Raw genomic sequence first — 457,449 nt, 5'->3', positions numbered from 1 at the left:
CCCCGGGGAGAGGGTCGGGGTGAGGGGGATGCACGGCGTGGCTTTCCCGAAGGTCCCGCCGCGCGACCCCCTCACCCTAACCCTCTCCCCGGGGGGGAGAGGGGACTCTGCCGATTGCTATTCGCCGTTCTTCGGCGGACACTCTCCCGACTTGCGGGAGCCGCGATTGAAAGGACGGGGTCCGTATGGACAAGCTGCATGCGATGCGCGTCTTCATCCGGGTGGTCGAGGCGAACAGCTTCTCGAAGGCGGCGGAAACGCTGGGGCTGCCGCGCGCCTCGGTGACGACGACCATCCAGAATCTGGAGGCGGCGCTGGGCGTGCGCCTGCTCCAGCGCACCACGCGCAAGCTCAACCTGACGCTGGACGGCGCCGCCTATCTGGAGGGCGCCAGCCGCATCCTGTCGGAAATCGACGAGATCGAATCCACCTTCACCAGCGCCCGCAAGACGCCGCGCGGCCGGTTGCGGGTGGACATGCCGGGCTCCATCGGCCGGCTGGTCATCATCCCCTCGATCCACGAGTTTCACGAGAAATACCCCGACATCGAGCTGATGCTGGGGCTGGGCGACCGCGCCGTCGACCTGATCCAGGAGGGAGTTGACTGCGTCGTCCGCGTCGGCGAACTGGCGGATTCGAGCCTGCTGGCGCGGCGCATCGGCGCCATGCAGCCGATCACCTGCGCCAGTCCTGGCTATCTCGCCGAGCATGGCGTGCCCAGGACCATCGAGGAGCTGGAGCGCCACATCGCCGTGAATTACTTCAGCAACCGCACCGGCCGGAACATGGAGCTGTGCTTCCAGCGCGACGGCGAGGTGCAGGAAATCACCATGAAGGGCGTCATCTCGGTCAACGACGCCGACGCCTATGTCACCTGTGGTCTGGAGGGGCAGGGCATCCTGCAGCCCGCCCGCTTCATGGTGCTGCCGCACCTGCGCAGCGGCGCCCTGCGCGAGATCCTGGCCGACTGGCGCCCGCCCCGAATCCCGATTTCCGCCGTCTACCCGCAGAACCGCCACCTGTCGCCGAAGGTGCGGGTCTTCGTCGACTGGCTGGCCGAACTGTTCGAGCGCTGCCCCCTGCTCCAGGGCGAGGATCTGCCGGACGACAGCTGCGAGAAACACAAGGCCGAGAAAACCAAGGCCGAGAAAAGCAAGGCGCCGGCGGAGCGGGAGGAGGTGCGCGAGTGCGTGATGTGAGGCGGTTCTAGCCGGCCGTCTCCATCAGGGCCCGGTAGGCCATCTGGTCCTCGTGCATCCGCAGGAACACGGCGTATTTGGCGTCGTGATAGGCCCGCATCGGCCCATCGGCCGGCGTGATGCTGCGGCCGGCGCGGCTCATCCCGGCCATGCCGGCGGCGATGTCGGGGAAGGCGCCGCCCGCCACCGCCCCCAGCACCGCGGCGCCCAGCAGCACCGCCTCCGGCTCCTCCGGCAGGACCAGGGTGCAGCCGGTGGCATCGGCATGGGCGTCCAGGAACACCGGATTCCTGGTGCCGCCGCCGCAGGCGAGGATGGTGTCGATGGCATAGCCGCGGTCGTTCATCGCCGCGACGATGTGACGGGTGCCATAGGCCACCGCCTGCACCGTCGCCAGATAGAGCAGCGCCAGATCCTCCAGCCCGTCCGACAGCCGCAGCCCGGCGATGGCGCCGCGCAAACTGGCATCGGCCCGCGGCGAGCGGTTGCCGTGGAAGTCGGGCAGCACATGCAGGTCGCGGGTCAGCATCGCCATCGGCCCGCCGCTGCGTTCGGCAAGATCCGCCAGTTCGTCGTTCAGCAGCTGGTAGACCGTGGTGCCGCGCCGCTGGGCCTCAAGGGCAAGCTCGCCATGGCGGGGATGGCCCTGCACCACATGGTCGATCAGCGCGCCGGTCGCCGACTGCCCGCCCTCGTTCAGCCACAGACCCGGCAGCATGGCCGAATGGTAGGGCCCCCAGACGCCAGGGATGAAGCGCGCGGCGCCGGGGCTCATCACCATATGGCAGCTCGACGTGCCGCCGATCAGCGCCAGCCGCCGGTCGAAATCGACGCTGCCCGCCGCCTCCAGCGGCACCCCGATCACCCCGATCCCGCCGGCATGGGCGTCGATCATCGAGGTGCCGACCGCGATGCCCGGCGTCAGCCCAAGCTCGCGCGCCGCCCCGGCGCTCAGCCCGCCGGCGACGGCGCTGCCGACCGCGCCGACCTCGGTGCCGATGCGGGCATGCCCCTCATCGACCAGATCGCCGAGCCCGATGGCGCGGAGATAGCCGTCGTCCCACCGCCCCTCATGCCCCAGATAGGTCCATTTGCACACCAGCGAGCACAAGGAGCGCCGCGCCGATCCGGTCGCCCGCCATGTCAGGAAATCCGGCAGATCGAAGAAATGGGCGGCACGGCTCCAACTCGCGGGAAGCCTCTCCTTCAGCCACAGCAGCTTCGGCGTCTGCATCTCCGGCGACAGCCGGCCGCCGACATAGCGCAGAACCTCGTGTCCACCGGCATTGATGCGGTCGGTCTGCTCGATGGCGCGATGGTCCATCCAGACGATGACGTTGCGGGAATCGTCGCCCTCCGGATCGACCGTCACCGGCCGCCCGGCGGCGTCCAGCACCACCAGCGAACAGGTGGCGTCGAAGCCGATGCCGACCACCTCCGGCATCTCGGCGCAAGCGGCCAGCGCCTCCTGCACAGCGGCGCAGACGGCGGCCCAGATGTCGTCGGAGGACTGCTCCGCCCACTCCGGATCGGGCTTCCACATCCGGATCGGGCGGGAGGTAGCGGCCAGCCGGCGACCGGCAAGGTCGAAAATACCGGCCCGCGCGCTGCCGGTTCCCACATCCACCCCGATCACGGCGCGTGTCATGGCTTATCCTCCTTCGTCCGACGGTTACAGGCTGGCGCAGAAGGTCTCGAACGCCTCGCGGCTGGCGTAGGATTTCTGGGTGCCCGACCGGGTGATGCTGTCGGCGGCATAGCGCACCGCCATGTGCAGGGCGGCGTCCAAATCGCGGTTCTCGACATAATAGCGGGCGAAGCTGCCGATGAAGGCATCGCCGGCCCCGGTGGTATCGACAGGCGTCACCCGCACCGGCTCGATCCGCCGCGTCGCCTCGCCCTTGGTCACCAGCAAGGCACCGCGGGCGCCCAGCGTGACGATCACCGTGCGGATGCCGCGACCGATCAGCGCGCGCGCCGCCGTCTCGGCCTCCGCCTCCGAATTCACCGGCAGACCGGAGATGGTCGCCAGTTCGGTCTGGTTCGGCACCAGGAAGGTGACCTGCTCGATCCGCTTCGGGTCGAGATCGGTCGGTGCCGGGGCAGGGTTCAGCAGGGTTTCGATGCCGTGCCGCGCCCCGAATTCGATGGTGTGGTAGATCGTCTCCAGCGGGACTTCCAGCTGCATGACGATCAGGTCGCAGCCCTTCAGATCCTCCGCCGCCCGGTCGATGTCGGCCGGCGACAGCAGGGCGTTGGCGCCCTTGATGATCAGGATGCTGTTCTCGCCCGACGGCTCGACGAAGATGGGGGCGACGCCGCTGGAGGTGCCGGGCACCCGCTCGACATGGCGGGTGTCGATGCCGGACTCCTCGAAGTTGCGGATGGTGTTGTCGGCGAAGATGTCGTCGCCGACCTTGGTGACCATCATCACCTCGGCCCCCAGCCGGGCGGCGGCGATGGCCTGGTTGGCGCCCTTGCCGCCGCAGCCCATCTCGAAGCGCGGCGCCTCGATGGTCTCGCCGGGGCCGGGCATGCGGGCGGTGTAGGTGATCAGGTCGACCATGTTGCTGCCGACCACGGCGATCTTGCCCATCTTCGGTATCTCCTTGTCACTGCGCCCTAACTCACTGCGCCCTAACTCACAGCGCCCGGATGGCGCATTCCTCGGCTTCGGCCTCGTCGGCGGTCAGATAGCCCAGCCGCACCGAAAAGCGCCGGGTCTCGCCGCCCGCCAGCGTCTGGACATTGCCCTTCGCGCTCTCCGCGCTGTAGCCCTCCGGCTCGCAGGTGGAGGGCAGGGCGAAGGCGCAGACCTTCTGGTCGCTGTTGACCAGCACCCAGCGCACCGTCTTGGGAAACTCCCGCGTGCTGTAGGCGATGTGGAAGGCGTCGCCCTCCCGCCGCCGCATCATCACCGCGGTGCCGCCCTCCTCGTCGGTGCGCAGGCCGCGGATGTAGAAGACCTGTTCCGGGTCGTAGCGTCCAGGCTCGTCCAGCACCTCCATCACCGCCGGATCGCGGGCGAGGTCGGCCAGCAGCGCGTCATAGGCCGGGCTGCGCGGCACATGGGCCGGAACCACCGTGCGCACCGCCGTCGCCTCCGGCGTGAAGGGAGCGGGCTGGACGATGCGGGCGCCCTCGGCGAAGGCGAAGTTGACGTGGCACATGTACATCAGGTCCATGGCGGCACCCGACAGGTTCTCCACCGCCATGCCGATGTCGAACAGGGCGGAGCCTGGGCGCAGCACCACCCGCGGGCGGGCGACGTAATGAGCGCCGAAACCCATCACATACTCGCGCCGGCCGGTCACCGCCATGTAGGGGCCTTCGTCATCCTCCCCCACCTCCAGACCGGCGGCGTCCATCGGCGCGCAGGGCATCTCGCCATGCAGAAGATGGCTGTCCTGCGGGCCGGGGCAGCCGTTGCGCAGCAGCCCGGAATGGAAGGCGAAGCAGCCATAGGTACCGACGATCTCCGTTGCCGGCCGCGGCATGTCGAACATGTTCGCCATGGTCAGGTCGACGCCGTCGAACACGGCGTCCCACACCATTTGGCCGTAATAGGGCAGCACCACCAGATGCCCGCGCCGGTTCGACAGCCGCACCGCCTCGATTCCGCTGTCGTAGCGGAACAGGCTGGCGGTCATGCCGTGCGCCTCGGCGACCGGGCGCTCGGCCTCGCCGAAGAAGCTTTTGCGGAAATGGATTGCGGTTCGGACGCTCATGGGATTTCCTCCCTATCAGAAACCGGCTAGCGGGTGCGGTTCTTGTAGGCGTTGAGGGCGATCACCAGCAGCAGGAACGCGCCCCAGATGAAATCGATCAGGTGGTTGGAGAAGCGCAGGATCTGGAAGCCGCTCGACAGCAGCATCAGCGCCGCCACCGCGATGGTGATGCCCAGCACAGTGCCGCGCCCGCCGGCCGGGTTGGTGCCGCCCAGCACGGCGATCAGCACCGCCTGTAACAGGTACGAGGTGCCGTAATCCGACTTCGCCGCGTTGGTCCGTCCCGACAGGATGATCCCGGCGACCGAGGCCAGAACGCCGGTCAGCATGTAGCTGTACAGCACCATCCGTTCCCGCTTCAGCCCGGCGAACAGGGCCGCCTTCGGGTTGGTGCCGATCAGCATCAGGTTGATGCCGAGCGCGGTGCGGCTCAGCACGAAGGCGATCAGGACGGCGATCACCGCGAACAGCACGAAGGGCGTCGCCAGCCCCAGGATCTTGCCGTTGCCGAGGAAGGCCCAGGCGGTGGGGAAGCCGACGATGGCCGGCCCGCCGGTCAACACGATGGCGAGCCCGGTGAAGACCTGCCCTGTCCCCAGCGTCGCCAGGATCGGCGTGATGCCGAGCCGTGTGATCAGCAGCCCGTTGACCGTCCCCGCCACCAGCCCGGTGCCGAGCGCGATCACCCCGCCGAGCAGCACGGTCAGGATGCCGGCGTCGGCGATGCCGGCGGCCCCCGCCATCTTGTGGAACAGCACGCCGGCCAGGATGCCCGACAGATTGGCGACCCCCACCACCGACAGGTCGATGCCGCCGGTCAGCATGGCGATCATCATCGCGATGGAGAGCAGCCCGAGTTCCGGGAAGATGTAGGTGATGGACTCGAAGTTGTAGTAGCGCAGGAACTTGTCCGGGCTGAGCGCCGTCATGACGGCGAAGATCAGTACCGTCATCACCAGCAGCTGGACGATGTTGTTGTCGCGGTTGATCAGGCTGCGGATGTTCATTTGCGTCTTCATGTTCCCGCCTCCTCAGGCCGCCCGGCGGCGGTCGCGCCACGCCGACAGGGCGGTCGCGGCGATGACGATCAGACCCACGACGACAAGCTGCCAAGTGGTGTCCACGCGCATGATGATCAGGCTGTTCTTGACCATCACCAGCATGAAGACGCCGAGCATGGTGCCGAGCACGCTGCCCCGACCGCCGAAGATCGACGCCCCGCCCAGAACCACCGCGGCGATGACGTCCAGCTCCAGCCCGACGAAGTCGCGCGGGTTGGCCAGCCAGATCATGCCGCTGTGCAGCAACCCGGCGAAACCGGCGAGCGCGCCGGCGACGCAGTAGATGAAGAAGATCGTCTTGCGCAAATCGAAGCCGGCGCGGCGCGCCGCCTCCGGATCGCCGCCCAGCGCGTAGGCGCTGCGGCCGATCATGGTGTAGCGCAGCACCAGATGCATGGCGAGCGCCAGCCCGAGATAGATCAGCACCATCGCCGTCAGGCCATAGGTGGTGCCGTCGGCCTTGGTGACGCTGACCACGTCGGTGCGGGCGAAGTCGATCAGCGCGGTCGGCATCTTGTTGATGTTGATCATGCTGGTGCCGACGACGCCCAGCAGGAAGCCGCGCACCATGGCGCTGGTGCCCAGCGTCACGATCAGCGGGATCATGCGGAATTTATAGACGAAAAAGCCGTTCACCGCGCCGAACGCCAGCCCCATCAGCGTGGCGGCCAGCAGCGGCAGCACGACGCCGTTGTATCCCAGCGCCAGCATGCCCTTGATCGTCAGATACATGGCGGCGACGGCGAAAGCCGGGAACGACACGTCGATGCCGCCGGAGATCAGCACCAGCAGCACGCCCATCGCCATGATGCCGATGATGACGTTGCTGCGCATCAGGCTGAACAGGTTGTCTAACTGCCAGAAGGCGGGGTTGATCGTGCCGATGAGGACCATGGCGAGCAGCAGGATGCCCGCGATGACCGTTTCCGACCGGCGGAGCAGGGCCATCGGTTCCTCCCTCAGGTAAAGGTCTTGAGCCGGTCGCTGACCGTCTCTTCGGTGACGGCGGTGGCGGGCAGATCCTCGATGAAACGCCCGCGATGCATCAGCACGATGCGGTTGCAGTTCTGCACCAGCTCCAGCACGTCGTCGGAGATCATCAGGACGGCGAGGCCGTGATGCTGCGCCAGCTCCCGGATCTTGGCGTGGATTTCCGCCTTCGACCCGACATCGACGCCGACGGTCGGGCCGTTCAGGATCAGCACGCGGGCGTCGGTCAGCAGCCAGCGGGCCAGCACCACGCGCTGCTGGTTGCCGCCCGACAGCTGCATCACCGGCTTCTCGGCGGTCGGGGTGGCGATCTGCATGGCGCGGACCATGCCCTGCGTCATCTCCTCGGCCCGCTCGCGGTCGATCACCAGCTTGGGCGCCAGCCGCTCGTAGGAGGTGGCCAGCATGTTGCGCTTGATGCTCTGCGGCAGGAACAGGCCCTCGGTCAGACGGTCCTCCGGCACATAGGCGATGCCGGCGGCGATGGCCTCCTGGGTCGTGCGCAGCCGGACCGGCGCACCGTCGATCAGGATGTCGCCTTCATAACGAGGGACCATGCCGAACAGGGCCAAGGCGAGATCGGTGCGGCCGGAACCGAGCAGGCCGGACAGCCCGACGATCTCGCCCGGCCGGATGGCGAGGCTCAGATCCTCGCACTTGCCGGGCACGGTCAGGCCGCGGATCTCCAGCCGGGGCACCGGCGGCGGGCCGGGCGGCGGGGTCCAGGCATAGGGTTCGTTGAGGATATCGCCGCCGGTCATGTGGCGGGTGATCAGCGCCTCGTCGAAGTCGCCGGTCGGCCCCTCCGCCACCTTGCGGCCATTGCGGATGACGGTGATGCGCTCGCTGATCTCCAGCATCTCGCGCATCTTGTGGCTGACGAACAGGATGGCGATGCCGCGCGCCTGGATGTCGCGGACGATGCGGAACAGCGTCTCGACCTCCTTGCGGGTCAAGGCCGTGGTCGGCTCGTCCATGATGATCAGGCGGGCATCGGACATCAGCGCGCGGGCGATGGCGACCAGCTGCTTGCCGGCGGTCGGCAGCGACGCGACCTCGGCATCGAGATCCAGCTCGACTCCCAGCCGGTCGACCGCCTCGCGGGCGATGGCGCGGGTGCGCCGCCAGTTCATCAGGCGCCGCTTCTCGCCGAGATGGACGTTCATCGCCAGATTCTCGGCGACCGTCAAATTCCCGAACAGGGAAAAATCCTGGTAGATGACCTGGACGCCGTGAGCGATGGCCTCGATCGGCGACATGCCGGGCATCGTCTTGCCGTCGATCAGCATCTCGCCGCCGTCCGGCTGGTAGACGCCGGACATGATCTTGATGACGGTGGATTTGCCCGACCCGTTCTCGCCGGCCAGGCAATGGATTTCGCCGGGCTTGATGACCAGCGACATGGCGTCCAGCGCCACCACGCCGGCAAACACCTTCCGGATGTTCCGGAGTTCGATGAAACCGTCCGACATGTCTTCCGCCCGGCGGTTCGAGGAAAGGGTGAAGATGCGGGCGCCGGCAAGCCGTTTCCGGCAGCCGGCGCCCGCCCTTCAGATCATCAGAAGTCGTAGGAGCCCATGTTCTCCTTGGTGACGCCGACCCAGCCTTGGCCGTACAGCAGATTGGCCTTGGCCCCCTGCGGCGTGGTCAGGGCGGTGTAGCCCGGCAGGCCCAGGTTCAGGCCGGCCTTGATCTGGTCCTTCTTGCCGTCCAGCGCCATCACCGCCAGCATGTTCATGGCATAGCCGGCGACCGCCGGATCCCAGAACTGGATGTACTGGATGTCGCCCTGGGTCAGGTACTGGCCGGCCACCGAGACCAGACCCGTGCCGGAGAAGAACAGCTTGTTCTTCAGGCCGCGTTCCGCCACCAGACGGCCGGCACCGGCCGAGGTCGGCATCGGACCGCCGACGATGCCCTTCAGGTCGGGGTAGGTGGTCAGGACTTCCTTCAGCTTGTTGTAGTCGGTGTTGGCGTCGTCATAGGTCTCCAGACGGTTGGTCACCATCTGCATCTTCGGGAAATGTTCCTTCTGATAGGCAATGGCGCCGTCGATCCATTCGTTCTGCGACTTGGAGGTCAGGCTGCCGACGGTACAGACATACTTGCCCTCGCCGCCCATCGCCTTGCCCAGCACTTCCATCAGCTTGGCGCCGTAAGCGAAGTTGTCGAAGGCCTCCAGCACGTAGTCGGCGTTCTGGATGTTCGACGCCTCATGCGCGATCACCACGATGCCACGGTCGCGCGCCTTCTTCAGCACCGGCTCCACCGCCTCGACCGAGAAGGGAACGATGGCGATGGCGTCCACGCCCTGGGCGATCAGGTTTTCGACCAGCTGGACCTGCGCCGCCGCGTCGGCCTGGCTCGGGCCCACCATCCAGGTGTCGTGGCCGGTGTCGGCGGCGAACTGCTTCACGCCGTCGCGCATGCGGTCGAACCAGGCGATGCCGTCGACCTTCACCACGGTGGCGATGGTGTATTTCTTCTTGGTGGCGTCGGACTTCAGCGTTTTGACGGCATCCGGGGTCGGGACCGGATCGGCGGCCATCGCCGGCCCGGCGACCAGCGACGCGGCGACGATGAGCGAGGACAGCAACTTCTTCATGTCGGCGTGACTCCCATGAGAGGCGATGAGCGCCATGCGGTGGGAGAAATCCTCGACCCACCGCCGGTGCCGGGGTGTTTGCCACCCGCTGCGCGTTCCGTTTTTGATGATGCCGTGCCGGGTGGGACGGACGGAACTCCCGCCCGACCGGCACGCTCTATGGCGTGTGCGCCGCCGGCGGGATCAGCCGCCGATGATCGCCACGCTGGCGCTGGCGCCGATGCGCGAGGCACCGGCCGCGATCATGCGGCGGGCATCCTCGGTGGTCCGCACGCCGCCCGACGCCTTGACGCCCATGCCGTCGCCGACGGTGCGGCGCATCAGCGCCACATCCTCGGCGGTGGCGCCGCCCCCGGCGAAGCCGGTGGAGGTCTTGACGAAATCGGCCCCGGCCTCCTGCGACAGGCGGCAGGCTAGGACCTTCTCCTCGTCGGTGAGCAGGCTGGTCTCGATGATGACCTTCAGCAGGGCGTCGCCGCAGGCTTGGCGGACCGTGGCGATGTCGTCGCGCACAGCGGAAACTTGGCCGGCTTTCAGCAGGCCGATGGGGATCACCATGTCAACCTCGCGGGCGCCATGGCGGACCACCCACTCGGCCTCGTCCGCCTTGATCGCCGTGGGATCGGCGCCGAAGGGGAAGCAGATGACGGCGCAGGGCGCCACCGGCGAGCCGGCGAGCCGGTCTGTCACCAGCGGGATGAAGACGGGGTTGACGCAGACCGCCTTGAAGGCGTGCGTACGCGCCTCGTCGCACAGCCGTTCGACCTCGGCGGGCTGGGCATCGGGGCGCAACAGGGTGTGGTCGATGAACGGAGCCAGACCGGCCGCATCGGCCGGAACGCTGGGTATCGGCATCTTGGTCCTCCCGGGGAGCCCCTTGTCCTTGGGGGCTCACCTCGATTGTCGCCGGGATGCCGACACCGCGTCCAAATCCGTTGCGATGTTAACATCCTAACATTTTCTGAAAGGATAGTTTCACGCTGTCGCGCACTGTGTCAAGATCAATGCACGCGATTGTGATCTTGACCACGGCCCTCCTGTTCAAGGCTTTGCGCCATTGGGATTAACCCTTCTGAATTGTAAGGTGCGGCCGCGGTCAGCAAGGGCGGAAACGGTGCGGAATGCGGACATGTCTATGAGAAAGGCCGAGCGTCTGAACCGGTTGCAGTCCGCCCTGGATGTCGGTGGCTATCTTCGGCTGAAGGATGCGGCGCGTTTGCTGGGCGTGTCGGAAATGACGGTGCGGCGCGACATCGCGTCCTGCGGCGGACGATTCGCCTATCTCGGTGGCTACATCGCCGGCGGGCTGGAGAGCGCAGGCGGCATGGGCTACATCCTGGACCGCGAGCGGGACGCCCATATCGAGATGAAGCGCACCGCCTGCGAGGCGGCGGCAAGCCTGCTGAAGCCGGGCGAAACGGTCTTCATCGATTGCGGCACCACCACCACCCATCTCGCCAGCCGCATCCCGGCCGACAGCCAGATCACCGTGGTCTGTTACGCGATAAACATTGCGGAGATCGTCTGCAAGAAGCCCGGCGTGCGCGTGGTCATGCTGGGCGGCCTTTACCATGCCTCCTCGGCCTCCTTCTCCAGTCCGGAATCGCTGGAGATGCTGCGCGGCATCGGCATCAACACCGCCTTCATCTCGGCCGGCGGCGCGCATGAGTCGCTGGGGATCAGCTGCTCCAACTTCCATGAGGTGGAGATCAAGCAGACCGCCATCGCCAACGCGGTGACCCGGGCGCTGGTCATCGACAGCAGCAAGTTCGATCAGGTCAAACCGGCCTTCTTCGCCAAGCTCGACAGTTTCGATTTCCTGTGTTGCGACGACGGATTGGACGCCGCAAGGTCGGAACGGTTGGCCACCGCCGGGGTGCGCATCGTGCTGGCCTGACCGTTCAGCCTTCCCATCTCCACCCCCTCTCCCTCATTGCCCTCCGGTCGCCGCCGGAGATAATTTAGCATGCTGACATTCAGAGGAATCTGCGTTAACGTGGCATCTGGTATACGAAACGCCAGGAACTTGGGATCGCGACAACCAGAAGCGCGAACCACCCAGCAGAGGCCAGAACCGTCGTGACCGCAATCCCCCCGATCATCAGCGCAACGCCGCCCGGTGGCGTTCCCGCCCGCAGCATCCATCCCGGCTCCGGCCGCCGCAAGACGCGCGACCAGCAGAAGGGCCGTCAGGTCGATCCCCTCAGCCTTGACGAGATACGGGCGCTTCTCGGCGACCGGTCCCGTCAGCCGGATCTGCTGATCGAGCATCTCCACCTGCTTCAGGACCATTACGGTTGCCTGCATGCCCGCCATCTCGCCGCTTTGGCGAAGGAGATGAAGCTGGCGCTGGTCGAAGTGTTCGAAGTGGCGTCCTTCTACGCCCATTTCGACATCGTGATGGACGGAGAGCCGGCTCCGCCGAAGCTGACCGTCCGTGTGTGCGACTCCCTGAGCTGCGCGCTGGCCGGGGCCGAACAGCTGCATGAGGCGCTGAAGGCCGGTGTCGACGGGCGCGAGGTCCGCGTCGTGCGCGCTCCCTGCATGGGCGGCTGCAACAATGCCCCCGTCGTGGCGATCGGCCATGCCCCGCACGAGAACGCGACGGTCGACAGCGTGCTCGACGCCGTTGCCCATGGCCATGTCCACCCGGACATTCCCGACTATCTGGGCTTCGACGACTACATCCGCGGCGGCGGCTACAAGATGCTGGCCGAATGCCTGAACGGCGCGCGCGATGTCGATGCCGTGCTGAAGGGGCTGGAGGATTCCAGCATCCGCGGCCTGGGCGGCGCCGGTTTCCCCACCGGCCTGAAATGGCGCTATGTCCGGGCGGAGCCGGGACCGCGCATGATGGCGATCAACGGCGACGAGGGCGAGCCCGGCACCTTCAAGGACCGTTTCCATCTGGAACGCGACCCACACCGCTTTCTGGAAGGGATGCTGATCGGCGCCTGGACGGTCGAAGCGACCGACGTCTACATCTACCTGCGCGACGAATACCCGCAATGCCGGGAAATCCTGCTGCGCGAAATCCCGAAGGTCGAGGCCGCCGGCTTCGCCCGCCACACCCGCATCCATCTCCGCCGCGGTGCCGGCGCCTACATCTGCGGCGAGGAGTCGGCGATGCTGGAAAGCATCGAAGGCAAGCGCGGGCTGCCCCGGCACAAGCCGCCCTTCCCATCGGTGGTCGGCCTGTTCGGCCGCCCGACGCTGATCAACAACATCGAGACGGTGTTCTGGGTCCGCGAGATCCTGGAGAAGGGCGGAGCGTGGTTCGCCAGCCATGGCCTGAACGGCCGCAAGGGGCTGCGCACCTTCTCGGTCTCCGGCCGGGTCAAGGAGCCGGGGGTCAAGCTGGCCCCGGCCGGCATCACCCTGCAGGAGCTGATCGACCGGTATTGCGGCGGCATGGCCGACGGCCACACGCTGAAGGGCTATCTGCCCGGCGGCCCGTCGGGCGGCATCCTGCCGGCGTCGATGGCCGACATCCCGCTCGATTTCGGCACGCTGGAGCCGCATGGCTCCTTCATCGGCTCGGCCGCCGTCGTCGTGCTGTCCGATCGGGACAACATGCGCGACGTGGCGCTCAACCTGCTGAAATTCTTCGAGGACGAGAGCTGCGGCCAATGCACCCCCTGCCGGGTCGGCACCGAGAAGGCGGTGCGCCTGATCAGCCAGCCGGAATGGGACGAGGAGTTGCTGACGGCCCTCGCCACCGTCATGGGCGACGCCTCGATCTGCGGTCTGGGGCAGGCGGCGATGAACCCGATCAAGCTGGTGATGAAGCATTTCCGCGACGACTTCGTGTCGCGCCAGGGTACGGCCGAGGCTGCGCCCCAAGGCGCAACCGGATCGCAGGGGTAAGGAGACCGACATGTCCAACGGCATCACGTTCACCCTGGACGGCACCGAGGTCGAGGCCCGCAACGGCGAGACGATCTGGCAGGTCGCGACCCGGCTCGGCACCGAAATCCCGCATCTCTGCCACCGGCCGGAACCGGGATACCGCCCGGACGGCAACTGCCGCGCCTGCATGGTCGAGATCGAGGGGGAGCGCGTGCTCGCCGCCTCCTGCATCCGCAAGCCCAAGCCCGGCATGACCGTGCGCACCGCGTCGGAGCGGGCCAAGGCATCGCGCAAGCTGGTCTTCGAACTGCTGCTGGCCGACCAGCCGGAACGGGAGAGCGCGCACGACCCCAACTCCACCTTCTGGAACTGGGCCGACAAGGTCGAGATCGCCGGCAGCCGCTTTCCCGCCGTGGACCGGCCGACCAAGACCGACGACATGTCGCATCCGGCGATGGCGGTCCAGCTCGATGCCTGCATCCACTGCAACCTGTGCGTCCGCGCCTGCCGCGAGGTGCAGGTCAACGACGTCATCGGCATGGCGGCGCGCGGGCATCTGGAAAAGATCGTCTTCGATTTCGACGACCCGATGGGCCAGTCCACCTGCGTCGCCTGCGGCGAGTGTGTGCAGGCCTGCCCGACCGGTGCGCTGATGCCGGCGACCCTGGTGGACGAGAAGGGCGTCTACGCCAACGCGCCCGACCGTGAAGTCGACTCCGTCTGCCCGTACTGCGGCGTCGGCTGCCAGCTGACCTACAAGATCCGCGACAACAAGATCGTCGCCGTCGATGGCAAGGACGGTCCGTCGAACCAGAACCGCCTGTGCGTCAAGGGCCGCTTCGGCTTCGACTACGCCCACCATGGCGACCGGTTGACCGTGCCGCTGATCCGCAAGGAGGGCGTGTCGAAGCACGACGTCGACATCGACCCGATGAACCCCTTCACCCATTTCCGCGAAGCGAGCTGGGACGAGGCGCTGGCGGCGGCGGCCGGCGGCCTGCGCAAGATCAGGGACGAACGCGGCGGCAACGCGCTGGCCGGTTTCGGATCGGCTAAGGGGTCGAACGAAGAGGCCTATCTGTTCCAGAAGCTGGTGCGGACCGGCTTCGGCACCAACAACGTCGACCATTGCACGCGGCTTTGCCATGCTTCGTCGGTCGCGGCGCTGATCGAGGGCGTCGGGTCGGGGGCGGTGTCGGCGCCCTTCATGGCGGCGGAGGATGCCGAGGTCATCGTCATCATCGGCGCCAACCCGACGGAGAACCATCCCGTCGCCGCCACCTTCTTCAAGAACGCGGCGGAGCGCGGCGCCAAGCTGATCGTCATGGACCCGCGCGGTCTCGCCATGGCGCGCCATGCCACGCACATGCTGCAGTTCACGCCGGGCCGCGACGTGTCGATGCTGAACGCCATCCTCCACACCATCATCGCGGAGGGGCTGTACGACCGCCAGTATGTCCAGGCCAACACCGAGGATTTCGAGGCGCTGGCCGAGACGGTGAAGGATTACCCGCCGGAGGAGATGGAGAAGGTCTGCGGCATCCCCGCCGCCACCCTGCGCACGGTGGCCCGGCTGTTCGCAAGGTCCAAGGCGTCGATCATCTTCTGGGGCATGGGCGTGTCGCAGCACATCCACGGCACCGACAACAGCCGCTGCCTGATCGCGCTGTCGCTGGTCACCGGCCAGATCGGCCGCCCCGGCACCGGCCTGCACCCGCTGCGCGGCCAGAACAACGTCCAGGGCGCGTCCGACGCCGGCCTGATCCCGATGTTCTACCCCGACTACAAGTCGGTCGAGGATCCGGAGGTCCAGTCCTTCTACGAGAATTACTGGGACACCAAGCTGGACGGCAAGCGCGGCCTGACGGTGGTCGAGATCATGGACGCCATCCATGACGGCCGGATCAACGGCCTCTACATCGAGGGCGAGAATCCGGCGATGTCCGATCCGGATGTGACCCACGCCCGCGAGGCGCTGGCGATGCTCGACCATCTGGTGGTGCAGGACATCTTCCTGACCGAGACCGCCAAATACGCCGACGTGGTTCTGCCGGCCTCGGCCTGGCCGGAGAAGGACGGCACCGTCATCAACACCAACCGACAGGTCCAGATGGGCCGTGCGGCGGTGCCGCTGCCGGGCGAGGCGCGCCAGGATCTGTGGATCATCCAGGACATGGCGCGCGGGCTGGGACTGAACTGGACCTATACCCACGTGTCGGAGGTGTTCACCGAGATGGTCGGCGCCATGCCGTCGCTCGCCAACATCAGCTGGGAGCGGGTAGAGCGCGAAGGTTCCGTCACCTATCCGGTCGACGGTCCGGACCAGCCCGGTCACGACATTGTCTTCGGCAACGGCTTCCCGACCAAGACGGGCCGCGGACGTTTCGTGCCGGCGCGGCCGATCAACCCGGCGGAGACGCCGGACCTCGATTACCCGCTGGTCCTCACCACCGGCCGCCAGCTGGAGCATTGGCACACCGGGTCGATGACCCGCCGGTCCAGCGTGCTGGATGCGGTGGAGCCGGAGGCGGTGGCCTATGTCTCCCCGCATGACCTCACCCGCGCCGGGATGAGGACCGGCGACTATATGCTGGTGTCGAGCCGCCGCGGCACGATCCGCCTGAAGGCGCGCATCGACGACCGCATGCCGGTGGGGCTGGTCTTCATCCCCTTCGCCTATGCGGAAGCGGCGGCGAATGTGCTGACCAACCCGCAGCTCGATCCCTTCGGCAAGATCCCGGAGTTCAAATACTGCGCGATCAGAATCGAGAAGGCGCAGATGGTCGAGGCGGCGGAGTAGCGAGGTTGAAACCGGTCCCGCAGGCGGCGTGCGCGCCGCCGCCTGCGGCCCCACGGCTGACTTTGCTACCGTTACGACGGCTCCCGTGCGCCGGTCAGCACCACGCCCACCCCGGCGGCCTGCGGGACGATCTCCAGCTTTTCCACCTGCACCCGGGCAAAGACGGCCTGCGGCGGCGACAGGCACAGCGCCAGCAGTTTCTCCGCCAGCACCTCCAGCAGTTGGATGTGCTGGCTTTGCATGAAGGCTTCGACCCCCTTGATCAGGTATTCGTAGGAGACGACGGCTTCGAGATCGTCGACGAAGGGCCGGTTCGGCACCTCCACCGTGACGGTCAGGCTGACCCGCACGCGCTGGGTCCGGGTCTTCTCATGGTCCCAGACGCCGATGCGGAAATCGCCGACATAGTCGCGCAGCACCAGATCGTAGCGGCGCATCAGGGCCGCCGTGCGCGGCGGCGGCGGTCGCAGGACGTTCATGATGCTGCTGTAGCCGCTTTCAGATTCGTCCGGCATTCCTCGGTCCTCCCCGCCGCCCGCCTACCGCTTTTGCGGCGCATGCTCCGCCAGCCGATGCTCGACCAGCCAGCCGACGCCGCGCGACCATGCGGTCTCGCTGTCGCCGCGGATGTCGCCGCGTGCCGTCGTCACCATCTGGCCGGTACCGACATCCTCGACGACCACGCCGATCCACAGGATCAGGCTGCTGACCTTGCGGACGATGCCGAAGACGACCAGATCGGCCCCGGCCGCCCGCGCGATGTCGCGCTCGCAGCCGTTGCAGGACCGGATCGCCGTTCCCGGCGGGACCAGTCCGGCGGTGGCCGCGTCGCCGATCACGTCATACCCCTTGGCATCGAGGGCATGACGCAGCTCCGCGCTGACCCGCTTCAACCGCTCCTTATGCTCCGCGGATGGGGCTTCGCCGCTGCTGTCCTCCAGTTCGAGGTCCAACACCAGTGTCCGCGCCGATGCCGGTGCCGGCAAAGCGACCATCGCAACAGCGATGATAGCGGCTGCGGCCCACCTCCCCACATGATCCATCGGGCTTCTCCTTTTGCGCAGCGGTTCCGATTGCGCCGAATCGTTGGCGGAGCCATCATTCCCACCATGCAACGATATTCCTCCGTCCTCGGACCCGCCTTCGCCGCGGCTCTGGCCATCGCCATGGGCGCCGGATTGCCCGCCGCCGCCATCGCGCAGGACCCGAAGAACCCCGACTGGCCCTGCCAGCAAATCCTCGTCCCCAGCTTGTCCCCGGCTTCGGTCTGGGATGGCCCGTCGCTCGACGGCCTGATGGACGAATGGCAACGAGACCCCGCGGTCTCCACCCTGGTCCGGCGCGCCGCCGACGACAGCGTCGATCCCGCGACGCTGGAGCCGCAGGTCGAGGCACTGGCGGGGCCGGTCAAGCAGGGCGCGGAGCAGGAGCACGACCGCAGGCTCGCCCTGGTGTTCGCCGGAACCTTCCAGACGCTGGATCGTCAGCGCACCGCCGCCATCGCCTCCATCGAGCGGTACGCCCAGCACCAGCGGGCCCTGCGCGACCGCATCGCCGCCAGCCTGCGCGACCTCGACGCCGCATCGGGCGACGCGGCCCGCGCGAAGGAGATCAAGGATGCCATCGCCTGGGACCGCCGCATCCTCGATGACCGCCGCCGGTCACAGACCGCGGTGTGCGAGCAGCCGGCCCGGATCGAGCAGCGGCTCGGCCAGATCGCCCGGATGCTGACGGCGTTGCTGTCCTGAGCGGAGCACTCAATTTGCAACCTTAGATGCTGAGTTTGAGGATACAGGGCTCGGTTCCGGTTCGACCGTGACCAGCTCATGTCCCGCCGCCGTCCAGCCTTCGGTGCCGGCCGGGAACCATTTGACCGCCTGATAGCCCAGGGCGACCGCGCGCTTGGCCGCATTCCAGCTCATCCAGCAGTCGGGCTGGCAGAACACCACCAGTGGACGCTTGCGGTCACCCGCGGTCAGTGCCTCCAGGCCGGTGCGGAAATAAGCCTCCTGTTCATCCGACGGCGCGCCGTAGCCGACATTCGGCAACCAATGGGCGCCGGGAAGGCTGCGATGCGGTGGCGGCACCCAACGGCTGTCCGCCGCCAGACCCGCCGGTTTCGGTGGCGTCGGCAGCACGTCGACCAGGACGGCGCCGGCCTTCGCCAGCCGCTCCACCTCCGCTGCTCCCACCGTTTCGGCACCGCGCAGGCCGGGCGGGGTGGGGGAGCGGTAATCGGTCATGCGATAGCCGTCCGGCTCCGCCACCTCTGCCCGGATGGTTCCGTCGGCATCGACCAGCGGGACATGGTATTCGGCGAGGATGCGGTCGATGTCGCCCTGGCGGCGGACGATGAAGTCGTTCAGCCAGTGCCGCCAGTCCGGCTCGTCCGGACGGAGGCCCATGGAGATCATGTACTGAAAGGGCGAAGCCCCCGGCTCGTCCATCAACGGCACGACCGCCAGCGGCACCTGCTGCCGGGCGGCGAAATAGCCGGCAATCGGGCCCCAGACGATGGCGGCATCGGTGCGTGCCGCCGCCACGTCCTCCACCGCCTGCTGGGCTGGATGGTGGGCGCGCGTATCGGTGTCGAGCTGGTAGGGCTCCATGTTGATCAACCCATGGCGCAGCATCACCGCGGAAGGCGGCGTGCGGGCGATGACGCCGATGCGTGCCCCCTGCAGCGACGGATCGGCCAGCGTCTTCGCCGTGATCCCGGAATCCTTCCGATAGATCAGCGCATAGGTCGACCGGTAATAGGGATTGGTGTTCTGCATCAGCTCTTCGCCGACCGCCGTGCCCATCACCAGATCGCACTGGCGGGTGCGCAGCGTGTTGCGGACAAAGCCGATGGTCTGCGGCCACCACGTGAAGGTCAGTGGCACCTTCAGATCGTCGGCGATCAGCTGGGCGATCCGGTTCTCGAACCCCTCGCGGCGCTCGTTGGAGAATGGAAGCAGGCTGGCGTCGGCGCAGACGCGCAGCACCTCGGTGGGGATGCCCTCTGCCGCACTGGCAGGTCGGCCAATGGACGCAGCCGCCGCGCAGAGCGCGACGGCCAGGTACAGGACACGCCTGGAAAAGGAGAGCCGGCGGGTCATGCCGGACTCACGACGGCGCTTTGAACCGCTCGGGCCGTCCGCGGCCGATCTTGTCGTCCGAACGCGCCTTCAGATAGCGGTAGATGTCGGCGAGGTTGAGCATCACGTTGGGATCGGACCCGAAGGTCGGCATCACCTTGTCGCCGGTGGCGCCCATGTTCTTGCGGCCGTTGGTCACCACGTCGGTGAATTGCCAATAGTCCATCCGCTTCAGTGAATCGGCCAGCGCCGGCGCGAAGGACGAACCGAGCCCGTCCGGCCCGTGACAGACATGGCAGGACGAGGCATAGCGCCGATAGCCGTTGTAGGTCCCCTGGTCCACCTTGCCGTCCCGCACCGCGTAGAGTGGCACGCCCTGATCGTCCACCAGTTCCTCCGGGTCGGCGACCTTCGCCTCCTGCGCGGCGTTTCCGCCGGCTGGCGCCTGCGTGGTTGGAGCCTGGGCGGTCGGGCTTTGCGTGGCCGGAGTTTGAGCGGTTTGCGTCTGGTTCGGCGGTGTTGGGCTCTGCTCCGGTTTCTGTGCTGCATCCTGCTGGCCGAATGCGGTGCCGAGGGTCACGGTTGCGGTGAACCCGACGGCGGCGCACAGCCCGATCAGGTATTTGGGCATCTTGTTTTCTCTCCCCACTGCCTTCATGCGTAGGCGCCATCAGCCTGGAAATTGTGCAGGCGCCGGCCCCCAGCCTTGGGAACCGGCGCCCGCTTGTTCGTTACTGAGTGTCCGGCAAGGCGAAGACGGTCAGCGTGCCGCCCAGCTGGGTGTATTCGCCCAGCGCCTTGTGTGCGCCGACGGCGCCCAGCCCTTCCTGTTCGCCGGTCAGACCGGCGGCCAGTCCGATTCCGGCCCAGCCGCCGACACCCGACAGCACGGCGATGTATTGCTTGCCCTTGTGCATGTAGGTGTTGACGTTGCCGATGATGCCGGACGAGGTCTTGAAGTTGTAGAGGTCCTTGCCGTCCTTCAGGTCGAACGCCTTCAGATAGCCCTCCAGCGTCCCGTAGAAACCGACGCCGCCCTTGGTCGACAGGGCACCGCTCCACACCGCGAAACGTTCGGGCTTCGACCAGACGATCTTGCCGGCGGACGGATCCCAGGCGATGAAGTTGCCCATGCCGCCATGGGAATCGGGCGCCGGATACATGCTGAGCGTCGCACCGACATAGGGCTGGCCGGCGGAATACTCCACCTTGAACGGCTCGTAATCCATGCAGATGTGGTTGGTCGGCACATAGATCAGGCCGCTGTCGGGCGAGTAGCTGGCCGGCTGCTGGTCCTTGGAGCCCAGCGCTGCCGGGCAGACGCCGGTGGTGTTGTGATCCTCGCCCTGGGCGAAGGTGCTGTACTTGTCGTTCACCTTCGGCCGGCCGGTCTTCATGTCGATCTCGCTCGCCCAGTTGACGGAAGGATCGTATTTCTGAGCGACCAGCAGTTCGCCGTTTGTGCGGTCGATGGTATAGGCGAAGCCGTTGCGGTCGAAATTGATCAGCGCCTTGCGCTTGCCCCCGCCGATGGTGACGTCGGCCAGAATGTTCTCGTTGACGCCGTCATAATCCCATTCGTCGAAGGGCGTCTTCTGGAACACCCATTTCGCCTGTCCGGTGTCTGCATCGCGGGCGAAGATGGTCATCGACCATTTGTTGTCGCTCTTGGCCCGGTCCTTGTCGACCGCGCGCTGCGCCGGGTTCCAGGTGCCCGGGTTGCCGGTGCCGTAATAGATCAGGTTCAGTTCGGGATCGTAGGTGTACCAGCCCCAGGTGGTGCCACCACCGATCTTCCACTGGTCGGCCGGCCAGGTCTTGATGCCGAGGTCGGGTTCGCCGATCGGCTTGCCGAGCATCATCGTCTTCTGCGGGTCGATCATCACGTCCTTGTCGGGACCGGTCGAATAGGCCCGCCACACCATCTTGCCGGAGTTGATGTCGTAAGCGGTCAGATGGCCGCGCACGCCGAACTCGCCGCCGCTGATGCCGACATAGACCTTGTCCTTCACCACCAGCGGGGCAGCGGTCAGCGTCTCGCCCTTGCTGGCGTCGCCATTCTTGGCCGACCACAGCACCTTGCCGGTTTCGGTGTCCAGCGCCACCAGCGTGTTGTCGGCCTGACCTAGGAACAGCTTGTTGCCGGCGACCGCCACACCGCGGGTGACGGTGTCGCAGCACATCACGGGGATGACGGACGAATCCTGTCTCGGCTCATACTTCCACTTGATGCGGCCATTGTCGTTGAGATCGAGCGCATAGACGTTGTTGGGGAAGGGCGTCGAGATGTACATCGTGTCGCCCACCACGATGGGACCGCCTTCGTGGCCGCGAAGCACGCCGGTGGAGAACTGCCACACCGGGCGCAGGTTCTTCACGTTGTCGCGGGTGATCTGGTCGAGCGTGCTGTAACGCTGGCCGGCATAATTTCCGAGCTGCAGTGCCCAGTTGGACGGGTCCTTCTGGTTCTTCAGAATGTCGTCGTTGGCGAAAGCACCGGTGGGGATGGCGGCGGCGGCCGCCTGGATCGCGGCGGTGACGAGCAGACAGCGCACAAAGGGGTTCATGTGTTTCCTCCCGTTTTTTCGGCGGTCGTCCGTGGTCCCAGAAACTCGTGCGGCGGCAGGCGGCGGCTTCCGTGAAAGGCGATCTTCAGAGAGGGCGTTCTCTCTCGACGATGGACGCATGACGTCGAACTGAGAGACGTCGGGCGGTTCGGTTACCGGCGCTCAGATTTCGAACTGTTTTGGCATCGCAGGCGTGCCGGTCCTAAATGACGGGACACGACTGTTGGCGGGGTTCTAAACTGCCCCGCACTCTGTTGGCGATACTGACAATCAGTTTGATCAAATAAAGATAGGCTGTGAAGATTATTTTCCGCCACCGTTCGAAAGTTTTCGAAAGAGGCGGAATAACGGGTAGGGCGAGACCGAAGAGTTAATCCGGAAGATCGAGAACGCCGAATCCGACGCTCCCGATATCAGGCCTGTTCGGCCGGGCCACCCCGCCGCGCCCAGAAACCGCGCCCCGGATCGTAGGCCAGGACCGCCGCACCCAGGAACAGGGCGAGACAGCCGGCCACCCACAGCAAGGCACTGACATCGACTCGGAGATACAGGCTGAAACGGATCAGCTCCACCGCCTGGGTGAAGGGGTTCCAGGCGGCGATCTGGTAAAGCGCCGGGCTGCCCTCTCTGATCCGCCAGAGCGGATAGAGGGCGGAGGAGGCGAAGAACATCGGGAAGATCACGAAGTTCATCACCCCGGCGAAATTCTCCAGTTGCCGGACGAAGGACGACAGCAGCAGGCCGAGCGCCCCCAGCATCAGCCCGCTGAGCAGCAGCGCCGGCAGGGCCGCGAGATAGCCCAGCGGTGGCGGCTCCACCCCCCACAGCCATGCGATGCCGAGAAACACATAAACCTGTGCAATCGACACCGCGACACCCGCCAGCAGCTTGGCGACCAGCAGGTACCAGCGCGGCAGGGGACTGACCAGCAGCGTCCGCATGCTGCCCATCTCGCGGTCATAGACCATCGACAGCGAGTTCTGCATGCCGTTGAACAGCTGGATCATCGCGACCAGCCCCGGAACCACATACTCGTCGTAGAGGATGTAGGTTTCGTAAGGCGGGATGATCGACACGCCCAGCACGGCCCGGAAGCCGACGGCGAAGATCGCCAGCCAGACCAGCGGCCGGACCAGGGCGGCGAAGAAACGCTCGCGCTGGTGCAGGAAACGCAGGCCTTCGCGCACGATGATGCTGCGCAGGCAGTACCAGTAGGTTGCGGCGCTCATGGCCGGCGCTCCCCTGTGGTCAGGACGGCGAAGGCGGCGGGCAGGGAGGCGGTGGCGGTCTCGGCGCAGACCGTCCGCACCGTGCCGGAGGCGCGCAGCCGACCCTGGTGCAGCACGACGACGGAATCATCGTCGGTCGCCTCGTCCATCAAATGGGTGGCCCACAGGACCGCCAGTCCCTGCTCCCGGCACAGCGCGCGGACATGGGTCAGAATGTGGCGGCGCGAGTCCGTGTCCAGACCGACCGTCGGTTCGTCGAGCAGCAGCAGGCTCGGCCGGTGCAGCAGCGCACGGGCGATCTCCACCCGCCTTCGCTGTCCGCCGGACAGGGCGCGGACCTTGTCGTCGCCGCGGTCGGCAAGGCCGATGCGCGCCAGTTCCTCCCGTGCGCGGGCTTCGCAGTCGGCGGGCGACATCCCATGCAGGCCGCCGTGATAGCGCAGGTTCTGCCGGACCGTGAGATCGAGGTCGAGCGTCGGCTGCTGGAACACCACGCCGATCCGCTCCAATGCGCGGGTCGGCTGGCGCCGCAGGTCGAAGCCGAAGATGCGAATGGCGCCGGTCCGGTTGGAATAGAGCCGGGTGATCAGCGAAAACAGCGTGGTCTTTCCCGCCCCGTTCAGGCCCAGCAGCATGGTGAAACCGCCGGGTGCCACGGCGAAGGAGACGCGATCCAGCGCCAAGCGCTTGCCGAAATTGTGGCTCAACTCCTCCACCGCCAGGGCGGGGGGGCCATGGATCGCAGGAATCGGCGGAGGCTCTGCAGGGATCGCGGCTTCGTACATCCTGTTTTCCCCAGGACACACCCTGTTCGATGCCGGAGTCAAATCCGGTGGGCGGCGGTCGCCATGCTTCGGAAGGGTCATTGCAAAGAGAGCGTTCGCGCCTGATTGTTGGCATTGCAAACGATTGTTCAAGATGCTTTTCCGAGGGGGTGGAGCTTGACCCCGACGGCAGTTCCGGAATTCGTCGTGGTTGCGCTGTCGGCACGGGCGCTGGCGGCCAGCGCCTGCCGCGGCGGGCGCAGCGTCGCCGCCATCGATCTGTTCGCCGACGCGGATACGGCAGCCATGGCCACCCCCTGCCTAAACCTGCCGTCGCGCCGGCTGCGTATTTCCGCCGGCGCATTGCGGCGGACGCTGGCCTTGCCCGATTTGCGCGGGCTGCCGCTGGTCTATGGCGCCGGGTTCGAGGACCAACCCGATCTTCTGGCGGCGCTTGCCCGCGTCCGGCCGGTGATCGGCAACCACGCGGAAGCGGTGGCGCAGGTGAAGGATCCTCTCGCTTTTGCAACCCTGCTTGCCCGTCTCGGCATTCCGCATCCGGAGGTCTCGCTGTCGCTGCCGAATAGCGACGGCTGGCTGGTGAAGCGCGCAGGTGCCAGCGGTGGCGGCCACATCCGGCGGGCCTCCAAACGACTGGCGGCCGGCCATTATGCACAGCGCCGCATGGGCGGGCGTCCGGTGTCCCTGCTGTTCCTGGCCGACGGCCGTGGCATCCGGCCGGTGGGCTTCAGCCGGCAATGGGTGGCGCCGGCACCCAGGCAGCCCTACCGTTACGGCGGGGCGGTCGGCCCGTTGCCGGCTTGCGGAAGGATGGGCGCGGCGATGATCGAGGCGACGGCGGTAATCGCCGAAGCGGTTGGGCTGGTCGGGCTGAACAGTGCCGATTTCCTGGTTGGGTCTGCCGGATGGTGCCTGCTGGAGATTAACCCGCGGCTGGGAGCGACGCTCGACCTGTTCGACCGTCCGCCGATGCCCAGCCTGTTCGGCCTGCATCTGGCGGCCTGCGCCAGGCAACTGCCGGCTGCACTGCCACCGCTTGCCGGCTGCCGCGCTGCCACGGTCGTCTACGCCACGGCTCCGGTCTATTTGTCGGAGGAACTGCGCTGGCCGGACTGGACAGCCGACCGGCCGCAAACGCCTGCGCATGTCCCGACCGGAGCGCCGCTTTGCACCGTGCTCGCCGACGCAGACGACCTGCTGGAGGCCCGGCGCCTTGCCGGCCGGTATGCCCGGACGCTGCGCCGGCTCTTCATCATGGTGGAGGCGGCATGAGCGGTGCAGTCGCTTTGTTCACCGACGGAGCCGATTGGCACGCGGCACGCCTGGAGCGGGCATTCGCGCGCCGCGGTGTCGAATGCCGGCGCGTTTCGTTGAGCGCCTGCGGCTTCGCCGTCGGACGGACGCTGACCGATCTTCTGCTGCCGGGCTTTGGCGACAGCCTGCCGTCCGGTGCTTTCGTGAGGGTGATCGGTCAGGGCAGCTTCGAACAGGTGACGCTGCGCTTGGGAGTGCTTCACGCGCTCGACCAGCTGGGCGTCCCCGTCTACAACACCGCCCGGGCCATCGAACGCTGTGTGGACAAGAGCGCCACCAGTTTCCTGCTGGCCCGGTCCGGTCTGCCGACGCCTCCCTCCGTCGCCGTTCAATCTGCCGATATGGCGCATGCCGTGGTGGGGAACACGCCGGACTGCGTGCTGAAGCCGCTGTTCGGCGCCCAGGGACGCGGCCTGCGTCGCCTGTCCACCCCAGACGACGTGCCGGAGTCCGAGGCGGTGGCCGGCGTCTATTACCTTCAATCCTTTGTGCCGCCGCGCCGGGAGGGCGAGTGGCGCGATTGCCGGGTCTTCGTCGTGGGAGGGCGTGCGGTGGCCGCCATGATCCGCCATGGCCGCAGTTGGATCACCAATGTGCATCAGGGCGCCCGCTGCGAGGCCATGGCGCCGGACGGCACCGCCGCCGATCTGGCGGTGCGCGCCGCCGCCGCCGTGGGGGCGGATTATGCCGGTGTCGATCTGATTGCCGATCCTGGCGCCGGCGACCGCTGGCTGGTGCTGGAGGTCAATTCGATGCCGGCATGGCAGGGCCTGCAATCGGTCAGCAAGACCGACATTGCCGATGCGCTGGCCGCCGATTTTCTGGGCCAGGTCGATGCCGTTGCATCGAAGGAACCGCGGTGATTGAGGGAACCGCGATGACTGCCCGCCTGCTGCGCCTCTATCCCGGCGCGTCTGAGGACATCGCATTGTCCGGCGCCTATCTCGCCCACCGCCTTCATGAGCAGGGGAGTGCCGGCGCGCCGTTCGTCTATGCCAGCTTCGTCGCCAGCCTGGACGGGCGCATCGCCTTGCGCGACCCCGCCTCCGGGGAAAGCCGGCTGCCGGCCGGGCTGGTCAGCGGCAACGACTTCCGGCTGTTCCTCGAACTTCAGGCGCAGGCGGACTGTCTGGTCACTCATGGCGGTTACCTGCGGGACCTTGCGGCGGGGCGATTGGACAACGTTCTGCAAATCGGCACTCAGGCGGCCACGCGGGATCTGGCGCAGTGGCGGGTGGACAACGGCCTTTCACCCCAGCCTGCTGTGGTCGTCGCCAGCGCCGGCCTGGACTTCCCGATGCCGGACTCGCCTGCAAGTCATGGTCAGCGCGTGATCCTCGCCACCGGTGCATGGGCTCCGGCCGAGCGGGTCGCGCATTGGCGGCGCGCCGGCTATGAGGTGCTGGTCGCCGGTGCCGGCGCGTCGGTGGACGGTGGGGCGCTGGTCCGCGAACTCGGCAGCCGGGGACTGCGCAGCATCTATCTGCTGACGGGGCCGCAGATGCTCGACACCATGCTGCGCGATCGGGTGCTTTCACGGCTTTACCTCACGACCGCGCATCGCCTGCTCGGTGGTGAGAGTTTCCACACCATGCTGTCGGGCCCGGAGTTGGGGAATGCCGGCCGGCTGCGACTCTGCGCGCTGCACTACGATGTGGGCGCGCCGGACGATGCGGGGCAGTTCTTCGCCCATTTCGAGCCGCTGCCGGCCTTGAGTTGAAGACGTGCTAAGGATGTTTGGGAATGGATCGCCTTTGCCGGTTACAAACCGGCGCAGGCGTAGGCGTTGATTTCGGTGCCGACCGAAATCTCGACAATCGTCGGCTTGCGCCAAGTCTTCATGTCCGCATCCTCCGCTGGAATGGGCGATCAGGCAACATTGCCGCGGGAGCCCACTAGGAAATTGTACCCGTGAGTCCGCAAGTCAGCCATCATCCCAATGGATAGTCTTAAGATAATTTAGGCCAGATTTGTTGCGCTGCGGCAATAATTATGGGGAATTATCTTGTTGGAATTAGAAAAAATATGTGCGCCGTCCGCTGATTTGCCGCGGAGTTCAAAATAAATGCCTTTTATTAAAAATATAATTGAAGTTTATGGTGATGGCCAGAGGTGTCGTTATTTGCAATTTGCAGATAATGAGATTTTTGGCGCATGGACGGTATCCGGTCCTATCGCGCCGGTCCGGATGCGGCCGGTGGCGTACCCGATGACGGTGATCCGGCCACCGCCATCCTGCAGGACGCCACCGGACCCAGTGTCAGGCGGCGAAGGGATGCTTGGCCGAATCCTTCTGGTTCAGCAGATCCTTGAGGCCTGGATAGCCAGACACCGCGCGCTCGATGGCTTCCTTAGTGGCGCGGTAATTATAGTCCTGGATCTTGGCGTTGTCCTTGGCTTCCCAATGGATGAAGACGCCTACGCAGATGAAGATGTTGTCGATCTCATCCTGCGGGATGGTGCCAGCGGCGACACAGTCGGCGACCGCCTTGGCGACGCCATGCTGGGCCGGCCCGAACATCTGCACCGCCTGTTCCGCCCCCTTGATCGTGACCTTGTTGAACAGGATGGTGGAGGGTTTGCATTGCAGGTTGGGGGCGATGACCGCCAGAAGGCTGGTGAAGCCGTCCTTGTTGTTGGTCAGCGCGTTGCAGAAGGCGGTTTCCGCCGCACTGCCGCGCGGTCCCATGATCAGGTCGATATGGGCGACCTCGTTGCCGTCGCCGACCAAGGATTCGCCCACCAGCACGCGATTGATTTTCGGGGATGACCCCTGCCACATGCCCATCGCCGCTTTCTCCCATGGATTTTGAAATCATTGGAGGACCGTCGCGGTCATGCGGGCATGTCGATCCAGCATGATTGATGGCCGGATAGCTGCAGCCACGGCGTCGGTCACGGCAGGCATTATGGCATCTTGTTTGTTTTGCCAACAAACCCTCAAAAGAGGTTTGGAGTAACTTGAAATCGCAACCGCCGCCGTCCCGTTGACCGTTAAAGGACCGGGATGGCGCGGCCTTTCGGGCCGCGCTACCCCATCTTCGGGAAGGTGGCGGTTGCTTGTCCGTCGGGAAACCGGAAATGGCCCCGGTTACTGGCTCTCCTGCTTGCCGGTCGATTGGCCCGAGCCGCCCTGGGTGACCGGGGCGCCGCCGATCACGCCCTGCCTTTCCTGTTGGAGGGAGCCGCCCGGAAGCTGTCCGGTCGGGGCGCTGGTGCCGTCGGTGGAACTGCCGGAGCTGCCCTGCGGGACCGGAGCGCCGCCGATGGCGCCCTGGCGCTTGCCGGGCAGGGAGTCGGGCGGCAATTGTCCGGTGGTACCGGCCGGGGCGTTCTGCGTGTTGGTACCGGTGGAGCCGCCGGTCGGATTGCCGGTGGATTGCGCCGAGGCCGGCAGCGCGGCAATCGCAAGGCCGGCGGCCAATGCGAGGCCCGTCAAGGGCAGTGTGGTGAAGCGTTTCATCGTGGGTCTCCGGGGATGGTCAATCCTGGCGAGGCGGTTCAGGACCGTCCGGTCCTGCCGCGAGCCGCGTCGGGCCATCGTCGGCAATTTGCCGACGCACCCGGCCATCCCCATCAACCGGACGGTCCGGCAAGGGGTTCCGTCAGTTCATGGCTTGACGACGATGCCCCAGGGCGCGCCGCCGACCGGAATGCTCTTGATCACCTTGTTGCGCTCCAGGTCGATCACCGACAGATCGTTGCTGATGCCGTTGGTGGTGTAGAGCCGCTTCTCGTCGGGGGAGAAGGCGAGGTTCCACACGCGCTGCCCGACCAGGAAATAGCGTTTCACCTCAAGGCTGCCGGTGTCGATCTCGGCGATGCGGTTTGCCGGACCCAGCGCCACGAAGGCGCGCTTGCCGTCCTTCGTCATCTGGATGCCCACGGCTTGGATGGCCTCGCGCCGGACGCCGGTGACCTCGAACCGGATCTTCTTGATCACCTTGTGGGCCGCCGCGTCGATCACGCTGACCGTGCCGCCGATCTCGCTCGACACCCAGACCTGCTTGCCGTCGTCGGTGAAGCGGGCGACGCGCGGCCGGCTGTCCACCAGCACATTGCCGACGACGGCGTGTTTCTCCGTGTCGATGAAGTGTGCCATGTTGGTGGTTTCGGAGGTGTTGACCAGAATCTTGCCGTCGGGGCTGATCCCCATCCCTTCCGGCTCGACGCCGACCTGGATGTTGCCGATGGCCTTGCGTTCGGCGACGTCGATCACCGTCACCATGTTGTCGTTCTCGTTGGCGACGTAAAGCTTCGTTCCGTCGGGCGACAGCACGAACAGTTCCGGATCGGGACCGGACGGCAATGTGTGGACAATCTTGCCGCTGGCGATGTCCACCACGTCGATGCGGTTGTCGTCGCCGACGCACACGTAAAGCTGTGTGCCGTCGGCGCTCAGCGTGATGCCGCGTGGACGCCGGCCGACCTTGATCTTGTTTTTGATCTGAAGGCTGTCGCCGTCGACCACGGCGATCTGGTTGTCCTTCTCGTTGGACACGAAAATGGTTTCGGCGAGGAGGGGCTCGGCAACGAGGACCGGGCCGGCGAGAAGCAGCAGGGTGCAGGACAGCAGGAATCGCATGGTGTGGTCCGCCTTGTTGGTTCCGCCCTATCGGTTGAGACGGCATTTGCTTTCCGGCGCATCGTCGCCGAGCGTGTCGAGAGGTGTGACCGGGTGCAGGAACCCCTCCTGCGGCGATACCGAGACCAGCATCCGCGGCCCGGCGATCAGGATGGGCTGGCGCATCTGCCCGTCCCAGGCGCGGAAGGACAGCGCCTCGCCCTTGAAGCCCGCCAGTTCGAAATCGGGGCTGTGCAGATAGCCGGTCAGGCCATCGAAGCCGGTGGCGCCGGTCCGGGCAGCCGCCTCTCCGACGCTGCGCACCGCCAGCCACGCGGCATAGTCGCGTGGCGTCATCCAGCGTCCGGCCAGCTTTTCGAACCGGTTTTGCAGCTGGGTGCCGCCCCACTGTTCGTTCACCCGCGACCAGGCGGTTGCGGTCAGACCCTGGGTGCCGGCGACCGGGCGCGGATACCAGGTGCGTCCGTCGAGATAGTCGCCGAAATCACCCGCTTCGTCGGCGACGACCAGCACGTCGTAATCCGGCCCCTGGGTCGCGAGCGGGATGTCCGACTGGATGGTGGTGACGCCGGTGTCGGTGCGCCGGTTCCCGGTGTCGAAGGTCCAGGATTTCTCATCGACGATCCGGCCGCCGAAGCGCTTGGCCGCGCGGCGGACGGCGTCGGCATAGAGCGCATCGCCAGGGTCGCGGCCGGTCAGCAGGCTCCACCGCGGCCATTTCTTCCAGGCGAGATACTGTGCCAGTGCATCGGCCAGCATGCGCCGGCTGGGGGCGGTGTGCAGGATGTTGGCGCGGCATTGCTCGTTGCGCAGCGCATCATCGCTGGCGCGCGCGTTGAAAAGCACCATGGACTTGGCTTCCGGCCGGTCGGCGGCGGCGAGCAGCGCATCGGCCGGCAGATCGGCGACGACGAAGCGCACCCCCTCGTCGGCCAGCGCCTTCACCCCGGCGGAGATGTCGCCGTCCTGCGGCAGCACCTGCTCCACCAGCCGGTAGCTCTGTTTCAGGAAGACGCCGGTCGTGTTGTTGTCGGCGAGCGCCAGCCGGGCCCCCTGAAGCCCTTCGTCGGTCGCGACCGGCTCCATGAAGCTGAGCGGGGTGCGTGGATCCTCCTGGCGTGCCAGATAGCCGATCAGCACCACCGTGGCGCCTGGGTCCTGCGAACCGCTTCCCTGGGCGGCTGCCGGTGGCGCAAGGGCCAACAGGCCCAAAAGCGGCAGGGCTGCGGCAACCAGTTGCCGCGGCTTCGATAAGCGGGATCGTCGCTCAGGCCATTGCCAGAATCTCACCATGCCCTCCCTCCGCAAGGTCGCCGATGAACCGATGGGCACGGGTGGTGCCCGCGCGCTCGAACCAGCTTCCGGTTCCCTCCAGGGCGCGCCGCAGCAGATGCAGGAACAGCCAGTCCCGCATGCCTCCGTCGACAAAGCCTCCGGGTGTTTCGTCCTGCGCCCTGCCCAGCAGCAGCGTGCCACGCCGCATGCCGAAGCCCGGATGTGGACCGCAGCCGCCACCGGCGGCCAGCGTCCCCGCGACCATGAAGCCGGCAGCATAGGCGCCGACCGGCCCGTCGACGACGACGATGCCGCGCCGCATCCGTTCGGCCGCGCGGTCACCGGCGCTGCCGCCGACGCCGATCAGCCCGCCGCGCATCCCCAGCGGCAAGCCGGGCAGGGCGCCGCCCAGGGCATCCCCGGCATTGCCGGCAATGCGCAGCAGTCCGCCGCTCATCCCGGCACCGGCATGGCTGCCGGCGTCGCCCTCCACCAGGATGCGTCCGGACGCCATGCCGGCGCCGACCCGGTGCAGGACGGCCTGTCCCGGCCGGATCAGCAAGCCCTCGGCCGCATCGCCCGCCGACACCTCGAACATCCCGCCGACGGTCGCCACCCCACCGCCACAGGGCAGCGGCAGTCCGGCGACCTCATCGGCCGTCAGGCCGGCCAGCCGTTCGGGCAGCAGGGCGGACATGTCCACCGCCATTCCGGCATCGCCGCGGAAGGTCAGGGTCATGCCGCTCATTCCATCCCCTCGCCCATAACCTCATGGAGGTGGAAATGGTGCGGCCCCAGCTTGCCACCGTAATTCCCGGCGGTGATCGCCAGCACGCCGGCCGCCGTTCCCCCGGCCGCCGCGGCGGCAATGCCGGCCCGCATGCCTGTGCGGATCGCCGCCTCGTCGATGCCGTCCAGCACCAGTTCCAGCACCGCTTCGACGTTCGGGGCCAGCAGCGTTTGCGGCTCGACCGCCCGCAGCGTCGGACAGAATCGCGTGTTGGTGGAGGCGATCAACGCCTTGTATTTGGACCCCACCTTGGACCCCGACCGCACCACCCCGCCGGGGAAGGGCAGGATGATGCCGGGCAAGGGCCGGATCGCCGCGACCGCCGCCTCCGCCGCGGCAAGACACTGGCGGTGGCTGGCGGCCAGGATCAGGAAGTTGCCGCCGCCGATGCCCTTGGCCACGGCGACGCTGTCCTCGCAGACGAACTCGCCATCCATCACCGGCAGGCGCCAGAAACGGCGGTCGCCGAATTTCTTGGAAATCTGGTGCCCGTCGCCGAAATAGCGCAAACCCCCGCCGAGCGGAATGCGCTTGGTCCCCTCAAGAAGCCCGGCATAGCAGGCCGACCCCGGCGAGGTCATGATGCATTGCCCGACCCGGTTGACCACCAGCTTGGCGAGGTCGCCGGTGGACATGCCGAAGATCATCACCGCGGCACCCGGCCGGTTGTCCGGCGTTTCCTCCGGTGTCAGCAGCCGTTCCACCGCCGCCTCGCAACCGCAGCCGATGACCGAGGTGGCGAAGCCGGTCAGGCTAGATGTCGCCGCCTCCACCCAGGCGGGCGTGTCGGCGGTGATGACCAGCCGCGTGTAGGTCATCGGAAACGCCTCGGCGAAGGTGTCCTCGACGCGCACGCCGTTGATCTGCATTTCCGCCATCACGGCACCTCCCGCCGCCGGCAGGGATGGAGCTGCGGCCCGGCGCCATGGCGGATTTCCGCGTCCTGGATGCGGAAATGCTTGATCGGCAGGCCGAGCCGCTCGTCGAAATGGCGGGCGATGCGGCGCTCGATCAAATCGTCGTAGCCGGGGCGGACGACATGGGTGCAGCCCTGCGCCATTGCCACCAGCACGCCGTCGCGCACCACCAGCCGGCCGCTTTTGAAGACCAGATCGGGCCGTTCGAACATGCCGCGGCGGTCCGGCACATCGCTGTAGACGGTGACGTCGGCCGAAGCGCCCGGCGCCAGATGGCCGCGGTCGGCAAGCCCCAGGATGCGGGCCGGCGCCGCGCGGGTCATGATGGCGATCTCGGCCAGCGTGTATTCGCGGGTGATGGAGCCCAGCGTGGTGTGGGCCGGCGCGTCGGGATGGATTTCGGCCAGCTTCGCCAGCCGGTAATCGCGGTCCATCAGCAGCCAGATCAGTTCCGGATAGAAGGTGAAGGGCGCGCCGTTGGGGTGGTCGGTGGTCAGGAACACCCGCCAGGGATCGTCGAGCAGCAGGAAAAGCTCCAGACCGATTGCCCATTGCAGCGCGTTGACATAGGACGTGTCGCGGTAGCGGAAGGGGACCACGCCGCAGCCGGCGTCGCATTCGATGTCCATCGCCAGCCATTTGCGGGGGTGGGCAAGCGGTGCCGTGTGGCGTTGCGCCATGGTGTCGGCCGATGCCGTTACCGTCTGCCCGAACATCACCTGCCCGATGTCCACCGACAGCGTCGGCGTCCGGTTCACCGCCTCCGCCAGCGCCGCGGCACCCGAGGAAAATTTGCGGTCTCCCACCGTGTCGTAGCTGTGGAACTGGATGTGTGTCATGTGCATCGGCAGCCCCGATGCCGCCTGGATGGTGTCGAGCGTCGTCGCGACGTTGCCGGGAACCCCCAGATTGCAGCCATGGACATGCAGCGGGTGGGGCAGCCCCAGCTCGTAGACCGCACGGGCCAGCACCGTCAGGACGCTGCGCGGCGTGACGCCGTAATGCGGCCCGGCCTCGTCCAGGTCGAGCGAGCGGGCGTTGAACTTGAAGGCGTTGATGCCGCCGGGATTGACCACCTTGACGGCAAGGCTCTGGGTCGCCGTCAGCATCCAGGCGACATAATCGTTGACCGCCGCCTGCCCGGCGTTGGTGGCGATCAGATCCAGCAGGAAATCGTCGTTTCCCAGCACCAGATAGCCGCCGGTGTCGATATAGGGGATGTCGCTCATCTCCAGATGCGCATGCCGGGCGTTGGAGCCCAACATCGCCGGCTCGAAGGCGGCGGTGAATCCCATCTCGATATAGCGGGCGCCGGTGGTGTGGGTGGACGGCGTGGCGATGCCGCTGCCGCCCCCGATCCTATTGTGGCCGCAGGCATGGCCGGCGAAGCGGTGCCGGTCGTGCTCCTCCCCCATCAGCAGGCGGGCGAGGTTCACCTTGCCGCCGGCGATGTGGCTGTGGATGTCGATGGCGCCGGCCATCACCACTTTGCCGGTCACGTCATGCACCGCGTCCGGCGCGGCGCCCGGCCCCGGATCGGCGGCGATGCGGTCGTCGCGCAGCCAGAGGTCGGCAACCTCGCCATGCCGCCCATTGGCCGGGTCGAACAGCCGCCCGCCGGTGAGCTTCGTCAGCATCCGGCGGCCTCCCTGGTTCTGGCGTTTTGGCCGAGTGCCGCCAGCATCCGGCCGATCACGTCGGCGACGCTCGGCAGGCTCCTTTCGATCAGGGCGCCGGCATGCAAAGCCACTACGCTGTCGGCGCGGAACACGTCGCCAGGATGGTCGATGCCCGGGGTGCCGACCGGAATGAACAGCACCGGCTCCGGCACAACTATCGTCTCCGGCGGCGCCAGCATGATGACGCTGCCGCCGGTGGCGAGGGACGGTGCATCCGGACGGAAAGCGGAAATCCACAGCGTCACGTCGGCATCGCGCAGGCGCGTGCGCCAGTCGAAGCGTTCCGGATCGTGCAGCGGCCCGCCGCCATCGAAACCGGTGCGCAAGGGAAAGCCGGTGCGCCAGCCGCAGGCCTGATTGGCGCCGATCAGGTTGTCGGCCCCGGACAAGGGAAGACCGGCGCAGCGGGTGGTGCCGTCCACCGTACGGATCAGGCGCACCACCCCCTCGACGATCAGGTCCGGCTGCGGCCCCTCGAACAGCCCCGCCGCCCACACCACCACCGCATAGCGGGCGGAGCGCAACCGGGCCGCCAAGGCCGCCATCGGATCGTCCGCCGCCGACCGTCCGGCCAATGCTGTCCTCAACCGGCCGACCAGCGTCGCCAGATCGGTCTCAGCGCCGGTGTCCACCCCGCTTGTTTCGATCCTGCCGCCAAGGCACCGCACGGTTTCCGGCAGCGGTTCCCCGCCCAGGAAGACGACGTTCCGGCCAGTGCCGGCCGCGAAGGCCGATTCCGGGACCACCCAGCGCTCCCACAGGCGCGGAAAGGCCGCGGCCGGGTCAGGTCCCACGACCAGGACGAGGTCGCAGCGGTTGCGCAACTCCGCCAGCGTGGTCACCGACCAGCCGAAGCGGCGCAGGACCGACAGATTGCGGAACAGGGCATCCGAGCGCTCATGATCCACGGTCGCGCCGATGCGTTCGGCGAGGCTGAGCGCGGCGAGCACGCCTTCCACATCGGCCGCCAGTCCGGCGATCAGCGGCGCGCGGCTGGATCGCAGCAACCGGACTGCCTCGGCAATCGCGTCGTCCATGGAAATGGCGGCTCCGTCCAGACGGGCATCCGTCGGCACCGCCATGGAGCGTCGGAAGAGCCGGTCGGCCTGCGGGCAGCCGCTCGGCCGTGGAGCGATACCGGACTGGTCCCGGTCGATCCCGATGTCGCCGCAGCCGAGCCCGCAGAACGGACAGAGAGTGTCGGGGTGGAAGGTCATGGCCCCCCAATCGCCTGAGCGGGAAGAACGAAGTCAGACCGAAGAATTCAAGTCGAACTCAAGGACGTTGGCGATCTTCGCCACGATCCGCCCAAGAACCGGCCCCAACATTGAGGGTCCGATGCTTGGACATGGTCGGTCCCCGACAGGCAAAGCGTCCGCTTCATGCCCGGTTTCCTCCCTGGATATGTCTTGCCCCGTTCGGGCTACCGCGCGTGGATACTCGTTCGCGCTACGGACAATTTTGTTCGTAACGCTAACATTGTGCGGTGACCCGCGCAAAGGGAATGCAGATGAGCCACCAGCGCAATCGGATAGGGGAGGTGTGGGTCCGTGCGCCTGCGCGCCTGCATGCCGGCTTCGTCGATCTGAACGGTGGGCTGGGGCGCCGCTTCGGCAGTCTCGGCATCGCCATCGACCGCCCGGCCATCGCCCTGCGTGTCCGGCCCGCCGACCGGCTGACCGTCAGCGGTCCATCGGCGGAGCGTGTCCGCCGCAGCATCGAACGGCTTGGGCGCGAAGCCGGGCTGCCCGACGCCGTCACGGTGACGGTGCAGGAGGCGATCCCGCCCCATGTCGGGCTGGGTTCCGGCACCCAGACGGACCTCGCCGTCGCCGCGGCGCTGGTTTGCCTGGAAGGGCGCGGCACTGCTGCCCGCGATCTGGCCCGCGCGCTGGAGCGGGGGGCCCGGTCCGGCATCGGGCTGGCGGCCTTCGAGCAGGGCGGGGTGCTGCTTGACGGTGGCCGGGGCGGGCTCGACGCCGCGCCGCCGGTGATCGCGCGGGCGCCGTTTCCGGAGGAGTGGCGCATCCTGCTCCTGCTCCATCGCGGCGGCCACGGCCTGCACGGTGCGCCGGAGGCCGAGGCATTCCGTCGGTTGCCGCCCTTTTCGCCCGACGCCGCGGCGCATCTGTGCCGGCTGATGCTGATGGTCGCCCTGCCGGCGTTGGCCGAGGGCGACGTTGACCGGTTCGGACAGGCCATCGGCGAGCTTCAGCGCACGGTCGGCGACCATTTCGCACCCGCCCAGGGCGGCCGCTTCACCAGCCCCCTGGTGGCCGAGGCGCTGGCCTGGCTGGAGGCGCAGGGGATCGCCGGGGTCGGCCAGAGCAGTTGGGGGCCGACCGGGTTCGCCGTCATCGGCGATGCCCGACAGGCGGAGCGGCTGGCCTGTGAGATACGCACGCGCTGGACCGGTTCACCGCTGGAGGTGATGGTCTGCCGCGGACGGAATGTCGGTGCGACGGTGCGGAACCTGTCCGCCGAGGCGGACTTCACGCCCGCGATACGACGGGCAGCGGGGGAATGACCGGAGGGAGACAGGCATGGGCGCCCCTTATGTGCTGCACATGATCACGCCGCTGGCAAATGTCAGCCCGTTTGACGTCAACATGGCGGTGGATGCCGGCATCGACACGGTGGTTCCCTACACCGGCATCGAGACCGCGCAGGTCGAAGCGCTGACGCAGGACGCCATGTTCTCCCGCGATCCGAAGAACGCGGCCCGCACCGGCCTGTTCATCGGCGGGCGCGATGCGGCAATGGCGCTGGACATGCTGGAGGTGGCACGCAAGGCGATGTTCCCGCCCTTCCGGATCTCGGTCTTCGCCGACCCGTCGGGCGCCTTCACCACCGCCGCCGCCATGGTCGCCGTGGTCGAACGTGCGCTGCGGCGGCTGGGGGCGGAGGGCCTGACCGGCCTGGATGTGCAGGTCTATGGCGCCACCGGCGTCGTCGGCGGCATCGCCGGACTGATCGCCGCCCAGGCCGGGGGCAGCGTCACCCTGGTCAGCCACCGTGGCGTGTCGGCGGTGCAGGGCAAAGCGGAGGAGTTCGGCCGTCGTTATGGCGTCACGCTGTCCTGCGCCGACACATCGACCGGCGGCAAGGCCGCGCTGATGGAGCGGGCGGAGGTCGTGCTGGCTTGCGGCAAGGCGGGGGTGACCGTGCTGACCGCCGACGATTTGCGTGCGGCCAAGCGTCTGCGCGTCGTCGCCGACATCAACGCCGTGTCGCCGGTCGGGGTGGAGGGTGTCGGCGTGCAGGATGACGGTGCCACCTTGCCTGCCCAAACGAACGCGGTCGGCATCGGCGCTCTCGCCATCGGCAACGTCAAGTTCAAGGTCCAGCATCATCTGCTGGAGCGGATGCAGACCGGTGGCACCGCCGCCGCCTTCGATTTCCAGGACGCGATGGACGCGGCGCGGACCATCGTTGGAAAAGGCAAATCATGACTCACCGTGCGATGATCGGGTACCCCAGCCTGTCGGCCCTGTCCGCTCCGCTCGCCGCCGCTCTGGTCGCCGATGCGGTGCGGTTGCGGCTCGGCATCGACCGCGTGGCCGGCGCCACCATCGTCGATGGCGGGATCGCCCATCCCGGCGGGCTGGAGGCCGGACGCCGCATCGCCGAACTGTGCATGGGCGGTCTCGGCCGGGTGACACTCCAGGCCGACACCCAGTCGGACCTCTGGCCCTTCCAGGTCGCGGTGCACAGCACCGATCCGGTGCTGGCCTGCCTCGGCAGCCAATATGCCGGCTGGAGCCTGTCGCACAAGGACGAGGGGCGCTCCTTCTTCGCGCTTGGTTCCGGCCCCGGCCGCGCACTCGCCCGCAAGGAACCGCTGTTCGACGAGCTGGGCTATACGGACAGCGGCGACCATGCGGTGCTGGTGCTGGAAAGCGGCACCGTCCCGCCGGCGCCGCTGGTCGAGCGGATTGCCGCCGATTGCGGGGTGGCGGCGGAGCGGCTGACGCTGGTGCTGACGCCGACGGCCAGCCTCGCCGGCACGGTGCAGATCGTCGCCCGCGTGCTGGAAGTCGCCATGCACAAGGTGCACGTATTGGGCTTCCCGCTCGGCCATGTCGCCGACGGCATCGGCGTCGCCCCGTTGCCGCCGCCCGGCAAGGGCTTCGTCGAGGCGATGGGGCGGACCAACGACGCCATCCTGTTCGGCGGCACCGTCCAGCTTTTCGTCACCGGACCCGACGATGCCGCCGCCGATCTGGCGAAACGCCTGCCCAGCACGGAGTCCCGCGATTACGGCCGCCCTTTCGCCGAGGTGTTCGCGGCGGTGAACAAGGACTTCTACGCCATCGACCCGCTGCTGTTCGCCCCGGCGCGCGTGGTGGTCACCGCACTCGACAGTGGCCGCAGCTTCCACGGCGGGCATCTTGCCTCGGACATGCTCGACCGGTCCTTCGGTGGGGCGGAGGGTGCGGGAACGGCGGGATGAACGCTGCGACCGCGGAACTGTTCATGGCTGTTTGCCGGGCGGAGGTGATGGCGCTGAAGCCCGGCAACGTCCATGTGCATGCTGCCGGCCATGGCATGACGGTGGAGGACTTCCTTCTGTCGGCGGAGGCCGCAGCGCCCGAGATCGCCCGCTCCAGCGTTCCGGTCGGTGAACGCATCCTGAGGGCGGTCCGGGCCACCCGGTCGGTGGTTGGCTGCAACACCAACCTGGGCATCCTGCTGCTGTGCGCCCCGCTGGCCCGCGCCGCCGAGATTCCAAAAACGCGCCCGCTGCGGGACAGGCTGGCCTCAGTGCTGGCGGCGTTAACGGTGGAGGATGCCGAGGCAGCCTTCGAGGCGATCCGCCATGCATCGCCCGGCGGGTTGGGTCATGCCGCGGAGCATGACGTCGCCGGCCCGGCGAGGGTGGATCTGCGCACCGCCATGGCGGCGGCCCGGTCGCGCGACCGCATCGCCGCCCAATATGCCGACGGCTTTCGGGATGTCTTCGACATCGGCGTCGCCCGCGCCCGGTCGATGCCGGACAGCGACGCCGTCACGCGCGCAGAAACCATTTATCTGGAGTTCCTGACCGCCTTTCCCGACAGCCATGTCCTGCGCAAGCATGGGGAGGATCGCGCCACGGCCATGCTGTCCGAAGCCCGCGATGTGCGCCGGCAGGTCGCTGCGGCATCCTCGGCGGCCCTCCGGCGCGAGCATCTGTTCGTCTTCGATGCGCGCTTGAAATGGCAGGGCATCAACCCCGGCACCTCCGCCGACCTGACCGTCGCCAGCCTGTTCGCCCATCGTCTGGAGGACCGGGATGCCGACTGCAAAGGCCTAGGGACATGAGGACCACCATCGGCCTCAAGGTCGGCGGCGCTGTGCTATGCCTCCTCGTTGCAGCTCTGCCTGCGTCGGCGGAACCGCTGGCCATGACGGAGGTGGCGCCCGGGGTCTTCGTCCACCAGGGGGCCATCGCCGAGCCAGCGCCGGACAACGCTGGCGATACGGCCAACATGGGCTTCATCGTCGGCGACAGCTTCGTCGCGGTCGTCGACACCGGCGGCACGCCGGAGTTGGGGGTGCGTCTGCGCGAGGCCATTGCGGTGCGGACCGACAGGAAACCGGTCATCGTCATCAACACCCACATGCACCCCGACCATGTCTTCGGCAATGTCGCTTTCGCCGGCGTGCCCATCGCCGGCCATGCCAACCTGCGCGACGCGCTGGCGGCCCGCCAGGAGGTCTACCGTCAACGGCTGACCGAGGAGCTGGGTGCCGGAGCGGCGGCCGGGATCGCCCCGGTCCGGGTGGACCGGCCGGTGGCGGAAGAGGTGCGGGTCGACCTCGGCAACCGCATCCTCGTGCTGACCGCCTATCCGACCGCGCACACCAACAACGACCTGACCGTCTTCGACCGCAAGACAGGGACGCTGTTCACGGGCGACCTGCTGTTCGTCGACCATGTCCCGGCCGTCGACGGCAATGCCATGGGCTGGCTTCGGGTGATCGACCGGCTGGAGCGGGTGCCGGCGGTGCGTGCCGTTCCCGGCCATGGGCCGGCCCGCGTGGCCTGGCCGGGAGCGCTGGATGCCCAGCGGCGCTACCTGACGGTGCTGGTGGAGGGTGTGCGTCGGGTGTTGAAGGCGGGCGGCGGCATCCAGGATGCCGTTGCCCATGTGGCGGAGGAGGAACGGGAGCGCTGGCTGTTGTTCGATGCATACAACCCGCGCAACGTCACGGCGACCTTCGCCGAACTGGAATGGGAATAGGAGCGGGAGCGATGATGCGATATCCGCCGATGGGGCTGCTGGCCGGCCTCCTGATCGTCCTGTCCATGCCGGCTCTTGCCGCCACCGATGCGGCGGAGGATGCCGCGCGCTGGGACATTCTGCACGACATGTATTTCAAGGACCGCCCGGTCGAGGAGGCCGGCGCCCTCATCCGCATCGACGCGCCGGCCCGCGCCCATGACGCGGCGCTGGTCCCGGTGCGAATCGAGGTGGAGCCGTCGCTTCGCCTGAAGTCGCTGTCCCTGCTGGTCGACAAGAACCCGGTGCCGCTGGCTGCCACCTTCCGCTTCGGCCCGGCCAGCGCCGGCAGCGGCATCGAGACCCGCGTGCGCGTCAACGAATACACGAATATCCATGCGGTGGGCGAGACCGAGGACGGCCGATTGCTGATGACGGCGGTCTATGTGAAGGCCGCCGGCGGCTGCTCCGCCCCCGCCGTCAAGGACCCGCAGGAGGCGATGGCGCGTCTCGGCCGCATCAAGGTGAAGCTTCCGGAAACGCTGTCTTCCGGCAGCCCCGCCACCGCCCAGGTCATGGTCAGCCACCCCAACAGCAGCGGGCTTCAGTTCGATCAGGTCAGCCGCACCTACATCCCCGCCCATTATATCCAGTCGATCGTCATTCGCGCCGGCAGCCAGACGGTGCTGGAGGCGGACACCGACATTTCCATCAGCGAGGATCCGAACCTGCGCTTCAGCTTCCTGCCCACCGGGGGCGGCAGCTTGGAGGTGGTCGCGCAGGACACCAAGGGCGCCATCTTCACCCACAGCATTCCTTTGACAGCCGCTGCCGCCAAAGGCGATCCGGCGCTATAGCCTTCTCAAAAGCACTGGCGGTCTGCGGCGACCTGGGCTTGGCGGAAGCGGTCCATCAGGTCCTTGGCCCATCCGGAGCTGCGGAAGATTCCGGCCCGCTCGCCCGGCTGGTCGGCCATCACCTTCACCGTCTCGATGGCGGTGTAGTCGTCATAGGTGATGCGGTCGGCGATGGCGTCGATGCTGCATGCGCATTTCTCCATGACGATGTGCGACTGCCCGTTCGACGCCATGCAGGCGATCACGTAATCGGCCCGCGCCGCCGTGGGGTAGTCGTTGGCCGGGCCGGCTGCTGCCGGAGCAGCCGACAGCAAGGCCGCGGCAAGGATGAACGCGATGCGAACAGGCATGCCCAAACCCCTTCCATCCCTGTCCATGGGTCTAATCCATGGACCATCGATGATTGCCATATATAACAATCATGGATACGGATGGAATTGGGGTGCTCAAAAGAGTTGGGCCTCTTTCGAGGAAATGCGATGCTGCCGCCGGATCCTGTGAGGTCAGACTTGGCGCGGTTCGCACTTCCAGCGGCGCACGGTGTATTTCGGGTGCTGCTCCGCCCATTCGGCGGCCCGGAACAGGCCGGTGCGCGAACAGGCCATCACGTTGACGAACGGTTCCTGGAACTGCGGGCGTTCGACCGTGCAGCGGTCCGGACTGGAAACAAGGCAAACCACGAAGATCAACTCGATCATGACAACTCCAGCCGTCATGGAGTGGGGGAGTGACCTCGGTTGGGCGCCTCGATCCGGCGGGCGGCCGTCCAGGTTCATGAGCGGGGGTTATGTTGCACTGCACACAAAATCCGTGCAGGAGTCAAGCATGGCTTATGGAAAACCAATTTTGCCTTAACAAGGCGAGGCGGCTCATCGTCCCGCTGCGCTTTCTCACCTACCCCTGCATTGCCTTGGCAAGAAACCGGTCGATTACCAGCGCGACCGCTTCGCTGTCGAGATCGTCCAACCGGCAGCTCTGTACGTCTGTCGTCTTCACCGGCGTCAGGTAGTTTTCCGAAATGGAGGTCGTGCCGTCCTCCCCGACATGGATGGTCATGTAGGCGCGCGGCGCATCCTCGGCGTTGTCGATGGAGGTGAAATGGACGATGGCGCGCGGCATCTCGTGGACGAGGCCGATGTCCTCCTGGAACCACACGGTGCCGACATCGCGGACGATTTGCTGCCGGGATTCGACAATCGGCCGGATGATGCGGCTGTGCAGGTCGCGGATGTCCGTCAGTACCACGAGCTTGCGGCGATTGCGGTCGCCCTCGCCGAAATGCCCGGCCGTATTGTGCCTTGCCGCGTCCAGCATCCGGCGGGTGCGGACCACGGCATCGACAAGCCGGCTGGTGGCGTCCGAGTGCATCGCGTCTGACTCCTTGTTCCGGCAAACCTGTTCCCGCAAGGCGCTCAGTGGTCGCCCGACTGGTATTCCCGGCCGGTCGGCGCCGACAGGTCGCCAGCGGGTTCAACCTTGCGGGTCAGATAATCGGTGGCCGACAGAGCGAACATGACCGCCAGCCAGAACAGTCCGGCCGCCGCCGCGGCACGGGTCAGCGCCGGGGCGCGGAACAGCTTCATGAACAGCGCCAACACCAGAAGCGCCTTCGCCGCCGAGATGCCCAGCGCCAGCACGAGGTTCAGCGGGCCCGGCATCGGCACATAGGCAAGGGCCAGCGTCGCCCCCAGCAGTCCCACCAGTGCTGCCCAGGTGAACAGATAGGTGCGCGGAAGTCCTGTCGTCCCTGTCGTCATGGGCCGCTCCGTCCGACCAGATAGATCAGCGGGTAGAGGAAGATCCAGACGATGTCGACGAAATGCCAGTACAGGCCCGTCACCTCCACCGGCGTGTAATAACGCGCCGAGAAGGCGCCGCGCCGCGCCCGCACCGCCAGCAGTGCGATCAGGACGATGCCGATTGTGACATGGATGCCGTGCAGACCGGTCAGCAAAAAATAGAGGAAATAGAACAGCTCGATGGTCCGGGCATGCGGACCGTCCTGATGGAAATTCAGCCCTGGCACCAGATGCTCGGTCCACTCGCCGTGGTATTCGTAGCCCTTCAGCCCCAGGAACAGCAGCCCCAGCAGCGCCGTGGCCGTCAGCAGCCGCGTCAGCGCCTTTCGCCGGCCCTGCTCCGCGGCATGGACGGCCCAGGCCATGGTGAAGCTGCTGGTCAGCAGCACCAGCGTGTTGACCGATCCGATGACGACCTTGGTGTGGCGTCCTGCTTCCGCCACGCCCTCCGGATGGCTGGCGCGCAGCCATGTGTAGGCCAGCAGCAATCCGCCGAAGAACAGCACCTCCGTTGCCAGGAATACCCACATGCCGAAGCTGGCGGCCTCCGCCTGCTGCTCCGCCGTTGCGTATTGCGATTCCGGCTGGGGAGCTCTTTGGGAAACGGGCGCCGCGTCAGACATCCTGCGGCTCCGGTTCCGGCCGGTACTGGTAGGGTGGGCGGGTGACGGTCGGCGTCCGGTCGAAATTGTGGGTGGGGGGAGGGGAAGAGGTCTGCCATTCCAGCCCGGTCGCCGCCCACGGGTTGGCGCCCGCCCGCTTGCCGCGGAACAGCGACCAGCCGAGATAGAAGAAGGGCAGGGCATAGCCGACCGCCAGCACCGACGCTCCGGCCGAGGAGAGGATGTTCCAGGTCTGGAATTCCGGTGGGTAGGAATAGTAACGCCGCTCCATGCCCAGATAGCCCAGGATGAACTGCGGGAAGAAGGTCAGGTTGAAGCCGAAGAAGATCAGCAATGCCGCGATGCGCGCCCACCATTCCGGATAGAGCCGCCCGGTCACTTTCGGCCACCAGTAATGCAGCCCGCCGAAATAGGCGCTGACCATGCCGCCGACCATGATGTAGTGGAAGTGCGCCACGACGAAATAGGTGTCGGTGACATGGACGTCGAAGGCGAGGTTGGCGACGAACAGTCCGGTCAGCCCGCCGATGGTGAACAGCCCGATGAAGCCCAGGGCATACAGCATGGGGGCGTCGAAGCTGATCCAGCCCTTGTGCAGCGTGGCGGTCCAGTTGAACACCTTGATCGCCGAAGGCACTGCGATGACGTAGCTGAGCAATGAGAAGACCAGCCCGGCATAGAGCGAGATGCCGGCGACGAACATGTGGTGCGCCCAAACGAAGAAGCCGATGACCGAGATGGCGATGCTCGACCACACCACGAACTTGTATCCGAACAGCGGCTTGCGGGCGAAGCAGGGCACGATCTCGCTGATCACGCCAAACCCCGGCAGGATCATGATGTAGACGGCGGGGTGGGAGTAGAACCAGAACAGATGCTGGAACAGCAGCGGGTCGCCGCCCAGTGCCGGGTCGAAGATGCCCACCTTCAGCAGCCGTTCCGCCGCCACCAATATCAGCGTGATCGCCAGCACGGGCGTCGCCAGCACCATGATGACGGAGGTGGCATAGTTTGACCAGACGAACACCGGCAGCCGGTACCACGTCATCCCCGGTGCCCGCATCCGGTGGGTTGTGACGATGAAGTTCAGCCCGGTCAGGATCGACGAAAATCCCACCGCGAGCACGGCGGCCAGCGCCAGCACCACATAGCCGTTGGAATAGAGCGAGGAGAACGGCGTGTAGAAGGTCCAGCCGGTATCGACCCCGCCGATCAGGATGGCGAACAGCGCCAGGAACCCGGCCCCAACATACAGATACCAGCTGAGCAGGTTCAAACGCGGAAAGGCCAGATCCTTGGCCCCGATCATCAGCGGGATCAGGAAATTTCCCATGGTGTTGGGGATGGACGGGATCAGGAAGAACCAGACCATGATCACGCCATGCAGCGTGAACAGCCGGTTGTAGATGTCCGGCGTGAAGATACCCGGCGGCGTCACCAGATTGAGCCGGATCAGCGTCGCCGCCGCTCCGCCGACGAAGAAGAAGAAGGTGATCGACAGGGTGTAGAGGATGGCGATCCGCTTGTGGTCCCTGGTCAGCAGCCAGGAGCGCAGCGTGACGCCACCCTCCGTCAGGTAGTTCTTCGTCGCGACGACGGGTTCTTCCGGTTTGCCGGTCACGGTTGCGGTCGTCATCGGGCAGGCCTTTCCGCGCTGTCAGCAGTTTTGTCGGCAAGCGATTTGATGTAGGCGACGAGCTTCAACAGATCGTCCTCGCCGATCTGCCCGGCGAAGGAGGGCATGACCGGGGGATAGCCGGCGGCGATCTCCGCCTTGGGCATCAGGATCGAATCGCGCAGATAGCGGTCGTCGGCGATGACGGTGCGCCCGCCCTCCAGCGGCACCGGGCGGCCGAACAGCCCCTCCAGCCTTGGCGCGTGGACGGTGCTGGCGCCGCCATGGCAGCCGCTGCAACCGTAGCTGCGGAACAGCGCCTCCCCCTCCTGCGCCAGGCTGGGTCCGGGATCCTGGCTGTCCAGCCAGCGCTGGAAGTCGGACGGCTCCATCACCATGACGGTGCCGCCCATCCGCGCATGCCAGGTGCCGCAGAACTCGGCGCAGAACAGCCGGTATTCGCCGACCTCCGTCGGGGTGAACCACAGCGTCTCGTACCGGCCGGGGACGGCGTCCTGGCGGATGCGGAAGGCAGGGATGGCGAAGTCGTGGATCACGTCCTGGGAGGTCAGCACCAGCCGCACCGGCCTGCCGACCGGGACATGCAGCGTGTCGATCTCGCGCTGGCCGCCGGGATGCTCGATCTTCCACATCCACTGCTTGCCGACGACATAGATATCGGTGGCGTCACTGGGGGGGCTGTGGATGCGGACATAGAGGTTCGCCCCCCAGAAATAGAGGACGAGGAAGGCGGCGAAGGTCAGGCCGGTCCAGGCGACCTCGACCCTCCAGGTGCGGCCCAGCCGGTTGCCGCGCTCCACCTTGCTGCCTTTGCGGTAGCGGACGCAGAACAGGATCATCAGCCCGAAGACCAGCAGCAGGATGAAGGCGCTGACCCCCAACAGGGCGGCGAACAGCCAGTCCATGTCCGCCGCATGGGCCGACGCGCTGGGCGGGAGGAGTTGCAGGCTTCCCATCGCCGCCCTCACCCCCGTCCCGGCCGGCGCGCGGCGCGCCAGACCAGCAGCCCGAGCGCCAGCACCGATAGCACACCGGTCGCCTGGAACAGCCGGCCCACCTCGGCGTTGTAGCGGCCCTGCGTGGCGTCATAGCCGTAGCAGAGCAACAGCAGATGGTCGGCCACCGACCCGACCGCTCCCCTGGAGGCATCGACCAGCCCCAGCCGCAGATCGGTCGGGTCGTAGCCCACCCCGAGGATGTAGCGGGAGACCGTTCCCCCCGGCGACACCAGCACCACGCCCGCCGGGTGGGCATACTGCCCCGTCGCCTCGTCGAGGCGGTAGTGGAAGCCGGCGGCATCGGCGAGGCGGCGCACCTCGCGCCCTCGATCAGTGGAATTGTCCACCAGCGCGTGGATGGCGCCGGCCATTGCCGGATCGCGTTCGAAATGCCTTGCCTTCAGCGCCGCGGCGTCGGCCGGGCTGTCGCCGGGGTCGAAGCTGACCGCCATCACCGCGTAGTCCTTTCCCGGCGTCAGCGGCACCTGCGCCAGCGCCGCCGCCAGATCGCCCAGCACCACTCCGCACAGCGTCGTGCAGCGGAAATAGTCGAAGACCAGGACCAGCGGCTTGCCCCTGTCGAACAGGGAGGCGGTCGTGACCGCATGACCAGCCTCGTCGCGCAGCCTGACGTCACGCGGCAGTTGTGCTCCCGGGCGCTGGTCGAAAGCGAACTCGGTGAAGCTTCCCGGCAGCAGGGTGGCGGGAGAGGCCTCAGCGCCGGCGGTCAGGCCCGACAGCAGCAAGAGCAGGGCAGCCATTGAGAGCCTTGTCATCGCTGTGCCTCCCGCCTTGCATCGGCCGGCCAGTCGGCGATGCCGCGTTCGGCGACACGGCGCATGGCCTCCTCGATGGGGATGTGGGCGATGCCATGCGCGCGGTCGGCCCAGCCATAGCCGGTCAGCCGTTCCATCGCCTGCGCCTTGTAGCGCTTGAGGTCGGCGACGGGATCGATTTGCAGGCGCGGCTCCGGCATCGGCGTCGTCAGCGCATGGTTCTCGTCCCTGGTCGCGTTGGGGAAGATCAGCAGCAGCGACACCACGACCGTCACGATCAGGCCCACCGCCAACCCGCCCAGCACCGGGAACAGCCAGGGCGGCGTGTCCCGCGTCTCGAACATCGTGTCGGGATTGCTGCCGTCCTGCTGCGGCTTTCGCTGTGGCTTCCTGCCGCGACCTTGCCGCAGCCATCCGAACAGCAGTGCTGCGGCGGCACCTGCAACGCCGGTCCGGCCGATGCGTGTGGCCTTAGCCATGACCGGCCTCCCCGACCAGCCGGCCGGCTGGCCGCGCGGCGTGAGCGGTGGAGCGCCGCCACAGGAAAAGCGCCATGCAGACTCCGCCCATCGCCAGCGTGGCTGCCGGGGCATAGCAGGTGAAGCCGCTGGCCAGCCCCGGCAGGATCAGCCACCAGCATTCCAGCAGATGCGCCGCCAGCAGCAGCAGGCAGACGGCGGCCAACCCGCCCCGGCTGCGCTTCACCGGCCACCAGATCAGGGCGGCGAAGGGCAAGGCCCCTTGTGCCAGCGCACCCAGCGCCGCGACCCAGCCCCAGCCGCCGGACAGGCGCGCGACGTACCACGTGATCTCCTGCGGCAGGTTCTCCTGCCAGACGATCAGGAACTGCATAAAGGACAGGTAGAACCACAGCAGGATGGCTGCGGTCAGCAGGCTGCCCAGGTCATGGCGCTGCCCGGCGTCCGTCCGCCCTCCCAGCACGGCGGCCAGCGTCGCCAGTGCCAGGGCGCCCAGAAGCTGGCCGCTGACAATCATCATCCCGTAGATGCTGGAGCCCCAATCCGGCTCGATCGACATGAACCAGTCGAAGGATGCAAAGGTGACTGTCAGCCCCAACAGCATCAGCCCGGGCGCCGCCAGTTGGTTGCGGTTCCGTCCCGACCACCGCAGGGCCGCAAGCGCCAGCCCCAGCCAGACCACGGCATAGACCGCCGTCCGTCCGTAGAAGAAGGGTTCGTTCAGGTAGAAGCGGTTCTTCAGATGCGCGGCATCGGCCGCCCGCGCCCAGGGATACAGCTCCGGCAGCAGGAGCAGGATCGGCACCAGCAGCAGGAGCATCAGTGGCAGGAAAGCCACCATCGCCCGCAGCGCCGGCACGGCGGCGGCACCCCAGCGCCCGCCGGTCAGATCATGGGCGAACAGCATCATCATGGCGCCCAGCGGCAGCCCGATCCAGAAGGCGAAGGAGGCCAGCCAGCCGCGCAGCACCGCCTGCGGATCGGTCAGCGCGCCAATGGCGCAGACCGCCGCTCCGATAAATGCCGCGACGATGGCGGCGATGAGCGGACGGCGGCTCATCGCAATGTCCCCCGCACCGTCTCCGGCAAATCGGCCGCGGCGGTGTTCTGGCTGGTCTGCAAGGCCCGGATATAAGCGGCGATGGCCCAGCGGTCGTCCGGACCGACGCGGTCGGCATAGGAGTACATCGCCCCCCAGCCATTGGTGGCGACCTCGTAGAAATGCCGGGTCGGGGCGTTGCGCAGCGCGTCGCCATGGAAGGAGGGCGGCTGTGGAAAGCCGCGCCGGACGATCATGCCGTCGCCGTCGCCGAGATAGCCATGGCAGGGCGTGCAATAGATCTCGTAGCGCTCCTTGCCGCGGGCCAGCAGGGTCGCCGTCAGCGCCGGTGGCGGCTGGGGGCGGTCTTCGCGGGCGATGGCGTTCGGTGGCGGCTGCGGCGGCCAGACCTTCCGGTCCGGTCCGGCGTTGGCCGAATTGCCATTGGCCGGCGTCCAGGTCTTGTCACGCGGCTGCTTCGCCATGTTGTCGCAGGCCGTCAGCAGCGACACCCCGCACAGCAGAAAGACGAGAGGAGACAGCCGCGTCATGCCGGCACCTCGTCGATCCGCACACCCTCGCCCTCGGGCAGCAGCCGTTGCAGAAGCTCGCCGTCGTCCCGCCCCTGCCGTTCGGCGATCCAGATCAGGAAGCGGTCCTGCGAGGCCAGATCGAACCCCGGCGCATCGAAGATCGGATCGTAGAGTCGCGGCAGCCGGCAGAGCTTGCAGAAGGCGAGGAAGCCGGCCAGCAGGATGGTCAGTGCCGCCAGTTCGAAGGTACTTGGGCCGAAGGCCGGCCAGCTGTTCAGCGGCCGACCGCCGATGTTCAGCGGATAGCTCAGCACCATTCCCCAATATTGCAGGAAAAACCCGCCGATGGCCCCCAGCAGCCCAGCCACCGCGACGATCAGCGGCAGTGCCCGCGGCCTGCGGTCCAGCAACTCGTCCACCCCCTCCACCGCGTAGGGGCTGTAGACCTCCAGCGTCGAGAACCCCGCCTGCCGCAGGCGGCGCAGGGCGTCCAGCATCGCGTCCGGGTCGTCGAAGGTGGCCATCCTGCCGCGCAGGCTGTGGCCGGTGCCGCGCTGCACGCTCATCGCCCGCCCTCCGTCTGCTTCTTGCGAAGGAGTTCGCGCAGCTCGAACATCGACACCATCGGGATGAAGCGCAGCGCCAGGAAGAAGCCGGTCAGGAACAGCCCGACCGAGCCGGCCAGCGTCGCCCAGTCCCAGACCGTCGGAATGAAGACGAACCAACTCGATTCCGAGTGGTTCCGGTGCAGGCTGCCGACGACGATGACGTAGCGCTCGATCCACATGCCGATCACCACGCCCAGCGCCACGAGGAACAGCAGCGGCCGGTTCAGCCGCACCGCCCGGACCCACAGCAGTTGCGGGACGAGGCTGTTCAGGACGATTTTCGCCCAATACCAGGGGGCGTAATATCCGCCGAGCAGCGACATCGCCACGGTGATCTCGCGCTCCTCCCCCCGGTAGAAGGGCATGAAGATCTCGATCAGATAGCAATAGGACAGCAGCAGGCTGGCGGTCAGCATCAGCCGCGCCAGCACGTCGATGTGGCGCTGTGTGATGACGCCGGTCAGTTCCAGCGCCCGGCGCAGCGGAATGACCAGCATCAGCACCACGGCGAAACCGGACAGCGCGGCGCCGAAGACGAAATAGGGCGGGAACTGCGTTTCGTGCCAGCCCGGCGTCAGGCCGCCGGCGAAATCCAGCCCGACGATGCTGTGGATGGAGCAGACCAGCGGCGCCATCAACGCTGCGAACAGCCCGTACAGCATCTTGAACTGGCGCCAGTGCTGCGACGATCCCTGCCAGCCCAGCGCCAGCAGCCCGTACAGCACCCGCTGCCAGCGCTGCCGCGCCCGGTCGCGCAGGGTGGCGAAATCGGGGAGCAGCCCGACATACCAGAACAGCAGGGACCCGGCGACATAGACCAGGATGGCAACGAAGTCCCAATGCAGCGGGCTGCGGAACTGCGGCCACAGCGCCATCGTGTTGGGATAGGGGAACAGCCAGTAGAAATACCACCAGCGCCCGAGATGGATGACCGGCATGATGCCGGCGCAGGCGACGCAGAACACCGTCATGGTTTCGGCGATGCGGCTGGTGGCGCTGCGCCACTCCGACCGGGTCAGGAAGAACAGGGCGGAGATCAGCGTCCCGCCGCTCGCCATGCCGACCCACCAGACATAGTTTCCGATGGCGAAGCCCCAGGCGATGGGCCAGTCGATGCCCCAGATGCCGACGCCGCGAATAAACAGCCAGCCGACCGCCGCCAGGAACAGGACGAACAGCCCGAACGACATCCCGAAGCCGACCCACCACCACAGCGGCGTGCGGCGCTCCAGCACGAGGTCGCTGACATGCGCGGTCACCGCCGGGGCGGTCACCCCCGGCTCCACCACCCGTGTCAGGTCCCGTTCGGTCTCGGGCGATGCGCTCACCGGCTCACACCTCCCCGATCTCGGGATTCGGATTGCGCAGCCGCGCCTCATAGGTCGTGCGCGGCTGGGTGTTCAGTTCGGTCAGGACGCCATAGTCCAGCGGGCTCGCCTTGCGCCGGCTGACCGCGCTGTCCGGGTCGTTCAGGTCGCCGAAGACGATGGCTTCGGCCGGGCAGGCCTGCTGGCAGGCGGTCTTCACCTCGCCGTCACGGATCGGGCGGTTCTCGCGGTCCGCGACGATGCGGGCGTTGCGGATGCGCTGGATGCAGTAGGTGCATTTCTCCATGACGCCGCGGGCCCGGACGGAGACGTCGGGGTTCCACGACATCGACAGCCGGTTGTCGTCGCCGGAATAGTTGAAGTAGTTGAAGCGCCGGACCTTGTACGGACAGTTGTTGGAGCAGAAGCGGGTGCCGACGCAGCGGTTGTAGACCATCACGTTCAGCCCGTCGGCATCATGCATGGTGGCGGCGACCGGGCAGACCACCTCGCAGGGCGCGTTCTCGCAATGCATGCAGGCCATCGGCTGGAAAAGGGTCTGCTCCGGGGTTGCCGCCTCGCCCTCGTACCAGGTGTCGATGCGGATCCAGTGCATCTGGCGGTTCCGCAGCACCTCCTCCTTGCCGACCACCGCGATGTTGTTCTCGCCCTGGCAGGCGGCGGTGCAGGCGTTGCAGCCGATGCAGGCATTCAGGTTGATCGCCATGCCCCAGGCGTTCCGCGGATACTCGTGGTCCGGATAGAGGGAATGGTCCGGTTCCTTGCGTTTGGCGAAACCCGGATCCCGGCGGAACTCGTCCAGCGTGGCGTGGCGGACCACGTCGGGGGAGTCGATCATCTGGTGGTGCTGGGTGGCGGCCAGCCGGTGGGTTTCCCCGGTCTTGCGCAGTTTCACTCCCGGCAGCTGCCACAGATTGCCGGAGGTCCGCAGCTGGAAAGCGTCGAACCCGACATCGCGCCCGACCCGTCCCACGATCCGGCGGCCGAAGCCGAAGGGCAGGGTAACGCAGTCCGGGGCATGGCCGGGAAGCAGCCAGACCGGTGCCCGAAGCCGACCGCTGGCGGTCTGCACCTCCACCACATCCTCGTTCTTGAGGTCCAGCCGCTGCGCGGTCGCCGGTGCGATCAGCAGGGCGTTGTCCCAGGTCAGGGTGGTAAAGGGCCGCGGCAGTTCCTGTAGCCAGCCGAGATTGGCGGTGCGCCCGTCGCGCAGCCACGGGTCCGGCCGGAACAGGGCGGTCAGCGTGCCGTCTGGTTGTGCCGGCGCCGGAGGCAGGCGGTCCGCCAAGTCGGGCAACAGCGAAACGGAAACCGGTGCGGCGGCACTGTCCGGCACCACGCCTGTGCGCAGTGCGTTCGCCCACAACTCCTCCGCATCGCCCTTGCCCTGGAAGCGTTCCATCCAGCTCTGCCGGACGACGGCGTAACCGTCGGGCCGCGTCTCCCCGTCGAGGACCGCCAGCAGTTCCTGCGGCGACCAGCCGCCCCACAGCGGTTGGACCTGCGGCTGCTGAATGGTAGTCGTGCCGTCGAAGGCCCGCGCATCGCCCCAGCGCTCCAGCTCATGCGCCTCCGGCACATGCCATGTGCAGAGCATGGCGGTCTCGTCCACCGCGGTGCCGAGATGAACCGACAGCGGTACCTTTCCCAACGCGCCGGCAAAGTCGAGGTCGGCGGGCGCGGTGAATACCGGATTGGCGCCCAGGATCAGCAGCGTGTCGACTCTGCCGGCCGCCATATCGGCGGCCAGTTCTCCGACCGATTGGGCATGGTCGACCGGATCGGCTTCCACCGGCTCGATGTGGCTGACCGTCTGTCCGGGGGCATCCAGGGCATCGTTGATGGCGTGCACCAGCGCATGGATGGCAGGCGGCTGTGCCGGCCCGGCATGGACCAGCGCCGCGCCGCGGTTGGCGGACAGGTCGCGGGCGACGGCACCCAGCCAGCCGGGAGCACCCAGCCGCCACTCCGCCGGCCCGGCGCCAAGCTCGGCGGCCAGCGCGCGCACCACCGCCTCCATCTCGTCCGGGCGAACCGCGAAACGATGGTCGGCGCGGGCACCGGCAAGGGTGGGCGAGCTTTCCACCGCATAGAGGCGGCTCATCTCCTCCGGCCGCCCGTCCTCCGCCGCACGTCGGCGGCGGGCGAAGTCGCGGGCGTAGCGCAGGTGCCCAGGCGCGCTGTCTAGGACATCGCTCTCCACCGCCAGGGTCACCTTCGCCCTGTCGAGGTGCAGCACGGTGTCCACCGGCCGCCCATAGGCCAGCACCGCACCAGCCCGCAGCGTGTCGCGCCCATCGGCCTCCCAACGGTGCCACTGCATCGCCGGAAAACGCCGCTTCAGCGCCCCGATCTGCCGGGCCAGCGTGGGGGAGGTGACGGTGCCGGTCAGCAGACGCAGCCCGCCGGCGCCTTGCGCCGCCAGGGCGGGCAGGCGGTCGATCAGAGCCTTGACCATCCCGTTGGTGCTCGCCGCCCGGCCGGCTTTCAGGACGGTCCGTGAGCGGTCGGGATCGTACAGATCGAGGATGCTGGCCTGGATGATCGGATCGAGCGCGCCCAGGCTGGCGGGATGGTCCGGATTGCCCTCCAGCTGGACCGGGCGCCCCATCTGGTGGATCGCCAGCACGCCGTCGGCATAGCCGCCGCGGGTGACCGCCGTTGCGAAATGGCGGGCGACGCCGGGCACCAGCCCGGCCGGCATCGTCACATAGGGGATCGCCTTTTCCGATGCCTCTCCCGGTCCGCAGCCCGACAGCCCGGCCAGGGCGAAGGAGGCGCCCATCAGTTCCAACAGCCGGCGGCGGCCGACACGCGCGTCGGCCAGATCCGGCAGGCCGGGAAACTCGGCGCGCAGCATCTCCAGCACGGACGGTTCCCGCGAAAGTTCGTCCAGGCTGCGCCACAGCGCCCGGCCGCTCTTCCCGGTCAGCCGGCCTTCGATGTGCCGGGCCAACTCCTCCCGCCCCAATTCCTCCCGAGCCGTCATCGGTGGCACACCGAGCAGTCGGACAGGGTTTCGGGATGGATGTGATAGCGGGCCATCAGCTGATCACCGGATGGAGTTGTTGCGGTCCGTTTCCAGTCGGTGTCGAAGACCGCCTCCTTCGGGCGCAGGTTCGGGGCCGGATCGCGATGGCAGTCGAGGCACCAGCTCATCCGCAGGCTCGCTCCCTTCCAGGTCAGGGGCATGCTGTCCACCGGCCCGTGGCAGGTGGTGCAGGCGACACCCTTGGCGACATGGATGCTGTGGTTGAAGAAGACGTAGTCGGGCAGCGCGTTGACCCGGTTCCAGCGGATCGGCGTTCCGGTGGCGAGGCTCTGGCGCACCGGGGCCAGCAACTCCGCATTGGTCCAGATCTGCGAATGGCAGGTCATGCAGGTGTGGGTCGGCGGCAGGCCGGCATTCGCCGATACCTCCACCGACGTATGGCAATAGCGGCAGTCCAGCCCCAGCCCGCCGACATGATGTTCATGGCTGAAGGGGACCGGCTGCGGCTGCACGATGCCGACCCGCGTCGCATAGGTGGTGTTGGGGAAGAACCACGCGCCGCCAACCAGCGTGACGAGTCCCGCCAGCAGGGTGTAGAGCACCAGTTTGGTCAGGATGTTGGCAGTGGGGCTGAAGACACCCGGCACGGCTCAGGCCCCCCGTCACGCCGCCGGAGCGGCCGTTTGGAGGGGGCGGCATCGATCCATGGCTTGCGTCTCCCTGACTTGTCCGTCCCGGCAGAGGCAAAGCTGCTCGGGTCGGTTGTCGGCGGGATTCGGGCGGAACCCGAACCCGGTGCGGCGGGCGTTGGTGGGGGCGGCAATCTGCGCGCCACCCCATCGCTACAAGCACCCGTTCGCCGTCAGGTTCCATGCCGTGGTCGGGCTAGCCCGACTGCCCCAGCCCTTCCGCGCCAATCGGACAGTTTTCCGAGGCGCTGTGGACAGCGCGGATCGGCGGTACTTTCGGCCAAGGGAGGGGGCTCGTCGGAAGATTAGGACACAGGCGCCTTCCGGTGGCCGCTGCGCTGTGTCGCAGGTGCCGCCTCTTCCCCTGCGATGCCGTCCGGCGCTAAAGCCATGCTTTCCAGGCTTCGTCCGGCAGACCGGGGGCGGACCGCCTTCTGCTGCGACGGATCGATGACCCGTGTTTCGTGCGACTGCGATGTTCTGGTGGTGGGCGGCGGCAACGCGGCGCTTTGCGCCGCAATCGCGGCCCGCCGGGCCGGTGCGTCGGTCCTGCTGCTGGAGGCCGCTTCCAAGTTTCTGCGTGGAGGGAACGCACGCCACTCCCGCAACATGCGGGTCATGCACGACGCACCGACACCATGGGTGCGGGGGCGCTATCCGGCCGAGGATTACCATGCCGACCTGCAACGGGTGGCCGGGGCTGCCGCAAATTCCGTCGATGACGGGCTGGCACGCCTGTTCATCGACGCCAGTGCCGACATCGTCGATTGGCTGGCCGGCAACGGCGTGCGGTTTCACTGCGGCACCGACGAGGTCTTGCCCTATTCCCGCAAGACCGCTTTCCTCCTGGGCGGGGGGAAAGCTCTGATCAACGCGCTCTACGCCACGGCGGAAGCGCTGGGCGTCGTCGTCCGCTACAACAGCGCCGTGCGCGCCCTGCATCTGCGGGACGGGCCGCCGGCCGTCACCGTCGGCGATGCGACCGTCGCCATCCGGGCGAAAGCACTCGTCGTCGCCTCCGGCGGGTTCCAGGCCGATCTCGGCTGGCTGGGGCAGCAGTGGGGTGGGGCTGCCGGCGAATTCACGATCCGCGGCACCCCGCATGCGACGGGCATCCCGTTGAGGGCACTGCTGGACGACGGCGCGGACCTGGTGGGGGCGGCGGACCGCTGCCATATGGTGGCGGTGGACGGTCGCGCTCCGCTATTCGACGGCGGCATCGTCACGCGGCTGGATGGGCTTCCCCATGGCATCGTCGTGGATCGGGATGGCCGGCGTTTCGCCGACGAAGGGGCGGTCGTCGGGCCGTCGCGCTACACGGCCTGGGGGGAACTGGTGGCCCGCAGCCCCGGCGCCGTCGCCTTTTCGGTCTTCGATTCCGCCATTGCCGAGCGGTTCCGGCCCTCCATCTTCCCGGCGATCCAGGCGGACAGCATCGGCGGGCTGGCCTCGGCTCTGGGCATCGGTCCGCCGGCGCTGGAGTCCACGGTGGCGGCCTTCAACGCTGCGGTCACCGGCGGCGGCACGACGGCGGGCATCGATCCGCCGAAGACTCGGCTGGCCGGACCAATCACGGTTCCGCCCTTCGGGGCCTACCCGGTGCGGGCCGGTGTCACCTCCACCTGCCTGGGGGTGCGGGTCGATGGGCAGGCACGTGTGCTGCGGCCGGACGGGACGGCCATCGACGGTGTCCATGCCGCCGGAGTCATCATGGCGCCCAACATCCTGGGAACGGGCTATCTGGCAGGGAGCGCCATGACCATCGGCGCCGTGTTCGGCCGCATCGCCGGTCGGGAGGCCGCAGCTCATGCCCTGCGCTGACGATACACAGCGGATCGCGGCGGATGCTCGCCGGGCGCTGGACATCTGCAACGCCTGCCAGTTCTGCGACGGCTACTGCGCCGTCTTCCCTGCGCTGAAATCGCGGCGATCGGTGTCGGCGGAGGATCTCACCTTCCTGTCCAACCTCTGCCACAACTGCCGGTCCTGCCATCATGCCTGCCAATACGCGCCGCCTCACGCCTTCGACCTCAACCTGCCGAAAAGCCTGAGCCTGGTCCGGCAGCAATCCTACCGCGACCATGTCTGGCCCCCGCTGCTCAGGGGACGATTGCCCCATGCGGGATGGCCCGCGGTTGCCGTCATGGCTGCCGTCGTCCTGTCGGCGGTCGCCCTCGTGGTCGTTCCCGCCCTGCTGTTGGTTCCGCCGGAGACGCTGTTCGGGCGACAGTCCGGGTCCGGCGCCTTCTACCGGCTGGTGCCGTGGAAGGTTATCGCCGGTGTCGCCGGGATGGCGATGCTGTGGTCGCTGCTCGCCATTAGCTTCAGTGTCGCATCCTTCTGGCGCGGCATGGGGCCGGCACCGGCCGGCGTGCCGCTGTTGCCGGCGCTGCGCGATGCCCTGTCCGACGCCGCCACCCTGCGCAATCTCGGCGGCGGCGGGGCCGGCTGCAACGACCGGGATGAAAGCTTTTCCCAGGCGCGTCGCCGCTTCCACCACGCGCTGTTCTACGGGGTGATGCTCTGCTTCGCCTCGACCAGCGTGGCAACCGTCTATGACCATCTGCTGGGGTGGCCGGCACCTTATCCGCTGACAAGCCTGCCGGTCCTACTGGGCAGCCTTGGCGGGGTCGGCATGGTGATCGGCACGGCAGGGCTGGCTTCACTGAAGCTGCGCGCCGATCCCGCACCCGTGGCGGCGAGCCTCACCGGTGCGGACTGCGCCTTGCTGGCGTTGCTGTTCCTGGTGGCGGTCAGCGGCCTGGGGCTGCTGGCTTTGCGCGAGACGGCGGCGATGGGACCGCTGCTGCTGGTCCATCTCGGCCTCGTCCTCGGTTGGTTCGCGACGCTGCCCTACAGCAAGTCCCTGCACGCACCCTTCCGCTTCGCCGCCCTGTTGCGTGCCGCGATGGAGCGGCGGGGCAGGGGCTGATTTGCTACTGCCCCCCGTCCCGACAGACGGTCAGGCGTGCCCCAATTCCCCATCGACCCGGCGCCAGATCCCTTGCGGGTTGCCGTCGCGCAGCGCTTCCGGCAGCAGCTCTGCGGGGATGTCCTGGTAGCAGACCGGACGCAGGAAACGGCGGATCGCCAGCGTGCCGACCGAGGTGCTGCGCGGGTCAGACGTTGCCGGGAACGGGCCGCCATGCACCATCGCGTGACAGACCTCCACCCCCGTCGGCCAGCCGTTCGCCAGGATGCGCCCGGCCTTGCGCTCCAGCGTCGGGATCAGCCCGGCCACCGCGGCCTTGTCAGCCCCATCCATCTGCAAGGTCGCCGTCAGCTGGCCTTCCAGCCTTTCCGCCACCGCCGTCATCGCCGCCACGTCCGCGCAGCGGATCAGCAGAGAGGCGGCGCCGAACACCTCCTCCTGCAACTCCGTGTCGGCCAGGAAGGCGTCCGCCGTCGTGGTGAAGAGGGCGGCCTGCGCCTGGTTCGGCCCGCTGCACGCCAGACCGCGCGCCAGCGTCGTCACGGCACCGCTGCCGGCCAGCTTGGCGACACCGCTGTCGAAGGCGGCATGGATGCCCGGCGTCAGCATGGTCGAGGCGGCGCTGCCACCCAACGCCTCCACCGCCGCGGCGACGAAGCGGTCGAGGTCCGGCCCGTCCACCGCCAGCAGGATGCCGGGGTTGGTGCAGAACTGCCCGGCGCCCATCGTCAGCGACGCCACGAACGCCTTGCCCAGCGCCTCGGCCCGCGAGGCCAGCGCCGCCGGCATCAGGAAGACCGGGTTGATGCTGCTCATCTCGGCATAGACCGGGATCGGCTCCGGCCGCTTGGCCGCCACCCCCATCAGCGCCAGCCCGCCGCCGCGCGAGCCGGTGAAGCCGACCGCCCTGATGCGCGGATCGGCGACCAGCGCCGTGCCGATCTCGTTGCCGGTGCCGAACAGCAGCGAGAAGACCCCCTCGGGCAGGCCGCAGGAGGCGACCGCCGCCTGGACGGCGCGGCCGACCAGTTCCGAGGTGCCGGGATGGGCGCCATGGCCCTTGACCACCACCGGGCAGCCGGCGGCGAAGGCGGACGCGGTGTCGCCGCCGGCCACCGAGAAGGCGAGCGGGAAGTTGGAGGCGCCGAACACCGCGACCGGCCCGAGCGCGATGTGGCGCTGGCGGACGTCGGCGCGCGGCAGCGGCGTACGCGCCGGCAGCGCCGGGTCGATGCGGGCCTCAAGCCAGCTTCCCTCGCGCACCACCTGGGCGAACAGGCGCAGTTGGCCGACGGTGCGGCCGCGCTCGCCCTCCAGCCGGGCGCGCGGCAGGCCGGATTCGGCCATGGCGCGGACGATCAGCTCGTCGCCGATGTCGAGGATGTTCTGGGCGACCGCCTCAAGGAAGGCTGCGCGCTGCTCCAGGCCGGTCTCGCGGAAGGCGTCGAAGGCGGCCCAGGCCAGCGCACAGGCACGCTCCACCTCGGCGGCACCGCCGCCGCCGAAGACGGGCTCCAGCGCTTCGCCGGTGGCGGGGTCGACGGCGCGGAACTCGCCCTGGCTGCCGCGGTAAGCGGTCGCGCCGATCAGCATCTCGCCGGTGATGGTCATCTTGGGGTCTCCTTCAAGGGCGGAGCGCCGGGAAGGGGCGTCCGCCGACAAGAGCGGCCGGATATTCGTTGGAGAAGCGATCTATCATGATGTCAGTCATCATACAAGCAGGGCGGTGCGAAACGGTCCCGATGTGTCACTTTTCCATGGGCCGGCAGGCCGGCTTGTCTATTGTCGTATAGGTTTTGTGGGTGTTAACTCTGGGATATGGAGTGGTGACGGGCGGTCCGTCCCGGAACCGGGTTTGGGTGAGGATGGTGATGACAGCGCGCAGGCGCCGGGATCCGCTGGCAAAGCAACTGGTGGATGCCCTGGCCGAACGGATCTCCAGCGGACAGTTCAAGAGTGGCGACCGGCTGCCGAGCGAACAAGACCTGATCGACGAATTTGGCGTCAGCCGCACCGTGGTGCGCGAGGCGATCGCCAACCTGAAGGCGGTCGGCATGGTCTCCACCCGGCAGGGGCTGGGGGCCTTCGTTCTGCGCGACGCCGCGATCCTGCCCTTCCGCATCGAGGAAGCGACGCTGGAGGCGGTGAACGAGGCGATTTCTGTGCTGGAGGTCCGCATCAGCCTGGAATCGGAAGCGGCCTATCTCGCCGCCATCCGCCGCGATGACGCCCAATTGGTCCGGATGCGCGAGGCGCTGGACACGATGACGGCGGCGGTGGAGGCGGGAGAGGATGCCATCGACGCCGATCTGGCCTTTCACAGCGCCATCGCCGCAGCGACCGGAAACAAGCATTTCCTGGCCCTGTTCTCGTATCTCGGATCGCTGCTGATCCCGCGCGCCCGCGTGCGCTACGGGCATCTGGAGGGGGATTCGCGCCGCCAGTATCTGCGGCGGATCAACGACGAGCACCAGACCATCTATTCCGCCATCGAACGCCAGGACCCGGAGGGCGCCCGCGCCGCCATCCGCCTGCATTTGAACGGCAGCCGCGACCGGCTGCGTGCCGGCGGCGACTTCAAGGCGACCGCCGCGACGGGCTGAACGTCCGCCCGCTCCGGGTTTGCGGGACCAGGGGACGCTGCCGGACCGCCGGCCGCGTCCCTTTTGCTTTGTGGACCGGCTTTCGCCATGTCCGAATTGGTGGGAAGGCGGATTGCCGCTGTCCGCATCAAACCACTTGTATGATGACTGATATGATGGTAATCGTCCTGTCATCGGATGACGACGGTGTCGGACGGATCGCCGCGAACCCGGCCCGGATCCTCCAGGCACGCCATCGTCCAAAAACCACCATGCCCGCAGCCTTTCTCCTGCGGATCGTGTCTCCACCGTTTTCCAAGGATGCCCCCGATGGAACCGCAAGCCCTGAAGGCCGTCGTCAGCGAAGGTCTCCTGTCGTTCCCGCTGACCGATTTCACCGCCGACGGCACCTTCGAGCCAGGTGGCTATGCCCGCCGCCTGGAATGGCTGAAGCCCTATGGCGCGTCGGCCCTGTTCGCCGCCGGCGGCACCGGCGAGCTGTTCTCGCTGACGCCCGACGAGCACAGGAGCATCGTCTCGCTGGCCGTCGAGGTCTGCGGCAAGGAGGTGCCGATCATCGCCGGCGTCGGCTATTCCACCCGCATCGCCATCGAAATGGCGCGGGCCGCCGAGAAGGCCGGGGCCGCCGGCATCCTGGTGCTGCCGCATTACCTGACGGAAGCCGACCAGGAAGGCGTCGCCGCCCATGTCGAGGCGATCTGCAAGTCGGTCGGCATCGGTGTCATCATCTACAACCGCGCAACCTGCAAGCTGGGCGCCGACCGTCTGGCGACGCTGGCGGAGCGCTGCCCCAACCTGATCGGCTTCAAGGACGGGGTGGGCGACATCGAGATGATGACGACCATCCGCCGCAAAATGGGCGACCGCTTCAGCTATCTGGGCGGCCTGCCGACCGCCGAGGTCTATGCCGCCGCCTATCGCGCCATCGGCGTTCCGGTCTATTCGTCGGCCGTCTTCAACTTCATCCCGCGCACGGCGATGGAGTTCTACCAGGCGGTCGCGTCGGGCGATACCGCCACCACCGACCGGCTGCTCGACCGGTTCTTCCTGCCTTATCTGGCGATCCGCAACCGCAAGGCGGGTTATGCCGTCAGCATCGTCAAGGCGGGCGCCGCCATCGTCGGCCGTCCCGCCGGCCCGGTGCGCGCGCCGCTTGTCGACTGCACCCCGGCCGAGGTCGAGGATCTGCGCGCCCTGGTCGAGGCGCTGGGTCCCCAGTAAGTCCGCATAGCGCACGGCAACAAACCATCGCCGGACGGGCAGGCGCCGGGCTTCAGTTCCCGACGCCGGACACAAGGTGCAGCCAGGAAGCCGGATCCGTCGAACGGGTCCGGGAACGGACTGCCGCGCCTGCCCGCCCTCATGCCTTGAGGGAGGAAATTTCATGACAATCGAGAGCACCGCCGTCAACGCCGAGCGCGCGTCCTATTCGACCGCCGCCGCCCAGCCCGCCGCTAAACAAACCAGGGTCCGCTATCTCATCCTGGCGATGCTGTTCCTGGTCACGGTCATCAATTACGCTGACCGGGCGACGCTGTCGATCACCGGCCCCGTGATCTCGAAGGAGTTGGGGATCAACGCCGCCGAGATGGGCTTCATCTTCTCCGCCTTCGGCTGGGCCTATGTGCTGGGCCAACTGCCGGGCGGCTGGCTGCTCGACCGCTACGGGTCGAAGATCGTCTATGGGCTGAGCATCTTCATCTGGTCGGTCTTCACGCTGATGCAGGGCTCCATCGGCTTCCTGGCTGGCGGGACGGCGGTCGCCACGCTGTTTGCCCTGCGCTTTGCCGTCGGCTTCGCCGAAGCGCCGTCCTTCCCCGGCAACAGCCGCGTCGTCGCGGCGTGGTTCCCCGGACAGGAGCGGGCGACCGCGTCGGCCATCTTCAATTCCGCTCAGTATTTCGCCACCGTGCTCTTCGCGCCGCTGATGGGCTGGCTGACCCATTCCTTCGGCTGGCACTGGGTGTTCGGCGTGATGGGCGGGCTCGGCATCGTCATGGCCGGCGTGTGGATGAAGACCGTCTACGCGCCGAAGGACCATCCCCGCATCAATCAGGCCGAACTGGACCACATCGCGGCCGGCGGCGGCTTGGTCAACATGGACGACGGGCAGAAGAAGGCGGTGTCCGCCGAACAGGGCGGAGCGAAGTGGGACTACATCCGCCAGCTCTTCGCCAGCCGCATGATGGTCGGCATCTTCCTCGGCCAGTTCTGCATCAACGCCATCACCTACTTCTTCATCACGTGGTTCCCGGTCTATCTGGTCCAGGCCCGCGGCATGTCGATCCTGAACGCCGGCTTCATCGCCTCGATCCCGGCGATCTGCGGCTTCGTCGGCGGCATCCTGGGCGGCGTGATGTCGGACGCCATGCTGCGCCGGGGCTATTCCCTGACCGCGGCGCGCAAGACGCCGATCGTGCTGGGCATGGTGATGTCGATGGCGATGATCGCCTGCAACTACACCGATCTCCAGTGGGTCATCGTGTCGCTGATGGCGCTGGCCTTCTTCGGCAAGGGCATCGGCGCGCTCGGCTGGGCCGTGATGTCGGACTGTGCGCCGAAGGAGATCACCGGCCTCAGCGGCGGCGTGTTCAACATGTGCGGCAACCTGTCGTCGATCTCGACGCCGATCATCATCGGCTACATCATCCAGAGTTCCGGCTCGTTCAACGGCGCCCTGGTCTTCGTCGGCGCCAACGCCCTGATCGCGGCGGTCAGCTATCTCGTCGTCGTCGGCGAGATCAAGCGGATGGAACTGAAGAAGTAACGACCGGCGGGGTGGGGTTCCCGCCCCACCCCGTCCAATTCCACGTCGAACGGTTCGGCAAAGGGTCTTTCCCATGTATATCGGCGAACAGCTCATCAACCCCACCGACAAGCGCCTGCGCCTGTCCGCCCAGCTCGGTGCCCGGGGCATCGTCATCGACAGCCGGCCGAACGCGCCGGTGATGGCTGACGGTGACGTCCAAGCCGGGCTGTGGGACGGCCGCAAAATCGCCGAGCAGCGCAAGTGGGTGGAGGGCCATGGCCTGACGCTGGACTGCCTGGCGCTGGACGTCGGCTCCATCCTGCTCGATAGCCTGCGGGAGCCGGATAAGGCGGCGGCCACTGCGGAGCGGCTGCGCCACAACATCCGCGCCGCGGCGGACGGCGGGGTCGAGACGGTGAAATACACGGTCGCCATGGTCGGCATCACCCGCACCGGCGTGGTCGACGGCCGCGGCGGCATGAAGTGCAGCACTTTCCGCGCCGACGAGTACAAGGCGGAGAACGACGCCCGCTTCTCCTACTGGGGCACCGTCCTGCCGGAGGACGAGACGGGGACCAAGCCGTCGCCGCTGGCCGCCCGGGGGACCGCCGAAACTTGCGGGCAGGTGATGGCGAGCGAGGCCGGCGGCGTCAGCGAGGCCGATGGCTGGCGCGCCATCGAATATCTGGTCGAGGCCATCCTGCCGACCGCCGAGAAGGCCGGCGTGAGGCTTGCCTGCCACCCGCACGATCCGGCCTATCCGCCGGGGGGCCTGAACGGCGTCCACCATGTGCTGGGCTCGCTCGACGGGCTGCGGCGCTTCATCAACCTTGCGCCGGAGAGCAAGTCGCTCGGCTTCAACTTCTGCCAGGGCACCATCGCCGAGATGTCGCGCAACCCGACCGAGACGGTGCTGGAGGCGATCCGCGAGTTCGGCCCGCAGAACCGCATCTTCATGGTCCATTTCCGCAACATCAAGGGTGGCTACCTCGACTTCCGCGAGGCGATGCCGGACGAGGGGTCGGTCGACATGGCGGCCTGCATCCGCGCCTACCGCGAGGTCGGCTACCAGGGGATCCTCTGCCCCGACCATGTGCCCTTCTCCGAGGTCGATCCCGACCGTGAGCGCTTCTTCGCCTTCGCGCTCGGCTATACCCAGGCGCTGCTGCAAGCCGCCTGATCCGACCATCCCGCCGTTCCCGCTGTCGAGACTCCCGCATCATGGCAACTCAGATGTCGTCGCCCAAGGTCACCGAAATGCTGATCGTGCCGGTCGCCGGCCAGGACAGCATGCTGCTGAACCTGTCGGGCGCCCATGCGCCCCACTTCACCCGCAACGTGGTGATCCTGAAGGACAGCGCCGGCCACACCGGCGTCGGCGAGGTGCCGGGCGGCGAGCGGATCCGCCAGACGCTGGAGGATGCTCGCGCCCTGGTGGTCGGCCAGCCGGTCGGCGCCTGGAACGCCATCCTCAACAGCGTGCGCCGCGGCTTCGCCGACCGCGATTCCGGCGGGCGCGGTTTGCAGACCTTCGACCTGCGCATCACCATCCATGCGGTGACGGCCCTGGAGGCGGCGCTGCTCGACCTGCTGGGCCAGTTCCTGGAGGTGCCGGTGGCGGCCCTGTTGGGCGAGGGGCAGCAGCGCGACGCGGTGGAGATGCTGGGTTACCTGTTTTATGTCGGCGACCGCAACAGGACCGATCTGGGCTACCGTGCCGAGACGGACGCCAAGGACGACTGGTTCCGCCTGCGCAACGAGGTGGCGCTGACCCCCGACGCGGTGGTGCGGCTGGCCGAGGCGGCGCACGACCGCTACGGCTTCAACGACTTCAAGCTGAAGGGCGGCGTGCTGCGCGGCGAAGAGGAGATCGAGGCGGTGACGGCGCTGGCCAAGCGCTTCCCCCAGGCCCGCGTCACGCTGGATCCCAACGGCGCGTGGTCGCTGGAGGAGGCGATCCGCCTTTGCAAGGGCAAGGGCGACGTGCTGGCGTATGCCGAGGATCCCTGCGGCGCCGAGCGGGGCTATTCCGGGCGCGAGGTCATGGCGGAGTTCCGCCGCGCCACCGGCCTGCCGACCGCCACCAACATGATCGCCACCGACTGGCGCCAGATGGGCCATGCCATCCAGTTGCAGTCGGTCGACATCCCGCTGGCCGACCCGCATTTCTGGACCATGCAAGGGTCCGTCCGCGTCGCCCAGATGTGCCACGAGTGGGGCCTGACCTGGGGGTCACACTCCAACAATCATTTCGACATTTCGCTGGCGATGTTCACCCATGTCGCCGCCGCCGCTCCCGGCCGCATCACTGCCATCGACACCCATTGGATCTGGCAGGACGGCCAGCGCCTGACGAAGGAGCCGTTCCGCATCGAGGGCGGTCTGGTCGCCGTACCGCAGAAGCCGGGTCTGGGCGTCGAGATCGACATGGACGAGCTGGCGAAGGCGCACGACCTCTACAAGCGGCACGGGCTGGGCGCCCGCGACGACGCCACGGCGATGCAGTACCTGATCCCCGGCTGGACGTTCGACAACAAACGGCCGTGCCTGATGCGGTGAAGCCGCTCCGCAACGCCTTCAACCCGACCAAACAGTCAGGGCAAGCCATGACCCAGAAGCCTCTCTACATCCTGGTCCATCCCGAGGACAACGTCGCCATCGTGGTGAATTCCGGCGGGCTGCCGCCGGGGACGGAGTTCGAGTGCGGGCTGGTCCTGACCGACTTCGTGCCGCAGGGACACAAGGTGGCGCTGGCCGACCTGGACGAAGGGGCGTCGATTGTCCGCTATGGGCAGGTGATCGGCACCGCCGCCCGGCCGGTGCGCCGCGGCGCCTGGATCGAGGAGTCGCTGGTCCTGCTGCCGCAGGCGCCGGATCTCGACACGCTGCCGTTGGCGACCGCCGTGCCGCCCGATGCACCGGCGCTGGACGGCTACACCTTCGAGGGCTACCGCAATCCCGACGGGACGGTCGGCACCAAGAATGTGCTGGGCATCAGCATCAGCGTGCAGTGCGTCGCAGGCGTGATGGATTTCGCCATCGAGCGGATCAAGAAGGAATTGCTGCCGAAATACCCCAACGTCGATGACGTTGTCGCCCTCAACCACACCTACGGCTGCGGCGTGGCGATCAACGCGCCGGGCGCCGTGGTGCCGATCCGCACGCTGCAAAACCTCGCCCGCAACCCCAACCTGGGCGGGGCGGTGATGGTGGTCGGGCTCGGCTGCGAGAAGCTCCAGCCGGAACGGCTGCTGCCGGCCGGGGTCGAGCCGAGCATCGTCACCTTGCAGGACGAACGCCACCAGGGCTTCGGCGACATGGTCGCCTCCATCCTGGAGATGGCGGACCGCCGGCTGGCCCAGCTGAACGAGCGGCGGCGCGAGACCTGCCCGGCGTCGGACCTCGTCGTCGGGCTGCAATGCGGCGGCAGCGACGCCTTTTCCGGCGTGACCGCCAACCCGGCGCTGGGCTATGCCGCCGACCTGCTGGTGCGGGCCGGGGCGACGGTCATGTTCTCCGAAGTGACGGAGGTGCGCGACGCCATCCATCTGCTGACGCCGCGCGCCATCGACGAGGAGACCGGCCGGGCGCTGATCCGCGAGATGCGCTGGTACGACGACTATCTGGAGACCGGTTCGGCCGACCGCAGCGCCAACCCGACCCCCGGCAACAAGAAGGGCGGCCTCGCCAACGTGGTGGAGAAGGCGCTGGGCTCCATCGCCAAGTCGGGCACCAGCCCGATTGCCGGCGTGCTGTCGCCGGGCGAGCGGGCGACGCGCAAGGGGCTGCTCTATGCCGCCACGCCGGCCAGCGACTTCATCTGCGGCACGCTGCAACTGGCGTCGGGCTGCAACATCGAGGTGTTCACCACCGGGCGCGGCACGCCTTACGGCCTCGCCATGGCGCCGGTGATCAAGGTGGCGACGCGGACCGAGCTGGCCTCGCGCTGGCATGACCTGATCGACGTCGATGCCGGCCGTATCGCCACCGGCGAAGCCACCATCGAGGATGTGGGCTGGGAGCTGTTCCGCCTGATCCTGGAGGTGGCGAGCGGCCACAAGCAGACCTGGGCCGACCATTGGGGGCTGCGCAACGCGCTGACCCTGTTCAACCCGGCGCCGGTGACCTGATCCGGCCTGACCGGACCCGAAGACCCCCGCGGCGGAGATGACCGGAGCAACCGGCGCCCGCGGCGGGAGGATATATCCACACAAGGGAGGATAACCATGGGACGCCGCACCGGCATCGCGCTGGCGATGCTGCTGACTTCCGCTGCCTTCGTCGCAGCCGTGCCGGCGCAAGCCGACAGTTTCGCTTATGTGTCCAACGCCGGCAGCAACGACATCAGCGTCTTCCGGCTGGACGGCAACAGCGGTGCCATGACCCCGATGGGGACGGTGCCCTTCGTCGGGGTGGACAAGCCCGGATCCTCCACCCCCCTGGCGCTCAGTCCCGACCGGCGCTTCCTCTATGCCGGCGTGCGCTCGCAGCCCTATCAGGTGCAGATCTTCGCCATCGACGCGGCGACCGGGAAGCTGAGCCATCTTGGCAGCGGCCCGCTGGCCGACAGCATGGCGAACATCGTCACCGACCGCAGCGGCAAGTACCTGTTCAGCGCGTCCTACGGCGGCGACAAGGTGGCGGTCAACCCAATCGGGCCGGACGGCAAGGTCGGGCCGCCGCAGCAGGTGGTGGCGACCGGCAAGAACGCCCATTCGATCCAGCCGTCGCCCGACAACCGCTTCGCCTTCGCCACCAACCTGGGGTCCGACCGGCTGGTGCAGTTCCGCTTCGACGCGGCCACCGGGGGATTGAGCGAGAACGATCCGCCGTCGGTGGCGCTGCCGGTGAAATCCGGTCCGCGCCACATCGTCTTCCATCCTGACGGCCGCCACCTCTATCTGGTGGACGAGCTGGACGCCGCCGTCGCGGTGTTCGCCTACGACCCCGCGACCGGCAGGCTGACGGAGATGCAGCGCCTGCCGTCCCTGCCGGCCGATTTCAAGGGCGAGCCCTGGGCCGCCGACATCCACACGACGCCGGACGGCCGCTTCCTCTACATCTCGGAACGGCGGACCAGCACCATCCGCTCCTTCCGGATCGACCCGGAAAGCGGCGAGCTGACCCCGCTCGCCAGCGTGGCGACCGAGGAACAGCCGCGCGGCTTCAACATCGACCCGACTGGCCGGTTCCTGGCGGCGGTGGGCGAGAAGTCGGACGGCATGACCGTCTACCGCATCGACGGCGGCAGCGGCGCGCTCATCCCGCTCGCCCGCTATCCGGCCGGCAAGCAGCCGAACTGGGTGGAGTTCGTCACCGCGCCGTAAAAGGCACAGGTGCGGGCCGGTCAGCCGGCCCGCACCTGTGCCAGGAAGCGGCCGACCTCGCCGCGCAGGCTTTCGGTCTGCATCGACAGCTCCCGGACATTCTCCAGCACTTCATAGGCGACCGTGCCGTTCCGCCCGGCGGCCTCGTTCACGCCGCCGATGCTGGACGACACCTCGTGGCTGCCCCGGGCGGCCTGCTGGATGTTGCGGCTGATCTCGCGGGTCGCAGCCCCCTGCTGCTCGACCGCCGAGGCGATGGAGGTGGCGACGTCGTTGACCCGGCCGATGACCTGCGCCACGTCCCTGATCTCGCGCACTGCCTGGGCGGTCTCGCCCTGGATGGCGGCGACCTGGGCGGCGATCTCCTCGGTTGCCTGCGCCGTCTGGTTGGCGAGCGCCTTGACTTCGGTCGCCACCACGGCGAAGCCGCGCCCGGCTTCGCCGGCACGGGCCGCTTCGATGGTGGCGTTGAGCGCCAGCAGGTTGGTCTGGCTGGCGATGGAGTTGATCAGGCCGACCACGGCGCCGATCCGCTCCACCGCGCCGGCCAGCCCCTCGACCTTGCCGTTGGCCCGTTCGGCGCTCTCGACCGCCTCGCGGGCGATCTCGGCCGACGAGCCGACCTGGCGGCTGATCTCGTTGATCGAGCTGGTCAGCTCCTCCGTCGCCGCGGCGACGGTCTGGACGTTGGCGGAGGTCTGTTCGGTCGCCGCGGTGACGGCGCCGGCCAGCCTGCCGGTCTCGTCGGCGGCGCGCGTCATGTCCTGGGCGCGCCGTTCGATGGCGTCCGCCTCGCCGGCGACGTCGTGAATCAGGTTGCCGACGGTCTGTTCGAAATGGCTGGCGAGCGTCGTCATCGCCTCCCGCTTCTCGGCCGCGGCACGCTCCGCCTGCTCGGCCTGGCTGGCTTCCAGGCTGGCCTTGGCCTGGGCGTTCTCCTTGAACACCTGAAGCGCCTGCGCCATGCCGCCGATCTCGTTGCGCCGCGTCGCCTCCGGGAAAGTGACGCCCATGTCGCCGGCGGCGAGCGCCGTCATCTTGTCGCGCAGACGATGCAGCGAGCGCACGATGTCGCGGTTGACCATGAAGGCGATCAGCACCAGCGCGGCAATCAGCGCGGCGGTGGCGGCGCCGGTCCTGGTCAGGAATTCGTGATAGGCGGCGTCGATGTCGTCGGTGTAGACGCCGGAACCGACGATCAGGCCCAGCGGCTGGTAGCGCTGCACATAGTTGGTCTTCAGCAGCGGGACGTCGGACCCCAGCTTCGGCCAGACATAATGGATGATGGCGTTGTCCTGACGGCGCAGCGTGTCGACGATCTCGCGGACGAAATACTTGCCGGCCTTGTCCTGGAGCCCCATCCGGTCGGTGCCGACCGCCTTGTGGTTGGAGGGATTGGCGACGGCGATGCCGTTGAGATCGTAGGCGAACAGATAGTCGGCGCCGTCATGGTAGGACATCGCATGCACCGCGTTGCGGAAGCGCGCCAACGCCTGCTCGCGCGGCAGGGTTCCCGCCTCGACCTCGGCATTCAGCCCCTTCGCCATGCCGACCGCCATCTCCACCGCCGCGCGGATGGTGTCGATGCGGTCGTCGATCATGCGCTGGTGGGCGAAGCTGCTGCTGATGGCGATCACCACGGCCGGAGCCAGGACGGACAAGGCGACCAGTGCGGTCAGCTTTGCCCGGATCGTCAGATTTTCCAGGAGTCTCATGGGTGCCTTCATGTCGCGCGCGTCGGGGGCGGCAACTGATATACTACGAAGGAGGAGGGCGGGTGAAATCGGATTGGCTGATTTCAGTAATATACTGACGCTATCCAGTTAAAAAATTATTCCAGCCACGTTACCGCTTCGAGGCGGTCTCCATGCTGGAGAAATGGGCGAGCGTCGGGCCGGCGACCTCGCGCAGCAGGGCGGCGAAGCGTTCCGCCGCCGGCGACAGGGAGCGGCCGGTCTTGCGGATGAAGCCGATCCGGCGCACCAGCCCGGCGGTGCGGATCGGCTCCACCACGATGCCCTCGCAGGAGGCGGCGTCGACGGCGGATTCCGGCAGGACCGAGACGCCGAGCCCGGCCCGCACCATGCCCACCGCCGTCGACATGTAGTTCGCCTCGCAGGACAGGCTGATCTCCAGCCCCTCCTTCTCCAACGCCCGCTCGACCAGCGACCGCACGCTGGTGCCGCGCGCCGTCAGGATCATCGGGAAGGCGACGATGTCCTTCAGCAGCAGCGGGCGCCGGCCGTTCAGCGGGTGGTCGGCCGGGAAGAAGGCGCACATGCGGTCGCAGAGGAAGTCGATCACCTCGACGTCGCGGTCGGGACCGACCCGGCTGCCGATCCCGAAATCGACCTCCTCCGCCTTGACCAGTTGGATGATCTGCTCGGCGACGACGTCGCTGACCCGGACGTCGATGTTGGGGTGGTCTGCGGCGAAGCGGCGGATGGCGATGGGCAGCAGCCCGGCGGCGACCGACGGCAGGGTGGCGACCGACACCGAGCCGCGCCGCAGCCCGGCCAGATCGTGGCTGACGCTCATCACCGCATCCAACTCGGCCAGCACCCGCTGCAAGGCGGGCAGCAGGTCGCGGCCCGCCCGGGTCAGCACCACCTGCCGCTTGTTGCGGTCGAACAGCCGCACGCCGAGGCTTTCTTCGAGCTGGCGGATCTGCACGGTCAGCGCCGGCTGCGACAGGTTGACCTCCGCCGCAGCCTTCGTGAAGCTGCCGAGGCGAGCCACGGCGACGAAGGCCTTGATATGTCTCACTCCCTGGAGCATGGCGCGCCTCTTATAGAAAAATCAAATTACCGTGATACAACAAATTCATTTCTCTAATCTGATTGTGGGTTCGTACAGTGTCAATCGCAGACACCGCTTCGGTACGGTGCGGCAAAGTGGCTGATTTATAAAAGGCCCCGCTGCCAGTGCTTCCGTTGGCCGGAGTCGCAAAAGACGCAGTTTTATTGAAATCCGCTCATGCGGCGTTACTCGGGGATCGAAGCCGGCCGCCCGCAGGACTCCGCCATGTTTCTTCACTGGACGTGAAGGGATCGTGCAGCGGACGGAAAACAACAATAACAACGGCCATGGAGGAGGTTACATGCTCGCGTTACTCGGCTTGGCAACCATCGTCGTTCTGCTGGCGGCGATCATGACCAACCGGATGTCGCCGCTGGTCGCGCTGATCGCCGTGCCGATCATCGCCGCGCTGGTGGGCGGCTTCGGTCTCGAAACCAGCAAGTTCATCATTGCCGGCATCCGCTCCATCGCGCCCACCGCCGGCATGTTCGTCTTTGCCATCATCTTCTTCGGTGTCGTCACCGATGCCGGGATGATGGACCCGATCATCGACCGCATCCTACGGGTGGTTGGCACCAAGCCGGCCCGCATCACCATGGGCACCACCCTGCTGGCCCTGCTGATCCATCTCGACGGGTCGGGCGCCGTCTGCTTCCTCATCACCATTCCGGCGATGCTGCCGCTCTACGACCGGCTGGGCATGGACAAGCGCATCCTGGCGCTGTGCGTGTCGATGGCGGCGGGCGTCAATTTCCTGCCCTGGACCGGCCCGATGATCCGGTCGGCCGCTGCGCTGAAGGTGCCGGTGACCGACATCTTCAATCCGCTGATCGCGGTGCAGGGCATCGGGCTGCTGTTCATCTTCACCGTCGCCTTCCTGCTCGGCAAGCGCGAGGAGCGGCGTCTCGGCCTGTCCTCGCGGCCGTTGGCGGCGGGGGAGGCGCGGTCGGTCGGCGCCATGGGGGTGGATGCCGCCCCGGTCGGGCCGGCGCCGCGCGTGCTGACGCCGGAGCAGATCAAGATCCGCCGTCCCAAGCTGTTCTGGGTCAATCTGATCCTCACCGCCGTGATTATGGCCGTGATGATCGAGGGGGCGGTCGATCCGGTGGTGATGTTCATGGTCGGCACCGTGCTGGCGCTGATGATCAACTATCCCGACGTCAAGATGCAGAAGGAGCGCGTCGACGCCCACGCCAAGGCGGCGCTGATGATGGCGAGCATCCTGCTGGCGGCCGGCGTCTTCACCGGTATCATGACCGGCACCAAGATGCTGACGGCCATGGCCCAGTCCGCCGTCGCCTTCGTCCCGCCGGACATGGCGCAGCATGTTCCCTTCGCGCTGGGCATCCTGTCGATGCCGCTCAGCCTGCTGTTCGACCCGGACTCCTATTACTTCGGCATGATGCCGGTGATCGCCGAAGTCTATAAAACGCTGGGCGGCGATCCGATCCAGATCGCCCAGGCCTCCGTTCTCGGCCAGATGACCGTCGGCTTCCCGGTCAGCCCGCTCACCCCCGCTACCTTCCTGGTCGTCGGCCTGTGCGGCATCGGGCTGGGCGAGCACCAGAAATTCTCGATCCCCTATCTGTTCGCCGCCTCGGTCGTCATGACCATCGCCGCGGCCATCCTCGGGGTCATCCCCTTCTGACGCGGGCCCAAGGGGGTTCGCACACAGGAGTACCATCATGAAGACCATCCGCATCGGATCGGGCGCCGGCTATTCGGGCGACCGCATCGAGCCGGCCGTTGAACTGGCCGAGAAGGGTGACATCCAGTATCTCGTCTTCGAATGCCTGGCGGAGCGCACCATCGCCATCGCCCAGGGCGCCAAGCTGAAGGACCCGGCGCAGGGCTACGACCCGCTGCTGGCGGAGCGCATGCTGGCGGTGCTGCGGCCCTGTCATGAGAAGGGCATCCGCATCGTCACCAACATGGGGGCGGCCAACCCGGCTGCCGCTGCGGCGAGGACGCGGGACATCGCCCGGTCGCTCGGCCTGGAGGGGCTGAAGATCGCCGCGGTGTCGGGCGACGACGTGCTGGAGACGCTTAAATCCGGCGACCATCGCATCGAGGAAACCGGTGCGCCGGTCTCTTCGATGGCCGGCAGTCTGGTCTCCGCCAATGCCTATCTCGGCGCCGCCCCCATCGTCGAGGCGCTCAAGGCCGGAGCCGACATCGTCATCACCGGCCGCGTCGCCGACCCGGCCCTCTTCCTCGCCCCGCAGATCTTCGAGTTCGGCTGGTCGATGGAAGATTGGGACCGGCTCGGCAAGGGGACATTGGTCGGGCATCTGCTGGAATGCGCCGGCCAGATCACCGGCGGCTATTTCGCCGATCCGGGTCTGAAGGACGTCGCCGCCCTGGCCCGGCTCGGCTTCCCCATCGCCGAGGTGGGAGAGGACGGTAGCGCCGTCATCACCAAGGTGGCGGGATCCGGCGGCGCAGTGACCACCGCCACCTGCAAGGAACAGCTGCTCTACGAGATCCACGACCCCGCCGCCTATTTCACCCCCGACGTGGTGGCCGACTTCTCGCAGGTGCGCTTCACCCAGGAGGGGCCGGACCGGGTGCGCGTGGCCGGCGCCACCGGACGCCCGCGGCCGCCCACGCTGAAGGTCTCGGTCGGCTACATCGACAGCTTCATCGGCGAGGGGCAGATGTCCTACGCCGGTCCTGGCGCGCTGGCGCGCGGCCGGCTGGCGCTGGAGATCGTGCGCGAGCGTCTGGCGCTGACCGGTGTCGCGGCGACCGAACTGCGCTTCGACCTGATCGGCGTCGATTCCATCCACGGCACGGCGCTGTCCACCGCCGGCGGGCAGGAGCCCTACGAAGTGCGCGTCCGCGTCGTCGGCCGCACCGGCAGCCTGAAGGAGGCGCAGCGCATCGGCAACGAGGTCGAGACCCTCTACACCAACGGCCCGGCCAGCGGCGGCGGCGCCACCAAGTCGGCGAAGGACGTGGTGGCGATGCTGTCGGCCCTGCTGCCCCGCGAACTGGCAAAGCCCGCCATCGAGTTTATGGAGGCCTGACATGAAACTCCGCGACATCGCCCACTCCCGCACCGGAGACAAGGGCGACATCTCCAACATCTCCGTCATCGCCTTCGACGAGGCGGATTATCCACTGATCGAGGCCCACGTCACCGCCGACCGCGTGAAGGACCTGTTCCACGAGGTCGTGCATGGCGAGGTGGTGCGCTACGAGATCCCCAGCATCGGCGCGCTGAACTTCGTGATGCGGCAGGCGCTCGGCGGCGGCGTGACCCGCTCGCTGGCGCTCGATGCCCATGGCAAGTGTCTGGCGTCGGCGCTGCTGGACCTCGAAATGCCCGACATCGCCCGGCCCATCCAGGCGGCGTGACGGGAGAGGCGCGTTACTCCCGGCCACGCCGGGCTTTGCCCAGCGCGCTGCCGGCCGACGCGAACATGATGCAGGCGATGGCGGCCCACTGCACCGCGCTCAGCCGCTCGCCCAGCATCAGGAAGCCGATCAGCGCCGCCACGGCGGGGGAGGCGCTGACGGCAAGGCCGAACACATGGCTCGGCAGGCGGCGGAGCGCCATCATCTCCAGCAGATAGGGCACCATGCTCGACAGCACCGCCACCGCCAAGCCGGTGAGCAGAACCGCCGGGACCAGCAGCCCGGCCCCGGCATGGGAAATCCCCAGCGGGACGGTGAAGCTGGCCGCCACCAGCATGCCCCAGGCCACCGCCTGCCCACCCGGCAGGGCCGAGGCGCGCTTGCCGAACACGATATAGAGTGCCCAGCAGAAGGCCGCCGCCGCCGCATAGGCGACGCCCACCGGGTTCAGAACGCCGGACGCCTCGTGCAGCGGCAGCAGCAGGACAAGCCCGACCGCGGCGCAGGCGATCCACAGGAAATCCTTCAGCCGGCGCGAGCCCAGCAGCGCCACCGCCAGCGGCCCGGTCACCTCGATGGCGATGGCGATGCCGATGGGGATCAGCTCCATCGCACGGTAGATCGACAGGTTCATCGCCCCCAGCGTGGCGCCATAGACCAGCAGGTTGCGCAAATCCCCGCGGCCGGGCAGGCTGCGCCACGGCCGCAGAATCGCCATCAGCATCAGCGCCGACAGTCCCACCCGCAGGCCGGTCACGCCCTCTGCCCCGACCAGCGGAAACAGCGATTTCGCCGACGCCGCTCCGACATATTGCGACAGCAGCGAGGCAAGCAGGAGCAGCAGCGGCAGCGCCGCCGGTTCCGGACGGGAGGCGGAGGTGGACTCAATGGAGGCGTTCGCCACGCGCGGGCTCCCGGCAGAAGGTTCGACGGAAGAGGTCTTATGAAAAGATACTGTGACGATGGGGCAGAGGGCGCTTAAGTTTGGGGCTTCCGACGCACCGTTCTTTCGCCGAAGCCGCCATGCGCTCAACAATCGCTCGCCCGCCGGATCAGCTCGATGACCAGGACTGCGCGATCCTGCGCATCCTGCAACTGGACAACAAGACCTCCCAGCGTGAGATCGGCGAGGCGGTGCATCTGTCCGCCCCGGCCGTGCAGCGCCGCATTGCCCGGATGGAGGCGGCCGGCATCATCCGCCGCAATGTATCGGTGGTCGATCCGGTGGCGGCCGGGCAGGGTGTGACGGTGGTGGTGGAGGTCCAGACGGTCAACGACCGCTCCCCGACCATCGCTGCCGCCAAGCGCCTGTTCCGCGAGGCGCCGGAGGTGCAGCAATGCTATTTCGTCACCGGGAAGGCGAGCTTCGTCCTGATCCTGCTGGTCCCGGACATGGCGAGCTACGAGGTTCTGTCGCGCCGGCTGTTCGCCGACAACGAACTGGTACAGTCCTTCCAGACGATGGTCGTGCTCGATCCGGTGAAGGTGACCCTGGAGGTGGACCTGTAGGACGGCAGGCCGGTCAATCCGGCCACTCCTCGTATCCCCAATCCTCGGCATCCGGGTCGGCCGTGCCCAGCGGCGCCACCGTTGCGCCGGCGTCGAGCGCGGCCGCCAGCCAGGGCTCGACGCTGGTGACCGGGGACAGGCGGCACCAGCGCCGCCGCCGGCCGTCCCACCGGCAATGGCCCTGCCGCTTCATCTCCTCCCGCAATTCCCAGGACGGGATGGCGGGGAAGCGCAGTTCCAGGCCGCGGTCGCTCTGCATGATCTCCACACGCTCTCCGGCGGCGGTGGTATGGGTCAATCCGTCCTCCAGCACCTTGCGCAGGGCGGCGGCGCGGTCTTCGCGGACGCGTGCCTCCGCTTCCCGTTGCCGGCGGCGTTCGGCCATGGCATCGGCGATCCAGTCCGGCGGCTCCTCCAGCACGCGGTAGCCGGCGCCACCACGCGGGCCGGGGGCCTCTTCCAGCAGCCCGTCGCGCAGAAGATCGGCAAGCAGCGACTTCAGCCGGTCGCGGTCGGTCGGGATACCGGGCAGGCGGTTGGCCGCGGCATCGGCGACGGTGAAGCGCTCGCCGGCGCCCCAGCCCTCATGGATCGCGGCGGCAAGGGCGTGCAGCTCGGCGATGCGGCTTCGCTGGTCGGTCAGGTGGTCGGCGACGATGGGGTTGGGCGGCAGGTCGGCCCTCCCGGTCAGGCCGCAGGTCCGGCACTGCCAGGCGCCGGGATCGGACAGCAGCAGCTGGGGGGCGCAGCGGCGCTTGCGGCAATACTCCTCGCTGCCCGCTTCCGGCAGGCCGCGCCCGCTGTCCAGCAGGGTGCGGATGGCGTCGAGCGGCGTGTCGGCGACATCGCGCAGCCGGTCCAGCACATCGGCGGGCAGCCAGACCTCAGTGCCTCCGCTCTCGTCGGTGGAGACGAAACGGCTTTTCAGAGCGCGGCGTCTTGCGGGCGTCAGCAGGGCTAGTGCCCGCTCGGCGGTGTAGCTCTCATCGAAGGTGTCGGCGAGCAAGTTCGCCAGATCGCCCAGCGTTGCCGGAGGTGCCAGCGCGCCCTCGTCCCCGGCGGCGAGGATTCGGCGGGCCTCGCCAAGGATTTCCGTGTTTTCGTCCGCCCCCATCGCCATCTACGTCCCGATCCCCGTCCATTCCGCGTCGCAAGCTGGCCCGCGTAGCAAGCTGGGCATGCGCGAAATGCCAGTCAAGCGCCGGCTGGACAGTCGGCGGAGCCCGCCTGGTTCAGGAACGGCCCGGTGAGGCGCGGTGTTGATCGGGTGCATCGAACGGTGCCAGAGACGGAAAGGTTTTCCAATGTCAGACAGCACGCATTTCGCCCCGCCCGGCCCGCTCGGCTTCGGCGGCGCACCCCTGGGCAACATGTTCGAGGAGGTGACCGACGAGACGGCCGCGGCCACCCTCGACGCCGCCTGGGATGCCGGCATCCGCTATTTCGACACGGCCCCCGAATATGGTCCCGGCATTTCCGAACACCGGTTCGGCCATGTCCTGCGCAGCCGTCCGCGCGACGGGTTCGTTCTGTCGACCAAGGTCGGCCGGCTGCTGCGCGCCGATGCCAGCAAGGGCGGTCAGCACGGCCCCTTCGTGAAGGGCCTGCCGTTCCGCGTCGATTACGATTACAGCGCCGACGGCGTGCGCCGTTCCATCGAGGACAGCCTGCAACGGCTTGGCATGGCGCGCATCGACATCGCCTATATCCATGACTGCGCCGAGGACGCCCATGGCGACCGCTGGCTGGAGGTGTTCGACACCGCGATGAAGGGCGCCGCCGTCGCCTTGACCCGGCTGCGCGAAGAGGGGGTGATCCGCGGTTGGGGCCTTGGCGTCAACCGGGTGGAGCCCTGCGTGATGGCGCTGGAGCGGGCGGACCCCGACGTCTTCCTGCTGGCCGGACGCTACAGCCTGCTGAACCAGCCAGCACTGGACGAGCTGTTTCCGCGTTGCGCCGAGCGCGGCGTCCATGTGGTGGTCGGCGGCCCCTACAACTCCGGCATCATCGCCGGAGGCAAGAATTTCGAGTATCAGGAGGCCTCCCCCGACAAGGTGGCGGCGCGCGACCGGCTGGCGGAGATCGCCAAGCGCCATGGTGTCGACCTGCGCGCGGCGGCCCTGCAATTCTGCGCCGCGCATCCGGTCGTCGCCTCGGTCATTCCCGGCACCAAGAACCCGGCGCGCGTGCATGAGAATGTGGCGCTGATGGGCCAGCCGATCCCCGCCGACTTCTGGCGGGAGCTGAAGGCTTCCGGCGTCCTGCCGGAGCAGGCGCCGACGGCCGCGTGAGCAAACAGGCGGTGGCGGCGCTGACGTCTCAGTGCCGCGCCGCCGCCACATCCGCCGGGGTGACGCTGGCCTGCTTGCCGCCGAAATGGCCCAGCACGTAGTTGGTGACCGCTGCGATCTCCACGTCGTCGTATCCGGCGGCGAAACCGGGCATGAAGACCTCGCCTTCCCGCGTCTCCAGCCGCGTGCCGTGCAGGATCACCTTCAGCGCATTGGTGCCCGCAGGGTCGTTGACCGACTGGCTGCCGGTCAGCGCCGCATGGGAATGCTGCAACCCCTCGCCGTTCCAGCCATGACAGCTGGCGCAGGCGCTCTGGAACACCCGAAGACCGATGGTGTCCTTGCCGCTCTCGTCGGCCGGCGGGGCATAGGCGGAGGGCGCCTTGGCGGCCGGCGGATGGGGGTTGATCGCAGCGGCGAGGTCGGAGGTCTGCGGCGGGATCGTGCGCAGATAGGCGACCATCGCCTTGATGTCCTCCGCCGTCAGGTGCCGCAGGCTGTAATCCACCACCTCCGCCATGCTGCCGGACGCCGAACCGCGGCCCTCGGCATGACCCGTCGACAGATAATCCGCCAGTTCCTTGTCGCTCCAGCCGCCGATGCCGGTCTGCTTGTCGGAAGTGATGTTGTAGGCCTTCCATCCTGCCGCCTCGGCTCCGGCGAACTTGCGGTCCTTGTCCAGAGCGAACAGCCGGTTGCGCGGCGTGTGGCATTCGCCGCAATGGCCCAGCGCCTCCACCAGATAGGCGCCGCGGTTCCAGTCGGGCGGATGCGACGGGTCGGGCTGCATCCGCCCGTCCGGCATGAACAGCAGCTTCCACGCCCGCATCACATAGCGCTGGTTGTAGGGGAAGCTCAACTGGTTTGCCGGCGCCTGCGACTTCACCGGGGGCAGGCTGGCCAGATAGGCCTTCACCGCCAGGATGTCCTGGTCGCTCATCAGCGTGTAGGCGGTGTAGGGGAAGGCGGGATAGAGATCTTCGCCGTCCTTGCCGACGCCGTGGCGCATGGCCCGCACGAACTCCGCATCGGACCAGTCGCCGATCCCCGTCTCCTTGTCCGGCGTGATGTTGGGAGAGTAGATGGTGCCGAAGGCCAGCGTGAAGGGCAGGCCGCCGGCATAGGGCTTCCCGCCGGGCATGCTGTGGCAGGCGGCGCAGTCGGCGGCCTGGGCGATGTATTCGCCGCGTGCGACCAGCTCCGGCCCGGTCGTCTTGAGGACGGCGACCTCGTCCAGCCGGTGCGGCAGGAAAAAGAAGGCGCCTGCCGCGACCACCAGCAGCGCCACCAGGGCCAGCAGCCACACTGCCAAACGTCTCATCGTCATCCTCAGCCCTCGCCGCCGATGGGCGCCATCGACAGCACGTCACGGCCGCTGCCCTTCGACCGCAGTTCGTCGCGTGGGAAGGGCAGGCTGCGCAGCCGCTTGCCGGTGGCGGCGAAGATCGCGTTGCCCAGCGCGGGCGCGGCCGACACCGTGCCGGTCTCGCCGACGCCGCCCGGCCCCTCGCTGCTCTGCACCACATGGACCTCGATCGGCGGAGTCTCGTTGATGCGCAGGTTGCGGTAGTCGTGGAAGTTGCTCTGCTCCACCCGCCCATCGGCGAAGGTGATGCCGCTGTAGAGGGCCGCCGACAGCCCGAACAGGATGCCGCCTTCCAACTGCGCCTTCACGCTGTCGGGATTGATCGCCAGCCCACAATCGATGACGGCGACGATGCGCTTCAGCCGGATCAGCCCGGCGGCATCCACCGCCGCCTCCATCACCATCGCGACATGGCTGCCGAAGGAATCGTGCAGCGAGACGCCGCGCCCGGTCCCGGCCGGCAGCGGGCTTCCCCAGCCGGCCTTCTCCGCCGCGAGGTTCAGGGCGCCCAGCGAGCGCGGATTGTCGGCGAGCAAGGCGCGCCGGTACTCCACCGGGTCCTTCCCGGCGGCATGCGCCAGCTCGTCCATGAAGCTTTCGACGACGAAGACGTTGTGGGTCGGGCCGACGCCGCGCCACCATGTGATCGGCACCGGCGGGTCGGCGCGCACCCATTCGACAGTCAGGGCCGGGAAGCGGTAGGGCGTTTCCTTCGCTCCCTCCACCGCGTCGGCGTCCAGCTTGCCCTCCTCCAGTCCGCCGGGGAAGTAATGGCCCATGACCGAGCCGCCGGTGACGCGGTCGGTCCACACCGTCGGCAGGCCGTCCGCCCCCAGCCCGGCGGCGATGCGGTCGTGATAGGCGGGGCGGAAGATGTCGCGGCGGATGTCCTCCTCGCGGGTCCAGACGATCTTGACCGGGTAGTCGACCTGCTTGGCGATGGCGACCGCCTGCCCGATGGAGTCCGCTTCCAGCCGCCGTCCGAAGCCGCCGCCCAGCAGCTGGTTGTGCAGGATCACCTTGTCCACCGGCAGCCCGGCCTCCTTGGCGGCCAGCGCCTGCGCCGCTGTCGGGACCTGGGTGCCGACCCAGATCTCGCATTCGCCGGGCCGGACATGGACGGTGGTGTTGATGGGCTCCATCGTCGCATGCGCCAGGAAGGGCAGCTGGTAGACCGCCTCCACCCGCTTGGACGCTGCCTTCATGGCGCCGTCCACGTCGCCCTCGCGGCGGGCGGGAATGGCCTTGCCGCTTTCCGACTTGGCCTTCAAGTCGGCGCGGATGGCGGCGCTGCTGACGCCGGCATTGGCGCCATAGTCCCAACTGATGTCGAGCGCCTCCATCCCCTGCTTCGCCGCCCAGAAATGGTCGCCGATCACCGCCACCGCATCGTCGATCCGCACCACGTCGCGCACGCCTGGAATGGCCCGTGCCGCCTTGTCGTCCACCGCGGCGAGCTTGCCGCCGAACACCGGGCAGGCGGTCACCGTCGCCACCTTCATGCCGGGCACGCGGATGTCGATGCCGAAGATCGCGGTGCCGTCGACCTTGCTCGGCGTTTCCACCCGGCGGACCGATTGGCCGATCAGCCGGAAATCCTTCGGATCCTTCAGTGGCGGGTCCTTCGGCACCGGCTGCTTCGACGCTTCCTCCACCACCTCGCCATAGGTGACGGTGCTGCCGGTCGGTCGGTGGGTGATGACCGCCCGCTCCGCCGTACAGTCCGCCGCATCGACCCCCCATTGCGCCGCCGCCGCCCCGATCAGCATGCCGCGCGCCGCGGCACCGGCCTGACGCAGCGGCACCCAGGCGCCGCGGATCGAGGTGGAGCCGCCGGTCGACTGCGATTTCAGCAGGGGTTGCTGATAAAGCTCCTCGTTCGGCGGGGCGGGGACGACCTTCACCTGATCCAGCCCGACTTCCAGCTCCTCGGCGATCAGCATCGCCTCGCCGGTGTAGATGCCCTGTCCCATCTCGACGCTGGGGACGATCAGGGTGATGGAGTTGTCGCGGCCGATGCGGATGAAGCCGCCGGGCGCGAAGCCCTGGAAGGCGTCGCCGTCCTTGTCGGCATCGCCGGCCCCCAGCATGCGCAGGCTGGGCTCCTCGCCCGCCGCCCAGGCCTTGCGGCGGCCCATGGCGGCGAAGGCGATCAGCAGCGCCCCGCCCTGAAGGACGCGGCGGCGCGTCGCGGCCGGCAGCGTGGCACCATCGACGCGGGCGAAGGTCGGCTTGTCCATGATCGGTGTTCCCGGCGGACTGAAACGATGCGGCTCAGGCTTGCGAGGCCTGCTTGATGGCGGCGCGGATGCGGGAGTAGGTGCCACAGCGGCAGATGTTGCCCGCCATGGCGGCGTCGATGTCGGCATCGGACGGCTTGGGGGTGCGCGCCAGCAGGGCGGCGGCGGACATCACCTGTCCCGACTGGCAATAGCCGCACTGGACCACCTCCAGCGCCAGCCAGGCTTCCTGGATCTTCTGTCCCGCCGCGGTCTGGCCGACCGCCTCCACCGTGGTGACGGCGCGCGTGCCGACCGACTCCACCGGCAGGATGCAGGAGCGGACCGGCTTGCCGTCCAGATGCACGGTGCAGGCGCCGCATTGGGCAATGCCGCAGCCGAACTTGGTCCCGCTCAGCCCGACGACGTCGCGCAGGACCCACAGCAGCGGCATATCCGGCGGAACGTCGACCTGATGCGTTTCGCCATTGACGGTGAGCGTGATCATCGAACCTCCGGCCCTGCCTGCTGCCACGGCGAACCGCCACCATCGGCGGCGATGGCGGTGCGTGCTTGAAGGGCAGAACCGTGGCCGCCCGCCTATGTTCCGTCACACAGGCGGCCTATGCCCACGGTTCAGGTTCGGGGGGCTGGCGGTCCTGTCGCCGTTCAGCTGTCCACCACCGTCCCCGGGTGCCCCACTTCGAAGCGGGCAGGGTCGATGCCGTGGCTGGCCAGCGCGGCGCGCAGCAGTTGCGGCGGTTCGTCCCGCGCTTCGTCGGTCAGGGCGAAGGTTCCCCAATGGATGCCGACGGCCTTCCTCGCCCCGATGTCCTGCATGATCCGCACCGCCTCGTCCGGGTCGCAATGCTGGGCGGACATGAACCAGCGCGGGTCATAGGCGCCGATGGGAATCAGCCCCAGATCGCAGGCTCCCAGTCGTTCGCCGATGGCGCGGAAGGCCGCCCCGCTGCCATAGCCGGTGTCCCCGGCGAAATAGACCGAGCCCGCCGGGGTGCGCAGGACGAAGCCGCCCCACAGCGCCATGCGCCGGTCACGCCCGGTGCGCGCCGACCAGTGGTTGGCCGGCACGATGTGGACTTCCGTTTCCGGCGACAGCTCGAACCGGCTCCACCAGTCGCCCGCCGCGACCCGCACTCCCGGGATATGCTTGCGCAGGATGGTATCGTTGCCGAGCGGCGTGACCATCAGCGGCGCATCGCGCCGGTGCAGGCGCTTCAGCGTCGCCACGTCGAGATGGTCGTAATGGTTGTGCGACACCAGAACCGCGTCGATCTTCGGCAAATCGTGGAAGCGGATGCCCGGTGCCGTGACCCGCTTCGGCCCGGCGAAGCGGACCGGGCTGGCGCGGTCGGACCAGACCGGGTCGGTCAGGATGTTCAGTCCGGCCGCCTGGACCAGGGTGGTGACATGCCCAACCACCGTCACGCGGAGGCCCGTGACGTGCCGGGCCGGCATCACCGGCGTGACCGCCACCTGCCGCGGCCATTTGACCGCCTTCCGCCCGAATTGCCAGCGCAGCAGCTGGCGCAGGCTGCGGTCGGTTTCCGGTTCGCCCGGATTGAAGAAGCGCAGCCCGTCGAAATTCGACGTTACCGGACCCTGCCAATAGGGATTGCGCATGCGTACCGGATCCTTTGCAACCATGGTCCCGGAGGAGATGGTGTCGCCGCGGCGAAGTTCTATGGACCGGCGGTGGGCGGTCAGGCTACTGTGCCGTCTTCATTCATGGTTTGATCCCGGTTCGATCCAATGCAGTCCGATAGCCCGACCGATGAACAGCATCGCGCCATCCAGGCGATCGACGCCTGGTACAAGGACGACGACGCCCAGCAGGTCTTCTGGCTGGCCGGGGAGGCCGGGACCGGCAAGACCAAGACCACCGTCTTCGCGCTGGAGCATCTGCTGGAGCGCCGCCGGCTGACCGACTATGTAGTGGGCGCCCCCACCGGCAAGGCCGCCCAGGTGCTGCGCCAGAAGGGCATCGACGGGGCGGCGACCCTGCATTCGCTGCTCTACGCCCCGCGCAAGGACGGCGACAGCGGCGAGCTGATCTTCGCCCGCCGCAACGACGGGCCGGTCGCCGACGCCGACCTGATCGTCTGCGACGAGGGGTCGATGATCGGCGACGATCTGGCGCGCGACCTGATGCGGACCGGCAAGAAGATCCTCGTCATCGCCGACGATTACCAGCTGCCGCCGGTCTCCGGCCAGGGGCTGTTCACCAGCGGGGAGCCGGATTTCCGCCTGACCGAGCCGCACCGCACCGCCCGCGAAAGCCCGGTGATCCGGCTAGCCCATCTGCTGCGCCGGCAGGAGATGCCGCGGCGCTTCGGGTCCGTCGGCAAGGTCCATGTCCTGCCGCTGGAGCATCGCACCCAATCGTTGGTGATGCGGCAGTCCTCACAGGCGATCTGCGGCACCCACCGCGTCCGCACCACCTACACCAAGCGCATGCGCACGCTGCTGGGCCACGACTCCACGATGCCGCAGGCGGGGGAGCGGGTCATCTGCCGGCGCAACCAGAAGGACGAGGGGCTCTTCAACGGCATGATCGGGTCCCTGACCCGGCCGGCGGCCGAGGCGCAGGGCCGCGATGCCGGCCTGTGGTCGCTCGGCGTGCAGATGGAGGACGAGGTGCGGTCGCGCAGCAAGCTGATCGTCCATCCCTGGATGTTCCAGGCCCACTACACCGAGGGGATGGTCCAGCCGCGGGTGGGCAAGGACATCCAGCTTTACGACTGGGCGTGGCTGATCACCTGCCATGCCTCGCAGGGGTCGGAATTCCCGTCGGTCACCGTGGTGGACGATTCGGCCGCCTTCCGGGAGCATCGCTGGCGCTGGCTCTACACCGCCGTCACCCGCTCGCGCGAGGAATTGGTTCTGCTGCTGCGCAATGCCGACCTCGGCGGGCCGTGGAAGGTGCCCGAATTCGACGACGGCCTGCCTGCCTGATCCATAAACTCAATTTATCGAACGCATCACATCTTTGTGTTGGATGTGATCGGAAGCGGTCTCCATAATTTTACGCATGGGAACGGTGTTTTTCCGGTCCCGACCGCTTCCGGAGACCCGTTCCATGATCCCTGACACCGCGGCACCCGCAAAGGCGGTGCCGGGAAAGCCCGTGCTTTTCCAAATCCGCAGCCTTCTGCCCGGTCTTGCACTGTGCGTCGCCGTTACCGCACTCGCCTTCGCCGCGGCGAGGGCGGAGGTGGCGCTGTTCGGCGAGGCATGGATCGAGGCGCTGGTGCTGGCGATCCTAATCGGCACCACGCTCCGCACCGCCTGGACCCCGCCGGCACGCTGGCAACCGGGCATCGCCTTTTCCGCCAAAATCCTGCTGGAAGTGGCGGTTGTTCTGCTGGGGGCCTCGGTCAGCGCGGCGACCATCCTGTCGGCCGGACCGGCCCTGCTGCTGGGCATCGCCGGCGTAGTGGCGCTGGCGCTGTTGGCGGGATTCGGGATCGGGCGGCTGCTCGGCCTGCCGGTCCGCATGGCGGTGCTGGTGGCCTGCGGCAACGCGATCTGCGGCAATTCGGCCATCGCCGCGGTGGCGCCGGTGATCGATGCGCACAGCGACGACGTCGCCGCCTCCATCGCCTTCACCGCCGTGCTCGGCGTGGCCGTCGTGCTTGGCCTGCCGCTGCTCGGCATCGGGTTGCGGCTGAGCGGGGTGCAGTATGGCGCGCTGGCCGGACTGACCGTCTATGCCGTGCCGCAGGTGATCGCCGCCGCAGCACCGCTGGGCGCCACCGCCGTGCAGGTCGGCACGCTGGTAAAGCTGGTGCGGGTGCTGATGCTCGGGCCGGTCTGCCTGCTGCTGTTGCTGCTGGCGCCCCGGCTGGGCGGAGACGCGGTTGACGCCGATGCCGGCGCGCCGCGTCAACGCCGGCCCCGTCCGCCGGTCCATCATCTGGTGCCGTGGTTCATCCAGGGCTTCCTGGCGATGATCGCCCTGCGTTCGTTCGACCTCATCCCCCATGCCGCCCTGCCGGCGATGGAGCACGCGGCCACCCTGCTGACGGTGGTGTCGATGGCGGCGCTGGGGCTGGGGGTCGATGTGCGGACGGTGGCACGTGCCGGCGGACGGGTGACGGCGGCGGTGGTGCTTTCCCTGCTGGCGCTGGGCACGATCAGCCTGACCCTGATCCGCCTGATCGGCTTGACGTGAGGCTTGGGCTGGAAAACGGGCGGGAGTCTACATCCGGCGCCCGAGGACCGCATTGATGCAGGTTAATGCAGGATTCCGGGGCTGTGCGATCCTGGGATCACCAAGCCCCTTCGCCCGCCTTTCACCGACCGGCCGGCGGATGGGGCGGGCCCCGCGGGGAGAGCGGCCCAGGCGCCGCGCGCCCCCGCGCGTAGAACAAGGAGCATGGTCATGCGTCAACCGTTGCAGATCGCCTTCCGCAACATCGACCCCTCTCCCGCCCTGGAGCATTCGATCCGCGAGCATGCCGACAAGCTCGACCGCTATTTCGGAAACATCCTGTCCAAACGCGTGGTCTTCGAAGTTCCGCACCGCCATCAGCATCAGGGCAAGCAGTACACCGTCCAGGTCGCCCTGACCGTTCCCGGAGAGGAACTGGTCGTTCGCAGCGACAAATCCGGCGGTCATGGCCATGAGAGCGCCGATGCGGCCATCCGTGACGCCTTCGACGCCGCACGCCGCACCTTGGAGCGTTTCGCCGAGCGTCATCGCCACGAGGTGAAGGCTCACGCGTCCGACGCCGCCCTGCCATAATCGCCCGGACGGCAAGCTGTCCGTTTCCGATCCGCCCAGCGCCCCGCCTATCCGGCCATCCGGACGGGCGGGGCGCTTTGCTTTACGGCAGACCTGTAAAATTGAACAATTCCATAATGTATAAATTAAACAATTTCGGAATAATTCACATAGGAATTTTAATTCACTACTTGAAAAGTAGGAATACATGGTGTTCAATCTCCCTGATCCTTCGGGGCGAGCCGTGTCGCTCCGGTCATTCGTGCCGCAGGAGAACGGAGCCATGACGATCGACACTGCTCAACACTCCGCCCCGCCGTCTCTCGACCATCTGGTCGGGGTGATCGGGGACAATCTGCGTGGCCTCCGCCGTCGGCAGGGGCTGTCGGTCGACGGGCTGGCACAGCTGTCCGGCAGCGACCCTCACATCCTGATGGCGATCGAGGAGGGACGGCACCGTCCCGACATCGGCACCTTGTGGACGGTTGCCAAGGCGCTGGACCTGTCATTTTCCAGCCTGCTCAGCACCGGAGGCGACGCTGGCACCACGGTGATCCGGCGGGCCGAACAGCGCAGCCTGACCTCCCGCGACGGCCTTTTCACCTCCCGCGCCCTGTTCCCGCTGAAGGGCGAGCGGCAGGTGGAGTTCTACGAACTGCGCCTGTCGCCCGGCGCCGACGAGTCCGCCGACGGCCACTCCCCCGGCACCGTCGAAAACATCCTGGTTGGCCGCGGGCAGGTCGACATCGCCACCGCGGACGGCGAGCACCGGCTGGAGGAGGGCGACTCGATCCTGTTCGAGGCCGACGTCCCCCACCGCTACCGCAATTCCGGCGATGGCGAGGCGGTGCTGTATCTCGTCATGTCCTACATCCTCTGACCTTGGGGAGAGCGGCAATGCCGGACACCGTCCTGCCTTTTCATCGACATCTGCCCGATCCGCAGGTGGTGGAGCTGGGCGCGCTGGCTGCCCGCGCTGGCCTCGTTCCCGCCGATCCGCTGCGCCAGCCGCTGGCCGAGGCGCGTACTGCGGCGGAGCGCTACCATGACTTCCTCAACGGCCCGGCGCTGCCCGCCGCGCTGCCCGCCGATGTGCGGGAGGTGGTGACGGACGGCCCGGCAGGGCCTTTGCGTCTGCGCCTGATCCGGCCGCCGGGCGCGTCGGAGGATGGCAGGCCCCTACCGGTGCTGATCTATTTCCATGGCGGCGGCTTCGTGGTCAATTCCATCGATACCCATGACCGGCTGCTGCGCTTGCTGGCCCGGCACAGCGGTGCGGCGGTCTGCGCCGTCGCCTACAGCCTCGCGCCGGAGCGGCGCTTTCCCCATCAGCGGGGGGAGGCGCTCGCCGCATTGCGCTGGGTGGTCCGTCATGGGGCCGGCCATGGCCTCGACCCGGAGCGGATCGCCGTCGGCGGCGATTCGGCGGGGGCCAATCTGGCGCTCGGCCTCGCCCTCGATGCGCGGGACGAGCCGGGGCCGCCGCTGTCCTTCGCCCTGCTGCTCTACGGCATGTTCGCCCATGATTTCGACACCGAGTCGCACCGGCTGTTCGGCGACGGACGTTTCAGCCTGACAACGGAGCGGATGCGCTGGTACTGGCGGCAGTATCTCGGCCATGGCGGGATCACCCGCGACCCCGCGGCGGCTCCGCTGCTCGCCGATCTGCGCGGGTTGCCGGCGCTGCACATTGCCGCTGCCGGGCTGGACTGCCTGCGCGACGACAGCCTGCGGCTCGCCCAGCGGCTGGAGCAGGCACGGATCCCGCACCGGCTGGTCCTGCATGAAGCTCTTCCCCACTCCTTCGCCTGCATGACCCGTCCTGTCCGCAAGGCGGAGGAGGCGGTGATCCTGGCCGCCGACTCCGTCCGCCGGGCCTTGTGCCGCTGAATGAACCGCTGAACGCCAACCGTCCATTTCCGAGCCATTCCCTGCCGCGCCCGTCCGGTTCGTCCGGGCGGGCGTAATATTTTCAGCCTGCCGGGCCGGTCAGGAGGCAATCCTGCTTGCCGATACGCTGCACACTATGGTTGCATCGGTCATTGCGGTTGATCGGGGGCTCGACATGATCGAAAACGGTTCCTCGATTCTGGAGCGCCACAAGGTCTCCGTGGTCGGATCGGGGGCGGAAACGCTGGTCCTCATTCCCGGCTTCGGCACGGAACAGTCGGCGTGGCGCCACGTCGTGGAGGCGATGCAGGACCGCTATCGCATCGTGCTGTTCGATCTGGCCGGGATCGGTCCCGGCAACCAGATGCATTACGACCATGCCAGCTACGGCACGCTGGACGCCTATGCCCGCGATGTGGTGGCCATCCTCGAAACCCTCTGGATCGAGAAGTGCATCTGCATCGGCCATTCGGTGGCGGGGATGGTGGCGGTGCTTGCCTCGATCAGGATGCCAAACCTGTTTGCCAAGCTGGTCCTGCTGGGCGGATCGGCCTGCTACCGCAATGTCGGCGACTATCGCGGCGGTTTCGACACCGCCGGCATCGACGCCCTGATCGACAACGCCACGCAGGATTACATGCGGTGGACGGTCCAGTTCGGCCAACTGGTCGTCTCCCGCCCGGCGGAGGATCCGGTCGTGCGGGAATTCGCCGCCTCGTTGCGGGCGATGCGTCCGGACATGGCGCTGTCGCTGCTGCTGACCGTGCTGCGCAGCGATGTCCGCAGCCGTCTTGCCGAGGTGATGGTGCCCGCCGTCATCCTGCAAGCGCGGGAGGACGCCGCGGTGACCCGTGAGGCGGCGGAATATCTGCGCGACCATCTGTCGGGCAGCGTTCTGGAGATCCTGGACGCCGCCGGGCATCTGCCCCACCTGTCGGCACCCGGAACGGTGATCGCGGCGCTCGACCGCCATCTCTCCTGAATTTGCTAATTTAGTGATCGCATAGGGGAAATCCTGCCCCGAAGGTCGAGAACCTAAACTAAGGTCTAGGGTCGCTCGACCTAAACACTGCCGAGGTTAATCTGCGTCTAGTGGTGTGCGGCACATGGTCGCGTTTACCCTGTGTGGGCAAGTCGGGCGGCGGTTCCTCTCCGTGGAAAGCCGCGCGCCAGCCAACGGAGACGCCCCATGGCCTCGGCCCACCAGTCCAATCTGCGGATGCGCTACGTTCCGATGCCGGATGAGCCGGAGGTGCTGATCCTCGGCTCGGGCAGCGGCACGGTGGGTGTCGCGCGGATCCGCTGCATCGCTGGCGGCGTCGGCCATTTCAGCCCGGCGTCGGAGGACGCCTTTCTGGTCAGCCATCATCTGTCCAATTTCCATTCCGACGTCTGGGTCGACGGCCGGCTGGTGGAGAAGCCCGTCAACATCGCCGGGCTGACCTCGATCCACGACTACCGCCGCAAGATCGATTGCCACATGCACACGGCTTTCGACACGCTGACCTTCCATCTGCCCCGGACGGCGCTGGAAAGCGCCTGCCCCGACGTCCATGGCGGCCGGCTGGAGGATCTATCGATTGCGCCCAGCAGTCCGGTCAACGATCCGACCGTGCGGGCGCTGGCATCGGCCATCCTGCCGACGCTGGAGTTTCCAGAGCGGATCAGCCTGCTCTATCTCGACCATGTCTGTTCGGCGCTGGCGACCCATGTCGTGACCGCCTATGGCCGAGTGAGCGCCGCCAGGACCGGGGGCATGCTGGCGCCCTGGCAGGAGAGGCGGGTGAAGGAGATGATCGCCGCCAATCTCGACGGCGAGATCCGGCTGGCCGATCTTGCCGCCGAATGCCGGCTGTCGGTCGGTCATTTCGTCCGCGCCTTCCGCCGTACCGCCAACACCACCCCCTACCAGTGGCTGCTGCACCGGCGGATCGACCATGCGAAGACCCTGATGCGCGACGGATCCCAGACTCTGGCCGATGTGGCGCTGGCCTGCGGCTTCGCCGACCAGAGCCATTTCACCCGCACCTTCAGCCGTCTGGTCGGCATTTCGCCGCGCAGCTGGCGGCGGCGCAATGCCGGCGTCGATACCGTCCTGCCGGCGGGCCTCTCGTCCCATGCGGCGGCCGAACTCCCCTGTGCCTGATCGTCCTGCCGGCGCGGCGCGGCAATTCCCCCAACTGCGGCGGAATGCCGCTATGCTGTCGAGGCTGCGCTGGGGAAGGACCGTTTCATGGTGTCCAGTCTAGACCATCTGACGGAAACGGGCTCCGGCACACATGCGCTTGGCGGCGATGGGGAAACCCGGCTGCTGAGGGTGACGCGGCCGGGCCAGCCCTTTCCGATCCTGGCGCGCATGGCGGAACCGGGAGTGCCCACCGATGCCGTGCTCGCCCGCCTGCGGCAGGAGCACGAGCTGTCGCGGCTGCTCGACCCCGCCTGGGCGGTGAAGCCGCTCGAACTGCTGCGCCATGGCGCCGTGCCGGTGCTGACCCTGGCCGATCCGGGCGGACAACCGCTGTTGGCGCTGATGCTGTCCACGCCTGCCGTATCCGCCGGGGCATTCCGCCAGCGGCTGGCCCTGGCGATCCGCATCGCCGCCGCGGTGGCGCAACTGCACCGCCGTGGGATCCTGCATGGCGACCTGCGGCCCTTCAACCTGCTGGTCGGGGAGGATGGCGCGGTGCGGCTGACCGGCTTCGGCCGCGCCGCCGACCTGTCGGCTCCGCAACGGCAGGAGGTGGAGCGTCCGGCGGCGCTGCTGCCCTACATGGCGCCCGAGCAGTCGGGGCGGATGAACCGCCCGGTCGACCGGCGCAGCGACCTCTATGCGCTGGGCGTCACGCTCTACGAGCTGTTCACGGGAGAACTGCCCTTCGCCGCCCGCGATGCGATGGAATGGGTCCACAGCCATCTCGCCCGCGCGCCGATCCCGCCGGCCACCCATGCTCCCGACCTGCCGCCGGCGATGTCCGGCATTCTGCTGCGGCTGCTCGCCAAGACGGCGGAGGACCGCTACCAGACCGCCGATGGCCTTGTCCGCGACCTCACCCATGCCCTCCGGCTTTGGGATGGGCAGGGCAGCATTCCGGCTTTCCCGCCCGGCGGCCGAGACCTGCCGGAGGGTCTGGAGCCGCCCGCCTCGCTCTATGGCCGGGAGGAGCCGGTGGCCGTGCTCCAGGCCGCCTTCGAACGGGTCGCCGGGCGGGGCCGGATGGGCATCGTGCTGATTTCCGGCCGGTCCGGCGTGGGGAAGTCGGCGGTCGTCCATGCGCTGGAGGAACAGCTGGCGCCGCCGCGTGGCCTGTTCGCCGCCGGCAAGTTCGACCAGGGCCGTCGTGACCTTCCCTATGCCAGCCTGGCGGAAGCCTTCCGCGGCCTGATCACGCGCATCCTGGCCCTGCCGGTCCCGCACCGCGACCAGTGGAGCCGCGGCCTTGCCGACGCGGTCGGCGACGGTGGCGCGCTGATGACCGCGCTGATCCCCAACCTCGCCCTGCTGATCGGCGAACAGCCGGCGGTGCCGCCGCTGCCACCGCAGGAGGCGCAGAACCGCTTCGACCTGCTGTTCCGCCGCGTGCTCCAGCTCTTCGCCCGCGCCGACCACCCGCTGGTGCTGTTCCTCGACGATCTGCAATGGCTGGATCGCGCGACGCTGGATCTGCTGAACCGGCTGGTCGCCGACGGCGGCATCGGTCATCTGCTGCTGATTGGCGCCTACCGTAGCGACGAGGTCGGGCCGGACCATCCGCTCGCTGCCCTGATGGAGCGGATCGGGCGTTCCGCGGCCGAGCCTGCCGAGGCGGAAATCGATTGCTGCGAGATCGCGCTGGGGCCGCTGTCGTCCGACGACCTGCGCCGGATGGTTTCCGACAGCCTGGACCGCAAGCCGGACGAGGTGGCGGCGCTGGCCGCCCTGCTGGAGGAGCGGACCGGCGGCAACGCCTTCTTCGCCGTGCAGCTCCTGACCGCGCTGGAGCGCTCCGGCCGGCTGTGGTTCGACCGCGAGGCGAAGCGCTGGGACTGGGACATGGCGGCGGTGGAGACGGCACGGTCGGGCGCCGGCATTGCCACCTTGATGACCGAACGGCTCGGGCGCTTCCCGGCGCGGGCACGCGACCTGCTGGCCCGGCTTGCCGCGCTGGGCGCCAGCGCTCCCCTCGCCACCCTGGCGCTTGCCGCCGGCCTGACGGAAGCGGAAACCGAGCGCGACCTTGAGCCGGTGCTGGCCGAAGGGCTTATCCTGCGCAGCGACGGCGGTTACCGCTTCCTCCACGACCGGGTGCAGGAGGGGGCCTATGCGCTGGTGCCGGCCGAGGGGCGCAGCAGGCTCCATCTCGACGTCGCCCGTGCGTTGCATCGCGGTTTCGCCGCCGATCTGTCGGGAGGGCGGCTGTTCGCGCTGGTCGGGCAGTATGACCGCTGCCTCTCCCTGATCCAGGACGGGCGCGAGCGGGAGGAGGTGGCGACGCTCCACCTCGCCGCCGGTCATCAGGCCAAGGCCGCCAGTGCCCACGGCTCCGCACTCGCCTATGCGCTGGCCGGCCTCCGACTGCTGGAGGGCGGCCAGTGGGAACGGCGGCACCGGCTGGCCTTCGCGCTGGAACATCTCCAGGCCGAATGCGAGTTCCTCAGCGGCGACCTGAAACGGGCGGAACTGCGGCTTCTCGGGCTGGTCGGGCGGAGCGGATGTCCGGCCGACCGCGCCGCCATCACCGCCCTGCTGGTGACCCTCTACACCGCCATCGACCGCAGCGACCGCGCCATCGACGCCTGCCTCGCCTACCTGCGCGGCGCCGGTATCGACTGGCCGGCCCACCCGCCGGCCGCTCTGGCCCATGAGGAGTATGCGCGGCTGCGCGAAGCTATCGGCGGCCGGCCGATCAGTTCGCTGTCGGCGCTGTCGGCGGTGAACGATCCCGACAGCCGGGCGACGCTGGACGTGCTGGCGGCCGCCTTGCCGCCCGCCTTCTTCAGCGACCGCAACCTCGTCTGCCTGATCCTCTGCCGGATGGCGAACCTGACGCTCCAGCATGGGCGCAGCGACGCCTCCGCCCTGGGCTTCGCCTATCTCGGCATGATGGCCGGCCCCTATTTCGGCGATTATGACGCCGGCTACGCGTTCGGCCGGCTCGGCTACGATCTGGCGGAACGGCACGGGCGGACGCGCTACCGGGCGCGGGTGCTGATGACGTTCGCCTATCATGTTGTGCCCTGGACCCGCGACATCCGCAGCGAGCGGCCGTTGCTCCTGCGCGCCTTCGAGGAGGCGCGGGAGGCCGGCGACGTCACCTATGGCGGCTTCACCAGCGTGACGCTGGTCACCAGCATGCTGGCGTCGGGCGATCCGCTGGCGACGGTGCAGCGCACGGCGGAGGCGCGGCTCGCCTATGTGCGGCAGGTGAAGTTCGGGCTGTGCGCCGACATCCTGACCACCCAGTTGCAGCTCGTGCGCGCCTTGCGCGGGCGGACCGACGAACTCGGCTCCTTCGACGGGCGCGGCTTCGACAATGCCGCCTTCGAGGCGCGGCTGCTGGCCAATCCCAGCCTGGACATCGCCACCTGCTGGCACTGGATCCGCACGCTCCAGCTCCGCTGCATCGCCGGCCGGATGGCGGCGGCGGTCGAGGCATCCGAGCGGGCCGAGGGGCTTCTGTGGACCACCTCGGGCCATTGGGAAATGGCGGAGTTCCATTTCCACGCCGCCCTGGCCAGGGCAGGGGCGATGGATGGGGCGATGGACAGGGTGGAGCCGGAGGAGCGCGCCCGGCATGCCGTGGCCCTGTCCCGCCATCTCAACCAGCTGCGCGAATGGGCCGGCCACAGCCCCGACAGTTTCGACGCTCGCTTCGCCCTGGCGGAGGCGGAGGCGGCACGCACGCAGGGGCGGACCGAGGATGCGATGCGCGGCTATGACCGCGCCGTTCTGGCCGCCCGCCGCAACGCCCTGCCGCATGTGGAGGCGCTGGCCCATGAATGCGCCGCCGGCCTCTACCGCCGGATGGGGGTTCCGACGCTGGAGCTGGCCTGCATCCGCGAGGCGGCCGACCGCTACGCCCGTTGGGGCGCGACGGCCAAGGTCAGGCAGCTCGCCCGCCGCCATCCCTCCCTGACTGTGGAATCGGGCGAAGCGGTGATGCCGGAGGCACCGCGTGGGTTCGATGGGATCGATCTGGCTTCTCTTCTGGAGACGCTGCGCACCGTTTCCGATCAGGCGGGCGTGGAGCAGCTGACCACCACCCTGCTGACCCTGGTGCTGGAACATGCCGGCGCCAGCCGCGGCCTGCTGATCCTCGCCCGCGGTGAACGGCTGCGGGTGGAGGCAGAGGCGACCATCGGCCTCTATGGCGTGTCGGTCCGGCTGGTGCAGGAGGATGCCGACCGCTTCCCGCTGCCCCACACCATCATCCATGGTGCCGTCCGCGACCAGGAGGCGGTGATCGTCGACGACACCCGCGCCGCCGGCCCGTTGTCCGCCGATCCCTATTTGCAGGAGACGGAGGCCCGCTCCATCCTGTGCCTGCCGCTGGTCCGCCGCCGTCGTGTCGTCGGGCTGCTGCATCTGGAGAATGCGCTGGCGACCTACGCCTTCACCCCGCAGCGGGTCAATGTTCTGACCCTGCTCGGCGCCCAGGCGGCGGCCTCGCTGGAGACGGCGACGCTGGAGGAGAAGGACGCGCTGCTGAAGGAAATCCACCATCGGGTGAAGAACAACCTCCAGCTCGTCACCAGCCTGCTCAACCTTCAATCCCGCCGCATCGAGGACAAGGCGGTGGCAGCATTGTTCGCCGACAGCCGCGACCGCGTACGCTCGATGGCGATGGTGCATGAAAGCCTCTACCGCCTGGGCAACTTTGCCTGGGTGCCGATGCGCGAGCATCTGGAATCGGTCTGTGCCCATCTGCTGCGCGCCTATTCCCGAAATGCCGGGGCGGTGCGGCTGGAAACCGAACTCGACGACCTGAAGCTGGACCTCGACCGCGCGGTGCCCTGCGGGCTGATCGTCAACGAACTGGTCTCCAACGCGTTGAAGCATGCCTTTCCGGGCGGGCAGGGCGGGGTCCTGCGGATCGCCCTGACCACCGACGGGCAGGAGTGCCGCCTGTCCGTCCGGGACGACGGCGTGGGCTTGCCCGAAGGATACGATCCCGATAGGATGGATTCCGTAGGCTTTCAGCTTGTTGCGGACTTGACCAGTCAGTTGCACGGTGCATTGAAGTACAGGTCGGGTGCCGGTTCAGAATTCATCGTTACCTTTCCTTTGAAGGGGCGCAATCGGGGAAGTCAATGATCGCGGCACGCATCCTGATCGTCGAAGACGACCGCATCGTTGCGCGCGATATTCAGCATCAACTGTCCCGTATGGGTCATGTGGTTGTCGGCATGTCGGCCAGCGGCGAGGATGCCGTGCGGATGGCTTGCAGCCAGCAACCCGATCTCGTCCTGATGGACATCCGCCTGGAAGGGGAAATGGACGGGATCGAGGCGGCACGCCGGATCCGCGACGCCCACCGCATCCCCATCGTCTTCCTGACCGCCTATGCCAACGACGAGGTCGTGCATCGCGCCAGCCTGACGGAGCCCTTCGGCTATCTGCTGAAGCCCTTCGAAGAGCCGCAGATGCGCACCGTGATCCAGATGGCGCTGTACAAGCATGCCAGCGACACAAGGCTGCGCCTCAGCGAGCGGCGCTATGCCGCGACGCTGGCCAGCATCCGCGACGGCGTCATCCTGTGCAACCGCGACGGCCGGGTCGATTTCATGAACCGCGCGGCGGAGACGATGACCGGCTGGACCGCCGCGGAGGCTGCCGGGCAGCCGCTGTCCGCCGTCTTCGTCGTGGTCGACGAGGAAACGCAGCAGCCGCTGGAGGATTTCTCCGCCGTCGTCCTGCGCAGCGGTGACTTCGCCCCGCCGGAACGGCAATCCCGCCTGTTGCCGCGCGGCGGCGATGCGGATGCTTTGCCGGCCGGGATCGTCGTCGAGGAGCGTTGCTCCGCCATCATCGACGACCGTGGGGATTTCGTCGGATCGATCCTGGTTTTCCGCGATCTGACCCAGCGCCGCCGGATCGCCGAGGCCCTGCGCACGGCCCAGGCCGACCTCGCCCATATCGGCCGGCTGACCATGATGGGGGAACTGGCCGCCGCCGTCGCGCATGAGGTGAACCAGCCGCTGATGGCCATCGTCACCAATGCCGGAACCTGCCTCCAGCACCTGTCGCAGCCTCAGCCCGACCTCGACAAGACCCGCATGGTGGTGGAGCGGATCGTGCGCGACGCCCAGCGGGCCGGCGACGTGGTGCGCAGCATCCGCGCGCTGGCCCGCCGGACTCCGGTCGATCCCGGCTGGGTCGACATCAGCGCGCTGACCGCCGACACGCTGGAACTGGTGCGGGCCGAGCTGCGCCGCGCCCGCATCACGGTGGAAACCGATCTTCAGGCCGGTCCGCCCTGGGTCCATGGCGACCGGGTGCAGTTGCAGCAGCTCGTCCTCAATCTGGTGATGAACGCCATCGAGGCGATGTCCGCCGACGATCTGCCCGAACGGCGGCTGCGCATCGTCACCGGCAGCGACGACGGCTGGCTCCGCGTCCGGGTCGAGGACAGCGGGCCGGGCATCGTCGCAACCGATATCGACGCCATCTTCCGCGCACTCTACACCACCAAGCCCGACGGGCTGGGCATGGGCCTGTCGATCAGCCGGTCGATCGTCGAGCTGCATGGCGGACGGCTGACCGCGACGCCCGGCGCGTCGGGCGGGAGCGTGTTCGAATTCGTGCTGCCCGTATCGCCTGGAGGACAGTGATGGTGAGGAAGGCGGAGGCCGTGACGGCGGCAGAGACCGTCGTTATCATCGACGACGACGAGGCCGTCCGCGAGGCGTTGGAAGGTCTGCTCGATTCCGTCGGTTTGCAGGTCAGGAGCTACGGCTCGGTCCAGCAGTATGTCGACCAGCGGCCGGCCATCGACGTCGGCTGCATGGTGCTGGACGTGCGGCTGCCGGGGCGCAGCGGCCTGGATTTCCAGGCGGAACTTGCGCGGTCCGGCAACAGCCTGCCGGTGATCTTCATCAGCGGCCATGCCGACGTGCCGATGTCGGTCCGCGCCATGAAGGCGGGGGCCTTCGAGTTCCTGACCAAGCCCGTGCATCACCAGGAGCTTCTGGACGCCATCCATGCCGCCATCGCCGCTCATGGCGAGCGCCGCTGCCAGGAGCGCGGCCTGACCACCCAGCGTGCCCGCTTCGACACGCTGACCCCACGGGAACGCGAGATCACCTTGATGGTGGTCTCCGGCCTGCGCAACAAGCAGATCGCCGACGATCTCGGGCTCAGCGAGGCGACGGTGAAGCTGCACCGCGGCCAAGCCATGCGCAAGATGGAGGCCCGTTCCGTCGTGGAGCTGGTCCGCATCGTCGACAGCCTGACCACGACCGGCCGGACCCAATAAAGGGCAGCTGTCCGCCTTCGCCTGTGAGCCTCCTTGGCATGTCGAATTTTATCATATGACTATTTCCATAGATTCGTCGCCACGGACCGGCGCGGCGATGGCCTGCGACGGAATCCTCCCCGACAACCGTGTCGGCCGGTAACGTTGGCGCAACGGCAGCCAATTTGTTGAACGAAGCTTTCGAAGTGATCGTTGATCTTCGATCAATCCGTATGACTGAGGCAATCACCCAAAGCACAATCAGGAATTCATTCTAACTTTTTCTTAAGTATTCTCCGGTTTTTCCTGTCCGGCATGGGTGCCGGAAAAGGCATGCGCCGCAAAAGAAGAGCAAGGCGCCGTTGGTGGGACAAAATCGGGGATTGGATATGGCGATCAGGGCTTTGTCTCTTGCGGGCAAGACTGTGATGCTCTGCGGCGGCGGGCTGCTGTTGCTTGCATTCTCTACATTCGGTGTGAATGAATTTCTGCTGACCAGCTATGCCGACCGGGTGGCGATGGAGCGGCAGGAAACCAACATGCGCGTCGCCTGGGACGTGCTGAACCAGTATGGGCAGGCGTTCGACGCGCATGACGGCAAGCTGTTTGCCGGCGAGCGCGCCCTGAACGACTTCTTCGAGCCGGTGGACCGGGTCAAGCGGCTGGTCGGCGGCACCGCAACCCTGTTCATGGGCGACCGCCGCGTCGCCACCAACGTGCTGAAGCCGGACGGCGGCCGCGCGGTCGGCACGACGCTGGCGACGGGGCCGGTCTACGACGCGGTTTTGGGTCGTGGCGTGCCCTATCGCGGGCAGGCCGACATCCTGGGCACGCCCTTCTACACCGCCTACGACCCGATCAAGGCGCCGGACGGCCGTGTCGTCGGCATCCTCTATGTCGGCATTCCGAAGGCGGAGTTCTTCGCGGCGATCCGCGACACCCAGGCGATGATCGCGGTCATCGGCGCCGTCGTGACCCTGCTGGTCGCCGCCGGCTGCCTGCTGCTGGCGCGTCGCATGTTCCGGCCGCTGTCCGGCATTCGCGTCGCGATGGAGGAATTGGCGCGCGGCAACCTGTCGGCCGCCATCCCCGCGCTGGGCCGCAAGGACGAGATCGGCGGCATGGCCAGGGCGCTCGGCGTGTTCAAGGACAACGCGCTGGAGGTCGCCCAGCTGCACGAGGCACAGGCGGCGGAGCGTGCCCGGTCGGTTCAGGAACGCCGTGCGGCGATGGAGGAGGTGGCGCAGTCCTTCGAAGGCTCGCTTCTGGGCGTCGTCGGCGTGCTGAGCGCCACAACGACGCAGTTGCAGGCCAACGCCCAGCGCCTGCACGACATCGCCGAGACCGGCAGCGTCCGCGCCCACACCGTCAGCACCGCGGCCGGCGAGGCCAGCGACGACGTGCGCACCGTCGCCGGCGCCGCGGAGGAAATGAGCAGTTCCATCGGCGAGGTCGGCCGGCAGGTGGAGGAGTCTGCCCGCATGGTCCGCAACGCGGTGGAGGAGGTGACCCGCACCAACCACACGATGGACGGGCTGGCCGCCGCCGCCGGCAAGATCGGCGAGGTGGTGACCCTGATCCAGGACATCGCCGCCCAGACCAACCTGCTGGCGCTGAACGCCACCATCGAAGCAGCGCGGGCGGGAGAGGCCGGCAAGGGCTTCGCCGTCGTCGCCGGCGAGGTGAAGACGCTCGCCAACCAGACCGCGCGCGCCACCGACGACATTGCCCGCCAGGTGGCGGAAATCCAGGCGGTGACCGGCCATGCGGTGGAGGCCATCGAAGGGATCGGCCGCACCGTGCTGTCGGTCAGCGACCTTGTCGGCCGCATCGCCGTCTCCGCCGACCACCAGAGCGCCACCACCGCCGACATCGCCCAGTCGGTCCAGCGCGCCGCCGACCGCACGACCGAGGTCACCCACAACATCGAGGAGGTCTCGCAGTCCGCGCACGAGACCGGCGTGATGGCCTCCGAAGTCCGTGCCGCCGCCGCCGATCTGGGCCGGCAGGCGCTGTCCCTGCGCGATCAGGCGGAGGAGTTCCTCCGCCATGTCCGGGCGGCCTGACGCGGCGATCAGGCGCCGAAGATCACCGAGCGGTCGACGTCCGGCAGGGTCGGCCGCCCGGTGAGCGCCATGGCGACCTCCAGTTCGGTTTGCAGCAGGGTCAGCATGTGGGCGACGCCGGCCATGCCGCCGACGGCCAGCGCGTGCAGCACCGGCTGGCCCACCAGCACCGCGTCGGCCCCCAGAGCGAGTGCCTTCAGGATATCGGTGCCGCGGCGGATGCCGCCATCCATCAGGACCGGCAGACGGCGGGCCGCCCGCTCCGCCACCGCCGGCAGGGCGTCGATGCTGGCGGGCAGGGTATCCAGCGTCCGGCCGCCGTGGTTGGAGACGATCAGGCCGCCGGCCCCGGCGGCGATGGCGGGCTCCACATCCTCGGGATTGAGGATGCCCTTCAGCAGGACAGGCAGGCCCGTTTCGCTGCACAGCCACGCCACCATGTCCCAGGTCGGGGCGGCGTGCAGCATGCCCTGGAAGACCGGGCTGCCGGGGCGGGCCGGGCGGAAATCGTCGGGAGCGAGGCCGGCGAGGTTCACCGGGGCGATGGTCGGCGGCAGGCGGAAGCCGGCGCGCTGTTCCATGTTGCGCATCCCGTTCACCGGCGCGTCCACCGTCAGAACCAGCGCCTTGCAGCCGGCATCCTCCGCCCGCCGCGCCAGGGTCAAAGTGTCCTCCCGCCGCGGCTGGCTGTAGAGCTGGAACCACAGGGGCGCCGTCGCCCGCCGGGCGATCTCGTCCACCCGGACGCTGGCCTGGGTGCTGACGGTCATCCAGCTGCGGGTCAGGCCGGCGGCCTCCACCGTCGCCAGTTCGCCGTCGGGATGGACCAGCCTGTGGTGGGCCATCGGCGCCAGGACGATGGGATAATCCAGCACCTCCCCGAACAGCTCGGACCGGGCGGTGGCGCCGGACAGGTCGCGCAGGACGCGCGGCATCAGGCGCAGGCGGTCGAAGGCCTCGCGGTTGGCGCGCTGGGTGATGCCGTCGGCCCCGGCCCCGGCGATGTAGGCGCGGGTCGCCGGATCGATCCGGCCATTGAAATGCCGCTCATAGTCGGACAGCGACACGGTGTCGGGCGGGACGATCATCGGCAAGCCTCCTTCCGGCTTTCGGCCAGCCTCAGGGCCTCTGCGGCCAGCGCCTGGATCTGCGGATCGGGATGCAGGGCCAGGGCCGCCGCCATGCTGCGGTAGAAGTCGGGAAAGCCGCTGTCGAGCGCGAGGCGGAACCAGCGCAGCGCCTCCTCCCTCGCCCCATCCCCGATCAACAGGCGGGCATGGTTGAAGCGGCCCCAGCAATCGCCGCCTTCCGCCGCCGCCTTGAACAGGGCGCGTGCCGCGGCCTCGTCGGCCGGCACCGCGCGCCCGCTCTCGTGGAACAGACCCAGCATGTTCAAGGCCTTGGCATTGCCCTTGGCGGCGGAGGCGGCATAGAGCCGGTAGGCGGCCTCGTCATCCCTGGCGACGCCGATTCCGCGGCAATGGAGGTCGGCGAGGTTGAACATCGCCCAGCCGTCGCCGAGGTCGGCCGCCTTGCGGTAATGGGCCGCCGCCTGGACGGGATCGGCGGGAACGCCCCAGCCATGTTCATGGCAGCGGCCAAGCAGGTTGATGGCGCGGGCGTCGCCGCCGCGCGCCGCGCTGCGGAACCAGGCGAAGGCCTGCCCGCCCTCGCCGCGGTCGAGACAGGACTGGCCGAGCGCCAGCAGGGTGTCCGCCGGGCCGATGCCGCGGGAGGTGGGCCGCATCGGAACCGTCCTCACACCTCCGCCCAGCGGCGCAGCAGGTTGTGGTAATGGTTGACCAGCGACAGGACGGCATGGTGGCTGTCGCCCAGCTCCTGCCGCAGCTCGATAATCGCCATGTCGAGGTCATAGAGCATGGCGCGCAGCCCGTCGTCGCGCACCATCGACTGGGTAAAGAAGAAGGAAGCCCAGCGCGATCCGCGCGTCACCGGGCTGACCTGATGCAGGCTGCTGGACGGATAGACCACCGCGTGCCCCGCCGGCAGCTTGACCGGCCGGGTGCCGTAGGTGTCCTCGACGATCAGCTCGCCGCCTTCGTACTCCTCGGGATCGCTGAGGAAGATGGTGGTCGACACGTCGGCCCGCATGCGCATGCCGCCGGTTCCGGGGATCGCGCGGATGCTGTTGTCGACGTGATAGCCGTAGGTCATGGCGTGGTCGTAGCGGTTGAACATCGGCGGCAGCACGCGCAGCGGCAAGGCGGCGGAATTGAAGGCCGGGCTGCGGGCCAACGCGCGCAGGATGACGGTGCCGAGCTCCCGCGCGGTGTCGCTCTCCTCCGGGATTTGCAGATTGCGCTTGGCGCCCGCCGCCTGATCGCCCGCGGTGACCCGCCCGTCGACCCAGGGCGATGCCTCCAGCACCGTGCGGCACTGCGCGATCTCATCCGCGGTGAGGATGTCGGGGATCTGCAGGAGCATGAGGTGGTTCCTCGTACAAGAGAGGCCGGACCGCCCGTGACGGGGGAGGCCCGGCCGACTTTTCAGGCGATGCGGTGACGGATCAGAAGGTCAGCCCGGTGGTCAGCATGACGGTGCGGCCGGAGGCCGGCACGGCGCGGCTGGCATTGAAGGCCGAGGTGTAGTTGCGGTGGTCGGTCAGGTTGTAGCCGTTCAGCGCCACCGAGACGTTGCGGAACTCGTAGGACACTAGGGCATCCGCCGAGAAGGTGTAGGGCAGGCGGCCGGTGTTGGCGCTGTCCGTCCAGTATTCCGACGCCACCTGCATGCCGCCGCCGACCGTGAACTTGCCGACGCTGCCGGCATCGAACTCGTAGGTCGTCCACAGGCTGCCATTGTGCTTCGGCACGTTGGGGGCGGCATGGCCGACCAGCGCCGCGTTGGTGCGCGATTCCGTCACCTTGCCGGTCAGATAGGCGTAGTTGGTGTAGACGCTCCAGCCTTCCGTCAGCTTGCCGCTGATGCTGGCCTCGAAACCGCGGATGCGGACGCCGAGCCCGGCTTCGGAAAAGCCGTCGGTCACGGTGCCGGTGGCGGGATCGACCGAGTAGGTATTGGTCTTTTCCGCCTGGAAGATGGCGCCGCTGACGCCCAGCCGGCCGTTCAGGAAGTCGGCCTTGCCGCCGATCTCGTACAGGTCGGTTTGTTCCGGATCGAAGCTGCGGGCGCCGTTCGGCGTCTCCGCGGTGCCGTTGGTGACCGCCGCGGCGATGTCGGTGCCGATCGGCTTGTAGGAGCGCGAGTAGGAGGCGTAGACCGACGACTCCTTGGTCGGCTCATAGATCAGGCTGACCGACGGGCTCCAGGTGCGGTCGGACGCCTGCCCGCCGGCAATGGTCGGAGAGGCGGAGCCGAAGCTGGTGCGGAAATAGTCCCAGCGCAGGCCGCCCTGGACCGACAGTTTGTCGAACAGCCACATGCGGTCGGTGACGAACAGGCCGGCATTGGTCACGCTGGCCTCGCGGCCGCCGCTCTCCGGATAGACGATGGCGGTGTTGGCGGAGTAGTTGCGCGTCGGGTTGCGGACCGTCTGGTTGTTGACCCGGTTGACCCAGGTGCCGGTCTCGCGCTTGTCGCGCTGATAGCTGACGTCGAGGCCGCCGTTCAGGGAGTGGCGCAGCCCGAACAGCTCGCCGTCGACCTTGGCGCCGGTGACGTTCTGGACGCCGAAGCCCTGCTGCTTGAACGCCATGCCGCCGCCGGCGCCATAGCTCAGCGCCACGTCGCGGCCGGGCAGGAACTGGGTCGCCGCGGCGCCGCTGAGGGGCGATGGGGTGGTGGAGGCGATGTTGCGTTCGTAATGGCTGAAGCGGGAGTCGTTGTAGACCGACAGCGCCTTGTTCACCTCATGCGCGAAGGACGAGGTGAGGATGTGGTTTTCGGTGTCGTCGCGGTCGAGCGTGCGGACATAGGAGGTCGAACGGCTGAGGCCGAACTCCGCCGCCGGACGGAAGATGCCGTCGCGGCCCTGCACCATCGGCTGGCCCATGTCGGGCGTCTTCTCGCCCTTCAGGAAGGCGTAGTTCAGATGCCAGGTGGTCGGCGTGCCGAGGCCCAGGCCCAGGTCGGCGGCGATGCCGCGGCGGTCGGCGTCCACATCGTCGCGGCCGGGAACGTTCTGGGTGTGGTACAGGCCGTTCACCCGCAGCGCCGCGGTGTCGCTCAGCGGCTGGTTTACGTCCACCGTGGTGCGGTAGGTCGGGCCGCTGCCCACCGACTGCTCCACCTTGGCCTTCTGCTGCAGCGACGCCTTCTTGGTGCCCTGGTTGATGACGCCGCCGGAATTGCCGACGCCGAAGCCGTTGCCCGACGGGCCCTTGAAGACCTGCACCGTCTCGGTGTTGAAGACGTCGTGGGTGTAGACGCCGAAATCCTTCAGCCCGTCGGTGTAGATGTCGCCGCGCGCGGTCAGGCCGCGGATGCGGAACTGGTCGCCGTTCTGGCCGCCGTTGCCCTCGCCGGTCGAAATGGTGATGCCTGGCACGTTGCGCAGCGTCTGCTCCAGCGAGGTGGCGCGCTGCTGCTCGATGATCTCCTGCGGCACGACGTTGACGACGCGGGGCGTGTCCTTGACCGTGTCGGGCAGGCGGGACACGCCGGTCGAGGCGGCGTTGACGTTGCCGGTCTGCGGTGCTGCGGCATCGACCTTGATCGAATCGAGCTGCAAGGCGTCGCCGGAGGACCGTTGCGGCGTCGGACCGGTCCCCGGAGTTCCCGATCCCGTGCCGCTGCCCTGCGCGTCGGCCGTCGCCGGCAGGGCGAAGGTCATGGCAAGGCTGGCGGTGGCGGCGGCACCTGCCAGAAGGGGTCTCAGTCCGTGGGGGGACGTGGTCTGTCGCATCAAGCTCTCCCGAAATGCGCCAAGGTGGATTGGACGATCGCTGGAGCGCCTTCTACCAATGGGATAGGCCTTCCTTGCAACAGCTGAGATTGAGAGGCATTCTGAGTTGGAGGGCGGGCCAGCAGCCATCACGGGCGGCGAAAGCGGCTTTCACGCCGAATGCGCGTGGTTGGCGGTCCGGGCTACTGTGGCGGTGGGCAGCGTCGCGTTATGGAGTTTGTGTTTAATTATCAATAAGATGACGTGTTCCAGCGGTGGCAGGCCGATGTCGGCGGAAGGGGACGTCTCGGCGTGGAAATCGGCAGTGTTGCCGAAAAGTCACCATGATAATAAGAATGATTTTCATTCGCACGAAGCTGGGTGAGGCAGCCCGTTCAGGTGCGGAAACCGGCGTCACTTGAATGCCAGCAGAATCACCCCGGCGGCGATCAGCACGACGCCCAGCCAGTTCGGCGCCGACAGCTTTTCACCCAGGAACAGCACGCCGAAAACCGCGACCAGCACGACGCTGAGCTTGTCGACCGGCGCCACCTGCGAGGCAGGCCCCAGCTTCAGCGCGCGGAAATAGCACAGCCAGGAGGCCCCGGTGGCGAGGCCGGACAGGACGAGGAACAGCCATGTCCTGCCCGACACCGCCGACGGCGACAGCGATTGGCCCGACGAGACGACGATCCCGATCAGCATCGCGAAGATGACGGCGGTGCGGATCAGCGTCGCCATGTCGGACCCGACGCCCTCGACACCGACCTTGGCGAAGACGGCGGTCAACGCCGCGAAGCAGGCCGACAGCAGAGCCCACAGCATCCAGGACGGAAACAGGTCACCGGTCATTCTCTTGGCTTCCTTCAGATCGCTTCCGGCCGGTCAGTTGTCCCAGGGTTTCGGGTCGGGCCGGGTGTCGGGCGGCAGCAGGTCGTTGGTGTCCCAGCTCAGCATCAACAGCAGCACCCATTCCGCCCGGTTGGAGAAACCGTACTGCGGCCCGCTGGAGGACACCAGCGTACCGGAATTCCTGTCATAGGCGGTGGCGGCGATCTTGGCGACGCCCTGGGTCAGCTCCTTCTTGAACAGCGAAATCTCCGGCGTGGAGGAACTGCCGCCGACCGGCATCGGAATGTCGATGCTGGGAATGCCGAGCAGCGAGCTTTCGCTGTCCACTGACAGGGCGCCGACCCGCAACTCCACAATGGTGGCCGCCTTGTCGCGGTTCTCGGCCATGGCGGCGCCGTGGCGCAGCAGGGCGTCGCGCACGGCGGAGACGGCGTATTTGGTGTCGTAGCCTTCGACCCCGGCGGAATCGACATAGATGCTTCCCTGCACCGCCAGCTTGCCGGCCAAACGCTCGGCCGCCTGATCGGCCGCGGTGGAGATCAGCAGCTGTTCAGTGGCGGAACGGGCAGGGGTGGTGACATGGGAGGTCGAACAGCCGGCCAGTCCAAACCCGACGATGCTCAATAGAAGCGGCAGCCCGATCCGGTAAAGCCGGCTCCATGCGCCATCACGAATCGGTGCTTCATTGTGAGAATATTTGGTTCGCCCACCGAACATCAGTCCTTTTCCTGGCATCTTCCCGGCGATCAGCCGCGTTGGGCGGCCTATCCAGACCGACGACGGACGTCCGGTCAACGGCGCAGATGTCCAGGTCCGCCGCGAAGGGCGGTACCACCCACCCCCATCGCACGGATCAGGGGACGGTCAGCCGGTCCACCTGCTCCGGATTGGGGGTGCCGTTCGCCCGCAGCAGCACCGCCTCGCCCGAAGCCGGGAAGATGCCGGTCAGGGCGGTGACGGTGACCTGATGGGTGACGAGCACGACCGGCTTGCCGTCGCGTGGCAGGTCGGCCAGGAACTGGCGCAGTTGGGTGATTCTGTCCTTCTCCTCGTCCTGCTGGCCGAAGAAGGAGTTGAGGACCGGCAGTGCCTTCACCGGGCCGAGATCCAGCAGGCGGGCGGTGTCCAGGCAGCGGCACCATTGGCTGGACAGCACGCGTGCCTGATCGATGCCGAGTTGCCGCAGCCGCCCGCCGATCCGTGCCGCCTGGGCGCGGCCATCCTCGCTGAGATTTCGTTGGGTTGCGCAGTCGTCCAGCGTGAATCCGGCCGGATCGCCGGTGCCGGGTGCTTCCGCATGGCGCATCAACACGATGAGTCCGGCCGTGTCCTGTGCCGCGGCGGGACATGCGCCGGCCAGGACGGCAAGCAGCGCCGCGGCGGACAGGGCAATCAGGCTGCGGCGGCATTGGGCAGGCATCGGCATCTCCCTCGGTGGTGCGGCCGCTGGTCGGAGCTTGGCACTGCTGACCCTGGTGCGGCTTCCGCTTCCTCTTGGCTCAACGCCCGATCCAGGGTGCTTGTTGCCTACGGAATTCTCCGCGACTTGAGAGGGGCCGCCGGAGAGTGCCGGACGGCCCCTGTCCGCATGTCCCGGCTCAGTAGGTATAGAACATCTTCTGGATGGCCTTGCTGTCGGTCGTCCTGGTCAGCGCCAGCATCAGCAGGATGCGCGCCTTCTGCGGGTTGAGGGTGTCGCTGGCGACGAAATCCAGCTCGTCGTCATTGGCCTCGCCGTTGCGCGCGACGATGCCGTTGCCGACGCGGGACGAGCGGACGATTGCCACCCCCTGCTTGCGGGCGTCGATCAGGCCGGGCTTCATCGCGTTGGACAGGCTGCCGTCACCGACGCCGGCATGGACGATGCCCTTGGCCCCTGCCTTCACCAGCGCGTCGAGCGCCGTGCGGTTGTTGTTGGCATAGCCATAGACGATGTCGACCTGCGGCAGGCTGTCCAGATTGGAGATGTCGAACTCCGCCTCGGCGGTGTGCTTGCGCACGACCTGCCGGTAGAAATGCGCCTTGTTGTCCTGCATGTAGCCGAGGAAGCCCAGTTCCGGCATGCGGAAGGTGTCGGCGGTCGAGGTGTTGGTCTTGGTCACGTCGCGGCCGGCGTTGATCTGGTCGTTCAGCGAGACCAGAACGCCCTTGCCGACGGCGTCCTTGGAGCCGGCCAGCGTCACCGCGTTGTAGAGGTTGACCGGACCGTCGGCGCTGATGGCGGTGGACGGCCGCATGGCGCCGACGATGACCACAGGCTTGGTGCTCTTGACCGTCAGGTTCAGGAAATAGGCGGTTTCCTCGATGGTGTCGGTGCCGTGGGTGATGACGATGCCGTCGACGTCCTTCTGCGCCAGCAACTCGTTGACCCGCTTGGCCAGCTTCAGCCAATGGTCGTTGGTCATGTTCTCGCTGGCGATCTGGAAGACCTGCTCGCCCTTGACGTTGGCGACCTTCTTCAACTCCGGCACCGCTTCGATCAGCTTATCGACGCCGACCTTGGCGGCGGTGTAGCCGACGGTCGTGGTGCTGGTGGCGCCGGTGCCGGCGATGGTGCCGCCGGTCGCCAGGATGGTGACGTTGGGCAACCCGTCATCGGCGAAGGCGGCGTGGGTCGCGGTTCCGCTCAGCAGCAGCGCGGCAAGTCCGGCGGCGGCCACTTTGCGGCTCATGCCGCGGCCTATGGTACGGGTGGTGGTCTTGAACACGGCGTTCCTCTCCCATTGCGATTTTTATGGCCGGCCCGTGCCAGCCTGCGGGAGGGCGCAGTCTCGTCAATTCCATTGAATGTCCTTAGTCAGCGTCATGAACGGTTTGCGGACCGAATGTGAATGCCCGTTTGAAAATCGGCGCCGCGGGCGGGAGGGTTCGCCGGCCTTGCAAACCCTCCTGCCCATTGGCCCGCCCGTTGGCCCGTCCCGCGTCTCAGCCCCTGAAGTCGGTGCTGCGGGTCACCGCTTCCCAGGCGTCGATTTCCGCGATCACGGCGTCGAGCTTGGACCGGGCGCGGTTGAGGGCATCGGACCCCAGCAGAAGATGGAGCGGCGGGGTATCGGAACGGACGGCGGCCAGGATCGCCTGCGCTGCGCGATCCGGATCGCCGAGCTGGCGTCCGGCCATGCCGTCGAAAGCTGACGACATGCGTCCGACACTGTCGGCATAGGCCGCGTCTTCGGCGCTGCTCTTGCGGATCGAATGGCTGGACAGGAAGTCGGTGCGAAAGGCGCCGGGGGCCACCGCCGTCACTTTGATGCCAAGCGGGCCGACCTCCTGCGCAAGAACGGAGGACAATCCTTCCAAGGCATGTTTGGCCGCCGCATAGAGACCGGAGCCGGCGCCGGGTGCCCGTCCGGCGATGGAGGTGATGTTGACGATGTGCCCGGCCCCCTGGGCACGGAGGCGGGGAAGGGCGGCGCGGATGATGCGGAACGGCGCGAACACATCGACCGCGAACAGCCGGGCGACCTCGTCGTCGCTGGCCTGCTCGACCGCCCCCAGCAGACCGTAGCCCGCATTGTTGACGATCACGTCGATGCGGCCGGCGAGAGCGAAGGCCTGACCGACCGCCGCCTCCGCCGCATCGCCGTCGGCGAGATCGACGGTGAGGACATGCAGGGTGCCGCGTCCCACGGGAAGGTCCGGCTTACCGGTGCGGACGGTGCCGATGACGGTGTCGCCCTCCGCAAGGGCCGCCTTGGCGAGCGCCAGCCCGAGGCCGCGCGAGATGCCGGTGATGAACCATGTGGTCATGAGGAGTCTCCTTTCGCGGTCAGAGATACGTCCCGTTGCTGGATCACAGAATATCCGGATTTCTGATGAGACTTGTAAGCGTGGCTGAAGAATGCTTTCTTCGGTTCATGGATCCCTTGCTCTCCGGCAGCGACTACAACCAGCTTCGCGCGTTCCTCGCCGTCGGCGAGACGCTGAGTTTCAGCCGGGCGGCGGAGCGTCTGGGCGTTTCCCCGTCGGCGCTCAGCCAGCTGGTGCGCGGGTTTGAAGAGCGGGTCGGAGTGCGGTTGCTCAACCGGACCACGCGCAGCGTTGCGCTGACCGATGCCGGCGAGAATCTGTTCCGGCGCGTGCAGCCGGCCGTTTCCGAACTCGGCGATGCCATCGGGCAGGTGCGCCAGTATCGCGAACGCCCCTCCGGCATCGTGCGTGTCCACAGTTTTCGCGCGGCGGCGGAGCGTTACATCGAACCGATGCTGGCGGACTTCGCGCGGGACTTTCCGGATGTCGTGCTGGACATCACGCTAGACGATGCGGTGGTGGATCTGGTGGCCGGCGGCTTCGATGCGGCCATCCGGATCGGCGAAGTGATCGACCGCGACATGGTGGCCGTGCGGCTCGGTCCGGACCTGCGACAGATCGCCGTGGCGTCGCCGGACTATCTGGATCGCCATGGCCGTCCGGCGCATCCGCGCGATCTGGTCGACCATCGTTGCATCCGCTGGCGCTGGCCGGGCCATGTGATGCCATATGCCTGGGAATTCTTCGGAAACGGGTCCTGGTTCGAGGTCGCGGTCGACGGGCCGCTGATCTTCAACGACAAGGACATGGCATTGCGCGCGACCCTCCGGGGCATCGGGATCGGCTTTTGCGTCGAGGATGCCGTGGCCGGGCCTATCGCGGCGGGGGAACTGGTTCCGCTGCTGGAGGACTGGTCCGCCGCCTTTCCCGGCCGTTTCCTGTGTTATCCGCGCCAGCGGCAGATGGCCCCGGCCTTGCGGGCCTTCATCGACGCGGTTCGCGCGGCCGCATCCATGGCGGACGGAAATTCGGATGCCAAGTTGGTGCAAGACGATGGTCGCCGCCCTTGAATCGCGCGCCGTTGCCTGGGCAAAGTGCCGACACTGCTTTCGATCCGAAGGAAACCGGCCTTGAAGATCCTGGGACGCACCGTCGCGCTCGCCCTGTCGCTTTTCGTCTGGGTGGCGGCCTCCGGTGAGGCCGCGGCGGAACGGCGGGTGGCGCTGGTGCTGGGCAACAGCGACTACCGCTTTGCGCCGCGGCTGCCCAACCCGACCAACGATGCCAAGGCGATGGCGGAGTCCCTGCGTGCCGCCGGTTTCGAACTGATCGGCGGGGCGCCGCAGCTCGATCTGGACCGCGCGGGAACGGAACGGGCGATCCGCAACTTCGGCGCCAAGCTGGTCGGGGCCGATGTCGGGCTGTTCTTCTATGCCGGACATGGCATGCAGGCGCGGGGCACCAATTACCTGCTGCCGGTTTCCGCCAACCTGGAGAAGGAGGCGGATGTCCGGTACGAGCTGATCGATGTCGCCATGGTGCTGGACGAGATGGCGCTGGCGGAAAGCCGGCTGAACATCGTCATCCTGGACGCCTGCCGCAACAACCCTTTCGGCGGGCGCGGCATGCGTGCGGCGCTGCCGGGCCTAGCGCAGATGCAGGCCCCCGCCGGGACCATCATCGCCTACGCGACCCAACCGGGCGCCGTGGCGGCCGATGGCGCGGGCTCCAACAGTCCCTACACCGAGGTGCTGTCGAAGGCGATGCTGAAACCGGGTGAAGCCGTGTTCGATGTCTTCAACGATGTCGGCCTCGCGGTGAAGCGCAATTCCGGCGGGGTGCAGCAGCCCTGGGTTTCGGCCTCTCCCATCGAAGGGCGCTTCTATTTCCTGGGGCCGACCACGGTGGTGACGGCGCCTTCCGCCGACGCAGCACCTCCGGCACCTGCGGCGAACGCTGACAAGGAGACGCTGTTCTGGGACAGCATCAAGGGCAGTTCCAACCGCGGCTTGTTCGAAGCCTATCTGAAGCAGTTCCCGCAAGGCACCTTCGCCCCCATCGCCGAGGCGCGTGTCTCCGAACTGGGCGGGACGGTGCCACCGGAGCGGGCCCAGCTTTCGGTCGCGGCACTTGCCGCCCCGCCGGTTCCCCCACCAACTACTGCTCCGGCTCCGGCGGCTCCGCCGGCCCGGCCGCTGGATGTGGCGGCGATCCCCTATCTCAACGCCAAATCGCGGCAAACGCTGGCGATGTATAGCGGATTGACCTCGCCCAAGGCGCTGGCGATCTCGCCCAAGGGCAATTACGCCTATTTCTCCAACAAGTCGAACAGCCGGACCGAGGACGACGTCAAGCGCAGCGCCCTGCAATATTGCCAGTACCGCGCGGAGGAGCCCTGCACCCTCTATGCGGTCGACGATGCGGTGGTGATGGACGCCAAGGGCTTCACGCCGATGCCGGTCGAGATCCTCGGGGCCGGCCGTTTCGATCCGGCGCGCGTGCCCTTCGTCAGCGACCACACCCGCAAGGTCGGCATGGTAAACTACCAGCGCAACCCTGGCTACAAGGCGCTGGCGGTGACGCTGGCCGGGCGCTGGGCCACCGTCTGGGATCGCGACAGCGAGGAAGAGGCGAAGGACGCGGCGCTGGAGCGGTGCGAGCAGTCCGGCGGCAACCATGAGTGCATGCTCTACGCGGTAGGCGACAGGATCGTCCTCGAAGAGGTCCCGGAAGAGGAGGAAGACGAGGAAGAGGAGTGACCGAGGGCGCTGAAAGGTTGCGTCGCCGCAGGTCGGTGTCCGCCCGCGGTTACCACCGGTGGAGACTGCATTTGCGCCCGCCGCACTGACCGTTTGTGCTCGATCATCGCCCAATGATGACGGCGTGCGCCATTGAGCTCGGGTTTATGTCTTTCGATCATTGGAAATTATCGTTCCACCGCTGATCTGTTGTGCATTGCGACACGGCTGCGGTTGTGACGATTCCGGGATGATCCAGACATGAACCCAAGCAAAGGCCCGAATACGGGCCAGCCAAGCGTGTTCCACACCAGCCGCCGCCGTTTCCTCGCCACTACGGCGATGGGGCTGGTGGCGCTGACCGCCTCCGGCGCCCGGGCGAAAATCCTGTTCGGCACCGGGCTGCCCTGGGATTCCGGCTCCATCGAGCCGCCCCGCCAGGTCCTTCCCGGCCCCTGGACCTTTTTCACCCCGCGCGAGGGGGAACTGGTCGAGGCCATCGTCGAGCGGCTGATCCCCGCGGACGACCTCAGCGTCAGCGGCAAGGATGCCGGCTGCGCCGTGTTCATCGACCGCCAGCTGTCCGGCCATTACGGCACCTCCGACCGGCTCTACATGAAGGGGCCGTTCCAGCCCGGCCTGCCGACCCAGGGCGACCAGACCGACCTGACCCCGGCGATGACGTACCGCCAGGGTCTGAAGGCGCTGGACGACCATTGCCGCCGGACGATGGGCGGCAAGAGCTTCACCGACCTGTCGCCGGAGCAGAAGGACACGCTGCTGACGGCGATGGAGGCGGGCGAGGCAAAGTTCGACGGTCCGGTCGGCTCCGGCAGCCTCTTCAGCCTGCTGTTGCAGAACACGATGGAAGGGTTCTTCGCCGACCCGATCTATGGCGGCAACCGCGACATGGTCAGCTGGAAGATGATCGGCTTTCCCGGCACCCGGTACGACTACCGGGACCATGTGCTGAAGCACAATCAGAAATACACGTTGCCGCCGGTGTCGATCGGCGGCCGCGGCGACTGGGCCAGGAAGGGCTGAGGAATGGCGCGCAAACTTCCCCACAAGGATGTGGTGATCGTCGGCCTCGGCTGGACCGGCTCCATCATCGCGAACGAGCTGTGCGACGAAGGGCTGGACGTGGTGGCGCTGGAGCGCGGCCCCTGGCGCGACACCGCCACCGACTTCAACATCGGCTATGCCCCGGACGAGCTGCGCTACAACTCGCGCCAGGAACTGATGCTGCGCCCGGCGCAGACGACGGTGACCGCCCGCAACAACGCCGACCAGACGGCGCTGCCGATGCGGCAGTTCGGCTCCTTCCATCCCGGCAACGGCGTCGGCGGCGCCGGTGTGCACTGGGCCGGCATCACCTGGCGGTTCTCGCCTGCCGACTTCCGGCTGCGCTCTCATTTTACCGAGCGTTATGGCGCCCAGGCCATACCGGAGGACATGACGATCCAGGACTGGGGCCTGACCTATGAGGAGATGGAGCCCTATTACGACAAATTCGAGTATCTGGCGGGCGTGTCGGGCAAGGCCGGCAACCTGAACGGCCAGATCCAGGACGGCGGCAATCCGTTCGAAGGGCCGCGCAAGCGCGAGTTCCCCAACCCGCCGATGATGCAGACCTACGGCCCCACCCTGTTCGCCGAGGCGGCGGCCAAGCTGGGCTACAAGCCCTTCCCGATCCCGTCCTCGCTGCTGTCGCGCACCTACACCAACCCGCTGGGCGTGACGATGGGGCAATGCACCTTCTGCGGCTTCTGCACCAATTACGGCTGCGCCAACTATTCGAAGGCCAGCGCCCAGACGACCGTGCTGCCGGTGCTGATGCGCAAGTCCAACTTCGAGCTGCGCACCCTGTGCGAGGTGCTGAAGGTCAATCTGGATTCCACCGGGAAGAAGGCGACCGGCGTCACCTATGTCGACACCTCGGGCGAAGAGCTGGAGCAGACGGCCGATCTGGTGATCCTCTGCGCCTTCATGCTGGACAATGTGCGGCTGATGCTGCTGTCCGGCATCGGCAAGCCTTACGACGTCAGCACCGGCACCGGCGTGGTGGGGCGGAATTTCTGCTACCAGATGGCCAATCAGGTCGTCGGCTTCTTCGATCCCGCCAAATACAACTTCAACAACTTCATCGGCGGCGGCGCCACCGGCATGGCCATCGACGAGCTGAACAACGACAATTTCGACCATGGGCCGCTGGGCTTCCTCGGCGGCGGCAGCACGCGCTGCGCGCCCATCGGGGCGGAGCCGATCTCCAAGCGGCCGACACCGCCGGGCACGCCGGCCTGGGGATCGGGCTGGAAGAAGGCGATGCGCGACAGCTATCTCAGCAATCTCAGCGTCGGCTGCGAGGCCAGCAGCTATGCCAACCGCGGCAATTTCCTCGACCTCGATCCCACCTACACCGACCGTCTCGGCCGGCCGCTGATGCGCATCACCTTCGACTTCTCCGAGAATGACGTGAAGATGTCGGCCTACGTCACCAAGAAGGTGGCGGAGATCGTCCGTGCCATGGGGGCGCAGCAGAGCGTCGAATATCCGCGCACCGGGCCTTGGTCGACGGTGCCGTACCAGTCCACCCATGTGGTCGGCGGCACGGCGATGGGCGCCGATCCCTCCACCAGCGTGGTGAACCCGTTCCTGCAGAGCTGGGACGTGCCGAACGTCTTCACCGTCGGGGCGAACGTCTTCCCGCAGAATTCGGGCTTCAACCCGACCGGAACGGTGGGGGCGCTGGCCTTCCGCGCGGCGGATGCGATCCGCAGCCGCTACCTGAAATCCCCCGGCCCGCTGGTGCATGCATGACCAGGATCCGTCTCGCCATCGCCGCGGCCCTGCTGGTCACGGTGTCCTCGGCAACCATGGCGCCGGCCCTCGCCGACGACCAGGACTTCACCCTGATCGAGCGCGGGCGTTATGTCGCCACCGCCGCCGACTGTATCGCCTGCCACAGCCTGCCGGGCGGCAAGCCCTATGCCGGCGGGGCCGCCTTGCAGACGCCGTTCGGCACGCTGGTCGCCCCCAACATCACGCCGGACCGCGAGACCGGCATCGGCAACTGGACCGAGGAGGATCTGCGGCGAACCCTGCGCGAGGGCGTCGGCCGCGGCGGCAAGCGGCTCTACCCCGCCATGCCCTATCCCGCCTACACCCGGATGACCGACGGCGACATCCACGCGCTGTGGGTCTATCTCCGGACGCTGGAGCCGGTGAGCAACGCCGTGGAAGCCAACCAGCTGCCCTTCCCCTTCAACATCCGGCTGCTGATGGCGGGCTGGAACCTGCTGAACTTCGAACCTTCGAGCTTCAAGCCCGACCCGCAGAAGTCGGAGGAGTGGAACCGCGGCGCCTATCTGGTCCAGGCGCTGGGCCATTGCGGCACCTGTCACACGCCGAAGAGCGCGCTGGGCGCCGACGACAACGACCGCGCCTTGCAGGGTGCCAACCTCCAGGCCTGGTATGCGCCGTCGATCACCGCGGACAAGCGGCAGGGCATCGGCAACTGGTCGGTGGACCAGCTGACCGCCTATCTGAAGACCGGGGCGAACCACCAGTCTCTCGCCTCCGGCCCGATGGCGGAGGAGATCCAGAACTCCAGCTCCAAGATGACCGATGCCGATCTGAAGGCCATCGCCACCTATCTGCTCGACCAGAAGCCGCCCGAGGGGAAGGCCCCGGCGCCGCTGGCGGCGGATGACGCGCGGATGAAGACGGGCGGGGCTGTCTACACCGACACTTGCATGGCCTGCCATGGCGGCGACGGCAAGGGCCAGACCTTCCTGTTCCCGACCTTGGCCGGCAGCGGTCTGGTGCAGGCCGACGATCCGTCCACGCTGATCCGGCTGGTGCTAGACGGCTCCCGCGCGGTGGCGACCGACGACCGTCCGACCGGCCCGGCGATGCCGCCGCTCGGCTGGCGGCTGACCGATGCCGACGTGGCGGCGGTCGTCACCTACATCCGCAACAGCTGGAGCAATGCCGCCCCGCCGGTCAGCGCCGGGGATGTGGCGAAGGTGCGCAAGACGCTGGCCCAGGCGAACTGACGGGGGAGGGGCAGCGGCGGCGAACCGGCCGCCGTTGCCCGTTCTCCGGGACGATGAAGGCGTCGCACCGTCTCTGGCGATTTGCGTCGTCATGGTGGACACTGAGCGCCAGTCGGAGATGGACCGGGACTGATGGAATGAGCGGGTGGCGGAGCGTGCCGGCGTCGTGGATGGCGCGGAACCGGTCCAAGCTGGTGCATGCCTTGCGGATGACCGCCTCCACCCTCGCAACCTTCGCGCTGGCGGAGATGTTCGACCTGCCGCAGGGCTTCTGGGCCGTCATCACCGCGCTGATCGTTACCCAAAGCAATGTCGGCGGCTCGCTGAAGGCGGCGCTGGACCGCTTCGTCGGATCGCTGGTCGGCGTGGCCTATGGCGGGGCAATCGCCATGCTGATCCCGCACACGGACGGGATGGCGCGTGCCGCGGCACTGCTTGCAGCGGTGGCGCCGCTGTCCTACTTGGCCGCCAAGTCGGCCGGCTTCCGCATCGCGCCGATCACCGCGATCATCGTGCTGCTGGGCAGCGCCGGGGCCAGCCTCGGCCCGCTCAGCTTCGCCACCGACCGCATGCTGGAGGTCGGGCTCGGCTGCATCGTCGGCATTCTGGTGTCGCTGCTGGTGGTGCCGGCCCGTGCCTCGCGTTCCGTGCTGGACACGGCTGCGGAGGCGGCACGGCTGATGGCGGAGCAGCTGGATGCGTTGGCGGTCGCCGACGACGCGTCCCAGGCCGTCATGAACCGGCTGGTGGTGCGGACCCGGCAAGCCCTGACCCGGCTGGAAACCCTGGTGGGCGAGGCTGCGCGGGAGCGGCGGAGCCGGCTGGCCGACATGCCCGACCCCGATCCGCTGCTGCGCACGCTGATGCGGCTGCGGCACGACGTGGTGATGCTGCGCCGCGCGGTGGGGGAGCCCCGGCAGGATATCGCCGACCGCGACGTCTGCCCCGACTGGACGCCGGTCGCGGCGGCGGGCGCATCGACCCTGCGCGGTCTGGCCGACGCCCTCGCCACCGGCCAGCCGCCCGACCGCTCGACGGCACTCGCCGATGCGCTGGCGGGCTACCGGGCCGGGATCGACCGCACGCGGGCGGAAAGGCGGACGCGCGACATGCCGACCGACTGGCTGTGGCGGATGTTCGGCACCGGCTTCGCGCTGGAGCAGTTCCGCCGCAACCTGGACGACCTCGTCGAACGGACAGCGGACTTCGCCGCCCATCGGTAGGCCGCTGCCACTGAACGACGAAAGGGCCGGCACCGCGAGGATGCCGGCCCTGGCCGTTTCAAGAAGTCCGGGCTTGCCCGGTCAGCGGTCGCCCAGATCGTGCTCGATCTCGGTCACCAGCCGTTCGGCGCAGTGCAGCGCCCGCTGGCGGTCGTCGTCGCTCATTCCCTGCATGGGGTCGGACTGGGCCGGGAAGGACTCCGACCGGCAGAGCCGGCGGCCCGAGGCGCAGACCATCACTTCATAGTGGCGGCTGTCCTCGTTGAACAGGCACTCGGACTCGAAGCCCTTGGCGTCGGTTTCTGTCCACATGATCGTCTTGCTCATCGTCCGGCTCCTTCTGGTCTGGGTCGGGCTGGTTGGTCTTATTTGGCGTTCGCCATCGCGACGGCGGTGTCGGCCATCCGGTTGGAGAAGCCCCACTCGTTATCGTACCATGCCATGACGCGAACGAAATTGCTGTCGACGACCTTCGTCTCCTTGCATGCGAAGGTCGAGCTGTGCGGGTCGTGGTTGAAATCCGACGACACCAGTTCCTCGTCATAGGCGCCCAGCACGCCCTTCAGTGGGCCGTTGGCGGCCTCAACGATCGCCTTGACGATCTCCTCGACCGAGGTGGCGCGCTTGGCGGTGAACTTGAAGTCGACGACAGAGACGTTCGGGGTCGGAACGCGCATGGCAGTGCCGTCCAGCTTGCCCTTCAACTCCGGCAGCACCTTGCCGACCGCCTTGGCCGCACCGGTCGAGGTCGGGATCATGTTCAGGGCCGCAGCGCGGGCGCGGTGTAGGTCCTTGTGGTTGGTGTCGACGATCCGCTGGTCACCCGTGTAGGAGTGGATCGTGGTCATGAAGCCCTTTTCGATGCCGACGAGGTTGTTCAGCACGAAGGCCACCGGGGCCAGGCAGTTGGTGGTGCAGGAGGCGTTGGAGACGATCCGGTGCTCGGCGGTCAGCTTGTCGTGGTTGACGCCATAGACGACGGTGATGTCCTCGTCGGTCGCCGGAGCGGAGATCAGCACCTTCTCGGCGCCGGCTTCCAGATGCTTGGCGGCGTCGGCGCGCTTGGTGAAGATGCCCGAGCATTCCATGGCGATCTGGACGCCCAGATCCTTCCACGGCAGCTTGGCCGGGTCACGCTCCTGCACGACCTTGATGGAGTGGCCGTTGACGATCAGCACGCCATTTCCATTCTCATCGGCGCCGGTCTCGATGGTGCCGGGGAAGCGGCCGTGGACGCTGTCGTACTTCAGCAGGTGCGCATTGGCCCTCAGATCGGCGAGGTCGTTGATCGCCACGACCTCGACGTCCTTGCGGCCGCTCTCGTAGATGGCGCGCAGAACCAGACGGCCGATGCGGCCAAAACCGTTGATCGCTACCCGTACAGCCATGATGTGCTCCAGTCGTTCATAAGGCGGGTTTCAACCCGCAGGAATTTCGATATCGGCGCGCAAGCCCGCGGTCAGGCGGGGACGGCGCGCGGGGTGGCGGCATCAAGCCAGTCAGGCAGGGCGTCGCGGCTGGTCAGTTCGCTGAAGCGGTCCTCCACCCCTGCCGCGGCCAGCGCGGCGATGGTGTCGTCGCCGGCCGCCACCGACCGCAGGCCGGCATCGCGGGTGCGCCGGGCGATGAACCATGCCAGCGCGTCGGTGCCGCCGTCGAAAGGGGCGATCTCGTAGACGCCGAGCGGCCCCGTCCATACCACGGTCCGGGCGGCCTCGACGCAGGCGGTGAACCGCGCTATCGTCGCCGGCCCGATGTCGAGCACCATGTCCTCCGGCCCGATGGCGTTGCAGGGGACGATACGGTCCTCCACCCCGTTTTTCGCTTCGGTCGCTATGACCACATCGACCGGCAGCAGCAGCTCGCAACCGCAGGCCTTCGCCCGGTCCAGCAGCCTGCGCGCGTCGTCGAGACGGTCGTAATCGCACAGCGAGGCGCCCATGTCGGTGCCGGTCGCCGCCAGGACGCTGTTGGCGATGCCGCCGCCCAGCGCCAGAACGTCGACACGCGTCACCAGCCGGACCAGCAGGTCCAGCTTGGTGGACAGCTTTGCACCGCCGACGATGGCGCAAACCGCTTGGTCGGACCGTCCCGCCTTGCGGGCGGGGGAAAACAGGGTTGGCCGCGCCGGCCCGTCCGCATCACGACCACCCGTGATCAGATGCAGCCGGCCGGCCGGTCGGGGGGCCAGATTGCCTCGGACATCGGTCGTAAGCATGATGCCTGTCCTTTTCTTGGAACCAGTTCTGTCGTTTGTAGTCTTGCCAATCAGGCGGTCCGGATCGGACCGGCGCCCGACGGTGTCGTGCACAGCTTCGGTGGGGACGCCGCGGCGCGGCGGGTTTCGCGGTAGAGGATCAGCAGCCCGCTGCCAATCACCACGGTGGCGCCGACGATCACATGCGGGGCCGGCACGTCGCCCCAGACCAGCCAGCCGAGGATCGTCGCGTAGATCAGGCTGGCATAGCTGAAGGGGCCGACCACAACCGCCCGGGCCAGCGAATAGGCCCGCGTGCTGAAATACTGCGCGCCGCCGCCGGCGATGCCCATCCCCGCCATCAGCGCCAGCGCGTGGCCGTCCGGCGTCGTCCAGCCGAACGGCAGGGCCAGCGCGCTGAGCAGGGTCGAGACCACGGTGAAATAGAAGACCGTCGTCACCGGCTTTTCCGTGCGGCCCAGCTGGCGCATGGCGATCATCGCCAGCGCGTAGCAGACGGCGGCGGTCAGCGCCACCAGCGACCCGCGGTCGATCATCTCGGCGCCGGGCTGCACCATGATCAGCACCCCGGCGAAGCCGACCGCCACCGCACCCCAGCGGAAGGCGCCGACCCTTTCTCCCAGCAGCGGAACCGAGAGGGCGGTGAGGAACAGCGGGGCGGAGTAGGAGATCGCCACCGCATTGGCCAGCGGCATCAGGTGATAGGCCCAGAACAGCAGCACCATCGATGCCAGCCCGACGATGGCCCGCCACAGATGCCCCTGCCAATGGTCGGTGTGCAGGCAGCTCCGCCCGCCCGCCGCGGCAACCATGGCGACCGCCGGCAGCAGGGCGAACAGGTTGCGGAAGAAGGTGACCTCGCCCAGCGGATAACTCTCCGCCAGGATCTTGGCGAGCGCGTTCATGATGGTCATCAGGGCCATCGCCAGCAGCATCGACAGGATGCCGAGCCGGACGTTTTCCGGCGGTTTGGCGGCGGCACTCGTAGGGACCTGTTCCATGATGACGCTTTCCTGCCAGGGAAGGTCTCCCTCTCCCGTCCCGGGAGAGGGAGAATTGCCGGCGTCTGCTGCGCTTACGCCGCCCGTTCCAACTGCTCTGCTGCAATCACGCCCAGCGTGTGGCGGGCGATCATCCGTTCTTCGTCGGTCGGGATGATGAAGACCGGCACGCGGCTCTCCTGGGCGGAGATGCGGGTCGCCTTCGCCCGGTTGGCCGCCGGGTCGATGGCGACGCCGAGCCAGGACAGCTTCTCCGCCACCCGCGACCGCACCAGCGTGGAGTTCTCGCCCACGCCGGCGGTGAAGACCACCGCGTCCAGCCCACCCATCGAGCCGGCCAGCGCCGCCACCTGCTTGGCGACGTTGTGGCAGAACAGCTCCACCGCCTCGGCCGCCGCCGGCAGGTCGGAATTCTCCAGGTCGCGCATGTCGTTGGAAAGGCCCGACACGCCCAGCATGCCCGACTTGTGATAAAGCAGCTTCTCCAGCTCGTCGGCGCCGTAGCCCTTCTCGCGCATCAGATAGATCAGCACGCCGGGATCGATGGTGCCGGGCCGGGTGCCCATCGGCACGCCGTCCAGCGCGGTGAAGCCCATGGTGGTGTCGACGCTGTGCCCGCCGCGCATGGCGCACAGGCTGGCGCCGCTGCCGAGATGGCAGACCACCACGTGGGCGTTGGCCAGTTCCGGCGCCACCTGGGGCAGGCGGTGGGCGATGTACTCGTAGCTCAGCCCGTGGAAGCCGTAGCGGCGGATGCCTTCCGCCGTCAGTTCGCGCGGGATGGCGAAGGTCTGCGACTGCCAGGGCTGGGTCTGGTGGAAGGCGGTGTCGAAGCAGGCGACTTGCGGCAGCGACGGGTAGACCTGGGCCAGCGCCCGTATGGCGGCGATGTTGTGCGGCTCGTGCAGGGGTGCCAGCGGGATCAGCTCCTCCAGCTGGTCGAGCACCGCCGGGGTGACGCGGACCGGGGCGGAGAAGCGGGTGCCGCCATGGACGACACGGTGACCGGCGGCCACCAGCGTGGCGCCCTTCAGCGTGTCGCCGATCCAGTCGAGCAGATGGTGGAGCAGCTCCGGACGGCCCGGATTCTCGCCGTCGGCCCAGCTGTGGTCGGCGATCTTGTGGCGGGCGGCATCCTTCGCCTCGAAGCGGGGGGCGGTGCCGATGCCGGAGATCTGGCCGGTGACGACCGGAGCCAGATCGGCGACGCTGCCGCCCTGGAAGACGCAGAATTTCAGGCTGGAGGAACCCGCATTGATGACGAGGCAGGCATCCTCGCTGGAGTTTGACAGTGCGACCATGACGGGGATGTCCTATTCGGCGGCCAGCGCGAGCTTCGGCTGGCGTTTGGCGGCGGCGACCAGCGAGGCGACGGCGCAGGAGGCGAGCCGGGCCCGCACATTGTCGGCGCGGCTGGTGAGGATGACCGGCACCTTGGCGCCCAGCACGATGCCGGCGAGGTCGGCATTCGCCAGGAAGGACAGCTGCTTGACCAGCATGTTGCCGGCTTCCAGATCGGGGGCGAGCAGGATGTCCGGCTGGCCGGCGACCGGCGAGACGATGCCCTTGGTGCGGGCGGCTTCGGCGGAGATGGCGTTGTCGAAGGCCAGCGGGCCGTCGAGGATGCCGCCGGTGATCTGGCCGCGGTCGGCCATCTTGCAGAGTGCTGCCGCTTCCAGCGTGGTGTTGATCTTCGGGTTGATCGTCTCGACCGCCGACAGGATGGCGACGCGCGGGGTGGCGACGCCCAGCACCTTGGCAAGGTCGATGGCGTTCTGGACGATGTGGACCTTGTCCTCCAGCGTCGGATAGATGTTGATCGCCGCGTCGGTGATCAGCAGCGTCTTGGAGTAGGTCGGCACATTCATCAGGAAGACATGGCTGATCCGGCTGGCGGTGCGCAGGCCGGTCTCCTTCTTCACCACCTCGCCCATCAGCTCGTCGGTGTGCAGGCTGCCCTTCATCACCGCCTCGGCCTCGTCGGTGCGGGCCAGCGCCACGGCGGCTGCCGCGGCGGCGCGGCTGTGGGCGGCGTCGACGATGCGGTAACGGGCGATGTCCAGCCCGCCGGCCGCGGCGACCTTGCGGATGAGGGCTTCCGGCCCGACCAGGATCGGCTCGATCAACCCGGCTTCTGCCGCCTCGACGGCGCCCTGGAGCGAGCTGGCGTCGCAGGGATAGGCGACGGCGGTAACGACCGGCGGCAGCTCGTCGCACTTGGCGAGCAGGGCGTCGTGCTTGTCGTGGCGGATCATCTGGATCTGCGGCAGCTCATGCGCCGGACGGACGACCTTCTGGGTCGGGGCGATCACCTCGGCGGTACCGAGTACGACGATCTCGCCACCCTGGTTGGTGCAGACGCAGTCGAAGACGACGACGTTCTTGGCCGGACGCTTCTCGATCACGGTGACAGTGGCGGTGACGATGTCGCCCAGGCCCACCGGGCGGCGGAACTGCAGGCTCTGGCCGGCATAGAGCGAGCCGGCGCCCGGCAGATAGGTGCCGAGTACGCCGGAGATCAGCGAACCCGACCACATGCCGGGGCCGATCACCTTCTGGAACCGGCTGTCGGCGGCGAATTTCGGGTCGAGATGGGCCGGGTTGATGTTGCCCGACACGGTGGCGAACAGCTCCACATCCATCAGAGTCAGCTGACGGGAAAGGCTGGCCGACTGGCCGATCTGGATTTCGTCGAAGGTCACATTCTCGACGACGGCGCAGGCGCCGTTGCCGGAAGCTTCACCACTGGCACGCATTTTTGAACACTCCGGTTGACCGGGTCGAGCGAGCGGCCCGTTTTCTACGGTCCGAAGGGGCGGCGTCGGGAGGGGACGGAAAGGGGGGCCGTCCAGTGTGTCGTCCGAACTCGTCGCCCGTTTTGCGCCAGCGTTCTGCGCCGCGCCGGGAACCTTAGATATATTAATATATTAACTGTGCATCGCAACATGGAACCGTCGAAAAGCCCGGCCCTTGACACTATGCCGCAGGTGGCTCAAGGCCCATTTCTGCGGGATGGCCGGGCGGGGCTTCCCCCTCCTCCCGGGGAGAGACGGGAGGAGGGGGCACAACGGCGGGACGTCTCAGCGATCGGGGCGCCCGCCGCCCGTCCATGAAGTCCCTTCAGGGGCAGTCCCCGCCGCCTTGGATCGCCTCTCCGGGGGCAGGAGAGGGGGGCGGAGGGTCGCCGGGCAGGGGGCTTCAGGAAGCTCGTGGAACTCAGGCCTTGAGGATACCGCGGCCGGCGAAGCGGGCTGCGACGCCGAGCTGCTCCTCGATACGGATCAGCTGGTTGTACTTGGCCAGACGGTCCGAACGGCTGAGCGAGCCGGTCTTGATCTGGCCGCAGTTGGTGGCGACCGCCAGATCGGCGATGGTGCTGTCCTCGGTCTCGCCCGAACGGTGCGAGAGGACGGCGGTGTAGCCGGCCTTGTGCGCCATATCGACCGCTTCCAGCGTCTCCGACAGCGTGCCGATCTGGTTGACCTTCACCAGGATCGAGTTTGCCACGCCTTGGCGGATGCCCTGGGCCAGACGCTTCGGATTGGTGACGAACAGGTCGTCGCCGACCAGCTGCACCTTGCTGCCGATGGCGTCGGTGAGCGCCTTCCAGCCTTCCCAGTCGTCTTCCGCCATGCCGTCCTCGATCGAGATGATCGGGTAGCGGCCGGCCAGATCGGCCCAGTAGGCGACCATCTGTTCCGGCGACAGCGACTTGCCTTCGCCGGCCAGCTCATACTTGCCGTTCTTGAAGAACTCGGTCGAAGCGGCGTCGAGCGCCAGCATGACGTCGTCGCCCGGCTTGTAGCCGGCGGCCTCGATGGCCTTCATGACGAAGCCGAGCGCCTCGTCGGTCGAGCCGATGTTGGGGGCGAAGCCGCCCTCGTCGCCGACATTGGTGTTGTGGCCGGCGTCCTTCAGCTTCTTCTTCAGCGACTGGAAGATCTCGGAGCCCATGCGGATGGCGTCGGCGCCGGTCTCGGCGCCCACCGGCATGATCATGAATTCCTGGATGTCGATGGGGTTGTCGGCATGCGCGCCGCCATTGATGATGTTCATCATCGGCACCGGCAGCAGCGAGGCGAAGGCGCCGCCGACATAGCGGTAGAGCGGCAGGCCGGCATCCTCGGCGGCGGCGCGGGCGACCGCCAGCGACACGCCCAAGATGGCGTTGGCGCCGAGACGGCCCTTGTTCTCGGTGCCGTCGATCTCGATCATGGTCATGTCGAGCACGCGCTGGTCGGCGGCATCCATGCCGATCAGCGCCTTGGCCAGTTCGCCGTTGACCGACTGAACGGCCTTCAGCACGCCCTTGCCGCCGAAGCGGGACTTGTCGCCGTCCCGCAGCTCAACCGCCTCATGGGCGCCGGTGGAGGCGCCCGACGGTACCGCGGCGCGGCCGAAGGCGCCGGTCTCAAGGCTGACGTCGACTTCGACGGTCGGATTGCCGCGGCTGTCGAGGATTTCGCGGGCGCGGATTTCGGTGATGGCGCTCATGGGAAGGGATGTCCCGTTTCTTGAGGGAATGACAGTTCGCGGAGGCGTTGGGAGAGGTTTTGAAAGGCCCGCGCTCAGCGCAGCTTGGGACGCCGGTAGATGAACCAGTAGACGGCCCCCACCATCACCGCTCCACCGATCCAGTTGCCGAGCGTGACCGCGGCGAGGTTGACCAGATACTGGCCGACCGGGATGGATGGGGCGGCACGGCCGAGGTCGTGCCAGAAGCTGTCCGGCGCGCCCCATTCGATCAGCAGGCCGAGCGGGACGAAATACATGTTGGCGACGCAGTGCTCGAAGCCGGCGGCGACGAAGGCGGCGACCGGGAAGGTGATCGCCAGGATCTTGTCGCCGACACTGCGGGCGCCCAGCGCCAGCCAGACGGCAAGGCAGACCAGCACGTTGCAGAGGATGCCGAGGAAGAAGGCCTGGGTCGTCGGCAGAGAACTCTTGGCCACCGCGAAATACAGCGCCGAGGCGCCGACCGCGCCGTGGCCGAAGGTGTATTGTCCCGACAGGAAGACCAGCAGAGCGGTGCCAGCGGCGCCGACGAAATTGCCGATCCACACCGTCGTCCACACCCGCATCATCTCGCGGGCATGCAGCCGGCCGCTGGCCCAGGCCATCACCATCAGCGCGTCGCCGGTGAACAGCTGCGCGCCGCCGACGATCACCAGGATCAGCCCCATGGAAAAGACCAGACCGCCCAGCAGCCGGGTCACCCCATAGGGTAGCATGCCTTCGGCGCCCGACATGGCGACGGTGGCGAACAGGCCGCCCAGCGCGATGAAGGCACCGGCCAGGACCGCCAGGGCGAACAGGGTGGGAGTGTCGTAATGTGCCTTCTTGACGCCGAGATTCTCGGCGGCGAGCGCGATGGCATCGGGCATCAGTGCGTCGAGGGTTTGCGTGGTGGGCTGGCTCCAGCCTCCCACATCCTTGCTGTCCATGTTCATCGGTCGATGTCCTCGCTGCCGCGCATCGGTGCAGGCCCGTCGGCGGGTTTCGCTCCCGTCATGTAGCTTTACTACATACTCCTGTCGGGAGGAGGCTGGCAAGGGCACCGCCTGAGCAATTCCGTCGCAGGGGCGCGCGGAAAACGAGGGTGAAGACGCAGGAAAACGAAGGATTTACAGGGGAAATGCGGCTGCACTGCGCCGGTTGCGCGTCTGTAGCGTTGCTACATCATGGCGCCGTCAGCGCCGGGCCGGCTTCGGCCCCAGCACGCAGGCGACGGCGGCCAGGATCAGCACCAGCGCCGCCGCCAGCCGCGGCGTTACCGGGTCGCCCAGCAGCAGTACGGCGCCGCCGACCCCGACGACCGGGATCAGCAGGGTGCTGACCGCCGCCTCTCCCACCGTCAGGCGGCGGACGGTGACGTACCACAGCGCCTGCGCCACGCAGATCGAGCAGACGATGTGCCAGGCGAAGCCGGCCCAGACCGCCGGGTGAAGCTCGAACAGCGTGGGCCGCACCTCCGTTGCCGCAAGGCCGATCATCGGCAGTGCGCAGAGCACGTATTGCCAGCCGGTGATGACCATCGGGTGGGTGCGCCAGACCCGCCGCTTCATCACGATGGTGCCGAGCGCCCAGGCCACCGCCGACACCAGCATCACCGCCGGCCCGGCCAGTTGCGACGGCGGCGCCGACAGCGCCTCCGGCCCCAGCAGCACCAGCAGACCTGAGAGGCCACAGGCCAGCCCGACGATCTGGCGCGGCCCCGGCCGCTCGCCCAGCAGCGGGATCGCCAGCAGGGTCGCCCACACCGGCATGGTGAAGGCGACGATGGCCGCCTGCGAGGTCGCCATCAGGCTCTGGCCCAGTGCCGTGCACAGGTTGAAGACCAGCACGTTGCACAGCCCCGCCGCCACCAGCGCCGGCCATTCCCCCCGTTCCACCCGCAGCCGGTGTCCCGCCAGACGCGCCGCCCCCAACAGCAGCACTGCTCCGGCGGTGAAGCCGATGGCGCGCAGGCTGAAGATCGGCATCTGCGTCAGGATCGTCTTCACCGCCGGCCAGTTCAGGCCCCAGAACAGGCTGATGACGGCGATCAGCAGATATTTGACCGGATCGCGGCCGGCGCCGCTGGCGGCGACGGCGGTCATGCGACGGTCTTGCCCTCAAACCCATTCAGGAAGCTTGACAGGTTGGCCGACAAATCGTCGATGGCGTAACCGCCTTCCTGAACCAGAACCGTCGGCAGGCCGGCGGCGGCGAGCAGCGCGCCCATGCGGGCGAAGCCCGGCGTGGTGACGCCGAAGGCGGCCAGCGGGTCGTTGATGAAGGTGTCGAAGCCCAGCGAGACGAACAGCATCTCCGGCGCGAACCGCCGGATCGCGTCCAGCCCCTTGCCGATGGTCGTCAGCACCGTCGCCTCGTCGCTGCCGATGGGCAGCGGCAGGTTGAGGTTGTAGCCCTCGCCGCGGCCGATGCCGCGTTCCTGTGCATAGCCGGCCATGTGCGGATAGAACTCGGCCGGGTCGCCGTGGACCGAGACGAAGAACACGTCGTCGCGCTCGTAGAAGATGTCCTGCGTGCCGTTGCCGTGATGGACGTCGACATCGATGATCGCCACCCGCGCCGGCCGCCCCTGGGCGCGCAGCAGCGGCAGCACCGACTCCGCGGCGATGGCGACATGGTTCAGGTAGCAGAAGCCGCCGGCCATATCGCGGGTGGCATGGTGCCCCGGCGGCCGGCACAGGGCATAGGCCGCACTGTCCGCCCCGGTGGCGACCAGCTTCGCCGCGTGGATGGCGGCGTTGGAGGCGGCGCAGGTGGCGACCCAGGTGCCCTCACCGATGGGGCAGGCGGTGTCGAACATGTGCCAGCCGGCCTGCCCGACGATGCCGGTCGGGTAGTTGGGGGCCGCCTGCATCCGGTGGACGTTGGGCAGCACCACGTCGCCCATGTCGCCAGCCGCCACCCAGCGGGCATGCGCCGTCTCCAGGAAGGCGAGATAGGCGGGGGTGTGCACGGCGGCGCGCGGGGCGGAGCCGTAATCGTCGGGCAGGATCAGCGTCTCGCCGCGCTTCTCGATCAGCGAGGCCAGCGCCCCGACCCGTTCCGGCTTCTCCGGCAGGGCGCGCAGCAGGCCCTTGTTGAAGTAGGTGGCGGGACGGTGCAGGGCGGCGTCGGGGTGATGGACGAATTTCATCGGGGGACTCTCCGGAGAACGGACAGGCTCAGGGCTTTCCAGCCGTGGCGACCAGCGTTTCGAACAGCACGGCGGCGCCGCGGGCACCGTCGGCGGGGGAGATGTTCTCGACCTCGTTGTGGCTGATGCCGTCCTCGCAGGGGATGAAGATCATCGCCGTCGGCACCTTGCCCGCCACATAGACCGCATCGTGGCCGGCGCCCGACACGATGTCGCGGTGGCTGAAACCGAAGCCGCCCGCCGCCTCGCGCACCCGGTCGACCAGCGGCTTGGCGAAGGGGGTCGGCGGGAAGTGCCAGAAATCGGCGATTTCGGCGCTCACCCCGTTCTGTTCGGCAATCGCGGCGACGGCGGCGCGGAAGCGGCGGTCCATGTCGGCCAGCGTGCCGGCGTCCGGGTGGCGCAGATCGACGGTGAAGAAGACGCGGCCGGGGATGACGTTGCGCGAATGCGGATGGACGTCGAGGATGCCGACGGTGGCGCAGGGATCGCCCGCCGTCTCCAGCCCGACCCGCTGCACCGCCTGCACCATTGCCGCTGCGGCGACCAGCGCATCGCGGCGCAGGCGCATCGGCGTCGGGCCGGCATGGGCCTCGACACCCGTCACCGTCACTTCGTACCAGCGCTGGCCCTGCGCGCCGGTGACGACACCGATCTCCTTGCCCTCGACCTCCAGCACCGGACCCTGTTCGATGTGGGCCTCAAGGTAGGCGTGCATCGGATGATCGACCGCCGCCTCGCCGGCATAGCCGGTGCGGACCAGCTCGTCGCCCAGCCGCGCGCCGTCCTGCGCCACCTTGTCAAGGATCTCGTCCAGTGTGAAGACGCCGGTGACAACGCCCGATCCCATCATCGGCGGCGAGAAGCGCGAGCCTTCCTCGTTGGTCCATACCGCGACCTCGACCGGATGCAGCGTCTCCACCCCGCGGTCGTTCAGCGAGCGCACCACCTCCAGCGCCGCCAGCACGCCGAACACGCCGTCGAAGCGTCCGCCGGTCGGCTGGGTGTCGAGGTGGCTGCCCATTACCACCGGGGCCAAGCTGTCATCGCGACCCTTGCGGCGGGCGAAAATGTTGCCGATGCGGTCGACGGTCACGGTGCAGCCGGCGGCCTCGCACCAGGAGACGAACAGGTCGCGGCCGGCCTTGTCCTCGTCCGACAAGGCAAGGCGGCAGTTGCCGCCCTTGGCGGTGGCGCCGATCTTCGCCATGTCGGCGAGGCTGTCCCACAGGCGCTGGCCGTCGATGGGCAGATTGGAGGGGAGGGACATGGAAACTCCACGCAGAATTTTTTAGTTGATGGCAGGGGCGAGCGGGAAGCGGTCAGGCCGCTTCGCGCCTTTCCCGTGCCCGTAGGTCGACCATCGCCAGCACGGCGCGCAGCATCGGCACGTCCACGCCGCAACGCTCCGCCAGCTCGATCACCGAGCCCAGGATCGCGTCCAGTTCCAGGCGCCTGCCGGCCTCATAGTCCTGGAGCATCGAGGTCTTGAAGTCGCCCACACCGGCTGCCATGGCGATGCGTTCGTCCACGCTGGTGGTGAAAACCACGCCCAGCTTTTCCGCGACCGCCTTGGCCTCCAGCATCATGGCCCGGCCGGTGTCGCGCGTGCCGGGATCGTTGCACAGCCGGCCCAGCGTCGATCCGGTCAGCACGCTCAAGGGGTTGAAGGCGAGGTTGCCCCACAGCTTCACCCAGATCGCCTGCCGGATGTCGGCGGTCTTCGCCGGCTGGAACCCCGCCTGTCCGAACAGAGTCACGATGCGGTCGACCGCAGGGTTGTCACGGTCACCGGCATCGCCGAACACGAAGCGCTGGTCGCTGACATGGCGGATGCGGCAGGGACCGTCGCCCTCCACCGCGACGAAGCTGGTCGCCCCCACCACCCGGTCGGGGTCGATTGTGCGCCAAAGCAATCCGTCGGGATCGACGCTGGCGAGCGGCCGGTCGGCCAAAGGGTCCGGCTGGCGGTGCGGGTACCACCAGGGGATGCCGTTGACCATCGGCACGATGGCGGTCTCCGGCCCCAGCAGCGGCGTCAGCGTGTCGATGGTGCCACGCAGCGCATGGGCCTTGACGCAGAGGAACACCAGATCCTGCGGCCCGAGCGACAGGCTGTCGTCGGTGACGCGCGGGCTGAGCCGGGCGACGCGGTTCAGCGGCGTCACCATGGTCAGGCCGTTGCGGCGGATGGCGGATGCGGCGTTCGGCCGGGCGACCAGCGTCACCTCGGCCTCGGTGGCGCCCAGCCGGGCGGCCAGCAGACCGCCGACGGCGCCGGCCCCGATGATGGCAACCTTCATTCAGTGCGCTCCCGCCGGAACTGTTTGCAGGTCGTCCGGGATGTGCCAGGCCTTGCCCGGAATGGCGTCGAGCAGGCTGCGGGTGTAGGCGTCGCGCGGATGGGTGAACACGTCGCGCGCGGTCCCCATCTCCACGATCCTGCCGCGGCGCATCACCGCGATGGTGTCGCAGACCTGGGCCGCCACCCGCAGATCGTGGGTGATGAACAGCATGGCGAGGTTCAGCCGCCGGCGGATGTCGTCCAGCAGATCCAGCACCTGTCCCTGCACCGACACGTCGAGCGCCGACACCGGCTCGTCCGCCACCAGCAGTTTCGGCTCCATGGCGAGAGCGCGGGCGATGCCGATGCGCTGGCGCTGGCCGCCGGAGAACTCGTGCGGGAAGCGGTCGGCGGCCGAACCGTCGAGCCCGACCATCGCCAGCAGCTCCCGCGCGCGGGCCAGCGCCCTGTTGCGGTCCTCGCCGAAGGCCACCGGGCCTTGCGCCACGATGTCGCCGACGCGGTGGCGTGGGTTCAGCGAGGCGTAGGGATCCTGGAACACCATCTGCACCGCCCGGCGGTAGGGCCGGAAGCCCTTGCGGTCGAGCGCCAGTAGGTCGGTGCCCTCGAACAGGATGCGGCCCGAATCCGGCTTGATCAGCCCGACGATGGAGCGGCCGAGCGTCGACTTGCCCGATCCGGATTCGCCGACCAGACCGACGGTCTCGCCGGGATGGATGGTCAGCGACAGGTCGTCGCCGGCCACCACCTGCTTGGACTTCTTGAACAACCCGCCGCCGACGTTGAACACCTTGCGCACTTTGTCGGCGACCAGCAGCGGCGCGCCGGTCTTGGCATGGTCGTCGCGGTGCTCGATGTAGTGCGGGACCGAGGCGATCAGCTGCCGGGTGTAGGGATGCTGCGGCCGGTTCAGCACGTCCGACGCTGCGCCATATTCCACCAGCTTGCCGTGGCGCATCACCGCCACCCGGTGGGCGATCTCCGCCACCACACCGAAGTCGTGGGTGATGAACATCATGCCCATGTGGCGCTCGGCCTGGATCGAGCGGATCAGGTCGAGGATCTGCTTCTGGGTGGTGACGTCCAGCGCCGTGGTCGGCTCGTCGGCGATCAGGATGTCGGGCTGGCAGGCCAGCGCCATGGCGATCATCACGCGCTGGCGCTGGCCGCCCGACAGGCGGAAGGGATAGGCCTCGGCCAGTTCGGCCGGGTTGGGCAGACCGACCTGATCCAGCAATTCCACCACGCGGGCGCGGCGGGCGGGGGCAGGCAGGGCGGTGTGCTCGCGCAAGGACTCGCCGATCTGGCGGCCGACCCGCATCAGCGGGTTCAGCGCCGTCATCGGCTCCTGGAACACCATGGCGATGCGGCCGCCGCGAAGGCTGCGCTGCTCGGCCTCCGGCATGGCCAACACGTCCTTGCCCTTGAACAGCAGGCTGCCGCCGGATACCCGGACATGGGGGGCGGGCAGCAGCCCCATCATGGCGTGCGCGGTCATCGACTTGCCGGAGCCGGACTCGCCGACCACGCAGAGGATCTCGTCGGGGTTCAGGGTGAAGGTCAGGTTGTCCACCGCCAGGGGGCGGTCGGCGCCCGGCGGCAGCGCGATGCTGAGGCCGCGCACATCCAACAGGGGGGTGTTCATGGCGGCGGTCTCCACGGGGGTGCGCATAACGTTGAACTGGCTCATCGGATCACCCCCGCGACCGGGCGAGCTTCGGGTTCAGGGCGTCGTTCAGCCCCTCGCCGACGAGGTTCAGCGCCAGCACGGTCAGCACGATGGCGAGGCCGGGGAAGACGCTCATCCACCAGGCCTGCCGGATCACCGTGCGGGCGGCGCCGATCATGTAGCCCCAGCTCATCGCGTTGGGATCGCCGAGGCCGAGGAAGCTCAGCGAGCTTTCCAGCAGGATCGCTGTCGCCACCATCAGCGAGGCCGACACGATGATCGGCGACAAGCTGTTCGGCAGGATCTGGCGCAGGATGATGGTGCTGTTGCTCTGGCCGGTGGTGATGGCGGCCTGGACGAATTCGCGCGAGCGCAGGCTGAGGAACTCGGCACGGGCCAGACGGGCCAGCGGCGGCCAGCTGACGATGGCGATGGCGAGCACGATGGTGGTCAGGCTGGGGGTGAAGATGGCGACCAGCACCACGGCCAGCACGAAGTTCGGGATGGTCTGGAACAGCTCGGTGAAGCGCATGATGGCGTCGTCCACCTTGCCGCCATGGAAGCCGGCCAGCGCCCCCAGCGTGACGCCGATGGCGAGCGCCGCGGCGGTGGAGGTCAGGCCGATCAGCAGCGATACCCGCGCCCCATGGGCGATGCCGGATGCGATGTCGCGGCCCAGCATGTCGGAGCCCAGCAGCGCGTCTTCCGACAGCGGCGGCTGGAAGGGCGCCGTCGCCATCTCCCACGGGTCGCCGGGGAAGAAGACCGAGGCGAAGGCGGCCAGCACGACGATGGCGATCAGGATCAGCAAACCCAGGACCGCGCCCTTGTTGCGGGCGAAGGCCCGCCAGAAATCCGAGTTCATCATTGCGACACCTGAATCCGGGGATCGACGAGGCCGTAGAGGATGTCGGTCAGGATGTTGAAGAGGATCACCATCACCGACGTGACAAGGAAGATGCCCAGCAGCACCTGATAGTCGCGCTGAAGCACCGCCTCGAAGGCCAGTCGGCCGATGCCGGGCCAGGCGAACACCGTCTCGATCAGGATGGAGCCGCCGACCAGCTGTCCGGCCTGGATGCCGGCGACGGTGATGACCGGCAGGATGGCGTTGCGCAGGACATGGCGGGTGACGATGCGGCCCTGCGTCAGCCCCTTGGCCTTCGCCGTCTTGACGAAGTCGAGGCTGCGCACCTCCAGCATCGAGGCGCGGGTCAGGCGGGCGTAGCCGGCCATGTAGAACAGCGCCAGCGTGATGACCGGCAGGATCAGGTGGACCGCCACGTCCGCCACATGCGCCAATCCGGTATAGCCGGCGCCGATGGTCTCGTAGCCGAAGGCCGGCAGCCAGCCGAGCTGGATGGAGAACAGGAGGCTCAGCATCAGCCCGATCCAGTAGATCGGCGTGGCGTAGGCCAGGAGTGCGACGACGGTGATGGCGCTGTCGGCCCAGGTGCCGACGGTGATCGCCGCCAGCGTGCCGAGCGCCACGCCGGCGGCGAGCGCCAGGATGAAGGCGGTCAGCGTCAGCACCAGGGTGGCCGGCAGCCGTTCCGCCAGGATGTCCCAGACGGGTCGCTGCTGGCGGTAGGAGAAGCCGAGATCGCCCTGCACGACCTTGCCGATGTAGGTGCCGAGCTGTTCGTAGAGCGGCCGGTCGAGCCCGAACTGCTCGCGCAACTGCGTCACGAACTTTTCGTCGGCGGCCCCCGCCTCGCCCGCCATCACCATGGCCGGGTCGCCGGGGGCGGCATGGACGAGGAAGAAGTTCATCACCACGATGGCGATCAGAATCGCGGCGGCCTTGACGAGGCGGCTCGCGAAGAGTTGGGCGAATCCCAGCATGGGCAGGTTCCTAATTTAATCGCCGCGCTCTGGCCTCTCCCCCGCTCACACGTAAGCGCAGATTCCCCCTCTCCCCCCCGGGGAGAGGGTCGGGGTGAGGGGGATGCATAGCGTGGATTCTCGGAGAAGGGCCGCCGCGCGTCCCCCTCACCCTAACCCTCTCCCCGGGGGAGAGGGGAAGTCAGGAGCGTCTCGTTACTTCGCCAGCCAGACGCTTTCATAGGTGTCGTTGACACCGATGGCCGTCGTGTTGGCGTTCTTCACGCGCTTGTCGAGGAAGGTCGGGAATTCCATCTCCAGCAGCCACACCACCGGCAAATCGTCGGACAGGATGCGCTGGACCTCGCTGTACTGCTCCTGGCGCTTGGCCGGGTCGTTCTCGCGCGAGGCCTGATCGAACAGTTCGTCCACCTTCGGGTTGGAATAGCCCATGGTGTTGGTGAACAGCACGCCCTTGCGGATGTTCGACGAGATGTAGGTGCGGGCCACGCCCAGCGCCGGGTCGCCGTACTGGTAGAGGAAGTTGGTGGTGATCTCGTAATCCCAGTTGGCGACGCGCTGCGCCCAGCCGGCGGCGTCCGTGCTTTCCAGAACCACGGAAACGCCGACCTTGCCCAGCGCCTGCTTCAGATACTCGCCCAGACGGGTCCAGGTCTCGCCATAGGGCATCGGCATCAGCTTGACGGTGGCGCGCACGCCCTTGCCGTCGGGCTTCAGCCCCATCTCGTCGAGCAGGGCCTTGGCCTTGTCGAGGTTGGGCTCGTAGGTCGTGACCTTGGGATCGTAGAACTTGACCACCGAGTTGATCGGGCCGGTCGGCACGCGGCCGAGGCCGAACCAGATCTTGTCGCGGATGAACTTGCGGTCGATGGCGTAGGCGATGGCCTTGCGGAAGCGCTTGTCGTCCAGCGGCTTGACGCGGTGGTTGATCTCCAGCCACGCCATCGGCGCCACGAACTCGTAGCCGGCGGTGGTCAGGGTCACGTTCGGCAGCGTCTTCATGCGCGGAACCTCGAAGGGCTCCAGGTCGCTGTACTGGGTCTGCTGCACCTGACCGCTTTCCAGCGCCAGCGAGCGGCTGGCGGCGTCCGGGATCACGCGGAAGGTGATGCCGTCGAGGTAGGGCAGGTCCTTCTTGTAATAATCCTCGTTGCGGACGAGCTGGATGTAGCTGCCCTTCACCCATTCCTTCAGCTTGAACGGGCCGGTGCCGATGGGGGTGTTGTTGGCCGGGTTGGTGCGGTAATCGCTGCCCTCATAGATGTGGGCCGGCACGATGGGGGCCGACGACACCTCGAAGGCCTGGATGAAGGCCGGGAACGGCTCCTTCAGCTTGAATTCGACGGTGTTGTCGTCCAGCGCCTTGATCGACTCGCAGCGGCTGAACGCGGCGCGGGCGCGCGGGTGGACCTCCATCAGGAACTTGGAGGTGGAGAACACCACGTCGTTGGCGCTGAACGGCTTGCCGTCGTGCCACTTGACGTTCTGGAACAGCTTGAAGGTGTAGGTCAGGCCGTCCGGCGACACCGTCCAGCTCTCGGCCAGCGACGGCAGCGGGTTGAGCTTGCGGTCGTAGGTCAGCAGGCCCTGATAGATCTTGCCGGCGACGGTCTGGGTCGGCCCCTGCTGGTTCAGGCCCAGCATCAGGGTCGGCGGCTCCGGCTGGACGATGGAGTTGAGGACACCGCCGCGGACCGGCGTCTCTTGCGCCATGGCCGGGGCGGCGATCAGGGCGGCCGTGCCGGGGATGGCGAGTGCCGCGGCCAGCAGGCCGGCGGCGGCGGTGCGGTGGACGTTGCGGCGGAAGCCGCGCTGGATGCTGGCGGGGATACCGGAAAGGCGTCGTGTCATGCGGGTGTCCTCGTCTCCAGATGGTGTCGTTGTGGGATGCGACCCTGTCGTCTTCGTTCTTCTTTTGAAAAAGGCGGGCGGATCAGCGCGGCCCGGTCGGGCCGGTGGTGCTGTCCAGCCAGCGCAGCAGCGAGTCCCATTCCAGGACGCCGGCGCGGGGATAGGCGCGCTCATACTGCTGGGCGGTGTGCTCGCAGACCTCCGGCGACGGGTAGATCAGCGGCCGGCCGCCGGCCATCGCCATGATCTGCTGCTTGCAGGCCTGCTCCAGGTAGTACATCAGCACCGCCGCCTCGGCGACGTCCTGGCCGACGGTCAGCAGGCCGTGGTTGCGCAGGATCATGCTGTGATGGTTGCCGAGATCGGCGACCAGCCGTTCGCGCTCCGCCAGATCCAGCGCGATGCCTTCGTAGGTGTGGTAGGCGATGCGGTTGTACCAGCGCAGCGAATGCTGGGTGATCGGCAGCAGCCCGTCGGCCTGGGCGCTGACCGCCATGCCGGCGTCGGTGTGCAGATGGATGACCGCGCCGACGTCCGGGCGGGCGTGGTGCACTGCGCTGTGGATGGTGAAGCCGGCCGGATTGATCTCGTCGCCGTTGCGCCCGTCGACCAGATTGCCGTCGATGTCGACCTTCACGAGGTTGTCGGGCGTCACCTCGTGGAACATCAGGCCGTAGGGGTTGATCAGGAAATGGTCCGGCGTGTCCGGGATGCGGGCCGACATGTGGGTGTAGATCAGGTCGGTCATGCCCAACCGGTCGAACAGCTTGTAGGCGGCGGCCAGATCGGTGCGCGCCTTCCACTCCACATCGGAATAGGTGCTGCTGGCGCGGGGGGCATGGGCGGCGGTTGCGGTCAGCGTCTTGGCGATCATCTTGCGGGTCTCGTCAGGCAAAGGGATCAAACAGGTTCCAGGCCGCACCAGCCGGCGATGAACAGCGCCAGCACGCGGGTCACGTCGCGCAGGCTGTCCAGCGACACCGATTCGTCGATGCCGTGGATGCGCGTCGCCTCCGGCCCGTAGCAGGTGGCGGGCGTGTCGCCATAGAGCTGGAAGAAGCGGGCGTCGGTGGTGCAAGTCAGCGCCACCAGCTCCGGATCGCCGCCGCGCACGGCGCGATGGCTGTCGGCCAGCATGGTCACCAGCGGGTGGGCCGGGTCGATCTCGCAGCCGGCGGCCTGGAAGCCGTTCCACTGCAGCTCGATCCCCACGCCGGACAGGGCCGGGTCGGTGGAGCGCGCCTGCTCCACCGCCCGGGTCACCTCGGCGCGGACCGCCTCCGGCTCCTGCCCGGGGAAGAAGCCGAGCCGGAGGTCGAGCGCGCAGCGCGTCGGGACTGACGACGGCCACTCGCCGCCCTCGATCCGGCCGAGATTGATGTTGACGGGATGGGCATGGCCGCAGAAGGCGGGATGGCGGCAGGACGGCTCGTTCCATCGCACCTCCAGCGCCTTCAGATGCGCCGCCAGCGCATAGGCCGCCTCGATGGCGTTCACCCCGGCCGAGGTGTCCAGCACGTGGGCCGGCGTGCCGGTCAGCACCAGCCGCACCCACATCACGCCGACCTGGGCGATGGAAATGGAGTGGTTGAACGGCTCCGGGATCACGGCGGCATCGGCGCGGTAGCCGCGATGCAGGCAGGCCAGCGCGCCGTTGCCGGTGCACTCCTCCTCGATCACCGACTGGAGATAGACTGGGGCGGCCGGCTGGTAGCCCAGCGTGCGCAATGCTGAGAAGGCGGCGGTGTAGGCGGCGATGCCGGCCTTCATGTCGCCGGCCCCGCGGCCATGGAGCCGTCCGTCGGCGATCCGCGGTTCGAAGGGCGGGGTGGTCCACAGCTCCGCCGGGCCGGTCGGCACCACGTCGATATGGCCGTTCAGGATCAGCGAGCGGCCTTTCGCGTCACGCGGCCTGTGCACGCCGACGACATTCTCGCGGCCGGCATAGGCGCCGAGGAGGACCGGCGGCGAGAAGCCCGGCATGCGGGAAATCGCCTGCTCGTCGATGTCGAAACGGTCGATCTCCAGCCCCAGTGCGGCGAAGCGGTCGGCCATCAGCGCCTGAGCCCCGGACTCGTCGCCCAGCAGCGACGGCTGGCGGACGAGGTCGGACAGGTGCGACACGCAATCGCCCTGCACCGCGTCGGCGGCGTCCAGGATCGCGGCGCGCAGGCCGGGGTCCGGCAACACATGGTCGAGACGGTCTGCCGTATCTCGTGTCATTCTAAATCCTTTGCCCGAATTCCTTTAGCGGCTGCGGCAGGAATGCACGGGCGGGTGGAAAAAGACGAAGCTGTTGCGTTGCGGCACATCCCAAATGGATATGGCCGCCATAACGGGGCATTATGCGGTTTCCGGCATGGCGATGTTTGAAGGCCGCCATGTGTCGATTAGGAAGGCATCCAATCGATCAGGCAAATAAGCATTTTTCATTTCCCCCATGAATCTGATTTATGCCGCAGTTGCTCACAACGCATTCATGTGCGTAGAATTTGGGCGGCGGCAGCGATGCACCGGAATCGGGCAGCGATCAGGAGGGCGGGACGGTGAACGAAACCGAGGCGGAACGGCAGGCCCTGGCCCGTCTGGGCCAGCAGATGGACTGGAACCTGCTGCGCACCTTCATGGTGATCGTGCAGGAGGGCAGCATCACCAAGGCCGCCGTCCGCCTGTTTTTGACGCAGCCGGCGGTCAGCCTCGCCCTGAAGCGGCTGGAGGAGCAGCTTGGCCGCACCCTGATCGACCGCGGCCCCGGCCGCTTCGCAGTCACCGCTGCCGGCGAACAGGTCTATGACGAGGCGGTGTCGATCCACGCCACCGTGTCCCGCCTGGGCGCCCTGGTGCGCGACGCCAAGGACGAGGTCAGCGGCCATGTTCACATCCTGATGACCAGCCGCATCCAGACCCCGCTGCTCGACCGCTCGCTGCGGGAATTCCACCGCATGTACCCGCTGGTGACCTTCCGCATCGACGTGATGGCGTCGGCCGACGCGCACATCGCGTTGCAGCAGCGGGTCGGCGCCATGGCGATCTGCCTGCTGCGCGAGCCGATCCCCGGACTGTCCAGCCAGATCTTCCTGCGCCAGACCTACCGCCTCTATTGCGGTCCGGACTTCCGCCTGTTCGGCCAGAGCGACATCGACATCGCCGAACTGCGCCACGAGAGTTTCGTCTCCTTCACCTCCGACCAGATCGACGGCGCCCTGTCGCCGCTGACCCTGTTCCGTGCGCGGGAGGGCTTCGCCGGCCGCGTCGTCGCCTCATCGGCCAACCTGGAGGAGGTGCGGCGGATGATCGTCTGCGGCCTCGGCATCGGCCCGCTGCCCGAACACATCGCCGCCCGTGACGTGGCCGACGGCCTGCTGTGGGAACTACCGCCCTACGAGGGCATCGCGCCGGTCAACGTCCACCTGATCTGGAACGAGCAGGCCAAGCTGAACCGCGCCGAACGGGCCTTTCTTGAGTATCTGCAAACCGCGCTCGCCGCCGCGCCGGCCCGGGAGCTTGCCGGGGTGGCCGAAGGAAATTCCGACAGCCACCTCCTTCGGGGCTGACGATTGGACAGCTAGGCCGCCGCCCTTGAGCCGTGTGATAACGGAATTGTTTCGACACTGGATTTTTCGATTGCTTTGATGAACGACCCAGGTCTTCCGTTCCCCGCCGGTGTTGGACGATGCCGGTGAGCCGCTCACCCGCCAAGGCATCCCCGCCCGCCTTTCTGAGCGGGGCGGGGGACGTGGCCTCTCTCATGCGCGGCCATGACTGGGCGGCGACGCCGCTCGGTCCGCCGGAGGGATGGCCGCAGGAGCTTCGGGCCATGGTCGGCCTGATGATGCGGTCGCGGCAGGCGATGTTCATCGGCTGGGGACCCGAAGTCACCGTCCTCTACAACGACGCCTATGTGGACATTCTGGGGTCCCGCCACCCGGCGGCGCTGGGCCGGCCGATGAGCGAGGTCTGGCCGGACGCGTGGCCGCAGGTCCGCGATTTCGTCCGCCGTGCCTATGAGGGCGAGTCACTGCTGCACGAGGATCTGCTGATCCCGCTGGAACGGCGCGGATCGGGCGAAGACTATTATTTCACCTTCTCCTACACGCCGATTGCCGGCGAAACGGGCTGCATCGGCGGTTTCCTCTGCATCGTGGCGGAGACCACGCTTGCCGTGCGGGGCAGGCGGCGCATGGCCTTCCACGCCGAACTGGAGCACCGGCTTCGCGAACTGACAAATCCGCTCTGTGTGGTGACCGTGGCGGCGGAGGCGCTGGGCCGGCATCTCGGCGCCAGCCGGGTCGGCTACGGCGTGATGGACGAGAGCGAGCGCTTCTTCACCACGGAGCGCAACTGGACCGACGGCACGGTCGCCCCCCGCACCGGAACCCACGATCTGCTGGCCTTCGGCGAGCCGGTGCTGGCGATCCTGCGCAGGGGACAATCTCTGGTCGTCGACGATGCGGCCACCGATCCGCGCACCGCAACACCGGATCTGCTGGCTGCCTTCGCCGCGTCCGGCTTCTCCTCCGTGGTCACCGCCAGTCTGGTGAAGCAGGGCCGGATGGTCGCGGCACTCTACGTCCATGACCGCCGCCCCAGGCGCTGGCGTGAGGACGAGATCGATCTGATCGAGGAGGTTGCGGAACGCACCTGGTCGGCGGTGGAGCGGGCGCAGGCGGAAGAGGAGGTGCGGCGGGCCAACGAACGGCTGCGGGCGGAGGGGGAGCGGCTGCGCGCCCTGTTCCGGCAGGCGCCGGGCTTCATGTATGTCTGGCGCGGGCCGGACCATGTCTTCGAGATGGCGAACGACGCCTATTTCGAGCTGATCGGCCGGCGCGACGTCATCGGCAAGCCGGGGCGGGAGGCGTTGCCGGAAATCGTCGGCCAGGGCTTTTTCGAGCTGGCCGACCGGGTCTACCGGAGCGGCGAGCCCTTCGTCGGCGAAGGCATGCCGGCGCGGATCGCCCGGCGGCCCGGTGCGCCGCTGGAGGAACGCTTCGTCACCTTCGTCTTCCAGCCGATCCGTGACGGTGAAGGGCAGGTGACGGGCCTGTTCGTCCAGGGCAGCGACGTCACCGGCATGAAGCGGACGGAAGAGGCGCTGCGCGAGAGCGAGCAGCGGCTGCACATCGCCCAGGATGCCGGCGGGGTCGGCACCTTCGAACTGCGCGCCGACGGCCTGCTGGCGGTGTCGCCGCAGTTCTGCCGCCTGTGGGGAATCGACGAACGCCCGCTGGTGCGGCTGGAGGAACTCGTCGCCCTGATCCATCCAGAGGACCGCCCCACCCTGAACACGCTTCAGCCGGGGCAGGTGCCGACGGACGGTCTGGGTTATGTCGAATACCGCATCCTGCGACACGACACCGGTGCCGTGCGCTGGATTGCCCGGCGTGCCCAGGCGTTGAAGCGTGACGAGGACGGGGTTGGAGAAGGCGTGCGGGTTCTCGGCGCCTGTTACGACATCACCGACCGCCGCTATGCCGAGGACGCGCTGCGCGCGCTCAACGCCACGCTGGAGCAGCGGGTGGCGGAGCGGACAGCTGATCGCGACCGCATGTGGCGGCTGTCGACCGACATCATGCTGGTGGCACGGTTCGACGGTACGATCGGCGCGGTCAACCCGGCCTGGACCGCGCTTCTCGGCTGGCGGGAGGAGGAGCTGCAGAACACAGCCTTCCTCGATTTCGTCCATCCCGACGACCGCGCCGCGACGATGTCGGAGGTCGGCCGGCTGCAATCGGGCCTGACCACCCTGCGATTCGAGAACCGCTACCGCCACAGGGACGGGTCCTATCGCTGGATCTCCTGGACCGCGGTGCCGGACGACCGCTTCATCCATGCGGTGGGGCGCGACGTGACGGCGCGCAAGGAGGCTGCTGCCGCCCTGCGCCGGGCCGAGGATCAGCTGCGCCAGGCGCAGAAGATGGAGGCGGTCGGCCAGTTGACCGGCGGCGTGGCCCACGATTTCAACAACCTGCTCCAGGCGCTCAGCAGCTGCCTGACCATGATCGGCCGCCGCAGCGCGGAGCCGCGGCTGGCACCGCTGGTGGAAGCGGGCATGCAGGCGGTCGACCGCGGCGCCAAGCTGGTCCAGCAATTGATGGGCTTCGCCCGCCGCGACAGCCTGCGTCCGGAGCCCATCGACGTGCGCGACCGCGTCCTCGGCATGGCCGGGCTGCTGGAGCGCGCCCTGCGCGCCGACATCCGGCTGGAAACCCGCTTCGCCCCCGGCCTGCATCCCATCGAGGTCGATCCGACCCAGTTCGAGCTGGCGCTGATCAACATGGCGGTCAACGCGCGCGACGCGATGCCCGGTGTTGGCACCCTGACCATCGAGGCGGAGAACCGGACGCTCGGTCCCGGCGACGCAACCGGTCTGGATGGGGCGGGGCTGGAGGGCGAGTTTTTGCGGCTGGCGGTCGCCGACACCGGAACCGGCATGCCGCCGGAGGTGGTGGCGCGGGCCTTCGACCCCTTCTTCACCACCAAGGAGGTCGGCAAGGGCTCCGGCCTTGGCCTTGCCCAGGTCTATGGGCTGGCGCGGCAGGCCGGCGGCACGGTCTGGATCGAAAGCCGGCCGGGGGAGGGGACCCGCATCGTCCTGCTGCTGCGCGCCGGCACCGGCATTCCGAGGGCTGCTGCTGCTCCCGCCCAGGCCGCGGCCGGCCTCGTCCGGGGGGCGCGGGTGCTGATGGTGGAGGACGATCCGGTCGTCGCCTCTTCCGTCGCGGCGGCGCTTGAGGAAAGCGGCTGGACCGTGCTGCGCGCCGCTTCGGCCGACGAGGCGCTGCCGCTGCTGGCGGGGGACGAGCGCATCGATCTGCTGTTCTCCGACGTGGTGATGCCCGGCCGGCTGAGCGGCATCGATCTCGGCCGCGAGGCCACGCTCCTGCGCCCCGGCCTGCCGGTGGTGCTGACGACCGGCTACAGCGAGGATGTGGCGCGCACCGAAGGCATCGCGGTGCTGTCGAAACCCTACCGCATCGACACCCTGCTCCAGACGCTGAGCGAGGCGCTGGCGAAGAAATCCTCTCCCCAGCGGTGAAGGGCTTATGGAGAGGAAGTGTTCGCCATCGCATGCTCCAGAACGCCGTAGATGCGCGGATTGCCCATCTGGGCGACGTTGAAGCGCAGAAATCCCGATGCGGAGTGGGAGACGCTGAACACGTCGCCGGGGGCGAGCACGACATCCTCGCGCAGGGCCGCGCGGGCGACGTCGGCGGCGTTCCGTCCATCGGGCAGGCTGCACCAGAGATAGAAGCCGCCGCGTGGCATCAGCCATGGTGTCAGGCCAATCGCTTCCAGCCGGGCGGCCGTCTCGCGCCGCACCCGTGCCAGACGCCGGCGCAGCCCGTCGAGATGCTTGCGGTAATTGCCGTCGTTCAGGGTGGCAAGGACGAGTTCGGCCGCGGCCGGGCTGGGACCGCCGAAGTTCGTCGCCACCTGCAGATCGACCAGCGCCTCCACCCAGTCCGGCCGCGCCGCGATGTAGCCGCAGCGGATCGAGGCGGACAGCGTCTTGGAAAAACTGCCTATCCGGATCACGCGGGACAGCCCGTCCAGCGCCGCGAGGCGGGGTGACGGCTCGGGTTCGAAACCGGCGAAGATGTCGTCCTCGACGATGGTCAGGTCTTGCGCCGCGGCGGCGCAGAGCAGGCGGTGGGCGGTCTGCGGCGTCATGGTGGCGCCGGTCGGGTTGTGAAGGGCGGAGTTGGTGATGTAGAGGCGCGGCCGGTGCGCCGCCAGCGCCTGGGCGAACAGCTCCGCATCCGGTCCGTTGCGCGTGTAGGGAACGCCGACGATCCGCGCCCGATGGACACGCAGCAGCGCCTGGAAATTGAAATAGCAGGGGTCGTCGATCAGCACCGTGTCGCCCGGCCGCAGCAGCAGGCGGCAGATCAGGTCGATGGCCTGCGTGCCGGAGGCGGTCAGCAGGATCTGGTCGGCCCCGGCGGCGATGCCTTCGTCCGCGAACTGGCGGGCCAGCAGCCGGCGCAGCGGCAGCGATCCGCGTGTGCCACCGTAATCCGCCAGCAGCCCGTCATCCGCCCGCGCCAGCTGGCGGATCGCCCGGCGGATCGCCGCGTTCGGCATCCAGTCGGCCGGCAGCCATCCGCATCCCGGCTTCAGCATCTCCGCCCCGGCATCGAGCGATTGCCGCGACACCCAGAAGGGATCGATGGCGCGGTCGCGCTGCGGTTCCGCCTCGGCCAATGCCAGCGGCGGCATGGCGCCCGACACGTAGAAGCCCGATCCCGGCCGCGACTGGATCGCGCCGTCCGCCGCCAGCCGGTCATAAGCCTCCACCACGGTCGAGGGCGACACGCCCATGGTGGCGGCGAAGCTGCGGATCGACGGCAGCTTTTCCCCCGGAGACAGCTGGCGGTTCGCCATCCTGCGGCGGATCGCCTCCATCACCTCGCCGGTGCGCGTGCCGATCCTGCCCATGATGCCCCACTGCAAAGAAAAGTGTATTGCCCTGTAAGGCAGTACAGTTTGGCGGAATTGTATGGGACTGTCCCTGTCTCCGCCAGAGGTCACCGCGCTAGGATCGTGCTGCGAATTCTGGGGCGCGGAAGGAAAAGGGATGCGGACGTCGACGGCGGGATGGGGCAGCGGGCTGCTCGGCGTGATCATTTTCAGCGGTTCGCTGCCGGCGACGCGCGTCGCGGTCGGCGGCTTCTCGCCGCTGTTCCTGACCGCAGCGCGTGCGGTGATCGCAGCGGCCCTGGCGGCGGGACTGCTGGCGCTGCTCAGGCAGAGCTGGCCGGCACGGCGCGACCTGCCCTCGCTCGCCATCGTGGCGGTCGGCGTGGTCGCCGGCTTTCCCCTGCTGACCGCGCTGGCGCTCCAGCACATCACCTCGGCACAGTCCATCGTCTTCATCGGCCTGTTGCCGCTCGCCACCGCCCTGTTCGGCGTGCTGCGGGGGCGGGAAAGGCCGCAGCCGGCCTTCTGGCTGTTCTCGACGGCGGGCAGCCTGACCGTCGCCGGCTTCGCCCTGTGGCAGGGCGGCGGGGCGTCGCTGACCGGCGACCTGCTGATGATCCTGGCGATCCTGCTCTGTGGGCTCGGCTATGCCGAGGGGGCGACCCTGTCGCGCCGGCTGGGCGGCTGGCAGGTCATCTCCTGGGCGCTGGTGCTGGCGCTGCCGGTGATGGCCGGCGCGGCGGTTGCGACCATGCCGGACGATTGGACCGGCGTCGCCATGCCGGCCTGGATCGGGCTCGGCTATGTGTCGGTGTTCAGCATGCTGGTCGGCTTCGTCTTCTGGTATCGCGGGCTGGCGCTGGGCGGCATTGCCGGCGTCGGACAGTTGCAGCTGCTCCAGCCCGCCTTCGGCCTGATCCTCGCCGGGCTGCTGCTGCACGAACCGGTCGCCTGGACGATGATCGCCGCGACCGGGCTGGTCGTGCTCTGCGTCGCCGGAGCGAAGCGGTTCGTTTGAGCGTTTAAACCAATCCGCCGGCCTTGAACCCGGTCATCGCGACGATGACGGCCAGCAGGGCGAGGATGGTCGCCAGCCCGATCGGCAGGGCGCGGCGATAGATCGCCCCCTCCGACCGTTCCAGCCCGACCAGACCGGCGGCCAGCACGATGCGGCCGGGGGTCAGCATGGTGCAGATGCTGCCGGCGACGGTCTGGACCGCCGCGATCAGGATGGAGGGCAGGCCGCTTTCGGCGGCAAGGCTCAGCTGGATGTGCATCATCAGGGCGTTCGATGCCGTATTGGAGCCGGTCAGCATGCCGGCCGCGGCGCCGAAGACCGGGCTTGCCAGCACGGCGAAGCGTCCGGCCACCTCGCGCCAGGCGTTGCCGAACATCGCCGCTCCGCCGGAGGCCGACATGAAGGTGGCGAACTCGACGAAGACCAGGGTCGCCGCCATCGGCACCAGGGCGGCGCGAAGGGCGCCGCGCACCATTTTCCCGGCCTCGGCGCCCGGCAGGCCGGCCAGCAGGATGCCGGCGATCAGCACCAGCCAAGTCGCCGGATGGCGCAGCAGAGCCAGCGGGGCAAGACCGCCGAACGGGTCGAGCACCAGCCAGTGCCCGGTCCAGTCCGACAGCGGCGGCAGCAGGCGGGTCGCCATCAGCCCGGCGATCAGCAGCCCATAGGGCCAGAGCCGCTCGGCCAGCTCCCGGACACCGGTGCCGCTGCGCAGCAGGCGCGGCCCCTCCACCACCAGCAGCAGGACGGCGGTCGCCAGCCCGCCGCCGAGTTCCGGCGCGACGAACCGGTTGGTCAACCAGATCAGCCCAGCCAGACAGAGGAGAAGCACGACGTCGGTCGCCCGCTCGCTCAGGCTGGAGCGCAGCCCCGACGACTGGATCAACCCCCAGAACACCGGCAGGAGACAGGGCAGCACGACCGCCATCAGGAGGGCGCTGGCGGTTCCAAGCTCGGTGAAGGACACGCCGATCAGCTCGGCGCCGACGCGGCTGCCGACGCCCATCGCGCCCCAGGCGGCGAGCACCTGACTGAACAGGCCAAGCGCCGCGGACTGCACCGGCGGCAGCCCCAGGCTGCGCAGCATGGCGAGCGCCACCACCAGACCGACGCCGAACCCCGTCACCGACTCCGCGAAGGGACCGACCAGGAAGCAGGCGACGAAGACCGCGCGCCGCCGGTTCTCCTGCGCGACCGCGGCCGTCCGTGTGCCGCGCGCCTCGAAGGCACGATGGAACAGCAGGCCGGCGGCGATGATCGACATCGCGTGCCATGCTAGCCATGCCCCTTCCCCCGCCTTGACCGCGGCCAGACCCAGCACCGGACCGGCCGACGGCTGCGCCATAAGCATCGGGGCGACCATCGTGACGAGCGCCAGCGCCATGCCGGCGATCCCGGCAGACAGCAGGCTGACCCGGCGGGAGGCGAGCAGCAGGATCGTGCCGACGAGCGGCATCATATGGAAGGCAAGAATCATGATCGGCCAGACGCGTTCCGGGGGGTGAGTGCCGGCGCGAATCCTGGCCGGGGCCATTGGATACTAGTATATCTGCGGTGGTGCAACCATTCGGCGCCGGCAATGGCGCCGAATGGTTGCGCAGGATGGTCGCGGATGCGTCAGGCCGGCGTGTCGCGGTGGATCTTGAACGGCGCCCAGGACTGGCTCACCGGCATGATCTCGACGCTGTTGATGTTGACGTGCGGCGGCAGCGAGACCACCCAGCGCACCGTCTCGGCGATGTCCTCGGGCTGGAGCGGGTTGGCCCCGCCATAGAGCGCATCATAGGCCGCCTTGTCGCCGCCGGTGCGCACCAGGGTGAACTCGCTTTCCGCCAGACCCGGCTCGATGGAGGTCACGCGCACGCCCTGCGCCGACAGGTCGCTGCGCAGGCCGAGCGAGAACTGCCGCACGAAGGCCTTGGTGCCGCCATAGACGTTGCCGCCGGGATAGGGCCAGTTGGACGCGACCGATGCGAGGTTGACGATCAGCCCGCGTTGCGCGATCAGCCGGGCCAGCAGCAGCCGGGTGATCGTCACCAGCCCGGTGACGTTGGTGTCGATCATCGTGCGCCACTGCTCCAGGTCGCAGTCCTGCGCCGCCCCGGTGCCGAGTGCCAGCCCGGCATTGTTGACCAGGACCGAGATGTCGGCGAAGGCGTCGGGCAGGGTGGCCAGCGCGGCGCGCGTCGCCTCCTCGTCGCGGATGTCGAAGCACAGCGGATGGACGACATCCGGCCCGCCCAGCGCCTCGACCAGGGCGTCCAGCCGGTCCTGGCGCCGGCCGGTGGCGACGATCCGCCAGCCTTCCGCCACCAGCCGCCGGGCGATGGCGTCGCCGAAACCGGAGGTGGCGCCGGTGACGATTGCAATCTTCTGGGCGGCAATCTTCGGGGCGGTGTTCGACATCCTGTGATCTTTCCTCGTGACGGAAGTGCGTGGCAACCATATAGCCCGAAACCGTCCGGGTCGATGGCCGCCCGCGCTCCAGCCTAAAGCGAAGCGCCGCCGCAGACGAGGATCTGCTGCCCGGTGATGGCCGCCGCGGCGTCGGACAACAGGAAGGCGGTCAGCGCCGCCACCTCCTCCGGCTTGATGAAGCGGCCGATGGGCGGAAGTTTCGGCGGCAGGCCGGTGCGGTTCGGGTCCTTCAGCATCGGTGTGTCGGTCGCCCCCGGCGCCACCACATTCACCGTGACGCCGCGCGGCGCCAGCTCAAGCGCCCAGGAGCGAGCGAGACCGACCATCGCCGCCTTGGTCGCCGCATACTGGCTGCGGCCAGCGGCCCCCTGCGCGGTGCGGCTGCCGATCAGGACGATCCGGCCACCGCCGTCCGGCAGGTGCGCGGCGACATGCTCGACCAGCTGCGTCGTGGCCTCCACATGCAGGCGCCACATCGCCCTCGCATCGTCCCCAGCCAGCTCGCCGAGCCTGCCGACCCGCATGACCCCGGCGGCATGGACCAGCGCATCGACGGGCGGCAAACCGGCCAGCGCCTTCGCCACGGAGTCCGGCGCCATCAGGTCGGCCGGGGTGAAGCGCAGGTTCGGATGGTCGATGGCGGGGGCCGAGCGGCTCATTCCCTCGACCAACCAGCCATCCTGCAGCAGCCGTTCGGCGATGGCGGCACCGATCCCGGAACTGACGCCGGTGACGAGGGCGCGCCTTTCCATGTTCATCCCGGCGCCCTCCTTCATGCCACGGTCAGCGCGATGCGGCCGAGGCCGGGGAAGTCGGCGACGGCGCGGCTGCCGGGCTCGATGAAGATGGTGCCGGTGCAGGACCCGGTTGTCACCGTGTCGCCGGCATGCAGGCCGCCGAACGGCCGGGCGCCGACATTGGCGAGCCAGGCAAGCAGGCGGATCGGGTCGCCGGCCTTGTTGCCGCCCACCGTGTCGATCCTGCGCTCGCCGTCGATGTCCAGCGTCAGCGGCTGGGTCACCGGATCGATGTGGCGCCAGTCCGCCGTGGCCGCTCCGACGATCAGCGCGCCGTGGTTGCCCTGATCGGCCAGCGAGGCGAGCGGCCCCTGCGAGCCGTAGGCGGTGAAGCGGGTGTCGCAGATCTCGAAGGCCGGATGGATGGAGCCGACGGCGTCCAGCACCTCGTCCCGCGTCCAGGGCTCGTCACGGGCCGGCAGGTCGCTTTTCAGGCGATAGACGATCTCCGCCTCGATCCCGATGACGCGGAACATTGCGGCGGGCAGCGTTCCGGTCTCGAAGAACAGCGTGTCGGCATGGATGGGCGCACTCGACGGCTCGGCATCGGCGGCGGAGGCGCCGACCTTCCAGGCGGTCACCGGGCCGATGCCGCGGGCGACCTCGGTCTGGATGGCGTAGGCATCGGCCTTGTCGGCGGGCATCGCCGCCGGCGGCAGGGCATCGAGCGGGCGGTTGTCGCGGCGCGCGGCGAGCAGCGCCCCGGCGGCCTCAAGAACGGCCTCGGCGGTCATGGTCATGGGACAAGTCCCCGGAAAATGAGGAATCGGACGGGCGGGGGGAACGCCGACTGGCGCCCCCATCGCCGGTCAGTTGCCGCTGCCCACCCAGTCGGGCGAGACGCGGCTGTATTTGATGGCCTGCCGGAAATAGGTGAAGGCGACATGCAGGTCGCCCTCCGCCGTCTGGGTGACCGATGGGTAGGAGAATTCCCGGTTCAGGCTGTCCTTGGAGTTGTTGGTCATGCAGTAGCCGTCGCCGACCTCCAGGTTCCGGCGCAGCGGCCAGCTCAGCCCGCCATCCTCCGACAGGGCCAGCGTCAGCGGCGCACGCGGCGCGCCCCAGAAGGCCTTGCGGGCGGGCGGCTGTGCCGGCTGTGCGGCGACCGCAACGGCGGCGCCACCGGCCGGGACGTCGTCTTCGATCTCGTCATAGAGCGAGGCGCGGCGCTCAGTTGCGTCCTCCGCACTGGACTCGTTGAAGACGATGGCGAGCCGGCCGTCGGCCAGCGCCGTCACCTGGATCGAGGAGTTGTTGTTGGGCAGCCCGGTCGGAACCGGCGCGCTCCAGCTGCGGCCATTGTCGGTGGAGACGCTGCGATAGACATGGTCGGCCCAGCGGCTGCGGTAGAAGGCGGCCAGCGTGCCGTCGCGCAACGGCACGACGCTCATATGGACGCAGCCGACACTGTCGGGCACGGGATGCTCGGTCCAGCTTTCACCACGGTCGGAGGAGATGCGGACGGCGCTGGTGTCGTTGTCGCCCACCCACTTCTCGCCCGGCGTGCCGTGGCAGAGGAAGGTCGGCAGCAGCCAGTCGCCGTTCGGCAGCACCACCACCGGCTGGCGGATGAAGATGCCGTCGCCGCCGGTGCCTTCGAACAGGGTGCGGATGGGCCCCCAGCTCCGGCCATGGTCGGCGGAGCTGCGGCAGCGCACGACAGCGGTGTCCTGGTTGCCGGAGATTTGCGCGGTGTAGAACAGCCACAGCGTGCCGTCCGGCGCCGGGAACAGCACCGGGTTCTGTTCCGAGCGGGTCGGGTCGTCCGACAGCTTGACCGGATCGGTCCAGCGGTCGGAGCCCTTCGCCAGCCGCGAGAAATAGATCGAGATGTCGGGGATGCCTTCCTGGGTGCCGCCGAACCAGACGCAGCCGAGATCGCCGTTGCCGAGCGCAACGATGTTGGCGGCATGGTTCTGGACGCAGGGCGACGGCAGATAGGCGTCACGGCGCCCGGCGTCTCCGTCCACGGGCGCAACGCGCCCGCGGTCGGTGGTGGAGGGCAGGGTTGAGGATGTGGTCATGGCTGTCACATGCAAACTGGGGAAGGGGCAGACTGGGGAAAGAGGCGCCGGTCAGCGTATGGCGGTCAGCCTGCGTCGGCCTGCGGCGGGGCGGCGACCATCGCCGGGGCGCTGCGGCCACGGATCAGGCGCTCCACCAGCATCACCAGCATCGGCGTCAGCAGGGCGATGTACATGTTGTCGATGCCATAGGGGTTGCCCATCACGTACCAGACGGTGGTGCTGACGGTGGCGCCCAGCAGGCCCAGCGTGGCGCCCAGGTTGCTGGCGAACAGCGGCAGGAAGAAGCCGATCATCGCCACGACCGTGATCGACAGGCGCAGCGCCCGGGTGAAGAAGGACAGCTTCAGGATTTCCGGCACGAAGAAGACGAAGATCAGCGGCAGGAAACCGATGATGAGAGACAGGATGCGGGTGGTACGGAATTCCTGCTCCGGCGTCGGCTTCTTCCACGGCACGTAGAAGTCGCGTACCGCCAGCGAGGCGATGGCGAGCGCCACCGTGCTGACGCTGACGAAGACCGAGGCGACGAGCGAGGTGGTGACGACGGCGGCCATCAGCGGGTGCATGGCGTCGAGGAACACCGGCAGCGCGTACAGGCTCTTCATGTCGGGATGCAGGTAATGCGCGGTCACGCCGATCAGCGCCAGCATGATGCCGAGCGGCAGGCAGAAGATCGCGGCATAGAAGGCGGAGCGCTGGGCCTCGCCGGCGCTGCGGTTGGACGAGATCGCCTGAATGACGAACTGGGTGGAGAAGATGGCGCCGACGGTGCCGATGACCCAGGCGAAGATCGTCGGCATGCCAATGGTGCCGTCGATGGTGAAATAGTGGGTCGGCAGCTTCTCGACCATCGGGCCGATGCCACCGCTGAGCGACAGCGCGGTGCCCAGCAGCAGGGCGATGCCGAGCAGCTTCAGCGCGCTGTGCAGGATGGTGACGTAGGCGATGCCTTTCAGCCCGCCGAACACGTAGTAGAAGGTGCTGACCACCGCGATGATGACCATCGCCCAGGTCAGGTTGAGGTTCATGACGGTGGACAGGGCGGCGGCACCGCTGATGTAGTTGCCGACATTCACCAGCAGCAGCGCATACATCATGATGATCGACACCGTCCGCATGGTGGAGGTGCCGTAATATTTCGCGATGGCGGCGGAGATGGTGTATTCGCCCGATCCGTAGATGCGCTTGGCGAAGAACAGGCCGAACAGCAGGAAGCCGATGGAGGCACCCAGCACCGACCAGGCCGACGCCATGCCGGAGCTGAAGGCTTCCTGCGCCGTGCCGACGGTGGATTTGGCGCCGATGAATTCGGACATCAGCAGGACGCCGACGACGGCCGCCGGCATTGACCGCGCGGCGTTCATGAACTCGCCGTTGGTGCGGCTGCGCAGCCGGATGGTCAGCCAGGAGGTGAAGAGGATGTAGAGGACGACGATCCCCAGGATGAGCGCACTTTCTCCACTGGTGAAATGGTTCATGGACGGTGTCTCCCTAACGGGCGGATGGGTCCGCCTTCAGTGTTGTTCAGGGGGGTGGCGCCGGCCTGTTGCGTCGCGGCGCCATGCGGCGTGGAACAGCGTCACACCGCTTCGGCGTAGCGTGCCGCGATTGCCTTGACCTGGGCATCCACCTCGTCGGCGATCAGCACCGGGGCGCGGCTGAAGCCGACCTCCGGCATGGCGCTGCGGAGAGCGCGCTTGACCATCGCCGGCGGGAAGCCCAGCGCGTAGAGTTCCTTGCGGAGCGTGCTGAAATGGGTCTGGTGCCTGTCGGCTGCGGCGTCGTCGCCGGCCACGAAGGCGGCATGGATGCCGTTGAGCGTCACCGGCGCGATGTTGCCGAGGCCGGAGATGCAGCCGGCCGCACCGTTGCGCAGGCCGTGCAGCACCAGCGAATCCGGGCCGACCAGCACGTCGAAATCGTCACGCTCGCGCGCGATGGCGAGGAAGCCGTCCAGGCTCTCCTGCGAGCCGGCGCTGTCCTTGATGCCGATGATGTTCGGGTGGTCGGCCAGGATGCGGGCGGTCTGCGGTTCCAGCGTGTTCCCGGTGCGGGCCGGGATGTTGTAGAGATAGACCGGCACCGTCAGCGCATCGGCGACGCGGCGGTAATGCTCCACCAGTTCGGCCTGCGAACAGGCGATGAAGGACGGCGTGATGGCGGAGACCGCCTTGACGCCCAGCCGTTCGACCGCCTTGCCCAGCGCGATGGTCTGGTTGGTGGAGATCTCGCCGATATGGGCCAGCACCGGCACCTTGCCGGCGGCGGCCTCGACGCAGGTCTCGGCTACCGCCAGTTTCTCGTCGAAGGACAGGGCGTAGAATTCGCCGTTGGTGCCGGCGCAGAAGACGCCGTTGCCGGCGGACGCCTGACGCTTCACCTGCCGTCGCAGCGCTGCGAATTCGACGCGTTCGTCGCCGTCGAAGGGGGTGACGATCGCGACGAAGGGTCCGCCGATCTTGCCGCTGGTCTTGCTCATGGGATTGGCCTTTTTACGAACGGGATGAGGGCTGGCGCCGCGCCGTCAGGCGGCGGCGCGGTACATGCCCAGGATGTCCTCGCGGCTGAGATCGCGCGGGTTGTTGTCGAGCAGCCGGCGAATGGCGTGCGCCTCCTCGGCCATGGCGGCCAAGTCGGCCTCGGGCACGCCGAACGCCGACAGCCGCATGGTGCAGCCGAGCGTCACGCACCAATCGTGCGCGGCCTTGAACACCGCGGCCGGATCGGCGACCGCCGGCAGTCCCAGCGCTTCCAGCACCGCGGCGGTCTTGGCCGGGACGGCCGGCGCGTTGAAGGCCAGCACATGCGGAAAGATCAGCGCGTTGGCGGCGCCATGCGGGATGTGGTGGCGGGTGCCCAGCGGATAGGCGACGGCATGGCCGGCGGCGGTGTTCACCGGACCCAGGCAGATGCCGCCATAGAAGGACGCCAGCGACAGGCCGGCCCGCGCCTCGCGGTCGTTGCCGTCGGCGATGGCGCGCGGCAGGAAACGGCCGACCAGCCGGATGCCTTCCAGCGCATAGAGGTCGATCAGCGGATGGGCCTTGCGGTTGGTGTAGGCCTCCACGCAATGGGCCAGCGCGTCGACGCCGGTGGCGGCGGTGACGGCGGCCGGCACGCTCAGCGTCAGGTCGGGATCGACCACGGCGACGTCGGCCAGCATATGGACGCTCTGCACCGCCAGCTTGCTCATCGTCGCCGGGTCGGTGACGAGCGCGCGGGTGCCGACCTCGCTGCCGGTGCCGGCGGTGGTCGGCACCTGCACCAGGGCGGCGCGCTTGCCCGCCACCTTCTCCGGCCCGACCACGTCGCGGACGGTCTGGCCGCTGCCCGGCAGCACGGCGGCCAGCTTCGCCAGATCCATGGCGCTGCCGCCGCCGAAGCCGATCACCACCTGCGGCTCGACCCGTTCGGCGACCGCGAGCAGCGCCTCCAGGTTGGGAATGTCGGGTTCGGGCTTGATGTCGGCGAAGATCGTGACGGCGCCCTCCAGTCCCAGCCGCTCCACGCGGGTGGCGTTGAAGGCGTCGGCGACCACCAGGATGCGGGTCAGGCCGCGTTCGCGCACCCAGCGGCCGGTCTCCGCCGCCGTGCCGGCGCCGAAGACGACGCGGGGCGGGCGGAACAGGTCGATGGGCGTGGTCAGGTCGATGGTGTTCATGATCGGGTTCCTCAGGCGGCGACGCGCACGCGGGCGGCGGCCAGCTTTTCGGCGTAGTCGATGGCCTCGATCAGGCTCAGCTCGTTGGCGATGCCCTTGCCGGCGATGTCGAAGGCGGTACCATGGTCGACGGAGGTGCGGATGATCGGCAGGCCGAGCGTGATGTTGACGCCGCTCAGCGCATCCCAGGTGCCGGTCTCCGGATTGACGTTGAAGCCCAGCAGCTTGACCGGGATGTGGCCCTGGTCGTGGTACATGGCGACCACCGCGTCGTACTGGCCGGCGCGCAGCTTGACGAAGATGGTGTCGCCCGGCACCGGCCCGACGACATCCAGCCCGTCGGCGACGCATTGGCGGATCACCGGCTCGGTCACCTCGATGTCCTGGCGGCCGAACAGCCCGCCTTCGCCGGCATGCGGGTTCAGCGCGGCGATGGCGATGCGGCGGCGCGGCAGGCCGAGCCCGGCCAGCGTCTCGTCGGTGCGGTCGATGACGTAGCGCAGCCGTTCCGGCGTCAGCTTCTTCGGCACATCCTCCAGCGCGATGTGGGTGGTGACGTGGCTGACCCGCATGTTGCCGTGGGCCAGCATCATCACCGAACCGCGCGCGCCGGTCAGTTCGGCCAGCAGGTCGGTGTGCCCTGCGAAGTGATAGCCGGCCTTGTTCATCGCCTCCTTGTTCAAAGGCGCGGTGACGATACCGTGGATGCGGCCGGCTTCGGCCAGCCGCACCGCGCGCTCCACCGCCAGATAGGCGAAGCGGCCGCCGTCGATCGACAGCATGCCGGGACGGATCGGCTCGCCCTCCGGCCCGGCCTGGAGGCAGGCCAGCGCCGGCCACTCGCCGTCGATGTCAGTCACCTCGGGGAAGTCGAGGTCGCTGCCGAGCGCATCGCGCGCCGCATGGAGGGCGGGGTTGCTGCCGATGACCAGCAGGCGCAGCGAGCCGTCGGCCAGCCGGTCCTTCAGACGCGCGCAGGCCTTCACGATGATCTCCGGCCCGACGCCGGCCGGATCGCCCATGGTGATGGCCAGATGCGGTGTCATGCTTGTTCTCCCTGATGAAGCGGCGCAGCCAGCGCAAGCAGCCGGCGCAGCAGTGACGGGTCGCCGAACGCGCCCGATTTTGAAATGATGCGGACCCCGTCGAAGCGTCCGCCGCGCAGGATGGAGCAGGGCACCCCCGGCCAGACCTGTCCGTCCAGCTCCAGCCGGTCGGCGTCCAGGGCGAGGCAGAGGCCGCGCAGGGTCTCGCCGCCGGCCACCAGCAGCGTACCGGGCGGGTCGAGCCTGCGGACCAGCCGGGCGAATTCCCGTTCGATCCGCTGCGCCGCGTCGCTCCGCGCCAACCCGTCGGGCAGGGCGAGGGTGGCGAGCGCGATGCCGTCGCGGTCCAGCCGCTGGGCCAGCACCGTGGCCGAGGTCAGGCCACCGTCGGGCAGCGCCAGCACATGGTCCGGACAGGCGTCGATCTGTGCCGTCATCGCCGGGTGGTTGGTGCCGAACAGGCCGAGGATCCGCCGTGGCAGCCGCACGGCGACGGGATCGCTGGCGGCGGCGCCCATCTGCCGGGCCAGCGCTCCGGCCAGTCCGCTGCTGCCGCACCACAGCACGCGCCCGTTCAGCGCGAGGCCGGCGGCGGCGATGGCGTCGAGATCGGCATCGGTTTCGGCATCCCACAGGCTGATGCCCGCCGGTACCGGCTCGCCGGGGCAGCGGAGCTGGACCGCAAGGCCTTCCCGCTCCAGATCGGCGCGCAGGTCGCTGGCCGCGGCTGTCCAGCTGTGGGCGTCATCGCCGTGGGCGAGCTGGATGCCGCCGCGCGTGACGCGGCCCTGATAGGGGAAGGCGGGGGCAACAATGACATGATCGGGGGCCGTGGCCACGATCCAGGCGGCGATCTCCGCCCCGGCATGGCCGCGCAACAGGCTGTCGAGCTTGGCGTAATGCAGCGAGCCGGGGCTGCGCGGCAGGCCGGCGGCGATGGCGGCGACCCGGCGGCGGGCCTCGTCCCGCGTCGTCTCGCGTGTGCCGCTGTCGAAAGCGAGCGCATTCGGCAGGGTGGGATAGGGCAGGCTCTGCCAGTAGACGGGGATCGGACCAGCGATGGCGGCGAATTGGGCGGCGGTGTCGAGCGCCCCGGTCAGGTCGTCGGCGATCAGGCACGGATGCAGCGTCGCCGTCGATCCGGCCGCCGCCTGGATGCCCTGTGGCGATCCTTCCTGTGGAACCATGCTGTCCATGGGTGGTCCCCATCCTTGTGAGCGGCGGCCATCGCACTGCGATGGTCAGCTGCCGGGCGCTCCCGCCGCCCTCGACGATGACCCACTCCATCATAGCGCTGCGGAGATGTCAATATGTTGTAATGTTGTTGAGGGCAGAAATAAGGGGTGCAGCGCGGTTATCGGGCGATACATGTTTACATGTTGCGCCAAGAAGCCATGGACGAGCCAGTCCGCGCGCACCAGCGACGGCCGGGCGGTGCGGTTCTGTCGGAAAAGCAATCGCAGGTCAGAGATTTACAGCGAGAGGTCCAGCGCGCGCCCTTCGAACACGCGGTCGCGCGAGCCTTCCAGATGCGTGCGCATCCGCTGGCGTGCGGTTTCCCCGTCCCGCTGGCGGATGGCATCGAAGATGCCGCGATGCTCGTCATACACGCCGGTCAGGCCAGAGCTCGGACCCATCAGCGACACGCCATGGAACTTCATGCCGACGGAGATGTGATCCTTCAGCGCCTGCATCGACGACATGTAATAATGGTTGTTCGTCGCCTCGGCGATGGCGGTGTGGAAGGCGTAGTCGGCATCCTCGCGGTGCCGGTGGGCACGGGTCGCATCGTCCATCAGGCTCAGCGCCGCCGCGATGCGGTCGAGTGCGGCGTCGTTCCAGCGCAGGGCCGCGTGATAGGCGTGGTCCGGCTCGATGGTCAGGCGGAACTCGTAACAGCGCTGGATGTCGGCAATCGTTTCCACCGGCGCATAGCCCAGCACCGGTTGGCTTTCCTCCACCGCCACCCGGACGAAGCTGCCGGCGCCCTGGCGGGAGTAGATCAGCCCGTCGTTGCGCAGCCGTTTCAGCGCCTCCCGCACCACCGGGCGCGACACCTGGAAGCGGGCGGCAAGGTCGTTCTCGCCGGGCAGACGCTCGTCGGGCTTGAAATCGCCGGCGCTGATCTGGGCCAACAGCAGCTGGTAGATCCGCGTGACCAGCGGCGTCTGGCGGGTGCGGAGCAGCGGCGTGCCCTCCCCGCCGTCCGACACCGTAACGGTCATCGCGCCGTGTTCACTCGACTCCATCCTGTCGCTCCCGCTCCGCTGGCTGCCGTCCCTCGGCTGTCAGGTATTTGTAAACATGTAAGGGCCAACTTGCCAGCTTTTCGGGAGCGTTCCCGGCATCAGCCCTGCGGTTCGGCCAGGAACATCCGGTAGGCCGGGTTGCCGGTCTCGTCCCAGCAGGGATAGCCAAGCTCGTCCAGGCAGCGCCGGAACCGCGTCCGGTCCTTCTCCGGCACCTGGATGCCGGCCAGCACGCGGCCATAGTCGGCGCCGTGGTTGCGGTAATGGAACAGCGAGATGTTCCACTCCTGCGCCAGCCCGTTCAGGAACTTCAGCAGGGCGCCCGGCCGCTCCGGGAACTGGAAGCGGTAGAGCAGCTCGTCCTTCAACCCGCGCACCCGGCCGCCGACCATGTAGCGGACATGGAGCTTCGCCATCTCGTTGTCGCTCATGTCCAGAACCGGGCAGTCCAGGCCCCGCAGCAGGTCGATGATCTGGCGCTTCTCCGCATCGCCCTCGGTCAACTGGACGCCGACGAAGATCTGCGCTTCGCGGTCGTCGGCATAGCGGTAGTTGAACTCGGTGATCGAGCGCTTGCCGAGCGCCTGGATGAATTGCCGGTAGGCGCCGGGCCGCTCCGGGATGGTGACGGCCAGCAGCGCCTCGCGCCGTTCGCCGATCTCCGCCCGTTCGGCGATGTGGCGGAGCCGGTCGAAGTTCATGTTGGCGCCGCTGCCGATGGCCACCAGCCCCTTGCCCTGCAACCCTTCGCGCCCGGCGTATTTCTTCAGGCCGGCCAGACCGACCGCGCCAGACGGTTCGGTGATGGCGCGGGTGTCCTCGAAGATGTCCTTGACGGCGGCGCAGATCTCGTCGGTGTTGACGGTGATGACCTCGTCCAGCAGCTCGCTGCACAGCCGGAAGGTCTCGGAGCCGACCTGACGGACGGCGACGCCGTCGGCGAACAGCCCGACCTGATCCAGCTGCACGCGCTTTCCGGCCGCGATGGCGGCGCCCATGCTGGCCGCGTCGTCGGGCTCGACGCCGATCACCTTCACGTCGGGGCGGAGGAACTTGACGTAGGCGGCGATCCCGGCGGCCAGCCCGCCGCCGCCGATCTGCACGAAGATGGCGTCCAGCGGGTGCGGGTGCTGGCGCAGGATCTCCATGCCGACGGTGCCCTGGCCGGCGATCACGTCGGGATCGTCATAGGGGTGGATGAAGGTCAGCCCCTTGTCGGCCTCGATCTGGCGGGCATGGAGATAGGCGTCGTCGAAGACGTCGCCGTGCAGAACGACCTTGCCGCCGCGGCTCTTGACCGCCTGGACCTTGATGGCCGGCGTCGTCCGCGGCATGACGATCACCGCCTTGATCCCCAGCTTCTGCGCCGACAGCGCCACGCCCTGGGCATGGTTGCCGGCCGACGCGCACACCACCCCGCGCTCCCGCGCCTCCGGCGGAAGCCCGACCATCTTGTTGTAGGCGCCGCGCAGCTTGAAGGAGAAGACGGGTTGCAGATCCTCGCGCTTCAGCAGGGCGATGTTGTTCAGGCGCTGCGACAGCCGCGGCATCGGGTCGAGCGGGCTTTCGATCGCCACGTCATAGACGCGCGCGGTGAGGATTTTGCGGACATACTCGTGCATGAACATCGGCCTTCCTGAACAAGTCGCGGACACCATAGCAAAGCCGAGGCAAAGCCGCCGCCTTTTGACGCTATGGTGCCTGCACCGCGCGGAAGGCGAGGGGCACGGCGACGCGCATCACCTCGATGAAGCGGCGCAGGCGGGCTGGCTGGTGGCGGGCGGGATGATAGACCAGGCTGACGGGCAGGGTGGGGGCCTGCCAGTCCGGTGCCAGATGCACCAGCCGGCCCGCCGCCAGATCGTCCACCAGCGCCCATTGCGAGGCGATGGCCGCCCCCAGCCCGAGGAGCGCCGCGTTGCGGATCGCCTGCAGCCCGTCGGTGGACAGGCGCGGCCGGATGGGGAAGCCGACCGTCTCGCCGGTCCCGGCATGGGTCAGCGTCACCTCGCCCCGGTAGAAGGTGCGCAGAGCCAGCCAGGGCAGGTCCGCCAGCTCGTCCGGATGCTGCGGCACCGGCCGCCCGCCGAGCAGGGTGGGGGAGGCGACGGCGATCCGCGGCACTTCCGCCAGCCGCAGGGCGACCACCGACGGATCGGCGATCTCGCCGACCCGGATGGCGCAGTCGATGCCCTCGGCGATGAAATCCGGCATGCGGTCGTGCAGCAGCCATTCCACCGTCATCCGCGGATAGCGGCGCAGATAGTCCGCCACCGGCCCGATCAACTGCTGCTGTCCGAACGCATGCGGCGCCAGCACCCGCAGATGTCCGGTCGGCTGGTCGTCGGCGCCGCGGACATCGCTTTCCAGCATCTGCCAGCCGGCCAGCAGATCCTTGGCCCGCTCGTAACAGAGGGTGCCGTCCTCCGTCAGATTCATCCGGTGGGTGGAGCGGTGCAGCAGCCGGACGCCGAGCGTCCGTTCCAGCAGTTGCAGGCGGCGGCTGACCGTCGGCTGGGTGCTGCCCAGCTGTGCGGCCGCGGCCGACAGGTTCCCCGCCTCCACGATGCGGACGAAGGTCTCCAGCAGGGCGATGCGGTCGCTGCCGACCGCCGAGAGGTCATTGCTCATACGTGAAGCGTATAGCAAATCTACACCCGGTCCGGCTACCGTCCCCTGCGGCCCGCCGCCATACTCCCCCTCAACCAAGACACTGCTTGCCCTTGAGGGGATCGAACGATGACAACCATTCAAACCGCGCATGCAACGCCGCTGGCAAGTGCAATACCCCTGGCGCCTGCGCATGATGGCGGGATCAGCCGCCCGCTGGTGTTCCTGATGGCCGCTGGTACCGGTCTGGCGGCGGCGACGCTCTATTACAGCCAACCGATGCTGGGTGTGCTCGGCGCCGACATCGGGGCGGCGGACCGGACGGTCGGCTGGGTGCCGACCCTGACGCAACTGGGATACGCCTTCGGCATCCTGCTGCTGGCCCCGCTGGGCGACCGTTTCGACCGCCGCCGCATCATCCTGGCGAAGGTGTCGGTGCTGGTCGCGGCCCTGCTGGCGGCGGGATCCGCGCCGTCCATCGGCGGCTTGCTGGCGGCGAGCCTCGTGATGGGGCTTTCGGCGACGCTGGCGCAGGACATCGTCCCCGCCGCTGCGACGCTGGCCCCGGTGGAGCATCGCGGCCGGGTGGTCGGCACGGTGATGACCGGCCTGCTGCTGGGCATCCTGCTGTCGCGGGTGGTCAGCGGCGTCATCGCCGAGCAGTTCGGCTGGCGCGCCGTGTTCGTCGCCGCCGCCGGCAGCATCGCCCTGCTGGGTGCCGCGCTGTGGCGTGGGCTGCCGCGCTTCGCGCCGACGACCGATCTCGGTTATGGCGAGCTGCTGGGATCCCTGGTCACGCTGTGGGCCCGTCATCCCGGCCTGCGCCGGGCGGCGATGGCGCAGGGTCTGCTGTCGCTGGGCTTCAGCGCCTTCTGGTCGACCCTGGCGGTGATGCTGCATGGCGCGCCGTTCCATCTGGGCGCCGCCGCGGCGGGTGCCTTCGGTCTGGCCGGTGCGGCCGGTGCGCTGGTGGCGCCGATTGCCGGCCGCATCGCCGACAGCCGCGGTCCGGCGCTGATGACCCGGCTGGGTGCCGGTCTGGCCGTGCTGTCCTTCGCCGCGATGGCGCTGTCGCCGCTGCTGCCCGAGGGTGGCCGCCTGTGGCTGCTGGTTGCGAGCGCCGTCGGCTTCGACCTCGGCGTCCAGGCCTCGCTGATCTCCCACCAGACCATCGTCTACGGCATCGACCCGGCCGCCCGCAGCCGCCTGAACGCGGTGCTGATGGTCGGCATGTTCATCGGCATGGCGGCCGGCGCCACACTGGGCAGCCAGGCCCTGGCCGCCTGGGGTTGGAACGGCGTGGTCGCCGTCGCCACCGCCGCCTCGGCCGCAGCATTGGTCCTGCGGCTCCTCACCCGGTCGGGCCGCTGAACCATCCCTTTTCCCAAGATGACCGCAAGCCCCCCGGATCCATGCCGAAACGCATGGCTCCGGGGGGCTTTTCGTTGCGATTTCGTCGATTGGTGGACCCAAGGAGCATGCGCCCGCCCCCAATTGGCCGTCGCCCGCATCGTCGGCGGGGAATACGCTGAGCGATCCCGCATTTTGAAATGGGGGGCGACATGGCTGACGTGGACAAGGCTTTCGCAGGGGCGATTCCGGCACTTTATGACCGGTATCTCGGCCCCCTCCTGTTCGAACCCTATGCCGGCGATATGGCACGGCGGCTTGCAGGCATGGAAGGGCGGATTCTGGAAACGGCGGCCGGAACAGGGATTGTGACGCGCGCCCTGGTCCAAGCCCTGCCGGCAAGCGTCGAACTCGTTGCGACGGACCTCAATCAGCCGATGCTCGACCATGCGGCGCAGAAGCTGGATGCGTCACGAGTTATGTGGCGGCAGGCGAATGCCCTGAGCCTGCCCTTCGAGAGCCACGGCTTCGATGCGCTCGTCTGCCAGTTCGGCGTGATGTTCTTCCCGGACAAGCCCGCGGGGTTCGCCGAAGCACGCCGGGTGCTGAAACCGGGAGGCCGTTTCCTGTTCAGCGTGTGGGACCGGATCGAGGACAACGAGATCGCCGCGGTCGTCAGCGCCGCCGTCGCCGCGGCCTTTCCCGACGATCCGCCCGGCTTCATGGCACGGACGCCGCATGGCTATCATGACACCGGGCGGGTCCGCGACGACCTCCAAAAGGCCGGCTTCACCGACATCGCAATCGAGACCGTGACCCTGCGCAGCCGGGCGGCGACGGCCGCCGATCCGGCGACCGGCTTTTGCCAGGGAACGCCCATGCGCCTGGAGATCGAGGCGCGAGATGCAAGCCGTCTCGACGAGGTGACGGACCTCGCCGCCCAAGCCATCGCCCGGCATTTTGCCGACGGCCCCATCGACGGCAGGATTCAGGCGCATGTGATAACGGCGGTGGCCTGAGCCGGCGGTAAGACCGTCAGCGCCGGACCGCCACGACCTTGCCGGGATTCATCACTCCCTGCGGGTCGAACAGCTGCTTGATGCCCTGCATCAGCGCCATTTCCGCCGGTCCCTTGAAGGCGGCGAGCGCGTCGCGCATGCTCTGGCCGATGCCATGCTCGGCGCTGATGGTGCCGCCGAGACCGATTGCCTGTTCATGGACCGCCGCGCTGATCGCCTGGGCGATGCGGTCCAGCGGCTCGCCCGATGCCCGCAGGCTTTCGCGGAGACTTTCCGGCAGGATGGCGACCAGATGGATGTTGCCGTCGCCGATATGCCCCACCGCCACGACGCGGGCATCCGGCCGCACCCTCTCGATGGCCGCGCTGGCGCGGGCGACGAAGTCGGGGATGCGGGCGACCGGCACCGCGGTGTCGTGGCCGACGACGATGCCGCTCTTGCGGTTGGCCTCCGACACGCTGTGGCGCAACTTCCACATCGCATTCGCCTGGGCCTGGCTGCGAGCCACCGCCGCGTCGGCGACGCTGCCGTCCTCCAGCCCGATTGCCAGCAGATCCTCCAGCCGCGCGGCCAGATCCAGCCCCTGCATCGGGTCGGTGACCTCGACCAGCAGATACCAGGGCATGATTGTGCCGAGCGGCCGGGCGGTGCCCGGCACATGGGCCAGCACCGAGGCCAGTTGCGACTCCGACAGGATTTCTGCCGTGGTCACCCGGTCGCCCAGCGCACCGCGCAGTTGGGCGAACACCCGCAGGGCCGCGTCCAGCGAGGGCAGGGCGAGGAAAGCGGTGGCGACGCTCTGCGGCCTTGGGAACAGCTTCAACGTCGCCGCGGTGACGATGCCCAGCGTGCCCTCCGCCCCGATGAACAGGTGCTTCAGGGCATAACCGGTGTTGTCCTTGCGCAGCGCCCGCAGCCCGTTCCACAACGTGCCGTCGGACAGCACCACCTCCAGCCCCAGCACGAGGTCGCGCATCGGGCCATAGCGCAGGACGGCGGTACCCCCGGCGTTGGTGGCGATGGTGCCGCCGATCTGGCAGCTGCCCTCGCTGCCCAGGCTCATCGGGAACAGCCGCCCGGCCGCCTCGGCGGCGGCCTGGACCGCGGCCAGGGTGCAGCCGGCCTCCACCGTCAGGCTGTCGCCGATGGGATCGACCTCGCGGACCCGGTTCAGGCGCGACAGGCAGAGGACGAGGCTTCGTCCGCTGTCGTCGGGGATGGCGCCGCCGACCACCCCGGTGTTGCCGCCCTGGGGCACCAGCGGCGTGCCCGTCTCCGCGCACAGCCGGACGATGGTCGCCACCTGTTCAGCATCGGCCGGACGGACCACGGCCAGCGCCGCACCGCGGTAGCGCCCGCGCCAATCCGCCAGGAAGGGCGCGGTGTCGGCCGGCCCGATCAGCACATGGGCCGGCCCGAGGATCGCCCGCGCCCGCTCCACCACCTCCGTACCGGACATGGCCGTCACAGCCCGAGATAGGCAGTTTTGATGCGCGGATCGGCCAGCAGGGTCTGTGCCGAATCCTCCATCACCACCCGCCCGGTCTCCAGCACATAGGCGCGGTCGGCCAGACGCAGCGCCAGATCCACCCGCTGCTCGACCAGCAGGATGGTGATGCCGGTGCCGTGCAGGTTCTTGATGGTGTCGGCCAGCGTGTCGACGATGATCGGCGCCAGCCCCAGCGTCGGCTCGTCCAGCATCAGGCATTTCGGGTTGGCCATCAGGCCGCGGCCGAAGGCGACCAGCTGCTGCTGCCCGCCGCTCATCGTGCCGGCCTTCTGGGTGCGGCGTTCGGCCAGGATGGGGAACAGCTCATAGACCCAGCGCAGCCGCTCGGCGAATCCCATGCTGCCGGGCCGACCGCGCAACGCGCCCAGCTCCAGATGCTCCAGCACCGTCATCTCGGGGAAAAGCTGGCGGCCTTCCGGCACATGGACCAGCCCGCGCTCGATCACCTGGTGCGGCGCCAGCCGGTCGATGCGCTCGCCGTCGAAGGTGATCGTTCCGCCGCTCGGCCGCAGCAGGGCGGAGATCGCCTTCAGCGTCGTCGTCTTGCCGGCGCCGTTGGAGCCGACCAGCGTGACCAGCTCTCCGTCCTCGACGGTTAGGGAGACGTTGTGGACCGCCTCGCGGTGGCCGTAGCGGACCTTCAGACTTTCGACCTTAAGCATCGACCGGCTCCCGTCCCAGATACACGCGGATCACTTCCGGATCGTTCAGAACCTTGGCCGGCGGTCCCTCGGCGATCTTCACCCCATGGTCCAGCACCACCAGCCGGTCGCAGACGCTGGCGACCACCCGCATGTGATGCTCCACCAGCAGAACGGTGACGCCGCGGGCGCGGATGCGGCGGATCATCTCGACCAGCCGCTGGCCCTCCTCCGGGTTCATGCCGGCAGCCGGCTCGTCGAGCAGCAGCAGGCGCGGCTCGGCGGCCAGCGCGATGGCGATCTCCAGCCGGCGTTGCTCGCCGTAGGACATGGCGTCGGCCAGCGTTTCGGCGCGGTGGTCGAGGTCGCAGAAGGCCAGGATCTCCAGCGCCTTGCGCCGCAGCTCCGCCTCTTCCCGCCGATAGGCCGGGCTGCGCAGGATGGCAGCCCCCCAGCCGGCCCGCGTCGTGCGGTAGGCGGCGCTGCGCACATTGTCGAGCGCGGTCAGGCTGGGAAACAGGCTGGTGATCTGGAAGGTGCGCGAGACGCCGCGCTGGCCCATGACGTGCGACGGTGCGCCGGTGCAGTCGGTGCCTGCGAAGCGGATGCTGCCCGACGAGGGCGGCAGCGAGCCGCCCAGCATGTTGAACAGCGTCGTCTTGCCGGCGCCGTTCGGCCCGATCAGCCCGACCACCTCGCCGGCCTGGACCGTCATGGTGACGTCGCGCACCGCTGTCAGGCCGCCGAAGATGCGGGTCAGGTTGCTGACGGCCAAAATCTCATTTGCCGGGATTTCACCTGCGTTTGCGGCGGGGCTCATTTCGCTCCTCCCTCCGTGCTGGGCAAGCCGGTGGGCGTGGCCGGCTGAGTGTTCTCCGACTTGTGGGCGTTGCGCCAGCGCTGCCACAGGCTGATAAGCCCGCCCGGCAGGAAGACGACGGTGCCGGTCAGCAGGGCCGCGAAGATGACCATGCGCAGCGGGCCGGCGACGCGCAGCGATTCCAGCAGGCCGATATAGACCAGCGCCCCCAGGATCGGTCCCAGGATGGTGCCGCGTCCGCCGATGATGACGACGATGATCAGGGCGGCGACATTGTGGACGCCCATGATGTCGGGGGTGATGACCCGGATGTAGTGGGCATAGATGGCGCCGCCGATGCCGGCGATGGCGGTGGCGGCGACGAAGCCCATCAGCTTGGTGTGGAAGACGTTGATGCCGAGCGAGGCGGCGAGCGGCGCATTCTCCCGCACCGCCAGGAAGGCACGGCCGGTGCGACTGCCCACCAGCGCGTGGCAGAGATAGGCGGTCGCCAGCACCAGCGCCAGGACCAGATAATAGGTCGGGCGGGCGCTGTCGAAGGCCAGCGGGCCGATTGCCATCGGCGGGATGTCGGTGATGCCCATCGGACCGCGCGTCAGATCGACCCAATGGTTGGTGATGGTGAACAGGATGGCGCCGAAGCCCAGCGTCAGGATGGCGAACTGCGGCCCAACCACGCGCAACGCGGCATAGCCGATGACCAGACCAAAGGCCGCAGCGACCAGCCCGGCCAGCGGCAGGCCCAGGAGCGGCGGCAATCCCAGCTGCGTGGAGAGGATCGCCGAGGTGTAGGCGCCGACGCCGACGAAGGCGGCATGGCCGAAGGTGAGTTCGCCGAGATAGCCGATCACGATGTTGAGGCTGAGCGCCAGCAGCGCATACAGCATCCACAGCACCAGCAGATGTTCCAGATAAGCATTGCCGGCCAGGAAGGGCAGGACGGCCAGGGCAGCGATGCCGCCGGCAATCGCCAGGGAATACCCATGAGAGTTGGTGTTCATCGCAGACCCCGCGCCGTGCTGAACAGACCGTTGGGGCGCCACAGCAGGACCGCGATGATCATCGCGTAGCCGATGGCCTCCATGAAGCCGAGGGAGATGTAGCCGCCGCCCAGCGATTCGATGACGCCGAGCAGCAGGCCGGCGAAGAGGGCGCCGGTGACGCTGCCCAGACCGCCCATGATGACGACGATGAAGCCCTTCAGCACCGCCCAGTTGCCGATGGTCGGGAAGATCATCACGGTGGGGCCGACCAGGGCGCCCGACAGCGCCGCCAGCCCGCAGGCGAGCGCGAAGGTGTAGGTGTGGACCAACCCGATGTTGATGCCGGTCAGCGCCGCGCCGTCCGGGTTCTGCGCCGTAGCCCGCATCATCTTGCCGAAGCGCGAATAGCGGATGAACAGGTAGACAGCGATCAGCGCCACGACCGCGGCGGCGAAGACCAGCACGCGCTGCTGGGTCAGCGTCACCGTGCCGATCTCCAGCACCTCGTCGGCGAAGGGGCTCTCGACATATTTCGGATCGGCGCCGAACAGCAGTTCGCCGCCGTTAGCGATCAGCAGGGCGAGGCCCAGGCTGGACAGCAGGATCGTGAATTCATGGTCGCGGCGCAGCGGCCAGAAGATCAGCTTGTTGGCGGCGACGCCGAGCCCCGCCACCACCACGGCCGAGATCGCCGCCGCCGCGATGTAGTCGAGCCCGAACAGGGTGCCGACGAAATAGGTGATGTAGGCGCCGAGCATGTAGAACTCGCCATGGGCGAAATTCACGATGCGCAGCACCCCGAAGACCAGCGTCAGCCCGGTGGCGATGAGCACATAGGCCATCCCGTTGACCAGGCCGTTCGCGATCTGCTGGGCGAAGACGGTGAAATCCATGTCGAATCTTCCTGTCGGGAGTCTCCCTCTCCCTTTTCGGGAGAGGGATTTTCACCAGCCGCCACTCAGTCCCGGACGCTGACGATCTGCTTCTTCTGGACCTGCACCAGATGGATCGCCTGGCTCGCCTGGCCCTTGTCGGAGAAGCGCAGTTCCCCCATCACGGTCGGGACCGCCTGCGATTTCAGGGCCGCGGCGATCTTGTCGTAGGCGCGCGGGTCGCCGCCGGCGGCATCGACGCCGAAAGCCAGGGTCTGCACCGCCTGGGCGCCGAGTGCGGCGATGAAGGACGGGTCGTTCTTGTAGTCCTTGCGGTATTCGTCTAGCCACGGCTTCAGCGACGGGGCGGCGCCGTCCTCGGTGAAGGGCGAGGCGGAATAGACCTGCTCCAGCGAGTTGCCGGACAGCTCGACCAGCTTCGGGTTCATGTTGCCGGCCGACGCGATGACCTTGCCGCGATAGCCGGTCTGCTTGATCTGCCGGTAGATGGTGGCGCCCTGCGAGGTGTTGATCGCCGCGACATAGATGGCGTCGGCGTTCAGCGACTTCAGCTTGGTCAGCGCGGTGGTGAAGTCCGTGTCGGTGCGGTTGTAGAACTCGTGCCCCTTCACCTCGATGCCGCAGGCGGTCAGCAGCTTGGTATAGTTGTCCAGTTCCAGCCGGCCCCAGTCGTCGTTGACGTTCATGAAGGCGATGGACTTGGGCTTGATGCGGTCGCAGATCGCCTTCGAATAGAATTCCGACATCATCGCCGAGGTGGCGTTCAGGCGGAACAGGTACTTGTGCCCCTCCTCCGTCACCTTCGGGTGCTGGGAGCTGGTCATCACGGTGATGATCTTGTCGCGCGTCACTTCCTTCATCGACAGGGCGACGGCGCTGAACCAGCCGCCGATGATCATGTCGACGTTGTCCTGCTCCATCGCCCGCTTGGCGGCGCTGACGCCATCCTCGGGGGAGCCCTTGTCATCATAGGTCAGCAGCTCGATCTTGCGGCCGCCGGCCACGCCGCCCTTGGCGTTGATCACCGCGGCCATCGCCTGCGCGCCTTCCAGGCCGAGCTGGCCTTCGAAGGCGCCGGTGCCGCTCATCGGCCCGATGAGGGCGATGCGGACCGGGGGCTGCTGCGCCTGTGCGCCGGTGGTGCCGGCGACGGGAAGGGTCAGGGCCAGGGCCGCCGCGGCGGCAAGGAGAGTGCGCCTACCGAACATGGGGTTCCTCCGTTGATTGGTCGTCTTTTGCTTGGCCCTTGGTTCCGGCGGGTGGTGCCCGCCGGCAAAGGATCGTCAGGCGGTCTTCAGGTAGCGCTTCTGCAATTCCTCGATCTGCGGGAAGCCGATGAAGTCGATGAAGCTGTTGTGGTCGGTCACCGGGCGCGGCAGGTCGCGGGTGGAACGGCGTTCGGCGAGTGCGGCCAGATTCTCCTTCAGCGCCGAGGCGACCGTCATCAGCGGCACCAGCGCATAGGTCGCCATGCCGGCGACCTCCTCGACCTCGTCGGCCGACAGCTTTTCCAGCCAGCCGAGCAGCTGCAGCGACAGCGGCACGCCGACCGCTTCGCGCATGGCGCGCAAGCCGTCGATGTCCTTGAAGCATTTGCTGATCGGCTGGATCATGTCGGCGCCGGCGGCGACATAGGCGCGCCCGCGCTCCATCGCGGCGGCCGGATCGACCACGTCGGTGCGGGCGATGATCAGCATGTTGGGATCGCGCCGGGCCTCGACCGCCGCCTGGATCTTGGCGACGCCCTCGTCCATCGGGATCACCTCGACCCCGCCGACGCAGATCGGGCAGCGCTTGGGCGCCACCTGGTCCTCCATGATGACGGCCGACACGCCCGACGCCTCGAACTCGCGGATCGTGCGCATCACGTTGATGGCGTTGCCGTAACCGGTGTCGATGTCGGCGATGACCGGGACGTTGACCGCCGACACCACGTTGCGGACCACCGTCAGGTTTTCCGACATGGTGTAGAGCTCGGCATCCGGTTGGCCGAGGAAGGAGGCCGAGACGCCGAAGCCCGAGGTCATCAGCGCGTCGAAGCCGGCCGCTTCGATGAAACGGGCGGAGAGGGCGTCATAGGCGCCGGCCGACCAGACGGTCTTCTGCGCCAGGATGCGATTGCGGAACTCAGATCCCCGAGACATTGGCATGGTCCTTTTGTTCGCGTTGCTGGGCCGCCTGCCGCTTCAGGAAGGGGACGAGGCCGCCGGCCTCGATCATCTCGGCATCCGCCTGCGGCAGCGGCTCGAAGGGAATTTCGGTGCCTTGGGTGTGGTTGCGGACCACGCCCGCCGCCCAGTCCACCTCGATCTCGTCCCAGCGCCGGACGAAGCCGAGGATTCCGGGGCAGCTGACCTGCGGGAAGCCCATGCTGACCTCGCCGCGCCAGTAGCCGGGCGAGAAGGACTCCGCGATCACCCCGGTGACGCCGAGATGGCGCATCGCCTTCATCGGCGGATAGTGCGGGTGGCCGTAGCCGAAATTGTCGGCGCCGACCAGCAGGTCGCCCGGCCGCACCGACGTGGCGAAGTCCGGGTCATAGGCCTGCATGGCGACCTGCGCCAGTTCCGCCACGTCGGTGATCTTGATGTTCTTGACGCCGACGATCTGGTCGACGTCGAAATTCACCTCATCGAAGATGAAGGCGACGCGGCCCCGCATAACAGGCATCGTCATGGCGGCCCTCACAGGTACGGGCGCGGATCGGCGATCCGGCCCTCGATGGCGGACGCGGCGACCACCGCGGCGTTGCAGAGGTAAATCTCCGAATCCGGGCTGCCCATCCGGCCGCGGACGTTCAGCGTGCCGGTCGACACCGCGCGCTGGCCCGCCGTCATCGTTGCGATGCGGCCGAAGCAATAGTCGCAGCTGGGGGAGGAGACGAAGGCCCCGGCTTCCACCAGGGTGGAGACCAGCCCCTCGCGCGCCGCCGCCGCCATCAGTTCCTGGCTGGTCGGCACGATGTGGAGCGAGACGCCGGTCTTGACCCGCCGGCCCTCCAGCACCTTTGCCGCCGCCCGCAGATCCTCCAGCCGGCCCGATGCGCAGGAGCCGAGATAGCCGGCATTGATCTCCAGCCCGAGGAACTCGGTCAGGTCGCGGGTGTCCGCCGGGGTCGGCGGAACGACGACGATCGGTTCCAGATCCGACAGGTCGATGTCGTGGACGGCGGAATAGTGCGCGTCCGGATCGCTCGACACCGGTTCCAGCTTTTTGCGGGCGCGGGGTAGGGCGTATTCCAGCCGCACCGGGTCGGGATTGACGATGGCGGTCAGGGCGCCGGTGAACATGGCGAGCCCGGTGATGGTCTGAAGCCCCTCCGTCGACATCGCCGCCACCGACGGCCCGCCCAGCTCCAGCACCTGGAAGCGGCAGGAACTCGGCCCCAGCCGGCGCACCAGATGATGGAAGACGTCGCGCGCCATCACGCCGGGCCGCAAAGACCCGCGCAGGTTTACCCGCACCGTATCGGGCACGCGGATCGACACGGTGTCGCTGACGAAGGCTTCCATCACGTTGCGGCGCAGCCCGACGGCGAGCGTGCCGAAGGTGCCGAGCTGGCTGACATGGCCGTCGAAATGGACGACGAAGGCGCCCGGCGTCGCATAGCCGACCTCGGCTGCCACCTGATGGCCGATGCCGTGCCGTTCGAACAGCGGCACATCGTTCTCCGCGCACCAGGTGCGCGTGTTGATGTGCAGCTCCTCCTCCTTGGCGGTGGCGGTCGGCACCATGTGGTCGATGAAGATGCCGAAGCGTTCCGGCTCGGCCACCCGCTCGATGCCGAAATCCTCCTTCATCGTCTTGAAATAGACGTCGGTGTAGCCGGGGAAGTCGTAGGCCAGCACGAAGTCCGGCTTCGCCTTGATGTCCTGTCCGGCACGCACCGCGGGCAGCCCCGCCGCGCGTGCCAGGATCTTCTCGGTGATGGTGTAGCCCATGGCGTGGATGTCTCCGCTCCCGGTCCTCAGCGGCCGAGGCCGAGGGAACCGGGATTCATCAGCCCCTGCGGATCGACGGCGCGCTTGACGCCCTCCAGCAGCGACCAGGTTTCGGGGGTCACGATCTCGCGGAACGGATAGTCGCGGGCGACCTGCCAGCTCACGCCGCCGAGGCTGCAATAGAGCTCCTGCGTCGCGCGGCGCAGTTCCGCCACCGCGTTGCGTGCCGCCGGGTTGGCCGGGCGGTCGCGCCAGGGCTTCACCACCTCGTCGCCCAGGCTGGCGGCATGCAGCGGCGTGATCTCGTCAGTCCAGTAGAAGGCCGGCTCCAGGAAGAAGTCGTTGCCGACCGTCATGGTCATCACCGAATAGATGATGCCGTGCTGTTCCATGAAGCCGCGCTTCTCGGCGAAGAAGGCGTCGTTGGCGGCGACCACCTTGTCGGCGTCGCCCAGCGGGAAGATGGCGTGGATCGGGACCCAGCGCTGGCCCTCGCGCCCCAGCATGCCGCGCACCGGCCCGAAGGGTTTGGAGCGCATGACCTTGGGCACGCTGTTCTCGATCTCCTTGCCATGGCGGGCGCCGATCTCGCGCACAATCTGCATCGCCTCGCGCAGCTGGGTCTCGCTGCGTCCCTCCACCACCAGATGGAGGGTAAAATTGTGCTCCTTGAGGAAGGCGGTGCCGGCGGTGGCGACGCTCAGCGCCTCCTTGGCGCCCTGGAACAGCGACTTGCCGGCCTTCGCCACGTTGCCCAGCGTCTTCAGCCCGTCCGACAGCTTGTTGACGCTGGCCGAATGCTCGACCTTGGTGCGGTCGATGCCGAAGCCCTCCGACACGCAGCGCGCCCGCGCCATCTCCACCTGCGCCGCGGCCATCGCCTGCATGGTGGCGAAGCCGAAGGACAGGAAGTCGGTGTGCTCCGGCCGGCGGTGGAGCCGCAGCGTCGCCGCCACCTTGAAGCCCATCGCGCCGTTGTCGCCCAGGAACAGGCCGGTCAGGTCGGGACCGCCGGACCGCGTGAACGGCTTGGTGCCGACCCGGCCGCCCGACCCGGTGGTGACGGTGCGCCCGTCGGCCAGCACCACGGTGACGCCCAGCACGCTCTCCGCCACGGTGCCGTGCAGGGCGGAGCCGAAGAAGGCGCTGTTCTGCGACAGGGCGCCGCCGATGGTGGCGTTGATGCCCGACAGCGGCCCCCAATAGCCGGTGCGCAAGTCCGTGCCCTCAAGTGCCTCGTTCAGCGCCGCCCAGGTGCAGCCGGTCTCCACCGTCACATAGAGGCTGTCGGTGTTCAGCTCGACGATGCGGTTCAGACGGCGGCTGTCGATGACGACAGAATTCGGGCCTTCGGGCAGATAGCCCTTGGTGTAGGACATGCCGCCGCCGCGCGGCACCACCGCCACCCCGGCGTCATGGGCGGCGCGCACGGTGGCGGCGACCGCGTCGCGGTCGCGCGGCAGGGCGATGGCGAGCGGCGCGATGCCGGGCTGCCAGAACACGTCGTTGGCGTAGAAGTTTCGGCTCTTCTCGTCATCCAGCAGGCCGTCGGGGCCGAGCGTCGTGCGCAGGGTGTCGATCAGCGTGGCCGTGCCGTCGAGGGCGGCGATGCTCATGGGGAGGTCCCTCTGCATTATCAGGCCGCGAGCGGCTCGAACCGGAAAGTCTCGGCCGTCCGGCGGACGAAGCCGGTGTGGGGAGCACCGAAGTGGGCGGGGAAGACCAAGGCGCCGCGGTCGGCCGCATGGTCCAGCAGCCGGCGGCGGGTCGCCACCGCCTGGGCCTGATCCTCGCAGAAGCGGCTGTTCCAGTCGGGGCGCGCCACCTGCATCGGCTGGTGCAGGCAATCGCCGGTGAAGTAGGCGGCGTGCCGGTCCGACTCCAGCCGGACGAACATCTGGCCGGCGGTGTGGCCGGGGGCCAGCTCCACCGACAGCCCATCGAGGATGCGGTCGCCGTCTTCGATCAGCTCGACCTGTCCGGCCTCCCAGACCGGCAGGACGCTGTCCTCCATCACCGGGCCGTTGCCCGGCATGCCGATCAGCCCGCCTTCGGGGCTGCGCCAGTGCTTGAATTCCTGCGCGCCGTAGATGTAGCGGGCGTTGGGGAAAGTCGGCACCCAGCGTCCGTCGACCAGCTGGGTGTTCCAGCCGACATGGTCGATGTGCAGGTGGGTGTTGATGACCAGGGTCACGTCCTCCGGCTGCACGCCCGCCGCCGCGAGGTTGCGCAGATAGGGCTTGTCCAGCATGTGGAAGCGTTCGAAGCCGGGGGTGTGGCGTTCCTTGTGGTTGCCGCAGCCGGTGTCGACCAGGATCACGTGGCGGTCGGTGCGGATCAGCCAGGAATGCATGCTCGACATCAGGCGCTTTGATGCCGGGTCGAGGAAATTCGGTTCGGCCAGTTCGGGGTTCCGGGTCAGGATCGCATCGTCGTAGGCCGGAAACAGGAAGCCGGGGTCGAAGCCCGGCGTCAGCATTTCCTCGATCCGCGTGACCGTGAACGCACCAAGGGCGATGGTGTGCATAGTCCTCCCCTCGTGCAGGATGCCGGCGGCCGGTCCGGAAAATCAGGGGACGGCGGCGTGCCGGAGCATGGGGCGCCCGCCATCCGCAAAGGCGGTGGGGCGCGCTTGTTCTGTTTGTTTGCCAAGGAAACCATTTGCACCGGATCGTGTCAACAGGCAAAATTGGTGTCACTGATTGACACGAACGGCGCGTCGCCGGAGGATGGTGGAAAGGGGTTGCGCAACCCGACGCGCGCCTTCCATCCTAGGCCGGCGCCGCTACCGCGGCGGGATGACCATGGGTCAGCCGTCTTCCGTCGGCTGTGCGGAGGACGAGGCTTCCGCCTGGACCAGAGATGCGGGACATCCATAAGGGGCTTCGACGTATGGACACCGGACAGGACGACAACCAGGGCGTGGATCAGGCCACGGAAAAGAACGGTCTCAGCGTCCGCGCGGTGTCGCGGGCCCTGGCCGTGCTGCGCAGCTTCTATCAGGAAGGCCCGACGCTGACCCTGACGGAGGTTGCGGGTGCGGCAAAGCTCGACAAGGGAACGGCTCGGCGCATCCTGCTGACGCTGGTGCAGGATGGCTTCGCCGTCTTCGACGCGCAGAGCCAGAAATACAGCCTGGGGCTCGAGATCCTGAAGCTGGCCGGGGCAGTGCCGGAACGCCGCGACCTGCGCCAGATCGCCTCCACCATCCTGTCGCGGCTGGCGAAGTCAACGGGCAGCACGGTGTTCCTGTCGGTCTATCATGACGGGTCGGCCGTCTGCCTGGACCAGTTCCACAGCGACCGCTCGGTGGAGGTGCGCTGGTGGATCGTCGGCGGGCAGCTGCCGATGAATTGCGGTGCGGCGCCGCGCGTGCTGCTGGCCTATCTGCCGGAGGCGGAGGTAGACCGCGTGCTGTCGCGCGGGACCACGCGCCTCACCCCCCACACCACCACCGACCCCCGCCAGTTGGCGAAGGAACTGGAGGAGGTGCGGCAGCGCGGATGGTCGGTGGCGGTCGACGACGTGATCGAGGGGCTCGCCGCCATCGCCATGCCGCTGTTCGAGCCGGACGGCCGGTTGATCGCCGCGGTCAGCCTGACCGGCCTGACCCCCCACATTGTCCGCAACGGCCAGCCCAATTTTCTCGACGACATGCGCGACGCGGTGCGGGAGATCTCGGCCAACCTCTATTCTCTGTCGGCACCGCCGCTGCACCGCGCCGCCCGCGCCCAGTCCGCCATCGGCGGCTGAGCCGGAGCCCGCCATTGGCGGCTGAGCTGGGGCGGCGGCAGTATCGCCTTATGACACCGGGTGCGAATTTGCCGTGCCCGGCTTTCCAGCGAGGAAGGCGGCGTAGCAGTCGATGGTTTTCTGTACCGCCTGGGTGCCCTGGCCAGGATACCAGACGGTGGCAGGGGTCGGCGTGACCTCCGTTCCGGCCGGGGCGAGCGTTTTCGCCTCCGCCAGACCTTCGACCAGCATGTCGGCCGGACCGGCGCAGATCAGGGCCGGACGGGTCAGGCGCACCAGGGCCGCCCGCGTGTCGTAGCGGAAGGCGGCGCGGTAGGAGCGGTCGTAATGGCTGCCGCTCGCCAGCAGCCCCATGGTCCAGTCATGCAGCACCGTGGCGGCGGGGACGCCGATGTTGCGAGCGGCGGCGCGCTCCTGCCGGTACCACGGCCAGAACAGGAACATGTCGCGCCGCATGTTCCAGGCCTGAAGCAGATGCAGCCCCCAGCGGTCGGCGGCCAGCGGCGGGAAGTAATGGTCAAGAATGTCGGCGCTGAAGTCGGCCGGGATCAGCACCGGCGCTTCCAGTACGGCGCGGCCGATCCGCTCGGGATGGCGGACCGTCAGGTCGAGCGCCACCAGCGCGCCGGTGTGGGTTCCCCACAGGTCGAACCCGTCCAGACCGAGCGCGTCGGCCAGCGCCAGCATGTCGTCGGCCAGCACGCCGATGTCCACCGCACGCTCCGGCTTGTCGGACTCGCCGTTGCCGAGATAGTCGGGGGCGATGACCTCCCGTCCCGGCGCCAGCCCGTGCAGCAGCGGCAGCAGCGGTGCCGACGAACCCGGTGCCGACTGGAAGGCCAGCAGCGGCCGGCCACGCCCGGCGCGGCGCAGATGGACACGGCCATGGGGCGTGTCGGCATAGTCGTGCCAGACCCGCAGCGGGTCGGCAAAGGGCCGGGTCGAGGGCAGCGCAGCGGCAGTTTTCCGGCCGGCGGCCATCGGCGCGAGATGCTTGGCGACCGCCGCCAGCCCATCGACGCGACTCTCATCGGCGGCAGAGCCAGTCTCCGCGCGCATGGCGTCCAGGCATAGCGACCACAGTGCCCCATAACGGTCCGGTGCGACGGCGGCGCTGCGCAGCATCGCATCCAGTTCAGGCGGAGCGGGCAGGGGAGCGCCGTTCCTGGCCGGATGGCTGGCGTCACGCGGCTCCAGGACATGGGCGTCGCGCAGATGCGCCCACAGCACTGCCAGATGGGTGCCATCCGCACGGGGAGTCAGCGGGGCAGGACGCAAGTCCCGTTCGCTCCATCCCTCCGCCATGGCGGTGTCGACCAGCAGCACGCCATCCGGCTGCCGCCCCGTTGCCGGCAGAGCGCGTGCCAGAGGGGCCGCAAGGTCGAAGGCCAGCAGCGGGCAGCCGGCAAGGCCGAGCCGGCCGGCGGCATCGGCGATCAGGCGGGCCAACCCGGCAATGTCGTCCGCCCAGCTTATGGCCGACCCGCCGGTTCCAGGCAGATCAAGCACGGTGACGGTCCAACCCGGCAGGGCACCCGCCAGCCGGTCGGCACAGACGGAGGCCGCTTCGATCAGGCCGGGAAGGACCAGCAGGTCCGGGCCCGATCCGCTGCGCCAGACGCGCATCTGGCTGTCGGCGAGGGTCACGTAATGGGGTGTCGACATCGGTTTCCTCCCGATTGGCTGGCGTCAGGCGCCTGCTCTTCGATGATGTGCGGAATTGGGGAATGGTCTCGCGAAGCGTCGGCTCCGCTCGCGTCGGGCCTTATGTTCGCTACGCTGATGGTGTCGCTATTTGACACTCAGTTCATAGAATGACATAGTTTCTGCAACACCGACAAGCGCGGTGCCGGTGGGGCCGCAGAGCTTCGAGCCCCCGGCATCGCCTGAATCCAGAAACTCCACCAGAAAATCCAATTTCATCGTCAGGGAGGAACGGCATGGCCTGGCCGGACGGGATCGGCGTTTCCAAACGGCGCGAGCTGCTTTTCGGCACGCGCCTCGTACCGTGCTACAGCGAGCGTCCGTCCACCATCGACGCCATGTTCCGCGCCGCCGTCGCGCGCCGGCCGGATGGCGAAGCGCTGGTGGATGGGGAGCGGCGTTACAGCTATGGGCGGCTGGACGCGCTGGTGACGCGCGCCGCCGCGTCCCTGCTGGCGCAAGGCGCCCGGCCGGGCGACCGCATGGCGCTTGTCCTGTCCAACCGCGCGGAGTTCCTCATCGCCCTGCTGGCGGCCGCCCGCGCCGGCATCGTCGCGGTGCCGGTCAGCGCGCGGGAGCAGCGGCCGGGCATCGCCGGCATCCTGAATGACTGCGGCGCCTCCATCCTGATCCATGACTCAGGCCTTGCCGACCGGATGCCCGATGCCGCGGAGGTGCCGTCGCTCGTCTTGCGCTTCTCCGCCGGCGGAGCGGTGGACGGCTGCCGGCCCTTCGAGGCCCTGCTGGAAGCCGAAGCCGGCCCTCCGCAGTCCGCGGAGCCGCAGCGGGAGGAGGACACCGCCGTCATCCTCTACACCTCCGGCACCACCGGAAAGCCGAAGGGCGCGCTGCTGGCCCATGTGAACATCATCCACTCCGCCCTGCATTTCGAGGAATGCTGGGACTATCGCGAGGGCGAGCGGGCGGTGCTGGCGGTTCCGGCCTCGCACGTCACCGGGCTGGTCGCCGTCGTCATGGCGATGATCCGGGTCGCCGGCTGCACCGTGATGATGCCCGCCTTCGACGTCGCCGGTTTCCTGGACCTGGCGAGCCGGGAGCGCATGACCACCACCGTGCTGGTGCCGGCCATGTACAATCTCTGCCTGCTGCGCGCCGATTTCAGCCGTTACGACCTGTCGTCCTGGCGGACCGGCGGCTTCGGCGGCGCCCCGATGCCGGAAGCGACGGTGGAGGCGATGGCGGAACGGCTGCCCCGCCTGCATCTGCTGAACGCCTACGGTTCGACGGAATGCGCCACCATCATCAGCGTCGTCCCCATCGGTCACACCCGCGCCTGCCTGGATTCGGTCGGCATGTGCGTGCCTTGCGGCGACCTGCGCATCGTCGACGATCAGGGCCGCGAATGCCCGCCGGGGGTGAGCGGCGAGGTGTGGATCCGCGGACCCATGACCATCCGCGGCTATTGGAATCGCGAGGACGCCACCCGCGACAGCTTCGTCGACGGTTATTGGCGGTCCGGCGACATCGGCACGCTGGACGGGCGCGGCTATCTGCGGCTCCACGACCGCAAGAACGATGTCATCAACCGCGGCGGCCACAAGATCTACAGCGTAGAGGTCGAAAACCTGCTGGTCCGCCATGCCGACGTGGTGGAGGCGGCGGTGGTCGCCCATCCCGATCCGGTGCTGGGCGAGAAGATCCACGTCTTCGTCATTTCGAAGTCGGGCAGCCTGACCGAAGACGACGTGCGCGACTTCTGCCGCGCCAGCCTCGCCGAGTACAAGGTGCCCGATTACGTCACGCTGCTGGGCGATGCGCTGCCGCGCAACGCCAACGGCAAGGTGACCAAGCGGGTGCTGCGCGATCGGGTGTCCACGACCTAAGCCCGCCTCAGCCCCACCGCCGCCTCGACGAAGGCGATCAGCTGCTCGGCATAGAGGTCGGGCGTGATGCCGCGGCGGCGGTGCTTGGCGCGCTTCACGTACCAGTCCTGCAGCATCGGCTTGATCAGCGCCGCCGTCATCGTCACGTCGGGCATGGCGAACAGGCCGCGGGCGACGCCCTCGGCCAGAGCGTCGGCAATCATGCTCTCCGTCAGCATCTCGCTGGTGACGGCAAGGTCGCGCCCGTCCTTGGGGAAGGACTTCGCCTCCATATAGGCGAAGACGAACCAGGGGTGCATGGTCTCGGTCAGGAACAGGTGGGTGCTCAGCAGCCAGCGCAGCCGGGCGGCCGGGTCGTTCGCCAGCCCGTCGGGCGGGTGGCCCAGCACCTCCTCCACCACGCTGACGACCTGACCCAGGATCATCATCAGCAGCGTGTCCTTGCTGTCGAAATAGGCGTAGAGCGCCCCCATGCTCAGCCCCGACTGCTCGGTCAGATCGCGCAGGCTGGTGGAGTGGAAGCCCTTGCGGTTCGCCAGCATCAGCGTGGTTTCGACGATGCGCGCCAGATTGCCGATGGCGACCGCCGGCTTCTTCACCCGGATGGTCGCGGCGTGCCGCTCCAGGATGCGGGCGCACAGCGCCTCCATCGACAGATCGTGCCGTGCCTGGAAATCGCGCAAGCTGTTCATGCCGGCTGTCCTATCGTTTGCAATGCTGATCGTTCTTGCACATCATCGGCGCCAAGGATATAAAGCGAGCGCTCGCTCGATTTTTCAAGAGTGCCGTTCGGGGCCATGCCCCGCCGCCTCGTCAAACGATCCCGACCATGGGGGGAAGCATGAGCGTCACCATCGATCTGACCGGCAGGACGGCACTGGTCACCGGCGCCTCCAGCGGCCTGGGCCGCCACTTCGCCGGTGTGCTGGCGAAGGCGGGCGCCCGCGTGGCGCTGGCCGCCCGGCGGACCGAAGCGCTGGCCGAAACACGGTCAGCCATCGAGGCCGCCGGCGGCAGCGCCGTCGTCGTCGCCATGGACGTCACCGATCCCGCCTCCGTCGCCGCCGCGGTGGGCGAGGCGTGGGGGACGCTGGGCCGCGTCGACATCCTCGTCAACAATGCCGGCGTAACCGCAACCCGCCCCTTCCTCGACATGGGCGAGGAGGAGTGGGACCGGGTGATCGACACCAACCTGACCGGCTGCGCCCGCGTGGCGCGCGCGGTGGCACAGCGCATGCGCGACGATCAGCAGGGCGGGGCCATCGTCAATATCGCCTCCATCCTCGGCTTGCGGGTGGCGGGGCAGGTCTCGTCCTACATCGCCGCCAAGGGCGGGTTGGTGCATCTGACCAAGGCGATGGCGCTGGAGCTGGCGCGCCACAACATCCGCGTCAATGCGCTGTGCCCCGGCTATGTCGAGACCGAGCTGAACGCCGATTTCTTCGCCAGCGATGCCGGCAAGGCGCTGGTCAAGCGCATCCCGCAGCGCCGCCTCGGCCGGCTCATCGATCTCGACGGGCCGCTGCTTCTGCTGGCGTCGGATGCCGGCGCCTACATGACCGGATCGGTTCTGGCCGTCGATGGCGGCCATCTCGTCTCTTCTCTTTGAACGAACGGAGCGGTTCCATGGATTTCACCCTTCCCGCGGAGCTGGAAGACTATCGCCGCCGCGTCCGCGCCTTCGTCGAGGACGAGATCCTTCCCGTCGAGGCCGACCGCGCCAACTGGGACGAGCACGAGAACATCGCCGAAGCGCCGCTGGCGGCGCTGCGCGCCAAGGTGAAGGCGGCCGGGCTATGGACCCTGCAACTGCCGAAGGAGGCCGGCGGCCACGGGCTGCCGATGGTCGGCGTCGCCGCCTGCTACGAGGAGATGAACCGCTCCATCTTCGGCCCGGTCTGCTTCAACGCTGCCGCACCCGACGACGGCAACATGCGGCTGCTGAGCATGGTCGGCACGCCGGGCCAGAAGGAACGCTGGCTCGCCCCCATCGTCGAGGGACGGGTGCGCAGCGCCTTCGCCATGACCGAACCGCATCCGGGCGGCGGCTCCGACCCGTCGATGATGAAGACCAGGGCGGAGCGCAAGGGCGACCGCTGGGTGGTGACGGGGCGCAAATGGTTCATCACCGGGGCCGACGCGGCGCAGCACTTCATCCTGATGGCGCGCACCTCGGACGATCCGCGCAAGGGGCTGACCGCCTTCCTGTTCGACAAGGGCCAGCCCGGCTGGCGCATCGAGCGCCGCATCCCGATCATGGGGCCGGAGGAGCATGGCGGCCATTGCGAGCTGATCTTCGACGGGCTGGAAATCCCCGACGAGAATGTGGTGATGAAGGTTGGCGACGGGCTGAAGGTGACGCAAATCCGGCTCGGGCCGGCGCGGCTGACCCACTGCATGCGCTGGACCGGCCTCGCCAAGCGCTGCCTGGAGATCGCCGGCGCGTACGTGAAGGAGCGCGAGAGCTTCGGGATTCCGCTGGCCGAGCATGAAGGCGTGCAGTGGATGCTGGGCGAGACGGCGATGCAGATCGAGATCGGCCGGCTGCTGACCATGAAGGCGGCGCATGCGCTGGACAGCGGCAGCTTCGCCCGCAAGGAGGTGTCGATGGCCAAGGTCCAGGTCGCCGACACGCTGTTCAAGGCGGCGGACACGGCGATCCAGCTTTGCGGTGCGCGCGGCTATTCGAAGGACACGGTGCTGGAATGGATCTACCGCTATGCCCGGCAGGCCAAGCTGGTCGACGGTGCGTCGGAGGTCCACAAGATGGTGCTGAGCCGCAGCTACCTCGCCGAAGGCGACGATTTCTGGGGCTGGCGGTGAGCGGCGGCGGAAAGGCCGGTCTTGGCCCCGACCAAAAGGCCGCTCTCGAAAGCTGGCTGACCGGACAGGCTGGGGCGCGGTCGGTCGCCGTGATCGACGAGGGGCGGCTCAGCGGTGGCGCCATCTCGCTCAACCTCGCGGTGACGCTGGAGATCGACGGCGGGCCGCAGTCCGGCAGTCATGCGTGCGTGCTGCGCACCGGATCGGCGTCCGGCGTCTCGGCCAGCCTGGGCAAGGCGGAGGAGGCCGCGGTCCTGCGCGCCGTCTTCGCCGCCGGCGCCACGGTGCCGGAGCCGCTGTTCGTCGGAGCCGATCCGGCCATGCTGGGGGCGCCCTTCTACATCATGCGGCGGGCGACGGGCGTCGCCGCCGGCTTCCGCATCGTCAAGAGCGAGGAACCACGGCGCGAGTTGGCCCGCGAACTCGGCCGGCAGCTCGGCCTGATCCATCGGGTGCGGCCGGGTGCGCCAGGACCGGAGTTGGCAGGATTGGAGTTCCTGGCGCGGCCGGAACCGACGGCGGCCTTGCAGGCGGTGGGAGATTTCCGCCGCTGGGCCGGGCGCTACGCCGCCAGCGATCCGGTGCTGGCCTACGGCCTGCGCTGGCTGGAGCGCAACGCACCTCCGGCCGGCGATCTCGTGCTGTGCCATCGCGACTATCGCACCGGCAACTACATGGTCGATGGTGACCGACTGACGGCGATCATCGACTGGGAGTTCGCCGGCTGGTCGGATCCGATGGAGGATCTGGGCTGGTTCTGCGCCGCCTGCTGGCGGTTCGGCCGCAACGACCGCGAGGCCGGCGGCATCGCCGACCGCGCCGACCTCTATGCCGGCTATGAGGAAACCGCCGGACGGCGGGTGGACCCTGCCGCCGTCGCCTATTGGGAGGCCGCGGCCTGCATGCGCTGGGCGGTCATCGCCATTCAGCAGGCCGACCGCCACATCTCCGGCACCGAGCCGTCGCTGGAACTGGCGCTGACCGGCCGGATGCTGCCGGAGATCGAAATGGATTTGCTGCGCCACCTCGATGCCGTCGAGGCCGCGCCATGATCGGAGACGCCATGATCGGAGATGGGGCATGATCAATGACGATCCCGGCGCCCGCGATCTGGTCGCCATCGCACTGCGCAGCTTTCGCGAGGCGATCCTGCCGGTGGTGCCGGCCGACCAGCGCTTCACCGCGTTGATGATCGCCAACGCGCTGGGCACGGCCGAGCGGGAATTGGCCGCCGGCACCGGTGCCGAGCCCGCCCTGGCCGCAGCCGTCGGCGACCTGCTGGGCGAAACCGGCGACCTGCCGACCCTGCTGCCGCGGCTCTGCGCCGCCATCGACGCCGGGCGCTTCGACGCACCGGACCGGCAGTCGGCCTTGCGGGCGGTTTTGAAAGACATCACCCTGGCAAGGCTGGCGGTCAGCAACCCCAAGCGGGTGTCGGCGGAACGGCGGGAGCCCGGCCGATGAGACTGTTTCCGCCCCTGGAAGGAACGGTCGCCCGCCGCCGCCTCTACCTGCTGCGCCATGGTCACGTCGCCTATTACGATGCCGACGGCAAGCCGCTGAATCCGAAGCTTGCCGCGCTGACCGACCGTGGGCGGGAGGAGGCGCGGACGGCGGGCGCCCTGCTCGCCGGTGTGCCGTTGGACCGCGTGCTGTGTTCCGGCCTCGCCCGCACGCGGCAGACGGCGGAACTGGTGGCCGCTCCCCACGGGCTGCCGGTGGAGGACGATCCCGACTTCCTGGAAATCCGCGCCGGCCGCCTGTCGGAAGTGCCGAAGGAGCGTCGTGAGGCGGCCTATGTCTACGGCTTCGAAGCGGCGGCGGAGGATGGGCGCTTTGCCGGCGGCGACGGTTTCGCTGCCGTGCGCGACCGGGTGGTGTCCGCCATCGAAGCGCTGGTGCGGCAACCGGACTGGACCCATCTGGCGCTGGTCGCCCATGACGGGGTGAACCGGATGCTGCTGTCCTGGGCCTGCGGCGCCGGCCTGTCCGCCCTGTCGGCCTTCGAGCAGGATTACGGCTGCATCAACATCGTCGACATCGACGTAACGGCCGACCGGGTGGTCCGCCGCCTGATCCGCGCGGTCAACCTGACGCCCGGCAACCCCGCGAAGATCGGCCTGCATCGCAGCAGCCTGGAGGAGGCCTTCGGCCCGTTGCTGGCGCTGGATTGATGGCCCAGACCGTCATTCCCTTGTTTTCATGCCGTCGATCTGACGCCGCCAGAGCGGGTCAGACAGCCGCTCGACCAGGAAATCGGCCAGCACCCCGACCTTGGCCGGCCGTGCGCGGGCCGACGGCGTTATGAAGTAGAGGCCGCCCTTCGGCAGCGACCAGTCGGTCAGGATGGCGGTGAGTTTCCCGTCGGCCAGATGCTCCGCCGCCATGAATTCCGGCAGCTCGGCGATGGCCAGCCCTTCCAGCAGCATCGGCACCAGCGCGTCGGAGTTGGTGACGCGCAGCAAGCCGGATGGGGTGACGCTCTCCTCCTCGCCGGCGCTGTTGGTGAAGTGCCAGATGTCCTGCCGCCGGCGATAGGCATAGCCCAGGCAATGGCGGCCATCCAGCTCCCGGGGGTGCCGCGGTTCGCCATGGCGGGCGAGATAGCTGGGGGCGGCCAGCACCAGTTGCGACACCCCGCACAGCCGCCGCGCCACCAGCCCGCTGTCTGGCAGCACCGCGACGCGCAGGGCCGCATCGAAGCCGTCCCCGACCAGATCGACGACGGCGTCGCTCAGGTGCAGGTCGATGGAAATCTCAGGATAAAGGCGGAAGAAGTCCGGCAGCAGCGGAGCCACCCAGCGCAGCCCGAAGGACATCGGCACCGCGAAGCGGATCAGGCCGCGCGGGCGGCTGGACATCTCGCGCACCGCATTCTCCGCCGCTTCCGCCTCGTCATAGAGGCGGGTCGCCCGCTCCGCCAGGGAATGGCCGAAATCGGTCAGGGCCAGCCGGCGGGAGGTGCGGTTGAACAGCCGCGCGCCCAGCCGTTCCTCCAGCCGGCCGACCGCGCGCGACACGGTGGCGACCGAAACCCCCATGGCGCGGGCAGCACCGGCGAAGGAGCGCTCCTCCACCACCTTGGCGAACATCGCCAGCCCTTCGAAATCCGGCAGCTTCGACATCGCCAATCCTGCAACGATGGTTTTCAGTCATTTCTATTTCGATAAGATCGTGCCGTCGATAGCTTAGTCTCCAGCGAACAACCCAATTCCAAGGAGACTTCAGATGTCACGCAAGCTTAACGGCAAGATTGCCCTCGTCACCGGCGCCAACAGCGGCATCGGCCTTGCCGCGGCCAAGCGCTTCGCCGCCGAAGGCGCCACCGTCTATCTCACCGGCCGCCGCCAGACGGAACTGGAGGCCGCGGTCGCGGCAATCGTTGCGGCCGGCGGCAAGGCGACGGGGGTGCAGGCGGACTCCTCCAACCTCGCCGATCTCGACCGGCTCTATGCCCAAATCCAGAGCGAGGCCGGCCGGCTCGACGTGCTCTATGCCAATGCCGGCGGCGGCGGGATGCTGCCGCTGGGCGCCATCACCGAGGAGCAGTACGAGGACACCTTCAACCGCAATGTGAAGGGCGTGCTGTTCACCGTGCAGAAGGCGCTGCCGCTGCTCGGCAAGGGCTCGTCGGTGATTCTCGCCGGCTCGACCGCCGGCAGCATGGGCACGGCGGCCTTCAGCGTCTACAGCGCCAGCAAGGCGGCGGTGCGCAACTTCGCCCGCAGCTGGATCCTGGACTTGAAGGACCGCGGCATCCGTATCAACACGCTGAGCCCCGGCCCGGTCCGCACGCCGGGTCTGGTCGAGCTGGCCGGTCCGGACGCGGCACAGCAGCAGGGGCTGGTCGACTATCTGGCCGCCCAGGTGCCGCTGGGCCGCGTCGGCGACCCGGACGAGATCGCCAAGGCCGCCGTCTTCCTGGCCTCCGACGACAGCAGCTTCATCAACGGCATCGAACTGTTCGCCGACGGCGGCATGGCGCAGGTGTGATTGCCCGGTTGTGATCGAAGTCTGAGGCCTCGTCGCGTCCGCTCCGCAGCCGGCCACCATGCGCCGGTTGCGGAGCGGACCAGCCGGTCGAATCCCTTCTCCTTGCATGGGTAAGCTGTCATCCTTGGGGTCAGGTTCCTCCGGGGAGGCAGATCGCATGCCGCCGCTGGCAGACACAGGCCCAGGCGTCTCTGTACCGCAGGGCAAGCCGCTCGAAGCTCCCTGGCACGCGCTGGACGCCGCCGAGGTTGCGACGCGGTTGGACAGTCCGGCCGACGGGCTCGACAGCGCGGAGGCGGCGGCGCGGCTGGCCCGTTTCGGCCCCAACCGCCTGACCCCGCCGAAGCGGCGGCCGGCCTGGATGCGCTTCGTGGCGCAGTTCCATAATCTGCTGATCTATGTGCTGCTGGCCTCGGGCACGGTGGCGTTGCTGCTGCGGCACTGGACGGACGCCGGGGTGATCTTCGGCGTCGTGCTGGTCAACGCGCTGATCGGCTACATCCAGGAAGACAAGGCCGAACAGGCGCTGGAGGCCATCCGCACCCTGCTGTCGCCCCAGGCGGTGGTGCTGCGCGACGGCCATGCCGTGACCCTGGCGGCGGAAACTCTGGTGCCGGGGGACCGCGTGTTCCTGGTGTCCGGCGACCGGGTGCCGGCCGACCTGCGGCTCGACCGCACCAAGGGCCTGCTGGTGCAGGAGGCGGCGCTGACCGGCGAATCCGTGCCCACCGCCAAGTCCGCCGCAGCCGTCGCCGCCGATGCGGCCCTGGGCGACCGCGGCGGCATGGCCTATGCCGGGACGATGGTGGTGCAGGGGCAGGGCACCGGCATCGTGGTGGCGACCGGCGATGCGACGGAGGTCGGTCGCATCGGTCATCTTCTGGCCTCGGTCACGACGGTGGCGACGCCGCTGCTGGTGTCGATGGCGCGCTTCGGCCGCTGGCTGACCGGCAGCATCCTGCTGCTGGCGGCGGTCACCGTCCTCTTCGGAATGCTGGTGTATGGCGAGCCATGGCAGGACATGGTGCTGACGGCGGTCGGGCTGGCGGTGGCGGCGATCCCGGAAGGGCTGCCGGCGGTGATGACCATCACCATGGCGGTGGGCGTGACCCGCATGGCGCGGCGCAACGCCATCATCCGCCATCTGCCAGCGGTCGAGATGCTGGGGAGTGTCCGCACCATTTGCACCGACAAGACCGGCACGCTGACCCGCAACGAACTGCTAGTGACCAGCATCGTCACCGCCGACGCCAGCTATCGCGCCGGCGGCAGCGGCTATGCGCCGGAAGGCGAGATCGGCCGCAGCCTGGATGGCGACTGGCGGCTGGTCGATCCGGCCGGGGAACCGCTGCTGCTGGACCTGGCGCGCGCCGCCCTGCTGTGCAACGACGCCGCCCTTTACCGCGACCCCGGCGGCGCGTGGCAATTGGCCGGCGACCCGACCGACGGCGCGCTGCTGGCGCTGGCGATGAAGGCGGGGCTGGACCCGGCCGGCGAGGCGGCGCGCTTCCCGCGCCGCGACGCCTTGCCCTTCGAATCCGAACGCCAGTACATGGCGACCCTGCATCACGACCATGCCGGCCACGGCATCCTGGTGGTGAAGGGGGCGCCGGAGCGGGTGCTGGCGCTGTGCGAGCGGGAGCGGCGCGGCGACGGCACGGCGCCGCTGGACCGGACGCATTGGTCCGCGGTGACCGCTGAACTGGCCGGGCAGGGCCAGCGTGTCCTGGCGCTGGCGATGCGCCGCACATCGGTGGAGCTGTCGGAACTGATCGCCGAGGATCTGGGGGAGGAGGGGCTGGAGCTGCTCGGCCTCTGCGGCCTGATCGATCCGCCGCGGGAAGAGGCTCTGGTCGCGGTTGCGGCCTGCCGGCAGGCCGGCATCACGGTGAAGATGATCACCGGCGACCATGCCGCGACCGCCGCCGCCATCGGCCGGCGCTTCGGCCTGCCGGACGGCGTCATCGGCGGGCCGGAGCTGGACCGGCTGGACGAGGCCGGCTTCGCCGCCGCGGCGCAGGCCAACAGCGTCTTCGCCCGCACCACCCCGGAACACAAGCTGCGCCTGATCGCGGCGCTCCAGGCGGCGGGCGACACGGTCGCCATGACCGGCGACGGCGTCAACGACGCCCCGGCGCTGAAGCGGGCCGACATCGGCGTCGCCATGGGCCGCAACGGCACCGAGGCGGCGAAGGAGGTGGCGGCGATGGTGCTGGCCGACGACAATTTCGCCTCCATCGTCCATGCGGTGGAGGAGGGGCGCACCGTCTACGACAATCTGCGCAAGACCATCTTGTTCATGCTGCCGACCAATGGAGCGCAGGCGGTGGTGATCCTGCTGGCGGTGCTGTCGGGCAGCATCCTGCCGATCACGCCGGTGCAGATCCTGTGGGTCAATATGGTGACCGCGGTGACGCTGGGGCTGGCGCTGGCCTTCGAGGCGCCGGAACCCGGCGTCATGGCCCGCCCGCCGCGCCCGCGCGACGAGCCGATCCTGACCGGCCGGCTGGTGCGGCGGATGGTGGTGGTGCTGGCCCTGCTGGTCGCCTCCAGCTTCGGCTTCTTCCACTTCCACCGCTTGCAGGGCGACGGCATCGAGGAGGCGCGGACCATCGCCGTCAACGCCCTGGTGGTGGGCGAGATCTTCTTCCTGCTCAGCGCCCGCGACCTGCATGGGCGGGCCGGGCTGCCGTCCGCCCTGGCCGGCAGCCGGCCGGTCTGGCTGTCCATCGCGGTGATGACCCTGCTGCAACTGGCCTTCACCTATGCGCCGCCCTTGCAGTCCCTGTTCGGCACCGCTCCGGTCGGCGTCATCGCCTGGGCGGCGATGGCCGCCGTCGGTGCCGCGCTGTTCGTACTGATGGAGATCGAAAAGCGGCTGAGCGGTTCGCCTACTCGTCCTTAGCCTCGAAGCGATAGCGGAAGTCGCAATGGTCGGCGCCCTGCATGATGGTCTGTGTGCGCTCCATCTTGATGCGCGGGTCGTAGCCGGTGCAGAAGGCGGCGTCTCGGTTGCAGGACAGCAGGTGCCCGATCGACCCCAGCCCCATCTCCCGGTACATCTCGGCGTAGCGGCAGCGCGTGACGTTGTAGTCGAAATGCGTGTCGTCCTGCCGCTTCACGTCCAGCCGCAGCGCGTCGTCCTTGGTCCACAGCGGCTGAAGATCGGCGAAGCTCTTCAGACTGGTGCCTTCCGGCTCGGTCTCGGCGAAGGATTTGGCGGCGGCCAGGGCCGCCTTGGTGATCGCCGCGCCCAGGATCTCCTGTGCGGTGGCTTCGCCCAGCCGGGCGGCCATCTCCTCATAGACCGGCTTCAGGATTTCCGCCTCGATGCGGCGGCGTTCGAGAATGCCCATGGTCTGGGTCATGACTGGCTTCCTTCCATGAGGTGGCGTCACAATTGGCTTTCAATGGGCTTTCAATGGGCATGGCCGCCGAGGTAGGCTTCGGCGATGCGCGGGTCGTCCCGCAGCTGGTCGGCCGGGCCGGACAGCACGATCCGGCCATCCTCCAGCACCGCGGCATGGTCGGCAATGCGCAGTGCGGCGCGGGCGTTCTGTTCGACCAGCAGGATCGACACCCCTTCGGCCCGGATGCGGACGATCAGGTCGAAGATCTGGGCGACGATCTTCGGCGCCAGCCCCAGCGACGGTTCGTCGAGCAGAAGCAGGCTCGGCCGGCGCATCAGGGCGCGGGCGATGCACAGCATCTGCTGCTCGCCGCCGGATAGCGATCCGGCATTCTGGCGCAGGCGCTCGCTGAGGATCGGGAACATCGCCAGCACGCGGTCCAGCTCGCCCAGCCCGACATCGCCGCCGCCCAGCACCAGATTCTCGCGGACATTCATGTTGGAGAAGATCTGCCGCCCTTCCGGCGCCTGCGACAGGCCGAGCTGGACGATGCGGTGGGCCGGCATGTTGGCGATAGGCTGGCCGCGGAAGGTGATGGTCCCCTGTTTCGCCCGGTAGATGCCCGACACGGTGCGCATCAGCGTGGTCTTGCCGACGCCGTTGGAGCCGAGCACCGCGACGATGGCGCCATCCGGCACCTCCAGGCGGACGCCGTGCAGGATCTCCTGCGGGCCCATGGCGACATGCAGATCCGCAATCGAGAGCAGAGGCGCGGTCTTTGGCGGCGCGGTCATTCATCCACCCCAAGATAGGCTTCCAGGACGGCGGCATCGGTGCGGATGGCGTCCGGCGTGCCGTCGGCGATCTTGCGGCCGGAGGCCAGCACCAGGATGCGCTGGCAGATGCCCATGACCAGCGTCATGTCGTGTTCGACCAGCATGATGGTCAGGCCCTGCCCGTGCAGCCGCTTGATGAAGGCGGCCAGATCGCGCGTCTCGGTGTCGTTCAGCCCGGCTGCCGGCTCGTCCAGGATCAGGAAGCGCGGCCGCATGGCGAGCGCGCGGGCGATCTCCAGATATTTGCGCTGGCCGTAGGGCAGGTTGGCCGCCAGCTCCGCCGCCACATGGGTCAGGCCGACCGCCTCCAGCGCTTCCCAGGTGCGGCGGCTGATCTCGGCGGAGCGGTCCCGACCGAGCCGGTGCAGGGAGCCGAACAGCGCGCCGAACGCCCCCTGCGGCAGCGCGCCCACGGCGCCGACCGACACGTTGTCGAAGACCGACATGTTGGGGAAGACGCGCAGGTTCTGGAAGGTGCGGCTGATGCCCAGCCGCGCCACCTGATTGGGCTTCAGCCCGCTGATGGTCCTGCCGGCGAAGGCGACGGTGCCGCCGGACAGCGGGGTGAAGCCGGAAATCAGGTTGAACAGCGTTGTCTTGCCGGCGCCGTTCGGTCCGATCAGCCCGACCAGTTCGCCTTCGTTCACATGGGCGGTGACGTCGCCGACCGCCTGCACGCCGCCGAAGCGGCGGCTGACGTTGCGGATTTCAAGAAGATGGGTCATCGCCAGCCGATCCCTTCACCCTTGCCGGTGTTGCGCCACGCCGCACCCAGTTGCCGGCGAACGAGACGCAGGGCGGAGACCTCGCCCAGCAGGCCCTTCGGCAGCAGCAGGATGGAGAGGAACATCACCAGACCGACCATGATGTTGCGGAAATCGCCCAAGGCCCGCAGCCCTTCCGGCAGCAGGATCAGCAGCAGCGCGCCGATGACCGCCCCCGGCAGGCTGCCCAGGCCGCCGACCACCACCATCGCCAGGATCAGGATGGATTCGGAGAATTTGAAGTCGCCCGGCGAGATGTAGCCGGTCATGTGCGCCCACAGGCTGCCCGCCACCCCGGCGAAGAAGGCCGACAGGGTGAAGGCCTCCATCTTCAGCCGCACGGTGCTGACGCCCATGGCGTCGGCGCACTGGTCGTCCTCGCGGATCGAGCGCAGGGCGTTGCCGTAATAGGAGTGGCTCAGCCGGCCGATAGCGATGACCGACAGCGTCACCACCGTCGCCACCGTGTAGTAGGCGGCAAGGCGGCCGGACAGGCTGATGCCGAACAGCTCGAACCCCTTGGAGACGATGACGCCGTTGGGGCCCTTGGTGAAGTCCACCCAGTTCAGCATGACCAGATACAGCATCTGGCCGATGGCGAGCGTCGCCACGGCGAAATAGATGCTGACCAGCCGCATCGTCGGCAGCGCCACCAGGAAGGCGACCAGCGCCGCCACCAGACCGGACAGCGGCAGCGTGACGGTGAAGCCCAGCCCCAGCTTGGAGGTCAGCAGGGCCGCGGTATACGCGCCGACGCCGTAGAAGGCGGCATGGCCCAGATGCAGCAGCCCGGCCACCCCCGTCACCAGATGCATCGAGGCCGACAGCAGGACGAAGATCAGCGCCAGATTGGCGATCTGGTAGAAATAGCCCTTGTCGAAACCGGCCAGCAGCGCCGGAAGCGCGGCGAAGACCAGCAGCAGGATCAGCGCCGGGACCAGCAGCCCCCGGCGCCGGGTCAGGCCATCGGCAGGTGCCGCAGTCTCAAACGCGTTCACGGCGCGCTCCGAACAAGCCGTTGGGGAAGAAGATCAGGGTCAGGATCAGGAAGCCGTAGGCCACCATGTCCGACCAGCCCGACGAGACGAAGGTCGTCGCCATGCTTTCCGAAATGCCGAGGATCAGCGCGCAGATCACGGCTCCGGGGATGGAGGACAGCCCGCCCATCACCATGGCGACGAAGGCCTTGATGCCGGGGGTGAAGCCCATGGCCGGGAAGACCGCGCCATAGTACAGCCCCATCAGGATACCGGCCGCCGCCCCCATCATCGATCCGACGACGAAGGTGGTGATGATGGTGCGGTCGGTGTCGATGCCCACATATTTGGCGCCGAGCGGGTTGTTGGACACCGCGCGGATCGCCAGCCCGACGCGGGTGCGCGTCAGCAGATATTGCAGGCCGATCAGCATGGCGGCGGCGACGCCGAAGATGATGAAGTCGCCGGTCACCAGGATCACCGGGCCGACGCGCACCGGCGTGTTGATCAAATACTCGAAGGGGACGGAGCGCATCTGCGATCCGAAGACTATCTCCAGCGCCTCGCGCACCACGATGGACACCGCCAGAGAGGAGAGCAGGGTCGATTCCCGCATCGCCCGCGATTTCAGCGACGCCTCGTCGGTGAAGCGGCGGAACGGCTTGAAGGCGATCCGCTCCAGCGAAAAGCCTGCAAGCGCCCCGATTGCCAGCGCGCCCAGGATCACCGCCACGATGGGCGGCGCCGTTGCCGAGATCAGCACGAGCCCGGCGAAGGCGCCCAGCGTGTAGATCTCGCCATGGGCGAAGTTGACGACGTTCAGCACGCCGAAGATCAGCGTGAAGCCGATTGCCATCAGCGCGTAGGTCATGCCCAGCGACAGGCCGATGGCGAGCTGCTGGAGATAATAGGGATCGAACATGCGGGCTCTGTCGCTGCGAAAAGGGGCGCTGGGGATCGTTTGCCGGGGGGAGGCGTCAGTCGGCGACCGGAACGAAGACGCCGCCCTTGACCTCGACCTTCACCAGCTCCTTCTCGGCCTCGCGGTCGGCGCTGAAGCTGGTCTTGCCGGTGACGCCGGGGAAGTCCCTGGTCTGGGCCAGCGCGTCGCGCACCTTCTCGCGGGTCGGGTTGGGCGAAGCCTTCTCCACCGCCGCCAGCATGATGCGGACCGCGTCATAGGCCTGGGCCGGGAACTGGCCGGGCACCGCGCCGTCGGAGCGCTTCTTCCACTCGTCGACGAAATGCTGGACGTTCGGCGACGGGTCGGTCGGCAGGAAGTTGGAGGTCAGATGCACCCCCTCCGCCGCGCCGCCGGCCAGCTCGATCAGCTTCGGGCTGTAGGCCGCCGAGGTCGAATAGACCGGCGTCTTGATGCCCAGCTGCTGCAACTGCTTCAGGAACTGCGCGCCGTCCTCGTAGAAGAAGCCGGTGTAGATCGCGTCGGGCTTGGCACGCTCGAGCTTGCTGATCAGCGAGCGGTAGTCCTTCAGGCCGCGGTTGAAGAATTCCGAGAAGGCGACGGTGCCGCCGTTGGCCTTGACCGCGTCGGAAAAGCCGCTGACCACCGACTGGCCCCAGTCTGTCTGCTCCGCGATCACCGCGACGTTCTTGAAGCCCTTGGACGCCATCCATTTGGCGTTGTAGGGGCCTTCCTGCGCCTGGGTGGCGATGTTGCGGAACTGGTACTTGGAAATCTTGGTGTAGTCGGGGTGCGAGGCGGTCTGGGACAGCTGCGGCATGCCGGCGTCCTTGTAGACCTGCGCCGCCGCCATCGACACGCCGGAGGTGAAGTCGCCCAGGACGCCGACGATCTCCTTGTCGTCCACGAACTTGCGGGCGATGTTGGTGCCCTCCTTGGCGTCGGAGCGGCTGTCCTCGAAGATGATCTCGACCTTGAACGGCTTGCCGGCGGCGTTGAACTCGGTCAGCGCGATCTCGGCGGCCTTGCGGAAATCCTGGCCGTACTGCGCGGTGTCGCCGGTCAGCGGCAGCTGGTAGCCGAGCTTGACCGTGTCGGCGGCGAAAGCCGAACCGGCAATGCCGGCGACGGTGAGGGTCGTCAGCGTGAGGAGGCGGAACTTCATGGCGATGGCACCCTCTTATTGTCTGTCTTTGCAGGCGTTGCGGCGATGCGCATTCATTCGGCGGCTTTGGCGCCGGGCAGGACCTTCAGCCGGCAGCAGCCCTCGTCGCCCGGTTTCCAGGTTTCGCCCTTGAAGACGAACCCGGCGGCCTCGAACAGGCCGCCGTCGATGGCGCCGGCCATCTTGCAGAGCAGTTCCAGATCGGTGTCGGACCGGCCCTGCGCCTGCCAGGCTTCCTTCAGCGGGCAGCGGTGGAAATGGATTTCCAGCGCCTCGCCGTCGCACCGCTTGATCTCCGGCGCGAACATGCTGTCGCGGTTGGGAATGCCGTCGAGGAAGGCATGGCACAGGCCGGTCAGGTCGTCGGGACCGTGCCCGGCAAATTTCACGCCCATCGATTCGCCGAGGCGGCGGGTGGATTCCTGTCCGACCTCCAGCGCCGTTTCGGTGCCGAAACGCTCGCGCAGCACATCGAACATGTGGGCGTAGGACGCCGCGCGCATCGCGTAGGCATTGCGCAGAAGGGTGGGGTAGTCGGGGCTGTCGGACATGCTGGCAGTCTCCTTGATCAGACTTCGCGGGCGTCGTTCCAGCGGTATTGCAGGATCTTCAGCGGCCCGATGCGTTGCAGCAGGGCGTTGAAGGGCAGGGGCGTCGGTGCGGTGAAGGGCAGGGCGAGGTCCTTCGGGTCCTGGCCGATGGCGGCGCGGGCCAGCTCCCGCCCCAGCGAGACCGACAGCGCCACGCCGCGTCCGTTGCAGCCGGCCCAGGCGAAGCCGTTCGGCCCCAGCCGGTGGACACGGGGGAAATAATCGGTGGTCATGGCGATGCGGCCATTCCACACATAATCGAAGGTGACGCCGTTCAGTGCCGGGAACATCCCGGCCAGACGGGTGCCGACGATGCGCTTCAACCGCTCCGCCCCGTTCACCGGGTTCAGCAGCGCGCCGCCGGTCACCAGCCGGTTGTCGGCGGTGTAGCGCATGAACCGCAGGTCGCCATGGGTGTCCGACATCGCCTGCCGGGCCGGCAGGACGGTTTTGCGGACGTTGTCGCCCAGGGGAGCGGTCGCCATCTGCCAGGACAGGACCGGCACGACCTCCGTCCGGATTTCCGGGAAGATCGATGCGGTATAGCCGTTGGTGCCCAGCACCAGGGAGCCGGCGGTCACCATGCCCTGCGGGGTGCGGGCGACCCAGGAGTCGCCGCGGCGCTGCACCGACAAGGCGGGGGAGTTGACGTAGACCGCCGCGCCGGCTGCGACCAGCTTGGCGGCGAGCCCGCGCACCAGCGCCAGCGGGTTGATATGCCCGCCGGTCCGGTTCATCCAGCCGCCGAAATAGGCGTCCGTGCCGAGAATGGCGGAGACGGCGGCGCGGTCGAGCAGCTCGACGTCGGCGCCGAACTTGCCCCATTGCGTTGCCCGGCGCTCGGCGATCTTGATGCGGCCCGGCGAATGGACCGGCTGAACCCAGCCGGTCTGTTCCGCCGCGCAGTCGATGCCGAGGCGGCGCACCAGATCGAACAGGGTGGAGGCGCTGTCGCGGATCAGCCCGACCAGCCGCTCCCCGCTCTCCCAACCGAAGCGGTCGATAAGGTCGGCGGGGTCGGGACGGGTCAGCGTCGGGATGACCTGCCCGTTGTTGCGGCCGGAGGCACCCCGTCCCAGTTCGGAGGCCTCCAGCACCACCACGCGGCGCCCGGCCTCGGCCGCATGCAGACCGGCGGAAAGCCCGGTGAAGCCGCCGCCAATCACCAGCATGTCGGCCTGCACGCTGTCCTGCAACGCCGGCAGGGCGGGTGGCGGCGGGGCGGTGGCCTCCCACAGCGAGTCCGGACGCTGCCAGATGCCGCCCCGGCCCGGAATGTCCTGCGCCTGGCCCGCCGCCTGATGTGCCCCTTGGTTCGTCACGTCGCGCCCGTCCCTGTTCGGCTGAAATCCGCTACGCCCTTATCCCCTTTTGGAGTTAGGGCCATCCGTTTCCCGCCGAACTATGGGACAATGGACACACGTACGCAATTCCCAAGATTTTTTCGCGGAAATTTTCTCATGTCATGCGTCTTAATCGGGAAATTGGGACGCATGTACATGATCTGCATCATTTCGGCAGAACGGTTTCCGCCAGCCGCACCCAATAGCTGGCGCCGATGGGCAGCACCGCATCGTTGAAATCATAGTGCGGGCTGTGCAGGTTCCGGCCCTGGTCCGATGGTCCGGCACCAACCCAGACGTAGCAGCCCGGCCGCTTTTGCAGCATGAAGGAGAAATCCTCCGCCCCCATGCTGGGCATCGGATCGAGGTCGAGGGCCTCTTCTCCCACCACGCGTGCCGCTGCCCGCCGGGCCAGTTCCGTCTCCGCGGCGCTGTTGGTGGTGGGCGGATAGCGCCGCTCGTAGCGCAGGCTGGCCTCGACTCCGAATCCGGCGGCGATGGCGGTCGCCACCTCGCCCATGCGGCGCTGGACCAGATCCTGAACCTCCGGCCGGAAGGTGCGGACGGTGCCGCGGAGAACGGCGGTGCCGGGCAGGACATTCCACGTATCGCCGGCGTGGAACTGCGTGACGCTGACGACGGCCGAATCGATGGGGTGGACGCTGCGGCTGGCGATGGTCTGGAGGGCGGAGACGATCTGGCTGCCGACCATGATCGTGTCGGTCCCCATATGCGGCATGCCGGCATGGGTGCCCTTGCCGGTCAGGGTCAACTCGAAGATGTCGTAGGCGGCCATCAGCGGGCCGGGGCGAAGCGCGATGCGGCCGACCTCGAGCCCCGGCCAATTGTGCATGCCGAAGACTTTTTCGACGGGGAAGCGGTCGAACAGCCCTTCCTCCACCATCACCCGGCCGCCGCCCTCATTCTCCTCCGCCGGCTGGAAGATGAAGACGATGGTGCCCCGGAACAGTTCGGGGTGTTCGGTCAGGTAGCGGGCGGCCCCCAGCAGCATCGCCGTGTGCCCGTCATGGCCGCAGGCATGCATGCGGCCGGGATTGCGCGAGCTGTGCGGAAGGTTGGTTTCCTCGTGGATGTGCAGCGCGTCCATGTCGGCGCGGAAGCCGACCATCGGCCCCTCGCCATTGCGCAGGATCCCGACCAGACCGGTCTTGGCGAGACCGCGATGAACCTCCAGCCCGAAGGAGGCCAGCTTTTCCGCCACGAAGTCGCTGGTCCGCTGCTCCTCGAAGGCGGTTTCCGGATGGGCGTGCAGATCGCGCCGCCAATCCGTCATGTCCGCGGTCAGCCCATCGAGCCCCGTAACCATCCCGTCCATCGTCTTGTCCTTATGTTCCAGCAAATCCCTGGGACAATCCTGCCCAAATTATACCGGATCCGAAACGGCCTATTTCGCCGGTGGGCATGCATTCCATCGCATGGCACGGGCGGGGCATCCGGCGGCAGGGGCCGGAAAAGTGTCATGGCTCCAAACATCTCTAGTGACGTTTTAAACATCACAATATATATTTTATATACCGATTTGCATGTGTCAGCGGGGTATGCGGGATGATCACGGCTTCGCAGTTGCGCGCCGCCCGGGCGCTTCTTGGGATCGATCAGAAGACGCTGGCCGAACTGGCCGGCCTGTCCGTCCCGACCATCCAGCGCATGGAGGCCAGCGACGGAAACGTGCGCGGCGTGGTGGAGAGCCTGACCAGGGTGGTGGAAGCGCTCGACCTCGCCGGAATCGAGCTGATCGGCGACAATGCGCAGAGCGTCGCTGGCGGCCGCGGCGTCCGTCTGAAGACACCGGCACCCAGGCCCTAAACACTGGCGCCGAACTCTGGCGCCCACCCCATCGACCGCGCGACGGCGACCGCCGACCTGATGCCGACGATCCCGCCGCCTTATTCCAGAAGGCCGCCGGACAGATGACAGCACCGATTTCCCATCGACCGAGCTTTGCCGAGCTGTTCACGCCGAAGCTCGTCACCATCCTGCGCGAGGGCTACGGGCTTTCGAACCTCCGCGCCGACGCCATCGCCGGACTGACGGTGGCCATCGTCGCGCTTCCGCTGTCGATGGCGATTGCCATCGCGTCGGGCGCGTCGCCGGCACAGGGACTTTACACGGCGATCTTCGGCGGTTTCTTCGTCTCCGCCCTGGGCGGCAGCCGGTTCCAGATCGGCGGGCCCGCCGGCGCCTTCATCGTGCTGGTCGCCGCCACGGTGCAGGCGCATGGCATCGACGGGCTGATCCTCGCCACCCTGCTGTCCGGCCTGATGCTGGCGGCCATCGGCCTTCTGCAGCTGGGAACCTACATCAAATTCATGCCCTATCCGGTGACGGTCGGCTTCACCGCCGGCATCGCCGTCATCATCTTCGCCAGCCAGATCAAGGATCTCCTCGGCCTGACCCTGAGCGGGCCGGAGCCGGGGCCGCTCCTCGAAAAGCTGCCGGTGCTGTGGTCGGGCCTGCCGACGGCCGACCCGGCGTCGGTCGGGCTGGCGCTGGCGTCCGTCGGCATCATCGTCGGGTTGAAGGCGGTGCGGCCCCATTGGCCGGGCATGCTGATCGCGGTCGCCGGCAGCGCCGTCGTGACCGCCGCCTTCGGCCTCGACGTCGCGACCATCGGCACCAAGTTCGGCGGCATTCCGTCGGGCCTGCCGATGCCGGCCCTGCCGGCGATCACGCTCGACAAGGTCCAGGCGGTTCTGCCGAGTGCCATCTCGTTCGCGCTGCTCGGCTCCATCGAATCGCTGCTCTCGGCGGTGGTCGCCGACGGCATGACCGGACGCCGCCACCGCTCCAACTGCGAACTGGTCGGGCAGGGCGTCGCCAACATTGCGTCGGGGCTGTTCGGCGGCATCTGCGTCACCGGCACCATCGCCCGCACGGCGACCAACGTGCGCGCCGGCGCCCATGGGCCGGTCGCCGGCATGCTGCACGCCGTGTTCCTGCTGGTCTTCATCCTGGTCGCGGCACCGCTCGCCAGCTTCATTCCGCTCGCCAGCCTTGCCGGCGTCCTGGCCGTCGTGTCGTGGAACATGGTGGAGAAGCCGGCCATCGCCGCCCTCCTGCGCGCCTCGCGCGGCGATGCCGCGGTGCTGCTGACCACCTTCCTGCTGACGATCTTCACCGGCCTGACCGAAGCCATCGTCATCGGCTTCGCGCTCGGCTCGGTGCTGTTCATCCACCGCATGTCGACGATCACCGCCATCGAGAGCCAGACGCCCTTCGTTGCGGAGGACAGCGCCGACGGCGCCATGGTCGCCCGCAAGCCGTACGATCAGGGTGCGGCCGATCCCGAGGTGGTGATCTACCGGATTTCCGGCGTGTTCTTCTTCGGGGCGGCGGCGTCCATCGGTTCGGTGCTCGACCGCATCGCCGACACCCACCGGGTTCTGATCGTCGATTTCAGCGCCGTGCCGTTTCTCGATTCGACCGCGGCCAACACGATCGAGGGGCTGGCGCACAAGGCGGCGCGGCGCGGCGTGAAGCTGATCCTGACCGGGACCAGCCACGCCTCGCGGCAGGCGCTGTTCAGCCACGGGCTGAAACCGCCCCTGGTCAGCTATGAGCGGACCATCGACGTCGCCCTGCACAAGCTGCGGCGGGACGAGGCCGCGTCGAATGCCGGGGATGGAACGGTGACGCAGGACGCCGTGTAGCAACGCGGGGCGACGCCGATCATCCCAGCAGCGCCGCCACCTCCGCCAGCGTCGGGGCCGAGTCCGCCGCGCCGGCGCGGGTGGTGGCGAGCGCCCCGCAGGCGGCGGCGAAGCGCACCGCGCCAGCCAGATCGTCGCCGCGGGCGAGCGCGAAGGCGAGCCCGCCGTTGAAGCAGTCGCCGGCCGCGACGGTGTCGACCGCGGTCACCGGGAAGGGCGGGATGAAGCCCTGCTGTCCCAGCCCGCGGAAATAGACGCCCTTGGCGCCCATCTTCACGATGGTGATGGACAGGCCGCGCTCGGCCAGCCGCTCCGCGGCGGCGGCGGCCTCGTCCTGGGTCGTCGGCCGCAACCCGACCAGGGATTCGGTCTCCGTCTCGTTCGGGGTCATGGCGTCGACGGCCCGGAAGACTTCGGCGGCCAGCCCGCCATGCGGGGCCGGCGCCGGGTCCAGGATGATGCGGCCGCCGCCGGCCCGCACCGCGCTTGCCGCAGCCAGACCGGCGGTGAGCGGGATTTCCAGCTGAAGCAGCAGGACGGACGCCTCGGCGAACAGCGGGGCGGTCTGCGCCACGTCCTGTTCGCTCACCGCCATGTTGGCGCCGCCGATCACGGTGATGCAGTTCTCGCCGGAGGATTCGACGCCGATCACCGCGATCCCGGTCGGGTTGGCTGCGTCGTTCGACAGATGGCCGGTCCGCACGCCGAAGCCGGCCAGCCGGCTGCGCGCCATCTCGCCGAAGGCATCGCCGCCGGTCCGGCCGACCATCTCGACCGATCCGCCCAGCCGGGCGGATGCTGCGGCCTGGTTGGCGCCCTTGCCGCCCAGCCCCATGGCATAGCCGGTGCCATGCACGGTCTCGCCGGGACGGGGAAGCCGGTCGGAATAGGCGCAGACGTCGATGTTGACGCTGCCGAAGACGACGATGGGACGATTGGAAATCATGAAAGCCTCGCACAGGGCCAGCCGACCGAGGCGCGGAGCACGAGGTCGGGCGGCAGGGTCAACAGGTCGGGCAGGGGCCGGCCGTCTTCGAGATGGTCGATCAGCAGCTCCGCCGCGCGGGCGCCCAGCAGGACCGCGGATTGGCGGATGGTGGACAAGGGCGGGGTGAGGTAGGCCGCCAGTTCGATGTCGTCGTACCCCAGCACCGACAGGCGGTCCGGCACGGCCAGCCCCCGTTCGGCCGCGGCGCGCAGCACGCCGGCCGCCATCAGATCGTTGAAGGCGAAGACCGCCTCCGGCGGCTCTTCCCCATCGAGCAGCGATGCCGCCGCCGTGTAGCCGCCGGCGATGGTCAGGTCGGCCTCGCGCAGCAGCCCCGGCTCCAAAGTCAGGCCGGCCTTGCCCAATTCCTCGACGAAGCCGGCCAGCCGGGCGCGGGAGCGCGGATGGCGCCCCGGACCGGTGATGCAGGCGATGCGGCGGAAGCCGCGCTCCGCCAGCAGCCGGGCCGCCAGCCGTCCGCCCATCACCGAATCGTCGGTCACCGTGCAGGCGCCCGGATGCGGATCGGTGTCGAGCAGCAGCAGCGGCAGGTCGGGCGCCCGCGCCTGCACATTGTCGAGAAAGCCGGGATCGGCGTTGCTGGTCAGCACCGCAAGCCCGTCGATCCGCCGGTTGTGCAGGGCCTCGAAGGCGCGGAGCTGCTTGTCCGGCTCATCGTCGGTGTTGCACAGGATCAGGCTGTAGCCGCGGTCGGAACTGACCGTCTCCAGCCCGTGGATCACATGGGCGAAGAAGGGGTTGGAACTGGCGGTGACGATCATCCCGAGCGTGCGGGTGCGGTTGCCCTTCAACGCGCGGGCGATGCCGTTCGGCGTGTAGCCCAGCCGGTCGATGGCGGCGCGTACCAGCTGCTCGGTTTCCGGCGCCACGAAGCGGGTGGCGTTGATGACGTGGGAGACGGTGCTCATCGACACGCCGGCCTCGCGTGCCACATCCCTGATCGTCACCATGCCGTCGCTCTCCTCAACACGTTCCGCCCCTGCCGGCACAAGCTTCGTCGGCGCAAGCCCCCTTGGCCGCGCCGGCAGAGGCGGGCCCGTGCTTTACTTCGTCACCATCTTCAACTCAACCGGTGTGAAGGCCGGGACCTTCTCGCCCTTCAGGACCTTGTCGGCGGTCTCGACGCCCATCTCGCCGATCAGGCCGGCCTGCTGGGCGACCGTCGCCGTCAGGGTGCCGGCATTGACCGCGGCGACGCCCTCGTCGGTGCCGTCGAAGCCGACCACGGGGATCTTGCGGCCGGACGCCTGGATCGCCTTGGCGGCACCCAGCGCCATCTCGTCGTTGTGGGCGAACACCACGTCGATCTTCTGCTGGGCCTGGAGGATGTTCTCCATGACGTTCAGCGCCTTGGTGCGGTCGAAGTCGGCCGGCTGGCTTGCCACCACCTTCAGGCCGCTGGCCTTGTCCACCGCCTCGTGGAAGCCCTTGCCGCGGTCCCGGGCAGCCGATGCGCCCGGCAGGCCCTGCAACTCGACGACGGCGCCCTGGCCCTTCAGCATGTCGACCACCAGCTGGCCGGCCATCCGGCCGCCGGCGACGTTGTCCGACGCGATGTGCGACGCGACCTCACCGCCATTGGCCGAGCGGTCGAGCGTCACCACCGGAATCTTGGCGCGGTTGGCCGAACGGACCGCCGAGCGGACGGCGTCGGAGTCGGTCGGATTCACCAGCAGAAGCTTGACCTTCTTGTTCACCACATCCTCGACATTGGCCAGCTCCTTGGCCGGGTCGTTCTGGGAGTCGAGGACCAGCAGATTGTAGCCGAGCGCCTTAGCCTTGGTTTCCGCCCCGTTCTTCAGCGTGACGAAGAACGGGTTGTTGAGGGTCGAGACGACCAGGGCGATGGTGTCGGCCGCCTGGGCGTTGGCCGAGGCGAGCAGGGCGGTGGCGGCGACGGTGGCCGCGGTCAGAAGCTTACGCATGGTTGGATTCCTTCCTCATCGTTCTTGTTCGTCTGATTGGGGCAAGCAACAGGTACAGGAGGGCCGATCTGGGGAAACGGCCGCCTTACGGCGATTTGCGGCTGTCGGCGAGCACCGCGAGCAGGATGACCGCGCCCTTGGCGATCATCTGGTAATAGGAGGAGACGTCCATCAGGTTCAGCGCGTTGTTCAGCACGCCGATGATGAGGGCGCCGACCAGCGTGCCGAACAGGGTGCCCTTGCCGCCTGACAGGCTGGTGCCGCCGACCACGACGGCGGCGATGGCGTCCAGCTCGTACCCGGCACCGGCGGTCGGCTGCGCGCTTTCCAGCCGGGCGGTCAGGATGACGCCGGCCAGCGCCGCCAGCAGGCCCGACAGCGCGTAGATCGTCGTCTTTTCCAGATTGACGCGGATGCCGGACAGCCGCGCCACCACCTCGTTGCCGCCGACCGCGTAGGTGTAGCGGCCGAAGCGGGTGCGGGTCAGGACGAGGCCGCAGACGGCGAAGACCGCCGCCGCCACGACCACCGGCACCGGAATGCCGAGCAGATAGCCGCCGCCGACGCTCCAGAACGCATCGGCCGCCGCACCGGTCCCGGTGGTGATCGGCCGCCCGTCGGTGAAGACCAGCGTGGCGCCGCGCAGCATCGTCATGGCGACCAGCGTGGCGACGAAGGGCTGCACGCCGCCGGTGCCGATGACGACGCCGTTGATGGCGCCCAGACCGGCGCCCAGCAGCAGGCTGAGCGGGATCGCCAGCCAGATCGACAGGTCGCCCGCCACAAGCCAGGCGCAGACCGCGCCGCAGAAGGCCAGCACCGAGCCGACCGACAGGTCGATGCCGCCGGACAGGATGACGTAGGTCATGCCGACCGCGATCACCGCGTTGATCGAGGTCTGCCGCAGGATGTTCAGCAGATTGTCGACCGTCATGAAGCTGGGGCTCATGACCGCGACGGCGGCCATCAGCACGATCAGGCCGACCAGCGGCTTGTTGCGGGACAGGAAGCGTTTCAGCGTGGTCATCGTCGTCTCTCTTCCTGCCCGTCAGCCGATCGCGCAGGCCATGATCTTTTCCTGGGTCGCCTCGTCCCGGCCGAAGCGGCCGGTGATCCGCCCGCCCGCCATCACGAGGATGCGGTCCGACAGGCCCAGCAGCTCCGGCATGTCCGAGGACATCAGCAGGATGCACAGGCCCTTGGCCTTCAGATCGTTGATCAGGCCGTAGATCTCGCGCCGTGCGCCGACATCGACGCCGCGCGTCGGCTCGTCGAGGATGACGATTTTGGGCGACAGCATCAGCGCCTTGGCCAGCGAGATCTTCTGTTGGTTGCCGCCGGACAGCGTCCGCACCTCCGCCCCGATGCCGTGCGCTTTGACGGCGAAGGCGGCCATGAAGCGGTCGACGGCGGTCCGCTCGTCGGCCTGCCGGACGACACCGCCGGGGCCGCAGAGCTGCTTGAGCGCCGCCAGCGACATGTTGGTGCGGATCGAATGGCCCTGGATCAGCCCCTCGGCCTTGCGGTCTTCGGGCACATAGGCGATGCCGGCGGCGACGCCGTCGCGGGGATGGCGCAGCCGGACCTCGGCGCCATCGACCCGAACGCTGCCGGCGCGCAGCCGGCTGGCGCCGAAGATCGCCTTGCCCAGTTCGGTCCGTCCGGCGCCCATCAGCCCGGCGAAGCCCAGGATCTCGCCGCCGGCGGCGCTGAAGCTGACATCGTTCACGCCGTCGGCGCTCAATCCCTCCACCGTCAGCCGCTCCGCCCCGGCGGGACAGGGCAGATAGGGGTACTGGTCGGTGATCGAGCGGCCGACCATATGGCGGATCAGGGCCGCCTCGTCGAGATCGGCAACCGCCCCGCGATGGACCATCTGGCCGTCGCGCAGGACCGTGACGCTGTCGCACAGCGCGAAGATTTCGCCCAGCCGGTGCGAGATGTAGACGATGCCCTTGCCGTCGGCCTTCAGGCCGCGGATCACCTCGAACAGGACGGCGGTCTCGACGTCGGTCAGCGCGTCGGTCGGCTCGTCCATGACGATCAGTTCGGCGTTCAGCGACAGGGCGCGGGCGATCTCCACCATCTGCTGCTGGCCGACGCTGAGGCTTCCGACCGGACAGTCCGGATCGATGGTCTGGCGCAGCCGCTCCAGCAGGGCCTTGGCTTCGCGCCGCATCCGGCCGCGGTCGATCAATCCCAGCCGGTTGCGCGGCTCGCGCCCCAGCCAGATGTTGTCGGCCACCGACAGATGGGGCAGCAGGTTCAATTCCTGATGGATCATCGCGATGCCGGCGTCGATGGCCTGCCGCGGCGCGGTGAAGCGCACCGGCTGGCCGCGGAATGTCATTGCGCTGGAACTGTCGGGCTGGACGATGCCGGTGACGATCCGCATCAGCGTCGATTTGCCGGCGCCATTCTCGCCGATCAGGGCCATGACCTCGCCGGCACGCAGGCGGAAATCCACCCCGTCCAGCACCGTCACGCCGTTGAAGCCTTTGCCGACCCCCTGGAGGTCGAGCAGGAATCCGGATCGGGAGTCCATCACGCCCTCTGCGTTCAGAAGGTTACGCCGGAATAGAGAAGGATGTTGGCGTAGGGGCTGCATTCGCCCGTGCGCACGACAGCGGCGGAGGACACGGTCAGCCGCTTGAACTCCTCGTGGGGGACTTCCTCCACCGCGATCTGCCGGCCCTGCGCCGCGGCCATCCGGTCCAGCCGGACGGACAGCTGGGCGCGTAGCGACGGATTGGCAATCGCCATCTCGGTCGCGATCACCACGCGTTCCACCATCATCTCGTCCGTCACCGCGTCGAGGATGTCGAGGAAGGAGGGCAGGCCCGGCGTCACCGCGAGGTCGATCCGTTCCGGCCCGGCTGGAATCGGCAGCCCGGCATCGGCGATGGCCAACGCCTGCGTATGGCCAAGCGAGGCAATCGCATGGCTGAGCGGGGCATTGAGAAGGCCAATCCGTTTCATCGCAAAGCGGCTCCAACTTGGCGGGACAGGCCGAAGCTAGCGTCATCGAAACGTTTGCGCAAACGTTTGCGTTGCTGCGCCGCACCAATTCCGCGCGCTTTCGCCGACGGCGCGATGCTGCGCCGCCGCTCCGGGACGTTAAGAAATGTCGATCTTCAGTTATTTATGCGCCGGGCTTGCCTGCGCGTGTCCGGCCGCCGCTCAGACGGCGTAGGTGCCGTCGAACAGATCGCCGAGGGCGAAGCGCGTGAGGGCCCGCAGTCGCGCCACCCGCCGATGTTTCTCGCGACCGGTCACGAAGTGGCAGCGACGGCAGAGCCGGTGATGGTCTTCAGCGGCCATCCTTGCCGCTGCCGACTGACGGTAGAGACCGACAATGGCACGCGAGTGACGCAGACGGGCATAGTCGACGACATCCGGCCAGGACGCCTGGTCGCCGTTGGCGTCGATCCACCCGTTGTCGGGCGACAGCCAGCGGCCGTCGGGCAGGCAACGAAGCATCTGCCCATGTGGCCGGCCGCAATGGTCACAGCGGAGATCGATGGACGGGCTGGAGTCGTCAGCGCTGTTGACCATGAGATCGAAGACCGTGGATGGCGGGACCGGGCCTGATTCTAGCGAAGCTTCGGGCTCGTGGGAATCCCCTCCGTGCTTGCCGGCGTTTCCCTGATTGGAACCTCCGTCTGGAACACCCGCTTGTCGAAATCGTCGATCAGCACCTCAAGACGCAACGACCATTGCCCGGCCAGCGGCAGCGTCGTGTCGTCGGCTCCGAAGAAGCCGGGGCCGAGATTCGTCAGGCCATGCCGCAGCGGAGCCACACCCGCCGAAGGAAGCTCCCAATTCATCGTCACCTCACGGGCAGCAACCGGTTTGCCGTCCTCGTTCTGAAGGTGAAGCCGGATGCCGTTGCGCCCGGGACTGGCCGGGACGACGTCGATGAGGGCGATGAGCCCGCCTTTCACCGCGACGGTGGAGAAGCCGGCCGGCGGCTTGTCCTCGCTTGCGTGGAGCGCGCGCGGCGGCGGCGTCAGGGCGAAGGCCGCCGTCAGCAGCAGGGCGGTTCCTGCCGCCGCCATCTCCAGGCCGATGCTCCGCCGCAGGGACCTGAGGGCGCGGTCGCCAATCCGGTGCAGGGCGGGGGTCAGGACCTGCCGGTTCCACGCCGCCAGTGCGAGCAGCAGCAGGACCGCCAGCATCTTGCCCAGCCATACCCAGCCATAGCCGCTGGACAGGACTGACTGCACCGACTGGAGTTGGATCGCGGACAGAACCATGCCGGCTCCGGCCAGAATGGCCACGGCACCGATGGCGATGCGCGAGAAGCGGCGGGTCAGCCTTGCGGCCTCGGCCGGGGATTCCAGGCGCAGCGCCATGGACAGCGGCCAGAAGGCGCCGATCCAGAAGGCCGCCATCAGCCCGTGCAGGCCGACGAGCGGTGCGCTCAGCCAGCGGAGAGAAGCTGTGGCGGCGTGACCGGTGGCGGCCAGCGAGGCGGCTCCCAGCAAGGCCCCCGTCACCAGCAGCACCGGCCCCATGGCAGACCGGGCCTCGACGGCCAAGCCGCAAGCCGAGCAGAGCAGGGCCAGCAGTGCGATGCCGGCGCTGAGGCCGACGCTGCTCCCCGCCCCGGTGGTCCAGGGGGCTCCGGTCGCCAGGGCGGCAAGCGGCTGGCCGGCCAGAGTCGCCCCGGTCACTCCCACCAGCAGCACCGCCGACAGGCCGGCCACCAGCAGCATCAGGCAGAGAGCCGGCTTCAGGCGGTCGTTGAGCGGTGCCCAGCGCCCGGTCACCAGCAGCAGGAACAGGCCGCCCCCGGTGCCGGCCAGCAGGGCGGCATAGTGCATCGCTCGCAGCAGCAAGCCGGCGAAGGCGGCAGCCTGGGACGGATCGTCCGCTGGGGATGTGCCGGTCGTCGGTGCCGGCGTCACGCCGATTCCGAACGTGAAGGATCCTGCGACGGGATGCCCATCCGCGGAGGTGACGCGATAGCTGGCGACATACAGGCCCTTCGGCAGTCCCGGCGGCAGGGCGAGGCGGACGCGGTTGTCCTCCGCCAGCGCACCCTGCGGATCGGCCATGTCCCGCCCCTGCCCGTCGAGCAGTTGGATGCGGACGGGAGTGACGGGCTCGTTGAACTCCAGCGACAGGGTTGCCGGCGCGGTGTCGAGGCTGGCGCCGTCGGCTGGCACGGACTCCATCAGGACGGCATGGGCCCAGCCGGTCCGCGGCAGGGCTGCGAGGAGCAGCACGGCGAAGAAGAGGACGGGCAGGCTTGTAAGCCTGCGGCGCGGGCTGGGACGCATGAGGATGCCTCGCTGTCGGGAAGGGCGAGGGCCGCGGAAGAGAGGCGGCCAAGGGGCTGCATGCCGTTCAGCCATCGCGGCAGCCGGCATGCAGCCCGATCTTCCGGCCGGTGCCGGGGCGCCGTCAGTGCTGCTTGGGTTCGGTCAGCTTGAGGCCCGGTGCCGGCTCGCGATAATCGCCCGCCGGTTTGCCGGCTTCGGGGATCTCGATCCAGCGGTGGACGCCTTTCTCGCACTCCTGCACCACCGGGATGTAAATCATGGTGCCGGCGGGCTGTTTGGGCAGCACGACCTGAAAGACGAACTCGTCGTACCAGGCGTCGGGCAGGCTGCCGGCGGTCCAGGCGATTTCGGTGACCCCCTGGGTGATGCTGCGGCCGTGCGACTCATAAGGCTGGGCGTAGGGGCCTTCCTTGGTCGCCAGGGTCCAGCCCGGCTTCGGCATCGGCTTGGCCAGCACCGCCCCGTCGGGCAGGCGGACGCGGATGGCGGTGGTCGGCGAGCCGTCGCAGCCGTGGCCGACCTTGAGCACCGCCTTGTAATAGCTGCCGGCCGGCGCCTCGCGGGTTTCCAGCGTGACATGCGCAGCGGCGCTGCCGGCGGACAGGGCAAGGCAAAGGGTCCCGGCGGCGAGCGCCAGGGAAGTGATGCGGGTCATGATGCGCTCCTGAACGGAATGATGGTCCGGTGATGACGGGGGAAACAGGCCGTCACACCGGCGGAGCGCGGGGATTGAGACAGGTCAGGAAATGGTCGTCCGGGCGAATGCCGGCGGCAACCGGTGCGGCGACCGGCACGCGATGGACAGCCTGCGGCCGGACGACGGCGGAACCGGGGAGCAGGCCATGGATGCCAAGCACAAGGCAGAAGGCGCAGAGGCTGTCATGATCCATGACGGGATGGCCGGACCCGTCATGGGTTCCGCCGCCCTGGTCTCCGCCAGCCAGCCCTTCGCTGTCCTGTGCATCGGATGGGAGGGTGCCGCAATGGTCGGCTGCCGTCGGGGCGGTCAGGAAACCGGCGGGCAATCCCGCCTGCGCCCGTGCCGCCATGGCCAGATCGGGAACCGCCACCTGGATCAGCAGAGCCAGCACGGCAATCCCGCCAACCAGGGCATGGCGCAGTCCGACCGTACCGGCGGGAGCGCCGGTACGGAGGGAGGCATGCGTGTTGCGCGCGGTCTGGCGGCGGGCCATACGGGGGAGCCGGCTGTTGCGGAAAGCCGCGACCAACCTTCACGCGCAGCCGCGCTCAGTCAAGCCATTCGGCGGTGGCGGGACGATTTGACCACCCTCCCCGATAATGTGCGGGCGGTCGCCGTCAGCCCGTGCCCTGGGTTGTGCCGCCGTTGGGTGGCCTCTCGCCACTCGCGAGACGCGACTCGCATAATCAGCTTATCCCATTGTCGCATTCCGCTTCTTCCTCGCCTGTGCTCAGATCGGGCGTGCCGTGAGCAACCCAAGGGAGGAAAAATCATGAAACGGAACAGATTGATCCCCATTCTTCTGCTGTGTACGGGATCGTTCGCCACGACGGCGCAGGCCCAGACGGCCCACACGCTGAAGTTCTGGAACCTGACCACGGAAACCATCACCGAGCTGAAACTTGCGGAACCCGGCACGAACAAGTGGGGCAAGAACCAGACGCTGAACGACAAGGACAAGACGGTCGAGGCCGATGAACGCCTGAAGCTCAGCGACGTCAAGCCGGGGACCTGGGATGTCAGAATGAAGGACAAGAAGGGGCGCACCTGCGTCCTGCGCAATGTCGCCCTGTCGGGGACCGAGGCCTATGCGTTTTCGATCAGTGAAGACGATGTGAAGACATGCGCCCGCAAATGATCGTCTGTCATCTCTGACCTGCGGACAGTGCCGGGGCGATGCCGGACCGGACAGCCGACGGGAAGCGTCGGTGCCGATCCGGCTTTCGCTGATGTGACGGGGCCGGCTCCTGTGAACGGCTCCGGCCGTCCGTTCAGTCCGCGTCCTCGAACGCGAAGGTCTCGGTCTCGTCGTCGTAGGTGAACAGCTCGGCATAGCGTGCCCAGCTGGTGACGGCCTTCAGCGTCTCCTCGGCATAGCTCTCGCTCATGAAGGGCATCAGTTCGGCCCGGATGCGGCTGCTCGGCACGCGCTGCGTCGCCGGTTCCTTCAGCAGGCCATGGATGTGGGCCGCCAGCGGCACGTAGCGGATCAGATGCTCCGCGAACAGCCGCTTGCGGTCCTCCAGGCCGGATTCGGCGAACAGCCGGCCGGGTTCGGTCAGATGGATGTCGCCCTCCGCCACCTCCGCCAGACCCAGCATCTGCAACGTCTCGGCAATCGGGAACAGGTCGTCGATCTCATGCTGGAGTGCGGCGGCCAGATGCGGCAGGTCGGCCTTGCCATGGTAGGCCGGCGAGGCCAGCGTCTCCAACAGGCCGGCCAGCAGGTTGGTGGACACATGCTCCAGCGGTACGGCATGGGCCGGCGGCTGCTTGGTCGCCGACGACGACGCCACCAGCGGCTTGCGCGCGGTCATCCGGCCATAGATGTCGTCCACCATGGCGCGGAACTGCGGGTCCAGGCGGTTGCGCGGGTGGGGGATGTCCACCCGGATTTCCGCCGCCACCCGTCCGGGGTTGGAGGAGAAGACCAGGATGCGGTCGCACATCAGCACCGCCTCCTCGATGTTGTGGGTCACCATCAGGATCGACTTGATCGGCAGCCGCCGCTCCATCCACAGGTCGAGCAGGTCGGTGCGCAGCGTCTCCGCCGTCAGCACGTCCAGCGCCGAGAAGGGCTCGTCCATCAGCAGGATTTCCGGATGGACCACCAGCGCGCGGGCGAACCCCACCCGCTGGCGCATGCCGCCGGACAGCTCCTTGGGATAGGCGGATTCGAAGCCGGACAGGCCGATCAGGTCGATGGCCTCCTCGGTCCGCGCCTCGGCCTCGCGGGCGGGCACGCCCTTGGCCTTCAAGCCGGCCATGACGTTTTCCCACACCGTCAGCCAAGGGAAGAGGGCGAAGGTCTGGAAGACCATCGCCACCCCGTCGGTCGGGCCGGCGACCGGCTCGCCATGATGGTGGACGGAGCCGCCGGTCGGCTTGACCAGCCCGGCGACGATGCGCAGCAGGGTCGACTTGCCGGAGCCGGAGCGGCCGAGCAGCCCGACGATCTCGCCGTCGCGCAGGGTCAGGTCGACATTGTCGAGCACGACGTAATCCTGTCCCGACGGCTTGGCATAGGCCTGACGGACGCCGCTCAGCTCGAAGATGGTGGTGTTGCGGGTGTTCAGCATGGCGGGGTCCTCCTCAGGCGAGGCGCAGGCGGCGTTCGGCGAACGCATAGAGCGGACGCCACAGCAGACGGTTGAACAGGATGACGAACAGAGACATGACGGCGATGCCCAGCACGATGCGGGGGTAATCGCCGGCTTCGGTGGCCTGGGCGATGTAGCTGCCCAAGCCATGGGCGGTCAGCCGGGTGTCGCCCCAGTTTACCGCCTCCGCCACGATGCTGGCGTTCCACGACCCGCCGGACGCGGTGACCGCCCCGGTGACATAGTAGGGGAAGACGCCCGGCAGCATGACGTCGCGCCACCATTGCCAGCCGCGGATGCGGAAATTGGCCGCTGCCTCCTTCAGGTCGCCGGGAAAGGCGGTGGCCCCGGCGATGACGTTGAACAGGATGTACCACTGGGTGCCGAGGATCATCAGCGGGCTGAGCCAGACATCCGGGTTCAGGTCGAAGCGGACGATGGCGACCACCGCGACCGGGAACAGCAGGTTGGCCGGGAAGGCGGCGAGGAACTGGGCGGCCGGCTGGACCTTCTCCGCCAGCCGGGGGCGCAGCCCGATCAGCACGCCCAGCGGAACCCAGACCAGCGTCGCCACCGCGATCAGCACGATCACCCGCAGCAGCGTGGCGCCGCCGAGCAGAAGCACGGTGCCGACATCGCCCCAGTCGACGCCGGACGAGACGAAGGCGATCATCGACCAGCCGGTCCACAGGCCCGCCACCGCCAGCAGCAGATACCAGACCACGTCGACGGCCCGCGCCGGCACCCGGTCGAGCAGCCCGCCGACCGCCCGCAGGCCGCCCGCCGCACCGCGGCTCGCCCCGCCCACCGGCAGGCGCAGCCAGACCAGCCGGCCGAACAGGCGGTCGAGCGGTGCGAACAGGGCGCGGAAGAAGCGGGTGCGCTGGAACAGGGTGAGCAGCCAGGACTCTGGGACCTCCTGCGCCCCGGTCAGCTCGACCCGGAACTTGTCGGCCCAGGCGACCAGCGGGCGGAACAGCAGCTGGTCGTAGGCCAGGATGACCAGCAGCATCGCCAGCACCGCCCAGCCGACGGCATCCAGCCGCTGCCCGTCGATGGCCTTGGCGAGGTAGGAGCCGATGCCGGGCAGGGTGATGGTGTGGTCGCCGACGGTGATCGCCTCCGACGCGACGACGAAGAACCAGCCGCCGGACATCGACATCATCATGTTCCACACCAGTCCGGGGGCGGCATAGGGCGCCTCCAGCGTCCAGAAGCGCTGCCAGCCGGAAAAGCCGAAGCCGGTCGCCGCCTCGTCCAGGTCGCGCGGAACGGTGCGCAGCGACTGGTAGAAGCTGAAGGCCATGTTCCAGGCTTGGCTGGTGAAGATGGCGAAGATCGCCGCGCACTCGGCTCCCAGCACGCTGCCCGGGAAAAGCCCCAGGAAGAAGACGACGGTGAAGGAGATGTAGCCGAGCACGGGCACCGACTGCAGCACGTCCAGCACCGGGATGAGCAGCATGCCGGCCCGCCGGCTCTTGGCCGCCAGCGTGGCATAGGTGAAGGTGAACAGCAGCGAGGCCGCCATCGCCGCCAGCATCCGCAGGGTCGAGCGCAGGGCGTATTCCGGCAGCATCCAGGGGTCCAGCGTGACCGGCACCTCTTCGACGCTGTCGAGCGGCAGGGCCATCTGATGGCCGCCGATGGCGAGCAGGGCCAGCAGGCCGATGACCAGCGGCAGGGCGACCACGTCCCACCGGTTCGGCGCGGCGTCGGTTGCCTTCACCGAAACATTCGTGTTGATCCAGACCATGACGATCCATCCTGCGGTCCCGTCGCGGGACCGGCCGGCAAGGAAAACGGTAGCGGCGCGGCAGAGGCGCCGATGCGGATTTTCAGGAGGAGTGGCGTGGGGTCAGCGACTTGGCGGGCGCAGGTCGCCCGTCACGGAAAAGCACCCGCGCCCGTCGGGGCGGCGGCGCATGGAAACCGGGATGGTGAGGAGCTTCACCATGGTCCACCTCTGATCGGCCCGAAGACGACGGGCCGCGGGTGGACCCCTTACAAGAGGTCAGCCCGCGAACGGCGTCGTCAGGGGAATGTGAGTAGATCGACTACTGGGGCTGTCCATCTCTTGCCTTTTCGATCCGGCCGCCAACCCGGCGGGTGGGGCGGACAAGAACGATCATGCGGTGACGATGCCGCCCCTCTACTCCCCTGCCCGGCCAAGGTCAAGAGCGGGAATCGGCTTGCTGCCACCCGTCATCAAATCGTCATGAAACCGTGCGCCGGCGGCAACCTCAGGGCGTTCCGCGGGGCAGGCGCACTCACCTCAATCGGGCATCAATCGGGCGCGCGCAGCCGGTATCCGACCCCCGTCTCGGTCAGGATGTGGTGGGGCCGCTCCGGGTCGGGTTCGATCTTCTGCCTCAGCTGGCGGATGTAGATCCGCAGATACTGGATGTCGGTTTCACCGCCCCACACCTCCTTGAGGATGAAGCGGTGGGTCAGCACCTTGCCGGCATGCGCCACCAGAAGCCGCAGCAGGTCGTATTCGCGCGGCGACAGCTTCACATCCTCGCCGCGCACGGTGACGATGCGCCGGACCAGATCGACCGTCAGGTCGCCGCTGCGGAACAGCGGCCGTTCCCCCTGCTGTTGCAGCTTGTGGCGCATGGCCGTGCGGATGCGGGCCAGCAGTTCCTCGACCCCGAAGGGCTTGGTCACATAGTCGTCCGCCCCGAGATCGAGCGCCTCGACCTTTCCGGCCTCGTCGACCCGGCTGGACAGCACGATGATCGGCAGGGTCACGCCGCTTCCGCGCAGGCGGCGGATGACCTCCAGCCCGTCGATGCCCGGCAGCCCGAGATCGAGGACCAGCAGATCGGGGGAATTCCGCCGCACCTCTTCCAGCGCCTTGGTCCCGTCCTCCACCTCGACGATGTCGTATCCCTGGGCGGTCAGGCTGGTGCGCAGGAAGCGCCGGATCGGCGGTTCGTCATCGACGACGAGCACGCGCAGGGGGATGGAGTCCGATTTCATGCGGCGGCTTCCTCTTCATATCCGGACAGGTCGGCGGCCTTGGGGAGGGTCAGGGTGAAGACGGCGCCGCTGCGGTCGCGGCGGTTGCCGGCCGTGACCGTCCCGCCCATCGCCTCGACAAAGCCCCGGCAGATCGCCAGACCCAGCCCGGTGCCGGCACGCTGCCGGTCCTGGGCATGGACACGGTAGAACTTGTCGAAGATGCGCTCCACATCCTCGGGCGGAATGCCGCTGCCTTCATCCAGCACCTCGATGCGGACGAGGGCACCGTCCTGCCGTCCGCGCACCGTGATCGTCGACCCGGCCGGCGCGTATTTGCCGGCGTTGTCGAGCAGGTTGAACAGTGCCTGCTCGATCAGCACGGCATCGATGTCCACCATCGGCAGGCCGGCGGCAAGATCGACCTCGACCCGATGGCCGGCGAGAATGCGGGACACCCGCTCCAACGCGCTGCCGACCACCTCGGACAGGTCGACCGCACCGGTCCGTGGCCGGATGGCGCCGGATTCCAGCCGTGTCATGTCCAGCAGGTTGGCGATGAAGCGGTTGAGCCGTTCCGCCTCCTCCTGGATGGTCGCCGCGAGGTCGCGCCGGTCCTCCTCGTCCATCATCGGTCCGTAGCCGACGAGGCTGGTCGCCGAGCCCAGGATGGAGGCAAGCGGCGTGCGCAGATCGTGCGAGATCGAGGTGAGCAGGGCCGAGCGCAGCCGTTCGGTTTCCGCCGCCAGCTTGCTGCGGTCGACATCCTCGGCAAGCGTCACCCGTTCGATTGCCAGGGCGGCCTGATCGATCAGCGCGTCGAGAAGCCGGCGCTCGTCCGGTGTCAGGTAACCGCCGGTCCGCCCCTTTCCGCCGCCGGTGTCGATGCCGACCACCCCGACGACGCCCCGCCCGGTGCGCATCGGCAGGAACAGCCACTTGGCGCCGGGCAGCGTGTCCGCACCCTTGCCGGTCGGTCGGTTGTTTTCCCACGCCCAAACCGCCGCGGCCAGATCGGCATCCTCGATGACGTCCTCCGGCGGATAGCCGGCCCTGACCGCGACGCTGCCTTTCCCGGCTTCACCGTCGGGCAGCAGCAGAACGACATGGACCTTCAGCATGGCGGCGATCTGATAGGCGGTGGCCCACAACAAATCGTCCATGGTCACCACGCCGGCCAGCTTGCGGCTGAACTGGTAGAGGTCTTCCGTCGTCTTGGCGCGGAGCCTCGCGGTCACCGCCTGGGCGCGGACACGGGCGGTCAGGTTGCTGGCGATCACCGAGACGACGGCGAAGACCAGCAAGGCGACGATGTTCTCGGGATCGGAAATCGTGAAGGTGTAGAGCGGCGGCAGGAAGAAATAGTTGAAGGCGAGGACGCTGATCACGCTGGCATAGAGCGATGGCGCCAGCCCGCCGGTGACGGCGCTCGCCAGCACGGCGGTCAGGAAGACCAGCGCCATGTTGTTGAGGGCCAGCACCCGGTGCAGAACATGGCCGGCGCCCAGCGCCGCCGCGACATAGCCCGTGCTGGCGACGTAGGGCCACCAAGCGAAGGCCCGCTGCCGGGCCGCCTCCGTCCGGACCGTCCTGGCGGGAAGCGCGGCGCCGGAACTGGCGGCGATGACATGCACGCTGATGTCGCCCGCCCGGCGGATCAGGCTGTGCGCCACCGACCCGTGTAGCAGTTCCGACCAGCGCGGACGGGTGGATTTGGCGATGACGATGTGCGTGACGTTGTTGGTCAGCGCATAATCGACGACGGTGTCAGCGACATCGCTGCCGGGCACCGTGACCGCCTCGCCGCCCAGCCGTTCCACCAGCCGCAGCGTGTCGGCGATGCGGTCGCGGTCGGCCTCGCTCAGGCGCAGCGCCCGGCTCGTCTCGACATGGATCGCGCCCCAGCGGGCGCGCAGCCGCTCGGCCTGACGGCGGGCGTAGCGGACCAGGGCGCCGCCGCTGGCATCCTCGTTGATGCAGACCAGCAGCCGCTCGCCGGCAGCCCAGGGGCCGGAGATGGCGTGCGCCTGCATGTGCGTCAGCAACTGCTCGTCGACGCGGTCGGCGGTGCGCCGCAGCGCCAGTTCGCGGAGTGCCGTCAGGTTTCCGGGCGAGAAATAATGCCGGATCGCCCGCTCGGCTGTGCGCGGGACATAGACCTTGCCCTGCTGGAGGCGCTGGATCAGGTCGTCGGGCGCGATGTCGATGACCTCGATGTCGTCGGCGCGGTCGAGGATCGAATCCGGCACCGTCTCGCGGACGCGGACGCGGGTGATCTTGGCGACGACGTCGTTCAGGCTTTCGACATGCTGGATGTTCAGGGTGGTGTAGACGTCGATGCCGGCGGCCAGCAGCTCCTCGACGTCGAGATACCGCTTCGGATGGCGTCCGCCGTCGGCGTTGGTGTGGGCCAGCTCGTCGACCAGCACGATTTTCGGGCGGCGGGCGAGGATGGCGTCCACATCCATCTCGGTCAGGACATGGCCCTTGTGCTCGATGGCGCGGCGCGGAACTACCTCCAGCCCGGCGACAAGCGCTTCGGTCTCGCGCCGGCCGTGGGTTTCGACCACCCCGACGACGATGTCGACGCCGTCGCGGCGCTTGGCCTGGGCGGTTTGCAGCATCTCGAAGGTCTTGCCGACGCCGGGGGCGGCACCAAGAAAGATCTTGAGCCGCCCCTGCGCTTCCTTCGCCGCCTGACGGAGCAGCGCGTCGGGAGATGGCCGGCCGGCGCGGTCGCCCTGAATGCGCTCGCCCTGTTCGTCGGTCATGGCATCGTCCCTTTCCGCTCCCCCCGCTCCAGAAGCGGTCCCAAACCCGGCCGCAAGTCCGGCTATGGATTACTCCGCCGGCCGTTGTGGAGGATAGCCGATTCCGACAGTCCAGTTGCACTGCCCCGGCCGGCTATTTGCCTGCTGTTTTGCCGGCCGCCCGATCCAGGGCGAGGTTGAGCGCCAGGACATTGACGGTCGGTTCGCCCAGGAAACCGAGCGGACGCGGGGCGGTGGTGTCAGCCACCAGCTTGCGCACCGCATCTTCCGTCAGGCCGCGGGCCTTGGCGACGCGCGGCACCTGGAAGTCGGCGGCGGCCGGCGACAGGTCGGGGTCGAGGCCGCTGCCCGAGGTGGTCACCAGTTCCACCGGAACCGGGACGCCGGGATTTTCGGCCTTCAGCTTTTCGGCATCGGCCTGTACGCGGTCGGCCAGCGCCTTGCTCGTCGGGCCGAGGTTGGAGCCCATCGAGTTCGCCGCGTTGTAGGGAGCCGGCACCGTCTTGGCCGGATCGGCGGGGTCGGCGCCGGTGGTGGCCGAGGGGCGCGGGTGGAAATAGTCCGCGCCGGTGAAGTCCTGTCCGATCAGACTGGAGCCGACGATTGTCCCGTTCCGCTCGATCAGGCTGCCGCTGGCCTGATGCGGAAACAGGACTTGCGCGACGCCGGTGACGGCCAGCGGGTAGGCAAGCCCGGTGATCGCGGTCAGTGCGACGGTCATCACCAGGGCGGGACGCAGATCCTTCAACATGACAGGCTCCTCAAACAAGGCCGGCGGCGGTGACGATCAGGTCGATCGCCTTGATGCCGGCGAAGGGCACCACGAGGCCGCCAAGGCCGTAAATCAGCAGGTTGCGGCGCAGCAGAGAGGCGGCACCGACGGCGCGGTAGCGCACGCCGCGCAGGGCCAGCGGGATCAGCGCCACGATGATCAGCGCGTTGAAGATGATCGCCGACAGGATGGCGCTTTCCGGGCTGTGCAGCCCCATCACGTTCAGCGCCTGGAGCTGCGGGTAGAAGGCGAGGAACATCGCCGGGATGATGGCGAAATACTTCGCCACGTCGTTGGCGATGGAGAAGGTGGTGAGCGCGCCGCGAGTCATCAGCAGCTGCTTGCCGATCTCGACGATCTCGATCAGCTTGGTCGGGTCGCTGTCGAGATCGACCATGTTGCCGGCCTCGCGCGCCGCCACCGTGCCGGTGTTCATCGCCACCCCGACATCGGCCTGGGCCAGTGCCGGCGCGTCGTTGGTGCCGTCGCCGCACATGGCGACCAGCTTGCCCTTCGCCTGCTCGTCGCGGATCAGCTGGAGCTTGGCCTCCGGCGTCGCCTGGGCGAGGAAATCGTCCACCCCGGCCTCGGCGGCGATGGCGGCGGCGGTCATCGGGTTGTCGCCTGTGATCATCACCGTGCGGATGCCCATCTGGCGCAGGGCGGCGAAGCGCTCGCGGATGCCGCCCTTGACGATGTCCTTCAGGTGGATGATGCCGAGCAGCCGGCCGTCGCGGGCCACCGCCAGCGGCGTGCCGCCGGCCTTGGCCACCCGTTCGGATATCGCGAGTATTTCACGCTCCGCCGAGGTGGCGGCCGGATGCAGGGCGGCGACACTGCGGCCACCGGACACCGCGACCCGCTGCGACCCGCCGACATGGGCCAGCACCGCGTCCACCGCACCCTTGCGGATCACCGTGCCCCCGGTGTCGATGCCGCTGATGCGGGTCTGGGCGGTGAAGGGGACGAAGCTGGCGTGCATCTCCTCCATTTTGCGGGCTCGGATGCCGTATTCCTCCTTGGCGAGCACGACGATGGAGCGGCCTTCCGGCGTCTCGTCGGCCAGCGAGGCGAGCTGGGCGGCGTCGGCCAGTTCCTCCTCGCCGACGCCGGCGACCGGCAGGAACTCGGCCGCCTGACGGTTGCCCAGCGTGATGGTACCGGTCTTGTCGAGCAGCAGCGTGTCGACGTCGCCCGCCGCCTCCACCGCACGGCCGGACATGGCGAGCACGTTGAAGCGGACCAGACGATCCATGCCGGCGATGCCGATGGCGGACAGCAGCGCGCCGATGGTGGTCGGGATCAGCGTGACGAACAGCGCGACCAGCACAAGCACGCCGACCGATCCGCCGGCATAGGCGGCGAAGCTGGGGATCGTCGCCACCGCAATGACGAAGACGATGGTCAGCCCGGCGAGCAGGATGTTCAGCGCGATCTCGTTGGGGGTCTTCTGGCGCTGGGCACCCTCCACCAGCGAGATCATGCGGTCGAGGAAGGTCGAGCCGGGGGCGGCGGTGATCCGCACCTTGATCTGGTCGGACAGCACCTGGGTGCCGCCGGTGACCGCCGAGCGGTCGCCGCCGCTCTCGCGGATGACCGGAGCGGATTCGCCGGTGATGGCGGCCTCGTTGACCGAGGCGACGCCCTCCACCACCTCGCCGTCGGACGGGATGATGTCGCCGGCTTCGACCAGCACGAGGTCGCCGGGCTTGAGGGCGGCGGCGGGCACCGTGCGGATGGTGCCGTTCTCCAGCTTCTTGGCGCTGGTCTCGGTGCGGGTCTTGCGCAGGCTGGCGGCCTGGGCCTTGCCGCGCCCTTCCGCCACCGCCTCGGCGAAGTTGGCGAAGATCAGCGTGAACCACAGCCAGACGACGATCTGGACGGCGAAGCCGGAAACCCCGGCACCCGTGACCGCATCGCGCAGGACCAGCAGGGTGGTGAGCACCGCCACCACCTCGACGCAGAACATCACCGGGTTGCGGATCATCTGGCGCGGGGAAAGCTTGGCGATGGAGCCGCCGATGGCCGGCACCAGGATGGCGGGATCCAGCAGGGTGCTCGCCGAAGACCGGCCGGACCGTTTGCTTTTGGCATGCATGGGAGCGTTCCCGATCAGAAGAGGGTGCCGGCGGTCATCGCCAGATGCTCGACCACCGGGCCGAGGGCGAGAGCCGGGAAGAAGGTGAGGCCGCCGACGATCAGGATGACGCCGACCAGCAGCCCGACGAAGAGACCGTCATGGGTGGGGAAGGTGCCGGCCGAAACGGGGGCGCGGGCCTTGGACGCCAGCGAGCCGGCAATCGCCATCATCGGCACGATGACCAGGAAGCGGCCGACCAGCATGGCGACGGCCAGCGTGACGTTGTACCAGGGCGTGTTGCCGGTCAGCCCGCCGAAGGCGCTGCCATTGTTGGCGGCACCCGAGACATAGGCGTAGAGCGCTTCGGAGAAGCCGTGTGGCCCGGCATTGGCCATCGACGCGGTGCCGGTGTCGAGCACCACCGCGACGGCGGTGAAGCCCAGCATCATCAGCGGCAGGCAAAGGATGGCGAGCATGGTCATCTTGACCTCCTTCGTCTCCAGCTTCTTGCCGAGATATTCCGGGGTGCGGCCGACCATCAGCCCGGCGACGAACAGCGCGACGATGGCGAACAGCAGCATGCCGTAGAGGCCGGCGCCGACACCGCCGACGATGATCTCGCCCAGCATCATGTTGATCATCGGCACCATGCCGCCCAGCGGCATGAAGCTGTCGTGCATGGCGTTCACCGCGCCGCAGGAGGCGGCGGTGGTGACGGTGGCGAACAGCGCCGTCGCGGCGATGCCGAAGCGGGTCTCCTTGCCCTCCATGTTGTCGGCCAGCCCATCGACGCCGAAGGCGGCGAAGGCCGGGTTGGCCTGGGCCTCGGCCCAATAGGCGACGGTGACGCCGGCAACGAACAGCAGGCCCATGGCGGCGAGGATGGCCCAGCCCTGGCGCTCGTCGCCGACCATCCGGCCGAACAGGTTGGTCAGGCCGGCGCCCAGCGCGAAGATGCACAGCATCTCGACCAGATTGGTCAGGGCGTTGGGATTCTCGAAGGGATGGGCGGAGTTGGCGTTGAAGAAGCCGCCGCCGTTGGTGCCCAGCATCTTGATCGCCTCCTGCGAGGCGACGGGGCCGAGCGAGATGGTCTGCTTCGCCCCTTCCAAAGTGGTGGCGTCGACGGCGCCCGCCAGCGTCTGCGGCACGCCCTGCCAGACCAGGAACAGCGCGCAGACGACGCACAGCGGCAACAGGACATAGAGGGTGGCGCGGGTCAGATCGACCCAGAAATTGCCGACCGTGCGGGCCGAGGTGCGGGCGAATCCGCGGACCAGCGCCACAGCCAGCGCGATGCCGGTGGCGGCCGAGACGTAGTTGTGGAAGGTCAGCCCGGCCATCTGCACCAGATGGCCCATGGTGGTCTCGCCGCCGTAATTCTGCCAGTTGGTGTTGGTGGTGAAGCTGGCCGCGGTGTTGAAGGCGAGGTCGGCGGGCACCGCCGCCATGTCCTGCGGGTTCAGCGGCAGGACATCCTGGAGGCGTTGCAGGGCATAGAGCAGCAGCATGCCGGCGGCGCTGAACAGCAGCATCGATACGGCGTAGGTCACCCAATGCTGCTCGGTGCGCTCGTCGACGCCGGCCAGACGGTAGAGGGCGCGTTCGACCGGCCGCAGGATGGGGGAGAGCAGCGTGCGCTCGCCGGTGAAGACGCGCGTCATGAAGCCGCCCAGGGGCCGCGTCATCGCGACGACCAGGGCGAGGAAGACCAGGATCTGGATCCAGCCATTGACGGTCATGGGATGGGTCTCCTCAGAACCGTTCGGGGCGGATCAGGGCATAGACCAGATAGACCAGCAGTCCGGCGGTCACGAGGCCGGCCAGGGCATAATCGAGGGACATGGCGCCGCTCCCCTCACAGCCGGTCGCAGGCATGGACATAGGCGACCGCCGCGGCGAAGAAGCCTACGGTGAGCGCAAGAAACAGCAGGTCGAGCATCGTTGGGTCTCCGGAATTGCGTCCCCCTCGCCGTCATGATGGCGGGGGAGGTCCGACCCTGTGAGGGTGCGCCGGAGCCGCGTATAGATTCGATGGGGGACGGCAGGGCCGGAAAATATACGATTCGTATATGCGGTCGGCGGTCAGGCCCCGATCCACAAGGCCAGCACTTGCAGGGCGAAAGCGATCAGCAGGAATGCGGCGACGGTGACTGCCGCCTCGCCCAGCACCGCGCGCGGGGAAGGGAATGCCTCATGGGAGGGGGCGGTCGATGTCTGCGGATCGCAATCTTCCATGCGCGCCGGGGCAGGCATGGTCCGGTCGAGCAGCGCGAGAGGCGATTTTCCTTGCATGACAGCCCCGCAGTCCAGTGGCGGCCAATGGCCGCTATCCCACTGAGAAGAAGGCTGCGGGGCATATAAATGCGATGGGGCGCGTGAGGCCCGAAAAATATACGGCGCGCGATGCGCGCCCCCGGTCCCTTTATCGGCGTCCCGATGCAGCCCGTGCCAGACCGGCATAGTGGCGCACGTCGAAGGCGATGAACTCCACCTCGGCGTCGGTGACGTCGCGCAGGTGCCTGGCCGGGCTGCCGGCCCAAAGCTGGCGGGCCGGAATGCGCTTGCGCGGGGTCAGCACCGCACCGGCCGCCAGCATGGCGCCGCTTTCCACGACCGCGCCGTCCAGCACGATTGCGCCGATGCCGACCAGACAGCCGTCCGCCAGCGTACAGCCATGCATCCGCACGCCATGGCCGATCACCACGTCGGCGCCGATGACGGTCGGATACTCGTTCAGCATGACGTGGATGATGGTGCCGTCCTGGATGTTGGTGCGCGGCCCCACCGTGATGCTGTGGTCGTCGCCGCGAAGCACGCAGCCGTACCAGACGCTGGCCTCCGCCCCGATGGTGACGTCGCCGACCACCACCGCGCCGGGAGCGATGAAGGCGTCGGCGGCGATGCGCGGCCATACTCCCTTGACGGGCTGGATGATGGCGCCGGGGTGACGGGCGAGCAGGGTTTCTCCGGTTTCGAAGGCACCGGTTTCGAAGGTCGCGTCGGTTACGCTCTCGGTGGTCATTGGTTCTTGTCCTTTTTGGCCCTGCCGGTCTTGGTTCCGGTCGGGAAACAGCCGGTCGATGTCGGGCAGAGTGTAGCCCAGTCCGGCTGGCAGCGTCGCGCGCCTGCGCGCCCGCCGGCGGCGGGTCCCTGAGAGGGTCCAGTCGGCGGTCGCAAGCGGTCCATCTTTCTCCCCAGGAAAGAGAAGAATCTTGCAAATGAGAATCAGTATCATTATCAAGGTTGGAACTGCGCGGACCGTGCCGGGGGCGTCGGCACTTTGGCAGGCACAATGGCAGGGGGCACCAGCGCGATGAAGACTGCCGGGCAGTCCGGACGGGTTGAGGGACGGGCTGCGCCGCCGCGCCTGCGCACCGCCGCACGGGTGACGGCGGCGGTGTTCGGCGCCTATGGCTTCGCCTGGGGCCTCGCCGCCTTCGGGGCAGAGTTGGGGGCGCTCGCGGGCATGGCGCCGGCTGAGGCGGTCACCGCCTCCAGCCTGCTGGCCCTGGTGGTGCTGCCGGTGGCGTCGCTGTGGGCCTTCGCGGTGCCGCGGGTTATGGTCGGCTGGGCGGTGCTGGGCGGCGGCGGGGTTTTGCTGATCGCGGCCTCGCAGTTTGCCGGGATCGTCGGGCCATGACGGCGAAGAAACGCAAGCTGATCAGCCCGGCCCTGCGCGCCGCCATGCTGTGGCCGCACACCTGGGCGGGGGTGACGCTCGGCGGGCTGCTGATGCTGATCTTCTTCATGGGATCGTTGGCCGTTTTCGCATCCGAGATCGACCGCTGGATGATGCCCGCCACCCGCGTCGGTGCGGTGGAGACCGGGCCGGCCTCGCTCGACCAGGCGGTGCTGCCGGCGGTGGAGAAGCTCGCCGCCGGGCGGACAGTGCGCGACTGGTACGTGCAGTTGCCGGACGAGCGGCGGCCAGTGATGGCGCTTCAGCTTCGGACTGAGACCGGCAATGCCGGCGGCATGGCGACCAGCGACGGCCAGCTGCTGCCGCCGGTCGGGACGCTGGGAGGCACCTATTTCTTCTATCCGCTGCATTACAGCCTGCATCTGCGGGCGGGCTCCATCGGCTATTGGATCGTCTGCTTCGCGTCGGTGGCGATGCTGGCCGGACTGATTTCCGGTGTCATCATCCATGCGCGGATCTTCAAGGATTTCTTCACCTTCCGCAGTTGGGGGCAGTTCCGCCGCTCCCTGCTCGACCTGCACAATCTGACGGGCGTGCTGGTCCTGCCCTTCCATCTGATGATCACGATCACCGGGATCGTCATCGTCCTGCCCATCGTCCTGCCGGCAGGCGTCCAGGCGCTCTATGGCGGCGATGTGCGGCGCTTCTACGACGATGCGCTGGGCAATTACAGCCGTCCACGCAGCGGCATCGCCGCCCCGCTGGCGCCGCTCGATCCGATGGTGGCGGAGGCCCGCCGGCTGTGGGGCGGGGGCGAGCCGGCCGTGGTGTTCGTCTATAATGCCGGCGATGCCGCATCGGTCGTCCGCATCAACCGCGCTCTGCGAGACCGCATCAGCCTGGATGTCCAGCCGGTCTTCTTCGACGGTGTCACCGGACAGGTGCTGAAATACCAGCGGCCGGGGCCGGTGGTGGCGACCCACCGCGTCCTGTCGGGGCTGCATTTCGCCGCCTTCGACCATTGGCCGCTGCGCTGGCTGTATTTCCTGTTCGGGCTGTCCGGCTGCGTGCTGATCGGCACCGGCATGCTGTACTGGATGGAGAAGCGGCGGGTTGCCCATGGCGTGAAGCCCGGCGTCGGCTGGCGCAGCGTCGCCGCCATCGCTTGCGGCAGCACCTCCGGCCTGCTGATCGCCACGCTGGCGATGATGGCGGCCAACCGGCTGCTGCCGGCCGGCATCCCGTCGCGGGAATTGGTGGAGGTCGGCCTCTTCTTCCTGATCTGGATCGGCAGCGCCGTCCATGCCGCCGTCCGCACCCGGACGGACCCGCCCTGGAGCGAACAATGCACCGCGGTCGCCCTGCTGGCGGCGGCCTGCGTGGCGCTGAACTGGATCACGACGGGGGAACATCCCATCCGTGCCGTGACCTCCGCCGACTGGGCGGTGCTGGGCGTCGATGCGGTGCTGGCGCTGACCGCCATCGCCGCCTGGCGGGTGTCGCGGCGGCTGGCCCAGCGGCCCGATCCCGAACTCTCAACCCTGGCGAAGGTGACCGACCATGCCTGATGCCCTGATGCTGCCCGGCCTGTTCGGGCTCTGCTACTTCGCCTTCGCCGCCCTAGCCCTGTCGGTGGAGCGGCATTGGCGCGATCTCGTCGATTCCAGGCGGGGGCCGCCGCGCCGCACGGTGTTCCGGCTGCGGCTGGCGGCGCTGCTGTGTCTGGCGGCGGCGCTGTCGGTCGCGGTCCGCCACGATGGGACGGGCTTCGGCCTCCTGCTCTGGGCGCTGGCCTTGAGCGCCGGTGCGCTGGCGGTCGCCGCGACCGTCACCTGGAAGACGCGATCCGCCCGCGGCTGAACGTCTTGGCGGCGGGGGCGCCAGCCTTACATGCGCATCATGCGGAAAATGGCGATGAACATCACGACCACGCCCACCTCGGCGGCAGTCGCGAGCCAAGCCGGGTGAAAGAGGATGCCGAACGGCATGATCAGCAGCAGGATCAGCGCCGGAAAGACGATGTAGGGGGACTCGAACCGGCGGAACTTCGTATCCGCCGCGGCGCCTTCTTCTTCGAGCAGGGACGGCTGTGCCAATTGCGTGGACATCGGATCGGGACCTTCGGTCTTCGGTTTGGATGGGTGGGCATTCGGGACCCCCGGCACCGCTGCCGGATGGGTCCCGAATGCCCGCGGAGCCGATCCTAGGCAGCGTCATCCATCGCAAAAAGCGAAATAAACCGATGGATTACATCGGCTTTATCAAAGTGAATCGCGGGCGCCGGCAGGTTCGCCCAGAATGGCCTTCAACCCGGTGAGGGCCGGGTCGATGATGGCGTCGTCGGCGTCGGTCGGGTAGGCGGCGTAGATGGGAAGGCTGAGCGGCCGGGCTTCCGGCAGTATTTCCCCCTTGCCGGCATCGATCAGCGGCTGGACGAGCTGGCGGGGGAAATGCCCGGTGCCGCCGCACTGTTTGACATAGTCGAGCCCGAGCGTGCCGACGCCGATCGACACCGGGGCGGCCTGCACGTCCGGGCGATGCAGCTGCACATTGCGGCGGAAATCGTCGCCCCAGTCGATGTGGACATAGGGCTCCTCCAGGTAATCCTCGACCGCCGGCATGCGGAAGAGGACCAGCTCCTCCTCGAGCAGCAGGCGGATCGACAGGCCCGGCAGGGCGCGCGGCGAATAGAGGACGGCGACGTCCAGCGTCCCGTCCTGAAGGCCTTGCAGCAACCCGTTCGGCAGGCCGACGTCGCAGCGCAGGGCGATGTCGTTGGCGTTGCGCCGCATCCAGGGAATCCAGCGGTACAGCAGGCGGTTCCACAGGCCGGCCTCGCTGCCGATGCGCAGCAGCGCCTTGTGGCCGGCGGGCAGGGTGGCTTCCTGCCGGGCCTGTTCCCACAGGCGGAGGATCGCCGCGGCATGGCGCTGGAAACGCAGGCCGGCGCTGGTCAGCGTGGCGCCGGTCTTGTTGCGCACGAACAGCCGGCAGCCAAGCTGCTGCTCCAGCTGCTGAATGCGCGTGCTGACCGTCGACTGGGTCACATGGAGCCGGTCGGCCGCCGCCATGAAGCTGCCTGCCGCCGTGACCTCCAGAAATGTCCGGGCCATTTCCGTATCCATGATACCTCGCTCGAAACCCCGCCTCCACGGACGGGGAGCAAGACCTACGCCATCGGCAGCTTGATCGCGACCGACCGGTGTGAGACGATTCGTCGCATCCACTGGATGCAGCCGCGACCGGCGGTTCCCCTAATGCGGCAGGATCGTATCGGAAAAACCGATGACAACCATCGGGTAAATTCGCTTCCTGACCTTATTGGCCGCCATTAGCTTCCGCCTGCTCGCCGGAAGGAAGCCCGACCAATTTTCTCGGTTGGCCGGAGACAACGTTGAGAAATGGGAGTTCCGCTGTGTCCGTCATGCGCAAAATTCTGTTGGCCTCCGTCATTCTGATTTCCGGTGGAACCGCCGCCGCGCAGGCCGCGGACGGCGATGCCGCGGCGGGCAAGTCGGTGTTCAACACCTGCAAGGCCTGCCACACCATCGAGGCCGGCGGCCCCAACCGCGTCGGCCCGAACCTGCATGGCATCGTCGGCCGCAAGGCGGGCAGCGTCGACGGATTCAGCTATTCCGCGGCGGTGAAGGATGCCGGCTACACCTGGGACGAGCAGAAGCTCGACACCTATCTGAAGGATCCGAAGGCGGCGCTTCCCGGCAACAAGATGGCCTTCGCCGGGGTCAAGGACGACACCAAGCGTGCGGACCTGATCGCCTATCTGAAGAGCGAGTCCAAGTAACCGCGGATCTGGCTGAAACATCGTCCTGTCTATCGCCACAGCCCCGCCGATGCGGGGCTGTGGCCTTTTGCACGATTGTCAGGATCGGCGTGCCAGCAGCCCTTCCGCCAGGGCGCGGAATGCGTCGACCGCCTTGGCGAGGACGTCCTGCGGATCGGAGCTGGCAGCCACCCAAAGCGCGGCGTTCAATGCCGCCCCATTCAAGAGCCGGGCGGCCGCTTCGGGATCGATGGGCCTGATGACCCCCTGAGCGATCAGCCGTTCCACCGTTTGCCGGGTCATTTGAAGGCAGCCGTTCTGGCTCGGCCATTGCGAGGGATCGCCCAGGAAGGCCGGTCCGTCGAGCAGGACGATGCGCTGGACCTCGGGCTCCAGCGCCATCTCGATATAGGCCACACCTTCGGCCAGCAATCCGTCCCAGCCGTTCCCGGCCTTGGCGCCGATGGCGTGCGCACGCTGTGCCATCTCCGTGTCGAGCTGGTCGACCACCGCCTGGAGAAGCCCGCGCTTGTCGCCGAAATTGTGATAGAGGGCGCCCCGCGTCAGCCCGGCCTCCGCCGTCAGATCGTCCATCGATGCGGCGGCGAACCCCTGTTCGGTGAAGGCCTTGCGCGCGGACGCGATCAGCTTGGCGCGGGTTTCCTCCATCATCTCGGATCGCTTTTTGGCGGCCATGGGCCTTCTCCGGAAAATTCCGCATACGACACGTATGTGATTTGACATACGCGACGTATGTGTGTTGTGGTTCGCATACGCGGCGTATATCAACTTGCAGCCGCGCTGTGAAGCCCAATGCCGGATATCCCGGCAATCAAGGAGGACCACGACCATGGCCAAACGCGACGCGATCACTCCGGCAAACCGGCACGCGCTCTACGAAAAGCACCGCTATTCGGCGGCGATCCGCTCGGGCGATCTCCTGTTCGTATCGGGGCAGGTCGGCAGCCGCGCGGACGGGTCGCCGGAACCCGACTTCGAGCAGCAGGTGCGGCTGGCCTTCGACAATCTCGCCAATGTGCTGAAGACCGCCGGCTGCACCTTCGACGATGTCGTCGACGTCACCACGTTCCACACCGATCCGGCCAACCAGTTCGAGGCCATCATGACGGTGCGCGAGACGGTGATCGGCGATGCGCCCTATCCCAACTGGACCGCGGTCGGGGTGAACTGGCTGGCGGGATTCGATTTCGAGATCAAGGTCATCGCCCGTATCCCCGAGCGGGTCTAAGTCCTCGCGGCTTTTCACCCGCCGCTGTGGCCCCGCTCACAGCGGCGGGCTGACGGCCTGCGGCAGGATGGGGCCATGCCGCCCCTGCCCCTGTTCCGCGGAGGAAAGCCCCGATGCGCAGCCTTGCCGCCGTTACCCTTTGCCTTTCGGTTCTCGTCGCGATCACCGCCCTTGTCCGGCCGGCCGCCGCGTTCGAAGTGCAGTCCGGCGGCGTGCCGCTTTCCGCCGCGGCGGTTTCCCAATTGGCGAACCGGGTCGGCAACGCGCCGCCCAGTGCGGCCGGTCCCGTTGGCGCTTTCCCGCCCTGGATGGGGAACAGCCGAACGAACGGCCCGACCCTGGCGAGTGGGGCGATGGGCGGCGGATTGCCGCTGCCGGGGCGGGCCGGCGGTGTGGCAACTGCGGACCGGGCGGCGATGAACGAGCAACTGTTCGGGATCAAGCGCTGAAAAGGCCGCCTGCCTGTCCTGCTCGCGCCCTCCTCCCCCGTAATGGTGGGGATGCAGAGGACGATTGTCCGCCAATTCGGAAGGGTGTGGCGCAGGAGCGGGTTGTTTTTCAACGGGATGGGATTACCCAAGAATTCGGGGGAACCCTGCTTCGCGGTCGAAGACTAAGATCGATTGCATCGGACAAAGGGCAATGAAGAATACAGGGGGAAATCATGCTGCGGACTGCCGTGATCGCAGTCGGCGCCCTACTGCTTCTGCCGCTGTTTCTGGCTGGGCAGGGAATGGCCGACCGGGCGAAAGCGCCCGATGACGCGCGTGCCTACATCCTGTGGCCTCCCAACGGGACGGTCATCACCGGCGGAAAATTCTGGGTGCGCATGGGGCTCCAGAACATGGGGATCGCACCGGCCGGCATCAGCCATGCCGACACCGGGCACCATCACCTGCTGATCGACACCGAGCTGACGAACCCGGACGAGCCGATCCCCAACGACAAGCAGCACCTGCATTTCGGCGCCGGCCAGACCGAAGCGCGGCTGGAGCTCCCGCCCGGAACCCACACGCTTCAGATGGTCCTGGGCGACGCCGACCACATTCCGCACAACCCGCCGGTGATGTCCGAGAAGGTGACCATCACCGTCCGCTGACCGGAGCCGTTCGCTTCGTCCCTGCCAGGGAGGGCACCATGACATCGATTTCGTGCGCGCTTAGGACCGCTCGCCGCCTGCAACCGGCTCTGGGCGCGGTGTCTTGCGCGGTTCTGTGGGGCGTGCTGTCGCTTGCGCCGGTCACTGTGACGCCCGCGGCTGCGGCGGACGCATCCGCCCAACAGAAGGCCGACCAGAAAGCTGATCAGAACGACCCTGCCACCGCGCAGCGGACGCCCGGCCGAAAGGATGCATGGCTCTACATCGGCTGGCCCAACAACGGCCAGGTGGTGGGGACGCGCTTCAAGGTGTGGTTCGGGCTGCGCAATTTCGGCGTCGCGCCGGCCGGTGTGCGCAAGGACGGAACCGGGCACCATCATCTGCTGATCGACACCGACCTCAAGAACTTCAACGAGCCGATCCCCAGCGACAAGCAGCACCTTCATTTCGGCAAGGGCCAGACCGAAACGATCATGGAACTGCCGCCCGGTCGCCACACGCTGCAACTGGTCCTGGCCGATGCCGACCATGTGCCGCACGACCCGCCGATCATGTCGAAGAAGATCACCATCACGGTCCGCGCCGACCGCAGCCCGCAACTGTCGGCGCGGTGACCGGTCCTGAGCCGGCCTGACGGCGCAGGCAGCAAGCCGGACCACAAACCCATAGGAGACAGCGCCGATGAGCATGGTCCGGTTCCTTGGTTCCGCCGTGGTTTCCGTCGGCCTGACGCTGGCGCTCGGCGGCTGCTTCACCTCCGGCGAGATGGCCCGCGTGGTGCAGCAGCCGAAGACCCCGGCCGTCCGCACCATCAGCAGCTTCAGCGAGGCGCTGCGCTGCATGGACACGCTGCTGTGGACCCATGGCAAGCACGACATCTACATCACCGCCAACGGCCTGCCCGACGCCACCGGCCGGGTTGCCGGCGGCACGAAGGAGATGTTGATCACCGCCGTCTCGCGGATGTCGGAAACCTCCAACGCCTTCCGCTTCGTGGATTTCGAGCCGGCGCTGGACGACGTCAACGCGCTGTACTGGATGATCGGGGTGCAGCCCAACTTCCGGGCGCCCTCCTACTACATCCGCGGCGCCATCACCCAGCTGGACGACAATGTGGTCAGCGAGGCGGCGGGGGCCGGTCTGTCGCTGCCCAAGCTGGACATCGGCGTCTCGGCCGATCAGGTGGTGTCGATGGTCTCGGTCGACCTCAATGTCGGGGAACTGGTGACGCGCCAGATCATCCCCGGCATGTCGGCGTCCAACACGCTGGCGGTGGTGTCGTCGGGGCGCGGGGCCGACACCGGCGGGGTGATCGGCAAGGCCGGCCTGTCCTTCAACATCTCGCTGAACCGGTCGGAGGGGCTGCACCAGGGGGTGCGCACGCTGGTCGAACTCAGCACCATCGAGGTTCTGGGCAAGCTGACCCGCGTGCCCTACTGGCAATGCCTGGGCATCGACCAGACCAACCCCGCCTTCATGGCGGAGGCGCGCGGCTGGTTCGACGGCATGGCTCCGTCGGAGCGCGTGACCTTCACCCAGCGCGCGCTGTCGGCGCAGGGCTATTACGACGGGCCGGTCAACGGGCAGCTCGACCAGCGGACCGCCGAAGCGGTCGGCCGCTTCCAGGCGGACAGCGACCTGATCGCCACCGGCCGCATCGATTTCGACCTCTACCAGCGCCTGCTCGCCAAGCCGCCCGGCCAGGGCGGCGCACCGCCGGCCCGGCTGCAGAGCGTCAGCAATGCCGGGGGCGAAGGGTTGCCACGTGCCCAGCCGTCGCCGTCCCGGCTCGACCTGCTGCTGTCGTCGGACCGCGGGCCGGCACCGCGCTACCGCGCCGGCGAGGCGCTGGTGGTCCGGATGCAGCCGACGGCGGACGGCTTCGTCTATTGCTATTACCGCGATGCCGCCGGCACGGTGTCGCGCATCTTCCCCAACCGCTTCCAGCCCGACGCCTTCGTCGAGGCCGGCAGGCAGGTGGAAATCCCGCCCGGTGTGCAGAAGCCCTTCAACCTGCGCATGGACCGGGCCAATGCCGAGGAAACGGTCGCCTGCGTCCTGTCGCACGACGAGATCGGCGTGCGGATCCCCGAGGCGTTCAAGAGCGAGGATTTGCAGCCCATTCCCGGCGCTGCCCTGGATGACGTGATCAATGCCTTCGCGACCGCCAAGGGCAGCGATGCCCGCGCCAAGCGGCTGACGGTGAAGGTGCTGCCCGGCACGCTGGCGCAGGGGGAGTAACCTCGGGCGGATCGCCGGAATCGGGGGCCGACTGTTGGCCGGCTCACAGCGCGGGGCAGGGTGGTGGCGATAGAACCAGGGCAACGCCGTTCCTTCTCCTGCCCATGGAGCCTGACATGACCAAGTCCATCCTGTCCCACGCCCTGACTCATACCCTGGTCGCCACCCTGCCGATGCTGGCCGCCGCCTGGGCCGGTTCCGTATCCGCCCAGACGGTCGAAGGATCGGGTTCGTCGAAGGTGATGATGTTCGACCGGCCGCCCAGCGTGGAGGAACTGCGCGAGGTGGTGGCGCCGGAACCCAAAATCCGCACCCGCAGCATCGAGATCATCGGCGGTGCGGCCGGTGCCGCTGCCAAGCGGCCCCGGCCCATCGACGAGATCAACTACGGCACGGCGCCGATCCCGTCCGCAGCGCAGCCGGCTCCGCAGCCCGAAATGCAGCCCGTTGCCCAACCGGCGCCCCAACCCGCTCCGCAGGCCAGCCGCCCCGCCCACAAGCAGCGCCGGCAGGAGGTGCGCACGGAGGCCCCGGCTGCCCAGATGGCCACCGCCGAGCCGCCCGCCGCTCCCGTCGTCCAGGAGCAGGGCGCTGCACCGCAGGCCTTCGGCTTCCGCATCAACTTTGCGCTCAACTCCGCCGAAATCCCGGCCGAGTCCGCTTCCTACATCGACGCCGTCGGGGCGCTGATGAAAGAGGATCCGACCCTGGGCCTGACGGTGGAGGGCCACACCGACGCCAGCGGCAGCCTTTCCCACAACATGCTGCTGTCGCAGCGCCGCGCGGTGTCGGTCGGCGAGTATCTGGTCCGCGTCCATCGGATCGACCCCAAGCGCATCACGGTGGACGGCAAGGGCCCGACGGCGCCGATCGCCGCCAACCCCTATGACGGCCGCAACCGGCGCGTCGAATTCAAGCCGACCCATTGAGTGCGGCCCGAACGGAGGAGGATGCCATGAAACACGCTCTGCTCCTCGCGGCCTGCCTCGGTCTTGCCGCCCTATGGCTCGCCGGTGCGGCCGATGCCACGGTTGTCCGCAAGAAGGGGGGCGACACGTCGGGCGCCACCAGCGGCGGTGTTGCGGGCGGTGTCGACATCGCCCCGTCCGGCAAGCGGGTCCGTGTCCAATGCTGGCAGGACGGCCACAAGATCATCGACGAAGAGGATCTTGCCGTCGTCTCGCTCAGCATCGCCAGCCAGATGAATGGGCTGCGCTTCCGCCGCAACGGCGGGACGGACGGAGCGGTGTCGGTGGTGACGCAATCCCGCACCGCCTGCCTGCTCGCGCCCGATGACGGGGCCGCCACCGGCAAGGGCCGCAACCGCGACTGATCCTTTCAAATCCAGGAGGTAACGATCATGCCGAAGAGACGCTTTACCCCTTCGCTGGGTGCCGCCGCCGTCCTCGCCCTCGGCTTCGGCCAGGAGGCCGCGGCGGAGGCCGTGGTGGTGGCGTCGAGCGCGCCCGGCTATGTCCAGGGCCAGCTCGTCGCCGACGGGCAGGCGGTCAGGCTTCCCGACGGGGCGAATGCGACGCTGCTGTTTGCCAACGGGCGCCTGCTGCGGCTGCGCGGTCCCTATGACGGGGTTCCCGGCCAGACGGCGGACGGTGCCGTGTCGGCCCGTGCCGGTCCCGGCGACGACCGGTTCATGCAGAGCGACCTCGGCGCCGCGCGGGCGCTGGGAAACCCGCTGGATGCGGCGCTGGAGAAGGCGCTGGCCATCGACCCGTCGGCGTCCGGCACGCAATGCGTCAAGGCCGGCAGCCTACCCCTGCTGCGGCGTCCGGCGGAGCCGGGACTGGACCGGTTGACGGTGCAGGCCGGCGGGGAACGTGCGGCGGTCGAATGGATGAACGGCAGCCCGGCCCCCTGGCCGCGGAGCCTGCCGCTCGCGGATGGGACGGACATCGGCATGCTGAGGCCGGATGGCACCCCCATCGGCACCCTGCATGTCCGCATGGTGGAGGCCGCGGGCGGCGCGGCGCTGGCGGTCGGCCTGGCATCCGCCGGCTGCGCCGGGCAGATCGGGGCGGCGATGGCATCCCTGCGCGACGCGATGGTGCCGCTCGACCTCTTTCTCTCCGCCGATCCGGCCGGCAATGCCGCCTACCGGCCGGGCGAGGACATCCGCCTGCTGGTGCAGACCGACCGCGACGCCCATCTTTATTGCTATCTGCGCAACGCGCGCGGCCAGCTGATCCCAATCTTCCCGTCCGGTGCCACGATGAGTGCCCGTGTGATGGGCAATGTGCCGATCAGCCTGTCTGGCGACCGCATGCCGCTGCGCGCCGGGGATGCTCCCGCCGATCTGGAGGTGCGCTGCATCGCCACCAGCCGTAATCTGGACGGCGAGATTCCCGGCCGCGATGCTGCCTTCCGTCCCTTGGCCGAGGATGCCGCCGGACAGCTCGACCGCGCGGTGTCCCGCCTGCGCGAGACGGAGGTGGCCTCCGCCCAGCTGATCCTGAAGGTTCGGTGAGGAGCGGATGGACGGCCCGCCGGCGAACCCCAGGGAAGGGCCGGAACCTTCCGCCGTCGCGAAACCGGCGGTGCGCGACCCGCCGCCGGACCGTCGTGGATGGTCGCGCCGGTGGCTGCCGGTGGCCGTCATGCTGGCGAGTGCGGTGTTGGCGCTTGCCGCCACGCGGCTGGTGCCGCCGCTGCGCACCGCAGACGAGAGCTTGAGCGACCGGCTGATCGCCGCCGCCGCCCCGGCGCAGCCACAGCATGCGGCCATTGCGCTGGTGCTGTTCGGCGAGGACAGCTTCGCCGGCCTTGCCTGCCGGTCGCCGGTGGATCGCGGCATGCTGGCCGACATCGTCGGCGTGCTGGCGGCGGCCGGGGTCCGCGCCATCGGCATCGACGTGCTGTTCGACCAGCCGAGCCTTCCGGCCCTGGACGAGCGGCTGCGCCGCACCATGCTGGGGGCACCGGTTCCGGTGGTGGCGATCACCGCCCTGGAGCAGACGCCGCTGACCGAGCGGCAGCGCCGTTTCCTCGACGGCTTCACCGAAGGGATGCCGCGCGGCCATGCCAACTTGGCGAAGGACCGGCTGGATGCCGCGGTGCGCTGGCATGTCCCCTTCGGCGGCGACGGCACGCCGAGCCTGCCGGTTCAGCTTGCCCGCCTGGGCGGTGTGCCGGTTGTGCCGGGCGAGCCGTTCCGCATCGACTGGCATAGCCGGCCGGACGGCTCGACCGCCCCGTTCCCGATCTATCCCGCGGAGAGCGTCGCCGTTCTGCCGAAAAACTGGCTGGCCGGGCGGTTTGTGCTGGTAGGCACGGCGCTGGCCGGCATCGATCAGCACCGGACGCCGCTGTCGTTGGCCGGTGCGTCGACGCCGGGGGTGGAGATCGAGGCGCATGTGCTGGCTCAGCTTCTCGATGGGCGGCAGAACCCGCGCCTGCCGTTCGCGGGCGAAGCGGCGCTGGCGCTGCTGATGGCGGCAGCCGGGGTGGCGGTGGCGCTGGCCGGATTGCCCTTGTGGCTGGTGGCAGCAGCCGGGCTGCTTGTGCCGGCAGCCGCCTGGACCGGCGCCAATGTGCTGTTCGCGGCGGGTGGGCCGCTGGTGCCGCTGGTGGCACCGTCGCTGGCCTGGGGTGCGGGGCTCGCCGCCATGACCGTGCAGATGTCGCTGCGCGAACGGGCGGACCGGCGCGTGATGATGCAGCTGTTCGCCAACCATGTCTCCCAGCCGGTGGCGGAGGAGATCTGGCGCGAACGTGCGACCTTCATGACCGGCAACCGCCCGCGCCCGCAGCAATTGACCGCCACCGTGCTGTTTTCCGATATCGAGGGCTTCACCACCATCTGCGAGGCCCTGGAGCCGGAACCGCTGATCCGCTGGCTGGAGGGCTATCTGGATTCCATGGTCCAGATCGTCACCGCCAATGACGGGGTGGTTCTGCGCTTCGTCGGCGATGCGATTCTGGCGGTGTTCGGCGCGCCGGTCGCCCGCAGCGCGCAGGACGAGATCGATGCCGACGCCCGCCGTGCGGTCTGTTGCGCCTTGCAGATGGGCCGGGAACTGGTGGCGTTGAACCGGCGGTGGCAGGCGGAAGGGCTGCCGCCGGTTGGCATCCGGGTCGGCGTGCACACCGGGCCGCTCGTCGCCGGCAGCCTTGGCGGGTTGCGGCACAGCGAATACTCGCTTCTCGGCGACACCGCGAACACCGCCGCCCGGCTGGAGGCCTATGGCAAGCTGGTCGATGCCCGAACCTCGCGCCATTGCCGGGTCATCGTCGGCGATCCGACTTGGCAGGCGGTGCGGCAGGGGGAGCAACAGGGGGCGGGCGTCCGCTGCACGGCGCTGCCGGTGGGGGAGGTGGAGCTGAAGGGCAAGGTGAAGGCGGTGCGGATATGGCTGTTGATCGACGATGAAGACGCCGATAGCCGTCGGCGATAATCGTCAGCATTAATCCTCGATACAGGAAGTAATCACTTCGGCCTGCCACCCCCTCTTTTGCCGGGCTCAGGCTCAAGGGGCGGCTTGGAATGGGGTTGAGCCATGGTATGCTTCCTTCCATACATGGCGGGCTGCCGGCAATTTCCGAAATCGATTCGAACAGCCATCCGCTATGCGCCGCAAGCTTCGCCGGTGAGCCTACAGGTCGCATGCGACCGACCACGGACTGCGGCGCCTCTTTGCACGGGTACGGAGGCGGGGATGGTGAAACCGGTCGGACCCTGCCGGACGATGGTTGCGGTGCTGATCCTTCTGCTGGCGGCTGGGCTGTTGGCGCTCATGGGCCTCGGCGGGGGAGCGCTTGCGGCCGGTCCGGCCACCACCGGTCAGGCGCCGGCCGGGGCCGCGGCGGAAAGCCGGCTGGCGCTGGTGATCGGGGTCAGCAATTACCGCAATGCGCCGGAGCTGGTGAACCCGCGCAACGATGCGAAAGCCATCGGCGAGGCGTTGCGGGCGCTGAACTTCACGGTGGACGAGCAGTACGACCTGGACGCCCGCGGCTTCGCCACCGCCTTGCGCCAGTTCGGCCTGAAGGCTTCGCAGGCCGACGTGGCGGTGATCTTCTATGCCGGGCACGGCATCCAGGTGAACGGCGTCAACTATCTGCTGCCGGCCGACGCCCAGCTGGAACGCGAACGCGATCTGGTGTACGAGGCGATCCCGCTGAATTTGCCGATGGGCGAGCTGGCGGGCGCGCGCAAGCTCGGCATCCTCATCCTCGACGCCTGCCGTAACAATCCCTTCGTCGACCGCCTGACCCGCAGCGGGTCGAACCGCAACCAGGCCCATCCCGGTTTCGGCAGCGTCGACGACACGCCGAGCGACACGCTGGTGGCGATGGCGACCCGCGCCGACCAGCTGGCGGAGGATGGCACCGGCGACCACAGCCCGTTCAGCGCGGCGCTGCTCCAGCATCTCCAGACGCCGGGGCTGGAACTGAGCCTGTTCTTCCGCAATGTGCGCGATACGGTGAAGCAGGCCACCAACGGCCGGCAGGAGCCGTTCGTCTACGGGTCGCTCGGCGCAACCCCCTTCTACTTCAACCCGCGCCCGCCCAACCGGCCGCCGGTGCTGGGCGAGTTGCGGGCGCTGACCGTGCTGGATCGTGCGGGTGCGGAGCCGCTGGGGGCCGGCAAGCCGACCGATCCCGACGACGACCAGATGTATGCCCGCGTCACCGGGCTGCCGCGCGGCGGCACCGTCCGTGTCGGGGAGCGCAGCGTGCTGATCGGCGACTATCTGACGGTGGAGCAGCTGGCGGCCACCAGCTTCAAGCCCGACGGCAGTTTCCGCGGCGATGCCGGGACCTTCGAGTTCCTGGTGGCCGACGGGCGCGGCGGCATGACCACCGGTGCCATCCCCGTGACGATCAAGCCGAGCAACCAGCCCCCGGCGGTGGTGGCCGAGCGCAAGCTGCGCGTCGCCGGCAACCCAATGGGGATCGACGCGCCGTCCGACCCGGACGGCGACCCGCTGACCGTCACCGTCACCGCCGTGCCGGAGCGCGGCAGCGTCCACAATGGTGCGGCGGTGGTGAAGCCGGGCGACCGGCTGACCGTCCAGGCGCTGACCGGCCTGACCTTCGACCCGGAGGCCGCCGCCCCCGGTCCGGCCGGCACCCTGCGCTACAGCGTCGATGATGGGCGTGGCGGCACCGCCACGGCGAGCGTCAGCGTGGAGATCGCGGCACCCGGCACCGCCCCGGTGGCCGAGCTTGAGGACAGCCTGTGGAAGCGCATCCAGTCGAGCAAGGAGCCCAGCGACTATCAGGCCTTCCTGCAACTGTTCGGCAGCGGCAGCTACGCCCCGATGGCCCGCCGCCAGCTTGAGTCGCTGAAGATCGCTGGCCAACCGGCGGAGCCGCCGCCGAAAACGGAAACCAAGCCGGAAACGGCGATGGGACCGGGGCTGGAGCCGGCCGAACCCGGACGCTACACCGTCACGGCGGACGGAATCCTGCGGGCGACGCCGGCCAATGGCGGGGCGCGGGTCGGCCGGGTGGCGCGCGGGACCGCGGTGCAGGTGCTCGGCCGCGTGCCGGACGGTGGGTGGTACCGCATCGCGCTGGAGGACGGCACCCAGGGCTTCGTCGCCGCCGCGCTGTTGAAGCGTGAAGCGCCCCCGGCGCCGGCAGCGGCCCAGGCCGCCGCTCCCCCGCCGGCCGAGCCGCAGGTGGCGGCGACCGTGCCGCCGGCAGCACCGCAGTCCGCGGCGCCGACCGCCCCCTCAACGACGCCATCCGGGCCGACGAACGGCACGGCGCGCAATCATGGCTCGGGCAACAGCTTCCAGGATTGTCCGACCTGCCCGGTGCTGGTGCGGGTGCCGGCCGGCAATTTCATGATGGGGAACGACAAGGGCGACCCGTCGGAACGGCCGGTCCACCGCGTCACCATCGCCAAGCCCTTCGCGCTCGGCATGTATGAGGTGACGGTCGGCGAATGGCGCGCCTGCATCCAGGAGGGCGGCTGCACCGACATGCCGCGCATGACCAACCCGACCGATGGAACCCCCGTCCACAATCTGCATTGGCAGGATGCGCAGGCCTATGTGGCTTGGCTCAGCCGCAAGACCGGGCAGCGCTATCGCCTGCCGAGCGAGGCGGAATGGGAATTCGCCGCGCGGGCCGGCACCACCACGCCTTACTGGTGGGGGACGGAAGAGGGGAACCATGCCGACTGCGACGATTGCGGCGGTCCGCACGAGCATCTGACCCCGGCCGCCGCCGGCAGCTACAAGGCTAACCCGTTCGGCCTGCACGACATGAACGGCGGCGTGGCGGAATGGGTGGCCGACTGCTGGAACAAGAACTACCAGGGCGCCCCGGCCGATGGCAGCGCCTGGACGCAGGGGAACTGCCGCAAGCGGGTTCTGCGCGGCGGGTCCTGGCGCGACAAGCTGGAGGCCATCAATGGAACGATGCGCAACAGTTACGACATCGACGTGCGCTATCTCACCAACGGCTTCCGGGTGGCGCGGGAGGTGAATTAACGAAGGTCAGCGCTGGACCGTGACCGTTTTCTGTGTCGCCCGGTTTCCCGTGCCGACGGCGGTGTTGGTGGCGGTGTTCACATTGTTGAACTGGACGCCGCCATGGGCCAGCGCCGCGGGCAGATGCGGCAGCGGCCCGGCTGTGCTCATCAGCATGTCGAGCGTCGAAGGCCCGGCCGGCTTGACGGCTGGAGCGGGGGCCGGAACGGGGAGCGGGGCCGGTTCGGGTGCCGGTGCCGGGGCGGCGGTCTCCACCGGGCCGGCGCTGCCCGCCGCGGTGCCGTCGCCGAGCTGCTGCTGGCTGATGTTGCCGTCGCCGAAGGCGAAGTTCAGCGCGCTGTTGAAGTTGTTCACGATGAAGGGGGCATCGATGATGGTGAAGCTGGGGTCGACCGGCTGCACCGGCGGCTGACGGCTGGCGGCCAGCGGCTGCCCCTTGTTGAAGCCGGCGAGATAGCCGGCATCGCCGCGGATGCGGGTGATCGCCTGCTGGTTCACGGAGGACCGGCGCACGGACGGGTTGGTGACCATCGCGCCGGGAGGGGCGCCGCGGGGCGTCGGATTCACCGACACCGGCAGGCGCGGTGTCTGGGCGAAGGCCTGCGCCATCGCCGCACCGGGGATCGGACCGGGCGGAAAGGCGATGCCGCCGGTGACCTGGGCCGCGGCCGTCCCGGCGGTCAGCAGCAGGGCGGCGAAGGCAGGCAGAAAGACGGTGCGGGACGATTTCATCGCTGGCTCCCTCAGTGGCTGACGGCCGGGTGTGGGGAGCATGATGGGGCCACTCGGACCGGGGCGCTGTGGCGCGGCTCACAAGCGGCGCCGGATTGGCGTCTCAACCGCAGGAGTCGGCGATGTCGTCCAGGGCGCCGGTGTCGCGGATGACGATATAGCCGGCGTCCATCTCGATCACGCCGGCCCGTTGCCACTCGTTCAGCAGCTTGTTGACGCTCTCGCGCGAGACACCGACGAGGCAGCCCAGCTGCTGTTGCGACAGCTTGATGTCCAGCCGCAGCCCCTCCGGCTCCGGCTTGCCGAAGGCATCGCCCAGCCGCTTCAGGGCGCGGGCGAAGCGGGAGGGCGCCTCCAGGAAGAGGGTGTCCTCCAGATGCTCGCTGGTCTGGCGCAGCCGCTGGCACAGCACGCTGATGATGCGGAAGGCCAGATCCGGCCTTGCCGTCAGCACCGGCATCAGCTGCGACCGGTCCAGCACCAGGAGGTCGGTTTCCTCCAGGGCCACGGCGTCGGCGGTGCGTGGTTCGCCATCCAGCAGGGCAATCTCGCCGAACAGGCCGCCCTTGTTGATGATGCTCAGCACCAGTTCCTTGCCGTCCATGGAATGGCAGCAGATCTTCACCCGGCCGCGGATGACCGCCATCATGCTGTCGCCGGGATCGCCCTTCTGGAAGATCATGGCGCCGCGCGCGTGGTGGGACAACCGCGCGGCGGTCGCCAGGCGGTGCCTTTCCTCCCGCTCCAGATGCTTGAGCAGGAAATGTCCGGCAAGGACGAGATCCTTGTCGAAATTGATCCGTATCGCGGTCATGGCGGCCTCTTGGCTGAGCTTCGGCTGACGGCGCGGGTGTGATGATGCGGGGAATGGTACGCCGGCAACCGGCCCGACCCCCGCCGTCAAAGGCGGTACGCCGTCGTCGGCGCTTCTGCCCCGTTCGTGCACGGGTCGGATATGAAAAGGGCAACCGGCGTCTGCCGGCCGCCCTTCGATTGCGGGATGGTGCGGTGAGTCGTCCTCGGCGGAAAATCTCCGTCGGTGTCTCCGGCTTCGCTGCTCGGCGGGGATCAGTCGATGTCCGGATCGTCGTCATCCTCCAGGGTCAGGGAGTGGACCCGATGGTCGAAGGGGAACCCCCGGCGCTCGAGCAGGCTGTGCAGATCGGGAGTGACCGGGCGGGGAAGCCGCTGGATCTCCGTTTCGGGAACGGCTTCCGACTGCGGGTCGGACGGGGTGGCAGTACAGCGGGTCCGGCCGTTGTGCGTCGCGCAGCTCAGTGTTCCCGATCCGCGCATGCAGACGGTCTTGCCGTTGACCGTCTGGCAGGAGAGGGAGTCGGCCTGCACCGGGACCGAAACGGCCAGGACCAGCAGGACAGGTGCGGCGAGGGCTAGGAGTGTCGGAAACTTCGGCATCGGTGGCCTCCGGGATTGGAGGGAAAAGAGCGCTCAGCGGCGAAGGCCGGTCAGCGATTGGGCGGCGCTGTTGCCGATCCCGGCGGTGACGTTGGTGCCGACCCCGACATTGGTGCTGACCAGGGGGCCGCGGCCGCTGAAGTTCAGCCCGACCTGCACACCGCTGCCCTGGATGCCCAGCAGCCTCTGACCGGCGCTGTTGCCGATGCCGGCGGCAACGTTGGTGGCGGTGCCGACATTGGTGCTGACCAGCGGGCTGACGCCGCGGATGGGAGCGCCGCCTCCGCCCTGAAGGAAAACACCCTGCTGCTGTGCCGAGTTGCCGATGCCGGCGCCGACATTGGTGGCGTTGCCGACATTGGTGCTAACCAGTCCGGGTACCGCCATCATCGACGGCATGCCGGGGCCGGTCATGGGGCCGACGGGCTTGTTCTGCGCCAGGGCGGGGGTGGCGAGCAGCATGGCGGCGAGGGTGCCGAGAACACAGGTGCGGATCATGGCGGGCTGTCCTTCGGTTGGGGAGTGAGTGAGGTGGCGTCCTTGAGGAGAGCTTAAGTGAAGTGCCGGACCGGCTTCTGTGAGTTGCCCCACAATGGGCGGCGGATTTCCCGCTGGAGTGCGGAGCGGACCTCCTGGGCTGCCGGCGGGCAGAAAAATGCTCCGGCCGTTGCCGGCCGGAGCGAGGTCAGGGAGGAAGCCGGGAGGAGGGGGACGGTCAGCGCTGCCTCACCAGGGCGCTCTGTCCGGCGAAGTTGCCGACGCCGGCCGACAGGTTCTGCATGTTGCTGCGGTTGAAGGGGCCGACCAGCCCGCCCGAACGCTGAAGCACCGTGCCGCTCTGCAGGGCGGTGTTGCCGATGCCGGCCGCCGTGTTGCCGACGTTGGCGACGTTACCGCCGCTCAGCAGGCCGCCGCTCCGCTGCATCACCGTCGCCATCTGGCCGGCGTTGTTGCCGATGCCCGCCGCGGTGTTGCCGATGGTGGCCGCCGAGCCGCCGTTGAACAGGCCGCCGCTGCGCTGCTTCACGAAGGCTTCCTGGTTGGCCGTGTTGCCGATGCCGGCGGCGAGGTTGGACACGGTGGCGCTGTTCGGGCCGGCGAAGGGGCCCTTGGACTTCTGCATGACCAGCGCGCTCTGATTGGCGGTGTTGCCGACGCCGGCCGCGGTGTTGGAGATGTCGGAGATGTTCTGGGCCATCGCCGGGGCGGCGAACAGGGCGAGAGAAGCGAAGCCGGTCAGCAGGGCGGTGCGGATCATGGTCTGTCTCCTGTTTTCGGGGCCGCGGGGTGCGGCGTGTTGCCGATGGACAGACCCTACCCAAGCGCCGGATTCCCGGATGTGAGCCGCACCACAAACACCGGCCTTTTGTCGATCAGCGCTGTTTTGTGCCGGGATGCGCCTCCTGCCAGTGCGGATGGGTGACATAGGCGGTGAGGGCGCCCTGCGCGTGCGAGCGGATGGTGACGGATGACCCCTTGGGCATATAGACGATCTCGCCGGGACCGGCGGTGACCGTGCCGGCGTCGGAGGTGACGGAGACCCGGCCCTCCAGCACCACCATCACGTCGTCGACGGCAATCTGCTCGTCGATGCTCTGGTCGGGGGCGTAACGGCCGTAGCCGATGGTGACAGGCCCGCCATGGCGCTGGTCGACGGCGTTGCCGACGAACACGTCGGCCTGCTGGCCGGGCGTGCGGTCAAGCTGGATATCGGTGACGGCGAATTTGCGGACGGTCATGTGCATTTCCCTGGAATGGTGGGTGCGATCACCCTCAGCTAGTATCCAGGGCGCTCCGTCATAAGACGGCTGCGGTGCAACAGGGTGGTGGGTGGCATTCAGCAATGCGAAGGCGATTGAAGCCGGGGGAATATGCGGAGGTGCGGGCGTTCGTCGCGGTGGCGGAGGCGTGCAGCTTTCGCCGGGCGGCTGCCGAACTGGGGCTGACGCCGTCGACGCTGAGCCATGCGATCCGCGCCTTCGAGGATCGGCTGGGCCTGCGGTTGCTGAACCGCACCACGCGGGCCGTGACGGTGACGGAAGCCGGGGCCAAGCTGTTGCAGGACCTGCGTCCGGCGCTGGCGCTGCTGGACGAGGCCGTCGCCGCGGCCGGCATCCCGGAGGACGCGCCGGTCGGGACCGTGCGGCTTGCGGCACCCCGGCTGGCAATCCAGATGCTGGTGGGACCGGCGATCCGCCGGCTTGCACGCGAGTGTCCGCATGTGACGCTGGACCTGCGCACGGTCGAATGGCCGGGCGACCTGACCGACGGGTTCGATCTGGGCATCCAGTACGGCAACGAGGTGGCGCAGGACATGGTGGCGGTGGCGTTGACCAAGCCCTTCACCACCGCGGTCGTCGGCTCGCCCGGCTATTTCGCCGACCATCCGGCGCCGCTCCATCCCTCCGATCTGGTGCGTCACCGTTGCATCGGCTGCCTCAGCGGCCCTGGCGGAGCGCTCTACCGCTGGGCTTTCGAGCGCGACGGGGAGACGGTGGTGCTCGACGTCGACGGCACGCTGGTCACCGACGATGCCGACCTGATGCTGGATGCGGCAATCGGCGGCGTCGGCCTGTGGCACGGCATCGATCAGGTCGTGCAGCCGATGATCGACGACGGGCGGTTGCTGCGGGTGCTGGCCGACTGGTCGCCGAGCTTTCCCGGCTTCCACCTCTATTACGCGGCGGGCGCGCCGCTGTCTCCAGCCGTGCGCGCCGTCGTGGATGCGTTGCGGGGCAAGGGCTGAGCGGCGCCCTTGGCTTGAAGCGGTCCGCAAACGCCCTGGATTCACTCCGCCGCAGTCATCACCCGTGCTGCCGGCTGCGGCAGCTTGCCGGACCGGAAGACCAGGACGGAGAACAGCCCAAGCGAGCCGAGGAGGAGCAGCGCGCTGACCGCGGCAACCGGCTCGAACGCGGCATAGCCGAGATGCAGCGCCGCCACCGCGACCGTAAGGAAGGCGGTGCCGACACTCCAGACGACGATCTGGGTCATCGCAAGACGGCTAGTTTCCAATGCCGGATGCAGGCGGTAAAAGACGCCGAACAGGAACAGCGACACCCAGCCCAGAAGATTTAGGTGCGCATGGGCCGGCATCAGGGTGTGATCCTGCGATGCCGCCATTCCGATGCCCATGCTGAGACCGGCGATTGCGAACAGGCAAGCCACCTTGAAACTTGTGGATGAAGTTTTCATTGCCCTGGCTCCGATTTCCCGCCCTGAAAGGTTCGTGTTCGAACGATGTCAGAGCACGAATCGGGAGTCCATGAAAAATCCACTTATAACCATTCAGATATCGTGGGCGGTTATTTTAAAAAATCCCGGATATCGTCCGGGATACTACGATCCATCAAGTCATGGTTCGTCACAACAACTTGTATCATCGGGCCGGGTGGAAAGTAAGCCGATGCCGTGAAACGGGTGCCTGGCAGCACCGGACGATTGCCGGGGATTGGACATGCGGCGACTGCGGTTGGTCCCAATTGCGTGCCCAGCCTAGCGGCAGGCATGGTTCCCTCCGAACGCTGTGCGATACGGGGCGCCATGAAGCGGGTATGGGTCGCCACGACCCTCGGACTGATCATCCTGTTGAACGGCGTGCTCGGTGGCCTGCTCTCGGCGGAGCACAGCGCCAGCGTCCAGTCCATGGTCGACTTGGCCTCGCTCACCACGGCCCACAGTGCCGAGCATATGGACGAGGTGCTGGAGATCGCGGACCGCACCATTTCCGTGGTGTCGGAATTCATGCGGGTTTCCGAACGGATCGCGGACCTCGAAGAGTTCGACATCCATCGTCTTCTGGTCCATCAGCACCGGATCACACCGATCCTGCGAAGCCTTTTCGTCGTCAAACCGGACGGGCGCCTGGGCCACGATTCCCGGACGCCGCATCCCGTTGGCATCGATCTGCATGACCGCGACTATGTCCAGTATCATTTGAGCGGCGGGGCGGACATCCTGTTCATCGGAAAGCCGGTCGTCAGCCGGACCGACGGCCAGTGGATGGTGCCGGTCAGCCGCCGGGTCGAGGACCGGTTCGGCCGCCTTGTCGGAATCGTCTCCGCAGCGCTCGACCCGCAAGTCTTCTCCGCGATGCTGAAGGCTTTTCCGCTGCCGGAGGACATGCAGGCGGCAATCGTTTCACCGTCCGGTTTCGTGTTCGGATGCCTGCCCAGCATGGACTGCCTCGGCCGCTCGGCCAGCGACTGGCCGCTGTTCCTCCACCACGGGCAGGAACCGGGGACGACCACCAGCACGACGCGAGGCTCCATCCTGCCGGGTGTGGCCGGTCCCGGCGCCTATCAGGTCAGTCCCCGCTACGGCATCATTGCGGCGGCGAACATCGAAACCCGGGAGGCGATCAGTGGCTGGCTCGGCCGTCTGCCGGTCTTTTTCCTGCTGGACCTGGTTCTGAGCGGCGGTGGGGCGGTGCTGTCCGCCACTCTCTACCGTCAGGTCACCCGGCGGCGGCGGGCGCTGCTCCAACTGGCCGAAGCCAACGCCCGGCTGGAACAGCGTGTGGTGGAGCGCACGGCCGCCTTGCAGCGCAGCGAAGAGCGGCTGACCGCCTTCGTCTCCACCGCGCGCGATGCTATGCTGGTGGTGGACGGCTCCGGCACCATCCAGTTCCTGAACCCTGCCGCAACGACCCTGTTCGGCTATGCCGCCGAGAACCTCATCGGCCGGACCATCGACCTGCTGCTGCCGTGCCAATTGCGCGACCTGAAGGACCCCGGTCACTTCGCGCCCCAGGAAATGGGAAAGCAGGCTGGGGTCCGTGAACTGATGGCGCGCCATCGCAGCGGTGTGGAGTTTCCGGTCGAACTCACGCTCGGCGCGTCGCACAGCGAGGGAGAGGCGATCTATGTCGGCGTGCTGCGCGACATCCGCGAGCGCAAGGCACAGGAAGAAAGGCTGTGGGAACTGGCCAATCTGGATCCGCTGACCGGGCTACTGAACCGCCGTGCCTTCATGGGCCGCGGCGCCGCGTTGCTGGAGGAGGTCTGGCGGCAGGGCCGGCCGGTCAGCGTCCTGATGATCGACGCCGACCATTTCAAATCGATCAACGACGGCTTCGGGCATCAGGCCGGCGACGATGTGCTGCGCATGCTGGCCGACATTCTCCAGGCGACGGTGCGCGGCGGCGATCTGCTCGGACGGCTGGGCGGCGAGGAATTCGCCATGATCATTCCGGGCGCCGACGGTTCCGACGCCGACCGCATTGCCGAGCTGCTGCTGGCAGACGTCCGTCAGGCGCGGGTGGCCGCGCCGGGCCGTATGCTGGCCATCACCGTCAGCATCGGCATCAGCGTGATGCGGCGGCGCAGCACGCTGGACGACCTGCTGGCGGCGGCGGATCAGGCGCTGTATGCGGCCAAGACCGCTGGGCGGGACCGGCGGGCCATCGCCGCCTGAGGGCAATACGAGAGTGCCGCGCAGGGGGGCCGTCCTGGGAGGCAGCCTGAAAGTGCAGTCCGAAGCGACGGACGATGCGCATCCTGGTCATCCGGGTCTGAGCGCGGGCTTTGCGGGAACGCAGGTGGGGGGTGCGGGGTTACCTTCGGGCACCTCAACGAACGGACCCCAGATGACCCTTCAGCAGTTCATGTCCTTCGCGCTGGTGGGCATCGTGGTGGCGATGCTGATCTGGAACAGGTGGCGGTTCGACGTGGTTGCGGTGCTTGCCCTGCTGGCCGGCGTGTTCCTGGGACTGATCCCCGCGAAGGACGCCTTTTCCGGCTTTGCCGACGACATCGTCATCATCATCGCCTCCGCCCTGATCGTCAGCGCCGGGATCGCCCGGTCCGGGGTGATCGACGCGCTGGTGCGTCCGGTGGCCGCGAAGCTCAGCACGCCGACGCGGCAGATCGCCTTCCTGTGCGGATCGGTGGCCTTCATGTCGGCGCTGATGAAGAACATCGGCGCGCTCGCCATCTTCCTGCCGATCACCATGCAGCTGGCGCGGCGGCATCGGACGGGCGCACACCGGGTGCTGATGCCGATGGCCTTCGCCTCGCTGATGGGCGGGCTGATGACGCTGGTCGGCACCTCCCCCAACATCATCGTCTCTCGGGTGCGGACCGAGATCGTCGGCCAGCCATTTTCCATGTTCGATTACCTGCCGGTCGGGCTGGGCATCACGGTCGTCGGGCTGCTGTTCCTGATGGTCGGCTGGCGCCTGCTGCCCCAGGATCGCAGCGGCGCCCGCTCGGCGGAGGAGACCTTCGCGGTCGAGAATTACGCCAGCGAGATGAGGCTGCCGGCCGGGTCCTCCTTCGTCGGGCGCACCGTTCGCGACGTGGAAGCCCTGGCGGAGGGCGAGGCGCAGGTGATCGGCCTGATCCGCGAGCGCTTCCGTCGCTATGTGCCGGACAAGCACTGGCCCCTGATGGCCGACGACGTGCTGGTGCTGGAGGGCGACGCCCCCGCCCTGCAACGTCTCGTCCAGGGCGCATCGCTGGAGCCGCTGGGTATCCTGGAGGGGGCGGAGGGCGAACTGCTGGCGGTGGAGGCGGTGGTGACGCCGGACTCGCCGCTGGCCGGCAAATCGGACCGCTCCCTGGATTTGCGCCGGCGTTTCGGCGTCAGTCTGCTGGCGGTCAGCCGGACCGGCGAGCGGCTCGCCCGGCGCCTGCACCATGTGATGTTCAGGGAGGGCGACCTGCTGCTGTTGCAGGTGCCGGCGGAGCGCTATCCGGATGCGCTGGCCGATGCCAACCTGATCCCGCTGGCGGAGCGCAGGCTGCAACTCGGCCGGCGCCGGCCGGTCTGGGTGCCGGTCGGCATCCTGGTCGTCACGATGCTGGTCCTCGGCTTCCATCTGGCGCCGCTGGCGGTCACCTTCCTGGCCGCGGCGGCAGCGATGATCGTCACCGGCGTGCTGAGCGTCGAGGATGCCTACCACGCGGTGGAATGGCCGATCCTCATCCTGCTGGCCGCGCTGATCCCGGTCAGCGGCACGCTGGAGAGCACCGGGGCGACGCAGGTGATCTCCACGCTGCTGGCCGATGCCGCGCGCGGTCTGCCGGCGGTGGCCTGCGTGGCGCTGATCATGGCGGCGGCGATGGCGGTGACGCCATTCCTGAACAACGCCGCGACGGTGCTGGTGATGGCGCCCATCGGCGCGGGCGTGGCGCAGCAGCTGGGGCTCAGCCCCGACCCGTTCCTGATGGCGGTCGCGGTCGGCGCCGGCAGCGATTTCCTGACGCCCATCGGCCACCAGTGCAACACGTTGGTGATGGGGCCGGGCGGCTACCGGTTCGGCGACTATCCGCGGCTGGGCGTGCCGCTGTCGCTGATCATCCTGGCGCTGGGCACTTGGCTGATCGTGACGTTTTGGCCGCTGGGTGGCTGAGAAGAGCGGCTGAGAAGGGTGGGGAACAACGGGAAGCCCGGCTCCGTTGCCCAAGCCCGGCCCCAGGTCAAATGTCCGGATGGCCTGAACAACGAGGATCAAGACCGTGCTGGTTTCCGAGATCATGGCGAAGGCGCTGGAGTTCATTTCACCCGACGCCACCGTGCAGGACGCCGCGACGCTGATGGGGGAACTGGATGTCGGCGCCCTGCCGGTCGGATCGGCCGACGACCTCGTCGGCATCCTGACCGACCGCGACATCCTGTTCCGCGTGGTGGCGGAGGGCGGCGACAACACGCGGGTGCGGGTGCGCGATGTGATGTCGAGCGCACTGTTCAGCTGCCGCGACACCGACACGCTGGCCACCGCCATGGACATCATGGGCGCCTATCACGTGCGCCGCCTGCCGGTGCTGGACGAGGGCGGGTTGGTCGTCGGCTGGCTGACGCTGAGCGACATCTCGCGCCGCATGCTGCTGGATACCGACACCATCCGCGAGGCGCTGAGCGAACTCAGTGCCAGCGGGCAGGACGTGTGAGGGGAGGGCGAAAGTCCCCCGCCATTCCCTTTACAGCCGCAGCCCCATCTGGCGGTTCAGCCGGACCACCAGATCGGCGGGCAGGCCCAGGCGCTGGGCGAGATAGCGCAGGTAGGAGCGGTTGATCGGCGCGTTCTTGTCGACCGTCGCCAGGGATACGGCGTAGAAGCGTGCGGCCAGCCGCGGGGAGTCGATCCGGCGGACCAGCTCCTCCAGGCATTGCGGTTCGTCCACCAACTGCTCCAGCCGGCTCCGGGCCTCCTCGTCGAGGCTGCTGGTGCCGAGCCTGCTCCGGATCCGGCCACGTTCAATCGTATCCAGCTCGCCGTCGGCCTGGGCGGCGGCCGACATGGCAAGCACCAGCAGATGGGTTTCATCCGCGTCGGCGGTCCGGAAGTCGGTGGGCGCGCGGTCGAGCAGCTGGTGGCGGTTGCGTAGATGGGCGTCGAGGATCTGCCGACCCAGCATCGCATGCAGCGCCGGCTCGTGGCCCAGGCGGGACTTCGGCGGAGCGGGATCGGCCCCGAGGGCGGCATCCGGGGCAGGCGCCTTCGGTGCGCCGGCGAAAAGGCGCTTCAGCAGGCCGGGGGAGGCTTGGGTCATTCCACGGTTACTCCCCGGCCGTTTGCGGGCGGCGTTGCATGGCGGTGTCGATCTGGGTCAACAGGCGGGAGAAATCGACCGGCTTGGGGTGATAGTCGTCGCAGCCGGCCTGCAAGGTCTTCTCGCGGTCGCCGGACATGGCGTGGGCGGTCAGCGCGATGATCGGGATAGCGGAGGTCTCCTGCCCCGCCTTCAGCTCGCGGGCGGCGGTCCAGCCGTCGATGATGGGCAGGTTCATGTCGAGCAGGATGACGTCGGGTTGCTCGCTGCGCGCCATGTCCACCCCCTGCCGTCCGTCGAAGGCGAGAACGACGTCGAATCCGCGCCGCTTCAGCCGGCGCGACAGGAAGTCCCAGATTTCCTCATGATCCTCGACCAGCAGCAGCTTAGCCATCGGTGCCTCCTGTTCCGTTCGTCGCGCCGGCGTCCATGCTCCGGTCCTGGGGGCCCCGGTCGGGGGGAGCGGGCCGCAGGCGTGCGATCGCTTCCTTCAACTCCTCGATCACCCCATCCGCTCCGTCCTCTGCCATCGGGATGATGTCCTGCACCCGGCCGCGCAGTTCCTCCGTCTCATCGCGCCCGATTGGCTGGGCGACAACGACAATGACGGGGATGTCCCGCCAGTCCGGGTTGCGGTCCAGCGCCTTGAGGAAGGCGAAGCCGTCCAGCCCGGCCATGACGGGGTCGAGCAGGATGACCGTCGGCAGGGTGGTGGCGAGACGGCTGAACGCCTCCTCCTCCGTTTCGGCCTCGGCGATCTGCCAGCCGTCGCGGCCCAGTTCGGCGGCCAGGAGGGTGCGGGTCTCGTCCGCCTCCATCATCACCAGCGCCGTGCCGGGCGCCTGCCCGCTGAGGCCGCTCAGCACCCGCTGCAGGCGCTGCCAGTCCACCGGCTTGGTGAAATAGTCGGCGGCACCCAGCGACAGGGCCAGCCCCTTTTCCCGGCGCGACGAGACGATGATGACGGGAATATCGGCAAGGTCGGGTTCGGCCTTCAGCACCGACAGCACCGACCAACCGTCGGTCCGCGGCATCATCACGTCCAGCAGGATGGCGCGCGGGCGGATTTGCCGGGCAATCGACAGGCCGGTCTGCCCATCGGCGGCCAGAGCGACGCCGAACCCCTCGCGGTGCAGGAAACGGGCGAGCAGCTCGCGCATCGCCTGCTCGTCGTCGATGATCAGGATCGTCTCGCGGGCGGCCTGGGACGGCGTGACCTCCTCCACGCTCAACGGGTCGGCATCGGCCGCGCCGGCCAGACGGCCGTGCCGCAGGTCTGCGGGAAGGCGGAGCGTGAAGCTGGTGCCCTGGCCCGATGCCGTGTCGACCGAAATCTCGCCGCCCAGCATGTCGGCGAAGGCCTTGGTGATCGCCAGCCCGAGCCCGGTCCCGCCGAAGCGCCGGGTGGTGGAGCTGTCGGCCTGCATGAAGCGTTCGAACAGCCGGCGGACCTGTTCCGGCGTCATGCCGATCCCGGTGTCGGTGACGCGGAAGACGACCATGTCGGTGGGCACGGCCTCATCCGCGCCCTGCGGGCTGGGAGCCGCCCGCTCCACCGACAGGGTGATGGTGCCGTCCTCGGTGAATTTCGCGGCGTTGCTCAACAGGTTGAACAGGCACTGGCGCACCTTCACCACGTCGGTGTGCATGGTGCCGAGCCCATCCGCCACCTCCACGGCCAGCCGGTTGCCCTTTTTCGACACCAGCGCCTCCACCGTCGCGGCGACCTCGCGCGTCAGCTCGGCGATGTCGGCGTCCTCGCCGTGCACCTCCATCTTGCCGGCCTCGATCTTCGAGATGTCGAGGACGCCATTGATCAGGTTCAGCAGGTGGCGGGCATTCGCCTCGATCTTCTCCAGATCGGGCAGCATGCTGTCGACGCCGAGGTCTGCCAGCTCCTCCTCCAGCATCTCGGTGTAACCGATGACCGCGCTGAGCGGCGTGCGCAGTTCGTGGCTCATATTGGCGATGAACAGGCTCTTAGCCCGGTTGGCCTCCTCCGCGGTGAAGCGGGCGGCCTCCAGTTCCTCCTCCACCCGTTTGCGCACGCTGATGTCCTGCATGGCGCCGATCATCCGCAGCGGTTGGCCGATGGGGCTGCGCAGGACGAAGCCGCGGTCGAGGATGCTGGCATAGCTGCCGTCGGCGCGGCGGAAGCGGTATTCGTCGTTCCAGCGCGTGCCGCCGCCGTCGATCACCGCATGGATGCCGGTCACCACATGGTCCTGGTCGTCGGGGTGGATGTGGTCCATCCACCAGGACGCGGAGGTCTCCGACGCATCGGCGCCATAGCCGAAAAGGGTGCGCACCGCCTCGTTCCAATGGATGCGGTCGGACGACAGGTTCCAGTCCCAGATGGCGTCGTTGGTGGCCTGCGCCGCCAGCCGGTAGCGCTCCTCCGTCTCGCGCAACACCTCCTCGGCGCGGCGGCGGGTGGTGATGTCGGTGTGGACGCCGACCCACTCCTGAACGGCCCCGTTGGCGTCGAGCAGGGGCACGGCGCGGACAAGCATGTCGCGATAGACGCCGTCGGACCGGCGCAGGCGGTGTTCCGTCTTGTAGATTGTCCGCCCCGCCCGCGCCGCGCGCCAGGCTTCCGAGGTGTGGGGGCGGTCGTCGGGATGGATGGCCTCAACCCAGCCGATGCCCCTCAGCTTGTCGAAGGTCTGGCCGGTGAAGCTGCTCCAGCTCGGCTGCGGGGCCTCGAAGCGGCCGGCGCCGGAGGTGTACCAGACGATGGCGGCGGTCGCCTCCACCAGCGAGCGGAAGCGCTCCTCGCTGAGGCGCAACTTCTCCTCCGCCCGCTTGGCGTCGGTGGTGTCCCAGGTGACGCCGATCAGCGTCAGGCTGCGTTCCGGCGTGCTGTCGGTCACCACCCCCCGCGCTACCGCCCAGCGGACCTCGCCGGACGGCAGCAGGATACGGAATTCGGCGTCATACTCGCCGCGCTCCCGCCGGGCGGTGTCGATGATCCCGCCGATCCGAGGCTGGTCGTCGGGATGGACGCGGCCGGTCACGTCGGAGCCGTTTATCGGCTGGTCCGCGGTGAAGTCGAAGATTTCGCGCAGACGGGCGTCGGCCTCGATGCGATCCTCCTCCAAATTCCACGACCATGCGCCGATCCGCGCGGCGCGCAGCGCCAGTTGCAACCGGCGCTCCGCCTCCATGATCCGGGATTCGGCCTTGCGCTGCTCGGTCACGTCGGTGTTGGTGCCCAGCCAGCGCAGGATGCGCCCATCCGGGCCGCTCACCGGCACGGCGCGCGACAGGAACCAGCGGTACTGGCCATCCCTGCCGCGCAGGGGGAAGGTGTCCTCCCACGGCTCGCCGGTGCGGATGGCGCGGAAGAAGCCGTCGGAGGCGCGTTCGACATGGTCGGGGTGGTGGACACTCCGCCAGTTCCAGCCCTCCGTCTCTCCCGGCTTGGCACCGGTATAGTCGTACCAGCGCCGGTTGTACCAATAGATCGCACCGCTGGCATCGGCCATCCAGGTCAGCTGCGGGATCAGGTCGGCGAGGCCGCGGAACTGGGCCTCGTTCTCGCGCAGCAGGGCTTCGGTCCGGCGGCGCTCGGCGGCATCGGCGGCGCGGTCGATGGCGCCGCCCAGCAGGTTGGCGACCCCCTGGAGGAAGGCGGCGTCAGCGGCGTCGAAGCGGCCCTCCCGGCTGCTGTCGACCTCCAGCACGCCGAACGGCGCGCCCTCGCTGCGGATGATGACGTCGATGACGCGCTTCACCCCATGGTCGGCCAGCAGATCGGGGCAGCGGAAACGGGACTCGGCGCCGAGGTCGTTGGCGATGACCGGCTCGCCGGTTTTCAGCGCATAGCCGGCGGGGGAGGCGAGGTCTGCGCCGACCGACCGCTTGCCGACCACGCCGGGATGCCAGCCGACGCCGGCGCGGACCAGCAGGCGCTCGGTGCCATCCGCCTCCCTCACCCGTTCCAGCGCCTTGCAAAATTCGGCCTCCAGCGCTTCGGCGCAGAGGGATGTGGCCTGCTGCAACAGATCGGCGAGGTCGGTGCTTTTCAGGGCGGCCAAGCCGAAGCGGGCCAGCAGGTCGTGCTGTCTCTCCCTGCGGGTGAGGCTGGCGGCAAGCTGGCTGCTGGACGGGGTGTCGGTCTGGGGCGCTCGGTCGGGGGGCATGAACCATGTACGGACGGGGAGGGACGGCAATGGAAACAGCCGGCGGCACCATTCGTTCACGGCGGCGTGCTAGGTACCCCTGACAGGGACGGCGTGTTGCGGCTTCCGGTCAGGCGTGCAGAGGGCTATTTTCCTTCGACCTGCGGAGCGGCTGCTCCGGTCCCTGGTCAGGCAGCCGTTCCCGCCACTGTACGAACACGAGGCATGGATGTCGAACAGCCTGAAATTCTACATCGACGGCGCCTGGGTGGATCCGGCGAACGGGCCCGCGACCGGGACGGCGGGCGCCACGACGCTCGACGTGATCGATCCGGCGACGGAGGAGGCCTTCGCCACCATCGCGATGGGCACGGCGGAGGATGTCGACCGGGCGGTCGCCGCGGCCCGTGCCGCCTTCCCGGCCTTCGCCGCCACCTCGCGCGAGGAGCGGCTCGCCCTGATGCGGCGTCTGCTGGAATGCTACAAGGCGCGCTACGACGCCGTCGCGGACATCCTGTCGCGTGAGATGGGCGCGCCGAAGACGCTGGCCCATCGCTCGCAGGCCGCCATGGGAACCGCCCACCTCTCCCGGATGATCGAGACGCTGGAAGGCTTCGCGTTCGAGGAACTGCGCGGCTCCACCCTGATCAGCAAGGAGCCGATCGGCGTCGTCGGCATGATCACGCCGTGGAACTGGCCGATCAACCAGATCATGTGCAAGGTGGCGCCTGCGCTGGCCGCCGGCTGCACCATGGTGCTGAAGCCGAGCGAGATCGCCCCGCTCAACGCCATCCTCTTCGCCGAAGCCGTCCATGAGGCGGGCGTGCCGAAGGGCGTCTTCAACCTCGTCAATGGCGACGGCCCGACGGTGGGCGAGGCCATCGCCCGCCATCCGGGCGTCGACATGGTGTCCTTCACCGGATCGACGCGGGCCGGCATCCTCGTCGCCAAGGCGGCGGCCGACACGGTCAAGCGCGTGCACCAGGAACTCGGCGGCAAGTCCGCCAACATCATCCTGGACGATGCCGACCTGAACCGCGCCGTGAAGCTGGGCGTCGAGGGCTGCATGAACAACAGCGGCCAGTCGTGCAACGCGCCGACCCGGATGTTCGTGCCGGCCGCCCTGCACGGCCAAGCGGTGGAGATCGCCAGGACCACGGCCGAACGGCTGAAGGTCGGTGCGCCGTCCGCGGCCGACACCCGGCTCGGTCCGGTTGTCAGCCAGATCCAGTACGACAAGATCCAGCGCCTGATCGAGACCGGCATCGCCGAGGGCGCCGACCTCGTCACCGGCGGCCCCGGCCGTCCGGAGGGGTTGAACCGTGGCTATTATGTCCGGCCGACGGTCTTTGCCAACGTCACCGACGACATGACCATCGCGCGCGAGGAGATTTTCGGCCCGGTGCTGGCGATCCTCCCCTATGGCAGCGAGGAAGAGGCGATCCGCCGCGCCAACGACACGCCCTATGGCCTCGCCTCCTATGTGCAGTCGGGCTCGCTGGAGCGCGCCCGCAAGGTGGCGGCGCAGATGCGCAGCGGGAATGTCTATATCAATCATCCGGCCTGGGATGCCGGCGCGCCCTTCGGCGGTTACAAGCAGTCGGGCAACGGGCGGGAATATGCCGATTTCGGGCTGGAGGAGTTCCTGGAGATCAAGGGGACCGTCGGCTACGCGCCCTGAAATCCATCCGTGATGGAGCCGTGTGCTCCACCATTCCCGGTGAGACCGGCCGCCCATGGTTGGGTGGCCGGCCAGGGTGCGCTGACCTGTGTTCCTCAAAACGACCGGATCATGGAAACGAGCATTCTTTGAACGCTCCGGCCTCATCGTCGGCCGGAGGGACCGCGCATGTAATGGCGTTCGGGCCGGTAGGACGGACGGAACCAGGACGGGAAGCGGGCCCGGACCCGTGCGCGCAACGCGGCGAGCATGTCGTTCATCTCCTTGTCGTTTTCATCTCGTTCGGTTGCGTCACTTCAGGCCCAACGCCGTGCGCACGGCTGCGGCGCCATCCTTGCCGTCGCGGGTCGACACGCCGGCCAGCCAGGGGCCTATCAGGTCGGGATGCGCCTTCAGATAGGCGGCCGCAGCGTCCTTGGGCGCCTTCTTGTCGTCCGTGATGGCGGCCATGATCTCGTTCTCCATCCCGACGGTGAAGGCGAGCTGGCTGAACAGGCGGTGGGTATTCGTGCAGTCGGTGCCGTAGCCGCGCCGGGACAGGGTGTTGACCGTGGTGCTGCCATAGTTCGGGCCGAAATAGGCATCGCCGCCGCTGAGATAGGTCATGTCGATCCGGGTGTTCATCGGGTGCGGCTGCCAGCCGAGGAAGACCACCCAGTCCTTGCTGCGCGTTCGGCGCACCGCCTGGGCCAGCATGGCCTGCTCGCTCGATTCGACCAGGGTCCAGCCTTCCAGCCCGAAATCCTTCTTGTCGAGCATGCGCTGGATGTTCTGGTTGGCCGGCGCCCCCGGCTCGATGCCATAAATTTTCTTCTCGAACCGGTCGCCGAACTTGGCGAGGTCGGCGAAGCTGTGCACGCCGGCATCGGCCACCGCCTTCGGCACCGCCAGGGTGAATTTGGCGTTCTCCAGGTTCGGGCGCACGATCTCGACGGATTTCTCGGCGATCAGCTTGTCGAGGAAGGTGGATTGGGCCGGCATCCAGTTGCCGAGGAAGACGTCGATCTGCGCGGTCTTCAGCCCCTGGAAAATGATCGGCACGGCGACCGTCTCGACCTTCTGCTGGTAGCCCAGCGCGCTCAGCAGCGTGCCCGCCACCGCATTGGTTGCGGTGATGTCGGTCCAGCCGGGATCCGCCATCCTCACCGTCTGGCAACTGGCCGGTTCCGCCGCCACCGCCGAAGAGGGCAGCGAGCCGGCCACCATCCCGAACACGGCCATCACGCCGGCCAGCGCCGCACGCCCTGCCGTCAAACCGCCCATTGCAACCCCGGGTCCATGCATGCTGCTTTCCCTCCTGTCGGTTGACGGTCGAGGTCCGGCGCGCCGTCGCGCCGTCCTACTGCGCAGGGGCGCCGGGACGCGGGAAGCGCGCCATGGCTTCCAGATCGTCGAGATCCAGATGGTTGCGCATATAGCTGGTGCCTGCATCGGTGAAAGGCTGGAAATCCCAGGAGCGATGCTGCCCCTGCCGCAGCGCGTCGTCGACCAGAAGGCGCAGCTGCTGGCTGGCGATGACCTCCCCATGCAGGCGCGCCAGATCCCAGCGCTGCTCCACTTCGGCGCGGTAGCCTTGCAGGGCATTGGCCGCCTCCGAGCCGGCGGCAGGCCGCTCCGCCCGGTTGGTCAGCTCGTCCGGGTCGTCGGACAGGTCGTAGAGCTGGTCGGGATCGGCCGGCGAGTGGATGAATTTTTCGCTGCCGCGCCGGATCATCACGATCGGGGCCACGGCGCCTTCGCCCAGATATTCGCCGATCACCTCGTCGTGGCCGCCGCTGCGCTGAAGGTGCGGCAGCAGGCTGCGCCCGTCGATGGGCGTCCGCAGGCCCGGTGCCGCCCCGTCATGGGCGAAATCGACCAGGGTCGGCAGCAGATCCATCGACGAGACCGAGGCGGCGACCCGCCCGGCCTGGAACCAGCCCGGCGTCCGCACGATCAGCGGGATGCGGCAGGCGGACTCGAAGAAGCTCATCTTGTACCACAGGCCGCGTTCGCCCAGCATGTCGCCATGGTCGGACAGCAGGACGACGATGGTGTCCTCGGCCAGCCCGGTTTCCTCCAGCACGGTCATGAGCCGGCCGATCTGGTCGTCCACATAGGCGACTGACCCGTAATAAGCGCGGCGGGCATTGCGGATCTGCCGTTCGCTGAGGGGCATCTCGTCCATGGCACAGACGTGGCGCAACCGCCGCGAATGCGGGTCCATCTCGTCAGGCGCCAGGGTGACGCGTGGCAGCGGCACCTCCGCGTCGGTGTGGCGGTTCCAGTAGCGCTCAGTGATGGCGTAGGGGTCGTGCGGGTGGGTCAGCGACACCACGAAGCAGAAGGGGCGTTCCCGCCGGCCGCGGGCGATGTCGTACAGCTTGCGCTCCGAGGTGAAGACCACCTCCTCGTCGAAGTCGAGCTGGTTGGTGCGCAGGCAGGGACCGGCATCGCGCACCGAACTCATGTTGTGGTACCAGCTCGGCCGTTCATCGGGCCGGGTCCAGTCCGGCGTCCAGCCGAAATCGGCCGGATAGATGTCTGTGGTCAGCCGTTCCTCGAAGCCGTGAAGCTGGTCGGCCCCGCAGAAATGCATCTTGCCGGACAGGATCGTCCGGTAGCCCGCCAGCCGCAGATAATGGGCGAAGGTGGGGACGGTCGACGGGAGTTCGGCGGCGTTGTCGTAGGCGCCGATGGCCGAGGGCAGCCGTCCCGACAGGAAGACATAGCGCGAGGGCGCGCAGAGCGGGCTGTTGCAGTAGGCGCTGTCGAACACCACGCCGCCTTCCGCCAGCCGGTCGATGTTCGGTGTCCGCACCGTCGGGTTGCCGTAGGCGCCGAGTGCCTGCGGGATCATCTGGTCGGCCATGAGGATGAGGATGTTGGGACGCCGCGCCATATCCGCCTGCTTCATACCGTCTGTGGACAGATCGTTCGTGGAGGATAGAATTGACGAAGCGGGCAGGGAGCGTGAAGCCCCTGTCTGATCATGCTGGCATGAAGGGTGCTCATGGGAAAAGACCGCCTGCCGCCGCTGCGCACCCTGCTGTTCTTCGAGGCGGCCGGCCGGCTGCTCAGCTTCAGCGCCGCCGCCCGCGAGCTTGCCTGCACCCAGTCGGCCGTCAGCCATCAGATCGGCTGGCTGGAGGCCGATCTGGGGACCCCGCTGTTCCGCCGCCTGCATCGCGGGGTGGCGCTGACGCCGGACGGCGTACGGCTCTACGAGGCGACGCGCGATGCGCTCGATGGCATCGGCGACGCGGTGACCCGCATCCGTGACCGACGCCGGCCGGGCGTCCTGAACGTCGCCACCGATTTCGGCTTCGCCGCCGGCTGGCTGCTGCCGCGCCTCAGTGCCCTGCGCCAGCTTCTGCCCGAGCTGGACGTGCGGATCGTGACGATGCAGACCGCAATCGACCTGCGCCGGGAAGCGGCAGACATCGCCATCACCTTCGGGCACGGCCATTGGCCCGGCTGCGAAGCGGAACTGCTGTTCCCGGAACGGGTGCTGCCGGTCTGCAGCCCGGCCTTCCGGAGGAGCCGCGCTCCGCTTGCCGCCGAGGGCGCGGGTAACCCGGCCGACCTGTCGTCTCTGCCGCTCCTGCATCTGGAAAGCGTCGGGCCGGCCGCGTGGTTGTCCTGGGGCGACTGGTTCACCTTGTACGGTCTGCCGATGCCGGCCGGCGGCCAGGAGCTGACCTTCAACAACTATCCGCTGGTCTTGCAGGCCGCCCTGATGGGGCAGGGGGTGGCGCTGGGATGGAGCCCGCTGATCGACGACCTGATGCGGGACGGGCATCTGGTCTCACTGCTCGATCGGCCGATCCAGACGGAACGGGGCTATTTCCTCGTCGTTCCTATCCGGCGTGGGGCGGATGAGCGCCACGACCGCTTTCGCCGCTGGGTGGTCGAGGAAAGCCGGCGGGACGGAGCCGCATGATCGCGGGCGTCCGGCTGCACCCTGCCCGTCACAGCAGGCCGCCCTCGCGCAGCCGCCCGTCCAGCTCCTCGTTGTAGCGCTTCAGCGCGTGCTGCTCGGTGAGCAGCCCGATCACCCGCATCCGGTCGGTGCCGTCCACCACCGCCAGCACGTCGCTCTCTGCCGTGGCGAAGCTCTTCATCGCCTCGCGGATGTTGACGTTGGGCAGCAGCATTTCAGTTTTGAGGCGGATGAGATCGGCAAGCTCGACCGTCTCCGCTGTCTCGCGGTGGGCGTCCGACACGAAGACGATTCCGGCATAGCGGTCGGACTGATCGACGACGATCACCCTCTGCGTCGCCCCCAGCGGGAAGGCGCGGCGGAACTGGGCGAGTGTCTGGTTGTCGCGGACGGTGCGGACGTCCTTGCGCATCATGCGCCCGACCGTCAGGTCGCGGATCCAGCCGACGTCGGCGGCGCTGCGGATCGACTCGCCGCGCAGATGGAAGCGCCAGGTGGCGAAGGAATAGCCGAAGACCCGCCGGACGGTGATCGACGACACCACCGCGGCGGCCAGAACCGCGATGGTCAGGGGCAGGCTGCCGGTGACCTCCAGGGCGAGGAAGGCCATGGTCAGCGGCGCGCCGAGCACCGCGGTGGCCATGGCGCACATGCCGACGATGCCGATCACCACCGCCGGGATGGTCAGCCCGACCGCCAGCATCCAGCCGATGGCGACCAGCTTGCCCAGCATCGCCCCCAGGAACAGCGAGGCGAAGAACAGGCCGCCGCGGAAGCCGGACCCGATGGAGACCGCCGAGGCCAGCGCCTTCAGCCCGATCAGCGCCAGCAGGACCGGGGCGGTGTAATAGGCGTTGAAGCCGATATGCAACGCGCCGTGGCCCGACGACAGCACCGCCGGCGTGGCAAGCGCCAGCAGCCCGATGCAGCATCCGCCGACGACCGGTCGGGCCCAGGCCGGAACGCGGCTTCGGTTGAAGACCACCTCCACCAGCGCGACCGTCCGCATCATGGCGATGCCGAGCAGGGCGCATAGCACGCCCATCAGGCAGACCAGCGCGTAATCGGCCGCCCCGAGACTGCCGGCGAAGCCGACCTGTAACGACGGCTGCGGCAGGATCAGCCGCATGACGCCGACCCCGGTCATGGCGGCGACGCCGACCGGGGCCAGGGTGGAGATCGAGTAGCTGGCGATCACCAGCTCGAAGGCATAGAAGGCGCCGGTCAGCGGCGCGTCGAAGGCCGCCGCGATTGCCGCGGCGGTGCCGCAGCCGACCAGCGTACGCAGATCGCCGCGCCGGACATGGAAGATGCGGCCGAGCTTCGATGCCACCATCGCGCCGGCCTGGGCATAGCCGGCCTCCATGCCGACCGAGGCGCCGAAGCCGTTGGACAGCATGGTTTGCAGGACCAGCAGCAGGCTGCCGTGGATGGGGATGCGCCCGCCATGCAGCGCGTTGGCCTCCACCGGATCGATGATCGACAGGCGGGGAAGCCGGGCGAGCAGCCAGCCGAGCCCCGCCATCAGGCCGCCCCCGGCGACCGGGACCAGCGCCGCCCGCCAGGGATCGACGGCGGCGGCCCCGCTGACGTCATGGCCCTCCACCGCGAACAGGACGTGATGGAGCGACTGCACCGCCGTGACGATGGCGGCGACCAAGCAGGCGGCGACGATGCCGATGCCGGCCGCCAGCACCGCCAGCCAGATCTCGTCGCCGCGCACGAAGGCGCGCAGCCAGGCCGGGGCCCTGATGCCCGGATCCTGCTGTTCCGGACGGGACAGCCTGGCTTTCAGCAATTGGAACATGCGACGGCGCGCCGCCTCCGGCGGTGGGACAGTGTGACGGCCCAGCCGTCAGCCGAGCATCGCCTGGGCATACAGCCCGGCGATGTGCGCGGTGACCGGCCCCGGCTTGCCGTCGCCGATCTGCCGGCCGTCGATCCGCACCACCGGCGTGATGCCGCCCAGCGTGCCGGTGACGAAGGCTTCGTCCGCACCATACACTTCCGCCAGGGTGAAGTCGTGCTCGCGCACCGTGCGGCCGTCCTTGCGGTAGAGATCGATGGTCTTGGCGCGGGTGATGCCCTTGAAGTTGAAACGGCCGGTTGAGGTCCAGAGTTCGCCCTTGCGGACGATAAAGAAGTTGGTCGAGTTGCAGCTCGCCACGAAACCGTGGGGATCGAGCATCAACGCCTCGTCGGCGCCGGCATTGATAGCCTGGATCAGCGCCTGGATGAAGTTGAGCCGGCTGTGCGAGTTGAGGCGCAGGTCGAAGACGTCGGGGCCGCTGCACCGGATGGTCGAGGTGAACAGCGTCAGTCCCTTGGCCTTCGATTCCGGCTTCGGCGCTTTGTATTCGGCGATGATGACGATGGTCGCCTGACCAAGGGCGAAGCGCGGATCCTGGTTTGGCGTCTTCTTGCGGCCGCGGGTGACCATCAGGCGGATGTGTGCGCCATCGGTCATGCCGTTGCGGTCCAGCGTGGCCTGGATCGCCGCGACCAGTTCCTCGCGCGTCATGCCGATGTCGAGCTGGATGGCATTGGCGCCCTCATAGAGCCGGTCCATATGGTCGTCCAGCGCCAGGATGCGGCCCCTGACCAGCCGCAACCCCTCCCACACCCCGTCGCCCAGCACGAAACCGGCGTCGAAAACCGAGACTTTCGCCTCGTCGCGCCGGAAGAACGCGCCGTTCACATAGATCAGCACCTCGTCGTTGCGGCTGTCGTCGACATAGCCCTGCGAACTCGTCTGGCTGACCGTGCTGTTGGAAACCATCGTATGGACCCTTTCCCGGCGGCCACCAGCGTTGCGCCGCCTGTTTTTACGGATGCTCTCAGAAGGAAAACTCGGTGAAACGCTCCAGGAAGGCGCGCGTGCGCTCCTGTCTGGGGTGCTTCAGCACCTCGTCCGGCGTCCCGACCTCGTGGAAGACGCCGTCGGCGAGGAAGATCACCTTGGTGGCGAAATGGTAGGCGAAGCCAAGCTCGTGGGTGACCAGCAGCATGGTCCGCCCTTCCTCCGCCAGTTGCCGGATGACGCGCAGTACCTCGCCCACCAGCTCGGGGTCGAGCGAGGAGGTCGGTTCGTCGAACAGCAGGATCTCCGGCTCCATGGCGAGCGCGCGGGCGATGGCCACCCGCTGCTGCTGGCCGCCGGACAGCCGTCCGGGATAGACGTCGGTCTTGCCGCCCAGCCCGACCTTGTCCAACTCGCGCAGCGCCCGCTCGCGCGCTTCCGCCTTCTTCATCCGCTTGACGGTGACCAGCCCTTCCATGGCGTTCTCCAGAACGGTCATGTGCGGGAACAGGTTGAACTGCTGGAACACCATGCCGACGCGCTCGCGGACCCGGCACAGCTCGCTTTCGGGATAGCGCACCTCGTCGGGCTTGCCGGCGGATGCGCGGCCCAGCGGCGTGCCGTCGAGCGCGATCCGGCCGGCGGTCGGCATCTCCATGAAATTGAGGCAACGTAGGAAGGTGCTCTTCCCCGATCCGCTGCCGCCGATGATGGCGACGCGCTCGCCGGCGGCCACGGAGAAATCGATCCCCTGCAGCACATGCAGCGTACCGAACCATTTGTGGAGGCCGGATACCTGGAGGATCGGCGCCGGCAGAGTGGAATCTGGCATGGAGGGAGTCTCCGCTTGCATGACGGTCAGCCCTTGCCGGCCATGCGGCGTTCGAGGGTCATCGACAGGAAGGTGGCCGGATAGATCAGGACGAAATAGACGACCGCCACGGTCGTGAGGATTTCGAAGGGACGGTAGTAGGTCGAACTCAGCAACCGGCCCTGATACATCAGCTCATGGACCGACAGCACGGAGGCCAGCGACGACATCTTTGCCACCTCCACCGCGCGGTTGGTGAAGGCCGGCAGCATCAGCTTGAAGACCTGCGGCAGGACGATCCGGCGCAGCACGTCGGCATGCCGCATGCCCAGCGCCTTGGCCCCCTCCCACTGGCCGCGGGCGATGGACTGGATGCCGCCGCGGAAGATCTCCGCCCCATAGGCCGAGGTGTTCAGTGCCAGCGCGAGCAGCGCCGCGGTGAAGGGCGACAACTGCACCCCGATCAGGATGGGGAAGGCGTAATAAAACCAGATCAGCTGGATCAGCACCGGCGTGTCGCGGAACAGCTCGATGTAGACGAGGCTGCCGCCGCGCAGCAGCCGGCTGCGCGACAGCCGGGCGAGCGCCAGGACGAGCCCGGCGGCCAGCCCAATGGCGAGGCTGGGCAGCCAAAGCTCCAGCGTCACCACGAAGCCGCGCATCAGGATCGGGAAGGTCTCCACCACCAGGGCGAAGTCGAAGGCGTAGTCCATCTGCCGTTCTCCTCAGCGGTAGGCGGTCAGCCGCGCTTCGGCGACCCGGGCCAGCGCGCTGCACGAGACCAGCAGCACGAGATAAAGCAGGGCGACGGTGGTGTAGACCTCCAGCGGTCGGAAGGTTTCGCTGTTCACCATCATCGCCTGATAGAGCAGCTCCCCATAGGCAAGCGTGGAGGCGAGCGCCGTGGTCTTGATCAGCTCGAAGGAGCGTTCGACGAAGGGAGCGACCATGCGCGTCGCCGCCTGCGGCACCACGATGCGCCGCATCAGCTGCGTGTGGGTCATGCCCAGCGCCTTGGCTCCTTCCCACTGGCCACGCTCGATGGAACGGATGCCGCCGCGGAACACCTCGGCATAGAAGGCGCCGGACTGGGTGGACAGGGCGAGCACGGCAGCGACCAGCGGATCGAGGCTGATGTTCAGCACCACCGGCAGGGCGTAGAAGAACCAGAAGAAATGCACGATGGGCGGCGTGTTGCGGTAGAACTCGACGAAGACCGCCGCCGGCAGGCGCAGAGACCGGCGCGGCGACAGCCGCAGCAAAGCCAGGACCAGCCCGACGAGGACGCCGAAGACGATGGCGATGGCAGCGATCTTCACCGTGTTGAGCAGACCGTCGAGCAGCAGCGGCCATCGCGTCAGGACCGGCGAGAAATCCCATTGGTAGCTCATGCGGCGTCCTTGTGGATGTCCTTCCGAGGCGACAGACGATGCGCGTCTCTCAGCCGTCATTCCCGCGAAGGCGGGGATCCAGCTATTTCAGCCGCTTGGCTGGGGAGTTTCCTGGATCCCCGCCTTCGCGGGGATGACGGTGGAGAGAGCTCGTCCCGGATTTGGCGAGTAGGTCGCCGCTCAGTGCCAGGCTTCCTTGATCAGGCCGGGAATCTTCGAGGCATCGACGTTCTTCGACTTCAGATAGCCGGCGAACAACTGGTCGGGGACGCCGTCGGCATAGAGCGTCTTCAGCTGTCCATCCAGCCAGTCGCGGAAGGCCGGGTTCTCCTCCTTGCGCAGGCCGACGCTGGTGGCCACCGGCTCCACCGGTTCGGGCAGGATGACCTTGCCCAGGCGCAGGCGGGTCTGCTGGACGACGAGCGCCGGGTGGAACTGGACGGCGACGTCGATGCGCTTGGCGGCAAAGGCGGCGATGGTCTCGTCGTTGTTGGAGAAGCGGTTGATCGCCGCCTGCTTCACCATCGCGGTCACGTTCTTGTCCAGCGAGGTGCCGAGCGTCACGCCGATGCGCAGGCCCGGCTTGTCGATGTCCGCCCAGCTCTTGATGGTGGAATCGCCGGCGACCAGCGCGCCCATGGCATAGTAGAACAGCGGGGCATCGGGGAAGTCGATGGCCTTGCGCCGCTCCTCGGTCGGGTCGAGGACGAACATCAGGTCGATCTGGTCGGCCTGGAGCGCGCCCACCGCGTTGGCCCAGGTCGTCTCTACCGGAACCAGCGTGGCGCCGAGGCTGGCGGCCAGCCGCTGCCCCATCGCCACACCGACGCCGGTCCAGGTCTCGGTCATCGGATCCTTGAAGAACCAGGGCTCGGCCGAGGTCACGCCGATGCGCAGGCGCTTGCTCTCCTTGACCCTGTCGAGCGTGGAGGGCGAGGCGGCGAATGCCGGCAGAGCCAACAGTCCGACGGCGCCAGCGGCGGCAGCAGCAAGGCCGAGCAGGGTCCTGCGGCCGATATTTCCCTGGTCGATGGTCATCTCAAAGCCTCCTCTGTCTGTTCGTCGTCTTTTTGTCGGTTCGGTCAGCGGCAGCCCCGCAGGAACTCTTCGGTCTGCCGGCCGCCACGGGCCATGTGGTCGGTGATTTCGGACTTCAGCGCGTCGAAATCGTCGGAGAGCGCCATCTCCACATAGCGGTCATGACCGTCGCGGCGCGGACCGCGGATGCCGTGCGCCCGGTGGTGTGCCGCCCAGTAAAGCTGCAAGCGCCCGCGGATGCTGTCCCAGGTCCGGATCAGCAGCTTGTGCCCGGTCGCCTCATAGACGAAGCCGTGCAGTTGCAGCTCGGCGACGATGCTGGCGGCATCGTCCTCGGCGTCAATGCAGGCGGTGAGCGCGTCGAGCCGGGCGACGAGGCCCTGGCGGAAGGATTGGTCGCGCCGTGCCCAGATCTGCTCGAAGGCGAAGATCTCCAGAGTGACGCGCATCGAATAGATCTCGCGCACGTCATCGACCGACAGCCCGACGACATGGGTGCCGGTGTAGGGCACGGCGATCAGCAGCCCCTCGTCGATCAGCTGCCGCATGGCTTCGCGCAAAGGTCCGCGGCTGACCCCGAACTGGTCGGCGAGCGTGGTCTCGACAAGCTGCGCCCCGGGCTCGATGTCGCCGTTCAGGATCGCGGCCCGCAGCCCGTCCGCGATGTGGGCGCGGAAGGTCGCTTTCGGCACGCGCGCCAGGACCGATCCCGCAGCCTTGCCCTTCGCTCCGTCAGCCATGCGCCCTCGCCGTAGACAGTCGATTGTTGACAATGTGAGCTGTATTGACGGACCTGTCAACGGTCATTGCTTCGTAGCCGAAGGACCATGGTGCGGCGATCATGGTCCTTTGCACGGCATCGCCGCCGGTGGCGCATCAGTAGCCCAGCGCGCACCCGTCCTTCCGGTGGTCGGAGCCGCCCAGCAGGGTTCCGCGCTCCCAGTCGATGGCGATGGCCTGGGCGCCGCCGATGGCTCCGGTGGGCGCCGTCACGGTGAAGCCACGGCGGGCCAGTTCCGCCCCCGCCCTGCTGCGGATGGCCGTCTCCGCCTCCACAGTGAGGGTGCCGGGCAGGGGGAACAGGCGCGGCAGGTCGATGGCGCTCTGAACGTCCAGCCTATGGTCGAACAGCTTCGACAGGAAATGGGCGTGGCCCATCGCTTGGTAATGCCCGCCCATGACGCCGAAGGTCAGGCTGACGCGCCCGTTCTCGCTGACCATGCCGGGAATGATGGTGTGCATCGGCCGCTTGCGCGGCGCCACCATGTTAGGATGCCCGTCGACCAGTGAAAAGCTCTGGCCCCGGTTGTGGAACAGCACACCGGAGCGCGGCGCCATCAGCCCGCTGCCGTAGGGATGGAAGATCGAGCTGATGAAGCTGACCGCCGTGCGCTGCTTGTCGACCACGGCGATGTAGACGGTGTCCTTGTGCTCGACAGCGTCGAACACTCTGCCGACCGCCAGCGCGCGGGCGGTGTCGATGCGGGCGGCCAGTTCGTCGGCCAGCGCATCGGACAGCAGATACTCGACCATCGACGGTCCGGTCCGTGCCGGATCGGCCAGGAAGGCGTCGCGCGCCGCATAGGCGAGCCGCGTCGCCTCGATCTCCACATGCAGGCCGTCGGGGTCGAGCGGATCGCCGGCTGGCTGGAAGCGCTTCAGGATGTTCAGGATCATCAGGGCGATGATGCCCTGTCCGTTCGGCGGGCATTCATGGATTGTGCGGCCGCGATAGTCGGTCCGGATCGGCGTCACATACTCGCCCCGGGCTTCGGCGAAATCCTCCAGGCTGTGGAAGCCGCCCGCCGCCCGCAGGCACTCCACCATGTCCTCGGCGACGGCGCCACGGTAGAAGGCGTCCGGCCCCTCGCGCCCGATGGCCTCCAGCGTGTCGGCCAGCAGCGGCTGGGTCTGGACAGTGCCGGCGGCGGGGGCCTGTCCGTCCACCAGGAAGGTGGCGGTGGCGGCCGGGTTCCGGCGGAGTAGATCGGTCTGCTGCGCGAGGTCGTGCGACACCCGCGGCGTTACGGCGTAGCCTTCGCGCGCCATGGCGATGGCCGGGGCGAAGATCTCGCCCAGGGGCAGGCGGCCATGGTCGGCGACCAGCCGCGCCCAGGCATCCACCGCACCCGGCACCGTGACCGCGTGGGGGGAATGGCGGTCGATGGCAGTGACGCCCGCCGCCCGCAGGCACTCCAGCGTCATCGCCGCCGGGGTGCGGCCGGAGCCGTTGTAGGCGCGGATGTCGGTCCCGCCCTGCGGAGCAACCATGGCGAAGCAGTCGCCGCCGATCCCGGTCGATCCGGCTTCGACCACGCTCTGGACCGTGCAGGCCGCCACCGCGGCATCGATTGCCGTGCCGCCGGCCTTGAGGATTTCGACCGCCGTCAGGGTTGCCGCCGGGTGCGAGGTGGCGGCCATGCCGTTGCGCCCCATGGCGAGCGACCGGCCCGGTTCTTCGAAGTTGCGCATGGTCTCCGTCGACTCCCCGATGTTGGCTTTTTGCGGTGAAGGGCCGGATGCGCGGGCATCCTCCACCGTTCACCCCAATGGTATACCAAATCCCACCATGACGAAGAGATCTGAAGGAGCATCAGCGGCTGGCGATCTCCTCCCGCGTCAGGGTCATGAACAGATCGACCACCGGCGTCCTGGCCCGCTCGCTGTGGACGGCGATCTGGAACGGCGAGTGATAGGACAGCACCCGTGGCAGCAGGGGGCGCAGCCGTCCGGCCTGGACGAAGGGGGCGGCGTAATGGTCGGGCAGATAGCCGAGATAGCGGCCGGACAGGATCAGCCGGGCGGCGCCCTCCATGTCGCCGACGGTCGCATGCGGGGCGCTGATGGCGAAGATCTTGATGTCGCGCGCCCCCCAATAGCTGCGGGCGACCAGCCGGTGACGGCGCACCTCGTCCAGATCGACCATGCTGTCCGGCCGATCGAACAGCGGATGACCGGCCCCGCAATAGAACAGGTTGGTTTCCGTGTAGAGGTCGATGTAGGAGAGGCCGGGCACGATCCGCGGAAAGCTGGCGATGGCGAGGTGAAGCTCGCCGCCGACCACGTCGCGCAGCAGCTCATTGGGCGGCCGGGTTGAGATGGACAGGTTGACCTCGGGGGCGGCGTCGGCGAAGCGGGTGATCACGCGCTCCAGCGGGAAATTGGCGTCGGTCAGCGTGTTGTCCACCAGCCCGATGCTGAGGGTGCCGGTCAGGCGGTCGCGCAGTCCCCGCACGCGGGCGCCGAACCGGTCCAGCGTGTCGAACACCCGCCGCAGCTCGTCATAGACCGCCTGCCCCTCCTCCGTCAGCTTGAAGCCGGAGCGGCCGCGCCGGCACAGCCGCACCCCCAGCCGCCCTTCCAGTTCGGCGAAATGGGTGGAGATGGTGGAAAGCGATAGGTTCAGTTCGCCTTGCGCCGCAGTAAAGCCGCCGGCCTCGACCACTGTCATGAACAGGCGAAAGAGCCGCAGATCGGCGGTCTCGATGGTCATCCGGCTCATGCGATCGGCAACCCTCCGGCCTGGATGGGGTTCGGGCCGGACTTACTTCGGCTCCTGTCGAAGTAAGATACAAAAAATTCCGGATGTGTGGGACCGCAAAGTCGCCGTCTACTTCCGTCATGCATTTCCATCGGGGCTGACCAACGGCGAGAGGGAGACACGCTATGACGATCGGCGCGGGACTGGGCAGGGGATTGGGCCGGCGGGCGGTGCTGGCGGGGGCGGGCGTGGCGGCCGCAGCGGCGGCGGTGGGGTTTCCCTCCATCGTCCGGGCACAATCGAAGTCGCTGAAAGTCGGGGTCTATGGCGGCTATTTCAAGGACAGCTTCGACAAGCACATCTTCCCGGACTTCACCAAGGCGACCGGCATCGCGGTGGAGGCGGTGGCCGAACCGACGGGCGAGGCGTGGCTGATCCAGCTTGAGCAGGCCGCCCGTGCGAAGCAGGCTCCGGCCGACGTGTCGATGATGTCCCAGGTGGCGATGCTGAAGGGCATGGCCGCAGAGCTGTGGGCGCCGCTCGATCCCGCCAGGCTGCCGAACGCCGCCAAGGTCAAGCCGGCGCTGATGAACAGGTATCCCGACGGCCGGCTGTCCGGCATCGGCGCGGTGTCCTGGTACATCACCCTGGTGACCAACACCAAGAGCTACCCCCAGGCTCCGGAAAGCTGGGCGGCGCTGTGGGACCCGACCAACAAGGACAAGCTCGGCCTGCTGGCGCTGGTCTCCAACTCTTTCCTGCTGGACGTGACCGCCGCCACCTTCTTCGGCGGCCCCAAGCATCTCGACAGCGAACAGGGCCAGTTGGAGTGTTTCAAGAAGCTGGCCGAGCTGAAGAACAATGTGAAGCTTTGGTACCGCGACGAGGCTCAGTTCGAAGCGGCGCTGAAGTCCGGCGAGGTCCCGATGGGGCAATATTACCACGACGTCACCGGGCTTGCCGCCGCCGACGGCCATCCGGTGCGCTCCACCTTCCCCAAGGAGGGCGGCATCCTCGATTCCGGCAGCTGGGCGGTGTCCAAGGCCTCCAAGGCCGCCGATCTGGCCCATGTTTTTATCGATTACATGTGCCAGCCGCAAATCCAGGCGCTGCTGTCGCGCAGGGTCGGCACTTCGCCGACCATCGACCGGTCGGCCACCGACCTGACGGACAAGGAGTTCGCCGCGGTCTCCTCCGATCTGGCGCCTATCGTTCCGCGCTATGACCTCTATGTGTCGAAGGCCGACTGGCTGAACCAGAAATGGACGGAAATGATCGTGGGCTGACCCGCGAGCGCCCTTCTTCCCCTTGTGCGGGGGGAAGGGCTCCGTCCTTTCCGAACGATCCGAAGGCCCGCCCATGTCCGCCCTCGTTCTCGACGGTCTCACCAAGCGTTACGGCAGCTTCACCGCAGTGCATGGGGCGAGCCTGCGCATCCCGCACGGTCAGTTCGTCTGCCTGCTGGGGCCGTCCGGCTGCGGCAAGACCACGCTGTTGCGGATGATTGCCGGGCTGGAGGAACCCTCTGGCGGCCAGCTGCTGATCGACGAGCGCGACATCACCGCGACCCCCGCCCACAAGCGGGATTTCGGCATGGTGTTCCAGTCGCTGGCCCTGTTCCCCCATCTCAGCGCCGGGGAGAACATCGCCTATCCCCTGCGCATCCGCGGCATTCCCGCTGAGGAGCGCCGCCGCAAAGCGGATGACCTGCTGGAGCTGGTGCGCCTGCCCGGCATGGCCGACCGGCCGGTGTCGCGGCTGTCGGGCGGCCAGCGCCAGCGCATCGCTATCGCCCGCGCCCTGGCGCTGGAGCCGAAGCTGTTCCTGCTGGACGAACCGCTGTCGGCGCTCGACGCCAAGCTCCGCGAGGCGATGCAGATCGAACTGAAGCAGCTTCAACGCCGGTTGGGTATCACCACCATCGTCGTCACCCACGACCAGCGCGAGGCGATGACCATGGCCGATCTGGTGGTGGTGATGTCGGAAGGGCGGATCCGTCAGGCCGCCCCGCCGATGGAGGTCTACCGCCGGCCCGCCGACGCCTTCGTCGCCGACTTCATCGGCATGACCAACCTGTTGGAAGGCGAGGTGACGGTCCCCGGCCGTGCCAGCGTGCCGGGGGGCGAACTGGCCCTGGCCGGACTGCCGCCGCACGGCCGCGCCCTGCTGTCGGTCAGGCCGGAGGAGGTGCTGCTGCATCCGGCGACCGCGCCCAATGGAGCGAACCGGCTGGCCGGGACCCTGTCCTTCGTCCGCGATCTCGGTGCCAGCGTCGAGTTCCGCATCGATGTCGCCGGGCGGGAGATCGTGGCTCTGACCCGGCCGCAGGATCGCCCGGCGGTCGAACCGGGTGCTGCCGTCATCGTCGAGATTCCGGCCGAGGCCTGTGTCGTCCTGCCGCCGGAGGGGAGGGTGTCATGATCCGCCGCGCCCCCCGCAGCCTGGGCGAGCACGCGCCGATCCTGTTTCCGGCGCTGATTCTGGTCGTCTTCTTCGTCATTCCCTTCGGCCTGATGATCGCGGTCAGCGTCGCCCGCCGGATTCCCGGCGGCTTCTACGAGCCCGATCTGGTGCTGGCCAATTACGAACGGTTCCTCAGCGCCTTCTTCGGCGGGGTCCTGTCCTTCTCGCTGGAACTGGCGGCACTGGTAGCGGTGGTGGCCGTCGGCATCGGCTTTCCCTTCACCTACCGGCTGGCGCGGCTGCCGCGGGCGGCCCAGGTGCGCTGGCTGGTCTTCCTGCTGTCGATCCTGTCGCTGTCTGAGGTGATCATCGGCTTTGCGTGGTCGACCCTGCTGTCGCGCACCGCCGGCATCACCAACCTGCTGGTGGCGGTCGGGCTGATGGCGGAGCCGCAATCGCTGTCGCCCAGCTTCGGCGGGCTGCTGGCCGGCATGGTCTATCAGGCCTTCCCCTACACGGTGCTGGTGCTCTATCCGGCGCTGGCCCGGCTCGACCCAGCGCTGGTTGAGGCGTCGCGGACGCTGGGGGCCTCGCCGCTCAAGGCCTTCTTCACCGTGGTGGTGCCGGCCCAGCGCAACACCATCGTGGCGACGTTGATCATGGCCTTCGTCTTCGCGTTGGGCAGCTACCTGCTGCCGCAGCTTCTTGGCCGGCCGCAGCACTGGACCCTGTCGGTGCTGATCACCGATCAGGCGATCTACCAGTCCAACATGCCGTTCGCGGCGGCGATGGCGGTCTTCCTGGTGCTGGTCAGTCTGGCGCTGGTCGGGCTGTCCCTGCTGTTCGGACGCAAGGAGGAGGCGTGATGCTGCGCTGGCTCAACAGCCTGATGGCCGGCCTGATCGGCCTCGTCCTGGCGGCGCCGATCCTGGTGGTGGCGGGGGTGTCGCTGAACGCCAAACGCTCGCTCGACTTTCCGCCCAAGGGGCTGTCGCTGTCCTGGTACGCCGAGATCTTCACCGATCCCGGCTGGCGCGGGGCGCTGGTCGCCAGCCTCGTGGTGGCGGCGTCCTCGGCGGCGCTGGCGGTTGCCATCGCCTTTCCGCTGGCGTGGTTCATCTGGCGCTGGCGCGCGCCCTGGGCGCGGGCGTTCGAGGTGCTGGGAATGGCCCCCTTCATCCTGCCGCCGGTCATCACCGCGCTGGGATTCCTCAGCTTCTGGTCCACCTTCGGACAGTATGGCGAGCCGTGGACGGTGGTGGTCAGCCACGCCGTCTTCTTCGTCACCCTGCCGCTGGTCACGCTGTCGCTGGGCTTCGGCGCGGTGGACCGCAGCTTTGTCGAGGCCGCCTCGACCATGGGGGCCGACGACCGCACCGTGCTGCGGACGGTGGTGATGCCGCTGGTGCGGCCATACATGATTTCGGGCTTCGCCTTCGCCTTCGTGCTGTCGCTCAACGAATACATCGTCGCCTACATGGTCGCTGGCTTCACGCTGGAAACGCTGCCGATCAAGATCTTCAACGCTCTGCGCTACGGCTACACGCCGACCATGGCCGCCGTCACCGTGCTGTTCGTGCTGCTGACCGCGGCCGTCTTCGGGCTGATCGCCCGCTTCGGCGACCTGCCGCGCCTGCTTGGCGCCTGGATACGGCAGGACTGACCGGCTCGACCGACCTTCCGACAGGAGATTTTTCGAAATGATCGATCCGAACAAGCTCAACCGCCTGCGCGAGAAATACAGCGGCAGCGGCGGCGCCGACATCCACTCTCCCGAGTTCCAGCGTGTCGCCGCCCTGCAATTCTCCGCCGGGGGGCGGCGGACCCAGCCCTTCGCCGGGGTCTCCACCCTGCTCGACGCGCCATACCGTCCGGACGCGCCCGAACTGCCCGATTTCGGCGGGCTGGAGGTTGCGCTGATCGGCGTGCCGATGGACCTGGGGGTGACCAACCGCGCCGGCGCCCGCTTCGGTCCGCGGGCGGTGCGGACCATCGAGCGGATCGGTCCTTACGAATATGTGCTGAAAATGGTGCCGTCGGCGGCCTGCCGGATGGCCGATGTCGGCGATGTGCCGCTGTCCAGCCGCTTCAACCTGGAGGCCTGCCATCACGACATCGAGGGCTTTTACAACAGGGTGATGGATGCCGGGGTGATCCCGCTGTCGGTCGGTGGCGACCATTCGATCAGCCAGTCGATCCTGAAGGCGGTGGGACGGGACCGGCCGGTCGGCATGATCCATTTCGATGCCCATTGCGACACCGGCGGCCCCTACGAAGGGTCCAAGTTTCACCATGGCGGCCCCTTCCGCCAAGCGGTGCTGGACGGCGTTCTCGACCCGGAGCGCACGGTGCAGATCGGCATCCGCGGCAGCACCGAGTTCCTCTGGGAGTTCTCCTACGAGTCCGGCATGACGGTGATCCATGCCGAGGAGGTGGCGCAGCGCGGCATCCCTGCGGTGATCGAACAGGCCCGCCGGGTGGTCGGCGACGGGCCGGTCTATGTCTCGTTCGACGTGGACTGCCTCGACCCGGTGTTCGCGCCGGGCACCGGCACGCCGGAGGTCGGCGGGCTGAGCACGCGGGAGGCCATCGAGCTTCTGCGCGGGCTGGCCGGGCTGAATGTCATTGGTGGCGACGTGGTGGAGGTGGCACCGCAGTACGATGCCAACACCACCACGGCGCAGGCCGGTGCGCAGATGCTGTTCGAAATCCTGTGCCTCGCCGTCAAGGCACTGGAGCAGCGGCGGGTCTGAGGCCGGCAGTCGAAGGTGCGCGTGTAGCTGGCGAAGGCGGTTTCCGCCTTGGTCGCCTAACCCCGGAGGTCAGACCGCGGCGATGTGCCGCCGGCCGAGGGCCTGGACTTCGGCCGCATGAGGGCGGAGCATCTCCTTACCCGGTTGCGAACATTCGGGGATCGGTCGCCGCCGCGCCTTCACCGCGGGCGCCGCCCGACCGGGCATCCTTGCGGACTGTCGCCGCCGGGACGGGCCATGGCTTCCGCCGCCCGCTCGCGGCGCGGAGGAGAGCACATGTCTATGGACAAGGAAGTGGTCATCGCGGCGCTGCGTTACGCGGCGGAACTGCATGACGGCACCTATCGGCCCGACCGGGCGCGCACGCCCTTCGTCTCGCATCTGTCGGAAACGGCGGAACTCGTGGCGCAGGCCGGCGGCACGTCCGCCGAGATCGCTGCGGCCTGGCTGCACGACGCGGTGGAGGATGGGCTGACCAACGTCGCCGATCTGGCCCAACGATTCGGGCAGGAGGTCGCCGACCTCGTCGCCGCGGTCAGCGATGCACCGGAGGATGTCGGCAAGGCAATTGCCGAGCGCAAGGCGATCCAGGCGGCCCGCCTCGCCGCCGCGCCCGAAGGGGCCAAGCGCATCAAGCTTGCCGAGCAGATCTCCATCCTGCAGGCGCTGGCGGTCGAACGCCCGCTGTCCTGGAGCGTCGAGCGGGCCGACGCCTATGTCCAGGGCTCCCGCCTCGTGGCGGAAGCATGTGCCGCCGCCAGCCCGCTGCTGGCCCAACGCTACGCCGCGGCGCTGGCCGGGGCGACGCATTGAGCGCGGCGCGGTCAGAGGGCTGAAGACCGCCAGAGCCAGACCAGACCGGCGACCGCACCCGCCGCCAGGAGTATCAGCACCAGAATGATGGCGAAGGCGGTGCGCCGGTCCTTCGCCGCGCGCTGCTCGGCCTCGCGCCGCTTCTTCAGCAGAAATTGCTGTTCCGGGCTGAGGAAGCGGCCGGCGGCGGAATCCGGCGTGGGCACGTAGCGCACCCGGCCGCGGCCCTTGGACGCCATGCCCGCGGTTGCCGCGGTCCCCCTGATGGCCGTCGTCAAGCCACCCTGGGACGGCCGTCCGGTGTTGACCGGCTCCCCTGCCGACCCGCGAACCGCGGTCGCCTGCCGGCCTTTGCGCTTGCGCGGCAGTTTTCGCCGTCTGGTCGTCATGCCCCTCTCCCCGCTTTCAAATCCGTCTCCGCGGCCGGGAGCATAGCCGCCTGCCCGGTCCGGCGCAGCCAATCACAAGATGATCTCCGGAAAGTCACATAGCCCATGCGGATGGGGGCATGCCAACCGGAAATCCACTTGGCGGCCGATCCGGTCCTCTGCGGCGAACCGGCGCACACCCCAACGGTTTGTGGCACTGACGTGGATACTAGTATATCACATTGAGAGCCCGCCAGCGTTCCGGGTGGGCGTGACTGCAATCAATCGGGAGGGTCACCATGCTCAAGAAGACTGCGTTCAAATCCGGCCACATCCGCTCGCGCCGCACTCTGCTCGCTGCCGCCGCCGCCGGGCTGGCGATGCCCGCCGCCATCGCACCGCTGGGCGGCGCGTTTGCCGCCGATGACGACCAGCAGGCGGTGGCGAAGGCGGTGAACGGGCTTCGCGACGCCATGCTGGCGGGCGACGGTGCCACGCTGCGGGCGATGACGATGGACCAGCTGACCTACGGCCATTCGAACAGCAGGCTGGAGGACAAGGCCGCCTTCGTCGGCAGCCTCGACGGCAAGAACGCCTTCAAGGCGCTGGACCTCAGCGACCATGCGATCCAGGTGGTCGGCGACATCGCGGTCGCCCGCCACACCTTCGATTCGGTCAACAACCTGCCGGACGGCAAGACCAACACCGCCCACATCAAGGTGCTGCAGGTCTGGAAGAAGGTCGACGGAGCCTGGAAGCTGCTTGCCCGTCAGGCCTCTCCGCTTCCGGCCGCTTAGTAGGGCGCCCAAACGGGGGCTTCTGCCGCCTCCCACCCGCAAAGGTGGGGAGGCGGCAGTGCATCGGTCACCAGGCCGGCAGGATCGCGCCCTTGAACCGGGTCTCCAGGAAGTCGCGGACCTCCTTGGACTGGAAGGACTCGACCAGCGTCTTCAGGGCGGGACGGTCCTTGTCCTTCTCCCGCGCGGCGATGAAGTTGCCGTAGGGGTTGCCTTCGCGCGGCTCCTGGATCAGCGCGTCCTTCGACGGAGTCAGGCCGGAATTCACCGCATAGTCGGTGTTGATGATCGCGGCGTCGAAGTCCTCCAGGGCGCGCGGCAACTGCGCTGCCTCCAGTTCCACCAGCTTGAGCTTCTTCGGATTCTCGGCGATGTCGAGGATGCTCGGCGACAGGCCCTTGCCGGGCGCCAGCGTGATCAGGCCGTTGGCCGCCAGCAGGTTCAGCGCACGGCCGCCGTTGCTGGGGTCGTTCGGAATGCCGATGCTGGAGCCGGGCTTCAGGTCGCCGGCGGATTTGATCTTGCGAGAATAGAGCCCCATCGGTTCGACGATGGTGAAGCCGATGGGCACGATCTTATAGCCGCGGGCGGCGATCTGGGCCTCCAGATAGGGCTTGTGCTGGAAGGCGTTGGCATCGAGGTCGCCGGCATCCAGCGCCGCATTGGGGATGTTGTAGTCGGAGAAGGTGATCAGTTCGACGGTCAGACCCTTGCCTGCCGCCACCGTCTTCGCCACCTCGGCGATCTCCTCCTCCGCACCGCCCATGACGCCGAGCTTCACGGTCTCTGCCGCTGCTTCGGCGACCTGGGCGGCGAAGAGGGCCAGCGCAATGCCGCCGGCCAGTCCGGCCCGGCGCAGCCATGACGTTGTTTTGCCTTGCATGTCGACTCCTTCATTTCTGGCTCGGCGGCCCCCGGTCGTCGACGGGGTGCCGAGAGGCCGCCAGATAGCCCGACCGGCCGGCGCCTAGCGCATGCAATTTCCGACGATCTGGTAACACAGCGTGGGATCGCGCCTGTCGTTGTAGCGCACCGCGGTAACCCGGCCGCCACGCAGCTCGAAGGTCGCTTCGCAACTGTAGGTCCGGGACCACGTCGTCACGTCGGGCTGCCACAGCAGCGGCCCACGCGGGCCGAGCCAGGGGCTGGGCTCCCAATCCACGTCGCGGTCGACCAGGGTCTGCCGGCGTGTGTAGACCAGATACTCCGCATCGCCGTTGACGGCGGAGCGTTCCGGCACGCCGGCGCAGGACAGCAAGCCGCCCTTGCTCATCCCGACCATCGCCTCCGGCGCTCGCAGCGCCAGTTCGGCCTGCGGGTTGGCGCAGGAGGCTGACAGCAGGGTGGCGGCGGCAAGAAGGCCGCCGCGCCAAGCCAACATCATTCGCTGACGGCCGATGGTCATGTCCGATCCTCCGCGGCGATGCGCAACCGTTTGGGACGGTCTTTCACATAACGTGTCCCGCCCGATGCACAACAGCGCTCAGCCCAGAACGGTGTCGTACAGCAGCTTCAGATTCAGAACGACGATCAGGCCGGCGACGACCCAGGACAGCCCGGCGACCCAGCCGGGCACGACGAAGCGGCCCATCTTGCCGCGGTCGGTGACGAAGCGGACCAGCGGGATCACCGCGAAGGGAAGCTGCATCGACAGCACGACCTGGCTGAACACCAGCAACTGGGCCGTGCCGCTTTCGCCGTAGAGCGCCGTCACCACCACCACCGGGATGATGGCGAGGCCGCGGGTCAGCAGCCGGCGCATCCAGTGCGGCAGCCGCAGCCGCAGGAAGCCTTCCATCACGATCTGCCCGGCCAGCGTCGCCGTGACGGTGGAATTGAGGCCCGACGCCAGCAGCGCCACCGCGAACAGGGTCGACGCGATGCCCAGGCCGAGCAGGGGCGACAGCAGTTCGAATGCCTCGCCGATCTCCGCCACCTCGGTATGGCCGCTGCCGTGGAAGACGCTGGCCGCCAGGATCAGGATCGCCGCGTTGACGAACAGAGCCAGCATCAGCGCAATGGTGCTGTCGACGGTGGCCCAGGTGATGGCGTCGCGCCGCCCCTCGTCCGTGCGCGGATAGGCCCGCGTCTGCACGATGGAGGAATGAAGGTAAAGATTGTGCGGCATCACCGTCGCCCCCAGGATGCCGATGGCGACATAGAGCATGCCGGGGTTGGTCACCACCTGGGTCGTCGGGACGAAGCCATGCAGCACGGCGGCCACCGGCGGGGCTGCCGCGATGATCTGCACCAGAAAGCAGCCGGCGATGACCGTCAGCAGGGCCACCACGAAGGCCTCCAGATAGCGGAAGCCCCGCTGCATCAGCAGCAGCACCAGAAAGGCATCGAGCGCGGTGATCAGCGCGCCGCCGATCAGCGGGATGCCGAACAGCAGGTTCAGCGCGATGGCGGTGCCGATGACCTCGGCAAGGTCGCAGGCGATGATCGCCGCCTCGCACGCCACCCACAGCATCAAATTGACCGGGCGCGGGTAATGGTCACGGCAGGCCTGCGCCAGATCGCGCCCGGTGACGATGCCCAGCCGGGCCGACAGCGATTGCAGCAGGATCGCCATCAGGTTCGACAGCATGATGACCGACAGCAGCGTATAGCCGAACTGCGACCCGCCGGCGAGGTCGGTCGCCCAGTTGCCGGGGTCCATGTAGCCGACCGACACCATATAGCCCGGCCCGGCGAAGGCCAGCAGCCGGCGCAGCCACAGGCCGCCCTGCGGCACCGCGACGGAGGCATGGACCTCCGGCAGGCTCGGCCGGACTTCCCCGTCCGGGCTGGCATATCTCCAGGCCCGGTGCGGCGGCACGGCGGCTTCGGCTTCCGACATCGGCGTGACTCCCGGCCAGGATGCGAACTGGTATCAATCAAGTATGTACCGGGACAACGAGCATGCAAGATGCTATACTTTCAGCATCCGAACATTTTTCCGGGCGGGTGGGGCGTGACTGACAGCGATGCGGACCTTCCCGATGCCGAACTCCATGCCGAGGGCTTCCGCAAGACGCGGGAGGCCCAGCGGACCGCCTTGGCCGAGGATTACGTGGAGTTGATCGCCGACCTGATCGAAAGCGGGCAGGAGGCGCGGCAGGTCGATATCGCCGCAAGGCTGGGGGTGGCGCAGCCCACCGTCGCCCGCATGCTGGACCGGCTTGCGGCCGACGGGCTGGTCTATCGCAAGCCTTACCGGGCGGTGTTCCTGACCGATGCCGGCCGGCGGATCGCCGAGGAAAGCCGGGAGCGGCATCGGACGGTGGTGGCCTTCCTCCGCTCCCTCGGCGTCAGCGCCGACACGGCGCGCATCGATGCCGAGGGCATCGAGCACCATGTCAGCGCCGAGACGCTGGAGGCCTTCCGCCGCGCGCTGGCCCAGGGCGGCTGACGCTCTTCAGTCGGCGAGACCGTTGTCGATGGCGATGCGGATCAGGGCGCGGGCGCTGTCGGCACCCAGCTTGTCCTTGATCTGGGTGCACGTATTGGCCACCGTCTTCTGGCTGATCCCCAGCCGTTCCGCGATGGCCGCCGCGGTCATCCCACGTCCGACCAGGGCCAGGATTTCCCGCTCCCGCTGGGTCAAGGCGGCCAGCGGATCGGACGGCGGCGACAGGCTCATCAATGCCAGATCGCGGGCGAGCCCGCTGTCCAGATGGATGCGTCCGGCCAGCACCGTGCCGATGGCGGAGGCTAGGCTGTCCGGCGCATCGTTCTTGGTGACATAGCCGCGGGCGCCGGCCTTCAGCGCGCGGGCAGCGATGGCCGGATCCTCATGCATGCTGAAAATCAGGACGGGCACCGCTGGGTTTTCCTCGCGGATGGTGCGCAGCACGGCCATGCCGCCGCCGTCGCCCGGAATATTGAGGTCGAGGACGACGACGTCCGGCCGTTCGGACCGCCACAGATCGAGCGCGCTGCCGACATCCTCCGCCTCCACCACGCGGCCGAGCGCCGCTTCGGCCAGCAGGCGCTGGCAGCCGGCCCGGACGATGGGATGGTCGTCGACCAGAAGAATGGTGTGGGTCACGCCATGCGCTCCAATGCTGCCGGCGTAGATGGCGGCAGGGCAGGCCGGGGCAGGTGGGCCGACACACGGGTGCCGCCGCCGGCCGCGGTTCCGACCGACAGGCTGCCGCCCAGAGTGTGCACCCGTTCCGCCATGCCGGAAATCCCGAAGCCGCTCCTTGCCGGTTCGTCGCCATCCGGCAGGCCGGGTCCGTCATCGGCGACGACGATCTCCACCGCCTCGGGATCGACCCGGAGGGTGACGGCGACCGCCGACGGTTTGGCATGGCGAAAGGCGTTGAGCAACGATTCCTGCACCAGCCGGTAGACGGTCAGCCGCAGCACGTCGTCGCAGCCATCCAGCTCCGCCACCGCTGCGGCCGGCTCGATGGCGAGGGTCAGCGCGACGTCGGGCTGGCGCCGCATCCAATCGCCGGCCAATTCGGCCAGCGCCTCGCTCAGCGGCAACTGGTCCAGCAGGGCGGGGCGCAGGCGGGTCAGGAGGCGGCGGCTCAGCCGGTGGACCTCCGCCGCGGTATCCAGGATCTTGCCGGCGCGCTCGGCCGCTTCATTGGTGGTGTCCCCATCGGCTCCACCCTCCCGCAGGCGCAGGATGCGGCCGGCATCCACCTTGATCGCGAAGAGGGCGGCGCCGAGTTCGTCATGGATTTCCCGGGCGACCTCCCGCCTTTCGGCATCCTGCGCCGCGACGATGCGCTGGCCGGCCCGCCGGTTCTCCGCCTCCGCCGCTGCCAGCCCATGGGCCAGCGCGGCGATTCCGGTCCCCAGCCGGTCGAGTTCGGGAACGCCGCGGCCATCGAAGGAAAAAGCGTAATTGCCGGCGCGCAGCCTTTCCACCCCGGCTTCCAGCCGCGCCAGCGGGACCAGGGCGCGTCCGACCGCCAGATAGGCGGCTCCCATCAGCAGCAGCCCGACCGTCAGCGTTGCGGCGGCGAGATCGGTCATGTCCTCCCAGACCTCGGCGATCTCGTCCCAGGGTTCGGCAACGATGCGCAGCTTGCCGGCCGCCAACTGCCGTTCCTGCAAATCCACGCCGATCAGCGCGGCAAACCAGTCCGGTGCGCGCCGGTCCGCCGGTTCCGGCCTCGGCAGGCCGTCGGCCCCGATGAAGCGCAGGTGTCGCAGCCCCAGCCCGTTCAGCATGGCGATGCCGCCGGGGAGATCGCCGCGCTCCGCTACCGCGAGGCTCAGCGCGCCGCCCAGTTCGAGGGCGGAGGCCATTTCCGCGCGGACGGCATCGCGGGCATTGGCGACCATCACCGCCCCGCCGGCGGTTGCCATCAGCAGAAGGAAAAGCCCGATCAAGGCCAGGATGCGCATCCTCAGCGACACCGGCGTCCACTCCGAAATACGACCATCGACGGAATGCTAACCCATCCATCGGTTCGGTCGCCATCCGCCCTTCGCACAATCGAGCCGCAGTGCGGATGCCGATCCTGGCCGTGTACGGCATCGAACGGGAAAAAATCCCGGCCGATCCGGGATGTCGTCATGGGATCTGGTCAAGAAATTCTTCCCCGGATTGTCGAATGGAACCATGGCTCCGTCCGGGAGACTATTGGAGCCGGCAAGACATGGTGCTGTGCGCCGGGCGGGATGCACAGGCCGGCCTGAAAAGGGTCCTGCCATTCAGAAAGCAACGGCTTTCTGGCGCGACATCGTCACGCTCGGCTCGATCCCGCCACCGGGGGCGGCAAAGCCTCCCGCCGTCCGCAGGAACGGGATCGAGCCGGCGTGACGCCATCGCCGGCACGGCCTTGCAGGCCGTGTTCGCAACTGCCGCTTCGCGGCCAATCATCGGGGGAAACGCATGACACTTTCGTCCTACAGCACGAGTGCGGCCGTCACCGGCGGTAAGCCATGCCGCCGCTTCCGCGGGACCTGTCTGGCCGGGATCGCGGCCGTGGCCGCCGCGCTGTTCCTGGCCGCGGCGCCTGCCGGTCCGGCGCTGGCCTCCGAGGTCACTTGGGATGCCATCGCCAACGATGCGAAGAATCCCGGCGACGTGCTGATGTACGGGATGGGGGTGGAAGGCAAGCGTTTCAGCACCCTGAAGCAGATCGACACCGAAAGCGTGTCGCGTCTGGTCCCCGCCTGGTCCTTCTCCTTTGGCGACGAGAAGCAGCGCGGGCAGGAAACCCAGGCGCTGGTCCATGACGGGGTGATCTACGTCACCGGCTCCTACTCGCGGATGTTCGCGCTGGACGCCAAGACCGGCAAGCGGCTGTGGAGCTATTCCCACCGGCTGCCCGACGACATCCGGCCCTGCTGCGACGTGGTCAACCGCGGTGCCGCGATCTATGGCGACAAGGTCTTCTTCGGCACGCTCGACGCCTCCGTCGTCGCGCTGAACAAGGACACCGGCAAGGTCGTCTGGAAGAAGAAGTTCGCCGATCACAAGGTCGGCTATACCATGACCGGCGCGCCGACCATCGTGAAGGACCAGAAGACCGGCAAGGTTCTGCTGATCCACGGGTCGTCGGGCGACGAGTTCGGCGTGGTCGGGCGGCTGTTCGCCCGCGATCCCGACACCGGCGACGAGATCTGGATGCGTCCGCTGGTCGAGGGCCATATGGGCCGGCTGAACGGCAAGGACAGCACGCCGACCGGCAGCGACAAGGCCCCCTCCTGGCCGCGCGACAAGGACGGCAATCTGGTGGAGGCGTGGAACCACGGCGGCGGCGCGCCCTGGCAGAGCGCCACCTTCGACGTGGAGACCAACACCATCGTCATCGGCACCGGCAACCCGGCGCCCTGGAACGGCTGGGCGCGCTGGCCGGGAGACAGCCTCTACACCTCCGGTCAGGCCTATGTCGACCCGACCACCGGCGAGCTGAAGGGCTTCTACCAGCACACGCCGAACGACACCTGGGACTTCTCCGGCAACAACGAGCTGGTGCTGTTCGACTACACCGACGCGTCGGGCAAGACGGTGAAGGCGACGGCGCATGCCGACCGCAACGGCTTCTTCTACGTCACCGACCGGACCAAGCTGGCGACGGCCGGCGGCGAGGCGAACAAGCCCAACAGCGTGCTGGCGGCCTATCCCTTCGTCGACGGCATCACCTGGGCCAAGGGCATCGACCTGAAGACCGGCCGTCCGATCGAGAATGAGGGCCAGCGCCCGCCGCTGCCGGCCGAAGGCGAGAAGCGCGGCAAGCCGGTCGAGGTGTCGCCGCCGTTCCTGGGCGGCAAGAACTGGAACCCGATGTCCTACAGCGAGGATACCAAGCTGTTCTACATCGCCGCCAACCATTGGAAGGAGGATTACTGGACCGAACATGTCGGCTATAACCCCGGCTCGGCCTATCTCGGCATGGGGTTCCGCATCCACAAGATGTTCGACGACCATGTCGGCAGCCTGCGGGCGCTGGATCCGAAGACCGGCAAGATCGTCTGGGAGCATAAGGAGGAACTGCCGTTGTGGGCCGGCACGCTGGCGACCGCCGGCAATCTGGTCTTCACCGGCACCGGCGACGGCTTCGTCAAGGCCTTCGACGCCAAGAGCGGCCAGGAGCTGTGGCACTTCCAGACCGGGTCGGGAATCGTCTCCTCCCCGATCACCTGGGAGCAGGACGGGGTGCAGTATGTCGGCATCACCACCGGCTATGGCGGCGCGGTGCCGCTGTGGGGCGGCGACTTGGCCGATCTGACCACCCGCGTGACCCAGGGCGGTTCCTTCTGGGTGTTCAAGCTGGCCGACGTGAAGGTCTCCAGCAGCAAGTGATCGGCTCCGCAAAACCGGAGCATGGAGCGCCGGGGCGGTTGCCGCCCCGGTCCTTTTCATCGGAGGCATCATCATGACGTCGCACAGCAAGGCCGTGCTGCCGAGAAAACTCTGCCGGATCCTGGCTCTGAACGCGCTGGCCGTCTGTCTTGCGGCCCCGGTCCCTGCCGCCTTGGCGGCGGAGATGGAGACGGCGGCGATTCCAGCGGCCGTCGAGGAGGCCGGACAGCCGGTCGGCGGCGGCGAGGAGGAGCGGGCCAGCGTCGTCAATGGATGCACGCTCGGGCCGCGCATCGTCTGCCCCAACCTGGATCTGCGGCATCGCAATCTGCGCGGGCTGTCGCTGGCCGGGGCCGATTTGCATGGGGCCAACCTGATGCGGGCCGATCTGCGCAAGGCGGACCTGCGCGGCGCCGACCTGACCGGCGCCATTCTGGACGGCGCCGACCTGCGCACCGCCTTTCTCCAGGGCGCGCGCCTGTCCGGTGCGCGGTTGCGCGGCGCCAATCTGGAGTTCGCCCGCGCCACCGGCGCCGACTTCACCAATAGCGACCTGACCGCCGCCAATCTGGAGGCGATCCGCGCCGACAAGATCAATCTTGCCGGCGCCAGCCTGGAGGGGGCCAACCTTCAGGAAGCGAAGATGGCCCTGTCCAACCTGTCCGGCGCCAACATGGACGGGGCCAAGCTGCGCTTCGCCATCTTCCAGGACGCGCTGATGACCGACTGCCGGTCCTGCCCGACCGGCTGGTGACGGTGTGGCGGGACCGTCAGCAGCGCTTGCCGCGTTTCGGTCCCGCCGCCTCGCAGCCGCAGCAACCGCCGGAGCAACCGCCCGCCTGCGAGGGAACCGGTCGCCCGGCCAGCCGGCGCAGGCGGTTGCGCAAGGGGGCGGGCAGCAGCATGGTCCAGGCCACCCAGGTGAAGGCGGCAGCGACAATCAGGCCGACAAGGATGGTTTCGGAAAGGCTTCCCATCATGGCTCACCCTCCCAGCAGGGCGCTGGACAGGTGGAAGGTGACGAAGGCGGCGCCATAGGCGAGCGCCGTCATGTAGACGATCATCACCAGCATCCAGAACCAGCTGTTGGTTTCCCGCTTCACCACCGACAGGGTGGAGACGCATTGCGGGGCGAATACGAACCACGCCAGCAGCGACAGCGCCGTCGGCAGGCTCCAGTCCGCCGCCAGCACGCCGGCCAGCGAGCCGGAGAGCGCATCGCCCGTCTCGCTCAGTGCATAGACGGTGCCGAGCGCCGCCACCGCCACCTCGCGCGCCGCCATGCCTGGGACCAGGGCGATGGCGATCTGCCAGGTGAAGCCGATGGGGGCGAGAAGCGGGGCCAGCGCATGGCCGAGCATCCCGGCGAAGCTGTAGTCGATGGCCGGTCCGGTCGCGCCGTCGGGCGCCGCCGGGAAGCTGCCGAGGAACCACAGCAGGATCATGATGGAGAAGATCACCGTGCCGGCGCGGGCCAGGAAGATGCGTGCCCGCTCCAGAAGCCCCAGCAGGATGTCGCGCGGGCTGGGCAGCCGGTAGGATGGCAGCTCCATCAGCAGCGGTTCGCGGGCTCCTTTGAAGATCGTGCGTTTCAGCACGAAGGCGGCCGCCAGCGCCGACAGGATGCCGGCGGCGTAGAGGGTGAACATCACCAGCCCCTGCAAGCCGATCATGCCGCCGGCCACGGTCCGGTCGGGGATGAAGGCGGCGATGATCAGCGTATAGACCGGCAGCCGGGCCGAGCAGGTCATCAGCGGGGCGATCATGATGGTGGCCAGCCGGTCGGCGCGGTTCTCGATGGTGCGGGCCGCCATGATGCCGGGGACGGCGCAGGCGAAGCTGGACAGCAGCGGGATGAAGGCCCGGCCATGCAGCCCGACCCCGCCCATCAGCCGGTCGAGCAGGAAGGCTGCCCGCGCCATGTAGCCGGTGGATTCCAGCATCAGGATGAAGAAGAACAGCACCAGGATCTGCGGCAGGAAGATCACCACGCTGCCCACACCGGCGATGATGCCGTCGGTCAGCAGGCTTTTCAGCAGGCCGTCGGGCAGGGCCGCTCCGGCGCCGGCCTGAATCCAGCCCAGCCCCTTGTCGATCATGTCCATCGGCACGGCCGCCCAGGCGAACACCGCCTGGAACATCAGGAACAGCACCAGGAACAGGAAGGGCAGGCCGATTGCCGGATGCAGCAGGGCAGCGTCGATGCGACGGGTGGCAAGCGACGGCCTGCCGGCATCGCGCAATGCGGCGGCCAGGATGGTTTCGACCTCCTGATGATAGGCGCGCAGGTCGAAGGCGGAGGGTTCGCTCCAGCCGCAGGAGGAGGTGCCGGGGGAGTGAGTCAGCGTGGCGGTCATCGCGATCATGCTGCGGTCGATCTGGTCGATCAGACCGGCCACGCCGGTGCGCTTGATCGCCACTGTCGGCACCACCGGCACGCCCAGTGCCGCCGACAGGGCCGCCGCATCGACGCGGCAGCCCCGCGCCTCCGCCACGTCCATCATATTGAGGGCGAGGATGATCGGCCGGCCGAGCTTCTTCAACTCGAGCACCAGCCGCAGATGCAGGCGCAGGTTGGTGGCGTCTGCGACGCAGACCATCACGTCCGGTGGGGCTTCATGCTGGAAGCGGCCCAGCACGACGTCGCGCGTCACCTCCTCGTCGGGGGAGCGGGCGCGCAGGCTGTAGGTTCCGGGCAGGTCGACGAGTTGCACGCGGGTGCCGGCCGGGCTGAGGAACTCGCCGATCTTGCGCTCGACCGTCACGCCGGGATAGTTCGCCACCTTCTGGCGGGCGCCGGTCAGCGCGTTGAACAGGGCGGTCTTGCCGCAATTGGGATTGCCGACCAGGGCGATGCGCGGCGGGGCGCCCATGAGGGCGGGGGTGGATAGAACGGTATCGGACATCGCGGAAACCTTCCCGCAGGAAGAGGAGGTGACGGCTCAGCCGAGCGTCACCAGGACGGCGTACGCCTCCGCCCGGCGCAGGGCCAGGGTGTGGTCGTTGATGCGCACGGCAAGCGGATCGGCGCCGGGGAATCCCTCATGCAGGATTTCCACGCGGGCGCCTTCGATCAGGCCCATCTCGATCATGCGGCGTTCCAGTTCGCCGGGCGGCAGCGGGGTTGCGACGGCGGAGTCGTCCAGACCGGTCACAACCGCGCGCTGGCCCTTGCGCAACGCGCCGAGACGGCAGCAATTGCTGCCGTCGGGGGGATCGGAGCTGGTGCCGGGTGCCGGACCGGGAGTCTGACGGGTGGCGGCGGAAGGAGAGGCGGCGTGGGCGGGACCGGGTAGCGGCGGACTCATGGTGAGACACCTGTGGGCTGCACGCCGGAAAGGACGTGCGCATCGGCGGCAAGAACCGCAGACCCGACAATGGTGCGAATCATTTGCATTTGCGATGTGGCGAAGCGCCGCGGAGCGGTCCCGTCCTTCCGGCACGGGATCGAAAGGACTGAGACGCGCCTGCCATGGACGGCAATTTTTTTCGATTTTCTCGAAAAAAGCGAAGGAGCGAGGTGCATCTTTGCGATCTCACTCTCATTTTGTGTGAAAGTCAGGAAGCGATTCCAATTCGAAATAGCAAAGCTCAACCTTTGCTGCGCTGCAACCAACGTGTGTATTCCATTCTTCGGCGTCGCGGATTGCTCTGTATCGGCTGTCGGTGCCGCCAAAGAACATTGAAATTCATTTAAAAATCATATCAGGAATATGTATTAAGAGAAATGCCGCCGCATTTGTCTGAATATTCCCAGTATCCGTGTTGCCAACAAATAGCATACCCAGGTATGGCGTTCAGAATCCAGAACTTTAATTTCCGAAGCAATTTCGATTTACCAATTCTTTGGAGTTAGGATTTAGCCTCCGAAACACTTCTGCGCAGCGGCTGTGTGTCTGGAGCTAACAATGCAATCGAAATCAGTCACACGTCCGCACGTGATTCTGCCTGTTCTGGCGATGATTGGGATAACACTGTTTTCTTGTCTGATTTATGCAAAATTTTATGGAAATGCCGCTTCGGATTCCGACTTTTCTGCTATGCGGATTTCGCTCGATTCCGCACGCAACCATATGGCGATCCTGGCGGCCGTAATTCCGGCGGTCCTGTGGTCAGCCGGCCTGCTGCCGTCTTTTCGACGCTTGGCCGGCGCCACGCCGTTGCGGGGGGTGGCGGTGGTGGCAGCGGCCATGCTTGCCTTCTGTGCCATGACTTTGCCGCGGCTTGCGGGTCTGCTGCCGGCCGAGGCGGTGCGTGGCTTCTTCTATGACGCTGCCGTGCTGCTGGTCGTCTGCCTTCTTCTGCTGTTCGAAGGACTGCTCCTGCTCGCCACCCGCCCGGGCCGCGGGGATGCGGAACCGGCATCGGCGGCGGTGGGCCGCATGCGTGCCGCCCTGTTCCTGTTCATGCTGGCGGAGGAACTGTCGCGGTCCTTCCTGCCGCTCTATGCCCGTGAACTCTACAGCCCGGTTCCCGGCCTGTCCGAGACCGTGATGATGGGGTTGCCAATCGGGCTGTTCATGGCTTTGGTCGCCGTCTTCACGCCCTTCGCCGGCCATTGGGCTGACCGGTTCGGCAGCCGCCGCACGCTGCTGCTCGGCACCCTGCCAGCAGTGGCGGGATTCATCGGAACGGCGACGGCCGCATCGATGGCGGAACTGCTGCTGTGGCGCGGGGCCTGCGCGCTCGGCTATGCGGTGATGTTCATCGGCGCGCAGGGCTTCGTCGCCCGCCACACCCCGGCGGATCGGCGCGCGCGCGGCATGGCGCAATTTGTCGCCGCGGTGATCGTCGCCGGCCTGTGCGGCGCGCCGCTGGGCGGCATCCTCGCCGATCAGTTCGGTTACCGCGCCACCTTCGCGGTTTCGGCGCTGCTGGCGCTGGCCGCCGCGGCGGCGGTGACGCTTCTTCCGGCCGACCGGACGGAGCGGGTGCAACGACGTCCCTTCCGCCTGGGCGACGCGACCGCACTGCTTGCCAACCCGCGATTCCTGGCGTTGCTGCTGTTCTCGTCGGTGCCGACCAAGCTGATGCTGACCGGATACCTCTTCTATCTCGTCCCGGTGTCGCTACATGCGGCGGGTGAGACGCCGGCCGGGATCGGCCGTCTGATGATGACCTATGGGCTGATCATCGTCCTGCTTGGCCCATGGGTGTCGAAGGTCGCCGACCGCACCGGCCGTCACGCCCTGTTCGCCGGGCTGGGCGGGCTGATCGGCGGGGCCGGCACGCTCGCGATCCTTCAGGAACAGGGCGTCGCCGGGATCCTGATCGGCATCGCCGCTCTCGGCGTCGCCCATGCCCTCAACAACGCCACCCAACTGGCGCTGGTCCCGGAGGTTTGCCGCGCGGACTGTGCCCGCATGGGCGAGTCCAGCGTCTTCGCGGTCTACCGCCTGCTGGAACGCGGCGGTTCGGTGATCGGTCCGTTGCTGGCCGCGGCGCTTGCCGACCGTTTCGGGATGCAGGCTGCGCTGGTGGCTCTCGGTGCGCTCGGCATGCTGTGCGGCACGGCCTTCTGCGTCGTCTTCCTGCTGGTTCCGTCCGCCTCGCCGGCAGCGGGAGAGGCCGTCCGATGAACTCCTTCGCCCGCCAGACCCGTACGGCATCCGTCGATGCCGCAAACCCCGACAGCCTTATGTCCATCGCCCCCACACCCATCGATCACGGAGGCTTCGACGCCCATGCCTGACCAGATGCTCGTGGAGCCTGTTCTGACGATGCCCTGCCCCTCCTTTGCCGGGGAAACCCTTCCTGCCCATGGCCGCCACGACGGCGCGATGGAGACCCTGCGCGTCACCCTGGAGGCGCTCGGGATCGGAACCGTCGAGGAGATGACCTGGAAGAACTATGAAACCATCATGCGGGTGGTCGAGCCGCTGATCGGTGCCGGCCATCGCCTGCGTCATTTCGACTATACCCACAGCGCGGCGCTGCAGCTCGGCACGGTGGAGCGGCTGCGCACCGACTACACCATCCGCCTCGCCTACACGGAATGGGGCAGCCCGCAGAATCCGGCGCTGATATGCCTGGGGGGCATCGCCAATTCGGCCCGGCGCTTCGACTATGTCGCCCGCGCCCTGTCGCACCGCTACCATGTGCTGTGCCTCGATTGGGCCGGGCGCGGCCGCAGCGGCTGGCTGGCCGACCAGTCGGACTACAGCTTCGACGGAACCGTCGCCCAGGTGCTGGCCCTGATCCGCCACAAGCAGTTGGGCCTAGTTACCCTGCTGGGCTCCTCGCTCGGCGGCAGCGTGGCGATGCGGGTGGCGGCGGAGGCTCCGGAGCTGGTGGAGCGCCTCATCCTGAACGACATCGGCCCCTTCATCCCGACCGAACGGCGGCGCCGCCGTGCCGAGTCCGTCGCCCGCCACTATGTCTTCCGCCATCCGGCCCAGCTGTTCCACCGCACCGGAGCGGCCCAGAAGAACGACGGACCGGTGGACGACACCGTTCTCCTGCACAACAGTTTCCACCAGACCCGCTGGTCGGAGGAGAATGGCGGCCGGGTCTACCGCCACGACATCCGGGCGCTGCAATGCTACCGCGACGGCGCCATCCAGGACCACGACCAGTGGGACGACTGGCAGCGCATCGACTGCCCGGTGCTGCTGGTGCACGGCATGATGAGCGACGCCTTGCAGGAGGCGACCATCGCCCGGATGATGGGCAAGCCGGAGTTGAGCGTCCTGCATGTGCCGGATGTCGGCCATACCCCGACGTTGAGCGATCCTCTGCACATCGACGCCCTGGCCCGCTGGATGTCGGCCCCCCATACCCTGCCGGCGGAAAGCACCATCGGCTGGACCGCGGGCGCTGCCCGCATCCTGTTCCGGTGAGGGGCCGGCGATGACGGACGGCTTCCACTTCGTGCGCCACGGCGAGACGGACGACAACCTCCGGGGCGTGCGCTGCGGCGGTGACCGGGACATTCCCTTGACCGAACGCGGGGTCGAGCAGGCCCGGCAAGCGGCGGAGCGGCTCCGCCGGTCCGGCCGGATCTGCGGTCTGGTGATCGCCGGTCCGCTGGACCGCACCGCCGTGACCGGCGCCGTGTTCGCCGAGACGCTGGGCGTTCCGCTTCTCCGGCGGGACTGGTTGCGCGAGCGCAGCCTGGGGGACTGGAACGGTCTGCCGATCGAGCTGACCCGCCCCTGGTTCGCCGCCGGAGAGACGCCGCCGGGAGGGGAGAGCGAAGGCGCTTTCGCCGCCCGTGTCCTGGATGGGGTCGACGAACTGGCGAACGGACCGGCCGGACTGCTGGAGCACCGGCCGTTGCTGGTCGGCAGCAAGGGCGTGGCCCGCATTCTGCTGCACCGGCTCGCCGGGCGGCCGGGTGTGGAGCTGGGAAATTGCGAGGTCGTGGCCTTTACCCGCCTGTCCGCCCCGCCGGGCGGGCCGGGATGGTGGCGGTGCGACCCGCTGGCAGTTCCATTGGCAACTCCACTGGAAGCCCCGCTGGAGGCGAAAGCCGGGGCCTGTTGCCCGGCCTGACCGTGGAGCCGGTCTGTCGAACAATCGAAAATCGATGCGTGGATGCCGCGCGATGCCGCGTGGATCAGGAGTAAGGAGAAGGGCGATGAAGCTCAAGATTGGTACGCGGCTCATGCTGCTGGTGTTCGGCGTGGCGCTGCTCAGCACGCTCGCCGGGGCCACCGTCCACCTGACGGGAACGCGCACGAACCTGATCGAGCAGCGCAAGGCCAAGGTCAAGGAGATGGTCGATGCGGCCGCGTCCGTCATCGCGCTCTATGGCGAGCAGGAGAAGTCCGGCAAGCTGCCGCGCGCGGAGGCGCAGGAGCGTGCCCGCGATGCCGTGCGCGCCATGCGCTATGGCAACGGCGAGTATTTCTTCGTCTACGACTATGCCGGTGTCAGCCTGGTCCATGGCCTGCGCCCGCAGGTCGAGGGCAAGAACCTGCTGAACCTGAAGGACCCCGACGGCGTCCCCTTCAACGTGCAGATGACCGAGGCGGCCAAGGCCGGCGGCGGCTTCGTCGCCTTCCGCCACAAGCGCAGCGACGACGCCGATCCGACCCCGAAGATCGCCTATGCCGCCGGCTACCAGCCCTGGCAGTGGATGGTCGGCACCGGCGTCTACACCGACGACGTCGATGCGGAATTCCGCGCCCGCATCTGGCGCGAGCTTGAGGTCTCGCTGCTGCTGCTGGCGATCAGCGTCGGCATCGGCATCTGGGTGTCGCGTGGGATGTCGCGTCCGTTGCTGGCGATCCGCGACGTGCTGGGCCGCATCGGCGGCGGCGACCTGACGGCTGCCGTGCCCCATGCCGACCGGCCCGACGAGATCGGCGACATGGCCCGCGCCGTCGCCGGCCTTGCCACCACATTGCAGGGTGCCCGCGACGAGAGCCAGCGCGCCGACTTGGAGCGTGCCGCTCGCGACCTTCAGCGCGAGCGCCTGTCCGTCCGTGCCGCCGAGTTCGCCCGCGCGATGGACGAGGTCGTGGCGACGCTCAGCACCACCACCGTCGCCCTGCACGAGCGCACCGCCGCCCTGACCAACGACGCCGCCAGCACGACCGACGAGGCGCATGCCGCCGCCGGAGCCGCGCAGGGTGCCTCCGACAGCGTCGAATCCGCCGCCCAGGCCAGCGAGGAACTGCGTGGCTCCATCGCCGCGATCAGCCGTCAGGTGGAAAGCGCCGCCCAGACCGCGTCCCGCGCGGTGACGGAGACCTCCAACACCACCGGGATCGTCACCGGCCTCGCGTCGGCCGCCGAGCAGATCGGCGCGGTGGTGGAACTGATCAACTCGATCGCCGGCCAGACCAACCTGCTGGCGCTCAACGCCACCATCGAGGCGGCCCGCGCCGGCGAGGCCGGCAAGGGCTTCGCCGTGGTGGCGAGCGAGGTGAAGAGCCTCGCCACCCAGACGGCGAAGGCCACCGAGGACATCCAGTCGCAGGTCGGCGCGATCCGGGCGGCGACCGCGAACGCTATCGGCGCCATCGAAAGCATCGCCAGCCTGATCACCAACCTCAGTGCGCTGAACGGCGAGGTGGCGTCGGCCGTGCAGCAGCAGGAGGCGGCGACCCACCAGATCTTCGCTAACGCCCGCGCCGCCGCCGACAATTCCCGCCGTGTCACCAGCAGCGTCGGTTCGCTGTCGTCCACCATGACCACCACCAGCGAGCGGATGCGCCTCGTCTCCACCAGCGTGGAGAGCGTTTCGGAGCAGTCCGAGCGGCTGAAGGACGAAGTCCGGCGCTTCGTGGCGGAGGTCAACGCCGCCTGACCGGATGGTCTGATCGGCTGAAGCGGGGCGGATTTCCGGCGGTCCAAGCTGCCGGGATCCGCCCCTTGCTTTTTCGGCCGCAACTTGGCGCTTGCCCCGCCGCGGGGCCGGCAACCAAATAGGGGCCATCGAACCGGAAGGCAGACGATGACGGAAACACACACGGATCCCTTCGCCGCGGCGGCGTCCTTCACTGCCGACGTCTATGGCACCGGATTGCGGCCGGTCCAGGCGGAGCGGCTGGCGGAGGCGGCGCGGCGTCTGCTGCAAGCGGCGGGAAGCGAGGAAGCGGAAGCGGCGGTCGTCGCCGACCACCTGGTCGAGGCCAATCTGCGCGGGCACGACAGCCACGGTGTCGGTATGCTGGCGATGTACATGCCGGCGATTGCCGCCGGGCTGCTGCGTCCCAACCGGCATGCCACCGTGATCGGCCGGTCCGGCCCCTTCCTGGCGGTCGGCGGTGACAGCGGCTATGGGCAGGTGATCGCGCGCGAGGCAACGGAGCTTGCCATCGAACAGGCGCGGCAGGACGGGTTGGCCGTGCTGTCCCTGCGCGACAGCCACCATATCGGCCGCGTCGGTTCCTATGGCGAGCAGTGCAGCGGTGCCGGGATGGTCATGCTCGCCTTCGTCAACGTCGTCACCCGCCCGGCGGTGGCGCCGCATGACGGCACCCGGCCGCGGCTGGGCACCAACCCGATCTGCATCGCGGTTCCGGCCACGCAGGCGACGCCGGCCTTGATCCTGGATTTCGCCACCAGCGCCGTCGCCGTCGGCAAATGCCGCGTCGCCATGGGCAAGGGGCAGGAGATGGCGCCGGGCCTGCTGCTCGACCCGCAGGGCGACCCCACGCGCGATCCCGGCGTGATGTTCCAGGACCCGTCGGGCGCCCTGCTGCCGCTGGGTGGGCACAAGGGATTTGGGCTGGCGCTGATGTGCGATGTGCTGGCGGGGGCGCTGGCCTCGGCGATGCCGGGGACGCCGTCCCACCAGGATTCCGGCCGGGTGATGAACAACATGTTCGCCATCGTCTTCGACCCGGCGCGCGGCGGCAACGCGCAATGGGCCGCCGATCTCGACGATCTGGTGGCCTATGTCCGCGACACGCCCACGGTGCCCGGGGCCGACGCCATCCAGATGCCGGGCGAGCCGGAAACCCGCACCCGCCGGCAGCGTCTGGCCGACGGCATCCCGCTGGACGGCGCCACGCTGGCGATGCTGGACAGTCTGGGGCGGGAGCGCGGGCTGGCGCTTGGTGACTTGCTGGCCTGACGGCCGGCTGTCAGGCTAGCAGCGTCAAGGTCGCGTCGTCCGGCTGGCCGTCGCAGAACCGGTCGAGTGCCTTGCGGTAGAGGTCTCCCCCCTCTGCCGCCGCCTGGGCGAACAGGGTCATGGAAGAGCGGAACTTCAGGTCGTCGGGTGACCCGAATATCTCATGAAGCGTCCGCCCCTGCACGGCCAGCACGGTTTCGGTTGCCTGTGCCAGCCGGCGGCCCAGCACGGGGTGCGCCAGATAGGCCCGCGCCTCGTCCAGGCCGGCGATGCCGTAGAATTGGGCGGTGGGCGAGCGGCCGAGGTCGCGCAGCTGTGGGAAGATGAACCACATCCAATGGCTGCGCTTACGGCCGTCGCTCAGTTCCGCCAGCACGGTCGCGTAGACCGGGTCCTGAGCCTTGACGAAGCGCTGGAGATCGAAAGGATCGCTGTCCGGCATGGCGCCGCTCCTCGTTCCTGGGGTCATGCCGAGACATCGGTCGCAGACCGGCGCTTCGCAACGGTTGTTTGTCAGGGTATCGGGGTCGGCCGCTCTGAGCGCGGCACCCTGGCCGTTGCCGGGCGATCAGCCTCCGTCGATCTCCACCCGCATGCGGACAAGGTCGCGGTTCCAGGTGATCTTGCATTTGTCGAGGTTCAGCCGCGTCATGTAGACGTAGGCGGTCTTGCCGACATCCTCGAAATTGCGGCTCTGGCTGTTCGGGTCGAGCAGGGCAGGATAGTCGAAGGCCGCCGCATCGCCGCAGCCGTAGCGGAACAGTAGGGGCGTGGCCCACAGAAGCTCCGGTTTCGACCAGCCGACCAGATCGGGGGAGGTGGTCGTCCAGATGCCGGTGCGGTCGTCGCGGGTCATCGCCACGGTGGCGATGAACAGACCGCTGACGCGGTGGCGGATGATGCTGCGCACGGTGCCCTGCAACACATTGGGAGCGACCGGAGCGCAGACATGGTTCTCCGGCGCGTCGGCGCTCTGGCCGTCACGCACGAAGCGGACGGAATAGGAGTGGCCGTCCCAGCCGCGCCAGCTCTGCGGATCGGCGAGGTTGTCGGTGCGCATCAGGCAGGCGCCGCGCTGTTGCGCGCCGAACCGCTCGGCCCACAGGAAAGCGTACCAGTGGTCGCCGTTGCGGACGATGTTGCTGGGCGCGAAATAGCCTGTGCGCTGGCCGACGTCGCCGCTGTAGGGATAGGGCAGCGTCGCGACTGTGTGGTTGGGCGGGGCGGCGCTCAGCCGGAAGCTGGCCCCGCCGTCGCTGGAAACCGCCGCGGTGATGCTGTTGCGCCAACAGCGCATGTACTCGCCGGACGGGCAGAGCGCCCGCCGCTTCTGGGCATGGAACTCGTTGCTGACCAGGGCGAAGACCGTGCTGCCGTCCGGCGTATAGAAGGACGAGATCCAGCTGCGGTCGTCATGCAGGCGCGGATCGTCCTGCCCGTGGCCCTGGAAGATCACCGCGCAGTTGGGCCGCATGGCATCCAGCGACGGGCCGGTCAGCGCCCGTGCGGTGGAATGGGAAGCGATCAGGTGCACCGTGCCGCCGGCATCCCGGAAGGCGCGCGCCGGGGTGTCCGGCGCGTCGCTTTCGGCACAGGCATCGCGTTGCCAGGAGGTGACCGTTTCCGGTTCCCCCGTCTTCCTGATGGTCAGTGCGTGGGCCTGTGCGGCGACCATGCCCAGCGTGAGCGCCAGCGCTGCGGTCCGGTGGAGCATGGCGACCTTCACCGTCACTTGCCGTTGGCGATGGACTTCAGGAACGGTGCCGGCTGAAGCCGGTTGGCAACCAGGAAGTCCAGGTAGCGGGCAGCCGACTCGGCGCGGTGGCGGTCGTAGGCGTCCGGGTCGAAATTGATCAGCGATTTCAGTCGGCTGCGGGTCAGCGGCATCGTCAGGTCGGCGGCGTCGGCATAGGGCACGCCGGTGTTCTCGCAAAGCTCGCGCGTGCGGGAATCGATGGTGACCGTCAGGCCCATCCGTTCCGCCTGGATCGCCAGGGCGACGCCGTGATAGCGGCAGCCGATGGTCAGATCCTGCTGGCGCAGAGTGTCCATCCAGGCCGGCACGTCATAGTAGGAGTGCATGTAGTTCCGGCACCAGGCCTTGAACTCCTCGAAGGAGTAATGCGGCACGGTGTGACGGTGGATTTCCTTCAGCGCATGCGGGTCGATGCTGTCGAACAGCCCGCGCGAGGCCCGGATCATCTCGCCCATCGACTGGACGATGTACTGGCCGGGGGCGATGGGGTCCATCATCAGGGCGATCAGCTGGTGCTCGATTTCCCGCGTCTTCACCCAGGCCTGATGGCCGCCGGCCACGGTGATCGAGCGCGGCAGGTCGAGCGCCGACCAGTTCGCATGGATCTTCCGGCCCAGGCCCGGCGCCTGGTTGAGGAAATGCGAGGGACAGCCGCCGGGCAGCGAGCCGGCGATGCCCAGCTTGTCCAACTGCGCCGTGGTGTAGGCGCCCCGGGTGTAGATGTTGGGCGAAGTCGCGGAGGACGGGTTGGAGGCCGCGATCACCTGCGCCCAGCGCAGCGTGCCGGGGCTGAGTTCGATGTCGTGCTCATAGCTGTTCGCCTGGGCACCGAGACCGATGGCGACGACGGGAAGCCCTGATTTCTCCAGATTCTCCGCCATCTGGCCGTAGTCGGTGTGGCGGCCCAGCTGGTTGGCGCAGGGGATGACGATGATGTCGGCGTTGTTCCGCAGCGTCTCCGCCGACGAACCCCAGCTGAAATGCTTCACCGGGTTGGTGATGTGGCTGCAGATCGAATGCACGAAGGCGAGGTTGCCGTTGTTGTGCCCGATCCCGTTGTACAGGTCGTCGAAGGGAGCGTTCGAATAGAGGCCGAGATTCGGCGTCTTCCACAGCACCGCGACACGCAGAGGCTGGGACGGCGCATGGCCGGAAATCCGTTCAGACGTCTGGCCGGACGTATGCGGCCGGTCGACAGGGGTGTCGATCACGATGTCTTCAAGCATGTCGGCTCTAGCCTCGGGTCGGTGGATGCTGGAAACAGGCCGACGGTAAGCGCAGAAGAGGTAAGACTGCAAGTGACAACCTAAAAATAACACGGCATGATCATTGGAAGACAGTGTTTAGACTTTCTAATAAAATCTCATCTTGGGGTTTGTTTTGCATAATTTGACCGATGATCGATTGATCATCTTATGAAGGTCCATCGAAATTCGAAAGATCATCGATTTTGCGGTAGGGGGGTTGAAAGCGGCGGTGGCTTGTCCCATTTCCGAGAACGTTCCGCCAAGACAGACGCGGAAACCAAGCTTCAGTTGGGGTGCCAGGAAATTCGCCTGGGCGCCCCTTTTATGCGTTGTGAAAATCACTATATAGAGTCTGTTGCGCCGCTGATGGCGCCGGCTCCGACAGAATGGCTTTTGCCCCGATGATCTTTAAACTTCCCCCGGTTCGGTCGCGCTGATCGCGTGGCCCTGCCGCTCCTCTCCGGCTCTCGTGGCGTGCCGGCTGCTGCGACTTCCTTCCCCGGTCGCGGCGCTGCCCGCGGGGCTGGAGAGGACCCCTTCTCTGACTATTCCAGCACCGAGACCCGGTGCACGCCGTCCGGCAGCGTCGAATGCCGGTAACGCAACGAACCAAAAATCGACCTTTCAACAGGACCGACCCGAACAACGCCGGGGCTTTGCCCGTGGCGCCGCTCCCGTCGGATGGGAGAAAAAGAGACACCATGCAGCGAAACGCTGAAACCCGCACGATCCAAACCACCCCCACCGCCCAAACCCGTCCTGCCGAACCCCGCTCCGCCGAGCCGATGCAGCTCTATTTGCAGGATGCCCGCAAATATCAGTATCTGACGCCTGAACAGGAACATGATTTGGCGGTCCGCTGGCACGACCACCAGGAACCGGCGGCCCTCGACAAGCTGGTCGGCAGCCATCTGCGGCTCGTCGTCAAGATGGCGCGCGGCTATCTCGGCTATGGCCTGCCGCTGGCCGATCTGGTGGCGGAGGGCAATGTCGGCGTCATGCAGGCGGCGCAGAAGTTCGATCCCGGCAAGGGGTTCCGCTTCGCCACCTATGCCTCGTGGTGGGTGCGTGCCGCTATCCAGGAATATGTCCTGCACAACTGGTCGCTGGTGAAGATCGGCACCACCGCCGGGCAGAAGAAGCTGTTCTTCAGCCTGCGCCGTCTGAAGGCACGGATGCAGGAGCTGGAGAGTGGCGACCTGTCGCCGGAAGCGGTGGAGAGCATCGCCACCGAACTGAACGTGTCGAAGGCTGAGGTGGTGGAGATGAACCGCCGCCTGGGCAACGACCGCTCGCTGAATGTCGGTTTGTCGGAGGATGGCGATGCCGAGTGGCAGGACCTGCTGGCCGACGACCGTCCGGACCAGGAGACGACGCTTGCCGATTCCGAGGAGCGCCGCCGGCGCCAGCAGTTCCTGAAGCTCGGGCTGGGCGTGCTGGATGACCGCGAGCGCAAGATCCTGATCGCCCGCCGCCTGCGCGACGAGCCACTGACGCTGGAGGAACTGAGCCAGACCTTCCACGTCTCGCGCGAGCGCGTGCGCCAGCTGGAGGTGCGTGCCTTCGAGAAGCTCCAGAAGGCGGTGATCGCCACCGCCAGGACGGAGAAGGTGACGATGGAAAAGAACCGCCTTCTGATCGATGCCTGAGCGGGGTGGGGACTCCCCGCTTTGGCCAGTCGGCGGCTTCCATCGGCGGCTTTACGTGTCCAGGCAACCGCCCTTCGGCGCGACGGTGATGCGGATCAGTTCCGACCCGCCGCCGCCGAAGACATTGCCGCCGGTGTAGGTCAGGCAGCCTTCATTGCGGTAGATCACCTGAAGCCGCTGGGCGTCGTTGCCGAAATAGAACGGAATCCAGCGCTTGCCAGTCTCGTGCCGGATCATGTTGTCCGGTGCGCCGATCAGGGTGGAGACCTCCTCCATCGTCATGCCGATCTGCAATTTTGCGAAACGGCTGCCGGGGGCGGGGGTGCCGATAACCTCGCCCTAATAGCGGCCGTCGCGTGACTTCACCATTCGTCCTCCCGGCGTCGACGGTGCGGCCGAAGCGGTGGCGCCTGTCCCGTCGCCGGTCGCCGCACCCTGCTGCTGCCCGGCACAGCCGACCAGCAAAGCCGCCACCGACAATGGCGCCCAAGTCGTTTTACCCAGCATGTCTTTCCTCACCGAATCTGTTCTGGTTGTTGCCCTGTAGGGCCAATTATGAGTGCGATAACCCCATGAAGTGAACCGCGCCGGGTTTCCCGGAAGCCCCCATCCTCCGAGAGAGTGGGGTCAACATGACGAAACCTGCATCACCCAGATACGCGCCTGAAGTCCGCGAACGCGCGGTTCCGATGGTATTCGAACACGAAGGCGAACATTCGTCGCAGTGGGCGGCGATCAGTTCGATCGCGGCGAAGATCGGCTGCACTCCGGAAACGCTGCGGGGTTTGGTCCGGCAGGCCGAGCGTGACCAGGGCAAGCGGCCGGGGCCGACAACGGACGAGCAGGAGCGGATCAAGGCGCTGGAGTGTGAGAGCCGGAAACTGCGCCAGGCGAACGAGATCCTACGCAAGGCGTCAGCGTATTTCGCCCAGGCGGAGCTCGACCGCCCGTTCCGGAAATGATCGCCTTCATCGACGCGCACCGCGCCGCCCACGGGGTCGAGCCGATCTGCAGGGTTCTGCCGATTGCCCCGTCGACCTACCACGCCCACGCCGCTCGAACGGCTGATCCGGCCAAGGCGCCGGCCCGCTCGCGAAGCGACGCGGAGCTGAGTTTGGCTATCCGACGGGTCTGGAATGAAAACTTCCAGGTCTATGGGGTGAGGAAAGTGTGGCGGCAGTTGGGGCGGGAAGGCCTCGACGTGGCCCGCTGCACGGTGGCCCGGCTGATGTGCCAGATGGGCCTGAAGGGAGCGATGCGCGGCAAGGCGGTGCGCACCACAAGCAGTGACAAGGCGGCGCCCTGTCCGCAGAACCGGGTGAACCGCAAATTCCAGGCGCCCCGCCCGAATGCCTTGTGGGTGGCGGATTTCACGTATGTGGCCACGTGGCAGAGCTTCGTCTACGTGGCCTTCGTCATCGATACCCCTTTGCCCGTCGCATCGTCGGCTGGCGGGTGTCGCGCACAGCACACGCCAGCTTCGTCCTCGACGCCCTGGAACAGGCGCTCCACGACCGTCGGCCCGCCAAGGCCAGCAGCCTCATCCACCACTCCGAGCCCGAAGGGCCAGCGCAGCTACCGTGGGTCGCAATACCTTGCCATTCTCTACACCGATCGCCTCACCGGGGCCGGCGTCGAGCCCTCCGTGGGCAGCGTCGGCGACAGCTACGACAACGCTTTGGCCGAGACCGTCAACGGCCTCTACAAGACCGAGGTAATCCGCCGCCGGGGACCATGGCGCACCCTGGAGGCCGTCGAGTTCGCCACTCTCGAATGGGGCGACTGGTTCAACCACCGGCGCTTGCTCGAACCCATCGGCAACATTCCTTCTGCCGAAGCCGAAGCGCGCTACTATGCTAAAGTCGAGGACGTCGCCAGGGCAGCGTGACTCAACACAAATGGCCTCCGGGAAACCCGGCGCGGTTCAGTCGCAGCCACAGGATGTCGCTGTTCAGGTTACGGACGGTGCGAGCCTTGCTCAGACGGCCGCGTCCAGCGAACGGGAGAAAGCTGTTAAAAATATAGAATTAAAAAATCTAGGAATTATCTTGCAAAAATCAAAGGTGATGAGAGAATGAATCCGTTATTGTTCCGCAGAAAACAAATAGTTGGAAACTAAATTTTCAATCCAAAACTTTTGAAAAGATTCCATAGCATTCCGTTAATCTATTTTATTAGGCTATAAGACCGGATAATGTTGGGTTTTATTGGAGTTGGCGCCGGTTTCGGCGGCTTGGGGCTGGGGTGAAGATGAACAGGCCCGGGACCTGAAAATGGCAGTCAAGCCATTGACTGCAACCACCCAAACGGGAAGTATAGCGTCCTCGCGTGAGATCGACAAAGGACAGGCCTGTGCGCAACATTCTGGCGGTCGCCGCCATTCTCTTTCTCGCCGCCTGCCAGACCCGGCCGATCGCGACGACCCAGGAGCACGCTGTGCCCCCTGGGGCGCAAGCCCTGCCGCTCAACGCCATCGAACTCGCCATCGTCGAGGCCGGCGCCCGGCGCGGCTGGCATTTCCAGCACCTTGCGGATGGACAGGTCCGCGCCACCTACACCAAGTGGCCGTGGGTGGCCGAGGCCGATGTTCTGTTCTCGAACCGGAGCTACCGCATCCAATACGTCAGCGCAAAAAATATGGAGCGCGGCAACGACGGGGTGGAGCGGGCTTACAACCGCTGGGTGGGCAATCTCGAGCGCGACATTGCGGCCAGGCTGGACCAGATCGCCGCTCGCCGCTGACTTCAGTCGCTTGACGTTGCTCCTGCAACAGGGGTAGGTGGTCGGTCTCCGACCGGCAAGCCTCATGGAGAAGGCATGAGCATCCGGGCCTGCGCCATCATTCCCAGCCACAACCACCACACGGCACTCGGCGGAATCGTCGCGGCGTTGCGGAGGCGCGGGCTGGAGGTCATCCTGATCGATGACGGCAGCGGTGAGCCTGCCCGCACCACCATTGCGGCGCTGCACGCCCCCGCGGACGGGGTCGAGGTGCTGCGGTTGGAAGTGAACCGGGGCAAGGGCGGCGCCGTCATGGCCGGCCTCCGGCGCGCTCATGAACGCGGTTTCACCCACGCGGTGCAGGTGGACGCCGACGGGCAGCATGACCTTGGCGCCGTTGCCGACCTCCTGGCCACCGCGACGGCGCATCCCGATGCGCTGGTCAGCGGCCAGCCGGTCTATGACCACTCCGTCCCCCGCTCGCGATTGATCGCGCGCTGGGCCACCCATGTGTGGATTTGGGTGGAGACGCTGTCGCTACGGGTGAAGGACAGCATGTGCGGCTTCCGCGTCTACCCGCTGGCCCCCACCATGGCGGTGCTGGACAGCGAGCGGATCGGCACCCGCATGGACTTCGACCCGGAAATCGTCGTCCGCCTGTTCTGGCGCGGCGTTCCGCCGATCCACATCCCCGTGCGGGTCGTCTATCCGGAGGGAAACACCTCCAACTTCAACCTCCTGCGGGATAATGTGCTGCTGACGCGCATGCACACGCGCCTTGTGCTGACCATGCTCCTGCGCCTGCCGTCGGTGCTGCGCAACCGTCCGCCGAAAACAGGAGCCGACGCGCACTGGTCGGCGGTGGGAGAGCGGGGCGCTTGGTGGGGCATGAGGCTGGTGACGCTGGTCTACCGGCTGCTCGGCCGGCCGGGCTGCATCGCGCTGCTGTGGCCGGTGGTCGGCTACTTCTACGCGACCAACGCCGCGGGGCGGCGGCATTCTCTGGATTTCCTGGTGCAGGCCAACGCGGCGAAAGGCCTGCCCGCCCCTTCCTGGTGGGAGGGGCTGCGTCACCACATGAGCTTCGCCGTCAAGGCGCTCGACACCTTCATCGCGTGGGCCGCCCCGGAGCGTACTGGCCCCATCGCCGTCGACGGGGCGGAGGCGCTGAGCCGTCTCGCCGCCGAGGGGCGGGGGGCGCTGCTGATCGTCTCGCACCTGGGCAACGCGGAGTTGTCGCGCGCCCGCCTGGGGACCCAGTTCGAGAAGGACATCAACGTGCTGCTGCACACGCGGCATGCCGTTCGCTACAACCGGATGATCCGCTCCGTCCGCCCCGACGCCGCGGACCACACCATACAGGTCACCGAGATCGGCCCGCAGACCGCCATCGATCTCAAGGAGCGGGTGGAGCGTGGCGAGTGGATCGCCATCGCCGGGGACCGCACTCCGGTGGAGTTCAACGGCCGGGTCAGCCGGGTTCCGTTCCTCGGCCGGGACGCCGCCTTCTCGCAGGGACCCTACGTGTTGGCGGCGCTGATGGGCTGCCCGGTCTATCTCCTGTTCTGTCTGCGCGAGGGGCAGGGCCACCGCGTCACCTTCGAGCCCTTCGCCGAACGCATCGAATTGCCGCGGCGGGGCAAGGACGACGCGCTTGCCGCGCTCGCCGCACGCTATGCTGCAAGGCTGGAACACCATTGCTTGCGAGATCCACTGCAATGGTACAACTTCTTCGACTTCTGGGCCGACCCGAAGGCCGGACCTCGGTGAAACCAAGTCACGGAATTTTACAGCCTGAGATGGCATCGCGTGGGGTGAGGCGTATAGAATGTTGGGCTCCCGTCCTCCATTGCCCGGCTTTCCTCGAATGACGCATCGCTCCTCGTCCGGTCAGTCCTCGGCATGGCCGATGCCGACATTCGGCTGTTGGCCGGCCGGGGAGTACGACCATCACGCGGTGGTGGTCGGCGCCGGGATCGGCGGTTTGTCGGCCGCGGCGACGCTGGCGGCGCGCGGGCTGAAGGTGCTGGTGGTGGAAGCGCACGACCGGCCGGGAGGCTACTGCTCGTCCTGGCTGCGCAAGGTCCGCGGCCGGGACGGATCCGTCGGGCGCTACGTCTTCGACGCCGGGGTGCAGGATTTCAGCGGGCTGGGACCGCGTGGTCCGCTGCGGCGGCTGCTGGATGGCCTGGGCGTGGCGCACCGCATGGATTGGCGCCGGGTCCGCCACCGCTATGTGCAGGACGGGCTGTGCCTGGATGTACCGGACCAGCTGGCGGACTTGGTGCCGCGCCTCCAATCGGTGTTCCCGCAAGAGGCTCCGGGAATCGCCGCCTTCTTCGCGGAGATGGAGCGCGTCTACGCCGATCTCTACGCCGATGTGGACGAGACCGGCGGCGTGCCGATGCCGCCCGCCACGCTGGAGGCCATGCGGTCCTGGACCGCCCGCCGGCCCGATGCCTGGCGTTGGATGCACCGCCCCTACGCCGAGATGCTGGGCACCTATCTGCGCGACCCGCGGCTGAAGGCTCTGCTGACCACCATCAGCGAGTACGTCACCGATCGCCCCGAACTGCTGCCGGTGCGTGAGATGGCCCCCCTGTTCGGCTACTATCTGGAAGGCGGCTGGTACCCGGCCGGCGGTTCGCAGCGGTTGGCGGAACTGCTGTGCGCGGTGGTGCGGGAGCGGGGCGGCGCTGTCCATCTGCGCACCCGCGCCGAACGCATCCTGACCGAGGGCGGTCGGGCCGCCGGCATCGTCACCGCCGATGGAACGGTGCACCGGGCGCCGTTGGTGTTGGCCAATTGCGACGTGGTCGGCACGTTGACGCGGCTGGTGGACCCGGCACTGCTGCCCAGGCGCTACGCCCAGCGTGTGAGAGGTCTGAAGCGCGGCCCCACTGCGGTGCTGGTCAGCCTCGCTGTGGAAGGCGTTCCGAACCTGCCGGCCCGCGTGTTCGTCGGGGCGGACGGCCTGCATTTCGGAATCGGCAACCCGAGCGCGGTCGATCCGTCCCTGGCCCCGGAGGGCCACGCCGCCGTCACCATGCTCTGCCTGCGGCCCGAACCGGAGGCCGCCGAGTGGTTCGCCGCCGACAAGGCCGCTAACCGCCAGCGCAAGGAAGCCTTCGCCGACCGTCTGGTCACCGCGGCGGAGAGCATGCTTCCCGGGCTGCGGGGCCGCATCCTCTACCGTCAGACGGCCAGCCCGACGACCTTCACCCGCTACGCGCTCGCCGACAATGGCGCCATCTACGGCGCCGCCCGCGGGCAATGGTGCCCGCCGAACAAGACGCCGCTGCCGGGGCTGATGCTGGTCGGCGCCGGCTGCCAAAGCGGTCCCGGCGTCGAGGCGGTGGTGATCTCCGGCATGAGCGCGGCGAACCTGGCAACGGGGTTCCCGGCGGAGGCTGCGGAATAGACGCCTGTCTACCCGCGCCGGAACACCAGCGATGTGTTGATGCCGCCGAAGGCGAAGTTGTTGGACATAAGGAACTCGGTGTCGATCCGCCGGGCCTCGCCCATGATGTAGTCCAACTCGGCGCAGCGTTCGTCCACATTGTCCAGGTTGGCGGTCGGGGCGAACCAACCATCGCGCATCATCTCGATGCCCAGCCACGCTTCCAGAGCGCCGCAGGCGCCCAACGAATGGCCGAAATAGCTCTTCAAGGAATGGATGGGTGCGCGCGGGCCGAAGACGGCGTGGGTCGCCGCGGTTTCGGCAATGTCACCCCACTCGGTGGCCGTGCCGTGGCCGTTGACGAAGCCGATGTCGTCCGCCGACAACCCGGCGTCCTGCAGCGCCATGCGCAGGGCGATCTCCATGGTCCCGGCCTGCGGCTGGGTGACGTGGTTGCCATCGGAGTTGCAGGCGAAGCCGACGATCTCCGCGTGGATGTTGGCGCCGCGGGCGATGGCGTGCTCGCGCTCCTCCAGAATCAGGGTGGTGGCGCCTTCGCCGATCACCAGCCCGTCGCGGTCGCGGTCGTAAGGGCGGGGGCTGGTGTGCGGGCGGTCGTTGCGGGTGGAGGTGGCGAACAGCGTGTCGAAGACCGCCGACTCGGTCACGTCCAGTTCTTCGGCGCCGCCCGCGATCATGGCGTCGGCCTTGCCCCACTTGATCGCCTCGTAGGCATAGCCGATGGCTTGGCTACCGGAGGTGCAGGCGCTGCTGGTCGGGATGATGCGGCCGGTGACGCCGTAGAACAATCCGATGTTCACCGCCGCCGTGTGGCTCATCATCTGGATGTAGCTGGTGGCGTTGAGCGTCCTCGACGCGCCCTGGGTCATCAACTCGGCGAAGGCGATCACCGGGGCGGGGCTGCCGAACGATGATCCATAGGCGATGCCCACGCGCCCGCCGCGGACGAACGGGTCGTTCAGCAGCGCCGCGTCGTTCAGCGCCTTCTCGGTGGCGTAGACGGCCATCTTGGAGACCGGCCCCATGGTCCGCGTCTTCTTGCGCGGGTAGCGGTTTTCCACCGAGAAACCGGTCACAGGGGCGGCGAGGCGCGTGTTGATCCCGTGGAAGCGGTCCCACTCCCCCATGGTGCGGACGGCGCTCTCGCCCTTCGCCATGCGGGCGCGGATGGTCGGCCAGTCCTCGCCCAGCGCGCTCACCCCACCCATGCCGGTGATGACAACCCTGCGCATCACACCATACCCCCGTTCACCGCGATCACCTGCCGCGTCACGTACGCCGCCCCGTCGGAGCACAGGAAGGACACCACCGACGCGACTTCCTCCGGCCGTCCGGCTCGGCGCATGGGAACCAGCTTCAAGGCTTCGTCCATGGGCAGCCCGTCGGTCATCTGCGTTTCGATGATGCCGGGCGCCACGCAGTTCACCGTGATGTTCCGCTTCGCCAGCTCGATCGCCAGCGCCTTGGTGGCGCCGATGATGCCGGCCTTCGCGGCGCTGTAATTGACCTGTCCGCGGTTGCCGATCAGCCCCGACACCGACGACAGCGTCACGATCCGCCCGCCCCTGCGGGCCGAGACCATCGGCATCACCAGTGGCTTCAGCACGTTGTAGAAGCCGTCGAGGTTGGTGTTGAGGACCGAATCCCAATCGTCGTCTGCCATGGCCGGGAAGGCGGCGTCGCGGGCGATGCCCGCGTTCAGGACGGCGCCCCAATAGGGGCCGTGCGCCTCCATGTCGGCTTCCAGCGCGGCGCGGGCGGCGGCGCGGTCGGCGATGTCGAAGCCGAGCAGCCGGCCCTCGCCGCCGGTCTTGCGGATGTCGGCCAGCGTCGCCTCGCCGCCGGCCGCGTCGCGGCCGTAATGCACCACCACCGCAAAACCGTCGGCGGCCAGCCGTTCGGCGACCGCACGGCCGATGCCCTTGCTGGCTCCGGTGACCAGAATCGTCTTCTTCATCGTTCGACCTGAACTCCCTGGCTGGCGAGCAGCGCGGCCGTGTCCTCGGGCTGGTAGACGGTGAGCTGGGCCTTCGCCAGTTCCTCCCCAGTGCCCGCGCGCGTCACCACACAATCGAAAGACCCGATGTTCTCGTCCCGGAAGACCGGTGCCACCGACACCTCCAACCGCTCGCCGATGGCGAACCAGGGAACGGAGGCGCGGAAGTCGCGCGTGCCCAGCAGCAGGCCGAGACGGACGTCGCCGCCGGCTTCCCTGGCCTCAGCTCCGACCTGGGCGCCGCAGGTCTGCGCCATCCACTCCACGGCGACATGGGCCGGGGCGCCCCGCCCCGTCACCACGAAGGGCGCCCCCTCCCGCACGGTCAGCGCCGATACGAAGCGGTCGTCCACCCGTCCGACCGCTTCGTCCAGCAAAATCATTGGGCGGGCGTGTGGCAGCAGATCCTCGATGGGCCACGGATACGCGCTCATCGCCATTCCCCCCGGCCCAGCACCAGGGCCACGTTGCTGCCGCCGAACGCGAAGGAGTTGCTGAGCATTGCCGCCGGCCCGGCAGGAAGCGCAGCGCCGGGGCCGATCAGGTTCAGCGGCGGGATCTCCGGGTCGGGCGCGCCGTCCCACAGGTGTGGTGGCAGCAGGCCGTCGGGGTTGTGGGCCGGATTCAGAGTCAGCCACAGGAACGCCGCCTCGCACGCCCCGGCGGCGCCCAGCGTGTGGCCGGTCATCGCCTTGGTCGAACTGCACGGCGTCGCGTCGCCGAACAGCGCGTGCACCGCCTTGCCCTCCATGGAATCGTTCAGCGCCGTCGCGGTGCCGTGCAGGTTGACGTAAGCGATGTCCTGCGGCGCCAGCCCGGCGTCGCCCAGCGCCGCCCGCATTGCGGCGAAGGCGCCGCGGCCTTCCGGGTCGGGGGCGCTGACGTGGTGCGCATCGGAGCTTTCACCCACCCCGAGAAGCCGCACCGGGGCATCTTCCGCGGTCAACAGGAAGACCGCCGCCGCCTCGCCGATGTTGATGCCGTCGCGATTGGCGCTGAAGGGATTGCACAGGCCCGCCGACACCGCCTCCAGCGCGCTGAAGCCGCCCAGGGTCGTGCCGCACAGCGTGTCGGCACCGCCGACGAGGGCGGCGTCGCACAGGCCCGAGCGGATCAGCCGCCGGGCGGACGCGAACACCTTGCCGCTGGAGGAGCAGGCCGTCGCCACCGTGTAGGCCGGCCCCGGCAGGTCGAGCGCGCGCGCCGCGAACTCCGCCGGCCCGCCGGTGGCAAGCTGGTCGTAATGGAACGGCCCCGTCCAGGCGCCGTCGCGGCGCATCGCCGCGAAGCCGGCCTCCGCCTCGGCCATGCCCGAGGTGCTGGTGCCGATGATCACGGCGATCCGGTGCCGGCCGTGGCGCGCGGCCGCCGTTTCGACGGCGTCGCGGATCTGCTCCAGGGCCAGCAGCAGCAGGCGGTTGTTGCGGCAGTCGTAGGTCTCCAGCCCCGCCGGCACCGGCGGCAGCGGCGCGTCCACCGAACCGACATGCACTGCGCGGCCGGGCACGAAGCCGGAGCGCGGGCGCAGACCGTCGCGGGTGCCGGCGAACAAGGCATCGGCGACCGCGTCAGCCCTGGTGCCGATGGGGGTGGCGAGGCCCAGGGCGGCAAGCCCGAGCGGGGGGCTCATTGCGCCGCCGCCGTGGATGCCGCCGTGGACTGCACCTCGATCTCGTAGCCCCAGGCGAGGTTGGCGTAGCGCAACGTGCCAGTCCACGGCGCGCCGTCGGCCCAGCTGCGTTCGGCGTGCAGCACCTCCTTGCCGCCGATGCGCACGCTGCGACGGTGCGGGTCGGCGCTCAGCGTGCCGCCCGCGGGGGCGATCGCCTGCTGCACGACCGCTTCGGGCCAGTACAGCACGACGATGTCGGCCAGCATGCTGCCCGGCCGCAGGGCCGGGGGCAGCCAGGGGGCGGTCTCCACCTCCAACCCGGCAGCGCTCCAGGTGACGGTCATGGCGCGACGGCCCAGGCTGTCCACGCCGACCAGCAGAAAGCGCTCCGGCGTGACGCTGATCCGGCCCTCGAAAACGAAGGTCTGCCCGTCGCGGCTGGCGGTGATGAGCTGTGCCGCCTCGACGCTCTGTCCGAGATCGGACGGGCGCGGCAGGGCCAGCGGCTCGCCGGGGGCGAGCAGCGGCGTGCTTGGGTCTGTCGGGCCGCTGCCGGGCACGGAGGTGCACGCTCCGAGCAGGAACAGGAGCGCGACCCAACCCTTATGCGTGGTCATGACGTGAGGTGATTTCCCAGAAATGGATTCGACGTAGAGCATACACCAATCAGAGTAGCCGCGCACTGGTTGTGGCTTCATTGTGGCGCGCGCCGCGCGCGGCCAGCGGTGCGAAAAGAAAGGCAATGGAGATTCCGACCAGCATGGTCATGCCGAAGCTGTGCACCGCCGGAACGGCGCTGAAGGCCAGAAGCCCGAAGGACAGCAAGGTCGTCAGGGTCGCCAGCCACACCGCCAGCATGGTCACCGGCTGCTGCTCCACGCCGCTCTCCGCGCAGAAGACGGCGTAGTCCACGCCGATGGAGAGGATCAGCACCAGCGCCATGGCATGGAAGAAGGTGAAGTCCTGGCCCATCAGCCCCACCGCCGCCGGCGCCAGGATGAGTGCCGCTCCGGGTGGCAGCAGTGTCCACAGCCCCCCTCGCCAGCCGTAGCGCCACATCAGCACGGGCAGCATCAGCAGCCCCGCCAGCCCGCTCAGCAGCAGCGCCCGGTGCCGGTACTTGGCGAGCAGCGCTGAGAAGTCCGCCGTTGGATCGACCAGCCGGACGCCGGCCGTGCCGGCCACCGCCGCCCGCACGGCGTTCGGATCGCGCAGCCCCTGCAAGGCCACCACATGCAATCCCGGCCCGAGCACAAGCTCGCGCAGAAACGGCACACTGTCCGTTGCAAGCGCATCTCCTAACGTCAGCACCTCCTCCGGCACCTTGCCGTTCGGCTCGGCTGGCGGCAGGCCGAGGCTGGCGCGCTGCGCCGCCAGCAGTGGGGCGTCGAGCGCCGTGGCGACCAGCGCGCGGTTTTCCCGCTGCGTCCGGGCGGACGGCACGAAGGCGGCCGGCATCTGGTAGCCGGCGATGCTTCCCTTCGCCTTCAGCCCGGCCAGCGTGGCGGCGAGATCCTCCTGTCGCCGCAGCGCCGCCTCGTCGTCCGCCGCCTGCACCAGCAGGAACTGTGCGGCGGTGGTGGCGCCGATCAGCCGTTGGATCTCGTCCTGCTCGTGCCTCAGCTCCGCCGAGACCGCCTGCAACCGTCGGACGTCGTCGTCGGCGGACAGCCGCGCGAGCCCGACCGCACCGGCCAGCACGCAGCCCAGCACAAGAACGAGGCGCACGCCACGCCAGCGCCGCGCCTCCCAGAAGCTCCACAGGCCCGCCGCCGCGCGCAGCATCAAGGCGCCGTGCGTCAGCCGTCGCGCCCGGTCGAGCGAGGGCAGCCACAGCACCACCGTCAGGAAGGCGGCTACCAGCCCGATGATTGAGAAGGCGGCGATCTGCCGGAGCCCCGGAAAGGGCGCCAGCATCAGCGCCGCGTAGCCGATCAACGTGGTAACCAGCCCCAACGCGATGCCCGGCAGCACGTGGCGCAGCCGGTCGCGCGGGCTTCCCGACAAGGGGTCGAACAGGCTGGCGCTGTAATGCAGGCTGTAGTCCACCGCCACGCCGATCAGGCTGGACCCGAACAGCAGCGCCGCCACATGCAACTCGCCGAACAGCAGCAGGCTGCCGCTCAGCCCGACCGTCATCCCGACGCCCAGGGCCAGCAGATTGTGCAGAAGCGGACCCGGCCGGCGGAAGGCCAGCCCCACCAGCAGTATGGTGCCAACCAGCGACAGCGTGCCGAGTGTGGACGCCTCGGTGATCGCGGTCTTGGAGCCGGCATGCGCGAAGAACACGGCGCCCAGCCGCTTCACCGTGACGCCCGGTATGTCCCGAACGGCGGCGTCGAAGGCGCCGATCAGCCGGTCTTGCAGGTCCAGCTCGAACGGCTCCCCGGCGAGCACGGCGCTGACCAGCACCCAGGTCGTGCCGTTCTCGGTGACGCTGAGCATGCCCTCGTCGGGGGCGAGGCGCGACAGCGGGAAGGGCAGGTTGGTGAGGAAGGACGGCAGCAGCAGGAACGGGTCGTTGCGCAGCAGCCCGGCATCGACGAGTCCGGCGAAGCCGAACGCCTGGGACAGCGCGCGGGTGGCGACCTCCTCCCCCTTGCCGGTTGCCAGGAGTGCCCGGTCGCCATCGCTGAGCAGGCTTTGGCGATGGGGGAAGTAGAGAGCCCCCAGCCGCTTCAGCCGGTCGACGTCGATGCCCTCGCCGATCCGCTCCACCTGTCCAGTCGCCAGAAGGGCGTCGCCAAGCGTCGTCGCCGCCTTGCGGGCGGTTTCGCGGTCGGCGTGCCCGACCAGCGCCAGCACCCGGCGACCCAGCGCCTTGGTCACCGCGTCGTTGGCGCGCTGCAGGACGGGGTCCTGCTCCTCGCGCGGCAGCAGGGCCAGCAGGTCGGTGCGGAAGCCCAGCCCGTCATGGAGGCGGAGCACGAGATAGCCGCTGGCCAGCAGAACGAGCGTGAGCCAGAGCAGCGCCCCCAGCCGTCTCACGGACGGCCCGCCGAGGCCAGCAGCGCGGCCTCGTCCGCCGTCGGCGGCTCCGCCTTCAAGAACTGGTCGCGGAAGGTCAGGCGGTCGCGGTCGCCATCGGGCTTGACGATCTCCACCTCGTCCACGAAGCGCCCGCCGCGCACGTCGATGGCGCGGATCGGCATGGTCGGATCGGCGGCCCGGCGCGGCGTCAGGTGGAGGGTCCAGGCGTCGGCGGTGCCCCCACGCTCCACCGCGAACATGTCCTCCAGCGCCTTCCAGTCGCCGGTCAGTGCGCCGCCCAGCATGGTGTAGAGCTTCGACATGAAGGGCAGGCGCGCAGCGGGCAGGCGCATGGTCTCGTTGCCCTTCACCTCCTGCACGAGACCGGCGGGGCTCATGACGGTGGTGACGGCGAAGGGGGTTTCGGTGCGCCAGATCAGCCCGCGGCCGGGCGCCAGGGCGAAGCGGCCCTCGCTCTTCAGCGGGGCCTGGAAGCCCTTGAGGAAACGCTCCTGCACGAAGGCGCCGCGCAGCACCTGCCCTTCGCTCAATGTTTCGGTGGCCAGCGCCGGGAAAGCGGTCAGCAGCGCCAGCAGGAAAACGACGACGCGCATCATAGCAGAGCCCTCACCTTGTCCGTGAATACCGCGGGGCATTCGAAGCACAGCTCCCCCCCGTCCTCCTTCACCGCAAGCTGCACGGTGCGTGCCTTGGTCAGCAATTCGCCGCTCGGCTCGTCGTGGATGCGGTAGTCGATGCGGATGCGGTTCTCATACTCGACCAGCGTGGCGGTGATCCGGATCGACTGGCCGAAGCGGATCGGCCGCACGTACTTCACATGGAGGTCGACGATGGGGAACACGTATCCCGACGACGCCATCTCCGGATAGTTGTAGCCGATGCGGTCAAGCAGTGCGCAACGCGCCTGTTCCAGATACCGGGCGTAGTTGCCGTGCCAGACCACCTGCATGGGGTCCAGGTCGTAGAACTGCGCGCGGGTGCTGACCTCTGCCGAAATCATGGGATGGTCCCCTCCACGCCGATGGAGCCGGAGGACAGCGTCTCGTCCCCGCAGCGGTACTCGAAGGACAGGCGCCCCCGTGCTGGGGCATGGCGCAACGCCAGCGTCACCGGCGTGTCCGGAACGGTGACGCGCCGGAACTTCACCTGGAGCGACTGCGCCGCCTCGATCCCGAGGCCGAGATGGGTGTTGGCGAACATCACCGCCCAATCGATCTGCGCCACGCCCGGCACGATCGGCATGCCGGGGAAATGACCATCGAGCTGCGCGAGGTCGCGGGGAATGAAGAGGTCCAACTCCACCCCGTCGGCGAGTGGCCGGACGGCGCGGATATCCGGGGCGGTCGGCCGGGAAGCCGCGGTCTCAAGCAGGGCGCTCTCCTCGAACAGGGCGGCGATGTCGGCATACCGGCGCTTGCCCAGTGCACCGTCCGGCAAACGGCTCACGAAGCGCCAGCGGCGGGGCAGGCCGGCAGGCTCCTGGACGGCGGACAACTCCCGCCGCAGCAGGCGGCCGAAGCGGAAGGCGCCGAGTTCCGCCAGGCACGCCGCGCCTTTGGCGCTCGGCACCACGACGGCGCAGAGCTGCTCCAGCGTCAGGACGGCGGCGTCGGCCACCAGCGGGGACCGGCGCAACTGCGCCTCCACCTCGGGCAGGCTGACGCGCTTGCCCTCGACCTTCGCGATCCGGTCGGCGCGGCCAAGGACGCGGAAGCCGCCGTCCTCGACCAATTCCACGAGGTCCGAGCCGACATGCTCCCGGCCCTCGACATGCGCCGCGCCGACCCGCAGGCGACCGTCCGGGGTGCGTCCGGCGACGACGCCGGGCAGCGGCAGCCAGGACGGGTCACCGGTCTCGCGGCGGCGGTGGGCGATGGCTCCGGTTTCGGTGCTGCCGAAGATCTCGGTGATCGGCGTGCCGAAGAGGGCAGCCGCCTCGCGCGCCGCTGGCTCCGGAAGAGGGGCTCCTGCCGACAGCACCAGCGCCGGACGCCGCGATGGCGGCAGCGGCGCGATGCCCGCCAGCCGGGTCAGGTGCGCCGGGCTGGTGACCAGCACGGACCCCGCATCGAGCGCGGCCAGTGCCGTTTCCCACAGCTCGTGCATGGCGCTGGCGAAGGGGCGTCCGGTGACCAGCGGCCACAGCAGGCGGAAGTTCAGACCGTAGACGTGCTGGTGGGAGACCGTGGCATGCACGCGAGCGCTTGGCCCGGCGAGCCGTCCGAGCACGGTTTCGGTCGCCAGCGCTTCGACCTCCAGCATGCCGAGGGTGCGGACCACCCGCTTCGGCTCGCCGGTCGAGCCGGAGGTGAAGAAGGTCAACGGCGTCTCGGGGTCGAGCGGGGCCAACGCCATCTCCTCGCCACCCGGCCCCAGGTTGCCGTCGAGGTCGCCGCCGACCGGCACGGCGCCGTCCGCGGTCAGGGCGGCCAGCGTTCCCGGCTGGGCGTTGGGCGGTATCGTCACCTCGGCGCCGGCATGCAGCAGCGCCAACAATCCCACCGCCCCCCAGTAACTGTCCGCCGCGACCAGAAGCCCGCGCCTGCAGCCCTTCAGCCGCGCCGCGTTGCCGGCCACGTCGGCGCGGAAGCGGGCGAAGGCGACGCCGTCGGCAACCGGCGCGTCGTCCGGCCGCCCCACAGCGAGCAGACGGGAAAGCGGGATGGCGGTCATGCCCTGGCGTGCCTCCGACGCATGGAGCGGCGGACCAGGATTTCGCCGCCGAACAACAGGCCCATGACGATGTAGGCGACGAGCCCGGTCCACAGCGTCCACGCCTCGTCGCTGCCCCACAGGGCCAGCGCCCCGGCGATGGCAGCGTTGATCACCAGCCAGACGGTCCACACCACGGTGACGGTGCGGCAGTATGCCTGTCCCGCCGGCGGCAGGTCGGGTTCATAGAGACGGGCGAAGCGCTCGACGAGGCTGGGTGGGCGCAGCAGCGAGGCGCCGAACACCGCTGCGGTGCCGAGGCTGAGCGCGACCGGATAGGCCTTGGCCGCCAGCGCGCCATCGAGCGCGGCAAGCACGCCGACCATGACCGCCGCCGCCGCCAGCGGCAGGCGCCAGACCCGCGCCGTGGGCGAGGAGCACATGGCGATGCGCGCGCCGATCAGCGCCAGGGCCACAGCCACGAAGGCCAGCGGCGGCAGCAAAGCCCGCCCGCCATAGACCAGCACGGGATAGAGGGCTCCAGCGACGACCAGGGCCGCGACGCCGAACGGGGGCAGCCTATTCCTGGAGGAGGGCATGCACGCGGTCGAGAACATCGCCGACCGTGCGGACGCTCTTGAACTCCTCGGGCTTGAACTTGCGGCCGGTCAGTTCCTGCAACTTGACCACGAGATCGACCGCGTCGATGCTGTCGAGGTCGAGATCCTCGAACAGCCGCGCCTCGCGGGAAATCTTCTCGGGAGGCACCTCGAACATGTCTTCGAGATAGCTCTGAAGGCGCGCATAAATCTCGTCTTGCGTCAGCATGGCCTCTTACCCTGCACGCTGGGATTGAATGAAGCGGGCGAGAGCGCGCACGTTGGCGAAGTGATGCTTCACGTCGTCGGTCACGGATTCGATCTTGATGCCGTAAGCCTTGCGCAGCGTGACGCCCAATTCCAGTGCGTCGATGGAATCGAGGCCAAGCCCGTCGTTGAAGAGCGGTTCCTCGCTGTCAATCTCTTCTGGGGCAATGTCTTCCAGCTTGAGCGCGTCAACAATCAAGGTCTTCAACTCACGTTCAAGCTTTTCCATCGGCGATCCGTTCCGCAAAATAATCCTCAAGGCTGCGCACCAACTTTCTGGCCGCCAGCGAGCGGTACTGATAGCCGAGCAACCCCGTAACGTCCAGACGATCCCCTACCATGACGCGAAAAATCGGTCGGCGCGGCGGGATCTTCCACCATTTTTCGCCCTTTATGAGCGTGGGTGGATCGCAGATTATGGTGACCGGTTGCACCTCGGCTTCCAGCAGGGTCGCCAGATTGGCGAAGCCACGGCGGAAGCGGACCGGCTCGCCGGGGACGGTGCGGGTGCCTTCGGGGAAGATGATGATGCCGTCTCCGGCCTCCAGCGCGGCCCGGCAGGCATCGAGCAGCGCCTCGGGGTCGAGGTCGTTGCGGATGTAGCCGGCGCCGCGCACCATGCCGCCCAGCCAGCGGCTCTCCCACAATTCCTTCTTGACGATGCATTGGGCCCGCGGCATCAGCGCCATCAGGATCACCACGTCGAGCAGCGAGGGATGGTTCGCCACCACCAGCTTGCCGCGTCCGTCGCGCAGCCGCTCGGCGCCCTCGACCTTCAGGTCGACGACGCGCAGCACAAGCAGCATGCGGATGTAGAAGCGGAAGATAAGGTGGACGAGGTGTTGGCAGCGCTGGCGCCGCACCGCGCCCGCCGGGCTGGTCAACGCCACCAGCGGAAAGACGGTGGGTGCCAGGATCGCGCCGCCACCGAACAGGAAGGCGAAGGCGAAGCCGGTGGCCGCGCGTCGCCACAGCTTGTCCAGACAGCTAGTCAGCACGGCGCCACACCCAGTCGAGCCGCGCCCCGTGCGAGGTTGCCCGGGATGCTCCGGACAGCAGGAAGCGCAGGAAATCGAGTGCCGTGGACGCCGCAGGCGCCCCTCCGGTCGCCGGCGCGCACCGCAGCGCAAGCCCTTCGCCCTCTCCATCCGAGGGGCCGAGCGCCAGGGCGACTGCCAGGGGCAGGGCTTCGTCGGCTGCGGTGCGGAACGGCGCGTACTCGTCAGCCATCGGCGCGTCGGCGTAGAGCAGCAGAACCGGCTCCGAGGGAGTCTCGGCGACGCTGGCGGCGGCCTCCAGAAGTCCGAAGGCGAAGCTGTCGGGACCGGCGGCCAGCGCCGTGTGGCCGCGGCGGTTGCCGGTGTGGATGGACAGCAAGCCGGCCAGGCCGTGATGCACGGACAGGCTGAACTCGGCCGGCGACGGCAACTCGCCCTGCCGCAACGAATCGATGATGCCGACGGTCCGCGCCAGTTCCCCGTGGCCGGAGGCGAGGACGTAGCGGGCCGTGTGCGCCGCGTCGCCGCAGGCCAGCGCGGCGGCGATCAGTTTCTGCCCGATGGGCGAGGCGCGACGGCGCAGCATCATGGGGAGCGCCGGCGGCGAGGCATCGTCGGGCATGGCGGGCGCGCCCGCCCAGTCCCGCCACGCGGCCCGGGTGCCGCGGTCCGGTGCCCAGGCACACCAGCCGTGGATGGCGATATGCAGAGTTTCAGTCATGGTGCGGGCCGGACTCAGTGTTTGGCTTGGCGCAGGCGCCGTTCGATCTCGTCTTGCAGCGCGCGCACCAGCTTATTGTAAGCGTGATGAACGGTTTCACCACGCTCCCGCAGGTTGGTCGTGGACACATGATCGATGGTGTAACTTTCATGCGAATACCGGATTTCGACGACCGCCTCGTGGTCCTTCCACGCCTTCGTCGCCAGAATCTCACCGGGCGCCTTCCACTCCGCGGACCAGCCGCGGTCGGCTGCCGCCTCCATGATCGTCCGCTGGAGCGCCGCGGCGGACAGGTCGCGCGACGCCGCCGGGATGGGCTGGTCGGTTACCCTGTAGATGGGTTGCCGACGGCTGCAGCCGCCGAGCACGGCGACCGTCGTGAGAATTAGGGAAAGCGCGCGGATACCGGTCTTCCAAGTCATGTCCTGCCGTTTCCGGACGCCATTGGGGCGAATCGAGACCCTATCATGACAGGGCCACGTTGTGGATAGAGGGGTGCGTCAATTTTGCGGTGCGGTGGCCGGCGTGGGCAGGCGGTTGCCGATCTTGCCGTCGATGGCCGGCTTGGGAGGGCGTGGGGCGGCCATTGGGAGTGTGGGGCATCCGCGGTTCGGTCTGGTCATCAGGGCCGGGCATGCCTGGGCGCGCGCGTCGGCACCGCTTGGCAGGGGGCGCTGCGTGTCAGACACCCAGGAGGCCACGTCCTGCGTCACCCGGTCACCGTCCAGCGTGCGCATCAGCAGGTGCCGCCCTTTCGGATAGAGCGCGATGCGCGTGTCCGGCGGCAGAGACCCGGCCAATGCCGCAACCCCGTCCCGCGGCACATGCACATCGAGGTCGCCCAGCATCAGCAGCACCGGAACGCCCACCTTGCGCGCCTCGAAACGGGCGTCATGCATCAGGTCCACGATGCCGGCCAGCGTCTGGAAGCGTGTCCGATGGATGATCAGAGGGTCCTCGCGCATGCGCCGCAGAACCAGCGGATCGTCGGTGGAGGAGGTGGCCACCCGAAGCGGCGGCACCGTCATGTCGGGCACCAGCGAACTGAGGATCATGGCCGCATCCAGCGTCACCGCCGCCCGGAAGCCGGTGCCCCAGACCGCCGGAGCGGACAGCACGATGCCGGACAGCAGTCCCCGCTCAGCCCGTGCCGCCGCCAGAACGACGACCGCGCCGCCCATGCTCTCGCCCAGCAGATAGACGGGCACGCCGGGATGGCGTTCGCGCGCCAGCCTGGACAGCGCGACGACATCGTCGGCCATGCGTTCTCCGCCGTACCAATGACCGCGCTCCATGGCCTTTCCGAAGCCGCGCTGGTCGATGGCATAGGTGGCGATGCCCGCCTGGGCCCACAGCCGCGCCGGCCGGTCGAACGCGAGGCCGTAATCGTTCATGCCGTGGACGGCGACGATCACCGCACGCAACGCGCTCTCCGCCTGCCACATATGAAGCGGTAGCGGTGTGCCGTCATTGGCGACCATTGAGTCGTCCATCAGCACCGGAATGGTGGTCGCGGCTGGCGTTGGGGGTGGCGGATCGGCGGTGCAGGCGCCGGTCAGTACCGTCGCTGCAAAGGCCGCCGCCAGCAACAACCGACGCCGCATCGCTCGCTCCTCGTCTTCCGTATCCGCCCAGGCATTGCTGCTGCCGCCAAGCACATGACGGCCGTCCTACTTGGCGCCCAATTTGACCACGGTTCCCTTGAGCGCCACGCCGGCCATGATGTTGCCGGCACCGCACATGTATTCCGTGTTGCTGTTCGTCTCCGTGTTCTTGTAGTTGCTTTTGATGTTGATCACCGCATTACCGCCCTGTTTGCGGGCACGCTCCTGCAGCTCCAGAACGGCGCTGAGGAAGACCCACTCGCAAGCCTCCTGATCGGATTTATTAAATGCGTTAGTCTTTTTATTTGTGGTCCATTCGCCGAGAACCGCAACCGAATTAGGGTGTTTCTGGTTGCCAAAATAGAGCTTCACGCCCTTGTCCAACTTCTCCTGAGCTGCGGCTGTGTTGAGGGCGGCCTCTACGGGAAACATTAAGCGCGCGTCCCGGGCCGAAGCCGGAGAAACGGCCGAGACAATGACGGGTACGATTGTGGAAATCAGCGCTACGGTAGCGGTTTTGTTCACGATCCCTCTCGGAAAAAGAGTGTTGCGCAGAAGTTGCTATTTTAAGCGGAGACGCTGGCTGCGCAACCGCTTTCAGAATTTTTCGGTTTGCAACCGAACCCGCCTTGGGCCGCCTGCCGCGGGGCCTACGACGAAATTGCGCATTCAAATCAAGTGGCGCTATTTCAGTCGGACGAATTTCTTGACGAATACACCAGGAGCGAGGGCCTTACTAGTCCATTAGGACTATGAAGGTCCTGTGATCGGCGCAAAGCGGACGGTCTCATCTTCCGGGTAGGGGTAGGAATTGAGCGATCAGATTGCCACTGGAGGCAAAGTCAATTCTCGGTGACTTCGCGACCCCGCAACCAAAAACACATTACGGGCCGGTTCGAAAGAGCCGGGGCGTTCGTGCGTCTGGGCTCTGTGCCCCACAGCGAACCCATGGCGCTTGTCAGAAGGGCGGGAAGCCGGCCGCCGCCGTCAAACCGCGGTTCGGCGGACCACGAGTTCGGGCAGGACGAGATCGACCTCGCGGTTCGGCGGGCTCCCCTTGCCGATGCCCTCGATCATCGCCATCAGCCGGCCGACCTGGCTGTCGAGATTGGGGCGCAGGCTGCTCAGGCCGAAGGCCGGCCAGGAGGCCATGGGGATGTCGTCGAAGCCGAGGATCGCCACATCGTCCGGCACCCGCAAACGGAAGGTGGCGGCAGCCTGGAGGGCGCCCAGCGCGATGATGTCGTTGAAGCAGAACAGCGCGTCGGGGCGGTCCGAGCGGGCGAACAGCCGCGTTGCCGCGTTGTAGCCGCCTTCGAAGCTGTTGTCCTCGGACTCCTCCTCCATGAAGGGCAGGCCGGCATCCTCCAGCGCGGCGGCAAGCCCGGCCCGGCGCCGCCGGTTGGCGTCGGTCTGCGCCGTCTTGGTGACGTAGGCGATGCGGCGCCGGCCGGACTGCACCAGGAAACGCCCCCCCATCAGCCCGCCGAGCCGGTTGTCGCAGGCCACCCCGCCGAGCCCCTCGATCTGCCGGCCGAACTGGAACACCGGGGTGTCGAGCGCGCGGAGCTGGCCGACGACATGGTCCGACACGGTTCCGCCCATCACCACGATGGCATCCACCTGATAATCGAGCGCATGCATGGTCGAGCTGGTCAGATCGTGCTGCCGCGTCTCCGGGATGACCAGGGCGCGCCTGTCGGCCTCCGCGATGGCCACCAGCAGCTTCTTCAGCACCAGATCGGTGTATGGATTCTCCAGTTCGGCCAGCAGCAGGGCGACGAGGCCGGTGTTCTGGCCGGTCAGCGAGCGGGCGATGACGTTGGGGCGGTATCCCAGCGCTTCCGAGGCCGCCACGATGCGCTTGCGCGTCTCCTCGGACACCAGCCCATCGCCGAAACAGCGGGAAACCGCCGAGCGTGAAACGCCCGCCATATCGGCCACCTGCTGGGCGGTCACCCGCGATTTCATTGACGACACTGGGGTCCTGTCCCTTGCCCGCATCCGGATCGTTGCCAGGGGATACTGAGGGCGAACCCGGATGATCGCAAGCGCTATGCGCCGCCCGGAATTTTCACTGAATGCGGCACTAAACTGCACGCGCGTGCAGTTCTAAAAACCTTCGCGGCGAGGCGGTCGGTATGGGGTTTTGGTTCTTATGCGGGGGCCGTTTGATCAGTCACGCTGGAGCGACGGCGCCAATATCGCCATTTTCCGCCGCTTCCTGGTCGATGCACCGCCCTCCAATCTTCGGCATGATTCCGGAAGAGCGCACCTGTCTGGGGATTGACAGTTGTTCGTGTCTCAAATAGCGTGATGAACGAATGAACGCGCGTGCATAAGCAATTCAAAACGGCGGGCCATGCCGACATCGCCGAAAGAAGCCGTCCGTTTCCTTGAAGGGAGGAACTCCATGCATTGCAAGACACGACGCCCGGCCACGGCCGCCGGCCGGAAGCGCCTGCGCTCGATGGTACTGGCAGTAACCGCGGCGGCGGGAGTCGCCGTCCTGACCGGACCGTCGCCGGCCGCCGCGTCGGAGGTGGTCGTCTACTGCTCGGTCAACGAGGACTGGTGCCGCGAGGTGGTGACCTCCTTCGAGCGCAAGACCGGCATCAAGGCGCTGATGACCCGCAAGAGCGCGGGCGAGGTCTATGCACAGCTTCGGGCCGAGAAATCCAATCCGAAGGCCGACATCTGGTTCGGCGGCTCGGGCGATCCCCATTTGCAGGCGGCGGAAGAGGGGCTGACGGAACCGTACAAGTCACCGGAACTCGACGGGCTGTATGGCTGGGCGATCCGCCAGGCGGAAATCTCCGGCTACCGGACGGTTGGCATCTACATGGGCGCGCTCGGCTTCGGCTATAACAAGGAGTTGCTGGCCAAGCGCAAGATCGCGGCCCCCGCCTGCTGGTCCGATCTGGTCAAGCCCGATTTCCGGGACGAAATCCAGATCGCCGATCCCAATTCGTCCGGCACCGCCTACACCATGCTGGCGACGATGGTGCAGTTGATGGGCGAGGACGCGGCCTTCGATTACCTGAAGAAGCTGCACCGCAACGTCAACCAGTACACCAAATCCGGCGCCGCGCCGGCGAAGTCGGCGGCGCAGGGCGAAACCATGCTGGGCATCGCCTTCCAGCACGACCTGCTGGTGGAGGCGATTGCCGGCGCCCCGGTCGCCATCGTCGCCCCCTGCGAGGGCACAGGCTACGAGATCGGCTCGATGAGCCTCGTCAAGGGGGCGCGCAACCCCGACACCGCCAAGATCTTCTACGATTGGGCGCTGACGCCCGAGGTGCAGGCGCTGGGCGCCAAGGCCAGGAATTTCCAGATTCCCAGCAACAGCGGCGCCCGGATCCCGCCGGAATCGCCGCGTGTCGACCGGATGAAGCTGATTTCCTACGACTTCGCGCGCTACGGCTCGAGCGCGGAACGCACCCGCCTGCTCGCCAAGTGGGATCACGAGGTCAAGTCCCTATCCAGATAGGTCCCGCGATCATGAAACGACATCTCGGTTTCTGGCTGGCCGCGGGCTGGGCGGCGGTGCTTGTCCTGCCCTGGCACATTGGCGGCGTCTGGCCGGTCTTTTGGCCGGGCGGTCCGCAGAACGGCCCCTCCGCCGGTCACGGCGTGCCGGCGTTGATCCAGGGGCTGCTGGGGCGGCCGTGGTTGCTGGCCTCGGTCCTGCCGCTGCTGGCGGCGCTGGCCGGCTTGCGGACGACGGGCGGGGCAAAGGGCGGAGCGGACGGACGGGCGCGGTCGGCATGGCTGACCGCCGCCGGGGCCGGCGGGCTCGGCTGGCTGCTGGTGGAAAGCATCGCCGTCACCCAGCCGGGCCTGGGGCTGGGCGCCGCCGTCTATGCGGTGGTCTGCCTCGTGCTGGGCGCCCATGGGCTGGCGCTGCGCGGCTGGTGCAAGGGCGACGTCTTCATCGTCGCCTCCATCGGGCTGGTGCTGGGCTCGATCCTGGTGTTCGTCGGCTTCCCGGTGGTCACCATCCTGCTGTCGGCGGTCCAGGACAACGATGGCCGGCTGACGGTGGTGGGCCTGTTCGACAAGCTGACCGACAGCGGCATCTGGGGCCTCGGCTGCGTGCTGGGCACCGGCAGTACCTGCGGGGTGGCCTGGAACACGCTGGCCCTGGCGGGCGTGGTCGGGGTGCTGACCACCGGTACCGGGCTGGCCTTCGCGCTGATCGCGGTGCGCACCGGCTTCCGCTTCAAGGCAGCCTTGCGGCTGGCCTCGATCCTGCCGGTGATCACGCCGCCCTTCGTCATCGGGCTTGCCATCATCCTGCTGTTCGGCCGCGCCGGCGTGGTGACCGATCTGCTGTCCACCCTGTTCGACATTCCGCGGTCGCGCTGGATTTACGGCATGCCGGGGGTGGCGATGGCGCAGATCCTCGCCTTCACGCCGATTTCCTTCCTGGTGCTGGTCGGCGTGCTGCAAGGGGTGAGCCCGACGCTGGAGGAGGCGTCGCAGACCCTGCGCGCCACCCCCTGGATCACCTTCCGCACGGTGACGCTGCCGCTGATCCGTCCCGGCCTCGCCAACGCCTTCTTGATCTCCTTCATCGAAAGCCTGGCGGACTTCGGCAACCCGCTGGTGCTCGGCGGCAATTTCGACGTGCTGTCGACCAAGATCTTCTATGCGGTGGTCGGTGCCGCCCATGACCAGGGGCGGGCCGCCGTGCTGGCGATCATCCTGTTGTCCTTCACCCTGTCGGCCTTCCTGGCGCAGCGACGGTGGCTCGGCCGCCGGTCCTACGCCACCGTGGCCGGCAAGGGCGATGCCGGCCTGCCCAGCCCGCTGCCGTCCGGGGTGCGGATCGCCGCATCGGCCGTCGCGGCGCTGTGGACGGGGCTGACCGTGCTGGTCTACGGCACCATCCTGGTCGGCGGCTTCCTGAAGAGCCTGGGGCGCGACAACACGCTGACGCTGATCCATTACCAGACCGCCTTCGGCATCGAAACCGGGCCGAACGGCTGGTGGTTCAGCGGATCCGCCTGGGATTCGCTGTTCACGACGCTGGGCGTGTCGCTGGTCGCCATGCCGCTGACGGCGGCGCTCGGGCTGCTGACCGCCTATCTGCTGGTGCGCCAGTCCTTCCTCGGCCGCGGGGCGTTCGAGTTCCTGACGATGCTGAGCTTCGCCATCCCCGGCACGGTGATCGGCGTCAGCTACATCCTCGCCTTCAACACGCCGCCGCTGGAACTGACGGGGACCGGGCTGATCCTGATCATCGCCTTCGTCTTCCGCAACATGCCCGTCGGCATCCGCGCCGGCATCGCCACGCTGAGCCAGATCGACAAGAGCCTGGACGAGGCGTCGCTGACGCTGGGGGCGCGGTCCTTCACCACGCTGCGCCGGGTGATCCTGCCGCTGCTGCGACCGGCCATCGTCACTGCCATGGTCTACAGCTTCGTCCGCGCCATCACCAGCGTCAGCGCGGTCATCTTCCTGGTGACCGCCAAATACAACCTCGCCACCGCCTACATCGTCGGCCGGGCCGAGGTCGGCGAATACGGCCTCGCCATCGCCTATTCCTCCGCCCTCATCGCGATCATGGTTGTGGCGCTGCTGGCGATCCAGCTGCTGGTCGGCGAACGCCGCCTGGGCCGCCGCACCGCCGCCTTGCCCGTCAGCACTTCAGCCTCGAAGGTCAACGCATGACCCATATCCGGACCCCGTCCTCCGGGACGACGACCCTTGAGCCGGTGCCGGCGGTTGCCAGCGCCCGGCCGGCGGTGGAGTTCCGCTCCGTCGTCAAGCGCTATGGCGCCTTCACCGCCGTGCACGAGCTGAATTTCTCCATCGAGGCCGGAACCCTGGTCACGCTGCTCGGCCCGTCTGGATGTGGCAAGACCACCACCCTGCGCATGATTGCCGGGCTGGAGCAGGCGTCGTCCGGCTCCATCCTGATCGGCGGAGAGAACGTCACCGCCCGCTCCGCGGCGGAACGCGACGTCAGCATGGTGTTCCAGAGCTACGCCCTGTTTCCGCACATGACCATCCTCGACAATGTGGCCTATGGGCTGACGGTCGGCGGAATGGCCAAGCGCGCGGCGCTGGAGGCGGCGCGCGACAAGCTGGCCCTGGTCGGTCTCGCCGGGCTGGAGGGCCGCCTGCCCAGCGAGTTGTCGGGCGGCCAGCAGCAGCGCGTTGCCGTGGCCCGCGCCATCGTGCTGGAGCCGCGCGTCCTGCTTTTCGACGAGCCGCTGTCGAACCTGGACGCCAAGATGCGCCGGCAGGTGCGGGAGGACATCCGGCAACTCCAGCAGACGCTGAAGCTGACCGTGGTCTACGTCACGCACGACCAGGAGGAGGCGCTGGCGGTGTCCGACCGCATCATCGTGATGGCCGGCGGGAAGATCGCCCAGGACGGCACGCCGCGCGACCTCTACCAGCGGCCGGCCAGCCGGTTCATCGCCGATTTCATCGGCGACGCCAACATCGTTCCGGCTCTGCTGGAGGGACGGGACGGTGCGCTGGGCCGGGTGAGAGTGGGGATGGCGACACTGACATTGCCGCACCGCGATCTGGCCGACGGGCCGGTCGAGCTGGCGGTGCGCCCCAACGCGATCCGCCTCACACCAGGTCATGACGCGGGCCACGATGCGAACGCCGATGCGGCAGGCGGCCTGCCGGGCCGGGTGCATTTCGCGGCCTATCTCGGCGACCACATGGAATATGAGGTCGCTGTGGCGCTGGGTGGACGCGAGGTCATGCTGTTCGCGCGCACGCCGGACGTCGATGCGCCGCTGTCGGTCGGCGATGCCGTCAGCGTCGGCTTCGTGCCGCGCGGCGTCACCATCGTTCCGCCCTGATCTTTCCGCACCGATCCCTTTTCCCCCCGATCCCTTTTATCCAAGACATCCCGGGCCGGCGCTGCCGGCTGCCGGCGGAGCTTTCCTGTCATGACCGATTTCGACGACCGCCTGCGTTTCGCCATCGACCTCGCCACCGAGGCGGGAGCCCTGGCGCGGTCCATGCGCCAAGGGCTGGGCGCGGTTGAGACCAAGAGCAGCATCGATTTCTGCACCGCGGCCGACCTTGCGGTGGAAGCGCTGGTGCGCCGGCGCCTCGACGAGGCTTTCGGCGACCCGGTGATCGGCGAGGAGGCCGGCGGCGTCCCGGCCGAACTGGTCTGGGTGGTCGACCCCATCGACGGAACGACCAACTACATCCACGGCATGGCCAACTGGTGCATCTCGCTGGCCCTGGTCCATCGGGGTGCTGTCGAGATCGGCGTGATCTACGCCCCCGACCTCGACCAGCTCTTCGTCGCCCGCCGCGGCCAGGGAGCGACCCTGAACGGCCGTCCGCTGCGCACCAGCGGCCTGCGCCATGGCGGCGGGGCGGTGGTCGAGGTCGGCTGGTCGGCGCGGCGCCCGCTGGCGCTCAGCCTCGACCTGATCGCCCAGATGATCGCCGGCGACATCGAATTCCGCCGCTGCGGATCGGGCGCGATGGGGCTCGCCAATGTCGCGGCCGGCATCAGCGACGGCTATGTCGAACTGCACATCAATGCCTGGGACGCGCTGGCCGGCCTGCTGCTGGTGCGCGAGGCGGGCGGCTGGACCAACGACTTCCTTGCCGGGGACGGGCTGCGGCTGGGCAACGTCATCGTCGCCTGCACCGCCGAACTGACCGGACGATTGCTAGCGCTGGGACCGCTGCGGGGCGTCGCCTGACGCGCCACGGGACTTCGAACATCGAAAAAACGGGTGGAGGAAACAATGAAGCGAGCCAGGGTCCGGACATCCGCCCTGCTGGGTGCCGCCCTCGTCGTGGGTGGGCTGATGTCGGCACCGACGCCGGCAAGGGCCGCGGAGACCCGTGAGACCGTCGAGAAGGCGTTGATCTTCAGCCGTCACGGCGTTCGGCCTCCGACCGAAACCCACAAAATCGTTCCGCTCTCCACCAAGGACTGGCCGTCCTGGCCGGTGCCGGACGGGCATCTGACGCCGCATGGCCGCGAAGGAGCGGTGCTGATGGGCCAGTTCTACCGGTCGCGCTTCGTCGGAAACGGGTTGCTGCCGGCCGGCGGTTGCCCCACGGATGGCGACGTCTTCGCCTGGGCCAACACCGACCAGCGCACCCGCGAGACCGGCAACGGCATTCTGGAGGGGTTGTTTCCCGGTTGCGGCCTGAAGGCGGCGTCGAAGCCGCCGCAGGGCGGACGCGACGTGCTGTTCGCACCGATTGCGCAGGGACTGTCGCCGCTCGACCCCGCCAGCGCCAGGGCCGGCGTGCTGGAGGCGATGGGCGGCAGCATCGACGCCTACAAGGCCAGGCTGGCGCCGCTGTTCGCAAGGCTCGATACCGTGCTGCCGGGGCCGCGTCCGGAGACCTGCCGGAAGGCGGGGCTGGCCGAGGGCTGTCACCTGATCGACCTGCCCTGGGCCATCGACCAGGGGAAGGACAAGGGGCGCAACATCGGGCTGGACGGCCCGCTCGATCTCGCCTCCACCATCGCCGAGACCTTCCGGCTGGAATATATGGAGGGCATGGCCGCCGATCAGGTCGGCTGGGGCAGGGTAGGGGCGGACGAGGTCCGCGACCTGATGGCCCTGCGCATGGCGAAGTACGACGTGATCGAACATGTGCCCTACATCGCCCGCCGAGGCGCCTCCTTCCTGTTGCAGCAGATCGTCGCGGCGATGAACGACGGCGCCGGTTCGCAAAGCTCCGGAGCGGAGAGTGCCGGTCCCCCGCCGGCCAAGCTGACCCTGCTGGTGGGGCATGACACCAACATCGGCCATATGCGCGCGGTCATGCAGGTGGGCTGGGCGCTGGAAGGATCGCAGCCGAACGATTCCTCGCCGACCGGAGCGTTGTTGTTCGAGCGTCTGAAGGACGGCGCCAGCGGCAAGCGTTATGTCCGGCTGTCCTTCGCCGCCCCCACGGCCGATCAGGTCCGTGGCCTGACGCCACTGACCGGCGATGCCGGGCCGAAGGTGGCGGCGCTGGAGCTTCCCGGCTGCACCGACAAGCTCGGACCCGGAACCTGCGAACTGTCGCAGTTCACCGCGCTGGTCAGCCAGCGGCTGGACCCGACCGCGGTGGGGAAGCCGGACTACACCCAGTGACGGCGATGGCCGGGCCGGTTACGCCGGGTCTCCGGCCATCGCCGGTCCGCTCTGCCGGCGGACCAGCCGGTGGGGAAGCAGCACCTCCCCGACGCTGTTTCCCGCCCGCAGATCGCGCAGGCTGGCAACGACGGCGTCGCCGAACCGCTGGTAGGGGATCTTGACCGAGCTGAGCCAGGGGGCGATCCAGTCGTTGAGGTCGTTGTCGTCGATGCCGACCGGGCGGCAGTCGTCCGGGATGCGCACGCCCTGCTCGCCGGCGGCGCGGAACAGGCCGTAGGCCATCAGGTCGCTGGGGCAGAGGATGCCGTCGGGCCAGCCGCCCTCGGCGGTCAGCCGTTTCGCGGCGGCGTAGCCGCAATCGAGATGGTTGCCGCCCGGCCCGTCACAGCGGCGGACCGTCAGGCCGGGCCGCCGCTCCTCCAGCCGGTCGAGAAATCCCTCCACCCGTTCCTGGATGGTCGAGGACAGGTCCGACGGATGGATGACCGCCGGGGCGCGCACACCGCAGGCCAGCAGATGGTCGGCGGCGTCGGCGCCCGCCTGCCTGTTGTCGATCCCGATGAAGGGACCGCCGCCATAGGGATTGCGCCGGTTCACGAAGACGATCGGCTCGCGCCGGTCCAGCGATGCCTCCAGTTCCGGGCTCGCGACCGCGCTCACCACGATGAATCCCTCGGCGAAGCGTGAGCGCATCGCGCGCAGATACTCGTCCTGCAGGTCGGGACGGTCGTGGGTGTCGCACAGGATCATCACATAGCCGGCGGCGCGCAGGGCCGCCTCCGTCGATGCGGCGATGGCGGCCATGGCCGGGTTGTCGAGATTGGGCGCCAGCATGGCGACCAGACGGCTGTCGCCCCCGCGCAGACTGCGGCCGACGGGGTTCGGGCGATAGCCGCGCTCCGCGATCAGACGCTGCACCTTCGCCACCGTCGCGGCGGAAGCCCGGCCCAGATCGCCGTTGGCGATGCGTGAGACGGTGGAGACGGACACCCCCGCTTCGGCCGCGATGTCGGCCAGGGACGTCTGTCCGGATGTCTGTCCGGAGGCCTGTCCCGGTTCCCGTCGCCGATCGTTCATGGCCCCCTCCATTTGTGTATCGAACATTGCCGTTGACAGTTTAGGCAAACGTTTGCCATGTTCAAGGAAGAAGAGCAGCGCCGGTAAATTCCGGCCTGCGCCGAGCTGCCGGTTTTGGCAGGAAACAGGTCCGGACAGGGACCGACCGAGGGTCCGCAAGCGACCCCACAGGAGGAAACGCAATGAAGAAGGCAGCATGGATGGCCGGCTGTGCGCTGGCGTTGTCGATCCTCGGGGCCGCTGGCGCCCAGGCCGAAACCACGCTCCGCATCATGTGGTATTCGGACGGCAACGAGGGCGAGGTCATGAACGACCTGCTCCGCCGGTTCGAGGAGAAGAACAAGGACGTCAAGGTCGTCCTCGACCAGGTGCCCTTCAAGGCGATCAACGAGACGCTGCCGGTGCAGCTGGCCTCCGGCCAGGGTCCGGATCTGGCCCGCATCACCGACATGGGCGGGCTGGCCCCCTATCTGCTGGACGTCCGCGCCCATGTGAAGGACGCCGCCTATTGGGAGCAGAATTACGGGCCGTTCCTGCAGTGGATGCGGGTGCCCGGCAACACCACCGCGATTCCCGGCTACATGACGCAGCTGACGGTGACCGGCCCCTTCGTCAACAAGACGCTGTTCGAACAGGCGGGCGTCGCCATGCCGGGCGCCAACGCGACCTGGGAGGATTGGGCCAAGGCCGCGAAGGCGGTCGCCGACAAGGTGCAGGCGCCGTTCCCGGTCGCCTTCGACCGCTCCGGCCACCGCTTCTTCGGCCTCGCCGTCTCGCAAGGGGCGCAGATGGCCGAGACCGGCGGCGAGCTGAAGCCGGTCGATGACGGGTTCAAGCGCGCCGCCAAGCTGGTCGTCGACTGGCACAAGTCCGGCGTGATGTCGAAGGAGCTGTGGGGTGCGGTGTCCGGCACCGCCTATCGCGGCGCCAACGAGGAATTCAAGAACGCCCAGGTCGTCTTCTATGAATCGGGCTCCTGGCAGACCGCGCAGTTCGACAAGACCATCGGCGACGCCTTCGACTGGATCGCGGTGCCGACGCCCTGCGGCCCGGCCAACTGCTCCGGCATGCCCGGCGGTGCCGCACTCGTCGCGCTGAAGACCAGCAGCCATCCGGCCGAGGTCGGGCGCCTGCTCGACTATCTCGCCAGCGAGGAGGTTGCCAGCGAATTCTATGCGCGCACGCTGTTCGTGCCCGGCCATATCGGCCTCGCCAAGAAGGGCATCGCCTACAAATCGGCCTCGCCGCAGGCCGCTGCCGCGCTGAAGGTGTTCGGCGATGCGGTCGGCAAGCTCGATCCGGTGGCCTACCGCATCCAGGGCGACCCCAGCAGCCGCATTGTCTTCAACGCCGCCATCAGCCGTCTCGGACAGGTGGTGGTCGGCGAAACGAGCCTGGACGACGCCTATCAGCGGATCTCCGCCGACGTCGCCCAGCAGATCGCCGAGCGCAAGAAGAAGCAGTAACTCTCGGAATTTTCCCCAACCCCCAGCATTCGCATTTGGAATCCGGAGTCCTGGTGAAGGGGCTTTCGTCATCCCGCGCAGGCGGGGAACCAGGAAACTCCCGTCCGAACCGGCTGAGATGGCTGGATTCCCGCCTTCGCGGGAATGACGGGCTTCGTTGCACAGGATCGTGATTGCCACATGCGATTGCCCTGCACCCAAACCCTGGGCGGTGGAACATGACCGATACCATGAGATCGCACGGTGCCCCCGCGCGCGGTCCGTCCGCCGCCGCGGCTGCCGTCACCACGGGCAGCGCCAACGCCCTGATGCGGCTGACCGACCCGCCGATGCGGGCGGTGCAGCGCCTGATCGGCGCGGCGCGCATGCCCTATGTCTTCCTGCTACCGAACCTCCTCTTCTTCGGGCTGTTCGTCTTCCTGCCCATCGGGATCAACATCGTCTTCTCGGTGACGGGCGGGACGGGGCTGTTTCCGTCGGAGCGGCCCTATGTCGGGGCGGAGCATTACGCCCGCCTGCTCGACTGCGGCTCCTATCTGGAGGCCGGGAGCTGCCGGGAGGATCTGTTCTGGCGCGGTGTGGGGAACACGCTGACCTTCACCGTCTTCCAGATGGTGGCGATGGTGCTGTTCTCGCTGATCACCGCCCTGGTGCTGAACCGCCCCATCCGTGGCCGCGGCTTCTTCCGGGCGGTCTATTTCTTCCCCGTCCTGCTGTCGCCGGTCGTCGTCGCCCTGATCTGGAAATGGATTTTGCAGCGTGACGGCCTGCTCAACGCCGTGCTGACCACGGCGGGCGGCGAGAAGATCCTGTTCTTCGTCGATCCCGGCTGGGCGATGTTCTGGGCGGTCTTCGTCTCGGTGTGGGCCCATATGGGCTTCTACACGCTGATCCTGCTGGCCGGCCTCCAGGCCATCCCGCGCGACGTCTACGAGGCCGCCGAGATGGACGGCACCCGCCCCTGGCGCGTCTTCCACCGCATCACGCTGCCGCTGCTCTGGCCCAACCTGCTGGTCGTGCTGGTGCTGGTGCTGATCCGCTCGGTGCAGGTGTTCGACGAGGTGTTCGTGCTGACCGGCGGCGGTCCCGGCACGGCGACGATGATGGTCGTCCAGTACATCTACACCACCGCCTTCGCGAACCAGGTGCAGAACTTCGGTCTGGCCGGCGCGGCGTCGGTCCTGCTGGGCGCCGTGCTGTTCGTCCTGACCCTGATCCAGCTTTTCCTGACCCGGCGGAGGGCATCATGACCGGAAAACTTCGCCGCCTGCTCCTGGCGCGGCGTGGTGGCGCCTCCTGGCATTGGACCGACGTCGCCAGCTATGCCTATCTGGCGCTGGGCGTGCTGCTGATGTTCGGCCCGGTGCTCTGGCTGACGCTGTCGTCCTTCAAGACGCCGGCGGCCCTGCTGGAATTCCCGCCCTCGCTGCTGCCGATGGCGCAGAGCGAGGTGTCGGTTCCGGGCTATCCGCAGCCGCTGCCGCTGTTCCAGGTGACGATGGAGGACGGTTCGGTCCGCGAGCTGGCGCAGGTCCGCCGCGTGGGCATCGTCGCCCAGATGGTCGATCCGGCGGCGCCCGGCCAGACCATCCGGGTTCCGGCCGACCGCCGGACGCCGGTGCGCCACATGGCGCTGGCGGTCGAGAACTACACCGACCCGCTGACCCAGTTCGATTTCCTGCGCTTCCTGCGCAATTCGCTGGTGGTGACGGTGGTGGCGACCATCATCACGCTGATCATCAACTCGATGGCCGCCTACGCGCTCTCCGTCTACGAGTTCCGCGGCAAGTCGGTGGCGATGCTGGGGGTGATCGGCACGCTGATGATCCCCATCACCATCATCCTGGCGCCGGTCTATCTGGTGGTCACCAAGCTGGGCTTCGTCGACTCGCTGTGGGCGGTGATCCTGCCGGGCGCCGCCACCCCGACCGGCGTCTTCCTGCTGCGCCAGTACATGCTGACCATCCCGCGCGACCTGATCGAGGCGGCGCGGATGGACAAGGCGTCGGAATGGCGCATCTACGCCCGCATCGTCATGCCGCTGTCGATGCCGGCGCTGGCGGTCCTGGCGATCTTCTCGGTCATGTGGCGCTGGAACGAGTTCCTGTGGCCGCTGGCCGTCCTGACCAAGACCGAAGTCCACACGCTGCCCATCGCGCTCAACGCCTTCCAGGGCGAGTTGCAGACGCAGTGGCATTATCTGCTCGCCATGACCGTGGTGACCCTGCTGCCGGTGGCGCTCGTCTTCGCCTTCCTGCAGCGCTTCATCACCAGCGGCATCGCGAATACCGGCATGAAATGAGGGGGATGACATAAATGGCCGGACTGGAGCTTCGCGGCATCCGCAAGGACTATGGCAGCACCGCCGTCCTGAAGGGGATCGACCTCAGCATCGCCGACGGCGAGTTCGTGGTCTTCGTCGGCCCGTCGGGCTGCGGGAAATCGACGCTTCTGCGCGTCATCGCCGGGCTGGAGACGGTCACGGCGGGCGACATCCGCATCGACGGGGCGGAGGTGACGCGGACCGCCGCGTCGGACCGCGGGCTGGCGATGGTGTTCCAGTCCTACGCGCTCTATCCGCACATGACCGTCCACCAGAACATGAGCTTCGCGCTCGAAAACATGGGGATCGCCAAGGCGGAGATCGCGGCACGGGTGGACCGCGCCGCCCGCATGCTGCGGCTGACCGACTATCTCCAGCGCAGGCCCGCCGCCCTGTCGGGTGGCCAGCGCCAGCGCGTCGCCATCGGCCGCGCCATCGTGCGCGATCCCAAGATCTTCCTGTTCGACGAGCCGCTGTCCAACCTGGATGCCGAGCTGCGGGTGGCGACGCGCAAGGAGCTGGCCGCGCTCCATGCCGAGATCGGCGGGACGATGATCTACGTCACCCACGATCAGGTCGAGGCGATGACGCTGGCCGACCGCATCGTCGTGCTGAACGGCGGGCGGATCGAGCAGATCGGCACGCCGCTGGAGCTTTACAACCGCCCGGCCAACCTGTTCGTCGCCGGCTTCATCGGCTCGCCGCGGATGAACCTGCTGCCGACGGAGCTGGTGCGGGGCGAGGCGGCCGGCGGTGTGACGGGCCGGGCGGCGACGCTGGGCATCCGGCCGGAGCATGTCGAGCCCTGTGCCGAGGCCGAGGCCGACCTGACCGTGCGGATCGACCTCGTCGAGCAGCTCGGTGGCGAGACCTTCCTGTACGCCACCGGTCCCAACGACATCCCGCTGACCATCCGCTGCGACGGCCAGAGCCGCCTGGCCCGCGGCGACCTGCTGCCGGTGCGGCTGCGCCGCGACCATCTCCACCGTTTCGACGCCGCGGGCCTCACCTGCCGTCCCGAACCCCTTCTCGCCCGGAGTCCTTCATGAAGGCCCTGACCCGAGCCCGTTACCGCGGGCGCGACGGCATCTATGCCGTGTTCGAACTCGACCATGGCGTCGATCTACGCATCGGTTTCGTCGAGGACGATGTCGGCCGCATCTTGATGCGGCGCGACGGGACCTATCGCCTCGACCGCGGCTGGTCGGTGGCGCCCGGCAGGGCCGATCCGTCCTATGAGGGCCGGGGCCGCGACGATCTGAGCGGCTTCGCCTGTCCGTCGGCCGACGTTGAGGAAGGCGAGGGCACGGTCACGCTGCGGGGGGCGACGCTGCGCGCCGTCGTGACGCTGGAGCCCTTCGGCGTCGCTTGGTACCGGGCGGAGGAGGAGGTGCCCTTCCTGCAGGACCGCCGCACCCAGGCCTATTTTGTGTCGCGCAAGACCCATGCCTTCTCGCATTTCGTTGAGCGCGGCGGGGACGAGCGGCATTACGGGGTGGGCGACAAGGCCGGCCCGCTGGACCGCACCGGTCGCCGCTTCCGCGTCGATGCGGTCGATCCCTGCGGCTTCGACGCCGAACTGAGCGACCCGCTCTACAAGATGATCCCCTTCCTGCTGGTCGCCGGACCGACGGGAGCGCACGGGGTCTATTACGACAATCTCGCCACCGCCGAGATCGACGTCGGCGCCACCATCGACAATTACCACGGGCTGTTCCGCTCCTACCGCGCCGACGACGGCGACCTCGACGCCTATGTCTTTGCCGGTCCCGGCGTTCCGGACGTGGTGCGCGCCTTCTCGCGCCTGACCGGCGGCCATGCCTTCGGGCCGAAATGGACGCTGGGCTTCGCCACCACCTCGATGGCCATCGCCGATGCCGCCGATGCCGACGCCCGCATCGCCGACTTCGTCGACCGCTGCGCCGAGCATGCGATCCCCTGCGACAGTTTCCATTTCGGCTCCGGCTACACCATGATCGGCGGCCGGCGCTATGCCTTCCACTGGAACCACGACAAGTTCCCCGATCCGGCGGCGACGCTGGGCAAGCTGAACGCCGCCGGGCTGCACCCGGTCGCCAACCTGAAGCCCTGCCTGCTCGACGACCATCCCCGCTTGTCGGAGGTGACCGGGGTTGGCGGGCTGGTGACCGACGGCGAGACCGGCAAGCCGGCGGTGGCGCAATTCTGGGACGGGCTCGGCTACCATCTCGACTTCACCAACGCGAAGGCCCGCGACTGGTGGCGCAACGGGATCGAGACGGCGCTGCTGACCCCCGGCATGGTGTCGGTGTGGAACGACAACAACGAGTACGAGATCTGGGACGAGGACGCCATGGCGGCCGGCGACGGCCGTCCCTTCGCCCAGACGCTGGCGCGGCCGGCGCAGGCGCTGCTGATGACCAAGCTGGCCTACGACACGCAGGCCGCCTGGGCGCCGGACAAGCGGCCCTACACCATCACCCGCGGCGGCCCGGCCGGCCTGTGGCGCTACGGCCAGACCTGGTCGGGCGACAACGCCACTGCCTGGAAGACGCTGCGCTTCAACCTGACCCAGGGGCTCAACATGAGCCTGTCCGGCATGTTCGACATCGGGCATGACGTCGGCGGCTTCCATGGGCCGAGCCCTGGGCCGGAGCTGCTCTGCCGCTTCGTCGAGTTCTGTTCCTTCTGGCCGCGCTTCGTGATGAACAGCTGGAACAGCGACGGCATCACCACGCTGCCCTGGATGCATCCGGAGGTCATCGACCCGATCCGCGAGGCGATCCGCCTGCGCTATCGTCTGATGCCTTATCTCTACACCCGGATGTGGCGGGCGGCGGAGGCGGACGAGCCGGTGGTGCGCCCGCTGTTCTACGATTTCCCCGACGATCCCGGCGCCGCGACGACCGAGGATGCCTTCATGCTCGGCCCCGACCTGCTGGTGGCGCCGGTGCTGGAGCCGGGGGCGGACAGCCGGTCGGTCCGGCTGCCGGAGAATCCCGGCGGCTGGTATCTCTTCCATGACGGCACGCACCATGCGGGCGGAGCCGTTGCGACGGTGGCGGCCCCGCTCGGCCAGGTGCCGCTGTTCGTGCGGGCTGGCGCCCTGCTGCCGCTGGCTGCCGCCGGACTGCGCGTCGATCCGGCGACGGACACCGAGCGCGAACTGGTCGCTTATGGCGATGTGGAGGGCGCCACGGCGCTGCTCTATGACGACAACGGCGACACCACCGGCTGGCGCGACGGCGCCGGGCTGGTGACCCGCCTCACCGCGGTGCGCGACGGGGATGCCGTTGTGGTTTCCGCCAAGGCGACCGGCCGCTACCAGCCGGCATGGCGCAGCCTGCGCCTGCGCAGCGTGGGCGGACCGCAACTGCGGCCCGGCACGGTCGAGGGGGCTGCGCTGACGCTGGAGGCCTGAGCCTCCGCTCCGCCGGGGCGATGCCTTATTGCCGGTTGCGGTATTCCACCGGCACCCAGCGGTAAGCGTCGCCGTCGCGCCGCAGCCGGCCGAGGCCCGGGAAGCTGAGATGGGCGGCGGCGGTCAACTGGCCGCTGTCGGCCTCCTCGGCGAAGCGGTCGCGGCGCTGGGCGCGGGCGGCATCCTGGTCGATGTCGAAGGCAACGGTGGCGTCCGGATGCCGGAACTGCACCGGCCCGACATGGATGATGTCGCCCCAGAACTCGATGGTCTCGCCCCGGCTCGTCACCCGGTAGAAGGCATGTCCGGGGGTGTGGCCGGGGGTGGGGATCGCCGTGACTCCCGCCAGGATTTCCGACTTTTCGGTGAAGGGCTTCACCTTGCCGGCCTTGAGGTAGGGGCCGACCGTGGCGACCGCCTCGTCATGGAGGCGGGGCTGCAATCCCTTGGCGATGTTGTCGCGGTTGAGGAAGAAGTCGATATCGGGCTGACCGACATGGACGGTGGCGTTCGCGAACACCATCCGCCCGTCCAGCGCCAGCCCGCCGGAATGATCGGTGTGGATGTGGGTGAGAAGGATGTCGGTCACCTGATCGGGCCGATAGCCGGCGGCGGCGAGGCTCAGCGGAAGCCTGCCGCCATAGGGTCCGAACAGCTGGCCGGCGCCGGTATCGACCAGCAGCACGCGTGAGCCGGTGTCGATCAGGAAAGCGTTGATGGAGGTTTCCAGCGGGTCGCGCTCGAACCGCTCGGCCAGCAGCGCGTCGATCCGGTCCGGTGGCAGTCCCTTCACCAGCGGCTTGATGCCGAGCGGCAGGGTGCCGTCGCTGAGTGCGGTAATGCGCAGGTCGCCGACGGTGAAGCGGTAGAGTCCGGCTTCGGACGGTTGGGCCGCCGGTTGGGGAATGGCCTGGGTGACATTTTGGGCGGAGGCCTTTTCGGCGGCATGGCCCGTCGGGATGGCTGCGAACAGCAGGCCGGCGGCCAGCAGGAGCGTGTGCGGTTTCATTCTGCCTGTCCTTGGGAACGGTCCGGATGTCGGGGGCCGCGGCGGTGGAGGTTTTCCGCCGCGGCGCATGCCCACCAGTTAGCACCGGGCGGCGGGCTTGATTACCCGTCAAGCGCGGGCAACATTGTGCCGGAAACCGATCCAATCGCCGGGTGGCGGATGCAGGACCTGAACGACACCATCGCCTTCGTCAAAGTCGTGGAGGAGGGCAGTTTCACCAAGGCCGCCCGGCGGCTGCGGCTGCCCAAGACAACGCTGAGCCGCAAGGTGCGCGATCTCGAACAGCGGCTCGGCATCCAGCTTCTGCACCGCACCACCCGCCGCATCGGGCTGACGGAGGCGGGGACGGTGTATTTCGACCGCTGCCGCCGGATCGCCGAAGAGCTGGAGCAGGCGGAAAGCGCCGTTGCCCAGCTTCGCGACGCGCCGCGCGGCTGGCTGCGGATCACCACCCCGCCATCCTTCGGAATGAAGGTCATCGCACCGCTGCTGCCCGACTTCCGCAGCCGCTATCCCGATGTCCGCATCGATCTGGTGCTGAGCCACGAGAACCTCGATCTGGTGGCGCGGGACATCGATCTGGCGATCAGGATGGGAACCTTGCAGGACTCCAGCATGGCGGCGCGCAAGCTGGGAGTCCTCCACCGCCATGTCTACGCCGCACCGTCCTATTGTGCCGTTCATGGGCTGCCGGGCCATCCCGACGCGCTGATCCGCCATCTGACGCTGGCGAACATGACCGCCCGCCGTCCCTCGGGCTTCGCCTGGCGGCTGTTCCGCACCGACGGGGGCCAGCCGGGGGAGGTGGATGCGGTCATCGACCCGGTGATGTCGGCCGACGATCCGGAGATGCTGGTCCCGACGCTGCTGGCCGGCGGCGGGCTGGTGCTCGCCACCGACTTCGCCATGCGATCCTACCGGTCGGCCGGTCAGGTGCAGCGGGTGCTCGATGGCTGGAAAGGATCGCACGTCGATCTGCACGCGGTTTTCCCCGGCGGACGGATTCAGCCGCCGAAGGTGCGGTCCTTTCTGGATTTCCTGACGACACGCATCGATCTCGGGGACAGTGCTGACCGGGAGGTTGCGGTCAAACGGTAAGCGGCGTGTTTGTCGTTCCGTAGTGCGCAACAGTATTCTTCAATTTGGCATATTTATCACAGATAGGAGAACGGTTAGCGTCCTTGCATTGACCGGCACGGCATTTCGTTCGCGTCCGGCCCGATCCCAACCTCTCCCCCGGATCAAAGGACGCGGGTCATGAGCCGATCCATCTCCCTCTGCGCCGCCGCTGGCGACACGCTGTCGACCTTGTCCTGCAAGCTGCAAAGCGCCGGCTGCTCCATCGTCCGTGGGGTGCTGGACCTGCTGATGCTGCCCTCGGGCTACCAGCGTCTTCTCGGTTGGCTGGCCAGCCATCTGCTGTCGATTGCCGGACAGCTCGGCAACAACGCGTCGGACCTGATTCCTGCTGATCTGATGGCTTCCGCTGCCTTTCCGGCCATCATCGCCTGTGCGGTGCTCGTGGCGCTGGCACCCCGTATGCCGACATCGGTGAGAACCTTCTGAGGGTATTCGTTCCAGTCGAGCATCGCTTGGACGGGACTCAGGGCGCATATCCAGCCAACATGATGTCTGGAATCGTCGGATCTTTGACATTCCAGACAAGCCGGCCGCCGCATAGTCTGGTTCCAGCCGCGGGCCATCGGGCCTGCCGGCTGCGGAACGGGACTAAGGTCGAGCCGGAGAAGAACATGCTCACCATCGGGTTCGTGGTGTTCGACGATTTCCAGGTGATGGGAATGGCTGCGCTGTCGGCGTTCGAGATGGCTAATCTCGTGCTCGGCCGTCCTGCCTACCGGGTCCATGTCCTGTCGGAGCAGGGTGGACCGGTGCGCAACTCGCTGGGCTTCGCCATCGACACCGTCGCGTTCGGCGAGGATTTCTTCGACACGACCGTCACCATCGGATCGCTGCGGGTCAAGCCGAGCACGCCGGGGCTGCTGGCCTATCTGCGAGACGCCGCCGTCGCCTCGCGCCGGGTCGCCGGCATCTGCACCGGCGCCTATGTGCTGGCGGAGGCCGGGCTGCTTGACGGCCGCCACGCCACCACCCATTGGAGCCACGCCCGCAACCTCCAGCGGCTCTATCCCGCTGTGAAGGTGGAGGAGGACCGCATCTTCAGCGTCGACGGCAATGTCTGGACCTCCGCCGGGATGAGCGCCGGCATCGACCTCGCCATGGCGCTGGTCGAGGATGATTTCGGAGCGGAGGTCGCCAAGGCGGTGGCGCGCAAGCTGGTGGTCTATCTGCGCCGGCCGGGCGGCCAGTCGCAATTCTCCGCCCTCCTGGATCTGGAACCGCGCTCCGACCGCGTCCGGCGGGCGCTGGTCCATGCCAAGGAGAATCTGAGGAACGAGCTGTCGGTGGAGGAACTGGCGGAGGCGGCCAATCTTAGCCCGCGCCAGTTCAGCCGGTTGTTCCGCCAGGAAACCGGCCAGACCCCGGCCAAGGCGGTCGAGCATCTGCGGTTGGAGGCGGCGCGCGTGATGATGGAGGAAGGGCGCCATCCGATGGATGTCATCGCCCGCGAGACCGGATTCGCCGACCGCGAGCGCATGCGCCGCGCCTTCCTGCGTGCCTACGGCCAGCCACCGCAAATGGTCCGCCGCGCCGTCGAAGCCGGCCGCGCTTCGGCACTGGAGTAGGCGGCGGTCGTGGCTTCGATCTCTGTCGGGGCCATTAATAGCTAGATATGGCTCCGCCGGCACTGCGGGTGCGACAGCTTTTCACATCATCCAGCACAGAGCTTCTCCGGGGGATATTTCCATTCCCCGAACGCCTTCACTTGCCCATTTTCAAACAAGGACGGACATCAGGCCATGCAACTCACCGGAAACACCATCTTCATCACGGGCTCGACCTCCGGCATCGGCCGCGGTCTGGCCGAGGCGTTCCACAAGCTGGGCAACCAGGTCATCATCGCCGGCCGGCGCAAGGCCCTGCTGGACGAGGTGACCGCCGCCAACCCCGGCATGACGGGCATCGAACTGGACATCGCCGACCCGGTCAGCATCCAGGCCGCGGCCGAGCGGCTGGTTGCCGAGAATCCGACGCTGAACGTCCTGATCAACAACGCCGGCATCATGCCGTTCGACGATGCCTCCGGCGCCATCGACGATGCGCAGGCGCAGTCGATCATCGCCACCAACCTGCTCGGGCCCATCCGCATGACCTCGGCGCTGATCGAGCATCTGAAGGCGCAGCCGCGCTCGGTGATCGTCAACAACACGTCCGTGCTCGCCTACACGCCGCTGGCCAGCACCGCGGTCTATTCCGCCACCAAGGCGGCGCTGCACAGCTACACGCTGTCCCAGCGCTTCATGCTGCGCAACAGCAGCGTCACCGTGCAGGAAATCGCGCCGCCCTGGGTCAACACCGACCTGATCAAGAAGGGCGACGATCCGCGTGCCATGCCGCTGGACGCCTTCATCGAACAGACGATGGCGGCCCTGGACACCGACGCCGAGGAGGCCATCGTCGAGAGCGCCCGCCAAATGCGCGACAATGCCGGCCCGAACGAGCATGCGCTGGTCATGGGCTTCAACAGCTACATCGCCGAGAACCCCATTCCGGTCTGATTGGCCCCGTCCGATCGGGCACAGATCGGAACAGGCCGCCCAGCCCGGCAACCGCCCGGCAACGACGGCCGGCACGTCGTCGGTGTAGGTGTTCATCTCGTTGCCGGTCGCCGTCTGGGTCGAGCGGCCATGGGGTGCGGCCGGAACGGTGGCGTTCCGGCCGCGTCCGTCACAGCGCCGCCAGCACCTCGTCGAGCGTGCTTAGGAACAGGCTGGCGTCGTCGGCCGAGAAGACCAGCGGCGGGCGGATCTTCAGGATGTGCCCTTCCTGGCCGGTGGCGCTGATCAGCACCCGGCGGCGGCGCATGTCGTTGACCACGCGGGCGGTTTCCTCCGGTGCCGGGGTCTTCGCCTTGCGGTCGCGCACCATCTCCACGCCGATGAACAGGCCGCTGCCGCGCACGTCGCCGATCAGGTCATGCTTGGCGGCGAGCGCGCGGATGCCGTCGATCATCTGGGTGCCGACGGTCAGGGCGTTCTCCTGCAGGTGCTCCGTCTTGATGACGCGCAGCACCGCGTGCGCCACGGCGCAGGACACCGGGTTGCCGCCGAAGGTGTTGAAATAGCGCTGGCTGCGGCCGAACGCCTCGATCACCTCCGGACGGAAGATGGCGCCGGCCACCGGATGGCCGTTGCCCATCGGCTTGCCGACCGTCACGATGTCGGGCACCAGCCCGTGGCGCGCGAAGCCCCACATGTGGGTGCCGAGCCGGCCGAAGCCGGGCTGCACCTCGTCGGCGACGAAGATGCCGCCGGCCTTGCGCATGACCTCGACCGCCGGGGCCAGGAAGCCGGCCGGATCGGTGAAGACGCCGCTGCTGGAGAAGATGGTGTCGACCAGCAGCGCCGCCGGGGCGATGCCCTTCTCGCGCAGGTCGGCGATGGCCTCCTCGACGGACCGGGCGAAGGCGGCGCCGACCTCCGAAGCCGGAATGCGGTAGCTGTCGGGCGACGGCACGACGCGGACATGGTCGCCCAGCTTCACCGCGGCGCCCAGCGAGGGCGACATCTCCGCCAGCGCCGAGGTGACGCCGTGATAGGCGTTGTGGGCGATGACGACGCCGGTGCCGCCGGTGTGGACGCGGGCGACGCGCAGCGCCAGATCGTTCGCCTCGCTGCCGGTGCAGGTCAGCATCAGGTGCGACAGGTCCGCCGGGAATTCCGCCAGGAAGGCTTCGGCGAAATCGAGGATGCCGTCGGTGAGGTAGCGCGTGTGGGTGTTCAGCACCGCCGCCTGCTTCGCCATCGCCTCCACCACCTCGGGCCGCGAATGGCCGACCGAGGCGACGTTGTTGTAGGCGTCGAGATAGCGGTTGCCGTCGGCGTCATAGAGGGAGGAGCCCTCGCCGCGCACGACATGGATCGGATCGGCGTAGAACAGGCGGTAGGCCGGGCCGAGCAGCTTTTCGCGGCGGGCGATCAGGGCGCGCTCGCGCTCCGGCAGGGAACCGGCGGCGTCGGGGGCGTAGGCGTTGATCATGGTCATGGCGGGTCACACTTCCTGGCAGGCGAGGTGGAGCAGAGTGCGTGCGGTGGCGGCCTCGTCGCCGGTCAGCTTTTCCAGCCCGGCAAAGGCACGTTCGGCATTCCGCAGGATGTAGGCGGCGTTCTCGGGATATTCGGCCGCCCGCCAGCCGGTGATCGAGATGGTCAGGGCAAGGCGCGCCGCGATCAGGTCGGGCAGCAAATCCGTCTCATCCGCCGTCAGCGGCAGCACGGCGTTGTAGGCGCGGGTCATCTCGACGATGGAGCCAAAGGGCGTCTCGCCGCTGGTGACGTGGTAGGCGAGGGCCGTCGCCAGATCGTTGATCAGCGGCGCCTTCAGCGCGTCGCCGAAATCGATGATGCCGGTGACCGCCTGATGCCCGACCGGATCGACCACCGCATTGTGCGGGTTGAGGTCGTTGTGGATCACCTGATGGCGCAGGGCGGGCAGGCGCGGGGCAACCCGGTCGGCGAAACGGGCGATGAAGCGCTCCACCATCCGGCGGCGCGGGCCGTCGGCCAGATAATGCAGCTTGTCGGCGACGCTGGCGGTGCGCGTGATGTCCCACAGCAGGTCGCGCTGCGAGCCCGGATGCTCGTAGTCGGCCAGCGCGAGGTCGAGCCGGGCCAGCGTCGTTCCCAGCGCCCGCATCAGTTCCGGTGAGGCCGGTGCCGCATGGAGCGGCGTGCCGTCGAGATAGGTCAGCAGACGCAGGATCATCGGATGGCCGTCGATCAGGACCGTCGTCTGCGCCTCGCCCTCCCGGCTCGGCACGACGCGCGGCACCGGCAGGGCCGGGTCGCGGGATGCCACATGCTGCATGGCGCCGGTCTGGAAGGCGGTGACCGGCTGCGGTTCGGCCGGGTTGGTGAACTTCAGCACATAGCCCTGCCCATCGGGCGTGGTGATGTGGAAGTTGCGGTCGCGCTCGCTGCTCAGTTCACGGACGCCGCCGGTCAGCCCGAAATGCCGCAGCATCATGGCGCCGGCCTCGTCCCCGGAGATCGGCGGCGCGACGGTGGTCAGTACATCACGCTGTGTCATGGCCGCACTCTCCTCGTCATTCGAAACGTCAATGTTTGATGCATCATCGTCATGCAAGACCCGGCTTCGGGCACCGGTGAAAGGGGTCAGGAAGCCAGGGTTACCGGTTGGATCTCGAGATGTTCAGCGTCGATCCGCTCCAGGATCGGGCCGCTGGCCAGCTGGATGTCGTCCTGGATGGCGCGGGCGGCGGCCGGGCCGTCATGGCGGCGGATGGCGTCCATCAGCGGGTAGTGATGGTCGATCATCGTGCGGCCGGCTCCGCCATAGACGTCGGCGATCAGCGGTCCCATCTGGAGCCAGAGCCGCCGCAGGATGTCGCCCAGCACCGGCATGTCGGCGATTTCGGCCAGCCTGAAGTGGAAGATCTGGTTGAGTTCGGTCGCCAGCGCGGTGTTGCCGGCGGCCATCGCCTCCTCGTTGTGCGTCAGCAGGGCTTCCAGCTGCTCGATCTGGGCCGGTGTGGCCCGCTCGGCGGCGCGGGCGGCGGCCAGCCCCTCCAGATTGACGCGGATGTCCCGGATTTCCAGATAGGCGGCGCGGGTCAGCATCGGGACGCGGATGTCGCGCGGCGAACGCAGCACCAGCGCCTGGTCCTGCACCAGCCGCAGGATGGCGTCGCGCACCGGGGTGACGCTGGTCCCCAGCCGTTCGGCCAGATCGCGGATCTTGAGCCGGTCGTTCGGCTTGAACACGCCCCGCATCAGCGCCTCGCACAATTTCTGGTAAATCGTGCTGCCGAGATTGTCGTGTTCAAGAAGGCTGAGGTCGAACCCGCTCATCGTCTGCCCGTCACCCGGCCATCTTGCTTCGGTGTATGATGCATCATATTGACCCGGTCACGGATGAAGGTCAAGCTGTCCCTGCCATGCACGCCCGTGCCCGGCCGTCTTTTCGATTCTTTTGTGCAGGAGTGCTCCCGCAATGCCGCCACCTCCGCCGTCCACCTCGCCCGTTGCCGTGCTTGGCTGCGGGTTGATCGGCGAAAGCTGGTCGGCCCTGTTCCTTGCCCACGGGCTGGACGTGGTCGCCTGGGACCCCGACAGTGCCGTGCTGGCCGCCTTGCCGCAGCGCGTGGAGCGGCTGCTCGGCCAGTTGCAGGCGCTGGGGACCGGCACCGCCCGACCCGGCCGGCTGTCCGTTGCGCAGTCGGTTGCGGCGGCCGTCGGCGATGCCGGCTGGATTCAGGAGAACGCGCCGGAAAAGACCGCGGTCAAGCACAGCCTCTATGCCGAGGTGGAGGCGGCGGCAAGGCCGGATGCGGTGATCGCCAGCAGCACCTCCTCGCTGACCTGGAGCGATCTGGCGGCGGGCGTGGTGCGGCGCGAGCGCCTCATCACCGCCCACCCCTTCAATCCGCCGCACCTGATGCCGCTGGTCGAGCTGTTCGCCGCCGACCCGCAGGTTCTGGCGCGAGCCGAGGCTTTCTATCGCGGCCTCGGCCGCGAGACGGTGGCGCTGAAGAAGGATGCGGTCGGCCACATCGCCAACCGGCTGGCGTCCGCCTTGTGGCGCGAGGCGGTCAACATCGTGGCGGAGGGCATTGCCGATGTCGCCGACGTCGATGCGGCGCTGGTCCATGGTCCGGGACTGCGCTGGTCGGTGATCGGCGCCCACATGGCCTATCATCTGGGCGGCGGCCCCGGCGGCATCGCCCATTACCTCGACCATCTCGGACCGAGCCAGGAACGGCGCTGGGCAACGCTCGGCAGCCCGAGCCTGACGCCGGAGGTTCGCCGACTGCTGGTCGATGGAATCGCAGACGAAGCCGCCGGCCGCTCCATCGCCGCGCTGGAGGCCGAACGGGACCGCGGGCTGATGCTGGCCTTGGCCGCCCGACAGACCACAAAGCAGGGAGAGGATGCATGACCGCCGAAACGGGTGCCGCCATGCCGGGGCCGCGCATCGCGCTCATTCACGCGCTTGAGGAATCGGTGGCACCGGCACGGGCCGCCTTCCGCGCGCATTGGCCGGAAGCGCGGATTTTTGACCTGCTCGACACCTCGCTGGCCGTCGATCTGGCGGAGGCCGGCCGGCTCGACGAGGGGATGATGGGGCGGTTCCGGACGCTGGCCGATTATGCCGCCGGCACGGTGGGCGCGGGCGGGCGCACGGCGGGCATCCTGTTCACCTGTTCGGCCTTTGCCCCGGCCATCGACGCGGTCAAGCAGCGCCTGACGATCCCGGTGCTGCGGCCGAACGAGTCCGCTTTCGAGGCGGCGATGGCGGTCGGCGACCGGATCGGCATCGTCGTCAGCTTCGGCCCGTCCGCCTTGTCCCTGCGCACCGAGCTGCTGGCGATGGCCGCCGCTGCCGGCCGCCGGATCGAGGTCACCGTCGCGGTTGCCGACGGCGCGCTGGCGGCGCTCAAGAGCGGTGACGGCGAGGGGCATGACGAGCGTGTCGCGGGGACCGCGGAGCAGTTGCGCGGCTGCGATGTCGTCATTCTCGGCCAGTTCTCGATGGCGCGGGCGCAGCCGAGGCTTCAGCCCCTGCTGTCGGTCCCGGTGCTGACCACGCCCGCGGCGGCGGTGGAGGCATTGCGCCGCCTGACGCAGCCGGCCGGCGGCATCCTGTAACCGGTACGGTCTTAGCGCAGACCGATGGCACGGTCGCGGGCGCTGAGGATGTGGGTGCCGATGGCATCCTTGGCCCGCTCCGGGTCGCGGGCCTGGATGGCATGGATGATGGCGAGATGCTCGCGCATCGTCGGCACCAGCACGGCGGTGTTCAGCTTGGTCTTCGACTGCTTGATCAACCGGATCTTGATCTGGTTGACCCGGTAGGCGTCGGAAATGATGGCGTTGCCCAGCGCGTCGATGATCGTCAGGTGCAGCGCCCAGTCGATGTCCTGCGCCTCCTGCAACAGGGCGGGCTGGATGCCGCCGCCCGCGCCGGTGTCGGCTTCCGCTTCGGCGCAGGCGGCGACGATGCGCTCGTGATCGTCCAGCAGCGCGCGGATTGTCGCCTCCGGCGCCTCACGGGCGAAGACCGCCACCGCTTCCCGTTCCAGGAACAAGCGGAACTGGAAGGCGTCGCGGATGAGGTTGAGGTCGACATGGGCGACCTGCATCCCCCGCTGCGGCACGGTCTTCACCAGCCCCTCGGCTTCCAGCCGCGGGATCAGTTCGCGGATCGCCCCCAGCGGCAGTTCGGTCAGCTCGACCAACTCGCGCTGCGAGATGAACTGCCCGGGGCGGATCTCGTCCGCCAGCAGCCGTTGCGTGAAGCTTTCGTAAGCCCGGCTGCGCAGGTTGACCGTGTCCCGGTCTCGCTTGGCCCGGTCGCTGTTGGCGGAGGTCGTCATCCGTGTGCTGTCCCTTCAGGCGGCCCTATCCGCGAACACCCGGTCGAAGAGATGGCCGAGAGTCGCAGTGTCCGCCACCGACATAGGCAGCAAAGGCGCCCTCACCGTCAACCATGCGCTGTCGCCGGTGGCGTGCGACACCAGCGCCTTCACCGCCGGGGTGACCGGGTAGCGCAGCACGGCGTCCACCAGCTCGACCAGGGCCGCATCGTCGCGACCCTGATGGACCACCGTCCGCAGCCGTCCCGGCACCAGATTGGCCATGCCGGAAATGGCGCCCTGGCCGCCGTCGCGCACGGCCTGGGCCAGCACCCGCTCGTCGCCGATCAGCACGGCGAGATCGTCGCGGTGGGCGGCGAGAAGCTGCTGGCTATAGCCCCAGTCGCCGGCCGAATCCTTGACTCCGGTGATCGCCTGGGGGAAGGCGGCCTTCAGCCGGCCGATCAGCGCGATCGACAGCGGAACCGCGGTGACCGACGGGATGTGGTACAGGATGATGTCGCGCGCCCGGTCACCCAGCTTGGCGATGAAGCTGGAGAACCACGCGAACAGCCCGTCGTCCGACACGCCCTTGAAGTAGAAGGGCGGGGCGACCAGCAGCGCCCGCGCGTCGGCATCGAGCAGCTGGTTGGCCTGGGCCAGCGCGTCGTGCAGCGACGCGGCGATGACGCCGCCGACCACATGGCTGCGGAAATCGATGCCGGCGCCCTTCAGCGCGCCGATCATCTGCTCGCGCGCCACATGGCCGAGCAGCGGACCCTCTCCCGTGGTGCCGAACAGGGTGACCGAGTCGCAGCCGCTGGCGAGGCACCAGGCGACATGCCGGGTCAGGCGGGCCAGATCCACGCTGCCGTCCTCATGGTAGGGCGTGGTCAGCGCGCAGGACAGGCCGAAGCGGCCAGTGGATTGATTCACTTTGCATTTCTCCCATGGGCGGCTGAACGGCAGGCCGAACGGCCACCGCGTTACGACTAACATGTTACTAGGATGTTTTTCGTTTGCAAGGGGGCTGCGCTGGATTTATACGTTGACCAAGCAATCAAATCGGTGGCGGCGCGGATCCGTGTCGCTCACAGTGTTCGCCGGTCAGGACAAGGCCGGGCATAAAGGCCCGGGCGATAACGGGGAGGAGTGCATGTCGATGTCGAACGGAATGTCTTTGTCGCGCCGCCGGCTTCTGGCGTCGGGCGCCGCGGCCGGTGCGCTGGGTTTGAGCGGTGCTCTCGGTCTTCCGGGGCTTCCCGCCTTCGCCCAGACCAGCGGGGTCGGTTCCAGCGGGGTCAACTGGCGCAAATATGCCGGCACCAAGATCGAGGTGAACCTGATCAAGAGCCCGCGCGGCGACACCCTGACCAAGTACCAGAAGGAATTCGAGGAGCTGACCGGCATCACCGTGGTGTCGGAACAGACCCCGGAGCAGCAGCAGCGCCAGAAGGCGGTGATCGAGCTGACCTCCGGCCGGCCGAGCTTCGACGTCGTGCACATCAGCTACCATGTCCAGAAGCGCCAGTTCGAGAAAGGCAAGTGGCTGGCCGACCTGACGCCCTTCATCAAGGACCCGGCGCTGACCGACGCCGGCTTGCTCGACGATTTCTCCGAAGCCGGGGTGACCTTCGCCCGCAATCCCGAAGGCGGGATCGGCGCCTTGCCCTTCTCGGTCGATTACTGGATCGTCTATTGGAACAAGGACCTGTTCGCGAAGAAGAACCTGTCCTTCCCCAAGACCTTCGACGAGATGGTGGCCGCCGCCGCCGCGCTGACCGACCCGTCGAGCCAGACCTACGGCTTCGTCGCCCGCGGCATGAAGAACGCCAACACCCCGGTGTGGACGAGCCTGCTGCTCGGTTACGACCAGTACAGCGTCGATGCCAACCGCAACCTGCTGACCGACACGCCGGAAGCCATCGAGGCGGCCAAGCTCTACCAGACGCTGATGACCAAGTCGGCGCCGCCGGGCGTCACCGGCTTCAACTGGGCGGAATGCCAGTCGGCCTTCCTCCAGGGTCGTGTCGGCATGTGGTTCGACGGCGTCGGCTTCGCCCCGCCGCTCGAGGATCCGGAGAAGTCGCGCGTCGTCGGCAAGGTCGGCTACGGCCTGATGCCGAAGGGACCGAAGGCGCATGCCGCGGCCACCACCGGCGACGGCATCGGCGTCACCGCGGCGTCGAAGAACAAGGAGGCCGCCTATCTCTACTGCCAGTGGGCGACCGGCAAGCTGATGGGCGCCCGCCTGTTGCAGGCCGGGGCCGGCGTGCCGTTCCGCAACTCGGTCCTGGCGGACGCCGAGGTGCGCAAGGGCGTCAAGATGCCGGCGGCCTGGGTCGATGCCGTGGTCGAATCGGCGAAGATCAGCCGCCTCGCCCTGCCGGTGATCATCCCGGTCACCGAGTTCCGCGACGTCCTGGGCGGGGCGCTGACCAACATGATTTCCGGCAGCGATCCGGCGGCCGAGCTGAAGCGCGCCACCGCCGACTTCAAGCCGATCCTCGAACGCAGCGAGAAGACGTGAGCATCCTGACCTCGTCTGACCGCGTGGTCGGCGCCGCTTCCGTCGGCAGGACGAAGCGGCTCCGGCCCTCCTACTGGCCCTTCGTGGTGCCGGCGCTGATCGTCGTCATCGGGGTCATCGTCTTTCCCTGGGTCTTCACCCTGTGGATGAGCGCCATGGAATGGCGCATCGGCGAGGAGCAGCGTTTCGTCGGTTTGCAGAACTATGCCCGGCTGTTCACCGACGTGCGCTTCCTCGAGGCGATGGTCCACACGCTGGTCTATACCGCGCTGTCGGTCCTGGCCCCGCTGGTGCTCGGCACCGCGGCGGCGCTGGCCTTCAACACCAAGCTGCCGGCGAGAGGCCTGCTGCGCGGCATCTTCGTCATGCCGATGATGGCGACCCCGGTCGCCATCGCGCTGGTGTGGACGATGATGTTCCACCCGCAGCTCGGCGTGCTGAACTACCTGCTGTCGCAGATCGGCATCGGGCCGCTGCAATGGGTCTACCACCCCAGCACGGTGATCCTGTCGCTGGTGCTGGTGGAGACCTGGCAGTGGACGCCGCTGGTGATGCTGATCGTGCTGGGCGGGCTGGCGTCGCTGCCGACCGAGCCGTACGAGAGCGCGCAGATCGACGGCGCCACCGCCTGGCAGCGCTTCCGCTACCTGACCCTGCCGATGATCAAGCCCTTCCTGATGGTCGCGGTCATCATCCGCAGCATCGACGCGCTGAAGAGCTTCGACATCCTCTACACCATCACCCAGGGCGGACCGGGCACGGCGTCGGAGACGATCAACCTGTATCTCTACAGCGTCGCCTTCACCTATTACGACATCGGCTACGGCTCGGCCATCGCGGTGGTGTTCTTCGTGCTGATCATCCTGCTGTCGCTGATCCTGCTGTACCTGCGCCAGCGCAGCGCCTGGAATACGGGAGACGGGCAATGAGCCGGCCGCTGAGGAAGCTTCTGGACAAGGCCGGAATGGCCGTCTGCGTCCTGCTGCTGGTGTCGCCGGCGCTGCTGTTCTTCCTCTGGATGCTGTCGCTGTCGCTGAAGTTCGAGATCGACAATGGCGCCTATCCGCCGATCCTGATCCCGGACCGCTTCGCCTGGAAGAACTACACGACGATCTTCGAGGGCAACAGCTTCCTGCTCTATTTCTGGAACAGCCTGATCGTCACCGGCGCCGCCACCCTGTTCGCGCTGGTGGTGGGCGTGCCGGCCGGCTACGGCATCGCCCGGATGCGGGCGCACAAGTCGGCGGTGGTCATCATGATCGCCCGCATGACGCCCGGCCTGTCCTTCCTGATCCCGCTGTTCCTGCTGTTCCAGTGGCTGGGGCTGCTCGGCACGCTGTGGCCGCAGATCATCATCCATCTGGTCGTCACCGTGCCCATCGTGATCTGGATCATGATCGGCTATTTCGAGACGACGCCGATGGAGCTGGAGGAGGCGGCGATGGTCGACGGCGCGACGCGCTGGCAGATCTTCGCCAAGGTGGCGCTGCCGATCGCCAAGCCCGGCATCGTCGTCGCCTTCATCCTGTCGGTGATCTTCTCCTGGAACAACTTCGTCTTCGGCATCGTGCTGGCCAGCCGCGAGACGCGGACCCTGCCGGTCGCCGTCTACAACATGCTGTCCTTCGAACAGGTGAGCTGGGGGCCGCTGGCCGCCGCAGCCCTGGTGGTGACGCTGCCGGTGCTGATCCTGACCGTGGCCGCCCAGCGCCAGATCGTGGCGGGCCTGACCGCCGGCGCCGTCAAGGGCGGCTGATCCATCCCAAGAAAGAGACGACCCCATGGCCTCCGTCAGCATCAGGAACGTCCGCAAATCCTACGGCGCGGTCGAGATCATCAAGGGCGTGTCCATCGACATCCAGGACGGCGAGTTCGTCATCCTGGTCGGCCCGTCGGGCTGCGGCAAATCCACCCTGCTGCGCATGATCGCCGGGCTGGAGGAGATCAGCGGCGGCACCGTCGCCATCGACGACCGCGTCGTCAACGACGTGCCGCCGAAGGACCGCGACATCGCGATGGTGTTCCAGAACTACGCGCTCTACCCGCACATGACCATCGCCGACAACATGAGCTTCGCGCTGCGGCTGAAGAACACCGCCAAGAGCGAGATCACGGCCAAGGTGGAGCGGGCGGCCGGCATCCTCGGCCTCGGCCCGCTGCTGGGCCGCTTCCCGCGCCAGCTCTCCGGCGGCCAGCGCCAGCGCGTGGCGATGGGGCGCGCCATCGTCCGCGACCCCAAGGTCTTCCTGTTCGACGAGCCGCTGTCCAACCTCGACGCCAAGCTGCGCGTGCAGATGCGCACCGAGATCAAGGAGATGCACCAGCGGCTGAAGACCACCACCGTCTACGTCACCCACGACCAGATCGAAGCCATGACCATGGCCGACAAGATCGTGGTGATGCATGACGGCATCATCGAGCAGATCGGCGCACCGCTCGACCTCTACGACAATCCGGCCAACATGTTCGTCGCCGGCTTCATCGGCTCGCCGGCGATGAACTTCATCCCCGGCAGCATCGGTGGCGACGGCTTCACCACCGAGGGCGGCGACCGCCTGCCGCTGGGCGGGCGCGTGCCGGCGGCCTCCGACGGACGGCCCGCCGTGTATGGCGTGCGTCCGGAGCATTTCCGCCTTGCCGACGAAGGGATGGCCGCCGAGGTGGTGGTGGTCGAGCCGACCGGCTCGGAAACCCAGATGGTCCTTCGCCCACTCGGTAGCAAAGTGGGCCAAGTGGGGGCAGGCCGCGAGGACCGCAAGCGCGAACTGACCTGGGTGCTGCGCGAGCGGACCGGCGCCAAGCCCGGCGAGGTGGTGCGGATCGCGCCCGATCCGGCGCTGGCCCATCTGTTCAACCCCGACACCGGGCTGCGCCTGTGATGACGCTGCCAACGAGAAGCTTGGGCCGCACCGGCATCGCCGTCTCGGAGATCGGCTTCGGCGCCGCGCCGCTGGGCGACCTGTACGGCCATCTCGACGAGGCCACCGCCGTCGGCGCCGCGGTCGCCGCGCTGTCGGCCGGCGTCACGCTGCTCGACACCTCGCCGCTCTACGGCCATGGCTTGGCGGAGGCGCGTTGCGGTGCCGCCCTGCGTCGGGCCGGGCGCGACGGTGTCGTGCTGTGCACCAAGGTCGGGCGCTGGATGGACCCGGCGCGGGGGCGAGGGGACGGCTCGGGCTATGCCGGCGGCTTTCCGCATCGGGCGGTCATCGACTATTCCTATGACGGCACGCTGCGGTCGGTGGAACAGTCGCTGCTGCGGCTGGGCACCGACCGCATCGACGTGCTGCTGATCCATGACGTCGATGTCTGGACCCATGGCGCCGACCGCATCGAGGCCCGCTTCGCCGAGGCGATGGACGGCGCCTATCGCGCGCTCGACCGGCTGCGCGCCGACGGCACGGTCAAGGCCATCGGCGTCGGCGTCAACGAGGCGGAGATGTGCGTCCGTTTCGCCAAGGCCGGCGATTTCGACGCCATGCTGCTGGCCGGGCGCTATTCGCTGCTGGAGCAGCCGGCGTTGGAAGAGTTTCTGCCGCTGGCCCAGGCCAAGGGCATCGGCGTGATGCTGGGCGGCGTCTTCAATTCCGGCATCCTCGCCAGCGGTGCCGTTCCCGGCGCCAAGTACAATTACGGCCCGGCGCCGGCCCATGTGCTGGAGCGGGTGGGGCGGATCGAGGCGGTCTGCAACGCCCATGGCGTGCCGCTCGCCACCGCGGCGCTGCATTTTGCCCTGGGGCATCCGGCGGTGTCGTCGGTGGTGCTGGGAGCGGTGACGGCCGGGGAGGTGAACCGCAACCTCGCCGCCATGGCGGCGGTTGTGCCGGCTGCGCTGTGGTCCGATCTGAAGGGCGAAGGGCTGCTGGCGGCGGACGTGCCGGTGCCGGCCTGAACCAACAAGGATAAGAGCCATGCTGAAAGGACTCGACCCGCTTCTGTCCCCCGACCTGCTGTGGGTGCTGGCCGCCATGGGGCATGGCGACGATCTGGCGCTGGTCGACGCCAACCATCCGGCGGAGACCATCGCCCGCGCCACAACCTCGGGCCGGCTGATCGTGCTGCCGGGGGTGACGATGGCGCGCGCCGCCCGCGGCATCCTCAGCGTCTTTCCGCTCGACGGCTTCGTGCCCGACCCGGTGCGCCGGATGGAGGTGGTGGGCGACCCCGCCGCACTTCCCGCCGTCCAGGGCGAGGTGCAGGCGGAGATCGACCGCGCCGAGGGCCGCCCGTTGCCCTTGCAGGGGATCGAGCGGTTCGCCTTCTACGACGCCGCCCGCCGCGCCTTCGCCGTCGTGCAGGTCGGCGATCCGCGGCCCTATGGCTGTTTCCTGCTGCGCAAGGGCGTCATCGCCGGCGACGTGCCGTAACCCGACCCAATTTCAAGATTCGGACTCCGACATGATCCAGTTCCCCGTGGATGTGACCCGCACCCTTCCCAACGACGGCTATGCCGGCACCCTGGCCGGGCGGGTCTGGCGGCCGGGCATCGGCCCGTCGGTGGTGGCCGTGCGCGCCGATGGCGTGTACGACGTGACCGCGACCTTCCCGACCATGAGCGAACTGGCCGCCCGGCCCGATCCGGCGGCGGACCTCGCCGCGGCGGCGGGGGAGCGCATCGGCGCGCTGGCCGACATTCTCGCCAACACGCCGCCGGACGGTCGAGACGCGACCGCTCCCTGGCTGCTGGCGCCGACCGACTTGCAAGTGTTGAAGGCGGCCGGCGTCACCTTCGCGGTGTCGATGCTGGAACGGGTGATCGAGGAACGCGCCCGCGGCAACCCCGACGCCGCCGAGGCGATCCGCGCCGAGGTGCAGCGGCTGGTCGGCGACGATCTGGCGGCGCTGAAGCCCGGCTCCGAGGCGGCGATGAGCCTTAAGGAGGTGCTGATCGCCCAGGGCGCCTGGAGCCAGTATCTGGAGGTCGGCATCGGCCCGGACGCCGAGGTCTTCACCAAGGCCCCCGTGCTGTCGTCGGTCGGCACGCTGATGGACGCCGGGCTGCACCCGAAATCGACCTGGAACAACCCGGAGCCGGAGGTGGTGCTGATCGTCGCCCCCGATGGCCGCATCACCGGGGCGACGCTGGGCAACGATGTGAACCTGCGCGATTTCGAAGGCCGGTCGGCCCTGCTGCTGTCGAAGGCGAAGGACAACAACGCGTCCTGCGCCATTGGTCCCTTCATCCGCTTCTTCGACAGGACCTTCACGCTGGACGACGTCCGGAGCACCGATGTCGCCCTGACGGTCGAGGGGCCGGAGGGCTTCCAGCTGGCCGGCCTGTCCTCCATCTCGCGGATCAGCCGCGATCCGGAGGATCTCGTCGCCCAGACCGTCGGCCCGGTCCATCAGTATCCCGACGGCTTCGCCCTGTTCCTCGGCACCATGTTCGCGCCGACCCAGGACCGCGACAACCCCGGCGGCGGCTTCACCCACAAGGAGGGCGACATCGTCACCATCGCCGCGCCCAAGCTGGGCGCGCTGGTCAACCGCATGCGGCCGAGCGACGCTTGCGAGCCCTGGAGCGTCGGCATCGCCGAACTGATGCGCTCGCTGGTCCGGCGGGGGGCGCTGAGGGGGTGAGCGCCCCCCCCCCTGCTTCGGCGTCGTCACATGACGGCGCCGATCTGCCAGGGCACGAACTCGTTGTCGCCGATGCCGTTCTCCTCGCTGCGGGTGCGGTGGCCCGACGCGGTATCGAGCATCAGGCGGAACAGGGCGGCACCCGCCTTCGCCACGCTGGTGCCGCCGTCCAGCACCGCGCCGCCGTTGAAGTCCATGTCGTCGCCCATGCGGGCATAGAGCGTGCTGTTGGTGGCGATCTTCAGCGACGGCGTCGGCTTGCAGCCGTAGGTCGAGCCGCGGCCGGTGGTGAAGGCGATCAGGTTGGCGCCGCCCGCCACTTGTCCGGTCGCCGACACCGGGTCGTAGCCGGGCGTGTCCATGAAGACGAGGCCGTGGTCGGTCACCGGCTCGGCATAATCGACCACCGCGTTCAGGCGGGTGCCGCCGCCCTTGGCGACCGCGCCCAGCGACTTCTCCAGGATGGTGGTGATGCCGCCGGCCTTGTTGCCGGGCGACGGGTTGTTGTTCATGTCGCCCTTGTGCAGGCTGGTGTAGTCCTCCCACCAGCGGATGCGGTCCATCAGCTTGTCGGCAACGGCCGGGGAGGCGGCGCGGGCGGTGAGCAGATGCTCGGCGCCATAGATTTCCGGCGTTTCGGACAGGATGGCGGTGCCGCCATGGGCGACCAGCAGGTCGACCGCGGCGCCCAGCACCGGGTTGGCGGTGATGCCGGAATAGCCGTCCGAGCCGCCGCATTGCAGCCCGACCGTCAGGTGGCTCGCCGGCACCGGCTCGCGCCGGACGTCGTTGGCGATGGGCAGCATGGCGCGGACCAGGGCGACGCCGCGCTCGATGGTCTCGCGGGTGCCGCCTTCCTCCTGGATGGTCAGGGTGGCGATCAGCCCGTCCGGACGCGGCGCCAGCGTCTGGGCCAAGGGTGCGATCTGGTTCATCTCGCAGCCCAGCCCGATCAGCAGGAGCCCGGCGAAATTGGCATGGTCGGCATAGCCGCGCAGGGTGCGGCGCAGGATCGCCATGCCCTCGCCCGTGCCGTTCATGCCACAGCCGCTGCCATGGACGATGGCGACCACCCCGTCGACATTCGGGTAATCGGCCAGCGCGTTGCCGTTGAAGGCGTCGGCGATGCGTTTGCAGACGGTGGCGGAGCAGTTCACGCTGGCGATGACGCCGATGTAGTTGCGGGTGGCGATTTGCCCGGACGGACGGCGGATGCCGAGGAAGGTCGCCTCCTCCGCGCCGCGGTCGGCCTCGACGATGCGGGTGGAGCCGTGGTCCAGCCGGGCTTCGCCCATGCCGAGATTGTGGACGTGGACATGCTGGCCGGGTTCGATCGGCTGGGTCGCGGTGCCGATCACCTGTCCGTACTTGACCACCGGCTCGCCCGGCGCCACGGCGCGGATGGCGATCTTGTGACCGCTGGGGATGGTGGCGGCGGCGGTGCCGACGAAGCCGCCGACGGAGACGGGGCTGCCCGCCGGGATCTCACGGGTGGCGACCGCGACGCTGTCCGACGGGTTCAGCAGGAGAAGTTCGGGAACGGAAGACGGCATCGGTCATGGTCCTTGAGGATGGAATGGGACGGCGGACGTGGGATCAGCCCAGCCGGTAGAAGGTTGCGGCATTGCCGCCGAACACCGCGTCATGCGCCGCTGCGGGGACCAGCCGGCGGCACATCTCCAGCCAGCCGGGATAGTCGCCGGCCAGCCGCAGGACCGGCCAGTCGCTGCCCCAGAGCAGCCGTTCGGTGCCGAACAGGGCGATCAGGCGCTCGACATAGGGGCGGATGTCGTCGATCCCGGTGCGCTCGCCCGCTTCGGTCAGCAGGCCGGACAGCTTGCACCGGACATTGGGCAGGCCTCCGAGGGCGGCCATGTCCTCCGCCCAACCCGGAGTGCCGCCGCCGGCGATGTCCGGCTTGGCGGCATGATCGATGACGATGGGCAGCGACGGATGCCGACGGGCGAAGCGCAGCAGCGACGGCAGGTGAGGCGGCAGGACCAGCGCGTCGAAGCTCAGCCCCCAGTCGGCCATCGCGGCGGCGGCCGGATCGATAGCCGGATCGTCCAGCCAGTCGGCGGCTTCGGCCTGCACCATCGGCCGCAGCCCTTTCAGCTTGGGGTGGGATGCCAGCGCCTGAACCCGCTGCGGGGCGTCCGGCGCCTTCAGGTCGGTCCAGCCGACCACGCCGCGGATGAAGCTGTGCTTTGCTGCGAGGTCGAGCATGAAGGCGGTGTCCGCCTCGCTGGACAAGGTCTGCACCAGGACGGTGCCGTCGATGCCGCTCTCCAGCAGCAGAGGCAGCAGGTCGGGCGGCAGGAAATCGCGGTGGATGGGACCAAGCTCCGGCGGCGGCCATTCGCCCCGGCGGGCGGCCATGAGCCAGAAATGCTGGTGGGCGTCGATGCGCATGGGGTCAGGCCTCCGCCGGTATTGGTGCCGCCTCGTCCAGCAGGCCGCGTGACTTCAACGTCTGCCAGAAGGCTTCGGGGATCGGCGCCTGCGCCCAGGCGAGGTTGGTCGCCAGCTGGCCGGCGTTGCGCACCCCGGTGACGCAGGAGGCCACCGCCGGATGGGCGAGCGGGAATTGCAAGGCGGCGGCGGGAAGCTCGACAGCGAACTCGCGGCAGGTTGCGGCGAGCGCCTCCACCCGCGCGACGGTTTCCGGCGGGGCGTCGGCGTAGTTGAACTTGCCGTTGCCGGCGAGGATGCCGGAATTGAACACACCGGCAGCGACGATCCGCGTGCCGGCGGCAAGGCAGCGTTCCAGGAAGGGCGACAGGCTGGTCTGTTCCAGCAGGGTGTAGCGGCCGGCCAGCATGGTGCAGTCGAGATCGACCTCGTCCATCGCGTCCAGCGCCACCTCCCATTCGTTGACGCCGAGGCCGATGGCCGACACCGCACCGTCGCGCCGCAACTCCTCCAGCGCGCGGAAGCCGCCGCCGCGGGTCAGCGCGTCCCAGTGATGGGCATGGGCCTCGCCATGGGTGACCCGGCCGATGTCGTGGACATAGAGGATGTCGATGCGGGCGAGGCCGAGGCGCTGAAGCGAATCCTCCACCGAGCGCAGGATGCCGTCGCGCGAGTAATCATAGACCGGGTGGAAGGGCAGGGGATCGGCCCAGCCGCCGGCATCGACGCCCGATGTCCGTGCGCCGCCGGCATTCGGGCGGATCAGCCGGCCGACCTTGGTCGACAGCACGAACCCGTCGCGCGGCCGGTCGCACAGCGCCGCACCCAGCCGCCGCTCCGACCGGCCATAGCCGTAATAGGGGGCGGTGTCGAAATAGCGGATGCCGGCCTCCCAGGCCGCGGCGACGAGGCGGTCGGCCTCAGCCGGATCGGTCGGTCGGTAGAGCCCGCCCAGCTGCGCGCAGCCCAGACCGATCACCGGGAGCGACAGGCCGGAGCGTGGCAGGGGGCGGCGGTCGGCCAAGGGGTCGGTGAGGTTCATGCGGGACGCCTCAACTGCGGAAACTGGATTGCGAAGAAAATGGCGTGCGCGGCTAGGGACCGGGCGCCGCGCACGCCCAAGGCCAGGAGAAGGGGCCAGGAAAAAGGGCTGGGGAGAAAAAGCTGTGCAACCGCTCAGTACAGAACGTTCTGCGCCTCCGGCGTCGCCAGATTGGCCTTGGTCACCAGCACAACGCCGGTATCCAGCGCCTTTTCGACCTTCTCGCGCTTGGTCAGCTTGACCGCCGTCTGCACCCCCAGATAGCCCATCTGGTAGGAGCCCTGGACGGCGATGGCCTCCAGCGTGCCGTCCTTGACGAAGCCCTGGAGGTCCTGGTTGCCGTCGAAGCCAACCGCGGCGATGTGGCCGGCCTTGCCGCTCTGGGCCAGCGCGCGGCCCATGCCGATGGCGGTCGGCTCGTTGGCGCCGAAGATGCCCTTCAGGTCGGGGTTGGCGGCCAGCACGTCGGTGGTCTGGTTCAACGCGGTCGCCATCTGCGACTGGGAATAGAAGGGGCCGACGATCTCCAGCTTGGAATGGTCCTTGATGTATTTGGTGAAGCCGCCGACCCGGCCGATCTCCGATCCCGCACCGGCGACATAGGACATGACGGCGATCTTGCCGCTGGTGCCGACCTTGTCGATCAGCGCCTTGGCGCACAGTTCGCCGGCCTTGACGTTGTCGGTGGACAGCATGGCCTGGTAATACTGCTTGCCGGCGTCCGACACGGGGGAGTCGATCAGCACCACCGGGATCTTGGCCTCCCACGCCTTCTTCAGCACCGGGACCAGCGCGTCGGGGTCGGAGGGAGCCAGCACGATGCCGGCGACCTTCCGGTTCACCGCATTCTCCACCATGTTGACCTGATCGGCGATGGCCGATTCCGCCGCCGGACCCTGGAAGGTCATGGTGTAGCCGTCCGCCTCCTTCTGGGCGGTGGCGGCACCCTTCTGCACATTCTGCCAGAAGGTGGAGTTCACCGTCTTCACCACCACAGCAATCTCCTTGTCGGCGGCAAGGGCACTGCCGGCGGCGAGAGCGATGGCGGACGCCAGACAGGCCGAAACGAAGCGCTTCATGGTTTCACTCCCTGTTGGTTTATTGGGGTTGATTTGTTTGCTGGTCGAGAACGCCGGTCAGCGCCGGTTGCGGATCTGGTCGATCCAGACGGTCAGCAGGATGACCAGACCGATGATGATCTGCTGGGTGAAGGCCGACACGCCGTTCATGTTCAGCCCGTTGCGCAGGATGCCGATCACGAAGGCGCCGATGGCGGTACCGGAGATCGTCCCCACCCCGCCGATCAGCGAGGTTCCGCCGATAACCGCGCTGGCGATGGCATCCAGCTCGTACATCACGCCTTCGTTCGGCTGGGCGGTGACGAGGCGGGACATCAGCACGCAGCCGGTCAGCCCGGCCAGCGTGCCGGACAGGACGTAGGTGAACAGGGTGACGCCGGCGACATTGACGCCGGACAGGCGGGCGGCCTCCGCATTCGATCCGACGGCATAGATATGGCGGCCCAGCGTGGTGCGGCTCAGCATGATCGCCACGGCGATGGCGATGACCACCATCAGCACCACCGGATAGGGGATGCCGGGGAAGACCACATCGGGAAAGCCGTCCTCGCCGATGCGGACGATGCGGAACATGGCGCCGTTGCCAAGCTCGCCGAAGGACTCGCCCAGCCCCGACACGGCGCGCGCCCCGGTGATCTGCAGGGCGACGCCGCGCGCCACCATCATCATGCCCAGCGTGGCGATGAAGGGTGGCAGCTTCAGCCGCGTTACGCACAGCCCGTTCAGCAGGCCGCAGAAGGCGCCGACCAAGATGCCCAGCCCCATGCCGAGCGGCACCGGCGCGCCCGCCTTGACCGCCAGCGCCGCCACCACGCCGGACAGCGCCAGGACGGAGCCGACCGACAGGTCGATGCCGCCGGTGATGATGACGCAGGTCGCGGCGATGCCGAGATAGGCGATGGAGGTCACCTGCAAGGCGATGGTCATGCCGTTGCCGACGCTGAGGAAGGCGTCGCTGGTCGCGGAGAAGACGGCGACCAGCACCAGCAGCCCGGCCAGCGCCGCGAACTTCTGGATCAGGTCCTTGCGCCGGTCGTTCATCACGCGACTGCTTATGGCGCTATTCATCGCCGGGGGAGCGTCGCTCACCGGCTGACGCGGCGTGGCGGCAGCGGACGGCGCGGCGTCGAGGGTCTTGGTGGTGGGATTGCTCATGGCGTTCCGGCTCCCGGCGCCGCCGGGCGGCCATGGCCCGAGGCGAAATGCATGATCTCTTCCTGGCTGGTCGCGCGCGTGTTGAGAACGGCGGTGATCCGGCCTTCGTGGAAGACGGCGACGCGGTCGGTCAGGCCGAGGATCTCCGGCAGTTCGGAGCTGATCAGCACCACGCCGATCCCCTCGGCGGCCAGCCGGTCGAGAAGCTGGTAGATGGCGAACTTGGCGCCGACGTCGATGCCGCGCGTCGGCTCGTCGAAGAACAGGATGCGCGACTGGCGGAACAGCCACTTGGCGATGACGATCTTCTGCTGGTTGCCGCCCGACAGCAGGCGCGCCACCTGATGCGGCGACGGCGTGCGGATCGACAGCATCTGGATGTAGCGCCACGCCGCCTGCTCCTCCGCCTTGCGGTCGATGAATCCCAGCGCGTTGGACACCGCCGCCATGTTGGCGAGCGTCAAATTCTGGGTGACCGACATCTTGACCGCCAGCCCGTGGCTCTTGCGGTCCTCCGACAGATAGGCGATGCCGTGGGCGATGGCGTCGCGCGGGGTCTTCACCGCGATCTCGCCGTCGCCGAGCCGGATGGTTCCGGCATCCAGCGGGTCGGCGCCGAAGATCGCGCGGGCCACCTCGGTGCGGCCGGCACCCATCAGGCCGGCAAAGCCCAGGATCTCGCCGCGTCTGAGGTCGAAGCCGACATCGTGGAAGACGCCGCGGCGGGTCAGGCCGCGCACCTCCATCAACACGTCTTCGGTGGGAATGGAGGTGCGCTCCGGGAATTTGTCGTCCAGCGAGCGACCGACCATCAGTGCGACGATCTCGTCGACGCAGGTGTTGGCGAAGGCGCGGGTGTCGACGAAGCGGCCGTCGCGCAGCACCGTCACCCGGTCGACGATCAGCGCCATCTCGTCCAGCCGGTGGGAGATGTAGACGATCCCGACCCTCTGCTCCTTCAATTCCCGGATCACCTGGAACAGCAGGGCGGTTTCGGACTCGGTGAGGGACGAGGTCGGCTCGTCCATGATGACGATCTCGGCGTTCAACGATAGCGCCTTGGCGATCTCCACCATCTGGCATTGGGCGACCGACAGCGATTTCACCGGCGCGTCGGGGCGGATGTCGACGCCGAGACGGTCGAGGCAGACCTGGGCCTGCCGGCGCAGCGCCGCGCGGTCGATAAACCAGCCGCGTTTTGGCTCCCGCGCCAGGAAGATGTTCTCGGCCACGCTCAGATGCGGGACGAGGTTCAGCTCCTGGTGGATGATGGCGATGCCGGCCCGTTCGGCGTCGAGCGAGGAGGCGAAGCGCCGCAGCTCGCCCTTGTAGGCGATGCTGCCCTCGTCGGGCTGGTACTGGCCGCTGATGATCTTCATCAGGGTCGATTTGCCGGCCCCGTTCTCGCCGCACAGCGCATGGACCTCGCCGCGCCGCAGGTCGAAGCCGACGCCGTCCAGCGCCAGCACGCCGGGGAACCGTTTGGTGATGCTGTCCAGCCGCAGCAGCTCGGTCCCCGCCACTGCTGCGGGGAGCCGGCCGGGGGCCGTGTCGAGCGACGCTTGCTGCATGGCACCTCCCCATCCGGTGCGCTCCCTCGTTGCGGGGCGCGCCGTCTGGCTGCTTTGTCGAGCAAACCGCTGCTTATCCCGGCCGTGCCGTTGTTCCGGGCATGACCGGGGAAGGCGTTACTCCGCCGCGTACACCTGCTGGCGCTGGCGGCCGAGACCCTGGATTTCCAGCTCGATCCGGTCGCCGGGCTTCAGATAGGTCGGCGGCTTCAGCCCCAGACCGACGCCCGGCGGCGTGCCGGTGGAGATTACGTCGCCCGGATGCAGGCTCATGAACTGCGACAGGTAGGAGACGACGTGGGCGACGCCATAGACCATCGTCCGGGTCGAGCCGTTCTGGTAACGGTGGCCGTTGACCTCCAGCCACATGTCGAGCGCCTGCGGGTCGGGAACCTCGTCCTTGGTCACCAGCCAGGGGCCGATGGGTCCGAAGGTGTCGCAGCTCTTGCCCTTGGTCCACTGGCCCTGGCGTTCGATCTGGAATTCGCGTTCCGACAGGTCGTTGACGACGCAATAGCCGGCGACATGGTCCAGTGCCTCGGCCTCCGACACATATTTCGCCGTCTTGCCGATGACGACGCCGAGTTCGACCTCCCAGTCGGTCTTGGTCGAACCGCGCGGAATCTCGACAGGGTCGTCCGGACCCTGGATGGTGGAGGTCGCCTTCATGAAGATCACCGGCTCCGAGGGGACGGTCGCCCCGGTTTCCGCCGCATGGTCGGAATAGTTGAGGCCGATGCAGACGAACTTGCCGGTGCCGGCCACGCAAGGACCCAGCCGGGTCGAGGCGTCGACCAGCGGCAGGCTGTCCACCGGCAAGGCCGCGATCTCCGCAAGCCCCTCCGGCAGCAGCCAGCGGCCGGCGATGTCGTCGACATGGGCGGACAGGTCGCGGATACGGCCCTGGGCATCCAGCAATCCCGGCTTCTCGGCCCCCCGCGGGCCATGGCGCAGAAGCTTCATCGAGCGTTTCCCCCAGATTACGTGTTCAGGAGTTTCTTTTCGTTTTAACGGCCCGGCCAATGAGGCCGGCTGCCGGTCAGATTTTTGGCGGTCAGGTGTTCGTCCAGCCGCCGTCGATGGCGATGGCCTGTCCGGTCATGAAGGAGGAGTCGTCTGACGCGAGGTAGACAGCGAGCTTCGCCACCTCCTCCGCCGTGCCCAGCCGGCCCATCGGCTGGCGGGCGATGAAGGCGGCGCGCGCGGTGTCGTAGTCGCCCAGCGCCCGCATGCGGTCGTGCAGCGATGGGCTGTCCACCGTGCCCGGACAGATGGCGTTGACGCGGATGCCGCGGGTGACGTAGTCGGCGGCGACCGATTTGGTCAGGCCGATCACCGCGGCCTTGGTGGTGCCGTAGATGAAGCGGTTCGGCGCCCCGATGATCGACGAGGCGACCGACGACATATTGACGATGGAGCCGCCGCCGGCCTCCAGCATTCCCGGCAGGAAGGCGCGGATCATCCGGTACATCGACCGGACATTCAGCGTGACCGCGAAGTCGAAGGCGTCTTCGTCGCACTCCAGCACCGTGCCGGCATGAACGAAGCCGGCGCAGTTGAACAGGACCGACGGAGCCGGCACCTCCGCTGCGAAGGCGCGGATCGCCGCCGGATCGCAGACGTCCAGGCGGCGGGTGACGATGCCGGGAATGCCCGACAGCTCCGCCAGCAGCCCGTCATTGATGTCCGTCGCCACCACGCTGGCGCCCTCCTCCGCGAAGGCGAGTGCTGCGGCACGGCCCATTCCCTGTGCCGCAGCGGTGACGATGGCGGTCTTGCCCTGCAATCTGGCGGTCATGGCGGTGTGCTCTCCCCAGGCGTTGTTCCCTAGGCGCGATGTCGGGCGCGGTTGAGGCGCCACCGGATGCATCGCTGTTTCCACAATCCGCGATTCGGATCGTGTGTTTTATATACACATCGTCATTGCGCCTGTAAATCGATCCGTCAGTCCAACGAAAAGATTTCCGATATACGCCGACTGGCTTCGTCCAGCGCAGTCAGAATCTCCTCCGGTTCCTTCGGAACCTGCCGGGTGCGCAGATAGGGACAGGTCAGGGCCGCGACGGCGCCGCCCTCCCGCCGGTCGATCACTGGACAGGACAGATCGACCACCGCTTCGGTGATGCCGCTGGGGCGGGCGACATGGCCGGCGGCACGGATGGCATCCAGGTTGCGGTCCAGCGCATCCAGGTCGATCCATGGATCCTCCCGCCGCAATTCCTCATACAGGCCGTGACGGCGGCGAGCACCGATGAAGGCCATCAGGCAATGGCCTGACCCGGTCAGCACCATCGGCTGTCGATAGCCGATGCGGACGGTGAAGCCGATGTGGCTTGTGCTTTCCACCCGCGCCACCACGGCGATCTGCGTGCCCGACATCACGGCGAGATGACAGGAATAGCCGGTCTTCTCGGCGAAGGCGTTCATGAAGGGCAGGGCGATTTCGATCAGCGAGCGGTTGACCGGCCGGTTCATTCCCAGGCGGAACAGCCTGTCGGTGACGCGGAAGCGGTCGTCGCCCTCCAGCCGCTCGATGTAGCCGCGCTGAGCCAGGACCGAGACCATGCGGAAGATCTCGCCCTTGGTCCGTCCCACGCCGTCGCCGATCTGCTGCAACGACTGGGGATCGCGGCACTCGGACAGGAATTCCAGGATGTCCAACCCCTTTTCCAACGCCGGGGCGGAGTATCGCCGCTCGCGGTCCGGTGTGTCCGGCAGATCGGCGGACAATTCGGGTGGGTCGGCGTCGGTTCCGGTCATGGTGGCGTTCCCTCTTTTGCCGGTGCGGTTTCGTTTTACCTATGATTCTCCCGCTTCACCGGAAAAACAATGGCGGACTTGCGCGTCACCGCCGCTCTCTCTCAAAGCAACGGGAGCCTCGGCGAACCGAGGCTCCCGCTCTGCACAATCTGTGCACCCCTTTCCCTTATTTGGCGGTGATGTCGGACACCTTGACCGGTGCCGGCTGTGCTGCCGAAGGTTTCCCCAGATCCTGGCGCAGATCGCTGGGCTTCAGCGGTTCACCCTTGCGCCAGGAGATGCGGTAGTAGAGGCTCGCGACCTCTGGGTAGGTTTCGAAATTGTCGAGGTTCGCGCGGGCCTTCGTCTGGTTGCGCTGGGCGCACACCACGTCCCCCCGCTCCGTGCACAGTTCGGCACGCAGCGACGGCACCAGGGCGCTGGTCGGGTCCCAATATTCGGCATCGTCGAGCGCCGTGATCGCCTGATCGTAGCGGCCCGTTGCCATGAAGGCGCCGGCCCGCAGTAGATCCCCGGCGGCCAGGATCGTGTAGGCGCGCTGATAGCGGGCGGAGTCCATCGCCGGCTTCAGATAGGGTTCGACCGACTTCTCGTCGTCCTTCACCAGCATGACGAAGGCGCGGTTCAGGCGGGGGAACAGCAGGGCCGGATCGGTCTGGTCGGCTTCCTCGAACAGGCGGGCGGCCTCGTCGGGCTTCTGCTTGTGAAGGGCGACGATGCCCGCCATGTTCAGGATGCTGGCCCGTTCCCTGTAATAGGTCTTGGAGGCGTAGGTCTTCAGCTCGCGCGCGATCAGCTCGTCGACCTCGGTGTAGTCGTGCTGGCGGTCGGCGTTCTGGAGCGCGTAGACCACCGACACATAGGGGGCGAGATGCTCCATCACCTCCTGTGCGGCGCGGCCCATCATGTCGGGCAGCGGCTCTCCGTCCTTGCGCTTGACGATCACCGGGAAGGGCGGCTCGTCCGGGTCGCGCACCATGGCGACGAGCTGGAGCTTGCCCTCCTTGTCGTCCTTGGCGAAGCTGCCGTTCACCGTCGCCGTCTTCATGCCGAAGGTGTGCTGGACGGCGGCGGTCATATCCTCCAGCTTCAGCGTCTTGGCCAGGACCGCCCCCATGGTCTTCGCCTTGGTCGAGCGCACGCTCGGGCTGCCGAAATAGGACTTGGTGTCGCCGATCTCCTGCATCTTGGCGATGAACATGTCCTCCATCACGTCGCCCCGGGCGGTTCCCTTGGACAACTCGTCGGGCATGTACAGGCTGACGGCGACGCTGTCGGCATGCAGGACGGCATCGGTCGAGATGATGCCGAAGGCGGCCATGAAGGCGACCGCGAGCGAAATGGGATCCATGGTGTCACCTCTCTTTGGCGTTATCGTTGAAATTGTCCGGCGGGGCCGGTTGCCCGGTGGTTTCAGCCCGTGTTGGCGACCGGGCCGATGCCTGGGCCATGCCGCCCGACAGGGGCGGGAAACAGATGCCGCATCTGACGCAGGGTGTCGGCGACCCGCTCCTCGTCCTCGTCGGAGCGGCTGGCAGAGCCGGCGACGAGGTTGCGGGCCACGCGCTCCATCGCGCCGGCACCGGTGCCAGACTCCATCGTGCCGGCACCGGCGCCGAACAAGGATTGCAGGGCGTCGGGGCCGAACTCGCACAGCAGGACCGCCGTGCGGCAGCGCACGGTGCTGCCGTGGGCTTCGCCGCGCAGGATGGCGGGATCGAACAGGTCGCCGGGGCGTAGCGTCGCCGGCAGCGGATCGCGGACCGACCTGCGCCCGGCATCCGCCGACAGCAGCCCCTCCAGCACGAGATAAAGCGAGGTCCCGGCCTCTCCCGCCTGGATCGCCACCTGACCGGCCGGCAGTTCCCGCATCGCCGCGTGGGAGGCCAGCAGGCGCAGCGGCGCATCCCCCACCCCGCGGAAGAGGGCGGTGGCGCGCAGCAGGGCGGTCAAGGCGGCCGTGTCGGGGCCGGCGCTCCCGGTCTGCCGGAACGCGCCGTCCGCAGCGGATGGGCCCTCCGTCAGGACGGTCGCGGTCTCCAGCCCGGCGAAGGCGAGATGGGTCAGCACCGTCTGAAGGATCGTCGGCGATGCGTTGCCCAGATGACGCCATTCCGCCTTGTAGAAGATGGCGTATTCGACGCCCTCCAGCCGGATCGCCTTGACCTCGACCCAGGGGACCGGCGTGTCGGGGCCGGCAAGTCCGGTCATCGCCTCCAGCGCCGCCGCCTGAAGGATGCGGGTGGCGCGGGCGAGTGGCACGCGGGCATCGAGCGTCAGGGTCACGAAGCGGAAGCTGTTGGCCTCCGGTTGGCTGAAGTTGGTGATGGTGAAGGCGCTGAACTTGCTGTTGGGGAAGATCACCAGATCGCCCATGAAGTCGCGCACGCGGGTGGTACGCCAGCTGATCTCCAGCACCTGACCGCTGATCTTGCTGTCGCCCGACCGGTGGATCTGGATGTATTCGCCGATGCGGATCGCACGGTCGATGTTGAGCGCGATGCCGGCGAACACGTCCTGCAGCAGCTCGCGCAGGGCCATGCCGAGTACGAGGCCGGCCACGCCGGACGCCGCCCACAGCACCGTCAGATCCTGTTCGAACACGATGCCGGCGCAGGCGGACACGGCGATGCCGAAGATCACCAGACCGGACATCTGGCTCAGCAGCTTCGGCACCGGCGACCCGGTGGCCGACGCGACGATGCCGTCGAAGATCACATACTGGACGATCCGCTGCACCAGCACGGCCAGCGACAGGAAGGCGGCAACGCCGAGCACGTATTTCAGCACGCGGCGCGTGCTGTCCATCGCGGCCAGCCCGAAGCCCTGGAAGCTGTCGCCCCCGAGATAGAAGCCGAACAGCACCACCAGCGTGATGACGAACGGCGCGGTCAGTTTGCCGGCCGCGCGGCGCAACCCTTCCTTCATGGCGTTCCCGTTGCCTCCTCTCCGGTGCGGCTGTGGTCAGGCGGTGCGGATGCGGGCGGTTTCCGCCTTCAGGCGCTGCGCCATGTCGGTCAGCGCGGCCATGGTGGCGGAGATCTCCTCCGCCGCGCCGGCCGTCGCCTGCCCGGTCATGGAAAGCTGCTCGACCCGGTCCTTCAGCAGGCTGGCCATGGCGTTCTGCTCGTCGATGGCGGCGGCGATGGACTGGGCGGTGGAGCCGCTGTCGCGCGACGCTTCGACGATGCGTCCGATCGCGTCCGCCGCCTCGCCTGCAGCCTGCACGCCGGTTTCCACGCCCGCCGACGCTTCGCGCACCAGCGTGCCGATGTCGCGGGTGGCGGCGGTGACATCCTCGGCCAGCGACGAGATCTTGGCGGCGATCAGGCCGAAGCCGCGGCCGCTCTCCCCCGCCCGGACCGCTTCCAGCCCGGCGTTGAGCGCCAGCACATAGGTCTTGTCGGCGATCCCGGCGATGAGCGCGCTGATCCGCTCGATGCCCGCCGTCCGTTCGGCGATGCCGTCGACCGCCCGGCTCAGAGAGATCAGCGTCCGCTGTCCGTCCTCGGCAAGGTCGGCCGTGCCGCGCGCCAGGGCGCTGCCGCGTTCGGCGTTGCGGGCGATCTCGCCGATGGCGGCGGCGGTCTGCTCGATGGCGCCCGACACGTCGGTCAGCGTCATCATCTGGCCGGCCGCCTGGCGCGACACGTCGATGGCCGCCGCCGCCGTCTCCGTCGCCGACGTGGCGACCTGCTCGGTGGAGCCGTTCACCGCGCGCAGCACGGCGGCGAGCTGCTCGACCGCGCGGTTCAGGTTGTTCTTGATGGCCGCGAAGTCGCCCTGGTGCGCACCGTCGATTGTCCGGGTCACGTCGCCCTGGGCCAGCGCCCCGGCGAAGCCCGAGATCTCGTCGAGCAGCAGGGCCAGCGCGTCGATGCTGCGGTTGACGTTGCCCTTCAGCGCCCGCAGGTCACCGTCATAGGAACCGGTCATGCGGCCGCGGATGTCGCCGGAGGACAGCCGCGCCATCACCGACGCCACCTCGAACAGCGGGGTGGTCAGAACCTCCACCAGTTCGTTGGCGCCGCGCACCAGGACGGCGAACTCGCCGGCATGGCGTTCCGGCTCCACCCGCACGGACAGGGCGCCGCCGCGGGCGGCCTCGATCAGGTCGCGAAGGTCACCCGCCACCGCCTTCAGCGTCGCGGCGATGCCTGCGGTGGCGCGCAGCATATGGCCGATCTCGTCCCGGCGGCCGTCGTCGATGACGGTGACGGTCAGGTCGCCACGCGCCATGCGGTCGATCACATCGCGGGCCTGACCGAGCGGCACGGTGATCGAGCGGATGATCGCCACCCCGAGCGCCACCCCGACCAGCACCGCACCGATCAGCAGCCCGATGGTCCGGCGGACCGTGAGGTCGTACAGGGCGTCGTTCTCTTGGTAAACCGACTTGGCGACCGTCAGCTGCAACTCGATCAGTGCCGACATCGCGTCGGAGACCGGCTCGATTGCCGGATACAGCTCGTCGATGACGAAGCGGTCGAGCCGTTCGGAACGGCCGGTGGCGAGGATCCCGCGCAGCCGGTCGGCCGCGCGGTCGGCATCGGCCATCAGCGGTTCGGCTTTCGCCACCAGCGCCTTTTCCTCGTCAACCAGATAGGTTGCCAGATAGCCACGCCATTTTTCGCGGATTCCAGACCGGGCGGCGTCGATGGCGGCGAGCGCTGTTTCGGTGGGCACATTCCCGTTCCGGGCCTTGTGCGCCATATCGACGATGTTGACCGCATAGAGGTCGGCGATCACCTTCAGATCGCGCAGCGGTACCACCCGGTCATTGTAAACCGTGTCGAGCGCGTCGTTTCCCATCTTCATGCCATGCAGGGCGATGAGGCCGATGATGGCGGTGAAGCCATTGAGGACGACCACCAAGACCGCCAGCTTCTTGCCGATTTTCAGGTTCTTGAACATTGCGCCAGGGCCTCCTGCAGGGTCCGCTCACCAATTCGAAAGCCAGCCGGCGAATGACGCCCGCATGGCCGTCCGCACGACATCTCCGGGGTCCGCCCGCCACGGGCGGCGGAAGGCGTCGGGCCGCACCAGACATTCCAGGACCGGCGTGCCGTCCGACGGTTTTCCGGTCGCCGCCGGACGGACCGCGCCGGCGAGCACGGCCATCGCGTGGGGCAGCGGCGGCGGCGCATGCCAGCCGAAGCCGCCATCCGCCGCTTCGATCCGTCCCGTCAGCAGGGCAATGGGACGCCGGCCGTCGCGCGTCAGAACCACGCAGCCGGCCGGCTCGGCCGTGCCCCCGAACGCCGCGTCGATGTCGAAGACAGGGATCGATCCGGAGCGGCGCGACCGGTGGAAGTCGCCGGGGCAGGGTATCCCCCGCACCTCCCGCACCATGGCGGCCGGTGCGGTCAGGATCACGGGGCCTGCCGCCATCGCGACATGGGTATGGCCCGACGAAGGCGCGGGCAGGGGCCGGACGGCCGTGCAGACCGCCTCGCGCGCTGCCAACCGCTCTATCGGCAGGAACCCGTCGGCTCCCGGCTGAACCACCTGGATCGGGCGGTTGCCCGCATCGTCCCGCCACCACAGGGAGGTTTCGCCATCGGCATCGACGGTGACCAGATTCCGGCGCGGCAGGCTGTGCAGGCCGAACAGTGCGGCGACCGTCAGGGCGATGGTCCCGTCGGGCGTGCGCAGGCGCAAGGCCCAGCTGTCATCCTCCGGCGACCCGCCCCCGATCCAGAAGGCAAGGGAGTGGGCCGGCAGCAGGTCGCCGTCCAGCATCACCACCTGACGGGGCGCGGTGCCGTGCGCGGTCAGAAGGCCGTCCGGACGGCCGACGGCGTCGACCAGCGTAGCGGGGATGGCGACACGGTGCCCGCCCCCGGCGACCAACAGCACGTCCAGCTCTTCGCTCGTCCGGTCCATGTAATCCGGTGCCGGCTGCGGCCCGCAGGGGGCGAGCCCGCCGAGCAGATCGTCCGGATCGATGGAGAGGGCCGGGCCGGGGGACGGCTCCGCCATGCTCCCGTCGGCGGTCTTCACCTCCTCGACCCGCAGCGACAGCGGCCCTGCCGCGTGGTCCAGTTGCAGGCTCCATCGCCCGGCACCCGGTCGCCCGCCGTTCCGGCCCCCCAGGTCGATCTGCGCGGCGGCCACGCCGTGGCTGAAGACCACGCCTTCGTAGCCGGGCGGAGCGAACGGCACCGGTGCGGCGGGGACCGCCAGATCGACGGCCGCCACCTGGCTTGCCGGCACTGCGAAGTGCTGTCCGGCGACGAGAACGGTCACCGTTGCCGTCCGGGCGGCTGGCCGCAGCGCCGTCGGGCCGGCAATCGGGAGCGGGGCGGTCATCGTCGTCTCCACCGTTCCGTCAGGCGGCCGAGGCGACGGCATAGCCGTTGACGCCGACGTATCCGGCGAAGGTCGCCAGACACAGCAACAGGTTAGCGATGCGGGCGAAGCGCGGCGCACGCTTGTGCGTCAGCTGCATCAGGACGACGGCGAGCGCCGCCAGCAGGATGGAGGCGAAGGTCGTGCTGACGATCACATCGGCAAGCGTGAAGGTGGAGGCGGGCGGCAGATAGCCGTCCAGCGCGTATTTGTTGCCGACCGCGGCGAAAACCGCTGCGGCGCACAGGCCGATCCGCGATCCCGCCATCGACTCGAAATCGAGGAAGAAGGTGAGCAGGGCCAGCAGGAATGCGACGCCGAAGCCGACGAACAGGCTGCACAGCAGGCGGATGCCCTGGCGCTTCACCGTGATGGTCGCGACGATTCGCGAATAGACGCTGTCCTCCGACAAGGTGGGGTCGCCGTAGGAGGTGTTGTAGGTCACGTCCTGGGCCGAGAGGTCGAAGCTCTCGATGGTCCAGCCCGGCACGGTCGCGGCGGGATCGATGCGGCTGTTCTTGCTGTCGGCGACGAAGCGGATGCGGCCGGTGTCGGATTGGCCATCCTCGACCATGATCACCAGCTTCTGCCGGTCGAACGGGAAGCGGGTGATTTCCCAATCCTCCGCCAGCACGGCGCCATGCTTTTCCTGATGCCAGCGGATTCCTTTGCTGGTGTCGAGCGAGGCGAATTTCACGCTGTCCGACTTGGCGTTCGCGACTTCGACCGTCGCATGCGGGTCGTATTCGGGACTGTCGTGCAGGTACCAAAGCCAGAACGACGCGTAGTAGGACCGCTTCGACATGTCGAAATCGAGCAGCTGGGTCAGGTACATGCCCACTTTCACCTCCGTCGGCCCGTCCGGCCGTGCCGGTGCGGCGGAAGGCGGCGTCGCGCCGGCGGCGGCCGGCGGCGGGGCGCTGGTTCCGGCGGGAGGTGCTTCCGTCGCCGCCCAGGACGGCAAGGCGAACTGGGCAAGGGCGACGATCAGCAGCGCGGTCAGAATCGCACCGGCCAGCCCGTTCCGCCGGCCGCGTGCCTCACCGCTTCTGCGGTCGCGGCATCGATCGTTCCGCCCCGATGCCATGATTGTTGGCTCTGTCACAGCGCGTCCTCTCCCTCAGGGCATCTTTTTTCAGCGTACGGAGAAATTTTTGAATGAGATCGCCGATAACAAATTGCGAGATGAAAGAGGTAATCTCCAGAAGAGGCGGAAATTGTGTGGGGTATTTGTTTGTCTGCACAAAAACTGCTTAAGTGATTAAACGATTGATTGGGAAATTTTATTTATAAAAGAAAGGCTCGGTCAATTCGTAAAACCCCTATCAGGCTTCCAATTTTCAGTTTCGTAGCTATGTTGCAGACACAGGTGCAAACGCAAAAATCAATAAAAACAGAGACTTACGATAACGGCAGCGCTCCGCGCGTACCTCCTACATATTGATTCAAATCGGATGCGTCTTCCGGTAGAGTGTCGGCCTCGGGGGAGGTCGGCCGTGGGCAACGAGCGCTTCTACAAAATCTGCCAGGACTTTGACCTCAGCATCCACACCGATGCTGACGAGTTGACCGCTCGTTTCACAGACGAGGCGCAGGCACGAACCTTCTTCGAAACCCTGGTCTGGCCGGACGGTCCGTTCTGCCCGCATTGCAAATCCGTCAAGGTCTACCGCTTCAACTCGGTCAAAACGACCCGTAGCGGAGAAGCCCGCGCCCCGCGTGTCGGGCTGTTCGAGTGTGGAAACTGCGCCGCCCAGTTCACCGTCAAGACCTTCACGCCGCTTCACGGGACAAAACTCCCCCTTCTCAAGTGGATAAAGGCGCTGTTCTACCTGCTCAGCAGCAGCAAGGGCGTCTCGTCCGTCGTTCTGGCCCGGCATCTCGGCGTGACTCAGCCGACGGCCTGGAAAATGGCACACGCTGTTCGAGAACTTCTCGATTACCGGCACGAAAGCGAACCTGTTCTCGACGGCGAGGTCGAGATCGACACGAAACGAATCGGCGGCGAGCCGCGCAAAGACGGACACACTAAATACGTGTGGAACCCGCGCGGCAAGGGGTCGGACAAGTCGATCGTAGTCATTATGAACGCCCGGGAGGGGCGGGTTCGAACCGGCGTTGTCACCGGGGAGTCCGCCGCGGAGTTGGCCCCGGTCATCAAGGCGGTTGTGAAGCCTGAAGCGCACCTGATGACCGACGGAGACAAGGCCCTCGCGGTCGTCGGTCGGGACTTCGGCGGACACTCCAGCGTCAATCACGGAGCGGAAGAATACGCCCGTGTCGAGCGGAAGGACGGCAAGCGACCGCGCAAACGGCGGCGCAATGCTGAGTTGCGGGACGACGAACGGAACGTTCACGTCAATCACGCCGAGGGCTTCGCGGGGCTTCTCGAACGAAGCCGTTTTGGCGTCTACCATAGGTTTAGCCGCGTTCACCTGAGCCGCTATCTCGACGAAGCCGCCTGGCTGTGGAGTTCGGCTTCGTCGAGAACGATGACGACGACCGATGGACACTCGCAGGGCGAAGTGCAGGCGGAGCCGTTCGTCCTTCAGTTGATGACACTGATGCCCCGGGCACTCGGCCGACAAATCCGCTGGTCAGCAAAAGGCGGTCTGTTCTGGCCGCCACCGTTGCAGGACGGGGATCTTCCGGCGCCGTCGCGGGTCCTAATGCTGGAGCGGGCGAAGGAGAAAAACAGCGAAGAACACGGCCTGCCGCGGAAATACCGCGAAGCCCCAAAAGGAACACGTGGAACTCGCCCGCTTCCCGGCCCAGTGCGCCTACGCGCGACGTCTCCATCGCTACGACCGCTGCGTCCAGCCCCGCCGCCGCCAGACTACACCGACGAAGAGATCGACGGACTCTACTGACGACGCCGTGTCGGGGGGGCTTCCACCGACCAGTCGACTGTCGCATCTGGAGACTACTCTGCTCGCCTAAAAGCTGTGTCCTGCGCCGATGCGGGGAGCCAAACGCCGACGATTGGCCACAGGTTTCCTACCATATCTAGGCTACGCCTCTAAACAGTTTGACTGCTGACCTGTGTCTGCAACATAGCTACGTTCAGTTTTAAATTATTCATAAAACTCAATTTCAAAATTGAGTCTTTTAAAGAATTGAAGAATTGCCTGTTATCAAAATAGCTCTGTGGCTATTCGGCGATGGCAGCAGCGGATGTCGAATATAATTGTGTAATATCTTAAGTAAATTTTTTGTCTGGTGGAAAGGTCTTTCAGAATCTGATCGACCTTGCAGCTTTGAAAGCCGGAGCAACTTGTCCGGAAGGAGGCGAAAGAGCGGTAGGGCGGTTGCTCTTCGACGCGCGCAGCCGCTTATCGGGCGGCGACCGCGTACCCCCGCTGCACGGAAAGTCCCTTGCGTGGGCCTGGGCGGTCGTCTTCCGGGAAGGCCATTTCGGGCGACGAACGCCCCCGGCCCGGTGGAGTCCGATCGAGCGACGGGGGAGCGGAAACCGGCCCCTTGGCGGGCGGTGTCTCGATCGGCTGGGCGCAGCGTTCCCGCCGCTGCTTCAAATAGGCCGTGCGGGTGGCATCGTAGTCCGGCAGGCGGATGTTCCTCGCCTCGATGTCGAATTGCCGGGTCGCCGTGATATCCGCCACCGCCTCGACCGATTCGGCGATGACGATGGTCTGCAAGCTGGCGCCGGTGCCGGCCGCCACCCCGGCGAAGGTCCAAAGCACGGCGTTCATCAGGACGACGTCGGCGATTGCGTCACGACCCGTGCGCGGACCGATGAAGGGCAGGACCACATAGCCCATCTCGCCCACGCCGGAACGGCACAGGCTGAGGCCGAGGTCGGTGTGGGTCGGGGTGAATCCCCATTGGCTCGCGGTGTCGTAATAGCCGAGAACGCCCACCGTGCTGTTGATGCCGAAGCGCTCCACCGACCGCCATGCGTTGCCGAACTCGCCGATCATCGTGCTGGTGACGGCGGTCAGCGGCTCGTTCACCAGATTGGTGACGATGTTCTGCACGCTTCCGGCCGCCGGATCCGGCGGTGCGGCCGGCGCCCCGCCCCGCATCCAGCCGCCCACCGTGTCGATGCCGTCGTAAAGATGCCGGTTGAAATCGAAGACGGCGCGGCTGTAGCTGTCGACCCAGCCACCTTGTTCAGCAGCATCCTTTGCGGTGGCGGCTGGGGCTGCCACTGCCGCCGTGGCTGGCGCGGCGGCGCCCTGGGGCGATGCTGCCGTCGGCGGGCTGGCGCAGGCGGCCGAAGCGGTCCAGAGCGACGCGGCGATCACCGAGCCGAGTAGGTGAGACACGAGAAGGTCGCAACTCATCCAGCCATACCTTGCCAGCCATATTTTGTCAGTTGGCCTTGACGGCGGGAGCGTGAAGCCGCCGCCCGTGCATAGACCCCGCATGGACCCCGATGCAGCCCTGTCAGGATTTCGGAGACATCCGGCCAGCCGCCGTCACCACCATCTCGGCGATGCGGTCGACCGCCTGGTTCGCCGCGATCCGTGCCCGTGCATCCTCCATCCAGGCGCGGGCCGGAGACGTGGAGCCGAGGTCTATGGCGCTCAGCTGCGCCATGGCGGCCGGCAGATTGCCTTCGGCCAGCAGCGCCTGCGCCTGCTCGGCAATCGTCACCGGCCGGATCGCTTCAGGTTCGACCGCGACCGGTGTCCAGCCCGTGACGTTGGACAGCCATTTGATCGGTGTCGGCCGGGGGTCGGTGCGCCCCGCAGCCTCGGTGACCGCCGTGAAATCCTGCCGGAGCTGGCTTTCCACCGGAATGCCGTTTGCGGCGTAAGCCTCCACCGCGGCCAGCAGCGGTTCCAACTCCTCCATCTTGCCGCCGAGGGCACGGACGGCCTTCAGCTCTGCATCGAAGGGAACCGGACGGCGCAAAGTCGCGCGCAGTTGCAGGAGCACCACCATCCGGAGTCTGGCATCGGCATTGGCAAGCACCGCATTGGCCGACAGGCCCTGTTCGGTCGTCCTGACCAGTGTCGCCGACAGATCGCTGACCTTGCGGTCCAACTCCGCGACGGAGCGGGCGAGACGGCCGGTTTCGACCTCCTGCCGCGCCTGCCATTCCAGTCCGGCCGGCTGAAGCCGGAGAAGCCGGTAGAGCGGCGGCGACCAGTAGGGGGCGGACACGGTGGCGACCAGCGCCGCGATGGACAGGATCAGCGGCAGCGACATGTTTCGCCCGTCCGAAGCCGGCGCCTTCAAAGGCGGTAGGTCGGGCGGGGGCGACGGCGGAAGCGCTTGGCCGGCGGATTGCCAGGGTTCCGGTTGGCTTCCCGCGGTCCTGGCATCCTGCGCCGCGGCCCGCTGTTCGATGTCCGCATCCGTGATCATGATCCGCTTCCCCGTTTCACGGCGTCCATTCACCGCAATGTTACCCCAAAAGAGTTCCCGCGCTATCGGGAAATATCCGAAGGGGAGGTGTGTCAGAGTGTCAGAATTGAAATGACGGCGTGGACCAGCAGGGTCAGAGTCACCCCGACAATGATCGAACGCGCAATCGCTGCGTTTATTTCAAGAACCGATTCTTTCTTTCCACAGCCGATAACAATCGCTGCTCCGCCGGCAAGCAGTGAACTGAGCGCCACCTTCAAAAGTACCCAGACCATGCTGAAGGAAGGATGCACGCCGTCGGGCAGCAGCTTGCGGAAGAAATGGCTGCGCCACAGCTCGAAGCTCTGCATCGGGAACTGGATGTGCCAGGTCTGCATCGACGCCCAGCTCGCCATTCCCAGCGAGATGACCAGCAAGATCAGCGATCCCACCACCATGTTGATGAGGATGGCCGAAAAGATGTAGCCGCGCGCGGTGATGCGCAGGTTCTGCATGGCGCTGAACTGCGACGACAGGACCCGGTTTCCGATGTCGGCGGCGATGATGGCGTTGTTGCGCGCCACGAACAGGATGCTGCTGATCAGCGGAACCGCCACGGTGCCCTGGACCAGACCCAGCCCGACCAGCGTCTCGTCGTGCAGAAGGGATTTCAGGTAGCCGCCGAAGGAGTTGTAGTGGAAGCCGAACCACATCGACACGAAGCCCATGATCAGGGCGCCGGCTCCCATATAGATCAGCATCAGCGGCGAGACGCACAGCTCCCAGAAATATTCGGCGAGATAGCGCAGGAACCAGTGGAAGCGGGAGCGGTGGCCGACCTCCCGCCGCCAGTCCCGGCCCTTGCCGGCGCCCCGCAGAATTCCGGTTTCAGTCAAGCCGGCTTCGGCCAAGCCGGTTTCTGCAAGCCCGGCCGTCCGCCCGCCGGGAAGGACGCTTTCGTCCAGGGCCAGCAGGGCCGCCTCGATGGCTTCGGCGTCGCGCGGCACCTCGACCAGCCGGTGGTTGCGCGTATCGAACAGCAGCACGCGGTCGGCCACCGGAAGCAGATCCTTGACGTGGTGGGCGACCACCAGTGCCGGCTTGTTCATCGACCGGCACAGGTCGCGGATCAGCTCGCCCAGCCGCCGCGCCATCGCGACGTCCAGACCCGAGTTCGGTTCGTCGAACAGCAGGACCGGCCGGTCGGCCAGCAGGGTGCGGGCGATGGCGAGACGCTGGCGCTGCCCGCCGCTGCAGGAGCTGACGGTCTGGGCCGGGTCGATGCCGTCCAGCAGGGCGGTGGCGCCGTCGATCAGCACGGCATCCGGCGGGTGCGCCGCATGGTCGGCGGCGATCCGCAGATTCTCGACGGCGCTCAGATCGTTGAACAGCGCATGGTCCTGGAAGACGATGCCGCCGACCGGACTGCGCTCCGTCGCCAGATCCATCGGCTGTCCGCCGCAATGCAGGCGTCCGGACACCCGCCACTCCCCGGGGCCGTTCTCCAGAAGACCGCCGAGCAGCTTGACGATGGTGGATTTGCCGGACCCGCTCGGCCCGACCAGCAGCACCACCTCCGCGGGGTCGATGGCGAAGCTGGTGTGGCGCAGCAGCGGCTGGCCGTTCGGCCGGTCGATGGTCAAGCCATCGATGACGAGGGCATGGGAGGTCTGGGTCATTGCGGCACGGCATGCAGGAGGATGCGGGGCGAGTAGCGGTCGAGCGTGAGGATGTCCTCGCGCTGGCGGGCGCTCATCAGGACGATCAGCGGACCGCCGCGGCCGGTCAGGAAGCCTTGGAAGGTGTGGGCGGCCAGCGCGTTGAGATCGGCGCCGGCCTGGATGCCGAACAGCAGGTCGGGAGCGAGCCGGGCCAGATCGCCGGCCGGGCCGGAAACCGGCTTCAGATAGGCGCCCAGCCGCGGATCGTTCACCATCCGGCCGGCGACGTCGCGCAGGCGCTGCTGATGGGCCAGTGCATCGACGACATTTCCGGCGAAGGTCTTCAGGAAGGCCTTCGCCTGCCAGCTGTCGGCAAGCTGCCGTGCCGCGCGGTTGACCAGCCCGGCCTCCCGCGCTTCGCGCAGGATGGCGTCGATGGCCTGATCGACGGGGCCGAGATCCCAGGACTGGCTGCGGAACGGATCGAGCGCCATGCCGACATTGGCGCCGATCAGGTTCCACACCAGCGGCTCGACCTGCTTCATCGCGATGGCCTTCAGGTCGCGGCCGACGGTGTCGTGCAGCATCGGTTCGGCGCTGCGCAGGAGCTCCTCGTAGGTGGCGCGGGTCGACGGCGCCCGCCAGGCCTCCTCGATCGCCATCCGGCCGATCTCCTGCAAGGCGTCGCGGTACTCTCCGGTGAATTCCGGCGATTCGAAAATGCCGTCCATGGCGGTGCGCAGCCCGCGCCCCACCTCCTCGATGCCGTTCCACAGCCGGACCCGCTCCTCGTCGGTGGCGAGTAGCCAGAGGACGCGGAACTCGGTGTTGAACATCAGGGCCTCGCTGCCGTGGATCAGCCGCGGGTCGGACGGATCGAACAGCGTGATGTCGACCCGCCCGTCCGGCCGCAGCAGGCCGGTGCCGCTGCGCATGGTCGCGTGGTCGGGCTGCATCAGGAAGACCGGCACCGGAATGGGCGCCGCGGCGGATGCTCCCGGCGTTCCGTCCATCGGGGCGGCAAGCTGATAGCTGACGGTGGCGGCGGCATGGCGGGTCGGCAGCGTCGTCCAGCCGGCCGACAGGAAGAGGGCGCCGAGAGCCAGGCTTGCGGCGATGGCGGCGGGCTTGCCGAAAAGGGCGTTCACGGGCGTCATGTCAGCCGATCCATCGCGATGCGTCATTCCGGCACAGGGAGCGGGATGGGAAAACGGTGCGGCAATTGCGGGATCTTCCCGACATTGACCGGGCAAGGGGGGCGGCGTACGGTTTCCGGACAGGAAAAACCGAAAATTTGTGCAGAGCCGCCGCCATGATGACGACAGCGGGTTTCATCGTCCGGATCATCTTCGCGGTCCTGCTGGTCTTCGGCATCTACAACCCGTCCGGCTATTCTTATTACGACTGGCTCGTCGGCGATCAGGGGCACTGGACGGTCAAGCTGTTCGGCGCGTCGGTGCTGGCCTTCCTGCTTTTCATCCATGCGCAGGCCACATGGCGTTCGATGAAGCTGATCGGCATTCTGCTGGTGCTTTCGGTCGTGTCGTCGTTCGGCTGGGTCCTGTGGGATTTCGGCGTGATCGATCTGGCCGATCCCACCACCCGTTCGCTTGGCCTGCTGAGCACCGTCGCCATCGTGCTGGGGGCCGGGCAATCCTGGTCGCTCGTGCGCTATCGCCTGAGCGGTCAGGTCGATTCCCAGAACCTGATCGCCTGACCGGCCGGATGACGCCATGAAGAGCTTCGGCTATCTGATCCGCACCGTAACCTGCTTCCTCCTGCTGTTCGCCACCTGGAACCCGACCGGCTATTCCTATGCCGCCTGGCTCGGAACCGAGGACGGCAGCCGCCTGTCGGTGAAGATCGCCGTCGGCCTGCTGCTGCTTGCCCTCTATGCCGCCTATCTGCGGATCGCCTGGGTCGCGCTGCGCCTGCCGGGGATTCTCACCGCCGTGACGATCCTCTACAGCGGCTACCTGTCGCTGCGGCACCTCGGCGTCGTCGATGCAGACGCGCCGTTGTGGAGCAGCTATCTGGCGCTGGTGCTGGCGGGGCTGGTGCTGGCATCCGGTGTGTGCTGGTCGCATTTCAAACGCCGAATTTCCGGCCAGTCGCACGTCCTGACCCCTCCGCCCTGACCCGTTTCCGCCGGCTGCTGCCGGTCTCGCCGCTGACCGGCGCGCCCAGCGGCAGCATGGATTTGGGCGCGCGGAAATGGCGCTGCTTCTGGAACAGGCCCAGCGTGTTGTAGCGGTACTCCTGCATGACCAGCACCGCGACCCCCAGGGCCCAGAAATTCAGGCGGTTGAGCAGCCAGAGGCCGAGAAGCATGGCGTAGAGCGTCGCGACCGACGCCAGCGCCGCCAGCGTCAGATCCATCGCCAGGGTGAGCAGGGCGACGCGCCAGTAGGTCCGGTAGAACCCCCAGGCCCCCCGTCCGGCCAGCAAGGCAAAGGCGAAGCCGACGACCAGGGTCAGGTTGAGGCGGTCGTCCCGCTCGGCCAGCCACGCCGCCAGCCGGTCCGGAGCCTCGGCCAGCGTGTCGAGGACCAGGGCCTCGAACGCCGGAGGATCGAGATCCCAGGGGCCGCCGACGCCGAACAGCAGATCGGCATTCAGGCCCCCGCCCGGAAGCGGCGTGGTCAGGATGAAGCAGATGCCGATCAGGAACCCGCACAGTTCGACGATGCCGGCGCGACCGGCGCCGTACGCCTGCCAATGCCGCGCGGTGTCGAACAGCGCCCGGTAGACGATCAGCGGTGCCGCGATCAGAAGTGTCCCGATGAGGATGACGGTTCCCGACGCGAACAGCTCTAGGATATCCATGGGCGTCGCTCCCCGTCGCGGGCCTCGGCCTTGCTGGTGTCAGGGCAGGTGTCAGGTTTCGATCTTGCGATACCAGCGCTTGGTCGGGATCAGCCCGGCCCGCTTCGGCTGCCATCCGTTGTCGGTCATGATGCGCTTGATGTGGCGCCGCGCCTCTTCCTCGCTGATGCTGTCGTTGGAGAAATCGCGCAGGATCGAGGCAGTCTGGTTGAACTGCGTCTTGCCGATCTTTCCCTTCTTCCCGGCGTGCTTGTCCAGCACCTGCCGGATCCGACGGTCGGTTTCGCTTTCGAAAACCAGATCGTAATCGTCGGCAACACAACGCATCACACCGCGCGCTTCCTCCAGCGTCAGGCCGCAACGGACGACCCCGTCCTCCAGGATGCGCCGCTCGGTGTCGCGCTCGATATACTTGCTTGAAATCCCATTCAGCTTGACCAGATCGGCGAATTTACGGCGGCAATCCTCGACTGCTTCTGTCATTTGAAATCCAACCCATTGCGTTGCCAAGTCTACATCGCATCCTGCGAACGAATAGAGCGTCCGCCTGTCCCCACGGTCTCGTCCGGCCTTTTCCGCCATGCGCAGAGAGCGTATCGGGCGGCAATTTTTGCGTACCTCTTCAGGAAAGCGCGTGCAACATAGTCTCACCGTCTAACTCTTTCCACAATAGACACGCTATATCCATCGGGAACACTCCTACTGGTTTCAGCCGCGCCTTGATTGGAACAGGGTTGGTTTTATGTTATCCCTGCCAATAACAAATTACCGAATCGGTGAAATGTTTAGATTCCAGACTTTTTGATTTGTTTCAAAGAAAGGTTTCGGTGTTCATTAAGACTCTATCACTTAAAGGTGAGCATGCGGAGATAATCGGAGATTTCCCGGAATTGACCGCGCGCACCATGCGTAAGGCTTGATCCTCGCCGGGCCGTCGGGCCTACTGGACCTGCGCAATTCGCCGTTTTCCGTCGCCTGCCCGCCGCCTGCCCACCGAAGTGGAGTCCTGGGGTTGTCCTACCGATGCGCTTGATCGCCATTCTCCTGTTTTTGGCGGCATTGCTGGCCGGAGGATTGGCGGTGCCATCGCTGACGTCGCCATCTGCGATTCGGGAAACTGCCGGCACGGTCCGCATCGCCTATGCCGGAAACCTGTCGGAAGGCGGCCAGGACATCGTAAAAGCGCTGGGGCTTCTGGCGGACGACGTCAACGCCGCCGGCGGAATCGACGGGTTGCAGCTTCAGTTCGTGCCGTTCGACGATCATGGCGTTTCCCCCAGCGCCCGCAAGGCCGCGGCGGAGATCGTGGAGGACGACAGCATCCTGGCGGTGATCGGCCACGACAGCTCCGCCACCTCCCTTGCGGCCGCCCCGATCTATGCTGCCGCCGGCATTCCTGCTTTGTCACCGATGGCAAGCGAGACCAGCCTGACGCGGAACAATGCCTGGTATTTCCGCATCGGACATTCGGACGAGCGGGAAGCCGCCTTCATGGCCGATTACGTCCGGCTCGGACTGCTTGCCGATTCGGTGGCGCTGCTGCGCACGCCGCAGACGGTCACGGAGCGGCTCGCGGGTCCCCTGCGTGACGTCATGCCGCAGCGTGGTGTCGGGTTGCGGCTGGATGCGGCGATCAATCCGGCGGCGAGCGGCTTCGCCCGCGACATCGCCGATTTCGTCGGCACTCTGCGCGGGCTGCCTGCCGAGACCGTCGTCGTCCTGCTGGCGACGGAGGAACCGGCGGTCATGCTGATCCAGGCGCTGCGCGACGCGGGTGTGACCAATCGCATTCTCGGCCCCAACTGGCTGGGAACGCCCTCCTTCGGCAAGCAGCTGTCGCGGCTGCCGCGCGAATCGTCCCATCCCGGCCTCTACACGGGCAAGCTCTTCGTCATCAGTTCCTTCCTGCCGGACATCGCCAACCAGCAGGCGAACCGCCTGCTCGCGGCTTACGATGCGCGGTTCGGGCCGCTCGGCAACTGGGCGGCGCTCTACGCCTACGATGCCGGGCAGCTTCTGATCGCCGCCGTGCGGCGGGCGGGGCTGGCGGCCAGCTGGAGCACGCGCGCGTCGGCGCGGCGCATGGTGCGCGACCAGCTCGCCGCCATCCGCTCGGTGCTGCATGCCGTGCCCGGCGTCACCGGACCGCTGTATTTCGGCGAGGACGGAACGCCGGAACGGGCGCTCGGCATCGGCCAGTTCACCGCCGGCGCCGGACCGGAGGACGGGCTGACCACCGCGCTGACCCAGCTGCGCTATGCGGCCGATGCGGACGGAAACGGTAGCCGCGGCGCGATGAGGCCGCTGTCGGTGGTCCATGTCGGCATGTCGGTCAGCCGCATCTCCGACATCGATCCCGTCAACCGTTCGGCGCGGATCGAGTTCGACCTGTGGTTCCGCTACCGCAACGTTCCCGACAGCCCGCCGCCGGAAGCGGTCACCGACATCCAGTTCCTCGACACCGTGGAGCCGGTGATGCTGGGCCCCCCCGTCGAACAGGCGCACAATGGCGACGAGGATTACCGGCTCTACCACGTCACCGGCCGCTTCCTGATGGATGCGTGGCAGGATGCCCGCGCGCCGCTGGGCGGACATCGGGTCGGCCTGCGGTTCCGCAGCCGCGACCTCAATCATGAGCGGATGATCTTCGCCGCCGACGAAGGCGACGGCTCCGCCCACCGCGACCTCGCGCGCGTGCTCGCCGGGCGCAAGGTGGCCGGGGCGGGCTGGGCGGTGACGGACGCGGTTCTCACCGCCGACATTCCTGCGGCGGTGCCCGGCGCCCAGATCCGACCTGAAGAGCGGCGCGCCGGGCGCGACGCCCCGACGGTCCGCTTCGAATTGTCGATCGAGCCGCAGGACCGCGGGTTGCGCCGGCAGATCGGCGGGCTACCCGCTCTCATCGGGGTGTGGGGCGCTTGTCTGCTGCTGCTGGCCCTGCGCGGGGCCGAGGCATGGCAGTCGGACCGCCGCTTTCCCCGCCTGTTCCTGTTGGTCGAGTCGGCGGCAACCGGGGTTGGCCTGCTTGCCGCCGAGTCGGCGCTGATCGACGGCTTCGCGCGGATCGATGCCGAACGGGCGATGGCCGCCACTGTCACCGTGTTCGACGTGGCCTGGTGGCTGGTCCCGGCCCTGTTCATCAATCTGGCCCTGCACCGCTTCGCCTGGGATCCGCTGGAGGCGTCCAGCGAGCGGGCGATCCCGCAGGTGGTCAAGAGCACGGTGTCGCTGCTGATCCTGATCCTGGCGGTCTTCGGCGTGATCGCGCAGGTCTTCCAGAAGGACCTGACCAGCCTGCTCGCCACCTCCGGCGTGCTGGCGATGATCATCGGCCTGTCGCTGCAAAGCAACCTGTCCAACATCTTCTCCGGCATGGTGCTGAACCTCGAACGGCCGTTCCGCCGCGGCGACTGGATCAAGGTGGGGGATGCGCCCATCGGTCAGGTGATCGACATCTCCTGGCGCTCGACCAAGATCCAGACCTTCAACAACACGGTGGTCAGCATTCCGAATGCGGTCGCGGCGGGGACGCGGATCGAGAACTGTTCGCACCCCAACAACCGCTTCATCGCCCAGATGCTGCTGCATGTGACGCTGGGCCACGATCCCGACCGGATCGTCAATCTGCTGACCGACGCGCTGCGGCTGGTGAAGAGCGTCGATGGGCGCAAGCATCTCGGCCTGGTCTGGGTGAAGTTCAACGGCATCGACGAATTCGGGATGCGCTTCCTGGTTTCGTTCGACCTGACCGACCGCTCCCTCCTGCAATCGCAGGAGCATGCCGTGCTGATCAGCATCCATTCCGTTTTCCGCCATGCCGGGGTGACGCTGGCGCAGCGCCACGCCAACATCCGGCTGGTGGAGGGGGGGACCGACGCGGCCGACGCCCATCCGGACGCGGCGTCGCTGATCGCCGCCGCTCCCCTGTTCCAGCCGCTGGACACGGCAGCCCGCGAACGGCTGGCTGCCGGCGCCCGGCCGCAGCGGGTCGCCATCGGCACGCCGCTGTACCGCCAGGGCGATGCCGGCCGGTCGCTGTTCCTGGTTGCGGAGGGCATCGTGGCGCTCAGCACCACCGGCCTGGACGGCACGGAGATCGAGCTGTCCCGCCTTGGACCGGGCGCGTTGTTCGGGGAAGGCGCCCTGCTGGACGGGGCCGCGAGGACGAGTTCGGCGCGCACCCTCGGGCCGGCGCTGCTGTACGAGATCGACGAGACAGTGCTGGCACAGGCGCTGGACGGCCAACCGTCGCTGCGCGACCTGCTGGGCCGCATCGCATCCACCCGCTCGGCGGACGGGCACAACAGCCGCCCGGACGAGGACGACCGTCAGCGCGGGCAGGGGTCCGGCATGCTCGCCCGGCTGCGCGACGCCTTCGGCTTCAGCGACGTCAACGCATGACGATGTGACGGCTTGTGTTATCCGGACCGCTTCCGCGCCCTGATGCGGTCGACGAGACTGCCGGGAACCGGGGGAGCGAAGCGGACGTGGCCGGCCGCGGCACCTTGCGGCCAGCCGATCCATCCCCGCGCCATCAGGTCCATCTGACGCTGCACATCCATCAGTGCCACCATCTCCCCGCCGCCGGGAATCGCGCGGTCGCCCGGCGTGATGCGGAACAGGGTATGGCGCAGGTGGCCGTCGAACTTGGGAGCGGCCCAGACCATGGCGAAGCCGCAGGCCAGCATGCTGCGCAGGCTGGGCGGATTGTCGGCGCGCACGGTGACGAAGCCGTAATCATGAGGGGACTCGGGAAACAGCCGCCAGTCGACGGCTGCGACCATCCGCTGCTGCAACCGCTGTCCGCGGAAGGCGGGATCGACAATCACCGCCGTCCAGTGGACCACCGCGTCCAGCTCCCTATCCACGAGCCCGAAGGGAAGACCCATCGACTCGGGCTGCCGGCCGGGAAACAGCAGGGAGAAGAAGCCGACCAGCCGGTCGCCGGCCAACGCCCCCACCGTCAAGCCGCGGGGGCCGAGCATCTCGGCGATCTGGCCGCCGCTGACCGGATACATGCGGTCGCCGATTGCCGCGTCCTGCAATGCGGCGATGGCCGGCGCCCAGCTGCCGTCGAGAATCGCCAGGCGCAGCGGACTGCCCTCCGTTCGTGCCTGTGCCGCCATCTCCCTCATGCCGTTTTGGCCACGAACGGGCGCCGGCGCAGGGCCAGGACGGACAATCCCAGATGCAGCAGCAGTGCCGCCGCCAGACCGAGGCCGATCAGAGTCGCGCCCGCCCCGCCGGCGACCGCGGCGGCGCTGAACAGCATCGGGCCGATGACCTGACCGATCTTCCGGGCGTTCAGATGATAGGATTGCGGAACCGCAAGCCCATGCGTGCCCACGACAGGCAGCCGCTCGAGATAGCGCTGCTGCGCGGTCAGGCCGAAACTGTCGCTGAGGCCGAGAAGCAGGATCGCCAGGAACGCCCCGACCAGACTTCCGGTCAGCGCGAAGGTCGTCAGCCCCGCCGCCATGATGAGGCCGGAGGCGAGGACCGGCAGGCCGGGTGCCACGTTGCTCGACCGCATCAGGCGCGACAGCAGCGGCCCGAGATAGACGATGCACAGACCATAGAGCAGGAAGGCCTGCCCGACCGTCGAGGCCGGTTGTCCCAACCCGCTGGCGAACAGAGGGAAATAATAGATCAGGAACATGCTGCAGGCGGAGGTCGGAACCGACACCAGCAGCAAAAAGGCGAGGAAGGAGCCGTCGCTCCACACCCGCCGCGCGGGTGCCGTCTCGCCGTCCGGCTTCGCGACGGTGGGGGCGTCGGCCGGGATGGCGGCCGCTCCCGCCGGTTCGGGCGTCAGAAGCAGCAACTGCGCGATGCCCAGCGTCAGCACGATGGCGGCGATCAGGAAAACCGCGTGGGGGCCGATTGCGTCCGCCAGCAGGCTGCCGACGACCGCGCCGCAATTGACGCCGACATACATGCCGGAAAACAGGTCGGAATAGGCTCCCGTCGCCGGATCGATCCGGCGGATGCGGTCGATCAGGCGGTACAGTCCCATCAGCGCCGTCATCGTTCCGGCCCCTACCAGACCGCGCGCCACAATGAACAGGACCGGATCGCCGGTCACCCCGGAGATCAGGGCGCCCAGCACGGCGACTGCCAGACCGGCGGCGGTCATCGTCCGCCAGGGCAGCCGCGCGCTGATCCGTCCCGCCAGCAGGATCGCCAGCGCGCCGCACAGCATCTCCACCGACACCGGAATCGCCGCCGCCTGGGGCGGAGCCAGTGCGAACAGGCCGCGGTCGAAGGTCTGCATGATGACGGGAACGAAGGAGGCCGACAGGAACATGCCGAAATAGAGCATGAAGGTGAGGAAGCGGAGGCCGGCCAGGGACCGGCCGGTCGCCGCGGCGGCATCGGCGCCCGCCACCACCTCTGTCTCGGTTCCCGTCTCCGCCGGCAGCCGAATCCGCCGGCTGACGAAGGCATGCAGTTCATAGATGAACATCAGCGAGATGATCAGGATCGTCACGTTGTTGGCGATGACCTCCAGCATGTTGCGCTGGATGAAGTCGCTGTCGATGACGATGCGCAGGGTCGGCGTCAGGAAGTCCGCGTCGGTCGCCAGCGCCCGTCCCGTCACCAGATCCCCCTTGGCCGCCGGTTGGCCGAAGCCGAGCGAGCCCGACAGATCCGCCCCCTCGGGGACAGCCAGCGACATGCCCTTGAAGTGGGGAACGATGGCGACGATCTCGCGGAAGTAATCGTCGATGCCGGAGAAGGAACGGTAGGTCGCCCCGCGCCCGATGACGGAGCCGACGTCCGTCGCCACGATGTTCTCGACGATCCCGGTGGTGTTCTCCACCGTGCGCAGATAGGCGTCGCTGAAGGCGCCGTAGCCGGTCACGCCGACCGCGATCTGCACCAGCGCCGCCACCACGAGCGCCGCGCGCCCGGAGCGCGGCCGTCCGAGCCCGCCGCGCCCGCGTTCCGGCAGCAGGGCAAGGCCGCCCAGCAGGAGGATCGCGACCCCACCCAGCGCACCGACGAGGATCAGCGTGTGGCGTTCGAATGCGCGGACGTAGTCGTCGATCACCAAATCGCTGGCCGCGATCATCAGGGTGCCGATCCAGCGCCCATCGCTGGGATCGCGGATCGCCAGATACAGTTCGTACGACCGGTTGTCGGTATCATGATAGTTGAAGGAGGTATTGCGCTTGAATTCCTCAGCGGTCCGGCGCTGTTCATAGCCGGAAAGCCGGTCGCCGACGCGATCCTTGAAGCCGTAGGTGCCGATGGCGTAAGCGATCTGTCCGTTCGGCAGTGCCACGGCGACACCGTCCGCCTGCGGCAGATAGGTCCTCAACTGATTGAGCGCCCGCTCCATTCCGAAGAAATTGTCGATGGTCTTGCCGTGCTTCACCGCATATTCGATGCTGGTGACCACCTTCCGGCCGGCGACCCCGAAGGTGGAGAACAGCGCGTCGCCGCAATCCCGCCGGAAGGTGCCGAGATTGATGCCGGCGCTGAAGACCAGCGCCGCCACGATCAGCAGCACGGATGGCAGGAAGGTCGCCAGGAAACGGCCGGTCTTGCGTTGCACGGGGCGGGTCCTCTCGGCTGATGGCGGGCCGCTCAAGGCATGGCGCCGAGGCTGGTGTAGATGTTGTCGGCGGCCAGCAGCGCCGACATCGCCGGGCGGTAGCCCATCCGGTTCGCAACCGCCAGATTCCAGGCGATTGTCGGCGTGTCGAAATAGATCTGGCGCATCTCCGCCAACCTCTCGCCATTGGCCAGCCGGGCGATCACCGAGGCGCCGAACTGGCCGATTCCGTCGAAATCGCTGCGGGCGACGCTCATCAGGGCGCCCTGCGCCACCTCCTCCGGCCCAAGCTGCGAGAAGGTCGGGATGCCGCGCTCCTGGAAGATGCGAACCAGGGGCGGGAAGCGCTCCAGGCTCCAGCGGCCGAAGGTGATGTACATGGCGTCGACCTGCCGGGAGAGGTCGCCCCAGGCCGCGGCAAGGTCGGCGTAATAGCGGTCCTGATCGTCGGACCCGACGGGGGCCTGGACATGGCGCGCCACCAGTTCGAACCCCAGCTGTCCCGCCATCGCCTCGATGTCGGCGATGGAGGCGATGGCACGTCCGGCCGGGCTGTTCTCGTAGGCGATCCCCAGCCGGCGGAAGCCGAAGGTCTCGTGGAAGATGCGGATCTGGCGGTGATAGCGCTGGGGATCGACATGGGCCCAGACATGGTTGCGGCCGGACTGCTCCGCGGCGCCCACGATGCCGGCGGCAACCGCATTGGTCGTGGAGAACACCAGCGTCGGGACGGTGTGGCGGTCCAACGCCAGCTTCCGCCCGGCGATGGTGCCCATGACGATCATCAGGTCGATGTCGCCGCCGCCTTCCAGCCGCTGGAGGATCGGTTCCGCCGACGCCTGGTCCAGCCCGCCGTACCAGCCGTCGGCGACGAAGCGGATGCGCGGCCCGAGGTCGCGTGCCGACAGCCAGCGCCACAGCGCCTCGCTGTCGCTCTGGCCGGCGTCATAGGGCATCCGTGCCGCTCCGTTCAGCCAGGACAGGGCGTCCAGCCCCTTCACGATGCTGGCCAGCGTGCCGGCATAATTGCCGTAGGGCATCGTTTCGGCATAGCCGATGCGCCAGTGCCGCCCGTCGGTCAGCTTCGGCAGCAATGCATTGTCGGTCGCCCGGCCTGCGTGCGCGCCACCGGGAAGAAGGGCGCTCATGAGCGCTGTGCCGGCGCCGGCGATCGCTTGGCGCCGGTTCGGCATTCGTCCGCATCGGCTCATTCCACGCCCCCCACCTGTCCGGCCGAATGCCCGGAGAGCCGGCGCGCCACGCGCGGCCCCAGCATCAGGATGGCCGACGGGCGGATGCCGTTGGCCTTGCCGATGTCTTCCACCGTGATCGTCTCGATGCCCTGGGCGCCGACGAACACCGCCTCGTCGCCCAGCGCGGCGTCCGGGATGTCGGTGACGTCCGCCAGGACCTTGCCCATGAAGGCTTCGCCGATCAGCGGAGCCCGCCGGCCGCGGATCAGCACGGCGCTGTCGCGGAAGCGCAGCAGATAGGGCAGGTCGGCATAGCCCACCGGAATCATCGCGGCCCGCCCTCCCGTCCTACCCCTGGCCGGCCCCTCGCTCCGTTGCCTTGCGGCCGGGCCGTATCCGATGTCGTCCCCCGGCTCCAGCCGGCAGAGATGCGCTATGCGCGAAATCAGTTCCATCACCGGCCGGAACGGAAAGGGCGCGCCGCCTGCCTCGACCATGCGGATGCCGTAAAGCACGGCACCCAGCCGAACCATGTTGAACCGGGCGTCGGGGGCGTTGAACAGGCCGGGGCTGGTGACGGCATGGACAAGCGGCGGCCTCGGCAGATCAGCCGGCAGCCGGTCGATCAGGGTGTGGAAGCCCGCGACCTCGCGTCCGATCTGGACGGGGTCGTCCCGGTAGGGACCGATCATGTGGGTGAACAGCCCTTCCACCCGCAGATTGGCGAGGTTGCGCACCGCGCGCAGGAGCGAGACAATGGCGTTCCCGTCCCCGTCTGCGCCCAGCCCGGCGCAGTTGGACCTTGCTCTGACATGGATGTCCGCCGGGCGTCCGGCCCGGTGGGCAGCGGCTTGCAGTGCTTCGGCGGCTTGGACATCGCTGATGGTTGCCGTCAGGCCGAACCCGATCATAGGGGACGCGTCGCCGGGGCAAAGCGGGTTCATAACCAGGATCGGCGATGCGATCCCCGCCTGACGCAGCTCGATTCCCTCATCCGGGCTGTCGACGGCGAAACCGTCGATGCCTGCATGTTCGAGCGCCCGGGACACCGCCAAGGCGCCATGACCATAGGCATTGGCCTTGACCACGCCCAGAATGCGGGCGCCATCGTCCAGCATCGACCTGGCCATCGCGAGATTGGATGTCAGCCGGTCGATATGAAGGACGGCATGGCAGCCTGCGACATCAACGGTCATAACGACCGGCCCGTACCGCTGTTTTCGGTTGCTTGCATCGTCTCCGCTCTGGAAATCCGACCGGAACCCGCGGGCCCCGGACCAGTCGCAATCAATCGGCCGTCATCAATGGGCAGCCGCCGGGATGACGGCGGCGTCGGCCGGACCATGGGCTCCGGCCGGGTCGGGCCCGTGTCCCGTTCCGTGGTCGGCGCCATGGCCTCCCCCATGCCCACCGGCATGGCCGCCCCCGAAGATCGAGGCGATCGGGCTGGAATGCCCGCCGCCGTGATCCCCGCCATGGTCGTTGCTGACGCCGAGCAGGCCGTAGATCACCAGCAGAAGGACGCTGGTGCTGTGGCCGCCGCCGTGGCCGTCATCGTGACTTTCGCCATGGCCCTTCCCCTTGTCGCGGTGCGCCGGCGCATGCTTGACCGCGGCATGGGCCGGCACCGCATGGCGGACGTGACGACCGCCATGTGCGCTGCCGCCGTCATGCCCACCTGCCGCAACAGCCGGCGCCGCCGCGATCAGGATGGCCATCGCCGCGAGGCCCCCGGCGACGGTCATGGAGTGTGCGCGCCGTCTCATGCTTCGGCCCTCCTCCGTCATGTCGTCAGTTCATGCTTGCGGTGGCCGGTACGTTCTGGACGGTGCCGATCAGGTTCTCGGTGTAGACGACTTCCTTCGGCGCAAGCCTCAGCGCCCTGGCGGTCATCCGCTCCGCCTCCTCGCGGCGCCCCTGGGCGCTAAGCACCTCGGCCCAGCTCGAATAGACGTCGGAGAAGTTGGTATCGGCCCGGCTCGCCTCGTCGAACCTGGCATAGGCCTCGTCGACCCGGCCGGTCAGGGCCAGGGTGAAGCCCCATTCGCTCAGCGCCGCCGCCTTCACCGCCGGGCTCTGCGCCACGTTGGGGTGCTGCACCACCGCGGTGAAGTTCTTCTCCGCCAGATCGTATTCGCCGAGCCGGGCATTGACGACGCCCAGGTTCAGGCGCGGAGACAGGAAATTCGGGTCGAGATGCACCGCCTCCTCGAACTGGTGGATGGCGCCGTGGCGATCGTTCTGCTGGTACAGAACCATGCCCCACAGATTGTGCAGCCAGGGGGCGTAGCGCGAATCGTGCCCTTCCAGTTCCCGGCGCAGGATTTCCAGGGTCGGGGTAAAATCGCGCGACAGCCGGTCGCGCTTGAACTGGTAGGCGGCCAGAATGTAGGGGTTCACCACGCGCATCGCCTCATAGGCGGCGCCGTGGATCAGGCCCTTCATGTCGTCGACCGAGCCGTTGCGCGAGATCCGCGTCTTGTTGTGGTGGCTGTCGTAGCTGCGCAGGATGAATTCGACCTGCTGGTCGTGGCGCACGATTTCCCCGGAGAAGGTGAAGGGGATCATGTGCGCCGATTCCTGCACCACGCGGATCAGCGGGGTGACGCCGAGATATTCGCCCAGCACCGAGGTGGCGCTCTGGTCGGCATGCAGTTCGACCTGACGGGCTTCGGCCTTGGTGAAGGCCTGCCGCTCGATCTCCTGCATCTCGTCGGCCAGCTTGGTGATCACCACCGCCGGTGTCAGGCCGCTCTCCTGGGAGATCGAATCGGGCACGTCGACATAGTCGAAATGGATGGTCTGGGTGTCGGTGAACACGGCGAAGCCGAAGGCCATCGCCAGTGTCACCAGCGGAATGGTGAGAAGGCCGAAATCCATGTGTTTCCCCCTGTCGCTCTGCTTTCGCTGTGCCGTCTGTCTGCCGTCAGGCTGCCGTGGACGCCGTGGCGGCGGTCACGAGGCGGCTTTCCCGGCGAAGGACAGGAAGCGGCTGGGATGGACGTCGCGCACGTTGTAGACCCAGCCCTTGATCTGCTGGCTGACCAGCGATTTGGTGGAGAAGTGGTAGATCGGGATGACCGGGTCGTCGTCGATCATCGCCTTCTCGGCTTGGCCGAGCAGGGCGGAGCGCTGGGCCGCGTCCTCGCTGGCCGCCGCCTTGGCGAGCAGGTCGTCATACTTGCGGCTGCGGTATCCGGGATCGTTGCGCGGCGGCAGCGCGGTGGACAGCATCAGGTTGAGGAAGACGGTGGGGTCGGCGTAGTCGCCGATCCAGGCGGCGCGGACGATCTGGAAATCGCGCCGCGCGCGGCGCTTCAGGTAATCGGTGCGTTCGACGCTGACCGGCTTGACCTGGATGCCCTTGCCGAAAGCGTCCTGCCACATGGAAATGACGGCGTCGGCGATGACGCGGTTGTTTTCCGACTGGTTGTAGAGGATCTCGACCGCCAGCGGCTGCATCGGGCTGAAGCCGGCGGCCGAGAACAGGCGGCGCGCCTCGCGCAGGCGGTTGTCCATCGGCTCGGCGATGAAGTCGGCGGTCTGGCGGCGGTAGTTGGGGACGATGGGCGGCACCAGCCCATAGGCCGGCGTCTCGCCCGCTCGCGTCACCTTGTCGACGATGTTCTCGCGGTTGACCGCCAGCGACAGGGCGCGGCGCAGGTCGCGGTTGCTCTTGAACGGCTCGACCGTGAGGTTGAAGGCATAATAGTAGGTCGCCAGGAAGGGCCTGTTCCAGAACACCTTCGGTTCGGTCAGCGAAATCCACTTCACCCGGTCCTGCGGCACCTCGTAGGTGAGGTGGAGGGTGCCTGCCTTGAAGTGGTCGACCTCCTCGGCGGAATCGTCGATGGGGAAGAAGTTGACCTTGTCGATCGAGACGCCGCTGCGGCCGTGGAAATTGGCGTTCCTGCCCAGGCCGATCTGCTGGCGGGCCCGCCATTCCTCAAGCACATAGGCGCCGTTGCTGACCATCTTGCCGGGATCGGTCCAGCGCTCGCGCTGCGACTCGACGGTGCCGCGATGCACGGGCAGGGCGCTGTTGTCGGCGGCGATCAGGTCGAGGAAATAGGGGGTGGCCGCCTCCAGCGCGATGGTCACGGTGCGCGGGTTCGGCGCTGCGACGCCCAGCGTGTCGGCCGGCTTGGTGCCGTCGATGACGGCGGCGGCCCCCTTGATGACGCGCATGTTGGCGGAGGGCTGGATGCCGTCCTTGGGCGTCAGGGCGCGGCGCAGGCTGTAGACGAAATCCTCGGCCGTCACCGCATCGCCGTTGGACCAGCGGGCATCGGCGCGGAGCTGGAAGCTGTAGAGCTTGCCGTCCTCCGACACCTGCCAGCTTTCGGCGACGCCCGGCAGGATGCGGCCGTCGGGGCCATACACCACCAGCCCCTCGAACAGGTCGCGCAGGATGTTCGATTCGATGCGTCCGTCCGTGCGGTGCGGGTCCAGCGTCGACGGCTCGCCACCGTTGCCGCGGTTCAGCACCGTTGCCGCCTGCGCCGCCGTGCCGGCGAAAAGCGCAAGCCCGGCGGCAACCATCACCGCCGATACCTTTTTCTTTAGCTCTGTCACCGGTGGCCTCGCAATCTGGCGGTGGACTCGGGAAATGATCGGTGTCCGGCCCATCGGTCCGGGGCCGCAGCCGGCCGAGCGGCCGGACGCGCATCCCGGCAGTGGGCCGACGTCCTTATTGGGTGCCGGCGGCGCTCCAGCTGCGGATCCTGGTTTCCAGGACGGCGGCGGTCCGCTCCGCGGCGAGCCGGGCGCGGGCGTCGGCCAGCCAGGGGGCCGCCACCGGTGCGGCAACGCCGTCGAGCGACGCCATGATGTCGATGGCTGCCGCGAGTTCGCCGGCTTCGAGCCGGGCCGCCGTGGCCGCCAGCAGCGCCGGAGTCCTGGTTTCAGCCGGCGGTGGAGCTGCCTGTTGCGGAGCCGCCTGTTGTGAAGCCGACGGATCGGCAGCCTGCGGCGGCGAATCGGAGGCCGATGCCAGGATGACCGTCGAGAGGCCTGTCATCCAGCCCCAGACGGTTTCGCGCAGCCCGCCTGCACCGTCCTGCACCTCCGCGTGGAGAGCGGACGGCACGAGCAGCCCGAAGGACGCATAGAGCTGGGTCCGGGTCGGCACGCCCTTGGCCGCGTAGCCCGACACCGAATCGAGCGTCTTCGAGAGTTCGGGATCCGCCGCGGCGGAGAGGCGCATCAGAGCGAGGTCGTCGGCGAAGGGATCGGACGTGCCGAGCGACTCCTTCAGCAGGCGTGCCGCGATCACCGATACCGCCCGGCCGGTGACGGACTGCTGGTCGATGCGCTTGCCGGTCGCCGCGACCGCCTGTTCCAGCGCCGTCAGCTTCTCCGGCATCGCCGTCACCCCCGCGACGGTCCGCTCCAGCGCATCGAGCTTCAGCTGGGTGCGGCTCGGAGACAGGAAGGACGAGCGCAGGTCGTCGGAATAGAGAACGGTGCCGCACACCGCCGCCGCCGCCAGCAGGATTGTCAGGACGACCGGACCGTTGCTGCGGCTGGGCTGCACGATGGCGGGTGCGGTCTGGAGTCCGGGCGTGGCCGTTTCGGACGCCTGCCGGTCAGTGCCGGATCGGCTGCCGGTTTCTTCGGTGGATTGGACGTCTTGCATACGGTCACGCTCCGCTCGGGTTTGGCATGGCTGCTACGGTCCGCAAGTCACTGTCGACGACCGGTTTCCAAGCCGGCGACAGGGCGGCGCCGACGGTGCCGGATGGCATCGTCTTCCTGCGGCGTCGGCATGTGAAAAGGCGGTTCCTGATTCGAGTGTCCAGTAGTCCGCATATCTCATATCGGACAGGCTACCTCAATCAGGGTAAACGGAAAAGCGTCCACAGGAAATTTGCAGACTTGATCAGTGTTGAAACTTTTCGTTCCGAATCAGAGTCTTATTGTTGTCTATCCAAGAAATTTTCATCAAAGGATGTGTCGGATTATCACTGGAAATATGTTAGGTTGAAAATGTAATCGTTGACGATAACAAGGAATTATGTGGGTGATTCCTTGAAAAGTTACGGCTCTTAACAGTCTTGACGGAGTGATCCCTGTCAGAATATTTCTCAATACTGGAATTTATATTTCAGACCGTCGCATCCCGACATGGTCGTTCATAATTCGTTAGTCTTCCTCGGGTCCAATGAAGGCAGGCGAGGTTTGCGCGCCGGCCGGGGAAACGGGTCTGGAAGCGGGTCCATATCCGGGACGGTCGTGCGTTCGCTGCCTTGCCGACCGGATCGGGCATCATCGAACGCCGGAATCTACATGCCGAATGTGTTTGGAACGGTGGATCGCACCATGGCGGGCCAAGACCAGCCTCATGCCGTCGGCTCTGTAAGGCCGGCGAAGGGCCCCCGGCAGCAGGGCCGGCGGCTGCCCGGTCAGCCGGTGGCGCTCGGGCGCAGCGCGGGGCTGTCCCGCGCGGTGTCCTCGGCGGTTTCCGCAGCAATCCTTCTGGCATCGATGTCCGCGGCACCCGCCGCGGCCTGGAGCCGCCACGGAACGGAAGCGGAGGATGAGGCTGCCGTCAGGGTGCGTCGCCCGTCTGCCGCACCGTCTGCCGCCTCATCTACTGCCTCGTCCGCCGCCTCGTCCGACGACGGGGCTTGGCTGTCGGGCACCGGCCAATGGATCGGCTCGACCGCCTGTTCGGCGGCCAGCACGGTGGTGAACACGGCAACCGCACCGGTCGCGGCGGTTGGCAGCTATATTTCCAGCGGGTCGAACGCCCTCAGCCAGTTCAGCTGGGAAGTCGCCTATATGTTCGGGGTCAACCGCACCCCGGTCAGCCAGGTCCATGTCACGGACGCCGCGATGCCGGCGGCATCGGCGCAGGATCCCTCGGCACGGGAGGCCGGCCAGACCGCTCCCGCAGCACCGCCAGCATCTCAACCGGCGCCGGACGCCACCCCGCCGATGCCCCCGGTCGCACCATCCGAACCGGCAACGCCGCCGGTGGCCGCCGTGGCCGAAGCGGTGGCCGCCGCGCCGCAACCGCGCGCGGCGGATGCGAAGCTGCTGGCGTCGCTGGCGGTCGACAAGCCCCAACGCAGGCCGGACGGCTCCTATTTCGTGCCGAAGCCGCTGCAACGGATGTTCGACATCCGCACGCACCGGGCCGACAGCGTGCGCACGCCGCTGACGGTCAAGCTGCCCGGCCGGATCGTTCCGGACCCGAACGCCCATGGCGATGTCGAGGCAAGCCTGCTTGGCCGCATCGAACCGCCGAAGACCGGCATGCCGGTCCTGGGGGAAACGGTGCGCAAGGGACAGATCCTCGGCTATGTCGCGCCGGCCATCGGCGTCGTCGACCGCAGCCAGGTCCGGCGCGAGGTCGCGCGGCTGACCAACGAGATCCGGATCACCGCCGAGAGCGTGGAGATCCTGAAGCAGTTCTGGTTCGTGCCCTTCCGCGACGGCAAGGTGATGCAGGCGGAAGTGCGGCTGGAAGGTCTGCGCCGCGAGCGGGAGGCCCTGCTGCCGATGCTTCAGACCCAGGAGGTGCTGCGGGCGGCCATCGACGGCGTGATCAGCGCGTCGACCGCCATCAATGGCCGCATCGTCCATCCCGGCGAAAAGATCTTCGAGATCGTCAACCCGCAGCGCCTGTGGATCGAGGCGGTCGCCGCCGACCCTGAGGTCGCCCGCGGCACGCAGCTGGTCCATGACGCCAGCGCGGTGACGCCGGAGGGCGACGCGCTCGACCTGACCTTCATCGGCAGCGGGCTGGCGTTGCAGCAGCAGTCGGTGCCCCTGATGTTCCGGATCGAGAATCCGATGGATGGACTTCGGGTCGGCCGTCCGGTGACCGTCACGGTCCGCAACGAATCGAAGATGCGCGAAGGCATTCCCATCGCCCGCGAGGCGGTGGTCAACGATTCGGGCGGGGCCGAGCAGGTCTGGGAACTGGTCGAGCCTGAGGTCTTCATGCCGCACACGGTCAAGACCGAGATGATCGATGGCCGCAGTGTGCTGATCTCCGCGGGATTGGAGCCGGGCGCCCGGATCGTCACCCACGGTGCCCGGCTGCTGTCGCAGTTCCAGTAACGCCGCCCGTCCGCTTCCGTCCGGCAGGAACGGCGCCCGGCCAAAACAATGCCCAGCCAAAAACAATGAACGCAGATACAGTGGAGGACGCCATGGAGTTTCGCAGTAGGACGGCAGACTGGCTCCGTTGCGCCGGCGCCAGCGCGGTATCCGCCGTGCTGGCGGTGTGTCTGGCGGCAGGGATGAGCGCCGGTTCCGCCGGCCCGGCTCTGGCCGACGAGACCGGGCCGGCCGGGACTGCCGCGTCGCCGCGCGTCGCGATGGTCATGGAGCTGGCCCGGACGACGGTGAGGGGGGCTGCAGCGGAACCCGTCAGCGTCGTGGTGATCGCCAACCAGAAGCGGCTGTTCGCCTTCGTCGACCGCTATGACAGCAGCGAGGCTTTGAGTGGGGCCGAACTGCGGATCGACACCCCGCGGCAGACGCTGGAGCTGAGCGAGGTTTCTCCCGGCATCTACCGCTCCGAACCCTACCTGCCGCCGGCCAGCGTCACGCCGCTGACGGTGAGGATGGCGCTGGCCGGGGCGACCGCGACCGGGGCCGCCGACCTGTTGGTGCCGCGACTGGCGGACACCGTCCCCGGTGCCGCGTCCGCCCACCGGCCTATCGTCTGGGCGGGGGTGGCGGTCGCCCTGATCGTGGCCCTCCTGTGGATGTGGCAGCATCCGGTGGCCATCCGCCGCCGCTGGCCCGGCAAGGCAGCCTGATCCCTCGCCACCTCCAGCCTTCCGGCCGCCTTCGGAGACGCCCGTCGTCATGTTCACCTTTCTCGTCGGACTCAGCCTGCGCCAACGCCCCCTCGTCCTGATCGCGGCGCTGCTGATCACCGGCTGGGGCGTTCTGATCGCGCGGGACATGCCCATCGACCTGCTTCCCGACCTGCATCCGCCGATGGTGACGATCGTCACCGAGGCCGGCGGCTATGCGCCCGAGGAGGTCGAACAGCTCATCACCTATCCGATGGAGCTGGTGCTGAACGGCATGCCGGGGGTGTCGCGCATCCGCAGTTCGTCGAGCCCCGGCTTTTCGCTGATCTATGTCGAGTTCGTCTGGGGCACCGACCCGCTGCGCAACCGTCAGCTGGTCATGGAGCGTCTGGCGATGGCGCGGGAGCGGTTGCCGGACGACATCACCCCAAATCTGGCGCCGATGTCGTCGGTGATGGGCTTGGCGATGCAACTGGTGGTGCAGGCCCCCGGCATGGATCCGATGACCCTGCGGGAGCTTGCCGACTGGACGATCCGCCCCCGGCTGATGGCGGTGGAAGGCGTTTCGCAGGTCTATGTCGTGGGCGGCGATGTGCGGCAGTACCGCTTCACGCCGAACCCCGTCGCCATGAACATGCTGGGAATTACGCTGACCCAGGTCGAGCAGTCGCTGAACGATTTCGGCCGGAACAGCAGCGGTGGCTTCAACGACCTCTACAACACCGAATTCATTATCCGCAACGTCGGCCGCAGCCGCAGCCTGGACGATCTGCGCAGCCTCGTCGTCACCTATCGCGACGGGCGTCCGGTGCTGCTGAGCCAGATCGGCGACGTCAGTTTCGCCGCCAAGGTGAAGCGTGGCGAGGGCAGCTTCAACGGCGAGCCCGCCGTCCTGATGGCGATCCTCAAGCATCCTGCCGCCAACAGCGTGGCGCTGGCCGGCCGGGTCGAGGACATGCTGGCCGAACTGGCACCCTCCCTGCCGCCGGGCGTGGAGGCGAGGAAGATCTCCTACAGCCAAGCGGACCTGATCAGCGCGTCGGTCGAGAATGTCGAGGATGTGCTGCGCGACGCCATCGTCATCGTCGCCGTCGTGCTGGCCGCCTTCCTGTGGAGCGTGCGCACCACCGCCATCTCGCTGCTGGCGATCCCGGTGTCGCTGATCGTCACCATCATCACGCTGAAGCTGATGGGGTCCACCATCAACACCATGACGCTGGGCGGCATCGCCATTGGCATCGGCCAGCTGGTGGACGATTCGGTGGTCTATGTCGAGAACACCTTGCGCCGGCTGGGCGACAACCGTCGGCGCCACCGGCCGCTGGAGGTGATCGAGGTCATCATGCGCGCCTCGCAGGAGGTGCGGTCGGGCATCATCTACGCCACCGCGATCATCCTGCTGGTCTTCCTGCCGCTGTTCGCCCTGCCGGGCGAGCAGGGGCGGCTGTTCGGTCCGCTCGGCGTCGCCTACATCGTATCGATCTTCGCCAGCCTCCTGGTGTCGCTGACGGTGACGCCGGCGCTCTGCGCCTATCTGCTGCCCAACATGAAGCATCTGGAGGAGTCGCATGACGGCCGGCTGATCCGCTGGCTGAAGCGGCTGAACGGCCGGGTGCTCGGCTGGTCGCTCGATAATCCGCGCGCCCTGCTCGGCGCCACCGCCGGGCTTGTCGTGCTGTCGGCGCTGGCCCTGCCGCTGCTGCCGCGCTCCTTCCTGCCGCCCTTCAACGAGGGAACGCTCTATGTCCAACTGCTGAACCGGCCCGGCATCTCGCTCGCCGAATCGAGCCGGGTCGGGGCGATGGCGGAACAGATCATCCTTCAGGTGCCGGAGGTGGTGAGCGTCGCCCGCCGCACCGGCCGCAACGAGGATGACGAGGACGCCGATCCGGTGAACAGCAGCGAGTTTCCAGTTCGCGTCCGGCTGGACGGCCGCAGCCGCGCCGAGGTGATCGAGGATCTGCGCGACCGCCTGTCGGTGCTGCCGGTCGATCTGACCGTGACCCAGTTCCTGACCTCGCGCATGGAGGTGGCGCAGAACGGCGTGCGCGGCGCCATCGTCATGAAGATCTTCGGCGAGGATCTGGGCACGCTGCGCATGCTGGCCGGCCGCTTCCGCGAGAAGTTCGACGATATTCCGGGCCTGCGCGACCTGCTGGTCGAGCAGCAGGTCCAGGTCCCGCAGATCCGCATCACGCTGGATTACGAGCGGGCCAAGCTGTTCGGCGTGACGCCGGCGCAGCTGGCGGAGGCCCTGGAGAGCCTGTCGAACGGCCATACGGTGTCGCAGGTGATCGACGGCGGCAAGCGGTTCGACGTGGTTCTGCGCCTGTCGGATGCCGACCGCACGCCGGAAACCCTGGCCCAGATGCGGATGGAAACCCCGGCCGGCTATGTACCACTGTCCTCCGTCGCCACCATCGTCAACGCCGCCGGTCCCAACCAGATCATGCGCGAGGCGGGCATGCGCCGGATCGTGCTGACCGCCAACACCGACGGGTCGGACATGTCGGCCATCGTCGCGCAGATGCGGGCGAAGATCGCTACCACCCCCTTGCCGTCCGGCTACAACACGCTGCTGGAGGGCAGCTTCCGCCAGGAGGAGGAGAGCCGGCCGGTGATGGCCGGGCTGTGCGCGGTTTCCATCGCCCTGGTGTTCCTTGTCCTGTACCAGCGCTACCGCTCGGTGGTGCTGAGCCTGATCGTGATGGCGAACATTCCGCTCGCCCTGATCGGCTGCGTCGCCGCCCTGGTCGTCTTCGGCCAGGATCTGAGCCTTGCCGCCATGATCGGCTTCATCGCGGTGACCGGTGTCGCGGTGCGCAACGGCGTGCTCAAGATCAGCCATTTCATCAACCTCGCCCTGCATGAGGGGGTGCCGACCGGCCGCGTGCTGATCATGCGCGGTTGCGAGGAGCGGCTGACGCCGGTGCTGATGACCGCGCTGTCGGCGGGGTTGGCGCTGATCCCGCTGCTGTTCTCGTCCGATATGCCGGGAACTGAAATCCTCCATCCGGTGGCGGTCGCCATCTTCGGCGGGCTGATCAGCTCCACCCTGCTGGACACGCTGACCACCCCGGTGCTGTTCCAGTGCTTCGGCCAGGAGGCGCTGGAGCGGTTGCGCGTGGTGGCCGAGGGCGACCTCGCCAGCGAGACCTTCTGACCCGAGACCTTCCGACCCGAGACCTTCCGACCCACGAGGAGACAGCATCATGGAGCCGACCTCCCTGACCGTCCTGGTCGTCACCGCGTCGCTGCTCGGCGGCGTCGCCATGGACGTGGGCATGAACACGCTCCAGAACTGGTACGACACTTTTTATCAGGATGCATTCTGGAGCAGCCGGAAGGTCAGCCCGGAACTGGAGGCCCAGCTCGCCCGCGAAGAGGCGGAAATCGACCGGCTGATCAAGGCCAGTGACTTTGTGAACGAGGAAAGCGCGAAACCATGAATTCGACCCGCCCGGCCCGTCGTCCGCTTCCCCCGGCTGCCTTGGCCCTGGCCGCCTTGACCCTGTTCCTCCTGGCCTCGCCGCCGACGGCCGGGGCGCAGAGCGCGCGTGACACGCCGTCGGCGCAGGTCACGCCGCTGGACGGAGACTTCGTGGCGACCGCGCGGATCAATGTGCGCGAGCAGCCCTCGGCGCGGGCGTCACGCATCGAGCTGGTCGATGGCGGAAGCCGCCTGCGGGTGACCGGCAAGGTGGCCGACGCCCCCTGGTATAGCGTGGTGACGCAGAGTGGCAGGACCGGTTTCGTGTCGGCCGACCTGCTGCGCGCGGCTCCTCCGCCGGCCGGCGGCGCCTCCGGCCCGGCGAACGCGCCGGTTCCGGTCTCCACGCCGGTTGCCGCTGCCGCGGTGTCCGCTCCCACGCCGGTGCCCGCCGATCCGGTCCTGCTGGAGCGACTGGACAAACTCCAGGCCCGGCTGGACGAGATCGAGCGGAAGCTGGCGGCGCTGCCCGACCTCCAGGCCCTCGCGGATCGCGGTACCGGTGATGCCTCCCGGATGGAGACGCTGAACGCCACAATCGAGATGGCGAAGGGAATGATGGAGACCCTGTCCGCGTTGCAGGAACAGGCATCGACCCGGCTGAACGAACAGCGTGAGGAGTTCGGCAAATTCAGCGACCGGCTGAAGTCGGTCGAGGAGGACATGCAGCCGGCCGTCGAGTGGATCAAGCAGTGGAAGGACAAGGCTCCGCCGCTGGCGGAGGAGGCAAAGGGATGGTTCTCGACCGCCACCGGGGCCGTGTCGGGCTGGATCGGCGCCTGGCTGCCGTGGGGTGCGCGCGCGTCATGATCCCCGTCGCCCCGGCCGGCAGTCCGCCGGCCGGGGATTAGGATGCGTCAGGCGGTGCGGTCCTGCGACAGGTTCAGCTCCTCGATCATGGTCTGGCGCATGACGAATTTCTGGATCTTGCCGGTGACGGTCATCGGGAAGTCTTCGACGAAGCGGATGTATTTCGGGATCTTGTAATGGGCGATGTTGCCCTGGCAGAAGGCGGTCACCTGCTGCTCGGTGAGCGCCGTCCCCGGCTTCGGCCGGATCCAGGCGCAGAGCTGTTCGCCATACTGCTGGTCGGGAACGCCGAACACCTGCACGTCGGCGATGTCGGGGTGGGTATAGAGGAATTCCTCCACCTCGCGGGGATAGATGTTCTCGCCGCCGCGGATCACCAGATCCTTCAGCCGGCCGACGATGTTGCAGTAGCCCTCCCTGTCGATGGTGGCGAGGTCGCCGGTGTGCATCCAGCCGGCTTCGTCGATGGCCCTGGCGGTCTGCTCGGCGTCGCCCCAATAGCCGCGCATTACCGAATAGCCGCGGGTCAGCAGTTCCCCCGGCGTGCCCGGCGGGACGATGCGACCCTCCGCATCGACGATCTTCACCTCCAGATGCGGCTGGATGCGCCCGACGGTGGAGACGCGCCGTTCGAGCGGGTCGTCGGTGGAGCTTTGGAAGCTGACCGGACTGGTCTCGGTCATGCCGTAGGCGATGGTGATCTCGCGCTGGTTCATCTCGGAGACCACGCGCTTCATCACCTCGATCGGGCAGGGCGAGCCGGCCATGATGCCGGTGCGCAGGCTCGACAGGTCGTAGCGCGCGAAGTCCGGGTGGTCGAGCAGGGCGATGAACATGGTCGGCACGCCGTGCAGCCCGGTGCAGCGCTCCTCCTGCACCGCGGTCAGCACGGCGACGGGGTCGAAGCCCTCGCCCGGTATCACCATGCAGGCCCGGTGGGTGACGCAGGCGAGGTTGCCCAGCACCATGCCGAAGCAGTGATAGAAGGGGACCGGGATGCACAGCCGGTCCTGTTCGGTCAGGCGCATCGCCTCGCCGACGGAAAAGCCGTTGTTCAGGATGTTGTGGTGGGTCAGCGTGGCGCCCTTCGGGCTGCCGGTCGTGCCGCTGGTGAACTGGATGTTCACGGGATCGTCGAATTGCAGGATGCCGGCCAGCCGCCCCAGCTCCGCCACGTCGGCCGGGCGGGCCAACGCCGGCAGATCGTCGAAATTCAGCATGCCCGGCGTCTTTTCCGCCCCCAGGCGGATCAGATGGCGCAGGCTGGGCAGCCGTTGCAGCGACAGGGGCTTGTCGGCCGCCGTCTGCGCCAGTTCCGGCGCCAGCTTGGCCATCATGCCGAGATAGTCGCTGGACTTGAAGGACGGCGACAGGATCAGGGCGGCGCAGCCGACCTTGTTGATGGCGTATTCCAGCTCGTGCAGGCGGTAGGCCGGGTTGATGTTGACCAGGATCAGGCCGGCCTTGGCGGTGGCGAACTGGGTCACCACCCATTCGGCGTTGTTCTGCGACCAGATGCCGATGCGCTCGCCCGGCTTCAGCCCCAGCGCCACCAGCCCCGCCGCCACCCGGTCGACGGTGCGCTTGAACTCCGCATAGGTCCAGCGGACGTCCTGGTGCCGGACGATCAGGGCAGGCCGGTCGGGGGACAGCGCCGCCATGCGGTCGAGATGCGCGCCGATGGTCTCGCCCAGCAACGGGGTGCTGCCCGCCCCGTGAACATAGCTCTGGGTCAGCGAGGTGGTGTCGGTACTCAAGGCTGCTTTCCTTCCCCGGATGATTTATGGACCATGATTTTTGAACCAGCGGTCCTTTATGGACACCGCCCCCCGGTGGGAGCGTTGCGGTCTCCCCTTACTGAACCCATGCGGAGGTGGCCTGTCGATCCCCCGTTCGGCTAGGTGACCCGGTTGATGGGAGACCGAGGCGTCACCCCAGCCGCTGTTCCTGGAAATCATCGTCCGCGGCATTCAGGCATCGCTTCGGCCGCTCCTGACCAGCAGATACAAGGCGCTGGAGAAGATCCTGCTGTCCAACATGCTGTTCAGCGCCACCCATCTGCATGTGTCGATCATGCCGGCGCTGGCGGTGCTCCCCCTCGGCCTTTGTTGGGGCTGGATCTTCGCGCGCCAGAAGCCGCGCGGTGTCGGTGGCGGGACGCGCCTGGGGCGGGATGCGGCAAGCCTGATTTGAGACGGTGCAGGAAACCGTCAAATCCGCTTTGATGACGCGAAATGGAAAGACTAGAATCCGTCTGATGCTTATTGAAGCACCAGACGGATTCTAGTCTTTTGGTTTTCCGTGTGATTCACGCTTCAAGCGATTCCGCTTGAACCGATCAAACTCTAGGCTTCACTGGTTCCTGCAACCGCGAGGCCCACGGACCGATGCGTGGTCATGCATCGGTCCGGAGACTTCGGCGGGCCGGCGGTAGGGCCGGCTGCCAGGGAGTGTTCGTCCTGGGCCTCAGAATGCCAGACGGGTGTCCAGCATCAGGATGTGCGCGCGGTCGGTCAGGTCGCCGCCGCTGGCCGCAGCGCCCGACAGGGTCGAGCGGACATAATCATACTCCAGCCCGGTGGTCAGGCCGGGGGCGACGGTCCAGGTGACGCCGCCCTGCCAGACGTCGGCCTTGGCCGGCGTCGTCATGGTCGCCATGTCGTTGCCCAGCGCGCGCATGTAGTTGGCGGCGAACAGCAGCGGGCCGCTGGTGTATTGGGCGCCGACGATCAGGTTCTGCTGGTTGCGCGACTGCGGGGTCCCCTTGGCATAGCCGCTGTCGCCGCTGTAGGCGTAGCTGACGCCGACCTTCGCCGGCCCGTAGCCGACATTGGCGCCGACATGGAACGAGTTCAGATCCTCGAAGGACTGGCTGGCGATGCCGTCGCTCTGCCGCACCGCCTTGCCGGTCTGGTAGAAGGCGCTGGCCTCCACCGTCACGTCGCCGAAGCTGTTCTGGAAGGCGGCACCCGCTTCGACCACGTCGCGGAAGGCGAGCGCATCGCCAAGCGCATCCACCTTGCGGCGGTTGATCGACGTGTTGGAATCGCCGGTGCGCGGGGTGTAGGACACCGCGGCCTGCACACCGCCGAAGCTGGGGCTGATGTAGATGAACTTGGTCCCGGTGTCGTAGGACACCAGCGTGCGCAGGCTGGTCGCCGCCAGCGGCAGGGCGGCGTAGGTCGACGAGCCGTGGAGGAACAGGATGCCGTTGCTGTCCGGGCTGCCGGCGATGCCCTCCGTGTTGGGGCCGATGATGCCGTATTCGTCCGACAGCCCGTTGATGACGCCGGCCTGGATGGTGCCGAAGGACCCGTTGGCGAAGAGGAAGGCGCGGTCGTTCTCCACCGTCCGGCTCGACACCGAAGGGTCGCCGTTGCCGGAGACCAGACGCAGCCGGGCGCCGTAGGTCAGCCCGTTGTCGGTGGTGGCCGACGGGGTGACGGTCAGGCGCAGGCGGTTGGAGAACTCGGTCGAGCGCAGCCCGCTGTCCTGCTTCTGGCTGACATAGGCGCCCTGGAAATAGGCGTCGCCGCCGATGGTCAGGCTAAACTCGGCCTCGGCAAGGGCCGGGGCGGCCTGAAGCGCGACGACAGCGGTGCCGGCCAGGGCTGCGGTGCGGAGAAGGGAGATCTGGGACATCGGGCGCATCGGGATGGTCATTCCGGGAAAGGGCGGCAGGCGTCAGGCCGTCTGGTCAATGGGGAACCAGCGGCGGCCGAACGGGGTGAGGTTTTCGTCGGTCAGGCGGGCGAGGCAGAGGATTTCGACACTGTCGGCCCAGCGCGGGTTGAGGTCGCGGAACTGGGCGACCGCAGGGCTGTCGAGCTTGGCCTCGCTGATGGCGCGGGCCTCCTCCGTCAGGCCGTAGCCCTGCCATTTCCAGTCCACGGTGCCGGTGTCCGGGTCATAGTACTGGGCGAAGCACTCGCGGCCGATATGGTCGCGCAAGGCCCGGTCGAGGTCGTCGAGCGTCCGGTCCGCGCTGGGCGTGTGGCGGAGGAACAGCATCGGCATGTAGCGGTAGGAGCGGTAGCCGACGGCGCTGTAGCTCCAGTACCAGAGCCGCCCCGACCGGTCGGCACGCGCCCGCCCGACCATTTCGGCGACCATGGCGCGCACCAGCCCGTTCGACCCCCAGAAGCGCCGCTCCAGAATGCAATGGGCGGTGTGGAAGGCGCCGACGGCGGTGCCGGCGATCTCCGTTTCCTGGCGATAGACCGTCGCGAAGCCGACCAGTTCGCCGGTGGCCGGATCCTCCTGCAGGACGCAGTGGTCGAGGTCGCCCAGCTCTTCGTTGAAATACTCCTCGCCGTACCCCTCGAACCAGACGCTGAGCAGGGCGAACATCACCGCCCGCCGCTCCGGCGTCAGGGCGGCGGGTTCGACGATGCTGGTCATCAGGGGATGATGCGACGCGCGCGGCGTCATACCGGCCCTCCAGACAGATAGCTGGCCGCACCCGCGTCGCGGACATCGGCGCAAATGTCCTCGTAGTTGCAGGTGATCTCCTCGCCGGCGGCGATGGCGCGGCGGGTGACGAAGACCCGCCAGTCGCCGGGGTCGGCCCGGCCGATGGACGGCTCGTCGTCATGGTTGAGGAAGCGGGCGTCGTCGCCGGGCAGCAGGACGCCGACCCCGTCGATCACGCAGCCGTGGAAATCCACCAGCCGGGAAAGCTGGGGGAACTCGTCCAGCAGCGCGTCGTCAGGGGCGAAGAGGCGGTCGACGCGGGCATCGAACCGCCACACCGGCGTGCCGGCCGCGACCGGCTCCTCGGCGAAGAGACCCAGCCCGTGGATCGGGCTGGATGCGAGGCGGGTGGGGATGAGGAGCGGCATGGCGTTTCTTTTCCCGGACGACCTGTCGATGCGTCAGGCGGCGGCGTTGGCGGGAGCCAGCGATTCGTCGAACTCGAAGCTGGCAGCGTCGTCGACGAACTGTTCCTCGATGGTCGTGCGCGGCTGCTGGAGGCAGACGCCGATGTAGTCGGCGAAGCGCGGCGGCGGGGCGAAGCCTTCCGACAGCAGGCGGCTGTTGTCGAAGGCGATGTCCTGGGCGGTGAAGCGGTGGTACTTGCGGCCGCCGGCCGCCATCGTCCGGTGCAGGATGTCGCGCTGCGGGAATGCCAGGCGATAGGCGCGGTCGAAGGGCTTCCACCCCTCCGGACCCTTCGGGTCGAAGAAGCTGTAGGGGCGGGTGCCCTCATGGCCGTGGCTGGCGAAGGCGTCCTGGAAATCGACCCAGGTCGTCCGGCTGCCGAGACCGGCGGAGATGTGGTAGATGTTGTGCTTCAGGTCGGGCTTGCGCAGCAGGTCGTGCAGACGGGCCGACGCCCAGTCGACGGGCACGATATCGATGAAGCCGTCGGGCGAGCAGGGCAGGATGCCGGTGCGGTCGACCAGACGGAAGAACCAGAAGATGCTGGCGCTGGGGCGCACGCCCAGCTGGGTGTGGCCGACGACGATGGACGGGCGGCAGACGACGATCGGCAGGTCGGGGAATCCGGCGGCCAGAGCGCGCTCGGCCGCGGCCTTGCTGCGGGTGTACTCGACGATGTGGGGCGTGTCGTGGCCGGGGGCCGGGGCCTCGCTCACCATCTCCAGCCACGGCGTCTCGCCGCAGCAGAAGGCGGTGCCGATATGCAGGAAGCGCTGGAGATGCTTCATCCGGCGGGCGCGGGCGGCCAACGCCAGCGTGCCGTCGACGTTGATCTGCCAGACCGAATGGCGGCTGTCGAAGGAGGTGTCGGCGGCGACATGGACGATGTGGGTCACCGCGTCCAGCCGCGGGTCGGTGCTGGTCGCCAGCGATTGCAGGTCGCCCGGCAGAATCTGGCACAGGCCGGCATAGGCATCGGCCGTGGCGCGGTCGACGCAGCGCGCGAGGTTGGAGGCGAGACGGGCGCGGCAGGCGGCCTCGTCGGCGCCGCGGATCAGCAGAAGGCAGTCCGCCGCGGACCCGTTCTGCACGGCGTCGAGGTAGAAGGAACCGCCGAGAAAGCCTGTGCCGCCGGTGAGAAGGATCATGGTGTGCCTCTGTCTCGCGTCTGGGTGATGGGGGCAGGGGAGGGGATAGGGAGGAGGAAGGGTTGGACCCGCCTCAGGAAGAGACGGGAAGAAGGTCGGGGGCGGGAATGCCACCCGCGGGAACCGTGGCGATGAGCTGGCGGATGCCGCCGCGGTCGACCTGCAACTGCACATCGGCCGCATCGAAATAGGCGTCGTCGTGGGTCACCGCGATCACGGTGATGCCGCGCGCCTTCATCCAGGGAATGATCTCGCGGTAGAACTTGCGCCGGAAATAGGGCGACTGGTCGGCCGCCCATTCGTCCAGCACCAGCACCGGCTTGCGCTCCAGCAGCGCGGCGATCAGGGCAAGGCGTTTTTTCTGGCCCTGCGACAGATCGACGGTGGTGAAGGCACGTCCGTCGATGGCGACCTTGTCGGACATCTCCAGCAGGTCGAGAAGCTCTTCGGCGAAGCCGTCGTCGAGCGTCGTCGCGCCATAGAGCTGGCGGGTGACATGGCTGTCGGAGAAGACCACCGCGAAACGGTCGCGGTGGGCAGCGAGGCCGTCCGGCCCGACCGTCACGCCATCCACCGACAGGCTGCCGCGCTGGATCGGATAGAGGCCCAGCAGCATGTGGATCAGCGTGCTCTTGCCGGCACCATTGTGGCCGGTGATGAAGACGACGCTGCCGCGCTCGACCGTCATGTCCACCGGGCCGACGGTGAAGGAGCCCGTGCCGTCCCGCCCGGCATGGCGGAAGGTGGCGCCCTCCAGGGCGATGGTGGAGAAGGGATCGTCCATGCCGGCGTTGCGGCCCGGAGCGACCGCCTGCGGCGCCGCCTTCAGCTCCGCTTCCACCGCCAGATAGGAGCGGGCGGCGGTCTCGGCGCTGATGTAGGAGGGGTAGGAGGCGACGATGGTGATGACCGGATAGGCGATGAAGGCGGCGGCATGGCCGGCCAGGATGACCGTGGCGATGTCGGTGTTGGTGACCGCCGGCAGCAGGAAGATGATCCCGGCCAGGGCGGCGTAATAGGTCAGTTCGCTGATGGTGAAGTAGTGGCTGTACTCCGCGCCGAAGCGGTGGCGTTCCTTGCGCAGGGCTTCGGCGCAGGACGTCGCGTCGGCCAGCGCGTTGGCGGCGCGGCGGCGGTTCAGCTTGCATTCGCGCAAGGTCTGCAGGATGTGGTCGGACCGTTCCGCCAGGGCGCCTTCGGCCTCGTGGATCGTCTCCGACATCAGTTCCAGCCGGATGACGGAGCGTCCGATCAGGATGCCGCCGACAACCAGGAAGCAGAGCACGATCAGCACCGCCGCACCCGACAGGGTGGAGAGATACAGCAGGCACAGCACGATTGCGGCAACCGACTGGAAGCTGATGACCAGGGTCGGAACCGCCTGGGCCAGCATCTGCAACTCCCCTCCCGCCACCTGGGCGAGGCGGGAGGGGCCGACCGCCATCGCGTCCGGCAGGTCGGCGGCCACGGCCCGGCGCAGCAGGTCGACGCGCAGGACGGCGAGCGCGGCCTGCATGCGCTTGGACGCCGCGTTCATCATCCAGCCCTGGGCGATCCGCCACAGGAAGGCCGACAGCAGGAAGACGATCAGCAGACGTTGCAGCCCCTCCGGATCGTCCAGCACCAGCAGGGCGTCGTTCAGCGAGGTCAGCAGGGCGAGGTTGAGCGCCGCCGCCAGCACCGCCAGCAGAAGCAGCGGCTGCATGTTGCGCAGCGCCTCGCGTCTCAGAATGCGCCAGAGATCCATCGCCGCCTCACTTCGACTGGATCATGTCGAGGAGCTTGGACGGCGATACCTTCGACAGGATCGGCGCCGAGGCCGCGGTCTTGGCGCCGTCCTTTGCGGGTTCCGGCTTGGCGGCCGGAGCCGGAGCCGGGGCCGGAGCCGGGGCCGTCGCATGCCCGGCCGCAGGGGCCGATTCGCCGCCGCCGGTGTTCAAGCTCGGCATCTGACCGACGGGGGTCTGGCCCGGCGTGCCCTCTCCGCTCAGCGACGGCAGCTGCGAGACCGGCGGCACAGCGGTGCTGGTGGGCACCGATGTCAGCTTGGCGTTCGGCGAGGCCGGCGGCGCGCCCGGCGCCGCGGCGGTGGCACCCGGAGCCGGCAGGGGGTTCTGGTTGGAGGCGGCGTCGAGGATCAGCGGAAGCCCGCCGCTGGCGGCGTTGCCGATGACGACGATCTTGGCGTTGGGCGAATGGGCCAGCTCCAGCGTCGCCTCGATGCCGCGCCAGCGCAGGTAATTCTCGGTCAGGTTGGCCTGCACGGTTTCCTGGAAGGCGCGGATGCCCTGGCCTTCCAACTGCTTGCGCTGGCTTTCGAACAGTTCGCGCTGGAGGCGGAACTGGTATTCCTGCGCCGCCTGATCCTGCTGAATCTTGCGTTCGATCGACGCCATGATCGCTTCGGGCAGCGAGACATTGCGGATCAGGATGTCCTGGATCAGCAGATAGCCGGTCTTGGTCCGCCCGTCCGGCTTCGGCACATTCTCCGCGCCGATCAACTGGGCATACATCACGCGGTCGGCGACCTGCTCGTAGGTCTCCGTCTGCACCCGCAGGCGGCGGTGGGCATAGAGTTCGTCCGCCTTGAAGCGCGACACGATTTCTCGCGAGACGGAGCCGACCTCCGGCACCAGCAGGACTTCAAGGTAACGCGGGCCGACATTCTTGTGTAGGGCGGCCAGCATCTCCGCGTAGGGGCGGTAGCGGACCGTGATCTCGATGCTGACGTTCAGGCCGTCGTTGGCGATGGCCGTATAGGACCGGGTGTCTTCCTGCAGGCGCAGGTCGTAGACCTCGATCTTGTCCCAGGGGAAGATGACATGCACGCCTTCGGCCAGCGCCGGACCCATCTGCGTGCCTTCGTGAAAACGCTTCCACAGCACGCCGCCATGGCCGGCGGGGATGAATACGACGATGGACGGAGCGAAATAGAGAAAGATCAGGATGCCGACCAGCAGCGTGCACAGCAGGGAGCGGCGGTGTTCGTCGTACCAGTGGGCCAGCAGCGCACGCAGGCGCGACTTCGGCTTCGGCAGCGCATCGGCATCGTCGATGGTGAAGGCCTGGTCAGCCATATCACGCGGTCTCCTGCAAGCAAGCCATGGCGGGATCCGAAGCGGACCCCATGTCGGGTCGGGACGCGGCCGTCGCGGCCGGCATGTCCGTTGACCTGTCGATTGTTTCAGTGCTCGTCATCCGGCCGTTGGTCATCCGGATGGTGACGTCGCAGACCGACGAGACGTCGCCGTCGTGCGACACGAAGATCACGGTGCGGCCGAGGGCCCGCAGCTTGCCGATGATCTCGTTGGTGAAGCGGGTGCGGAATTCGGCATCCTGGTCGGACGTCCATTCGTCGAGGATGACGACCGGCCGGCCCTCCGCCACCGCCACCGCCAGGGCGACGCGCCGGCGCTGCCCCTTCGACAGGTCGCGGTTCAGCAGCCCGTTTCCGGTATCGGGAACCAGATGGTCGATCTTCAGATAGGCCAGCATCTCGCGGAACAGCTCGGCATCGAAGCCGGGTCCCTGCGGCAGCCGGGTGAACAGGTGATGGTCCTGGAACACGGCACAGAACAGGTCGCGGTAGGCCTCCAGCCGGTCGGTCTCCACCGGCTGCCCGTCGAGCAGCACCTGACCCTCGTCGGGGCGGAACAGCAGCGGGATGACGCGCAGCAGGGTGGACTTGCCCGACCCGTTGGAGCCGACGATGCCGACCACGCTGCCCGCCGGGATGGTCAGGTCGATGGGGCCGATCACGAAGGGTTCCGGCCGCAGCCCGGCGCGGTAGGCGAAGCTGACGCCGCGCAACTCGATGCAGGAGAAGCGGCGCGGGGCGCGGGCGGTGCGCGACGGCGCGTATTCCAGGGCCGGCATGGTGCCAAGCAGGGCCGTCAGCTGCGCCGCGGCATCCTCCGCCGCCACATAGTCGGGAACGGCGTTGAGGAATTTCGACAGCGGGCGGGCCAGGAACAGGATGACCGAGGTGACCAGCGGCAGTTCGGACACCGACATCGCGCCCATGCGCGGGAAGATGAAGACGAAGACCGCCGAGAAACCGATGATGATCGTCGCGATCCAGGAGAACAGCTCGCCCAGATTGCGGCCGTGGCGGCGCTTCAGCTCTTCCCAGCGGGCGACGTCCGCCTCCACCGCTTGGGACAGCTCGTCGCGGCGCGCCTTGCCCAGCTTGACCTCGGCATTGCCGCCGACCAGTTCGGAGAAGCCCTGGAGCATCCGCAGCTCCGACTCCTTGGCTTCGCCGAGCAGCGAGCGGGTCCGCTGCGCCTCGCGCACGTACCAGCCGCCGACCAGCAGCGCCGCCACCAGCAGCAGCGTGGCGCCGACGGTGGACAGGGTCCACAGGTAGAGGTAAGCGACCGCCGCCACCAGCATCATGTTGGCGGCGATGGACAGGTTGGGCAGCAATGCCGCGATGCGCTCCAGATGGTGGTTGCCGAGATCGAAGGAGCGCTTGGCCTGCAAATCCAGGATGTCGGCGTGGCCGCCCAGCGTGACGTGGCGGAGGAAGCGCCGCCGCACCTCGGCCAGCGCGCTGAAGGCGGTGGTCAGCGTCAGGGAGACGAAGCGCTTGGCAAACGCGTAGGACACCAGCAGCGACAGGCAGAAGATCAGGAAGGGGGTGTCCAGCACCTCGCCGCGCATCCAGCCGCTCAGCTCCGCGCTGAGGCTCATCAGGCTGATGAGGTTGGCGGTGGCGGCGACACAGCCGGTGATGACCAGCCGGGTCAGGATGCTGCGGTCGGCTAGGCCGATCAGCGGCAGCAGCGAGGACGGCGGTCGGCTGGGAGGGGGCCGGTTGGAAGAGGAAGTGCGTTTGGCCATCGTCCGGTCACTCCGCCAGCCAGCCGTCGAGAATGCGGGCGATGGTTCCGTTGTCGCGCAGCTTGACGAAGGCGGCTTGCAGCCGTTCCGCCTTCTCCTTGCGCGCCTTGGGCAGGGCGATGTAGCGGGGGATCAGCCCGACCGGCTTGGGCAGCACGCGCACGTCCTTCAGCCGGCCGTCCTGCTTGGCCATGTAGTTCAGCACATGCAGGTCGCCGACGATCACGTCCACCCGGCCGAGGATCAGGCGGCGGAAATTGACCACGTTGCTGCTCGACGCCACCTTCTCCAGATATGTCGCCGCATCGAAGTCGGCGGCGTAGGAGAAGCCGTCGACCACGCCGATGCGGTAGGAGGTCAGATCCTCCAGCCGGTCGAAGGTGATGTTGGAGTCCTTGCGCACCATGAACACGGTCGTGCCGGTGCGGAACGGGCCGATCATGTTGTACTGCGCGAAGCGGGTCGGCGACGCGATGAACTGGAAGCCGATGTCCGCGGTGTTCTCGTCCATCGACTGGACCACCTCGGTCCAGGACAGCGGGCGATGGACCGGGGTGACGTTCAGTTCCTTCAGCAGCGCGTTGACGATCTCGGTGTCGATGCCGGTGCGGTTGCCGTTGAAGGAGTAATTGTAGGGCGGAAAATGGTCCTCCGACGCGACGGTCCAATATTCGGCGCGGGCCGGAGTGCACAGCACGAGCAGCGCCAGCAGGGCCAGCAGCAGTGCCGGCAATCGCCGAGGCGCGTTGGGAGGGAGCATGGTCATGGCTGCTGTCACGCCTTGGCCAGCTTCTTGCGGCGGCCGGTGAGCAGGATCATGACGAGGAGGGCGCCGGGCGGCGTCAGAACCACCGCCAGGAAGGCGTAAAGCAGGAAGCCGCCGCGGCGGCCGATCCCCAGAAACCCGACCAGCAGGCAGAGACCGATATAGATCAGCTCGAACACGGCGATGCTTCCTTCTTTGCCCGGCGTTCAGGCGTCAGACGGCCTTCTGGACCGGCTGCTCGTCCATCTGCGGTGCTGCGGCCGGAGCGTCGGCAGCGGCCTCACCCTTGGCGGCCTCGAACTCCTTGCGGAAATAGTCGCGCATCGCATCGATGTCGAAATCCAGCAGCGTGCCACCGGTCTCGAAATGCTGGGCGAACACCTGGCCCAGGGCCCGGGTGGCCGCCAGCGACAGCGCCGGCATCACCGCCACGCCGAGGGCGGTGCCGATGAAGGGGACGGCCTTGACGGCGGAGCCCAGGACGCTGGAGCTGAGAGCCCCCGGCATGACGCCGCCCAGCAGGGCGCCGACGATGGCGCGGGTCCGCTCCTGCGCGAACTCGACTCCATAGAGCTTGGCGAGCTTATGGACGAGGTTCAGCTGCGCCGCGCTGACGGCGGCGACGTCGGCGCCCGGAACGGGGATCAGCCCGAAGGCGCCCGAAGCGTAGCTGTGATACTTAATCAGGTCCTGGGCGCGCTTCTTACGGTCTACCATGATCCGAAGCCTTTCTCGGGTCGGGAAGAGTTGATCTGCGGTGGAAACTACGGCGTCGACCACACGTTTCCGTCCAGTCGGCGTCGCTCGGCCGAGCCTTCCGGTGGAAGGCGGCAGCCGATCGTCAATTGCAGGCATGGCGATTGACAAACGAAAGGCGTTGGCTGCCCGCGGCAGCGAAGAAATTAGCTAATGATGATTAGATCGTAAGCTCGGCAGGAAATATCTGCCCGTAGGTCTATACCGTATAGTCTGTTGATACAGTTTTATTGATTAAAAACCTATTAAGTCACTGTTGGGGTTATTAGAAATTTTGCAGAGACATGGATCGGCTTGTTGCGACATGTGACCAAAGATATCATTAGCGTTTCCTGTGACTAACGTTTTGCTCTACCTTGAAGGGAAACGGGACGGCAGGTCCAAGGCCTTCGCCGGCAGGGCGGATCGCGACCCGGCGGCAATGGACGCCGTCATGAACAGAACCGTATCGCGCACCGGCTCGCCGCCGATGGTCTGGGTCGGCAGGACGATACGCAGCAGGGCGCCGTCGCCGTTGGTGGAGGACGACCGCCCCTTCAACAGCCGCAGCAATGCCCAGGGACCGCGCTCGACCAGCGTCAGCGTATCGCCGGCCGCCGCCTCCGCTTCGCTCGCCATGGCGTTCTTCGGGCGATAGGGCGAACCGGCGGCCCAGCGGAAGCTGAGGAGCAGCGGTTGCCCGGCCTTCCAGACCAGCGCGTCGGACCCGGCGGAGGCGCCGACCGCGCTGGTCCCCGACCGCACCGACCAGTCGATGATGTGCTCCGCCCCCAGTTCCTGCGCCCGGTTGGTGCCGTAGCTGAAACGGACGCTGACCGGTGCCGAACGGGAGACCGCGTCGAACAGGGGACGCACCGCCTCCATTTTCTCGAGGAAGGCCGCGACGTCAGGCGTCGCCGTCTTCATGACGGTCGCCCGGTTCTCGTCGAGCTGCTCGTAGAAGCGGCGCACGTCCTTGGGATCGGCATCCGGCGCACCGCGGGCGAGATCCGGGCGGACGAAGGGGAAACGTCCGGCCAGCGATTGGGAGAACACGGCATCGAGCTTCGCCACCGCCGTCTCGGGGGCAGGCAGCGCAGGCGCCGCAGGGTCCGCGGGAAGGATCGGAAGGGTCGGCAATGGCGGCAGCGGCGGCAGCCGGGCCGGCGGGGGAGCCTCGTAGGGCGCAGGCGGTGGGCTGGCGACCGCAACCTGCTTGGGCGGCGCGGGAACGGGCTCGGGAGCCGGTGCGGGCGGCGTGGGGCGCTGCTCGACGACCGGTGCTGCCGGAGCGGGGGCCGCGGGCTTGCTTTCGGAAGCGGCGGCTTTGGCCGGCGGCGGCTCGTCCTTCGGCTTGACCGCCATGGCAGCGACCAGTTGCGTCGGCAAGGCGGCGACCGCGGGGTTCAGGGACAGTGCGCCGCCCTCGCCGCTGGTCAGCAGGCGTCCGGCCGACGGGGTGTCGAGCGCCAGGACGGCGGCGCGGGCCGCGGTGGCCGCGGTGGACAGCGCCTCGCTGATGCGGTCGGTGGTGTCGCGGCCGGGAAGCTCGGCCATCGCCGCCTTCTGGAGCGCCAGCTTGACGGCATCGGGCAAGCCGCGCGCGGGATCCTGCAAGGCGGCGGCAATCGGCCAGCCGGCGGCCTCGGTGACGGCATCGACCAGCCGGCCGAGGTCCACGACATCCTCTTCGCTCGGCGATTGCGGCAGGTCGCGCAGCCGGTCGGCCAAGGCCTGTGCCCGCAGACGCAGGGGGTTGCGGGTGTAGAGTTCCTCGGCCAGCGGAGCGGCGAGCTGCACCGATTCCGCCCGCAGGGCGACCGCGATGGTCCTGGCATCCAGGTTGGGAAGGTCGGCCCCGGCGGCGATGCGCGTGATGAAGCCGTCGGTCGCCGCGATGGGCGGGCGCGGCACGGCGTCATAGACGCTTTCGGCCAGCGCCAGCAACTCGTCGAACCCGCTGTTGCGGCGGAAGCGGTCGTAACGCTCCAGCGCACCGCGCCGGCCGCCGATGCGGTCCAGCTGGGCGGCCAGCCGGCGGAAGGCCGGCAGATCCTCGACCCGCCGGGGATTGGTGACCGGCGGCAGGTCGGCCAGGGCGGAACTGGGAAGCAGGGCGTCGCGGATCGGCCGCAGCACCGCCCGGCGCAGGGTGACAGACGCGAGCCGCCGCTTGTCCTCGTCGATTCCGCTGAACAGCGAGGTCGGCAGCAGCGGCGTCGCCAGCCGGTCGCGCTCCGTCACGGCGGTGGCGGCGATCACACGGCCGACCATTGGGCCATCGACGAGGGCGTCGCGCGACAGCAGCGCCCGCCGCAGGTCGGCAACCGGTGCCGCCACCGCAGCGCTTCCGGCCGATACGCCGGCAAAGCCCTGCCATGCGGCGACCGACAGGACCGCCACGGAGGCGGCCAGCGCGGCCTGCGCGATCCGGCGCTGCCGGCGGCCTTGCAGGAAGGCGGCTTCCGACGGGCGCCCATAGCCGGGCTCGGCGAAGGCACGGCCGGGCAGCAGATCGCGGGCGAAGGCCGGGCGGCGTCCCCCCGTCGCGGTCGCACAGGCGCCGGTCAGGGCGATGCCGCGCAGCGGGAAAGGCTCGGAAGCTTCGTCTCCGCCCAGCGCGCCACCCAGTGCGCCATCGAGGAACAGCGCCAGCGGATGGCGCAGCGTCTCCAGCGATGCCGGGAGAAGCGGCAGGCGCACGCAGGCGGTCCCGGCGGCGGTCACACTGGCGAGCGCGTCCGCCTCCAGCAGGGCGAGGTCGGATTGGATGGCGTCGAAGGCCTCCGCCACACGGGCGGGTTCGAAGGGCGCCAGCCAGTCATGCGGGCTGGTCCATCCCAGAACGCTGTCCAGCATGGCCGCGGGAATCGTCGCGCAGAGGTCGCCGAAGCCGTCGAGGGACTCCGCGCGCACCACCGCCACATGCACCGGGCAGACCATGCCGAGATCGTCGCGGATCGAACGCAGCCGTGCGTGCAGGGATTCGGCCCGCTTGGCCAGCGCCCGGCGCGGTGCCTCGCGCTCCGCCGCGGCGCGCAGCTCGTCGGCGCCGACCAACAGCAGGATGCCGTCCAGCGGCCGGCGCATCGGCCGTTTGCGGACCGCCGCGACCAGCGACGGCCAGGAGGCGTCCAGTTTCGTGCCATCGGCGGAATCGGCGCCGGCATGCAGGATCGCCGCCCCTTCGCAGAACCACCAGCAGCCGTTCTCGGTGTTGCCGTCTTCCGGCCAGCGCACATGGGTCGGGTCGGTGGCGAGCAGCGCCGGGCCGCCGACGCCGAAGGCGAGGAACCAGGGAATGTCGCCGCGTCGCAGGGGACCGCGCATCTGCCGGGCCAGGATGTCCAGCCCTTCATTGTAGGTGCGGGCCAGCGGCGGCTTGCCGGCGGCGGCCTTCGACGGCGGCGGCGCCTCCGCCCGGACATGGAGTGCCGAGGACGGCATGGGCTTGCGCGTCGGAGCCTTGGCGCGGGCCGCGGCCTTGGCGGGCTTGTGCCGGCGGCGGAGCCGGTTGCGTAGCGTCGGCCAGACCGACCGGGCCACCCGATAGAGGATGTAGAGCGGCAGGGCCGCCAGCAGGAAGGGCAGATAGGCGAAGACGAGGGACAGGATCCAGCCGATGGCCGAACCGATGCTGGAGATCACGAGTTCAATCGTCAGGATCAGTAGGACCATGACTGCCCCATATCCTCGACCGCGGACTGGGCGCCGCGCAGGTCACGCTGGAGATCGTTCACAGCGGTGGACCACAGCAGGTGGGACACCAGCAGGAACAGGGCCGCCACGCCGCCGACCGCCACCCACCAGCGCCGAGCCGACGGTCGGAAGCCGCCGACCACCGCCCCCATTGGCGGATCGTAGGCGCGCCGGCTGGCGAGGCCGGCCTGCGGCTGCTCGGTTCCGCCCTCCCGGCCGGTGACGATCCGGTGCAGCGGGGAGCGCCGCGCCGCCGCCTGGGCATCGTCGGGGAAGCCGAGGGCCAGGGCCGCCAGATAGACCGCGGCAAGCCCGCGGTCGGCCTTGGCACCCTGACGGATCAGGTCGTCGGCCTGGACGAACAGGGTCTGCAGGGTGGCGTTCGCACCGAACAGGCGGCCGGCGACGACGGCGTCGGCCGGCTTCACCTGGGCAAGCGCCCGGTCCGCCAGCATCGCCATCGCGAAGGCCGCCTTCACCACCGTGCCATGGGCGGCGGGACCCTGGGCGGTCGCCGAGGCGCTCATGCCGTGGAGCATTGCGACCAGCCGTTCGGCCACCGCGCCGGCCGGGGCCTGGTCCTGTGCGCAGGCGGCCAGCAGGTCGGCGTGGAAGGCGCGGAAAAGGGCCAGGACACCCGGACCGGCGGCGCGTGCCGTGTCGGCGGCAGCAGCGACGGCGGCGGCGGGCGCTGCCGGAGGTGCGGAGGGCGAGGGGGCGGGCCGTACGGTCACGGTGCGGTGTCCTTCGGCAGCGGAGCCACGGTGAAGCCGTCGCGTCCCAGTCGGATGTCGAGCGCGCTCATGCCGTCCAGCGACTGGCGGTGGACCCCCGGCATGCCGTAGCGCGCGAAGACGATGGTTGCGGTGGGTGCGGCGGCAAAGGGGGGAAGGCTGCGCAGGATCACGCTCTGGCCGGGAACCAGCTCCCAGGACGCGATGGCGATCCGCCCGGCAGCCTCACCGTTCAGGGCCGCCCGCTCGCGGAACCAGCCTGCGGCATCGAGCGAGCCGACCCGCTGCGCCAGGGCGCTGTCGGCCACCCGGACGACGTCGACGGCCACCGGGCGCCGGCCGTTGGCCTCGGCATCGGCGGTGATGCGGAGGACCGGCGCCGGTTCCGTCCCGCCATCCGTGGCGTGCCGCATGGAGCCGTCGGCGGCGCAGCCGGCGAGCAGCAGGGCGATTGTCAGAGCCGTGCGCTTCATGGTCAGCCGCCCGCCCCGCCGGCGCAGACATAGCCGGCCGGCGTGTGGCGGTACCAGTTGCCGGCCGCCCCGGTGCAGGGGGTCAGAACCCGGTCGTTCTGCTGCGGGGCGGCCGGTTCTGCTGCCGGAGCCGGCGCGGTGCCGTCAGCGGTCCTGCCCGTCACGGGGCGGTTGGCGAGGGCGAAGGACTCCTCGTCCTCTTCGACGATCATGACGTAGCGGGTGCGCTTGGACGGGTAGCGGATGCCGACGTCGTAATCGCCGTCGCCCACCCGCTCCAGGATCGCGGCGGACTTTTCGCTGCCGAAGGGCGCACAGGCCGACCCGGCGAGCAGGACCGGCAGCAGCATCGCCACGGTGACGCAACAGCGGAGGGGGCGGCGGCGGAGGGGTGTCATCGGGATGCTCCTGCTCATGCCGGAACGGTCGCGTGCGGGATGGCTGCGGTGACGACCGCGGCGGCGGCGCCCGCCTCCAGCAGGTCGGGCGGGGTCGGGTCGATGCCGGCCTCGGCCAGCGTCCGGTAGACCGAGCGCCAGACCAGTTCCGGCACGGCGAAGCTGGCCTCGTGGTCCTTGACGCAGAAGAACAGGTTGTACTTGCACAGCCACTGGCCGTTGACGGCGCGGAAGCCGTCGTAGCGGACGAAGGGCAGCCCGCCGGTGTCGCTGGGCATCACCCGGTCGGTGGCGCGCAGCGCCGCGGTCAGCAGCCCACCCATCCGACCGGGGTCGATGCTGGCGTCGGCGAAATATTCCAGCTTCATCGAAACGCGCTCGACCGAGCTGAAATTGACGACGGTGGCTTCCGACACCTTGGCGTTCGGCATCGCGACGATGAAACCGGCGACGTTGCGCACCCGCACCGTCCGCCACGTCATGTCGACCACGACGCCGCGGACGACATCGGTGATCTGGATGCTGTCGCCGATCTGGAACGGCCGTTCGATGTTGAGGATGATGCCGGAGAAGACGTTGGCGATGTTGGCCTGGATGGCGAGGCCGATGACCATGCCGACGAGGCCCGAGGCCGCCAGCAGGCTGGTGATCGGCTGCTTCAGCACGAAGGCCATGATGCCGCAGCCGGCGAAGCCGAAGACGATCAGGGTGGAGAAGCGGCGGACGATGGCCGGGATGCGGCGCTGGGTGCGGATCTCCAGCGGGGTCCAGACGAAGCGCTCCATCGTGCGGTCGACTAGGATGGCCGGCACGATCCACCACAGCACGTTGATGCCGTTCACCACCATGGCGATGCCGCTCGCCGGCAGCGTCGCCACCGCCTGGTCAAGCACAATGTTGCCGGCCGACATCAGCAGGAGCGGCCAGGACAGGATGCGCATGAACAGCGTCTGGATCTTCCAGAACTGGCCGCGGTCGCGCCGGTCCATGAATGCGGCGAAGACCGCCAGCACCGCGCTGAAGATGGCGATGTAGACGAAGAAGTCGCGGTGGATGAAGTCGCGTGCCGCAGGCGTGTCCGGCGTCGCCACCACGCCGAAATCGACGCGGGAGAAGTCCGGCTGCGGCCGGCCGAAGCCGACATAGTTGGGATCGCCCTCGCTGCTGACGCTGGTGACGTCCTGGGAGATCCAGGCGCGCGACAGCCGCCAGCCCGGCGACGGGGCCAGCACCCGCTTGGCGCGCAGCTGGTCGAGCAGGGTGGAGCTTTCGCTCTCGCCCTCCAGCGCCCGGCGGAAGCGGTCGGCGATGCTGAGGTCGGTGGCCGACGCGGTTTCCGCCGCGGCCATCGCCTTCAGCTTTTCCACGAAGTCGTTGGTGTTCACCAGCGACATGCCGAGCACGTCGGTGACGAACATCACCGTGTTGCGGTTCTGCGTCCGGTGGCGGAAGCTGACGCCGACGGAATGGCTGCCGTAGGGCGGCCTCTGGTCGGAGAAGTTCAGCGAGAAGCGCCCTTCGATCCGATAGGCGACGTAGGTGGTGACCTCGCCGCGCTCCTCGCGGTAGGGCTTGCCCAGCTCCACCGGCTTGACCGCGTTGGTGAAGACGACGTCGGCCGGGTTGAAGGCGCCGCGGTAGCGGAACCAGATGGTCAGGTTCAGCGTCGCTTCGTTGGCGTCCGGGTTGAGGTCGCGGATCTCGTGCAGCTGGACGCCGGTGTAGATGACGTCCGTCTTGTACATGAAGCGGTCGTTGACGTAGAGCGCCCGCCCGCGCTGCACTTCCTCCAGGAAGTTGGAGACGCCGGCCTCGCGGATCGGCTGCAGCTGGGTCAGCGCCGCCACCGGGTTCAGGCCGTTGTAGGTCGCCATCATCACCGGCAGGGTCGCCTGCCCGCGGGCGTCGAAGGTCCAGGTTCCGGCAGTCGACTGGACCGCGGTCTCGGCACGGTCGTGGCTGGCGATGGCGAGACGGAGCGTGTCCCCATCCGGCTTGCCGGTGCCGGCGGGGGCCGCGGCGAGGGCGCCAGCGATCAGGTCGACGCCATCGGCGCCCAGCGCCGCCGCCCAGTCGGGCACGGCGTTGAAGCGCTTGACATATTGGCCGTAGAAGCGCTGCGCCCGCTCGTTCGCCGTGTCGAATAGCACGGGCGAGGCGACCAGCAGGCCATGGCCGTAGGCCTCCGGCGTCAATGCCTTGGGGTTCGTTTGGGTCTGGGCGACGATCTCGGTGCGGAAGGCGGCGGTCGCCATCTCCGAACTGCCGGCGATCAGGTTGCGCACGCCGACGTCGCGCAAGGCGACGACCACGCGGGCGCTGTCCACCGCCGAGCCGATGACGACGATGGCGCCGGTCGGCATCCGCTCCTTCACCGCCTGGGCCAGCGCCGGCAGGGCGCCGGCCCCGCCGCGTCCGGGGGCGTAGGTCCACTGGTTGACCAGCTTGGTGCCGAAGCGCTGGAGGATGCTGTCGAACTGGCCGGCAAGCGACGCCGCCTGCTCGCTGTCCTCGCGGATGATGGCGACGGTCGGCTCGCCCACCACGTTGCGGACATAGTTGGCGAGGAAGCGGATTTCGTGGGTGCGGTCGAAGCCGATGCTGAACAGCCACGGGCTGGACGCGCCGTCCGCCGGACGGACCAGCGGGCGCGGCGCGATCAGCGGGATCTTCTTCTGCGCATAGATGGCGGCGGCGCTGTCGGTGGCGTCCGGCGTGTGGCCGACCACCGCGACGATGGTGGGATCGTTGGCGATGCGCCGGGCGATCTCCAGCGACTTGCCCTTGTCGCCCTCGTCGTCGAAGGGCCTGACCTCCACCGGGCGTCCGCCGATGCCGCCGGCCGCGTTGATGGTGTCGGCCCGCAGCGCCGCACCCTTGCGCAGCGCCAGCCCGAGCGCCGCGTCCGGTCCGCTCAGCGGTCCCACAACGGCGAGCGTCAGCGGCTCCCCGGCACGCTCGCCGAGGAAGCCGGCGCGCACCACCAGCGACACCACAACGGTGACCAGCATCGCCGCCGCCAGGATCAGGGCGAAGCGCGCCTTCTTGGTCATGTGCGACCAGCGCAGCGGCTGCCGGGAACGGGGCTGGAGCGAACTCAGCATCGGGGGATCCTCGGGGGAGGGGTAAGTCTCGTGATCGCAGCCATCCTCACCGCTCCTGCATCGCATGCTGGAGGCCGTTGAGGACCGGCGAGAAGACGTAGTCGAGGATCGTGCGGCGCCCGGTCAGGATGCTGCAGGTCACCCGCACGCCGGGGAACAGCTCGTAGGTCTTGCCGCCATAGTCGAAGCGCGTCACCGGCAGCTCGACGCGGACCTTGTAGTAGGACTGCTTGTTGGCATCGAGCAGCGTGTCGGGGCTGATCGTCCGCACCCGCCCCTCGATATGGCCGAAGCGCGAGGCGTCGCTGCCGGCCAGCGTCACCACCACCGGCTGGTCGGCGCGGACATAGCCGATGTCCTGCACCGGCAGGCGGGCGTCCACCACCAGATTGCCGTCGCGCGGCACCAGTTCCACCACGGTCTCGCCGGCCTTGACGACGGCGCCTTTGGTCGACACGGCCAGCGTCTTGACGATGCCGTCCATCGGCGCCCGCATGCTGGAGCGGTCCAGGCTGTCCTGGTAGCGGGTCAGCCGCTGCGACAGTTCGTTGTGGTTGCGCCGCGCCTCGTCCAGGGCGTTGCGGCCCTCTTCCTCGTACTTGCGGCCGATCCACACCAGCTTGCTGCGCGCCTCCGCCAGCGCCGCTTCGGCCTGGGCCAGGGTGGCGCGGTCCTCGGCGATGGAGCCGGTGATGCGGGCGTCGTCGCGCAAAAGCTCCAGATGCTTCATGCGGTTGGTGATCTCGCGCTTCAGCAGGCTTTCGCTGATCGACAGCTGTTCGCGGATCAGCCCCTGCGCCGCCTGGGAGCCGGCGATGCGGGCGCGGACGGCGGCCATCTGCTGCTCGCGCTGGACGATGTCCTGGCGCTGGATGTCGATGTCGGAGGCCAGCCGGTCGCGCCGGGCGCGGAACAGGTCGCGGGTCTGCGCCACCAGATCCGGCCGCTCGCGGGTCAGCGTCTCGGGAAAGTCGATGCTGTCGCGCCGCGTGACCTCGGCCTCCAGCCGGGCGATGTCGGCGGAGAGCGAGCCGAGGCGCAGGCGCAGCTCTTCCAGATCGGCGCGGGTCTTGGTCTGGTCCAGTTCGACCAGCACCTGCCCGGCCTTCACCGAATCGCCTTCCTGCACCAGGATGTCGCGGACGATGCCGCCTTCGAAATGCTGGACCGATTGGTTGTAGGCCAGCGGCACCACGTCGCCGGGCGCGCTGCTGGAGACGTTCAGTTCGGCGATGGAGGCCCAGCCCAGCGCGGCGAGGAAGGCGGCGATGCTGACGGCGAACAGGCCGTCGCCGAAGCGGCTTTCGCTCTCCGGCGCCGTGGCGGTGGCGAAGGGCAGTGCCGGTGCCGCTGCCGCTGTGCCCAGGTTAAGGCCGGGGGGCAGGGTGGGGCTGGCGGCCCGCTTGCGGGTCAGCAGGGGAAGCGGCTTCATGATGCCACCAGTCCGGCCGGGTCACGGCTCATGGCCAAATCCTGCGACTGATCGAGGTCGAGCACCAGCGAGGCGCCCTGGAGGATGCGCGGATCGTGCGAGGCGATGACCACCGTGTGGCCGGCGCGCGCCAGTTCGATCAGCGTGCGGTAGACGACGGCGGTGCCTTCGGCGTCCAGCCCGTCGGTCGGCTCGTCCAGCAGGATCAGCCGGCCGCCGACCGCCAGCGCACGGGCGAGCGCCAGCCGGCGCCGGTGCCCGACCGGCAGCTCCTGGCCGAAGTTGCGCAGCGGCGTGTCGAGCCCCTGGGCGCAGTCGGCCACCGCACGCTCGGCACCGGCGCGGTGCAGGACGGCCTGCAAGTCCGTTTCCGACAGGCGCGGGTTGGCGAGCAGCAGATTCTCCCGGATGGTCCGGTTGAGGAAGACGGGCTCCTGCGGCAGGTAGCCGGTCTGCTGGCGCCACCAGAGGGGGGCGAATTTGCGGATGTCGACGCCGTCGGCCAGGACGGCCCCCTCCTGCGGATCGGCAAGCCCGGCGATCAGGCGGATCAGCGTCGATTTGCCCGAGCCGTTCCGCCCCTTCAGCACCAGGATGTTGCCGGCGGGCACCGACAGCGACAGGCGGCGCAGCAGCGGGGTGACCGCCCCGGCCGGGGTGTAGGTCAGGTCGCGCAGCTCCAGCGTGCCGCCATAGCGGGGCAGGCTGGTGCCGGTCGGCGGCTCCACCGCCGTGCGGGCGAACTGCTCCAGCCGGCTCTGCGCCTGCCGGGCCATCGCCAGCGATTCCCCGATCTGCGCCAGCCGGGTGAAGGGGGCCAGCGCCCGGCCGACCAGCAGGTTGACGCCGATCAGCGACCCGACATCCAGCTCGCCGCGCACCACCAGCACGGCGCCGGTGGCGATGACCGCGACGCCCTGGAGCGCCTGGAGGCTCTGCGCCATCGACTGGGCACGGCCCTGGCGCATCGACATGCGTTCGCGCAAGCTCCGGAGCGTTTTCGCCGCGCGTTGCCAATCGCCGAGCAGCGGCTTGGCGCCGCCGAACAGGGCCGCCGCGTCGCGGCCGACGATGGCGGAGGTGACGAGACCCTGCGCATCGGCGCCGGCCTGGGCCAGATCGCGGCCGACCGCCCGCATGTCGGCCTGGGCCAGCAGGCCGGCGGCGATCGACAGCAGGGTGAACAGCACGCAGATCGCCGCCAGCGGCCAGGAGACCAGCGCCACCACGAGGATGAAGCCCAGCGCGAAAGGCAGGTCGAACAGCGTCGCCAGATTGGCGGAGCCGAGCGCCGCGTCGATCTGCTCGGGCGCCCGCATCGCCTCGCGCCGGGCGGCGTCGCCCTCCGCCGAGCCGGCGCCGCTGCGCGCGGTCAGCAGGATGCCGAAGGCGCCGGTCGCCAACCGCTCATGCTCGGCGCGGCCGATGCGGCCGGCGATGCCGAGGCGGACATGGCGGAACAGATGTTCGAAGGCGATGGACAGCACCACCCCGACGGTGAGCGCCGCCAGCGTGGAATCGACGCCATGCGTCACATACCGGTTCAGCACCAGCATGGTGTAGAAGGACGAGGCGAGGCCGAGCAGGTTCGCCGCGAGCGAAGCCGCGAAGACGCGGGTCGTCAGCCGCAGGTTGGAGCGCAGCCGCAGGAGCAGCAGTCCGATGGCGCCGCCGGTCATTGCTGGTCTCCCTTCCCGCGCTTGCGCTTGGTGTCTCGGTTGGCGGGAGGCGACGGCTCGGTCTTGCCGAAGCCGTCGAACAGGCCGCGGCCCATCGCCGCCAACTTCGGCATCGGCTTGGTCTGGATGTCGGCGGCAGTCAGACGCCCCATGGCGGCGAGCAGGCGGTATCCGGCGAGAACCAGTTCCGTCTCCGCCGCGGCGGCATCGCTGCGCGCGTTGATCAGCGTCGTCTCGCCCGACAGGATGTCGATGAGCGACCGCGAGCCCAATTCGCGTTCCGCCCGCGCCACGTCGAGGAAGCCGGCGGCGAGGCTGGCCTGATCGTTCAGCAGCTTCACCTGCGACCGCGCGCTCTCCAGCCGGTTCCAGCTGTTGCGGACGGTTTCCAGCACCGTGCGTTCCTGGTCGGCCCAGTTGGCGTCGGCGGCGCGCAGGTCGGCCTCGGCGAGACGGACGCTGTTGATCGCGGTCAGGCCGGTGTTCAGCGAGAAGGTGACCTGCAGCTTGAACAACAGCTCGTCCTGCCGCCCCGGCTGGCCGGCGACGTCGCTCTTGATGTTGCGCTCGACATAGCCTTCCACCCGCGGATAGAGGGTGCGGCCGCGCACCGACGCCACCGCCTCCTGGGCGGCGGCGGTGGTCAGGGCCAGTTCCTGGAGGCGCGGGTTGTGGCGGCGCGCCTCGTCCACTGCCGCATCCATCGACAGCGGCAGCGCGGCCTTGGTCATCGCCAGCACTTCGGCGCCGTCGAGCTGGAAGGGCACATGGCCGAAATAGGCCTGGAAGCGGCTGAGCGCCGTCTGCATCGCCTCTTCCGCCGCGACACGGCGGGCCTGGGCGCCGGCAAGCTGGCTCTTGGCCTGGAGAACATCGGTGGAGAAGCCGTAGCCTTCCTGAAGGCGGACCTCTTCCAGGCCGGTCTGCCGGCGGATGTTGTCTTCCGACTGGCGGGAGAAGACGAGCAGCCGGTGGGCGCGGACAAGGGTGGCGTAGGCGCTCAATCCCTCCACCAGCAGCTCCTGGCGGGTGCGCTCCACGGCGATGTCGGCGCGGACCACGGAGACCTGCGCCCGCCGGATGTCGGCGTTGGTCGCGTCGAAATCCCAGATCAGCTGGGTCGCGCGGACCGACAGCTGCTTGGCGTTCAGGTCGGTGTTGGGAAGGCCGGCAGGCTTGTTGGTGGTCTCCCGCCCGCCATTGGCCGACAGGCTGAGCGTCGGGTACCAGCCGCCATGGCTAATCCGCAGCGCGTTGCGGGCGGACTCGGCCGCAGCCTCCGCCCCCCTCAGCCGGTCATGGGTTTCCGTCGCCTTGCCGATCAGGAAGATCACGTCCTCGCGCGGAGACGCAAGCACAGGCTGCGCACCCCAGGCGATCAGCGGAAGCAAGACCGCAGCAGAAATGAAGGATTTACGCATGGGGGTCCTGGGGCTCGCCATCGACCAAAGCTTAGGGGCTTGCGACACTGGCGAACATAGCCGACAACCCTTATGGGGTTTTAAGACAAAACAGTGTTCAAATTCCTAATAAATCCTCTAAATCTGTCAGTCGCATTAGGGTGTTGTGATATGATGCACGCTTTGTGTATCGGTGTTTTGCAAATGGTGCTGGTCGAAGACGTGAGATGCCGCAGTCGAATCCGACAAATGAGAGAAACTGTCCTGAGGCACAACTGTACCTTCCATAGTCAAGCCCAGGCCTGACGTCAGCAGAGCAGCGAAATTGGTGCCCGATGGGACGGCCTGCGGCTGGACCTGAACTTGGGCGGCAGAGGCGGCCTTCACGTCGAAAGCCACGCCAGCCACCGCATGGCTGCTGCCGTCGGCCATCGTCATGCTGGTGGTGCCGAGGATGCGGCTGCCGGCCAGGCTGGCGTCGCTCGGGCTCGCGGTGGTGGCGATGGAGCGGATGCCGGCCTCCGCCAGTCCGCGCAACTCGGCCGCTTGGCTCACGCCGTCGCCGTTCGCATCCTGCCAGACCTTCAGGGTGGCGAAGGCCTCGTCGGTCGCGTCCAGGCGGCCGTCATGGTTGCGGTCGAGGGAGGCGAGCGCCTCCAGGCTGCTGTTGAAGCCGCTGCCGAACTGTTCGGACACCAGTTCGTGCGCGTCGTCGATCCGCCCGTTGCCGTTGCTGTCCTGCACGAGAAGGGCGTTGCCGGATCCGATCCAGCCGGTGCTGTCGGCGACGCCGTCGCCGGTCACGTCGAAATGGACACCGTCGGACAGCGGGCGCAGCGCCAACCCGTGGCCGGTCATGTCCAGCACGATGGGATCGCTGGCGACCGTCGTCAGCTTGATGTTGTCGACGCGCAGGATCGGGTTGACGCTGTTGTCGCCGGTATCGGAGGTGCCGAAGCCGAGCGACAGGGTGCTGTTGGCCGAAACGACCACGCTGAAGCTGCCATTGGCGCTCGCCTCCTTGGCCAGCAGCGTCACCACGCCGTTGACGCTGACGAAGGCGAAGTCGTGGTACGAGGCGTTGTCGGTGAAGGTGAAGGACCAGTCGAAGGTCAGCGTCGTGTCCTGCGTCACCGTCACGGTCGTGCCGAGCTTCATCGCATGGCCGGCGGACGGCACCGTCCCGGTCGCGCTGGCGATGGAACCGTGGCTGAGGCCGAGGAAATCCTCCAGCTGGGTCGGCGTCTGGCCGCTCGCCGAGGTGAGCGTCGCCTCATGGCCGTCGCCGGTCGAACCGACGGTGGTGCCGCCGGTGTAGGTCCAACCGGTCAGGCCGTTGTTGAAGGAGCCGTTCGGAACCAGCACGCTGGGGTGCAGCGTCACGCTGTCGGTCGCGGTGGAGAAGGCGCTGCCGGTGCCGGTGTCCATCGTCACCTTGCTGCCGGCGGTCCCGCTGGTCTGGTCCCAGGCATGGATGGTCAGGGCACCGCTGATGGTGCCGGGAACCGAGGCGCTGGGCTGGAAATAGAGCCGGTCGGTCGAGCGCAGCAGCAGGGCGGAATCGCTGTCGTTGACGGTGCCGACGAGGCTCCAGGTCGAACCGCCGTCGGTCGAGAACCACCAATGCCCATAGGCCTCGTTGGTCCCGACCAGGGCGATGCCGGTGACCGCACCCGTGTCGCCGTCGGTGACGTTCGCCGGGCCGCTGCCGTTCAGGCCGACCAGCGTCGACACGGCGATGCCCGCTGTTCCCGCCGTGGGGGCCGCGAGGGCCTCGGCCGCGACGGAAAGGGAGAGGTTGGTGTCGGCCAGGACCGGGGAGGCGTTCGGCGGCGCCACCGTCACGGCGACGGACGTGCTGGCGGTCAGCGGTCCGCCGGCGCCGCCACCGCCCTGGTCGTCGACCAGGACATGGATGCTGTCGGCGCCGGTGTAGGAGGTCGCGGTATAGAGAAGCCCGTTGGTGGCGCCCAGCAGGCTGTTGATGGTGGCAAGCGTCGCCCGGATGGTGACGGTGTCCGTGCCGTTGCCGGTGATGACGGCGTCCGTCCCGCCATCGGCGAGCGTCAGCGTCCCGTGTCCGGCGGACAGGGTCACCAGCATCGGGGTCGAGCCGGCGTCGATGTCCGACACCGACAGGCCGGTGACCGCGACGGCCACGCCCTTCACCGTCGACAGCGCCGGGGTGCCGGCGGTGACCTCGGGGGCGTCGTTGACCGGCGTGACGCTGCCGGTCAGGGCGATGGTCTCGGCACTGTAGAGCGTGCTGCCGCCGACGCCGTGCGTCAGGTCGACATGGCCGCCCGTGGCGGTGGTGCCGGCGCCCTGTTCGATCAGCCGGACGGTCAGGGCCGGGGTGGTGCCGTTCCAGTCGGCCGCGGGCACGAAGCGCAGCCGGTCGGCGGCGGCGACCACCAGGGCCGACCCTTCCGACACCGTGCCCACGGCCGCCCAGGCGGTTCCTGTCCAATATTGCCAGACGCCTTCCGTCGCGGTCGCCGCGTTGCCGACGATGGCGATTCCGGCAAAGCCGTTGGCCGACGATCCTCCGGTCACGGCGTCGGCCGCGTCGGAGAACAGGCTGCCGAACAGGCTGGTGACGGTGGAGCCGGCCGGATCGGCGGTGTCCTCGGCGATGGCCGGCAGGGTTGCCACGGTGCCGGTGGCAACCGGCGCGTCGTTGACGGCATCGACGCTGCCGGTCAGCGTGATTGTGCCGGCGCTATAGCGGCTGGTTCCGCCGCCCGCGGTCACGGTGACGTGTTCGCCGCTGGTGATCGCGCCCAGCGAATCGTCCGCCAGCCGCACGGTCAGGGCCGGGGTGGTGCCGTTCCAGTCGGCGGCGGGCAGGAAGCGCAGTGCGGTGCCGGCAGCCAGCAGCAGGCCGTTGCCGGCGCTGGCCACGCCGATGTCGGTCCAGCTGCTTCCGGTCCAGTATTGCCACAACCCCTGCGTCGCGGTGGCGGCGTTGCCGACCACCAGCACCCCGGCGAAGGCGTTTGCCGTCGATCCGCCGGCCACGGCATCGGTGGGGTCGGAGAACAGGCCGCCGAACAGGGTCGAAACGGTCGTCCCGGCGGGATTCGCGGTGTCCTCCGCGATGTGCGCCAGCGTCGCTGTCGTTCCAGTGGCGATCGGAGCGTCGTTGACGGCGGTCACGCGGGTGTCGAGCTGGATGGCCGACACGCTGTAGGGGGTGGTGCCGCCGACGCCGAGGCTTTTCAGATCGACGCGGTCGCCGCTGACGATGGCGCCTGCCGAATCGTCGACCAGACGCACCATCAGGCTGGGGGGCTGCCCGTTCCAGTTCGCTGCGGGAAGGAAGCGCAGCATCGTCTCGGCGGACAGCAGAAGCGCGTTGCCGTCCGACGCCGCGCCGACCGCGACCCAGCTGCTTCCGTTCCAGTACTGCCATTCGCCCTGGGCGGAGTTGCCGGGATTGGCGACTACGGCGACGCCCGCGAAGCCGTCGCCGGAGGCGCCGAACACCGCATCGCTCGGGTCCGAGAACAGCTTGCCGAACAGGGTCGTTATGGTGGCGCCGGCCGGGCTGCCGCTGTCTTCCGCCACGGCGTCCAGGACGGCCTGCACGCCGGTCGCCACCGGGGCGCCGTTGACGGAGGTGACGTCGATGGACAGCTTCGCCACATCGGCGGACAGGGGCGTGGTGCCGCCGGTCCCATCGAGCGTGAAGAGCCGGTGCTCGGCGCCGCTGAACCCGCCGGTCCACTCGTTCCCGACGGCCCGCAGGTCAAGGGCGGGTGCTTGGCCGGAGGCGCCGGCCGCGGGCAGGAAGCGCAGCAGGGCATTGCCTGGCAGCACCAGTGCCGCCGTTTCGGCAACCGATCCGACCGCGCTCCAGCTGGTGCCGTCGACGCTGTACTGCCAGATGCCGAGTTGCGACCCCTGGTTCGCCACCACCGCGACGCCGACCACGCTGCTGCCGGTCTCGACGGGGCGGAACATCGCTTCGATCAGATGGAAGACGGTGAAGCCGGCGGGAGCGGCGGTTCCCTCGGCCATCGCCAGCGCCTTTGCCAGAGCCGCCGCGTCGAAGGAGGCCGACAGGGTCGGCGCCGCGGTGTGGTGCTCGGCCGGAAGGGTGGGGGTGGCGGGCAATGTCGGCGTAATGGTTGGCGTAACGGTCGGCGCAATGGTTGGCGCGGTGGTGCCCGAACTGTCGGACGTCGTGTTTTCGACGGCATGGGCCACAGACTGCACGGCCCGCTGCTGGCTCTGCGCCGCGACGGCGAAGGCATCGTTGGTGCTCAGTGCCTTGGTCACCGACGGGGCGGAAACAGCCGGCCGCGCATCCGTCGATGCGGCGGAGTGGGCGGTAGAGTGGTCGGCGGTGTCGCTCTTGTCCGTCGTGCCGGGCAGATCGAAGCTGATGGCCTTGGGGGCGGCATCGCTCAGCGCCGCCTGCTTTGCCGCCTGCGGCGAGGCGTCCGGTGTTGCCGGCTTTCCATCGGCGGACGCATCGGGCGCGGCCTTGTCGCCGGTGCTCTCCTTGGCGTCGGCCTTTGCATCGCCCTTGTCGCCCGCCTTATCATCCGCCTTGGCGTCCTTCCCGTCCTTTTCCTTTCCGCCGTCGTCCTTCGCCTGGGCATCCGCCACCTGTTCGGCGGCCTTGCCGTCGGCACTGTCGCTGTGCTGGGCCCCGTCCTTGGCGGCATCCTTGGCGACCTGCTTGGTCTCGCCGGTCTCCTTGGGGGCTGCCGCCTTGTCGGGGTTGGCGAGGTCGGCAATCGCCTTGTCCTGCGCCGACACCGGGACTTCGCTGGCATGGGTGTTCTGCTGGACGGTGTCGGCGGCCTGACGGGCTGCCGCCAGCGCCTGCCCAGCGGGCCGGCCCTCCGCCAGGGCCTGCCCAAGGGCCGCGCTGAAGGCGGCGCCGGAGCCGCCGAGGGCCTGGACGGCCTGCTGGACATTCTGTCCGCTGGCGAGGGCCGTGACCAGTGGGTCGGCCTTCACACCCTTCGCCGTCTCGGCCGACAGGGACGATGCCGCGGCGACGTCCTGGCGTGCCGTGCCCAGGGCGCCGGACGGCTCATGGCCCGTGGAGAGGGCGCTGCCCAGGGCCTGGCCGAATCCGCCGGCTGCGGCCGGGTCGATGCCGGCGGCCGAGGCGAAGGACTTGACGGTCTCGCCGACATTGCGGCCGGAGGCGAGCGACGCCACCAGCGCGTCGGTCGGCTTGGGCGGCACGACGGCGGCGTTCTGGCTGGCGGTCATCTCCGTCTGTGCCCTGACCGACGCGGCGAGAGCGGCGTCCGGCGATCCCCCTTGCGTCAGGGCATCGTTGAGGACGCTGGCGAAGGCGGCACCGGTCGCGGCACCGGTCGCGGCGGTGTGGGCTTCGGCGCTGCCGGAGGACAGGGCGGCGAGCATGCGGGCGCCGTCGGACTGCCCGACCGTGGTGGCGTGGGCCAGGGCCTCGCTGTTGGCACTCGTTTCCTTCGCCGCGGTCACGGCGGCGGTTGAGTCGGCGCCGTTGGACAGCGCGCGTTCCAGCGTGTCGGCGAAGTGGCCGTTCTGACCGGCCCCCACCGCCTTCACCGCCTCCTGAACGCCGGAGCCGGAGGCCAGGGCGGCGCTCAGCTGCTCGGCCGGGGAAAGCGGTGCCGCCGCCGGTGTCACCGTGGGGGACGGCGGCGAATTCAGGGCCTGAGACAGGGCGGCAATCGGGTCGGCCGCACCCGCCGGCCGGGCGAGCGGGTCCATCACCCCGTTGAACAGGGCGGCGGATAGGTCGGATGCCGCGCCCTTCGCGGTCAGCGACTCCGTTCCGTGTCCTTGCCCTTGCGCCAATGCGGTGGCCACGCGCTGCTCGCCGGTCAGCGAGGCCGCTTCCTGCGTTGCCTGGGCCATGCGCGCGGCGGCACCTGCGGCGATCCGGTTCGCCTGGGCAATGGCGGCATCCGGCGTCGCCTGTGCGCCGAGCCCGGCGGTGAAGTCGTGCATCCAGCCATCGACGAGCGTGCCCGCCGACGCCTCCGGCAGGCCCTGTCCGGCCAGGGCCGCCGCCATTTTTCCCTGAACGGCCTTCAACGCGCCGGGATCGCCGCTGAGCATCACCGCCGCGGCTTCCGAAGCGAGCGCATCGGGAATGGTCAGGAGCGGGGCGGACGGGGCGTCGGCCTTCAGGGTGTCAGGCATCTGGGACCTTTCGCCGACGCTGCATTTGCTTGTGGCAACTGCAATAACACAGCGATTCGCTAAAGAAATTCTAAACGCCCGGTAACAGTTTGGACGCTGACGTGGTTTTGCCGTGAATTCGGCCGCGTCGGCGATGGAAGCAGGGTTGCGCCTGCATGGAACTGGTAAAGGGGACCGCCGACGATTAGCTTGTAAAGCAAACCATTGAAGAGCATCCCGGCGGCGGTTTGCCGCCAATGGGCAGGAAGGGACCGGAAGCCATGTCGAAAGCGATGCGCATCCATCAGGGAAGCTTCGGCCGCGTCGCCCTGCTGGACATGGACAATGCGCTGATCCATCACGCGCATCCCCATTGCCATGTGCTGATCAAGGCATCCGGCGCCGACACGCGCTTTGCCGTCGGGGAGCAGCTCTATCCGCTGCGCGACGACACCGCGGTGCTGGTCAACAGCTGGGAGGCCCATTCCTATGCCCATCAACCCGGCGCCCCGCGTACCGTGATCCTGGCGCTGTACATCGAGCCGCGCTGGCTCGGTGCGATGCAGAGGGAACTCAACGCCAGCGGCAACCCCGGCTTCTTCGCGCAGTCCTGCGGCGAGCTGACGCCCTACATCCGCCGGCTGGCCGACCGCATGGCGGCGGAACTGCTCTATGACGACCCGTCGGGCGAGCGGATGGAGGAGGCGCTGTTCGACCTGATGATCGCCATCATCGACCGCTTCTCCGAATGGCGGACGCTCGGCGGGACACGCTACGCCGCGCCGGCGGCCGGTGATTTCCGCATCCGTCAGGCCATCCTGTTCATGCGGGGAACCCTGGGCGAGGAGTTCGACGCCGCCCGTGTCGCCGCCGCCGCCGGCCTGTCGCGCGCCCACATGTTCCGGCTGTTCCAGCAGACGATGGCGATCACCCCGGCGCTCTATTTCAACGTGCTGCGGATGGAGGCGGCCATCGACGCCATGGCCGCCGGGCTGGAGAGCGCCACCGAGGTGTCCGGCCGGCTCGGCTTTTCCGCCCCCAGCCATTTCAGCCGCTTCTTCCGCAACCACCAGGGTGTGACGCCCACCGAATACCGCCGGGTCGTCAATCTGGTGGACCGGCCCGCCAAAGGGTGGCCGGAAGCCGGGCATGCTTAAAAATGAGACGCCCATAAAAATGAGACGCTAGGGTAAATCGCGATACTCCACGGTAAAAGCTTCGCTTGGCAAACGGTCTAGTCTCCTCCGGTAACGGGAGGATGACGATGACGGCCACGCAGACCGCCGCCCACACCATTGACAGCGAAGGCGTTTCGCCGCCACCGCCGCCGGCCGCGGCGCCGTTCGTCGGCCGCGCGATGCCGCGGGTGGAGGACGCCGCACTGCTGACCGGCGTCGCCCGCTATGCCGACGATCTGCCGGTGAAGCCCGGCACCCTGCACGCGGCGATCCTGCGCTCGCCGCACGCCCACGCCGACCTGCTGGACATAGACTTTGCCGCCGCGCTGGCGGTTCCCGGCGTCGCCGCCGTGGTGACCGGGGCCGATGCCAAACGCCTTGCCAGCGCCTTCCTCGTCGGCATCCGTGCGCCGATGGAGCATTGGTGCCTCGCCATCGACCGCGTGCGCCATGTCGGCGAACCGGTGGCGGTGGTGCTGGCCGACAGCCGCTATGTCGCGGAGGACGCGCTCGACCGGATCGAGGTGCGCTATCGCGCGCTGCCGCCGGTGACCTCGATTGCCCAGGCATTGGGAGAAGGATCGGCGGAAGAAGGCTCGGAGCCGCTGCATCCCGCGGTGGGCTCCAACCTCGTCAACAGCCGCAGCTTCCGCTATGGCGACCCCGAGGCCGCCTTCGCCCGTGCCGCCCGCACCGTGTCGGTCGAGGTCGAGTATCCCCGCAACTCCTGCACCCCGATGGAGTGCTTCGTCGTCCTGGCCGACTACGACGCGGCCGAAGACGCGTACGAGGTGCTGTCGAACTTCTCCGGCCCCTTCGCCGTCCATCCGGTGATGGCGCGGGCGCTGAACGTGCCGGGATCGCGGCTGCGGCTGAAGACGCCGCCCCATTCCGGCGGCAGTTTCGGCAACAAGCAGGCGGTGTTCCCCTATGTCGTGCTGATGGGGCTGTGCGCCCGCGTCGCCGGCCGGCCGGTGAAGTGGGTGGAGGACCGGCTGGAGCATCTGATGGCCGCCACCTCGGCCACCGCACGCCGCATGCGCATCGAGGCGGCGGTGGAGCCGGACGGCAGGGTCCTGGCGCTGCGGATGGAGCAGACCGAGGATTGCGGCGCCTATCTGCGGGCGCCGGAACCGGCCTCGCTCTACCGCAACCACGGCAACCTGACCGGCGCCTACGACATTCCGAATCTGGCGGTGACCAACCGCATCGTCGTCACCAACAAGACGCCGACCGGCCTCAACCGCGGCTTCGGCGGCGGACAGCTCTATTACGGGCTGGAGCGGCTGATGAACCGGGTGGCGGCGGAGCTTGGGCTGGATCCGCTCGACGTCATCCGCCGCAATCTGGTGGCGGCGGACGCCATGCCCTACCGTACCGCATCGGGCGGGACGCTCGACAGCGGCGACTACCGCGCGACGCTGGAGCAGGCGGTGCGCGAGGGGGCGCTCGACGCGCTGAAGGCGCGGCGCGAGGCGCTGCGGGCGGAGGGGCGGCTCTACGGCATCGGCTATGCCGCGGTGGTCGAGCCGTCGATCTCCAACATGGGCTACATCACCACCGTCCTGACCGCCGGGGAACGGCGCAAGGCCGGGCCGAAGAATGGCGCGCAGGCGACCGCCAGCGTCGCCGTCGATCCCACCGGCGGCGTGTCGGTGACGGTGGCCTCCGCTCCCCAGGGGCAGGGGCACCGCACCGTGCTGGCCCAGGTGGTGGCCGACATCTTCGGCCTGCGCTTCGAGGACATCCGCGTCAACACCGACCTCGACACCGGCAAGGATGCCTGGTCGATCGCATCGGGCAACTATTCCAGCCGCTTCGCCGGGGCGGTGGCGGGCGCGGCCCAGGTGGCGGCGACCCGGCTGCGCGACCGCATGGCGACGCTGGTCGCCGGCCAGCTGAATTGCCGGGCAGAGGATGTACGCTTCGCCGGCGGCAAGGTCTTCTCCGACGCCAACCCGGACAACGGCCTGTCCTTCTCCCGCGTCGCCGCCGCCGGCCACTGGGCGCCGGGAACGCTGCCCGACGGGCAGGAGGCGGCTTTGCGCGAGACCGCCTTCTGGACGCCGGAGCCGCTGAAGGCGCCGACCGATGCCGACCACATCAACAGCTCGGCCTGCTACGGCTTCATCTTCGATTTCTGCGGGGTCGAGATCGACCGGACGACCGGGGCGGTGCGGATCGACCGCTACGTCACCATGCACGATGCCGGCCGGTTGCTGAACCCGCTGCTGGTGGAAGGCCAGATCCTCGGCGGCTTCGCCCATGCCGTCGGCACCGCGCTGTACGAGGAATACGCTTACGGCGACGATGGCCGGTTCCTGTCCGGCACCTTCGCCGACTATCTGGTGCCGACCGCCTGCGAGGTTCCGGTTCCCGTCATCCTCCATCGCGAAAGCCCCTCGCCGGTGACGCCGCTCGGCGCCAAGGGGGTGGGGGAGGGGAACTGCATGAGCACCCCGGTCTGCCTCGCCAACGCGGTGGCGGACGCGCTGTCCGCCGACGGCGTGAACGAGGTGCCGTCCTTGCCGATCACCCCGGCCAAGCTGGCGGCGCTGATCCATCCGCCGGAACCGCCGCGCCCGGCCTCCGCCGCCGGCTCCGGGAAAACTCCACCGCCCGCCTCCGTGAAGGGCGGGCGCGGCCTGACCGGGGAGGGCAGCCGCGAGGTGCCGGCGACGCCGGAACAGGTCTGGGCCATCCTGCTCGACCCCAGGGAACTGGCGGCGCTGCTGCCCGGCTGCGAGGCGCTGGACCTCGTCGGCCCCAACGCCTACCGGGCGGAGGTGGTGGTCGGAATCGGACCGGTGAGGGGACGCTACACCGCGCAGGTGGCGCTGTCCGACCTCGATCCGCCCAGCGCGCTGACCCTGACCGGCAGCGGCACCAGCGCGCTCGGTTCGGGCAGCGGCACCGGGCATGTGATGCTGGAGCGCACCGCCACCGGCACGCGCGTCACCTACCGTTACAGCGCGTCGGTCGGCGGCAAGGTTGCCGCGGTCGGCGGCCGGATGCTCGACAGCGCGTCGCGCCTGCTGATCGGCCAGTTCTTCGAAAAGCTGGTCGCCCGCGCCGGTGGCGCCGAGGTGCCCGCCAACTCCCCATCGCTTCTGACGCGCCTGCTGCGCCTTCTGGGGTTCAACCGATGAAGCCCGCACCCTTCGATTATCTGCGGCCGGCGACGGTCGCCGAGGCGCTGGCGGCGCTGGCGGACGGGGGTGACGACGCCCGCGTCATTGCCGGCGGCCAATCGCTGATGCCGATGCTGAACATGCGGCTGGTCCAGCCGCGCCTGCTGATCGACCTCGGCCGGCTGGAGGAACTGCGCAGCCTGCGTGCCGAGGATGGCTGGCTGACCGTCGGCGCCGCCGTCACCCAGGCCGAGGTGCTGGCCCGCCCGACCCTGGCGCGGGAGGTGCCGCTGCTGGCCGCCGCCCTGCCGTGGGTCGGCCATTTCCAGACCCGCAACCGCGGCACGCTCTGCGGGTCGGTCGCCCATGCCGACCCCAGCGCCGAGACGCCGCTCTGTCTGGTCGCCACCGGCGGCGAGGTGGTTCTGCGCAACGCGAAGCGCCGCCGCACAATCGCCGCCGCCGATTTCTTCCTGGGGCCGCTGACCACGGTGAAGGCGGCGGACGAGATCATCGAATGCATCCGCTTTCCGCTGGCCCGTCCCGGCAGCGGCCATGCCTTCCGCGAGCAGTCGATGCGGCACGGCGATTTCGCCATCGCCGCCTGCGCGGCCACGGTGGACGGCGACCGCGCCAGCCTTGCCGTCGGCGGGGTGGCGGACCGGCCGACCATGCGCTCCTGGCCGCTCGTTGCCGGCGGGCTGCCGCCGGACCTCGACGAGGCGCTGAACGCCTTCGCCTGGGACCTCGGCGGCGACGACGACCAGCACGCCACGGCACGCTACCGCCGCGACCTCGTCCGCCGGATCGGCCGAACCGTCCTTGAAGAGGCCCTGTCATGCCGCCGCTGAAATCCACACCCGCACTGACGGCGGAGGCGCGCCACGCCGTCTCCATCGTCCTGAACGGCACGCCGCGCACCGGCCATGCCCATCCGCGCCTGCTGCTGAGCGATTTCCTGCGCCACGAGCTAGGCGCCCACGGCACCCGCGTCGGCTGCGAGCACGGCGTCTGCGGCGCCTGCACCGTCCGCATCGACGGCGTGGCGGTCCGCGCCTGCCTGACGCTGGCGGTGCAGGCCGACGGCCGGCGCATCGACACCGTCGAAGGTCTGTCCCAGGCCAACGAAGGGCGCATGACCGCGCTCCAGGAGGCCTTCCGGCGGCATCACGCCCTGCAATGCGGCTTCTGCACCGCCGGCATCCTGATGTCGCTGACCGACTACCTGGACCGCAATCCCAAGCCAACCGAAGAGGAGCTACGCGACATGCTGAGCGGCCATCTTTGCCGCTGCACCGGCTATGCCGGCATCGTCCGCGCCGTGATGGACGTCACCGGCCGGACGGTGAGGGAGGTCGCCCATGTTTGACCTCGGCCGCAGCATCCTGGCCAGCGCGGAGCGCAGCCCGGACGCGCTCGCCATCGTCGACGGCGACCTGCGGCTGACCTACGCGCAGTGGCTGGAGCGCATCCGCCGGCTGGTCGGCGCCTTCGACCGGCTGGCCCTGCGCCCCGGCGACCGCATCGCCACCGCCTTGCAGAACAATTGGGAGATGGCGACCATCCATTGGGCCTGCCAGCTGGCCGGCATCGCCGTGGTGCCGCTGAACTGGCGGGTGAAGCCCGACGAGCTGGATTACTGCCTGCCCGATGCCGAGGTGCGCGCCCTGTTCTATCAGGACGTGTCGGCCGACGCCGTCCGGAACTCCGCCGCGGCACGGGCGCTGCCCCGCATCGCGGTCGGCGATCCGGTCGATCCCGGCGACCGCCGCTTCGCCGATCTGCTGGACGGCGATCCGGTTCCGCCACAGCCGCGCGCCACGACCGAGCATGTCTCGCTGTTCCTCTACACCTCCGGCACCACCGGCAAGCCCAAGGGCGTGCCGCGCCGCCACCGGACGGAGCGTGCCGCCGCCATCGCCCATGTCGCCCAGAACTGCTACCGCCGGGGCGAACGGACGCTGGGCGTCATGCCGCTCTACCACACGATGGGGGTGCGCTCGCTGCTGGCGATGGCGCTGGTCGACGGCTGCTTCGTCTGCCTGCCGCGCTTCGACACGGCCCGGGCGCTTGACCTGATCGCGGCGGAGCGGCTGAGCTGCCTCTATCTGGTGCCGACGCTCTATCACGACCTGCTGGCCGACCCGAAATTCGCAGGCACCGACGTGTCGTCGGTGCGCAAGCTGGGCTTCGCCGGGGCGTCGATGACGGATGGCCTGCTGAAGCGGCTGGACGCCGCCTTCCAGCCTGAGCTGTTCGTCAACCATTACGGCTCGTCCGAGATCTACACCTTCACCATCAACCAGAACGCCCCGGCCAAGCCGGGATCGGCCGGCAAGGCGGCGCTGAACCAGCGCATCCGCATCGTCCGCCTCGGCAGCTTCGATCCCGGCGAGCGTGCCGCCGCCGGGGAGGAGGGGCAGATCGCCGCCGACCTGTCGGGCGACGAGTCCTTCGAAGGCTACTGGAAGCGGCCGGACGCCGACGCCAAGGCGCTGCATGCCGGCTGGTATTTCACCGGCGACATCGGCTTCCTCGACGGCGACGGCGACCTCTTCGTCACCGGCCGGGTCGACGACATGATCATCACCGGCGGCGAGAACGTCTCGCCGGTCGAAATCGAAAGCGTGCTGTCCCTGCATGACGGCGTGCTGGAGGTGGCGGTCGCCGGCCTGCCCGACGAGCGCTGGGGCCAGCGGGTCGTCGCCTTCGTCAAGCGCGCCCGCGGCGTCGATGCCAACGACCTCGACGACCATTGCCGCACCTCCGGCCTCGCCAACTTCAAGCGGCCGCGCGAATACGTCTTCCTCGACGAAATCCCGAAATCGCCGGTCGGCAAGATCCTGCGCCGCAAGCTGCAGGCCGGCGAGTTCGCCCTCGAGAACGGCCCGGCCGAGCATGGCCCGGCCGAACACAGCCCAACCCTGTCCTGAATTCAGCCTTATCCATGGAGTTTCGACCGTGACCCCCTACCGTTTCGACAGCACCGACCGCCTGCTCGCTGACCTCGACGGCTTCCGCGTGGAACTCGACGAATCCCTGGAGCGCGCCGACATCGTGCTGCACCGCCCGCCCTTCAACATCGTCAGCATGCTCCAGCGCGACCAGTTCGCCGCCGTGTTCAAGGTGCTGGACCGCGACCCCATGGTGCGGGTGATCGTGCTGCGCGCCGAGGGCGAGAACTTCTCGTCCGGCGGCAACATCGCCGGCTTCATGGAAAAGTCGGCGGAGCATGTGTCGGAGCTGGCGGTCAACATCGCCGCCCCGGAGCGCTGCCGCAAGCCGGTGATCGCCCAGGTCCGCGGCTATTGCTTCGGCGTCGGCTTCGAGCTGTCGCTGGCCTGCGATTTCCGCATCGCGTCGGAGACCGCGCAGTTCGCCCTGCCGGAAATGCGCATCGGCATGATCCCCGGTTCCGGCGGTTCGGCCCGCCTGCTGCACATGATCGGCATCTGCCGGACCAAGGACATGGTGATGCGGGCCAAGCGCATTTCCGGCCGGCAGGCCGCCGACTGGGGCTTCGTCACCGAGTGCGTCGCCGACGCCGAACTGGAAGCGACGGTCGCCGCCCTGGTGGACGAGCTGCGCGGCTTCTCGCCGCTCGCCCAGCGCACCATCAAGGGCGTGCTGAACAGCGGCAACAACGTCTCGGTCAACGGCGCCATCGAGATCGAGGGGCAGGCCTACGGCCGCCTGCGCGGCTCCGAGGACTTCAAGGAAGGCGTCGCCTCCTTCCACGAGAAGCGCAAGCCGGTCTTCACGGGCGTCTGAACGACGCTTCCAGGCATGGGAAACAAACCATGGACAGCATAGGGAGGAACCAAAAATCATGACCAAGACCACGCTTCTCGGCACCGCCGCGCTCGTCCTGCTCGGGCTCGGCGGGGTCGCGTCCGCCGCCGATCCGATCCGCATCGGGGTGGTGACCCCGCTGTCGGGCACCTACGCGCCGATCGGACAGCAGGTCCGCTGGGGCCTGGAGCTGGCGACGAAGGAGGTCAACGCCGCGGGCGGCATCCTCGGCCGTCAGGTCGAGCTGCTGTTCGAGGACGAGGAGGCCAACCCCGCCGTCGCCACCCAGAAGGCGGAGAAGCTGTTCCAGGTCAACAAGGTCGATTTCCTGACCGGAACCGTCAATTCCGGCTCCACCCTGGCGGTCGGGCAGCTTGCCGAGCGCAACGGCCGGCTGATCGCCACCACCGTGTCCTTCTCCGACGCCATCACCACCGACAAATGCTCGCCCAACGTCTTCCGGGTGAACGCGCGGGCGGGGCAGCAGTCGGCGGCTCTGGCCGAATGGCTGGCCAAGGACAAGCCGAAGGCCAAGGTCTATTATCTGGGGCCCGATTACGAGATGGGCCGCTCCACCGTCGCGGCCTTCAAGCAGGCGGCGGAAAAGACCGGCGCGCAATCGACCGGCGAGGTCTTCGCGCCGCTCGGCAGCAAGGATTACTCGCAGTATTTCGGCCAGCTCCGCGCCGCGCGGCCCAGCGTGCTCTACACCTCGACCGCCGGCAACGACACCGTCCGCCTGCTGACGCAGATGAACGAATACGGGCTTTTGCGCAACCTGACCATCGTCGGCGCGTCGGGCACCGTCACCGCCCAGAACATCGGCGCCATCGGTAAGGCGGCTGACGGCTTCGTCACCGGCGTCGGCTATTCCGCCGAACTCGCCACGCCGGAGAACAAGGCGTTCGTCGCCGCCTTCCGCAAGGCCTACGACACCGCGCCCGACCTTTACGGCGCCGACAGCTACGGCCTGATCGGCTTCTTCAAGGCCGCCGTCGAGAAGGCCGGAAGCACCGACACCGACACGCTGCGCAAGGCGATGGAAGGGCTGAGCTGGTCGACGCCGCAGGGCACCAAGACCATGCGGGCCGGCGACCATCAGGCGATCCAGGACATGTATGCCGTGCGCATCGCGGCGGACGGCGGCAGCAACCGCTTCGACGTGGTCGGCACCGTTCCGGGCGACGCCGCCATCGGCCCCGACCAGTGCACCCGCTTCTGAGGACCGTTTCCAGGGAGCCGACGCCCATGGCCGATCTCATCGATTATCTGCAATTCGTCCTGGCGCCGCAGGCGTTGAACGGTCTGTCGCTCGGGGTCGCCGTCGTCCTGATGGCGCTGGGCCTGACCATCATCTTCGGGCTGCTGGACGTCATCAACATGGCCCATGGCGAGTTCTACGCCATGGGCGCCTTCCTGGCCCTGACGCTGGCCGGGCTGGGGGTCGGCTTCTGGGCGCTGCTGGTGCTGGTGCCGCTGCTGATGCTGCCCATCGGCTGGCTGGCCGAGCGCTGGCTGATCGCCAGGGTCTTCCACAGCCGCGACCGCCACATCCTGACCCTGCTGCTGACCTTCGGGCTGGGCATGATCATGGAAGACCTGCTGAAGCTGGTCTACGGCCCCAACACCCAGCGGCCCGAGAACCCCATCGAGGGCGGCACCGAAATCCTCGGCATGTTCCTGCCCAACTACCGGCTGTTCCTGATCGGCTTCGGCCTCGCCCTTATCGCCGCGGTCTGGGTTGTGGTCTTCCGTACCGGGCTGGGCGCCATGGTGCGGGCGGCGGCCTTCGACAAGGACATGGCCTCGTCGCTGGGGGTGCCGGTGCGCCGGGTCTATGCCGGCACCTTCGCCTTCGGGGTGGCGCTGGCCGGCCTGTCCGGCGTGCTGCTGGCGCCGATCTATTCGGTGTTCCCGACCATGGGGCGCGACTTCATCCTGATGGCCTTCACCGTGGTGATCGTCGGCGGCATGGGGTCGATCCAGGGGGCGGTGATCGCCGGTCTGCTGCTGACCCAGGTGCAGGCGCTGTCCAGCCTCTATATCTCGCCGGTCTGGTCCGACCCGCTGGTGTTCGGGATCATGGTTCTGGTGCTGATGGTCCGGCCGCAGGGCCTGTTCGGGAGGCTTGGACATGCCTGAGGCCACACTGCGCACCCTCTCCGATCCCGGCCGCACCGAACCGGCATCCCGGTTTTCCCGTCTGGCCCCGGTCCATTGGCTGGCGCTGGTCTTCCTGGCGGCGGCGCTGGGCTTCGCCGCCGTCGCCTGGGCGACCGGCAACGGCTTCTACCTGCGTCTGGCGACCGAGGCGCTGATCTTCGCCGGGCTGGCGATGAGCGTCGACCTGCTGCTGGGCTACACCGGCCTGCTGTCGCTCGGGCAGGCGCTGTATTTCGGGCTGGGCGCCTATGTCTCGGCGCTCGTCCTGCGCGACGTCGCGCCCAGCTTCTGGCTGGCGATGGCGGCGGCCCTGCTGGCCGGCGGCGTGGCGGGCCTGATCGGCGGCGTCATCGCCAACCGGGTGAAGGGCGTCTACTTCGCCCTGATCACCTTCGGGCTGGCCCAGGTCGCGGCCAAGTCGGTCTACAACACCCGTGCGCTCGGCGCGTCGGACGGGCTGATCGGCATCCCGCAGATCAGCATCGGCTTCGGGCCGTTCAGCCTCGACACCGCCGACCCGCTGTCCTTCTTCCTGCTGGTGCTGGGCCTGACCGTCGCGGCCTATGCCGGGCTGGCCTATCTGATGGACGCGCCGTTCGGCCGGACGCTGGCCGCCATCCGTGCCAACGAGAAGCGCGTGCCGTTTCTCGGCTTCAACGCCTGGCGCTACAAGCTGGCGGTCTATGTGCTGGCCGCCTGTGTCGCGGCGCTGGCCGGGGCGCTCTACCCGATGCTGCGTGGCTTCGTTTCGCCCGAACTGATGTTCTTCGAGACCTCCGGCAACGCGGTGATCACCGTCATCGTCGGCGGCGTCGGCACGCTGGTCGGGCCGGTGGTGGGCAGCCTGCTGCTGACCGCCCTGCGCTCGGTCGTCGGATCCTGGACCGAGCATCACCTGATCGTCGTGGGGGTCATCTTCATGCTGTCCGTCATCTTCCTGCGCAAGGGGCTGGTCGGCGCCCTGCTGGCGCGGCTGGGCCGACGCGGCGAACAGGGGAGGGCGACGCCATGACGGCGGCCTCCCTCAAGACGGTGGCGGGCAGCGCCTGCGCGCTCGGCGTCCGCGACCTGTCGGTGAATTTCGGCGGGCTCCAGGCGGTGGCCGGCGTCGGCTTCGATGCCGCCGCCGGGCGGATCACCTCGGTCATCGGTCCCAACGGGGCGGGCAAGAGCACGCTGTTCAACCTGATCAGCGGCGCCATCCGCCCCACCGGCGGCCGGGTGACCCTGGACGGTGCCGACGTTACCGGGCAGGCGCCAGACCGGCTGCTCGCCGCCGGGCTGGCGCGGTCCTTCCAGATCACCAACCTGTTCTTCGAACTGCCGGTTCTGGAAAACCTGCGGATTGCCGCGCAGGTGCTGGAACGGCCCTGGCACGCACTGCGTCCGGTCGGCCACAGCCGCCGGGCGCTCGCCAAGGCCGAGGCGCTGCTGGACCGCTTCTCCCTGTCGGCCAAGGCGCGCGAGCTTGCCGGCAACCTGTCGCACGGCGAACAGCGGCGGCTGGAGATCGCGGTCGCGCTGGCCGCCGAACCGCGGGTGCTGCTGCTGGACGAGCCGACCCAGGGCATGAGCCACGGCGACACCGCCGACACCGGCGCGTTGATCCGCTCGCTGGCCGGCGAGCTGACCGTACTGCTGATCGAACATGACATCGGGCTGGTGATGAGCCTGTCGGACCATGTCGTCGTGATGGCCCAGGGCCGGAAGATCGCCGAGGGAACGCCCACGGCGGTGCGCGCCGATCCCGCGGTGCAGGCCGCCTATTTCGGACACGGGTGACAGCCATGCTCTCCATCGAGAATCTTCACGCGCATTACGGCCTCAGCCATGTCCTTCAGGGCGTGTCCCTCCAGGCCGGTCCGGGCGAGGTGGTCGGGCTGTTCGGCCGCAACGGCGTCGGCAAGACCACCATCCTGAAATCCATTGCCGGCTGGGTGCCGGCCAGTTCCGGCACGATCCGCTTCGGCGGCGTCGATCTGGCCGGCCAGACGCCCGACGCCATCGCCCGCCTCGGGCTCGGTCTGGTGCCGGAGGATCGCCGCATCTTCCCCGGCCTCAGCGTCGAGGAGAATCTGCGGCTGGGGCTGCGCCAATGCCCCGGCCGCGCGCGCCGGGAGAACGAGCAGGCAATCGGGCAGGCCTTCGCCCGCTTCCCCCGGCTGGCCGAGCGGCGGCGGCAACTCGGCACCACCCTGTCCGGCGGCGAGCAGCAGATGCTGGCGATGGCCCGCGTGATGGTGGGGACCGCCAAGCTGCTGCTGATCGACGAGCCGACGGAAGGGCTGGCGCCGATGATCGTCGACGAGATCTTCGCGATCATCACGGAGCTGAAGCGGGCGGGATTGACCATCCTGCTGGTGGAGCAGAACATCCACCGCGCGCTCGACGTCGCCGACCGCTTCTATGCGGTGGAGCGGGGCCGCATCACGCTGCATGGCGAAGCGGCCTCGTCCGCCGACCGTGCCCGGCTGATGGAGATGGTTGCCGTCTGATCGGGCGGCCCCACCCCCGCCGGCGGCCCTATTTCCGGGGGAAGTCCGTCAGGTCAGGCGGGTGAGCAGGGCATCCAGCATGCGGTCGCAGGCCGCAAGCTGGTCCTCGGCGATGAACTCGTCGGGCTTGTGGGCTTCGCCGATGCTGCCGGGACCGCACACCACCGTGGGCATCGACAGCCGCTGCTGGAACAGCCCGCCCTCCGTGCCGAAGGAGATCTTGCCGGTGCTGTTGCCGCCGGTCAGCGCCTTGACGAAGGCCACCACCTCGGCGGTGCTGTCGGTGTCGAGCGCCGGATAGCTCGACAGCTCGGCGACGGTCAGCCCGGCCGCCGGGAAATCGGCACGCAGGCGCCGGACGATGGCATCGGCCTCCGCCTGGATGCTGTCCAGCAGCGGCCCCACCGGATCCTGCGGCAGGTGGCGGATTTCGAAGTCGAGGCGGCAGCGGTTCGGCACGATGTTCAGCGCCTCCCCGCCCTGGATGACCCCGGCATGGATCGTGGTCCAGGGCACGTCATAGGCATCGTCCTGCGCCCCGTTCTCTCTCAGCTGGTTCTGGATGCGGCGCAGTCCGGTCAGCAGGTCGCTCGCCATGTGGATGGCGTTCAAGCCCTGCGGCGCCAAGCTGGAATGGCATTCGACCCCACGGCATTCGGCACGCAGGGCGGTCTTGCCCTTGTGGGCGGTGACCACCTGCATGCCGGTCGGCTCGCCGACGATGCAGAAGCGCGGACGGACGGGCAATGCCACCATCATCTCGATCAGCCGACGGACGCCGAGGCAGCCGACCTCCTCGTCATAGGACAAGGCCAGATGCAGCGGCTGCGACAGGGGCCGACCGGTTGCCTGCTGGACGGCGGCGCGGTCGAACAGAGCGAGGGCGGCGGCGATGAAGCCCTTCATGTCGGCGGTGCCGCGGCCGAACAGCTTGCCGTCCCGGCGGGTCAGCCGGAACGGATCGCTGGTCCATGCCTGCCCCTCGACCGGGACCACGTCGCTGTGACCGGAGAGCAGGACGCCGGGGCGGTCGGCCGGCCCCAGCGTCGCGAACAGGTTGGCCTTGCGCCCGTCATCGCTCGGCACCAGCCATGTCGCGACGCCGGCGGCTTCCAGCCTCTCCTGCACCCAGCGGATCAGATCGAGGTTGCTTTCGCGGCTGACGGTGTTGAAGGCCACCAGCCGTTCCAGAATGTCGATGGTCGCCGTCATCGGGATTTCCCTGTTCCTTTGGTGCTTCGTTCAGGCGGCGTGCAGCCGGTCGACGGCACGGCGCCAGCCGGTGCGGATCGCATCGGCATCGACATGCCGGCCGTCCCTTACCACCAGCCGTCCCGCCGCCACCACATCGCGCACGGGATTGCGCGCGCTGGCAAAGACATAGGAGTCGAGCAGAGTGTCGTCGCTGCGGCCGTAGAGACGCGGATCGTCCGGGTCGAGCACGACCAAATCGGCGCGCTGCCCGGCCTTGAGGCCGCCTGCCGGCTCCGGCTGGCCGAGCGCCCGTGCGCCGCCGGCCACCGCCGCCCGGTAGAGGGCTGCTCCGGTCGAGCTGTTCGGCTGCGGGGCCAGCAGATTGCGCCGCCGCGCGGCCAGCCGCTGCCCGAACTCCAGCAGGCGCAGTTCCTCTGCGGCATCGATGACGATCTGGCTGTCGGACCCGATGCCGAACCGCCCGCCCTGCGCCAGGAAATCGCGCGCCGGGAACAGCCCGTCGCCGAGATCGGCCTCGGTCGTCGGGCAAAGCCCCGCCACCGCTTTCGAGGCTGCGATGCCCGCCACCTCGCCGGCGGTGACATGGGTCGCATGGACAAGGCACCAGGACGGCCCGAGCCAGCCGCGGTCGAGCAGCCATTCCACCGGCCGCCGTCCCGACCAGGCGAGACAGGCGTCCACCTCCGCCGTCTGCTCGGCGACATGGATGTGGATCGGCGCCGTGGGATCGAGCGCCGCCATGCCGTCCAGCGCCGCCGCCATCGCCTCGGGCGACACCGCGCGCAGGGAATGCAGGGCCAGACCGACGCGCTGTCCGCCGGGCGCGGCGCGACAGGCCTCGACGATGCGCAGCAGGCGGTCCGGATCGTTGAGGAAGCGCCGCTGGCCTTCGCCCGCCGGCTGTCCGCCGAAACCGCCCTGGGCATAGAGCACCGGCAGATGGGTCAGCCCGATCCCGGTGGCGTCCGCCGCCGCCAGGATGCGCATCGACATCTCGGCGGGATCGCCATAGCGCCGGCCGTCGGGGTCGTGGTGGAGATAGTGGAACTCCGCCACCGACGTGTAGCCGCGCTCCAGCATCTCGGCGTAGGCCATCGCCGCCACCGCCTGGAGACTGTCGGGATCGATGCGGCGGACGAAGCCGTACATCACCTCCCTCCAGGTCCAGAAGCTGTCCTCGGCTGGGCCGGCCCGTTCGGTCAGCCCGGCCATCGCCCGCTGGAAGGCATGGCTGTGCAGGTTGGGCATGCCGGGGATGACCGGCCCGGCTGCCCGCTCGACCCCGGCGGGCGGCGTCTCCACCCCGGTTTCTATGGCGGCGATCAGCCCCTGCGCGTCGAAGCGCAGCAGCACCCCCGACGCCCAGCCGCCTGCCAGCAGCGCCCGGTCGCAGAAAAGCCGGTCGAGCCGGCTGGCGGCAGTCATCGCTCCATGCTCCCCATTTCCATCACGCGATTGTTTTCACTTGGCGTCGAAATAGCCGGCCTGGATGGTCTTGCCGATCAGGTTGCAGATGATGCGGCCGGCGGTGATCGCAGTGATGCCGTTGAGGTCCTTCTTTGGCGTGATCTCCACAATGTCCATGCCGACGACGCGGCCCTTGGCCACCAGCCCGTGGATCAGGGTGCGGATCTGCGGATAGGTGACGCCGCCCGGCGCAGGGCCGTTGACCGCCGGCATGATGGTCGGGTCCATGCCGTCGGCGTCGATGGTCAGGTAGTAGCGGCCGCCATCGGGAATGCGGTCGAGCACCGCCTTCATCCCGATGTCCTGCAATTCCACGTCCGGCACCAGCACCGCGCCGTAAGCAATCGCCGCCTCGACCTCTTCCGGCCGGGCGCTGCCGGCGGAACGCAGGCCGATCTGGAAGATCTGGCCGATGTGGTCCATCTCGGCGGCGCGGCGGATCGGGCTGGAATAACCGTTGCGGGCGCCGTTCACGTCGTCGCGCCAGTCGAGATGGGCGTCGATGTGGACCAGCGTGATCGGCCCCTGGTCGTCATAGGCGCGCAGCACCGGGATCGGGATGCCGTGGTCGCCGCCGATGACGATGGGCAGCATGCCCTTGGCGAGCATCCGGCGCACCACCGCCTCGGCGTTGGCGTAATGCAGGTCGAGATTGCGGGGATCGGCCTTCACGTCGCCGCAATCCACAACCTTGATGTCCTTGCCGCCCAGCAGCGGACCGCCGATGTCGAAATCCCAGCGCTCCAGCTTGCGCAGCGCCCGCTCGGTGTAGCGGCGCACCCAGGTCGGGGCGTTGGTCTGGTCGTTGGTCACCTCGTCGATGGAATAGGGATCGCCGTAGGGGATGCCGAGAATGCCGATATGCCCGTCGAGCTGGTCGAGATCGGTGCAGATCGGGAAATCGAGGAAGCTCTGCAGCTCGCGGCGCGGCGGGTTGGTCAGGCTGGTGCTCATGGTGGCGGTTCTTCTTGTCGGTTGGCTGGGCGGTTGGCGGCGGGTGAGGAGCCTCAGGCGTCCGGGATCACCGCGATCGCATCGACCTCCACCACCCATTCCGGGCGGGCGAGCGCGCTGATCACCAGGCCGGTCGACACCGGGTGGACGCCCTTCAGCCACTTGCCGATGGTGCGGTAGACCGGCTCGCGGTAGCGCGGGTCGGTGACGTAGACGGTGATCTTGCAGATGTGCTCCAGCTGCGAGCCGGCCTCTTCCAGCAGCATCTTGATGTTCGCCATCGCCTGTTCGGTCTGGCCGGCGGCATCGCCGATGGCGACGCTCTCGCTGGTGTCGAGGTTCTGGCCGATCTGGCCGCGGACGAAGACCATGGTGCCGCGGGCGACGACGGTCTGGCACAGGTCGTTGTCGATCGACTGCTCGGGATAGGTCTTCTTGGTGTTGAACTGACGGATGCGGGTGTGGACGGTCATGGCGAAAGTCCTGGCTTGGTTGAAGTTTGGTGATCGAAAGGCAAGGGGGCGGCGTCCGGCGCCCCGCTTCCGAAGCGCCGGTGGAAAAGGCGTTGGAGAAATGCCCGGTCAGTGCCGGGTGTCGCCGTCGGCCAGTTCGGGAAAGACCGCGGCGCGTTCGGCCAGCGTCGCCAGCGGGATGTGGCAGGCGATGCGGTGGCCGTCGGCCGTCTCGTGGACGGGCGGAGCCTGCTCGTCGCAGACCGAACCCAGCTTGCGCGGGCAGCGTCCGGCGAAGACACAGCCCCGCCCGCCGGGGGCGGGGGCCGCATCCTCCAGCAGGATGCGCGGCGCCTCCTGCCCGTCCTCCGCCAGCCGCGGCACGGCGGAGAGCAGCGCCTCGGTGTAGGGGTGGTAGGGCGGGCGGAGCACGCGGCCGATGGGCCCTTCCTCGCAGATGGTGCCGCCATAGACGACCAGCACGCGGTCGGCGATGTGCGACACCACGGCGATGTCGTGGGTGATGAAGAGATAGGACAGGCCCATCTCGTCGCGCAGTTCGGCCAGCAGGTTCAGGATGTTGGCCTGGACCGAGACGTCGAGCGCCGACACCGCCTCGTCGCAGACGACGAAGTCCGGATCGGTGGCGAGCGCGCGGGCGATGTTGACGCGCTGGCGCTCGCCGCCGCTCAGCTCGTGCGGATAGCGGTCGGCGTAGGCGGCCGGTAGTCCGACGCGGGTCAGCAGGCTGGCGACGGTCTTTCGCCGCTCCTCCGCATCCGCCCGGCCGGCCAGCACCAGCGGCCGGTCCATCGCCGCCCCCACCGTCTTGCGCGGGTTCAGCGACGCGGCGGAGTTCTGGAAGACCAGCTGGGCGCGGCGGCGCAGGGTCTGGTCGCCGCGCCTGACCCGCTCCGTCAGGTCGGCGCCGTCGAACGTCACCGTGCCGGCGCTGGGTTCGGTCAGCGCCAGCAGGGCGCGGCCGATGGTGCTCTTGCCGCTGCCGCTTTCACCGACCACCCCGACAACCTCGCCGCGGCCGACGGTGAAGGACACATCCTCCACCGCCACGGTGCCGGCCCGGCGCAGCCAGGGCAGGATGGACCGGTTGGCGCCGTAGATCTTGCGCAGATGGTCGACCTCCACCAGCGGGGCGGAGCGCGGCTGCGCCGTTTTCGGGCCGCGGGCAATACCGGCATCCTCGTCCGGCCAGGGCGTGCCGGCCAGCGCATCGGCCTTCCAGCAGCGCACACCGTCCCCGTCTCCGGCCCCATCCGTCAGCATCGCCTGCGGCTGGCTGCGGCAGGTCTCCTCGGCGAAGGGGCAGCGCGGGGCGAAGACGCAGGCGGCGGGCGGCCCAGCCAGCTTGGCGACGGTGCCGGGGATCGACGGCAGGCGGTGGCGGCGCTCCGCGGTGATGCGCGGCAGGGCGGCGACCAGACCCTTGGCATAGGGATGGGCCGGGCGGGACAGCACACGGCCGGTCGCCCCCGTCTCCACCACCACACCGCCATAGAGGACAGTGACGGTCTGGCAGATGCGGTTGACGATGCCGAGATTGTGGGAGACGAACAGCGCGCTCAGCCGGTGGCTGTCGCACAGCTTCGCCAGCAGTTCGATGATGCGGGCCTCGACCGTCACGTCCAGCGCCGTGGTCGGCTCGTCGAGGATCAGCAGCTTCGGTTCGCAGCCGAGCGCGGTGGCGATCAGCGCCCGCTGCTGCATGCCGCCCGACAGCTCGTGCGGGTAGGCGGCGGCGACCCGGCGGGGATCGCGGATGCCGACCTCGGCCAGCAGATCCAGCACCCGTGCGGCGGCCTGCCGGGGGGAGAGGCCCTTGTGCTGGATCAGCGGTTCGGCGATCTGGTGGCCGACGGTCAGCGCCGGGTTCAGCGAGGTGAAGGGGTCCTGGAAGACGGCGGCGATGCGGTCGCCGCGCAACGCCTGGCGTTCGGACGGCGACAGGCGGCGCAGGTCGACGCCGTCGAACAGGATCTCGCCGGAGTCCACCCGGCCGCCACCGCCCAGCAGGTCGAGGATCGCCATGGCGACGGTGCTCTTGCCCGATCCGGACTCGCCGACCAGACCCATCACCTCGCCGGGACGGATGGCGAAGCTGACGTCGCTGGCGGCGCGCAGCGTGCCGCGGGCATTGCCGTAGCTGATGGTCAGGCCGCGGACATCCAGCAGCGGCGCCGGTTCGGGCGCGATCGCCGGGCTGACCACCGGCGGAACCGCCGGACGGGCTTGCGGAGCGGTCATCATCTCAGTGCGCTCCCGTGTTGCGGGGGTCGAGCAGGGCACGCAGCCCGTCGCCCAGCAGGTTGATACCGATCACCGCGGTCGCCAGCGCGAAGCCGGGGCACAGCGCGATCCACGGCGCCTGTTCCACGAAGGGCCGCGCCTCGCTGATCATCAGGCCCCAGTCGGAGGAGGGCGGCTGCGCCCCCATGCCGATGAAGCTGAGCGAGGCGCCGAGCAGGATGGCGAAGACCACGCGCAGGCTGGCTTCCACCACCAGCGGCGGCCAGATGTTCGGCAGGATCTCATGGAACAGGATGTAGGCGGCGCTCTCCCCGCGCAGGCGGGCGGCGGTGATGAACTCCTCCTGCATCAGCTCCAGCGTGATGGCGCGGGTCAGGCGGACCACCTGCGGCACATAGACGATGCCGATGGCGACGATGGCCTTCCACTGCGCCGGCGGGGTGACGGCCAGAACCAGGATGCCAAGCAGGATCGGCGGGAAGGACATCAGCACGTCCATGGCCCGCATGATCGCCTCGCCGGCGCGCCCGCCCTTGTAGCCGGCGATCAGTCCCAGCGGCACGCCGGCCAGAAGGCTCAGCGCCGTGGCGGCGACGCCCATCACCAGCGAGCTGCCGGTGCCGACCAGGGTGCGGCTGAACACGTCGCGGCCGAACTCGTCGGTGCCGAACCAGAACTCGGCCCCCGGCGGCTGCAGCCGGCTCATGATGTTCATCTCATCATAAGGGTAGGGGGCGATCCAGGAACCGGCGACGGCGGCCACCGCCAGCGGGGCCAGCAGGACGATGCCGACGAGGAGCGAGACGGGCAGGGACGGCAGGTGCCGGCGTGGAACCGATTGGACGGGGGTCGCGTCGGTCATCTCAGGAGGCCCTCATGCCGTGGCGGATCTTCGGGTTCACGAAGGCGTAGAGCAGGTCGGCGGTCAGGTTGGCGAGGCAGTAGGCGGCGGACACGATCAGGATCGTCGCCTGGATCAGCGGCAGGTCGTGGCGCTGGATGGCGAACAGCAGCAGCCGGCCCATGCCCGGATAGGAGAAGATCGTCTCGATCACCACGACGCCGCCCAGGATCAGGCCGAAATCGATGGCCAGCACGGTGATGGTCGGCAGCAGCGCGTTCTTCAGCGCGTGGCGCAGGATCACCACCGATTCCGGCATGCCCTTCGCGCGGGCGAACTTGACGTAGTTGGTTTGCAGCACGTCGATCATGCTGGAGCGGGTCAGCCGGGCGATACGGGCCAGCAGCATCAGCACCAGGGTGACGACCGGCAGCACCAGATGCGAGGCCCAGGACAGGAAGCCGTCGGAGATCGGCGCATAGCCGCCGGTGGGCAGCAGCTTCATGTAGCTGCCGAAGACCAGCACCAGCACGATGGCCCAGAAGAAGTCCGGCACCGCGATGCCGAGATAGGAGACGCCGGAAACCAGCTGGTCGGTCAGTTTGCCGCGCCGCACCGCCGCCAGGACGCCGAGCCCGATGCCGACCACCGCGACCACGAACAGCGCCACCACGGCCAGCACCAGCGAGCGGGCCAGCGCCTCCATCAGGATCGGGCCGATGGGCTGTTCCAGCACCAGCGAGCGGCCGAGGTCGCCCCGCAGGATGCCGGCTGCCCAATGCCCGTACTGGACGATCAGCGGCTGGTCGAGGCCGAGCTTGACCGCGATGGCGTCCACCACCTCCTTGGAGGCGAACTGGCCGGCGATCATCGAGGCGACATCGCCCGGCATCGCCTGCGTCACCAGGAAGATCAGGACCGACATCACGGCCAGGACCAGCGCCAGATAGACGAGACGGGTCAGTGTGTAGGCAAACATGGCAGCATCCCCTGCGGGAAGAGGAGGGGACCGGCGTCAGGTACCGGCCCCCGAACGACCCCCAAAACGACCTCAGTCGACCGATACGTCGCGCAGGTCGAGGAACATCATCGGGTGCGAATGGAACCCGTGGACCTTGGCGCTCAGACCGTTGATGTGGTTGATGACGTAGGGAATGACGCCCGGCGAATCCTCCACCGCCAGCGCCTGGACCTGGGTGTAGAGCGCCTTGGCCTCATCCTCGCTCTTGGCCTGGCGGGCGCCGTCCAGCAGCGTGTCCATCTTCGGGTTGGAATAGCTCCACAGCGCGGTGTTCCACGACCCGCGCGAATGGTACCAGGGATAGACCGAGGTATCGATGGTCGGGCGGCTGAAGAAGCCGTCGATGTAGAAGCCGGCCTTGCCCTCGATGTCCTTCAGGAAGACGTCGAAGGGAACGCGCTGGACGTTGACGGTGATGCCGGCCGGCTTCAGCAGCTCGCGCACGGCGAGGCCGAGGCGTTCGCGGGTGGCGCGGCCGGCCGGCGTGTGCAGCGTGACCTCGAAGCCGTTGGGATAGCCGGCCTCGGCCAGCAGCTTCTTGGCGCCGGCCGGGTCGCCCTTAGCGATCTTCAGATCCTTGTTGTAGTAGGGATGGCTCGGCGGGATCGGCGAGTGGGTCGGCGTGCCGTTGCCGAACAGCGCGATCTGGGTGATGGCCTGCTTGTCGAGCGCCATCGCCACCGCCTTGCGCACGCGCGGATCGTCGAAGGGCTTCACCGTGTTGTTCATGATGACGCCATCCCAGGTCGAGGTCGGGACGGAATCGATCCTCAGCTTCGGGTCGCCCTTGACCTTGTCGATGGCCTCCAGCGGCAGGTTCCACACCAGATCCAGTTCGCCGGTGGTCAGCGCCGCCACCTGGGCCGCCGATTCCGGCAGGATGCGCACGATCACCTCGTCCAGCTTCGGCAGGCCGGGCTCGAAGTAATTGGCGTTGCGTTTCAGGACGATGCGGTCGCCGGGGGCGAAGGACACGAACTCGAACGGGCCGGTGCCGACCGGCTTGGAGGCCAGCGTGTCGACGGCGTCGCGCGGAACGATGCGGGCCTGACGCTCGCCGAACAGCTCGGCAAAGCCGGCGTAGGGGCTTTTCAACTGGAACTGGACGGTCAGCGGGTCCAGCGCCTTCATCGATTCTACGATCTCGAAATTGACGCGGGCGGTGGAGCCGGTCGCCTTGTCCTGGATGCGGGCGATGGTGGCGACGACGTCCTCGGCCTCCAGCTCGCGGCCGTTGTGGAACTTCACACCCTTGCGCAGATGGAAGGTCCAGGTCTTCAGGTCGTCGCTGCGCTCCCAGCGTTCGGCCAGATCGGGCTTCACCGTCATGTCATGGCCGATGACGGTCAGGCCGTTGAAGATCAGGTAGGCGGCAACATACTCCTGGCCGCCCTTCATCTTGGCCGGATCCAGCGTGTTCAGGTTGGAGTCCACCGAGACCTTGAGCGTCCCTGCGGCCTGGACCGACATCGCCGTCCCGGACAGGAGGATCGCCGAGAGCACGGCGCGTGCCACCAAACGTCGCATCATCATGAAAGCCCCTCTGTTTGCCGGTCCTTGCGGCGGACCTTGGTTCCTGCTCGACCGAAACGGTCTCACAAGGCCGCGGCCGGAGGAAAGGACGCCGGAAGGACGGCGAACCGGGCAACGAACGGGCTAAGATTTGGGCAAAGGGCTGAAGCGGGCAAAATTTGTGCAGTGCACTCTCGGAGAAATCCCTGGTTTCCTTATGTTTTTCCCAAGATGATTGGCCAGATCAGCATGATGAAAATACGGGCCGCTCCCAGGGCAGCCGCTATGCAGCATGATCGATATTCATCGACATCATGAGCAGTTTCCATGGTGTGCGGGGTCGAACAGGTGCGACAGGCTGTCCTCGGCCTCAAGCCGGTACAATTTTCGATGGAGGCGCTCCGCCGTCTCGGCCCCGACGGCGCGGGCGGCGCAGCCGCGGAACTTGGCCGCATGCTCCGTCGCCGACAACGGACGGGCCACCGTGCCGCGTGCCGAGGCGCAGAAGCGGCTATGGCGCTCTCCCGTCCTTGTCTCGACGCCCACCTCCGCGCCCTCGGGGGCGGTGCGTGCGCGGTCGGGATCGGCGTTCCAGTCCGGATCGGCAGCCATGGAGACGCATCCGATGGCGTGGCACAGGTCCGGGTCGGTGAGCGTCGCATCGTCCAGCTGCTCCAGCCCCAGCGTTCCGTACAGCATCGCGCAGGCGACGGCGAAGGGCAGGCTGAAGCGGGCTTCTCCCGCCGTCGCCGGGCGCCGATAGGTCAGGTTGGCGGCCACCACCGGCGGGACGCGGCAGTGGACGGTCCGGATGTCCTGCGGTTTCAAGCCATGCTCCGCCATCAGGTCGCGCACCGCGTCGATGGCGGCGTGGGCGGACAGGCAGACCGGATAGAGCTTGGTGTCGATGCCAGGATCGAGCAGGCGCCAGCGCCGGCCGAGCCTATCCAGCGCGGCCGGGTCGAAGCGGCCCGCCGCCATCAGCGCTGCGAAGCCGCGCGGATCCTCCACCACCCCATGGGGCACGGTCAGGCCCCGTGCGGCCAGCCGGGCGGCGCGCAC

General features: G+C 68.2%; 398 protein-coding genes, 1 pseudogene and 1 other annotated feature (1 of these 400 only partly in view). Of the genes and pseudogenes, 146 read left to right on the top strand and 253 right to left on the bottom strand.

The annotated features are described in order from the left end of the window. Positions 1–185 precede the first annotated feature (185 nt). Positions 186–1,199, top strand: a complete 1,014-nt coding sequence (locus tag ABNQ39_RS25815) for a LysR substrate-binding domain-containing protein (protein WP_376963666.1) — start codon at positions 186–188, stop codon at positions 1,197–1,199. A gap of 7 nt (positions 1,200–1,206) precedes the next feature. Here the strand turns inward: ABNQ39_RS25815 and ABNQ39_RS25810 are convergent, their stop codons facing one another. The 8 genes from ABNQ39_RS25810 to deoC all read right to left on the bottom strand — a co-directional run bounded on the left by ABNQ39_RS25810 (position 1,207) and on the right by deoC (position 10,438). Then, a complete protein-coding gene (locus tag ABNQ39_RS25810; RefSeq protein WP_376963663.1) occupies positions 1,207–2,847 on the bottom strand; it encodes an FGGY-family carbohydrate kinase in 1,641 nt (546 codons plus the stop codon). 24 nt (positions 2,848–2,871) lie between these two features. Then, positions 2,872–3,795, bottom strand: coding sequence for a ribokinase (gene rbsK / locus ABNQ39_RS25805; protein WP_376963660.1), 924 nt, complete (start codon positions 3,793–3,795; stop codon positions 2,872–2,874). A 46-nt stretch (positions 3,796–3,841) separates the two neighbouring features. Continuing rightward, positions 3,842–4,927 carry an aldose 1-epimerase family protein gene (locus tag ABNQ39_RS25800; RefSeq protein ID WP_376963657.1) on the bottom strand — a complete coding sequence of 362 codons (1,086 nt, stop codon included), beginning with the start codon at positions 4,925–4,927 and terminating at the stop codon, positions 3,842–3,844. A 26-nt stretch (positions 4,928–4,953) separates the two neighbouring features. Next, positions 4,954–5,946, bottom strand: coding sequence for an ABC transporter permease (locus ABNQ39_RS25795; RefSeq protein ID WP_376963654.1), 993 nt, complete (start codon positions 5,944–5,946; stop codon positions 4,954–4,956). A 12-nt stretch (positions 5,947–5,958) separates the two neighbouring features. Continuing rightward, positions 5,959–6,936, bottom strand: coding sequence for an ABC transporter permease (locus ABNQ39_RS25790; protein ID WP_012977088.1), 978 nt, complete (start codon positions 6,934–6,936; stop codon positions 5,959–5,961). A gap of 11 nt (positions 6,937–6,947) precedes the next feature. Continuing rightward, positions 6,948–8,450 (bottom strand): sugar ABC transporter ATP-binding protein, encoded by a 1,503-nt coding sequence (locus tag ABNQ39_RS25785; RefSeq protein ID WP_376963650.1) that lies wholly within the window; start codon positions 8,448–8,450, stop codon positions 6,948–6,950. Between the two features lie 86 nt (positions 8,451–8,536). Then, a complete protein-coding gene (locus ABNQ39_RS25780; RefSeq protein WP_376963647.1) occupies positions 8,537–9,583 on the bottom strand; it encodes an autoinducer 2 ABC transporter substrate-binding protein in 1,047 nt (348 codons plus the stop codon). Between the two features lie 183 nt (positions 9,584–9,766). Beyond that, complete coding sequence (gene deoC / locus ABNQ39_RS25775; RefSeq protein WP_376963644.1) at positions 9,767–10,438, bottom strand: deoxyribose-phosphate aldolase; 672 nt, start codon at positions 10,436–10,438, stop codon at positions 9,767–9,769. Positions 10,439–10,712: 274 nt separating this feature from the next. Here deoC and ABNQ39_RS25770 point away from each other — a divergent pair, with 274 nt between their 5' ends. The 3 genes from ABNQ39_RS25770 to fdhF all read left to right on the top strand — a co-directional run bounded on the left by ABNQ39_RS25770 (position 10,713) and on the right by fdhF (position 16,232). Continuing rightward, positions 10,713–11,480, top strand: a complete 768-nt coding sequence (locus ABNQ39_RS25770) for a DeoR/GlpR family DNA-binding transcription regulator (RefSeq protein WP_376963641.1) — start codon at positions 10,713–10,715, stop codon at positions 11,478–11,480. A 182-nt stretch (positions 11,481–11,662) separates the two neighbouring features. Further along, complete coding sequence (locus ABNQ39_RS25765) at positions 11,663–13,450, top strand: NAD(P)H-dependent oxidoreductase subunit E (RefSeq protein WP_376963638.1); 1,788 nt, start codon at positions 11,663–11,665, stop codon at positions 13,448–13,450. A gap of 10 nt (positions 13,451–13,460) precedes the next feature. Next, positions 13,461–16,232, top strand: a complete 2,772-nt coding sequence (fdhF, locus tag ABNQ39_RS25760; RefSeq protein ID WP_376963635.1) for a formate dehydrogenase subunit alpha — start codon at positions 13,461–13,463, stop codon at positions 16,230–16,232. 71 nt (positions 16,233–16,303) lie between these two features. Here fdhF and ABNQ39_RS25755 read toward each other — a convergent pair whose 3' ends face one another. Both ABNQ39_RS25755 and ABNQ39_RS25750 read right to left on the bottom strand, forming a co-directional pair. Further along, positions 16,304–16,747 (bottom strand): dihydroneopterin aldolase, encoded by a 444-nt coding sequence (locus tag ABNQ39_RS25755; protein WP_376963632.1) that lies wholly within the window; start codon positions 16,745–16,747, stop codon positions 16,304–16,306. Positions 16,748–16,771: 24 nt separating this feature from the next. Beyond that, positions 16,772–17,188: a DUF3280 domain-containing protein gene (locus tag ABNQ39_RS25750; protein ID WP_376963630.1), complete on the bottom strand. Its 417-nt coding sequence runs from the start codon at positions 17,186–17,188 to the stop codon at positions 16,772–16,774. 153 nt (positions 17,189–17,341) lie between these two features. Between ABNQ39_RS25750 and ABNQ39_RS25745 the strand changes: the two genes are divergently transcribed. After that, complete coding sequence (locus ABNQ39_RS25745) at positions 17,342–17,980, top strand: hypothetical protein (protein WP_376963627.1); 639 nt, start codon at positions 17,342–17,344, stop codon at positions 17,978–17,980. A 9-nt stretch (positions 17,981–17,989) separates the two neighbouring features. On the opposite strand, the gene ABNQ39_RS25740 is transcribed toward ABNQ39_RS25745, so the two are convergent. The 5 genes from ABNQ39_RS25740 to ABNQ39_RS25720 form a co-directional block, all read right to left on the bottom strand. After that, the gene (locus ABNQ39_RS25740; protein ID WP_376963624.1) at positions 17,990–19,333 is read right to left on the bottom strand and encodes a quinoprotein dehydrogenase-associated putative ABC transporter substrate-binding protein; all 1,344 of its coding nucleotides are present in this window, start codon (positions 19,331–19,333) and stop codon (positions 17,990–17,992) included. A gap of 7 nt (positions 19,334–19,340) precedes the next feature. Next, the gene (locus ABNQ39_RS25735) at positions 19,341–19,943 is read right to left on the bottom strand and encodes a c-type cytochrome (protein ID WP_376963621.1); all 603 of its coding nucleotides are present in this window, start codon (positions 19,941–19,943) and stop codon (positions 19,341–19,343) included. 100 nt (positions 19,944–20,043) lie between these two features. Beyond that, positions 20,044–21,879, bottom strand: a complete 1,836-nt coding sequence (locus ABNQ39_RS25730) for a methanol/ethanol family PQQ-dependent dehydrogenase (protein ID WP_376963618.1) — start codon at positions 21,877–21,879, stop codon at positions 20,044–20,046. Positions 21,880–22,292: 413 nt separating this feature from the next. After that, the gene (locus ABNQ39_RS25725; protein ID WP_098736895.1) at positions 22,293–23,108 is read right to left on the bottom strand and encodes an ABC transporter permease; all 816 of its coding nucleotides are present in this window, start codon (positions 23,106–23,108) and stop codon (positions 22,293–22,295) included. Then, positions 23,105–23,893 (bottom strand): ABC transporter ATP-binding protein, encoded by a 789-nt coding sequence (locus tag ABNQ39_RS25720; RefSeq protein WP_376963615.1) that lies wholly within the window; start codon positions 23,891–23,893, stop codon positions 23,105–23,107. Before ABNQ39_RS25720 ends, ABNQ39_RS25725 begins: the two co-directional genes overlap by 4 nt. Before the next feature lie 156 nt (positions 23,894–24,049). Between ABNQ39_RS25720 and ABNQ39_RS25715 the strand changes: the two genes are divergently transcribed. The 3 genes from ABNQ39_RS25715 to ABNQ39_RS25705 are packed head-to-tail and all read left to right on the top strand — an operon-like array spanning position 24,050 to position 26,927. Beyond that, positions 24,050–25,165 carry an ATP-grasp domain-containing protein gene (locus tag ABNQ39_RS25715; RefSeq protein WP_376963612.1) on the top strand — a complete coding sequence of 372 codons (1,116 nt, stop codon included), beginning with the start codon at positions 24,050–24,052 and terminating at the stop codon, positions 25,163–25,165. After that, positions 25,162–26,070 carry a RimK family alpha-L-glutamate ligase gene (locus ABNQ39_RS25710; protein ID WP_376963609.1) on the top strand — a complete coding sequence of 303 codons (909 nt, stop codon included), beginning with the start codon at positions 25,162–25,164 and terminating at the stop codon, positions 26,068–26,070. Before ABNQ39_RS25715 ends, ABNQ39_RS25710 begins: the two co-directional genes overlap by 4 nt. Further along, the gene (locus ABNQ39_RS25705; RefSeq protein WP_376963607.1) at positions 26,067–26,927 is read left to right on the top strand and encodes a RibD family protein; all 861 of its coding nucleotides are present in this window, start codon (positions 26,067–26,069) and stop codon (positions 26,925–26,927) included. Before ABNQ39_RS25710 ends, ABNQ39_RS25705 begins: the two co-directional genes overlap by 4 nt. A gap of 41 nt (positions 26,928–26,968) precedes the next feature. Here the strand turns inward: ABNQ39_RS25705 and pqqA are convergent, their stop codons facing one another. From pqqA to ABNQ39_RS25660, 9 genes are all read right to left on the bottom strand, one after another. Then, the gene (pqqA, locus tag ABNQ39_RS25700) at positions 26,969–27,049 is read right to left on the bottom strand and encodes a pyrroloquinoline quinone precursor peptide PqqA (protein WP_085083035.1); all 81 of its coding nucleotides are present in this window, start codon (positions 27,047–27,049) and stop codon (positions 26,969–26,971) included. A gap of 418 nt (positions 27,050–27,467) precedes the next feature. After that, on the bottom strand, positions 27,468–27,995 hold the full coding sequence (gene fae, locus ABNQ39_RS25695) for a formaldehyde-activating enzyme (protein ID WP_376963604.1): 528 nt from the start codon (positions 27,993–27,995) through the stop codon (positions 27,468–27,470). A gap of 303 nt (positions 27,996–28,298) precedes the next feature. Further along, a complete protein-coding gene (locus tag ABNQ39_RS25690) occupies positions 28,299–28,670 on the bottom strand; it encodes a hypothetical protein (protein ID WP_376963601.1) in 372 nt (123 codons plus the stop codon). Positions 28,671–28,817: 147 nt separating this feature from the next. Continuing rightward, the gene (locus ABNQ39_RS25685) at positions 28,818–29,792 is read right to left on the bottom strand and encodes a PQQ-dependent catabolism-associated beta-propeller protein (RefSeq protein WP_109047351.1); all 975 of its coding nucleotides are present in this window, start codon (positions 29,790–29,792) and stop codon (positions 28,818–28,820) included. Positions 29,793–29,819: 27 nt separating this feature from the next. Continuing rightward, positions 29,820–30,935, bottom strand: coding sequence for an ABC transporter substrate-binding protein (locus ABNQ39_RS25680; protein ID WP_376963597.1), 1,116 nt, complete (start codon positions 30,933–30,935; stop codon positions 29,820–29,822). A gap of 124 nt (positions 30,936–31,059) precedes the next feature. Further along, positions 31,060–31,815 (bottom strand): formylmethanofuran dehydrogenase subunit C, encoded by a 756-nt coding sequence (locus ABNQ39_RS25675; RefSeq protein ID WP_376963594.1) that lies wholly within the window; start codon positions 31,813–31,815, stop codon positions 31,060–31,062. Beyond that, positions 31,812–32,735, bottom strand: a complete 924-nt coding sequence (gene fhcD, locus ABNQ39_RS25670; RefSeq protein WP_376963591.1) for a formylmethanofuran--tetrahydromethanopterin N-formyltransferase — start codon at positions 32,733–32,735, stop codon at positions 31,812–31,814. Before fhcD ends, ABNQ39_RS25675 begins: the two co-directional genes overlap by 4 nt. Then, positions 32,735–34,411 (bottom strand): formylmethanofuran dehydrogenase subunit A, encoded by a 1,677-nt coding sequence (locus tag ABNQ39_RS25665; RefSeq protein WP_376963588.1) that lies wholly within the window; start codon positions 34,409–34,411, stop codon positions 32,735–32,737. The genes fhcD and ABNQ39_RS25665 overlap by 1 nt, the downstream gene beginning before the upstream one ends. After that, complete coding sequence (locus ABNQ39_RS25660) at positions 34,405–35,670, bottom strand: formylmethanofuran dehydrogenase (protein ID WP_376963581.1); 1,266 nt, start codon at positions 35,668–35,670, stop codon at positions 34,405–34,407. The genes ABNQ39_RS25665 and ABNQ39_RS25660 overlap by 7 nt, the downstream gene beginning before the upstream one ends. 293 nt (positions 35,671–35,963) lie before the next feature. Between ABNQ39_RS25660 and ABNQ39_RS25655 the strand changes: the two genes are divergently transcribed. The 6 genes from ABNQ39_RS25655 to ABNQ39_RS25630 are packed head-to-tail and all read left to right on the top strand — an operon-like array spanning position 35,964 to position 41,516. Next, positions 35,964–36,980: a beta-ribofuranosylaminobenzene 5'-phosphate synthase family protein gene (locus ABNQ39_RS25655; RefSeq protein WP_376963579.1), complete on the top strand. Its 1,017-nt coding sequence runs from the start codon at positions 35,964–35,966 to the stop codon at positions 36,978–36,980. Positions 36,981–36,996: 16 nt separating this feature from the next. Further along, a complete protein-coding gene (locus tag ABNQ39_RS25650) occupies positions 36,997–37,905 on the top strand; it encodes an NAD(P)-dependent methylenetetrahydromethanopterin dehydrogenase (protein WP_376963577.1) in 909 nt (302 codons plus the stop codon). Then, the gene (mch, locus tag ABNQ39_RS25645) at positions 37,902–38,906 is read left to right on the top strand and encodes a methenyltetrahydromethanopterin cyclohydrolase (protein ID WP_376963574.1); all 1,005 of its coding nucleotides are present in this window, start codon (positions 37,902–37,904) and stop codon (positions 38,904–38,906) included. The genes ABNQ39_RS25650 and mch overlap by 4 nt, the downstream gene beginning before the upstream one ends. Continuing rightward, positions 38,903–39,757 (top strand): triphosphoribosyl-dephospho-CoA synthase, encoded by an 855-nt coding sequence (locus tag ABNQ39_RS25640; RefSeq protein WP_376963571.1) that lies wholly within the window; start codon positions 38,903–38,905, stop codon positions 39,755–39,757. The genes mch and ABNQ39_RS25640 overlap by 4 nt, the downstream gene beginning before the upstream one ends. After that, positions 39,754–40,680 (top strand): quinoprotein relay system zinc metallohydrolase 2, encoded by a 927-nt coding sequence (locus ABNQ39_RS25635; RefSeq protein WP_376963568.1) that lies wholly within the window; start codon positions 39,754–39,756, stop codon positions 40,678–40,680. Before ABNQ39_RS25640 ends, ABNQ39_RS25635 begins: the two co-directional genes overlap by 4 nt. 11 nt (positions 40,681–40,691) lie before the next feature. Next, a complete protein-coding gene (locus ABNQ39_RS25630) occupies positions 40,692–41,516 on the top strand; it encodes a quinoprotein dehydrogenase-associated SoxYZ-like carrier (protein WP_376963565.1) in 825 nt (274 codons plus the stop codon). Between the two features lie 5 nt (positions 41,517–41,521). Here ABNQ39_RS25630 and ABNQ39_RS25625 read toward each other — a convergent pair whose 3' ends face one another. The 15 genes from ABNQ39_RS25625 to ABNQ39_RS25555 all read right to left on the bottom strand — a co-directional run bounded on the left by ABNQ39_RS25625 (position 41,522) and on the right by ABNQ39_RS25555 (position 54,974). Continuing rightward, positions 41,522–41,866: a hypothetical protein gene (locus ABNQ39_RS25625; protein ID WP_376963562.1), complete on the bottom strand. Its 345-nt coding sequence runs from the start codon at positions 41,864–41,866 to the stop codon at positions 41,522–41,524. 153 nt (positions 41,867–42,019) lie between these two features. Next, entirely contained in the window at positions 42,020–42,214 is a 195-nt protein-coding gene (locus ABNQ39_RS25620; protein ID WP_149235161.1) for a hypothetical protein, read from the bottom strand. 196 nt (positions 42,215–42,410) lie between these two features. Beyond that, the gene (locus tag ABNQ39_RS25615) at positions 42,411–42,884 is read right to left on the bottom strand and encodes a hypothetical protein (protein ID WP_376963559.1); all 474 of its coding nucleotides are present in this window, start codon (positions 42,882–42,884) and stop codon (positions 42,411–42,413) included. 44 nt (positions 42,885–42,928) lie between these two features. Continuing rightward, complete coding sequence (locus ABNQ39_RS25610) at positions 42,929–43,273, bottom strand: cytochrome C oxidase subunit IV family protein (RefSeq protein ID WP_376963556.1); 345 nt, start codon at positions 43,271–43,273, stop codon at positions 42,929–42,931. Further along, complete coding sequence (locus ABNQ39_RS25605; RefSeq protein WP_376963553.1) at positions 43,270–43,938, bottom strand: cytochrome c oxidase subunit 3; 669 nt, start codon at positions 43,936–43,938, stop codon at positions 43,270–43,272. The genes ABNQ39_RS25610 and ABNQ39_RS25605 overlap by 4 nt, the downstream gene beginning before the upstream one ends. Then, positions 43,931–45,574 (bottom strand): cytochrome c oxidase subunit I, encoded by a 1,644-nt coding sequence (ctaD, locus tag ABNQ39_RS25600; protein WP_376963550.1) that lies wholly within the window; start codon positions 45,572–45,574, stop codon positions 43,931–43,933. The genes ABNQ39_RS25605 and ctaD overlap by 8 nt, the downstream gene beginning before the upstream one ends. Beyond that, positions 45,571–46,530, bottom strand: a complete 960-nt coding sequence (coxB, locus tag ABNQ39_RS25595) for a cytochrome c oxidase subunit II (RefSeq protein ID WP_376963547.1) — start codon at positions 46,528–46,530, stop codon at positions 45,571–45,573. The genes ctaD and coxB overlap by 4 nt, the downstream gene beginning before the upstream one ends. 8 nt (positions 46,531–46,538) lie before the next feature. Beyond that, positions 46,539–47,348, bottom strand: coding sequence for an SCO family protein (locus tag ABNQ39_RS25590; protein WP_376963544.1), 810 nt, complete (start codon positions 47,346–47,348; stop codon positions 46,539–46,541). Further along, positions 47,345–47,827: a hypothetical protein gene (locus ABNQ39_RS25585; protein WP_376963541.1), complete on the bottom strand. Its 483-nt coding sequence runs from the start codon at positions 47,825–47,827 to the stop codon at positions 47,345–47,347. The genes ABNQ39_RS25590 and ABNQ39_RS25585 overlap by 4 nt, the downstream gene beginning before the upstream one ends. Next, positions 47,820–48,887 (bottom strand): hypothetical protein, encoded by a 1,068-nt coding sequence (locus tag ABNQ39_RS25580; protein WP_376963539.1) that lies wholly within the window; start codon positions 48,885–48,887, stop codon positions 47,820–47,822. Before ABNQ39_RS25580 ends, ABNQ39_RS25585 begins: the two co-directional genes overlap by 8 nt. Beyond that, complete coding sequence (locus tag ABNQ39_RS25575; protein ID WP_376963536.1) at positions 48,884–49,417, bottom strand: c-type cytochrome; 534 nt, start codon at positions 49,415–49,417, stop codon at positions 48,884–48,886. Before ABNQ39_RS25575 ends, ABNQ39_RS25580 begins: the two co-directional genes overlap by 4 nt. Continuing rightward, the gene (locus tag ABNQ39_RS25570) at positions 49,414–49,965 is read right to left on the bottom strand and encodes a DUF3341 domain-containing protein (RefSeq protein WP_376963533.1); all 552 of its coding nucleotides are present in this window, start codon (positions 49,963–49,965) and stop codon (positions 49,414–49,416) included. The genes ABNQ39_RS25575 and ABNQ39_RS25570 overlap by 4 nt, the downstream gene beginning before the upstream one ends. Further along, on the bottom strand, positions 49,962–51,335 hold the full coding sequence (gene nrfD, locus ABNQ39_RS25565) for an NrfD/PsrC family molybdoenzyme membrane anchor subunit (RefSeq protein WP_376963530.1): 1,374 nt from the start codon (positions 51,333–51,335) through the stop codon (positions 49,962–49,964). The genes ABNQ39_RS25570 and nrfD overlap by 4 nt, the downstream gene beginning before the upstream one ends. 4 nt (positions 51,336–51,339) lie before the next feature. Further along, positions 51,340–54,324, bottom strand: coding sequence for a TAT-variant-translocated molybdopterin oxidoreductase (locus ABNQ39_RS25560; protein ID WP_376963527.1), 2,985 nt, complete (start codon positions 54,322–54,324; stop codon positions 51,340–51,342). Then, a complete protein-coding gene (locus ABNQ39_RS25555; protein WP_376963524.1) occupies positions 54,321–54,974 on the bottom strand; it encodes a cytochrome C in 654 nt (217 codons plus the stop codon). Before ABNQ39_RS25555 ends, ABNQ39_RS25560 begins: the two co-directional genes overlap by 4 nt. Positions 54,975–55,466: 492 nt before the next feature. Between ABNQ39_RS25555 and tcuA the strand changes: the two genes are divergently transcribed. Then, the gene (gene tcuA / locus ABNQ39_RS25550; protein WP_376963521.1) at positions 55,467–56,837 is read left to right on the top strand and encodes an FAD-dependent tricarballylate dehydrogenase TcuA; all 1,371 of its coding nucleotides are present in this window, start codon (positions 55,467–55,469) and stop codon (positions 56,835–56,837) included. Further along, positions 56,824–57,948 (top strand): tricarballylate utilization 4Fe-4S protein TcuB, encoded by a 1,125-nt coding sequence (gene tcuB / locus ABNQ39_RS25545; protein ID WP_376963518.1) that lies wholly within the window; start codon positions 56,824–56,826, stop codon positions 57,946–57,948. The genes tcuA and tcuB overlap by 14 nt, the downstream gene beginning before the upstream one ends. A gap of 30 nt (positions 57,949–57,978) precedes the next feature. Here the strand turns inward: tcuB and ABNQ39_RS25540 are convergent, their stop codons facing one another. Then, on the bottom strand, positions 57,979–59,559 hold the full coding sequence (locus ABNQ39_RS25540) for an aldehyde dehydrogenase (NADP(+)) (protein WP_376963515.1): 1,581 nt from the start codon (positions 59,557–59,559) through the stop codon (positions 57,979–57,981). 260 nt (positions 59,560–59,819) lie between these two features. Here ABNQ39_RS25540 and ABNQ39_RS25535 point away from each other — a divergent pair, with 260 nt between their 5' ends. The 7 genes from ABNQ39_RS25535 (at position 59,820) to ABNQ39_RS25505 (ending at position 68,627) form a co-directional block, all read left to right on the top strand. Further along, a complete protein-coding gene (locus ABNQ39_RS25535; protein ID WP_376963512.1) occupies positions 59,820–60,551 on the top strand; it encodes a FadR/GntR family transcriptional regulator in 732 nt (243 codons plus the stop codon). 309 nt (positions 60,552–60,860) lie between these two features. Continuing rightward, positions 60,861–61,772, top strand: a complete 912-nt coding sequence (gene kdgD, locus ABNQ39_RS25530) for a 5-dehydro-4-deoxyglucarate dehydratase (RefSeq protein WP_376963509.1) — start codon at positions 60,861–60,863, stop codon at positions 61,770–61,772. Positions 61,773–61,935: 163 nt separating this feature from the next. Beyond that, the gene (locus ABNQ39_RS25525; RefSeq protein ID WP_376963506.1) at positions 61,936–63,318 is read left to right on the top strand and encodes an MFS transporter; all 1,383 of its coding nucleotides are present in this window, start codon (positions 61,936–61,938) and stop codon (positions 63,316–63,318) included. A 73-nt stretch (positions 63,319–63,391) separates the two neighbouring features. Then, on the top strand, positions 63,392–64,480 hold the full coding sequence (locus ABNQ39_RS25520; protein WP_376963504.1) for a mannonate dehydratase: 1,089 nt from the start codon (positions 63,392–63,394) through the stop codon (positions 64,478–64,480). A 41-nt stretch (positions 64,481–64,521) separates the two neighbouring features. Further along, positions 64,522–65,859, top strand: coding sequence for a glucarate dehydratase (gudD, locus tag ABNQ39_RS25515; protein ID WP_376963501.1), 1,338 nt, complete (start codon positions 64,522–64,524; stop codon positions 65,857–65,859). A 47-nt stretch (positions 65,860–65,906) separates the two neighbouring features. Beyond that, positions 65,907–67,430: a galactarate dehydratase gene (gene garD, locus ABNQ39_RS25510; RefSeq protein WP_376963498.1), complete on the top strand. Its 1,524-nt coding sequence runs from the start codon at positions 65,907–65,909 to the stop codon at positions 67,428–67,430. A gap of 96 nt (positions 67,431–67,526) precedes the next feature. Further along, complete coding sequence (locus ABNQ39_RS25505; protein ID WP_376963496.1) at positions 67,527–68,627, top strand: lactonase family protein; 1,101 nt, start codon at positions 67,527–67,529, stop codon at positions 68,625–68,627. A 20-nt stretch (positions 68,628–68,647) separates the two neighbouring features. Here the strand turns inward: ABNQ39_RS25505 and ABNQ39_RS25500 are convergent, their stop codons facing one another. Further along, positions 68,648–70,342 carry a methyl-accepting chemotaxis protein gene (locus ABNQ39_RS25500; RefSeq protein ID WP_376963493.1) on the bottom strand — a complete coding sequence of 565 codons (1,695 nt, stop codon included), beginning with the start codon at positions 70,340–70,342 and terminating at the stop codon, positions 68,648–68,650. Positions 70,343–70,472: 130 nt separating this feature from the next. Beyond that, on the bottom strand, positions 70,473–71,405 hold the full coding sequence (locus ABNQ39_RS25495) for a LysR family transcriptional regulator (RefSeq protein ID WP_376963490.1): 933 nt from the start codon (positions 71,403–71,405) through the stop codon (positions 70,473–70,475). A 322-nt stretch (positions 71,406–71,727) separates the two neighbouring features. On the opposite strand from ABNQ39_RS25495, the gene ABNQ39_RS25490 reads away from it, so the two are divergent. From ABNQ39_RS25490 to ABNQ39_RS25480, 3 genes are read left to right on the top strand one after another with little or no spacing between them, the layout of a single operon-like run. Next, on the top strand, positions 71,728–73,074 hold the full coding sequence (locus ABNQ39_RS25490) for a CitMHS family transporter (protein ID WP_376963488.1): 1,347 nt from the start codon (positions 71,728–71,730) through the stop codon (positions 73,072–73,074). 37 nt (positions 73,075–73,111) lie between these two features. Continuing rightward, positions 73,112–74,455, top strand: coding sequence for an acyclic terpene utilization AtuA family protein (locus ABNQ39_RS25485; protein WP_376963485.1), 1,344 nt, complete (start codon positions 73,112–73,114; stop codon positions 74,453–74,455). 1 nt (position 74,456) lies between these two features. Then, positions 74,457–74,786: an AtuA-related protein gene (locus ABNQ39_RS25480; RefSeq protein WP_376963482.1), complete on the top strand. Its 330-nt coding sequence runs from the start codon at positions 74,457–74,459 to the stop codon at positions 74,784–74,786. A gap of 13 nt (positions 74,787–74,799) precedes the next feature. On the opposite strand, the gene ABNQ39_RS25475 is transcribed toward ABNQ39_RS25480, so the two are convergent. Next, positions 74,800–75,690, bottom strand: coding sequence for an EamA family transporter (locus ABNQ39_RS25475; RefSeq protein ID WP_376963479.1), 891 nt, complete (start codon positions 75,688–75,690; stop codon positions 74,800–74,802). Positions 75,691–75,809: 119 nt separating this feature from the next. Between ABNQ39_RS25475 and ABNQ39_RS25470 the strand changes: the two genes are divergently transcribed. Then, entirely contained in the window at positions 75,810–76,295 is a 486-nt protein-coding gene (locus tag ABNQ39_RS25470) for an Lrp/AsnC family transcriptional regulator (protein WP_376963476.1), read from the top strand. A 13-nt stretch (positions 76,296–76,308) separates the two neighbouring features. Here ABNQ39_RS25470 and ABNQ39_RS25465 read toward each other — a convergent pair whose 3' ends face one another. After that, on the bottom strand, positions 76,309–77,409 hold the full coding sequence (locus ABNQ39_RS25465) for a hypothetical protein (protein ID WP_376963474.1): 1,101 nt from the start codon (positions 77,407–77,409) through the stop codon (positions 76,309–76,311). 190 nt (positions 77,410–77,599) lie between these two features. Between ABNQ39_RS25465 and ABNQ39_RS25460 the strand changes: the two genes are divergently transcribed. Further along, positions 77,600–78,586 (top strand): aldo/keto reductase, encoded by a 987-nt coding sequence (locus ABNQ39_RS25460; RefSeq protein WP_376963471.1) that lies wholly within the window; start codon positions 77,600–77,602, stop codon positions 78,584–78,586. Between the two features lie 28 nt (positions 78,587–78,614). Here the strand turns inward: ABNQ39_RS25460 and ABNQ39_RS25455 are convergent, their stop codons facing one another. The 4 genes from ABNQ39_RS25455 to ABNQ39_RS25440 form a co-directional block, all read right to left on the bottom strand. Beyond that, the gene (locus tag ABNQ39_RS25455) at positions 78,615–79,907 is read right to left on the bottom strand and encodes a c-type cytochrome (protein WP_376963468.1); all 1,293 of its coding nucleotides are present in this window, start codon (positions 79,905–79,907) and stop codon (positions 78,615–78,617) included. Positions 79,908–79,915: 8 nt separating this feature from the next. After that, a complete protein-coding gene (locus tag ABNQ39_RS25450) occupies positions 79,916–82,192 on the bottom strand; it encodes a xanthine dehydrogenase family protein molybdopterin-binding subunit (protein ID WP_376963465.1) in 2,277 nt (758 codons plus the stop codon). 34 nt (positions 82,193–82,226) lie between these two features. Then, complete coding sequence (locus ABNQ39_RS25445; RefSeq protein ID WP_376963462.1) at positions 82,227–82,679, bottom strand: (2Fe-2S)-binding protein; 453 nt, start codon at positions 82,677–82,679, stop codon at positions 82,227–82,229. 161 nt (positions 82,680–82,840) lie between these two features. Next, positions 82,841–83,815, bottom strand: coding sequence for an MBL fold metallo-hydrolase (locus ABNQ39_RS25440; RefSeq protein WP_376963459.1), 975 nt, complete (start codon positions 83,813–83,815; stop codon positions 82,841–82,843). A 129-nt stretch (positions 83,816–83,944) separates the two neighbouring features. On the opposite strand from ABNQ39_RS25440, the gene ABNQ39_RS25435 reads away from it, so the two are divergent. The 11 genes from ABNQ39_RS25435 (at position 83,945) to ABNQ39_RS25385 (ending at position 100,305) form a co-directional block, all read left to right on the top strand. Continuing rightward, positions 83,945–85,147 carry an ATP-dependent DNA helicase gene (locus tag ABNQ39_RS25435; RefSeq protein WP_376963456.1) on the top strand — a complete coding sequence of 401 codons (1,203 nt, stop codon included), beginning with the start codon at positions 83,945–83,947 and terminating at the stop codon, positions 85,145–85,147. A 124-nt stretch (positions 85,148–85,271) separates the two neighbouring features. Then, positions 85,272–86,366, top strand: a complete 1,095-nt coding sequence (locus tag ABNQ39_RS25430) for a YeiH family protein (RefSeq protein ID WP_376963453.1) — start codon at positions 85,272–85,274, stop codon at positions 86,364–86,366. A 210-nt stretch (positions 86,367–86,576) separates the two neighbouring features. Next, on the top strand, positions 86,577–86,939 hold the full coding sequence (locus ABNQ39_RS25425) for an HPF/RaiA family ribosome-associated protein (protein ID WP_098736932.1): 363 nt from the start codon (positions 86,577–86,579) through the stop codon (positions 86,937–86,939). 262 nt (positions 86,940–87,201) lie between these two features. Further along, positions 87,202–87,798, top strand: coding sequence for a helix-turn-helix domain-containing protein (locus ABNQ39_RS25420; RefSeq protein ID WP_376963449.1), 597 nt, complete (start codon positions 87,202–87,204; stop codon positions 87,796–87,798). Positions 87,799–87,815: 17 nt separating this feature from the next. Continuing rightward, entirely contained in the window at positions 87,816–88,808 is a 993-nt protein-coding gene (locus ABNQ39_RS25415; protein ID WP_376963446.1) for an alpha/beta hydrolase fold domain-containing protein, read from the top strand. Positions 88,809–88,983: 175 nt separating this feature from the next. Then, positions 88,984–89,790, top strand: a complete 807-nt coding sequence (locus tag ABNQ39_RS25410) for an alpha/beta fold hydrolase (protein ID WP_376963443.1) — start codon at positions 88,984–88,986, stop codon at positions 89,788–89,790. Between the two features lie 207 nt (positions 89,791–89,997). Further along, a complete protein-coding gene (locus ABNQ39_RS25405) occupies positions 89,998–90,954 on the top strand; it encodes a helix-turn-helix transcriptional regulator (protein WP_376963440.1) in 957 nt (318 codons plus the stop codon). An 87-nt stretch (positions 90,955–91,041) separates the two neighbouring features. Continuing rightward, positions 91,042–96,099 carry an AAA family ATPase gene (locus ABNQ39_RS25400; RefSeq protein WP_376963437.1) on the top strand — a complete coding sequence of 1,686 codons (5,058 nt, stop codon included), beginning with the start codon at positions 91,042–91,044 and terminating at the stop codon, positions 96,097–96,099. Continuing rightward, positions 96,096–97,616 carry a response regulator gene (locus tag ABNQ39_RS25395; RefSeq protein ID WP_376963434.1) on the top strand — a complete coding sequence of 507 codons (1,521 nt, stop codon included), beginning with the start codon at positions 96,096–96,098 and terminating at the stop codon, positions 97,614–97,616. The genes ABNQ39_RS25400 and ABNQ39_RS25395 overlap by 4 nt, the downstream gene beginning before the upstream one ends. Continuing rightward, a complete protein-coding gene (locus ABNQ39_RS25390; protein ID WP_376963431.1) occupies positions 97,616–98,260 on the top strand; it encodes a response regulator transcription factor in 645 nt (214 codons plus the stop codon). The genes ABNQ39_RS25395 and ABNQ39_RS25390 overlap by 1 nt, the downstream gene beginning before the upstream one ends. 368 nt (positions 98,261–98,628) lie before the next feature. Next, positions 98,629–100,305 (top strand): methyl-accepting chemotaxis protein, encoded by a 1,677-nt coding sequence (locus tag ABNQ39_RS25385; RefSeq protein ID WP_376963428.1) that lies wholly within the window; start codon positions 98,629–98,631, stop codon positions 100,303–100,305. 8 nt (positions 100,306–100,313) lie between these two features. Here ABNQ39_RS25385 and ABNQ39_RS25380 read toward each other — a convergent pair whose 3' ends face one another. The 9 genes from ABNQ39_RS25380 to ABNQ39_RS25340 all read right to left on the bottom strand — a co-directional run bounded on the left by ABNQ39_RS25380 (position 100,314) and on the right by ABNQ39_RS25340 (position 109,711). Next, positions 100,314–101,393, bottom strand: coding sequence for an alpha-hydroxy acid oxidase (locus tag ABNQ39_RS25380; protein WP_376963425.1), 1,080 nt, complete (start codon positions 101,391–101,393; stop codon positions 100,314–100,316). Further along, entirely contained in the window at positions 101,390–102,052 is a 663-nt protein-coding gene (locus ABNQ39_RS25375; protein WP_376963422.1) for a tetratricopeptide repeat protein, read from the bottom strand. Before ABNQ39_RS25375 ends, ABNQ39_RS25380 begins: the two co-directional genes overlap by 4 nt. Positions 102,053–102,063: 11 nt before the next feature. Continuing rightward, complete coding sequence (locus ABNQ39_RS25370; protein ID WP_376963419.1) at positions 102,064–102,750, bottom strand: Fe2+-dependent dioxygenase; 687 nt, start codon at positions 102,748–102,750, stop codon at positions 102,064–102,066. Between the two features lie 82 nt (positions 102,751–102,832). After that, positions 102,833–105,130 carry a TonB-dependent receptor gene (locus ABNQ39_RS25365; protein ID WP_376963416.1) on the bottom strand — a complete coding sequence of 766 codons (2,298 nt, stop codon included), beginning with the start codon at positions 105,128–105,130 and terminating at the stop codon, positions 102,833–102,835. Between the two features lie 393 nt (positions 105,131–105,523). Beyond that, positions 105,524–105,961 (bottom strand): EamA family transporter, encoded by a 438-nt coding sequence (locus ABNQ39_RS25360; protein WP_109050726.1) that lies wholly within the window; start codon positions 105,959–105,961, stop codon positions 105,524–105,526. A gap of 33 nt (positions 105,962–105,994) precedes the next feature. Next, positions 105,995–106,678, bottom strand: coding sequence for a DUF6655 family protein (locus ABNQ39_RS25355; RefSeq protein WP_376963413.1), 684 nt, complete (start codon positions 106,676–106,678; stop codon positions 105,995–105,997). Between the two features lie 136 nt (positions 106,679–106,814). Then, positions 106,815–107,381, bottom strand: a complete 567-nt coding sequence (locus ABNQ39_RS25350; protein ID WP_376963411.1) for a histidine phosphatase family protein — start codon at positions 107,379–107,381, stop codon at positions 106,815–106,817. A gap of 178 nt (positions 107,382–107,559) precedes the next feature. Further along, positions 107,560–108,669: a type II asparaginase gene (locus ABNQ39_RS25345; protein WP_376963408.1), complete on the bottom strand. Its 1,110-nt coding sequence runs from the start codon at positions 108,667–108,669 to the stop codon at positions 107,560–107,562. Positions 108,670–108,886: 217 nt separating this feature from the next. After that, positions 108,887–109,711, bottom strand: coding sequence for an SDR family NAD(P)-dependent oxidoreductase (locus ABNQ39_RS25340; RefSeq protein ID WP_376963405.1), 825 nt, complete (start codon positions 109,709–109,711; stop codon positions 108,887–108,889). Between the two features lie 107 nt (positions 109,712–109,818). On the opposite strand from ABNQ39_RS25340, the gene ABNQ39_RS25335 reads away from it, so the two are divergent. The 6 genes from ABNQ39_RS25335 (at position 109,819) to ABNQ39_RS25310 (ending at position 117,730) form a co-directional block, all read left to right on the top strand. Continuing rightward, a complete protein-coding gene (locus ABNQ39_RS25335) occupies positions 109,819–110,781 on the top strand; it encodes a LysR family transcriptional regulator (protein ID WP_376963402.1) in 963 nt (320 codons plus the stop codon). Positions 110,782–110,841: 60 nt separating this feature from the next. Continuing rightward, a complete protein-coding gene (locus ABNQ39_RS25330) occupies positions 110,842–112,470 on the top strand; it encodes a caspase family protein (protein WP_376963399.1) in 1,629 nt (542 codons plus the stop codon). A 240-nt stretch (positions 112,471–112,710) separates the two neighbouring features. Continuing rightward, positions 112,711–113,493, top strand: coding sequence for a gluconate 2-dehydrogenase subunit 3 family protein (locus ABNQ39_RS25325; protein ID WP_376963396.1), 783 nt, complete (start codon positions 112,711–112,713; stop codon positions 113,491–113,493). Between the two features lie 3 nt (positions 113,494–113,496). Then, a complete protein-coding gene (locus ABNQ39_RS25320; RefSeq protein WP_376963393.1) occupies positions 113,497–115,269 on the top strand; it encodes a GMC family oxidoreductase in 1,773 nt (590 codons plus the stop codon). Beyond that, on the top strand, positions 115,266–116,507 hold the full coding sequence (locus ABNQ39_RS25315) for a c-type cytochrome (RefSeq protein WP_376963390.1): 1,242 nt from the start codon (positions 115,266–115,268) through the stop codon (positions 116,505–116,507). The genes ABNQ39_RS25320 and ABNQ39_RS25315 overlap by 4 nt, the downstream gene beginning before the upstream one ends. Positions 116,508–116,644: 137 nt before the next feature. Continuing rightward, positions 116,645–117,730, top strand: coding sequence for an FUSC family protein (locus ABNQ39_RS25310; protein WP_376963387.1), 1,086 nt, complete (start codon positions 116,645–116,647; stop codon positions 117,728–117,730). A gap of 81 nt (positions 117,731–117,811) precedes the next feature. On the opposite strand, the gene ABNQ39_RS25305 is transcribed toward ABNQ39_RS25310, so the two are convergent. From ABNQ39_RS25305 to ABNQ39_RS25220, 18 genes are all read right to left on the bottom strand, one after another. Then, complete coding sequence (locus tag ABNQ39_RS25305) at positions 117,812–118,057, bottom strand: hypothetical protein (protein WP_376963384.1); 246 nt, start codon at positions 118,055–118,057, stop codon at positions 117,812–117,814. Between the two features lie 38 nt (positions 118,058–118,095). Continuing rightward, entirely contained in the window at positions 118,096–119,118 is a 1,023-nt protein-coding gene (gene gap / locus ABNQ39_RS25300; RefSeq protein WP_376963380.1) for a type I glyceraldehyde-3-phosphate dehydrogenase, read from the bottom strand. Positions 119,119–119,189: 71 nt separating this feature from the next. Then, on the bottom strand, positions 119,190–119,948 hold the full coding sequence (gene pgk / locus ABNQ39_RS25295; protein ID WP_376963377.1) for a phosphoglycerate kinase: 759 nt from the start codon (positions 119,946–119,948) through the stop codon (positions 119,190–119,192). A gap of 50 nt (positions 119,949–119,998) precedes the next feature. Then, positions 119,999–120,949 (bottom strand): DMT family transporter, encoded by a 951-nt coding sequence (locus ABNQ39_RS25290; protein WP_376963374.1) that lies wholly within the window; start codon positions 120,947–120,949, stop codon positions 119,999–120,001. 74 nt (positions 120,950–121,023) lie between these two features. Further along, positions 121,024–122,250: an acetate/propionate family kinase gene (locus ABNQ39_RS25285; RefSeq protein ID WP_376963371.1), complete on the bottom strand. Its 1,227-nt coding sequence runs from the start codon at positions 122,248–122,250 to the stop codon at positions 121,024–121,026. Positions 122,251–122,262: 12 nt separating this feature from the next. After that, a complete protein-coding gene (locus ABNQ39_RS25280; RefSeq protein ID WP_376963368.1) occupies positions 122,263–123,705 on the bottom strand; it encodes a bifunctional enoyl-CoA hydratase/phosphate acetyltransferase in 1,443 nt (480 codons plus the stop codon). Between the two features lie 460 nt (positions 123,706–124,165). Next, positions 124,166–125,443, bottom strand: coding sequence for a phosphopyruvate hydratase (gene eno / locus ABNQ39_RS25275; protein ID WP_376963365.1), 1,278 nt, complete (start codon positions 125,441–125,443; stop codon positions 124,166–124,168). Positions 125,444–125,517: 74 nt separating this feature from the next. Further along, on the bottom strand, positions 125,518–126,399 hold the full coding sequence (locus ABNQ39_RS25270) for a formate/nitrite transporter family protein (RefSeq protein ID WP_098736524.1): 882 nt from the start codon (positions 126,397–126,399) through the stop codon (positions 125,518–125,520). A 240-nt stretch (positions 126,400–126,639) separates the two neighbouring features. Continuing rightward, positions 126,640–127,548, bottom strand: coding sequence for a DMT family transporter (locus ABNQ39_RS25265; RefSeq protein WP_376963361.1), 909 nt, complete (start codon positions 127,546–127,548; stop codon positions 126,640–126,642). Further along, positions 127,545–128,597, bottom strand: coding sequence for a histone deacetylase family protein (locus ABNQ39_RS25260; RefSeq protein ID WP_376963358.1), 1,053 nt, complete (start codon positions 128,595–128,597; stop codon positions 127,545–127,547). Before ABNQ39_RS25260 ends, ABNQ39_RS25265 begins: the two co-directional genes overlap by 4 nt. 28 nt (positions 128,598–128,625) lie before the next feature. Next, positions 128,626–129,867 carry a Zn-dependent hydrolase gene (locus ABNQ39_RS25255; protein ID WP_376963355.1) on the bottom strand — a complete coding sequence of 414 codons (1,242 nt, stop codon included), beginning with the start codon at positions 129,865–129,867 and terminating at the stop codon, positions 128,626–128,628. Positions 129,868–129,919: 52 nt separating this feature from the next. Further along, complete coding sequence (locus ABNQ39_RS25250) at positions 129,920–130,900, bottom strand: ketopantoate reductase family protein (RefSeq protein WP_376963352.1); 981 nt, start codon at positions 130,898–130,900, stop codon at positions 129,920–129,922. Next, positions 130,901–132,547, bottom strand: a complete 1,647-nt coding sequence (locus ABNQ39_RS25245) for an ABC transporter ATP-binding protein (protein WP_376963349.1) — start codon at positions 132,545–132,547, stop codon at positions 130,901–130,903. Between the two features lie 49 nt (positions 132,548–132,596). Further along, the gene (locus tag ABNQ39_RS25240; protein WP_376963345.1) at positions 132,597–133,439 is read right to left on the bottom strand and encodes an ABC transporter permease; all 843 of its coding nucleotides are present in this window, start codon (positions 133,437–133,439) and stop codon (positions 132,597–132,599) included. Beyond that, positions 133,436–134,416 carry an ABC transporter permease gene (locus ABNQ39_RS25235; RefSeq protein WP_376963342.1) on the bottom strand — a complete coding sequence of 327 codons (981 nt, stop codon included), beginning with the start codon at positions 134,414–134,416 and terminating at the stop codon, positions 133,436–133,438. The genes ABNQ39_RS25240 and ABNQ39_RS25235 overlap by 4 nt, the downstream gene beginning before the upstream one ends. Before the next feature lie 195 nt (positions 134,417–134,611). After that, on the bottom strand, positions 134,612–136,267 hold the full coding sequence (locus tag ABNQ39_RS25230) for an ABC transporter substrate-binding protein (RefSeq protein WP_376963339.1): 1,656 nt from the start codon (positions 136,265–136,267) through the stop codon (positions 134,612–134,614). 82 nt (positions 136,268–136,349) lie between these two features. After that, entirely contained in the window at positions 136,350–137,141 is a 792-nt protein-coding gene (locus ABNQ39_RS25225; protein WP_376963337.1) for a class II aldolase/adducin family protein, read from the bottom strand. A 26-nt stretch (positions 137,142–137,167) separates the two neighbouring features. After that, a complete protein-coding gene (locus ABNQ39_RS25220) occupies positions 137,168–138,490 on the bottom strand; it encodes a M20 family metallopeptidase (RefSeq protein WP_376963334.1) in 1,323 nt (440 codons plus the stop codon). Positions 138,491–138,813: 323 nt separating this feature from the next. Here ABNQ39_RS25220 and ABNQ39_RS25215 point away from each other — a divergent pair, with 323 nt between their 5' ends. Both ABNQ39_RS25215 and ABNQ39_RS25210 read left to right on the top strand, forming a co-directional pair. Further along, positions 138,814–139,821: a LysR family transcriptional regulator gene (locus ABNQ39_RS25215; protein WP_376963331.1), complete on the top strand. Its 1,008-nt coding sequence runs from the start codon at positions 138,814–138,816 to the stop codon at positions 139,819–139,821. Between the two features lie 182 nt (positions 139,822–140,003). Next, positions 140,004–143,303 carry a PAS domain S-box protein gene (locus ABNQ39_RS25210; protein ID WP_376963328.1) on the top strand — a complete coding sequence of 1,100 codons (3,300 nt, stop codon included), beginning with the start codon at positions 140,004–140,006 and terminating at the stop codon, positions 143,301–143,303. Positions 143,304–143,308: 5 nt separating this feature from the next. Here ABNQ39_RS25210 and ABNQ39_RS25205 read toward each other — a convergent pair whose 3' ends face one another. Continuing rightward, positions 143,309–144,706: a PLP-dependent aminotransferase family protein gene (locus tag ABNQ39_RS25205; protein ID WP_376963325.1), complete on the bottom strand. Its 1,398-nt coding sequence runs from the start codon at positions 144,704–144,706 to the stop codon at positions 143,309–143,311. 139 nt (positions 144,707–144,845) lie between these two features. On the opposite strand from ABNQ39_RS25205, the gene ABNQ39_RS25200 reads away from it, so the two are divergent. Then, a complete protein-coding gene (locus tag ABNQ39_RS25200; protein ID WP_376963322.1) occupies positions 144,846–145,706 on the top strand; it encodes a DMT family transporter in 861 nt (286 codons plus the stop codon). 4 nt (positions 145,707–145,710) lie between these two features. Here ABNQ39_RS25200 and ABNQ39_RS25195 read toward each other — a convergent pair whose 3' ends face one another. From ABNQ39_RS25195 to ABNQ39_RS25135, 13 genes are all read right to left on the bottom strand, one after another. After that, positions 145,711–147,183, bottom strand: a complete 1,473-nt coding sequence (locus ABNQ39_RS25195; protein WP_376963319.1) for an L-lactate permease — start codon at positions 147,181–147,183, stop codon at positions 145,711–145,713. 140 nt (positions 147,184–147,323) lie between these two features. Beyond that, positions 147,324–148,112 carry an SDR family NAD(P)-dependent oxidoreductase gene (locus tag ABNQ39_RS25190; protein WP_376963316.1) on the bottom strand — a complete coding sequence of 263 codons (789 nt, stop codon included), beginning with the start codon at positions 148,110–148,112 and terminating at the stop codon, positions 147,324–147,326. 83 nt (positions 148,113–148,195) lie between these two features. Next, positions 148,196–148,882, bottom strand: coding sequence for an SDR family NAD(P)-dependent oxidoreductase (locus ABNQ39_RS25185; RefSeq protein ID WP_376963312.1), 687 nt, complete (start codon positions 148,880–148,882; stop codon positions 148,196–148,198). A gap of 14 nt (positions 148,883–148,896) precedes the next feature. Further along, a complete protein-coding gene (locus ABNQ39_RS25180; protein WP_376963310.1) occupies positions 148,897–149,661 on the bottom strand; it encodes a 2-keto-4-pentenoate hydratase in 765 nt (254 codons plus the stop codon). A 69-nt stretch (positions 149,662–149,730) separates the two neighbouring features. Beyond that, on the bottom strand, positions 149,731–150,945 hold the full coding sequence (locus ABNQ39_RS25175; RefSeq protein WP_376963307.1) for a sialidase family protein: 1,215 nt from the start codon (positions 150,943–150,945) through the stop codon (positions 149,731–149,733). A 65-nt stretch (positions 150,946–151,010) separates the two neighbouring features. Next, positions 151,011–152,426, bottom strand: coding sequence for a sodium:solute symporter family protein (locus ABNQ39_RS25170; RefSeq protein WP_376963304.1), 1,416 nt, complete (start codon positions 152,424–152,426; stop codon positions 151,011–151,013). 101 nt (positions 152,427–152,527) lie between these two features. Beyond that, positions 152,528–153,427 carry a dihydrodipicolinate synthase family protein gene (locus tag ABNQ39_RS25165; protein ID WP_376963301.1) on the bottom strand — a complete coding sequence of 300 codons (900 nt, stop codon included), beginning with the start codon at positions 153,425–153,427 and terminating at the stop codon, positions 152,528–152,530. A gap of 45 nt (positions 153,428–153,472) precedes the next feature. Then, on the bottom strand, positions 153,473–154,609 hold the full coding sequence (locus ABNQ39_RS25160) for an iron-containing alcohol dehydrogenase (RefSeq protein WP_376963298.1): 1,137 nt from the start codon (positions 154,607–154,609) through the stop codon (positions 153,473–153,475). 11 nt (positions 154,610–154,620) lie between these two features. Further along, a complete protein-coding gene (gene pdxA / locus ABNQ39_RS25155) occupies positions 154,621–155,655 on the bottom strand; it encodes a 4-hydroxythreonine-4-phosphate dehydrogenase PdxA (RefSeq protein ID WP_376963295.1) in 1,035 nt (344 codons plus the stop codon). Next, on the bottom strand, positions 155,652–156,851 hold the full coding sequence (locus tag ABNQ39_RS25150; protein ID WP_376963292.1) for a four-carbon acid sugar kinase family protein: 1,200 nt from the start codon (positions 156,849–156,851) through the stop codon (positions 155,652–155,654). The genes pdxA and ABNQ39_RS25150 overlap by 4 nt, the downstream gene beginning before the upstream one ends. A 276-nt stretch (positions 156,852–157,127) precedes the next feature. Continuing rightward, positions 157,128–157,904 (bottom strand): FadR/GntR family transcriptional regulator, encoded by a 777-nt coding sequence (locus tag ABNQ39_RS25145; RefSeq protein ID WP_376963289.1) that lies wholly within the window; start codon positions 157,902–157,904, stop codon positions 157,128–157,130. A 98-nt stretch (positions 157,905–158,002) separates the two neighbouring features. Further along, positions 158,003–159,562 carry a threonine ammonia-lyase, biosynthetic gene (gene ilvA, locus ABNQ39_RS25140; protein ID WP_376963287.1) on the bottom strand — a complete coding sequence of 520 codons (1,560 nt, stop codon included), beginning with the start codon at positions 159,560–159,562 and terminating at the stop codon, positions 158,003–158,005. A gap of 34 nt (positions 159,563–159,596) precedes the next feature. Beyond that, entirely contained in the window at positions 159,597–160,535 is a 939-nt protein-coding gene (locus tag ABNQ39_RS25135) for a LysR family transcriptional regulator (RefSeq protein WP_376963284.1), read from the bottom strand. A gap of 207 nt (positions 160,536–160,742) precedes the next feature. Here ABNQ39_RS25135 and ABNQ39_RS25130 point away from each other — a divergent pair, with 207 nt between their 5' ends. After that, positions 160,743–161,885, top strand: coding sequence for an MFS transporter (locus tag ABNQ39_RS25130; protein WP_376963281.1), 1,143 nt, complete (start codon positions 160,743–160,745; stop codon positions 161,883–161,885). 191 nt (positions 161,886–162,076) lie between these two features. Beyond that, positions 162,077–162,883 (top strand): class I SAM-dependent methyltransferase, encoded by an 807-nt coding sequence (locus ABNQ39_RS25125; RefSeq protein ID WP_376963278.1) that lies wholly within the window; start codon positions 162,077–162,079, stop codon positions 162,881–162,883. 16 nt (positions 162,884–162,899) lie between these two features. Here the strand turns inward: ABNQ39_RS25125 and ABNQ39_RS25120 are convergent, their stop codons facing one another. The 11 genes from ABNQ39_RS25120 to ABNQ39_RS25070 all read right to left on the bottom strand — a co-directional run bounded on the left by ABNQ39_RS25120 (position 162,900) and on the right by ABNQ39_RS25070 (position 174,198). Continuing rightward, on the bottom strand, positions 162,900–164,342 hold the full coding sequence (locus ABNQ39_RS25120; RefSeq protein WP_376963276.1) for an FAD-binding oxidoreductase: 1,443 nt from the start codon (positions 164,340–164,342) through the stop codon (positions 162,900–162,902). Positions 164,343–164,347: 5 nt separating this feature from the next. Beyond that, positions 164,348–165,055 (bottom strand): ABC transporter ATP-binding protein, encoded by a 708-nt coding sequence (locus ABNQ39_RS25115; protein ID WP_376963273.1) that lies wholly within the window; start codon positions 165,053–165,055, stop codon positions 164,348–164,350. Then, positions 165,048–165,854, bottom strand: a complete 807-nt coding sequence (locus ABNQ39_RS25110) for an ABC transporter ATP-binding protein (RefSeq protein ID WP_376963270.1) — start codon at positions 165,852–165,854, stop codon at positions 165,048–165,050. Before ABNQ39_RS25110 ends, ABNQ39_RS25115 begins: the two co-directional genes overlap by 8 nt. Then, the gene (locus ABNQ39_RS25105; protein ID WP_376963268.1) at positions 165,851–166,855 is read right to left on the bottom strand and encodes a branched-chain amino acid ABC transporter permease; all 1,005 of its coding nucleotides are present in this window, start codon (positions 166,853–166,855) and stop codon (positions 165,851–165,853) included. The genes ABNQ39_RS25110 and ABNQ39_RS25105 overlap by 4 nt, the downstream gene beginning before the upstream one ends. Continuing rightward, a complete protein-coding gene (locus tag ABNQ39_RS25100; protein WP_098736495.1) occupies positions 166,852–167,730 on the bottom strand; it encodes a branched-chain amino acid ABC transporter permease in 879 nt (292 codons plus the stop codon). The genes ABNQ39_RS25105 and ABNQ39_RS25100 overlap by 4 nt, the downstream gene beginning before the upstream one ends. 65 nt (positions 167,731–167,795) lie before the next feature. Continuing rightward, positions 167,796–168,938 (bottom strand): ABC transporter substrate-binding protein, encoded by a 1,143-nt coding sequence (locus tag ABNQ39_RS25095; protein ID WP_376963264.1) that lies wholly within the window; start codon positions 168,936–168,938, stop codon positions 167,796–167,798. Positions 168,939–169,013: 75 nt separating this feature from the next. After that, entirely contained in the window at positions 169,014–169,874 is an 861-nt protein-coding gene (locus ABNQ39_RS25090) for an isocitrate lyase/PEP mutase family protein (protein WP_376963261.1), read from the bottom strand. Further along, positions 169,858–170,406: a 3-isopropylmalate dehydratase gene (locus tag ABNQ39_RS25085; protein WP_376963258.1), complete on the bottom strand. Its 549-nt coding sequence runs from the start codon at positions 170,404–170,406 to the stop codon at positions 169,858–169,860. Before ABNQ39_RS25085 ends, ABNQ39_RS25090 begins: the two co-directional genes overlap by 17 nt. 8 nt (positions 170,407–170,414) lie before the next feature. After that, positions 170,415–171,671, bottom strand: a complete 1,257-nt coding sequence (locus tag ABNQ39_RS25080; RefSeq protein ID WP_376963255.1) for a 3-isopropylmalate dehydratase large subunit — start codon at positions 171,669–171,671, stop codon at positions 170,415–170,417. Between the two features lie 26 nt (positions 171,672–171,697). Further along, a complete protein-coding gene (locus tag ABNQ39_RS25075) occupies positions 171,698–173,287 on the bottom strand; it encodes an FAD-binding oxidoreductase (RefSeq protein ID WP_376963252.1) in 1,590 nt (529 codons plus the stop codon). Positions 173,288–173,307: 20 nt separating this feature from the next. Further along, positions 173,308–174,198, bottom strand: a complete 891-nt coding sequence (locus ABNQ39_RS25070; protein WP_098736490.1) for an MBL fold metallo-hydrolase — start codon at positions 174,196–174,198, stop codon at positions 173,308–173,310. 365 nt (positions 174,199–174,563) lie between these two features. Between ABNQ39_RS25070 and ABNQ39_RS25065 the strand changes: the two genes are divergently transcribed. Further along, positions 174,564–175,424 (top strand): IclR family transcriptional regulator, encoded by an 861-nt coding sequence (locus tag ABNQ39_RS25065; RefSeq protein WP_376963248.1) that lies wholly within the window; start codon positions 174,564–174,566, stop codon positions 175,422–175,424. Between the two features lie 48 nt (positions 175,425–175,472). Here ABNQ39_RS25065 and ABNQ39_RS25060 read toward each other — a convergent pair whose 3' ends face one another. Further along, the gene (locus ABNQ39_RS25060) at positions 175,473–177,089 is read right to left on the bottom strand and encodes an alpha/beta fold hydrolase (protein ID WP_376963244.1); all 1,617 of its coding nucleotides are present in this window, start codon (positions 177,087–177,089) and stop codon (positions 175,473–175,475) included. A gap of 275 nt (positions 177,090–177,364) precedes the next feature. Here ABNQ39_RS25060 and ABNQ39_RS25055 point away from each other — a divergent pair, with 275 nt between their 5' ends. Further along, positions 177,365–178,972 carry a class I adenylate-forming enzyme family protein gene (locus ABNQ39_RS25055; protein ID WP_376963241.1) on the top strand — a complete coding sequence of 536 codons (1,608 nt, stop codon included), beginning with the start codon at positions 177,365–177,367 and terminating at the stop codon, positions 178,970–178,972. Here ABNQ39_RS25055 and ABNQ39_RS25050 read toward each other — a convergent pair. Then, complete coding sequence (locus tag ABNQ39_RS25050; protein WP_376963238.1) at positions 178,969–179,664, bottom strand: TetR/AcrR family transcriptional regulator; 696 nt, start codon at positions 179,662–179,664, stop codon at positions 178,969–178,971. The two genes, ABNQ39_RS25055 and ABNQ39_RS25050, sit on opposite strands and share 4 nt — an antisense overlap. Positions 179,665–179,813: 149 nt before the next feature. Here ABNQ39_RS25050 and ABNQ39_RS25045 point away from each other — a divergent pair, with 149 nt between their 5' ends. From ABNQ39_RS25045 to ABNQ39_RS25025, 5 genes are read left to right on the top strand one after another with little or no spacing between them, the layout of a single operon-like run. Further along, positions 179,814–180,581 (top strand): SDR family NAD(P)-dependent oxidoreductase, encoded by a 768-nt coding sequence (locus ABNQ39_RS25045; protein ID WP_376963235.1) that lies wholly within the window; start codon positions 179,814–179,816, stop codon positions 180,579–180,581. A 17-nt stretch (positions 180,582–180,598) separates the two neighbouring features. Beyond that, on the top strand, positions 180,599–181,795 hold the full coding sequence (locus tag ABNQ39_RS25040; RefSeq protein ID WP_376963232.1) for an acyl-CoA dehydrogenase family protein: 1,197 nt from the start codon (positions 180,599–180,601) through the stop codon (positions 181,793–181,795). Next, positions 181,792–182,847 (top strand): phosphotransferase family protein, encoded by a 1,056-nt coding sequence (locus ABNQ39_RS25035; protein WP_376963230.1) that lies wholly within the window; start codon positions 181,792–181,794, stop codon positions 182,845–182,847. Before ABNQ39_RS25040 ends, ABNQ39_RS25035 begins: the two co-directional genes overlap by 4 nt. 28 nt (positions 182,848–182,875) lie before the next feature. Then, positions 182,876–183,259 carry a DUF6285 domain-containing protein gene (locus tag ABNQ39_RS25030; protein ID WP_376963227.1) on the top strand — a complete coding sequence of 128 codons (384 nt, stop codon included), beginning with the start codon at positions 182,876–182,878 and terminating at the stop codon, positions 183,257–183,259. Then, complete coding sequence (locus ABNQ39_RS25025; protein WP_376963224.1) at positions 183,256–183,969, top strand: histidine phosphatase family protein; 714 nt, start codon at positions 183,256–183,258, stop codon at positions 183,967–183,969. Before ABNQ39_RS25030 ends, ABNQ39_RS25025 begins: the two co-directional genes overlap by 4 nt. A 12-nt stretch (positions 183,970–183,981) precedes the next feature. Here ABNQ39_RS25025 and ABNQ39_RS25020 read toward each other — a convergent pair whose 3' ends face one another. After that, positions 183,982–184,920: a LysR family transcriptional regulator gene (locus ABNQ39_RS25020; RefSeq protein WP_376963221.1), complete on the bottom strand. Its 939-nt coding sequence runs from the start codon at positions 184,918–184,920 to the stop codon at positions 183,982–183,984. A gap of 103 nt (positions 184,921–185,023) precedes the next feature. Between ABNQ39_RS25020 and ABNQ39_RS25015 the strand changes: the two genes are divergently transcribed. Then, complete coding sequence (locus ABNQ39_RS25015; RefSeq protein WP_376963218.1) at positions 185,024–185,788, top strand: SDR family NAD(P)-dependent oxidoreductase; 765 nt, start codon at positions 185,024–185,026, stop codon at positions 185,786–185,788. A 157-nt stretch (positions 185,789–185,945) separates the two neighbouring features. Further along, the gene (locus ABNQ39_RS25010; protein ID WP_376963215.1) at positions 185,946–188,693 is read left to right on the top strand and encodes an HAD-IC family P-type ATPase; all 2,748 of its coding nucleotides are present in this window, start codon (positions 185,946–185,948) and stop codon (positions 188,691–188,693) included. Here the strand turns inward: ABNQ39_RS25010 and ABNQ39_RS25005 are convergent. From ABNQ39_RS25005 to ABNQ39_RS24965, 9 genes are all read right to left on the bottom strand, one after another. Continuing rightward, positions 188,680–189,156, bottom strand: a complete 477-nt coding sequence (locus tag ABNQ39_RS25005; RefSeq protein ID WP_098736477.1) for an L-2-amino-thiazoline-4-carboxylic acid hydrolase — start codon at positions 189,154–189,156, stop codon at positions 188,680–188,682. The genes ABNQ39_RS25010 and ABNQ39_RS25005 overlap by 14 nt on opposite strands. A gap of 50 nt (positions 189,157–189,206) precedes the next feature. Beyond that, positions 189,207–189,932 carry an ABC transporter ATP-binding protein gene (locus ABNQ39_RS25000; protein WP_376963212.1) on the bottom strand — a complete coding sequence of 242 codons (726 nt, stop codon included), beginning with the start codon at positions 189,930–189,932 and terminating at the stop codon, positions 189,207–189,209. Continuing rightward, the gene (locus ABNQ39_RS24995) at positions 189,929–190,699 is read right to left on the bottom strand and encodes an ABC transporter ATP-binding protein (RefSeq protein ID WP_376963209.1); all 771 of its coding nucleotides are present in this window, start codon (positions 190,697–190,699) and stop codon (positions 189,929–189,931) included. The genes ABNQ39_RS25000 and ABNQ39_RS24995 overlap by 4 nt, the downstream gene beginning before the upstream one ends. Continuing rightward, the gene (locus ABNQ39_RS24990; RefSeq protein ID WP_376963206.1) at positions 190,696–191,736 is read right to left on the bottom strand and encodes a branched-chain amino acid ABC transporter permease; all 1,041 of its coding nucleotides are present in this window, start codon (positions 191,734–191,736) and stop codon (positions 190,696–190,698) included. The genes ABNQ39_RS24995 and ABNQ39_RS24990 overlap by 4 nt, the downstream gene beginning before the upstream one ends. Next, positions 191,723–192,637: a branched-chain amino acid ABC transporter permease gene (locus ABNQ39_RS24985; protein WP_098736474.1), complete on the bottom strand. Its 915-nt coding sequence runs from the start codon at positions 192,635–192,637 to the stop codon at positions 191,723–191,725. Before ABNQ39_RS24985 ends, ABNQ39_RS24990 begins: the two co-directional genes overlap by 14 nt. Before the next feature lie 55 nt (positions 192,638–192,692). Further along, positions 192,693–193,802: an ABC transporter substrate-binding protein gene (locus ABNQ39_RS24980; RefSeq protein ID WP_376963202.1), complete on the bottom strand. Its 1,110-nt coding sequence runs from the start codon at positions 193,800–193,802 to the stop codon at positions 192,693–192,695. 53 nt (positions 193,803–193,855) lie between these two features. Then, positions 193,856–194,353 (bottom strand): L-2-amino-thiazoline-4-carboxylic acid hydrolase, encoded by a 498-nt coding sequence (locus tag ABNQ39_RS24975; RefSeq protein WP_376963199.1) that lies wholly within the window; start codon positions 194,351–194,353, stop codon positions 193,856–193,858. Between the two features lie 17 nt (positions 194,354–194,370). Then, positions 194,371–195,714: an NAD(P)/FAD-dependent oxidoreductase gene (locus ABNQ39_RS24970; protein ID WP_376963197.1), complete on the bottom strand. Its 1,344-nt coding sequence runs from the start codon at positions 195,712–195,714 to the stop codon at positions 194,371–194,373. A gap of 187 nt (positions 195,715–195,901) precedes the next feature. Continuing rightward, on the bottom strand, positions 195,902–197,071 hold the full coding sequence (locus ABNQ39_RS24965) for a M20 aminoacylase family protein (protein WP_376963194.1): 1,170 nt from the start codon (positions 197,069–197,071) through the stop codon (positions 195,902–195,904). A 230-nt stretch (positions 197,072–197,301) separates the two neighbouring features. On the opposite strand from ABNQ39_RS24965, the gene ABNQ39_RS24960 reads away from it, so the two are divergent. Together ABNQ39_RS24960 and ABNQ39_RS24955 are read left to right on the top strand one after the other, a co-directional pair. Then, on the top strand, positions 197,302–197,562 hold the full coding sequence (locus ABNQ39_RS24960; RefSeq protein WP_376963191.1) for a helix-turn-helix domain-containing protein: 261 nt from the start codon (positions 197,302–197,304) through the stop codon (positions 197,560–197,562). Positions 197,563–197,666: 104 nt separating this feature from the next. Next, on the top strand, positions 197,667–199,406 hold the full coding sequence (locus ABNQ39_RS24955) for a SulP family inorganic anion transporter (RefSeq protein ID WP_376963188.1): 1,740 nt from the start codon (positions 197,667–197,669) through the stop codon (positions 199,404–199,406). A 19-nt stretch (positions 199,407–199,425) separates the two neighbouring features. Here the strand turns inward: ABNQ39_RS24955 and rbsK (ABNQ39_RS24950) are convergent, their stop codons facing one another. The 10 genes from rbsK (ABNQ39_RS24950) to ABNQ39_RS24905 all read right to left on the bottom strand — a co-directional run bounded on the left by rbsK (ABNQ39_RS24950) (position 199,426) and on the right by ABNQ39_RS24905 (position 208,821). Further along, on the bottom strand, positions 199,426–200,352 hold the full coding sequence (rbsK, locus tag ABNQ39_RS24950) for a ribokinase (protein WP_376963185.1): 927 nt from the start codon (positions 200,350–200,352) through the stop codon (positions 199,426–199,428). Continuing rightward, positions 200,349–201,365, bottom strand: coding sequence for a LacI family DNA-binding transcriptional regulator (locus ABNQ39_RS24945; RefSeq protein ID WP_376963182.1), 1,017 nt, complete (start codon positions 201,363–201,365; stop codon positions 200,349–200,351). The genes rbsK (ABNQ39_RS24950) and ABNQ39_RS24945 overlap by 4 nt, the downstream gene beginning before the upstream one ends. 93 nt (positions 201,366–201,458) lie before the next feature. Next, positions 201,459–202,340: a ribose ABC transporter substrate-binding protein RbsB gene (gene rbsB, locus ABNQ39_RS24940; protein ID WP_376963179.1), complete on the bottom strand. Its 882-nt coding sequence runs from the start codon at positions 202,338–202,340 to the stop codon at positions 201,459–201,461. A gap of 85 nt (positions 202,341–202,425) precedes the next feature. After that, positions 202,426–203,367, bottom strand: a complete 942-nt coding sequence (rbsC, locus tag ABNQ39_RS24935; protein WP_098736466.1) for a ribose ABC transporter permease — start codon at positions 203,365–203,367, stop codon at positions 202,426–202,428. 21 nt (positions 203,368–203,388) lie between these two features. Further along, positions 203,389–204,885 carry a sugar ABC transporter ATP-binding protein gene (locus ABNQ39_RS24930; protein ID WP_376963175.1) on the bottom strand — a complete coding sequence of 499 codons (1,497 nt, stop codon included), beginning with the start codon at positions 204,883–204,885 and terminating at the stop codon, positions 203,389–203,391. Positions 204,886–204,899: 14 nt separating this feature from the next. Then, positions 204,900–205,319: a D-ribose pyranase gene (gene rbsD, locus ABNQ39_RS24925; RefSeq protein ID WP_376963172.1), complete on the bottom strand. Its 420-nt coding sequence runs from the start codon at positions 205,317–205,319 to the stop codon at positions 204,900–204,902. 201 nt (positions 205,320–205,520) lie between these two features. Then, on the bottom strand, positions 205,521–205,895 hold the full coding sequence (locus ABNQ39_RS24920) for a hypothetical protein (protein WP_376963169.1): 375 nt from the start codon (positions 205,893–205,895) through the stop codon (positions 205,521–205,523). Between the two features lie 38 nt (positions 205,896–205,933). Then, positions 205,934–207,625, bottom strand: coding sequence for a copper resistance CopC/CopD family protein (locus ABNQ39_RS24915; protein WP_376963166.1), 1,692 nt, complete (start codon positions 207,623–207,625; stop codon positions 205,934–205,936). Between the two features lie 124 nt (positions 207,626–207,749). Further along, a complete protein-coding gene (locus ABNQ39_RS24910; RefSeq protein ID WP_376963163.1) occupies positions 207,750–208,283 on the bottom strand; it encodes a YcnI family copper-binding membrane protein in 534 nt (177 codons plus the stop codon). Positions 208,284–208,335: 52 nt separating this feature from the next. After that, a complete protein-coding gene (locus ABNQ39_RS24905; RefSeq protein WP_376963160.1) occupies positions 208,336–208,821 on the bottom strand; it encodes a DUF2946 family protein in 486 nt (161 codons plus the stop codon). Positions 208,822–209,100: 279 nt separating this feature from the next. Between ABNQ39_RS24905 and ABNQ39_RS24900 the strand changes: the two genes are divergently transcribed. Beyond that, entirely contained in the window at positions 209,101–209,466 is a 366-nt protein-coding gene (locus ABNQ39_RS24900) for a hypothetical protein (RefSeq protein ID WP_376963158.1), read from the top strand. A gap of 133 nt (positions 209,467–209,599) precedes the next feature. On the opposite strand, the gene ABNQ39_RS24895 is transcribed toward ABNQ39_RS24900, so the two are convergent. The 10 genes from ABNQ39_RS24895 to ABNQ39_RS24850 all read right to left on the bottom strand — a co-directional run bounded on the left by ABNQ39_RS24895 (position 209,600) and on the right by ABNQ39_RS24850 (position 222,537). Beyond that, complete coding sequence (locus tag ABNQ39_RS24895) at positions 209,600–210,907, bottom strand: ABC transporter ATP-binding protein (RefSeq protein ID WP_376963155.1); 1,308 nt, start codon at positions 210,905–210,907, stop codon at positions 209,600–209,602. A gap of 13 nt (positions 210,908–210,920) precedes the next feature. Further along, positions 210,921–212,681: an ABC transporter permease gene (locus tag ABNQ39_RS24890; protein ID WP_376963152.1), complete on the bottom strand. Its 1,761-nt coding sequence runs from the start codon at positions 212,679–212,681 to the stop codon at positions 210,921–210,923. A 530-nt stretch (positions 212,682–213,211) separates the two neighbouring features. Then, positions 213,212–213,910, bottom strand: a complete 699-nt coding sequence (locus ABNQ39_RS24885) for a response regulator (RefSeq protein WP_376963149.1) — start codon at positions 213,908–213,910, stop codon at positions 213,212–213,214. Next, positions 213,907–216,660, bottom strand: a complete 2,754-nt coding sequence (locus ABNQ39_RS24880) for a DUF4118 domain-containing protein (RefSeq protein ID WP_376963146.1) — start codon at positions 216,658–216,660, stop codon at positions 213,907–213,909. The genes ABNQ39_RS24885 and ABNQ39_RS24880 overlap by 4 nt, the downstream gene beginning before the upstream one ends. 133 nt (positions 216,661–216,793) lie before the next feature. Continuing rightward, positions 216,794–217,411: a K(+)-transporting ATPase subunit C gene (locus ABNQ39_RS24875; RefSeq protein WP_376963143.1), complete on the bottom strand. Its 618-nt coding sequence runs from the start codon at positions 217,409–217,411 to the stop codon at positions 216,794–216,796. Between the two features lie 10 nt (positions 217,412–217,421). Continuing rightward, positions 217,422–219,530, bottom strand: a complete 2,109-nt coding sequence (kdpB, locus tag ABNQ39_RS24870; RefSeq protein WP_376963140.1) for a potassium-transporting ATPase subunit KdpB — start codon at positions 219,528–219,530, stop codon at positions 217,422–217,424. Between the two features lie 14 nt (positions 219,531–219,544). Then, the gene (gene kdpA / locus ABNQ39_RS24865; protein ID WP_376963137.1) at positions 219,545–221,254 is read right to left on the bottom strand and encodes a potassium-transporting ATPase subunit KdpA; all 1,710 of its coding nucleotides are present in this window, start codon (positions 221,252–221,254) and stop codon (positions 219,545–219,547) included. 13 nt (positions 221,255–221,267) lie between these two features. After that, on the bottom strand, positions 221,268–221,357 hold the full coding sequence (locus ABNQ39_RS24860) for a K(+)-transporting ATPase subunit F (RefSeq protein WP_109448108.1): 90 nt from the start codon (positions 221,355–221,357) through the stop codon (positions 221,268–221,270). Between the two features lie 240 nt (positions 221,358–221,597). Then, positions 221,598–221,807, bottom strand: a complete 210-nt coding sequence (locus ABNQ39_RS24855; RefSeq protein ID WP_376963133.1) for a hypothetical protein — start codon at positions 221,805–221,807, stop codon at positions 221,598–221,600. 130 nt (positions 221,808–221,937) lie between these two features. Then, positions 221,938–222,537, bottom strand: a complete 600-nt coding sequence (locus tag ABNQ39_RS24850; RefSeq protein WP_376963130.1) for a gamma carbonic anhydrase family protein — start codon at positions 222,535–222,537, stop codon at positions 221,938–221,940. A 291-nt stretch (positions 222,538–222,828) separates the two neighbouring features. Between ABNQ39_RS24850 and ABNQ39_RS24845 the strand changes: the two genes are divergently transcribed. Genes ABNQ39_RS24845 through ABNQ39_RS24835 form a run of 3 tightly spaced genes read left to right on the top strand, consistent with a single transcriptional unit; the run spans position 222,829 to position 225,015 of the window. Further along, positions 222,829–223,155, top strand: a complete 327-nt coding sequence (locus ABNQ39_RS24845) for a hypothetical protein (RefSeq protein WP_376963128.1) — start codon at positions 222,829–222,831, stop codon at positions 223,153–223,155. Next, positions 223,152–224,723, top strand: coding sequence for a PepSY-associated TM helix domain-containing protein (locus tag ABNQ39_RS24840; protein WP_376963125.1), 1,572 nt, complete (start codon positions 223,152–223,154; stop codon positions 224,721–224,723). The genes ABNQ39_RS24845 and ABNQ39_RS24840 overlap by 4 nt, the downstream gene beginning before the upstream one ends. Then, positions 224,716–225,015: a DUF3325 family protein gene (locus ABNQ39_RS24835; protein WP_376963122.1), complete on the top strand. Its 300-nt coding sequence runs from the start codon at positions 224,716–224,718 to the stop codon at positions 225,013–225,015. Before ABNQ39_RS24840 ends, ABNQ39_RS24835 begins: the two co-directional genes overlap by 8 nt. Before the next feature lie 26 nt (positions 225,016–225,041). On the opposite strand, the gene ABNQ39_RS24830 is transcribed toward ABNQ39_RS24835, so the two are convergent. Both ABNQ39_RS24830 and ABNQ39_RS24825 read right to left on the bottom strand, forming a co-directional pair. After that, the gene (locus tag ABNQ39_RS24830) at positions 225,042–225,263 is read right to left on the bottom strand and encodes a hypothetical protein (protein WP_376963119.1); all 222 of its coding nucleotides are present in this window, start codon (positions 225,261–225,263) and stop codon (positions 225,042–225,044) included. A gap of 153 nt (positions 225,264–225,416) precedes the next feature. Continuing rightward, complete coding sequence (locus tag ABNQ39_RS24825; protein WP_161958024.1) at positions 225,417–226,268, bottom strand: LysR family transcriptional regulator; 852 nt, start codon at positions 226,266–226,268, stop codon at positions 225,417–225,419. 311 nt (positions 226,269–226,579) lie between these two features. Here ABNQ39_RS24825 and ABNQ39_RS24820 point away from each other — a divergent pair, with 311 nt between their 5' ends. Then, positions 226,580–226,957 carry a c-type cytochrome gene (locus ABNQ39_RS24820; RefSeq protein WP_376963115.1) on the top strand — a complete coding sequence of 126 codons (378 nt, stop codon included), beginning with the start codon at positions 226,580–226,582 and terminating at the stop codon, positions 226,955–226,957. 78 nt (positions 226,958–227,035) lie between these two features. Here ABNQ39_RS24820 and ABNQ39_RS24815 read toward each other — a convergent pair whose 3' ends face one another. Continuing rightward, on the bottom strand, positions 227,036–227,632 hold the full coding sequence (locus ABNQ39_RS24815) for a TetR/AcrR family transcriptional regulator (protein ID WP_376963112.1): 597 nt from the start codon (positions 227,630–227,632) through the stop codon (positions 227,036–227,038). A 154-nt stretch (positions 227,633–227,786) separates the two neighbouring features. On the opposite strand from ABNQ39_RS24815, the gene ABNQ39_RS24810 reads away from it, so the two are divergent. The 10 genes from ABNQ39_RS24810 to ABNQ39_RS24765 all read left to right on the top strand — a co-directional run bounded on the left by ABNQ39_RS24810 (position 227,787) and on the right by ABNQ39_RS24765 (position 238,985). Beyond that, on the top strand, positions 227,787–228,185 hold the full coding sequence (locus tag ABNQ39_RS24810) for a RidA family protein (protein WP_376963109.1): 399 nt from the start codon (positions 227,787–227,789) through the stop codon (positions 228,183–228,185). Positions 228,186–228,298: 113 nt separating this feature from the next. Then, positions 228,299–228,634, top strand: a complete 336-nt coding sequence (locus ABNQ39_RS24805; RefSeq protein WP_376963106.1) for a hypothetical protein — start codon at positions 228,299–228,301, stop codon at positions 228,632–228,634. A gap of 215 nt (positions 228,635–228,849) precedes the next feature. Next, on the top strand, positions 228,850–229,284 hold the full coding sequence (locus ABNQ39_RS24800) for a DUF4399 domain-containing protein (RefSeq protein ID WP_098736439.1): 435 nt from the start codon (positions 228,850–228,852) through the stop codon (positions 229,282–229,284). A 38-nt stretch (positions 229,285–229,322) separates the two neighbouring features. After that, on the top strand, positions 229,323–229,898 hold the full coding sequence (locus ABNQ39_RS24795) for a DUF4399 domain-containing protein (protein ID WP_376963102.1): 576 nt from the start codon (positions 229,323–229,325) through the stop codon (positions 229,896–229,898). A 67-nt stretch (positions 229,899–229,965) separates the two neighbouring features. Further along, the gene (locus ABNQ39_RS24790; protein ID WP_376963099.1) at positions 229,966–231,525 is read left to right on the top strand and encodes a DUF4384 domain-containing protein; all 1,560 of its coding nucleotides are present in this window, start codon (positions 229,966–229,968) and stop codon (positions 231,523–231,525) included. A 116-nt stretch (positions 231,526–231,641) separates the two neighbouring features. Continuing rightward, positions 231,642–232,454, top strand: coding sequence for an OmpA family protein (locus ABNQ39_RS24785; RefSeq protein WP_376963096.1), 813 nt, complete (start codon positions 231,642–231,644; stop codon positions 232,452–232,454). Positions 232,455–232,480: 26 nt separating this feature from the next. Further along, positions 232,481–232,858 carry a hypothetical protein gene (locus ABNQ39_RS24780; RefSeq protein ID WP_376963093.1) on the top strand — a complete coding sequence of 126 codons (378 nt, stop codon included), beginning with the start codon at positions 232,481–232,483 and terminating at the stop codon, positions 232,856–232,858. Positions 232,859–232,885: 27 nt separating this feature from the next. Then, positions 232,886–234,007, top strand: coding sequence for a DUF4384 domain-containing protein (locus tag ABNQ39_RS24775; RefSeq protein ID WP_376963090.1), 1,122 nt, complete (start codon positions 232,886–232,888; stop codon positions 234,005–234,007). A gap of 7 nt (positions 234,008–234,014) precedes the next feature. After that, the gene (locus ABNQ39_RS24770; RefSeq protein ID WP_376963087.1) at positions 234,015–235,934 is read left to right on the top strand and encodes a CHASE2 domain-containing protein; all 1,920 of its coding nucleotides are present in this window, start codon (positions 234,015–234,017) and stop codon (positions 235,932–235,934) included. A gap of 261 nt (positions 235,935–236,195) precedes the next feature. After that, the gene (locus ABNQ39_RS24765; protein ID WP_376963084.1) at positions 236,196–238,985 is read left to right on the top strand and encodes an SUMF1/EgtB/PvdO family nonheme iron enzyme; all 2,790 of its coding nucleotides are present in this window, start codon (positions 236,196–236,198) and stop codon (positions 238,983–238,985) included. A 6-nt stretch (positions 238,986–238,991) separates the two neighbouring features. On the opposite strand, the gene ABNQ39_RS24760 is transcribed toward ABNQ39_RS24765, so the two are convergent. The 6 genes from ABNQ39_RS24760 to ABNQ39_RS24735 form a co-directional block, all read right to left on the bottom strand. Then, complete coding sequence (locus tag ABNQ39_RS24760) at positions 238,992–239,717, bottom strand: hypothetical protein (RefSeq protein WP_376963080.1); 726 nt, start codon at positions 239,715–239,717, stop codon at positions 238,992–238,994. A 103-nt stretch (positions 239,718–239,820) separates the two neighbouring features. Beyond that, positions 239,821–240,531, bottom strand: coding sequence for a Crp/Fnr family transcriptional regulator (locus ABNQ39_RS24755; RefSeq protein WP_376963077.1), 711 nt, complete (start codon positions 240,529–240,531; stop codon positions 239,821–239,823). 254 nt (positions 240,532–240,785) lie between these two features. Beyond that, positions 240,786–241,133 carry a hypothetical protein gene (locus ABNQ39_RS24750; protein ID WP_376963074.1) on the bottom strand — a complete coding sequence of 116 codons (348 nt, stop codon included), beginning with the start codon at positions 241,131–241,133 and terminating at the stop codon, positions 240,786–240,788. Positions 241,134–241,166: 33 nt separating this feature from the next. Beyond that, positions 241,167–241,631 (bottom strand): hypothetical protein, encoded by a 465-nt coding sequence (locus ABNQ39_RS24745; protein WP_376963071.1) that lies wholly within the window; start codon positions 241,629–241,631, stop codon positions 241,167–241,169. 217 nt (positions 241,632–241,848) lie between these two features. Continuing rightward, complete coding sequence (locus ABNQ39_RS24740) at positions 241,849–242,391, bottom strand: hypothetical protein (protein ID WP_376963068.1); 543 nt, start codon at positions 242,389–242,391, stop codon at positions 241,849–241,851. Positions 242,392–242,506: 115 nt separating this feature from the next. After that, entirely contained in the window at positions 242,507–242,872 is a 366-nt protein-coding gene (locus ABNQ39_RS24735; protein WP_376963065.1) for a cupin domain-containing protein, read from the bottom strand. 140 nt (positions 242,873–243,012) lie between these two features. Between ABNQ39_RS24735 and ABNQ39_RS24730 the strand changes: the two genes are divergently transcribed. After that, positions 243,013–243,879, top strand: a complete 867-nt coding sequence (locus ABNQ39_RS24730; protein WP_376963061.1) for a LysR family transcriptional regulator — start codon at positions 243,013–243,015, stop codon at positions 243,877–243,879. Between the two features lie 41 nt (positions 243,880–243,920). Here the strand turns inward: ABNQ39_RS24730 and ABNQ39_RS24725 are convergent, their stop codons facing one another. After that, entirely contained in the window at positions 243,921–244,328 is a 408-nt protein-coding gene (locus ABNQ39_RS24725; protein WP_109050918.1) for a hypothetical protein, read from the bottom strand. Between the two features lie 348 nt (positions 244,329–244,676). On the opposite strand from ABNQ39_RS24725, the gene ABNQ39_RS24720 reads away from it, so the two are divergent. The 3 genes from ABNQ39_RS24720 to ABNQ39_RS24710 all read left to right on the top strand — a co-directional run bounded on the left by ABNQ39_RS24720 (position 244,677) and on the right by ABNQ39_RS24710 (position 249,025). Next, entirely contained in the window at positions 244,677–246,548 is a 1,872-nt protein-coding gene (locus ABNQ39_RS24720) for a diguanylate cyclase (protein WP_376963056.1), read from the top strand. A gap of 172 nt (positions 246,549–246,720) precedes the next feature. Beyond that, positions 246,721–248,487, top strand: coding sequence for an SLC13 family permease (locus ABNQ39_RS24715; protein WP_376963054.1), 1,767 nt, complete (start codon positions 246,721–246,723; stop codon positions 248,485–248,487). A 106-nt stretch (positions 248,488–248,593) separates the two neighbouring features. Continuing rightward, complete coding sequence (locus tag ABNQ39_RS24710; protein ID WP_376963052.1) at positions 248,594–249,025, top strand: CBS domain-containing protein; 432 nt, start codon at positions 248,594–248,596, stop codon at positions 249,023–249,025. Positions 249,026–249,055: 30 nt separating this feature from the next. On the opposite strand, the gene ABNQ39_RS24705 is transcribed toward ABNQ39_RS24710, so the two are convergent. From ABNQ39_RS24705 to ABNQ39_RS24695, 3 genes are read right to left on the bottom strand one after another with little or no spacing between them, the layout of a single operon-like run. Beyond that, complete coding sequence (locus tag ABNQ39_RS24705) at positions 249,056–249,628, bottom strand: DUF533 domain-containing protein (protein WP_376963049.1); 573 nt, start codon at positions 249,626–249,628, stop codon at positions 249,056–249,058. A gap of 7 nt (positions 249,629–249,635) precedes the next feature. Then, positions 249,636–250,022 carry a response regulator gene (locus ABNQ39_RS24700; RefSeq protein WP_376963047.1) on the bottom strand — a complete coding sequence of 129 codons (387 nt, stop codon included), beginning with the start codon at positions 250,020–250,022 and terminating at the stop codon, positions 249,636–249,638. Continuing rightward, entirely contained in the window at positions 250,015–253,773 is a 3,759-nt protein-coding gene (locus ABNQ39_RS24695) for a PAS domain-containing protein (protein WP_376963044.1), read from the bottom strand. Before ABNQ39_RS24695 ends, ABNQ39_RS24700 begins: the two co-directional genes overlap by 8 nt. Before the next feature lie 208 nt (positions 253,774–253,981). Between ABNQ39_RS24695 and ABNQ39_RS24690 the strand changes: the two genes are divergently transcribed. Beyond that, positions 253,982–255,433, top strand: coding sequence for an aldehyde dehydrogenase family protein (locus ABNQ39_RS24690; protein ID WP_376963041.1), 1,452 nt, complete (start codon positions 253,982–253,984; stop codon positions 255,431–255,433). Between the two features lie 291 nt (positions 255,434–255,724). Here the strand turns inward: ABNQ39_RS24690 and choX are convergent, their stop codons facing one another. Together choX and betC are read right to left on the bottom strand one after the other, a co-directional pair. Continuing rightward, entirely contained in the window at positions 255,725–256,696 is a 972-nt protein-coding gene (choX, locus tag ABNQ39_RS24685) for a choline ABC transporter substrate-binding protein (protein ID WP_376963038.1), read from the bottom strand. A 76-nt stretch (positions 256,697–256,772) separates the two neighbouring features. Next, a complete protein-coding gene (betC, locus tag ABNQ39_RS24680) occupies positions 256,773–258,314 on the bottom strand; it encodes a choline-sulfatase (protein ID WP_376963036.1) in 1,542 nt (513 codons plus the stop codon). A 111-nt stretch (positions 258,315–258,425) separates the two neighbouring features. Here betC and ABNQ39_RS24675 point away from each other — a divergent pair, with 111 nt between their 5' ends. After that, positions 258,426–259,355: a choline sulfate utilization transcriptional regulator gene (locus tag ABNQ39_RS24675; protein WP_376963034.1), complete on the top strand. Its 930-nt coding sequence runs from the start codon at positions 258,426–258,428 to the stop codon at positions 259,353–259,355. A 28-nt stretch (positions 259,356–259,383) separates the two neighbouring features. Here ABNQ39_RS24675 and ABNQ39_RS24670 read toward each other — a convergent pair whose 3' ends face one another. The 9 genes from ABNQ39_RS24670 to ABNQ39_RS24630 form a co-directional block, all read right to left on the bottom strand. After that, positions 259,384–261,162 (bottom strand): chloride channel protein, encoded by a 1,779-nt coding sequence (locus ABNQ39_RS24670; RefSeq protein WP_376963031.1) that lies wholly within the window; start codon positions 261,160–261,162, stop codon positions 259,384–259,386. 48 nt (positions 261,163–261,210) lie between these two features. Further along, positions 261,211–262,134, bottom strand: coding sequence for an aminotransferase class IV (locus ABNQ39_RS24665; protein ID WP_376963028.1), 924 nt, complete (start codon positions 262,132–262,134; stop codon positions 261,211–261,213). 58 nt (positions 262,135–262,192) lie between these two features. Then, entirely contained in the window at positions 262,193–262,987 is a 795-nt protein-coding gene (locus ABNQ39_RS24660; RefSeq protein WP_376963025.1) for an amino acid ABC transporter ATP-binding protein, read from the bottom strand. Between the two features lie 26 nt (positions 262,988–263,013). Continuing rightward, positions 263,014–263,679 carry an amino acid ABC transporter permease gene (locus tag ABNQ39_RS24655; RefSeq protein WP_376963023.1) on the bottom strand — a complete coding sequence of 222 codons (666 nt, stop codon included), beginning with the start codon at positions 263,677–263,679 and terminating at the stop codon, positions 263,014–263,016. A gap of 12 nt (positions 263,680–263,691) precedes the next feature. Continuing rightward, a complete protein-coding gene (locus ABNQ39_RS24650) occupies positions 263,692–264,357 on the bottom strand; it encodes an amino acid ABC transporter permease (RefSeq protein ID WP_376963021.1) in 666 nt (221 codons plus the stop codon). A gap of 180 nt (positions 264,358–264,537) precedes the next feature. Then, complete coding sequence (locus tag ABNQ39_RS24645; protein WP_376963019.1) at positions 264,538–265,395, bottom strand: transporter substrate-binding domain-containing protein; 858 nt, start codon at positions 265,393–265,395, stop codon at positions 264,538–264,540. 44 nt (positions 265,396–265,439) lie between these two features. Next, positions 265,440–266,135 carry a GntR family transcriptional regulator gene (locus tag ABNQ39_RS24640; protein WP_376963016.1) on the bottom strand — a complete coding sequence of 232 codons (696 nt, stop codon included), beginning with the start codon at positions 266,133–266,135 and terminating at the stop codon, positions 265,440–265,442. Between the two features lie 136 nt (positions 266,136–266,271). Then, positions 266,272–267,867: a gamma-glutamyltransferase family protein gene (locus tag ABNQ39_RS24635; protein ID WP_376963013.1), complete on the bottom strand. Its 1,596-nt coding sequence runs from the start codon at positions 267,865–267,867 to the stop codon at positions 266,272–266,274. Between the two features lie 121 nt (positions 267,868–267,988). Next, positions 267,989–268,897, bottom strand: coding sequence for a LysR family transcriptional regulator (locus ABNQ39_RS24630; RefSeq protein WP_376963010.1), 909 nt, complete (start codon positions 268,895–268,897; stop codon positions 267,989–267,991). Between the two features lie 164 nt (positions 268,898–269,061). On the opposite strand from ABNQ39_RS24630, the gene ABNQ39_RS24625 reads away from it, so the two are divergent. The 6 genes from ABNQ39_RS24625 to ABNQ39_RS24600 all read left to right on the top strand — a co-directional run bounded on the left by ABNQ39_RS24625 (position 269,062) and on the right by ABNQ39_RS24600 (position 274,845). Next, positions 269,062–270,162, top strand: coding sequence for an ABC transporter substrate-binding protein (locus tag ABNQ39_RS24625; protein ID WP_376963007.1), 1,101 nt, complete (start codon positions 269,062–269,064; stop codon positions 270,160–270,162). 73 nt (positions 270,163–270,235) lie between these two features. Then, positions 270,236–271,297 (top strand): ABC transporter ATP-binding protein, encoded by a 1,062-nt coding sequence (locus ABNQ39_RS24620; RefSeq protein ID WP_376963004.1) that lies wholly within the window; start codon positions 270,236–270,238, stop codon positions 271,295–271,297. Next, positions 271,294–272,145 carry an ABC transporter permease gene (locus ABNQ39_RS24615; protein ID WP_376963001.1) on the top strand — a complete coding sequence of 284 codons (852 nt, stop codon included), beginning with the start codon at positions 271,294–271,296 and terminating at the stop codon, positions 272,143–272,145. The genes ABNQ39_RS24620 and ABNQ39_RS24615 overlap by 4 nt, the downstream gene beginning before the upstream one ends. Next, entirely contained in the window at positions 272,145–272,942 is a 798-nt protein-coding gene (locus tag ABNQ39_RS24610) for an ABC transporter permease (protein ID WP_376962998.1), read from the top strand. The genes ABNQ39_RS24615 and ABNQ39_RS24610 overlap by 1 nt, the downstream gene beginning before the upstream one ends. Before the next feature lie 37 nt (positions 272,943–272,979). After that, positions 272,980–274,032: an agmatinase gene (gene speB, locus ABNQ39_RS24605; RefSeq protein ID WP_376962995.1), complete on the top strand. Its 1,053-nt coding sequence runs from the start codon at positions 272,980–272,982 to the stop codon at positions 274,030–274,032. 276 nt (positions 274,033–274,308) lie between these two features. Then, the gene (locus ABNQ39_RS24600) at positions 274,309–274,845 is read left to right on the top strand and encodes an HD domain-containing protein (protein ID WP_376962992.1); all 537 of its coding nucleotides are present in this window, start codon (positions 274,309–274,311) and stop codon (positions 274,843–274,845) included. Between the two features lie 11 nt (positions 274,846–274,856). Here the strand turns inward: ABNQ39_RS24600 and ABNQ39_RS24595 are convergent, their stop codons facing one another. Beyond that, on the bottom strand, positions 274,857–275,234 hold the full coding sequence (locus tag ABNQ39_RS24595) for a hypothetical protein (RefSeq protein ID WP_376962989.1): 378 nt from the start codon (positions 275,232–275,234) through the stop codon (positions 274,857–274,859). 278 nt (positions 275,235–275,512) lie between these two features. Here ABNQ39_RS24595 and ABNQ39_RS24590 point away from each other — a divergent pair, with 278 nt between their 5' ends. Further along, the gene (locus tag ABNQ39_RS24590; RefSeq protein ID WP_376962986.1) at positions 275,513–276,010 is read left to right on the top strand and encodes a nuclear transport factor 2 family protein; all 498 of its coding nucleotides are present in this window, start codon (positions 275,513–275,515) and stop codon (positions 276,008–276,010) included. A gap of 67 nt (positions 276,011–276,077) precedes the next feature. Here ABNQ39_RS24590 and ABNQ39_RS24585 read toward each other — a convergent pair whose 3' ends face one another. From ABNQ39_RS24585 to ABNQ39_RS24575, 3 genes are all read right to left on the bottom strand, one after another. Beyond that, complete coding sequence (locus ABNQ39_RS24585; RefSeq protein ID WP_376962983.1) at positions 276,078–276,893, bottom strand: MetQ/NlpA family ABC transporter substrate-binding protein; 816 nt, start codon at positions 276,891–276,893, stop codon at positions 276,078–276,080. Between the two features lie 84 nt (positions 276,894–276,977). Further along, positions 276,978–277,415 (bottom strand): hypothetical protein, encoded by a 438-nt coding sequence (locus ABNQ39_RS24580; protein ID WP_376962980.1) that lies wholly within the window; start codon positions 277,413–277,415, stop codon positions 276,978–276,980. A gap of 78 nt (positions 277,416–277,493) precedes the next feature. Beyond that, positions 277,494–278,852, bottom strand: a complete 1,359-nt coding sequence (locus tag ABNQ39_RS24575) for an Nramp family divalent metal transporter (RefSeq protein WP_376962977.1) — start codon at positions 278,850–278,852, stop codon at positions 277,494–277,496. A gap of 114 nt (positions 278,853–278,966) precedes the next feature. Here ABNQ39_RS24575 and mntR point away from each other — a divergent pair, with 114 nt between their 5' ends. After that, complete coding sequence (gene mntR, locus ABNQ39_RS24570; protein ID WP_376962974.1) at positions 278,967–279,404, top strand: manganese-binding transcriptional regulator MntR; 438 nt, start codon at positions 278,967–278,969, stop codon at positions 279,402–279,404. Positions 279,405–279,410: 6 nt separating this feature from the next. Here mntR and ABNQ39_RS24565 read toward each other — a convergent pair whose 3' ends face one another. Together ABNQ39_RS24565 and ABNQ39_RS24560 are read right to left on the bottom strand one after the other, a co-directional pair. Then, positions 279,411–280,043 carry a response regulator gene (locus ABNQ39_RS24565; protein WP_376962971.1) on the bottom strand — a complete coding sequence of 211 codons (633 nt, stop codon included), beginning with the start codon at positions 280,041–280,043 and terminating at the stop codon, positions 279,411–279,413. Then, positions 280,040–281,374, bottom strand: a complete 1,335-nt coding sequence (locus tag ABNQ39_RS24560; RefSeq protein ID WP_376962968.1) for an ATP-binding protein — start codon at positions 281,372–281,374, stop codon at positions 280,040–280,042. The genes ABNQ39_RS24565 and ABNQ39_RS24560 overlap by 4 nt, the downstream gene beginning before the upstream one ends. Before the next feature lie 478 nt (positions 281,375–281,852). Between ABNQ39_RS24560 and ABNQ39_RS24555 the strand changes: the two genes are divergently transcribed. Both ABNQ39_RS24555 and ABNQ39_RS24550 read left to right on the top strand, forming a co-directional pair. Continuing rightward, a complete protein-coding gene (locus ABNQ39_RS24555) occupies positions 281,853–283,769 on the top strand; it encodes a methanol/ethanol family PQQ-dependent dehydrogenase (protein ID WP_376962965.1) in 1,917 nt (638 codons plus the stop codon). Between the two features lie 73 nt (positions 283,770–283,842). Continuing rightward, positions 283,843–284,523 carry a pentapeptide repeat-containing protein gene (locus tag ABNQ39_RS24550; RefSeq protein WP_376962962.1) on the top strand — a complete coding sequence of 227 codons (681 nt, stop codon included), beginning with the start codon at positions 283,843–283,845 and terminating at the stop codon, positions 284,521–284,523. Between the two features lie 16 nt (positions 284,524–284,539). On the opposite strand, the gene ABNQ39_RS24545 is transcribed toward ABNQ39_RS24550, so the two are convergent. Genes ABNQ39_RS24545 through ABNQ39_RS24535 form a run of 3 tightly spaced genes read right to left on the bottom strand, consistent with a single transcriptional unit; the run spans position 284,540 to position 287,077 of the window. Beyond that, the gene (locus ABNQ39_RS24545) at positions 284,540–284,749 is read right to left on the bottom strand and encodes a hypothetical protein (RefSeq protein WP_376962959.1); all 210 of its coding nucleotides are present in this window, start codon (positions 284,747–284,749) and stop codon (positions 284,540–284,542) included. Positions 284,750–284,752: 3 nt separating this feature from the next. Then, positions 284,753–286,675, bottom strand: a complete 1,923-nt coding sequence (gene feoB, locus ABNQ39_RS24540; RefSeq protein WP_376962956.1) for a ferrous iron transporter B — start codon at positions 286,673–286,675, stop codon at positions 284,753–284,755. Positions 286,676–286,711: 36 nt separating this feature from the next. After that, entirely contained in the window at positions 286,712–287,077 is a 366-nt protein-coding gene (locus ABNQ39_RS24535) for a FeoA family protein (RefSeq protein ID WP_376962953.1), read from the bottom strand. A gap of 732 nt (positions 287,078–287,809) precedes the next feature. Between ABNQ39_RS24535 and ABNQ39_RS24530 the strand changes: the two genes are divergently transcribed. The 5 genes from ABNQ39_RS24530 to ABNQ39_RS24510 all read left to right on the top strand — a co-directional run bounded on the left by ABNQ39_RS24530 (position 287,810) and on the right by ABNQ39_RS24510 (position 294,297). Beyond that, positions 287,810–289,348: an MFS transporter gene (locus ABNQ39_RS24530; RefSeq protein WP_376962951.1), complete on the top strand. Its 1,539-nt coding sequence runs from the start codon at positions 287,810–287,812 to the stop codon at positions 289,346–289,348. A 105-nt stretch (positions 289,349–289,453) separates the two neighbouring features. Then, the gene (locus tag ABNQ39_RS24525) at positions 289,454–290,608 is read left to right on the top strand and encodes an alpha/beta fold hydrolase (protein WP_376962947.1); all 1,155 of its coding nucleotides are present in this window, start codon (positions 289,454–289,456) and stop codon (positions 290,606–290,608) included. 10 nt (positions 290,609–290,618) lie between these two features. Then, positions 290,619–291,263: a histidine phosphatase family protein gene (locus tag ABNQ39_RS24520; RefSeq protein WP_376962944.1), complete on the top strand. Its 645-nt coding sequence runs from the start codon at positions 290,619–290,621 to the stop codon at positions 291,261–291,263. A gap of 85 nt (positions 291,264–291,348) precedes the next feature. Then, positions 291,349–293,025 (top strand): methyl-accepting chemotaxis protein, encoded by a 1,677-nt coding sequence (locus tag ABNQ39_RS24515; protein ID WP_376962941.1) that lies wholly within the window; start codon positions 291,349–291,351, stop codon positions 293,023–293,025. A 147-nt stretch (positions 293,026–293,172) separates the two neighbouring features. Continuing rightward, positions 293,173–294,297: a malate/lactate/ureidoglycolate dehydrogenase gene (locus ABNQ39_RS24510; RefSeq protein ID WP_376962939.1), complete on the top strand. Its 1,125-nt coding sequence runs from the start codon at positions 293,173–293,175 to the stop codon at positions 294,295–294,297. A 10-nt stretch (positions 294,298–294,307) separates the two neighbouring features. On the opposite strand, the gene ABNQ39_RS24505 is transcribed toward ABNQ39_RS24510, so the two are convergent. The 3 genes from ABNQ39_RS24505 to ABNQ39_RS24495 all read right to left on the bottom strand — a co-directional run bounded on the left by ABNQ39_RS24505 (position 294,308) and on the right by ABNQ39_RS24495 (position 297,279). Continuing rightward, the gene (locus tag ABNQ39_RS24505; RefSeq protein WP_376962936.1) at positions 294,308–294,739 is read right to left on the bottom strand and encodes a DUF1810 domain-containing protein; all 432 of its coding nucleotides are present in this window, start codon (positions 294,737–294,739) and stop codon (positions 294,308–294,310) included. A 126-nt stretch (positions 294,740–294,865) separates the two neighbouring features. Continuing rightward, positions 294,866–296,011 (bottom strand): hypothetical protein, encoded by a 1,146-nt coding sequence (locus tag ABNQ39_RS24500; protein WP_376962934.1) that lies wholly within the window; start codon positions 296,009–296,011, stop codon positions 294,866–294,868. Positions 296,012–296,025: 14 nt separating this feature from the next. Further along, a complete protein-coding gene (locus ABNQ39_RS24495) occupies positions 296,026–297,279 on the bottom strand; it encodes a polysaccharide pyruvyl transferase family protein (protein WP_376962932.1) in 1,254 nt (417 codons plus the stop codon). A gap of 722 nt (positions 297,280–298,001) precedes the next feature. Here ABNQ39_RS24495 and rpoH point away from each other — a divergent pair. Then, positions 298,002–298,949, top strand: a complete 948-nt coding sequence (gene rpoH, locus ABNQ39_RS24490) for an RNA polymerase sigma factor RpoH (protein ID WP_376962930.1) — start codon at positions 298,002–298,004, stop codon at positions 298,947–298,949. Between the two features lie 51 nt (positions 298,950–299,000). On the opposite strand, the gene ABNQ39_RS24485 is transcribed toward rpoH, so the two are convergent. Together ABNQ39_RS24485 and ABNQ39_RS24480 are read right to left on the bottom strand one after the other, a co-directional pair. Then, a complete protein-coding gene (locus tag ABNQ39_RS24485) occupies positions 299,001–299,231 on the bottom strand; it encodes a hypothetical protein (RefSeq protein ID WP_376962928.1) in 231 nt (76 codons plus the stop codon). A 57-nt stretch (positions 299,232–299,288) separates the two neighbouring features. Beyond that, the gene (locus ABNQ39_RS24480; protein ID WP_376962926.1) at positions 299,289–299,456 is read right to left on the bottom strand and encodes a hypothetical protein; all 168 of its coding nucleotides are present in this window, start codon (positions 299,454–299,456) and stop codon (positions 299,289–299,291) included. 125 nt (positions 299,457–299,581) lie between these two features. Between ABNQ39_RS24480 and ABNQ39_RS24475 the strand changes: the two are divergent. The 4 genes and pseudogenes from ABNQ39_RS24475 to ABNQ39_RS24460 all read left to right on the top strand — a co-directional run bounded on the left by ABNQ39_RS24475 (position 299,582) and on the right by ABNQ39_RS24460 (position 305,091). After that, a pseudogene (locus tag ABNQ39_RS24475) lies at positions 299,582–300,837 on the top strand (IS3 family transposase). Next, positions 299,866–299,982, top strand: a sequence feature (AL1L pseudoknot). It overlaps the preceding pseudogene by 117 nt. A gap of 464 nt (positions 300,838–301,301) precedes the next feature. After that, positions 301,302–301,691, top strand: a complete 390-nt coding sequence (locus ABNQ39_RS24470) for a hypothetical protein (RefSeq protein ID WP_376962924.1) — start codon at positions 301,302–301,304, stop codon at positions 301,689–301,691. A gap of 75 nt (positions 301,692–301,766) precedes the next feature. After that, positions 301,767–303,440, top strand: coding sequence for a glycosyltransferase family 2 protein (locus ABNQ39_RS24465; protein ID WP_376962922.1), 1,674 nt, complete (start codon positions 301,767–301,769; stop codon positions 303,438–303,440). Between the two features lie 97 nt (positions 303,441–303,537). Next, complete coding sequence (locus ABNQ39_RS24460) at positions 303,538–305,091, top strand: phytoene desaturase family protein (RefSeq protein ID WP_376962920.1); 1,554 nt, start codon at positions 303,538–303,540, stop codon at positions 305,089–305,091. 8 nt (positions 305,092–305,099) lie between these two features. Here the strand turns inward: ABNQ39_RS24460 and ABNQ39_RS24455 are convergent, their stop codons facing one another. The 18 genes from ABNQ39_RS24455 to ABNQ39_RS24370 form a co-directional block, all read right to left on the bottom strand. Then, positions 305,100–306,323, bottom strand: a complete 1,224-nt coding sequence (locus tag ABNQ39_RS24455) for a beta-ketoacyl-ACP synthase (RefSeq protein ID WP_376962918.1) — start codon at positions 306,321–306,323, stop codon at positions 305,100–305,102. After that, positions 306,323–307,048 (bottom strand): 3-ketoacyl-ACP reductase FabG2, encoded by a 726-nt coding sequence (locus ABNQ39_RS24450; RefSeq protein ID WP_376962916.1) that lies wholly within the window; start codon positions 307,046–307,048, stop codon positions 306,323–306,325. Before ABNQ39_RS24450 ends, ABNQ39_RS24455 begins: the two co-directional genes overlap by 1 nt. Next, a complete protein-coding gene (locus ABNQ39_RS24445; RefSeq protein ID WP_376962914.1) occupies positions 307,045–307,521 on the bottom strand; it encodes an ApeP family dehydratase in 477 nt (158 codons plus the stop codon). Before ABNQ39_RS24445 ends, ABNQ39_RS24450 begins: the two co-directional genes overlap by 4 nt. Further along, entirely contained in the window at positions 307,518–308,717 is a 1,200-nt protein-coding gene (locus ABNQ39_RS24440) for a beta-ketoacyl-[acyl-carrier-protein] synthase family protein (RefSeq protein WP_376962912.1), read from the bottom strand. The genes ABNQ39_RS24445 and ABNQ39_RS24440 overlap by 4 nt, the downstream gene beginning before the upstream one ends. Then, positions 308,714–309,316 (bottom strand): DUF3261 domain-containing protein, encoded by a 603-nt coding sequence (locus tag ABNQ39_RS24435; RefSeq protein ID WP_376962910.1) that lies wholly within the window; start codon positions 309,314–309,316, stop codon positions 308,714–308,716. Before ABNQ39_RS24435 ends, ABNQ39_RS24440 begins: the two co-directional genes overlap by 4 nt. Positions 309,317–309,365: 49 nt before the next feature. Continuing rightward, positions 309,366–311,687 (bottom strand): MMPL family transporter, encoded by a 2,322-nt coding sequence (locus tag ABNQ39_RS24430; RefSeq protein ID WP_376962908.1) that lies wholly within the window; start codon positions 311,685–311,687, stop codon positions 309,366–309,368. Continuing rightward, positions 311,684–312,286 carry a LolA family protein gene (locus tag ABNQ39_RS24425; RefSeq protein WP_376962906.1) on the bottom strand — a complete coding sequence of 201 codons (603 nt, stop codon included), beginning with the start codon at positions 312,284–312,286 and terminating at the stop codon, positions 311,684–311,686. Before ABNQ39_RS24425 ends, ABNQ39_RS24430 begins: the two co-directional genes overlap by 4 nt. Continuing rightward, positions 312,283–312,690, bottom strand: coding sequence for an acyl-CoA thioesterase (locus tag ABNQ39_RS24420; RefSeq protein WP_376962904.1), 408 nt, complete (start codon positions 312,688–312,690; stop codon positions 312,283–312,285). The genes ABNQ39_RS24425 and ABNQ39_RS24420 overlap by 4 nt, the downstream gene beginning before the upstream one ends. Further along, positions 312,687–314,363, bottom strand: coding sequence for an AMP-binding protein (locus ABNQ39_RS24415; protein ID WP_376962902.1), 1,677 nt, complete (start codon positions 314,361–314,363; stop codon positions 312,687–312,689). Before ABNQ39_RS24415 ends, ABNQ39_RS24420 begins: the two co-directional genes overlap by 4 nt. Next, on the bottom strand, positions 314,360–314,941 hold the full coding sequence (locus ABNQ39_RS24410) for a hypothetical protein (protein ID WP_376962900.1): 582 nt from the start codon (positions 314,939–314,941) through the stop codon (positions 314,360–314,362). Before ABNQ39_RS24410 ends, ABNQ39_RS24415 begins: the two co-directional genes overlap by 4 nt. After that, positions 314,922–315,170, bottom strand: coding sequence for an acyl carrier protein (locus ABNQ39_RS24405; protein WP_014239597.1), 249 nt, complete (start codon positions 315,168–315,170; stop codon positions 314,922–314,924). Before ABNQ39_RS24405 ends, ABNQ39_RS24410 begins: the two co-directional genes overlap by 20 nt. A gap of 6 nt (positions 315,171–315,176) precedes the next feature. Next, entirely contained in the window at positions 315,177–315,437 is a 261-nt protein-coding gene (locus tag ABNQ39_RS24400) for a phosphopantetheine-binding protein (protein WP_376962897.1), read from the bottom strand. Beyond that, entirely contained in the window at positions 315,424–316,206 is a 783-nt protein-coding gene (locus ABNQ39_RS24395) for a lysophospholipid acyltransferase family protein (RefSeq protein WP_376962895.1), read from the bottom strand. The genes ABNQ39_RS24400 and ABNQ39_RS24395 overlap by 14 nt, the downstream gene beginning before the upstream one ends. Next, positions 316,196–316,927, bottom strand: coding sequence for a beta-ketoacyl synthase chain length factor (locus ABNQ39_RS24390; protein WP_376962893.1), 732 nt, complete (start codon positions 316,925–316,927; stop codon positions 316,196–316,198). Before ABNQ39_RS24390 ends, ABNQ39_RS24395 begins: the two co-directional genes overlap by 11 nt. Positions 316,928–316,941: 14 nt before the next feature. Then, a complete protein-coding gene (locus tag ABNQ39_RS24385; protein WP_376962891.1) occupies positions 316,942–317,349 on the bottom strand; it encodes a hypothetical protein in 408 nt (135 codons plus the stop codon). 78 nt (positions 317,350–317,427) lie between these two features. Beyond that, positions 317,428–318,531: an alpha/beta fold hydrolase gene (locus tag ABNQ39_RS24380; protein WP_376962889.1), complete on the bottom strand. Its 1,104-nt coding sequence runs from the start codon at positions 318,529–318,531 to the stop codon at positions 317,428–317,430. A 66-nt stretch (positions 318,532–318,597) separates the two neighbouring features. Further along, positions 318,598–319,056, bottom strand: a complete 459-nt coding sequence (locus ABNQ39_RS24375) for an excinuclease ABC subunit A (protein WP_376962887.1) — start codon at positions 319,054–319,056, stop codon at positions 318,598–318,600. 462 nt (positions 319,057–319,518) lie between these two features. Next, a complete protein-coding gene (locus tag ABNQ39_RS24370) occupies positions 319,519–320,490 on the bottom strand; it encodes a LacI family DNA-binding transcriptional regulator (protein ID WP_376962885.1) in 972 nt (323 codons plus the stop codon). A gap of 454 nt (positions 320,491–320,944) precedes the next feature. Between ABNQ39_RS24370 and ABNQ39_RS24365 the strand changes: the two genes are divergently transcribed. The 5 genes from ABNQ39_RS24365 (at position 320,945) to ABNQ39_RS24345 (ending at position 327,626) form a co-directional block, all read left to right on the top strand. Then, complete coding sequence (locus ABNQ39_RS24365; protein ID WP_376962883.1) at positions 320,945–322,021, top strand: ABC transporter substrate-binding protein; 1,077 nt, start codon at positions 320,945–320,947, stop codon at positions 322,019–322,021. A gap of 11 nt (positions 322,022–322,032) precedes the next feature. Next, positions 322,033–324,207 (top strand): ABC transporter permease, encoded by a 2,175-nt coding sequence (locus ABNQ39_RS24360; RefSeq protein WP_376962881.1) that lies wholly within the window; start codon positions 322,033–322,035, stop codon positions 324,205–324,207. Further along, positions 324,204–325,361 (top strand): ABC transporter ATP-binding protein, encoded by a 1,158-nt coding sequence (locus ABNQ39_RS24355; RefSeq protein WP_376962879.1) that lies wholly within the window; start codon positions 324,204–324,206, stop codon positions 325,359–325,361. The genes ABNQ39_RS24360 and ABNQ39_RS24355 overlap by 4 nt, the downstream gene beginning before the upstream one ends. Positions 325,362–325,451: 90 nt before the next feature. Beyond that, positions 325,452–326,228, top strand: a complete 777-nt coding sequence (locus tag ABNQ39_RS24350; protein ID WP_376962877.1) for an inositol monophosphatase family protein — start codon at positions 325,452–325,454, stop codon at positions 326,226–326,228. 45 nt (positions 326,229–326,273) lie between these two features. Beyond that, positions 326,274–327,626, top strand: a complete 1,353-nt coding sequence (locus tag ABNQ39_RS24345; protein ID WP_376962875.1) for a histidine-type phosphatase — start codon at positions 326,274–326,276, stop codon at positions 327,624–327,626. An 18-nt stretch (positions 327,627–327,644) separates the two neighbouring features. On the opposite strand, the gene ABNQ39_RS24340 is transcribed toward ABNQ39_RS24345, so the two are convergent. Then, positions 327,645–328,706, bottom strand: a complete 1,062-nt coding sequence (locus ABNQ39_RS24340; protein ID WP_376962873.1) for a LacI family DNA-binding transcriptional regulator — start codon at positions 328,704–328,706, stop codon at positions 327,645–327,647. Positions 328,707–328,888: 182 nt separating this feature from the next. On the opposite strand from ABNQ39_RS24340, the gene ABNQ39_RS24335 reads away from it, so the two are divergent. The 5 genes from ABNQ39_RS24335 to ABNQ39_RS24315 all read left to right on the top strand — a co-directional run bounded on the left by ABNQ39_RS24335 (position 328,889) and on the right by ABNQ39_RS24315 (position 335,895). Beyond that, positions 328,889–330,172: an ABC transporter substrate-binding protein gene (locus ABNQ39_RS24335; RefSeq protein WP_376962871.1), complete on the top strand. Its 1,284-nt coding sequence runs from the start codon at positions 328,889–328,891 to the stop codon at positions 330,170–330,172. Between the two features lie 218 nt (positions 330,173–330,390). Next, complete coding sequence (locus ABNQ39_RS24330; RefSeq protein WP_376962869.1) at positions 330,391–331,422, top strand: carbohydrate ABC transporter permease; 1,032 nt, start codon at positions 330,391–330,393, stop codon at positions 331,420–331,422. Then, positions 331,419–332,474: a carbohydrate ABC transporter permease gene (locus ABNQ39_RS24325; protein ID WP_376962867.1), complete on the top strand. Its 1,056-nt coding sequence runs from the start codon at positions 331,419–331,421 to the stop codon at positions 332,472–332,474. Before ABNQ39_RS24330 ends, ABNQ39_RS24325 begins: the two co-directional genes overlap by 4 nt. 14 nt (positions 332,475–332,488) lie before the next feature. Then, positions 332,489–333,544, top strand: coding sequence for an ABC transporter ATP-binding protein (locus ABNQ39_RS24320; RefSeq protein WP_376962865.1), 1,056 nt, complete (start codon positions 332,489–332,491; stop codon positions 333,542–333,544). Further along, on the top strand, positions 333,541–335,895 hold the full coding sequence (locus ABNQ39_RS24315) for a glycoside hydrolase family 31 protein (RefSeq protein WP_376962863.1): 2,355 nt from the start codon (positions 333,541–333,543) through the stop codon (positions 335,893–335,895). Before ABNQ39_RS24320 ends, ABNQ39_RS24315 begins: the two co-directional genes overlap by 4 nt. Before the next feature lie 25 nt (positions 335,896–335,920). Here the strand turns inward: ABNQ39_RS24315 and ABNQ39_RS24310 are convergent, their stop codons facing one another. Then, positions 335,921–336,904 carry an MBL fold metallo-hydrolase gene (locus ABNQ39_RS24310; RefSeq protein WP_376962861.1) on the bottom strand — a complete coding sequence of 328 codons (984 nt, stop codon included), beginning with the start codon at positions 336,902–336,904 and terminating at the stop codon, positions 335,921–335,923. 159 nt (positions 336,905–337,063) lie between these two features. Here ABNQ39_RS24310 and ABNQ39_RS24305 point away from each other — a divergent pair, with 159 nt between their 5' ends. The 4 genes from ABNQ39_RS24305 (at position 337,064) to ABNQ39_RS24290 (ending at position 340,542) form a co-directional block, all read left to right on the top strand. Beyond that, positions 337,064–338,002, top strand: coding sequence for a LysR family transcriptional regulator (locus ABNQ39_RS24305; protein ID WP_376962859.1), 939 nt, complete (start codon positions 337,064–337,066; stop codon positions 338,000–338,002). 159 nt (positions 338,003–338,161) lie between these two features. Further along, entirely contained in the window at positions 338,162–338,470 is a 309-nt protein-coding gene (locus tag ABNQ39_RS24300; protein WP_376962857.1) for a hypothetical protein, read from the top strand. A gap of 185 nt (positions 338,471–338,655) precedes the next feature. Further along, entirely contained in the window at positions 338,656–339,609 is a 954-nt protein-coding gene (locus ABNQ39_RS24295; RefSeq protein ID WP_376962855.1) for a GlxA family transcriptional regulator, read from the top strand. Positions 339,610–339,783: 174 nt separating this feature from the next. Continuing rightward, complete coding sequence (locus ABNQ39_RS24290; protein WP_376962853.1) at positions 339,784–340,542, top strand: SDR family oxidoreductase; 759 nt, start codon at positions 339,784–339,786, stop codon at positions 340,540–340,542. A gap of 169 nt (positions 340,543–340,711) precedes the next feature. Here the strand turns inward: ABNQ39_RS24290 and ABNQ39_RS24285 are convergent, their stop codons facing one another. The 3 genes from ABNQ39_RS24285 to ABNQ39_RS24275 all read right to left on the bottom strand — a co-directional run bounded on the left by ABNQ39_RS24285 (position 340,712) and on the right by ABNQ39_RS24275 (position 343,854). Further along, positions 340,712–342,028, bottom strand: coding sequence for an aspartate aminotransferase family protein (locus ABNQ39_RS24285; RefSeq protein WP_376962851.1), 1,317 nt, complete (start codon positions 342,026–342,028; stop codon positions 340,712–340,714). A 6-nt stretch (positions 342,029–342,034) separates the two neighbouring features. Continuing rightward, on the bottom strand, positions 342,035–343,072 hold the full coding sequence (locus ABNQ39_RS24280) for a phosphotransferase (protein WP_376962849.1): 1,038 nt from the start codon (positions 343,070–343,072) through the stop codon (positions 342,035–342,037). 86 nt (positions 343,073–343,158) lie between these two features. Next, a complete protein-coding gene (locus ABNQ39_RS24275) occupies positions 343,159–343,854 on the bottom strand; it encodes a GntR family transcriptional regulator (protein WP_376962847.1) in 696 nt (231 codons plus the stop codon). Between the two features lie 142 nt (positions 343,855–343,996). On the opposite strand from ABNQ39_RS24275, the gene ABNQ39_RS24270 reads away from it, so the two are divergent. Both ABNQ39_RS24270 and ABNQ39_RS24265 read left to right on the top strand, forming a co-directional pair. Continuing rightward, positions 343,997–344,941 carry a 3-hydroxyacyl-CoA dehydrogenase NAD-binding domain-containing protein gene (locus ABNQ39_RS24270; RefSeq protein WP_376962845.1) on the top strand — a complete coding sequence of 315 codons (945 nt, stop codon included), beginning with the start codon at positions 343,997–343,999 and terminating at the stop codon, positions 344,939–344,941. Then, positions 344,938–345,651 carry an aspartate/glutamate racemase family protein gene (locus ABNQ39_RS24265; protein WP_376962843.1) on the top strand — a complete coding sequence of 238 codons (714 nt, stop codon included), beginning with the start codon at positions 344,938–344,940 and terminating at the stop codon, positions 345,649–345,651. Before ABNQ39_RS24270 ends, ABNQ39_RS24265 begins: the two co-directional genes overlap by 4 nt. A gap of 11 nt (positions 345,652–345,662) precedes the next feature. Here the strand turns inward: ABNQ39_RS24265 and ABNQ39_RS24260 are convergent, their stop codons facing one another. Then, complete coding sequence (locus ABNQ39_RS24260) at positions 345,663–346,379, bottom strand: GntR family transcriptional regulator (RefSeq protein WP_376962841.1); 717 nt, start codon at positions 346,377–346,379, stop codon at positions 345,663–345,665. Positions 346,380–346,394: 15 nt separating this feature from the next. After that, positions 346,395–347,294 carry a dihydrodipicolinate synthase family protein gene (locus ABNQ39_RS24255; RefSeq protein WP_376962839.1) on the bottom strand — a complete coding sequence of 300 codons (900 nt, stop codon included), beginning with the start codon at positions 347,292–347,294 and terminating at the stop codon, positions 346,395–346,397. 226 nt (positions 347,295–347,520) lie between these two features. On the opposite strand from ABNQ39_RS24255, the gene ABNQ39_RS24250 reads away from it, so the two are divergent. Genes ABNQ39_RS24250 through ABNQ39_RS24220 form a run of 7 tightly spaced genes read left to right on the top strand, consistent with a single transcriptional unit; the run spans position 347,521 to position 354,468 of the window. Continuing rightward, the gene (locus ABNQ39_RS24250; protein WP_376962837.1) at positions 347,521–348,888 is read left to right on the top strand and encodes an ABC transporter substrate-binding protein; all 1,368 of its coding nucleotides are present in this window, start codon (positions 347,521–347,523) and stop codon (positions 348,886–348,888) included. Then, positions 348,885–349,817 (top strand): carbohydrate ABC transporter permease, encoded by a 933-nt coding sequence (locus ABNQ39_RS24245; protein ID WP_376962835.1) that lies wholly within the window; start codon positions 348,885–348,887, stop codon positions 349,815–349,817. The genes ABNQ39_RS24250 and ABNQ39_RS24245 overlap by 4 nt, the downstream gene beginning before the upstream one ends. Next, positions 349,814–350,644 carry a carbohydrate ABC transporter permease gene (locus ABNQ39_RS24240; protein ID WP_376962832.1) on the top strand — a complete coding sequence of 277 codons (831 nt, stop codon included), beginning with the start codon at positions 349,814–349,816 and terminating at the stop codon, positions 350,642–350,644. The genes ABNQ39_RS24245 and ABNQ39_RS24240 overlap by 4 nt, the downstream gene beginning before the upstream one ends. Before the next feature lie 25 nt (positions 350,645–350,669). Further along, positions 350,670–351,767: an ABC transporter ATP-binding protein gene (locus ABNQ39_RS24235; RefSeq protein ID WP_376962830.1), complete on the top strand. Its 1,098-nt coding sequence runs from the start codon at positions 350,670–350,672 to the stop codon at positions 351,765–351,767. Further along, positions 351,767–352,780 (top strand): aldo/keto reductase, encoded by a 1,014-nt coding sequence (locus tag ABNQ39_RS24230; RefSeq protein ID WP_376962828.1) that lies wholly within the window; start codon positions 351,767–351,769, stop codon positions 352,778–352,780. Before ABNQ39_RS24235 ends, ABNQ39_RS24230 begins: the two co-directional genes overlap by 1 nt. 19 nt (positions 352,781–352,799) lie before the next feature. Continuing rightward, positions 352,800–353,255 carry an RbsD/FucU family protein gene (locus tag ABNQ39_RS24225; protein WP_376962826.1) on the top strand — a complete coding sequence of 152 codons (456 nt, stop codon included), beginning with the start codon at positions 352,800–352,802 and terminating at the stop codon, positions 353,253–353,255. A gap of 31 nt (positions 353,256–353,286) precedes the next feature. Then, on the top strand, positions 353,287–354,468 hold the full coding sequence (locus ABNQ39_RS24220; protein ID WP_376962824.1) for a fumarylacetoacetate hydrolase family protein: 1,182 nt from the start codon (positions 353,287–353,289) through the stop codon (positions 354,466–354,468). 26 nt (positions 354,469–354,494) lie between these two features. Here ABNQ39_RS24220 and ABNQ39_RS24215 read toward each other — a convergent pair whose 3' ends face one another. The 14 genes from ABNQ39_RS24215 to ABNQ39_RS24150 form a co-directional block, all read right to left on the bottom strand. Next, on the bottom strand, positions 354,495–356,021 hold the full coding sequence (locus ABNQ39_RS24215; protein WP_376962822.1) for a UxaA family hydrolase: 1,527 nt from the start codon (positions 356,019–356,021) through the stop codon (positions 354,495–354,497). Positions 356,022–356,064: 43 nt separating this feature from the next. Further along, positions 356,065–356,880, bottom strand: a complete 816-nt coding sequence (locus tag ABNQ39_RS24210) for an amidohydrolase family protein (RefSeq protein WP_376962820.1) — start codon at positions 356,878–356,880, stop codon at positions 356,065–356,067. A 4-nt stretch (positions 356,881–356,884) separates the two neighbouring features. After that, positions 356,885–357,922, bottom strand: a complete 1,038-nt coding sequence (locus ABNQ39_RS24205; protein ID WP_376962818.1) for an aldo/keto reductase — start codon at positions 357,920–357,922, stop codon at positions 356,885–356,887. Positions 357,923–358,056: 134 nt separating this feature from the next. Beyond that, complete coding sequence (locus ABNQ39_RS24200) at positions 358,057–359,001, bottom strand: ABC transporter substrate-binding protein (protein ID WP_098738257.1); 945 nt, start codon at positions 358,999–359,001, stop codon at positions 358,057–358,059. A 57-nt stretch (positions 359,002–359,058) separates the two neighbouring features. Next, positions 359,059–360,156, bottom strand: a complete 1,098-nt coding sequence (locus ABNQ39_RS24195) for an ABC transporter permease (RefSeq protein WP_376962815.1) — start codon at positions 360,154–360,156, stop codon at positions 359,059–359,061. Continuing rightward, positions 360,153–361,727, bottom strand: a complete 1,575-nt coding sequence (locus tag ABNQ39_RS24190) for a sugar ABC transporter ATP-binding protein (protein WP_376962813.1) — start codon at positions 361,725–361,727, stop codon at positions 360,153–360,155. The genes ABNQ39_RS24195 and ABNQ39_RS24190 overlap by 4 nt, the downstream gene beginning before the upstream one ends. A 117-nt stretch (positions 361,728–361,844) precedes the next feature. Next, a complete protein-coding gene (locus tag ABNQ39_RS24185; protein ID WP_376962811.1) occupies positions 361,845–362,690 on the bottom strand; it encodes a fumarylacetoacetate hydrolase family protein in 846 nt (281 codons plus the stop codon). A gap of 91 nt (positions 362,691–362,781) precedes the next feature. Further along, positions 362,782–363,525, bottom strand: a complete 744-nt coding sequence (locus ABNQ39_RS24180; RefSeq protein WP_376962809.1) for an SDR family oxidoreductase — start codon at positions 363,523–363,525, stop codon at positions 362,782–362,784. A gap of 146 nt (positions 363,526–363,671) precedes the next feature. Beyond that, a complete protein-coding gene (locus ABNQ39_RS24175; protein ID WP_376962807.1) occupies positions 363,672–364,487 on the bottom strand; it encodes an IclR family transcriptional regulator in 816 nt (271 codons plus the stop codon). 166 nt (positions 364,488–364,653) lie between these two features. Continuing rightward, complete coding sequence (locus ABNQ39_RS24170) at positions 364,654–365,838, bottom strand: hypothetical protein (RefSeq protein WP_376962805.1); 1,185 nt, start codon at positions 365,836–365,838, stop codon at positions 364,654–364,656. Positions 365,839–365,900: 62 nt separating this feature from the next. Further along, positions 365,901–367,415 (bottom strand): mechanosensitive ion channel family protein, encoded by a 1,515-nt coding sequence (locus ABNQ39_RS24165; protein WP_376962803.1) that lies wholly within the window; start codon positions 367,413–367,415, stop codon positions 365,901–365,903. A gap of 36 nt (positions 367,416–367,451) precedes the next feature. Beyond that, positions 367,452–369,401, bottom strand: coding sequence for a HAMP domain-containing methyl-accepting chemotaxis protein (locus tag ABNQ39_RS24160; protein ID WP_376962801.1), 1,950 nt, complete (start codon positions 369,399–369,401; stop codon positions 367,452–367,454). Between the two features lie 27 nt (positions 369,402–369,428). Continuing rightward, positions 369,429–370,799 (bottom strand): chemotaxis protein CheW, encoded by a 1,371-nt coding sequence (locus ABNQ39_RS24155; RefSeq protein ID WP_376962799.1) that lies wholly within the window; start codon positions 370,797–370,799, stop codon positions 369,429–369,431. Positions 370,800–370,818: 19 nt separating this feature from the next. After that, positions 370,819–371,925: a hypothetical protein gene (locus ABNQ39_RS24150; protein WP_376962797.1), complete on the bottom strand. Its 1,107-nt coding sequence runs from the start codon at positions 371,923–371,925 to the stop codon at positions 370,819–370,821. Positions 371,926–372,334: 409 nt separating this feature from the next. On the opposite strand from ABNQ39_RS24150, the gene ABNQ39_RS24145 reads away from it, so the two are divergent. After that, complete coding sequence (locus ABNQ39_RS24145) at positions 372,335–373,708, top strand: IS1595 family transposase (protein WP_376962795.1); 1,374 nt, start codon at positions 372,335–372,337, stop codon at positions 373,706–373,708. 462 nt (positions 373,709–374,170) lie between these two features. On the opposite strand, the gene ABNQ39_RS24140 is transcribed toward ABNQ39_RS24145, so the two are convergent. The 4 genes from ABNQ39_RS24140 to ABNQ39_RS24125 all read right to left on the bottom strand — a co-directional run bounded on the left by ABNQ39_RS24140 (position 374,171) and on the right by ABNQ39_RS24125 (position 378,969). After that, positions 374,171–375,142, bottom strand: coding sequence for an MlaA family lipoprotein (locus ABNQ39_RS24140; RefSeq protein ID WP_376962793.1), 972 nt, complete (start codon positions 375,140–375,142; stop codon positions 374,171–374,173). Positions 375,143–375,245: 103 nt separating this feature from the next. Further along, positions 375,246–376,013 (bottom strand): COG4223 family protein, encoded by a 768-nt coding sequence (locus ABNQ39_RS24135; RefSeq protein ID WP_376962791.1) that lies wholly within the window; start codon positions 376,011–376,013, stop codon positions 375,246–375,248. Positions 376,014–376,264: 251 nt separating this feature from the next. After that, positions 376,265–377,830 carry an ATP-binding cassette domain-containing protein gene (locus tag ABNQ39_RS24130; RefSeq protein ID WP_376962789.1) on the bottom strand — a complete coding sequence of 522 codons (1,566 nt, stop codon included), beginning with the start codon at positions 377,828–377,830 and terminating at the stop codon, positions 376,265–376,267. After that, the gene (locus ABNQ39_RS24125) at positions 377,827–378,969 is read right to left on the bottom strand and encodes a hypothetical protein (protein WP_376962787.1); all 1,143 of its coding nucleotides are present in this window, start codon (positions 378,967–378,969) and stop codon (positions 377,827–377,829) included. The genes ABNQ39_RS24130 and ABNQ39_RS24125 overlap by 4 nt, the downstream gene beginning before the upstream one ends. A gap of 155 nt (positions 378,970–379,124) precedes the next feature. Here ABNQ39_RS24125 and ABNQ39_RS24120 point away from each other — a divergent pair, with 155 nt between their 5' ends. Beyond that, on the top strand, positions 379,125–379,529 hold the full coding sequence (locus ABNQ39_RS24120) for a DUF6524 family protein (protein WP_049976149.1): 405 nt from the start codon (positions 379,125–379,127) through the stop codon (positions 379,527–379,529). Positions 379,530–379,545: 16 nt separating this feature from the next. Continuing rightward, a complete protein-coding gene (locus tag ABNQ39_RS24115; RefSeq protein ID WP_376962785.1) occupies positions 379,546–379,950 on the top strand; it encodes a DUF6524 family protein in 405 nt (134 codons plus the stop codon). Here the strand turns inward: ABNQ39_RS24115 and ABNQ39_RS24110 are convergent. Together ABNQ39_RS24110 and ABNQ39_RS24105 are read right to left on the bottom strand one after the other, a co-directional pair. Further along, positions 379,901–380,638 carry a hypothetical protein gene (locus tag ABNQ39_RS24110; RefSeq protein ID WP_376962783.1) on the bottom strand — a complete coding sequence of 246 codons (738 nt, stop codon included), beginning with the start codon at positions 380,636–380,638 and terminating at the stop codon, positions 379,901–379,903. The two genes, ABNQ39_RS24115 and ABNQ39_RS24110, sit on opposite strands and share 50 nt — an antisense overlap. A 51-nt stretch (positions 380,639–380,689) precedes the next feature. Continuing rightward, a complete protein-coding gene (locus tag ABNQ39_RS24105; protein WP_376962781.1) occupies positions 380,690–381,121 on the bottom strand; it encodes a hypothetical protein in 432 nt (143 codons plus the stop codon). 597 nt (positions 381,122–381,718) lie between these two features. On the opposite strand from ABNQ39_RS24105, the gene ABNQ39_RS24100 reads away from it, so the two are divergent. Continuing rightward, complete coding sequence (locus tag ABNQ39_RS24100; RefSeq protein ID WP_376962779.1) at positions 381,719–385,039, top strand: ABC transporter substrate-binding protein; 3,321 nt, start codon at positions 381,719–381,721, stop codon at positions 385,037–385,039. Between the two features lie 17 nt (positions 385,040–385,056). On the opposite strand, the gene ABNQ39_RS24095 is transcribed toward ABNQ39_RS24100, so the two are convergent. The 9 genes from ABNQ39_RS24095 to ABNQ39_RS24055 all read right to left on the bottom strand — a co-directional run bounded on the left by ABNQ39_RS24095 (position 385,057) and on the right by ABNQ39_RS24055 (position 396,090). Further along, on the bottom strand, positions 385,057–385,764 hold the full coding sequence (locus tag ABNQ39_RS24095; protein WP_376962777.1) for an N-acetyltransferase: 708 nt from the start codon (positions 385,762–385,764) through the stop codon (positions 385,057–385,059). Between the two features lie 5 nt (positions 385,765–385,769). Next, a complete protein-coding gene (locus ABNQ39_RS24090) occupies positions 385,770–388,199 on the bottom strand; it encodes an MFS transporter (protein ID WP_376962776.1) in 2,430 nt (809 codons plus the stop codon). Between the two features lie 32 nt (positions 388,200–388,231). Next, entirely contained in the window at positions 388,232–389,347 is a 1,116-nt protein-coding gene (locus ABNQ39_RS24085; RefSeq protein WP_376962774.1) for an ABC transporter substrate binding protein, read from the bottom strand. A 59-nt stretch (positions 389,348–389,406) separates the two neighbouring features. Beyond that, positions 389,407–390,588: an alanine racemase gene (gene alr, locus ABNQ39_RS24080; RefSeq protein WP_376962772.1), complete on the bottom strand. Its 1,182-nt coding sequence runs from the start codon at positions 390,586–390,588 to the stop codon at positions 389,407–389,409. A 105-nt stretch (positions 390,589–390,693) separates the two neighbouring features. Beyond that, positions 390,694–391,158 carry a hypothetical protein gene (locus ABNQ39_RS24075; RefSeq protein ID WP_376962770.1) on the bottom strand — a complete coding sequence of 155 codons (465 nt, stop codon included), beginning with the start codon at positions 391,156–391,158 and terminating at the stop codon, positions 390,694–390,696. 25 nt (positions 391,159–391,183) lie between these two features. After that, a complete protein-coding gene (locus tag ABNQ39_RS24070) occupies positions 391,184–392,272 on the bottom strand; it encodes a tetratricopeptide repeat protein (protein ID WP_376962768.1) in 1,089 nt (362 codons plus the stop codon). 75 nt (positions 392,273–392,347) lie between these two features. Continuing rightward, positions 392,348–393,934 carry a peptide ABC transporter substrate-binding protein gene (locus tag ABNQ39_RS24065; RefSeq protein ID WP_376965030.1) on the bottom strand — a complete coding sequence of 529 codons (1,587 nt, stop codon included), beginning with the start codon at positions 393,932–393,934 and terminating at the stop codon, positions 392,348–392,350. Between the two features lie 148 nt (positions 393,935–394,082). Beyond that, positions 394,083–395,030, bottom strand: a complete 948-nt coding sequence (locus tag ABNQ39_RS24060; RefSeq protein ID WP_376962766.1) for a mitofilin family membrane protein — start codon at positions 395,028–395,030, stop codon at positions 394,083–394,085. Between the two features lie 766 nt (positions 395,031–395,796). After that, a complete protein-coding gene (locus ABNQ39_RS24055) occupies positions 395,797–396,090 on the bottom strand; it encodes a hypothetical protein (RefSeq protein WP_376962764.1) in 294 nt (97 codons plus the stop codon). Between ABNQ39_RS24055 and ABNQ39_RS24050 the strand changes: the two genes are divergently transcribed. The 5 genes from ABNQ39_RS24050 (at position 396,080) to ABNQ39_RS24030 (ending at position 402,469) form a co-directional block, all read left to right on the top strand. Then, positions 396,080–397,462: an efflux RND transporter periplasmic adaptor subunit gene (locus ABNQ39_RS24050; protein WP_376962762.1), complete on the top strand. Its 1,383-nt coding sequence runs from the start codon at positions 396,080–396,082 to the stop codon at positions 397,460–397,462. The two genes, ABNQ39_RS24055 and ABNQ39_RS24050, sit on opposite strands and share 11 nt — an antisense overlap. Positions 397,463–397,554: 92 nt before the next feature. Further along, a complete protein-coding gene (locus ABNQ39_RS24045; RefSeq protein WP_376962760.1) occupies positions 397,555–398,169 on the top strand; it encodes a hypothetical protein in 615 nt (204 codons plus the stop codon). 49 nt (positions 398,170–398,218) lie between these two features. Further along, on the top strand, positions 398,219–401,332 hold the full coding sequence (locus tag ABNQ39_RS24040) for an efflux RND transporter permease subunit (protein ID WP_376962758.1): 3,114 nt from the start codon (positions 398,219–398,221) through the stop codon (positions 401,330–401,332). Positions 401,333–401,381: 49 nt separating this feature from the next. Next, entirely contained in the window at positions 401,382–401,618 is a 237-nt protein-coding gene (locus ABNQ39_RS24035; protein WP_376962756.1) for a hypothetical protein, read from the top strand. Beyond that, positions 401,615–402,469, top strand: a complete 855-nt coding sequence (locus ABNQ39_RS24030; protein WP_376962754.1) for an SH3 domain-containing protein — start codon at positions 401,615–401,617, stop codon at positions 402,467–402,469. The genes ABNQ39_RS24035 and ABNQ39_RS24030 overlap by 4 nt, the downstream gene beginning before the upstream one ends. Positions 402,470–402,516: 47 nt before the next feature. On the opposite strand, the gene ABNQ39_RS24025 is transcribed toward ABNQ39_RS24030, so the two are convergent. Continuing rightward, positions 402,517–404,226, bottom strand: coding sequence for an AMP-binding protein (locus tag ABNQ39_RS24025; protein ID WP_376962752.1), 1,710 nt, complete (start codon positions 404,224–404,226; stop codon positions 402,517–402,519). Positions 404,227–404,410: 184 nt separating this feature from the next. Between ABNQ39_RS24025 and ABNQ39_RS24020 the strand changes: the two genes are divergently transcribed. Then, on the top strand, positions 404,411–404,662 hold the full coding sequence (locus ABNQ39_RS24020) for a CPBP family intramembrane glutamic endopeptidase (protein ID WP_376965028.1): 252 nt from the start codon (positions 404,411–404,413) through the stop codon (positions 404,660–404,662). A 273-nt stretch (positions 404,663–404,935) separates the two neighbouring features. Here the strand turns inward: ABNQ39_RS24020 and ABNQ39_RS24015 are convergent, their stop codons facing one another. The 19 genes from ABNQ39_RS24015 to ABNQ39_RS23925 all read right to left on the bottom strand — a co-directional run bounded on the left by ABNQ39_RS24015 (position 404,936) and on the right by ABNQ39_RS23925 (position 433,922). Continuing rightward, positions 404,936–406,111: a porin gene (locus ABNQ39_RS24015; RefSeq protein WP_376962750.1), complete on the bottom strand. Its 1,176-nt coding sequence runs from the start codon at positions 406,109–406,111 to the stop codon at positions 404,936–404,938. Positions 406,112–406,153: 42 nt separating this feature from the next. Further along, positions 406,154–406,900, bottom strand: a complete 747-nt coding sequence (locus ABNQ39_RS24010) for a hypothetical protein (RefSeq protein ID WP_376962748.1) — start codon at positions 406,898–406,900, stop codon at positions 406,154–406,156. Then, the gene (locus ABNQ39_RS24005; protein WP_376962745.1) at positions 406,897–407,310 is read right to left on the bottom strand and encodes an SET domain-containing protein; all 414 of its coding nucleotides are present in this window, start codon (positions 407,308–407,310) and stop codon (positions 406,897–406,899) included. The genes ABNQ39_RS24010 and ABNQ39_RS24005 overlap by 4 nt, the downstream gene beginning before the upstream one ends. 33 nt (positions 407,311–407,343) lie before the next feature. Then, on the bottom strand, positions 407,344–408,498 hold the full coding sequence (locus tag ABNQ39_RS24000) for an SDR family oxidoreductase (RefSeq protein ID WP_376962743.1): 1,155 nt from the start codon (positions 408,496–408,498) through the stop codon (positions 407,344–407,346). Between the two features lie 73 nt (positions 408,499–408,571). Then, the gene (locus tag ABNQ39_RS23995; RefSeq protein ID WP_376962741.1) at positions 408,572–410,245 is read right to left on the bottom strand and encodes an ATP-binding cassette domain-containing protein; all 1,674 of its coding nucleotides are present in this window, start codon (positions 410,243–410,245) and stop codon (positions 408,572–408,574) included. A 7-nt stretch (positions 410,246–410,252) separates the two neighbouring features. Beyond that, positions 410,253–411,575, bottom strand: coding sequence for a prohibitin family protein (locus ABNQ39_RS23990; protein ID WP_376962739.1), 1,323 nt, complete (start codon positions 411,573–411,575; stop codon positions 410,253–410,255). 1 nt (position 411,576) lies between these two features. Further along, positions 411,577–413,343, bottom strand: a complete 1,767-nt coding sequence (locus tag ABNQ39_RS23985; protein ID WP_376962737.1) for an ATP-binding cassette domain-containing protein — start codon at positions 413,341–413,343, stop codon at positions 411,577–411,579. A gap of 7 nt (positions 413,344–413,350) precedes the next feature. Continuing rightward, positions 413,351–414,109 carry a substrate-binding periplasmic protein gene (locus tag ABNQ39_RS23980; protein ID WP_376962735.1) on the bottom strand — a complete coding sequence of 253 codons (759 nt, stop codon included), beginning with the start codon at positions 414,107–414,109 and terminating at the stop codon, positions 413,351–413,353. Between the two features lie 8 nt (positions 414,110–414,117). Next, positions 414,118–414,288: a hypothetical protein gene (locus tag ABNQ39_RS23975; RefSeq protein ID WP_376962733.1), complete on the bottom strand. Its 171-nt coding sequence runs from the start codon at positions 414,286–414,288 to the stop codon at positions 414,118–414,120. Between the two features lie 34 nt (positions 414,289–414,322). Further along, positions 414,323–414,826, bottom strand: coding sequence for a YcjF family protein (locus ABNQ39_RS23970; RefSeq protein ID WP_376962731.1), 504 nt, complete (start codon positions 414,824–414,826; stop codon positions 414,323–414,325). A 390-nt stretch (positions 414,827–415,216) separates the two neighbouring features. After that, positions 415,217–418,522 (bottom strand): type VI secretion protein IcmF/TssM N-terminal domain-containing protein, encoded by a 3,306-nt coding sequence (locus tag ABNQ39_RS23965; RefSeq protein ID WP_376962729.1) that lies wholly within the window; start codon positions 418,520–418,522, stop codon positions 415,217–415,219. Further along, positions 418,510–419,277 carry a hypothetical protein gene (locus ABNQ39_RS23960; RefSeq protein WP_376962727.1) on the bottom strand — a complete coding sequence of 256 codons (768 nt, stop codon included), beginning with the start codon at positions 419,275–419,277 and terminating at the stop codon, positions 418,510–418,512. Before ABNQ39_RS23960 ends, ABNQ39_RS23965 begins: the two co-directional genes overlap by 13 nt. After that, positions 419,274–419,750: a hypothetical protein gene (locus tag ABNQ39_RS23955; protein WP_376962725.1), complete on the bottom strand. Its 477-nt coding sequence runs from the start codon at positions 419,748–419,750 to the stop codon at positions 419,274–419,276. Before ABNQ39_RS23955 ends, ABNQ39_RS23960 begins: the two co-directional genes overlap by 4 nt. Positions 419,751–419,752: 2 nt before the next feature. After that, positions 419,753–420,148 carry a hypothetical protein gene (locus ABNQ39_RS23950; protein ID WP_376962723.1) on the bottom strand — a complete coding sequence of 132 codons (396 nt, stop codon included), beginning with the start codon at positions 420,146–420,148 and terminating at the stop codon, positions 419,753–419,755. Between the two features lie 14 nt (positions 420,149–420,162). After that, positions 420,163–423,252, bottom strand: a complete 3,090-nt coding sequence (locus ABNQ39_RS23945) for an ABC transporter substrate-binding protein (protein ID WP_376962721.1) — start codon at positions 423,250–423,252, stop codon at positions 420,163–420,165. 46 nt (positions 423,253–423,298) lie between these two features. Beyond that, positions 423,299–424,684 (bottom strand): HlyD family type I secretion periplasmic adaptor subunit, encoded by a 1,386-nt coding sequence (locus ABNQ39_RS23940; protein WP_376962719.1) that lies wholly within the window; start codon positions 424,682–424,684, stop codon positions 423,299–423,301. Continuing rightward, a complete protein-coding gene (locus tag ABNQ39_RS23935; protein ID WP_376962716.1) occupies positions 424,681–426,363 on the bottom strand; it encodes an ATP-binding cassette domain-containing protein in 1,683 nt (560 codons plus the stop codon). The genes ABNQ39_RS23940 and ABNQ39_RS23935 overlap by 4 nt, the downstream gene beginning before the upstream one ends. Beyond that, complete coding sequence (locus tag ABNQ39_RS23930; protein WP_376962714.1) at positions 426,360–427,721, bottom strand: TolC family protein; 1,362 nt, start codon at positions 427,719–427,721, stop codon at positions 426,360–426,362. Before ABNQ39_RS23930 ends, ABNQ39_RS23935 begins: the two co-directional genes overlap by 4 nt. Positions 427,722–427,919: 198 nt before the next feature. Then, entirely contained in the window at positions 427,920–433,922 is a 6,003-nt protein-coding gene (locus tag ABNQ39_RS23925) for a hypothetical protein (protein ID WP_376962712.1), read from the bottom strand. Between the two features lie 260 nt (positions 433,923–434,182). Here ABNQ39_RS23925 and ABNQ39_RS23920 point away from each other — a divergent pair, with 260 nt between their 5' ends. The 11 genes from ABNQ39_RS23920 (at position 434,183) to ABNQ39_RS23870 (ending at position 446,660) form a co-directional block, all read left to right on the top strand. Further along, entirely contained in the window at positions 434,183–435,058 is an 876-nt protein-coding gene (locus tag ABNQ39_RS23920; protein ID WP_376962710.1) for an AraC family transcriptional regulator, read from the top strand. A gap of 107 nt (positions 435,059–435,165) precedes the next feature. Then, positions 435,166–438,228, top strand: coding sequence for a xanthine dehydrogenase family protein molybdopterin-binding subunit (locus ABNQ39_RS23915; RefSeq protein WP_376962708.1), 3,063 nt, complete (start codon positions 435,166–435,168; stop codon positions 438,226–438,228). Next, complete coding sequence (locus ABNQ39_RS23910; RefSeq protein WP_376962706.1) at positions 438,225–439,061, top strand: FAD binding domain-containing protein; 837 nt, start codon at positions 438,225–438,227, stop codon at positions 439,059–439,061. The genes ABNQ39_RS23915 and ABNQ39_RS23910 overlap by 4 nt, the downstream gene beginning before the upstream one ends. Next, entirely contained in the window at positions 439,049–439,579 is a 531-nt protein-coding gene (locus ABNQ39_RS23905) for a (2Fe-2S)-binding protein (RefSeq protein WP_376962704.1), read from the top strand. Before ABNQ39_RS23910 ends, ABNQ39_RS23905 begins: the two co-directional genes overlap by 13 nt. After that, complete coding sequence (locus tag ABNQ39_RS23900) at positions 439,572–441,143, top strand: AMP-binding protein (protein ID WP_376962702.1); 1,572 nt, start codon at positions 439,572–439,574, stop codon at positions 441,141–441,143. Before ABNQ39_RS23905 ends, ABNQ39_RS23900 begins: the two co-directional genes overlap by 8 nt. A gap of 28 nt (positions 441,144–441,171) precedes the next feature. Further along, on the top strand, positions 441,172–441,981 hold the full coding sequence (locus ABNQ39_RS23895) for an enoyl-CoA hydratase/isomerase family protein (protein ID WP_376962700.1): 810 nt from the start codon (positions 441,172–441,174) through the stop codon (positions 441,979–441,981). 58 nt (positions 441,982–442,039) lie between these two features. Continuing rightward, positions 442,040–443,224: an ABC transporter substrate-binding protein gene (locus ABNQ39_RS23890; RefSeq protein WP_376962698.1), complete on the top strand. Its 1,185-nt coding sequence runs from the start codon at positions 442,040–442,042 to the stop codon at positions 443,222–443,224. Positions 443,225–443,250: 26 nt separating this feature from the next. After that, complete coding sequence (locus ABNQ39_RS23885; RefSeq protein ID WP_098738313.1) at positions 443,251–444,144, top strand: branched-chain amino acid ABC transporter permease; 894 nt, start codon at positions 443,251–443,253, stop codon at positions 444,142–444,144. Beyond that, on the top strand, positions 444,137–445,177 hold the full coding sequence (locus ABNQ39_RS23880; RefSeq protein ID WP_376962696.1) for a branched-chain amino acid ABC transporter permease: 1,041 nt from the start codon (positions 444,137–444,139) through the stop codon (positions 445,175–445,177). Before ABNQ39_RS23885 ends, ABNQ39_RS23880 begins: the two co-directional genes overlap by 8 nt. Beyond that, on the top strand, positions 445,174–445,947 hold the full coding sequence (locus ABNQ39_RS23875) for an ABC transporter ATP-binding protein (RefSeq protein ID WP_376962694.1): 774 nt from the start codon (positions 445,174–445,176) through the stop codon (positions 445,945–445,947). Before ABNQ39_RS23880 ends, ABNQ39_RS23875 begins: the two co-directional genes overlap by 4 nt. A gap of 5 nt (positions 445,948–445,952) precedes the next feature. Continuing rightward, entirely contained in the window at positions 445,953–446,660 is a 708-nt protein-coding gene (locus ABNQ39_RS23870) for an ABC transporter ATP-binding protein (protein WP_376962692.1), read from the top strand. A gap of 48 nt (positions 446,661–446,708) precedes the next feature. Here the strand turns inward: ABNQ39_RS23870 and argE are convergent, their stop codons facing one another. The 9 genes from argE to ABNQ39_RS23825 form a co-directional block, all read right to left on the bottom strand. Next, a complete protein-coding gene (argE, locus tag ABNQ39_RS23865) occupies positions 446,709–447,872 on the bottom strand; it encodes an acetylornithine deacetylase (protein ID WP_376962690.1) in 1,164 nt (387 codons plus the stop codon). 30 nt (positions 447,873–447,902) lie between these two features. Then, a complete protein-coding gene (locus tag ABNQ39_RS23860) occupies positions 447,903–449,300 on the bottom strand; it encodes a formimidoylglutamate deiminase (RefSeq protein ID WP_376962688.1) in 1,398 nt (465 codons plus the stop codon). 36 nt (positions 449,301–449,336) lie between these two features. Continuing rightward, entirely contained in the window at positions 449,337–450,296 is a 960-nt protein-coding gene (locus tag ABNQ39_RS23855) for an agmatinase (protein ID WP_098738319.1), read from the bottom strand. A 53-nt stretch (positions 450,297–450,349) separates the two neighbouring features. Next, positions 450,350–450,769, bottom strand: a complete 420-nt coding sequence (locus ABNQ39_RS23850; RefSeq protein WP_098738320.1) for a RidA family protein — start codon at positions 450,767–450,769, stop codon at positions 450,350–450,352. Positions 450,770–450,877: 108 nt separating this feature from the next. Next, positions 450,878–453,013 (bottom strand): dipeptide ABC transporter ATP-binding protein, encoded by a 2,136-nt coding sequence (locus ABNQ39_RS23845; protein WP_376962685.1) that lies wholly within the window; start codon positions 453,011–453,013, stop codon positions 450,878–450,880. 1 nt (position 453,014) lies between these two features. After that, on the bottom strand, positions 453,015–453,875 hold the full coding sequence (locus tag ABNQ39_RS23840; protein WP_376962683.1) for an ABC transporter permease: 861 nt from the start codon (positions 453,873–453,875) through the stop codon (positions 453,015–453,017). A 1-nt stretch (position 453,876) separates the two neighbouring features. Next, positions 453,877–454,833 carry an ABC transporter permease gene (locus ABNQ39_RS23835; protein ID WP_376962681.1) on the bottom strand — a complete coding sequence of 319 codons (957 nt, stop codon included), beginning with the start codon at positions 454,831–454,833 and terminating at the stop codon, positions 453,877–453,879. Between the two features lie 72 nt (positions 454,834–454,905). Beyond that, on the bottom strand, positions 454,906–456,408 hold the full coding sequence (locus tag ABNQ39_RS23830; RefSeq protein ID WP_376962679.1) for an ABC transporter substrate-binding protein: 1,503 nt from the start codon (positions 456,406–456,408) through the stop codon (positions 454,906–454,908). A gap of 291 nt (positions 456,409–456,699) precedes the next feature. After that, positions 456,700–457,449, bottom strand: partial view of an MmgE/PrpD family protein gene (locus ABNQ39_RS23825; RefSeq protein ID WP_376962677.1) — the 3' portion only. It continues 660 nt past the right edge of the window; only the last 750 of its 1,410 coding nucleotides appear in the window; its start codon lies off the right edge, out of view; its stop codon occupies positions 456,700–456,702.

Source organism: Azospirillum sp. A26 (assembly GCF_042604635.1).
Classification (GTDB): domain Bacteria; phylum Pseudomonadota; class Alphaproteobacteria; order Azospirillales; family Azospirillaceae; genus Azospirillum; species Azospirillum palustre.
The sequence above is the reverse complement of the archived record's forward strand: the minus strand, read 5'-3'. Positions and strand labels throughout refer to the sequence as shown.

Bases quoted from the DNA above. Each gene is read 5' to 3' on its own strand.
- ABNQ39_RS25815 (WP_376963666.1), top strand. From the start codon at position 186: ATGGACAAGCTGCATGCGATGCGCGTCTTCATCCGGGTGGTCGAGGCG.
- ABNQ39_RS25810 (WP_376963663.1), bottom strand. From the start codon at position 2,847: ATGACACGCGCCGTGATCGGGGTGGATGTGGGAACCGGCAGCGCGCGG.
- rbsK (WP_376963660.1), bottom strand. From the start codon at position 3,795: ATGGGCAAGATCGCCGTGGTCGGCAGCAACATGGTCGACCTGATCACC.
- ABNQ39_RS25800 (WP_376963657.1), bottom strand. From the start codon at position 4,927: ATGAGCGTCCGAACCGCAATCCATTTCCGCAAAAGCTTCTTCGGCGAG.
- ABNQ39_RS25795 (WP_376963654.1), bottom strand. From the start codon at position 5,946: ATGAAGACGCAAATGAACATCCGCAGCCTGATCAACCGCGACAACAAC.
- ABNQ39_RS25790 (WP_012977088.1), bottom strand. From the start codon at position 6,936: ATGGCCCTGCTCCGCCGGTCGGAAACGGTCATCGCGGGCATCCTGCTG.
- ABNQ39_RS25785 (WP_376963650.1), bottom strand. From the start codon at position 8,450: ATGTCGGACGGTTTCATCGAACTCCGGAACATCCGGAAGGTGTTTGCC.
- ABNQ39_RS25780 (WP_376963647.1), bottom strand. From the start codon at position 9,583: ATGAAGAAGTTGCTGTCCTCGCTCATCGTCGCCGCGTCGCTGGTCGCC.
- deoC (WP_376963644.1), bottom strand. From the start codon at position 10,438: ATGCCGATACCCAGCGTTCCGGCCGATGCGGCCGGTCTGGCTCCGTTC.
- ABNQ39_RS25770 (WP_376963641.1), top strand. From the start codon at position 10,713: ATGTCTATGAGAAAGGCCGAGCGTCTGAACCGGTTGCAGTCCGCCCTG.
- fdhF (WP_376963635.1), top strand. From the start codon at position 13,461: ATGTCCAACGGCATCACGTTCACCCTGGACGGCACCGAGGTCGAGGCC.
- ABNQ39_RS25755 (WP_376963632.1), bottom strand. From the start codon at position 16,747: ATGCCGGACGAATCTGAAAGCGGCTACAGCAGCATCATGAACGTCCTG.
- ABNQ39_RS25745 (WP_376963627.1), top strand. From the start codon at position 17,342: ATGCAACGATATTCCTCCGTCCTCGGACCCGCCTTCGCCGCGGCTCTG.
- ABNQ39_RS25740 (WP_376963624.1), bottom strand. From the start codon at position 19,333: ATGACCCGCCGGCTCTCCTTTTCCAGGCGTGTCCTGTACCTGGCCGTC.
- ABNQ39_RS25735 (WP_376963621.1), bottom strand. From the start codon at position 19,943: ATGCCCAAATACCTGATCGGGCTGTGCGCCGCCGTCGGGTTCACCGCA.
- ABNQ39_RS25730 (WP_376963618.1), bottom strand. From the start codon at position 21,879: ATGAACCCCTTTGTGCGCTGTCTGCTCGTCACCGCCGCGATCCAGGCG.
- ABNQ39_RS25725 (WP_098736895.1), bottom strand. From the start codon at position 23,108: ATGAGCGCCGCAACCTACTGGTACTGCCTGCGCAGCATCATCGTGCGC.
- ABNQ39_RS25720 (WP_376963615.1), bottom strand. From the start codon at position 23,893: ATGTACGAAGCCGCGATCCCTGCAGAGCCTCCGCCGATTCCTGCGATC.
- ABNQ39_RS25710 (WP_376963609.1), top strand. From the start codon at position 25,162: ATGAGCGGTGCAGTCGCTTTGTTCACCGACGGAGCCGATTGGCACGCG.
- pqqA (WP_085083035.1), bottom strand. From the start codon at position 27,049: ATGAAGACTTGGCGCAAGCCGACGATTGTCGAGATTTCGGTCGGCACC.
- fae (WP_376963604.1), bottom strand. From the start codon at position 27,995: ATGGGCATGTGGCAGGGGTCATCCCCGAAAATCAATCGCGTGCTGGTG.
- ABNQ39_RS25690 (WP_376963601.1), bottom strand. From the start codon at position 28,670: ATGAAACGCTTCACCACACTGCCCTTGACGGGCCTCGCATTGGCCGCC.
- ABNQ39_RS25685 (WP_109047351.1), bottom strand. From the start codon at position 29,792: ATGCGATTCCTGCTGTCCTGCACCCTGCTGCTTCTCGCCGGCCCGGTC.
- ABNQ39_RS25675 (WP_376963594.1), bottom strand. From the start codon at position 31,815: ATGAGCGGCATGACCCTGACCTTCCGCGGCGATGCCGGAATGGCGGTG.
- fhcD (WP_376963591.1), bottom strand. From the start codon at position 32,735: ATGGCGGAAATGCAGATCAACGGCGTGCGCGTCGAGGACACCTTCGCC.
- ABNQ39_RS25665 (WP_376963588.1), bottom strand. From the start codon at position 34,411: ATGCTGACGAAGCTCACCGGCGGGCGGCTGTTCGACCCGGCCAATGGG.
- ABNQ39_RS25660 (WP_376963581.1), bottom strand. From the start codon at position 35,670: ATGACCTTCCACCCCGACACTCTCTGTCCGTTCTGCGGGCTCGGCTGC.
- ABNQ39_RS25655 (WP_376963579.1), top strand. From the start codon at position 35,964: ATGAGCCACCAGCGCAATCGGATAGGGGAGGTGTGGGTCCGTGCGCCT.
- ABNQ39_RS25650 (WP_376963577.1), top strand. From the start codon at position 36,997: ATGGGCGCCCCTTATGTGCTGCACATGATCACGCCGCTGGCAAATGTC.
- mch (WP_376963574.1), top strand. From the start codon at position 37,902: ATGACTCACCGTGCGATGATCGGGTACCCCAGCCTGTCGGCCCTGTCC.
- ABNQ39_RS25640 (WP_376963571.1), top strand. From the start codon at position 38,903: ATGAACGCTGCGACCGCGGAACTGTTCATGGCTGTTTGCCGGGCGGAG.
- ABNQ39_RS25635 (WP_376963568.1), top strand. From the start codon at position 39,754: ATGAGGACCACCATCGGCCTCAAGGTCGGCGGCGCTGTGCTATGCCTC.
- ABNQ39_RS25630 (WP_376963565.1), top strand. From the start codon at position 40,692: ATGATGCGATATCCGCCGATGGGGCTGCTGGCCGGCCTCCTGATCGTC.
- ABNQ39_RS25625 (WP_376963562.1), bottom strand. From the start codon at position 41,866: ATGCCTGTTCGCATCGCGTTCATCCTTGCCGCGGCCTTGCTGTCGGCT.
- ABNQ39_RS25620 (WP_149235161.1), bottom strand. From the start codon at position 42,214: ATGATCGAGTTGATCTTCGTGGTTTGCCTTGTTTCCAGTCCGGACCGC.
- ABNQ39_RS25615 (WP_376963559.1), bottom strand. From the start codon at position 42,884: ATGCACTCGGACGCCACCAGCCGGCTTGTCGATGCCGTGGTCCGCACC.
- ABNQ39_RS25610 (WP_376963556.1), bottom strand. From the start codon at position 43,273: ATGACGACAGGGACGACAGGACTTCCGCGCACCTATCTGTTCACCTGG.
- ABNQ39_RS25605 (WP_376963553.1), bottom strand. From the start codon at position 43,938: ATGTCTGACGCGGCGCCCGTTTCCCAAAGAGCTCCCCAGCCGGAATCG.
- ctaD (WP_376963550.1), bottom strand. From the start codon at position 45,574: ATGACGACCGCAACCGTGACCGGCAAACCGGAAGAACCCGTCGTCGCG.
- coxB (WP_376963547.1), bottom strand. From the start codon at position 46,530: ATGGGAAGCCTGCAACTCCTCCCGCCCAGCGCGTCGGCCCATGCGGCG.
- ABNQ39_RS25590 (WP_376963544.1), bottom strand. From the start codon at position 47,348: ATGACAAGGCTCTCAATGGCTGCCCTGCTCTTGCTGCTGTCGGGCCTG.
- ABNQ39_RS25585 (WP_376963541.1), bottom strand. From the start codon at position 47,827: ATGGCTAAGGCCACACGCATCGGCCGGACCGGCGTTGCAGGTGCCGCC.
- ABNQ39_RS25580 (WP_376963539.1), bottom strand. From the start codon at position 48,887: ATGAGCCGCCGTCCGCTCATCGCCGCCATCGTCGCGGCATTTATCGGA.
- ABNQ39_RS25575 (WP_376963536.1), bottom strand. From the start codon at position 49,417: ATGACGCGGCTGTCTCCTCTCGTCTTTCTGCTGTGCGGGGTGTCGCTG.
- ABNQ39_RS25570 (WP_376963533.1), bottom strand. From the start codon at position 49,965: ATGAGCGTGCAGCGCGGCACCGGCCACAGCCTGCGCGGCAGGATGGCC.
- ABNQ39_RS25560 (WP_376963527.1), bottom strand. From the start codon at position 54,324: ATGACGGCTCGGGAGGAATTGGGGCGGGAGGAGTTGGCCCGGCACATC.
- tcuA (WP_376963521.1), top strand. From the start codon at position 55,467: ATGACCCGTGTTTCGTGCGACTGCGATGTTCTGGTGGTGGGCGGCGGC.
- tcuB (WP_376963518.1), top strand. From the start codon at position 56,824: ATGCCCTGCGCTGACGATACACAGCGGATCGCGGCGGATGCTCGCCGG.
- ABNQ39_RS25540 (WP_376963515.1), bottom strand. From the start codon at position 59,559: ATGACCATCACCGGCGAGATGCTGATCGGCGCGACCGCTTACCGCGGC.
- ABNQ39_RS25535 (WP_376963512.1), top strand. From the start codon at position 59,820: ATGACAGCGCGCAGGCGCCGGGATCCGCTGGCAAAGCAACTGGTGGAT.
- kdgD (WP_376963509.1), top strand. From the start codon at position 60,861: ATGGAACCGCAAGCCCTGAAGGCCGTCGTCAGCGAAGGTCTCCTGTCG.
- ABNQ39_RS25525 (WP_376963506.1), top strand. From the start codon at position 61,936: ATGACAATCGAGAGCACCGCCGTCAACGCCGAGCGCGCGTCCTATTCG.
- ABNQ39_RS25520 (WP_376963504.1), top strand. From the start codon at position 63,392: ATGTATATCGGCGAACAGCTCATCAACCCCACCGACAAGCGCCTGCGC.
- gudD (WP_376963501.1), top strand. From the start codon at position 64,522: ATGGCAACTCAGATGTCGTCGCCCAAGGTCACCGAAATGCTGATCGTG.
- garD (WP_376963498.1), top strand. From the start codon at position 65,907: ATGACCCAGAAGCCTCTCTACATCCTGGTCCATCCCGAGGACAACGTC.
- ABNQ39_RS25505 (WP_376963496.1), top strand. From the start codon at position 67,527: ATGGGACGCCGCACCGGCATCGCGCTGGCGATGCTGCTGACTTCCGCT.
- ABNQ39_RS25500 (WP_376963493.1), bottom strand. From the start codon at position 70,342: ATGAGACTCCTGGAAAATCTGACGATCCGGGCAAAGCTGACCGCACTG.
- ABNQ39_RS25495 (WP_376963490.1), bottom strand. From the start codon at position 71,405: ATGCTCCAGGGAGTGAGACATATCAAGGCCTTCGTCGCCGTGGCTCGC.
- ABNQ39_RS25490 (WP_376963488.1), top strand. From the start codon at position 71,728: ATGCTCGCGTTACTCGGCTTGGCAACCATCGTCGTTCTGCTGGCGGCG.
- ABNQ39_RS25485 (WP_376963485.1), top strand. From the start codon at position 73,112: ATGAAGACCATCCGCATCGGATCGGGCGCCGGCTATTCGGGCGACCGC.
- ABNQ39_RS25480 (WP_376963482.1), top strand. From the start codon at position 74,457: ATGAAACTCCGCGACATCGCCCACTCCCGCACCGGAGACAAGGGCGAC.
- ABNQ39_RS25470 (WP_376963476.1), top strand. From the start codon at position 75,810: ATGCGCTCAACAATCGCTCGCCCGCCGGATCAGCTCGATGACCAGGAC.
- ABNQ39_RS25465 (WP_376963474.1), bottom strand. From the start codon at position 77,409: ATGGGGGCGGACGAAAACACGGAAATCCTTGGCGAGGCCCGCCGAATC.
- ABNQ39_RS25460 (WP_376963471.1), top strand. From the start codon at position 77,600: ATGTCAGACAGCACGCATTTCGCCCCGCCCGGCCCGCTCGGCTTCGGC.
- ABNQ39_RS25455 (WP_376963468.1), bottom strand. From the start codon at position 79,907: ATGAGACGTTTGGCAGTGTGGCTGCTGGCCCTGGTGGCGCTGCTGGTG.
- ABNQ39_RS25450 (WP_376963465.1), bottom strand. From the start codon at position 82,192: ATGGACAAGCCGACCTTCGCCCGCGTCGATGGTGCCACGCTGCCGGCC.
- ABNQ39_RS25445 (WP_376963462.1), bottom strand. From the start codon at position 82,679: ATGATCACGCTCACCGTCAATGGCGAAACGCATCAGGTCGACGTTCCG.
- ABNQ39_RS25440 (WP_376963459.1), bottom strand. From the start codon at position 83,815: ATGCGCAATCCCTATTGGCAGGGTCCGGTAACGTCGAATTTCGACGGG.
- ABNQ39_RS25435 (WP_376963456.1), top strand. From the start codon at position 83,945: ATGCAGTCCGATAGCCCGACCGATGAACAGCATCGCGCCATCCAGGCG.
- ABNQ39_RS25430 (WP_376963453.1), top strand. From the start codon at position 85,272: ATGATCCCTGACACCGCGGCACCCGCAAAGGCGGTGCCGGGAAAGCCC.
- ABNQ39_RS25425 (WP_098736932.1), top strand. From the start codon at position 86,577: ATGCGTCAACCGTTGCAGATCGCCTTCCGCAACATCGACCCCTCTCCC.
- ABNQ39_RS25420 (WP_376963449.1), top strand. From the start codon at position 87,202: ATGACGATCGACACTGCTCAACACTCCGCCCCGCCGTCTCTCGACCAT.
- ABNQ39_RS25415 (WP_376963446.1), top strand. From the start codon at position 87,816: ATGCCGGACACCGTCCTGCCTTTTCATCGACATCTGCCCGATCCGCAG.
- ABNQ39_RS25410 (WP_376963443.1), top strand. From the start codon at position 88,984: ATGATCGAAAACGGTTCCTCGATTCTGGAGCGCCACAAGGTCTCCGTG.
- ABNQ39_RS25405 (WP_376963440.1), top strand. From the start codon at position 89,998: ATGGCCTCGGCCCACCAGTCCAATCTGCGGATGCGCTACGTTCCGATG.
- ABNQ39_RS25400 (WP_376963437.1), top strand. From the start codon at position 91,042: ATGGTGTCCAGTCTAGACCATCTGACGGAAACGGGCTCCGGCACACAT.
- ABNQ39_RS25395 (WP_376963434.1), top strand. From the start codon at position 96,096: ATGATCGCGGCACGCATCCTGATCGTCGAAGACGACCGCATCGTTGCG.
- ABNQ39_RS25390 (WP_376963431.1), top strand. From the start codon at position 97,616: ATGGTGAGGAAGGCGGAGGCCGTGACGGCGGCAGAGACCGTCGTTATC.
- ABNQ39_RS25385 (WP_376963428.1), top strand. From the start codon at position 98,629: ATGGCGATCAGGGCTTTGTCTCTTGCGGGCAAGACTGTGATGCTCTGC.
- ABNQ39_RS25380 (WP_376963425.1), bottom strand. From the start codon at position 101,393: ATGATCGTCCCGCCCGACACCGTGTCGCTGTCCGACTATGAGCGGCAT.
- ABNQ39_RS25375 (WP_376963422.1), bottom strand. From the start codon at position 102,052: ATGCGGCCCACCTCCCGCGGCATCGGCCCGGCGGACACCCTGCTGGCG.
- ABNQ39_RS25370 (WP_376963419.1), bottom strand. From the start codon at position 102,750: ATGCTCCTGCAGATCCCCGACATCCTCACCGCGGATGAGATCGCGCAG.
- ABNQ39_RS25365 (WP_376963416.1), bottom strand. From the start codon at position 105,130: ATGCGACAGACCACGTCCCCCCACGGACTGAGACCCCTTCTGGCAGGT.
- ABNQ39_RS25360 (WP_109050726.1), bottom strand. From the start codon at position 105,961: ATGACCGGTGACCTGTTTCCGTCCTGGATGCTGTGGGCTCTGCTGTCG.
- ABNQ39_RS25355 (WP_376963413.1), bottom strand. From the start codon at position 106,678: ATGTTCGGTGGGCGAACCAAATATTCTCACAATGAAGCACCGATTCGT.
- ABNQ39_RS25350 (WP_376963411.1), bottom strand. From the start codon at position 107,381: ATGCCTGCCCAATGCCGCCGCAGCCTGATTGCCCTGTCCGCCGCGGCG.
- ABNQ39_RS25340 (WP_376963405.1), bottom strand. From the start codon at position 109,711: ATGACCACATGGTTCATCACCGGCATCTCGCGCGGCCTCGGGCTGGCG.
- ABNQ39_RS25335 (WP_376963402.1), top strand. From the start codon at position 109,819: ATGGATCCCTTGCTCTCCGGCAGCGACTACAACCAGCTTCGCGCGTTC.
- ABNQ39_RS25325 (WP_376963396.1), top strand. From the start codon at position 112,711: ATGAACCCAAGCAAAGGCCCGAATACGGGCCAGCCAAGCGTGTTCCAC.
- ABNQ39_RS25320 (WP_376963393.1), top strand. From the start codon at position 113,497: ATGGCGCGCAAACTTCCCCACAAGGATGTGGTGATCGTCGGCCTCGGC.
- ABNQ39_RS25315 (WP_376963390.1), top strand. From the start codon at position 115,266: ATGACCAGGATCCGTCTCGCCATCGCCGCGGCCCTGCTGGTCACGGTG.
- ABNQ39_RS25310 (WP_376963387.1), top strand. From the start codon at position 116,645: ATGAGCGGGTGGCGGAGCGTGCCGGCGTCGTGGATGGCGCGGAACCGG.
- ABNQ39_RS25305 (WP_376963384.1), bottom strand. From the start codon at position 118,057: ATGAGCAAGACGATCATGTGGACAGAAACCGACGCCAAGGGCTTCGAG.
- gap (WP_376963380.1), bottom strand. From the start codon at position 119,118: ATGGCTGTACGGGTAGCGATCAACGGTTTTGGCCGCATCGGCCGTCTG.
- pgk (WP_376963377.1), bottom strand. From the start codon at position 119,948: ATGCTTACGACCGATGTCCGAGGCAATCTGGCCCCCCGACCGGCCGGC.
- ABNQ39_RS25290 (WP_376963374.1), bottom strand. From the start codon at position 120,949: ATGGAACAGGTCCCTACGAGTGCCGCCGCCAAACCGCCGGAAAACGTC.
- ABNQ39_RS25285 (WP_376963371.1), bottom strand. From the start codon at position 122,250: ATGGTCGCACTGTCAAACTCCAGCGAGGATGCCTGCCTCGTCATCAAT.
- ABNQ39_RS25280 (WP_376963368.1), bottom strand. From the start codon at position 123,705: ATGCGTGCCAGTGGTGAAGCTTCCGGCAACGGCGCCTGCGCCGTCGTC.
- eno (WP_376963365.1), bottom strand. From the start codon at position 125,443: ATGAGCGCCATCACCGAAATCCGCGCCCGCGAAATCCTCGACAGCCGC.
- ABNQ39_RS25270 (WP_098736524.1), bottom strand. From the start codon at position 126,399: ATGAACATGGACAGCAAGGATGTGGGAGGCTGGAGCCAGCCCACCACG.
- ABNQ39_RS25265 (WP_376963361.1), bottom strand. From the start codon at position 127,548: ATGACCGCCGTCGCCGCCAGCGGCGCCGGCCGCGATCCGGTCAAATAT.
- ABNQ39_RS25260 (WP_376963358.1), bottom strand. From the start codon at position 128,597: ATGAAATTCGTCCATCACCCCGACGCCGCCCTGCACCGTCCCGCCACC.
- ABNQ39_RS25255 (WP_376963355.1), bottom strand. From the start codon at position 129,867: ATGTCCCTCCCCTCCAATCTGCCCATCGACGGCCAGCGCCTGTGGGAC.
- ABNQ39_RS25250 (WP_376963352.1), bottom strand. From the start codon at position 130,900: ATGAAGGTTGCCATCATCGGGGCCGGCGCCGTCGGCGGTCTGCTGGCC.
- ABNQ39_RS25245 (WP_376963349.1), bottom strand. From the start codon at position 132,547: ATGAACACCCCCCTGTTGGATGTGCGCGGCCTCAGCATCGCGCTGCCG.
- ABNQ39_RS25240 (WP_376963345.1), bottom strand. From the start codon at position 133,439: ATGATGAACTCGGATTTCTGGCGGGCCTTCGCCCGCAACAAGGGCGCG.
- ABNQ39_RS25235 (WP_376963342.1), bottom strand. From the start codon at position 134,416: ATGCTGGGATTCGCCCAACTCTTCGCGAGCCGCCTCGTCAAGGCCGCC.
- ABNQ39_RS25230 (WP_376963339.1), bottom strand. From the start codon at position 136,267: ATGACACGACGCCTTTCCGGTATCCCCGCCAGCATCCAGCGCGGCTTC.
- ABNQ39_RS25225 (WP_376963337.1), bottom strand. From the start codon at position 137,141: ATGATCGCCAAGACGCTGACCGCAACCGCCGCCCATGCCCCCCGCGCC.
- ABNQ39_RS25220 (WP_376963334.1), bottom strand. From the start codon at position 138,490: ATGACACGAGATACGGCAGACCGTCTCGACCATGTGTTGCCGGACCCC.
- ABNQ39_RS25205 (WP_376963325.1), bottom strand. From the start codon at position 144,706: ATGGGCAGGATCGGCACGCGCACCGGCGAGGTGATGGAGGCGATCCGC.
- ABNQ39_RS25200 (WP_376963322.1), top strand. From the start codon at position 144,846: ATGCGGACGTCGACGGCGGGATGGGGCAGCGGGCTGCTCGGCGTGATC.
- ABNQ39_RS25195 (WP_376963319.1), bottom strand. From the start codon at position 147,183: ATGATTCTTGCCTTCCATATGATGCCGCTCGTCGGCACGATCCTGCTG.
- ABNQ39_RS25190 (WP_376963316.1), bottom strand. From the start codon at position 148,112: ATGTCGAACACCGCCCCGAAGATTGCCGCCCAGAAGATTGCAATCGTC.
- ABNQ39_RS25185 (WP_376963312.1), bottom strand. From the start codon at position 148,882: ATGAACATGGAAAGGCGCGCCCTCGTCACCGGCGTCAGTTCCGGGATC.
- ABNQ39_RS25180 (WP_376963310.1), bottom strand. From the start codon at position 149,661: ATGACCATGACCGCCGAGGCCGTTCTTGAGGCCGCCGGGGCGCTGCTC.
- ABNQ39_RS25175 (WP_376963307.1), bottom strand. From the start codon at position 150,945: ATGACCACATCCTCAACCCTGCCCTCCACCACCGACCGCGGGCGCGTT.
- ABNQ39_RS25170 (WP_376963304.1), bottom strand. From the start codon at position 152,426: ATGAACCATTTCACCAGTGGAGAAAGTGCGCTCATCCTGGGGATCGTC.
- ABNQ39_RS25165 (WP_376963301.1), bottom strand. From the start codon at position 153,427: ATGAGCAAGACCAGCGGCAAGATCGGCGGACCCTTCGTCGCGATCGTC.
- ABNQ39_RS25160 (WP_376963298.1), bottom strand. From the start codon at position 154,609: ATGAACACCATCGACCTGACCACGCCCATCGACCTGTTCCGCCCGCCC.
- pdxA (WP_376963295.1), bottom strand. From the start codon at position 155,655: ATGACACCGCATCTGGCCATCACCATGGGCGATCCGGCCGGCGTCGGG.
- ABNQ39_RS25150 (WP_376963292.1), bottom strand. From the start codon at position 156,851: ATGGACAGCATGGTTCCACAGGAAGGATCGCCACAGGGCATCCAGGCG.
- ABNQ39_RS25145 (WP_376963289.1), bottom strand. From the start codon at position 157,904: ATGGAGTCGAGTGAACACGGCGCGATGACCGTTACGGTGTCGGACGGC.
- ilvA (WP_376963287.1), bottom strand. From the start codon at position 159,562: ATGGTGTCCGCGACTTGTTCAGGAAGGCCGATGTTCATGCACGAGTAT.
- ABNQ39_RS25135 (WP_376963284.1), bottom strand. From the start codon at position 160,535: ATGAGCAATGACCTCTCGGCGGTCGGCAGCGACCGCATCGCCCTGCTG.
- ABNQ39_RS25130 (WP_376963281.1), top strand. From the start codon at position 160,743: ATGGCCGCTGGTACCGGTCTGGCGGCGGCGACGCTCTATTACAGCCAA.
- ABNQ39_RS25125 (WP_376963278.1), top strand. From the start codon at position 162,077: ATGGCTGACGTGGACAAGGCTTTCGCAGGGGCGATTCCGGCACTTTAT.
- ABNQ39_RS25120 (WP_376963276.1), bottom strand. From the start codon at position 164,342: ATGTCCGGTACGGAGGTGGTGGAGCGGGCGCGGGCGATCCTCGGGCCG.
- ABNQ39_RS25115 (WP_376963273.1), bottom strand. From the start codon at position 165,055: ATGCTTAAGGTCGAAAGTCTGAAGGTCCGCTACGGCCACCGCGAGGCG.
- ABNQ39_RS25110 (WP_376963270.1), bottom strand. From the start codon at position 165,854: ATGAGCCCCGCCGCAAACGCAGGTGAAATCCCGGCAAATGAGATTTTG.
- ABNQ39_RS25105 (WP_376963268.1), bottom strand. From the start codon at position 166,855: ATGAACACCAACTCTCATGGGTATTCCCTGGCGATTGCCGGCGGCATC.
- ABNQ39_RS25100 (WP_098736495.1), bottom strand. From the start codon at position 167,730: ATGGATTTCACCGTCTTCGCCCAGCAGATCGCGAACGGCCTGGTCAAC.
- ABNQ39_RS25095 (WP_376963264.1), bottom strand. From the start codon at position 168,938: ATGTTCGGTAGGCGCACTCTCCTTGCCGCCGCGGCGGCCCTGGCCCTG.
- ABNQ39_RS25090 (WP_376963261.1), bottom strand. From the start codon at position 169,874: ATGTCTCGGGGATCTGAGTTCCGCAATCGCATCCTGGCGCAGAAGACC.
- ABNQ39_RS25085 (WP_376963258.1), bottom strand. From the start codon at position 170,406: ATGACGATGCCTGTTATGCGGGGCCGCGTCGCCTTCATCTTCGATGAG.
- ABNQ39_RS25080 (WP_376963255.1), bottom strand. From the start codon at position 171,671: ATGGGCTACACCATCACCGAGAAGATCCTGGCACGCGCGGCGGGGCTG.
- ABNQ39_RS25075 (WP_376963252.1), bottom strand. From the start codon at position 173,287: ATGAGCATCGCCGCCCTCGACGGCACGGCCACGCTGATCGACACCCTG.
- ABNQ39_RS25070 (WP_098736490.1), bottom strand. From the start codon at position 174,198: ATGCACACCATCGCCCTTGGTGCGTTCACGGTCACGCGGATCGAGGAA.
- ABNQ39_RS25065 (WP_376963248.1), top strand. From the start codon at position 174,564: ATGGACACCGGACAGGACGACAACCAGGGCGTGGATCAGGCCACGGAA.
- ABNQ39_RS25060 (WP_376963244.1), bottom strand. From the start codon at position 177,089: ATGTCGACACCCCATTACGTGACCCTCGCCGACAGCCAGATGCGCGTC.
- ABNQ39_RS25055 (WP_376963241.1), top strand. From the start codon at position 177,365: ATGGCCTGGCCGGACGGGATCGGCGTTTCCAAACGGCGCGAGCTGCTT.
- ABNQ39_RS25050 (WP_376963238.1), bottom strand. From the start codon at position 179,664: ATGAACAGCTTGCGCGATTTCCAGGCACGGCACGATCTGTCGATGGAG.
- ABNQ39_RS25045 (WP_376963235.1), top strand. From the start codon at position 179,814: ATGAGCGTCACCATCGATCTGACCGGCAGGACGGCACTGGTCACCGGC.
- ABNQ39_RS25040 (WP_376963232.1), top strand. From the start codon at position 180,599: ATGGATTTCACCCTTCCCGCGGAGCTGGAAGACTATCGCCGCCGCGTC.
- ABNQ39_RS25030 (WP_376963227.1), top strand. From the start codon at position 182,876: ATGATCAATGACGATCCCGGCGCCCGCGATCTGGTCGCCATCGCACTG.
- ABNQ39_RS25025 (WP_376963224.1), top strand. From the start codon at position 183,256: ATGAGACTGTTTCCGCCCCTGGAAGGAACGGTCGCCCGCCGCCGCCTC.
- ABNQ39_RS25020 (WP_376963221.1), bottom strand. From the start codon at position 184,920: ATGTCGAAGCTGCCGGATTTCGAAGGGCTGGCGATGTTCGCCAAGGTG.
- ABNQ39_RS25015 (WP_376963218.1), top strand. From the start codon at position 185,024: ATGTCACGCAAGCTTAACGGCAAGATTGCCCTCGTCACCGGCGCCAAC.
- ABNQ39_RS25010 (WP_376963215.1), top strand. From the start codon at position 185,946: ATGCCGCCGCTGGCAGACACAGGCCCAGGCGTCTCTGTACCGCAGGGC.
- ABNQ39_RS25005 (WP_098736477.1), bottom strand. From the start codon at position 189,156: ATGACCCAGACCATGGGCATTCTCGAACGCCGCCGCATCGAGGCGGAA.
- ABNQ39_RS25000 (WP_376963212.1), bottom strand. From the start codon at position 189,932: ATGACCGCGCCGCCAAAGACCGCGCCTCTGCTCTCGATTGCGGATCTG.
- ABNQ39_RS24995 (WP_376963209.1), bottom strand. From the start codon at position 190,699: ATGACCCATCTTCTTGAAATCCGCAACGTCAGCCGCCGCTTCGGCGGC.
- ABNQ39_RS24985 (WP_098736474.1), bottom strand. From the start codon at position 192,637: ATGTTCGATCCCTATTATCTCCAGCAGCTCGCCATCGGCCTGTCGCTG.
- ABNQ39_RS24980 (WP_376963202.1), bottom strand. From the start codon at position 193,802: ATGAAGTTCCGCCTCCTCACGCTGACGACCCTCACCGTCGCCGGCATT.
- ABNQ39_RS24975 (WP_376963199.1), bottom strand. From the start codon at position 194,353: ATGTCCGACAGCCCCGACTACCCCACCCTTCTGCGCAATGCCTACGCG.
- ABNQ39_RS24965 (WP_376963194.1), bottom strand. From the start codon at position 197,071: ATGGACGGGATGGTTACGGGGCTCGATGGGCTGACCGCGGACATGACG.
- ABNQ39_RS24960 (WP_376963191.1), top strand. From the start codon at position 197,302: ATGATCACGGCTTCGCAGTTGCGCGCCGCCCGGGCGCTTCTTGGGATC.
- ABNQ39_RS24955 (WP_376963188.1), top strand. From the start codon at position 197,667: ATGACAGCACCGATTTCCCATCGACCGAGCTTTGCCGAGCTGTTCACG.
- rbsK (WP_376963185.1), bottom strand. From the start codon at position 200,352: ATGATTTCCAATCGTCCCATCGTCGTCTTCGGCAGCGTCAACATCGAC.
- ABNQ39_RS24945 (WP_376963182.1), bottom strand. From the start codon at position 201,365: ATGGTGACGATCAGGGATGTGGCACGCGAGGCCGGCGTGTCGATGAGC.
- rbsB (WP_376963179.1), bottom strand. From the start codon at position 202,340: ATGCGTAAGCTTCTGACCGCGGCCACCGTCGCCGCCACCGCCCTGCTC.
- rbsC (WP_098736466.1), bottom strand. From the start codon at position 203,367: ATGACCACGCTGAAACGCTTCCTGTCCCGCAACAAGCCGCTGGTCGGC.
- ABNQ39_RS24930 (WP_376963175.1), bottom strand. From the start codon at position 204,885: ATGGACTCCCGATCCGGATTCCTGCTCGACCTCCAGGGGGTCGGCAAA.
- rbsD (WP_376963172.1), bottom strand. From the start codon at position 205,319: ATGAAACGGATTGGCCTTCTCAATGCCCCGCTCAGCCATGCGATTGCC.
- ABNQ39_RS24920 (WP_376963169.1), bottom strand. From the start codon at position 205,895: ATGGTCAACAGCGCTGACGACTCCAGCCCGTCCATCGATCTCCGCTGT.
- ABNQ39_RS24915 (WP_376963166.1), bottom strand. From the start codon at position 207,625: ATGCGTCCCAGCCCGCGCCGCAGGCTTACAAGCCTGCCCGTCCTCTTC.
- ABNQ39_RS24910 (WP_376963163.1), bottom strand. From the start codon at position 208,283: ATGACCCGCATCACTTCCCTGGCGCTCGCCGCCGGGACCCTTTGCCTT.
- ABNQ39_RS24905 (WP_376963160.1), bottom strand. From the start codon at position 208,821: ATGGCCCGCCGCCAGACCGCGCGCAACACGCATGCCTCCCTCCGTACC.
- ABNQ39_RS24900 (WP_376963158.1), top strand. From the start codon at position 209,101: ATGAAACGGAACAGATTGATCCCCATTCTTCTGCTGTGTACGGGATCG.
- ABNQ39_RS24895 (WP_376963155.1), bottom strand. From the start codon at position 210,907: ATGCTGAACACCCGCAACACCACCATCTTCGAGCTGAGCGGCGTCCGT.
- ABNQ39_RS24890 (WP_376963152.1), bottom strand. From the start codon at position 212,681: ATGGTCTGGATCAACACGAATGTTTCGGTGAAGGCAACCGACGCCGCG.
- ABNQ39_RS24885 (WP_376963149.1), bottom strand. From the start codon at position 213,910: ATGAAATCGGACTCCATCCCCCTGCGCGTGCTCGTCGTCGATGACGAA.
- ABNQ39_RS24880 (WP_376963146.1), bottom strand. From the start codon at position 216,660: ATGACCGACGAACAGGGCGAGCGCATTCAGGGCGACCGCGCCGGCCGG.
- ABNQ39_RS24875 (WP_376963143.1), bottom strand. From the start codon at position 217,411: ATGTTGAAGGATCTGCGTCCCGCCCTGGTGATGACCGTCGCACTGACC.
- kdpB (WP_376963140.1), bottom strand. From the start codon at position 219,530: ATGCATGCCAAAAGCAAACGGTCCGGCCGGTCTTCGGCGAGCACCCTG.
- kdpA (WP_376963137.1), bottom strand. From the start codon at position 221,254: ATGACCGTCAATGGCTGGATCCAGATCCTGGTCTTCCTCGCCCTGGTC.
- ABNQ39_RS24860 (WP_109448108.1), bottom strand. From the start codon at position 221,357: ATGTCCCTCGATTATGCCCTGGCCGGCCTCGTGACCGCCGGACTGCTG.
- ABNQ39_RS24855 (WP_376963133.1), bottom strand. From the start codon at position 221,807: ATGCAAGGAAAATCGCCTCTCGCGCTGCTCGACCGGACCATGCCTGCC.
- ABNQ39_RS24850 (WP_376963130.1), bottom strand. From the start codon at position 222,537: ATGACCACCGAGAGCGTAACCGACGCGACCTTCGAAACCGGTGCCTTC.
- ABNQ39_RS24845 (WP_376963128.1), top strand. From the start codon at position 222,829: ATGAAGACTGCCGGGCAGTCCGGACGGGTTGAGGGACGGGCTGCGCCG.
- ABNQ39_RS24840 (WP_376963125.1), top strand. From the start codon at position 223,152: ATGACGGCGAAGAAACGCAAGCTGATCAGCCCGGCCCTGCGCGCCGCC.
- ABNQ39_RS24835 (WP_376963122.1), top strand. From the start codon at position 224,716: ATGCCTGATGCCCTGATGCTGCCCGGCCTGTTCGGGCTCTGCTACTTC.
- ABNQ39_RS24830 (WP_376963119.1), bottom strand. From the start codon at position 225,263: ATGTCCACGCAATTGGCACAGCCGTCCCTGCTCGAAGAAGAAGGCGCC.
- ABNQ39_RS24825 (WP_161958024.1), bottom strand. From the start codon at position 226,268: ATGGCCCGGACATTTCTGGAGGTCACGGCGGCAGGCAGCTTCATGGCG.
- ABNQ39_RS24820 (WP_376963115.1), top strand. From the start codon at position 226,580: ATGCGCAAAATTCTGTTGGCCTCCGTCATTCTGATTTCCGGTGGAACC.
- ABNQ39_RS24815 (WP_376963112.1), bottom strand. From the start codon at position 227,632: ATGGCCGCCAAAAAGCGATCCGAGATGATGGAGGAAACCCGCGCCAAG.
- ABNQ39_RS24810 (WP_376963109.1), top strand. From the start codon at position 227,787: ATGGCCAAACGCGACGCGATCACTCCGGCAAACCGGCACGCGCTCTAC.
- ABNQ39_RS24805 (WP_376963106.1), top strand. From the start codon at position 228,299: ATGCGCAGCCTTGCCGCCGTTACCCTTTGCCTTTCGGTTCTCGTCGCG.
- ABNQ39_RS24800 (WP_098736439.1), top strand. From the start codon at position 228,850: ATGCTGCGGACTGCCGTGATCGCAGTCGGCGCCCTACTGCTTCTGCCG.
- ABNQ39_RS24795 (WP_376963102.1), top strand. From the start codon at position 229,323: ATGACATCGATTTCGTGCGCGCTTAGGACCGCTCGCCGCCTGCAACCG.
- ABNQ39_RS24790 (WP_376963099.1), top strand. From the start codon at position 229,966: ATGAGCATGGTCCGGTTCCTTGGTTCCGCCGTGGTTTCCGTCGGCCTG.
- ABNQ39_RS24785 (WP_376963096.1), top strand. From the start codon at position 231,642: ATGACCAAGTCCATCCTGTCCCACGCCCTGACTCATACCCTGGTCGCC.
- ABNQ39_RS24780 (WP_376963093.1), top strand. From the start codon at position 232,481: ATGAAACACGCTCTGCTCCTCGCGGCCTGCCTCGGTCTTGCCGCCCTA.
- ABNQ39_RS24775 (WP_376963090.1), top strand. From the start codon at position 232,886: ATGCCGAAGAGACGCTTTACCCCTTCGCTGGGTGCCGCCGCCGTCCTC.
- ABNQ39_RS24770 (WP_376963087.1), top strand. From the start codon at position 234,015: ATGGACGGCCCGCCGGCGAACCCCAGGGAAGGGCCGGAACCTTCCGCC.
- ABNQ39_RS24765 (WP_376963084.1), top strand. From the start codon at position 236,196: ATGGTGAAACCGGTCGGACCCTGCCGGACGATGGTTGCGGTGCTGATC.
- ABNQ39_RS24760 (WP_376963080.1), bottom strand. From the start codon at position 239,717: ATGAAATCGTCCCGCACCGTCTTTCTGCCTGCCTTCGCCGCCCTGCTG.
- ABNQ39_RS24755 (WP_376963077.1), bottom strand. From the start codon at position 240,531: ATGACCGCGATACGGATCAATTTCGACAAGGATCTCGTCCTTGCCGGA.
- ABNQ39_RS24750 (WP_376963074.1), bottom strand. From the start codon at position 241,133: ATGCCGAAGTTTCCGACACTCCTAGCCCTCGCCGCACCTGTCCTGCTG.
- ABNQ39_RS24745 (WP_376963071.1), bottom strand. From the start codon at position 241,631: ATGATCCGCACCTGTGTTCTCGGCACCCTCGCCGCCATGCTGCTCGCC.
- ABNQ39_RS24740 (WP_376963068.1), bottom strand. From the start codon at position 242,391: ATGATCCGCACCGCCCTGCTGACCGGCTTCGCTTCTCTCGCCCTGTTC.
- ABNQ39_RS24735 (WP_376963065.1), bottom strand. From the start codon at position 242,872: ATGACCGTCCGCAAATTCGCCGTCACCGATATCCAGCTTGACCGCACG.
- ABNQ39_RS24725 (WP_109050918.1), bottom strand. From the start codon at position 244,328: ATGAAAACTTCATCCACAAGTTTCAAGGTGGCTTGCCTGTTCGCAATC.
- ABNQ39_RS24720 (WP_376963056.1), top strand. From the start codon at position 244,677: ATGAAGCGGGTATGGGTCGCCACGACCCTCGGACTGATCATCCTGTTG.
- ABNQ39_RS24715 (WP_376963054.1), top strand. From the start codon at position 246,721: ATGACCCTTCAGCAGTTCATGTCCTTCGCGCTGGTGGGCATCGTGGTG.
- ABNQ39_RS24705 (WP_376963049.1), bottom strand. From the start codon at position 249,628: ATGACCCAAGCCTCCCCCGGCCTGCTGAAGCGCCTTTTCGCCGGCGCA.
- ABNQ39_RS24700 (WP_376963047.1), bottom strand. From the start codon at position 250,022: ATGGCTAAGCTGCTGCTGGTCGAGGATCATGAGGAAATCTGGGACTTC.
- ABNQ39_RS24695 (WP_376963044.1), bottom strand. From the start codon at position 253,773: ATGCCCCCCGACCGAGCGCCCCAGACCGACACCCCGTCCAGCAGCCAG.
- ABNQ39_RS24690 (WP_376963041.1), top strand. From the start codon at position 253,982: ATGTCGAACAGCCTGAAATTCTACATCGACGGCGCCTGGGTGGATCCG.
- choX (WP_376963038.1), bottom strand. From the start codon at position 256,696: ATGGGCGGTTTGACGGCAGGGCGTGCGGCGCTGGCCGGCGTGATGGCC.
- betC (WP_376963036.1), bottom strand. From the start codon at position 258,314: ATGGCGCGGCGTCCCAACATCCTCATCCTCATGGCCGACCAGATGATC.
- ABNQ39_RS24675 (WP_376963034.1), top strand. From the start codon at position 258,426: ATGGGAAAAGACCGCCTGCCGCCGCTGCGCACCCTGCTGTTCTTCGAG.
- ABNQ39_RS24670 (WP_376963031.1), bottom strand. From the start codon at position 261,162: ATGTTCCAATTGCTGAAAGCCAGGCTGTCCCGTCCGGAACAGCAGGAT.
- ABNQ39_RS24665 (WP_376963028.1), bottom strand. From the start codon at position 262,134: ATGGTTTCCAACAGCACGGTCAGCCAGACGAGTTCGCAGGGCTATGTC.
- ABNQ39_RS24660 (WP_376963025.1), bottom strand. From the start codon at position 262,987: ATGCCAGATTCCACTCTGCCGGCGCCGATCCTCCAGGTATCCGGCCTC.
- ABNQ39_RS24655 (WP_376963023.1), bottom strand. From the start codon at position 263,679: ATGGACTACGCCTTCGACTTCGCCCTGGTGGTGGAGACCTTCCCGATC.
- ABNQ39_RS24650 (WP_376963021.1), bottom strand. From the start codon at position 264,357: ATGAGCTACCAATGGGATTTCTCGCCGGTCCTGACGCGATGGCCGCTG.
- ABNQ39_RS24645 (WP_376963019.1), bottom strand. From the start codon at position 265,395: ATGACCATCGACCAGGGAAATATCGGCCGCAGGACCCTGCTCGGCCTT.
- ABNQ39_RS24640 (WP_376963016.1), bottom strand. From the start codon at position 266,135: ATGGCTGACGGAGCGAAGGGCAAGGCTGCGGGATCGGTCCTGGCGCGC.
- ABNQ39_RS24635 (WP_376963013.1), bottom strand. From the start codon at position 267,867: ATGCGCAACTTCGAAGAACCGGGCCGGTCGCTCGCCATGGGGCGCAAC.
- ABNQ39_RS24630 (WP_376963010.1), bottom strand. From the start codon at position 268,897: ATGAGCCGGATGACCATCGAGACCGCCGATCTGCGGCTCTTTCGCCTG.
- ABNQ39_RS24625 (WP_376963007.1), top strand. From the start codon at position 269,062: ATGACGATCGGCGCGGGACTGGGCAGGGGATTGGGCCGGCGGGCGGTG.
- ABNQ39_RS24620 (WP_376963004.1), top strand. From the start codon at position 270,236: ATGTCCGCCCTCGTTCTCGACGGTCTCACCAAGCGTTACGGCAGCTTC.
- ABNQ39_RS24615 (WP_376963001.1), top strand. From the start codon at position 271,294: ATGATCCGCCGCGCCCCCCGCAGCCTGGGCGAGCACGCGCCGATCCTG.
- ABNQ39_RS24610 (WP_376962998.1), top strand. From the start codon at position 272,145: ATGCTGCGCTGGCTCAACAGCCTGATGGCCGGCCTGATCGGCCTCGTC.
- speB (WP_376962995.1), top strand. From the start codon at position 272,980: ATGATCGATCCGAACAAGCTCAACCGCCTGCGCGAGAAATACAGCGGC.
- ABNQ39_RS24600 (WP_376962992.1), top strand. From the start codon at position 274,309: ATGTCTATGGACAAGGAAGTGGTCATCGCGGCGCTGCGTTACGCGGCG.
- ABNQ39_RS24595 (WP_376962989.1), bottom strand. From the start codon at position 275,234: ATGACGACCAGACGGCGAAAACTGCCGCGCAAGCGCAAAGGCCGGCAG.
- ABNQ39_RS24590 (WP_376962986.1), top strand. From the start codon at position 275,513: ATGCTCAAGAAGACTGCGTTCAAATCCGGCCACATCCGCTCGCGCCGC.
- ABNQ39_RS24585 (WP_376962983.1), bottom strand. From the start codon at position 276,893: ATGCAAGGCAAAACAACGTCATGGCTGCGCCGGGCCGGACTGGCCGGC.
- ABNQ39_RS24580 (WP_376962980.1), bottom strand. From the start codon at position 277,415: ATGACCATCGGCCGTCAGCGAATGATGTTGGCTTGGCGCGGCGGCCTT.
- ABNQ39_RS24575 (WP_376962977.1), bottom strand. From the start codon at position 278,852: ATGTCGGAAGCCGAAGCCGCCGTGCCGCCGCACCGGGCCTGGAGATAT.
- ABNQ39_RS24555 (WP_376962965.1), top strand. From the start codon at position 281,853: ATGACACTTTCGTCCTACAGCACGAGTGCGGCCGTCACCGGCGGTAAG.
- ABNQ39_RS24550 (WP_376962962.1), top strand. From the start codon at position 283,843: ATGACGTCGCACAGCAAGGCCGTGCTGCCGAGAAAACTCTGCCGGATC.
- ABNQ39_RS24545 (WP_376962959.1), bottom strand. From the start codon at position 284,749: ATGATGGGAAGCCTTTCCGAAACCATCCTTGTCGGCCTGATTGTCGCT.
- feoB (WP_376962956.1), bottom strand. From the start codon at position 286,675: ATGTCCGATACCGTTCTATCCACCCCCGCCCTCATGGGCGCCCCGCCG.
- ABNQ39_RS24535 (WP_376962953.1), bottom strand. From the start codon at position 287,077: ATGAGTCCGCCGCTACCCGGTCCCGCCCACGCCGCCTCTCCTTCCGCC.
- ABNQ39_RS24530 (WP_376962951.1), top strand. From the start codon at position 287,810: ATGCGGATTTCGCTCGATTCCGCACGCAACCATATGGCGATCCTGGCG.
- ABNQ39_RS24525 (WP_376962947.1), top strand. From the start codon at position 289,454: ATGCCTGACCAGATGCTCGTGGAGCCTGTTCTGACGATGCCCTGCCCC.
- ABNQ39_RS24520 (WP_376962944.1), top strand. From the start codon at position 290,619: ATGACGGACGGCTTCCACTTCGTGCGCCACGGCGAGACGGACGACAAC.
- ABNQ39_RS24515 (WP_376962941.1), top strand. From the start codon at position 291,349: ATGAAGCTCAAGATTGGTACGCGGCTCATGCTGCTGGTGTTCGGCGTG.
- ABNQ39_RS24510 (WP_376962939.1), top strand. From the start codon at position 293,173: ATGACGGAAACACACACGGATCCCTTCGCCGCGGCGGCGTCCTTCACT.
- ABNQ39_RS24505 (WP_376962936.1), bottom strand. From the start codon at position 294,739: ATGCCGGACAGCGATCCTTTCGATCTCCAGCGCTTCGTCAAGGCTCAG.
- ABNQ39_RS24500 (WP_376962934.1), bottom strand. From the start codon at position 296,011: ATGCTCCACCGGACCGCAGCGCTGGCGCTCACGCTGGGCATGGTCGCC.
- ABNQ39_RS24495 (WP_376962932.1), bottom strand. From the start codon at position 297,279: ATGCTTGAAGACATCGTGATCGACACCCCTGTCGACCGGCCGCATACG.
- rpoH (WP_376962930.1), top strand. From the start codon at position 298,002: ATGCAGCGAAACGCTGAAACCCGCACGATCCAAACCACCCCCACCGCC.
- ABNQ39_RS24485 (WP_376962928.1), bottom strand. From the start codon at position 299,231: ATGACGATGGAGGAGGTCTCCACCCTGATCGGCGCACCGGACAACATG.
- ABNQ39_RS24480 (WP_376962926.1), bottom strand. From the start codon at position 299,456: ATGCTGGGTAAAACGACTTGGGCGCCATTGTCGGTGGCGGCTTTGCTG.
- ABNQ39_RS24465 (WP_376962922.1), top strand. From the start codon at position 301,767: ATGAGCATCCGGGCCTGCGCCATCATTCCCAGCCACAACCACCACACG.
- ABNQ39_RS24460 (WP_376962920.1), top strand. From the start codon at position 303,538: ATGACGCATCGCTCCTCGTCCGGTCAGTCCTCGGCATGGCCGATGCCG.
- ABNQ39_RS24455 (WP_376962918.1), bottom strand. From the start codon at position 306,323: ATGCGCAGGGTTGTCATCACCGGCATGGGTGGGGTGAGCGCGCTGGGC.
- ABNQ39_RS24450 (WP_376962916.1), bottom strand. From the start codon at position 307,048: ATGAAGAAGACGATTCTGGTCACCGGAGCCAGCAAGGGCATCGGCCGT.
- ABNQ39_RS24445 (WP_376962914.1), bottom strand. From the start codon at position 307,521: ATGAGCGCGTATCCGTGGCCCATCGAGGATCTGCTGCCACACGCCCGC.
- ABNQ39_RS24440 (WP_376962912.1), bottom strand. From the start codon at position 308,717: ATGAGCCCCCCGCTCGGGCTTGCCGCCCTGGGCCTCGCCACCCCCATC.
- ABNQ39_RS24435 (WP_376962910.1), bottom strand. From the start codon at position 309,316: ATGACCACGCATAAGGGTTGGGTCGCGCTCCTGTTCCTGCTCGGAGCG.
- ABNQ39_RS24425 (WP_376962906.1), bottom strand. From the start codon at position 312,286: ATGATGCGCGTCGTCGTTTTCCTGCTGGCGCTGCTGACCGCTTTCCCG.
- ABNQ39_RS24420 (WP_376962904.1), bottom strand. From the start codon at position 312,690: ATGATTTCGGCAGAGGTCAGCACCCGCGCGCAGTTCTACGACCTGGAC.
- ABNQ39_RS24415 (WP_376962902.1), bottom strand. From the start codon at position 314,363: ATGACCGCCATCCCGCTTTCCCGTCTGCTCGCTGTGGGGCGGCCGGAC.
- ABNQ39_RS24410 (WP_376962900.1), bottom strand. From the start codon at position 314,941: ATGCCCTCCTCCAGGAATAGGCTGCCCCCGTTCGGCGTCGCGGCCCTG.
- ABNQ39_RS24405 (WP_014239597.1), bottom strand. From the start codon at position 315,170: ATGCTGACGCAAGACGAGATTTATGCGCGCCTTCAGAGCTATCTCGAA.
- ABNQ39_RS24400 (WP_376962897.1), bottom strand. From the start codon at position 315,437: ATGGAAAAGCTTGAACGTGAGTTGAAGACCTTGATTGTTGACGCGCTC.
- ABNQ39_RS24390 (WP_376962893.1), bottom strand. From the start codon at position 316,927: ATGACTGAAACTCTGCATATCGCCATCCACGGCTGGTGTGCCTGGGCA.
- ABNQ39_RS24385 (WP_376962891.1), bottom strand. From the start codon at position 317,349: ATGACTTGGAAGACCGGTATCCGCGCGCTTTCCCTAATTCTCACGACG.
- ABNQ39_RS24380 (WP_376962889.1), bottom strand. From the start codon at position 318,531: ATGCGGCGTCGGTTGTTGCTGGCGGCGGCCTTTGCAGCGACGGTACTG.
- ABNQ39_RS24365 (WP_376962883.1), top strand. From the start codon at position 320,945: ATGCATTGCAAGACACGACGCCCGGCCACGGCCGCCGGCCGGAAGCGC.
- ABNQ39_RS24360 (WP_376962881.1), top strand. From the start codon at position 322,033: ATGAAACGACATCTCGGTTTCTGGCTGGCCGCGGGCTGGGCGGCGGTG.
- ABNQ39_RS24355 (WP_376962879.1), top strand. From the start codon at position 324,204: ATGACCCATATCCGGACCCCGTCCTCCGGGACGACGACCCTTGAGCCG.
- ABNQ39_RS24350 (WP_376962877.1), top strand. From the start codon at position 325,452: ATGACCGATTTCGACGACCGCCTGCGTTTCGCCATCGACCTCGCCACC.
- ABNQ39_RS24345 (WP_376962875.1), top strand. From the start codon at position 326,274: ATGAAGCGAGCCAGGGTCCGGACATCCGCCCTGCTGGGTGCCGCCCTC.
- ABNQ39_RS24340 (WP_376962873.1), bottom strand. From the start codon at position 328,706: ATGAACGATCGGCGACGGGAACCGGGACAGGCCTCCGGACAGACATCC.
- ABNQ39_RS24335 (WP_376962871.1), top strand. From the start codon at position 328,889: ATGAAGAAGGCAGCATGGATGGCCGGCTGTGCGCTGGCGTTGTCGATC.
- ABNQ39_RS24330 (WP_376962869.1), top strand. From the start codon at position 330,391: ATGACCGATACCATGAGATCGCACGGTGCCCCCGCGCGCGGTCCGTCC.
- ABNQ39_RS24325 (WP_376962867.1), top strand. From the start codon at position 331,419: ATGACCGGAAAACTTCGCCGCCTGCTCCTGGCGCGGCGTGGTGGCGCC.
- ABNQ39_RS24320 (WP_376962865.1), top strand. From the start codon at position 332,489: ATGGCCGGACTGGAGCTTCGCGGCATCCGCAAGGACTATGGCAGCACC.
- ABNQ39_RS24315 (WP_376962863.1), top strand. From the start codon at position 333,541: ATGAAGGCCCTGACCCGAGCCCGTTACCGCGGGCGCGACGGCATCTAT.
- ABNQ39_RS24310 (WP_376962861.1), bottom strand. From the start codon at position 336,904: ATGAAACCGCACACGCTCCTGCTGGCCGCCGGCCTGCTGTTCGCAGCC.
- ABNQ39_RS24305 (WP_376962859.1), top strand. From the start codon at position 337,064: ATGCAGGACCTGAACGACACCATCGCCTTCGTCAAAGTCGTGGAGGAG.
- ABNQ39_RS24300 (WP_376962857.1), top strand. From the start codon at position 338,162: ATGAGCCGATCCATCTCCCTCTGCGCCGCCGCTGGCGACACGCTGTCG.
- ABNQ39_RS24295 (WP_376962855.1), top strand. From the start codon at position 338,656: ATGCTCACCATCGGGTTCGTGGTGTTCGACGATTTCCAGGTGATGGGA.
- ABNQ39_RS24290 (WP_376962853.1), top strand. From the start codon at position 339,784: ATGCAACTCACCGGAAACACCATCTTCATCACGGGCTCGACCTCCGGC.
- ABNQ39_RS24285 (WP_376962851.1), bottom strand. From the start codon at position 342,028: ATGACCATGATCAACGCCTACGCCCCCGACGCCGCCGGTTCCCTGCCG.
- ABNQ39_RS24280 (WP_376962849.1), bottom strand. From the start codon at position 343,072: ATGACACAGCGTGATGTACTGACCACCGTCGCGCCGCCGATCTCCGGG.
- ABNQ39_RS24275 (WP_376962847.1), bottom strand. From the start codon at position 343,854: ATGAGCGGGTTCGACCTCAGCCTTCTTGAACACGACAATCTCGGCAGC.
- ABNQ39_RS24270 (WP_376962845.1), top strand. From the start codon at position 343,997: ATGCCGCCACCTCCGCCGTCCACCTCGCCCGTTGCCGTGCTTGGCTGC.
- ABNQ39_RS24265 (WP_376962843.1), top strand. From the start codon at position 344,938: ATGACCGCCGAAACGGGTGCCGCCATGCCGGGGCCGCGCATCGCGCTC.
- ABNQ39_RS24260 (WP_376962841.1), bottom strand. From the start codon at position 346,379: ATGACGACCTCCGCCAACAGCGACCGGGCCAAGCGAGACCGGGACACG.
- ABNQ39_RS24250 (WP_376962837.1), top strand. From the start codon at position 347,521: ATGTCGAACGGAATGTCTTTGTCGCGCCGCCGGCTTCTGGCGTCGGGC.
- ABNQ39_RS24240 (WP_376962832.1), top strand. From the start codon at position 349,814: ATGAGCCGGCCGCTGAGGAAGCTTCTGGACAAGGCCGGAATGGCCGTC.
- ABNQ39_RS24235 (WP_376962830.1), top strand. From the start codon at position 350,670: ATGGCCTCCGTCAGCATCAGGAACGTCCGCAAATCCTACGGCGCGGTC.
- ABNQ39_RS24230 (WP_376962828.1), top strand. From the start codon at position 351,767: ATGACGCTGCCAACGAGAAGCTTGGGCCGCACCGGCATCGCCGTCTCG.
- ABNQ39_RS24225 (WP_376962826.1), top strand. From the start codon at position 352,800: ATGCTGAAAGGACTCGACCCGCTTCTGTCCCCCGACCTGCTGTGGGTG.
- ABNQ39_RS24220 (WP_376962824.1), top strand. From the start codon at position 353,287: ATGATCCAGTTCCCCGTGGATGTGACCCGCACCCTTCCCAACGACGGC.
- ABNQ39_RS24215 (WP_376962822.1), bottom strand. From the start codon at position 356,021: ATGCCGTCTTCCGTTCCCGAACTTCTCCTGCTGAACCCGTCGGACAGC.
- ABNQ39_RS24210 (WP_376962820.1), bottom strand. From the start codon at position 356,880: ATGCGCATCGACGCCCACCAGCATTTCTGGCTCATGGCCGCCCGCCGG.
- ABNQ39_RS24205 (WP_376962818.1), bottom strand. From the start codon at position 357,922: ATGAACCTCACCGACCCCTTGGCCGACCGCCGCCCCCTGCCACGCTCC.
- ABNQ39_RS24200 (WP_098738257.1), bottom strand. From the start codon at position 359,001: ATGAAGCGCTTCGTTTCGGCCTGTCTGGCGTCCGCCATCGCTCTCGCC.
- ABNQ39_RS24195 (WP_376962815.1), bottom strand. From the start codon at position 360,156: ATGAGCAATCCCACCACCAAGACCCTCGACGCCGCGCCGTCCGCTGCC.
- ABNQ39_RS24190 (WP_376962813.1), bottom strand. From the start codon at position 361,727: ATGCAGCAAGCGTCGCTCGACACGGCCCCCGGCCGGCTCCCCGCAGCA.
- ABNQ39_RS24185 (WP_376962811.1), bottom strand. From the start codon at position 362,690: ATGAAGCTTCTGCGCCATGGCCCGCGGGGGGCCGAGAAGCCGGGATTG.
- ABNQ39_RS24180 (WP_376962809.1), bottom strand. From the start codon at position 363,525: ATGACCGCCAGATTGCAGGGCAAGACCGCCATCGTCACCGCTGCGGCA.
- ABNQ39_RS24175 (WP_376962807.1), bottom strand. From the start codon at position 364,487: ATGACCGGAACCGACGCCGACCCACCCGAATTGTCCGCCGATCTGCCG.
- ABNQ39_RS24170 (WP_376962805.1), bottom strand. From the start codon at position 365,838: ATGGATCCCATTTCGCTCGCGGTCGCCTTCATGGCCGCCTTCGGCATC.
- ABNQ39_RS24165 (WP_376962803.1), bottom strand. From the start codon at position 367,415: ATGAAGGAAGGGTTGCGCCGCGCGGCCGGCAAACTGACCGCGCCGTTC.
- ABNQ39_RS24160 (WP_376962801.1), bottom strand. From the start codon at position 369,401: ATGTTCAAGAACCTGAAAATCGGCAAGAAGCTGGCGGTCTTGGTGGTC.
- ABNQ39_RS24155 (WP_376962799.1), bottom strand. From the start codon at position 370,799: ATGACCGCCCCGCTCCCGATTGCCGGCCCGACGGCGCTGCGGCCAGCC.
- ABNQ39_RS24150 (WP_376962797.1), bottom strand. From the start codon at position 371,925: ATGGCATCGGGGCGGAACGATCGATGCCGCGACCGCAGAAGCGGTGAG.
- ABNQ39_RS24140 (WP_376962793.1), bottom strand. From the start codon at position 375,142: ATGAGTTGCGACCTTCTCGTGTCTCACCTACTCGGCTCGGTGATCGCC.
- ABNQ39_RS24135 (WP_376962791.1), bottom strand. From the start codon at position 376,013: ATGTCGCTGCCGCTGATCCTGTCCATCGCGGCGCTGGTCGCCACCGTG.
- ABNQ39_RS24130 (WP_376962789.1), bottom strand. From the start codon at position 377,830: ATGACCCAGACCTCCCATGCCCTCGTCATCGATGGCTTGACCATCGAC.
- ABNQ39_RS24125 (WP_376962787.1), bottom strand. From the start codon at position 378,969: ATGACGCCCGTGAACGCCCTTTTCGGCAAGCCCGCCGCCATCGCCGCA.
- ABNQ39_RS24120 (WP_049976149.1), top strand. From the start codon at position 379,125: ATGATGACGACAGCGGGTTTCATCGTCCGGATCATCTTCGCGGTCCTG.
- ABNQ39_RS24115 (WP_376962785.1), top strand. From the start codon at position 379,546: ATGAAGAGCTTCGGCTATCTGATCCGCACCGTAACCTGCTTCCTCCTG.
- ABNQ39_RS24110 (WP_376962783.1), bottom strand. From the start codon at position 380,638: ATGGATATCCTAGAGCTGTTCGCGTCGGGAACCGTCATCCTCATCGGG.
- ABNQ39_RS24105 (WP_376962781.1), bottom strand. From the start codon at position 381,121: ATGACAGAAGCAGTCGAGGATTGCCGCCGTAAATTCGCCGATCTGGTC.
- ABNQ39_RS24095 (WP_376962777.1), bottom strand. From the start codon at position 385,764: ATGGCGGCACAGGCACGAACGGAGGGCAGTCCGCTGCGCCTGGCGATT.
- ABNQ39_RS24085 (WP_376962774.1), bottom strand. From the start codon at position 389,347: ATGAGCGCCCTTCTTCCCGGTGGCGCGCACGCAGGCCGGGCGACCGAC.
- alr (WP_376962772.1), bottom strand. From the start codon at position 390,588: ATGACCGTTGATGTCGCAGGCTGCCATGCCGTCCTTCATATCGACCGG.
- ABNQ39_RS24075 (WP_376962770.1), bottom strand. From the start codon at position 391,158: ATGAGACGGCGCGCACACTCCATGACCGTCGCCGGGGGCCTCGCGGCG.
- ABNQ39_RS24070 (WP_376962768.1), bottom strand. From the start codon at position 392,272: ATGGATTTCGGCCTTCTCACCATTCCGCTGGTGACACTGGCGATGGCC.
- ABNQ39_RS24065 (WP_376965030.1), bottom strand. From the start codon at position 393,934: ATGGTTGCCGCCGGGCTTGCGCTTTTCGCCGGCACGGCGGCGCAGGCG.
- ABNQ39_RS24060 (WP_376962766.1), bottom strand. From the start codon at position 395,030: ATGCAAGACGTCCAATCCACCGAAGAAACCGGCAGCCGATCCGGCACT.
- ABNQ39_RS24045 (WP_376962760.1), top strand. From the start codon at position 397,555: ATGGAGTTTCGCAGTAGGACGGCAGACTGGCTCCGTTGCGCCGGCGCC.
- ABNQ39_RS24040 (WP_376962758.1), top strand. From the start codon at position 398,219: ATGTTCACCTTTCTCGTCGGACTCAGCCTGCGCCAACGCCCCCTCGTC.
- ABNQ39_RS24035 (WP_376962756.1), top strand. From the start codon at position 401,382: ATGGAGCCGACCTCCCTGACCGTCCTGGTCGTCACCGCGTCGCTGCTC.
- ABNQ39_RS24030 (WP_376962754.1), top strand. From the start codon at position 401,615: ATGAATTCGACCCGCCCGGCCCGTCGTCCGCTTCCCCCGGCTGCCTTG.
- ABNQ39_RS24015 (WP_376962750.1), bottom strand. From the start codon at position 406,111: ATGTCCCAGATCTCCCTTCTCCGCACCGCAGCCCTGGCCGGCACCGCT.
- ABNQ39_RS24010 (WP_376962748.1), bottom strand. From the start codon at position 406,900: ATGACGCCGCGCGCGTCGCATCATCCCCTGATGACCAGCATCGTCGAA.
- ABNQ39_RS24005 (WP_376962745.1), bottom strand. From the start codon at position 407,310: ATGCCGCTCCTCATCCCCACCCGCCTCGCATCCAGCCCGATCCACGGG.
- ABNQ39_RS24000 (WP_376962743.1), bottom strand. From the start codon at position 408,498: ATGATCCTTCTCACCGGCGGCACAGGCTTTCTCGGCGGTTCCTTCTAC.
- ABNQ39_RS23995 (WP_376962741.1), bottom strand. From the start codon at position 410,245: ATGGATCTCTGGCGCATTCTGAGACGCGAGGCGCTGCGCAACATGCAG.
- ABNQ39_RS23990 (WP_376962739.1), bottom strand. From the start codon at position 411,575: ATGGCTGACCAGGCCTTCACCATCGACGATGCCGATGCGCTGCCGAAG.
- ABNQ39_RS23985 (WP_376962737.1), bottom strand. From the start codon at position 413,343: ATGGCCAAACGCACTTCCTCTTCCAACCGGCCCCCTCCCAGCCGACCG.
- ABNQ39_RS23980 (WP_376962735.1), bottom strand. From the start codon at position 414,109: ATGACCATGCTCCCTCCCAACGCGCCTCGGCGATTGCCGGCACTGCTG.
- ABNQ39_RS23970 (WP_376962731.1), bottom strand. From the start codon at position 414,826: ATGGTAGACCGTAAGAAGCGCGCCCAGGACCTGATTAAGTATCACAGC.
- ABNQ39_RS23965 (WP_376962729.1), bottom strand. From the start codon at position 418,522: ATGGTCCTACTGATCCTGACGATTGAACTCGTGATCTCCAGCATCGGT.
- ABNQ39_RS23955 (WP_376962725.1), bottom strand. From the start codon at position 419,750: ATGAAGCGCACGGCTCTGACAATCGCCCTGCTGCTCGCCGGCTGCGCC.
- ABNQ39_RS23950 (WP_376962723.1), bottom strand. From the start codon at position 420,148: ATGACACCCCTCCGCCGCCGCCCCCTCCGCTGTTGCGTCACCGTGGCG.
- ABNQ39_RS23945 (WP_376962721.1), bottom strand. From the start codon at position 423,252: ATGCTGAGTTCGCTCCAGCCCCGTTCCCGGCAGCCGCTGCGCTGGTCG.
- ABNQ39_RS23940 (WP_376962719.1), bottom strand. From the start codon at position 424,684: ATGAAGCCGCTTCCCCTGCTGACCCGCAAGCGGGCCGCCAGCCCCACC.
- ABNQ39_RS23935 (WP_376962716.1), bottom strand. From the start codon at position 426,363: ATGACCGGCGGCGCCATCGGACTGCTGCTCCTGCGGCTGCGCTCCAAC.
- ABNQ39_RS23925 (WP_376962712.1), bottom strand. From the start codon at position 433,922: ATGCCTGACACCCTGAAGGCCGACGCCCCGTCCGCCCCGCTCCTGACC.
- ABNQ39_RS23920 (WP_376962710.1), top strand. From the start codon at position 434,183: ATGTCGAAAGCGATGCGCATCCATCAGGGAAGCTTCGGCCGCGTCGCC.
- ABNQ39_RS23915 (WP_376962708.1), top strand. From the start codon at position 435,166: ATGACGGCCACGCAGACCGCCGCCCACACCATTGACAGCGAAGGCGTT.
- ABNQ39_RS23910 (WP_376962706.1), top strand. From the start codon at position 438,225: ATGAAGCCCGCACCCTTCGATTATCTGCGGCCGGCGACGGTCGCCGAG.
- ABNQ39_RS23905 (WP_376962704.1), top strand. From the start codon at position 439,049: ATGCCGCCGCTGAAATCCACACCCGCACTGACGGCGGAGGCGCGCCAC.
- ABNQ39_RS23900 (WP_376962702.1), top strand. From the start codon at position 439,572: ATGTTTGACCTCGGCCGCAGCATCCTGGCCAGCGCGGAGCGCAGCCCG.
- ABNQ39_RS23890 (WP_376962698.1), top strand. From the start codon at position 442,040: ATGACCAAGACCACGCTTCTCGGCACCGCCGCGCTCGTCCTGCTCGGG.
- ABNQ39_RS23885 (WP_098738313.1), top strand. From the start codon at position 443,251: ATGGCCGATCTCATCGATTATCTGCAATTCGTCCTGGCGCCGCAGGCG.
- ABNQ39_RS23880 (WP_376962696.1), top strand. From the start codon at position 444,137: ATGCCTGAGGCCACACTGCGCACCCTCTCCGATCCCGGCCGCACCGAA.
- ABNQ39_RS23875 (WP_376962694.1), top strand. From the start codon at position 445,174: ATGACGGCGGCCTCCCTCAAGACGGTGGCGGGCAGCGCCTGCGCGCTC.
- ABNQ39_RS23870 (WP_376962692.1), top strand. From the start codon at position 445,953: ATGCTCTCCATCGAGAATCTTCACGCGCATTACGGCCTCAGCCATGTC.
- argE (WP_376962690.1), bottom strand. From the start codon at position 447,872: ATGACGGCGACCATCGACATTCTGGAACGGCTGGTGGCCTTCAACACC.
- ABNQ39_RS23860 (WP_376962688.1), bottom strand. From the start codon at position 449,300: ATGACTGCCGCCAGCCGGCTCGACCGGCTTTTCTGCGACCGGGCGCTG.
- ABNQ39_RS23855 (WP_098738319.1), bottom strand. From the start codon at position 450,296: ATGAGCACCAGCCTGACCAACCCGCCGCGCCGCGAGCTGCAGAGCTTC.
- ABNQ39_RS23850 (WP_098738320.1), bottom strand. From the start codon at position 450,769: ATGACCGTCCACACCCGCATCCGTCAGTTCAACACCAAGAAGACCTAT.
- ABNQ39_RS23845 (WP_376962685.1), bottom strand. From the start codon at position 453,013: ATGATGACCGCTCCGCAAGCCCGTCCGGCGGTTCCGCCGGTGGTCAGC.
- ABNQ39_RS23840 (WP_376962683.1), bottom strand. From the start codon at position 453,875: ATGACCGACGCGACCCCCGTCCAATCGGTTCCACGCCGGCACCTGCCG.
- ABNQ39_RS23835 (WP_376962681.1), bottom strand. From the start codon at position 454,833: ATGTTTGCCTACACACTGACCCGTCTCGTCTATCTGGCGCTGGTCCTG.
- ABNQ39_RS23830 (WP_376962679.1), bottom strand. From the start codon at position 456,408: ATGATGATGCGACGTTTGGTGGCACGCGCCGTGCTCTCGGCGATCCTC.